404 protein-coding genes, 4 tRNA genes, 20 pseudogenes and 3 riboswitches (2 of these 431 only partly in view) are annotated in these 455,832 nt (G+C 70.2%); of the genes and pseudogenes, 248 read left to right on the top strand and 180 right to left on the bottom strand.

Features of this window, described 5'->3' with window-relative positions; all coding sequences use genetic code 11:
- A protein-coding gene (locus tag RKD20_RS15385; protein ID WP_424878218.1) for a flippase-like domain-containing protein crosses the window boundary here: on the bottom strand, window positions 1-2,229 show its 5' portion. Its footprint begins 453 nt before the window's first position; the window shows 2,229 of its 2,682 coding nt (coding positions 1-2,229); its start codon is at window positions 2,227-2,229; its stop codon lies off the left edge, out of view.
- A gap of 186 nt (window positions 2,230-2,415) precedes the next feature.
- Here RKD20_RS15385 and RKD20_RS15380 point away from each other — a divergent pair, with 186 nt between their 5' ends.
- From RKD20_RS15380 to nudC, 5 genes and pseudogenes are all read left to right on the top strand, one after another.
- Window positions 2,416-2,802, top strand: coding sequence for an MGMT family protein (locus RKD20_RS15380; RefSeq protein ID WP_037901367.1), 387 nt, complete (start codon window positions 2,416-2,418; stop codon window positions 2,800-2,802).
- 266 nt (window positions 2,803-3,068) lie between these two features.
- A complete protein-coding gene (locus RKD20_RS15375) occupies window positions 3,069-6,563 on the top strand; it encodes a UvrD-helicase domain-containing protein (protein WP_424878217.1) in 3,495 nt (1,164 codons plus the stop codon).
- A 110-nt stretch (window positions 6,564-6,673) separates the two neighbouring features.
- Window positions 6,674-10,213, top strand: a complete 3,540-nt coding sequence (locus RKD20_RS15370; RefSeq protein WP_424878216.1) for a UvrD-helicase domain-containing protein — start codon at window positions 6,674-6,676, stop codon at window positions 10,211-10,213.
- 10 nt (window positions 10,214-10,223) lie between these two features.
- A complete protein-coding gene (locus RKD20_RS15365; protein WP_424878215.1) occupies window positions 10,224-11,636 on the top strand; it encodes a dipeptidase in 1,413 nt (470 codons plus the stop codon).
- Window positions 11,637-11,787: 151 nt separating this feature from the next.
- Window positions 11,788-12,733 (top strand): annotated as a pseudogene (gene nudC / locus RKD20_RS15360) (NAD(+) diphosphatase).
- A 60-nt stretch (window positions 12,734-12,793) separates the two neighbouring features.
- On the opposite strand, the gene RKD20_RS15355 reads toward nudC, so the two are convergent.
- Window positions 12,794-13,036 carry a mycoredoxin gene (locus RKD20_RS15355; RefSeq protein WP_031048065.1) on the bottom strand — a complete coding sequence of 81 codons (243 nt, stop codon included), beginning with the start codon at window positions 13,034-13,036 and terminating at the stop codon, window positions 12,794-12,796.
- Window positions 13,037-13,218: 182 nt separating this feature from the next.
- Between RKD20_RS15355 and RKD20_RS15350 the strand changes: the two genes are divergently transcribed.
- The 5 genes from RKD20_RS15350 (at window position 13,219) to RKD20_RS15330 (ending at window position 17,072) form a co-directional block, all read left to right on the top strand.
- A complete protein-coding gene (locus tag RKD20_RS15350; RefSeq protein WP_424878214.1) occupies window positions 13,219-15,414 on the top strand; it encodes an ATP-dependent DNA helicase UvrD2 in 2,196 nt (731 codons plus the stop codon).
- Window positions 15,415-15,583: 169 nt separating this feature from the next.
- Entirely contained in the window at window positions 15,584-15,907 is a 324-nt protein-coding gene (locus RKD20_RS15345; RefSeq protein WP_020119790.1) for a hypothetical protein, read from the top strand.
- 174 nt (window positions 15,908-16,081) lie between these two features.
- Window positions 16,082-16,450, top strand: coding sequence for a WhiB family transcriptional regulator (locus tag RKD20_RS15340; RefSeq protein WP_020119791.1), 369 nt, complete (start codon window positions 16,082-16,084; stop codon window positions 16,448-16,450).
- Complete coding sequence (locus tag RKD20_RS15335) at window positions 16,447-16,770, top strand: hypothetical protein (protein WP_020119792.1); 324 nt, start codon at window positions 16,447-16,449, stop codon at window positions 16,768-16,770. Before RKD20_RS15340 ends, RKD20_RS15335 begins: the two co-directional genes overlap by 4 nt.
- A gap of 104 nt (window positions 16,771-16,874) precedes the next feature.
- The gene (locus RKD20_RS15330) at window positions 16,875-17,072 is read left to right on the top strand and encodes a hypothetical protein (protein WP_424878213.1); all 198 of its coding nucleotides are present in this window, start codon (window positions 16,875-16,877) and stop codon (window positions 17,070-17,072) included.
- Window positions 17,073-17,083: 11 nt separating this feature from the next.
- On the opposite strand, the gene RKD20_RS15325 is transcribed toward RKD20_RS15330, so the two are convergent.
- Window positions 17,084-18,454: an ABC1 kinase family protein gene (locus RKD20_RS15325; RefSeq protein ID WP_424878212.1), complete on the bottom strand. Its 1,371-nt coding sequence runs from the start codon at window positions 18,452-18,454 to the stop codon at window positions 17,084-17,086.
- On the bottom strand, window positions 18,447-19,664 hold the full coding sequence (locus tag RKD20_RS15320; protein WP_424883225.1) for a TOMM precursor leader peptide-binding protein: 1,218 nt from the start codon (window positions 19,662-19,664) through the stop codon (window positions 18,447-18,449). Before RKD20_RS15320 ends, RKD20_RS15325 begins: the two co-directional genes overlap by 8 nt.
- A gap of 262 nt (window positions 19,665-19,926) precedes the next feature.
- On the opposite strand from RKD20_RS15320, the gene RKD20_RS15315 reads away from it, so the two are divergent.
- The 4 genes from RKD20_RS15315 (at window position 19,927) to RKD20_RS15300 (ending at window position 23,661) form a co-directional block, all read left to right on the top strand.
- Window positions 19,927-20,523 carry a M48 family metallopeptidase gene (locus RKD20_RS15315; RefSeq protein ID WP_424878211.1) on the top strand — a complete coding sequence of 199 codons (597 nt, stop codon included), beginning with the start codon at window positions 19,927-19,929 and terminating at the stop codon, window positions 20,521-20,523.
- Between the two features lie 115 nt (window positions 20,524-20,638).
- Window positions 20,639-22,222 (top strand): TerD family protein, encoded by a 1,584-nt coding sequence (locus RKD20_RS15310; RefSeq protein WP_424878210.1) that lies wholly within the window; start codon window positions 20,639-20,641, stop codon window positions 22,220-22,222.
- Between the two features lie 4 nt (window positions 22,223-22,226).
- Window positions 22,227-22,904: an AIM24 family protein gene (locus tag RKD20_RS15305; RefSeq protein WP_020119799.1), complete on the top strand. Its 678-nt coding sequence runs from the start codon at window positions 22,227-22,229 to the stop codon at window positions 22,902-22,904.
- 19 nt (window positions 22,905-22,923) lie between these two features.
- Window positions 22,924-23,661, top strand: a complete 738-nt coding sequence (locus RKD20_RS15300; RefSeq protein ID WP_020119800.1) for an AIM24 family protein — start codon at window positions 22,924-22,926, stop codon at window positions 23,659-23,661.
- Between the two features lie 49 nt (window positions 23,662-23,710).
- On the opposite strand, the gene RKD20_RS15295 is transcribed toward RKD20_RS15300, so the two are convergent.
- Window positions 23,711-24,232 carry an NUDIX hydrolase gene (locus RKD20_RS15295; RefSeq protein ID WP_424878209.1) on the bottom strand — a complete coding sequence of 174 codons (522 nt, stop codon included), beginning with the start codon at window positions 24,230-24,232 and terminating at the stop codon, window positions 23,711-23,713.
- Window positions 24,229-25,653 (bottom strand): zinc-dependent metalloprotease, encoded by a 1,425-nt coding sequence (locus tag RKD20_RS15290; RefSeq protein WP_424878208.1) that lies wholly within the window; start codon window positions 25,651-25,653, stop codon window positions 24,229-24,231. Before RKD20_RS15290 ends, RKD20_RS15295 begins: the two co-directional genes overlap by 4 nt.
- A 192-nt stretch (window positions 25,654-25,845) precedes the next feature.
- On the opposite strand from RKD20_RS15290, the gene RKD20_RS15285 reads away from it, so the two are divergent.
- From RKD20_RS15285 to RKD20_RS15270, 4 genes are all read left to right on the top strand, one after another.
- Entirely contained in the window at window positions 25,846-26,961 is a 1,116-nt protein-coding gene (locus RKD20_RS15285) for an SDR family oxidoreductase (protein WP_020119803.1), read from the top strand.
- Between the two features lie 200 nt (window positions 26,962-27,161).
- Window positions 27,162-27,623, top strand: coding sequence for a molybdenum cofactor biosynthesis protein MoaE (locus RKD20_RS15280; protein ID WP_424878207.1), 462 nt, complete (start codon window positions 27,162-27,164; stop codon window positions 27,621-27,623).
- Between the two features lie 123 nt (window positions 27,624-27,746).
- Window positions 27,747-27,911 (top strand): hypothetical protein, encoded by a 165-nt coding sequence (locus RKD20_RS15275; RefSeq protein ID WP_020119805.1) that lies wholly within the window; start codon window positions 27,747-27,749, stop codon window positions 27,909-27,911.
- Window positions 27,912-27,972: 61 nt separating this feature from the next.
- Window positions 27,973-29,070, top strand: coding sequence for a YlbL family protein (locus tag RKD20_RS15270; protein WP_424878206.1), 1,098 nt, complete (start codon window positions 27,973-27,975; stop codon window positions 29,068-29,070).
- Between the two features lie 61 nt (window positions 29,071-29,131).
- On the opposite strand, the gene RKD20_RS15265 is transcribed toward RKD20_RS15270, so the two are convergent.
- Window positions 29,132-29,674: a PPA1309 family protein gene (locus RKD20_RS15265; protein ID WP_424878205.1), complete on the bottom strand. Its 543-nt coding sequence runs from the start codon at window positions 29,672-29,674 to the stop codon at window positions 29,132-29,134.
- A 164-nt stretch (window positions 29,675-29,838) separates the two neighbouring features.
- Between RKD20_RS15265 and RKD20_RS15260 the strand changes: the two genes are divergently transcribed.
- The 4 genes from RKD20_RS15260 to RKD20_RS15245 all read left to right on the top strand — a co-directional run bounded on the left by RKD20_RS15260 (window position 29,839) and on the right by RKD20_RS15245 (window position 35,093).
- Window positions 29,839-32,799 (top strand): UPF0182 family protein, encoded by a 2,961-nt coding sequence (locus RKD20_RS15260; protein WP_424883224.1) that lies wholly within the window; start codon window positions 29,839-29,841, stop codon window positions 32,797-32,799.
- A 54-nt stretch (window positions 32,800-32,853) separates the two neighbouring features.
- A tRNA-Met gene (locus RKD20_RS15255) sits at window positions 32,854-32,927 on the top strand.
- Between the two features lie 206 nt (window positions 32,928-33,133).
- Complete coding sequence (locus tag RKD20_RS15250) at window positions 33,134-34,942, top strand: tetratricopeptide repeat protein (RefSeq protein ID WP_424878204.1); 1,809 nt, start codon at window positions 33,134-33,136, stop codon at window positions 34,940-34,942.
- Window positions 34,943-35,019: 77 nt separating this feature from the next.
- A tRNA-Met gene (locus RKD20_RS15245) sits at window positions 35,020-35,093 on the top strand.
- A gap of 169 nt (window positions 35,094-35,262) precedes the next feature.
- Here RKD20_RS15245 and RKD20_RS15240 read toward each other — a convergent pair.
- From RKD20_RS15240 to hisN, 3 genes are all read right to left on the bottom strand, one after another.
- Window positions 35,263-35,679 carry a Fur family transcriptional regulator gene (locus tag RKD20_RS15240; RefSeq protein ID WP_007384586.1) on the bottom strand — a complete coding sequence of 139 codons (417 nt, stop codon included), beginning with the start codon at window positions 35,677-35,679 and terminating at the stop codon, window positions 35,263-35,265.
- Between the two features lie 75 nt (window positions 35,680-35,754).
- The gene (locus RKD20_RS15235; protein ID WP_424878203.1) at window positions 35,755-36,165 is read right to left on the bottom strand and encodes a cyclic nucleotide-binding/CBS domain-containing protein; all 411 of its coding nucleotides are present in this window, start codon (window positions 36,163-36,165) and stop codon (window positions 35,755-35,757) included.
- A gap of 151 nt (window positions 36,166-36,316) precedes the next feature.
- Entirely contained in the window at window positions 36,317-37,117 is an 801-nt protein-coding gene (gene hisN, locus RKD20_RS15230; protein ID WP_424878202.1) for a histidinol-phosphatase, read from the bottom strand.
- A gap of 207 nt (window positions 37,118-37,324) precedes the next feature.
- Between hisN and RKD20_RS15225 the strand changes: the two genes are divergently transcribed.
- A complete protein-coding gene (locus RKD20_RS15225; RefSeq protein ID WP_424878201.1) occupies window positions 37,325-37,933 on the top strand; it encodes a TetR/AcrR family transcriptional regulator in 609 nt (202 codons plus the stop codon).
- A 61-nt stretch (window positions 37,934-37,994) separates the two neighbouring features.
- On the opposite strand, the gene RKD20_RS15220 is transcribed toward RKD20_RS15225, so the two are convergent.
- The 4 genes from RKD20_RS15220 to RKD20_RS15205 form a co-directional block, all read right to left on the bottom strand.
- Window positions 37,995-38,318 carry a DMT family transporter gene (locus RKD20_RS15220; protein ID WP_424878200.1) on the bottom strand — a complete coding sequence of 108 codons (324 nt, stop codon included), beginning with the start codon at window positions 38,316-38,318 and terminating at the stop codon, window positions 37,995-37,997.
- An 88-nt stretch (window positions 38,319-38,406) separates the two neighbouring features.
- The gene (rsgA, locus tag RKD20_RS15215) at window positions 38,407-39,417 is read right to left on the bottom strand and encodes a ribosome small subunit-dependent GTPase A (RefSeq protein ID WP_424878199.1); all 1,011 of its coding nucleotides are present in this window, start codon (window positions 39,415-39,417) and stop codon (window positions 38,407-38,409) included.
- A 12-nt stretch (window positions 39,418-39,429) separates the two neighbouring features.
- On the bottom strand, window positions 39,430-40,755 hold the full coding sequence (gene aroA / locus RKD20_RS15210; protein ID WP_402270548.1) for a 3-phosphoshikimate 1-carboxyvinyltransferase: 1,326 nt from the start codon (window positions 40,753-40,755) through the stop codon (window positions 39,430-39,432).
- 85 nt (window positions 40,756-40,840) lie between these two features.
- Window positions 40,841-41,563 (bottom strand): M50 family metallopeptidase, encoded by a 723-nt coding sequence (locus RKD20_RS15205; RefSeq protein ID WP_424878198.1) that lies wholly within the window; start codon window positions 41,561-41,563, stop codon window positions 40,841-40,843.
- 50 nt (window positions 41,564-41,613) lie between these two features.
- Between RKD20_RS15205 and RKD20_RS15200 the strand changes: the two genes are divergently transcribed.
- From RKD20_RS15200 to RKD20_RS15155, 10 genes and pseudogenes are all read left to right on the top strand, one after another.
- Window positions 41,614-42,429, top strand: coding sequence for an SOS response-associated peptidase (locus RKD20_RS15200; protein ID WP_424878197.1), 816 nt, complete (start codon window positions 41,614-41,616; stop codon window positions 42,427-42,429).
- 56 nt (window positions 42,430-42,485) lie between these two features.
- Window positions 42,486-43,115: an alpha/beta family hydrolase gene (locus RKD20_RS15195; protein ID WP_424878196.1), complete on the top strand. Its 630-nt coding sequence runs from the start codon at window positions 42,486-42,488 to the stop codon at window positions 43,113-43,115.
- Window positions 43,116-43,371: 256 nt separating this feature from the next.
- Entirely contained in the window at window positions 43,372-44,055 is a 684-nt protein-coding gene (sigR, locus tag RKD20_RS15190) for an RNA polymerase sigma factor SigR (protein WP_007384596.1), read from the top strand.
- The gene (gene rsrA, locus RKD20_RS15185; protein WP_007384597.1) at window positions 44,052-44,363 is read left to right on the top strand and encodes a mycothiol system anti-sigma-R factor; all 312 of its coding nucleotides are present in this window, start codon (window positions 44,052-44,054) and stop codon (window positions 44,361-44,363) included. Before sigR ends, rsrA begins: the two co-directional genes overlap by 4 nt.
- A gap of 131 nt (window positions 44,364-44,494) precedes the next feature.
- Window positions 44,495-45,811 carry an HD-GYP domain-containing protein gene (locus RKD20_RS15180; protein ID WP_424878195.1) on the top strand — a complete coding sequence of 439 codons (1,317 nt, stop codon included), beginning with the start codon at window positions 44,495-44,497 and terminating at the stop codon, window positions 45,809-45,811.
- Between the two features lie 5 nt (window positions 45,812-45,816).
- The gene (locus RKD20_RS15175; RefSeq protein WP_424883223.1) at window positions 45,817-47,073 is read left to right on the top strand and encodes an HD-GYP domain-containing protein; all 1,257 of its coding nucleotides are present in this window, start codon (window positions 45,817-45,819) and stop codon (window positions 47,071-47,073) included.
- Window positions 47,074-47,177: 104 nt separating this feature from the next.
- Window positions 47,178-48,158, top strand: coding sequence for a tetratricopeptide repeat protein (locus RKD20_RS15170; protein ID WP_020119821.1), 981 nt, complete (start codon window positions 47,178-47,180; stop codon window positions 48,156-48,158).
- Window positions 48,159-48,217: 59 nt separating this feature from the next.
- A complete protein-coding gene (gene def / locus RKD20_RS15165) occupies window positions 48,218-48,868 on the top strand; it encodes a peptide deformylase (protein WP_359425460.1) in 651 nt (216 codons plus the stop codon).
- Between the two features lie 280 nt (window positions 48,869-49,148).
- Window positions 49,149-50,234, top strand: coding sequence for an epi-isozizaene synthase (gene cyc1 / locus RKD20_RS15160; RefSeq protein WP_424883222.1), 1,086 nt, complete (start codon window positions 49,149-49,151; stop codon window positions 50,232-50,234).
- A pseudogene (locus tag RKD20_RS15155) lies at window positions 50,231-51,603 on the top strand (cytochrome P450). The gene cyc1 and the pseudogene RKD20_RS15155 overlap by 4 nt, the downstream one beginning before the upstream one ends.
- A gap of 4 nt (window positions 51,604-51,607) precedes the next feature.
- Here RKD20_RS15155 and RKD20_RS15150 read toward each other — a convergent pair.
- A complete protein-coding gene (locus RKD20_RS15150) occupies window positions 51,608-52,573 on the bottom strand; it encodes a GlxA family transcriptional regulator (RefSeq protein WP_424878194.1) in 966 nt (321 codons plus the stop codon).
- A 125-nt stretch (window positions 52,574-52,698) separates the two neighbouring features.
- Here RKD20_RS15150 and RKD20_RS15145 point away from each other — a divergent pair, with 125 nt between their 5' ends.
- Window positions 52,699-52,836, top strand: coding sequence for a hypothetical protein (locus tag RKD20_RS15145; RefSeq protein WP_424878193.1), 138 nt, complete (start codon window positions 52,699-52,701; stop codon window positions 52,834-52,836).
- Between the two features lie 195 nt (window positions 52,837-53,031).
- On the opposite strand, the gene RKD20_RS15140 is transcribed toward RKD20_RS15145, so the two are convergent.
- The 9 genes and pseudogenes from RKD20_RS15140 to RKD20_RS15100 all read right to left on the bottom strand — a co-directional run bounded on the left by RKD20_RS15140 (window position 53,032) and on the right by RKD20_RS15100 (window position 61,539).
- Window positions 53,032-53,532 (bottom strand): hypothetical protein, encoded by a 501-nt coding sequence (locus RKD20_RS15140; RefSeq protein ID WP_424878192.1) that lies wholly within the window; start codon window positions 53,530-53,532, stop codon window positions 53,032-53,034.
- 89 nt (window positions 53,533-53,621) lie between these two features.
- Window positions 53,622-54,629, bottom strand: coding sequence for a ribonucleotide-diphosphate reductase subunit beta (locus tag RKD20_RS15135; RefSeq protein ID WP_424878191.1), 1,008 nt, complete (start codon window positions 54,627-54,629; stop codon window positions 53,622-53,624).
- 56 nt (window positions 54,630-54,685) lie between these two features.
- The gene (locus tag RKD20_RS15130; protein WP_424878190.1) at window positions 54,686-57,076 is read right to left on the bottom strand and encodes a ribonucleoside-diphosphate reductase subunit alpha; all 2,391 of its coding nucleotides are present in this window, start codon (window positions 57,074-57,076) and stop codon (window positions 54,686-54,688) included.
- 126 nt (window positions 57,077-57,202) lie between these two features.
- Window positions 57,203-57,331: riboswitch (cobalamin riboswitch) on the bottom strand.
- Between the two features lie 52 nt (window positions 57,332-57,383).
- Entirely contained in the window at window positions 57,384-57,881 is a 498-nt protein-coding gene (locus tag RKD20_RS15125; RefSeq protein ID WP_424878189.1) for a GNAT family N-acetyltransferase, read from the bottom strand.
- A gap of 73 nt (window positions 57,882-57,954) precedes the next feature.
- Entirely contained in the window at window positions 57,955-59,565 is a 1,611-nt protein-coding gene (gene mctP / locus RKD20_RS15120) for a monocarboxylate uptake permease MctP (protein ID WP_424878188.1), read from the bottom strand.
- Window positions 59,562-59,813 (bottom strand): DUF3311 domain-containing protein, encoded by a 252-nt coding sequence (locus tag RKD20_RS15115; RefSeq protein ID WP_424878187.1) that lies wholly within the window; start codon window positions 59,811-59,813, stop codon window positions 59,562-59,564. The genes mctP and RKD20_RS15115 overlap by 4 nt, the downstream gene beginning before the upstream one ends.
- 136 nt (window positions 59,814-59,949) lie before the next feature.
- Window positions 59,950-60,148: pseudogene (locus tag RKD20_RS15110) on the bottom strand (YbdD/YjiX family protein).
- Between the two features lie 181 nt (window positions 60,149-60,329).
- Window positions 60,330-60,700, bottom strand: a pseudogene (locus tag RKD20_RS15105) (carbon starvation CstA family protein); the annotation flags it as partial.
- A 74-nt stretch (window positions 60,701-60,774) separates the two neighbouring features.
- Window positions 60,775-61,539, bottom strand: coding sequence for a GntR family transcriptional regulator (locus RKD20_RS15100; protein WP_031038935.1), 765 nt, complete (start codon window positions 61,537-61,539; stop codon window positions 60,775-60,777).
- A 306-nt stretch (window positions 61,540-61,845) separates the two neighbouring features.
- On the opposite strand from RKD20_RS15100, the gene RKD20_RS15095 reads away from it, so the two are divergent.
- The 4 genes from RKD20_RS15095 (at window position 61,846) to RKD20_RS15080 (ending at window position 66,590) form a co-directional block, all read left to right on the top strand.
- Window positions 61,846-63,129 (top strand): extracellular solute-binding protein, encoded by a 1,284-nt coding sequence (locus RKD20_RS15095; RefSeq protein ID WP_424878186.1) that lies wholly within the window; start codon window positions 61,846-61,848, stop codon window positions 63,127-63,129.
- A 149-nt stretch (window positions 63,130-63,278) separates the two neighbouring features.
- A complete protein-coding gene (locus RKD20_RS15090; RefSeq protein ID WP_424878185.1) occupies window positions 63,279-64,259 on the top strand; it encodes a carbohydrate ABC transporter permease in 981 nt (326 codons plus the stop codon).
- The gene (locus RKD20_RS15085) at window positions 64,256-65,098 is read left to right on the top strand and encodes a carbohydrate ABC transporter permease (protein ID WP_424878184.1); all 843 of its coding nucleotides are present in this window, start codon (window positions 64,256-64,258) and stop codon (window positions 65,096-65,098) included. Before RKD20_RS15090 ends, RKD20_RS15085 begins: the two co-directional genes overlap by 4 nt.
- 7 nt (window positions 65,099-65,105) lie before the next feature.
- Entirely contained in the window at window positions 65,106-66,590 is a 1,485-nt protein-coding gene (locus RKD20_RS15080; RefSeq protein WP_424878183.1) for a glycoside hydrolase family 3 protein, read from the top strand.
- A gap of 90 nt (window positions 66,591-66,680) precedes the next feature.
- Here the strand turns inward: RKD20_RS15080 and nagB are convergent, their stop codons facing one another.
- A complete protein-coding gene (gene nagB / locus RKD20_RS15075) occupies window positions 66,681-67,466 on the bottom strand; it encodes a glucosamine-6-phosphate deaminase (protein WP_020119839.1) in 786 nt (261 codons plus the stop codon).
- Window positions 67,467-67,735: 269 nt separating this feature from the next.
- The gene (locus RKD20_RS15070) at window positions 67,736-68,488 is read right to left on the bottom strand and encodes an SDR family oxidoreductase (protein ID WP_424878182.1); all 753 of its coding nucleotides are present in this window, start codon (window positions 68,486-68,488) and stop codon (window positions 67,736-67,738) included.
- 93 nt (window positions 68,489-68,581) lie between these two features.
- On the opposite strand from RKD20_RS15070, the gene RKD20_RS15065 reads away from it, so the two are divergent.
- Both RKD20_RS15065 and RKD20_RS15060 read left to right on the top strand, forming a co-directional pair.
- Window positions 68,582-69,223 carry a TetR/AcrR family transcriptional regulator gene (locus RKD20_RS15065; protein ID WP_424878181.1) on the top strand — a complete coding sequence of 214 codons (642 nt, stop codon included), beginning with the start codon at window positions 68,582-68,584 and terminating at the stop codon, window positions 69,221-69,223.
- A gap of 387 nt (window positions 69,224-69,610) precedes the next feature.
- Window positions 69,611-71,077: a sensor histidine kinase gene (locus RKD20_RS15060; protein ID WP_424883221.1), complete on the top strand. Its 1,467-nt coding sequence runs from the start codon at window positions 69,611-69,613 to the stop codon at window positions 71,075-71,077.
- Between the two features lie 227 nt (window positions 71,078-71,304).
- Here RKD20_RS15060 and RKD20_RS15055 read toward each other — a convergent pair whose 3' ends face one another.
- Entirely contained in the window at window positions 71,305-71,562 is a 258-nt protein-coding gene (locus RKD20_RS15055) for a WhiB family transcriptional regulator (RefSeq protein WP_006142322.1), read from the bottom strand.
- A gap of 321 nt (window positions 71,563-71,883) precedes the next feature.
- Window positions 71,884-72,852, bottom strand: coding sequence for a diacylglycerol/lipid kinase family protein (locus RKD20_RS15050; protein WP_424878180.1), 969 nt, complete (start codon window positions 72,850-72,852; stop codon window positions 71,884-71,886).
- Window positions 72,853-73,022: 170 nt separating this feature from the next.
- Here RKD20_RS15050 and RKD20_RS15045 point away from each other — a divergent pair, with 170 nt between their 5' ends.
- Window positions 73,023-73,472 carry a hypothetical protein gene (locus tag RKD20_RS15045; protein WP_424878179.1) on the top strand — a complete coding sequence of 150 codons (450 nt, stop codon included), beginning with the start codon at window positions 73,023-73,025 and terminating at the stop codon, window positions 73,470-73,472.
- A gap of 332 nt (window positions 73,473-73,804) precedes the next feature.
- Here RKD20_RS15045 and RKD20_RS15040 read toward each other — a convergent pair whose 3' ends face one another.
- The 3 genes from RKD20_RS15040 to RKD20_RS15030 form a co-directional block, all read right to left on the bottom strand.
- Window positions 73,805-74,950: an RNA polymerase sigma factor SigF gene (locus RKD20_RS15040; RefSeq protein ID WP_424878178.1), complete on the bottom strand. Its 1,146-nt coding sequence runs from the start codon at window positions 74,948-74,950 to the stop codon at window positions 73,805-73,807.
- Between the two features lie 17 nt (window positions 74,951-74,967).
- Window positions 74,968-75,381, bottom strand: a complete 414-nt coding sequence (locus RKD20_RS15035; protein ID WP_004925829.1) for an anti-sigma regulatory factor — start codon at window positions 75,379-75,381, stop codon at window positions 74,968-74,970.
- Between the two features lie 260 nt (window positions 75,382-75,641).
- On the bottom strand, window positions 75,642-75,902 hold the full coding sequence (locus tag RKD20_RS15030) for a UBP-type zinc finger domain-containing protein (RefSeq protein WP_037712043.1): 261 nt from the start codon (window positions 75,900-75,902) through the stop codon (window positions 75,642-75,644).
- Window positions 75,903-75,988: 86 nt separating this feature from the next.
- Between RKD20_RS15030 and RKD20_RS15025 the strand changes: the two genes are divergently transcribed.
- Window positions 75,989-77,587, top strand: a complete 1,599-nt coding sequence (locus RKD20_RS15025) for a Na+/H+ antiporter (protein ID WP_424878177.1) — start codon at window positions 75,989-75,991, stop codon at window positions 77,585-77,587.
- Window positions 77,588-77,630: 43 nt separating this feature from the next.
- On the opposite strand, the gene RKD20_RS15020 is transcribed toward RKD20_RS15025, so the two are convergent.
- Window positions 77,631-78,524 (bottom strand): 1-aminocyclopropane-1-carboxylate deaminase/D-cysteine desulfhydrase, encoded by an 894-nt coding sequence (locus RKD20_RS15020; protein ID WP_424878176.1) that lies wholly within the window; start codon window positions 78,522-78,524, stop codon window positions 77,631-77,633.
- Between the two features lie 22 nt (window positions 78,525-78,546).
- A complete protein-coding gene (locus RKD20_RS15015; RefSeq protein WP_424878175.1) occupies window positions 78,547-79,137 on the bottom strand; it encodes an N-acetylmuramoyl-L-alanine amidase in 591 nt (196 codons plus the stop codon).
- Between the two features lie 313 nt (window positions 79,138-79,450).
- Here RKD20_RS15015 and RKD20_RS15010 point away from each other — a divergent pair, with 313 nt between their 5' ends.
- From RKD20_RS15010 to RKD20_RS15000, 3 genes are all read left to right on the top strand, one after another.
- Complete coding sequence (locus RKD20_RS15010) at window positions 79,451-80,857, top strand: family 2B encapsulin nanocompartment shell protein (protein ID WP_424878174.1); 1,407 nt, start codon at window positions 79,451-79,453, stop codon at window positions 80,855-80,857.
- Window positions 80,858-81,405: 548 nt separating this feature from the next.
- A complete protein-coding gene (locus RKD20_RS15005; protein ID WP_424883220.1) occupies window positions 81,406-82,488 on the top strand; it encodes a family 2 encapsulin nanocompartment cargo protein polyprenyl transferase in 1,083 nt (360 codons plus the stop codon).
- Window positions 82,489-82,653: 165 nt separating this feature from the next.
- On the top strand, window positions 82,654-83,277 hold the full coding sequence (locus tag RKD20_RS15000; RefSeq protein WP_424878173.1) for a GNAT family N-acetyltransferase: 624 nt from the start codon (window positions 82,654-82,656) through the stop codon (window positions 83,275-83,277).
- A 64-nt stretch (window positions 83,278-83,341) separates the two neighbouring features.
- Here RKD20_RS15000 and RKD20_RS14995 read toward each other — a convergent pair.
- Window positions 83,342-83,691, bottom strand: a pseudogene (locus tag RKD20_RS14995) (TetR/AcrR family transcriptional regulator); the annotation flags it as partial.
- A 39-nt stretch (window positions 83,692-83,730) separates the two neighbouring features.
- Between RKD20_RS14995 and RKD20_RS14990 the strand changes: the two are divergent.
- From RKD20_RS14990 to RKD20_RS14975, 4 genes and pseudogenes are all read left to right on the top strand, one after another.
- A complete protein-coding gene (locus RKD20_RS14990; RefSeq protein ID WP_424878172.1) occupies window positions 83,731-83,928 on the top strand; it encodes a hypothetical protein in 198 nt (65 codons plus the stop codon).
- Between the two features lie 72 nt (window positions 83,929-84,000).
- Window positions 84,001-84,414 (top strand): YciI family protein, encoded by a 414-nt coding sequence (locus tag RKD20_RS14985; RefSeq protein WP_424878171.1) that lies wholly within the window; start codon window positions 84,001-84,003, stop codon window positions 84,412-84,414.
- Between the two features lie 5 nt (window positions 84,415-84,419).
- Window positions 84,420-85,625 carry an RNA polymerase sigma factor gene (locus tag RKD20_RS14980; protein WP_424878170.1) on the top strand — a complete coding sequence of 402 codons (1,206 nt, stop codon included), beginning with the start codon at window positions 84,420-84,422 and terminating at the stop codon, window positions 85,623-85,625.
- A gap of 9 nt (window positions 85,626-85,634) precedes the next feature.
- Window positions 85,635-85,959, top strand: a pseudogene (locus RKD20_RS14975) (DUF952 domain-containing protein).
- Between the two features lie 228 nt (window positions 85,960-86,187).
- On the opposite strand, the gene RKD20_RS14970 reads toward RKD20_RS14975, so the two are convergent.
- Genes RKD20_RS14970 through RKD20_RS14960 form a run of 3 tightly spaced genes read right to left on the bottom strand, consistent with a single transcriptional unit; the run spans window position 86,188 to window position 87,772 of the window.
- On the bottom strand, window positions 86,188-86,934 hold the full coding sequence (locus RKD20_RS14970; RefSeq protein ID WP_424878169.1) for a VOC family protein: 747 nt from the start codon (window positions 86,932-86,934) through the stop codon (window positions 86,188-86,190).
- Between the two features lie 19 nt (window positions 86,935-86,953).
- Window positions 86,954-87,367 (bottom strand): VOC family protein, encoded by a 414-nt coding sequence (locus tag RKD20_RS14965; RefSeq protein WP_007384639.1) that lies wholly within the window; start codon window positions 87,365-87,367, stop codon window positions 86,954-86,956.
- Window positions 87,368-87,376: 9 nt separating this feature from the next.
- On the bottom strand, window positions 87,377-87,772 hold the full coding sequence (locus tag RKD20_RS14960) for a helix-turn-helix transcriptional regulator (protein WP_020123529.1): 396 nt from the start codon (window positions 87,770-87,772) through the stop codon (window positions 87,377-87,379).
- Between the two features lie 103 nt (window positions 87,773-87,875).
- On the opposite strand from RKD20_RS14960, the gene RKD20_RS14955 reads away from it, so the two are divergent.
- From RKD20_RS14955 to RKD20_RS14935, 5 genes are all read left to right on the top strand, one after another.
- Window positions 87,876-89,030: an anion permease gene (locus RKD20_RS14955; protein WP_424878168.1), complete on the top strand. Its 1,155-nt coding sequence runs from the start codon at window positions 87,876-87,878 to the stop codon at window positions 89,028-89,030.
- 20 nt (window positions 89,031-89,050) lie between these two features.
- Window positions 89,051-89,287 carry a hypothetical protein gene (locus RKD20_RS14950; RefSeq protein ID WP_424878167.1) on the top strand — a complete coding sequence of 79 codons (237 nt, stop codon included), beginning with the start codon at window positions 89,051-89,053 and terminating at the stop codon, window positions 89,285-89,287.
- Window positions 89,288-89,312: 25 nt separating this feature from the next.
- Window positions 89,313-90,185, top strand: a complete 873-nt coding sequence (gene ppk2 / locus RKD20_RS14945; protein ID WP_424878166.1) for a polyphosphate kinase 2 — start codon at window positions 89,313-89,315, stop codon at window positions 90,183-90,185.
- Between the two features lie 142 nt (window positions 90,186-90,327).
- Window positions 90,328-92,100, top strand: coding sequence for an aminotransferase class I/II-fold pyridoxal phosphate-dependent enzyme (locus RKD20_RS14940; protein WP_424878165.1), 1,773 nt, complete (start codon window positions 90,328-90,330; stop codon window positions 92,098-92,100).
- Window positions 92,097-92,900 carry a phosphatidate cytidylyltransferase gene (locus tag RKD20_RS14935; RefSeq protein WP_424878164.1) on the top strand — a complete coding sequence of 268 codons (804 nt, stop codon included), beginning with the start codon at window positions 92,097-92,099 and terminating at the stop codon, window positions 92,898-92,900. The genes RKD20_RS14940 and RKD20_RS14935 overlap by 4 nt, the downstream gene beginning before the upstream one ends.
- A gap of 75 nt (window positions 92,901-92,975) precedes the next feature.
- Here RKD20_RS14935 and sodN read toward each other — a convergent pair whose 3' ends face one another.
- Window positions 92,976-93,371, bottom strand: a complete 396-nt coding sequence (gene sodN, locus RKD20_RS14930) for a superoxide dismutase, Ni (RefSeq protein ID WP_020123534.1) — start codon at window positions 93,369-93,371, stop codon at window positions 92,976-92,978.
- Window positions 93,372-93,516: 145 nt separating this feature from the next.
- Between sodN and sodX the strand changes: the two genes are divergently transcribed.
- Window positions 93,517-93,954, top strand: coding sequence for a nickel-type superoxide dismutase maturation protease (gene sodX, locus RKD20_RS14925; protein WP_424883219.1), 438 nt, complete (start codon window positions 93,517-93,519; stop codon window positions 93,952-93,954).
- Here the strand turns inward: sodX and RKD20_RS14920 are convergent.
- Window positions 93,858-94,487 carry a CGNR zinc finger domain-containing protein gene (locus RKD20_RS14920; RefSeq protein WP_424878163.1) on the bottom strand — a complete coding sequence of 210 codons (630 nt, stop codon included), beginning with the start codon at window positions 94,485-94,487 and terminating at the stop codon, window positions 93,858-93,860. The genes sodX and RKD20_RS14920 overlap by 97 nt on opposite strands.
- A gap of 99 nt (window positions 94,488-94,586) precedes the next feature.
- On the opposite strand from RKD20_RS14920, the gene RKD20_RS14915 reads away from it, so the two are divergent.
- Entirely contained in the window at window positions 94,587-95,345 is a 759-nt protein-coding gene (locus tag RKD20_RS14915) for a class I SAM-dependent methyltransferase (protein WP_424878162.1), read from the top strand.
- Between the two features lie 58 nt (window positions 95,346-95,403).
- On the opposite strand, the gene RKD20_RS14910 is transcribed toward RKD20_RS14915, so the two are convergent.
- Genes RKD20_RS14910 through RKD20_RS14900 form a run of 3 tightly spaced genes read right to left on the bottom strand, consistent with a single transcriptional unit; the run spans window position 95,404 to window position 98,098 of the window.
- Window positions 95,404-96,165, bottom strand: coding sequence for an amino acid ABC transporter ATP-binding protein (locus RKD20_RS14910; RefSeq protein WP_424878161.1), 762 nt, complete (start codon window positions 96,163-96,165; stop codon window positions 95,404-95,406).
- A gap of 1 nt (window position 96,166) precedes the next feature.
- Window positions 96,167-97,105, bottom strand: coding sequence for an amino acid ABC transporter permease (locus tag RKD20_RS14905; RefSeq protein ID WP_424878160.1), 939 nt, complete (start codon window positions 97,103-97,105; stop codon window positions 96,167-96,169).
- A 30-nt stretch (window positions 97,106-97,135) separates the two neighbouring features.
- Window positions 97,136-98,098: an ABC transporter substrate-binding protein gene (locus RKD20_RS14900; RefSeq protein ID WP_424878159.1), complete on the bottom strand. Its 963-nt coding sequence runs from the start codon at window positions 98,096-98,098 to the stop codon at window positions 97,136-97,138.
- 643 nt (window positions 98,099-98,741) lie between these two features.
- Here RKD20_RS14900 and RKD20_RS14895 point away from each other — a divergent pair.
- From RKD20_RS14895 to RKD20_RS14880, 4 genes are all read left to right on the top strand, one after another.
- Window positions 98,742-99,965, top strand: a complete 1,224-nt coding sequence (locus RKD20_RS14895; protein WP_424878158.1) for an NAD(P)-dependent malic enzyme — start codon at window positions 98,742-98,744, stop codon at window positions 99,963-99,965.
- A 749-nt stretch (window positions 99,966-100,714) separates the two neighbouring features.
- Window positions 100,715-101,680 (top strand): zinc-binding dehydrogenase, encoded by a 966-nt coding sequence (locus tag RKD20_RS14890; RefSeq protein ID WP_020123541.1) that lies wholly within the window; start codon window positions 100,715-100,717, stop codon window positions 101,678-101,680.
- Window positions 101,681-101,796: 116 nt separating this feature from the next.
- Window positions 101,797-102,006: a helix-turn-helix domain-containing protein gene (locus RKD20_RS14885; protein WP_007384656.1), complete on the top strand. Its 210-nt coding sequence runs from the start codon at window positions 101,797-101,799 to the stop codon at window positions 102,004-102,006.
- Window positions 102,006-102,569, top strand: coding sequence for a Clp protease N-terminal domain-containing protein (locus tag RKD20_RS14880; RefSeq protein ID WP_424878157.1), 564 nt, complete (start codon window positions 102,006-102,008; stop codon window positions 102,567-102,569). The genes RKD20_RS14885 and RKD20_RS14880 overlap by 1 nt, the downstream gene beginning before the upstream one ends.
- An 86-nt stretch (window positions 102,570-102,655) precedes the next feature.
- Here RKD20_RS14880 and RKD20_RS14875 read toward each other — a convergent pair whose 3' ends face one another.
- Window positions 102,656-103,738 (bottom strand): helix-turn-helix transcriptional regulator, encoded by a 1,083-nt coding sequence (locus RKD20_RS14875; protein ID WP_424878156.1) that lies wholly within the window; start codon window positions 103,736-103,738, stop codon window positions 102,656-102,658.
- Between the two features lies 1 nt (window position 103,739).
- A complete protein-coding gene (locus RKD20_RS14870) occupies window positions 103,740-104,780 on the bottom strand; it encodes a DUF4097 family beta strand repeat-containing protein (RefSeq protein WP_424878155.1) in 1,041 nt (346 codons plus the stop codon).
- Window positions 104,781-104,926: 146 nt separating this feature from the next.
- Between RKD20_RS14870 and RKD20_RS14865 the strand changes: the two genes are divergently transcribed.
- Window positions 104,927-105,763, top strand: coding sequence for a hypothetical protein (locus RKD20_RS14865; protein ID WP_424878154.1), 837 nt, complete (start codon window positions 104,927-104,929; stop codon window positions 105,761-105,763).
- A gap of 73 nt (window positions 105,764-105,836) precedes the next feature.
- On the opposite strand, the gene RKD20_RS14860 is transcribed toward RKD20_RS14865, so the two are convergent.
- From RKD20_RS14860 to RKD20_RS14840, 5 genes are all read right to left on the bottom strand, one after another.
- Entirely contained in the window at window positions 105,837-106,016 is a 180-nt protein-coding gene (locus tag RKD20_RS14860; RefSeq protein ID WP_319295185.1) for a DUF6104 family protein, read from the bottom strand.
- 87 nt (window positions 106,017-106,103) lie between these two features.
- Window positions 106,104-109,904, bottom strand: a complete 3,801-nt coding sequence (locus RKD20_RS14855) for a multifunctional oxoglutarate decarboxylase/oxoglutarate dehydrogenase thiamine pyrophosphate-binding subunit/dihydrolipoyllysine-residue succinyltransferase subunit (RefSeq protein WP_424878153.1) — start codon at window positions 109,902-109,904, stop codon at window positions 106,104-106,106.
- A gap of 294 nt (window positions 109,905-110,198) precedes the next feature.
- Entirely contained in the window at window positions 110,199-111,308 is a 1,110-nt protein-coding gene (locus RKD20_RS14850) for a HAMP domain-containing sensor histidine kinase (RefSeq protein ID WP_424878152.1), read from the bottom strand.
- A complete protein-coding gene (locus RKD20_RS14845) occupies window positions 111,305-112,042 on the bottom strand; it encodes a response regulator transcription factor (protein WP_007384663.1) in 738 nt (245 codons plus the stop codon). Before RKD20_RS14845 ends, RKD20_RS14850 begins: the two co-directional genes overlap by 4 nt.
- Before the next feature lie 123 nt (window positions 112,043-112,165).
- On the bottom strand, window positions 112,166-112,846 hold the full coding sequence (locus RKD20_RS14840) for a spermidine synthase (protein WP_424878151.1): 681 nt from the start codon (window positions 112,844-112,846) through the stop codon (window positions 112,166-112,168).
- A 139-nt stretch (window positions 112,847-112,985) separates the two neighbouring features.
- On the opposite strand from RKD20_RS14840, the gene RKD20_RS14835 reads away from it, so the two are divergent.
- Entirely contained in the window at window positions 112,986-113,810 is an 825-nt protein-coding gene (locus tag RKD20_RS14835) for a rhomboid-like protein (protein ID WP_424878150.1), read from the top strand.
- A 33-nt stretch (window positions 113,811-113,843) separates the two neighbouring features.
- Here RKD20_RS14835 and RKD20_RS14830 read toward each other — a convergent pair whose 3' ends face one another.
- Together RKD20_RS14830 and RKD20_RS14825 are read right to left on the bottom strand one after the other, a co-directional pair.
- Window positions 113,844-114,644, bottom strand: coding sequence for a GNAT family N-acetyltransferase (locus RKD20_RS14830; RefSeq protein WP_424878149.1), 801 nt, complete (start codon window positions 114,642-114,644; stop codon window positions 113,844-113,846).
- Window positions 114,645-114,931: 287 nt separating this feature from the next.
- Entirely contained in the window at window positions 114,932-115,591 is a 660-nt protein-coding gene (locus tag RKD20_RS14825) for a GNAT family N-acetyltransferase (RefSeq protein WP_424878148.1), read from the bottom strand.
- A gap of 190 nt (window positions 115,592-115,781) precedes the next feature.
- Here RKD20_RS14825 and lon point away from each other — a divergent pair, with 190 nt between their 5' ends.
- Window positions 115,782-118,196 (top strand): endopeptidase La, encoded by a 2,415-nt coding sequence (gene lon / locus RKD20_RS14820; protein WP_424878147.1) that lies wholly within the window; start codon window positions 115,782-115,784, stop codon window positions 118,194-118,196.
- 102 nt (window positions 118,197-118,298) lie between these two features.
- Here lon and RKD20_RS14815 read toward each other — a convergent pair whose 3' ends face one another.
- On the bottom strand, window positions 118,299-119,168 hold the full coding sequence (locus RKD20_RS14815) for a lysozyme (protein ID WP_424878146.1): 870 nt from the start codon (window positions 119,166-119,168) through the stop codon (window positions 118,299-118,301).
- A gap of 232 nt (window positions 119,169-119,400) precedes the next feature.
- Between RKD20_RS14815 and RKD20_RS14810 the strand changes: the two genes are divergently transcribed.
- Window positions 119,401-119,895 (top strand): MarR family winged helix-turn-helix transcriptional regulator, encoded by a 495-nt coding sequence (locus RKD20_RS14810; RefSeq protein WP_359425367.1) that lies wholly within the window; start codon window positions 119,401-119,403, stop codon window positions 119,893-119,895.
- 724 nt (window positions 119,896-120,619) lie between these two features.
- Here RKD20_RS14810 and RKD20_RS14805 read toward each other — a convergent pair.
- On the bottom strand, window positions 120,620-121,408 hold the full coding sequence (locus tag RKD20_RS14805) for a protein phosphatase 2C domain-containing protein (protein WP_424878145.1): 789 nt from the start codon (window positions 121,406-121,408) through the stop codon (window positions 120,620-120,622).
- A 372-nt stretch (window positions 121,409-121,780) separates the two neighbouring features.
- Here RKD20_RS14805 and RKD20_RS14800 point away from each other — a divergent pair, with 372 nt between their 5' ends.
- From RKD20_RS14800 to RKD20_RS14780, 5 genes are read left to right on the top strand one after another with little or no spacing between them, the layout of a single operon-like run.
- Window positions 121,781-124,474, top strand: a complete 2,694-nt coding sequence (locus RKD20_RS14800; protein WP_424878144.1) for a nitrate- and nitrite sensing domain-containing protein — start codon at window positions 121,781-121,783, stop codon at window positions 124,472-124,474.
- Window positions 124,471-124,977: a roadblock/LC7 domain-containing protein gene (locus RKD20_RS14795; protein WP_424878143.1), complete on the top strand. Its 507-nt coding sequence runs from the start codon at window positions 124,471-124,473 to the stop codon at window positions 124,975-124,977. The genes RKD20_RS14800 and RKD20_RS14795 overlap by 4 nt, the downstream gene beginning before the upstream one ends.
- Window positions 124,974-125,387 (top strand): DUF742 domain-containing protein, encoded by a 414-nt coding sequence (locus RKD20_RS14790; RefSeq protein ID WP_424878142.1) that lies wholly within the window; start codon window positions 124,974-124,976, stop codon window positions 125,385-125,387. The genes RKD20_RS14795 and RKD20_RS14790 overlap by 4 nt, the downstream gene beginning before the upstream one ends.
- On the top strand, window positions 125,368-125,994 hold the full coding sequence (locus RKD20_RS14785) for a GTP-binding protein (RefSeq protein ID WP_424878141.1): 627 nt from the start codon (window positions 125,368-125,370) through the stop codon (window positions 125,992-125,994). The genes RKD20_RS14790 and RKD20_RS14785 overlap by 20 nt, the downstream gene beginning before the upstream one ends.
- Before the next feature lie 25 nt (window positions 125,995-126,019).
- Entirely contained in the window at window positions 126,020-127,273 is a 1,254-nt protein-coding gene (locus RKD20_RS14780) for a styrene monooxygenase/indole monooxygenase family protein (RefSeq protein WP_424878140.1), read from the top strand.
- On the opposite strand, the gene RKD20_RS14775 is transcribed toward RKD20_RS14780, so the two are convergent.
- The 4 genes from RKD20_RS14775 to RKD20_RS14760 form a co-directional block, all read right to left on the bottom strand.
- Window positions 127,222-128,316, bottom strand: coding sequence for an NlpC/P60 family protein (locus RKD20_RS14775; RefSeq protein WP_424878139.1), 1,095 nt, complete (start codon window positions 128,314-128,316; stop codon window positions 127,222-127,224). The two genes, RKD20_RS14780 and RKD20_RS14775, sit on opposite strands and share 52 nt — an antisense overlap.
- Before the next feature lie 103 nt (window positions 128,317-128,419).
- Complete coding sequence (locus RKD20_RS14770) at window positions 128,420-128,704, bottom strand: hypothetical protein (RefSeq protein WP_424878138.1); 285 nt, start codon at window positions 128,702-128,704, stop codon at window positions 128,420-128,422.
- A 10-nt stretch (window positions 128,705-128,714) separates the two neighbouring features.
- Window positions 128,715-129,362, bottom strand: coding sequence for a TetR/AcrR family transcriptional regulator (locus RKD20_RS14765; protein WP_424878137.1), 648 nt, complete (start codon window positions 129,360-129,362; stop codon window positions 128,715-128,717).
- Window positions 129,363-129,418: 56 nt separating this feature from the next.
- Window positions 129,419-130,357, bottom strand: a complete 939-nt coding sequence (locus RKD20_RS14760; RefSeq protein WP_424878136.1) for an AurF N-oxygenase family protein — start codon at window positions 130,355-130,357, stop codon at window positions 129,419-129,421.
- Between the two features lie 90 nt (window positions 130,358-130,447).
- On the opposite strand from RKD20_RS14760, the gene RKD20_RS14755 reads away from it, so the two are divergent.
- A complete protein-coding gene (locus RKD20_RS14755; RefSeq protein WP_424878135.1) occupies window positions 130,448-131,560 on the top strand; it encodes a ferritin-like domain-containing protein in 1,113 nt (370 codons plus the stop codon).
- A 42-nt stretch (window positions 131,561-131,602) separates the two neighbouring features.
- Entirely contained in the window at window positions 131,603-132,025 is a 423-nt protein-coding gene (locus RKD20_RS14750; RefSeq protein WP_424878134.1) for a hypothetical protein, read from the top strand.
- 4 nt (window positions 132,026-132,029) lie between these two features.
- On the opposite strand, the gene RKD20_RS14745 is transcribed toward RKD20_RS14750, so the two are convergent.
- The 7 genes and pseudogenes from RKD20_RS14745 to RKD20_RS14715 all read right to left on the bottom strand — a co-directional run bounded on the left by RKD20_RS14745 (window position 132,030) and on the right by RKD20_RS14715 (window position 138,749).
- On the bottom strand, window positions 132,030-132,539 hold the full coding sequence (locus tag RKD20_RS14745; protein WP_424878133.1) for a DUF3291 domain-containing protein: 510 nt from the start codon (window positions 132,537-132,539) through the stop codon (window positions 132,030-132,032).
- 45 nt (window positions 132,540-132,584) lie between these two features.
- Window positions 132,585-134,048: a peptidoglycan D,D-transpeptidase FtsI family protein gene (locus RKD20_RS14740; protein WP_424883218.1), complete on the bottom strand. Its 1,464-nt coding sequence runs from the start codon at window positions 134,046-134,048 to the stop codon at window positions 132,585-132,587.
- A gap of 17 nt (window positions 134,049-134,065) precedes the next feature.
- A pseudogene (locus RKD20_RS14735) lies at window positions 134,066-135,428 on the bottom strand (FtsW/RodA/SpoVE family cell cycle protein).
- Between the two features lie 52 nt (window positions 135,429-135,480).
- On the bottom strand, window positions 135,481-136,053 hold the full coding sequence (locus RKD20_RS14730) for an SH3 domain-containing protein (protein WP_424878132.1): 573 nt from the start codon (window positions 136,051-136,053) through the stop codon (window positions 135,481-135,483).
- Between the two features lie 96 nt (window positions 136,054-136,149).
- A complete protein-coding gene (locus tag RKD20_RS14725; RefSeq protein WP_424878131.1) occupies window positions 136,150-137,385 on the bottom strand; it encodes an ATP-binding protein in 1,236 nt (411 codons plus the stop codon).
- Entirely contained in the window at window positions 137,382-138,149 is a 768-nt protein-coding gene (locus tag RKD20_RS14720) for a hypothetical protein (RefSeq protein ID WP_424878130.1), read from the bottom strand. Before RKD20_RS14720 ends, RKD20_RS14725 begins: the two co-directional genes overlap by 4 nt.
- A gap of 93 nt (window positions 138,150-138,242) precedes the next feature.
- Complete coding sequence (locus RKD20_RS14715; RefSeq protein ID WP_424883217.1) at window positions 138,243-138,749, bottom strand: protein-tyrosine phosphatase family protein; 507 nt, start codon at window positions 138,747-138,749, stop codon at window positions 138,243-138,245.
- A 120-nt stretch (window positions 138,750-138,869) separates the two neighbouring features.
- On the opposite strand from RKD20_RS14715, the gene RKD20_RS14710 reads away from it, so the two are divergent.
- Window positions 138,870-139,673, top strand: coding sequence for a nuclease-related domain-containing protein (locus RKD20_RS14710; protein WP_424878129.1), 804 nt, complete (start codon window positions 138,870-138,872; stop codon window positions 139,671-139,673).
- Between the two features lie 307 nt (window positions 139,674-139,980).
- Here RKD20_RS14710 and ligD read toward each other — a convergent pair whose 3' ends face one another.
- Window positions 139,981-140,862 carry a non-homologous end-joining DNA ligase gene (gene ligD, locus RKD20_RS14705; RefSeq protein WP_424878128.1) on the bottom strand — a complete coding sequence of 294 codons (882 nt, stop codon included), beginning with the start codon at window positions 140,860-140,862 and terminating at the stop codon, window positions 139,981-139,983.
- A 71-nt stretch (window positions 140,863-140,933) separates the two neighbouring features.
- Between ligD and RKD20_RS14700 the strand changes: the two genes are divergently transcribed.
- Window positions 140,934-141,956, top strand: coding sequence for a Ku protein (locus RKD20_RS14700; RefSeq protein ID WP_424878127.1), 1,023 nt, complete (start codon window positions 140,934-140,936; stop codon window positions 141,954-141,956).
- 57 nt (window positions 141,957-142,013) lie between these two features.
- Here RKD20_RS14700 and RKD20_RS14695 read toward each other — a convergent pair whose 3' ends face one another.
- The 4 genes from RKD20_RS14695 to RKD20_RS14680 all read right to left on the bottom strand — a co-directional run bounded on the left by RKD20_RS14695 (window position 142,014) and on the right by RKD20_RS14680 (window position 147,788).
- Window positions 142,014-142,514, bottom strand: coding sequence for a peptidylprolyl isomerase (locus tag RKD20_RS14695; protein WP_424878126.1), 501 nt, complete (start codon window positions 142,512-142,514; stop codon window positions 142,014-142,016).
- Between the two features lie 558 nt (window positions 142,515-143,072).
- Complete coding sequence (locus RKD20_RS14690; protein WP_424878125.1) at window positions 143,073-144,161, bottom strand: acyltransferase family protein; 1,089 nt, start codon at window positions 144,159-144,161, stop codon at window positions 143,073-143,075.
- A gap of 243 nt (window positions 144,162-144,404) precedes the next feature.
- Window positions 144,405-145,070 carry a hypothetical protein gene (locus tag RKD20_RS14685; RefSeq protein WP_424878124.1) on the bottom strand — a complete coding sequence of 222 codons (666 nt, stop codon included), beginning with the start codon at window positions 145,068-145,070 and terminating at the stop codon, window positions 144,405-144,407.
- A 1,824-nt stretch (window positions 145,071-146,894) separates the two neighbouring features.
- On the bottom strand, window positions 146,895-147,788 hold the full coding sequence (locus RKD20_RS14680) for a hypothetical protein (protein ID WP_424878123.1): 894 nt from the start codon (window positions 147,786-147,788) through the stop codon (window positions 146,895-146,897).
- Window positions 147,789-148,350: 562 nt separating this feature from the next.
- Here RKD20_RS14680 and RKD20_RS14675 point away from each other — a divergent pair.
- Together RKD20_RS14675 and RKD20_RS14670 are read left to right on the top strand one after the other, a co-directional pair.
- Window positions 148,351-149,586, top strand: coding sequence for a helix-turn-helix domain-containing protein (locus RKD20_RS14675; RefSeq protein WP_424878122.1), 1,236 nt, complete (start codon window positions 148,351-148,353; stop codon window positions 149,584-149,586).
- Entirely contained in the window at window positions 149,568-150,146 is a 579-nt protein-coding gene (locus RKD20_RS14670; protein WP_424878121.1) for a flavoprotein, read from the top strand. Before RKD20_RS14675 ends, RKD20_RS14670 begins: the two co-directional genes overlap by 19 nt.
- Window positions 150,147-150,362: 216 nt before the next feature.
- Here the strand turns inward: RKD20_RS14670 and RKD20_RS14665 are convergent, their stop codons facing one another.
- Complete coding sequence (locus RKD20_RS14665; RefSeq protein ID WP_424878120.1) at window positions 150,363-150,758, bottom strand: GntR family transcriptional regulator; 396 nt, start codon at window positions 150,756-150,758, stop codon at window positions 150,363-150,365.
- 169 nt (window positions 150,759-150,927) lie between these two features.
- On the opposite strand from RKD20_RS14665, the gene RKD20_RS14660 reads away from it, so the two are divergent.
- The 15 genes from RKD20_RS14660 (at window position 150,928) to RKD20_RS14590 (ending at window position 163,354) form a co-directional block, all read left to right on the top strand.
- Window positions 150,928-151,215, top strand: a complete 288-nt coding sequence (locus RKD20_RS14660; RefSeq protein ID WP_424878119.1) for a hypothetical protein — start codon at window positions 150,928-150,930, stop codon at window positions 151,213-151,215.
- Window positions 151,212-151,658 carry a Pycsar system effector family protein gene (locus RKD20_RS14655; protein WP_424878118.1) on the top strand — a complete coding sequence of 149 codons (447 nt, stop codon included), beginning with the start codon at window positions 151,212-151,214 and terminating at the stop codon, window positions 151,656-151,658. Before RKD20_RS14660 ends, RKD20_RS14655 begins: the two co-directional genes overlap by 4 nt.
- Window positions 151,659-151,714: 56 nt before the next feature.
- On the top strand, window positions 151,715-152,647 hold the full coding sequence (locus tag RKD20_RS14650; protein ID WP_424883216.1) for a DUF2637 domain-containing protein: 933 nt from the start codon (window positions 151,715-151,717) through the stop codon (window positions 152,645-152,647).
- A complete protein-coding gene (locus RKD20_RS14645; RefSeq protein ID WP_424878117.1) occupies window positions 152,644-153,294 on the top strand; it encodes a GGDEF domain-containing protein in 651 nt (216 codons plus the stop codon). Before RKD20_RS14650 ends, RKD20_RS14645 begins: the two co-directional genes overlap by 4 nt.
- On the top strand, window positions 153,294-153,677 hold the full coding sequence (locus RKD20_RS14640; RefSeq protein ID WP_424878116.1) for an RRQRL motif-containing zinc-binding protein: 384 nt from the start codon (window positions 153,294-153,296) through the stop codon (window positions 153,675-153,677). Before RKD20_RS14645 ends, RKD20_RS14640 begins: the two co-directional genes overlap by 1 nt.
- Window positions 153,678-153,756: 79 nt before the next feature.
- Window positions 153,757-156,000 (top strand): FtsK/SpoIIIE domain-containing protein, encoded by a 2,244-nt coding sequence (locus RKD20_RS14635; protein ID WP_424878115.1) that lies wholly within the window; start codon window positions 153,757-153,759, stop codon window positions 155,998-156,000.
- Between the two features lie 139 nt (window positions 156,001-156,139).
- Window positions 156,140-156,391, top strand: coding sequence for a hypothetical protein (locus tag RKD20_RS14630; RefSeq protein ID WP_354733233.1), 252 nt, complete (start codon window positions 156,140-156,142; stop codon window positions 156,389-156,391).
- 25 nt (window positions 156,392-156,416) lie between these two features.
- A complete protein-coding gene (locus tag RKD20_RS14625) occupies window positions 156,417-156,605 on the top strand; it encodes a hypothetical protein (RefSeq protein ID WP_424878114.1) in 189 nt (62 codons plus the stop codon).
- Between the two features lie 11 nt (window positions 156,606-156,616).
- Window positions 156,617-157,225 carry a hypothetical protein gene (locus tag RKD20_RS14620; protein WP_424878113.1) on the top strand — a complete coding sequence of 203 codons (609 nt, stop codon included), beginning with the start codon at window positions 156,617-156,619 and terminating at the stop codon, window positions 157,223-157,225.
- A gap of 3 nt (window positions 157,226-157,228) precedes the next feature.
- Window positions 157,229-157,696, top strand: coding sequence for a hypothetical protein (locus tag RKD20_RS14615; protein WP_424878112.1), 468 nt, complete (start codon window positions 157,229-157,231; stop codon window positions 157,694-157,696).
- A 90-nt stretch (window positions 157,697-157,786) separates the two neighbouring features.
- Complete coding sequence (locus RKD20_RS14610) at window positions 157,787-158,686, top strand: bifunctional DNA primase/polymerase (protein ID WP_424878111.1); 900 nt, start codon at window positions 157,787-157,789, stop codon at window positions 158,684-158,686.
- Window positions 158,683-159,840 (top strand): AAA family ATPase, encoded by a 1,158-nt coding sequence (locus tag RKD20_RS14605; protein WP_424878110.1) that lies wholly within the window; start codon window positions 158,683-158,685, stop codon window positions 159,838-159,840. Before RKD20_RS14610 ends, RKD20_RS14605 begins: the two co-directional genes overlap by 4 nt.
- A complete protein-coding gene (locus RKD20_RS14600; protein WP_120050969.1) occupies window positions 159,837-160,031 on the top strand; it encodes a helix-turn-helix transcriptional regulator in 195 nt (64 codons plus the stop codon). Before RKD20_RS14605 ends, RKD20_RS14600 begins: the two co-directional genes overlap by 4 nt.
- Window positions 160,028-161,491: a tyrosine-type recombinase/integrase gene (locus tag RKD20_RS14595; protein WP_424878109.1), complete on the top strand. Its 1,464-nt coding sequence runs from the start codon at window positions 160,028-160,030 to the stop codon at window positions 161,489-161,491. Before RKD20_RS14600 ends, RKD20_RS14595 begins: the two co-directional genes overlap by 4 nt.
- Window positions 161,492-161,713: 222 nt before the next feature.
- The gene (locus tag RKD20_RS14590) at window positions 161,714-163,354 is read left to right on the top strand and encodes a hypothetical protein (RefSeq protein WP_424878108.1); all 1,641 of its coding nucleotides are present in this window, start codon (window positions 161,714-161,716) and stop codon (window positions 163,352-163,354) included.
- Between the two features lie 571 nt (window positions 163,355-163,925).
- On the opposite strand, the gene RKD20_RS14585 is transcribed toward RKD20_RS14590, so the two are convergent.
- The 4 genes and pseudogenes from RKD20_RS14585 to RKD20_RS14570 all read right to left on the bottom strand — a co-directional run.
- Window positions 163,926-164,006, bottom strand: a tRNA-Arg gene (locus tag RKD20_RS14585).
- An 840-nt stretch (window positions 164,007-164,846) separates the two neighbouring features.
- Complete coding sequence (locus RKD20_RS14580) at window positions 164,847-165,074, bottom strand: hypothetical protein (RefSeq protein WP_424878107.1); 228 nt, start codon at window positions 165,072-165,074, stop codon at window positions 164,847-164,849.
- A gap of 529 nt (window positions 165,075-165,603) precedes the next feature.
- A complete protein-coding gene (locus RKD20_RS14575; protein WP_424878106.1) occupies window positions 165,604-165,987 on the bottom strand; it encodes a hypothetical protein in 384 nt (127 codons plus the stop codon).
- Window positions 165,988-166,266: 279 nt separating this feature from the next.
- Window positions 166,267-166,476 (bottom strand): annotated as a pseudogene (locus RKD20_RS14570) (DNA-directed RNA polymerase subunit alpha C-terminal domain-containing protein); the annotation flags it as partial.
- A gap of 33 nt (window positions 166,477-166,509) precedes the next feature.
- Here RKD20_RS14570 and RKD20_RS14565 point away from each other — a divergent pair.
- Both RKD20_RS14565 and RKD20_RS14560 read left to right on the top strand, forming a co-directional pair.
- Window positions 166,510-166,803: pseudogene (locus RKD20_RS14565) on the top strand (transposase); the annotation flags it as partial.
- A gap of 313 nt (window positions 166,804-167,116) precedes the next feature.
- A complete protein-coding gene (locus RKD20_RS14560; protein ID WP_424878105.1) occupies window positions 167,117-167,593 on the top strand; it encodes an ATP-binding protein in 477 nt (158 codons plus the stop codon).
- 184 nt (window positions 167,594-167,777) lie between these two features.
- Here RKD20_RS14560 and RKD20_RS14555 read toward each other — a convergent pair whose 3' ends face one another.
- On the bottom strand, window positions 167,778-168,152 hold the full coding sequence (locus RKD20_RS14555) for a thermonuclease family protein (protein ID WP_424878104.1): 375 nt from the start codon (window positions 168,150-168,152) through the stop codon (window positions 167,778-167,780).
- Between the two features lie 28 nt (window positions 168,153-168,180).
- Between RKD20_RS14555 and RKD20_RS14550 the strand changes: the two genes are divergently transcribed.
- The gene (locus tag RKD20_RS14550) at window positions 168,181-168,474 is read left to right on the top strand and encodes a SpoIIE family protein phosphatase (RefSeq protein WP_424878103.1); all 294 of its coding nucleotides are present in this window, start codon (window positions 168,181-168,183) and stop codon (window positions 168,472-168,474) included.
- Here RKD20_RS14550 and RKD20_RS14545 read toward each other — a convergent pair.
- From RKD20_RS14545 to RKD20_RS14525, 5 genes are all read right to left on the bottom strand, one after another.
- Window positions 168,453-168,830, bottom strand: coding sequence for a PRC-barrel domain-containing protein (locus RKD20_RS14545; protein WP_424878102.1), 378 nt, complete (start codon window positions 168,828-168,830; stop codon window positions 168,453-168,455). The genes RKD20_RS14550 and RKD20_RS14545 overlap by 22 nt on opposite strands.
- On the bottom strand, window positions 168,817-169,245 hold the full coding sequence (locus tag RKD20_RS14540) for a hypothetical protein (protein ID WP_424878101.1): 429 nt from the start codon (window positions 169,243-169,245) through the stop codon (window positions 168,817-168,819). Before RKD20_RS14540 ends, RKD20_RS14545 begins: the two co-directional genes overlap by 14 nt.
- A complete protein-coding gene (locus RKD20_RS14535; protein ID WP_424878100.1) occupies window positions 169,245-170,474 on the bottom strand; it encodes an NRAMP family divalent metal transporter in 1,230 nt (409 codons plus the stop codon). Before RKD20_RS14535 ends, RKD20_RS14540 begins: the two co-directional genes overlap by 1 nt.
- The gene (locus RKD20_RS14530; protein WP_424878099.1) at window positions 170,471-170,929 is read right to left on the bottom strand and encodes a hypothetical protein; all 459 of its coding nucleotides are present in this window, start codon (window positions 170,927-170,929) and stop codon (window positions 170,471-170,473) included. The genes RKD20_RS14535 and RKD20_RS14530 overlap by 4 nt, the downstream gene beginning before the upstream one ends.
- Window positions 170,930-172,380: 1,451 nt before the next feature.
- Window positions 172,381-173,046: a GAF and ANTAR domain-containing protein gene (locus RKD20_RS14525; RefSeq protein WP_424883215.1), complete on the bottom strand. Its 666-nt coding sequence runs from the start codon at window positions 173,044-173,046 to the stop codon at window positions 172,381-172,383.
- 103 nt (window positions 173,047-173,149) lie between these two features.
- On the opposite strand from RKD20_RS14525, the gene RKD20_RS14520 reads away from it, so the two are divergent.
- Entirely contained in the window at window positions 173,150-173,284 is a 135-nt protein-coding gene (locus RKD20_RS14520; protein WP_424878098.1) for a hypothetical protein, read from the top strand.
- A 589-nt stretch (window positions 173,285-173,873) separates the two neighbouring features.
- Window positions 173,874-174,077, top strand: a complete 204-nt coding sequence (locus tag RKD20_RS14515; protein ID WP_069768673.1) for a cold-shock protein — start codon at window positions 173,874-173,876, stop codon at window positions 174,075-174,077.
- Window positions 174,078-174,811: 734 nt separating this feature from the next.
- Here the strand turns inward: RKD20_RS14515 and RKD20_RS14510 are convergent.
- Window positions 174,812-175,375 carry a hemerythrin domain-containing protein gene (locus tag RKD20_RS14510; protein WP_424878097.1) on the bottom strand — a complete coding sequence of 188 codons (564 nt, stop codon included), beginning with the start codon at window positions 175,373-175,375 and terminating at the stop codon, window positions 174,812-174,814.
- A 464-nt stretch (window positions 175,376-175,839) separates the two neighbouring features.
- On the opposite strand from RKD20_RS14510, the gene RKD20_RS14505 reads away from it, so the two are divergent.
- Window positions 175,840-176,196, top strand: a complete 357-nt coding sequence (locus RKD20_RS14505) for a hypothetical protein (RefSeq protein WP_424878096.1) — start codon at window positions 175,840-175,842, stop codon at window positions 176,194-176,196.
- Between the two features lie 151 nt (window positions 176,197-176,347).
- Here the strand turns inward: RKD20_RS14505 and RKD20_RS14500 are convergent, their stop codons facing one another.
- Window positions 176,348-176,851 carry a response regulator gene (locus tag RKD20_RS14500; protein ID WP_424878095.1) on the bottom strand — a complete coding sequence of 168 codons (504 nt, stop codon included), beginning with the start codon at window positions 176,849-176,851 and terminating at the stop codon, window positions 176,348-176,350.
- Window positions 176,848-176,973: pseudogene (locus RKD20_RS14495) on the bottom strand (ATP-binding protein); the annotation flags it as partial. The pseudogene RKD20_RS14495 and the gene RKD20_RS14500, both read right to left, overlap by 4 nt.
- On the opposite strand from RKD20_RS14495, the pseudogene RKD20_RS14490 reads away from it, so the two are divergent.
- From RKD20_RS14490 to RKD20_RS14470, 5 genes and pseudogenes are all read left to right on the top strand, one after another.
- A pseudogene (locus RKD20_RS14490) lies at window positions 176,970-177,248 on the top strand (DUF6766 family protein); the annotation flags it as partial. The pseudogenes RKD20_RS14495 and RKD20_RS14490 sit on opposite strands and share 4 nt — an antisense overlap.
- A 44-nt stretch (window positions 177,249-177,292) precedes the next feature.
- The gene (locus RKD20_RS14485) at window positions 177,293-177,619 is read left to right on the top strand and encodes an SDR family NAD(P)-dependent oxidoreductase (protein WP_424878094.1); all 327 of its coding nucleotides are present in this window, start codon (window positions 177,293-177,295) and stop codon (window positions 177,617-177,619) included.
- Window positions 177,620-177,830: 211 nt separating this feature from the next.
- Entirely contained in the window at window positions 177,831-178,025 is a 195-nt protein-coding gene (locus tag RKD20_RS14480; RefSeq protein WP_424878093.1) for a DUF2795 domain-containing protein, read from the top strand.
- A 197-nt stretch (window positions 178,026-178,222) separates the two neighbouring features.
- Window positions 178,223-180,712, top strand: a complete 2,490-nt coding sequence (locus RKD20_RS14475) for a molybdopterin oxidoreductase family protein (protein WP_424878092.1) — start codon at window positions 178,223-178,225, stop codon at window positions 180,710-180,712.
- Window positions 180,709-181,200, top strand: coding sequence for a hypothetical protein (locus tag RKD20_RS14470; protein WP_424878091.1), 492 nt, complete (start codon window positions 180,709-180,711; stop codon window positions 181,198-181,200). Before RKD20_RS14475 ends, RKD20_RS14470 begins: the two co-directional genes overlap by 4 nt.
- Here RKD20_RS14470 and RKD20_RS14465 read toward each other — a convergent pair.
- The 14 genes from RKD20_RS14465 to RKD20_RS14400 all read right to left on the bottom strand — a co-directional run bounded on the left by RKD20_RS14465 (window position 181,197) and on the right by RKD20_RS14400 (window position 195,438).
- Window positions 181,197-181,592: a PP2C family protein-serine/threonine phosphatase gene (locus RKD20_RS14465; RefSeq protein WP_424883214.1), complete on the bottom strand. Its 396-nt coding sequence runs from the start codon at window positions 181,590-181,592 to the stop codon at window positions 181,197-181,199. The two genes, RKD20_RS14470 and RKD20_RS14465, sit on opposite strands and share 4 nt — an antisense overlap.
- 238 nt (window positions 181,593-181,830) lie before the next feature.
- Entirely contained in the window at window positions 181,831-182,727 is an 897-nt protein-coding gene (locus RKD20_RS14460) for a glycosyltransferase family 2 protein (protein ID WP_424878090.1), read from the bottom strand.
- Window positions 182,724-183,590, bottom strand: coding sequence for a glycosyltransferase family 2 protein (locus tag RKD20_RS14455; protein WP_424878089.1), 867 nt, complete (start codon window positions 183,588-183,590; stop codon window positions 182,724-182,726). The genes RKD20_RS14460 and RKD20_RS14455 overlap by 4 nt, the downstream gene beginning before the upstream one ends.
- Window positions 183,587-184,546: a glycosyltransferase family 9 protein gene (locus tag RKD20_RS14450; RefSeq protein WP_424878088.1), complete on the bottom strand. Its 960-nt coding sequence runs from the start codon at window positions 184,544-184,546 to the stop codon at window positions 183,587-183,589. The genes RKD20_RS14455 and RKD20_RS14450 overlap by 4 nt, the downstream gene beginning before the upstream one ends.
- The gene (gene rfaE2, locus RKD20_RS14445; protein WP_424883213.1) at window positions 184,543-185,964 is read right to left on the bottom strand and encodes a D-glycero-beta-D-manno-heptose 1-phosphate adenylyltransferase; all 1,422 of its coding nucleotides are present in this window, start codon (window positions 185,962-185,964) and stop codon (window positions 184,543-184,545) included. The genes RKD20_RS14450 and rfaE2 overlap by 4 nt, the downstream gene beginning before the upstream one ends.
- Before the next feature lie 2 nt (window positions 185,965-185,966).
- The gene (locus tag RKD20_RS14440) at window positions 185,967-186,554 is read right to left on the bottom strand and encodes a D-sedoheptulose-7-phosphate isomerase (RefSeq protein WP_424878087.1); all 588 of its coding nucleotides are present in this window, start codon (window positions 186,552-186,554) and stop codon (window positions 185,967-185,969) included.
- Entirely contained in the window at window positions 186,554-187,768 is a 1,215-nt protein-coding gene (locus RKD20_RS14435; RefSeq protein WP_424878086.1) for a glycosyltransferase, read from the bottom strand. Before RKD20_RS14435 ends, RKD20_RS14440 begins: the two co-directional genes overlap by 1 nt.
- Window positions 187,765-188,721: a glycosyltransferase gene (locus tag RKD20_RS14430; protein WP_424878085.1), complete on the bottom strand. Its 957-nt coding sequence runs from the start codon at window positions 188,719-188,721 to the stop codon at window positions 187,765-187,767. Before RKD20_RS14430 ends, RKD20_RS14435 begins: the two co-directional genes overlap by 4 nt.
- The gene (locus tag RKD20_RS14425) at window positions 188,718-189,707 is read right to left on the bottom strand and encodes a glycosyltransferase family 9 protein (RefSeq protein ID WP_424878084.1); all 990 of its coding nucleotides are present in this window, start codon (window positions 189,705-189,707) and stop codon (window positions 188,718-188,720) included. Before RKD20_RS14425 ends, RKD20_RS14430 begins: the two co-directional genes overlap by 4 nt.
- Entirely contained in the window at window positions 189,704-190,297 is a 594-nt protein-coding gene (locus RKD20_RS14420; RefSeq protein WP_424878083.1) for a D-glycero-alpha-D-manno-heptose-1,7-bisphosphate 7-phosphatase, read from the bottom strand. Before RKD20_RS14420 ends, RKD20_RS14425 begins: the two co-directional genes overlap by 4 nt.
- A complete protein-coding gene (locus RKD20_RS14415; protein WP_424878082.1) occupies window positions 190,294-191,298 on the bottom strand; it encodes a glycosyltransferase family 2 protein in 1,005 nt (334 codons plus the stop codon). The genes RKD20_RS14420 and RKD20_RS14415 overlap by 4 nt, the downstream gene beginning before the upstream one ends.
- A 3-nt stretch (window positions 191,299-191,301) precedes the next feature.
- Window positions 191,302-192,936, bottom strand: coding sequence for a carbamoyltransferase family protein (locus RKD20_RS14410; RefSeq protein ID WP_424878081.1), 1,635 nt, complete (start codon window positions 192,934-192,936; stop codon window positions 191,302-191,304).
- 239 nt (window positions 192,937-193,175) lie between these two features.
- Window positions 193,176-194,138 (bottom strand): NAD-dependent epimerase/dehydratase family protein, encoded by a 963-nt coding sequence (locus RKD20_RS14405; RefSeq protein WP_424878080.1) that lies wholly within the window; start codon window positions 194,136-194,138, stop codon window positions 193,176-193,178.
- An 829-nt stretch (window positions 194,139-194,967) separates the two neighbouring features.
- Window positions 194,968-195,438 carry a hypothetical protein gene (locus RKD20_RS14400; protein WP_424878079.1) on the bottom strand — a complete coding sequence of 157 codons (471 nt, stop codon included), beginning with the start codon at window positions 195,436-195,438 and terminating at the stop codon, window positions 194,968-194,970.
- A gap of 240 nt (window positions 195,439-195,678) precedes the next feature.
- Here RKD20_RS14400 and RKD20_RS14395 point away from each other — a divergent pair.
- Window positions 195,679-196,754: pseudogene (locus RKD20_RS14395) on the top strand (DNA topoisomerase IB).
- Window positions 196,755-197,063: 309 nt separating this feature from the next.
- Here the strand turns inward: RKD20_RS14395 and RKD20_RS14390 are convergent.
- Together RKD20_RS14390 and RKD20_RS14385 are read right to left on the bottom strand one after the other, a co-directional pair.
- A complete protein-coding gene (locus RKD20_RS14390; RefSeq protein WP_424878078.1) occupies window positions 197,064-197,234 on the bottom strand; it encodes a hypothetical protein in 171 nt (56 codons plus the stop codon).
- Between the two features lie 1,355 nt (window positions 197,235-198,589).
- The gene (locus RKD20_RS14385; protein WP_424878077.1) at window positions 198,590-199,990 is read right to left on the bottom strand and encodes a hypothetical protein; all 1,401 of its coding nucleotides are present in this window, start codon (window positions 199,988-199,990) and stop codon (window positions 198,590-198,592) included.
- 259 nt (window positions 199,991-200,249) lie between these two features.
- On the opposite strand from RKD20_RS14385, the gene RKD20_RS14380 reads away from it, so the two are divergent.
- From RKD20_RS14380 to RKD20_RS14370, 3 genes are all read left to right on the top strand, one after another.
- Entirely contained in the window at window positions 200,250-201,632 is a 1,383-nt protein-coding gene (locus RKD20_RS14380) for a tyrosine-type recombinase/integrase (RefSeq protein WP_424878076.1), read from the top strand.
- 132 nt (window positions 201,633-201,764) lie between these two features.
- Entirely contained in the window at window positions 201,765-201,923 is a 159-nt protein-coding gene (locus tag RKD20_RS14375) for a hypothetical protein (RefSeq protein WP_424878075.1), read from the top strand.
- Window positions 201,924-202,402: 479 nt separating this feature from the next.
- Window positions 202,403-202,873, top strand: coding sequence for an ATP-binding protein (locus RKD20_RS14370; RefSeq protein WP_424883212.1), 471 nt, complete (start codon window positions 202,403-202,405; stop codon window positions 202,871-202,873).
- A 92-nt stretch (window positions 202,874-202,965) separates the two neighbouring features.
- Here the strand turns inward: RKD20_RS14370 and RKD20_RS14365 are convergent, their stop codons facing one another.
- Window positions 202,966-203,724 carry a DUF2382 domain-containing protein gene (locus RKD20_RS14365; RefSeq protein ID WP_424878074.1) on the bottom strand — a complete coding sequence of 253 codons (759 nt, stop codon included), beginning with the start codon at window positions 203,722-203,724 and terminating at the stop codon, window positions 202,966-202,968.
- Between the two features lie 122 nt (window positions 203,725-203,846).
- Between RKD20_RS14365 and RKD20_RS14360 the strand changes: the two genes are divergently transcribed.
- From RKD20_RS14360 to RKD20_RS14330, 7 genes and pseudogenes are all read left to right on the top strand, one after another.
- The gene (locus tag RKD20_RS14360) at window positions 203,847-204,908 is read left to right on the top strand and encodes a YihY/virulence factor BrkB family protein (protein WP_424878073.1); all 1,062 of its coding nucleotides are present in this window, start codon (window positions 203,847-203,849) and stop codon (window positions 204,906-204,908) included.
- Window positions 204,909-205,021: 113 nt separating this feature from the next.
- Window positions 205,022-205,561, top strand: a complete 540-nt coding sequence (locus RKD20_RS14355; protein ID WP_424878072.1) for a phosphatase PAP2 family protein — start codon at window positions 205,022-205,024, stop codon at window positions 205,559-205,561.
- Window positions 205,562-205,731: 170 nt separating this feature from the next.
- The gene (locus RKD20_RS14350; protein ID WP_424878071.1) at window positions 205,732-206,151 is read left to right on the top strand and encodes a phage holin family protein; all 420 of its coding nucleotides are present in this window, start codon (window positions 205,732-205,734) and stop codon (window positions 206,149-206,151) included.
- Window positions 206,148-206,618: a DUF3618 domain-containing protein gene (locus RKD20_RS14345; protein WP_424878070.1), complete on the top strand. Its 471-nt coding sequence runs from the start codon at window positions 206,148-206,150 to the stop codon at window positions 206,616-206,618. The genes RKD20_RS14350 and RKD20_RS14345 overlap by 4 nt, the downstream gene beginning before the upstream one ends.
- Window positions 206,615-206,881, top strand: coding sequence for a DUF4235 domain-containing protein (locus tag RKD20_RS14340; protein ID WP_424878069.1), 267 nt, complete (start codon window positions 206,615-206,617; stop codon window positions 206,879-206,881). The genes RKD20_RS14345 and RKD20_RS14340 overlap by 4 nt, the downstream gene beginning before the upstream one ends.
- Window positions 206,882-207,507: 626 nt before the next feature.
- On the top strand, window positions 207,508-207,861 hold the full coding sequence (locus RKD20_RS14335) for an ANTAR domain-containing protein (protein WP_424878068.1): 354 nt from the start codon (window positions 207,508-207,510) through the stop codon (window positions 207,859-207,861).
- Between the two features lie 597 nt (window positions 207,862-208,458).
- A pseudogene (locus tag RKD20_RS14330) lies at window positions 208,459-209,495 on the top strand (LacI family DNA-binding transcriptional regulator).
- Between the two features lie 72 nt (window positions 209,496-209,567).
- Here the strand turns inward: RKD20_RS14330 and RKD20_RS14325 are convergent.
- From RKD20_RS14325 to RKD20_RS14310, 4 genes are all read right to left on the bottom strand, one after another.
- Window positions 209,568-210,107 carry a hypothetical protein gene (locus tag RKD20_RS14325; RefSeq protein ID WP_424878067.1) on the bottom strand — a complete coding sequence of 180 codons (540 nt, stop codon included), beginning with the start codon at window positions 210,105-210,107 and terminating at the stop codon, window positions 209,568-209,570.
- Window positions 210,108-210,385: 278 nt separating this feature from the next.
- A complete protein-coding gene (locus RKD20_RS14320) occupies window positions 210,386-210,799 on the bottom strand; it encodes a hypothetical protein (protein WP_424878066.1) in 414 nt (137 codons plus the stop codon).
- 412 nt (window positions 210,800-211,211) lie between these two features.
- Entirely contained in the window at window positions 211,212-211,760 is a 549-nt protein-coding gene (locus RKD20_RS14315; RefSeq protein WP_424878065.1) for a GIY-YIG nuclease family protein, read from the bottom strand.
- A gap of 118 nt (window positions 211,761-211,878) precedes the next feature.
- The gene (locus RKD20_RS14310; protein ID WP_424878064.1) at window positions 211,879-212,475 is read right to left on the bottom strand and encodes a DUF4352 domain-containing protein; all 597 of its coding nucleotides are present in this window, start codon (window positions 212,473-212,475) and stop codon (window positions 211,879-211,881) included.
- A 197-nt stretch (window positions 212,476-212,672) separates the two neighbouring features.
- On the opposite strand from RKD20_RS14310, the gene RKD20_RS14305 reads away from it, so the two are divergent.
- On the top strand, window positions 212,673-213,419 hold the full coding sequence (locus RKD20_RS14305) for a TIGR02391 family protein (protein WP_424878063.1): 747 nt from the start codon (window positions 212,673-212,675) through the stop codon (window positions 213,417-213,419).
- 95 nt (window positions 213,420-213,514) lie between these two features.
- Here the strand turns inward: RKD20_RS14305 and RKD20_RS14300 are convergent, their stop codons facing one another.
- From RKD20_RS14300 to RKD20_RS14270, 7 genes are all read right to left on the bottom strand, one after another.
- Window positions 213,515-214,636, bottom strand: coding sequence for a DUF4037 domain-containing protein (locus tag RKD20_RS14300; protein ID WP_424878062.1), 1,122 nt, complete (start codon window positions 214,634-214,636; stop codon window positions 213,515-213,517).
- Window positions 214,637-214,999: 363 nt separating this feature from the next.
- Window positions 215,000-215,203, bottom strand: a complete 204-nt coding sequence (locus tag RKD20_RS14295; RefSeq protein WP_319213826.1) for a cold-shock protein — start codon at window positions 215,201-215,203, stop codon at window positions 215,000-215,002.
- Between the two features lie 1,149 nt (window positions 215,204-216,352).
- Window positions 216,353-217,666: a diaminopimelate decarboxylase gene (locus tag RKD20_RS14290; protein ID WP_424878061.1), complete on the bottom strand. Its 1,314-nt coding sequence runs from the start codon at window positions 217,664-217,666 to the stop codon at window positions 216,353-216,355.
- The gene (locus RKD20_RS14285) at window positions 217,663-218,424 is read right to left on the bottom strand and encodes a gamma-glutamyl-gamma-aminobutyrate hydrolase family protein (protein ID WP_424878060.1); all 762 of its coding nucleotides are present in this window, start codon (window positions 218,422-218,424) and stop codon (window positions 217,663-217,665) included. The genes RKD20_RS14290 and RKD20_RS14285 overlap by 4 nt, the downstream gene beginning before the upstream one ends.
- A gap of 41 nt (window positions 218,425-218,465) precedes the next feature.
- A complete protein-coding gene (locus tag RKD20_RS14280; RefSeq protein ID WP_424878059.1) occupies window positions 218,466-219,242 on the bottom strand; it encodes an amino acid ABC transporter ATP-binding protein in 777 nt (258 codons plus the stop codon).
- A complete protein-coding gene (locus RKD20_RS14275) occupies window positions 219,239-220,222 on the bottom strand; it encodes an amino acid ABC transporter permease (RefSeq protein WP_424878058.1) in 984 nt (327 codons plus the stop codon). Before RKD20_RS14275 ends, RKD20_RS14280 begins: the two co-directional genes overlap by 4 nt.
- The gene (locus RKD20_RS14270) at window positions 220,219-221,136 is read right to left on the bottom strand and encodes an ABC transporter substrate-binding protein (RefSeq protein WP_424878057.1); all 918 of its coding nucleotides are present in this window, start codon (window positions 221,134-221,136) and stop codon (window positions 220,219-220,221) included. Before RKD20_RS14270 ends, RKD20_RS14275 begins: the two co-directional genes overlap by 4 nt.
- Before the next feature lie 102 nt (window positions 221,137-221,238).
- Between RKD20_RS14270 and RKD20_RS14265 the strand changes: the two genes are divergently transcribed.
- The 5 genes from RKD20_RS14265 to RKD20_RS14245 all read left to right on the top strand — a co-directional run bounded on the left by RKD20_RS14265 (window position 221,239) and on the right by RKD20_RS14245 (window position 226,666).
- A complete protein-coding gene (locus RKD20_RS14265; protein ID WP_424878056.1) occupies window positions 221,239-222,828 on the top strand; it encodes a PucR family transcriptional regulator in 1,590 nt (529 codons plus the stop codon).
- Between the two features lie 600 nt (window positions 222,829-223,428).
- Window positions 223,429-223,617 carry a hypothetical protein gene (locus RKD20_RS14260; RefSeq protein ID WP_424878055.1) on the top strand — a complete coding sequence of 63 codons (189 nt, stop codon included), beginning with the start codon at window positions 223,429-223,431 and terminating at the stop codon, window positions 223,615-223,617.
- Window positions 223,618-223,693: 76 nt separating this feature from the next.
- Window positions 223,694-225,130, top strand: coding sequence for an N-6 DNA methylase (locus RKD20_RS14255; RefSeq protein WP_424878054.1), 1,437 nt, complete (start codon window positions 223,694-223,696; stop codon window positions 225,128-225,130).
- Window positions 225,124-226,440, top strand: a complete 1,317-nt coding sequence (locus RKD20_RS14250) for a hypothetical protein (protein WP_424878053.1) — start codon at window positions 225,124-225,126, stop codon at window positions 226,438-226,440. The genes RKD20_RS14255 and RKD20_RS14250 overlap by 7 nt, the downstream gene beginning before the upstream one ends.
- Before the next feature lie 94 nt (window positions 226,441-226,534).
- Window positions 226,535-226,666, top strand: a complete 132-nt coding sequence (locus RKD20_RS14245) for a hypothetical protein (protein WP_424878052.1) — start codon at window positions 226,535-226,537, stop codon at window positions 226,664-226,666.
- A gap of 378 nt (window positions 226,667-227,044) precedes the next feature.
- Here RKD20_RS14245 and RKD20_RS14240 read toward each other — a convergent pair whose 3' ends face one another.
- Both RKD20_RS14240 and RKD20_RS14235 read right to left on the bottom strand, forming a co-directional pair.
- Entirely contained in the window at window positions 227,045-228,466 is a 1,422-nt protein-coding gene (locus RKD20_RS14240; protein WP_424878051.1) for an ATP-binding protein, read from the bottom strand.
- A gap of 867 nt (window positions 228,467-229,333) precedes the next feature.
- A tRNA-Arg gene (locus RKD20_RS14235) sits at window positions 229,334-229,405 on the bottom strand.
- A gap of 96 nt (window positions 229,406-229,501) precedes the next feature.
- On the opposite strand from RKD20_RS14235, the gene RKD20_RS14230 reads away from it, so the two are divergent.
- The 26 genes from RKD20_RS14230 (at window position 229,502) to RKD20_RS14105 (ending at window position 257,562) form a co-directional block, all read left to right on the top strand.
- Complete coding sequence (locus RKD20_RS14230; RefSeq protein ID WP_424883211.1) at window positions 229,502-230,044, top strand: response regulator; 543 nt, start codon at window positions 229,502-229,504, stop codon at window positions 230,042-230,044.
- A 285-nt stretch (window positions 230,045-230,329) separates the two neighbouring features.
- Entirely contained in the window at window positions 230,330-231,532 is a 1,203-nt protein-coding gene (nrtL, locus tag RKD20_RS14225) for an ArgS-related anticodon-binding protein NrtL (RefSeq protein WP_424878050.1), read from the top strand.
- Window positions 231,533-231,548: 16 nt separating this feature from the next.
- Complete coding sequence (lysA, locus tag RKD20_RS14220; RefSeq protein WP_424878049.1) at window positions 231,549-232,940, top strand: diaminopimelate decarboxylase; 1,392 nt, start codon at window positions 231,549-231,551, stop codon at window positions 232,938-232,940.
- Window positions 232,941-233,122: 182 nt separating this feature from the next.
- Window positions 233,123-234,415, top strand: a complete 1,293-nt coding sequence (locus RKD20_RS14215; RefSeq protein ID WP_359432179.1) for a homoserine dehydrogenase — start codon at window positions 233,123-233,125, stop codon at window positions 234,413-234,415.
- Window positions 234,416-234,421: 6 nt separating this feature from the next.
- On the top strand, window positions 234,422-235,480 hold the full coding sequence (thrC, locus tag RKD20_RS14210; RefSeq protein WP_424878048.1) for a threonine synthase: 1,059 nt from the start codon (window positions 234,422-234,424) through the stop codon (window positions 235,478-235,480).
- A gap of 231 nt (window positions 235,481-235,711) precedes the next feature.
- Window positions 235,712-236,641, top strand: a complete 930-nt coding sequence (thrB, locus tag RKD20_RS14205) for a homoserine kinase (protein ID WP_391175794.1) — start codon at window positions 235,712-235,714, stop codon at window positions 236,639-236,641.
- A gap of 409 nt (window positions 236,642-237,050) precedes the next feature.
- Window positions 237,051-239,087, top strand: coding sequence for a transcription termination factor Rho (rho, locus tag RKD20_RS14200; RefSeq protein WP_424878047.1), 2,037 nt, complete (start codon window positions 237,051-237,053; stop codon window positions 239,085-239,087).
- 132 nt (window positions 239,088-239,219) lie between these two features.
- The gene (locus tag RKD20_RS14195; RefSeq protein WP_424883210.1) at window positions 239,220-241,010 is read left to right on the top strand and encodes a trypsin-like serine protease; all 1,791 of its coding nucleotides are present in this window, start codon (window positions 239,220-239,222) and stop codon (window positions 241,008-241,010) included.
- 207 nt (window positions 241,011-241,217) lie between these two features.
- Window positions 241,218-242,324, top strand: a complete 1,107-nt coding sequence (locus RKD20_RS14190) for an LCP family protein (protein WP_424878046.1) — start codon at window positions 241,218-241,220, stop codon at window positions 242,322-242,324.
- Between the two features lie 152 nt (window positions 242,325-242,476).
- On the top strand, window positions 242,477-242,695 hold the full coding sequence (gene rpmE / locus RKD20_RS14185) for a 50S ribosomal protein L31 (RefSeq protein ID WP_020122779.1): 219 nt from the start codon (window positions 242,477-242,479) through the stop codon (window positions 242,693-242,695).
- A 103-nt stretch (window positions 242,696-242,798) separates the two neighbouring features.
- Window positions 242,799-243,875 (top strand): peptide chain release factor 1, encoded by a 1,077-nt coding sequence (prfA, locus tag RKD20_RS14180; protein WP_020122778.1) that lies wholly within the window; start codon window positions 242,799-242,801, stop codon window positions 243,873-243,875.
- A 64-nt stretch (window positions 243,876-243,939) separates the two neighbouring features.
- Window positions 243,940-244,785 carry a peptide chain release factor N(5)-glutamine methyltransferase gene (prmC, locus tag RKD20_RS14175; protein ID WP_424878045.1) on the top strand — a complete coding sequence of 282 codons (846 nt, stop codon included), beginning with the start codon at window positions 243,940-243,942 and terminating at the stop codon, window positions 244,783-244,785.
- Between the two features lie 52 nt (window positions 244,786-244,837).
- Window positions 244,838-245,485 (top strand): L-threonylcarbamoyladenylate synthase, encoded by a 648-nt coding sequence (locus RKD20_RS14170; RefSeq protein WP_031040664.1) that lies wholly within the window; start codon window positions 244,838-244,840, stop codon window positions 245,483-245,485.
- The gene (locus RKD20_RS14165) at window positions 245,482-246,153 is read left to right on the top strand and encodes a protein-tyrosine-phosphatase (protein WP_424878044.1); all 672 of its coding nucleotides are present in this window, start codon (window positions 245,482-245,484) and stop codon (window positions 246,151-246,153) included. Before RKD20_RS14170 ends, RKD20_RS14165 begins: the two co-directional genes overlap by 4 nt.
- Before the next feature lie 69 nt (window positions 246,154-246,222).
- Entirely contained in the window at window positions 246,223-247,464 is a 1,242-nt protein-coding gene (gene glyA / locus RKD20_RS14160) for a serine hydroxymethyltransferase (protein WP_424878043.1), read from the top strand.
- A gap of 129 nt (window positions 247,465-247,593) precedes the next feature.
- Window positions 247,594-248,901, top strand: a complete 1,308-nt coding sequence (locus tag RKD20_RS14155; RefSeq protein ID WP_020122774.1) for an MraY family glycosyltransferase — start codon at window positions 247,594-247,596, stop codon at window positions 248,899-248,901.
- A gap of 308 nt (window positions 248,902-249,209) precedes the next feature.
- Window positions 249,210-249,623: a hypothetical protein gene (locus RKD20_RS14150; RefSeq protein ID WP_424878042.1), complete on the top strand. Its 414-nt coding sequence runs from the start codon at window positions 249,210-249,212 to the stop codon at window positions 249,621-249,623.
- Between the two features lie 225 nt (window positions 249,624-249,848).
- Entirely contained in the window at window positions 249,849-250,670 is an 822-nt protein-coding gene (atpB, locus tag RKD20_RS14145) for a F0F1 ATP synthase subunit A (RefSeq protein ID WP_424878041.1), read from the top strand.
- A 75-nt stretch (window positions 250,671-250,745) separates the two neighbouring features.
- Window positions 250,746-250,976, top strand: a complete 231-nt coding sequence (atpE, locus tag RKD20_RS14140) for an ATP synthase F0 subunit C (protein WP_009321656.1) — start codon at window positions 250,746-250,748, stop codon at window positions 250,974-250,976.
- Between the two features lie 41 nt (window positions 250,977-251,017).
- Window positions 251,018-251,563, top strand: coding sequence for a F0F1 ATP synthase subunit B (locus RKD20_RS14135; protein ID WP_424878040.1), 546 nt, complete (start codon window positions 251,018-251,020; stop codon window positions 251,561-251,563).
- A complete protein-coding gene (locus tag RKD20_RS14130; protein ID WP_424878039.1) occupies window positions 251,560-252,375 on the top strand; it encodes a F0F1 ATP synthase subunit delta in 816 nt (271 codons plus the stop codon). Before RKD20_RS14135 ends, RKD20_RS14130 begins: the two co-directional genes overlap by 4 nt.
- Before the next feature lie 125 nt (window positions 252,376-252,500).
- Window positions 252,501-254,090 (top strand): F0F1 ATP synthase subunit alpha, encoded by a 1,590-nt coding sequence (atpA, locus tag RKD20_RS14125; RefSeq protein WP_020122769.1) that lies wholly within the window; start codon window positions 252,501-252,503, stop codon window positions 254,088-254,090.
- Between the two features lie 21 nt (window positions 254,091-254,111).
- Window positions 254,112-255,029, top strand: coding sequence for a F0F1 ATP synthase subunit gamma (locus RKD20_RS14120; RefSeq protein ID WP_007384725.1), 918 nt, complete (start codon window positions 254,112-254,114; stop codon window positions 255,027-255,029).
- Complete coding sequence (gene atpD / locus RKD20_RS14115; RefSeq protein WP_020122768.1) at window positions 255,029-256,465, top strand: F0F1 ATP synthase subunit beta; 1,437 nt, start codon at window positions 255,029-255,031, stop codon at window positions 256,463-256,465. The genes RKD20_RS14120 and atpD overlap by 1 nt, the downstream gene beginning before the upstream one ends.
- Before the next feature lie 133 nt (window positions 256,466-256,598).
- Window positions 256,599-256,973, top strand: a complete 375-nt coding sequence (locus RKD20_RS14110; RefSeq protein WP_007384727.1) for a F0F1 ATP synthase subunit epsilon — start codon at window positions 256,599-256,601, stop codon at window positions 256,971-256,973.
- A gap of 142 nt (window positions 256,974-257,115) precedes the next feature.
- A complete protein-coding gene (locus RKD20_RS14105) occupies window positions 257,116-257,562 on the top strand; it encodes a DUF2550 domain-containing protein (RefSeq protein WP_020122767.1) in 447 nt (148 codons plus the stop codon).
- Window positions 257,563-257,868: 306 nt separating this feature from the next.
- Here the strand turns inward: RKD20_RS14105 and RKD20_RS14100 are convergent, their stop codons facing one another.
- The 3 genes from RKD20_RS14100 to RKD20_RS14090 form a co-directional block, all read right to left on the bottom strand.
- Window positions 257,869-259,695 carry a glycosyl hydrolase family 18 protein gene (locus RKD20_RS14100; RefSeq protein ID WP_424878038.1) on the bottom strand — a complete coding sequence of 609 codons (1,827 nt, stop codon included), beginning with the start codon at window positions 259,693-259,695 and terminating at the stop codon, window positions 257,869-257,871.
- Window positions 259,696-259,812: 117 nt separating this feature from the next.
- Complete coding sequence (locus RKD20_RS14095; protein ID WP_424878037.1) at window positions 259,813-260,454, bottom strand: response regulator; 642 nt, start codon at window positions 260,452-260,454, stop codon at window positions 259,813-259,815.
- Entirely contained in the window at window positions 260,451-261,614 is a 1,164-nt protein-coding gene (locus tag RKD20_RS14090) for a sensor histidine kinase (protein ID WP_424878036.1), read from the bottom strand. The genes RKD20_RS14095 and RKD20_RS14090 overlap by 4 nt, the downstream gene beginning before the upstream one ends.
- 150 nt (window positions 261,615-261,764) lie before the next feature.
- Here RKD20_RS14090 and RKD20_RS14085 point away from each other — a divergent pair, with 150 nt between their 5' ends.
- A complete protein-coding gene (locus tag RKD20_RS14085) occupies window positions 261,765-262,295 on the top strand; it encodes a hypothetical protein (protein WP_424878035.1) in 531 nt (176 codons plus the stop codon).
- Between the two features lie 57 nt (window positions 262,296-262,352).
- Here RKD20_RS14085 and RKD20_RS14080 read toward each other — a convergent pair whose 3' ends face one another.
- From RKD20_RS14080 to RKD20_RS14070, 3 genes are read right to left on the bottom strand one after another with little or no spacing between them, the layout of a single operon-like run.
- Window positions 262,353-262,925, bottom strand: coding sequence for a cob(I)yrinic acid a,c-diamide adenosyltransferase (locus tag RKD20_RS14080; RefSeq protein WP_424878034.1), 573 nt, complete (start codon window positions 262,923-262,925; stop codon window positions 262,353-262,355).
- A 13-nt stretch (window positions 262,926-262,938) separates the two neighbouring features.
- Window positions 262,939-263,688 carry an ABC transporter permease gene (locus RKD20_RS14075; protein ID WP_424878033.1) on the bottom strand — a complete coding sequence of 250 codons (750 nt, stop codon included), beginning with the start codon at window positions 263,686-263,688 and terminating at the stop codon, window positions 262,939-262,941.
- Between the two features lie 8 nt (window positions 263,689-263,696).
- The gene (locus RKD20_RS14070) at window positions 263,697-264,479 is read right to left on the bottom strand and encodes an ABC transporter ATP-binding protein (protein WP_424878032.1); all 783 of its coding nucleotides are present in this window, start codon (window positions 264,477-264,479) and stop codon (window positions 263,697-263,699) included.
- Window positions 264,480-264,558: 79 nt separating this feature from the next.
- On the opposite strand from RKD20_RS14070, the gene RKD20_RS14065 reads away from it, so the two are divergent.
- The 4 genes from RKD20_RS14065 to RKD20_RS14050 all read left to right on the top strand — a co-directional run bounded on the left by RKD20_RS14065 (window position 264,559) and on the right by RKD20_RS14050 (window position 269,432).
- Window positions 264,559-265,200 carry a TetR/AcrR family transcriptional regulator gene (locus tag RKD20_RS14065; protein WP_424878031.1) on the top strand — a complete coding sequence of 214 codons (642 nt, stop codon included), beginning with the start codon at window positions 264,559-264,561 and terminating at the stop codon, window positions 265,198-265,200.
- A gap of 137 nt (window positions 265,201-265,337) precedes the next feature.
- Window positions 265,338-266,186 carry a 3-hydroxyacyl-CoA dehydrogenase family protein gene (locus RKD20_RS14060; protein WP_424878030.1) on the top strand — a complete coding sequence of 283 codons (849 nt, stop codon included), beginning with the start codon at window positions 265,338-265,340 and terminating at the stop codon, window positions 266,184-266,186.
- 169 nt (window positions 266,187-266,355) lie between these two features.
- Entirely contained in the window at window positions 266,356-266,679 is a 324-nt protein-coding gene (locus tag RKD20_RS14055; protein ID WP_007384738.1) for an STAS domain-containing protein, read from the top strand.
- A gap of 230 nt (window positions 266,680-266,909) precedes the next feature.
- The gene (locus RKD20_RS14050; RefSeq protein ID WP_424878029.1) at window positions 266,910-269,432 is read left to right on the top strand and encodes an ATP-binding protein; all 2,523 of its coding nucleotides are present in this window, start codon (window positions 266,910-266,912) and stop codon (window positions 269,430-269,432) included.
- A gap of 75 nt (window positions 269,433-269,507) precedes the next feature.
- Here the strand turns inward: RKD20_RS14050 and nucS are convergent, their stop codons facing one another.
- Window positions 269,508-270,179, bottom strand: coding sequence for an endonuclease NucS (nucS, locus tag RKD20_RS14045; protein WP_424878028.1), 672 nt, complete (start codon window positions 270,177-270,179; stop codon window positions 269,508-269,510).
- A 255-nt stretch (window positions 270,180-270,434) separates the two neighbouring features.
- Between nucS and RKD20_RS14040 the strand changes: the two genes are divergently transcribed.
- Window positions 270,435-270,827 carry an SCO5389 family protein gene (locus RKD20_RS14040; protein WP_326664248.1) on the top strand — a complete coding sequence of 131 codons (393 nt, stop codon included), beginning with the start codon at window positions 270,435-270,437 and terminating at the stop codon, window positions 270,825-270,827.
- An 86-nt stretch (window positions 270,828-270,913) separates the two neighbouring features.
- Here RKD20_RS14040 and RKD20_RS14035 read toward each other — a convergent pair whose 3' ends face one another.
- On the bottom strand, window positions 270,914-271,942 hold the full coding sequence (locus tag RKD20_RS14035) for an LLM class flavin-dependent oxidoreductase (RefSeq protein ID WP_424878027.1): 1,029 nt from the start codon (window positions 271,940-271,942) through the stop codon (window positions 270,914-270,916).
- A gap of 223 nt (window positions 271,943-272,165) precedes the next feature.
- Between RKD20_RS14035 and RKD20_RS14030 the strand changes: the two genes are divergently transcribed.
- Window positions 272,166-272,507, top strand: a complete 342-nt coding sequence (locus RKD20_RS14030; protein WP_020122755.1) for a hypothetical protein — start codon at window positions 272,166-272,168, stop codon at window positions 272,505-272,507.
- A 35-nt stretch (window positions 272,508-272,542) separates the two neighbouring features.
- Here RKD20_RS14030 and RKD20_RS14025 read toward each other — a convergent pair whose 3' ends face one another.
- The 7 genes from RKD20_RS14025 to mce form a co-directional block, all read right to left on the bottom strand.
- Window positions 272,543-273,421, bottom strand: coding sequence for an ABC transporter permease subunit (locus RKD20_RS14025; protein ID WP_424878026.1), 879 nt, complete (start codon window positions 273,419-273,421; stop codon window positions 272,543-272,545).
- Window positions 273,418-274,665 carry an ATP-binding cassette domain-containing protein gene (locus RKD20_RS14020; RefSeq protein ID WP_424878025.1) on the bottom strand — a complete coding sequence of 416 codons (1,248 nt, stop codon included), beginning with the start codon at window positions 274,663-274,665 and terminating at the stop codon, window positions 273,418-273,420. The genes RKD20_RS14025 and RKD20_RS14020 overlap by 4 nt, the downstream gene beginning before the upstream one ends.
- A gap of 112 nt (window positions 274,666-274,777) precedes the next feature.
- Window positions 274,778-275,548 (bottom strand): ABC transporter permease, encoded by a 771-nt coding sequence (locus RKD20_RS14015; protein WP_028808509.1) that lies wholly within the window; start codon window positions 275,546-275,548, stop codon window positions 274,778-274,780.
- A 2-nt stretch (window positions 275,549-275,550) separates the two neighbouring features.
- Complete coding sequence (locus tag RKD20_RS14010) at window positions 275,551-276,513, bottom strand: ABC transporter ATP-binding protein (protein ID WP_424878024.1); 963 nt, start codon at window positions 276,511-276,513, stop codon at window positions 275,551-275,553.
- 222 nt (window positions 276,514-276,735) lie between these two features.
- Entirely contained in the window at window positions 276,736-277,671 is a 936-nt protein-coding gene (locus tag RKD20_RS14005; RefSeq protein ID WP_391175865.1) for a cellulose-binding protein, read from the bottom strand.
- A 183-nt stretch (window positions 277,672-277,854) separates the two neighbouring features.
- A complete protein-coding gene (gene scy, locus RKD20_RS14000; RefSeq protein WP_424878023.1) occupies window positions 277,855-281,733 on the bottom strand; it encodes a polarized growth protein Scy in 3,879 nt (1,292 codons plus the stop codon).
- A 209-nt stretch (window positions 281,734-281,942) separates the two neighbouring features.
- Window positions 281,943-282,383, bottom strand: coding sequence for a methylmalonyl-CoA epimerase (gene mce / locus RKD20_RS13995; protein ID WP_007384751.1), 441 nt, complete (start codon window positions 282,381-282,383; stop codon window positions 281,943-281,945).
- A 148-nt stretch (window positions 282,384-282,531) separates the two neighbouring features.
- Here mce and RKD20_RS13990 point away from each other — a divergent pair, with 148 nt between their 5' ends.
- Both RKD20_RS13990 and meaB read left to right on the top strand, forming a co-directional pair.
- Window positions 282,532-283,734 (top strand): acetyl-CoA C-acetyltransferase, encoded by a 1,203-nt coding sequence (locus RKD20_RS13990; RefSeq protein ID WP_424878022.1) that lies wholly within the window; start codon window positions 282,532-282,534, stop codon window positions 283,732-283,734.
- 46 nt (window positions 283,735-283,780) lie between these two features.
- A complete protein-coding gene (gene meaB / locus RKD20_RS13985; protein ID WP_020122746.1) occupies window positions 283,781-284,737 on the top strand; it encodes a methylmalonyl Co-A mutase-associated GTPase MeaB in 957 nt (318 codons plus the stop codon).
- Window positions 284,738-284,785: 48 nt separating this feature from the next.
- Here meaB and RKD20_RS13980 read toward each other — a convergent pair whose 3' ends face one another.
- A complete protein-coding gene (locus tag RKD20_RS13980; RefSeq protein ID WP_424878021.1) occupies window positions 284,786-285,337 on the bottom strand; it encodes a PepSY domain-containing protein in 552 nt (183 codons plus the stop codon).
- 135 nt (window positions 285,338-285,472) lie between these two features.
- On the opposite strand from RKD20_RS13980, the gene RKD20_RS13975 reads away from it, so the two are divergent.
- Window positions 285,473-286,135, top strand: coding sequence for a response regulator transcription factor (locus RKD20_RS13975; RefSeq protein ID WP_424878020.1), 663 nt, complete (start codon window positions 285,473-285,475; stop codon window positions 286,133-286,135).
- Window positions 286,132-287,520: a sensor histidine kinase gene (locus RKD20_RS13970; RefSeq protein WP_424878019.1), complete on the top strand. Its 1,389-nt coding sequence runs from the start codon at window positions 286,132-286,134 to the stop codon at window positions 287,518-287,520. The genes RKD20_RS13975 and RKD20_RS13970 overlap by 4 nt, the downstream gene beginning before the upstream one ends.
- A gap of 13 nt (window positions 287,521-287,533) precedes the next feature.
- On the opposite strand, the gene RKD20_RS13965 is transcribed toward RKD20_RS13970, so the two are convergent.
- The 4 genes from RKD20_RS13965 to RKD20_RS13950 all read right to left on the bottom strand — a co-directional run bounded on the left by RKD20_RS13965 (window position 287,534) and on the right by RKD20_RS13950 (window position 290,181).
- A complete protein-coding gene (locus RKD20_RS13965) occupies window positions 287,534-288,010 on the bottom strand; it encodes a MarR family winged helix-turn-helix transcriptional regulator (RefSeq protein ID WP_020122742.1) in 477 nt (158 codons plus the stop codon).
- Window positions 288,011-288,102: 92 nt separating this feature from the next.
- Window positions 288,103-288,900 (bottom strand): AIM24 family protein, encoded by a 798-nt coding sequence (locus tag RKD20_RS13960; RefSeq protein WP_424878018.1) that lies wholly within the window; start codon window positions 288,898-288,900, stop codon window positions 288,103-288,105.
- Window positions 288,897-289,547: an AIM24 family protein gene (locus RKD20_RS13955; protein ID WP_020122740.1), complete on the bottom strand. Its 651-nt coding sequence runs from the start codon at window positions 289,545-289,547 to the stop codon at window positions 288,897-288,899. The genes RKD20_RS13960 and RKD20_RS13955 overlap by 4 nt, the downstream gene beginning before the upstream one ends.
- Window position 289,548: 1 nt before the next feature.
- A complete protein-coding gene (locus tag RKD20_RS13950; RefSeq protein WP_031051516.1) occupies window positions 289,549-290,181 on the bottom strand; it encodes an AIM24 family protein in 633 nt (210 codons plus the stop codon).
- Window positions 290,182-290,820: 639 nt separating this feature from the next.
- Here RKD20_RS13950 and RKD20_RS13945 point away from each other — a divergent pair.
- The 8 genes from RKD20_RS13945 to RKD20_RS13910 all read left to right on the top strand — a co-directional run bounded on the left by RKD20_RS13945 (window position 290,821) and on the right by RKD20_RS13910 (window position 296,840).
- Window positions 290,821-291,171 carry a DUF3817 domain-containing protein gene (locus RKD20_RS13945; protein ID WP_424878017.1) on the top strand — a complete coding sequence of 117 codons (351 nt, stop codon included), beginning with the start codon at window positions 290,821-290,823 and terminating at the stop codon, window positions 291,169-291,171.
- Window positions 291,168-291,461 (top strand): MTH1187 family thiamine-binding protein, encoded by a 294-nt coding sequence (locus tag RKD20_RS13940; protein WP_007384762.1) that lies wholly within the window; start codon window positions 291,168-291,170, stop codon window positions 291,459-291,461. The genes RKD20_RS13945 and RKD20_RS13940 overlap by 4 nt, the downstream gene beginning before the upstream one ends.
- 145 nt (window positions 291,462-291,606) lie before the next feature.
- On the top strand, window positions 291,607-292,359 hold the full coding sequence (locus RKD20_RS13935) for a hypothetical protein (protein WP_424878016.1): 753 nt from the start codon (window positions 291,607-291,609) through the stop codon (window positions 292,357-292,359).
- Complete coding sequence (locus RKD20_RS13930) at window positions 292,356-293,036, top strand: DUF4166 domain-containing protein (RefSeq protein ID WP_424878015.1); 681 nt, start codon at window positions 292,356-292,358, stop codon at window positions 293,034-293,036. The genes RKD20_RS13935 and RKD20_RS13930 overlap by 4 nt, the downstream gene beginning before the upstream one ends.
- A complete protein-coding gene (locus RKD20_RS13925; RefSeq protein WP_424878014.1) occupies window positions 293,033-293,683 on the top strand; it encodes a TetR/AcrR family transcriptional regulator in 651 nt (216 codons plus the stop codon). Before RKD20_RS13930 ends, RKD20_RS13925 begins: the two co-directional genes overlap by 4 nt.
- Window positions 293,684-294,172: 489 nt before the next feature.
- The gene (locus RKD20_RS13920) at window positions 294,173-294,682 is read left to right on the top strand and encodes a MarR family winged helix-turn-helix transcriptional regulator (RefSeq protein ID WP_424878013.1); all 510 of its coding nucleotides are present in this window, start codon (window positions 294,173-294,175) and stop codon (window positions 294,680-294,682) included.
- Window positions 294,683-294,725: 43 nt separating this feature from the next.
- Complete coding sequence (locus RKD20_RS13915; protein ID WP_424878012.1) at window positions 294,726-295,064, top strand: DUF3817 domain-containing protein; 339 nt, start codon at window positions 294,726-294,728, stop codon at window positions 295,062-295,064.
- A 75-nt stretch (window positions 295,065-295,139) separates the two neighbouring features.
- A complete protein-coding gene (locus RKD20_RS13910; RefSeq protein ID WP_424878011.1) occupies window positions 295,140-296,840 on the top strand; it encodes an acyl-CoA mutase large subunit family protein in 1,701 nt (566 codons plus the stop codon).
- A gap of 276 nt (window positions 296,841-297,116) precedes the next feature.
- On the opposite strand, the gene RKD20_RS13905 is transcribed toward RKD20_RS13910, so the two are convergent.
- A complete protein-coding gene (locus tag RKD20_RS13905; protein WP_424878010.1) occupies window positions 297,117-297,755 on the bottom strand; it encodes a TetR/AcrR family transcriptional regulator in 639 nt (212 codons plus the stop codon).
- A gap of 232 nt (window positions 297,756-297,987) precedes the next feature.
- Between RKD20_RS13905 and RKD20_RS13900 the strand changes: the two genes are divergently transcribed.
- From RKD20_RS13900 to RKD20_RS13880, 5 genes and pseudogenes are all read left to right on the top strand, one after another.
- The gene (locus RKD20_RS13900; RefSeq protein ID WP_424878009.1) at window positions 297,988-298,965 is read left to right on the top strand and encodes a tetratricopeptide repeat protein; all 978 of its coding nucleotides are present in this window, start codon (window positions 297,988-297,990) and stop codon (window positions 298,963-298,965) included.
- A 662-nt stretch (window positions 298,966-299,627) separates the two neighbouring features.
- On the top strand, window positions 299,628-300,281 hold the full coding sequence (locus RKD20_RS13895; RefSeq protein ID WP_424878008.1) for a DUF6230 family protein: 654 nt from the start codon (window positions 299,628-299,630) through the stop codon (window positions 300,279-300,281).
- A gap of 135 nt (window positions 300,282-300,416) precedes the next feature.
- Window positions 300,417-300,980: a DUF6114 domain-containing protein gene (locus RKD20_RS13890; protein WP_424878007.1), complete on the top strand. Its 564-nt coding sequence runs from the start codon at window positions 300,417-300,419 to the stop codon at window positions 300,978-300,980.
- Complete coding sequence (locus RKD20_RS13885) at window positions 300,970-302,301, top strand: hypothetical protein (protein ID WP_424878006.1); 1,332 nt, start codon at window positions 300,970-300,972, stop codon at window positions 302,299-302,301. The genes RKD20_RS13890 and RKD20_RS13885 overlap by 11 nt, the downstream gene beginning before the upstream one ends.
- Before the next feature lie 298 nt (window positions 302,302-302,599).
- Window positions 302,600-302,919 (top strand): annotated as a pseudogene (locus RKD20_RS13880) (hypothetical protein).
- Window positions 302,920-302,983: 64 nt separating this feature from the next.
- Here the strand turns inward: RKD20_RS13880 and pyk are convergent.
- From pyk to pta, 3 genes are all read right to left on the bottom strand, one after another.
- Window positions 302,984-304,411 (bottom strand): pyruvate kinase, encoded by a 1,428-nt coding sequence (gene pyk / locus RKD20_RS13875; protein WP_424878005.1) that lies wholly within the window; start codon window positions 304,409-304,411, stop codon window positions 302,984-302,986.
- Window positions 304,412-304,484: 73 nt separating this feature from the next.
- A complete protein-coding gene (locus tag RKD20_RS13870; protein WP_424878004.1) occupies window positions 304,485-305,711 on the bottom strand; it encodes an acetate kinase in 1,227 nt (408 codons plus the stop codon).
- Window positions 305,708-307,807 carry a phosphate acetyltransferase gene (gene pta / locus RKD20_RS13865; RefSeq protein WP_424878003.1) on the bottom strand — a complete coding sequence of 700 codons (2,100 nt, stop codon included), beginning with the start codon at window positions 307,805-307,807 and terminating at the stop codon, window positions 305,708-305,710. The genes RKD20_RS13870 and pta overlap by 4 nt, the downstream gene beginning before the upstream one ends.
- Window positions 307,808-308,002: 195 nt before the next feature.
- Here pta and RKD20_RS13860 point away from each other — a divergent pair, with 195 nt between their 5' ends.
- Complete coding sequence (locus tag RKD20_RS13860; RefSeq protein WP_351994437.1) at window positions 308,003-309,028, top strand: ATP-dependent 6-phosphofructokinase; 1,026 nt, start codon at window positions 308,003-308,005, stop codon at window positions 309,026-309,028.
- A gap of 31 nt (window positions 309,029-309,059) precedes the next feature.
- Here RKD20_RS13860 and RKD20_RS13855 read toward each other — a convergent pair whose 3' ends face one another.
- Window positions 309,060-309,764 carry a helix-turn-helix domain-containing protein gene (locus RKD20_RS13855; RefSeq protein ID WP_424878002.1) on the bottom strand — a complete coding sequence of 235 codons (705 nt, stop codon included), beginning with the start codon at window positions 309,762-309,764 and terminating at the stop codon, window positions 309,060-309,062.
- A gap of 178 nt (window positions 309,765-309,942) precedes the next feature.
- On the opposite strand from RKD20_RS13855, the gene RKD20_RS13850 reads away from it, so the two are divergent.
- Window positions 309,943-310,401, top strand: a complete 459-nt coding sequence (locus RKD20_RS13850) for a PPOX class F420-dependent oxidoreductase (protein WP_424878001.1) — start codon at window positions 309,943-309,945, stop codon at window positions 310,399-310,401.
- A gap of 617 nt (window positions 310,402-311,018) precedes the next feature.
- Here RKD20_RS13850 and RKD20_RS13845 read toward each other — a convergent pair.
- The 5 genes and pseudogenes from RKD20_RS13845 to RKD20_RS13825 form a co-directional block, all read right to left on the bottom strand.
- Window positions 311,019-311,857: pseudogene (locus RKD20_RS13845) on the bottom strand (carbohydrate ABC transporter permease).
- Between the two features lie 2 nt (window positions 311,858-311,859).
- Complete coding sequence (locus RKD20_RS13840) at window positions 311,860-312,720, bottom strand: carbohydrate ABC transporter permease (RefSeq protein ID WP_424878000.1); 861 nt, start codon at window positions 312,718-312,720, stop codon at window positions 311,860-311,862.
- A complete protein-coding gene (locus RKD20_RS13835) occupies window positions 312,717-314,078 on the bottom strand; it encodes an extracellular solute-binding protein (protein WP_424877999.1) in 1,362 nt (453 codons plus the stop codon). Before RKD20_RS13835 ends, RKD20_RS13840 begins: the two co-directional genes overlap by 4 nt.
- Before the next feature lie 115 nt (window positions 314,079-314,193).
- A complete protein-coding gene (locus RKD20_RS13830; RefSeq protein WP_391175954.1) occupies window positions 314,194-314,883 on the bottom strand; it encodes a response regulator in 690 nt (229 codons plus the stop codon).
- The gene (locus tag RKD20_RS13825) at window positions 314,880-316,880 is read right to left on the bottom strand and encodes an ATP-binding protein (RefSeq protein ID WP_424877998.1); all 2,001 of its coding nucleotides are present in this window, start codon (window positions 316,878-316,880) and stop codon (window positions 314,880-314,882) included. Before RKD20_RS13825 ends, RKD20_RS13830 begins: the two co-directional genes overlap by 4 nt.
- A gap of 150 nt (window positions 316,881-317,030) precedes the next feature.
- Between RKD20_RS13825 and RKD20_RS13820 the strand changes: the two genes are divergently transcribed.
- Window positions 317,031-318,407 (top strand): cation:dicarboxylate symporter family transporter, encoded by a 1,377-nt coding sequence (locus tag RKD20_RS13820; protein ID WP_424877997.1) that lies wholly within the window; start codon window positions 317,031-317,033, stop codon window positions 318,405-318,407.
- 135 nt (window positions 318,408-318,542) lie between these two features.
- Here the strand turns inward: RKD20_RS13820 and RKD20_RS13815 are convergent, their stop codons facing one another.
- The gene (locus RKD20_RS13815; protein ID WP_402270893.1) at window positions 318,543-319,151 is read right to left on the bottom strand and encodes a TetR/AcrR family transcriptional regulator; all 609 of its coding nucleotides are present in this window, start codon (window positions 319,149-319,151) and stop codon (window positions 318,543-318,545) included.
- 119 nt (window positions 319,152-319,270) lie between these two features.
- On the opposite strand from RKD20_RS13815, the gene RKD20_RS13810 reads away from it, so the two are divergent.
- Window positions 319,271-320,941, top strand: a complete 1,671-nt coding sequence (locus RKD20_RS13810) for an MFS transporter (protein WP_424877996.1) — start codon at window positions 319,271-319,273, stop codon at window positions 320,939-320,941.
- Window positions 320,942-321,017: 76 nt separating this feature from the next.
- Window positions 321,018-321,815: a DUF2127 domain-containing protein gene (locus tag RKD20_RS13805; protein WP_424877995.1), complete on the top strand. Its 798-nt coding sequence runs from the start codon at window positions 321,018-321,020 to the stop codon at window positions 321,813-321,815.
- 180 nt (window positions 321,816-321,995) lie between these two features.
- Here the strand turns inward: RKD20_RS13805 and RKD20_RS13800 are convergent.
- A pseudogene (locus RKD20_RS13800) lies at window positions 321,996-322,199 on the bottom strand (MarR family transcriptional regulator); the annotation flags it as partial.
- A gap of 287 nt (window positions 322,200-322,486) precedes the next feature.
- On the opposite strand from RKD20_RS13800, the gene RKD20_RS13795 reads away from it, so the two are divergent.
- From RKD20_RS13795 to RKD20_RS13785, 3 genes are all read left to right on the top strand, one after another.
- Entirely contained in the window at window positions 322,487-322,915 is a 429-nt protein-coding gene (locus RKD20_RS13795) for a MerR family transcriptional regulator (RefSeq protein ID WP_028808503.1), read from the top strand.
- Window positions 322,912-323,244, top strand: coding sequence for a thioredoxin family protein (locus RKD20_RS13790; RefSeq protein WP_310591944.1), 333 nt, complete (start codon window positions 322,912-322,914; stop codon window positions 323,242-323,244). Before RKD20_RS13795 ends, RKD20_RS13790 begins: the two co-directional genes overlap by 4 nt.
- Before the next feature lie 167 nt (window positions 323,245-323,411).
- Window positions 323,412-325,628, top strand: coding sequence for a HelD family protein (locus RKD20_RS13785; RefSeq protein ID WP_424877994.1), 2,217 nt, complete (start codon window positions 323,412-323,414; stop codon window positions 325,626-325,628).
- Window positions 325,629-325,710: 82 nt separating this feature from the next.
- Here the strand turns inward: RKD20_RS13785 and glgB are convergent, their stop codons facing one another.
- The 5 genes from glgB to RKD20_RS13760 form a co-directional block, all read right to left on the bottom strand.
- Window positions 325,711-328,428, bottom strand: a complete 2,718-nt coding sequence (gene glgB, locus RKD20_RS13780; RefSeq protein ID WP_424877993.1) for a 1,4-alpha-glucan branching enzyme — start codon at window positions 328,426-328,428, stop codon at window positions 325,711-325,713.
- A gap of 33 nt (window positions 328,429-328,461) precedes the next feature.
- Window positions 328,462-329,850 (bottom strand): maltokinase N-terminal cap-like domain-containing protein, encoded by a 1,389-nt coding sequence (locus tag RKD20_RS13775; protein ID WP_424877992.1) that lies wholly within the window; start codon window positions 329,848-329,850, stop codon window positions 328,462-328,464.
- 96 nt (window positions 329,851-329,946) lie between these two features.
- Entirely contained in the window at window positions 329,947-331,647 is a 1,701-nt protein-coding gene (gene treS, locus RKD20_RS13770; protein ID WP_424877991.1) for a maltose alpha-D-glucosyltransferase, read from the bottom strand.
- Window positions 331,644-333,734 carry an alpha-1,4-glucan--maltose-1-phosphate maltosyltransferase gene (locus RKD20_RS13765; protein ID WP_424877990.1) on the bottom strand — a complete coding sequence of 697 codons (2,091 nt, stop codon included), beginning with the start codon at window positions 333,732-333,734 and terminating at the stop codon, window positions 331,644-331,646. The genes treS and RKD20_RS13765 overlap by 4 nt, the downstream gene beginning before the upstream one ends.
- Window positions 333,735-333,951: 217 nt before the next feature.
- Window positions 333,952-335,154, bottom strand: coding sequence for a S8 family peptidase (locus RKD20_RS13760; RefSeq protein WP_424877989.1), 1,203 nt, complete (start codon window positions 335,152-335,154; stop codon window positions 333,952-333,954).
- A gap of 339 nt (window positions 335,155-335,493) precedes the next feature.
- On the opposite strand from RKD20_RS13760, the gene RKD20_RS13755 reads away from it, so the two are divergent.
- Window positions 335,494-338,112, top strand: a complete 2,619-nt coding sequence (locus tag RKD20_RS13755; protein WP_424877988.1) for a glycosyltransferase family 1 protein — start codon at window positions 335,494-335,496, stop codon at window positions 338,110-338,112.
- A 30-nt stretch (window positions 338,113-338,142) separates the two neighbouring features.
- Here RKD20_RS13755 and RKD20_RS13750 read toward each other — a convergent pair whose 3' ends face one another.
- The 7 genes from RKD20_RS13750 to RKD20_RS13720 form a co-directional block, all read right to left on the bottom strand.
- Window positions 338,143-338,652: a DUF1990 domain-containing protein gene (locus RKD20_RS13750; RefSeq protein ID WP_020124568.1), complete on the bottom strand. Its 510-nt coding sequence runs from the start codon at window positions 338,650-338,652 to the stop codon at window positions 338,143-338,145.
- A 71-nt stretch (window positions 338,653-338,723) separates the two neighbouring features.
- Entirely contained in the window at window positions 338,724-340,391 is a 1,668-nt protein-coding gene (locus RKD20_RS13745) for a M4 family metallopeptidase (RefSeq protein ID WP_424877987.1), read from the bottom strand.
- A gap of 284 nt (window positions 340,392-340,675) precedes the next feature.
- On the bottom strand, window positions 340,676-342,721 hold the full coding sequence (locus RKD20_RS13740) for a M4 family metallopeptidase (RefSeq protein WP_424877986.1): 2,046 nt from the start codon (window positions 342,719-342,721) through the stop codon (window positions 340,676-340,678).
- 254 nt (window positions 342,722-342,975) lie between these two features.
- Complete coding sequence (locus tag RKD20_RS13735; RefSeq protein ID WP_424877985.1) at window positions 342,976-344,730, bottom strand: ABC transporter ATP-binding protein; 1,755 nt, start codon at window positions 344,728-344,730, stop codon at window positions 342,976-342,978.
- A complete protein-coding gene (locus RKD20_RS13730; protein WP_424877984.1) occupies window positions 344,727-346,445 on the bottom strand; it encodes an ABC transporter transmembrane domain-containing protein in 1,719 nt (572 codons plus the stop codon). The genes RKD20_RS13735 and RKD20_RS13730 overlap by 4 nt, the downstream gene beginning before the upstream one ends.
- Before the next feature lie 28 nt (window positions 346,446-346,473).
- Window positions 346,474-348,336, bottom strand: a complete 1,863-nt coding sequence (locus RKD20_RS13725; protein ID WP_424877983.1) for an ABC transporter ATP-binding protein — start codon at window positions 348,334-348,336, stop codon at window positions 346,474-346,476.
- Window positions 348,333-350,129 carry an ABC transporter ATP-binding protein gene (locus RKD20_RS13720; RefSeq protein WP_424877982.1) on the bottom strand — a complete coding sequence of 599 codons (1,797 nt, stop codon included), beginning with the start codon at window positions 350,127-350,129 and terminating at the stop codon, window positions 348,333-348,335. Before RKD20_RS13720 ends, RKD20_RS13725 begins: the two co-directional genes overlap by 4 nt.
- 205 nt (window positions 350,130-350,334) lie before the next feature.
- Here RKD20_RS13720 and RKD20_RS13715 point away from each other — a divergent pair, with 205 nt between their 5' ends.
- The 4 genes from RKD20_RS13715 to RKD20_RS13700 are packed head-to-tail and all read left to right on the top strand — an operon-like array spanning window position 350,335 to window position 353,869.
- Complete coding sequence (locus tag RKD20_RS13715; protein WP_424877981.1) at window positions 350,335-351,240, top strand: ABC transporter ATP-binding protein; 906 nt, start codon at window positions 350,335-350,337, stop codon at window positions 351,238-351,240.
- On the top strand, window positions 351,237-351,971 hold the full coding sequence (locus tag RKD20_RS13710; protein ID WP_424877980.1) for an ABC transporter permease: 735 nt from the start codon (window positions 351,237-351,239) through the stop codon (window positions 351,969-351,971). Before RKD20_RS13715 ends, RKD20_RS13710 begins: the two co-directional genes overlap by 4 nt.
- A gap of 25 nt (window positions 351,972-351,996) precedes the next feature.
- Window positions 351,997-353,241 (top strand): sensor histidine kinase, encoded by a 1,245-nt coding sequence (locus tag RKD20_RS13705; protein WP_424877979.1) that lies wholly within the window; start codon window positions 351,997-351,999, stop codon window positions 353,239-353,241.
- On the top strand, window positions 353,231-353,869 hold the full coding sequence (locus RKD20_RS13700) for a response regulator (RefSeq protein WP_424877978.1): 639 nt from the start codon (window positions 353,231-353,233) through the stop codon (window positions 353,867-353,869). The genes RKD20_RS13705 and RKD20_RS13700 overlap by 11 nt, the downstream gene beginning before the upstream one ends.
- Here RKD20_RS13700 and RKD20_RS13695 read toward each other — a convergent pair.
- Both RKD20_RS13695 and glgX read right to left on the bottom strand, forming a co-directional pair.
- Window positions 353,866-355,278 (bottom strand): sulfatase family protein, encoded by a 1,413-nt coding sequence (locus RKD20_RS13695; protein WP_424877977.1) that lies wholly within the window; start codon window positions 355,276-355,278, stop codon window positions 353,866-353,868. The two genes, RKD20_RS13700 and RKD20_RS13695, sit on opposite strands and share 4 nt — an antisense overlap.
- 70 nt (window positions 355,279-355,348) lie before the next feature.
- Complete coding sequence (gene glgX, locus RKD20_RS13690) at window positions 355,349-357,595, bottom strand: glycogen debranching protein GlgX (protein ID WP_424877976.1); 2,247 nt, start codon at window positions 357,593-357,595, stop codon at window positions 355,349-355,351.
- Window positions 357,596-357,837: 242 nt separating this feature from the next.
- Between glgX and RKD20_RS13685 the strand changes: the two genes are divergently transcribed.
- From RKD20_RS13685 to RKD20_RS13660, 6 genes are all read left to right on the top strand, one after another.
- Window positions 357,838-359,070 (top strand): Ig-like domain-containing protein, encoded by a 1,233-nt coding sequence (locus RKD20_RS13685; RefSeq protein ID WP_424877975.1) that lies wholly within the window; start codon window positions 357,838-357,840, stop codon window positions 359,068-359,070.
- A 162-nt stretch (window positions 359,071-359,232) separates the two neighbouring features.
- Window positions 359,233-360,477 (top strand): L,D-transpeptidase, encoded by a 1,245-nt coding sequence (locus RKD20_RS13680; RefSeq protein ID WP_424877974.1) that lies wholly within the window; start codon window positions 359,233-359,235, stop codon window positions 360,475-360,477.
- Window positions 360,478-360,909: 432 nt separating this feature from the next.
- Complete coding sequence (locus RKD20_RS13675) at window positions 360,910-361,677, top strand: enoyl-CoA hydratase/isomerase family protein (RefSeq protein ID WP_424877973.1); 768 nt, start codon at window positions 360,910-360,912, stop codon at window positions 361,675-361,677.
- Between the two features lie 157 nt (window positions 361,678-361,834).
- Complete coding sequence (locus RKD20_RS13670) at window positions 361,835-362,443, top strand: ATP-binding protein (RefSeq protein ID WP_424877972.1); 609 nt, start codon at window positions 361,835-361,837, stop codon at window positions 362,441-362,443.
- 42 nt (window positions 362,444-362,485) lie between these two features.
- Window positions 362,486-363,223, top strand: coding sequence for a polysaccharide deacetylase family protein (locus tag RKD20_RS13665; RefSeq protein WP_424877971.1), 738 nt, complete (start codon window positions 362,486-362,488; stop codon window positions 363,221-363,223).
- Entirely contained in the window at window positions 363,223-364,431 is a 1,209-nt protein-coding gene (locus RKD20_RS13660; RefSeq protein ID WP_424877970.1) for a hypothetical protein, read from the top strand. The genes RKD20_RS13665 and RKD20_RS13660 overlap by 1 nt, the downstream gene beginning before the upstream one ends.
- Here the strand turns inward: RKD20_RS13660 and RKD20_RS13655 are convergent.
- On the bottom strand, window positions 364,402-365,082 hold the full coding sequence (locus RKD20_RS13655; protein ID WP_424877969.1) for an N-acetyltransferase family protein: 681 nt from the start codon (window positions 365,080-365,082) through the stop codon (window positions 364,402-364,404). The two genes, RKD20_RS13660 and RKD20_RS13655, sit on opposite strands and share 30 nt — an antisense overlap.
- Window positions 365,083-365,254: 172 nt before the next feature.
- Between RKD20_RS13655 and RKD20_RS13650 the strand changes: the two genes are divergently transcribed.
- Window positions 365,255-365,473 (top strand): EF-hand domain-containing protein, encoded by a 219-nt coding sequence (locus RKD20_RS13650; RefSeq protein ID WP_356102901.1) that lies wholly within the window; start codon window positions 365,255-365,257, stop codon window positions 365,471-365,473.
- A gap of 42 nt (window positions 365,474-365,515) precedes the next feature.
- Here the strand turns inward: RKD20_RS13650 and RKD20_RS13645 are convergent, their stop codons facing one another.
- The gene (locus tag RKD20_RS13645; protein WP_424877968.1) at window positions 365,516-366,310 is read right to left on the bottom strand and encodes an ABC transporter ATP-binding protein; all 795 of its coding nucleotides are present in this window, start codon (window positions 366,308-366,310) and stop codon (window positions 365,516-365,518) included.
- Complete coding sequence (locus RKD20_RS13640; protein ID WP_424883209.1) at window positions 366,307-367,932, bottom strand: 2-isopropylmalate synthase; 1,626 nt, start codon at window positions 367,930-367,932, stop codon at window positions 366,307-366,309. The genes RKD20_RS13645 and RKD20_RS13640 overlap by 4 nt, the downstream gene beginning before the upstream one ends.
- A gap of 246 nt (window positions 367,933-368,178) precedes the next feature.
- On the opposite strand from RKD20_RS13640, the pseudogene RKD20_RS13635 reads away from it, so the two are divergent.
- A pseudogene (locus RKD20_RS13635) lies at window positions 368,179-368,857 on the top strand (FadR/GntR family transcriptional regulator).
- Between the two features lie 10 nt (window positions 368,858-368,867).
- On the opposite strand, the gene RKD20_RS13630 reads toward RKD20_RS13635, so the two are convergent.
- Entirely contained in the window at window positions 368,868-369,410 is a 543-nt protein-coding gene (locus tag RKD20_RS13630; protein WP_424877967.1) for an MOSC domain-containing protein, read from the bottom strand.
- A 27-nt stretch (window positions 369,411-369,437) separates the two neighbouring features.
- Window positions 369,438-369,995, bottom strand: coding sequence for a glycoside hydrolase family 25 protein (locus RKD20_RS13625; protein ID WP_424877966.1), 558 nt, complete (start codon window positions 369,993-369,995; stop codon window positions 369,438-369,440).
- Window positions 369,996-370,318: 323 nt separating this feature from the next.
- Between RKD20_RS13625 and RKD20_RS13620 the strand changes: the two genes are divergently transcribed.
- From RKD20_RS13620 to RKD20_RS13610, 3 genes are all read left to right on the top strand, one after another.
- Window positions 370,319-370,666, top strand: a complete 348-nt coding sequence (locus RKD20_RS13620) for a hypothetical protein (protein WP_424877965.1) — start codon at window positions 370,319-370,321, stop codon at window positions 370,664-370,666.
- A 232-nt stretch (window positions 370,667-370,898) separates the two neighbouring features.
- On the top strand, window positions 370,899-371,039 hold the full coding sequence (locus tag RKD20_RS13615; protein WP_424877964.1) for a hypothetical protein: 141 nt from the start codon (window positions 370,899-370,901) through the stop codon (window positions 371,037-371,039).
- 117 nt (window positions 371,040-371,156) lie between these two features.
- Window positions 371,157-371,282 carry a hypothetical protein gene (locus tag RKD20_RS13610; RefSeq protein WP_424877963.1) on the top strand — a complete coding sequence of 42 codons (126 nt, stop codon included), beginning with the start codon at window positions 371,157-371,159 and terminating at the stop codon, window positions 371,280-371,282.
- Here RKD20_RS13610 and RKD20_RS13605 read toward each other — a convergent pair.
- From RKD20_RS13605 to gcvT, 4 genes are all read right to left on the bottom strand, one after another.
- Window positions 371,269-372,636 carry an L-serine ammonia-lyase gene (locus RKD20_RS13605; RefSeq protein ID WP_424877962.1) on the bottom strand — a complete coding sequence of 456 codons (1,368 nt, stop codon included), beginning with the start codon at window positions 372,634-372,636 and terminating at the stop codon, window positions 371,269-371,271. The genes RKD20_RS13610 and RKD20_RS13605 overlap by 14 nt on opposite strands.
- A 56-nt stretch (window positions 372,637-372,692) precedes the next feature.
- Complete coding sequence (gene glyA / locus RKD20_RS13600) at window positions 372,693-373,958, bottom strand: serine hydroxymethyltransferase (RefSeq protein WP_424877961.1); 1,266 nt, start codon at window positions 373,956-373,958, stop codon at window positions 372,693-372,695.
- Window positions 373,959-373,972: 14 nt separating this feature from the next.
- Window positions 373,973-374,350 (bottom strand): glycine cleavage system protein GcvH, encoded by a 378-nt coding sequence (gcvH, locus tag RKD20_RS13595; RefSeq protein ID WP_007384830.1) that lies wholly within the window; start codon window positions 374,348-374,350, stop codon window positions 373,973-373,975.
- A gap of 98 nt (window positions 374,351-374,448) precedes the next feature.
- The gene (gcvT, locus tag RKD20_RS13590; protein WP_424877960.1) at window positions 374,449-375,567 is read right to left on the bottom strand and encodes a glycine cleavage system aminomethyltransferase GcvT; all 1,119 of its coding nucleotides are present in this window, start codon (window positions 375,565-375,567) and stop codon (window positions 374,449-374,451) included.
- A 51-nt stretch (window positions 375,568-375,618) separates the two neighbouring features.
- Window positions 375,619-375,721, bottom strand: a riboswitch (glycine riboswitch).
- Window positions 375,722-375,818: riboswitch (glycine riboswitch) on the bottom strand.
- A gap of 182 nt (window positions 375,819-376,000) precedes the next feature.
- Between gcvT and RKD20_RS13585 the strand changes: the two genes are divergently transcribed.
- The 10 genes from RKD20_RS13585 to RKD20_RS13540 all read left to right on the top strand — a co-directional run bounded on the left by RKD20_RS13585 (window position 376,001) and on the right by RKD20_RS13540 (window position 387,316).
- Window positions 376,001-376,669, top strand: a complete 669-nt coding sequence (locus RKD20_RS13585; protein ID WP_424877959.1) for an AAA family ATPase — start codon at window positions 376,001-376,003, stop codon at window positions 376,667-376,669.
- A 67-nt stretch (window positions 376,670-376,736) separates the two neighbouring features.
- A complete protein-coding gene (locus tag RKD20_RS13580; RefSeq protein WP_424877958.1) occupies window positions 376,737-377,531 on the top strand; it encodes an enhanced serine sensitivity protein SseB in 795 nt (264 codons plus the stop codon).
- 154 nt (window positions 377,532-377,685) lie between these two features.
- Entirely contained in the window at window positions 377,686-378,486 is an 801-nt protein-coding gene (locus RKD20_RS13575) for an enhanced serine sensitivity protein SseB C-terminal domain-containing protein (protein WP_424877957.1), read from the top strand.
- Window positions 378,487-378,821: 335 nt separating this feature from the next.
- Window positions 378,822-379,820, top strand: a complete 999-nt coding sequence (locus RKD20_RS13570; RefSeq protein WP_424877956.1) for an ABC transporter permease — start codon at window positions 378,822-378,824, stop codon at window positions 379,818-379,820.
- A gap of 60 nt (window positions 379,821-379,880) precedes the next feature.
- A complete protein-coding gene (locus RKD20_RS13565; protein ID WP_424877955.1) occupies window positions 379,881-381,629 on the top strand; it encodes an ABC transporter substrate-binding protein in 1,749 nt (582 codons plus the stop codon).
- 69 nt (window positions 381,630-381,698) lie between these two features.
- On the top strand, window positions 381,699-382,706 hold the full coding sequence (locus tag RKD20_RS13560; protein WP_424877954.1) for an ABC transporter permease: 1,008 nt from the start codon (window positions 381,699-381,701) through the stop codon (window positions 382,704-382,706).
- Entirely contained in the window at window positions 382,703-383,794 is a 1,092-nt protein-coding gene (locus RKD20_RS13555) for an ABC transporter ATP-binding protein (RefSeq protein ID WP_424877953.1), read from the top strand. The genes RKD20_RS13560 and RKD20_RS13555 overlap by 4 nt, the downstream gene beginning before the upstream one ends.
- Entirely contained in the window at window positions 383,791-385,146 is a 1,356-nt protein-coding gene (locus tag RKD20_RS13550; protein ID WP_424877952.1) for an ABC transporter ATP-binding protein, read from the top strand. The genes RKD20_RS13555 and RKD20_RS13550 overlap by 4 nt, the downstream gene beginning before the upstream one ends.
- Window positions 385,147-385,244: 98 nt before the next feature.
- Window positions 385,245-386,636: a M1 family metallopeptidase gene (locus tag RKD20_RS13545; protein WP_424877951.1), complete on the top strand. Its 1,392-nt coding sequence runs from the start codon at window positions 385,245-385,247 to the stop codon at window positions 386,634-386,636.
- A 23-nt stretch (window positions 386,637-386,659) separates the two neighbouring features.
- On the top strand, window positions 386,660-387,316 hold the full coding sequence (locus RKD20_RS13540) for a trimeric intracellular cation channel family protein (RefSeq protein ID WP_424877950.1): 657 nt from the start codon (window positions 386,660-386,662) through the stop codon (window positions 387,314-387,316).
- Here RKD20_RS13540 and RKD20_RS13535 read toward each other — a convergent pair.
- On the bottom strand, window positions 387,225-388,445 hold the full coding sequence (locus RKD20_RS13535; protein WP_424877949.1) for an alpha/beta hydrolase: 1,221 nt from the start codon (window positions 388,443-388,445) through the stop codon (window positions 387,225-387,227). The two genes, RKD20_RS13540 and RKD20_RS13535, sit on opposite strands and share 92 nt — an antisense overlap.
- Before the next feature lie 146 nt (window positions 388,446-388,591).
- Between RKD20_RS13535 and RKD20_RS13530 the strand changes: the two genes are divergently transcribed.
- The 3 genes from RKD20_RS13530 (at window position 388,592) to RKD20_RS13520 (ending at window position 391,027) form a co-directional block, all read left to right on the top strand.
- A complete protein-coding gene (locus RKD20_RS13530; RefSeq protein WP_424877948.1) occupies window positions 388,592-389,446 on the top strand; it encodes a thioesterase family protein in 855 nt (284 codons plus the stop codon).
- Between the two features lie 72 nt (window positions 389,447-389,518).
- Entirely contained in the window at window positions 389,519-390,523 is a 1,005-nt protein-coding gene (locus RKD20_RS13525) for a helix-turn-helix transcriptional regulator (protein ID WP_424877947.1), read from the top strand.
- A gap of 114 nt (window positions 390,524-390,637) precedes the next feature.
- Window positions 390,638-391,027, top strand: a complete 390-nt coding sequence (locus tag RKD20_RS13520) for a hypothetical protein (protein WP_424877946.1) — start codon at window positions 390,638-390,640, stop codon at window positions 391,025-391,027.
- Window positions 391,028-391,098: 71 nt separating this feature from the next.
- Here the strand turns inward: RKD20_RS13520 and RKD20_RS13515 are convergent, their stop codons facing one another.
- On the bottom strand, window positions 391,099-391,725 hold the full coding sequence (locus RKD20_RS13515; protein WP_424877945.1) for a TetR family transcriptional regulator: 627 nt from the start codon (window positions 391,723-391,725) through the stop codon (window positions 391,099-391,101).
- Between the two features lie 132 nt (window positions 391,726-391,857).
- Here RKD20_RS13515 and RKD20_RS13510 point away from each other — a divergent pair, with 132 nt between their 5' ends.
- From RKD20_RS13510 to RKD20_RS13500, 3 genes are all read left to right on the top strand, one after another.
- Window positions 391,858-392,022: a hypothetical protein gene (locus RKD20_RS13510; protein WP_007384847.1), complete on the top strand. Its 165-nt coding sequence runs from the start codon at window positions 391,858-391,860 to the stop codon at window positions 392,020-392,022.
- A gap of 35 nt (window positions 392,023-392,057) precedes the next feature.
- On the top strand, window positions 392,058-392,324 hold the full coding sequence (locus RKD20_RS13505) for a DUF4190 domain-containing protein (protein ID WP_424877944.1): 267 nt from the start codon (window positions 392,058-392,060) through the stop codon (window positions 392,322-392,324).
- Between the two features lie 66 nt (window positions 392,325-392,390).
- Window positions 392,391-393,560: a cysteine desulfurase family protein gene (locus tag RKD20_RS13500; RefSeq protein ID WP_424877943.1), complete on the top strand. Its 1,170-nt coding sequence runs from the start codon at window positions 392,391-392,393 to the stop codon at window positions 393,558-393,560.
- 82 nt (window positions 393,561-393,642) lie between these two features.
- Here the strand turns inward: RKD20_RS13500 and RKD20_RS13495 are convergent, their stop codons facing one another.
- Window positions 393,643-395,166: a multicopper oxidase family protein gene (locus RKD20_RS13495; protein ID WP_424877942.1), complete on the bottom strand. Its 1,524-nt coding sequence runs from the start codon at window positions 395,164-395,166 to the stop codon at window positions 393,643-393,645.
- Window positions 395,167-395,366: 200 nt separating this feature from the next.
- Window positions 395,367-396,032 carry an N-acetylmuramoyl-L-alanine amidase gene (locus RKD20_RS13490; protein WP_424877941.1) on the bottom strand — a complete coding sequence of 222 codons (666 nt, stop codon included), beginning with the start codon at window positions 396,030-396,032 and terminating at the stop codon, window positions 395,367-395,369.
- A 60-nt stretch (window positions 396,033-396,092) separates the two neighbouring features.
- On the opposite strand from RKD20_RS13490, the gene mnmA reads away from it, so the two are divergent.
- Entirely contained in the window at window positions 396,093-397,217 is a 1,125-nt protein-coding gene (gene mnmA, locus RKD20_RS13485; RefSeq protein WP_424877940.1) for a tRNA 2-thiouridine(34) synthase MnmA, read from the top strand.
- 94 nt (window positions 397,218-397,311) lie between these two features.
- On the opposite strand, the gene RKD20_RS13480 is transcribed toward mnmA, so the two are convergent.
- A complete protein-coding gene (locus tag RKD20_RS13480; protein WP_424877939.1) occupies window positions 397,312-398,094 on the bottom strand; it encodes an alpha/beta fold hydrolase in 783 nt (260 codons plus the stop codon).
- Between the two features lie 37 nt (window positions 398,095-398,131).
- A complete protein-coding gene (locus tag RKD20_RS13475) occupies window positions 398,132-398,455 on the bottom strand; it encodes a DUF427 domain-containing protein (RefSeq protein WP_359424976.1) in 324 nt (107 codons plus the stop codon).
- A 50-nt stretch (window positions 398,456-398,505) separates the two neighbouring features.
- Between RKD20_RS13475 and RKD20_RS13470 the strand changes: the two genes are divergently transcribed.
- The 9 genes and pseudogenes from RKD20_RS13470 to gatB all read left to right on the top strand — a co-directional run bounded on the left by RKD20_RS13470 (window position 398,506) and on the right by gatB (window position 409,304).
- Window positions 398,506-399,045, top strand: coding sequence for a TIGR00730 family Rossman fold protein (locus RKD20_RS13470; RefSeq protein WP_424877938.1), 540 nt, complete (start codon window positions 398,506-398,508; stop codon window positions 399,043-399,045).
- 23 nt (window positions 399,046-399,068) lie between these two features.
- Window positions 399,069-399,758, top strand: a complete 690-nt coding sequence (locus tag RKD20_RS13465) for an SDR family oxidoreductase (protein WP_424877937.1) — start codon at window positions 399,069-399,071, stop codon at window positions 399,756-399,758.
- Between the two features lie 107 nt (window positions 399,759-399,865).
- Window positions 399,866-400,867: a methionine synthase gene (locus RKD20_RS13460; protein ID WP_424877936.1), complete on the top strand. Its 1,002-nt coding sequence runs from the start codon at window positions 399,866-399,868 to the stop codon at window positions 400,865-400,867.
- Window positions 400,868-400,882: 15 nt separating this feature from the next.
- Window positions 400,883-403,076: pseudogene (gene ligA, locus RKD20_RS13455) on the top strand (NAD-dependent DNA ligase LigA).
- A gap of 272 nt (window positions 403,077-403,348) precedes the next feature.
- Window positions 403,349-405,598: a putative bifunctional diguanylate cyclase/phosphodiesterase gene (locus RKD20_RS13450; RefSeq protein WP_424877935.1), complete on the top strand. Its 2,250-nt coding sequence runs from the start codon at window positions 403,349-403,351 to the stop codon at window positions 405,596-405,598.
- A gap of 135 nt (window positions 405,599-405,733) precedes the next feature.
- On the top strand, window positions 405,734-406,030 hold the full coding sequence (gene gatC / locus RKD20_RS13445) for an Asp-tRNA(Asn)/Glu-tRNA(Gln) amidotransferase subunit GatC (RefSeq protein WP_007384860.1): 297 nt from the start codon (window positions 405,734-405,736) through the stop codon (window positions 406,028-406,030).
- Between the two features lie 5 nt (window positions 406,031-406,035).
- Window positions 406,036-407,538, top strand: a complete 1,503-nt coding sequence (gatA, locus tag RKD20_RS13440) for an Asp-tRNA(Asn)/Glu-tRNA(Gln) amidotransferase subunit GatA (RefSeq protein ID WP_424877934.1) — start codon at window positions 406,036-406,038, stop codon at window positions 407,536-407,538.
- Window positions 407,535-407,774 carry a hypothetical protein gene (locus tag RKD20_RS13435; protein WP_424877933.1) on the top strand — a complete coding sequence of 80 codons (240 nt, stop codon included), beginning with the start codon at window positions 407,535-407,537 and terminating at the stop codon, window positions 407,772-407,774. Before gatA ends, RKD20_RS13435 begins: the two co-directional genes overlap by 4 nt.
- Window positions 407,775-407,789: 15 nt before the next feature.
- Window positions 407,790-409,304, top strand: coding sequence for an Asp-tRNA(Asn)/Glu-tRNA(Gln) amidotransferase subunit GatB (gene gatB / locus RKD20_RS13430; RefSeq protein WP_424877932.1), 1,515 nt, complete (start codon window positions 407,790-407,792; stop codon window positions 409,302-409,304).
- A gap of 51 nt (window positions 409,305-409,355) precedes the next feature.
- Here the strand turns inward: gatB and RKD20_RS13425 are convergent, their stop codons facing one another.
- Window positions 409,356-410,171 (bottom strand): SAM-dependent methyltransferase, encoded by an 816-nt coding sequence (locus tag RKD20_RS13425; protein WP_424877931.1) that lies wholly within the window; start codon window positions 410,169-410,171, stop codon window positions 409,356-409,358.
- 140 nt (window positions 410,172-410,311) lie between these two features.
- On the opposite strand from RKD20_RS13425, the gene RKD20_RS13420 reads away from it, so the two are divergent.
- The 7 genes from RKD20_RS13420 (at window position 410,312) to RKD20_RS13390 (ending at window position 418,108) form a co-directional block, all read left to right on the top strand.
- Window positions 410,312-410,617: a hypothetical protein gene (locus tag RKD20_RS13420; RefSeq protein WP_424877930.1), complete on the top strand. Its 306-nt coding sequence runs from the start codon at window positions 410,312-410,314 to the stop codon at window positions 410,615-410,617.
- Between the two features lie 205 nt (window positions 410,618-410,822).
- Window positions 410,823-413,051 (top strand): MMPL family transporter, encoded by a 2,229-nt coding sequence (locus tag RKD20_RS13415; protein ID WP_424877929.1) that lies wholly within the window; start codon window positions 410,823-410,825, stop codon window positions 413,049-413,051.
- Entirely contained in the window at window positions 413,029-413,604 is a 576-nt protein-coding gene (locus tag RKD20_RS13410) for a GNAT family N-acetyltransferase (protein WP_424877928.1), read from the top strand. The genes RKD20_RS13415 and RKD20_RS13410 overlap by 23 nt, the downstream gene beginning before the upstream one ends.
- 35 nt (window positions 413,605-413,639) lie before the next feature.
- Window positions 413,640-414,233 carry a hypothetical protein gene (locus RKD20_RS13405; RefSeq protein WP_424877927.1) on the top strand — a complete coding sequence of 198 codons (594 nt, stop codon included), beginning with the start codon at window positions 413,640-413,642 and terminating at the stop codon, window positions 414,231-414,233.
- A 196-nt stretch (window positions 414,234-414,429) separates the two neighbouring features.
- Window positions 414,430-414,618, top strand: coding sequence for a hypothetical protein (locus RKD20_RS13400; protein WP_020121062.1), 189 nt, complete (start codon window positions 414,430-414,432; stop codon window positions 414,616-414,618).
- Window positions 414,619-414,758: 140 nt separating this feature from the next.
- Window positions 414,759-417,848, top strand: coding sequence for a helix-turn-helix transcriptional regulator (locus RKD20_RS13395; protein ID WP_424877926.1), 3,090 nt, complete (start codon window positions 414,759-414,761; stop codon window positions 417,846-417,848).
- Window positions 417,849-417,883: 35 nt separating this feature from the next.
- On the top strand, window positions 417,884-418,108 hold the full coding sequence (locus RKD20_RS13390) for a DUF6191 domain-containing protein (protein WP_424877925.1): 225 nt from the start codon (window positions 417,884-417,886) through the stop codon (window positions 418,106-418,108).
- On the opposite strand, the gene RKD20_RS13385 is transcribed toward RKD20_RS13390, so the two are convergent.
- Complete coding sequence (locus RKD20_RS13385; RefSeq protein WP_424877924.1) at window positions 418,101-419,282, bottom strand: PQQ-dependent sugar dehydrogenase; 1,182 nt, start codon at window positions 419,280-419,282, stop codon at window positions 418,101-418,103. The genes RKD20_RS13390 and RKD20_RS13385 overlap by 8 nt on opposite strands.
- Before the next feature lie 505 nt (window positions 419,283-419,787).
- Window positions 419,788-420,786 carry an aldo/keto reductase gene (locus RKD20_RS13380; RefSeq protein WP_424877923.1) on the bottom strand — a complete coding sequence of 333 codons (999 nt, stop codon included), beginning with the start codon at window positions 420,784-420,786 and terminating at the stop codon, window positions 419,788-419,790.
- Window positions 420,787-420,860: 74 nt separating this feature from the next.
- Between RKD20_RS13380 and RKD20_RS13375 the strand changes: the two genes are divergently transcribed.
- From RKD20_RS13375 to serA, 6 genes are all read left to right on the top strand, one after another.
- Window positions 420,861-421,823, top strand: coding sequence for a 2-hydroxyacid dehydrogenase (locus tag RKD20_RS13375; RefSeq protein WP_424877922.1), 963 nt, complete (start codon window positions 420,861-420,863; stop codon window positions 421,821-421,823).
- A 440-nt stretch (window positions 421,824-422,263) separates the two neighbouring features.
- Complete coding sequence (locus tag RKD20_RS13370) at window positions 422,264-425,260, top strand: putative bifunctional diguanylate cyclase/phosphodiesterase (protein ID WP_424877921.1); 2,997 nt, start codon at window positions 422,264-422,266, stop codon at window positions 425,258-425,260.
- A gap of 207 nt (window positions 425,261-425,467) precedes the next feature.
- The gene (locus RKD20_RS13365; RefSeq protein ID WP_424877920.1) at window positions 425,468-427,327 is read left to right on the top strand and encodes an acetolactate synthase large subunit; all 1,860 of its coding nucleotides are present in this window, start codon (window positions 425,468-425,470) and stop codon (window positions 427,325-427,327) included.
- A gap of 21 nt (window positions 427,328-427,348) precedes the next feature.
- Window positions 427,349-427,876, top strand: coding sequence for an acetolactate synthase small subunit (gene ilvN / locus RKD20_RS13360; protein WP_351989570.1), 528 nt, complete (start codon window positions 427,349-427,351; stop codon window positions 427,874-427,876).
- Between the two features lie 111 nt (window positions 427,877-427,987).
- Complete coding sequence (gene ilvC, locus RKD20_RS13355; protein ID WP_329267666.1) at window positions 427,988-428,986, top strand: ketol-acid reductoisomerase; 999 nt, start codon at window positions 427,988-427,990, stop codon at window positions 428,984-428,986.
- A gap of 234 nt (window positions 428,987-429,220) precedes the next feature.
- Complete coding sequence (gene serA, locus RKD20_RS13350; protein WP_424877919.1) at window positions 429,221-430,810, top strand: phosphoglycerate dehydrogenase; 1,590 nt, start codon at window positions 429,221-429,223, stop codon at window positions 430,808-430,810.
- A gap of 65 nt (window positions 430,811-430,875) precedes the next feature.
- Here the strand turns inward: serA and RKD20_RS13345 are convergent, their stop codons facing one another.
- Window positions 430,876-432,402, bottom strand: a complete 1,527-nt coding sequence (locus RKD20_RS13345; protein ID WP_424877918.1) for an MFS transporter — start codon at window positions 432,400-432,402, stop codon at window positions 430,876-430,878.
- A gap of 76 nt (window positions 432,403-432,478) precedes the next feature.
- Here RKD20_RS13345 and RKD20_RS13340 point away from each other — a divergent pair, with 76 nt between their 5' ends.
- Complete coding sequence (locus tag RKD20_RS13340; protein WP_424877917.1) at window positions 432,479-433,051, top strand: TetR/AcrR family transcriptional regulator; 573 nt, start codon at window positions 432,479-432,481, stop codon at window positions 433,049-433,051.
- Window positions 433,052-433,184: 133 nt separating this feature from the next.
- On the opposite strand, the gene RKD20_RS13335 is transcribed toward RKD20_RS13340, so the two are convergent.
- Window positions 433,185-434,663, bottom strand: a complete 1,479-nt coding sequence (locus RKD20_RS13335; protein ID WP_424877916.1) for a PucR family transcriptional regulator — start codon at window positions 434,661-434,663, stop codon at window positions 433,185-433,187.
- Window positions 434,664-434,790: 127 nt separating this feature from the next.
- On the opposite strand from RKD20_RS13335, the gene RKD20_RS13330 reads away from it, so the two are divergent.
- The 3 genes from RKD20_RS13330 to RKD20_RS13320 all read left to right on the top strand — a co-directional run bounded on the left by RKD20_RS13330 (window position 434,791) and on the right by RKD20_RS13320 (window position 437,822).
- Window positions 434,791-435,717 carry a proline dehydrogenase family protein gene (locus tag RKD20_RS13330; protein WP_424877915.1) on the top strand — a complete coding sequence of 309 codons (927 nt, stop codon included), beginning with the start codon at window positions 434,791-434,793 and terminating at the stop codon, window positions 435,715-435,717.
- Window positions 435,718-435,756: 39 nt separating this feature from the next.
- Complete coding sequence (gene pruA / locus RKD20_RS13325) at window positions 435,757-437,388, top strand: L-glutamate gamma-semialdehyde dehydrogenase (RefSeq protein WP_424877914.1); 1,632 nt, start codon at window positions 435,757-435,759, stop codon at window positions 437,386-437,388.
- Window positions 437,389-437,690: 302 nt separating this feature from the next.
- On the top strand, window positions 437,691-437,822 hold the full coding sequence (locus RKD20_RS13320) for a hypothetical protein (protein ID WP_020121043.1): 132 nt from the start codon (window positions 437,691-437,693) through the stop codon (window positions 437,820-437,822).
- Window positions 437,823-437,874: 52 nt separating this feature from the next.
- Here RKD20_RS13320 and RKD20_RS13315 read toward each other — a convergent pair whose 3' ends face one another.
- Window positions 437,875-439,440: a purple acid phosphatase family protein gene (locus RKD20_RS13315; protein WP_424877913.1), complete on the bottom strand. Its 1,566-nt coding sequence runs from the start codon at window positions 439,438-439,440 to the stop codon at window positions 437,875-437,877.
- Window positions 439,441-439,582: 142 nt separating this feature from the next.
- Between RKD20_RS13315 and RKD20_RS13310 the strand changes: the two genes are divergently transcribed.
- The 13 genes and pseudogenes from RKD20_RS13310 to RKD20_RS13250 form a co-directional block, all read left to right on the top strand.
- The gene (locus RKD20_RS13310) at window positions 439,583-440,659 is read left to right on the top strand and encodes a 3-isopropylmalate dehydrogenase (RefSeq protein ID WP_424877912.1); all 1,077 of its coding nucleotides are present in this window, start codon (window positions 439,583-439,585) and stop codon (window positions 440,657-440,659) included.
- Window positions 440,660-440,914: 255 nt separating this feature from the next.
- A complete protein-coding gene (locus tag RKD20_RS13305; RefSeq protein WP_424877911.1) occupies window positions 440,915-442,003 on the top strand; it encodes a branched-chain amino acid aminotransferase in 1,089 nt (362 codons plus the stop codon).
- 152 nt (window positions 442,004-442,155) lie between these two features.
- Window positions 442,156-442,878, top strand: a complete 723-nt coding sequence (gene ureA, locus RKD20_RS13300; RefSeq protein WP_424877910.1) for an urease subunit gamma — start codon at window positions 442,156-442,158, stop codon at window positions 442,876-442,878.
- Window positions 442,875-444,587, top strand: a complete 1,713-nt coding sequence (locus RKD20_RS13295; RefSeq protein ID WP_424877909.1) for an urease subunit alpha — start codon at window positions 442,875-442,877, stop codon at window positions 444,585-444,587. The genes ureA and RKD20_RS13295 overlap by 4 nt, the downstream gene beginning before the upstream one ends.
- Before the next feature lie 17 nt (window positions 444,588-444,604).
- On the top strand, window positions 444,605-445,630 hold the full coding sequence (locus RKD20_RS13290; RefSeq protein ID WP_424877908.1) for an agmatine deiminase family protein: 1,026 nt from the start codon (window positions 444,605-444,607) through the stop codon (window positions 445,628-445,630).
- Window positions 445,631-445,639: 9 nt separating this feature from the next.
- Complete coding sequence (locus RKD20_RS13285) at window positions 445,640-446,032, top strand: hypothetical protein (protein ID WP_424877907.1); 393 nt, start codon at window positions 445,640-445,642, stop codon at window positions 446,030-446,032.
- A complete protein-coding gene (locus tag RKD20_RS13280; RefSeq protein WP_424877906.1) occupies window positions 446,029-446,631 on the top strand; it encodes a TetR/AcrR family transcriptional regulator in 603 nt (200 codons plus the stop codon). The genes RKD20_RS13285 and RKD20_RS13280 overlap by 4 nt, the downstream gene beginning before the upstream one ends.
- 123 nt (window positions 446,632-446,754) lie before the next feature.
- Complete coding sequence (locus RKD20_RS13275; protein ID WP_424877905.1) at window positions 446,755-448,830, top strand: hypothetical protein; 2,076 nt, start codon at window positions 446,755-446,757, stop codon at window positions 448,828-448,830.
- Window positions 448,831-448,855: 25 nt separating this feature from the next.
- Window positions 448,856-450,067 (top strand): TolB family protein, encoded by a 1,212-nt coding sequence (locus RKD20_RS13270; RefSeq protein WP_424877904.1) that lies wholly within the window; start codon window positions 448,856-448,858, stop codon window positions 450,065-450,067.
- A gap of 310 nt (window positions 450,068-450,377) precedes the next feature.
- Window positions 450,378-451,982, top strand: a complete 1,605-nt coding sequence (cimA, locus tag RKD20_RS13265; protein ID WP_424877903.1) for a citramalate synthase — start codon at window positions 450,378-450,380, stop codon at window positions 451,980-451,982.
- Between the two features lie 238 nt (window positions 451,983-452,220).
- Window positions 452,221-452,724, top strand: a pseudogene (locus tag RKD20_RS13260) (RNA-guided endonuclease InsQ/TnpB family protein); the annotation flags it as partial.
- A gap of 37 nt (window positions 452,725-452,761) precedes the next feature.
- Window positions 452,762-452,887 (top strand): annotated as a pseudogene (locus tag RKD20_RS13255) (ATP-binding protein); the annotation flags it as partial.
- A 116-nt stretch (window positions 452,888-453,003) separates the two neighbouring features.
- On the top strand, window positions 453,004-455,832 hold the 5' portion of the coding sequence (locus RKD20_RS13250) for a glycoside hydrolase family 3 protein (RefSeq protein WP_424877902.1). Its footprint extends 183 nt past the window's final position; the window shows 2,829 of its 3,012 coding nt (coding positions 1-2,829); it begins with the start codon at window positions 453,004-453,006; its stop codon lies off the right edge, out of view.

Genomic DNA, 455,832 nt, shown 5'->3' with positions numbered 1-455,832 from the left:
CACCGCCACCGTCAGCAGACCCGCGATGACGGTTCGCGAAGGCGACAGCGACGGCGTCTTCTCGGTACCGGTCAGGTAACCGAAGGACAGCAGCATCAGGATGTGGCAGCCGAGCCCGAACAACTGCGAGGCGCCGACACTCGCCACCGCGAGCCCCGGGCGCACCCCCTGGCGTTGCAGGAAGCGCGTGTTGAGCGCCACACCGCCGACCGCGGCCGGTGCGACGATCTTCACGAACGAACCGGCGACCTGGGCCGCCACCGTCCGCAGGAACCCCACCCGCTCGGGCACGAAGCCCAGCAGTGCCATGGCCGCGGCGAAGTAACTGCACGCAGAGAACAGCACGGCGGCGGCGACCCAGCCCCACTCGGCGTTCTCGATGAGCGGCCCCAACTCGATGTGGGTGAGCTGCGTCAGCAGGAAGTACGCGCCGATGGCACCCGCGATGAAGCTGATCAGCGTGCGCGGCTTCACCCGCTCCAGGCGAGCCGGTTCGACCGGCGCCTGCGGCCTGATCAGCAGCACCTGATGGCGGATCTGCGTCAGCAGGTCCTCTTCGCGTGACTCCTCGATGGCCTCGTCGATGGCCCGCTTCTCCGCCCGGGCCTCCGCCTTCACGGCCTTCTTGTCCGGCTTTTCGAGTACGGGCCTGGCGTCCTCCGGCGTCTCCTCCAGACGGGCCTGCTTGGCTTGTTGGGACGCCTCCAGGACGGCCTCGCGCTCGCGCTGGGCCCGCTCCCGGGCCAGTCGGCGCAGCGTGGAGCGCGTGGAGCGCGTCAGCGCGATCGGCTGGAGCATCGGCAGACAGTCGGCCACGGTGTCGGGGCCGAGGATGCTGACCGCCGAGGCCACCGCGCGTTCCGCGCCCGCCAGCAGCCCCAGGGTCGTCACCAGCTGGGCGACGTCCATGCGCAGCAGCAGGGTGCTGGCCGCGATCTCACCGCCGCGCAGATCGGTGAGGATCACCGCGCCGGAACGATCCACCAAGATCGCGTCACCCGCGAGCCTGCGGTGAGCGATGCGCCGCGACTGCAGCGCCTGCACCTGACGCCAGGTGTTGCGCAGCAGTTCGTCGGTGATCTCGTCCTCGGCGAGCGATTCGAGCGTGCGCCCGCCGGTGTGCTCGTAGACGAGCATCACGGCGTCGGGGCCGAGTTCGGAGGTGGCGATCAGCTTCGGCGCGTTGGCACCGGCCGCGATCGCCGCGTAGGCGAGCAGCGCCTCCTGCTCCAGCGCCTGTCTGAGCGACTGGAGGCTGCTGCGGGTGGCGAAGCCGCGCAGGGTGAGGTTGCGCCACACGCGGTAGAAGAAGCCCTGCGCCTGCTGCTCCCGGTCGACCACCGTCACGTCCAGCGGCGGGCCGTCCTCCAGGGTGACGAAGTAGCGCCGGCCGCGGTCGCCGTTCTCCGCGGTCTCCGAGGCCTCCTCGCGGGCCGCGCTGACCGGGTGGAAGCCGACGGTCCGCAGGCCCGCGATCAGCGTCCGCCCGGTGGGCCGGACATTGGGCGAGCCGACCGCGTACAGCGTCCCGTAGGCGACCGTCCAGCCGATCAGCACCGTCAGGATGATCGAGAACGGTGTGGTGTAGCCGGTGACGAGCATCGAGAACGCGTCGAGCATCAGCACGATCCACAGCACCGCCCGCCAGCGCGGCCTGCGGGACATGCCGACGGCCGTCATATAGGCGATGACGGGCGCCAGATAGCCGTGCACGGGGTCGGTGAGGGCGTGGACGTCGCCGGGGGAGGGCTGGGTGAGCGCTTCCTGGATCGAGCCGGGGGCACCCTTGGCGACCCACAGGTCGGTGGCGAGGGTCACACCGTGGGCGAGGACCGCGGCGAGCACACCGTCGGCGATCCGCAGTCCGTCGCGCTTGATCAGGCGTTCGATCGCGAACGCGACCGGGACCAGGAGGATCGCGATGCTGGAGGCGAGACCGGCGATCTTGATGAGCAGGTCGGGCGCCTGCCCGGTGCCTTTGTTGATGTCCTGTTCGAGTCCCGAGGTGGTGCCGTGCGCGAACGCGGCGATCGCGAGCAGCACCACGACGGCCAGCACGCCGACCAGCAGCCGCATCAGATCGGAGGGCCGGTGCACGCGCGCGGGGAGCAGTGGCTCGTCGCTCTCCACCTCGTCGACGTGCACTTCTTCGGCGTCGGCGGTGTCGGGGCGCGACGAAGCGTCAGAGGTGCTCTCGGCGTCCTCCGGGTGCACACCCTGTGGCTTCATCGTCTCTTCTTGATCTCGTATCACCAGTCACCGCCCGCACGATGGTGGCATGCCCCACCGACACAGCGGGGTGTCAGGGTGCACATGCGGGGGCGCACAGTCTGCCGGAAGCGCTGTCCCCGGGCGAGGGATACGCACGGTCGCGAGCCCGTCACATTGTCGGTGGGGTGGTGCAGGATGGGGCGGATGAGCGAGCAGAGCCTTCCTCAGGACGCCCACCCGGAGTACGCGGACGCGCTGCCGGACTACGCCGAGCGGGTCCTCGACGTGGCCGAACGCATTCCGCCCGGGCGCGTCATGACGTACGGCGACGTCGCCGAGTGGCTGGAGGAGGGCGGCCCCCGCCAGGTCGGCCGGGTCATGGCCCTGTACGGCGGATCCGTTCCCTGGTGGCGGGTCGTCCGCGCGGACGGCGTCCTGCTCCCGGGGCACGAACTGCGAGCGCTCGACCGGTACCGCGCCGAGGGCACGCCCCTGAAGGAGGCGAGCAGGGCCGCCGAGGGCCATCTGCCGCGTCTCGACATGAGACGGGCGCGCTGGGACGGCGGCGGCCGTGCGGAGGGTCACACCTGACAGCTTCCGCCATCCGAGGGGCCCGGGACCACACAGAGGCTCGTACGGGGGAAACAGGGCACGTCTGTGGCATGCCGTACGTTCGTGGGGTGAGGGACGTACGGGTCGCGTGGGCCGCATGGGGCGCGTGGGAAGAAGCGGAAGCCCTGCTTCCGCACTCGGCGTCGGCGTAGCGTCGGCTGCGCGCGTCCCCCTCATCCCCCGTCCACCGCCCTCCACGCGCGGCGGGCCGCCCAACAGCACACCCACCAGGACCGGCGAACCACGTGAGCTCCTCTTCCTCCACCAGGCGTCTGTCGCACTCCCAGGTGCGCCAGGGGAACCGTGGCGCTTACCGACTGGTACGTACCCCACCGGCCCGCGTGGATCCCCCTCGTCTGGACGCCGCACAGCGCGCCGTGGTTGAGCACGGAAGCGGCCCTTTGCTCGTTCTCGCAGGTCCCGGCACCGGAAAGACCACCACGCTCGTCGAGTCGGTGGCTTCACGAATCGCCCGTGGAGGGGACCCCGCGCGTGTGCTCGTGCTGACGTTCAGCCGCAAGGCGGCCGTCGAACTGCGCGACCGCATGGCCCTGCGCATAGGAGCGGCGCGCGCCCCGCAGGCGACGACCTTCCACTCGTTCTGCTACGCCCTGGTCCGCGCCCACCAGGACAGCGACCTGTTCGTGGAGCCGCTGCGGCTGCTGTCGGGACCCGAGCAGGACGTGACCGTACGTGAACTGCTCGCCGGCCAGCCCGACCTGGAGCGGCTCGGCCTCGCGCACGTGCGCTGGCCCGACGACCTGCGCGCCTGCCTGACCACCCGCGGCTTCGCCGACGAGGTCCGCGCGGTCCTCGCCCGCAGCCGCGAACTGGGCCTCGGCCCCGGCGCCCTGGACGCCTTCGCCCGGCGTACCGGCCGCCCCGACTGGCGGGCCGCGGCCGCCTTCCTCGCCGATTATCTCGACGTCCTCGACCTCCAGGGCGTCCTCGACTACGCCGAACTCGTGCACCGCGCGGTGCTCCTCGCCCGCCGCCCCGAGGTCGCCGAGCGACTCGCCGCCCAGTACGACGCCGTGTTCGTCGACGAGTACCAGGACACCGACCCTGCCCAGGTACGGCTGCTGCACGCCCTGGCCGGGGGCGGCCGCACCCTCGTCGCCTTCGGCGACCCCGACCAGTCGATCTACGCGTTCCGCGGCGCGGACGTCAACGGCATCCTCGACTTCCCGTACACCTTCCCGCGCGCGGACGGCCGGACTGCTCCCGTCGAGGTCCTGCGCACCTCCCGCCGCTCCGGCGCCGGCCTGCTGGCCGCGACCCGCCTGGTGACCCAGCGCATGCCCCTGACCCGGCTGCCGGCGGAGAAGGTCCGCGCCCACCGCGAGCTCGCCGCGGTCCGCGAGGGCGGTCGCGTCGAGGTCTTCACCTACCCGACCCCGGGCACAGAGCTGGACAACATCGCGGACATCCTGCGCAGGGCACACCTGGAGGACGGCGTGCCCTGGGGCGAGATGGCCGTCCTGGTCCGCGCGGGCTCGCGCACGATCCCGACGGTGCGCCGCGCGCTCACCGCGGCCGGCGTCCCTCTGGACATCGACGGCGACGACCTGCCGCTGCGGCACGAACCGGCGGTGGCACCGCTGCTGACGGCCCTCAGGGCGGTGGCTACGGCGGAGGCCGCGGGGAGTGCCGGACGGTCTGAAGACGTACGGCCCGAAGAGGACGCTGCTCCTGAGGAACGGCCGTCGGACGAGGAAGCCGCTTCTGGGCCGCGGCCGTCGGCCGGGGAAGCCTCCGCGGAACCGTCGCCGGTCGAGGAAGCCGCGTCCGCCGAACCGTCGCCGGACGACGAGACCGCTCCCGAGGAGTCGCCCTCGGATTCCGGGGCGCCGCCGACGGAGGCCAGCTGGCTCGACACCGAGACCGCCCTCACCCTCCTCGCCTCCCCCCTCGCCGGTATGGACGCCGCCGACCTGCGCCGCCTCGGCCGTGCCCTGCGGGACGAGGAGCGGGCCGCGGGCAACGCCCTGCCGCCACCCTCCGACGTACTGCTCGCGCGGGCCCTCGCCGAGCCCGAACGTCTGGCCGTTCACGACCCCGCGTACGCGCGCGGAGCCCAGCGGCTCGGCGCGCTGCTCGGCAAGGCGCGTGAGCGGCTCGCGAACGGCGGCAGCGCCGAGGAGGCGCTGTGGGACCTGTGGGAGGGCACGCCCTGGCCCGGGCGCCTGGAGCGGGCCGCCCGGCGCGGCGGCGCCGCGGGGCGCAACGCGGACCGGGACCTCGACGCCGTGTGCGCACTGTTCGCGACCGCCGCGCGCGCGGAGGAGCGCACCGGGGGACGGGGCGCCCTGAACTTCCTGGAGGAGATCGACGCCGAGGACATCGCCGCCGACACCCTCACCCGGCGAGCCGTACGCCCTGACGCCGTCCGCCTGATGACCGCGCACCGCTCCAAGGGCCTGGAGTGGCGGCTGGTGGTCGTCGCGGGCGTCCAGGAGGGCCTGTGGCCGGATCTGCGCCGCCGCGGCTCCCTCCTGGAGGCCGACCGCATCGGCCGTGACGGACTCGCCGAACCGCTCACCCCGGGCGCCCTGCTCGCCGAGGAGCGCCGCCTGTTCTACGTGGCCGCCACACGCGCGCGTGAGCGACTCGTCGTCACGGCGGTGAAGGCACCGGCCGACGACGGCGACCAGCCCTCCCGCTTCCTGACCGAACTCGGCGTCGAACCCAAGGACGTGACCGGACGCCCCCGCCGTCCGCTGTCCGTCGCCGCCCTGGTCGCCGAACTCCGCGCCACCACCGTCGACCCGCGCGTCTCCGACACCCTGAGGGAGGCCGCCACCCGCCGGCTGGCCCGGCTCGCCGCCCTCGCCGACGAGGACGGCCGCCCGCTGGTCCCCTCGGCCCACCCCTACCGCTGGTGGGGCATGTTCGAGCCTACCGAGTCCAAGGTGCCGCTGCGCGACCGCGACCAGCCCGTCGTGCTCTCCGGCAGCGCCCTCGACCAGCTCGCCAACACCTGCGCCCTGCAGTGGTTCCTGGGCCGCGAGGTGAAGGCCGACGCGCCCGCGACGGTCGCCCAGGGCTTCGGCAACGTCGTGCACGTCCTCGCCGACGAGGTCGCCTCCGGGCACACCCCCGCCGACCTCGCCGTCCTCATGGAGCGCCTCGACTCCGTGTGGAACGCGCTCGCCTTCGACGCGCCCTGGAAGTCGGCGCAGGAGAAGGAGCACGCGCGCGTGGCGCTCGAACGCTTCCTTAAGTGGCACGTCATGGACCGCACGGGCCGCACACCGGTGGCCAGCGAGCACGACTTCGACGTCACCCTTGAAGCGGGCGAGGTCGAGGTGCGCATCCGCGGCCAGATGGACCGCGTCGAGGCCGACGCCGAGGGGCGCGCGTACGTCGTCGACTTCAAGACCGGCAAGCAGCCCGTGAGTTCCGCCGAAGTCGAACACCACCCCCAGCTCGCCGTCTACCAGCTCGCCGTCCGCGAGGGCGCCGTCGACGAGGCCTTCGACGGCGTGCGGCCCGAGCCGGGCGGCGCCGAACTCGTCCAACTGCGCCAGGGCGCCCCCAAGCGGGACGGCGGCGAGACCCTGCCCAAGGTCCAGGCACAGGAACCGCTGGAGGGGGAGTGGGTCGGTGACCTGCTCGCCACAGCGGCCGGCAAGGTCCTCGACGAACGGTTCACGCCGAACGCCGGCCAGCACTGCACCCACTGCGCGTTCCGGGCCTCGTGCAGTGTCCGGCCGGAGGGACGGCACGTCGTGGAGTGAGGTGAGCATGCCGGTGTGATCAGTCGCACCAAACGTGCTGACCTGCGCATCCTCCGGCCCGCAGGGCGATTCGTCCTCCGCTGTCAGTGCGCGCCGCTAGCCTCTGCGACATGGCCGCCCGTATCACCGATCCCGATCAGCTCAAGGAGCTCCTCGGCATCCCGTTCACCCCGGAGCAGACGGCCTGCATCACCGCGCCGCCCGCCCCGCAGGTGATCGTGGCCGGTGCCGGCTCGGGCAAGACGACGGTGATGGCGGCCCGCGTGGTCTGGCTGGTCGGCACCGGCCAGGTCGCGCCCGAACAGGTCCTCGGCCTCACCTTCACCAACAAGGCCGCCGGCGAACTCGCCGAGCGTGTCCGCAAAGCACTCGTCAAGGCGGGCGTCACCGACCCCGACGTGATCGACCCGGACAACCCGCCGGGCGAACCCGTGATCTCCACGTACCACGCCTTCGCGGGCCGCCTGCTGACCGACCACGGCCTGCGCATCGGCCTGGAACCGACCTCCAGGCTGCTCGCCGACGCCACCCGCTACCAGCTCGCCGCGCGCGTGCTGCGCGAGGCTCCCGGCCCCTACCCCTCCCTGACCCGCTCCTTCGCCGACCTGGTCAGCGATCTGCTCACCCTCGACGCCGAACTCGCCGAGCACCTGGTCCGTCCCGAGCAGGTGCGGGCCCACGACGCCGAGCTGCTGCTGACCCTTCAGGGCGCCAAGCTCACCAACGACGCCCTGCGCAAGGTCCCCGAGACGGCCGCCGCCCGCCGTGAACTCGCCGAACTGGTCGTCCGCTACCGCGCCGCCAAACGCGAACGCGACCTGTTGGACTTCGGCGACCAGATCGCCCTGTCCGCCCGCCTGGCGGGGATCCCTGAGGTGGGCCGCATCCTGCGCGACGAGTTCAGGGTGGTGCTGCTCGACGAGTACCAGGACACCTCGGTCGCCCAGCGCGTCCTGCTCGCGGGCCTGTTCGGCGAGGGCACCGGCCACCCGGTCACCGCCGTCGGCGACCCCTGCCAGGCCATCTACGGCTGGCGCGGAGCCTCCGTCGCCAACCTCGACGACTTCCCCCAGCACTTCGCCCACCCCGACGGCCGCCCCGCCACCCGCCAGTCGCTCAGCGAGAACCGCCGCAGCGGCGGCCGCCTCCTCGACCTCGCCAACGGCCTCGCCGAACCCCTGCGCGCCATGCACGCGGGCGTGGAAGCCCTCCGCCCGGCCCCCGGCGCCGAGCGCGACGGCGTGGTCCGCTGCGCCCTCCTGACCACCCACGCCGAGGAGATCGACTGGCTCGCGGACTCCATCGCCCATCTCGTACGGACCGGGAAGGCGCCCGGTGAGATCGCCGTCCTGTGCCGCACGGCGACCGACTTCGCCGAGATCCAGAGCGCCCTCGTCGAGCGGGACGTCCCGGTGGAAGTCGTGGGCCTCTCGGGCCTGCTGCACCTGCCCGAGGTCGCCGACCTGGTCGCCGTCTGCGAGGTCCTCCAGGACCCCGGCGCCAACGCCGCCCTGGTCCGCCTGCTGACCGGCCCGCGCTGGCGCATCGGCCCCCGCGACCTCGCCCTCCTCGGCAGGCGCGCCCGGCATCTGGTGTCCCACGCGCGCGTGGACGGCGACGACGACCCGGACCGCCGGCTCGCCGAGGCCGTCGAGGGGGTCGACCCCGCCGAGGTGATATCGCTCGCCGACGCCCTGGAGACCTTCCTGGAGACACCCCTCTACAGCGGCGACGAGGACGACGACGGGCTGCCCTTCTCGCCGGACGCGCGCGTGCGGTTCGCGCGCCTGGCCGCCGAACTGCGCGACCTGCGCCGCTCGCTCGCGGACCCCTTGATGGACGTCCTGCACCGCGTCCTGGCCGTCACCGGCCTGGAGGTCGAACTGTCGGCGTCCCCGCACGCGTTGGCCGCCCGCCGCCGCGAGACCCTGTCCAACTTCCTCGACATCGCCGCCTCGTTCGCGGCCGGGGACAACGAGGCGAGCCTCCTGGCCTTCCTCGGTTTCCTGCGCACCGCCGCCCAGTACGAGAAGGGCCTCGACAACGCCCTGCCCGGCGGCGAGAACACCGTCAAGGTGCTCACCGCGCACAAGTCCAAGGGCCTGGAGTGGGACGTCGTCGCCGTCCCCGGCCTGGTGACAGGGACGTTCCCGAGCACCCAGGGACGCGAGAAGTGGACCGCACAGGGCAAGGTGCTGCCGCACGCGCTGCGCGGCGACACCGACACCCTCCCGGACATCACCTCCTGGGACGCACGGGGCATGAAGGCCTTCCACGAGGCCATGAAGGACCACCAGCACACCGAGGAACTCCGCCTCGGCTACGTCACCTTCACCCGGCCCCGCTCCCTCCTGCTCGGCTCCGGCCACTGGTGGGGGCCCACCCAGAAGAAGCCCCGAGGACCGTCCGACTTCCTGAAGGCCCTGCACGACCACTGCGCGGCCGGCCACGGTGAGATCGAGGCCTGGGCCGACGAGCCCGCCGAGGACGAGGAGAACCCCGCGCTGCACAGCCGGACCGAGGACCAGGTCTGGCCCCTCCCCCTGGACGACAGCGCCCTCGCCCGACGCCGGGCGGCCGCCCGGACGGTCCTGGACCACCTGGAGGACCTCGCCGCCCACACGGACACCCACCCCGCGGCCGTACACGACCCGGACACCCACGACGACCCGGACTGGCCCCCGCCGCCCGACGACGAGCCGCCGTACGGCGAAGAGCCCCCGTACGCCGAAGAGCCGCCCTTCGAGGACGAGATCGTCGGGGCGGACGCCTCCGAGGACGAGGACTGGGACACCTTCACGACGGACCGCCCGGCCGTCCCGCACCAGGCCACCGCCCCGGAGCCCCCCACCACTCGGGCACGCCCCCACCCCGCGGATCGGGAAACCCTCACCCCCGAGGAAGCCCGCGCCATCGCCTCCTGGGACCGCGACCTCGACGCCCTCACCGGCGAACTCCTGCGCGCGCGGGAGGCCGTCACCGACGTACCCCTGCCCGCGTCGCTGACCGCGTCCCAGGTGCTCCGTCTGGCCGCCGACCCCGACGGGCTCGCGCAGGAGCTCGCGCGCCCCATGCCGCGCCCTCCGCAACCCGCCGCACGTCAGGGCACCCGGTTCCACGCCTGGGTCGAGGCCCGCTTCGAAGCCCTGACCCTGCCGATGCTGGAACCGGAGGACCTGCCCGGCAGCGACGCCGAGATCGCCGACGAACGCGACCTGGAAGCCCTCAAGGACGCCTTCGAGCGCACCGAGTACGCCCACCGCACCCCCTACCGCCTGGAGACACCCTTCCAGCTGGCCATCGCGGGCCGCGTGGTCCGGGGCCGCATCGACGCCGTGTACCGGCAGAGCGACGGGGACACCACGACGTACGAGATCGTCGACTGGAAGACCGGCCGCACCCGCACGGCCGACCCCCTCCAGCTCGCCGTGTACCGGCTGGCTTGGGCCGAGCGGCAGGGCGTCCCTGTGGAATCCGTCACGGCGACGTTCCTGTACGTCCGGACCGGAGACGTCGTACGCCCCAGGAACCTGCCGGACCGGGCCGCCCTGGAGCGGCTTCTCACCCAGCAACCGGGAGAGCGGTCGAACGGTCCCGTGACGGCGAACTGTGAGGAACCGCCCACCGAGGATGTCGGTGCGGGCCGATAGGCTCATGACCATGAGCCACCCCGTTGACAGTGTCGTCAGCGCTGTCCGTACGTACATCGAGCAGCACCGCGCCGCCTTCCTCGACGACCTCGCCGAATGGCTGCGCATCCCGTCGGTCTCGGCCCAGCCCGACCACGGACCCGATGTACGCCGCAGCGCCGACTGGCTCGCCGCCAAGCTCAGGGAGACCGGCTTCCCCACGGCCGAGGTCTGGGAGACCCCGGGCGCGCCCGCCGTCTTCGCCGAGTGGCCCGCCGACGACCCCGCGGCGCCCACGGTCCTCGTCTACGGCCACCACGACGTACAGCCCGCCGCCCGCGAGGACGGCTGGGACAGCGACCCCTTCGAGCCGGTCGTCCGCGACAACCGCCTCTACGCGCGCGGGGCGGCCGACGACAAGGGCCAGGTCTTCTTCCACACCCTCGGCGTCCGCGCCCACCTCGCCACCACCGGCCGCTCCGCCCCGGCGGTGAACCTGAAGCTGCTCGTCGAGGGGGAGGAGGAGTCCGGCTCCCCGCACTTCCGCGCCCTCGTGGAGGAGTACGCGCACCGGCTCGCCGCCGACACCGTGATCGTGTCCGACACCGGCATGTGGGCCGAGGACACCCCCACCGTGTGCACCGGCATGCGCGGCCTCGCCGAGTGCGAGATCCGGCTCCACGGTCCCGACCAGGACATCCACTCCGGCTCCTTCGGCGGTGCCGTCCCCAATCCGGCCACGGCCGCCGCCCGCCTGGTCGCCGCCCTGCACGACGAACACGCGCGCGTGGCGGTACCCGGCTTCTACGACGGCATCGTCGAACTGACCGACCGCGAACGCGAACTCTTCGCCGAGCTGCCCTTCGACGAGGAGCAGTGGCTGCGCACCGCCAAGTCGCACGCCACCCACGGAGAGAGCGGCCACACCACCCTGGAGCGCGTCTGGGCCCGCCCCACCGCCGAGGTCAACGGCATCGGCGGCGGCTACCAGGGCCCCGGCAGCAAGACGATCGTCCCGTCCTCCGCCATGGTCAAGCTCTCCTTCCGGCTGGTCGCGGGCCAGGACCCCGGCCACATCGAGAAGGCCGTCCGAGCCTGGGCAGCCGAGCAAGTACCCGCAGGGATCCGTCAGGAGATCACCTTCGCCGCCGCCACGCGCCCGTGCCTGACCCCGCTGGACCACCCGGCCCTGCAGTCCGTCGTACGGGCCATGGGCCGGGCCTTCGGCAAGCCGGTCCGCTTCACCCGCGAAGGCGGCTCGGGTCCCGCCGCGGACCTCCAGGAAGTCCTCGGCGCACCCGTGCTGTTCCTCGGCATCTCCGTCCCCTCCGACGGCTGGCACGCGCCGAACGAGAAGGTCGAGCTCGACCTGCTGCTCAAGGGCGTCGAGACCGCCGCGTACCTGTGGGGTGATCTCGCCGAGCACTGGAGTCATGCGCCCTGACCGTCCCGCGCCGCCCGGACCGGCAGCGTGCGGGGCACACTGAAAGGGCCGCGCACCGCGAAGCCCCGCCGGACCCGGTCGTCCCACGCCGTACGTCCCGCCGAACCGCCCGCCGAAACAATCCGCTGCACCGGGGGAGTTGGAAGCACCCGTGACCACCTGGACCGACCACACCGCTGACCGTCCCGTCTCGCTCACCGCACCCAGCGGCATCGACCGCGCCGCGCACCACCGGCTCGACGAGGCCTGGCTCGCGGCGGCGTGGAGCCACCCCACGACCCGCTGCTTCGTGGTCTCCGGCGGTCAGGTCCTCATCGACGAGACACCCGACGGCCGTACCGAACTCGTCATGACCCCGTCCTTCGAGGCCCCGCTCACCGAGGCGCACCGCTACTTCCTCGGCATCGACGAGGACGGCGTCCGCTACTTCGCCCTCCAGAAGGACTCCCTGCCGGGCCGCATCGACCAGTCCGCGCGTCCCGCCGGCCTGCGCGAGGCGGGCCTGCTGCTGTCCGCGCGCGAGGCGGGCCTGATGGTGCACGCGGTCGGGCTGGAGAACTGGCAGCGCACCCACCGCTTCTGCTCCCGCTGCGGCGAGCGCACCGTCATCGCGGCGGCCGGCCACATCCGCCGCTGCCCCGCCTGCGGCGCCGAGCACTACCCGCGCACCGGACCCGGCCGTGATCATGGCCGTCACCGACGACGAGGACCGCATCCTGCTCGGCCGCCAGGTGCACTGGCCGGAGGGCCGGTTCTCGACGCTGGCCGGGTTCGTCGAGCCCGGCGAGTCCATCGAGCAGTCGGTGCGGCGCGAGGTCTTCGAGGAGGCCGGCATCACCGTCGGGCCGGTCGAGTACGTCGCCAGCCAGCCCTGGCCGTTCCCCTCCAGCCTCATGCTCGGTTTCATGGCCCGCGCCACCTCAACCGACATCAACGTCGACGGCGACGAGATCCACGAAGCCCGCTGGTTCTCCCGCGACGAACTCCAGGCCGCCTTCGAGTCCGGCGAGGTCCTGCCGCCGTACGGCATCTCGATCGCGGCCCGTCTGATCGAACTCTGGTACGGAAAGCCGTTGCCGACGAGGAGCTTCGTCTGACATCACGCACAAAAGGCGGTTCCTGAGCTGCCTCAGGAACCGCCTCCATGACCGGGGTGCTTACGCGCCGACCTTCTGCTTCACCTGCGCCAGCGACGGGTTCGTGAGCGTCGAACCGTCGGCGAACAGCACGGTGGGAACCGTCTGGTTCCCACCGTTCGCCTTCTCCACGAACGCAGCGGACTCCGGGTCCTGCTCGATGTTGATCTCGGTGTACGCGATGCCCTCGCGCTCCAGCTGCTTCTTCAGCCGCTGGCAGTAACCGCACCATGTGGTGCTGTACATCGTCACAGTGCCCTGCATGTCTCGCGCGCTCCTTCGGTGGCTCGGGGAAGAGGTCGTCCGAAGAGGGAACGTATGCGACCGGAGTGCCATTCCCGACCCGGGGTCCCGGTCAGGTGACGCCTGCCGCATTAGTACGACTGCGGCTACCTGCCTGTGGACAACCGGCTCACCAGTCTCCGCCGACCTGGCAGCATGGCCGTGTGACAGCAGCAACGCACTCCACGCTCTTCCCGCGCACACCGGACTCGGCCGACGCGGTGCTCGAAGGGCTCGACCCCGAGCAGCGCGAGGTGGCCACCGCCCTGCACGGGCCGGTGTGCGTGCTGGCGGGCGCCGGCACCGGCAAGACCCGGGCGATCACCCACCGCATCGCCTACGGGGTGCGTGCCGGGATCCTCCAGCCCTCCAGCGTGCTCGCCGTCACCTTCACCAACCGCGCCGCCGGCGAGATGCGCGGACGGCTGCGCCAGCTCGGCGCCTCGGGCGTCCAGGCGCGTACGTTCCACTCGGCGGCCCTGCGTCAGCTCCAGTACTTCTGGCCGAAAGCCGTCGGCGGATCCATGCCCCGGCTCGTCGACCGCAAGATCCAGCTCGTCGCCGACGCGGCCGCCGCCTGCCGCATCCGCCTCGACCGGGGCGAGCTGAGGGACGTCACCGGCGAGATCGAGTGGTCCAAGGTCACCCAGACCGTGCCCTCCGAATACGCCCTCGCAGCCGCGAAGGCCGGCCGTGAGACCCCGCGCGCCTCGGCCGAGATCGCCCAGCTCTACTCCGCCTACGAGGACCTCAAGCGCGACCGCGCCGTCATCGACTTCGAGGACGTCCTGCTGTTGACCGTCGCCATCCTCCAGGACCGGCACGACATCGCCGAACAGGTCCGTTCCCAGTACCAGCACTTCGTCGTCGACGAGTACCAGGACGTCAGCCCCCTGCAGCAGCGCCTGCTGGAGCTGTGGCTCGGGCGGCGCGACAACCTGTGCGTCGTGGGCGACGCCAGCCAGACGATCTACTCCTTCACCGGCGCAACTCCCGACCACCTGCTCGACTTCCGCACCCGCCACCCCGGCGCCACCGTCGTCAAGCTGGTCCGCGACTACCGCTCCACCCCCCAGGTCGTCCATCTCGCCAACGGGCTGCTCGCCCAGGCCCGCGGCCGCGCCGCCGACCACCGGCTGGAACTGATCTCCCAGCGCCGGCCCGGCCCCGAGCCCGTCTACACCGAGTACACCGACGAGCCCGCCGAGGCCGAGGGTGCCGCCCGCCGCATCCGGGAGCTCATGGACGCGGGCGTCCGGGCCAGCGAGATCGCCATCCTGTTCCGCACCAACTCCCAGTCCGAGACCTACGAGCAGGCTCTCGCCGACGCCGGAGTGCCCTACCAACTGCGCGGCGCCGAGCGGTTCTTCGACCGGCCCGAGGTGCGCAGGGCCATCGTCAACCTCCGGGGCGCGGCCCGCTTCGGCGGCAACGACTCACGGCTGGACGACGCCGTCACCCTGCCCTCCCAGGTGCGTGCCGTGCTGTCGGGCGAGGGCTGGACCAGCGAGCCCCCGGCCGGCTCCGGGGCCGTCAGGGAGCGCTGGGAGTCGCTGGCCGCCCTGGTGAACCTCGCACAGGACTTCGCCGCCGCGCGGTCCGACGCCACCTTGAACGACCTCGTGGCCGAACTCGACGAGCGGGCCGGTGCCCAGCACGCCCCGACCGTCGAAGGCGTCACGCTCGCCTCCCTGCACTCGGCCAAGGGCCTGGAGTGGGACGCCGTGTTCCTGGTCGGTGTCGCCGAGGGCATGATGCCGATCACCTACGCGAGGACCGACGAGCAGATCGAGGAGGAGCGACGGCTCCTCTATGTCGGCGTCACCCGCGCCCGCGAGCGCCTCCATGTCTCCTGGTCGCTCTCCCGCTCGCCCGGCGGCCGCCCCAACCGCCGCCCCAGCCGCTTCCTCGACGGGCTGCGACCCGGCTCCAGCGCCCCCACGGGCCGAACCGCCGGCGGCCGTTCCGGAGGGGTCGAGCGCGGCTTCACCAGTCCCGTCGGCGCCGCGCCGAGACGCACCCAGCGCATCCCGGCGCGCTGCCGGGTGTGCGGGCGCACGCTCACCGACGCGGGGGAGCTGAAGCTGATGCGTTGCGAGGACTGCCCCTCCGACATGGACGAGGGGCTCTATGAGCGGTTGCGCGACTGGCGTGCCGTACAGGCGCAGCGCAGCGGTCAGCCGGCCTTCTGCGTCTTCACGGACAAGACGCTGATGGCGATCGCCGAGGCCGTGCCCGACGACGAGCACGAGCTGGCGCGGATCCCGGGCGTCGGCCTGCGCAAGCTCAATCGCTACGGAGCCGATGTGCTGACCATCTGCGCAGGCCAGGACGTTACGGAAGAAGAGGACGAGGACTGATTCCAACTCGTCGGAAAAATAGTTTGCGCATGCCCCAGCAATCCCCATAGGTTCTTAGCCACGGGGACGGAGGCCTTCTCGGAGGCCCCGATTCCGTGTTCTACTTGCATATCCGTCGGACAGCGGCTCGCGCCGCCGTCCCCAGAGACGCCGAGAGGAGGCGATTGAAGTGATCAGCATCAACAGCAGCAAGGCCATCAGCACCGCCAAAATGACCGATCCCTCGGTCGTCTCCACGTGCCTGCTCGGCGTTTCGAACCTGGGCACCGGTCTGTCCGGCATTCCTGCCGTCCGTCCGGCGTCCTCCATGTCTCTCGCGGTCCTTCCCGTCCGTGAGCGCAATGAGCGACCGACCAAGGCACTGGAAGCAGTAGTGGCACAGGCGCACGCCTATGCCTTTGCGGCGGCCGGTGCCGGATTCCGGAAGCAGACGACGCAGCACCACCAGATGTGGGCCTTCCGTGGGCCAGAACCCTGGAGTGATCCAGCCTGATCTCGATCAGGCCGGCGCCTTCAGGGCCGCGGAACCCCATCCGGGATCCGCGGCCCTTCTGTTTTCCCCGAACGGGGAGAGCGGAGCGAAGGGGTCTCGGGACAAGAAAAGAACCCGGTACCAAGCGACTACCGGTCCCACAGGGCCGGACCGAACAGACGAGGAAGACGAACCGTGCAACTCGAAGCGCACGCCCCGTCAGTACCGCCTTCCGAAACGATCCCCCCGCCCGGCCTCACGGAGGACTCCACCTTGATCCCGCTCACCGCGCTCACCGCGCTCGACGACGCCATCGAGAACCTCGGCGTACCCGTCCCCTGCCGTTCCTACGACCCGGAGGTCTTCTTCGCCGAGTCGCCGGCCGACGTCGAGTACGCCAAGTCCCTCTGCCGCACCTGCCCGCTGATGGAGGCCTGCCTCGCCGGCGCCAAGGAGCGGCGTGAGCCCTGGGGCGTCTGGGGTGGAGAGCTGTTCGTCCAGGGTGTCGTCGTCGCCCGGAAGCGGCCGCGTGGCCGCCCGCGCAAGAACCCGGTCACGGCATGAACATCGCAGGAACGATCGACCGCCCCCTCACGAACGACCCCACGAAGCAGGCCCCGATGAAGCCGTCCACCAGCGAGCCCGCCGGCTCCGCGATCCCAGACTTCACCACCACCGACGCGAACGACTCGCGTCAGAACAGGACCCGAGAGATGCAACTCATCCCAGAAGCCCTGGCTCGCGCGCATATGCGCGACCGGCTGCAGGAGGCCGAGCAGGAACGCCAGGCGAACCACGTGGCGACCGCCCGCCGGATGCAGCGCCGGGCCGAGCGCGCCTCCCTGCGTGCTCGCCGCGCGCTCGCCATGGCCGTCATGCAGTAACGCGAACCCGGTAGTTCCCCGCGGGGGCCGAACCGTCCGAACGGACCGGCCCCCGCGGTGCGTTGCGCGCGCCGAACCGTCGGATCCGGCGTTATCGTCGGCGGGTGACGAGTCTTCCCGGTGACGACGGCGACGCCGAGGCGGAGCCCCTCGTGTGCGCCCGCTGCGGCACGCGGGCCGAGGGCCCACAGCCCACCTGGGCCTGCTCCCTGGAGAACGGCGTCCGCCAGTACTTCTGCGACACCTGTTCCCGGGAGAACCTCAGGTCCATCGAGGGACGGCTCGACTCGGCCTGGTGGTAGGCCGACCCGCCTCAGGCCTCCGCGGCCGTCTCCTGCTCGTCCTCGTCCACCTCCGGCACGAACCCCGGCAGCCACTCCTCCAGTTCCTCGCGCAGTCGCACCGTCGCACCCAGTTGGCACAGGACGCCGATGGTGCTGAGGGTGACCCGGTGTATCAGGAGGTAGGCCGGGGGCAGGTTGAGCTGTTTGCCCAGTTGGTGGGCGGGGGAGCGGGGATCGGCGATCCGGCCGGCCTGGCTGCGCATCCAGCCCCGGCTGAAGGTGAACTCGTCGACCTCGGCCGGTTCGATGATCGGCAGGAGGTAGTCGAGGACGGCGTCCGGGTCCAGCTCTATGGACTCCTTGACGAAGCCCTCCGCGCAGAGCAGTTCGTAGACGGCCTCCGCCTCACCGTCCAGCGTCATGCGCAGACAGGTGCCGATGGTTTCCGGCAGACCGCCCGGGAGCCGGTCGACCGTGCCGAAGTCCAGGACGCCCAGGCGCCAGCCCTCCTCGCCGTCAGGACCGCCGGGCAGGAGCCGGAAGTTGCCCGGGTGCGGGTCGGCGTGCAGCAGGCCGGTGCGCGCGGGGCCGGAGAAGAGGAACCGGGCCAGGAGCTGCCCGGCGCGGTCGCGCTGCTCCTGAGTGCCCTCCGAGATCACCTCCGACAGGGGGACGCCCTCGATCCACTCCGTGATCAGGACCTGCTCGCTCTGGTGGACCACGGCCGGCACCACGACGTCCGGATCGTCCGCGAACTCCTCGGCATGGGCCTGCTGGGCCTGCGCCTCCAGACCGTAGTCGAGCTCCTCCGAGACCCGGTCGCGCAACTCGGCGATCAGCGGCTTGATGTCGATGCCGGGCACCAGGGGACCCAACAGACGGGCGAAGCGGCCCAGTTGGGTCAGGTCGGACAGCAGGGCCTCGCCGGCCCCCGGATACTGGACCTTGACCGCCACCTCGCGCCCGTCGTGCCACACGGCCCGGTGCACCTGGCCGATCGACGCCGCCGCGGAGGGCTTGTCGTCGAACTCGGCGAACAGCTCCTGCCAGTCCTCGCCCAGCCGCTCCTCGAGCACCGTGTGCACGGTGCGGGTGGGCATCGGAGGCGCGGCCTCCTGGAGCTTCGTCAGGGCCGCGCGGTAGGGGCCCGCCACCTCCTCGGGGAGCGCCGACTCGAAAACGGACAGGGCCTGGCCGAATTTCATGGCCCCGCCCTTGAGCTCCCCGAGCACCTTGAACAACTGGTCCGCGGTGCGCTGTTGCAGCTCGCGGCCGACGATCTCCGCGGACTCGCCCACGATCCGCTTGCCGAGTCCCCAGGTGGCCCGCCCGGCGAAGCCGAGCGGGAGCGCGGCGAGTTTGGCGGTCCGGGTGACCGCCTTCCGGGGAAGATCAGACATGCGCCCTCCAGGTCCCAGCAGGCCGTGGCGCGGTTGCCTTGCGGCACAACTCCTCCGACGACCGTTGCTCTGCCATTGTCTCGTGCGCAGCCTCCTCCTTGGAGGTGTGTTCTCCCTTACCTTTCTCCGCGGCCCCGCACGGGCATGCGGGATGCGGCCAGACCGGCCGCGCATTCCAGGTCATACCGGGCAGTGAGACCTCCCAGCGGGCGCCCGCGCTCGACGGGACCCGGCCGTCCAGGAAGGCGAGCGCGTGCGCGGCGGCGAGGCCGGCGACCGTCGTGGCCAGCGCCAGGTCACAGGGGCGCACAGGAAGCCGTCTGCCGCCCGAACGCCACTGGGCCACCAACCGGGGCCAGGCCTGGTCGCGGTCGGTCCGCGTCTCGTGCAGACAGCCCGCGCAGCCCGTCTCGCCCGGCAGGACAAGGGGGCCGACCACTCCCGTCGCCTCGACCACACCGGCGTACAGATGAGGTGTGCCGGAGCGGACGAGGGGTTCGCCGGCGGCAGGGGCGGGCGCGTGGACGTCGACGTCGTCCCGCGGGGCGAGGACGACCAGGGAGAACCCGGGGTCGTCCGCCGTCACGGAGGCCCGGGAGCCATGGCGCTGCGGGCGTCCCGGAGCCGCCGCGGTCACCGCCCTTCGTGCGGCGGCGCCCCTCTGGTCGCCGACCGAGGCGGCGGGAAGCCCGCCCGGGGCGACGTCCCCCGGCTCGACCCGGCCGCCGTCCCGCACGTCGACCTCTCCGACGCCGGCACCCGAGAGCAGTGCGGCCAGCGCCACGCCCACCCGACCCGCCCCCCTGACCTGCACCCGCAGCGAGCGGCGGGCGGCCAGGAGTCTCATCGCGTCACCCGGCTCCGACGTGGTCAGCGAGAGGGACGCCAGATCGGGCGCCAGCCGGTCCAGGACCTCCTTCTTCTCCCGCAGCGCGTCCGCGGCCGGCCCACCGCCCCTCGCGTCATCGACGAGCCCGGCCCGCGCCAGCCGTGCCACCAGCGTGTCGACATGGCCGTCGGGCAGATCCATACGGCGTCCCTCTTCCCGCAGCAGCGCGAGACCGCGCGTGCCGTTGAGCAAGTCGAGGAAGCTGCCCGTGGCCGTGTCGATCGGGCCCAGTGTGAGCGCGTGCGCCGGGGCCATCCCGAACTGCACGGTGTTGAGGTCGCGCCAGCCGCGCCGGAGCGCGGGTTTCATCTGCGGAACCATTTCCGGTGCGAGCGGAACCACTGCTTGCATGACAGGCCCCCGTAGCCCTCGTAGAACATCCCCGTCGGCCGCCGGATCCCGCCGCGACGGTCGGTCGCGGCTGTGGCGGCGATGCCAGCATGCCCGGCCCCGGGAGGCATGTGCCGAAAGTTGTCCACAGGTGAGGGCCATTCGTCGTACAAATCGGACCCATGGCGGGCGATCGGAACCGAACCGTCCCGGAGTCGGGACTTCCCCCGTGTGCAGCGGGTAACGTCAGGGCGTGCCCGCCGACCCACTGCACAGCGCCGGAACGCCACAGCGCAGCACGACGAGCCAGCCGACGAGCGGCTCGGGGGCGAGCGCGATCGAGGTGCGCAGGAGCAGCCGTCGACGTCGGACGGTTTCCGCGTACCGCGAGGGCGATCGCACCGTCGTGCTCATCCCTGCCCGGATGTCCGAGGCAGAGGAGCAGCGCTGGGTCAGTGTCATGCTCGACAAGCTGGCCGCCCAGGAGAGCAAGCGGGTCCTCGGCGACACCGAACTCTCCGAGCGCGCGCAGCGGCTGTCGGCCCAGTACTTCGACGGCCGGGCGCGGCCCGCCTCGGTCCGCTGGGTCACCAACCAGAACACCCGCTGGGGTTCGTGCACCCCGTCGGAGGGCAGCATCCGGCTCTCGCACCGGCTCCAGGGCATGCCGGAGTACGTCGTCGACTACGTCCTGCTCCATGAGCTCGCGCATCTGCTCGTGCCCGGGCACGGACCCCGTTTCTGGCGGTTGCTGGAGTCCTATCCGCGCACCGAGCGGGCCAAGGGCTATCTCGAAGGTGTGGTCGCCGCGGACCGATTGCCGCACCTCCCGACCGTCCGCGGAGAGTGACCGATGACCCGAACGGGTTTTTGTACCGGATCTGTACCGACCTGATCCGGTGTCCGAGTTTGCCGTTAGCCTGTCGCGACGCACTCGCATTCGGGATGGGGGACGGTCGTTACGCATGGCCAGGGAATTCCAACGCGGCCACAAGGCCAAGATCAGTGACCTGACCGCGGGCACGGACCTGTACGTAGGAGTACAGATCTCCGGCCCCGGACTGACCTTCGACATCAGCTGCTTCGGCCTCGACGCCGACGAACGGCTCTCGGACGACCGGTACTTCATCTTCTTCAACCAGCCGAAGTCCCCTGAGGACTCCATCCAGCTCCTGGGCGCGCAGTCGGGCGACACGGAGTCGTTCCGGGTCACGCTCGATCAGATTCCGTCGCAGATCCAGAAGCTGTCGTTCACGGCGACGATCGACGGCGGCGGCCAGATGTCGCAGATCGCCCCCGGCTATCTCCGTATCGTCGCCGGTGGCGAGGAAGTGGCCCGGTACTCGTTCGACGGCAGCGAGTTCTCCACCGAGCGCGCCGTGATGCTGGGCGACCTGTATCTGAAGGACGTCTGGCGGTTCGCCGCGGTCGGCCAGGGGTTCGACGGCGGTCTGGACGCCCTGCTGAAGAACTTCGGCGGCGAGGTCGCCGAGGAGGAGCCCGAGGCCGCGCCCCAGCAGCCGGTCATCCCGGCACAGTCCCAGGCGCCGGCCTTCGCCCCGCCCGCGCAGCCGGCACCGGCTCCTTCGTTCGGCGCGCCGCCGGCCCCCGCGCCCGCCCCGTCCGTCCACACCGCTCCGACCGTCGGGACCACCCCGACCGCGCCCGCCGCGCCGACGGGTCCGCAGACGTTCACTCCTCCGGGTCAGACGTTCACTCCGCCCGGCGCACCTCCGGCGGGTCAGTACGCGCCACCCGGTGCACCCGCGGGTCAGTTTGCACCCCCGGGCGCTGTCGCCGGCCAGTTCGCGCCCCCCGGTGCTCCCGGAGCCTTCCCCGGGCAGGCGCAGCCCTTCGGCGGCGGCACCCAGCTCGCCCCCGTGCCGGCCGAGGCCAACGTCCGGGTCGTCCTGACGAAGTACGCGGAAGCCCCCGTCGGTGACCGCTGGACCGAGCAGAACACGAACCTGGTGCGGGCCACCCTCACCAAGGACGCCCCCATCCTCGCCAAGCAGGGCAGCATGGTCGCCTACCAGGGCGACATCGACTTCGCCCACAAGGGCTCGGGTCTGCTCGGCAAGCTCACCGGGGCGCTCACCGGGCAGGGCATGTCCCTGATGCGCTGCACCGGCAACGGCGAGGTGTTCCTCGCCGACGAGGCCAGCCGGGTCTTCGTCATCCGCCTCCAGGGCGAGCAGATCTACACCAGCGCCCAGGGCGTGCTCGCCTTCGACGAGTCCCTGGACACCGAGGTCCGCCGCATCGAGGGCGCGGGACTGCCCGGCGGAGGCTTCTTCAGCATGCTCTTCTCCGGCACGGGCGCGGTCGTCGTCAAGACACGCGGCGTGCCCGTCGTCCTGCCCGTCGGCGCGGCCACCTATGTCGACGGCAACGCCGTCATCGCCTGGTCCGCCGGTGCGCAGGCGGTCACCACGACCTCGCTCAGGCTGCGCCGCTCCGGGTACGCCCGGCAGACCACCGAGGCCGTGAACCTCCAGTTCCGCGGCGCCCCCGGCAACTTCGTCGTCGTACAGCCCTTCGAGGTATGAGGCCATGGACTCCCAGACTCTGAGTGCGCACCGTGCCGCCGCGACCGGCGTCCGCATGAGTGTGCACAGCTCCAAGACGCTCAAGGTCACCATGGTCACCGGGCAGGACCTGATCGCCAAGGCCGGCTCGATGATCGCCTACGACGGCTATGTGCAGTTCGACGGGGCGCCCGCGAGCCTGCGCCGCTCGGCGGAGGAGATGGTCTCCGGTGAGGGCGGCAAGCTGATGCTGGCCCGCGGCGACGGCGACCTCTACCTGGCCGACTACGGCGGCGACATCCTCGTCCTGCACCTGGGCGGCGAGGCGCTGTCCGTGAACGGCGCCACCCTGCTGGCCTGCGACGCCTCGCTGGACCTGGCCATCGAACCGGTCAAGGGACTCGCGAAGCTGTCCGGCTCCGGCCTGACCAATCTCGTCGTCAAGGGCACCGGCTGGGTCGCCCTGGTCAGCCGGGGCATTCCGATGGCCCTGGACTGCGCCGAACGGGAGACGTACGTCGACCCGGACGCGCTCGTCGCCTGGACCACCGGTCTGGAGATGAAGGCCCGCCGCACCATCAAGGCGAGCGCCCTCATCGGCCGCGGCAGCGGCGAGGCCTTCCAGATCGGCTTCAAGGGGCAGGGCTTCGTCGTCGTCCAGCCGAGCGAGGACACCGGCGACCGATTCAAGATCCGGGGCTGAGGGGAGCACCAGGCACATCATGCACAGCACACTCTTCGCACACGTCCCGGTCGAGTCGACCGGGCGCTACACCCTGCAGAACCCGCAGCTCCTGAAGACCGACGTCACCCAGGGCAGCAGCCCCGTCCTCGCCCGACAGGGCGCCATGGTGGCCTTCGAGGGGCAGGTCGAGTTCGACAGCCAGTACCGCAACCGCAGCTGGCGCAACGTCGAGCGGATGACCGGCGAGCGCCTCGAACTCATGCGCTGCAAGGGCAACGGCATCGTCTACCTGGCCAACCTCGCCCAGCACCTGCACATCATGGAGGTCGGCCGCGGCATCACGGTCGACAGTTCCTACGTCCTGGCCTTCGACGGCTCCCTCGGCGTCGGCATCGTCGCCGTGGACAGCGCCGTCGAGGTGGCCGCCGCGGGTGCCTACAACCTGGAGCTGTCCGGCGCCGGCCAGGTCGTCCTGATGACCTCCGGCGAGCCGCTGGTGCTGGAGGTGGCACCGGACAAGAACGTCTGCGTCGACTCCGACGCCGTCATCGCCTGGTCCACGTCCCTGCGCACCCAGCTCCAGGCGCCCACCTCCACCTCCGGAGTGTGGCGCCGCAGGGGGACCACCGGCGAGGGCTGGGAGATGCACTTCGGCGGCACGGGCCATGTCCTGGTCCAGCCCAGTGAGCTGCTGCCGCCGCAGGGCCTGCGCAACGGCGGGATGCTCGGCCAGTTCGGCATGCGCGGCAACTCCCTCGGGGGCAGCAACAGCTAGCCATGCGTAAGGGGCGCCCGCCATTGCCGGGCGCCCCTTACCTATGCGCTCACAGCCTCGCGCGGGTCGCTTCCAGCAGGCGTACGACCGAGTCGTCCGCCACCTCCGCCACCTCGTCGTAGGCGAACCACCGTACGTCGAGGGACTCGTCGCTGATCGTCTCCACGGCGCCGGACGGGGCGAGCGCCGCGTACTGGACGTCGAAGTGGCAGTGGCACGGCGGCGGGATCGGATGCCGGTCCAGGCGCACCGGGCCGCCCGGCAGCAGCGTCAGGCCCGGGATGCCGGACTCCTCCGTCGCCTCGCGCAGGGCCGCCGCCTCCAGGGAGGTGTCGGCCGGCTCGCAGTGGCCGCCCATCTGGAGCCACATCCGCAACTTCTTGTGGAGGGTGAGCAGGACCTGCCCGCGTGACGGGTCGACCACCAGGGCGCTCGCCGTGATGTGCCCCGCGTGACAGGCCTTCCACACGCCGCCCGGGTGGGCCGCGAGATGGTCCAGGTAGGTCCCGCGCAGCTCCTCCTGGTCCTCGTACCGTTTGAGTACGAGGACCGCGTCGTCATGGAGGCTCACTCGGTGTCGTCGTCCTTCTTCAGGTTCGGCTTCTCGTCGGAGCCGCTGTCCGCCTGGCCGAGCATCTTCTCCAGCTCGGAGAAGTCCAGCTGCTCGCGGTGCACGAAGCCGTCCGGGTCGTCCAGGTCGGACGCGGTCGGCAGCATGTCCGGGTGGGCCCACAGGCCGTCGCGGCCGTCGACACCGCGCGCGTCGGTGAGCGAGGCCCACAGACGGGAGGCGTCCCGCAGCCGGCGCGGGCGCAGCTGCAGGCCGATCAGCGTGGCGAAGGTCTGCTCGGCGGGGCCGCCCGAGGCGCGCCGGCGGCGCAGGGTCTCGCGCAGCGCGTCCGCGGATGACAGACGCGGCTTCGCGGCCGCATGGACCACCGCGTCCACCCAGCCCTCCACGAGCGCCAGAGCCGTCTCCAGACGGGCCAGGGCCGCCTTCTGCTCCGGGGTGTCCTCCGGCTGGAACATGCCCTGCTGGAGGGCGTCCTGCAGCTGCTCGGGGTTCTGCGGGTCGAACTGGCCGACCACGTCCTCCAGCTTGGCGGTGTCGACCTTGATCCCGCGCGCGTACCCGTCGACCGCGCCGTACAGGTGCGAGCGCAGCCACGGCACGTGCGCGAAGAGGCGCTGGTGAGCGGCCTCGCGCAGGGCGAGATACAGCCGCACCTCGTCCTTGGGCACACCCAGGTCCTTGCCGAAGGCCTCGATGTTCGCCGGCAGCAGCGCGGCCTTGCCCACCGGACCCAGCGGCAGGCCGATGTCGGTGGACCCGACGACCTCGCCCGCGAGCACGCCGACGGCCTGCCCGATCTGGGTGCCGAACATGGCGCCGCCCATCGAGCGCATCATGCCGATCAGCGGGCCCGCCATGGCCTGCATCTCCTCAGGCAGGACGTCACCCATGGCGGTGCCGACCCGCTCGGCGACCGGGTCGACGAGCTCCTTCCACGCGGGCAGGGTCGCCTCGACCCACTCCGCGCGGGACCACGCCACGGCGGAGCCCGCACCGGACGGCAGCGAGGTCGCGTCGTCGAGCCACAGGTCCGCCAGGCGCACGGCCTCCTCGACCGCGGTGCGCTCGGCGGGGCCGACGCTCGCGTCCTTGGTGCCGTCCGAGGTGCCCTGGGAGACCGTCTGGCGGGCGATCTGCTTGGCCATGTCCCAGTTCACCGGGCCGCCCTCGTACGAGAGCATCTGGCCCAGCTGCTGGAAGGCGGCGCCCAGGTCGGTGGGGTTCAACGAACCGAACATGGCTGCGAGCGGATTGTCCGCACCGGGGCCGCCAAAGCCTCCGGCTCCGGGCAGACCGCCGAAACCGAACGGGTTGGCCGGTCCCTGACCACCACCGCTCTCCTGGTCCTTCTTCTTGCCCTCGTCGCCGTCGTCCGGCTCCTCCGGCGGAAGGCCGAATCCGAATGGGGTGTCACTCACGGGATTCCTCGGCTGGTAAGGCCACCGGTTGCCTCCGGCGGCGCGGCTGCCCGATAACACCCCCCAGCGTAGACACCGACGGCCGTTAGGGCCTCGGTGCTCCGCCGACTCTCCGCCTGCGGCAGGATGGATGCCACCTGGTACGTACGCGTCACTCGCGTTCCTACTACAGACAACCGCTGGAGACGCCCGGTGAGTTCCCCTGATCCGCAGGTTCGCGCAGCGCGAAACCAGTCAACCAATCCCGCCACGCGCGGGCCAGTCGTCGCGGTCACCGGCGCCGCGTCCGGCATCGGAGCGCTGCTCACCGAGCGGCTGGCCGCGTCGGAGGAGATCAAGCAGGTCATCGCGCTCGACGAGCGGCGCGGTGAGTGCGCCGCGGCGCAGTGGCACATCCTGGACGTACGGGATCCGGCCATCGCGGAGAAGCTGCGCGGGGCCGATGTCGTGGTCCATCTGGCGCTCGACCTCGATCTGGAGACCGACCCCGCGGCACGTACGGCGTACAACGTGCGCGGGACGCAGACCGTGCTGACCGCCGCGGCGGCCGCGGGCGTGCACCGGGTCGTGCTGTGCACCTCGGCGATGGTCTACGGGGCGCTCCCGGACAACGAGCTGCCCCTCTCGGAGGACGCCGAGCTGCGGGCCACCGCGGAGGCGACCGGGGTCGGCGACCTGCTGGAGATCGAGCGGCTGGCCCGGCGGGCTCCTCGGGCGCATCCGGGGCTGAACGTCACCGTGGTGCGGCCCGCGGTGCTGGTGGGCGGGGGCACGGACACCGCTCTGACCCGGTACTTCGAGTCGCCGCGGCTGCTGGTCGTGGCCGGGTCCCGGCCCGCCTGGCAGTTCTGCCACGTCGAGGACCTGTGCAGCGCTCTGGAGCATGCCGTCCTGGAGAAGGTCGACGGGGAGCTCGCCGTCGGGTGCGACGGATGGCTGGAGCAGGAGGAGATCGAGGAGCTCAGCGGGATCCGCCGGATGGAGCTGCCGTCGGCGGTCGCGTTGGGGGCGGCGGCCCGGCTGCACCGGATCGGTCTGACGCCGTCTCCCGCGGGGGACCTGGCGTACACGATGTACCCCTGGGTGGTGAGCGGCAGCCGGCTGCATGACGCCGGGTGGCGGCCGCGGTGGTCCAACGAGGAGGTGCTCGCGGTGCTGCTGGAGGAGGTCGCGGGGCGGCACACGGTCGCCGGGCGGCGGCTGGGCAGGAAGGATGCGACGGCGGCGGGGGCTGCTGGAGCGACGGTCGCTCTGCTGGGCGCGGCCGCGGTCGTACGGCGGGCTCGGAAGGCTCGGCGGCGGATCTGAGCGCTTCGTGGGGTGCCGCTCGAGACAGTAGGGCGGCTGCGGGGCAGTCGTGGCTGGTCGCGCCCACACGGCGGAGCCGCACATCGACACAGCCCCGCGCCCCTGGGTGGGCGCACTGTAGGAGTCTCCAATCGTGCACACGCGTGTGCCTGGTGAAAGTTCCATTCCGGGTCGGTCGAGGCGTGCGGCACGATGGACGCATGGCACCTACCTTGGACCACCCCGGTGAGCAGGCCGCACAGGACCCGATCAAGCTGATCGCCGTCCGGGACACCCCCCTCTCGCTCGACGAGGTCTTCCGGGCCGTGGGGGACGACGCCGCCGGCGGGACCGCCCTGTTCGTCGGGACCGTCAGGAACCACGACGGGGGCGCCGACGTCGACAAGCTCGGGTACTCGTGCCACCCCAGTGCCGAGGCCGAGATGCGGCGGGTCGCGGAAAGGGTCGTGGCCGAGTTCCCCGTGCGGGCGCTCGCTGCCGCGCACCGGGTGGGGGACCTCGGAGTGGGGGATCTCGCCGTGGTCGTCGCCGTGTCGTGTCCGCATCGGGGCGAGGCCTTCGAGGCCTGCCGGAAGCTGATCGACGATCTCAAGCACGAGGTGCCGATCTGGAAGCACCAGACCTTTTCTGACGGTACGGAGGAATGGGTCGGCGCCTGCTGAACCCTTCCTTCACCTCTCCGGTTGCGTAACCGCACCCCTGCCGTGAGCGTTGTCAGTGCAGATGATTAATCTGCTGATCAGTCAGTTTTCTGCGGTGGCTCAGTGTGGGGTCGGGAGGTCGGCATGGGGGCGCTCGTCTGGTTGTTGATTCCGTTGTTGGCCGCGGTCGTCGCCGGGCTGTGGGGCAGTTGGGCCAACCGGACCCAGAAGGCCCGCAGCGACGGCCCCGAGCTCGACGGGTACGCCCGTTTCCGCGCCGCGATGGAGAAGTCGCACTCGGGCACCTGACGTCCTCGTCATGGCGGCGCCCTGACGAGGGTCCGACAGGAGCGTCCCGTACTGTCGTGCCATGCCACGCCGCACCGCGACGATGCTCGCCTCCACCCTGATGCTGATCGCGCTCCTCTGCGCGGGAGTCTTCATCAAAGTGCCCTACGCCGAGATGTCACCGGGCCCCACGGTGAACACCCTCGGCGACCACGGCGGCGAGCCGGTGCTGCAGATCTCCGGGCGCAAGACGTACCCGACGAGCGGTCACCTGAACATGACCACCGTCCGGGTCACCAGCGCCGACTACAAGATGAACCTCGTCGAGGCCGTCTACGGCTGGCTCGCGCACGACAACAAGGTCGTACCGCACGACACCCTCTACCCGGACGGCAAGACCGAGGAGCAGTCGACCCAGGAGAACGCCGAGGAGTTCAGCCAGTCCCAGGAGAGCGCCAAGGTCGCCGCCCTGAAGGAACTGGACGTCCCGGTGCGGTCCTGGGTGATCGTCTCGACCGTCGTCAAGGACTCCCCGGCCGAGGGCAGGCTGCACGCGGGGGATGTCATCAAGGCCGTCGACGGTACGGCCGTGAAGGCGCCGGGCGATGTCGCGAAGCTGGTGACGAAGCACAAGCCGGGTGAGGACGTCGTCTTCACCGTGGTGCCCGCGAAGGAACAGGCCGCCGCCGAGAAGGCGAACCGGCCGGCGACGAAGACCGAGAAGGTCACGATCACGACCAGGGCGTCCGACGACGAGGGTGAGAAGCGCGCCATCGTCGGGATCGCCGCCGGGACCGACCACACCTTCCCGTTCACCGTCGACATCAAGCTCGCCGACGTCGGCGGCCCGAGCGCCGGTCTGATGTTCGCGCTCGGCATCTACGACAAGCTCACCCCGGGCAGCCTGACCGGCGGCAAGTTCGTCGCCGGGACCGGCACGATCGACGACAACGGCAAGGTCGGCCCGATCGGCGGCATCGAGATGAAGACGGTCGGCGCGCGCGACAAGGGCGCCCAGTACTTCCTGACGCCCGCCGACAACTGCGCGGCCGCCGCCAAGGACACTCCGGGCGGGCTCACCCTGGTCAAGGTGAAGACCATCGACGACGCCCTCGGCGCGCTCAAGGACATCCGCGAGGGCCGCACCTCCGACCTGCCGAAGTGCACGGCCAAGAGCTGACCGGCACGCGCGCGTACGACGACGGGGGCGCCCCTCGCACCGAGAGCGCCCCCGTCGTCGTTCAGTCCGCGAAGGTCGCCGACAGGGCCTCCGCCAGGCCGGGCACCAGGTCGCGGCCCGTGAGGACCTCCGTCGGGGAGTCCTTCTCGCGCAGCCGCAGGGCCGAGTCGCGGGTGCCGTCGCGCAGGACCGCGACCGTCATGCGGACCTCCTGACGGTCCGGGTGCTCGGCGACCCACTTCGCCAGCTTGCCCTCGCTCAGCCCCTGCGGGACGGACGCCTCGGCGGACGGCGGCAGCATCAGGCGCTCCACGGTGAGCGCGCAGCCGACGACAGCGTCGGGCCAGGCGATGGTGCCGAGGAACTCGTCGAGCGGCTTGCCCTTGGGGATCTCCTCCTGCTCGATGGGGGTGAAGCCCGAGGGTGCCTGCGCGTCCTTCAGACCGAGCTGGCTCGCGAGAGCGGGTTCCTGGGCGCGCAGCCGGGCGGTGTCTACGAGGGCGAAGAGGCGGGCGGGCCGGTCCCAGCCGAGGCCGGAGGCGTACTCGTCGATCTCGAGTACGGCCCGGGTGAGCGGGCTCGCCGCCATGGGGGTGTTGGACATAGTCACAATCCTGCCTCGTTCGTCACCTGAATCGGGAACCGAGTAAACGGTGAGTAAGTTGCATAGGTGTGGGCCCGCGATCACGGGGGGCCACCCAGGGCCCGCGAACACGAGGGCCTGACGGATCGACAGCGAACTTCGAGGTGCGCACCTTGGCTTTCCAGATGCCGGACCGCGGCGGAGGCCCGACAGGGCCGCGGATGAGAGTGGGCCGCCCGTCCCGGCGTGCCAGGACCCTGCTCATGACGCTGGGCGTCCTTGCCGTCCTCGGCATGGCGTTCACCATGTTCGCGGGCTTCTGGACGGACTGGCTCTGGTACCGCTCGGTGAACTACTCGTCCGTGTTCACCACCACCCTGTGGACCAAGATCGGGCTGTTCTTCGTCTTCGGCCTGCTGATGGCCCTCGCGGTCGGCTTCAACATCTGGCTGGCCCACCGGCTGCGCCCGCCGCTGAGCGCCATGTCGATGGAGCAGCAGAACCTCGACCGCTACCGGATGGGCATCGCGCCGTACAAGAAGTGGCTGCTGCTCGGGATCGTCTCCCTGGTGGGCCTGATCGCCGGTGCCTCCGCCTCCAGCCAGTGGCGGACCTGGCTGATGTGGGTCAACGGCGTCTCCTTCGGCCAGAAGGACCCGCAGTTCCACCTCGACATCTCCTTCTACACCTTCGACCTGCCCTGGTACCGGTTCCTGCTCGGCTTCGGCTTCGCCGCCGCGATCCTCTCGGTGATCGCCGCCGCGCTGACGCACTACCTCTACGGCGGTCTGCGCATCACCTCTCCCGGCGCGCGGGCCACGGCCGCCGCGACCGGGCACCTGTCGGTGCTGCTCGGCGTCTTCGTCGCGCTGAAGGCGGTCGCGTACTGGCTCGACCGGTACGGCCTCGCGGTCAAGTCCAGCGACTTCAAGGCGACCGACAGCTGGACGGGCCTCAGGTACGTCGACGCGAACGCCTATCTGCCGGCCAAGACGATCCTGTTCTGCATCGCGGTGATCTGCGCGCTGCTGTTCTTCGCCACCCTGTGGCGGCGCACCTGGCAGCTGCCCGTGATCGGCTTCGGCCTGATGGTGCTCTCGGCGATCCTGATCGGCGGGCTCTACCCCGCGATCGTCCAGAAGTTCCAGGTCCAGCCGAACGAGCAGGCCAAGGAAGCGCCGTACGTCGAGAAGAACCTCAAGGCGACGCGTGAGGCGTACGACATCGACGACGCCTCGGTGAACGAATACGACGGCAAGTCCACCACGACGGACAAGACCAAGCTGCGCGACGACGTCGACGCCACGGCCAGCATCCGGGTCGTGGACCCCAACGTCGTCTCGCCGACCTTCCAGCAGCTCCAGCAGATGCGGAACTACTACGCGTTCCCGACCAACCTGGATGTCGACCGGTACAGCAAGGACGGCAAGAACGCCGGGGATCAGGACACGGTCATCGGGCTGCGCGAGCTGAACCTCGCCGGCATCCCGAAGAACAACTGGATCAACGACCACTTCCGCTACACCCACGGTTACGGCGTGGTCGCCGCGAAGGGCACCGAGGCCGACGCCGAGGGCCGCCCGGTCTTCACCGAGTCCAACCTGCCCTCCCAGGGGGACCTCGGGACGTACCAGCAGCGCGTCTACTACGGCGAGAAGACCACCGAGTACTCGATCGTCGGCGGTCCCCAGAAGGAGATCGACTACTCCGACGACTCCGGCGAGAAGACCTACAGCTACAAGGCCAAGAGCGGGGTCAACCTCTCCAACCCGGTCAACCGGGCCGCGTACGCGGTGGCGTTCAGCGAGCCGCAGATCCTCTACTCCGGGGCGATCGGCGAGGGCTCGCGGATCCTGTACAACCGCACGCCCAAGCAGCGCGTCGAGGCGGTCGCCCCCTGGCTGACCATCGACGGCGACGCCTATCCGGCGGTGGTGAACGGCAAGATCCAGTGGATCGTCGACGCGTACACGACGACGAACGGCTACCCGTACTCCTCGCGCACGACCCTCGGCGACACCACGGCCGACTCGCTGACCGCGACGAACAACCAGCGCGCGGTCGTCGCCCAGCAGAACCAGGTCAACTACATCCGCAACTCGGTGAAGGCGACCGTCGACGCGTACACCGGCGAGGTCAAGCTCTACCAGTGGGACACCAAGGACCCGGTCCTCAAGACCTGGATGAAGGCGTTCCCGGGCACGGTGGAGTCGAGGAAGGACATCTCCACCGACCTGATGGCCCATCTGCGGTACCCGCAGGACCTGTTCAAGGTCCAGCGTGAGCTGCTGGCCCGCTACCACGTCGAGGACGCGGACACCTTCCTCAGCGGCAGCGAGGTGTGGCAGGTGCCGGACGACCCGACCAACAAGTCGGGCGACGCCGTGCCGCCGTACTACCTGAGCATGAAGATGCCCGACCAGAAGGCGCAGGCGTTCTCGCTCACGACGACGTTCACGCCCAACGGCCGGGACAACCTCAGTGCGTTCATGTCGGTCGACGCCGAGGCGGGCACCAGCGACTACGGCAAGATCAGAATCCTGAAACTGCCGACCAACACCACGGTCAACGGGCCCAAACAGGTGCAGAGCCAGTTCAACTCCGAACAGGACATCGCCGAGACCATCAGCCTCCTCAACAGAGGCGACTCCAATGTGGAGTACGGCAATCTCCTGACGGTGCCGCTCGACGGAGGACTGCTTTATGTGGAGCCGGTCTACGTACGCGGTGGTGGACTCAAGTACCCGCTGCTGCGGAAGGTGTTGGTGACCTACGGGGGCAACACCGCCTTCGAGGACACCCTCGACGAAGCCCTGAACAAGGTGTTCGGAGCGGACGGTTCGACCACGCAGCCACCGGACGGCGGCGGTGACACCACCAAGCCGCCGCCGACCTCCACCAACCCGACGGTCCAACAGGCGCTGGACGACGCCCAGAAGGCCTTCGACGCCGGCCAGGAAGCCCTGAAGAAGGGCGACTGGGAGGCGTACGGCCGGGCTCAGGAGGATCTGAAGGCCGCGCTCAAGCGGGCCGAGGACGCGCAGGCCACGGCGGACAAGGGCAGCGGCAGCAGCGCGAAGCCCAGCGTCAGCCCGAGCCCCAGGAGCAGTCCCAGCGGTAGTCCGAGCAGCAGTCCCAGCGGCTGATCGGCCGCTGGTCAAAGGCCCACCCCGCGCCGTGGTACGGTTGCAACACAACGGCGCGGGGTGGAGCAGCTCGGTAGCTCGCTGGGCTCATAACCCAGAGGTCGCAGGTTCAAATCCTGTCCCCGCTACTGCAATCGAAGGCCCGGATCCTGAAAAGGATCCGGGCCTTCGTGATGTGCGAACGCATGTGCCGAGAAACCGACGGCCCTGCCGCCGGGGGTAGTTGGCGGGAACTGTGTTTCACTTGTCGTTCTGTGGGCATGTCGACAAAACGCTGAAGTGACCTCACTGGCTGCGGTATACCAGGTGTACCCAGGTTGCAGGTGGTGCGACGATGGACGTTATGGGGGACAAGGCAACTCTGTTCGAGACAGGGCGTTTTGTGCAACCTTCCGGGCGGGACGGGGCCGGGGAGGCGGCTGACGACGCCGCCGAGGAGGTCCGGCAGCGCCTGGCCGCCGAAGCCGGTGACGTCGAGGCGATGAGCGTCCTCGGCGCCCTCCTGCTGCGCCGCGGCGACCTCGACGGAGCCGAGCCCCATCTGCGTGCCGCCACCGCCGCCGGCGACCGGGCCGCCGCCAACAACCTCGGCGTGCTGCTGCACCAGCGCGGATACGCCGACGACGCCGCCGGCTGGTGGCGGATCGCCGCCGTCGCCGGGTCCGCCGCGGCCGCGCACGCGCTGGGGCGCCACCATCGTGAGCGGGGCGACGAGCCCGCCGCCGAGTACTGGCTGCGCCAGTCTGCCGAGCAGGGGCACGCCCTGGGCGCCTACGCGCTCGCCGACCTGCTGGAGCACCGCCAGGACGCGGGCGCCGAGCAGTGGATGAGGATCGCCGCCGAGCGGGGGCACCGCGAGGCCGCCTACCGACTGGCCCGCGCGCTCGACCGCCGGCTGGTCCCTGAGGGGGACGTCGGGGACGACCACGGGGCCGGGGCCGAGGCCGAGCTGTGGTATCGGCAGGCCGCCGCGCGCGGACACCGGCGCGCGGCGCTGCATCTCGGGGCGATCCTGGAGCGGCGCGGCGCGCTCAAGGAGGCCGGGCGCTGGTACCTGACGTCCGCCAAGGACGGCGAGGCGCGGGCCGCCTGCGCGCTCGGGTTCCTGCTGCGGGACGCGGGTGACACCGAGAGCGCCGCCGTGTGGTGGCTGCGCGCCGCCCAGGACGGCGACGGCAACGCGGCCAACGCGCTGGGCGCCCTGCACGCCGAGCGCGGCGAGCCGCAGACCGCCGAGCGGTGGTACCGCGCGGCGATGGACGCGGGCGACGACAACGGCGCGTACAACCTCGGACTGCTCTGCGCCGAGCAGGGGCGGACCGCGCAGGCCGAGCAGTGGTACCGGCGGGCCGCGTACGCGGGACACCGCGAGGCGGCCAACGCGCTCGCCATCCTGCTGCTGCAGGGCGGGGACACGTCCGGGGCCGAGCCCTGGTTCTCCAAGGCCGCGGAGGCCGGGAGCGTGGACGCCGCGTTCAACCTCGGCATCCTGTTCGCCGGACGCGGCGAGGAGGCCGTCGCCCTGCGGTGGTACGAGCGGGCCGCCGCCGCCGGGCACACCGAGGCCGCGCTCCAGGTGGGCATCGCCCGGCTGCGGGAGGGGGACGAGGCCGGCGCCGAGCGGCACCTGCGGTGTGCCGCGGGAGGGGGCAGCGCGGAGGCCGCGTACCGGCTGGCGACCGTGCTGGACGCCCGGCGGCCGCCGGCGCCCGAGCACTCGCTCGGGGAGCCGGTGCACGAGGAGAAGAGCGAGTGCGAGGAGTGGTACGAGCGGGCGGCCTCCCAGGGGCACCGCCGCGCGCAGGTGCGGGTGGGCATGCTCGCCGCCGCCCGGGGTGACGTCGTGGAGGCGGCCCGGTGGTACCGGGAGGCCGCGGAGGCGGGATCCCGAAACGGGGCGTTCAACCTGGGGCTGCTGCTCGCCCGGGAGGGGAGCGAGCCGGAGGCCGCCGTGTGGTGGGCCCGCGCTGCCGACGCGGGGCACGGACGGGCGGCGTTGCGGTTGGCCCTGGTCTACGCGCGTCGGGGAGAACTGGCCGAGGGGCAGCGCTGGGCCGACCGGGCGGTGGCCCTCGGACCTGCGGAGGTCTCCGAGCGGGCGGCTCGACTGCGGGACGCGTTGCGCGAGGAGCTGTCGGCGTAGTGGGCGCTGTTCGGGGCCGCCCTCGAACAAGCGATTTGCCTCTGGCCTTCCCCTTCACGTAACGTTGCATTCAACGGCGCGGGGTGGAGCAGCTCGGTAGCTCGCTGGGCTCATAACCCAGAGGTCGCAGGTTCAAATCCTGTCCCCGCTACTGAAGGCCGAAGGCCGGAATCCGAAAGGGTTCCGGCCTTCGGTGTTTTCTGGGGCGATGGCCCACCGCCTCCTCGTCGGATTCAGGAGGTCCATGGACCGTGCGAATGGCTGTGGGCAGCACGAAGCCCCGGCGTCCGCGAAGGATGCCGGGGCTTCGGTGAAGGCTGTTACGCCGCCGCGCAGTTCGGGCACACGCCCCGGTACGTCACCTCGACGCCCGAGACGGTGAAGCCGAAGCGCTCCGAGTCGGGGAGCTCCGTCAGCGGGTCGCCCGTGGGGTGCACGTCCCGGATGGCGCCGCACTGGGCGCAGACCAGGTGGTGGTGCGGCCGGTGGGCGTTCGGGTCGTACCTCTTGGCGCGCTTGTCGGTGGCGACTTCGAGCACCTCGCCGAGGGAGACCAGCTCGCCCAGCGTGTTGTAGACGGTCGCCCGGGAGATCTCGGGCAGCTTGGCCACGGCGCGTGCGTGGACCTCGTCGGCCGTCAGGTGGACGTGTTCGCCGTCGAGGACCTCGGCCACGACGCGCCGCTGCGCGGTCATCCGCCAGCCGCGGCCGCGCAGTCGTTCCAGAAGGTCGCTCATGCGCACCAGCCTAACAGCTGGAGACCAGAATCCGAATGGGTGTGAGTTTGGAGGGCTACTCGAATTGGATTGATTCTAATGCGGTGAACCGGTGGCGGCCGGCACGCGCTGCGGCGCCGGTGCCCAGCAGCGGATGACGTCGCGGACCGAGACGATGCCCGTGGGCTCACCGTGGTCCAGCACGATGAGATGCCGGAAGCCGCCGTGGGTCATCGCCTGCGCGGCCTCCTCCAGGGTCCAGGTCGGGGTGGCGAAGACGACGTCGGTGGTGGTGTGGGCGTGGACGCACTCCGTGTCCGGGTTCTGGCCCAGTCCTACGGAGTTCAGGATGTCGCGCTCGGTCAGAATGCCGGTGCCGGTGCCGTCGGGATCGAGGACCACGGCCGCGCCCACCCGACGGGCGGACATCAGGGCGGCGGCCTGGCGGAGCGTGTGGGCGGGGCCGATGGTGAGGACCACCGTGCTCATGGCGTCGCGGACGAGCATGGGTTCGCAGTCACCTCCTGGGGAACCAATGAGTTCGTTCATTGGTTCACAAGTTCACAAACGAGGGTCCCCCCAGGGTCGCAGGTAAAGCGAGGGTCAACAAGGGGGCGCGCACAGCCGATTGAGGGCGTGCGCGCTCATCCGTGAACCCCTAGTAGCGCTCGTTGAGATAGCCCAGGAACTCGTCGTGGAGCAGGCCGTTGGAGGCGGCGGCGTTGCCGCTGTGCGGGCCCGGGCGGCCGTCGAGCCCGGTGAAGGTGCCACCGGCCTCCGTGACGACGATCGCGTTCGCGGCCATGTCCCAGAGGGAGAGCTCCGGTTCCGCGCAGAGGTCGATCGAGCCCTCGGCGACCATCATGTACGGCCAGAAGTCGCCGTACGCGCGCGTGCGCCACACCTCGCGGGTCAGGTCCAGGAAGCCGCCCAGGCGGCCCTGGTCCTCCCAGCCGGTGAGGGAGGAGTAGGCGAAGGAGGCGTCCGAGAGCTTGCCGACCTGGGAGACGTGGAGGCGGGACGCGGAGGTGAGGCTGCGGCCGCTGAAGGCGCCGTGGTCCTTCGCGGCCCACCAGCGGCGGCCGAGGGCGGGGGCGGAGACCACGCCGACAACGGGCTGGTAGCCGCCCTCCGCCGCCTCCATCAGGGAGATCAGGGTGGCCCAGACGGGAACCCCCCGGACGTAGTTCTTGGTGCCGTCGATGGGGTCGATGACCCAGCGTCGCGGGCCGGTGCCCTCGACGCCGTACTCCTCGCCGAGGATGGCGTCGCGGGGGCGGGCGCGCTTGAGGTGGTTGCGGATGAGTTCCTCCGCCGCCTTGTCCGCCTCGCTGACGGGGGTCATGTCCGGCTTTGTCTCGACCTTGAGGTCCAGTGCCTTGAAGCGGTCCATGGTGGTCGCGTCGGCCGCGTCCGCGAGGACGTGGGCGAGGCGGAGGTCGTCGAGGTAGTCCGGCATGCTGCGAACGGTATCTGCCGCTGTCGGTACGGGGCCAGCGGGGCGGGGGTGGGGACCGTGGGGTGGGTCCGTGGGGTGGGGCCGGTCTTCGCCGGCCCGCCTCGGGCGGGCGCCGCCGCGCGCGCCTCTTCGTGCCCGCGTGACCCCTTGACAGTGCATCCCCGCGCGTCAAATCTGGGCGCAGGGCTGCTTGCTCCCTGGGAGGCGATGATGCCTGCTGCGCGGGAATCGCTGCTGGATGCCGCTTATGCGGCGTTGGCGCGTCGGCCGTGGTCCGCTGTGCGGATGGTGGATGTCGCGGTGACGGCCGGAGTGTCCCGGCAGACGCTGTACAACGAGTTCGGGAGCAAGGAAGGGCTGGCCCGCGCGCTGGTGAGACGGGAGGCCGACGGGTATCTCGTCGGCGTCGACCGGGCGCTCACCTCGCACGGCGACGCCCGGGAGCGGCTGACCGCGACCGCCGAGTGGACCACCGCCTCCGCCCGGGAGAACGCGCTGGTCCGGGCCATGCTCACCGGCTGCTGGGGCGAGCGGCTGCCCTCGCCGACGCTCTCTGCGGTGCCGTCCTCCTCGGCCGTGCCGGCACAGCGCCGGGCCGACGGAGCGCTGCCGTCACCGGGCGACTTCGTGGCACTGGTGCGCGACCGGGCCGTCTCCGTCCTCGCCGGACCCGGCGTCCACAAGACGGACGTCCCCGACCTCGCCCGCTCCTGCGAACTCGCCGTCCGGCTCGCCCTGTCCTGCGTGGCGGCCCCACCGGGTGAGGGCGGGGTCGCGGACCTGGTGCGGGGCGCGCTGCACCGGCAGCCGGTGTGACCGGTGGTTTCCGTGTGGCCGGTGGTTCCGGCGTGACCGGTGACTCCGGTCTGCCCGGTGCCTAGTGCTGCGAGCCCGAGAGCTGGAGCCCGATCACCCCGATGATCACCAGGCTGATCGAGACGATCTTCAGCGTCGACACCAGGTCGTCGAGGAAGATCATCCCGTAGATCGCGGTGCCCGTCGCGCCGATGCCGGTCCACACCGCGTACGCGGGGCCGACGTCCAGCTTCTTCAGGGACAGGGTCAGCAGGCCGAAGCTGCCGAGGGCGAAGATGCAGAAGGCCACGGTCGGCCCCAGCCGGGTGAAACCGTGGGAGAGCTTCAGGCACACGGCGAAACCGGTCTCCAGCAACCCGGCCACCACCACCAGCAGCCACGCCATGTGCTGTCCTCCCGTATGTCCGGCCGCATGCCCGGCTCGGTGCGAGTATGCACTTACCGAACTCGCGTACAGCCAAACAACGCGGAGGTCAGTCGCCCTCCGTCCGCTCCCGCGTCGACAGCAGCCGTCGCAGGGAGTACAGCCGGGCCGGGTCCGCGTGGCCCTCGGCCACCCACGCGTCCAGCGCGCAGTCCGGCTCGTCGTGGCTGCACGCGCGCGGACAGCCCTCGGTCCCCGGTTCCAGGTCGGGGAACGCGTGGATCACCCGGGACGGATCCACGTGGTGCAGCCCGAACGACCGCAGGCCCGGGGTGTCGATCACCCAGCCGTCGTCGCCCGCCAGAGGCAGCGCCAGCGCCGACGTGGTGGTGTGCCGACCGCGGCCCGTCACCGCGTTGACATGGCCGGTCAGGCGCCTGCGGTCCTCCGGGACCAGCGCGTTGACCAGGGTCGTCTTGCCGACGCCGGAGTGCCCGACGAACGCCGTGATCTTGCCGTCGAGCTGCTCGCGCACCCGGTCCACCGCGGCGCCGCTCTCCAGCTCCTCGCGCCTGGTGACGACGTAGGGGATGTCCAGGTCGCCGTAGAGCTCCAGGAGTTTGTCCGGCGGGGCCAGGTCCGACTTGGTCATGACCAGGAGCGGGGTGAGCCCGCCGTCGAAGGCCGCCACCAGGCAGCGGTCGATGAGGCGGGGGCGGGGTTCCGGGTCGGCGAGGGCCGTGACGATGGCGAGCTGGTCGGCGTTGGCGACGACCACCCGCTCGTAGGGATCGTCGTCGTCGGCCGTGCGGCGCAGGACCGACGTGCGCTCCTCGATGCGGACGATCCGCGCGAGGGTGTCCTTCTGGCCGGACAGGTCGCCGACGAGGGCCACCCGGTCGCCGACGATCGCCGCCTTGCGGCCCAGTTCGCGGGCCTTCATCGCCATGACGATCCGGTCCTCGACCAGGACGGTCAGCCGGCCCCGGTCGACGGTGAGGACCATGCCCCAGGACGCGTCCTCGTGCTTGGGCCGGATATGGGTACGAGGCCGGTTGCCCTTGCGGTTGGGGCGGCTGCGGATGTCGTCCTCGTCGGTGTGCTTGCCGTAGCGGCGCATGGCGTGTGTCCCCTACGCCTTTTCGCTCCCGAGCATCCCGCTCCACATGTCCGGGAAGTCCGGCAGCGTCTTGGCCGTCGTGGCGACGTTCTCGATCTGTACGCCCTCGACCGCGAGGCCGATGATCGCGCCGGCCGTGGCCATGCGGTGGTCCTCGTAGGTGTGGAAGATCCCGCCGTGCAGCCGGCGCGGGCGGATGTGCAGGCCGTCGGCCGTCTCGGTGACGTCACCGCCGAGTTCGTTGATCTCCTTGGTGAGCGCGGCCAGCCGGTCCGTCTCGTGCAGGCGCAGATGGGACACCCCGCGCAGGGTGGAGGGGGAGTCCGCGAGGGCCGCCACGGCCGCGATGCCGGGGGTCAGCTCGCCGACCTCGCCGAGGTCGGCGTCGATGCCGTGGATCGCACCCGAACCGGTGAACACCAGGCCGTACTCGGTGAGTTCGCAGGAACCGCCCATCTCGGTGAAGATCTCGCGCAGCCGGTCACCGGGTTGGGTGGTGCGGGCCGGCCAGTCCGGGATCACGACCTTGCCGCCGGTCACGAGGGCGGCCGCCAGGAACGGCTGGGCGTTGGACAGGTCGGGCTCGACGGTGAGGTCCCGGCCCAGCAGGGCGCCCGGCGTGACCCGCCAGACGTTCGGCTCGCCGCCCGACTCCGGGGTGTCCACCTGAGCGCCCACCGCGCGCAGCATGTCCACGGTCATCCGGATGTGCGGCATCGAGGGCAGCGCCGAGCCCACGTGCCGGACCTCGACACCCTGGTTGAAGCGCGGGCCGGACAGCAGGAGCGCCGAGACGAACTGGGACGACGAGGACGCGTCGATCTCGACCGGTCCACCGTCCAGGGCGCCGCCGCCGTGCACGGTGAGCGGCAGCGCGCCGCGGCCGTCGTCGTCGATCCGCGCTCCGAGGGCGCGCAGGGCGTCGATCACACCGGTCAGGGGGCGCTCGTACGACCTCGGGTCGCCGTCGAAGCGGATCGGGCCGTCCGCCAGCGCGGCGACGGGCGGGAGGAAGCGCATGACGGTGCCCGCGTTGCCGACGTCCACCGTGGCGGGGCCACGGAGGCCGGCCGGCAGGACCCGCCAGGTCTCACCGGTGCCGTCGGGGCCCACTCCCTCTTCGATGCCCACGCCCATCTCGCGAAGGGCCGCCGCCATGAGGAGGGTGTCGCGGGAGCGGAGGGGGCGGCGCAGCCAGCCCGGCTCGCTGGCGAGGGCGGCCAGGACGAGAGCCCGGTTCGTGACCGACTTCGACCCCGGTACGTGGACCGTCGCGTCGACGGCTGCGCTCGCGTGGGGGGCGGGCCAGAGGGCGGTGTCTGAGGGGTTCGAAGCCATGGGGCCACTTTAGTAGGGGGTCGTGTTTCCGGTGCGGCGCCGTCTGGCCGGCCGCACCCCTGTGACGGGCGTCCTCGGGGCCGCGTCACACCTGCAGCAACCACCTGCCGCCGCCTATCAGTGAGCACACGCTCACCGCGTGGAACAGGAACAGCCACAGTCCCGCGGGCACGTGCGTCAGGCGGGACAACTGGTCCGCGTCCGAGTCACCCGCCCCGCCCCGCGCTCTCTTCGCCTGTAGCTCGAAAGCGGGACGCACTCCGCCCAGCAGCAGGAACCACACCACCGCGTACGCGAACGCCGCCTGCACCTGGGGCCCGGCGAGCCAGGACACCACCACGAACGTGCCGCCGGTGACCAGCACCGTCAGCGCCCCGTACGCGTTGCGGATCATCACCAGCATCGCCACCAGCAGGGCCGTCGCCGCCCACAGCAGCAGGGTGATGCGGCCGACGGCGAGCAGGGCGGCCCCGCCGAGACCGAGCAGCGGGGGAGCGGTGTAGCCGGCGGCGGCGGTGAGGATCATGCCGATGCCGTGCGGCTTGCCCCGGCTGACGGTGAGGCCGCTGGTGTCGGAGTGCAGCCGTATGCCGGTGAGCTGACGTCCGGTCAGCAGGGCGACCAGACCGTGGCCGCCCTCGTGGGCGATGGTGATGGCGTTGCGCGAGAGCCGCCACAGCGTATGGGGGACCACTATGGCGAGCGCCGCCGCCATGGTGCCCAGCACCACCCACAGGTCGGGGTCGGGTTGCAGTCCGATGAGCCGGTCCCAGAGGTCGGGCAGCGCGGTCGATGCGGTGCTGTCCATGTTTCCCGGTGGCTCCCTCTCGTCGTACGGAGTCTGGCAGTGTGGCACGTATGTGCGGACGGTATGCAGCCAGTCGTGGGCCCGAGGATCTCGCAGGAATCTTTGAGATCGAGAAGTGGGAACCCGAGGAGACCCTGGAGCCCGACTACAACGTGGCCCCGACCAAGGAGGTCTATGCAGTCCTTGACCGTCCTCTCAAGGACGCCGAGGACCCGCGGCCGGTTCGGCAGCTGCGGAAGCTGAAGTGGGGCCTGGTCCCGAGCTGGTCGAAGACGCCCGAGGGCGCGGCCCGGATGATCAACGCGCGCGCGGAGACCGTGCACGAGAAGCCGTCGTACAAGAGGGCCTTCGCGACCCGCCGCTGCGTCATCCCGGCCGACGGCTACTACGAGTGGGTCACCGGGACCGGCGAGCGGGAGCTGGAGGTCGAGGGGAAGAAGAAGCGGCCGCGCAAGCAGCCGTACTTCGTGCTGCCCGCCGACGGTTCGGTGTTCGCGATGGCCGGCCTGTACGAGTTCTGGCGGGACAAGACCCTGCCCGACGACCATCCGCTGGCCTGGTGGGCGACCTGCTCCGTGATCACCACGGAGGCGGAGACCGGCCCGCTGGCCGTGTCCCCGGCCGACGGCCCGCGCTCCCTCGCCGACATCCACCCACGGATGCCGCTGATGCTGACCCCGGACCGCTGGGACACCTGGCTCGACCCGTCCCGCACGGACGTGGAGGACCTGCGGTCGCTGCTCGCGCCGCCGCCCGAGGGGCTGATGCGGGCCTATCCGGTGAGCACGGCCGTCAGCAATGTGCGCAACAACGGGCCGGAGCTGCTGAAGGAGCTGGAGGGGCCCGAGGAGGGCACGCTCTTCTAGCGCGGAAGGAGGGCACGTCCGGTGCTGAAGAGGCCACGCTCTTCTAGCCTTCTGGTGTGAAGACCGAGATCATCAGCACCGAGGCCGGGGACGCCCGCATCACCTGGCATCCGGCGAGGAAGGCACGGCTCGTGCTGGCCGTAAGCCATGGCGCCGGCGGTGGCATCGAGGCGCGGGACCTCCAGGCGCTCGCCCGGGTGCTCCCCGGCCACGGGGTGAGCGTGGCGCTGGTCGAACAGCCGTGGCGGGTGGCCGGCAAGAAGCTCGCGCCCGCGCCGAAGACGCTGGACGTGGGATGGCGGGGCGTCTGGCCCGCTCTCGCGCGGCCCGGCCTGCCGGTGATCTCCGGCGGCCGCAGTGCCGGGGCCCGGGTCGCCTGCCGTACGGCCGTGGAGCTGGGCGCCGCCGCGGTGCTCGCCCTGAGCTTCCCGCTGCACCCGCCGGGCAAGCCGGAGAAGTCGCGCGCCGACGAGCTGCTCGGAACCGGGGTGCCCACCCTGGTCGTACAGGGCGGCAACGACCCGTTCGGAAAGCCCGGCGAATTCCCGGACGGATCGTTCGAGCTGGTCGAGGTGCCCTACGGCGACCATGGCTTCGCGGTGCCGAAGCGGGCGGAGATCACCCAGGACGAGGCCGTGACGGTCATCACGGAGGCGGTCTTGAAGTGGGTCGGGTCACTGGGGTAAAAGCCCGGGAATGCTGAGCCGTGAACCTCTGTTGAGACGGTCAGAAGCGCTGAGGAACAGCGCAGACCGTCGTAGGAGAGGAAACCGCCGCATGGGTTCGACCTTCTGCCCGAGCCGCAGCAGCCGCGCTGACCTGGACTGGACGGTGCTGCATGCGGCCAAGACCACCCCTATTCGAGGGGCGGCCGGGACGGGTAGTCGTCTATCCTCCAATTCCGGTGGCACCGGTTTCGTTGCTGCCCGGAATCTTGAGGAGGTGGGTCCGGTCACTGGGATCGACGCAGGGACCGACAACGGCCAGGCGGAGCAGCCCGAGGGCCAGGGCGCGAGCACGGAGTCGACTGCGGAGCGCACCGCGCGCTTCGAGCGGGACGCGCTCGAATTCCTCGACCAGATGTACTCGGCCGCTCTGCGCATGACGCGCAACCCGGCCGACGCCGAGGACCTGGTGCAGGAGACGTACGCCAAGGCGTACGCGTCCTTCCACCAGTTCCGTGAGGGGACCAACCTCAAGGCATGGCTGTACCGGATCCTCACCAACACGTTCATCAACTCGTACCGCAAGAAGCAGCGCGAACCCCAGCGCTCCGCGGCCGAGGAGATCGAGGACTGGCAGCTCGCGCGTGCCGAGTCGCACATGTCGACCGGTCTGCGCTCCGCCGAGTCGCAGGCGCTCGACCACCTGCCCGACTCGGACGTGAAGGAAGCGCTGCAGGCGATCCCCGAGGAATTCCGCATCGCCGTCTACCTCGCTGACGTAGAGGGCTTTGCGTACAAGGAGATCGCGGACATCATGGGGACACCCATCGGTACGGTGATGTCCCGCCTGCACCGCGGTCGCCGTCAACTGCGCGGCATGTTGGAGGACTACGCGCGTGAGCGCGGGCTCGTGCCGGCCGGTGCCGGGGAGTCGAACGAAGCGAAAGGCTCGGGCTCATGAGCTGCGGAGAGCCGCACGAGACGGACTGCAGTGAGGTACTCGATCATCTCTACGAGTTCCTCGACAGCGAGATGCCGGACGTCGATCGCGCCAAGTTCAAGCAGCACTTCAGCGAGTGCTCGCCGTGTCTGGAGAAGTACGGCCTCGAAGAGGCCGTGAAGAAGCTGGTCAAGCGGTGCTGCGGCCATGACGACGTGCCCAGCGACCTGCGCTCGAAGGTCCTGGGGCGGCTCGATCTCATCCGCTCGGGACAGACCGTGCCCGAGCACGACGTGACGGCCTCGCCGGTGACTCCGCAGGAATCCTGAGTATCCGCAGGAGTCCTGAGCAGCGATCGCCGTTCACTCGAACGTGCTAATCGGCAGGTGACTACCCCGCGCCGCCTCCCCCCACCGTCCTACGCTCCTCGCAACTGTGCGAACTGGGCTGGAGGGGCGACATGGAGGCGGTACCGGCCCGCGCGCGTGCGTACGTCACCTGCGTCGTCGTAGCCGCACTCCTCTGTCTGCTGCCGCTGTCGGCCGTCCGCACACCCTGGTGGGCACTCGCCCTGCTCGCCGCGCTGTCCGCCGGATGCGAGCAGGCCGCCGCCCGGTGGCGGTTCGCCGGCACCTTCTATCCCGTCCTGCTCGCCGGCGCCTTTCTGCTGCCGCCCCCGGCCGCCGCCCTCGTGGCGCTGCCGGGGGCGCTGCTGTCCCCGGTCGAGCGGCGCCCGCGCGGCCTGCGCCGGCTCTGGCGGGCCGCACAGCTCGCGGTGAGCGTGTGGGCGGCCGCACGGGTGCACGGGGCGATGGGCGGCCGGGCCGCGGTCGAATCCTCCGACTTCCCGTACGCGCTGGCCCCGGCCGGGGTCGCGGTGCTCGTCTTCTGCCTGGTGCTGAGCCTGCTGGACGGAGGAATCCTGGCCCTCGCCGAGAGGGTTCCGGTACGGCGGGCCTGGCGCGGGCTGTTTCTCCGCTCCCTCGCTCCCGTCGCCGTGCACGGGTTGGCCGGACTCATGATGGCCGTGCTGTGGCGCAGTCCCTACGGTCCCGTCGCCGCGTTGCTCGTGCTGCTGCCGATGGGGGTGTCGGGGTGGGTGTTCGCGCAGTACCACCGGGAGCGGGCCGCCCACCAGGCCACCATCCGGGCGCTGGTGCAGGCCGTCGACATCAAGGACGAGTACACGCGCGGCCACAGCGAGCGCGTCGGACAGGCGTCCATGATGATCGCGCGGGAGCTCGGCATGGACGACGCCCGGATCGAGGTGCTGCGGTTCGCGGGGATCCTGCACGACGTGGGGAAGCTCGGGGTGCCGACCCGGCTGCTCAGGAAGGACGGACCGCTGACCCCCGAGGAGCGCCGGGTCATCGAGCTGCATCCCGAGTACGGGCACGAGATGGTCCGGGGCATCTCCTTCCTCGGGGAGGCCAGGGCCGCCGTACTGCACCACCACGAGAGGCTGGACGGGAGCGGGTACCCGTACGGACTGATGGGTGGTCAGATCCCGGAGCCGGCACGGGTGGTGGCCGTGGCCGACGCCTTCGACGCCATGACGTCCACCCGCTCCTACCGGCGGGCCCGGCCCGTCGGCGCCGCGCTGGAGGAGCTGGAGCGATGCGCGGGCAGCCAGTTCGACCCGCGGATGGTGACGGCCCTCGTCCGCGCCCTGTCCCGGCACGGCTGGCACCCCGCGGTCACCGCCGACGAGGGCGACGAGCTCGGAGTGCCGCGTCCCCGCCCGACGACGGCAGGGTGGTCGGGGGTGCGCCGGTGAGCGCCCTGAGCGCGCCGAGGCCCCGCCGCCGGTACCCGCTCTTCGCCCTCGTCCACACCTCCGCCGTCCTGCTGGCCCTCGGCTCCCTCGCCCCCGTCCTGTGGACCGGTCTCGAGGAGCGCGGCACCGCCCTCGCCTTCGGCGTGCTGATCACCGTCGGTGAACTCAACCGGCGCAGCGGCCCCCAGGTCAGGGAGGCCGCCCCGCTCGGTGCCGCCGGGGCGCTGTCGTACGCCCTGCTCGGCGAGAACGCCGGCGCCCCCACGCATCACGGCGCCGCCCAGGTCGTCACCGTCGTCCTCGCCGCCGCCCTCGTCGGCAGCGTGCCGCACATCGGACGCGGCCAGGGCCCCACCGCCGACCAGCTCGCCCGCCGCGTCCTGACCGTCGGGTTCGCCGCCGTGTGCTTCCAACCCCTCTACAACCAGGGCACGTTCACCCAGTGGGACGGACCGGCCTACGCCCTGCTCCTGCTCGCCCTGCTCTCGCTGACCGCGCTGTGCGACGCCGTGCTCGCGGCCGCCCTCGCGCACTCCCGCACCCGCTGGCCCTTCGGCCCGCTGCTCCGGGACGAGCTGCGGGCCCTGCCCGGCATCGGGTCCGCCGTCGTCGCCACCGGGGCCGTGATGGCGCTCGCGGTGGCCGTCGCGGGACTGTGGGCGCTGCCCGTCTTGTCGGTGCCGCTGCTGCTCACCCAGCTCTCCGTCCGCCGGTACGCCGCCGTCCGCTCCACCTACCGGCAGACCATCGCCTCCCTTGCCCGCGCCACCGAGATCGCCGGGTACACGCCCGCCGGGCACGCCCGTAGGGTCGCCGCGCTGAGCCGGGAGGTCGGGCGCGACCTGGGGATGTCCCGGCCCGAGCTCACCGTCCTGGAGTACGCCGCCCTCATGCACGACATCGGCCAGCTGAGCCTCGTCGACCCGGTCCCCGCCGGAGCGACCGCCGTCCTGCCCCTCGCCGAACAGCGCCGCATCGCGCTGCTCGGCGGGGCCGTCGTACGGCAGACGGGCGTGGACGCGGCCGTCGCCGTGGTCGTGGAGCGGCAGGCCGACCCCTGCCGGGAGCAGCCGCTCGCCGCGCGGATCGTACGGGCCGTCAACGCCTACGAGGAGAAGGCGCGGGACACCGGGCCGGGCGGGCCACTGACCGCGCTCGAGGAGCTGCGCCTGGGCACCGCGGGGGACTACGCTCCGGAGGTCGTGGAGGCGCTGGCCCGGGTACTGTCGAGAGACTGTCTGACCTCGCCCGTGACGGGGTAACCCATGGGTAATGAGCGCCCTTCCGAGCACACGTGGTTGGATGCGAGAGAGAGGGTGTCCGGGGGCACAGCCAGCCCACTCGACGGAACCGGCAGGCGGGAATCGTGAGGATCTTCGGCAAGGGACGGCACCGGCCCTCCGCCTCCTGGCGGCAGGCCACGGACCGCGCGTTCACGCTGATCGGCGACGGTCGGTACGAGGACGCGGGCGCGCTGCTGACACGTGCCGCGGACCTGGAGCCGTGGCTGTCCGAGTCCTGGTTCAACCTCGCCCTCCTGCACAAGTTCCGGCACGACTGGGAGCAGGCGCGGGCCGCGGGGCTGCGTGCCGTGGCGCTGCTCGACCGGGAGACCGGGGCGCCCGACTGGTGGAACGTCGGCATCGCGGCGACCGCGCTCCAGGACTGGCCGCTGGCCCGGCGGGCCTGGCAGGCGTACGGACTGCGGGTGCCGGGCGGTGCCACGGCCTCCGGTGAACCGCTGGGGATGGACCTGGGCAGTGCCGCCGTACGGCTGTCCCCGGAGGGGGAGGCCGAGGTGGTCTGGGGGCGGCGGCTGGACCCCGCCCGCATCGAGGTGCTGTCCATCCCGCTGCCGTCCTCGGGGCGGCGCTGGGGCGAGGTCGTGCTGCACGACGGCGTCCCGCACGGCGAGCGGACCACCGCGTCCGGCCACGCCTATCCGGTGTTCGACGAGATCGAGCTGTGGGCGCCTTCGCCGGTGCCGACCTGGGTGGTGCTGCTGGAGGCGGCCACCGAGGCGGACCGGGACGCGCTGGAGCAGCTCGCGGCGGACGCCGGGTTCGCGGCGGAGGACTGGTCGTCGTCGGTGCGGCTGCTGTGTCGGATGTGCTCGGAGTCCCGGATGCCGTCCGACGAAGGTGACGGGGAGCATCTGGACCCCCACGACCACAGTGAGCCGGGGCATCCCGGGCCGCTGGGACATCGGACGGACGGGCAGTTGTGGGTACCGGAGCGGGAGTGCGGGGTGGCTGCGCCGGCTTCGCTGGTTCGGGGGTTGCTGGACGGGTGGGTCGCGGACAGCCCGGATTCCCGGGACTGGCGGGACCTGGAAGAGGTCTGCTGAGACATCGCCGTACGCTGTAGCACTGAGTCCCAGGTTTTCCAGGAAGGCATCCGTAGGTCATGGCCCAGCAGGACACCGATCAGCAGCACGCGGGCGTGCTCCCCGTCGACGACGAGGGGTTCGTCATCGACACCGAGGACGCCGAGGAGCGGGAGAACGCCTGGCGTGAGCGCGGCACCTCGCGGCCCATCACCGTCGTCGGGAACCCCGTGCTGCACAAGGAGTGCAAGGACGTCACCGAGTTCGGTGAGGAGCTCGACCAGCTGGTCGCGGACATGTTCGCCAGCCAGCGCACCGCCGAGGGCGTCGGCCTCGCCGCCAACCAGATCGGCGTCGACCTGAAGGTCTTCGTGTACGACTGCCAGGACGACGAGGGCCGACGGCACGTGGGTGTCCTCTGCAACCCGAAGCTCGTGGACCTGCCCGCGGACCAGCGCCGGCTCGACGACAGCAACGAGGGCTGCCTGTCGGTGCCGACCGCGTACGCACCGCTCGCCCGCCCCGACTACGCCGAGGTCACCGGGCAGGACGAGAAGGGCAACCCGGTCAAGGTCCGTGGCACCGGTTACTTCGCCCGGTGTCTGCAGCACGAGACCGACCACCTGTACGGCTACCTCTACATCGACCGGCTCTCCAAGCGCGAACGCAAGGACGCGCTGCGGCAGATGGCCGAGAACGAGCCCCGCTACCCCGTGGTCGCCAACGACTGACGTCCCACCGCTCCCGCACGCACGGCGCCTGTTCAGGAATCACTCCCCGAACAGGCGCCGTTCGCGTGTGCGTCGCACGTTCGATCGGATCTGCTCACTTAGTGATCCGGTTTGCGTCACACATGGGGAGATTCTCGACACCGTGGGGTAGTGAATGAAGCAAATCCGTTCCCAGAATGGTCAGTTGTGGTGCTGAATGGGAAGTGCGGGGATACGCAACGGCGCACGCCCGGTTCAGCGCAGGGGCGTGCGCCAACTGGCGGCTGGAAGGGGTTTGTTCGTGCCTGCTTTCCCACACAGCACCACATCGACGCCGACGGCGATCGCGGTTCCACCGTCGCTCTCTCTCCCGGTGATCGAGGCAGCGTTTCCCAGGCAACTGCACCCGTATTGGCCCAGGCTCCAGGAGAAGACACGCACCTGGCTTCTGGAAAAACGGCTCATGCCGGCGGACAAGGTGGCCGAATATGCCGACGGACTGTGCTACACGGACCTCATGGCGGGGTACTACCTCGGCGCCCCCGACGAGGTCCTCCAGGCGATAGCGGACTACAGCGCGTGGTTCTTCGTCTGGGACGACCGGCACGACCGTGACATCGTCCACCGCCGTCCGGGCGCGTGGCGGCGGCTGAGGTTCGGGTTGCACGCGGCGCTCGACTCCCCACGGGATCACCTGCACCACGGGGATCCGCTGGTCGCCGCCTTCGCCGACTGCATGGTGCGGTTGTACTCGTTCCTGCCGCAGAGCTGGAACACCCGGTTCGCCGGCCACTTCCACGCGGTGATCGAGGCCTACGACCGGGAATTCCGTAATCGCACCAAGGGAATCATTCCCATGGTCGAGGAATACCTGGCCCTGCGCCGCCTCACCTTCGCGCACCGGATCTGGACGGATCTGCTGGAGCCGAGTGCGGGACGCGAACTCCCGGAGGGGGTGAGGAACAACCCGGCGTTCCGGCGGGCGGCCCTGCTGAGTCAGGAATTCGCCGCCTGGTACAACGATCTCTGCTCGCTCCCCAAGGAAATCGCGGGAGACGAGGTCCACAATCTCGGAATCAGTCTCATCAAGCACGACGGGCTGACCCTCGAAGAGGCGATCCGGGAAATGCGGCGGCTGATCGAGAAATGCGTGGACGCATTCCTCGTGGCCGAGGCCGACGCCCTCCTTTTTGCCGACAGCCTCGACGACGGCACCGTGCGGGGAAAGGAACTGAGCACCGCCGTCCGGGCCTGCGTCCGCAATATGCGCAACTGGTTCAGCGCCGTCTACTGGTTCCACCACGAGTCCGGCCGTTACATGGTCGACAGCTGGGACGACCGGTCCACGCCCCCGTACGTCAACAACGAAGCGGCAGGTGAGAAATGACCGTCGAATCCGTGAAAACCGAAGCCACGGTGGCTCCCGAGTCGGGTGAGCCGCCGCTCGCGGGCGGAGGCGCGTCCCCGTCCTCGGGCACGGCCTGCGTCTGGCCCGTGATCCGCTGAGCTTCCTGTCCGGGCTACGGAGGCACGGCGAGGTCGTCCGCCTCCGGCTCGGCCCCAAGACGGTGTACGCGCCCACCACCCCGCAACTGACCGGAGCGGTGGCCCTGAACCCCGACTTCATCATCGCCGGGCCGCTGTGGGAGTCCCTGGAGGGGCTGGTCGGCAAGGAGGGCGTGGCCACCGCCAACGGCCCCCAGCACCGGCGCCAACGGCGCATCATCCAGCCCGCGTTCCGGCTCGACGCGATACCGGCGTACGGGCCGATCATGGAGGAGGAGGCCCAGGCGCTGGCCGAGCGCTGGCAGCCCGGCGAGACGGTCGACGCCACCCTGGAGTCCTTCCGGGTCGCCGTGCGCATCGCGGCCCGCTGTCTGCTGCGCGGCGACTACATGGACGAGCGCGCCGAACGGCTGTGCGTCGCGCTCACGACCGTCTTCCGCGGGATGTACCGGCGGATGGTGATACCCGCGGGCCCGCTGTACAGGCTGCCGCTGCCGGCCAACCTTGCATTCAACCGCGCGTTGGCCGATCTGCATCGGGTGGTCGACGAGATCGTCGCCGAACGCCGGGCATCCGGTCAAAAGCCGGACGATTTGCTGACGGCATTGCTGGCCGCGAAGGACGCGAATGGCGACCCCATCGGGGAACAGGAGATCCACGACCAGGTCGTCGCGATACTCACCCCCGGCGGCGAAACCGTCGCGTCCACGATCATGTGGCTGCTTCAGGTGCTCGCCGAACACCCCGAACACGCGGACAAGGTGTGCGCGGAAGTCGAATCGGTCACCGGTGGCCGTCCTGTGGCATTCGAGGACGTACGGTCACTCAGGTACACGAACTATGTAGTGGTCGAGACCATGCGTTTGTGGCCCGCGGTATGGATATTGACGCGGCGGGCGGTACGGGACACCGAACTCGGTGGCTATCGCATTCCGGCCGGAGCCGACATCGTCTACAGCCCGTACGCGATCCAGCGCGATGCGAAGTCCTTCGACGACAGCGCGGTGTTCGACCCCCTGCGCTGGAGTCCCGAGCGGGCCGAATCGGTTCCGAAACACGCCATGAGCCCGTTCAGCACCGGCAACCGGAAGTGCCCGAGCGACCACTTCTCGATGGCCCAGCTGACGCTGCTCACGGCGGCGCTGGCCCGGAAGTACCGCTTCGAACAGGTGGAGGGCTCGGACGACACCCCCCGTCCGGGCATCACCCTGCGGCCGAACCGGCTCCTGGTGCGGCCCGTGCCCCGGTGACGGGTCAGGCGGCCGCCTCCGGCCCCTGGAAGGTGCGCCGGTAGGCGTTCGGAGTGGTGCCCACCGCGCGCAGGAACTGGTGACGCAGCGCGGCCGCGGTGCCGAACCCGGCACGGCCCGCGATCGCGTCCACCGTCTCGTCCGTCGCCTCCAGCAGCCGCTGGGCCAGCAGCACACGCTGGCGCAGGATCCAGCGGTAGGGAGTCGTACCCGTCTCCTGCTGGAAGCGGCGGGCGAAGGTGCGCGGTGACATGTGCGCCCGCTCGGCGAGCTGCTCGACGGTGACGTCCTCGTCGAGGTGCTGCTCCATCCACACGAGCACCTCGCCGACGGTGTCGCACTTCGACCGGGGCAGCGGCCGCTCGATGTACTGGGCCTGTCCGCCGTCCCGGTGCGGCGGTACGACCATCCGCCGGGCGATCTTGTTGGCGACCTCGGGGCCCTGCTCCTTGCGCACGATGTGCAGACAGGCGTCGATACCGGCGGCGGTGCCCGCGGACGTGATCACCGGGTCCTCGTCGACGTACAGGACGTCCGGCTCGACCGTCAGCCGCGGATACGCGAGTGCCAGTTCCTCCGCGTGGTGCCAGTGCACGGTGCAGCGCCGGCCGTCGAGCAGTCCGGCCGCGGCGAGCACGAAGACACCGGAGCACACGCTGAGCACCCGGGCCCCGCGGTCGACCGCGTCGCGCAGGGCTTCCAGCAACTCGGGCGGGAAGTCCCGCGTCTCGTAGCCGGCGCAGGCCGGCACGGCGATCAGGTCGGCCGTCTCCAGCCGCTCCAGGCCGTGCTCGACGTGCAGGGCGAAGCCGGACCGCGAGGTCAGCCGGGGGCCCTCGGCCGAGGCGACCGCGAAGTCGTACACGGGCAGTCCGTCATCGCTGCGGTCGGTCCCGAAGACCTCGCAGACGACTCCGAGCTCGAAGGGGTTCACGCCGTCCAGGACGACGGCGGCCACGTTCTTCAGCATGCTGCCAGTGTGCCTCAGGGCTGGCAGTAAATCGAGGGTGTGCGGCAGTCCTGCCACTGTTTGTCAGGAGTCAACGGCGCGAGAGTAGTGACATGACTTCAGCACAGACAGAAGGACTGATCGCCATGCTGACTGTTTTCGCCATCTTCGTCCTCCTCATCCTCCCGTCGGTGATCGGGATCGTGCACGACAAGCGCGTCGACCGTCAGATCAGGAAGGCGCGCGAGTACCGGACCGCTCATGGGGTCGCTCGAACGGTCTGATCTCTCCTGGATCTAGCCGGCAGCCCTAGCCCTGCTCACGGCCACCGGAGCCCATGCCGAGGGCGAGGGTGAGGGTGAGGGTGAGGGTGACATCAGGGTCACCAAGACACCGCCACGGCGGCGGGCAGCCGGCGCTGGTGCTTCCCCGGCACCACGACGACCTCGCTGAAGGTCTCGGCCGGGGACGCGGTCGCCTCAGGTGACCACCACGGTGACCCGCCACTCCTGAATGCCCTTGCAGGAGACCTGGCCGGTCTCGGTGGCGCACAGCGGACGCTGTGAACTCAGCCGCACCTGTCCCGCCGAGACCGCCTTGTACGCGGAACTCGCGTCACCGGGCAGCAGGACGATCCCACTGTTGGTGGGCTCCAGTCCGCCGCCCTCGGCGGTGACCGGCTTCCAGGGGCGGCTCTTCGTCCCGTCCAGCGAGATACGGAGCGTGTCGCCCACCGCGAGGCAGACCGTGCTGCCGCTGTCTTCCGCGTCCAGCTGCGAGGCGGACGTGCAGCCCGGCGACGGCGACGCGGACGGGGACGACGAGGGCGGGGATGACGACGAGGGCGGGGGCGACGACGAGGGCGGCGGCGACACGGTGTCGCCACCGCCCCCTTCGCTTCCGGCCTCGGCCCCGCACCCCGCGAGCAGCAGGGTCAGTGCCGCGAGGGCGAGGGCGGTGCGGTGGGTCGTAGGGCGCATGGGGGTGGCCTCCTCGTCGATGAGACGTTCCGCACGCGTACCCGGATCCACCGACTTTTGACAGAGGCCCGTCAGAAGGTGGAGCTGGGTCAGAAGTCCTCGTCCAGGTCGACCGTGCCCTCCACCGCCACCTGGTACGCGGACGGACGCCGCTCGAAGAAGTTGGTCAGCTCCTGGACGCCCTGCAGCTCCATGAAGGAGAACGGGTTCTCCGAGCCGTACACCGGCGCGAAGCCGAGGCGCGTCAGGCGCTGGTCGGCGACACACTCCAGGTACTGGCGCATCGACTCGGTGTTCATGCCGGGCAGCCCGTCGCCGCACAGGTCGCGCGCGAACTGGAGCTCCGCCTCCACCGCCTCCGCCAGCATGTCGGTGACCTGATGCTGGAGCGCGTCGTCGAAGAGCTCCGGCTCCTCCTTGCGGACGGTGTCGACCACGTCGAAGGCGAAGGACATGTGCATGGTCTCGTCGCGGAACACCCAGTTGGTGCCGGTGGCGAGGCCGTGCAGCAGGCCCCGGCTGCGGAACCAGTAGACGTACGCGAACGCACCGTAGAAGAACAGGCCCTCGATGCACGCGGCGAAGCAGATCAGGTTGAGCAGGAAACGGCGGCGGTCGGCCTGCGACTCCAGGCGGTCCAGCTTCTCGACCTCGTTGATCCACCGGAAGCAGAACTCGGCCTTCTCGCGGATGGAGGGGATGTTCTCGACGGCGTCGAAGGCCGCCGCCCGGTCCTGCGGATCGGGAAGGTAGGTGTCCAGGAGCGTCAGATAGAACTGGACGTGCACGGCCTCCTCGAAGAGCTGCCTGCTCAGGTACAGGCGGGCCTCGGGGGAGTTGATGTGCTTGTAGAGGGTCAGCACCAGGTTGTTCGCCACGATCGAGTCGCCTGTGGCGAAGAACGCGACCAGCCGGCCGATCAGGTGCTGCTCGGCGGGGCTGAGCTTCGCGAGGTCGGTGACGTCCGAGTGGAGGTCGACCTCCTCGACGGTCCAGGTGTTCTTGATGGCGTCCCGGTAGCGCTCGTAGAAGTCCGGGTAGCGCATCGGGCGGAGGGTCAGCTCGAAGCCCGGGTCTAGAAGGTTCTTGGCAGCCATGTCAGTCGGCGCGAAGCGCTGTCCTTCAGGGGCGGTGGTCGGGCGACGGGTGGGCATTACTGGCAGGCCTCGCAGGACTCGGGGTTTTCCAGGGAGCAGGCGACGGCGTCTTCCGGGGCCGTCGGCTGGACGGGAACCGTCGCCTGAGCCGCGCGGGCGATACGGGTCGCCGGGCGCGAGCGCAGGTAGTACGTCGTCTTCAGCCCGGACTTCCAGGCGTACGCGTACATCGAGGAGAGCTTGCCGATCGTCGGCGTCTCCAGGAAGAGGTTCAGGGACTGGGACTGGTCGAGGAACGGGGTCCGCGCCGCCGCCATGTCGATCAGACCGCGCTGCGGGATCTCCCACGCCGTGCGGTACAACGCCCGTACGTCCTCCGGGATCCACGCGAAGCCCTGCACCGAGCCGTTCGCGTCCCGCAGCGCCTCACGGGTGCGGGCGTCCCAGACGCCGAGCTTCTTCAACTCGGCCACCAGGTAAGAGTTGACCTGGAGGAACTCGCCGGACAGCGTCTCGCGCTTGAAGAGGTTGGAGACCTGCGGCTCGATGCACTCGTACACGCCGGCGATCGAGGCGATGGTGGCGGTGGGCGCGATGGCGAGCAGGAGGCTGTTGCGCAGACCCGTGCCGGCCATGCGCTCGCGCAGGGCCGCCCAGCGCTCGGGCCAGGCGAGGTCGGTGGCGTAGTGGTCCGGGTGCAGCACACCCTGTGCCGTACGCGTCTTCTCCCAGGCCGGCAGCGGACCGCTGCGCTCGGCGAGGTCGGCGGAGGCCTCGTAGGCGGCGAGCATGATGCGCTCGGCGATCCGCGTGGACAGCGCCTTGGCCTCGGGGGAGTCGAAGGGCAGGCGCAGCTTGAAGAAGACGTCCTGGAGGCCCATCGCGCCGAGGCCGACGGGACGCCACTTGGCGTTGGACCGCCCGGCCTGCTCGGTCGGGTAGAAGTTGATGTCGACGACCCGGTCGAGGAAGGTGACGGCGGTGCGGACGGTGGCGTCCAGCCGCTCCCAGTCGATGTCGCCGCTCGTCGTGTCGACGAACGCGCCGAGGTTCACGGACCCCAGGTTGCAGACCGCCGTCTCCCCGTCGTCCGTGACCTCCAGGATCTCCGTGCAGAGGTTGGAGGAGTGCACGGTGTGGCCGGGCAGCGCCGTCTGGTTGGCCGTGCGGTTGGCGGCGTCCTTGAAGGTCATCCAGCCGTTGCCGGTCTGCGCGAGGGTGCGCATCATGCGCCCGTAGAGGTCACGGGCCGGGATGGTCCTGCGCGCGAGACCCGCCGCCTCGGCCTTGCGGTAGGCCGCGTCGAACTCCTCGCCCCACAGGTCGACCAGCTCGGGCACGTCGGCGGGCGAGAAGAGGGACCACTCGGCGTCCGCGTTCACCCGGCGCATGAACTCGTCCGGGATCCAGTGCGCGAGGTTCAGGTTGTGCGTACGGCGGGCGTCCTCACCGGTGTTGTCCCTGAGCTCCAGGAACTCCTCGATGTCCGAGTGCCAGGTCTCCAGATAGACCGCGGCCGCGCCCTTGCGCCGGCCACCCTGGTTCACGGCGGCGACCGAGGCGTCGAGGGTCTTCAGGAACGGGACGATGCCGTTGGAGTGCCCGTTGGTGCCGCGGATCAGCGAACCGCGGCTGCGGATACGGGAGTACGAGATGCCGATGCCGCCGGCATGCTTCGAGAGGTTGGCGACCTGGTGGTAGCGGTCGTAGATGGAGTCGAGCTCGTCCTTCGGGGAGTCGAGGAGGTAGCAGGACGACATCTGGGGGTGCCGGGTGCCGGAGTTGAAGAGGGTGGGGGAGGAGGGGAGGTAGTCGAGGCGGCTCATGAGCCGGTAGAGCGCGGCGACTTCGTCCAGGGCGTGGACGCCCGTTTTTGAATTGACCACAGTGTCCTCGGCGAGGCCGGACGCCACCCGGAGCATGAAGTGCTGGGGCGTCTCGATGACCTTGCGGGTGATCGGGTGGCGCAGGAGGTAGCGGCTGTACAGGGTGCGCAGCCCGAAGTAGCCGAAGCGGTCGTCGGCCTCGGTGTCGACCAGTGCGTCGAGCCGCTCGGCGTGGACCCGCACGAACTCGGCGGTCCGGTCGGCGATGAGGCCCTCGCGGTGGCCGACGGCGACCGACCCGGTGAACGAGGTGACGCCCTGTGAGGCGGCCTCGGCGGCGATGGAGACGGTCAGCAGCCGGGCGGCCAGCCTGCTGTAGGCGGGGTCCTCGGAGATGAGGCCGGCCGCCGCCTCGGTGGCCAGCTCGCGCAACTCCGCGATCCTCTCGGCGGAGGCCCCCCGCGCGGACCGGCCGCGCAGCGCGGCGGCGGCGACCCGCCCGGGGTCGGCGTCGGGGAGGTCGGCGGTCAGCGCGGTCAGGGTCCGCAGCAACGCGGTTCCGGGACCGTCCTCGTCCACCGGGGTGGTCGCTGAAGCCGGGTCGGCTGGCGCGATGGTCACGTGGGGCTCTCCCTCGCTGGGCACGGAGGCCTTGCGGAGGGCAGGGGGCAGCACACGAGCGCGCACGGCGTCGCGTCCACCGGCCCATTCCACGAGGCCCGGACGTCATGACACCCGGGCCGGTATGGCACGGGCACGCTGTCGACAGGTCCTCGGACTGACTCTCATGTGCGCTTATGCACGCATGAGTACACCGTTGCGGGACAGTTCCGGATTCGCACCGGATTCCCCTGCGGCGACAGCGAGCATGAGCATACATCTTGTGCCGGGTGGGAGAAGCAGGCCCATATGTTGTGTCGCGGCGACTTCAGAGCGTCAACTTGTACGTGAGAAGCGTGAAGTCGTCGCCGGGTATCGGCTTCCAGTCGCGCTCGGGGACGCGGACGAATCCGAGGCGTTCGTAGATGCGGTGGGCGCTGTGCATCGTGGGCTGGGTGCACAGGACGACGCCTGTGGCCGTGGCGGTCGCGCGGTCGACACAGGCCTGGACGAGGGCTTGTCCCACGCCTCTGCCGCGGGCCGCGTGAGCCACCGCGAGCATGCGGATCTCCGCCTCTCCGGGGCGGGCGAGGTCGGCCAGGGGGCCGCCGGAGGGGACGAAGGTGACTCCGCCGAGGATGTCGTCGTTCTCCGTGGCCACCAGGACGTCAGCGGCGGACGCCCTCTTGGCCACGTCCTTGAGTTCTTCGAAATACCAGTCGCTGTCACCGAACAGGAGAAGCCCGTCCTGGAGGTAGGCCTGGGCGGTGATCTCGCCGAGGCGTTCGTGGTCGGCGGGCACCGCGGGGCGAATCAGGAAGTCCATGCGGGTGAGTGTGCACGACGGGTACGACAACGGGCCGCCGGACGAGAACTCCGACGGCCCGTGCACACCGTGACTAGTGGGTCGTACTCGCGGTGGCCGGCGGGAGTTCCACTTCGACCCCCGGGTCGCCCGCGTCCGCCGTGTAGTCCTCCGGGCTGGTCTCGTCCACGCCGTCGGGGGCCTTCAGCGCCTTCAGTACGAAGGTCAGGACCACCGTGACGACGACGTTGAGCACGAACGCCGTCAGGCCGATGTAGCCGATCTCGCCGATGCCCGGGATCTCCTTCGCCGAGCCACCGAAGTGCTTCTGGGTCGGAGAGGCGACTCCGTACGCGGCGGCCGTGCCGTAGATCATGCCGACCGCCCAGCCTGCGAGCAGGGCCCAGCGGTGGAACCAGCGGGTGAACAGGCCGCCGACCAGGGCCGGGAAGGTCTGCAGGATCCAGATGCCGCCCAGGAGCTGGAAGTTGATGGCCACCGTCTTGTCCATGGTGAGGACGAAGACCAGGGCACCGACCTTCACCAGGAGCGAGACCAGCTTGGAGACCTTGGTCTCCTGCGCCGGCGTCGCGTCCGGCTTGATGAAGTCCTTGTAGATGTTGCGGGTGAAGAGGTTCGCGGCCGCGATCGACATGATGGCCGCAGGGACCAGCGCGCCGATGCCGATCGCCGCGAAGGCCACGCCCGCGAACCAGTCGGGGAACATGTCCTCGAAGAGCTGCGGGATCGCCAACTGAGGGTTGGTGACCTTGACCCCGGCCGCGATCGCCATGAAGCCGAGCAGCGCGAGCAGGCCCAGCATCAGGGAGTACAGCGGCAGGATCGTGGTGTTGCGGCGGATCACCTCACGGCTGCGCGAGGAGAGCGTCGCGGTGATCGAGTGCGGGTACATGAAGAGGGCGAGCGCGGAGCCCAACGCCAGCGTGGCGTAGGTCCATTGGCCCGCCTCCAGCGGAACCAGTCCGCCCGCCTTGGCCGCCGTGTACTTCTCGCTCGCCGCGCCGAAGACATCGTCGAAGCCGCCCAGCTTGATCGGGATGTAGATGATCGCCACCGCGATGACGATGTAGATCAGCGTGTCCTTCACGAACGCGATCAGCGCGGGGGCGCGCAGGCCCGAGGAGTAGGTGTAGGCCGCGAGGACACCGAACGCGATCAGCAGCGGCAGGTCCTTGACGAACCAGTTGGTGTTCTCGCCGCCGCCGACACCCATGACGTCGAGAACCGCCTGGATACCGACCAGTTGGAGCGCGATGTACGGCATGGTCGCGAGGATGCCGGTGACCGCCACCGCCAGCGACAGGCCCTTGGAGCCGAAGCGGCCGCGCACGAAGTCCGAGGTCGTCACGTACCCGTGCTTGTGGGAGACCGACCACAGGCGGGGCAGGAACGTGAAGATGAGCGGGTAGACCAGGATGGTGTACGGCACCGCGAAGAAGCCGGCCGCGCCCGCCGCGTAGATCGCCGCGGGCACCGCGACGAAGGTGTACGCCGTGTAGAGGTCGCCGCCCAGCAGGAACCAGGTGACCCAGGTGCCGAACGACCGGCCCCCCAGGCCCCATTCGTCGAGGCTGTGCTCGTTCTCGGCCTTGCGCCAGCGGGCGGCCAGGAAGCCCAGGACCGTGACGGCCAGGAAGAAGAGGATGAAGACGGTGAGAGCCACGCCGTTGACGCCGTCGTTCACTTGGTACCTCCCCGACGGGCGCGCTGGTCACGCTGCCAGAGCTGGTAGGCGGTCATCGTCAGCGCGGTGGAGATCAGCACCCACAGCATCTGGTACCAGTAGAAGAACGGGATGCCGATGAACGTGGGGTCGGCCTTGGCGTACGAGCCGACCCACAGCATCGCCACGAACGGGGCGAGCAGGCAGAGGGCGATGACCACCCGCATCGGTGTCACCGCCGGTGGTCTCACTTCAGGTGTGTCCGACATTCCGCGGCTCCGTCCCCTCGCTGATCACCTGTAACGCGCAGGCAATGTAGGTCACGGTGTCAGGTGAGCGGAAGACCTCGTCCGCATATCGGTATGTCGATTCTGTGAAGCACCGGCATCAGTACCGGCAGCAGCATCAGCAGCAGCGGAATCCCTGGCGGGGATCTCCTTCCTGACGGTCCGTCCTCATGCGCTCGAACGCCTTCCGCGTCGGCACCGGCGCCCGCGGGTGGTCCTTGCGCACATGGGCGACACAGCGGTCGTACGCTGACTCGTCGGTCAGTTCCCGGACGTACCAAGCGCACGGCCCTGAACGCCCGTCGCAGCGACCTCATCGCGCGCCTCCTCCTTCTCCGCGCGGGTCGGGACCAGCCCGGCCGTGGCCAGGATCCTCGACTCGACGTACGGCGCCTCGCTGAGCGTGGACAGTGCGGGACGGTGGACGTGCCGGACGCAGACCCGCAGGGCGTCGGCGATCACCACCACGATCAGCGGCGCGAGGACGGCCGTTGAGGAGGCGATGATCCAGACCGTGCCGGGAAGACAGCCCATCTGCGCGGCCAGTACCGGGCCGACGAGTGGACCGGCGCCCGCGATCGCGGCGAAGTGGTGGCCGAGCAGGGCGCGGCGGTCGGTGGGGTGGAAGTCGAAGCCGTTGTCGAGGCGTTCGGCCGGGGTGGCCCTGGTCGCGTCGACCTTCAGGACCTTGTACGCGATGAACTTCGCGTAGCAGCGGTGGCCGATCGCGTACGACCCGAGGGCGGCCGCGACCATCCAGGCGGCGGAGACGTCCTCGCCCCGGGCGAGCGCGAGCACGGACCAGCCGGCGGCGCCGACCAGGGCGACGAGGGTCCGGATGGGATGGTTCGGACGTTCGCGGTACGCACGGGGCGGTCCTCCCGTCCAGACGGAGCCGGGAGGACCGTAGAGCAGGAAGCGTGGTTGCGCTACAGGGCGTGCATCAGTCGACCGGCCTCTTCAGGCGGGCCACGAACTTGTACCGGTCGCCCCGGTAGACCGACCGCACCCACTCCACCGGCTCGCCCTTCTTGTCGAAGGAGTGGCGGGACAGCATCAGCATCGGCAGGCCCACGTCGGTGCCGAGCAGGCCGGCCTCGCGCGGGGTGGCCAGGGAGGTCTCGATGGTCTCCTCGGCCTCGGCGAGGTGGACGTCGTAGACCTCGGCCAACGCCGTGTACAGGGACGTGTACTTGACGAGGGACCTGCGCAGGGCCGGGAAGCGCTTGGCGGAGAGGTGGGTCGTCTCGATGGCCATCGGCTCGGCGTTCGCCATGCGCAGGCGCTCGATGCGCAGCACCCGGCCGCCGGCGGTGATGTCGAGGAGCTCGGCGAGCCGGTCGTCGGCGGTGATGTAGCCGATGTCGAGCAGCTGCGAGGTGGGTTCGAGGCCCTGGGCGCGCATGTCCTCCGTGTAGGAGGTGAGTTGCAGCGCCTGCGAGACCTTCGGCTTGGCGACGAAGGTGCCCTTGCCCTGGATGCGCTCCAGACGCCCCTCGACCACCAGTTCCTGGAGGGCCTGGCGCACGGTGGTGCGGGAGGTGTCGAACTCGGCGGCGAGCGTGCGCTCGGGCGGTACCGGCGTGCCGGGCGACTGGGTCTCCGTCATGTCGAGCAGGTGCTTCTTCAGGCGGTAGTACTTGGGCACGCGCGCGGTACGGACGCCTGCCCCGCCCTCGGTCTCCGCACTGCTGACGTCGCTGCTCATGGTCTGCCTTCCCGGCTCCGGATGCGGGTCACATCGTGATCCCTTCTGTATACCGTCGCCGCCTCTTTTGGTCTAGTCCACAGGGGGAAGTGGTCTAGCGGACGACAGTACTCCGCCGCCACTGTTTTCGCTGGCTTCTTTACTAATGGTTCCTGCATATGTAGGTCGCATAACGGCTGGTCAGGGCCGTTTCGAGCACTCTTGACAGGCTTCATGGTCTGGTCCAAGCTCCCCCTACTGGTCTACACCATTGGTCCAGGTCCCGGCCTGTGGGCGGGAGGTGTGGGCATCCCTGAGGAGGGTGGCGTGAAGCGCAAGCTGATAGCCGCGATCGGTATCGCGGGCATGGTGGTCACCGTCGCGGCGTGTGGGGGCAGCGACAGCGGAAGTTCGGACAACAGCGGCACGGACGCCAAGGAGCTGACCGTCTGGCTCACCGTCGACGCCCAGAACAACTGGCCGCAGCTGGTGAAGGCCGCGGACGCGGCGGTCCAGAAGAAGCACCCCGGCATCAAGATCAACCACGAGTACTACGGCTGGCCCGACAAGAACACCAAGCTCGACGCGGTCCTCGCCACCGACAAGGCCCCCGACGTGGTCGAGATGGGCAACACCGAGATGCTGGGCTACATGGTCAAGGGGGCCTTCGCGCCCCTGGACACCTCGAAGTTCACCAACTCGTCCGCCTGGCTCGACGGACTCAAGGCCTCGGTGACCTACGACGGCAAGACCTACGGCGTCCCGTACTACGCCGGCGGCCGCGTCGGCAACTGGCGCAAGGACGTCTTCGCCTCGGTCGGCGTCAAGTCCACCCCGAAGACCTACGCGGAGCTCACCGCCGCCCTGGACAAGGTCCAGAAGAAGGAGGGCGACAAGTTCTCCGCCTGGTACCAGCCCACCCGTGACTGGTACGCGGCCATGTCCTTCGTCTACGACGCCGGCGGCTCCATCGCCAAGGAGGACGGCGGCCAGTGGAAGGGCAACCTCTCCTCGCCGGAGTCCGTCAAGGGCCTCACCGAGTTCAAGAACGTCGTCGACAGGTACATGCACGGCGACAAGACCAAGGACGAGTCCGACCGCTACATCGTCTACGGCCAGGGCAAGTCCGGCATGATCTTCGGCGCGGCCTGGGAGGGTGCGACCTCCGCCGACCCGAAGAACGACAAGACCGGCAAGCTCAAGGACAACCTCGAGAACTTCGTGATGCCGGGTCCGTCCGGCAAGAACCTGCCCGTGTTCCTGGGCGGTTCGGACCTCGCGGTCCCGGTGAAGTCGAAGGCGCAGGCCGTCGCCGCCGAGTGGATCAACGCCTTCACCGGTCCCTCCGGTCAGAAGGGCCTGATGGCCAAGGGCAACCTGCCCAACAACAAGACCGACCTCGCCACCCTGAAGAACGACCCGGCGACCGCGGTCCCGGCCACCGCGGCCGAGGCCAACTGGTTCGTCCCCATGGCGCCCGGCTGGGGTCAGGTCGAGAAGGCGCAGGTCCTGCAGAACATGCTGCAGAGCATCGGCACCGGCAAGAAGTCGGTCGAGGACGCCGCCAAGGAGGCGGACGCCGCGATCGACAAGGTCATCAACAACAAGTGACCTGAGGCAGGGCCCCGTTGAGTACGGCGGGGCCCTGCCTCCCGTACGGCCGTGCGGGCTTCGTTCCCGTACGCCGTGCGGGCTTCGCCTTCGTACGACCCATGCGACGTCGGTTTCGTACGACCAGAGGGACCGCTGAGGAGCACGCGATGAGTGCCGCAGACACCACCACCCCCACCGAGGTGCCGCCGCTGATGTCGGTACCACCGCCGTCCGCACCGCCGACGCCCCGCAGAAGGCGGGGGTCCGGCGCCACCCCGTGGCTGCTGCTCGCGCCCTGCCTGCTCATCCTCGGCCTGGTCATGGGCTATCCACTGGTCCGCCTGGTCACCCTGTCCTTCCAGAAGTTCGGGCAGTCCCAGCTGTGGGGCTTCCTGCCTGCCCAGTGGATCGGCTTCGACAACTTCACCGCCGTCCTCGGTGACGGCGAGTTCTGGGCGGTCGTCGTCCGGACGATCGTCTTCGCGGCCGGCTGCGTCATCTTCACGATGGTCGCCGGCATGCTGATCGCGCTCCTGCTCCAACGGGTCTCCGGCTGGGTGAAGACCCTCGTCAACATCGCGCTGGTGGCCAGCTGGGGCATGCCCATCATCGTCGCCACCACGGTCTTCAAGTGGCTGTTCGACGCGGACTACGGCATCCTCAACGCGCTGCTCAGCAAGCTGCCCGGCGTCGAGATGATCGGCCACAACTGGTTCGCCAGCGGGCCCCAGGGCCTGGCCGTGATCATGCTGCTCGTGGTCTGGGGCGCGGTGCCCTTCGTCGTCATCACCCTCAGCGCCGGACTCACCCAGGTCCCCGCCGAGTTGGAGGAGGCGGCCCGCCTGGACGGCGCGGGCGCCTGGGGCGTCTTCCGGCACGTCACCCTGCCGATCCTCAAGCCGATCATCGTGATGCTCACGACCCTCTCGGTCATCTGGGACATGGGCGTCTTCCCCCAGGTGTTCGTCATGCGGGGCGGCCACCCGGAGCCGGAGTTCCAGATCCTGCCGACGTATTCGTACGACCGCGCGTTCGTGGTCAACGACTACGGGCAGGGCTCGGCGATCGCCCTCATCACCGTGCTTCTGCTGCTGGGAGTGGTCGCCGTGTACATGCGCCAGATGCTGAAGATCGGAGAGGTCGAATGAGCACGCTCGCTCCCGCGGGGCGCCGGAGGTCGAAGGCCGGCTGGAACCTCCTCGGTCTCCTCGTCTTCGCCACCGCCGGATTCCCCGTCTACTGGATGCTGAACACGGCGTTCAAGCCGGCGAAGGACGCCATCGACCCGGACCCGAGCCTGCTGCCGACGGGACTGACGCTGGGCAACTTCAGCCGCGCGCTGGACATCGCCGACTTCTGGGGCCCGGTCGGCCGCAGCCTGATCGTCTCCCTCTCGGTCGTGGCGATCGGCATCGTGGTCGGCACCCTGGCCGCCCTCGCCATCTCCCGCTTCGCCTTCCGCGGCCGCAAGGTCGTGATCGTGGGCATCCTCGCGGTCCAGATGGTCCCCCTGATCGCGATGATCATCCCGGTCTTCCTGCTGCTGAACGACCTCGACCAGTACGACAAGCTGTCGGGTCTGATCATCACCTACCTGACCTTCATCCTCCCCTTCACGGTGTGGACGCTGCGCGGCTTCATCGTCAACATCCCGAAGGAGCTGGAGGAGGCGGCGATGGTCGACGGCTGCTCGCCCACGGGCGCCTTCCTGCGGGTGGTCTTCCCGCTGCTGGCTCCCGGCATGGTCGCCACCTCGGTCTACGCCTTCGTCCAGGCCTGGAACGAGTACCTCTACGCCCTCATGCTGCTCAGCCAGAAGAACCAGACCGCGACCGTCTGGCTCGGCAACTTCACCACCAAACACGGCACCGAATACGCCCCGATGATGGCCGGTTCCACCATGATGGCCGTGCCGATCGTGGTCCTCTTCCTCCTCGTCCAGCGCAAGATGGCCGCGGGTCTCACCGCGGGCGCCGTGAAGGGATAACGCCCCGATGACGACATTCGCCAGCGGCACCGACACCCTCACACGGGACGCCCTCACCGTCCTCCAGCCCGGCTTCACCGGCACCACCGCCCCCGACTGGCTGCTGCGCCGCCTCGGCGAGGGCCTCGCCTCGGTCGGCCTGTTCGGCCGCAACATCACCTCCCCGGAACAACTGGCCGCCCTGACCGCCCAGTTGCGCGCCGAACGCGACGACGTCCTGGTCGCCATCGACGAGGAGGGCGGTGACGTGACCCGCCTGGAGGTGGGCACCGGCTCGTCCTTCCCCGGCAACCACGCCCTCGGCGCGGTGGACGACGTGGAACTGACGCACGCGGTGGCCGCGGAACTCGGCCGCCGTCTCGCGGCCTGCGGGGTCAACCTCAACTGGGCCCCGTCGGCCGACGTGAACTCCAACCCGTCCAACCCGGTGATCGGCGTCCGCTCCTTCGGCGCCGCCTCCGAACTGGCCGCCCGGCACACGGCGGCCTACGTCACCGGCCTGCAGTCGGCGGGCGTCGCCGCCTGCACCAAGCACTTCCCGGGCCACGGCGACACCGCGATCGACTCCCACCACGCCCTGCCGCGCATCGACGTGGACGAGTCGGTCCTCCTGGAGCGGGAACTGCGGCCCTTCCGTGCGGCCATCGCCGCCGGCACCCGCGCGGTGATGACCGCCCACATCCTGGTCCCCGCCCTGGACCCGGACCTCCCGGCCACCCTGTCCCACAAGGTGCTGACCGACCTCCTGCGCCGCGAACTCGGCTACACCGGCCTCATCGTCACCGACGGCATGGAGATGCAGGCCATCTCCGGCACCTACGGCATCGAACGCGGCAGCGTCCTGGCCGTCGCCGCCGGCGCCGACGCGATCTGCGTGGGCGGCGGCCTGGCCGACGACGAGACGGTACGGCGCCTGCGCGACGCCCTGGTCTCGGCGGTCCGCTCGGGCGACCTCCCCGAGGAACGGCTCGCGGAAGCGGCGGAACGCGTCCGCACGCTGGCCCACTGGACGGCCGCCGGCGCAGCCGACACGCAGCTGCCGGCCGACGAGGAGGTGGGACTGCGCGCGGCCCGAAGGGCGTTGCACATCACCGGCGCCGACGGCTTCACCCCCCTCACCACGGCTCCCTACGTCGCCGCCTTCACCCCGGTCGCCAACGTGGCCGTCGGCGACGAGACGCCCTGGGGCGTCGCCGCCGAACTCGCCCGCCTGCTCCCCGGCACGGAGACGGGCAGCTTCACCGGCGAGGACGCGGGCCTGGCCACCCTGGCCGCGGCCGGCCCCCGCCGGATCGTGGCCGTGGTCCGCGACGAACACCGCCACCCCTGGATGGGGGCGGCCCTCGACACCGTCCTCCGCACCCGCCCCGACACGATCGTGATCGAAATGGGCCTCCCTCAGGCCCCCGCCCGAGGAGCCCTGCACATCGCGACCCACGGCGCGGCAAGGGTGTGCGGCAGGGCGGCAGCGGAGGTCATCGCGGGGGAGTAGGTCCTTAAGGACAGGACAGGACAGGACAGGTGCCGGTTCCCTTCGAGGGGACCGGCACCTGTCTTCGAACCCGGCAGACGGGTCCCCGCCCTAAATCCCCTGCCAGTCAGGCTTGTTCACAAACGTGTGCCGGAAGTAGTCCGCCAGCTTCAACTTCGAGGCGGCCCCCTCATCCACGACCACCGTCGCATGCGGATGCAGCTGAAGCGCCGACGCGGGACACACCGCGGCGACCGGCCCTTCCACCGTCGCCGCCACCGCGTCCGCCTTCCCCTCACCCGTCGCGAGCAGCACCAGATGCCGGGCCTCGAGAATCGTTCCGATCCCCTGAGTGATCACATGGTGCGGCACCTGCGAGATGTCCCCCTCGAAGAACCGCGCGTTGTCCACCCGCGTCTGCTCGGTCAGCGTCTTGATCCGGGTCCGCGAGGCCAGCGACGAACACGGCTCGTTGAACCCGATGTGCCCGTCCGTCCCGATCCCGAGCAGCTGCAGATCCACGCCCCCGGCAGCGGCCAGCGCCGAGTCGTACGCCTGACACGCACCGATGATGTCCTGAGCCGTCCCGTCCGGCCCCATGAAGGAGGCCATCGGTATCCCCAGCGGCTCCAGCACCTCGCGCCGCAGCACCGAACGGTAGGACTCCGGATGCTCGGCCGGCAGCCCCACGTACTCGTCGAGCTGGGCTATCCGCGCCCGCGAGGCGTCCACGGCACCGGACCGCACCTTCGCCGCCAGGGCCTCGTAGATCGGCAGCGGGGTGGAGCCGGTGGCCACGCCGAGGAGGGCGTCGGGCTTGCGCCGGAGCAGCTGGGCCATGGCCTCGGCGATGAGCTCGCCACCCGCCTTGGCGTCCGGAACGATGACAACTTCCACGCTGGGCCTGCCGATCTGAGGGAAGGGTCTGATCTGTAGCAACGGTCTGAACAGAGAGGGCTCGACCGGACCCCGGTACGGCCCATGTGGTTTAGACCAATCTAACAGAATCGGGTCCTGCGGCCCAGGTCCCCGAGGCCGTCAGGACGCCTCCTCAAGGACTGCCACCTCACCATCATCCGCGGTCGGGACCCGGACGCACCGCCCGCCCCGGCGAAGGTGATGGAGACGGAGACGGAGACTGAGACGCACGAGCCCCGCCGGGAGGCTCACGGCATCGACCCCCCTGTGGCATCCACCCAGCTCCCGGTCACCCATCGCCCCTCGTCCGAGGCGAGGAACGCCACCACGTCCGCGACCTCGGCCGGGGTCCCCACCCGCCCCAGCGCCGAGTAGGCCTCCGCCTGCGCCCAGCCGTCCTCGCTGCCGTGCAGGAACGCGGCGGTGTTGTCGGTGTCGACCAGGCCGGGTGCCACCGAGTTCACCCTGATGCCCCGGGCGCCCAGGATCTTGGACAGATCCCTGGAGAACACGTCCAGCGCGCCCTTCGTCATGGCGTAGGCCATGTTGTGGGGCATGGCGGCGGTGCGGGCGAGTCCCGAGGAGATGTTGATGACGCGACCGCCGTCCCGCAGGCGTATCGACCCCTGCTTGACCAGGAAGAACGGCGCTTTCACATTGACCGTGAAGAGCCGGTCGTACTCACTCTCGTCGATCTCCTCGATCGGGCGCGAGGAGCCGATTCCCGCGTTGTTCACCAGGATGTCCAGCCCGTCCGCGTGGCGGTCGAACTCTTCCCAGAGAGCGTCGACGGCTCCGGGGGTCCCCAGCTCCGCCCCGATCGTGAAGGCGGAGCCGCCGGCCGCCTCGATCGCGGCGACCGTCTCCTTCGCCGCCGCCGCACTCCTGCCGTAGTGCACCGCCACCCGTGCGCCGTCCCGTCCGAGGCGCTCGGCGATGCCCCGCCCGATGCCCCTGCTTGCCCCCGTCACCAGAGCCGTCCTGCCCGTGAGCACGCCCATGCCGTCGCCCCTTATTTCTCTAGCGGTCGATACAGAAAAAACCGTACAGGGTCTCCACGGCCTTTCTCTAGTACCCGCTATACAATTCACTCCATGGTGGGCAGCGAGGAGACGAAAACGCAGGTAGAGCCTGGGGTCAGGAGAGCGAAGCCCCGCGGACGCCCGCGGTCCTTCGATCGCGAGACCGCCCTGGAGAAGGCGATCCTGGCCTTCTGGCAGCACGGATACGAGGCCACGTCCGTCTCCGACCTCACCCGCCTCATGGACATCGGGGCCCCCAGCCTCTACGCGGCCTTCGGCGACAAGCGCTCGCTGTTCGAGGAGGTCGTCAGGGAGTACGGGGTCCGGTACGGCTCCTTCGGTGACCGCGCGCTCGCCGAGGAGTCCACCGCCCGGGCCGCCGTGGAGCGGATGCTGCGGGAGGCCGCCGTCGCGTACACGGCCCCCGGCCATCCGCACGGCTGCCTCGTCATCCACGCCGCCACCAACTGCTCCACCCCGGAGGTCGAGGAGTCGCTGCGCGGGCGTCGCAACGCCAACATCGCCGCCTTCGAAAGCCGTATCAGGGCGGACATCGCGGCGGGGGAGCTGCCGGCCGGGACCGACGCCGCCGCGCTGGCCCGGTGCGTCGGGGCGGTGATCCAGGGCATGTCCCAACAGGCGCGCGACGGCGCGAGCCGACAGGACCTGGAGGCCGTCGCGGAAATTGCCCTGGCCATCTGGCCCCGCACATGAACCCACACGCGTTAGGCTGCGTGGAGGTTGTAGGGCGTCCGACTAGGTGAACTCCCGAGAGGGAAAGCTCCAACAACAAACAGGCTCCACCGCATGGACACACCTAGTGGTCTAGTCCACAATTGAACGCGTGACCTCCGTCTTCCCCGCACAGGAAGGCGGACCGAGGAACCGGAGCTCTCTGCCCTGACTGCCCCGGATCCTCATCTCGGCCGACCGGGACCGCACACCCCACGGCCGATATTGCTCCGGGCTGCGGTGCCGGGAAGGTTGAGGGTCCTTCCCAGGCGCCGCGGCCCGCGGGTGTTCCCGGGCCCGGAACCCGTCGGCGCACGGCGTTTTTAGGTCACTCACATACCCCCAGGTACGCTCGCACCCGTGCCCTCCATGAACGAACTGGTCCGCCAGCACACCGCCCTCGACGACTCCGACCTCGAGTGGCTGCATCTGCTGGTCTCGGAGTGGCAGTTGCTCTCCGACCTCTCCTTCGCCGACCTCGTCCTGTGGGTCCCCACCCGCGACGGCACCCGCTATGTCTCCGTCGCCCAGATGCGGCCCAACACCGGCCCCACCTCCTACCAGGACGACATGGTTGGTCACCTCGTCCCCCGCGGCCGCCGTCCGCTGCTGGACGCGGCGATCGACGAGGGCCGGATCGTGCGCGAGGGCGACCCGGAGTGGCGCGAGGAGGTCCCGGTCCGCGTCGAGTCGATCCCGGTACGACGGGAGGGGCGCGTCCTCGGCGTCATCGCGCGCAACACCAACCTGCTGACCGTCCGCACCCCGAGCCGGCTCGAACTGACCTATCTGCAGAGCGCGTCCGACCTGGCGCAGATGATCGCGGCCGGCTCCTTCCCGTTCCCCAACCAGCAGATGGACATGGACGCGGCCCCGCGCGTCGGCGACGGCCTGATCCGCCTCGACGCGGACGGCATCGTCCAGTACGCCTCCCCGAACGCGCTGTCCGCCTACCACCGCATGGGCCTCGCCTCCGACCTCGTCGGCCAGCCGCTGGGCCAGACCACCGCCGAACTCGCCCCCACCCGGGGCCCGGTGGACGAGGCGCTCGCCAAGGTGGCCAGCGGCTGGGCACCCCGTGAGTTCGAGATCGAGGCGCGGGACGGGGTCATCCAGTTCCGGGCGATCCCGCTCAAGCCCAAGGGCACGCGCATCGGTTCGCTGGTCCTGCTACGGGACGTGACCGAACTGCGCCGCCGCGAGCGCGAGTTGATCACCAAGGACGCGACCATCCGGGAGATCCACCACCGGGTGAAGAACAACCTCCAGACGGTGGCGGCCCTGCTCCGCCTCCAGGCCCGGCGCATCGAGTCCGACCGCGGCCGGGAGGCCCTCGAAGAGGCGGTACGGCGGGTCGGCTCGATCGCGATCGTGCACGAGACGCTGTCTCAGAACCTGGACGAGCGTGTGGAGTTCGACGAGATCGCCGACCGGGTGCTCGCCATGGTCGCCGAGATCTCCCCGGGCAAGGTCACCGGCCGGCGCAGCGGACGCTTCGGCATCCTGGACGCCGAGGTCGCCACCCCGCTGTCCATGGTCCTCACGGAGATCCTCCAGAACGCCCTGGAGCACGGCTTCCGCGAGGGCGAGACCGGCACGGTCGAGGTTTCGGCCGTCCGCGGCGGCACCACCAAGGAGGCCCGTCTCCTCGTCACCGTCCAGGACGACGGCGTCGGTCTGCCCGAGGGCTTCGACCCGCACACCGGGGGCAACCTGGGCCTGCAGATCGTACGGACGCTGGTGGAAGGCGAGTTGGGCGGTTCGTTCGACATGGTCCCGGCGCCGGAGGGCGGCACCCGGGTGATCCTGGACGTACCGGTGCAGGCGCACAAGTAGGTCCGCGCACGGGCGGGGCGCGGACTGGGACACAGGTCGCGACATGGGTCGGGGGCACAGGTCGGGGCACAGCAAAAAGCCCCGGACCGTTCAGGGGTCCGGGGCTCAAATGCTCGTTGCCAGCTTTGTGCTGCGCATCGGGGGTACTGCGCGCTGCGGCTCGGGGCGGGAGAAGCGTACGCGGTGTACGCGCCGCCAAGCTCAGGCTGTTTTGCGGGGTGGGTATGTCAGGCAGAAGCCTGACGGGCCCGGTTGCGGGCGGCACGGCGCTTCATGGCGCGACGCTCGTCCTCGCTGAGACCACCCCAGACGCCGGAGTCCTGACCGGACTCGAGCGCCCACTGCAGACACTGATCCATAACGGGGCAGCGACGGCAGACGGCCTTGGCTTCCTCGATCTGCAGCAGCGCAGGACCGGTGTTGCCGATGGGGAAGAAGAGCTCGGGGTCTTCCTCGCGGCAAACGGCGTTGTGACGCCAGTCCATGGCTGCTACCTCTCCTTGGTATTACGTGCAAGTTGCTTGTGAATGTGAACGCTTTCACGAATCCCTCAACAAGTGAAGGGCCGATCGCCGAGTCTTCCCCGGCGTGGTCCTGTGGATTGAAGAGGGGTTCCGGTGGCCTGTGGACGCTGGTGTTGCGGGCTGTCCCGGCCGCCACGTAGAGACTCGCAAACCTCAGCGGCGGATACAACCCCTTCCGGAAAGTTTTTTTTGATTCCTCGGTGTCGACTAGGTCACAGCCGTACTTCCATGGGGTGGACCCTGGCCTAAACGTTCGAGTGAAAGGACTTTAGCCCCTTCTGCTCACACAATCACACGCAGTGCACGGCGTACGCCTGTGAACGTCACGCTCGTACGCAGCCCGAGGTGGTCGCCGTCCATCTGGAGGGGCAGGGGCACCTTCGAATGCAAGGTGAAGCGGTCCAGGTCGTGCAGGGACACGGCGTGCTTGCCATGGGGGCCGCGTTCGGGGGACGAAGTGAGCAACTGGGTGCCATATCGGGCCATCGCGGGCGTCGTCATACGGCTGAGGCCGAGTACGTCGAGCCCTTTATCGAACGAGGCCTTAGGCGACGCGTACATCGGGTGATTGCCCAGGAAGGTCCACGGAGAGGTGTTCGAGACTATGGAAAGGACCAGATCGGTCACCGGCTCCGCATCCGGACGCTCGACGGTGATCGTCCCGTGCCGGCGGTGCGCCTCGCCGAAGAACTGGCGCAATGCCTGGCGGACGTAGAGAGCGTGTGTGGATTTCCTGCCGCGTTCCCGCTGCTGCTCGACCCGGCCGACCACACCGGCGTCGAATCCGAGCCCCGCGTTGAAGGTGAACCAGCGTCCCGGCACCGCCTCGTCCTCGGTGCCGGGTGTGCCGGAGGCCAGCCCCAGGCCGACCGTGCGCTCGCTGCCCTCGCGCAGCGCGTCCAGGAGCGCGCCGGTCGCCTCGACGGCGTCGTTGGGCAGACCGAGGGCGCGGGCGAAGACGTTGGTGGATCCGCCGGGAACCACGGCGAGACCGGGCAGGTGCTCGGGGGCGGGGCCGGCGTGCAGGAGGCCGTTGACGACCTCGTTGACCGTGCCGTCGCCGCCCAGGGCCACGACCAGGTCGATGTCCTTGCTCTCCGCCGCCTGCCGGCCCAGGTCGCGTGCGTGGCCGCGGTACTCGGTGGTGACCGCTTCCAGTTTCATCTCGCTCGCGAGCGCGTGGATCAGGACATCGCGCGTACGTGCGCTTGTGGTGGTTGCCGCCGGATTGACCACGAGAAGTGCACGCATGGGTTGCAGCGTACCTACTGGGTGGTACCGGGCACAGTTCGAGGTAGGGATCACGTAAGACTTCGGTACGTGAACCTTGCCACGGGGGCGTGGGGCAACCCGCGCGCGGCGGTGTGCGTTGCCCGCGCCTCACCCGCGGGCGCTTCGGGGGCGAGGGCTACCCTTCAGGGGTGAGCAGTGAGCAGACCCCCGTTGCCCCCGAGACCGCCGGTCCGCGCCCGCGGCGCCTGACGTACGCCGCCGCCCTGGCCGCCCTGGAAGGGCTCGCGCTCGTCGTGGGAGGCGTCTGGATGCTCGTGGAGGGCCTGGCCGGAGACCCGGACGACCGTCAGTCGGCCGTCACCGGGGGTGTCACGCTCATAGTCCTCGCGCTGCTGCCGCTGCTCGCCGCACGTGGGCTGCTCGGCCGGCGCAGCTGGAGCCGGGGGCCGGCGGTCATCACCCAGATCATGGCCCTGCCCGTCGCCTACAACCTCCTCCAGGCCGACAGCGTGGCGATCCCGGCGGGCATCGCCCTCGCGGTCGTCGCGGTGGCCGCGCTGATCCTCCTGATCAACCCGGCGACGACCCAGGCACTCGGAATCCGGGGGCCGGGACGGGCGCAGGACGGCGAGCAGTAGCCGTGGAGCGGGGCGGTCGGTGGCCGGAGCCCGCTGGGCGGGCCCGTACGACCTGAGCGCCTGGCGCCGAGCGCGGTTTCGGTGAACCAGCGTGGTCGCTGATCCCGAGTGCGGCCGGTAGTGGCGCAGCCGCGCGGGGCGGGTGGTGGCCGCAGGGCCGTCAAGCCGTGGGGCCTGGAAATCCGGTGGGCCCCGGTGGCTCGCGACCCGCGGCGCGGTCGACGATCGCCGGCCTGGTCCGCGGAACGAGGCCGGCTACCGACGGTGAGCTTGTCCGCCTGCGCGGTCGCGCACCGGTGCCGGGCGCCGACCGTTTCTACCGGGCCGGAGGGCTACTCCTCCACCAGCAGCTTCTCCCGGAGCTGGGCCAGGGTGCGGGCCAGCAGGCGGGAGACGTGCATCTGGGAGATGCCGACCTCCTGCGCGATCTGCGACTGGGTCATGTTGCCGAAGAAGCGGAGGAGAAGGATTCGCTTCTCGCGCGGGGGGAGGTCCTCGAGCAGCGGCTTGAGCGACTCCCGGTACTCCACGCCCTCCAGCGCCTCGTCCTCCGCGCCGAGGGTGTCCGCCACCGCCGGGGACTCGTCGTCCGTGTCGGGGACGTCCAGGGACAGCGTGGAGTACGCGTTGGCGGACTCCAGGCCCTCCAGGACCTCCTCCTCCGAGATGGCCAGCTTCTCGGCCAGCTCGTGGACCGTGGGGGAGCGGCCGTGCTGCTGGGAGAGCTCCGCCGTGGCCGTCGTCAGGGACAGGCGCAGTTCCTGAAGGCGCCGGGGCACCCGGACCGCCCAGCCCTTGTCACGGAAGTGGCGCTTGATCTCGCCGACGACCGTGGGAGTCGCGTAGGTCGAGAACTCCACCCCGCGGTCGGGGTCGAAGCGGTCGACCGACTTGATCAGGCCGATGGTGGCGACCTGGGTCAGGTCGTCCAGCGGCTCGCCGCGGTTGCGGAAGCGGCGGGCGAGGTGCTCGACGAGCGGCAGGTGCATCCGGACCAGCCGGTTGCGCAGCTCCGCGTACTCGGGGCTGCCGTCCTTCAGGGCGCGCAGCTCGATGAACAGGGCGCGTGCCCCGCTGCGGTCCTGTGGTTCGTGCCGTGGGACCGGCGTGTTGTTCGCGCCCGCCGCGCCGTCCTCTGCGTTTCGCTCGTGCTCGCTCATCGTCCCGCCCGTCGCCCTTCCACGAGCCCTCGCCTCCGTCGGCACCGGGAGGACCCCGGCCCGCCCTGCCGGAGGCGCACCCTGCACGGCACTTTTCCGCTCACGCTGCCCGTCGTCCAGCAAGCCGGTCGCCGTCGTGTCGACGACGTCTTCCTCCGGATGCGGCCGGGCCTGCTCGGGGATGCCGTCGATGCCGTCCGCCATGTGGCGGGAACCGCCGGGGCCGTCGTCCCCCAGACCGTCGGCGCCGCTAGGGCAGGGAGGACGGTGTCCGCCCTCGGCCGGCAGCTCCCGTGTGCCGCGCTCTTCGTCCCGCACCGGCCCGTCCCCGTTCCTCACGCCGGCCCGGGTCCCGCGCCGCGCTGTTTGTAGAGGCTGATCGAAACGGTCTTGTCCTCGTCCACGGCCGAGGAGACCTTGCCCGCGAGGGCCGAGAGGACGGTCCAGGCGAAGGTGTCCCGTGACGGTGCGTGACCGTCCGTGGTGGGGGCCGAGACGGTGACCTCCAGCGAGTCGTCGACGAGGCGGAAGACACAGCTGAGCACCGAGCCGGGCACGGCCTGCTGGAGCAGGATCGCGCAGGCCTCGTCCACCGCGATGCGCAGGTCCTCGATCTCGTCGAGGGTGAAGTCCAAACGGGCCGCGAGGCCGGCCGTGGCCGTCCGCAGCACCGACAGGTAGGCACCCGCGGCCGGCAGCCGGACTTCCACGAAGTCCTGGGTCGCGGGCTCGCCTGCGATCTGGGACACCCTCACCTCCAAGGTGGTACAAGCTTTACGGGGGCCGAGGGTCGCCCCCCGGAGTAACGCGACGTGTGGTTCAGCGGTGACGCTACCGCGCTCTCGACTTTCCTGTCCCCGGGACCCCAACCCCTTGCCGTCACTCACAGTAAAACTGTGGACACGCTCCGTGTCTAGGGGTCTGCGGCTCCAATTGGGAAGAACGCGCGCCGGGTTGACGTACCCAGACGTCAGACGGTCGAACCGTCCTGGAACCCGGGGGTCCAGCGTCACACAAGGACATGGTCCACGAAGCACCAACGCCAGTTCTCGCCCGGTTCATGGGTCCGCATGATCGGATGGTCGGAGTCCTTGTGGTGCTTCGTCGCATGTTGTCCCGGTGAGGAGTCGCAGCAGCCGACGTGACCACAGGACAGGCACAGGCGCAGCTGTACGGGGTGGGTACCGTCCCTCAGACACTCCGGGCACGTCTCGCTGAGCGGCTCGGGCTCCGGGTGCGGCAGCGCGTCGGCGTGCGTGCACTGTTTCATGATTGCCAGGTTACGACGGCCGCGCGGGCGGCCGCGCGGAAAAAGAGGGCGGGGCGCACGACGATGAGCGAGGGCGGGCGAGGGCCATGGACGTGATGCCACTGCTGTTGCTGGTGGCGGGGAGCGCGGCGGTCGCCGCGGCCGCCCGGCGCACCCCTGTTCCGGCGCCGCTGCTGCTGGTCGCGGTCGGCCTGCTGGTCTCGTACGTTCCCGGCGTCCCCGACTACACGCTCGACCCGGACGTGGTCCTGCCCATCATCCTGCCGCCGCTGCTGCACTCCGCGGCCACCGACAGCTCCTATCTCGACCTCAGGGCGCAGTTGCGGCCCGTGGCGCTGCTGTCGGTGGGATACGTGCTCTTCGCGACCCTCGTGGTCGGCTGGGCGGCGTACCGGATCGTGCCGGGCCTCTCGTTGACCGGCGCGCTCGTGCTGGGCGCGGTGGTGGCGCCGCCGGACGCGGTCGCGGCGACGGCGGTGGCACGCCGCGTGGGGCTGCCCTCCCGGATCACGACCATCCTCCAGGGCGAGTCCCTGGTCAACGACGCGACCGCGATCACCGCCTACCGGGTCGCGCTCGCGGCCGCGGTCGGCGAGGGCGCCACCTGGGCGGGCGGCATCGGCGAGTTCCTGCTCGCGGCGGTCGGCGGGGTCGCGGTCGGCCTGGTGCTCATGGTGCCGATCCACTGGCTGCGCACCCACCTCAAGGAGCCGCTGCTCCAGAACACGCTCTCCCTGCTGATCCCGTTCGTCGCCTACGCGGCGGCCGAGCAGTTCCACGCCTCCGGGGTGCTCGCGGTGGTCGTGGTGGCCCTGTTCCTCGGACACCGCGCGTGGGAGGTCGACTTCGCGACCCGCCTCCAGGAGGACGCCGTCTGGAAGATGGTCGCCTTCGTCCTGGAGTCGTCGGTGTTCGCCCTTATCGGGCTGCAACTGCCCGTCGTGCTGAAGGGCCTCGGGGAGTACGAGGGCGGCAGCGCCGCCTGGTACGCGATCGCGGTCTTCCTCGTGGTCGTCGTGTCGAGGTTCGTGTGGGTCTATCCGGCGACCTTCCTGCCGCGCATGCTGTCCGCGCGGATCCGCGAGCGTGAGGACAACCCCACCTGGAAGGGGCCCTTCGTCATCGCCTGGGCCGGGATGCGGGGCGTGGTCTCGCTGGCGATCGCCTTCTCGATCCCGGAGCACCTGCACAACGGCGAGCCCTTCCCGGGCCGCAACCTGATCCTCTTCCTGACCTTCACGACGGTCATCGGCACCCTCGTCGTCCAGGGCGTCACCCTGCCGCCGCTGATCCGGCTGCTGAAGCTCCCCGGCCGCGACCAGCAGGCCGAGACCCTCGCCGAGGCCAACGCCCAGGCGCAGGCCTCGCGAGCCGCCGAACAGCGCCTGGACGAACTCCTCGCCGACGAGCGCAACGCCCTCCCGCCGCCCCTCGCGGACCGCCTGCGCACGGTCCTGGACCGCCGCCGCAACGCCGTGTGGGAACGCCTCGGAGCGGTGAACCCGGTGACCGGCGAAACCGTCGACGACACGTACCGGCGGCTGTCCGGGGAGATGATCGGCGCCGAGCGCGCGGTGTTCGTGAAGCTGCGGGACCTGCGGTACATCGACGACGAGATGCTGCGCACCCTGCTGCGCAGGCTGGACCTGGAGGAGGCGGCGGCCTATCGGGAGGCGGCCGAGTGAGGCCGGAGCCGGGGTGAGGGCGTCCGGGGGAGGGCGGGCCGGCTCAGAGGAAGGGGCGGCCCGTGACGACCGCCGCGACGGTCGTCCCGCGCGCGAAAGCGTCCTCCTCGGCGAGGGCGACAAGTCCGTACAGCAACTTGGCGACATAAAGACGTTCCACGGGCAGGCCGTGGCGGTGCTCGAAGTCCTCGGCGAAGGCGTTCAGTTCGGGCGTCGTGCGCGCGTAGCCGCCGAAGTGGAAGCGGTCGTCGAGCGTCCAGTCACCGCAGCGGGCACCGAAGGCGCGGCGTTGCAGGGACTCTATGTCGGCGCTCAGGAAGCCGCCCTTGAGGACTGGAACGCCCAGGCAGCGCATGCCCGGGGCCAGTCCGGCCGCGAGGCCCGCCAGGGTGCCTCCGGTGCCGCAGGCGATCGCGACCACGTCGGCCTGCCCGGACAGCTCCTCGCCGAGTGCGCGGCATCCTCGTACAGCGGGTGAGTTGCTGCCGCCCTCCGGGACGACGTGCGCGTCCTCGGCCTGGGCCGCGCGCAGCACGCGTGTGAGGGTGGCCGGTTCGGTCTTGCGGCGGTATGTGGGCCGGTCGACGAAGTGCAGGCGCATGCCGTCGGCCGCGCACCGGGCGAGGGAGGGGTTCAGGGGGCGGTCGGCGAGTTCCTCACCGCGGACCACACCGACCGTGGGCAGGCCGAGGAGCCGTCCGGCGGCCGCTGTGGCGCGAAGGTGGTTGGAGTACGCGCCGCCGAAGGTGACGACCGTACGGCCGGCGGCCGCGGTGAGGTTCGGCGCGAGTTTGCGCCACTTGTTGCCGATGAGCTCGGGGTGGATCAGGTCGTCGCGCTTGAGGAGAAGGCGCAGGCCGTGCCGGGCGAAGCGGGGGTCCGACAGCTCCTGCAGGGGCGAGGGGAGGCGGGGGCGCAGGGTGTCGAGGCCGGTCACGCCCCCATTGTGACCTGAGCGGTCAGTTCAGGCGCTCCCGGATCCGGCCCTGCAGCCAGGCCATCGTGAAGCCTCGCGGATCCACCTTGCCCGGCTGCCACTCCAGATGGCCGATGACCGACCGTTGCGTCCAGCCGTGGTAGCGGCACACCGCCGCGGAGACCCGTTCGATCGCCGTCAGCTGGGCGGCCGGCCAGGGGTCGTCGCCGTCGCCGAGGTTCTCGCACTCGAAGCCGTAGAAATGGCGGTTGCCGTCGGTGTTGGCCTCGTTGTCGGCAGGAAGCGCCTTCTCCGCGATCACCGCGCGCAGGACGTCGTCGTCGCCGAGACCGGCGTGGTTGGCGCGGCCGTAGCCGACGAGATGGACGGTGCCGTCCTTGGTGATGACGCCGTGGCACAGGGGGCCCGGCAGGTCGGTGTAGCCCTTGCGGCACAGCTCGACCGTCGCCGCGCTGCCCCTGGTCACCGTGTGGTGGATCATCACGCCGTGCACCGGTCCCCAGGCGCCGACGTGGTTGCGGTTGTGGTGCTCCCAGTCGCCGACCTCGACGACGGTGGCGCCCTCCGCCCGCAGGACGGCCAGGAATCTGCCTGCGGACATGGGTGAGGCCATGGCTCCCTCCTTCGTGCTGCGTGCCGGCCGCCGAACGCGGTCGGCCCCTACAGGTGCTTGTACCGAAAGAGGCGGACTCCGACTCCTGGTTCGCACAGCGTGCGAGCTGATTCGGACAGTCAAATTCCGTTCATGACAGTGGAATTGACTGGGCGTCAGTGGATAGGAAGCGCGCATATGCCCAGCCGCGCAATGATCCATTCCCCCTCTTTCGTGTAATAGCACCGGCACATTCCGTGAGGGAGGCTTGCTCTTGCACATCGGTGCCCGGGCGTAGAGCGCGTCCGGGCATGTACCGGGAGGGCAATTCCTTATGTCGGTAGGCGAAGAGGTCCGCACCGAGCAGGACCGGCCGCAGCAGAGCCTCGGCACAGCGGCCGCGCGGAACCTGGCCACCACCACCAAGTCCGCACCCCAGATGCAGGAGATCAGCTCCCGCTGGCTGCTGCGCATGCTGCCCTGGGTGAACGTCCAGGGCGGTACGTACCGGGTGAACCGCCGCCTGAGCTACGCCGTGGGCGACGGCCGGGTGACCTTCGTGAAGACCGGGGACCGGGTCGAGGTGATCCCCGCAGAGCTGCGCGAGCTGCCGGCGCTCAGGTCGTACGAGGAGGACGACGTGCTCTCCGAGCTCGCCCAGCGCTGCCAGCAGCGGGAGTTCACCCAGGGTTCGGTGATCGCCTCGTTCGGGGCACAGGCCGACGAGGTGTACCTGCTGGCGCATGGCAGGGTGGAGAAGGTCGGGACCGGCCCCTACGGCGACGACGCGGTCCTCGGGGTCCTCGCGGACGGCGCCTACTTCGGCGACCAGGCGCTCCTCGACCCGGACGCCATCTGGGAGTACACGGCCCGCGCGGCCACCGCCTGCACGGTCCTCGTGCTGCCCCGCCAAGAGGTCGACCAGGTGGCGGAGCGTGCCGAAGCCCTGCGCGAGCACCTCCGGGAGCAGCGCGCGATCCCCTCGCAGCGCACCAACAAGTACGGCGAGAAGGAGATCGACCTCGCGGCGGGCCACGACGGCGAACCCGACATCCCGCACACCTTCGTCGACTACGACGCCCGGCCCCGCGAGTACGAACTGAGCATCGCCCAGACCGTTCTGCGCATCCACACCCGGGTCGCCGACCTTTACAACCAGCCGATGAACCAGACGGAACAGCAGATCCGGCTGACCGTCGAGGCACTCAAGGAGCGCCAGGAGCACGAGCTCGTCAACAACCGTGAGTTCGGGCTGCTGAACAACTGCGAGTACGACCAGCGGCTCCAGCCGCACGACGGTGTGCCCAGCCCCGACGACCTCGACGAGCTGCTCAGCCGCCGCCGGGGCACCAAGCTGCTGCTGGCCCATCCGCGCGCGATCTCCGCGATCGGCCGTGAGCTCAACAAGCGCGGACTGGTCCCCGAGACCATCGACGTGGGCGGCAACCGCATCCCCACCTGGCGCGGGGTGCCGATCTATCCTTGCAACAAGATCCCGGTCACTCCGGAGCGGACCACCTCGATCATCGCCATGCGTACCGGTGAGGCAGACCAGGGCGTCATCGGCCTCCAGCAGGCCGGTATCCCGGACGAGATCGAGCCGAGCCTGTCGGTACGGTTCATGGGCATCAACGAACAGTCGATCATCAAGTACCTGGTGACGGCCTACTACTCGGCGGCCGTGCTGGTGCCGGACGCGCTCGGAGTCCTGGAGAACGTCGAGATCGGTCGCTGGAGGTGACGTCCCCGCGCCGGGGGGCCGTGTTCCCGGCCACCGGGGCGGGTGGGCCCCGGTCGCACAGCGGGGCGGGGGGACCTCTGTCGAACACCGGAGTGGGGGCACTCCGGCCGGCCTCCGGAGGGGACACACCCCGGAGGAGCGCGCCCGCCCCCGGCGCAAGCGCCACCGGCCGCGGACTGACCGAGGGGGGTTCCATGGCCGAGTTCACGACGGGCACGCAGGCACTGGTGACAGCAAGGACGGAGGCGCGGGCGCCGGCCACCGGGGGGATGGAGGCGCCGGGCGCCGAGCGTCCCGGGGTCGGGCCGCCGGCGGGGGAGAGGGGCCGACTCGACGGGGCCGGGGCGAGCCCGCTTCACGGGACCGATGCGCGGTCCGGGACACGGCCGCTCCACGGAGCCGACACGGGGTGCGAGGCGCTGCCGCTCCGTGAGACCGACGCGCAGCCCGAGGCACAGCTGCTCCACGGAGCCGACCCGCCATCCGAGGCCCTGCCTTTCCAAGGGTCCGACCCGCCCTCCGAGGCACACCCGCTCCACGTGCCCGACGTGTCGCCCGCAGCGCCTCCACGGCACGGCCCCGACGCCCGGCAGGAGACGCACGCCGTCGATGGTCACGAGGCCGCGGTGATCCTGGAGCGGGTACGGGCGTCGGTCGATCCCGAGCTGCGGGCCGCGCTGGAGTCGCTGCCAGGTTCCCTGCGCAGGGTCGCGCTCTACCACTTCGGCTGGGAACACGCCGACGGCACCCAGGCGGCGGGCAACGCGGGCAAGGCGATTCGGCCCGCGCTCGTCCTCACCGCGGCCGCCGCTCTCGGCGGGGAGCGGGCGCGGGCGGCGGCCGTCCGAGCGGCCGTGGCCGTGGAGCTGGTCCACAACTTCACGCTGCTGCACGACGACGTGATGGACCGCGACACCACCCGGAGGCACCGCCCCACCGCATGGACCGTGTTCGGCGACGCCGACGCGATCCTCGCCGGGGACGCCCTCCAGGCGCTGGCACTCCGGCTGCTGGCCGAGGACCCGCACCCCGCCGCGGCACCGGCGGCGGCCCGGCTCGCGGCCTGTGTCGTCGAGCTGTGCGAGGGCCAGCACGAGGACACCGCCATGCAGGCGCTCGGCCCCGGTGAGGTCACCCTCGACCAGGTGCTCGTGATGGCGGAGGCCAAGACGGGCGCGCTGCTCGGGTGTGCCTGTGCGCTCGGCGCGCTGTACGCGGGCGCGTCCACCGAGGACGTCGGGGCGCTGGATGCGTTCGGCCGGGAGGCGGGCCTTGCCTTCCAGCTCATCGACGACGTGATCGGCATATGGGGCGACCCGAGCCACACCGGCAAACCGGCCGGCGCGGACCTCGCCGCCCGCAAGAAGTCCCTCCCGGTGGTCGCCGCGCTCACCTCCGGCACGGCGGCGGCCGCGGAACTGGCCGAGCTGTACGCGGCGCCGTACGCCGAGGAGGACCTGGCGCGTACGGCCCTCGCCGTCGAGGAGGCCGGCGGTCGCGACTGGGCGCAGGCGCAGGCGGCCGACCGGATGGCCCGGGCGATGGGACAGCTGTCCCGTGCGGTGCCCGATCCGGAGGCGGCGGGCGGCCTGCTCTCGCTCGCGGAGTTCGTGACGCGGCGCAGCGCCTGAGGACCCCGGAGCGCCCGGCACCGCGCGGTCCTGACCCGCGCGGCCGCCGCGTGTTCCGGCTGACGGGTCCCGCACATCCCCACGGTGTGCGGGGCCCGCTTCCGCATGCTCTCCGGATATTCTCAACACCTTTGTGGCCGACGGTGGTTGAGTTAGGGGCGGGGCATGGGCGTGGCGATACGGACGGCCGGGGGAAGCGATCGCGAACTGGTGACGCGGCTGCTGGACGCGGCCTTCCAGGACGATCCGGTCAGTGGGTGGATCTTTCCCGGGGAGGAGTACCGCCGTACGACGCATCCCCGGTTGATGGCCGCGTTCGTGGACATCGTGCTGGCCGAGGGGCGGGTGGACGTCACGGAGGAGGGGACCGCCTGCGCGTTGTGGCTGCCGGTGCCGGCGGACGGGGGCGACGAGCACGACGGCGAGGACGAGCACGACGGCGAGGACGAGTTCGCGGCCCTGCGCGAGGCTCTCGATCCGGGCAATGAGCGCATCGAGCTGATCGGACGGCTCACGGCCGAGGTGCATCCGTCCGGGCGGGCCTACGAGTACCTGTGGATGATCGGCGTGGACCCCGGGCACCAGGGGGAGGGACTCGGGACCGCGCTCATCGGGTCGGTTCTGGAGCGGTGCGACCGGGACGGGGTGCCGGCGTATCTGGAGGCGAGCAGTGCGCGGAGCCGGGGGCTGTACGAGCGGCTCGGGTTCGAGCTGGTGGAGCGGCCGCTCGAACTGCCCGACGGGCCCCTGATGTGGCCGATGTGGCGCGAGCCGCGCGCCTCGCGATAGGCGGGGAGCAGCACTGAGCGGGGGCGTCGCCCAGCTCGCAGCGCCGCGCCCCCGACCAGGCCACCGGGACGACCTTCTCCACGATCCGTTCCACCAGGCCCTGCGGGACCTTCACCTCCGGCAGGACTCCCTCCAGCGCCCCGGGCAGCGTCGGTGTTCCAGCAGCAGCCCCGGCATCGCCGGATAGAGCACCGTGACCGTCTCGTCGCCACCCGGCAGGCCCGGCTCGCGGTGGAACCGGATGCCCTCGTTCAGGCCCGCCCGGACCGACCTGGTGCAGGAGGCGCGGAGTTCGGGGTGGCGGGTGGCCTCCAGGCGCATTTCCAGAAGGGCCGGATAGCCCGTGCGGTCATGGGTCGCGCGGTCCATCAGGTCGTGCATGAACGCCGCGATAGGCGACCGGTCCTTCGGCCGGGTGAAGCGCCCGCGGCCCCTTCGTCCTACCCTGAGGACATGGACAGCGACGAACACGTCTGTCCCGTCTGCGGACAGCCGGTCGAGACAGTCGTACGGCGTCACAAGACGCTGGGTGTGTGGGTCCCCGTATGGACGGGCGGCCCGTGCCACAACCCGGAGTGCGAGGCGTACGCCGGTCAGGATGCCCGGTCCGGCGAGGACCACGGCGGCGCTCCCGCCGCAAAAAGTTCCTGAACGTATGTCGAGAATCCGTCCCCGGCTCCGACGTCCCCGGTGAGAGTCAACCGAAGCCGAAGGAGCGGAATCATGAAGTACCTGGTCATGGTGCAGGGGACACAGGCCGACTACGACGCCATGCGTGGCAAGGGCTCCGAGCACTCCCCGGCCTGGAGCGAGCAGGAGATCCAGACGATGTACGCCTTCATGAGCGCCGTCAACGACGACCTGTCCGAGACCGGCGAGATGCTCGACGGCCAGGGCCTGGCCGAGCCCGACAGGATCCGGCACGTCAGCCGGGGCGCGGACGGCAAGGCCGTGATCACCGACGGGCCGTACAGCGAGACCAAGGAACTCCTCTGCGGCTACTGGGTGCTGGAGTGCGAGAGCCTGGAGCGCGTCACGGAGATCGCCGAGCGCATCGCCCAGTGCCCCCAGCCCGCCGGCGCCCCCGAGTACCCCGTGGTGATCCGGCCCATCCTGGACGGCGCCGGGGACATCTGAGGACCGTGCGACCGACGAACCCGACCGAGGACCTGCTGCGCCTGCACGCGCCGCAGGTCCTCGGCGCGCTGGTCAGGCGGTACGGCCGTTTCGACGCCGCCGAGGACGCCGTACAGGAGGCACTGCTCGCCGCGGCCGGGCAGTGGCCGTCGGCGGGGGTGCCGGACAATCCGCGCGGGTGGCTCATCAAGGTGGCCTCGCGGCGGCTGACCGACATGCTGCGCGCGGAGGAGGCACGGCGGGCGCGGGAGGAGCGGGTGGCGGCGCTGAGCGCGCGCGACACGGCGGTCGCCGACCGGGCCCCGCGCGAGGACGACACCCTGTCCCTGCTGTTCCTGTGCTGCCATCCGCAGCTCACCCCGTCCGCGCAGATCGCGCTCACCCTGCGCGCGGTCGGCGGTCTGACCACGGCGGAGATCGCCCGGGCGTATCTGGTCCCCGAGGCGACCATGGCGCAGCGCGTCAGCCGGGCCAAGCAGAAGGTGCGGGGCGTCGGCTTCGGGCAGCCCGACAACTGGGAGGAACGGCTGCCCGCCGTCCTGCACACCCTCTACCTGATCTTCAACGAGGGCCACACGGCGACCTCCGGACCGGCCCTCCAGCGGCGCGACCTCGCCGGCGAGGCGATCCGTCTGACCCGCGCCGTCCACCGCCTGCTCCCCGACGACTGCGAGATCGCGGGCCTGCTCGCCCTGATGCTGCTCACGGACGCCCGCCGCGACGCCCGCACCGGCCCGGACGGCGACCTGGTCCCCCTCGACGAGCAGGACCGCGCCCGCTGGGACAAGGCGGCGATCGAGGAGGGCGTCGCGCTGGTGACCCGGGCGCTGGCCCGCCGCCACGCCGGGCCCTATCAGATCCGCGCGGCCATCGCCGCCGTGCACGACGAGGCGCCCTCGCCGGAGGCGACCGACTGGCGGGAGATCCTCGGGCTCTACGACGTTCTCGTACGGCTCGTGCCGGGGCCCGTGGAGCGGCTGAACCGGGCGGTCGCGGTCGCGATGGTGCACGGGCCGCGGGCCGGGCTCGCGGAACTGGACTCGCTCACCGGCGAGTTGGGGCACCGCCTGGACGCCGTACGCGGGCATCTGCTGGAGCGGGCCGGTGCGTACGAGGAGGCGCGGGCCGCGTACGAGTCGGCGGCCGGGAAGACCCTCAGCCTGCCCGAGCAGCGATATCTGCAGGGGCGGGCGGCCCGGCTGAGGCCTTAACGTGTCGGCATGTCCACAGCGAACCTCATCGTGCACCTGACCGAACGCTCCCTGTGGGAGGAGGCCCGCTCCCGGGGCACGTACGAGATCTCGACGCGCGGCCGGACCCTCCTGGAGGAGGGGTTCATCCACTGTTCGACGCGCGAGCAGCTGCCCGGCACGGCCGCGCGCTTCTTCGCCGGGGGTGCCGGACCTGGTGGTCCTCGTCATCGACCCCGCCCGGCTCGACGTACCGCTGAAGTACGAGGCCCCCGCGCCCGGCGCCGAGGAGTTCCCGCACGTCTACGGGCCGATCCCGGTGGACGCGGTCGTCGACGTGGAGCCGTGGGGGTGAGTGGTCGCCGTCGGGCATGGGCGTGGGCCGTGGCGGTCTGGGTGGCTCTCGTGGTCGTCGCGGGCGGGCTCACGCTCTGGCTTCAGGACTCGGCCGAGCCGCCGGGGCCGTACAGCTGGGAGGAGAACACTCCGACGCCCGTGGTTCCGGATGAGTGGCCTTCCACATGCCCCACGCCCACCCCCGCCTCCGACCCCGATGCGGGTCCGACACTCCTCGCCTGCGCGTTCATCTCCTCGGGTTAGGCAGCCCGCCCGTCTCAGGGTCCCGCCCCGTCAGGCAGTACAGGCCGCCCGCCGGGTCCCTCATCACCGTCCATCTCCTGCCCTCGGCGACGAACTCGGCGCCCAGGCGCTCGTGTTCGGCCCGGGTCGCCTCGATGTCCGCGCAGGCGAGATCCAGATGGGCGGCGGCCGGGCGCTCCTCGTCCAGGCGCTGGAGAAGGATGCGGACCGGGAGGCCGGCCGGCGGCTTGAGGACATGGAATTCGGGCAGTGCGCCGGGCAGCGACTCCCACTCGGGCAACAGGGCGGCCCAGAAAGCGACTTCGGCCTCGTGGAGGGAGGGCGGGAGGTCCAGGCAGACCTGGTCGAGACGGCTGCCGCGGACCACCGGCGGGCGCGTCGACTGCCCGCGCCAGGGATCGGCGCAGAACAACTGGCCGGCGGGGGAGCGGAGCACCACCAGCGTGCCCTGATCGGCGACCACGTGCGCGCCGAGCGCCTGCGCCGCCTTCGCGAACTTCCGTACGTCGTCCACGCAGAAGTCGAGATGGGCACCGCCCGGTCCGGAGGCGACGGCCTGGGCCTTGACGCAGGCGTCGGCGCCACCGGACGGCATGAGCGTCACGAACTCCCGCCGCTCACCCCGGGGTTCGGACAACCGCGTGCCGGTGGCGCCGGCCCAGAAGTCGCAGGCCTGCGCGAAGCGGGCCACGGGCCGGTCAACGAAGGCGTACGTCCAGCGGGTAGTCATGCGGTGATCGTAGGCGCCCCTACTTCGGCACCTCCATGAACCGCAGCATGTTCCCCGCCGGATCCCGGAACGCACAGTCCCGCACCCCGTACGGCATGTCCGTGGGCTCCTGGATGACGTCGGCCCCCGACTCCCGGACCCGGGCGAACAGCGCGTCACAGTCGGTGGTGGTGAAGTTGACCCCGCGCAGCAAGCCCTTGGCCAGCAGCCGTGCCATCGCCTCCTTGTCCGCGGGGGACGCGTCCGGGTCCGCGGCGGGCGGCTCCAGCACGATGTCCACGTCCGGCTGGAGCGGCGAGCCGACCGTCACCCAGCGCATGCCCTCGTACCCGACGTCGCCCCGCACCTCCATGCCCAGGACGTCCCGGTAGAACGCGATCGCCTTGTCGTGGTCGTCCACGGCGATGAAGCAGTTCTTGAGTTTGATGTCCATGGCTTCACGTTAGGCCCGTCGGGGCCTGGTGTGCCTGCGGACCACGCACGGCGGGATCCCGGCGATCTCCTCGTGGGTGCGCGCGCGGTAGGCGCTCGGCGTCTCACCCACCAGTTCGGTGAAGCGCGAGCTGAAGGAGCCGAGGGAGGTGCATCCCACGGCCATGCAGACCTCGGTGACGGACAGGTCGCCCCGCCGCAGCAGCGCCTTCGCGCGCTCGATGCGCCGGGTCATGAGATAGCCGTACGGCGTCTCCCCGAACTCCGCGCGGAAACTGCGCTGGAAATGGCCCGGGGACATCAGCGCGGTGCGGGCGAGCGCGGGCACGTCGAGCGGCTCGGTGTACTCGCGGTCCATGCGATCACGCGCCTGCCGCAGCCGCACCAGGTCCTCGACGCTCACCATCACGCCAGCATCGCACGATGGTCACCAGCTGGGCGCAGGGACCTGGAACGGGCTTTGCCTCGCGTTCGTCCGCCGTATGGAAGCGCTTGTTCCCATGAGAGGCATGGACCACATCACGTTCCTCGTGGCGGTCGTCATCGTCACGGCTCTGGCCTTCGACTTCACCAACGGATTCCACGACACCGCGAACGCGATGGCCACGTCCATCGCGACCGGCGCACTGAAACCCCGGACCGCGGTCCTGATCAGCGGCGTGCTGAACGTCGTCGGCGCCTTCCTGTCCACCGAGGTCGCCAAGACGATCTCCGGAGGCATCGTGGACGACACCCTGGTCTCGCCCGGGATGATCTTCGCGGGGCTGGTCGGAGCGATTCTGTGGAACCTGCTGACCTGGCTGGTCGGCCTGCCGTCGAGCTCGTCGCACGCCCTGTTCGGCGGACTGATCGGCGCCGTGTGGGTCGGCGCCGGCTCCCACGGCGTGCACGCCGACAAGGTGGTCGAGAAGATCCTGATCCCCGCGGTGGCCTCGCCGGTCGTGGCGGGCGTGGCGGCACTGATCGCCACCTACCTCGCCTACAAGCTCACCGCCCGCGCTCGCAAGGACTCGGTGACCAAGGGCTTCCGGCTCGGCCAGATCGCCTCCGCCTCCCTCGTCTCGCTCGCGCACGGCACCAACGACGCCCAGAAGACCATGGGCGTCATCACGCTGACCCTGATCTCGGCCGGCGCGCTCGACCACGACGCCGGTCCGCCGGTCTGGGTCATCGCCTCCGCGGGGCTCGCGATCGGCCTCGGCACCTACATCGGCGGCTGGCGGATCATCCGCACGATGGGCAAGGGCCTCACCGAGATCCAGTCCCCGCAGGGCTTCGCCGCCGAGACCGCGTCCACCACGGTCATCCTGACCTCCGCCCACCTCGGTTTCGCCCTGTCGACCACCCAGGTCGCCTCGGGCAGCATCCTCGGCGCGGGCCTCGGCCGGAAGCTGGCGGAGGTCCGCTGGGGCATCGCCGGGCGCATGGTCGCGGCCTGGCTGATCACCCTGCCGGCGGCCGCGCTGGTCGGCGGCATCTCCGCGAGTGCCGTCAAGCACGGCGGCAACTTCGGCACGGTCGTCGTCGCGCTGGTCGGCGCCGCCGTCGCCGCGGGCATCGTGCTGCTCTCCCGCCGCAACCCGGTGAGCGCGCACAACGTCAACGACCACCACGAGGTCCCCGTCCGCACCTCGGCGCCGACCAGCGTCGGCACGGCCGCCTGAGCCTCTTAGGAGTTCCTGTCATGAGCATCGACTGGACCGCACTCGGCCAGGTCACCGCGGTGAGCGTCGGCGTCACCATCGCCGTGGTCGTGGTCTTCGCCCTCGGGGTACTCGGCCTCGCCCGCTTCGAGGGGGCGCGGGAGGGTGGCGGTGGTGGAACGTCCACGCTCGGCATCACCCAGGCCGGCCTGTGCTTCCTCGCCTGCGCGGCGGTGGTGGCGTACGGCATCTATCTGATCGTGCCGCAGTTCCACTGATCCACCGAGAGGAGAGGGGAGCAGGGTGACCCCGCTGCTGACCGACCTGAAGGTCGACTACACCGACCCCGACGACCCCGTGCTGATCCGCCCGGACGGCAGCCCGATCGACACCTGGCGGGAGAACTACCCCTACGCGCACCGCATGGAGCGCAAGGAGTACGACTGGCACAAGCGGCTCCAGCAGATCGAACTGCTGAAGCTGCAGAGCTGGATCAAGGAGACCGGGCGCCGGCTCGTCATCGTCTTCGAGGGGCGGGACGCGGCCGGCAAGGGCGGCACCATCAAGCGCTTCACGGAGCACCTGAACCCCCGGGGCGCACGCGTGGTCGCGCTGGAGAAGCCGAACGAGCGCGAACGCGGACAGTGGTACTTCCAGCGGTACGTCGAACATCTGCCGACCGCGGGCGAGATCGTGCTGTTCGACCGGTCCTGGTACAACCGGGCCGGTGTGGAGCGGGTCATGGGCTTCTGCGAGGACGACGAGTACCGGCGCTTCATGCGGCAGGCCCCGCTGTTCGAGCGGATGCTCGTGGACGACGGCGTGGACCTGCTGAAGTTCTGGTTCTCGGTCTCCCAGGGCGAGCAGCGCACCCGCTTCACCATCCGGCAGATCGACCCCGTACGGCAGTGGAAGCTCAGCCCCATGGACCTCGCCTCGCTGGACCGCTGGGACGACTACACCGCCGCGAAGGTCGCCATGTTCCGTGAGACGGACACCCAGTTCGCGCCCTGGACGGTGGTCAAGAGCAACGACAAGAAGCGGGCCCGCGTCGAGGCCATGCGCAGTGTGCTGGCCCGCTTCGACTACACCGACAAGGACGACGAGGTCGTCGGCACGCCCGATCCGCGGATCGTGGGCGCGGCGGCGGGACTGCTGGAGGCGGGCGAGGCCTGAGGGTCCGCGCGGCCCTGCTGCCGGAGCACACGGGGAGCGACCGCGCCTGAGTACCCGTACTCAGGCCGGGGGCGCTGCCCGGCTCTGGCACGCGCGACGCGGCTTCTCGATGATGCGATCCACCGCGTCGAAAGAGGAGCCCATGGTTCGTGACCTGCAGCTGCGCTCGGCCACTCCGGAGGATCTCGACTGGATCCACGAACTGCGCCACCGGGTGTACGCACAGGAGTTGGGCCAGCACCCGCCGGATCCGGCGGGGCGGCTGCGCGACGGTCTCGACGGTGACAACGTCTACCTCGTCGCGGCGCGCGGCACGACCCGCATCGGCTTCGTCAGCCTGACCCCGCCCTGGCTGGGGCGGTTCGGACTGGACAAGTACCTGACCCGCGACGAACTGCCCGCGCTGGGCGGCCACGACGTGTTCGAGGTGCGCATCCTCACCGTGGAGCCGCGCTGGCGCGGCACCTCGGCGGCACCCCTGCTGATGTACGCGGCGCTGCGCTGGATCGCCTCCCGCGGCGGGCGCCGGGTGGTGGCGATGGGACGTACCGAGGTGCTCGACCTGTACCGGGCCGTCGGCCTGCGCCCGGTCGGCCGTACCGTCCGCGGCGGCGCGGTGACGTTCGAGGTGCTGACCGGTGAGGTGCCCGAGCTGACGAGGCGGGCGAGGGAGCGGTACGGCAGCGCGCTGGAGCGGTTGCGGTCCGTGGTGGACTGGCGGCTGGACATGCCGTTCGCGCCCCGGCCGGACGGCTGCGAGCACGGCGGTGCCTCGTTCACCGCCGTCGGCACGGACTTCCGCACCCTGCACCGGCGGCACGACATCGTCATGGCCGATGTGCTAGACGCCTGGTTCCCGCCGGCCCCCGGAGCCCGGGCGGCCCTCGCGGAGGACCCGGCCTGGACCGCCCGTACCTCGCCGCCGTCCGGCGCGGAGGGCCTGTCGGCGGAGATCGCCGCTCTCAGGCAGCTGCCCGCGCAGACGCTGGCGGTGGGCGCCGGTTCGTCCGACCTGATCTTCCGGGCGTTCGGCCGCCGGCTGACCCCGCGGAGCCGGATGCTGCTGACCGACCCGTGCTACGGCGAGTACGCCCATGTCACGGAGCGGGTGATCGGATGCCGGGTGGACCGGTTCCCGCTGCGCCGCGAGGACGGCTGGCGGATCGACCCGGACCGGCTGGCCGCCGCCGTCGACTCCGGCCGCTACGACCTCGTGGTGGTGGTCAACCCGAACAACCCGACGGGGCGGCACGCGCCGGCGTCCGGGTTGCGCGCGCTCATCGAGGCCGCGCCGGTCCGTACGCACTGGTGGATCGACGAGGCGTACCTGGGCTATGTGGGCCTGGAGGAGTCACTGGCCGGCCTCGCCGCGACGGACCCGCGGGTGACCGTCTGCACCTCGCTGTCGAAGATGTACGCGCTGTCCGGACTGCGGGCCGCGTACGCGGTGGCCGAACCCGCGACCGCGGCGGAACTGCGCCGGTGGACCCCGCCCTGGCCGGTGAGTCTCCCGGCCCAGCTGGCCGCCGTGGCGGCGCTGCGCGACCCGGAGTACTACCGCGACCGCTGGCTCGCCACCCACACCCTGCGCCGCCATCTGGCCGCGGACCTCGCCGCGGCGGCGCCGGAGGTGACGGTCGAGGAGTCCGTGGCGAACTTCCTCGCGATCACCCTGCCGCCGGGCGGACCGAGCGCCGCGCGGCTGGTGACCGAGTGCCGCCGCCACGGGGTGTACCTGCGCGACCTGTCGCCGCTGTCGCCGCAGTACGAGGGGCGCACGGTGCGCATCGCGGTCCGGGACACCGCCGAGAACGCCCGCATCGTGGCGGCCTGCCGGGCCGCCCTGGACGTGCTGCGGCCGATGCCCGTCGCGCTTGTGGCGCAGGCCACGGGGGCCGCGGGAACCGCCCGATGACCACCGTGGCCTCCATGGCGCCCTGCCTCGGCGGGGCGCTGGCCCTGGGCGGTGTCGCGGTGGCCGCCTCCGGGCGCCGCGAGCTGATGGTCCGGTGGTGCGCCTGGGCGGTCGGGGTACCGCTGGTCACCGCGGCCTTCTGGTGGGGCGAGCCGGGCACCGCCGCCGTCGCGTTGGTGGTCGGGGTGATCGCGGTGCTGGAGTTCGGCGGGCTGATGCTGCTGGGCCGGGTGGACCGTGCGGTGCTGGCCGCGGCGGTGGCGGGGGTGGTGCTGACCGTCTGGCTGGCGCCCGGAGAGGTGCTGCGGGCGCTGGCGGTCGGAGCGCTGGCGGTGGCCGCGGTGCCGTTGCTGGGCGGCGACGCCGACCAGGGGCTGCGCCGGCTCGGCGCCGGGCTGCTCGGGCTGGCCTGGCTGAGCACGCTGGCCGCGCTGGTGCCGCTCGGGGCGACCGGGCTGGCCCTGTTCGTGGCGGTCTCGGTCGCCGACATCACGGCGTACTTCGCCGGGCGCCGGCTGGGCGGGCCGCGGTTGTCGCCGCTGTCCCCGGCCAAGCGGTGGAGCGGGACCCTGGCGGGGGCCGCGGCCGGGCTCGGTGTGCTCGCCGTACTGTCCGCGCTGAGCTGGCCGACGGCCCTCGCGGTGGCGGTCGGCGGCCCCGCCGGAGACCTGCTGGAATCCATGATCAAGAGAGGGGTGCGGGTCAAGGACGCCGGCCACTGGCTGCCGGGCTCCGGCGGCCTGCTGGACCGGATCGACTCCCTGCTCGTGGCGCTGGCGGTGCTGCTCGTGCTGAGCTGACGTGCCGTAACCCGGCACGAAGAAGGGGCTCGCCGGTATCGAGCCGGCCGAGCCCCTTTCCGTACGCTCGTCGACCTAGGCCTTCTTGGTCTCCCAGAAGATCTTGTCGATCTGGGCGATGTAGTCCAGAGCCTTCTGACCGGTGGCCGGGTCGGTCGACGCCTTGGCGGCCGAGAGGGCCTTGAGGGCGTCGTTGACCAGCTGGTGCAGCTCCGGGTACTTCTCGAAGTGCGGGGGCTTGAAGTAGTCGCTCCAGAGCACGGAAACGTGGTGCTTCGCGAGCTCGGCGCGCTGCTCCTTGATGACCGTGGCACGCGCCTGGAAGTGCGGGTCGTCGTTGGCGGCCATCTTCTCCTGCACGGCCTTCACCGACTCCGCCTCGATGCGGGCCTGGGCCGGGTCGTACACACCGCAGGGCAGGTCGCAGTGTGCGCTGACCTTGACCTTGGGGGCAAACAGGCGGGAAAGCATGGAGCATTCCTTCCTCGTGATCGTCTTCTCAGGTGCGACATTACTCCCTGGGAGAGGCGAAAAGGCGGGTGCCCCCATGGGCTTAGGACAAAAGTCCGGGGTCAGACTGAGACTGGTGGATGAACGTACCGGGGAGGTGCCGGGGATGCCGGAGCTGTCGCAGGAGACCGAGCGGGGGAGGTCGCTGCTGCCCTTCGTGGGGGTGGCCGAGGTGACCGGGCCGTCGATGGTGCCCACGCTCCGGCACGGGGACCAACTGGTCGTGCACTGGGGGGCCAGGGTCGTCCCCGGCGACATCGTGGTCCTGCGGCATCCCTTCCAGCAGGACCTGCTCGTCGTCAAGCGGGCCGTGGAGCGGCGCGAGGGCGGCTGGTGGGTGCTCGGGGACAACGCGTTCGCGGGCGGCGACAGCACGGACTACGGCGTCGTACCGGAGGAGCTCGTGCTGGGCAGGGCCCGGCTCAGGTACCGGCCGTTCGGGCCCGCTCAGCGCTCGCCGCTGGCCGCCGTGCGCTGGGCGCTGGGCGCGGTACGGCCTGTCTTGCCGGACCGGTCGGCCTCCAGGCGTTTGCGGGCGCGGTAGGCGGCCACGTTGGCGCGGGTGGCGCAGCGGTCGGAGCAGTAGCGCCGGGAGCGGTTGGTCGAGGTGTCGAGGTAGGCGTTGCGGCAGGGCGCGGCCTCGCACAGGCCGAGCCGGTCCACGCCGTACTCGGTGAGGTGGAAGGCCAGGCCCATCGCCGCGATCGCCGCGTACCCGGCGGTGGCGTTGGACGGGTGGTCCGCCAGGTGCATGTGCCACAGCGGGCGGCCGTCGTCGTCGCGGAAGTCGTGCCCGGAGATCTGCGGGCTCACCGGGAACTCCAGCAGGAGCGAGTTCAGCAGGTCCACCGCGAGCGTCTCGTCGCCGTCGTCCGCCGCCTCGAAGACCGACCGCAGCCGGGCCCGGACCGAACGGAACCGGGTGACGTCGGCGTCGGTGGCGCGGCGGGCGCCCGTGCCGTTGCCGCCGAACAGGTCGCGGACGGCCTCCACCGAGTTCAGGGTGTCCTTGCCGCGGGCCGGGTCCTCGCTGTTGACCAGACGTACGGCGTAGTCCGAGTAATAGGCCAGTTCCACTTGTAGTCCTTACGGAGGCGTTCTATCGTCGCGGTGCGGTCGGGTAACAGCTGATCGTGCTTCCAGGGTATTACGACAGCGAGTGGACAGGGGGCTCCCATGACGACTGGTGTCGGAACCGACTGGCAGGCCTGGCAGGAGAGCTGGGACCGGCAGCAGGAGTGGTACATGCCGGACCGCGAGGAGCGGTTCCGGGTCATGCTGGACATGGTCGAGGCCCTCGTCGGGCCCCGGCCGCGCGTGCTCGACCTCGCGTGCGGCACAGGGAGTATCACGGCCAGGCTGCTCGCCCGGTTCCCCGAGGCCACCAGCACCGGGGTGGACCTCGACCCGGCGCTTCTCGCCATCGCCGAGGGCACCTTCGCGGACGACGAGCGGGTCACCCTCGTCACGGCCGACCTCAAGGACCCGGACTGGCCGACCAGGCTGCCGTACGACTCCTACGACGCCGTCCTGACCGCCACGGCCCTGCACTGGCTGCACAGCGAACCCCTCGCGGCCCTCTACGGCCAGGTCGCGGAACTCGTCCGCGACGGCGGTGTCTTCATGAACGCGGACCACATGATCGACGAGGCCACGCCCCGGATCAACGCGGCCGAACGCGCGCAGCGCCACGCGCAGATGGATCAGGCCAAGCGGGACGGCGCCCTCGACTGGGCCGCATGGTGGCAGGTCGCCGCCGAGGACCCCGTCCTCGCCGGACCGACGGCGCGCCGCTTCGAGATCTACGGCGAGCACGCCGACGGCGACATGCCGTCCGCCGTGTGGCACGCACGCGTGCTGCGCGAGAAGGGCTTCGGGGAGGCCCGGCCGGTGTGGTGCTCGCCCTCGGACACGCTGCTGCTCGCGCTCAAGTAGGCGCCCATGCGAAAGGGGCGGTACGGGAATCCCGTACCGCCCCTTCGGCGTCGTACCGCTAGAGGACCTTCGACAGGAACGCCTGGGTGCGCTCGTGCTGAGGGTTCGTCAGGACCTCGCGGGGGTCGCCGGACTCGACGACCACGCCGCCGTCCATGAAGACCAGGCTGTCGCCGACCTCGCGGGCGAAGCCCATCTCGTGGGTGACGACGATCATCGTCATGCCGGACTCGGCGAGGTCGCGCATGACGTCGAGGACGTCACCGACCAGCTCCGGGTCGAGGGCCGAGGTCGGCTCGTCGAAGAGCATCAGCTTCGGGTCCATCGCCAGCGCCCGGGCGATCGCCACCCGCTGCTGCTGGCCGCCGGAGAGCTGGGCGGGGTAGCTGCCCGCCTTGTCGGCCAGGCCGACCTTCTCCAGCAGCTCCCGCGCGCGCTCCCGGGCCTGGGCCCGGCTCGTGCCCTTGACCTGGACCGGCGCCTCCATGACGTTCTCGGCGGCCGTCATGTGCGGGAACAGGTTGAACCGCTGGAACACCATGCCGATGTCCCGGCGCTGGCGCGCGACCTCGCTGTCCTTGAGCTCGTACAGCTTGTCCGCCTTCTGGCGGTAGCCGACCAGCTCGCCGTCGACGTAGAGCCGGCCGGCGTTGATCTTCTCCAGGTGGTTGATGCACCGCAGGAAGGTCGACTTGCCGGAGCCCGAGGGGCCGATGAGGCAGAAGACCTCGCCGGTCTTCACCTCCAGTTCGATACCCTTGAGGACCTCCACCAGGCCGAAGGACTTGTGGACGCCCTCGGCCTTCACCATGGCGGTCATGTCACACGCCCCTTTCGCGGCTGAAGGCCATCAGGTTGACCTTGATCTTCTGCCACGGCGTCGCCGGCAGACTCCGCGACGAACCGCGGGCGAAACGACGCTCCAGGTAGTACTGGAAGACGCTGAACACGCTGGTCATGACCAGGTACCAGATGGACGCCACGAACAGCATCTCCATCACGGCGTACGAGGTCGAACCGATCGTCGAGGTGGCGCGCAGCAGTTCGTTGTACGTCACCGCGTACACCAGCGACGAGGTCTTCAGCATGTTGATGAACTCGTTGCCGGTCGGCGGCACGATCACGCGCATCGCCTGCGGGATCACGATCCGGCGCAGCGTCTTGCCGTGGCTCATGCCGAGCGCGTGCGCGGCCTCCGTCTGGCCCTCGTCGACGGCCATCAGACCGGCGCGGCAGATCTCCGCCATGTACGCGGCCTCGTTGAGGCCGAGGCCCAGCAGGGCGCACATGAACGGGGTCATCACGTCCGTCATCTCGTCCTTGTAGATCGGACCGAGATTCAGCATCGGGAAGATCAGCGCCAGGTTGAACCAGAGGAGGAGCTGGACGTAGACCGGGGTTCCGCGGAAGAACCAGATGTAGGCCCACGCCACCCAGCTCGTCACCGGGTTCTTGGAGAGCCGCATCACGGCCAGCAGGACGCCGAGGACCACGCCCACGATCATCGCGAGAACGCTGATCAGCAGGGTGCGGCCGGCACCCGCGAGAACCGTGGAGTCGAACAGCTTGTCGCCGACCGCGCTCCACTGGATCTTCTCGGCGGTGGCGAACGCGTTGACCAGCAGGGCCACCAGCGCCAGCACGATGACCGCGCTGACGTAGCGGCCGTAGTGGCGGACCGGGATGGCCTTGATGGTCTCCGGCGCGTGGGAGGCCTGCGGTGGCGTGTCCGCAGGCTCCTTGTCGATCTTGTCAGTCACCGTGACTGCCCTTCAGTGGTACGGGGTCCGTCACTTGCCGCCGTTGACCGTGGACTTGTCGACGGCGCCGGTCTGGGCGCCCCACTTGTCCAGGACCTTCTTGTACGTGCCGTCCTGGATGATGGCGTTCACGGCCGCCTCCAGGGCGCTCGTGAGCTCCTTGTTGTCCTTGTTCACGGCGATGCCGAAGGGACCGGCGTCGACCTGCTCGCCGACGACCTCGAAGGCGTTGCCGCCATCGGCCTTGCGGGCGATGTCGACGGCGACCGGGTAGTCGTTGACGCCCGCGACGGCGCCGCCCGACTTCACGCGGGTCTGGGCCTCGGTGTCGTTGTCGAACGCCTCGATGTCGAGCTTCTTCTTGCCGGCCGTCGTGCACGCCTTGGACTGCTTCTGCAGGGCCTGCTCGTAGGTCGTGCCGTGCTGCACGGCGACCTTCTGGCCGCAGAGGTCCTCGATCGAGCCGATCTTCTTCGGGTTGCCCTTCTGGACGTAGATGGCGGTGCCGGCCGTGAAGTAGTCGACGAAGTCGACACCCGGGCCCAGCTTCTTGCCCTTGTCGTCCAGACCCTCCTGGCGCGCCTTGGTGTCCGTGATGGAGGAGATGGCGACGTCGTAGCGCCCGGAGTTCAGGGAGCTGATCAGGCCGTCGAAGGAGCCCGAGGTGAACTGGAACTCCACACCCAGCTGCTTGCCCAGGGCGGCCGCGATGTCGGGGTCGACACCGACGATCTTGCCGCCCTCCTGGTACTCCATGGGGGCGTACTCGGCGTTGGTGCCGACCTTGATGACACCCGCCTTCTGGATCTTCGCGGGCAGCTTGTCGAACAGCGGGGCCTTGCTGGACGACGCCGACTCATTGGTGCTGCTGCCGCCGCTGTCCGTCTGGTCACCGCAACCGGTGAGAATCAGGGCGCCTGCGACCGCGATCGCACCTACCGCGGCTGTCCTGGTGCGCGCGACGGTTGTACGACGGGTGGAGCTTGCGGTCATGGTGGGTTCCTCCGGCGGATGGGTGGAGTTGCCGATGGGCGGGGCGGCTGCCGATCGGTCGGCAGCGCTGCCTTCATTCCTCAGGTCGACGAGAGCACACGCCTTCGAGTGTCGCGACCTCGTGTGATGACGGCATCTTGCCATTCGGACTGGACCATTCTGGGGGCCGGTCATGTCAAAATCGGATAACGGGTGACTCCCGAACCGCACCATGTCTGTACATCACGACCGGACCATCTGCGGGAATCTGGCATTCCGGCCGGAGGATCTTCGGCGCGAATCGCGCCGCGGGTGGCCGGGAAGGGGCGGGCCGCGGTCGGTTGAGCGGCTGTCCGGTGATCGTCAAGGCCGGCCGAGGGTTTGTCCGGATGGCCCTCCATGATTCATGTCACCGGCCTCCGATGATCGATGATCGATTTACGTTCCGGCATGTGACCTTGGACGTATTGGACTCGTCCTCGACGCCGGTCGTCCGGTAAGAAGGTTCTTTACACCCCTCATCCGGGGCTCAGGGCGCGTGTGCGGCGCGCCCGTCGCGTACCGGCCCGTACGCATCAGTGACCAGGGCCGTACGCGGTGCCCGCCCACTTCTCAACCAGGAGTGGCCACCCTCAAACCATGAAGACCTAAGGGGTAAGACAAAGTGGCAGCGGAGATCGTCAATCCTCGCAGCGACAGCGATACGGGACAGGACGGAGGGGCGGAGCCCCTCGATTCCTTCGACCCCGCGTTCGCGCTGCACCGCGGCGGCAAGATGGCTGTGCAGGCCACCGTGCCGGTCCGTGACAAGGACGACCTGTCCCTCGCGTACACGCCCGGCGTGGCGAAGGTGTGCAGCGCCATCGCCGAGCAGCCGGACCTCGTGCACGACTACACGTGGAAGTCGTCGGTCGTCGCCGTCGTGACGGACGGTACGGCCGTGCTGGGGCTCGGTGACATCGGGCCCGAGGCCTCCCTCCCGGTGATGGAGGGCAAGGCGATCCTGTTCAAGCAGTTCGGCGGAGTGGACGCGGTTCCGCTCGCGCTGGCCTGCACCGACGTCGACGAGATTATCGAGACCGTGGTCCGGCTCGCACCGTCCTTCGGCGGCGTGAACCTCGAGGACATCTCGGCTCCCCGGTGCTTCGAGATCGAGCGGCGGCTCCAGGAGCGGCTCGACATTCCGGTGTTCCACGACGACCAGCACGGGACCGCGGTCGTGACGCTGGCCGCGCTGCGGAACGCCGCGCGGCTGAGCGGGCGCTCGATCGGAGACCTGCGTGCCGTCATCTCGGGTGCGGGTGCCGCGGGTGTGGCCATCGCCAAGATGCTGGTCGAGGCGGGCATCGGGGATGTTCTGGTGGCCGACCGCAAGGGTGTCGTGTCGAGTGACCGGGACGACCTCACGCCTGTGAAGCGGGAGGTGGCCGGGTTCACCAACAAGGCGGGCCTGTCCGGGTCGCTGGAGGACGCGCTCGCGGGTGCGGACGTCTTCATCGGTGTGTCCGGCGGTACGGTCGCGGAGGCCGCGGTCGCCTCCATGGCGAAGGGGGCCTTCGTGTTCGCGATGGCCAACCCGGACCCCGAGGTGCACCCCGATGTCGCGCACAAGTACGCGGCCGTGGTGGCCACCGGGCGGTCCGACTTCCCGAACCAGATCAACAACGTGCTGGCGTTTCCGGGGATCTTCGCGGGGGCGCTGCAGGTGCGTGCCTCGCGGATCACGGAGGGCATGAAGATCGCGGCGGCCGAGGCGTTGGCGGCGGTGGTCGGTGACGATCTCGCGGCCGACTACGTCATTCCGTCCCCGTTCGACGAGCGGGTGGCTCCTGCGGTCACGGCGGCGGTTGCTGCGGCGGCTCGGGCGGAGGGTGTTGCTCGTCGCTGAGCCGTGGTGCTCGTGATTGGCGTGAGGGTCCCGTCCGGGTGGGTTTCCGGGCGGGGCCGTTTTTTTGCCTCTGGGTGGGGCTGATTGGGTGGCGGGTTGGGTGCGGGTGCGGGTGCGGGTGCGGGTTCGGTGGGGGCGGGCGTTTTGCGCCCACGCGGCGGAGCCGCATATGGACACAGTCCCGCGCCCCTGGATGCCTGCGGCGGCCTGCCCGGCCCCGGTGGGGGCTTGTGTAGCGCGCGGTTCGGTGGGTGGGTCGGGGCCGGGGTGGGGGTATCCGTCCTCGGTCCGGCGGCTCGGTCCCTTTGAGTAGTGCCCGGCGACGGACGCCGGCCGCTGCGGGCGGACACCCCCCACCCCGTCCCCTTGCCGCCGTACGCGGCTACCGGCCCGTCGTGGCGCGCGGTCGCGGCGGAGGAGGTGGCGAACGCCCCGTCGTGGCGCGTGAGGTGGCGAACGGTCCGTCCTGGCCGGGGGCGACTGCACCCACCCAGGGGCGCGGGGAACTGCGCGACCAGCCCCCACGCACCCGCACCCGCCCCACAACAGGACCCGGCACCCCCATAGGCGCCCCGCCCAAGCCCAGCGCAGCTGCCCGCGGGGAGCTGCGCGACCAGCCACAACGCACCCGCACCCGCCCGACCGGCTCACCCGGCACCCCCATAGGCGCCCCGCCCAAACCGCAAGAGGGCATGTGTCACAACGCGCCCCGGTTCCCCCGCACCGTCGGCGGACCTATCGTCAAGGTCATGTTCGCTGTCTACGCCGCCCGAATCGACCGCGACAACCCCCTCTCGGGACTGGAGTCGGGGGAGCGCCCGGCCCCCGAAGCCCGTCCGGGTTGGAGCGTCGTCGATGTCAGGGCCGCTTCCCTGAATCACCATGACCTCTGGTCCCTGCGCGGCGTAGGCCTCGCAGAGGACAAGCTTCCGATGATCCTCGGCTGTGACGCCGCCGGTGTCGACGAGGACGGCAACGAGGTCGTCCTGCACTCCGTCATCGGGCAGAGCGGGCACGGGGTCGGTCCCAAGGAGCCGCGCTCCATCCTCACCGAGCGCTACCAGGGGACGTTCGCCGAGCAGGTGGCCGTGCCCACCTGGAACGTGCTGCCCAAGCCGAAGGAGCTGTCCTTCGCGGAGGCCGCCTGTCTGCCCACGGCCTGGCTGACCGCGTACCGGATGCTGTTCACGAACGCCGGCGTCCGACCCGGTGACTCCGTGCTGGTGCAGGGGGCGGGCGGCGGTGTCGCCACGGCCGCGATCGTGCTCGGGAAGGCCGCGGGGCTGCGGGTCTTCGCCACGAGCCGGGACGAGGCCAAGCGGAAGCGCGCGCTGGAGCTCGGGGCCGTGGAGGCGCTGGAGTCGGGCGCGCGGCTGCCGCAGCGGGTGGACGCCGTCATCGAGACGGTGGGTGCGGCCACGTGGTCGCACTCCGTGAAGTCGCTCAAGCCCGGCGGCACGCTGGTCATCTCCGGTGCCACGAGCGGTGACCGCCCCTCGCACGCCGAACTGACCCGGATCTTCTTCCTGGAGCTCAAGGTCGTGGGCTCGACCATGGGCACCAAGGACGAGCTGGAGGACCTGCTCGCGTTCTGCGCGGCCACGGGTGTGCGGCCCGTCATCGACGAGGTGCTGCCCATGGACCGTGCCCGCGAGGGCTTCGAACGGGTCGCGTCCGGTGAGCAGTTCGGGAAGGTCGTGCTCACGAACGGCTGATATCCCGCCCTCTTCGCTTTCCTTCTTCTTGTCGGCGGCCGGTCCGGGTGCGGATCGGCCGCCGACGTTTGTCAATGTTGGTTGACAGGCGGGTCATGTCAACGTAAGTTGACATCATGACCGAAGCAACGGATCTCGCCGAGCGTGCCGGTGATCGCGATCCCCGGGTCGGCCTACGTGCCGTCGCCGCGCTGCGCAGGCTGCTGGAGCAGCTGGAGTCGGTGCAGGTGCGCAGTGCGCGCAATCAGGGCTGGTCGTGGCAGGAGATCGCCGCGGAACTCGGAGTGAGCAGGCAGGCCGTGCACAAGAAGTACGGGAGGCATTGATGTTCGAGCGGTTCACGAAGGACGCCCGGGCCGTGGTCGTGGGCGCGGTCGAACACGCCGAGGGGGTGGGCGCGGATGCCGTGGACGCCGGGCACCTGTTGCTCGCCCTGTTGGACCGGGAGGCCGGTCGGGCCTCCTTCGCGCTGGCCGCCCTCGGGCCGACCGGGAGCGCGGACGCCGTGCGGGAGGCGCTCGGTGAGGCGCGGCGGCGAGCCGGGCTGTCCCAGGCGGACGCCGAGGCGCTGGCCGGGCTCGGTATCGACGTCTCGGAGATCGTCGCGCGGGTGGAGGAGGTGCACGGGGTCGGAGCGATGTCCGGCGCCCGGAAGAGCGGGCCGGGGTGGTCCGGGCGGCGTTCCTTCGGGCGGGATGCCAAGGAGATCCTGGAGAAGGCACTGCGTATCGCCGTGGCCCGGCGGGACCGCCATATCGGCGACGAGCACATCCTGCTGGCCCTGACCGTCAGGCCGGGGGTGCCCGGGGAGGTTCTCGCCGATCACGGGGTGACCTATGAGTCGGTCGTGCGCGTCCTCTACGGCGAGGGAGAGGCGAAGGCGGGCTGAGGGGGCTACGGGGGTGGATGGCGAGCGCTCCGGTGGTACGGCAGCTGTGTGGGGGGAAGCCGTCGTACCACCGGAGGCCGGGCGGTTCACGCCTTCGGTGCTCGCAGCAGTGCTCCTATGCGGGCCGCCGCCGTCGACAGATGGCGGCGGGCGTCGTGGAACTGGTCGGCCGTGATGCCGTGGTCGCGGGCCGCGTCACGGATGTCGTCCCGGAAGCGGTCGAGCAGACGGTCCAGGTCGCGGGCCGGGTCGCCGGTGGGGTCCTCGTGGGCCCAGGAGGGCTCGTACTCGGCGGGGAAGTCCTCCGGGGTGTGGGAGTACTGGGGGCCGGGCGGGGTTCCGTCCGCCTTCTCGGACCTCGCGCCACTCCGGCCGAAGCCGAAGTCCTTCCCGAACTCCTTGCCGTAGTCCTTCCCGAACTCGCCGAACTCCTTGGCCAGTTCGGTCAGTCCCTCGCGCACCCCGGTCGGCCAGTCGCCGCGCGCGAAGTGGTCCTGGACCTGCTCCTGCACCCGCCGGGCGATCCGCTGCACCTCCTCCTGCGCCTGCTCCCGCGCCCGGTCCTGGGCCTCCTTGGCCTGACGGCGGGCCCGCTGGGCCTCTTCGCGGGCGCGGCGGCTCTCGTCCTTGGCGCGCCGGGCCTGCTCCTTCCACTCCTGCTTGACGCGGCGCATCTCCTCCTTGGCGGCACGCCACGACTCCTTGTCGGCGTACTCCGTGAAGTCCCCGAAAGGGCCCTCGGATTCGGTGCCGGCGCCCTTGGTGGCGCCGCCGGATCCCCGGCGGGCCTCGGTGGCGGCCGCCCGCATCTCGCGCCGCAGATCGCCCGCGGCGCCCCGCACATCGGCCCGGATCTCGGCGGCGAGCTCGGCGACCGACTCGCGGATCTCCAGCTCCAGGTCGGCCAGTTCACCGCCGCGGTCGGCCAGTTCGGCGCGGCCCGCGTCCGTGATGGCGTACACCTTGCGGCCGCCCTCGGTGGTGTGGGTGACCAGGCCCTCCGCCTCCAGCTTCGCGAGCCGGGGGTAGACGGTGCCCGCCGAGGGGGCGTACAGGCCCTGGAAACGCTCCTCCAGGAGGCGGATCACCTCGTAGCCGTGACGCGGGGCCTCGTCCAGCAGCTTCAGCAGGTAGAGACGGAGACGGCCGTGGGCGAAGACGGGGGGCATGTCAGAGCACCTTCTTGTCGGTCGTGCCGTCGGCCGGGCCGCGGGTCGGGTCGTTCGCGCGGGCGTCCGTGGGGTCGTCCGCCGCCGGGGCGGGGGCCTCGTCGGCCCGGCCGGAGAGGGAATTGTCCCCCGAGGTGTCGTGCCCGCCGTCCACCGGGTCGGTGGTGTCGGCCGGCCCCGCGCCCGTGTCGGCGTCTTTCACGAAGGGATCGGTCTCCCATGACTCCTCCTCGTCCTCGCGGGGTGGGCGGCCCAGCAGGGCGATGGAGCCGGAGACGGTGGTCGCGCGGAGCTTGCCGGTGCCCGCGCCGAGGCGGCCCGTGACCTTGTGGGCGCCCCACTGGCCGCGCACGCGCAGGCCCTCGAAGGCGTTGGAGATCGTGCCGCTCGCGGTGTTGGCCTCCACCTCCGCATCGGCGGGCTGGGGGAGCCGGATGGCGATCTCACCCGAGACGCTGGTCAGCCGGACGTCGGTGGGGCCCTCGGGGTCGAGGTCGACGATCATCGAGCCGCTGACCGAGTCGGCCCGCACGGAGGGACCGGAGCCCTCCACGACCGTGAGATCCCCGGAGACGGAGTTGAAGCGCAGGTCGCCGGTGACCGCCTGGGCCTCCAGGTTCCCGGAGACGGTGTCGGCGCGGACCGGGCCGGAGAGGCCGACGAGGGTCGTGTCGCCGTTGACCCCCTTCACCACGGACGGGCCGCGCACCCCCGACACGACGGCGGCGGCGCTGACCACACCCACCTCGACGCGGGTGTCGGCCGGCACGGCCAGCGAGACGACCGCGCTGCGCCGCCAGCCCTTGCGGTCGAGCCACTTGAGGAAGCCCTTCCAGGGCAGGTCTTCGTAGGCCACCGTGAGGGTCCCGCCCTCCTGGGTGACGACCAGGGGCGGTCCCTCGATCTCGGACACCTCCAGACGCGCGGAACCTTCGTCCGTGCCCACCACGTTCACCGTTCCGTTGACGATGCGTACGTGGAGTTCGCGTACGGGCTCGTCGAAGGTGAGCTTGCTGGGCTCCGTGACGGACCACTCGGACATGGTGCAGACCTCCCCGTAGCAACGCGCCATATCGCGTCTCCTGGAATTCACGATATATCGTGGACGTCGAAAGTCAAGGCACCCGTTCTGGGGAGGCAGGGGTTCTAAATATGACCAATCTCCGCGAATCGCCCTAGCGTGTGAGCATGTCGACGGAAGCCACCTCCCGTACCGGTCCCGCCCCCGGCGCCCTGCTGCTCTGCCGGGCCGAGCCGGATTCCGTCGCCGCCGTCGCCCCGCTGCTGCGCGAGCGGATGCTGCTCACGCGTGCGGGGGAGGGGTGGAGCGTTCTCGTGCCGGAAGGCGGGCCGTGGCTGCACGGTGAGGAGCCGGTCGACCGTGTCATGACCGGCTGGGCCACCGCCCTGGCCGTCGGGGCTCCCTGGCCCGTCCTCGCCCTGTGGTGGGACGCGGACCGCGGCGGCTACACCCTCGCGTCCGGCTTCCGCCGCCCCGTCGGCTACATCTGGCTCACCAACGGCACCCCGGCCGGCGAGGACGAGGCCATGCGCACCTTCGCGGCCCGTCTGGCGCTCGATCCGGTCCTGGACGTCCAGTCCCTCGACCACCTCACGAAACCGGACCCCGCCTCCGACGCCCGCACCCGCCTGCGCGGCCTGCTCGCGGTCCTCACGCGCGTGGGTCTGGACCTCCCCGCCGGCCTCGCCCCCGGCGAACCGACCGACCGCCTCCGCGAGGTGGCCCGGGCCCGGCCCGGCACCCGCCCCGTCGAGTGGGAGGGCCGGCAGGACACGGTCCGCGGCGAACTCGAGGCGACCGTGGGCCGCCGCCTCACGCCCTGGCTCCCCTGGTCCGGCGACCCGAGGGCCCGCACCCTCGCCCTGGCCCAGATGGCGGCAGGCCTCCCGCTGGCCGCCTGGGGCCTACGGCACCGCAGCGGCGGCTGGCTCACGGCGGGGGCGCTGCTGCTGGCACACGGCACGCTCGGGCTGTCGTACGACCTGACGCACCCCCGCGACTGACTCGCACAGCCGATCGTCGACACGAAAGAAGCGGGGCACCTCAGGGGCGCCCCGCGGCCGGAAAGCCGTCCGGCTATTCGTCGTCCTCGTCGTCCAGCCGGGCGAGCCACGTGGCCAGCCGCTCCACCGGCACCTCGAAGTCGGGATTGAGGTCCACGAACGTCCGCAGCTGCTCGGCGAGCCACCCGAAGGTGACTTCCTCCTCGCCGCGTCGCTTCTCCAATTCCTCGATGCCACGGTCCGTGAAGTACATGCCGTCAAGGATAAGTGCGCCGAAACGACCGGGCCGCACCCCCCGGGAGAGGGATGCGGCCCGGTCACGTACTGCCCGCGAGACGGATTACGCCTCGAACACCTCACGCACCAGCTGCTCCTGCTCCGCCTGGTGCCGCTTGGCGGAACCGACGGCCGGGGAGGAGCTGTGCGGGCGGGAGATCCGCCGCAGTCGCTCACCGTGCGGGATGTCCGCGCCGACCGCCAGGTCCAGGTGGTCGATCAGGTTGAGGGCGATGAAGGGCCACGCGCCCTGGTTCGCCGGCTCCTCCTGGGCCCACAGGTACTTCTCGGCGTTCGGGTACTTGGCGATCTCCGCCTGGAGCTCGGCACCCGGGAGCGGGTACAGGCGCTCGATGCGGATGATCGCCGTGTCCGTGATGCCGCGCTTCTGACGCTCGGCCTCGAGGTCGTAGTACAGCTTGCCCGCCACGAAGACGACCTTGCGCACCGCGGCGGCGTCCACGGACGTGTCGCCGATGACCGGGCGGAACTGACCCGACGTGAACTCCTCCGTCTTCGACGCGGCGGCCTTCAGGCGCAGCATCGACTTCGGCGTGAAGACCACCAGCGGCTTGTGGTGCGGGTTGTGCACCTGCCACCGCAGGAGGTGGAAGTAGTTCGACGGCAGGGTCGGCATCGCGACCGTCATGTTGTTCTGGGCGCAGAGCTGGAGGAAGCGCTCCACGCGCGCGGACGAGTGGTCCGGGCCCTGGCCCTCGTAGCCGTGGGGGAGGAGCAGCGTCACACCGCTCGTCTGGCCCCACTTCTGCTCGGCCGCCGAGATGTACTCGTCGACGATCGTCTGCGCGCCGTTGACGAAGTCGCCGAACTGCGCCTCCCACAGCACGAGCGCGTCGGGGCGGGCCAGCGAGTAGCCGTACTCGAAGCCCATGACCGCGTACTCGGACAGCAGGGAGTTGTAGACGTTGTAGCGGGCCTGGTCCTCGTTGAGGTACTGGAGCGGGGTGTGCTCCTCGCCCGTCTCGCGGTCGATGAGGACCGCGTGCCGCTGGCCGAAGGTGCCGCGCTGGGAGTCCTGGCCGGACAGGCGGACCGGGGTGCCCTCCAGGAGCAGGGAGCCGACGGCCAGCGTCTCGCCCATGCCCCAGTCGATCGTGCCGTCCTCGACCATCGACGCCCGGCGCTGCAGCTGCGGCAGCAGACGCGGGTGGACGTGGAAGGTGTCGGGGATGTTGACCTGGGACTCGGCGATCCGCTTGACGACCTCCGAGGAGATCGCGGTGTTCACGGCGACCGGGAACTCGGCCTGCGGGTCGGAGACGGGACCGGCGGCCGGCTGGGCCGTCACGGCCTCGCGGACCTCGGTGAAGACCTTCTCCAGCTGGCCCTGGTAGTCCTGCAGCGCCTGCTCGGCCTCTTCCAGGGTGATGTCGCCGCGACCGATGAGGGACTCGGTGTACAGCTTGCGCACCGAGCGCTTCTTGTCGATCAGGTCGTACATCAGCGGCTGGGTGAAGGCCGGGTTGTCCGACTCGTTGTGACCGCGGCGGCGGTAGCAGATGAGGTCGATCACCACGTCCTTGTTGAACGCCTGGCGGAACTCGAAGGCCAGACGGGCCACACGGACCACGGCCTCCGGGTCGTCGCCGTTCACGTGGAAGATCGGGGCCTCGATCATCCTCGCCACGTCCGTCGCGTACATCGACGAGCGGGAGGACTCCGGGGCGGCCGTGAAGCCGACCTGGTTGTTGATGACGATGTGGACCGTGCCGCCGGTGCGGTAGCCCCGCAGCTGCGACATGTTCAGGGTCTCGGCCACCACGCCCTGGCCCGCGAAGGCCGCGTCACCGTGCAGGGCGACCGGCAGGACCGTGAAGTCCGTGCCGCCCTTGTTGATGATGTCCTGCTTGGCGCGGACGATGCCCTCGATGACCGGGTCGACCGTCTCCAGGTGGGAGGGGTTCGCGGCCAGCGAGACCTTGATCTGCTCGCCGTCCAGACCGGTGAAGGTGCCCTCGGCGCCCAGGTGGTACTTCACGTCGCCGGAGCCGTGCATCGACTTCGGGTCGAGGTTGCCCTCGAACTCGCGGAAGATCTGCGCGTACGACTTGCCGACGATGTTCGCCAGGACGTTCAGGCGGCCGCGGTGGGCCATGCCGATGACGACCTCGTCCAGGCGGGACTCGGCGGCCGAGTCGAGGACCGCGTCGAGCAGCGGGATGACGGACTCGCCGCCCTCCAGGGAGAAGCGCTTCTGGCCGACGTACTTCGTCTGCAGGAAGGTCTCGAAGGCCTCGGCGGCGTTCAGCCGGCGCAGGATGCGCAGCTGCTCCTCGCGCTCCGGCTTGGTGTGCGAGCGCTCGATGCGGTCCTGGATCCACCTGCGCTGCTTCGGGTCCTGGATGTGCATGAACTCGACGCCTGTGGTGCGGCAGTACGAGTCGCGCAGCACGCCGAGGATGTCGCGCAGCTTCATCAGGGACTTGCCGGCGAAGCCGCCGACCGCGAACTCCCGCTCCAGGTCCCACAGGGTGAGGCCGTGCTCGGTGATGTCCAGGTCGGGGTGCTTGCGCTGGCGGTACTCCAGCGGGTCGGTGTCGGCCATGACGTGGCCGCGGACCCGGTAGGAGTGGATCAGCTCGAAGACGCGGGCGGCCTTGGTGACGTCGTCGTCGTGCGAGGCGTCGATGTCCTTGAGCCAGCGGACCGGCTCGTAGGGGATGCGCAGCGCCTCGAAGATCTCGTCGTAGAAGCCGTTCTCGCCGAGGAGGTAGTTCGCGACGACGCGCAGGAACTCGCCGGAGGCGGCGCCCTGGATGACCCGGTGGTCGTAGGTCGACGTGAGCGTCATGACCTTCGAGATACCGAGCTTGTTCAGGGTGTCCTGGGAGGTGCCCTGGAACTCCGCCGGGTAGTCCATCGAGCCGACGCCCATGATGACCGACTGCCCGGGCATGAGGCGGGGCACGGAGTGGACCGTACCGAGGCCACCGGGGTTCGTCAGGGAGACGGTGACGCCCGAGAAGTCGTCCATCGTCAGCTTGCCGTCACGGGCGCGGCGGACGATGTCCTCGTAGGCCTGCCAGAACTCGAAGAAGTTCAGCGTCTCGGCCTTCTTGATGCCCGCGACGACCAGCTGGCGGTCGCCGTTGGGCTTCACCAGGTCGATGGCGAGGCCGAAGTTCACGTGCGCGGGCTTGACGAGGGTGGGCTTCCCGTCCTTCTCCGCGTAGTGCCAGTTCATCGACGGCATGGCCTTGATGGCCTGCACCATCGCGTACCCGATCAGGTGCGTGAAGGAGATCTTCCCGCCCCGGGCGCGCTTGAGGTGGTTGTTGATGACGATGCGGTTGTCGAAGAGCAGCTTCACCGGGACCGCGCGCACGGACGTGGCCGTGGGCAGCTCCAGGGAGGCGTTCATGTTCTTCGCGACCGCGGCGGCGGGACCGCGCAGGGTCACCAGCTCGGGACCGTCCGCGGAGGCACTCTCGGCGGCCGGCTTCGCGGCGGGCTTCGCAGCGGCGGGCTTGGCGGCCGGAGCGGCCTGAGCCGGAGCGGCGGCCGGTGCGGCCTTGGCCGGAGCCGGAGCCGCGGCGGCGGGCTTGGCGGCCGGAGCAGCGGCCGGGGCCGGCGCCGGAACCTGCGCCGGGGCGGCGGACGCGGCGGTGGTGGTCTCCGCGGCCCCCGCGGCCGCGGTACCCGCCGCAGCCGGAGCGGCAGCCCCCGACTTGTAGTCGGCGAAGAAGTCCCACCAGGCGCGGTCTACCGAATTCGGGTCCTGGAGGTACTGCTGATAGATCTCGTCGACGAGCCACTCGTTCGGCCCGAACGCGGCAGCGGGGTTCTTGCCCGCTTGGTCTGCGTCGGTCGAGATGCTCGAGTTACTGGGGGACTGTGGCGACACGGCGGCAACCGCCCTCTTCCGCTTCTCACAAGGTGATGGACAGCGGGAATAAAGGCTACGCCCCCAAGACCGGGAAGGTCAGGCCGGGCCGGTCCATCGTCGTGTAAGTCACATCAAAGAGCGAGTTTCGGGGGCGGAAATGGCGGGAAACAAGCGTGGTTCTGGTACGTGCATCCGCCTCAGGGAAGCGCCGAGCGGGGCCCTGCGCGACTGCGGCGCGGCCCTCTGCCTGATCACACGTGTCCGTCAGCGCCGAACACAGATGGATCTTGTGGCTCCGCTTCGAACTTTACGTCAACTTGGCAGAGAGGGAAGTCCCGGAAGGGTGACAAGGATCCTGCAGCCCCGCTCGGATTCGGCCACTCCGATCCGGCCGCCGTGCAGATCCACCGCCCAGCGGGCGATCGCGAGCCCGAGCCCGGTGCCGCCGTCGCTGCCCGGACCGTGCGGCCGCATGACCTGACCGCGGTTGAACCGCTCGAAGACGCGGTGCCACTCCTTGCGCGGAATACCGGGACCCTCGTCGAGGACCTCCAGCTCGAGCGACTCGGGCAGCGGCCCGCGCCGCGCCTTGACCGTCACCCGTCCATGCGCGGGGCTGTGCTTGACCGCGTTGTCGATCAGGTTGGCCACGACCTGGTGGATGCGCTCCGGGTCGGCGTGCGCGGTGAGCTCCGGAGGGGACACGTCGAGGTGCAGATGGACGTCGTTTCGCGTGTGACTGCCGGACCCGGACGCGATGCCCGCGCGTGCCGTGGCGACCATGTTGGCCTCCTTCAGCACGCCCGACAGGTACGGCCACACCTCGAACCGTCGCTTCTTCAGCGGTACGACGCCGTTGTCGAGGCGGGACAGGTCCAGCAGGGTCTCCACCAGCCGGCCGAGCCGCTCGGTCTGCTTCAGGGCCGTGCGCATGGTCTCGGGGTCGGCCTGGGTGACGCCGTCGACGATGTTCTCCAGCACCGCACGCAGGCCCGCGATGGGCGTGCGCAGCTCGTGGGAGACATTTGCCACAAGTTCCTTGCGCTGGCGTTCCTGGGCCTCCAGGTCGTCCGCCATGCGGTTGATCGTCTGGGCCAGGTCGCCCAGCTCGTCCCGGCGGTTCTCGCGGACCCGGCGGGTGTAGTCGCCGTGTGAGATGGACCGGGCGACCGCGTTCATGTCGTCAAGGGGCGCGGTGAGCGAATGCGCCACGAACTGCGTAATGAGCAGTGTGGCGATCATCGAGAAGACCGTGATGAAGCGCAGCTCGGTCGCCGTGCGCATCGCGATCATCATCAGCCCGGTGGTGATGAGGACCGCGATGACGACCAGGGCGCCCAGCTTGGTCTTGATCGAGAACGGGCTCACTCCGCCGCCCCAGGGCTCCCTGGGGCTTCTCCGGCCGGCCGGACCCTCGCTCATGGCGTCGGCGTCTCCAGGGCGTAGCCGACGCCGTGCACCGTGCGGATCCGCTCGGCGCCGATCTTCCGGCGCAGTGCCTTGATGTGGCTGTCGACGGTGCGGGTGCCGGACGCGTCCGCCCAGTCCCACACCTCGGCCAGCAGCTGCTCACGGGAGAGCACCGCGCGCGGGGTGTTCGCCAGGCACACCAGGAGGTCGAACTCGGTGGGTGTCAGGTGCACGTCCTCCGAGCGCACCCGCACCCGGCGCTGGGCGTGGTCGATCTCCAGCTCGCCGAGCCGCAGAATGCCGCTTCTGGGCGTGGCGGCGGCCAGCGCGGCCCGCTCGACGCGCCGCAGCAGCACGTGCACGCGCGCGGCCAGCTCCCGCATCGAGAACGGCTTGGTCATGTAGTCGTCGGCGCCGACGCCGAGCCCGACCAGCATGTCGGTCTCGTCGTCACGGGCCGTCAGCATGAGCACCGGCACCGGACGGGCGGCCTGCACACGGCGGCAGACCTCCAGACCGTCGAAGCCGGGCAGCATGATGTCGAGGATCAGCAGGTCCGGCTGCCAGGCCTCGGCCGTGTCCACCGCCGACGGACCGTCGACCGCCGTTTGCACGAGGAATCCCTCGGCGCGCAGGCGGGTCGCGATGGCGTCGACGATCGTCGGATCGTCCTCGACGACCAGAACCCGGCGCTGAGCGCCCTGGGTAGCCGTCGAACCGTTGTGGGAGGTGTGTGTCTGCTCCATCGCCCGCCCCTGGGGAGTGCTTTCCGGAACCATGTGGGGTGATTCCTTGTCTGCGCATGACTGCGATTGACGCTTGAATGATCGGCGTAGGGAAGCAGAGTACGGGGAGTCATCACCCCTTTGCTATCCAGGTCGGACAGCGAGATGGACGACGTCCGGTACGCCCCGGGCAACGGGGATCTCCTCGGTACGTACCTGATGGAACCCGGCATTTGCTAGGGATTGCTCAAATTCCGCAGAGGGTTTCGCCGACCACACGGCCAGTACGCCGCCCGGCTTCAACGCCCTTGCGCAGCTTGTGAGTCCGGTACGCGCGTAGAGCCCGTGGTTGCCGTCCGTGACCGTCCAGTCGGGCCCGTTGTCGATGTCGAGGCACAGCGCGTCAAAAGTGGCGCATGTCTCATTGACGAATCCGACTAGATCCGTTTCCACAATGTTCGTCCGGGGATCGGCGAGCGCCCGCTCCGAGAGGACCGAGAGCGGGCCCGTGCCGCGGTGCCAGTCGATGATCGCCGGTTCCCGCTCGACGACCGTGATCCGGCCCCACCGTGGGTTCGCGGCCGCGTGTGCGAGCGAGAAGCCGACGCCGAGGCCGCCGATGAGGACGTGCGGATCAGGCCGCTCGTCGAGCGCGGCGAGCGCGGCGTCGACGAGCATCCGCTCCGAACGTCCGTCCGAGGTGTCCATCAGGAAGCAGCCGTTGGCGATGATCTGGAGCAACTCGCCGTGGCGCCGCAGGACGACCTCTCCGTACGGGCCCTCGCGACGGTCCAGGACTTCGGGAATGTCGTACGAGGTGGGCATCGGCCCATCCTGTCAGGCCAGGGCCCCCGGCCGGGGTTCCTTGAGAAGTCCCTGTGAATCGGGGCCGGGGTGGCGCAGGTCACAGACAGCGGGCGGGTGGGACGCGAAGGGTGGGGTGGGACGGAAGGAGCAGCTCACCTTGGAACGGACCGTGCCGCCCCCGGCTGCCTCCGACGCGCCCGCCCCGGAAGCACCTGTCTCGGACGCGTGCTTTCCGGATGTGGCCGGACTGCTCGACGGGATGCCCCGGCAGCGGGAACGGGGCGAGGCGGACGCCGCCGGGACACCGGTGACCCGCACGGCAACGGCTGCTCCGGACACCCGAGTTCACCTCCCCCGGCTCCTGCGACTGCTCCCCACCCCCACCGGGACACCGTTCACCTTCGTCTACGGCGCCGTCCTGGCCGTCGTCTCCCTGGTCGCCGCGCAGTTGGACCCCGCCGTGGTGCACACCCTGCACCAGGCCTCCAGCACCGATGTCGCGCACCTCGTGCGCACGCCCGTACTGGTGCTGGTGGCCAGCGCGTTGTGGATCGCGGGCGGCGTCCTCTCGCCGTACGCCCTCGCCCTGCTGTTCGTCCTCACCGCACTGGAGCGCCGGATCGGTGGTGTGCGCACGGCCGGTGTCTTCCTGTTCGGGCACATCGGGGCGACCCTCGCGACGGAGGTCCCCGTGGGCCTCGCGGTCGTGGCCGGGCTGCTGCCCGCCAGTTCGCTGCACCGCCTCGACTACGGCGTCAGCTTCGGCGTGGCCGCGAGCCTCGGCGCGCTGGCGGGGCTGCTCGGGCCGTGGCTGCGCCGGCCGTTGCTCGGCCTCTTCGGCTTGGTGCTGGTGTCCGACCTGATCGCGTTCACCGACCCGCTGACCGACTGGGGCCATCCGATCGCCCTGGCGATCGGAGTCGCGACCTGGCCGCTGGTGCGGCGCCGGTACCGGGACCGGCAACCAGTCGCCGCCGGTTAGGCCCGACACCGCCGCCGTCCCGGTGGTCCCGTGTCAGCCGGCCGGAGGTGTCCAGACGTACGGCGTGGTCGTGGTCACCGCGTGCAGGCCGAGCCGGCGCAGGATGGGCGCGCTGTCGTCCGACGCGTCCACGTGCAGCCAGGTGACCCCGCGGGAGACGGCGAGAGCGGCGCGTACGGCGACCAGGGCACGGTAGATGCCCCTGCCCCGCCAGTCGGCCAGGGTGGAACCGCCCCACAGGCTCGCGAACTCCGTGCCCGGGCGGAACACCAGCCAGGCGGCGCACACCACTTCGCCGTCCGCCTCGGCGACGTACACCGCGGTGTCGTCCGGCGCGGTGGCGACCCGGCCGATCAGCTCCTCGGCGAGCCAGCCCCAGTCCTGGCCCCACACCGCCGACTCCATCGCGGCGATCCGCCGCATGTCGGCGTCCGCCGTGACCCGGCGCACGGTGACGCCGTCCGGCGGCACGGGCTCTCCTACGGCCATCTCGGCGGCCCTGCCGACCAGTACCGTCTCCCGCTCCTCGGGCACGAAACCGGCCGCGGTCAGTCGGTCGGTGAGGTCGGCCGGGGTGTCGTGGGAGCGGGTCTTCCACTCGACGGCCTCGCCGCGCGCCGCGAAGAAGTCCCGTTGCCGCGCGATGAGTGCGTCGAGCGCGTCACCCGCCACGCCGAGGTCACGCGGCCCGCTCACGAACCCGCGGAACTGGCCGACGATCCGCAGCAGGGGTCCGTCCTGCTCGTACGTCACCCCCGTGGGCGGGGCCGGGGGAGCGCCCCGCATCTGGTCGTCGTAGGCGGAGAGGAGGTGCTGTATGTGGGTGGTGGTCATGGTCGTTCGTTCCCCCGGTCGTCTAGGTCGTCTAGGTCGTCTAGGTCGTTCTGGTCGTCACCAGGCACGCGCGCGTGGAGGTGCTGGTCGTGTCTGTCCCGGGGGCCGGCGGCGAGGCCGGCTCGCGGTCACCAGGTTTCAGGCCGCCGGGAAGAGAGGGGACCGGCTGGGCGTTGTCCGCCGTGCGGCCGGCGGGAACCACCGGAGGTATCGGCGTGATCACCGGCGCAGCATGACGGAGGCCGTCCGCGGCCGCCTCGGGGTTTTCCGCGGACGGTGACGGACGGTCACCCAGCGTCCGGCCCCATGAACTTCGCACTGGTGAGCGGAGCCTTTACATGCCAGCCCACAGACTCGTACAGCGCCCGTCCCGCCGGGGTTCCGACGAGGACGCCGGTGTCCGCCCCCGCGGCGGCCGCCGCGGCCTGCAGCGTGCGCATGACGACGCTGCCCAGGCCCAGGCGCCGGTGGGCGGGCGCGGTCTCGATCTGGTCGAAGACGGCGGTCGCGCCGGTCGGGGCGGTCTGGCCGCGAGCCGCGAGGGAGCCGTCGGGCGCGGCGACGAGCACGCGCGTGACCCCGCCTGCGGACCAGACGCGCTTCCGGTAGCCCTCGGGGAGCTGCGTACGTCCGCCCTCCGCTCCGGCCAGCGGGACCGTCATCAGATACCCCGGCTCGGGATCCACCCACCAGCCCTCGCCGAGCCGGCCTCCCACCACCGCCGGGTCCTGGAACACCTTGAGCCATACCCCGGCGCCCGTCACCCCGCCCGCGACCCTGCGCACGAGCTCCTCGTCCACGTCGTCGCCCAGCGCCTCGAGGACATGCCGCGAGACCTGTGCGAGCTGCCCCACGTCGACGGTGAACCCCCACGGCTCACGCTCCGGCGGGGCGGCCCCGCGGGACACCGCCCAACCCGTCACCCACGCCTGTACGACTCCGTCCATGACAACCCCCCGCGGTGCGTCTGTAATGACCGCTGACCCCATGTGCCTATTACGCGATGACGGTAGACCCGGAACCGCCGATTCCGGCAGTCGTGATCGCCGTCAGCGAACAGGCAAGCGGGTGGGGAACATTCGACGGCGCATGTGCATTGAGTCGGCATAGCTCAACTTGAATGCCGAAGGGGAGATCATGGCTTCGACGTCCACACCGCTCACTCTGCCTGTGCTGCCGCTCGACGACGAGGTCGTGCTGCCCGGAATGGTGGTCCCGCTGGACCTGAACGACGCCGACGTCCGCGCCGCGGTGGAGGCCGCCCAGGCCGCCGCCCGCTCGGAACCCGGAAAGCCGAAGGTCCTCCTGGTCCCACGCATCGACGGCACCTACGCGAGCACCGGTGTGCTCGGCACCGTCGAGCAGGTCGGCCGACTGGCCGACGGCGACCCTGGCGCGCTCATCCGCGGCCGGAGCAGGGTCAAGATCGGTGCGGGGACCACCGGCCCGGGCGCCGCCCTGTGGGTCGAGGGGACGACGGTCGACCAGACCGTCCCCGACCCGCTGCCCGGCCACGCGACCGAACTCGTCAAGGAGTACAAGGCACTCGCCACCGCCTGGCTGCGCAAGCGCGGCGCCTGGCAGGTCGTGGACCGCGTGCAGGCCATCGACGACGTGTCGGCCCTCGCCGACAACTCCGGTTACTCGCCCTTCCTGACCACCGAGCAGAAGGTCGAACTGCTGGAGACGGCCGACCCGATCGCCCGCCTCAAGCTCGCCACCCAGCAGCTCCGCGACCACCTCGCCGAGCAGGACGTCGCCGAGACCATCGCGAAGGACGTCCAGGAGGGCGTCGACAAGCAGCAGCGCGAGTTCCTGCTCCGCCGCCAGCTGGAAGCCGTACGCAAGGAACTGCGCGAGCTCAACGGCGAGCAGGAGGGCGAGGAGTCCGACGACTACCGCGCCCGCGTGGAGGCCGCCGACCTGCCCGAGAAGGTGCGGGAAGCCGCCCTCAAGGAGGTCGACAAGCTGGAGCGGTCCTCCGACCAGTCCCCGGAGGGCTCCTGGATCCGCACCTGGCTGGACACCGTCCTCGAACTGCCGTGGAACGAACGGACCGAGGACGCGTACGACATCCAGGGCGCCAAGGCGATCCTCGACGCCGAGCACGCGGGCCTGGAGGACGTGAAGGAGCGGATCACCGAGTACCTGGCGGTGCGCAAGCGCCGCAACGACCGGGGCCTCGGGGTCGTCGGCGGCCGCCGCGGCGGTGCCGTCCTCGCCCTCGTCGGCCCGCCCGGTGTCGGCAAGACCTCGCTGGGCGAGTCCGTCGCGCACGCCATGGGCCGCAAGTTCGTCCGTGTCGCCCTCGGCGGTGTGCGGGACGAGGCGGAGATCCGCGGTCACCGGCGGACGTACGTCGGCGCGCTGCCCGGCCGGATCGTGCGGGCCGTCAAGGAGGCGGGGTCGATGAACCCGGTCGTCCTGCTCGACGAGATCGACAAGGTGGGCTCCGACTTCCGCGGCGACCCCGCGGCCGCCCTCCTGGAGGTCCTGGACCCGGCGCAGAACCACACCTTCCGCGACCACTACCTGGAGGTCGAACTCGACCTGTCCGACGTGGTGTTCCTCGCGACGGCGAACGTCCTGGAGGCCATCCCGGAGGCCCTGCTCGACCGTATGGAGCTGGTCCGCCTCGACGGCTACACCGAGGACGAGAAGATCGTCATCGCCCGTGACCACCTGCTCCCGCGCCAGCTGGAGCGGGCGGGGCTCGCGAAGGACGAGGTCGTCATCGACGAGAGCGCGCTGCGCAAGCTCGCCGGCGAGTACACACGCGAGGCGGGCGTCCGCACCCTGGAACGGTCCGTCGCGAGGCTGCTGCGCAAGGTGGCGGCCCAGCACGAACTCGGCGAGCGCGATCTGCCGTTCACGGTCACGGACGAGGAACTGCGCGGTCTGATCGGCCGGCCGCACCACGTGCCCGAGTCGGCGCAGGACCCCGCGGAGCGCCGTACGGCGGTCCCCGGTGTCGCCACCGGGCTCGCGGTCACCGGAGCGGGCGGGGACGTGCTGTTCGTCGAGGCGTCGCTGGCCGACCCGGAGACGGGTGCGGCGGGTCTGACGCTGACCGGCCAGCTGGGTGACGTGATGAAGGAGAGCGCGCAGATCGCGCTCAGCTTCCTCCGCTCGCACGGCGCGGAGCTCGAACTGCCGGTCGGCGACCTGAAGGACCGGGGCGTGCACATCCACTTCCCGGCGGGCGCGGTCCCGAAGGACGGCCCGAGCGCGGGCGTCACCATGACGACGGCGCTGGCGTCGCTGCTCTCCGGCCGCCTGGTCCGCACGGACGTGGCGATGACGGGCGAGGTCTCGCTGACCGGCCGGGTGCTCCCGATCGGCGGCGTGAAGCAGAAGCTGCTCGCCGCGCACCGCGCCGGGGTGAGCACCGTCATCATCCCGAAGCGCAACGAGGCCGACCTGGACGACGTCCCGGCGGAGGTGCTGGACAAGCTCGACGTCCACGCCGTCACCGACGTCCGTCAGGTCCTGGAGCTGGCGCTGTCCCCGGCCGTCAGCGGGGCGACGCCGGAGGTTCCGGTGGCGGCGTGACGCCGTAGTCCGTCAGCGGGCTGCGTTCGCGGGCACCGGATGAGGTGAAGGCCCGGGTTCTTCGTGAGGGAGGCCCGGGCCTTCGCCGTACGCCGGGGCGGGTCAGCCGTTGGCGAGCGCCTGCACCCGGTCGAGGGCCCCGTCGAAGCGGTCGTGGTCGCCGACGGTCGGGCCGGAGGAGGTGTACTGCCACATGGTGTACCCGCTCCAGCCGGCCGGGAGGGTGCCGGCCGTCGAGGCGTAGCGGGCGATCCACAGCGGGTTGGCGGAGGCGAAGCCGCCGTAGTCGCCGGTGCACTGGGTCCACCAGCTGGTGGCGGTGTAGATGACCGCGTTGCGGCCGGTGCGGGCCTTGTACTGGTTCAGGAAGTCGCGGATCCAGCTGACCATCGCGCTCTGCGTCTTGTCGAAGCAGGCGTCGCCGTACGGGTTCCACTCGATGTCGAGCACCCCGGGCAGTGTCCTGCCGTCCTTGGACCAGGCGCCGCCGTGGTCGACGAAGTAGTCGGCCTGCGTGGCGCCGCTCGTGGTGTCCGGGGTGGCGAAGTGGTAGGCCCCGCGGATCATGCCGACGTCATAGGAGCCGGAGTACTGCTGGGAGAAGTAGGGATTCGTGTAGTACGTCCCCTCGCTCGCCTTGCTGTACGCCCACCGGACGCCGCTGTTCCACAGGGTCGGCCAGGCGACGTTGCCCTGATAGCTGGCGACGTCGACGCCTTCCGCCCGGGTGGCGCGGGTGGCGGTGGGCAGACCGTCCTGGCCGTCATGCGCTACGACGCCCATTCCCATGTGGGCGGAGCCGCGGGCCGGGGTGGCGGTGGAGGTGGCGGTGGAGGTGGCGCCGGTCTCGGGGGCTTCCGCGGCCGAGGCGGGGGTGGTGGGGGACGTGGGGAGCAGCGAGAGCGCGGTGAGGAGGAGTCCGACGAGGAAGAGGCGGCGGGGACGTATGGGTCCTTGTTTGTGTACGGGCATCGAGTGCCTCCGATGGCTCGGTGGGGTGGGGGACGAGGAACGGGCCGGGGCCGGTCGGACTGACGTGAGCATGCCAGCCACCGCTCGGTGAAGGACTGCGTACGGCGACGACGGGGTGGAGAGGGACCGGAGGCTGCCATTGGTCCAGCCCTGCGAAATACTTACGGAGCTGCGGTGGTGTCGCAATTTGGCGGAAACCTTCACGACCGGGAAATTCAAGGCAGGGGCTGACGTGCACGAAGACGGAAACGGCGGCGGTGGCCGGGGCGGGGCCGACGTGGCGCCGAGCGGTGTGAACCAGCCCGGATTCCTGGCGCTGGAGCGCGAGTTGACCGTCCTGCTGCGCCGCGCCCGGGCCAACCAGGGGGAGATGGCCCGGGAGGTCCACCCCGACCTGGAGTCGGCGGCTTACGGACTGCTCGTCCGTCTGGATGAATGCGGCCGCCAGCGCGCCACCGAACTGGCCGCCTACATCGGCGTCGGCAAGGCCACGATGTCCCGGCAGCTGCGTGCCCTGGAGGACCTGGGCCTGGTCGCCCGCGAACCCGACCCGGCGGACGGCCGTGCCTGGCTGGTGGACCTCACGGAGGAGGGCCGCTCCCGGGTACAGAGGGTCCGCGACGCACGCCGGGCCCGGTACGCGGGCCGACTGGCGCACTGGGACCCGGACGAGGTCACCGAACTGGCACGGCTGTTGCACCAGCTGAACAGGGGCATGGAGAAGTAAGCCGCCCCGAGCACCGCGGGGTCCGGCGTACCGCCGGGCGAGGTGGGGCACCTCCCTTGTACCGGCGCCGGTGCGCTGCCGTCGAACGGGTCGAGCAGACGTTTGCTTCGGCCGGGTGGGTGGTGGGGTGGTGCTGGGGTGGGGCGGCCGGGTGTGCCGGGTGGGTGCTGCTCCGGGCGTGGGCCCGGCATGACCGTGGCGGGTCGGTGTCGTCGAGTTGGCCGAGCGGGTGTGTGCTTCGGTCGGCTGCCCGTTCGGGCCGTGTCGGGTCGGTGTTCCCGAGCGCGCCGGGTGACAGTCCGCCCCGGACGGCGCCCGCCGTGCCAGTGACCACTCCGCTCGGTGTCAGCCGGTGCGCCCGGCCGGCCGGGCGTCGGTCGTGGTGGGCCGGGGGGAATCGTTGAGTGCACCGGGTGTGCGTCCGCTCCGACCGAGCTCCCCGTCGCGCCGATGCCCCGGCGACGCCGTCGACCACATCGCGCGGTACTCCGCTGCGGCGGCCGTATCCCTCGGCTGTTCATGGCTCGGGCGAACCGGTCGCCGGTGGCCCGCGAGCCGTCGTGCCGGCGGGCGCGGTCAGGGCGACCCCGTCGACCCCACCGCACGGCCGTCCGCTCCGGCGGCCCTTCCCGACTCCGGTCGCCCCAGCCACGGCTCGGTTCCCAGGCCGTCGCGCGCACCAGGCACGGTCAAAGCTTCCGCACCTCGCCCCCGTCGCCGGCCCTCACAGCTCCGCGTACACCACCGTCGCGTCGTCGTGGGCCTTGCTGCGGCCCAGATGGGTCCGGGTCTCCGTGTCCGCCCGCTCCAGCTCCCGGACCCGGTCCACCAACGCCTGCGCCCCCTCCTCGCGCACGAAGGTGAAGCAGTCCCGCCAGCCGCCCTCGTGGAACTTCTCCACCCATCGGGCCGCCCCGTCCGTCAGGGCCAGCAGCCCGCGGACCGACGACCGCGGCAGCACGCCCGTCACCGCGCGCCCCGCCACCGACGGATCCGCCGCCGCCGTGAAGAAGCCGCCCTCCTTGTTGCGGAGGTGGGCGTCGATCAGCGCGTCCGTGGCCAGGGAGGCGCGGGGCAGTCGGGAGAGGCGGTCGTCCAGGACGGCCGAGACCGCGCCGTCGGACGCCTCCACCAGGAGGGCCGAGTCCGACAGGACCAGGTACTCGACCCACTCCGGGGACCACCGCGCCAGCACCACCGTCGCCTGCGGTGTACGCGGGTGAGAAAGGTCACAACCTTCACCATGTGTCTCCGCTGTGCGCGCGATCGCCCGGGACAGCACCTCGACCGGCGGAACATCCCTGAGCGAAACGGCCAGTTCGGTCAGCGCACCGCCGAGGCGGGCCGTGAACCAGGGGACGGAATGCAGACAGCCCGTCGCACCGGTCGGCGGAGTGACCCCGTCGAGGACGACCAGTACGCCGCCCCGTCCGGAAGCGGGGAGCGCGACACTCGCGAAGTCCTCGTTGGGTCGCTGTACATAGCCGGGTTCCGAGACAAGTTCCGTACGCATTCGGCCAGTCTGCACGAGCCCTTCACAAGCTTCGCCAAAGGATGGCAACGATCGCGGAATTGACGTAGTCGCGCAGGTCAGACGCCAGGTTTGGGAGGGAATGGCTGACTCCGGGCGCGCGTGGTGGCGAATACTGCCATCGGTCTTCGCCGACGTCCAACCGGCCTGCCGTACAAGGCCCGTGCGGGTGCCGCAGGAACTTGCCCGCCAACTCCCCTCCGGGGTTCACTCCTTCGGGTGGCGGCTCAGGCGATGCGCGCCCGCCGCCCACCGGCGCTGGGAGGGTCGGGAACCGTACCCCGGTGTGTACACCAGTTGACGGAACGTCACCCCGGGCCCATGGGTATCACGAGTTCAGGAATGCGAGCAGCGGTGCAGAAGACGCGGCCTCGTCGCACAGGCAAGCAGACGGCCTCCGGAACGGGCGCGGAGCGCACACCCGCCACACCCGGCGACCCCGGGACTCCTGTCGGCAAGGGCCGCCCCACCCACGTCCGCACCCGGCTGATTCTCGCCGTCGCCGTCGTGGCCGCCGCGATCGCCGGGGCCGGCGCCCCCTCCCTCGTCACCGCCTCGGGCGAACTCCACGACTCCCAGGACCTGGTGACGCTCGCCGAGCAGACCCAGGACGCCCTCGACCTCGCCCACGCGCTCGCCGACGAACGCGACGAGGTCACCTCCTACATCGCGGCCGGACGGCCCAGGTCGAAGGCTCCCGGCGAGCAGTCGAGCGCCCGCGTCGACCGCCAGGCCGAGGAACTGCGCGCCGACAGCGACCTGTCCGCCACCCTGCGCGGCGACCTCGACGACATCGCCGCCGTACGGCGCTCCGCGCTCACCGGCAAGACCACCGCGCTGGAGACGCACAACGCCTACTCCGCCGCCATCACCGAGCTGCACAACCTCGCCGAGGAACTGGCCGAGCGGATGCCGGCCCGCGCGGGCTCCGGTGCCTACTCCCTCGCCGAGCTGGACTCCGCCGTACAGCAGGCCGCCGCCACCCGCGGACTGCTGCTCGCGGCGCTCAGCGTGCCGACGACGACCCGCAGCGTCTACGACCCGATCACCGGCCTGACGAACACCGAGAAGGTCTCCTCGAAGGCCGACGCCGCTCAGCGCGACGCGCTCAGCGCCGCCGCCCAGCAGGCCCGGCTGCGCTCCGACGCGGCCCTCGCCGACTTCCGGGACTCCGCGCCCGCCGACGCCAAGGCGCGCTACGACTCCACGGTCACCGGCCCCGAGGTCAACTCCGCCGACAAGTACCTCGCCGCCCTCACCGACCAGCCCACCCTCACCGGCGGCGAACTGGGCACCGGTACCGGCAAGCTCGACGCTGCCCTCTCCGCCCGCGTCGACCTCATGCGCGGCGCCGAGTCCGCGCTCTTCGACCGCCGGGTCAAGGCGCTGGAACAGCTCCGGGACGACGACGTCACCGCGCTGGAGCTGCGGGTCGCGATCCTCGGCGCCCTGATGCTGCTGGCCGTCGGCATCGCCACCGCCATGGCCCGCACCCTCACCCGGCCCCTCTCCGTGCTGCGCCGGGGTTCCGCCCGGCTGGCCGGGGCCGAGGACCCCGCCACCGAGGAAGCGGTCTCCTTCACCGGCCGCAACGACGAGTTCGCCCAGGTCGTCCGCTCCGTCAACGCCCTGCACGCGCACGCCGTCACGCTCGCCGAGCGGATCACCACCCTGGAGTCCGACCGCAAGCACCTGGTCGGCCAGCGGCAGAAGATGGCCGACGCCCGCGAGCAGCTCAAGAGCGAACTCGCGGACTCCGCAGCCCAGCTGACGCGGCTGCGCACCACCATCGGCGCCACCTTCGTCAACCTGGCGCTGCGCACCCTCGGCCTCGTCGAGCGGCAACTCGCCGTCATCGAGGGCCTGGAGGAACGCGAGCAGGACCCGGAGCGCCTCGCGACCCTGTTCAAGCTCGACCACTTCGCCACGGTCATGCGCCGCCACAGCGAGAATCTCCTCGTGCTGGCCGGCACCGAACACGTGCAGCAGAGCGCGAACCCGGTCCCGCTGGTCGACGTCGTGCGGGCCGCGGTCAGCGAGATCGAGCGCTACGAGCGCGTCCGTATCGCCGCCCTGCCGCCGCACGCCCACGTGGTCGGCTTCGCCGCGGACGACCTCTCGCACCTGCTGGCCGAACTGATGGAGAACGCCACCGCGTTCTGCCCGCCCGACCTGCCCGTCGAGGTCTCCGGCTGGCTCCTGGAGAGCGGCGAGGTCATGCTCTCGGTCCAGGACGAGGGCATCGGCATGACCGCCGAGCGGATGACCACCCTCAACTCCCGCCTCGCCGAGTTCGATCCCGAGGCCGCCTACGAGTCGTACGACGAGGGCGACGAGGGTCTGGGCCTCGGCCTGTACGTCGTCGCCCGCCTCGCCCACCGGCACGGCGTCCGGGTGCAGCTGCGCGAGCAGAAGCAGGGGGGAGTGGCCGCCGTGGTGGTCCTCCCCAGGCCGCTGCTCACCGCCGCGCCCACCTCCGCCGTACCGGCCACCGGCACCGGCCCGGTCACCGGCGCGACCCACTCCTTCTCCCTCCCCGGCGCGGCCGCCGAGGTCAACTCCAACGTCCTGAGCGCCCGTTCGCAGGGCGACGACCCCCTGGTGGCCCTGGCCGAGAACGCCGTACGCCACGCGGAGGCGGAGTCCCCCGCCGAGACGACGATGGAACTCCTGGCCCCGATCCCGGCAGAGGAGGAGCCGGACCCCGTACCGGACGAGCCGTCGGCACCCGAACCCGCGGCCGCCGGCGAAGCCGAGGCCGAACACACCCGCGCCGACGAGGAGCCCCTCACCGACAAGGGACTCCCCAAGCGCACACCCAAGATCACCGCGCCGACCGCCCCGGCCCCACGCCGGCGCAACGCGTCCGTGGACGCCGACGCACTCCGCCGCAGGCTCGGCGGCTTCCACCGGGGGGCGGAGGCCGGCCACCGCGACGTGGCGGCGGAGATCAGGGAACAGACCGGCGAGACCAAGCTGCCTACCGCAGAACACCGCACCGCATCCGAAGAAGCCACGGGGGGCACAGCCGAGGAGGCAAGCAGTTGACCGCGCCCAGTACCTTCGGACTGAGTCGTGAAGCCCGCAATCTCCACTTCCTGCTGACCAACCTCGTCGAGGAGGTCCCCGGCGTCCAGTCCGTCGCCGTCGTCTCCTCCGACGGCCTGCTCCTGCTCTCCTCCGACGCCGGGCGGAACGCGGAGGCCCGCGAGGCCCGCGACGGCAAACCCTCCGGCCCGAGGGGCTCCTCCGCCGACCTCGCGACCATCGTCTCCGGCATCGGCAGCCTCACCCTCGGCGCCGCGAAGCTCATGGACTTCGGCACGACGAAGCACACCATGATCGCGATGGAGGAGGGCAGCCTGTTCGTGATGTCGATCAGCGACGGTTCGCTGCTCGGTGTGCACGGCTCCGCGGACTGCGACATGAGCGTCGTCGCGTACCACATGGCACTGTTCGTGGGCCGCGCCGGACACGTCCTGACCCCCGAACTCCGCAGCGAGCTGCGCCAGTCGCTGGAGAACGACGACGTGACAGGGAGCGCCCGATGACGAGCAGGTCCGAGCTCCCGGTCCGCGGCGGCGACCGCAAGGCCGCCCGGGTACGACCGTACTCGCTCACCGGCGGCCGGACCCGCTTCGGCCACGTCCTCCTCGTGGAGACCTTCGTGGCAAGCACCGCGGCACTCGAAGCCCCGGAGGAGCGCAAGGAGTTGACCAACGGCTCGCTGAGGTCGGTCATGCCGGAACTGCGGGCCATCGTCGAACTGTGCCGCCGGATGCGCACGGTGGCCGAGATCGCCGCGCTGCTGAAGATGCCGCTCGGCGTGGTCCGGGTGCTCCTCAGCGACCTCGCGGACCAGGGAAAGATCCGTGTGTACGGCACCGGGACCGGTCACGGTACGGGCCGTCCCGACCGCGCTCTGCTGGAAAGGGTGCTGAGTGGACTCCGTCGCCTTTAGAGACCTCGCCTTCGAGGACACCGACGACAACCTGAAGTCCTGGCAGACGGACCGCACGCGGGCCCCCATCGCCACGAAGATAGTCGTGGCCGGCGGCTTCGGCGTCGGCAAGACCACCCTCGTCGGTACCGTCTCGGAGATCGAGCCCCTCCAGACGGAGGCGCTGATGACCGAGGCCAGCGAGCAGGTCGACGACCTCTCCGGCACCCCGGAGAAGGTCACCACCACCGTGGCCATGGACTACGGCCGCATCACGCTCGACGACGACCTGGTTCTGTACCTCTTCGGCACGCCGGGCCAGGAGCGGTTCTGGTTCATGTGGGACGACCTGGTGCGGGGCGCGATCGGCGCCGTCGTGCTGGCCGACACCCGCCGCCTCAAGGACTCCTTTCCCGCCCTCGACTACTTCGAGAGCTGCGGACTGCCGTACGTCGTCGCGGTCAACCACTTCGACGGCAGCGAGCTGTTCGAGCCGGAGGACGTGCGGGAGGCGCTCAGCGTCCCCCGGCGCATACCTGTCATGATCATGGACGCGCGGCGGAAGATCTCGGTCATCGAGACCCTGCTGTCCCTCGTCGGCCACGCGCTGGACGAGACCCCCGAGTAGTCCACCTTTAGGAGCCAGCACCCGCATGCGGAAGATACTCGTCGTCGGAGCCGGCCAGTCCGGCCTCCAGCTCGCCCTCGGCCTCCAGTCGCACGGGTACGAGGTCACCCTGATGTCCAACCGGACGGCGGACGAGATCCGCTCCGGCCGGGTCATGTCGACGCAGTGCATGTTCCACACGGCACTCCAGCACGAGCGCGATCTCCAGCTGAACTTCTGGGAGTCCCAGGCCCCGAAGATCGAAGGACTCGGCGTCTCGGTGGCGGCCCCCGGCTCGTTCGACCCCGGGCCCTCGCAGCGCGCGATCGACTGGCTGGGCAAGCTCGACGGGTACGCGCAGTCGGTCGACCAGCGCGTGAAGATGGCCGGCTGGATGGAGACGTTCGCGCAGCGCGGCGGCCAGCTCGTCATCCACGGCGCGGCGGTCGGCGACCTCGACTACTTCTCCCGCACGTACGACCTCGTCCTGGTCTCGGCGGGCAAGGGCGAGCTGGTGTCGATGTTCGCCCGCGACCCGGAGCGCTCCCCCTACAGCGAGCCGCAGCGCGCCCTCGCCGTCTCCTACGTCCACGGCCTGGGCCCGCGCCCCGAGCACCCGGACACCGAGGCCGTCCGCTGCAACCTCGTCCCCGGGGTCGGCGAACTGTTCGTCATGCCGACGCTCACCACCTCCGGGCGCGCCGACATCCTCTTCTGGGAGGGCATACCCGGCGGCCCGCTCGACGTCTTCAACGGCGTGAAGGACCCGGCGCAGCACCTCTCCCTGACCCTGGAACTCATGGAGAGGTTCCTGCCCTGGGAGTACGCGCGCGCCACGAACGTCGAACTCACGGACGCCGGCGGCACGCTGTCCGGCCGCTACGCGCCCACCGTGCGCAACCCGATAGGCCGCCTGCCCGGCGGGGGACTGGTCCTGGGCGTGGCCGACGTCGTCGTCGCCAACGACCCGATCACCGGGCAGGGCTCCAACTCCGCGTCCAAGTGCGCGGCCTCCTATCTCGCCTCCATCCTCGACCAGGGCGAGAAGGAGTTCGACGAGGAGTGGATGCGGGCCACGTTCGAGCGGTACTGGGCCACCGCCCAGCACGTCACCAAGTGGACGAACGCGATGCTCGCCCCGCCGCCGGAGCACATCCTGAACCTGATCGGGGCGGCCGGGCAGTTGCAGCCGGTGGCGGACCGGTTCGCCAACGGCTTCGACGACCCGGCCGACTTCGAGAACTTCTTCTACGACCCGGAGAAGGCGGGCGCGTACGTGGCCTCGGTGGCCGGGGCCTGATCGTCGCCGTCCGGACGTACGGCTCCGAGGAGCGGGTGGGACGCGATCGGGGACACCTTGACCTTCTCGCCCGTTCTCGGGGCCTCGATGACCTCGCCGTTCCCGACGTACATCGCCACGTGGGTGGCCTCCGGGAAGTAGATCACCAGGTCGCCCGGGCGCAGGTCCGTCAGCGGGACCTTCGGCAGCCGGGCCCACTGCTCCTGGCTGGTCCTCGGGATCGGGGTGCCGGCCCGGGTCCAGGCCTGGGACGTCAGACCTGAGCAGTCGTACGTCCTCGGGCCCTCCGCGCCCCACTCGTACGGCTTCCCCAGCTGCCGTCGGGCGTACCGCAGGGCCGCCTCGCCCTCCTTCGACGGCGTGCGCTCGCCCTCGCCCAGGGCGCCGGACGTCGTCAGCTCCCGCTGCGCCTTCTCGACGCCCTTCTTCTCGAACTCGGCCAGCCCGGTGAGCTGTTCGGCGGTGAGGGAGGCGAGGAGTTCCTCCACGCCGGCGAGCTTCCGTCGTACGGCGTCCCGGTCCTTCTTCTGCCGGGCGGCGAGCGTGAGCCGGTCGTCGAGCGCCTTGCGCGCCTTGCGGGCCAGTTCGTCGGCGCGGTGCTCGGTGCCGGTCAGGCGGCCCACGGTCTTGGCCCGTCCCTGCGCCAACCGGCCGATCACATGGCCCTGTTCGAGAGCGTGCTGGGGGTCGCGGGCGAGCAGGAGGCGGACGTACGGCGAGATGTCGGTGCTGCTCTGGTACTGCTGGCGGGCCAGCCGCCCCGCGGCACCCCGGCTGTCGTGCAGCGAGAGCCGGGCCTTGGAGAGGGCGGCGTCCAGGCGGCTCACCTCGGCGCGCTTCTCCTTCAGCTTCTCCGCGGTGGCGTTGTAGGTCTCGGTGGCCTGCTCGGCCTGCCGGTACAGCCGCTGAAGGTCCGTCAGCAGATCGGCGACGGACCGCTCTCGCGGCTCCGGCTCGGGTGCGGCAGCCGCGGGCAGCGGTGCGAGGACGGCTCCGGCCGCCACCGCCGCCGTACACACCAGACGCAGAAGCCTTCCTGACACGTCATCACCTCCGGTGCGGAGCAGCCCCTCTGTTCCGCACGGTGAGCATCAGGCGGCGCCGGACTCTTCGCGCGCCGAGCGTGGGCGGTTCGGAGCAACCTCGTCACCCGTCGGTGTCAGCCCGCTTGTCGGGCTTGGACCACGGCCACTTCAGCCGGTCGCTCGCCCTGCCCTCGGGGTCGTACGTGTACTTCCACCCCTTCTGGATCCCCAGCTTGGTGCGACCCCTGGGCTCCCGGCGGTAGACCAGCACGGTGGCCGGGCCGCCCGCGGTGTCGGGGACGGGGATGCGGTACGTCTTCGGCGGATGCCCGGTCGGTCCCAGCAGCACGGGCAGCACCCGGCCGTCCATGGGACCGCCCTCGAAGGGGGTGTCTTCGCTCTTCACGGCACCAGTGTCAGCCATCCGCCGCGAGGGCCGTGACCAGCGCGGCGGTCTGCGGATCGCGGTTCGCGGTCACGGAGAGGACGGCGACGAACTGCTCGACCAGCCAGTCGCGCAGCTCCTCGACCGGGGGCTGCTTGCTCTCGTCGAGCCAGATCAGTGAGGCCGCCTCGACCGCGGTGATCCACATCCGTACGGTCATGCGCAGCCGCAGGCCGGGCTCGGTGACCCCGAGGTGGCGGAGGATGTGCTCGGCGGCGGCCCGGCGTACACCGTCGACGATGGCGGTGGTCCGGGACGTCTCGACGACACTGCCGCCCTGGAGCAGGGCGCTGAAGCCGGCGTCGTGCTCGTCGACGAAGGCGAGGTAGCGGTCGAGGGCACGGGAGAGGCGGCTCAGGAGGGGGCCGTCCCGGGGCTCGTCGAAGCACTGCTCCAGTTCGTCGGCGGCGGAGCGGAGCGCGGCCTCGTACAGCTGCTGCTTGCCGCCGGGGAAGTACCGGTAGACGAGGGGACGGGAGACTCCGGCCGCTTCCGCCACGTCGTCGAGGGACACGTCCTCGGGGGCGCGGTGCGCGAAGAGGCCGAGGGCGGCTTCGAGAAGCTGACTGCGTCGCTCCTCGACGCCGAGTCTGCGGTAGGCGGGCGCGGATGGGGTCATGCCTCGAAGGGTAGTCGGCCGTCCGCGGGTACGTCGTGGCTGGTCGCAGCCGACGATCAAGCCAGCAGCCCCGAGGACTTCCACAGCCTCCGCCCGACACCCCGAAGCACGCCGATGTCGTCCAGGAAGTCGGTCAACCGCTTTGCGCCGGTCTGCATGACCTCCCTCCGGTGCCCACTGGCCTGCACCTGCGCGAGAGCGGCCCGCTGGTCCAGGCCCACGTTCGTGTACACCTCCGGGTTCACGAACGCCACGGAGAAGACCCGCGCGAACTCCCCGGACGTGACCCGCGTGAACTCCTGAGACCACCGCGGAGCGGAGACCATCTGCCGCCGCAGCTCCTCGCGGGCGTAGCGGACATGCCGTGCCTCCTCCACCACATGGATCCGCGTCACCCCCCGGATCAGCGGCTGCACCCGCTCGTCCGGGAAGGTCAGCCGCTGCATCCAGTCGAGTATCTCCTCGCCGAGCAGCGTCGCCGTGAAGGACCCCGGGGTCGTGGAGATCGTCTTGAACAGCCGCCCGAGCCGCTGGTGGGCCCGGCTCACCGGATACCAGGGCGTGTCACCCCGGGTGATCAGCCGCGCGAACATCTTCGAGTGCCGGCACTCGTCCTCGATCTCGGTGAGCGCGTACCGCACATGCGCGCTCGTGGCCGCCTTGTCGTAGATGTGACGGCACAGCAGCTGCATGAGGATGATCTCGAACCAGATCCCCAGCGAGGCCAGCGCCGCGGCCTCGTGCCGGGAGAGCAGGATCCGCTGCTCCTCGCTCATCCGCCGCCACATCGGGGTGTCGTACAGCGAGACCAGTTCCGGCGGCCAGAACCACAGGCCCTCCTCGAACGGCGCGTCCCAGTCCAGTTCCTCGTCCGGATCGAAGGAGTGCTTCGCGGAGGAGTCGAGCAGCCGCTCGGCGACCTGCTCCCGGTCCTTGAGCAGGCCGAGGGCGTCACGCAGCCCTTCGAGCGCGTCGACATCTGTCAGACTCGTCATGGCTCTTATGAGACTGCTTGTCAGCAAGGCCGTCAATCCCTTGCGCATGACTTGTTGACCCGGCGTCTACAAAGGGGCAGCCTGCGGGACATGCCGACTTTCGACCTGTACACCACGGATCCCGGCGACCCTCACTGGCAGGTACCGGCGACGGGTCAGGCCCGTTTCGCCTGGGAGTACGACGACGGCCGCGACCGCCTGCTCGCCCTGTACCAGAAGGGCAAGGACAAGCAGTGGGACGGGCAGAAGCGCATCGACTGGGACCTCGAAGTCGATCCCCACGACCCCCTCGGCACCCCCGACGAGTCCATCTCCGTCTACGGCACCAAGTACTGGGCGAAGTTCACCGACAAGGACAAGGGCGAACTCCGCAAGCACCTCGCCTCCTGGCAGTTCAGTCAGTTCCTGCACGGCGAGCAGGGCGCGATGGTGTGCGCCGCGCGGATCGTCGAGTCCGTGCCCGACCTCGACGCCAAGTTCTACTCGGCGACCCAGGTGATGGACGAGGCCCGGCACGCGGAGATCTACGGCCGCTTCCTCCACGAGAAGATCGGGATGCTGTACCCGATCAACGACAACCTCCGGTCCCTGCTGGGCGACACGCTCAGCGACTCGCGCTGGGACATGCCCTACCTCGGCATGCAGGTCCTCATCGAAGGCCTCGCGCTGGCCGCCTTCGGCATGATCCGCGACACCACCGACAAGCCCCTCCCGAAGCAGATCCTCGCCTACGTCATGCAGGACGAGGCCCGCCATGTGGCCTTCGGGCGCATGGCCCTGCGGGACTACTACAAGCAGCTCTCCGACGCCGAACTGCGCGAACGCGAGGAGTTCGTCATCGAGGGCTGCTACCTGATGCGTGACCGCCTGCGCGGAGTCGAGGTCCTGGAGAACTTCGGCATCCCGAAGACGGAGGCCGAGGAGTACGCCGAGCGGTCCGAGTTCCTCGCCCTCTTCCGCCAGTTGCTCTTCTCCCGGATCGTCCCCTGCGTCAAGGACATCGGCCTGTGGGGCAAACGCCTCCAGCAGGCCTACGTCGACATGGGCGTCTTCGAGATGGGCAACTCCAACCTCGACCTCCTCATGGCCCAGGACGAGGAGATCGCCGAGAAACTGGACGCGGAACGGTTCGCGGCGGAGGAGCGGGAGCGGGTGGCGGAGGTGCGGGGGGCCATCGAGGCGGGGGGCTCGGGCCCCCACTAGTGTTCTGACGTGCCCACGCCTCCACCGCCCCAGAGTCCCTACGTGCCCCAGAACCCTCACGGGCAGCCGCAGTCGCCGTTCGCGAGCTACAGCCCGGGCGGTGACCAGGCCAAGGGCACGCTTACGGTGACGGGATTCCATGGCGTCTTCAAGGACCCCGACTGGACCCGGAAGGACATGATGAAAGGCGCCCAGGACGGGAACTCCGAAGTGGTCGTAGCTTCGAAGGACTTCCACCCGGACCGCTCCGGCGGGATCACGATCACCTGCGAGGTGGCCACTCAGCGGGAGCGCGGCGTGAAGGTGACGGTGCCCATCTGCGGTTGGGTGGATGACAACACGGGCGGATCGGTGGCCGAGGTGATGGTCGCCACCCTGGACCAGGACCCTTCGGACGTGGACCTGGACAAGCTGGCGGCGACCACCCTCCGGATCCGCTCGGAGATGCGCAAGCCGATCGGCTGACGGCCTAGGCCGGGCAGCCCAGATCGTCCGGGATCTCCAGGGCCGTGGCCGGCTCCGCGCCCTGCGCGGGGAACAGCGTCCGCAAGGTGAACGCGTACGGCGTCGGGCCGTTCGTGCGCAGGTGCAGCAGGCGGGACTCCGCCTCGGCGACGGTGGGGCGGTGGCCGGCCGGAACCCACCACAGGGCCACCATCGCCTCCTGGACCCGCTCGAAGAACTCCCTTCGGCGGGCGAGCATCTCGCGGTGCCGACCCTGGTACATGTACGCCGTGAGGGCGTCGGCGTCCCGCCACACCGACATGTTGATGATCAGCCACTCGTCGCCGAAGACGGCGATGTCCGTCGCGTCGCCGGAGTCGTCCTCCAGCCGCCAGACGAAACCGTCGGCGGCGTCCGCGTCGGCGTTCACGGGATCGAGGTTGTCGACGAAGTCCTTCAACTGCGCCGAGTCCAGCGGGGCCTTGAGACGGCCGATGTTCACCTGGGCTAGTTGGTACGCGGCTGCTTCACTCATGGACCGAACGGTAGGTCGGTCGGTCGGCGGGTCTCAACCCCTGTCTCACTCCTTGGAGTTGAGCACCGCCTCCATCACCGCCCGGGCGATCGGCGCCGCCACCCCGCCCCCGGTAATGTCCCCCCGGACCGCCGACGCGTCCTCCACCACCACGGCCACCGCGACCTTCGGCTGCACGTCCCGTTCGGCCTGCGCCCACGCCACGAACCAGGCGTACGGCATCCCGGCGTTGCCGATGCCGTGCTGGGCGGTGCCGGTCTTGCCGCCGACGATCGCACCCGGGATGGCCGCGTTGGTGCCGGTGCCCTCGGTCACCACCTGGGTCATGAGCCCCTTCAGCACGGCGGCCGTCTCCGGGGCCATCGCCTGCCGCACCGGACGCGGGCCCGCCGTGTCCACGATGCTGCCGCCGGCCGTGGTGGTCCGCTCCACCAGATAGGGCGTGCGGATCTGCCCGCCGTCGGCGACGGCCGCCGAGACCATCGCCATCTGGAGCGGGGTCGCGCGGGTGTTGTACTGGCCGATCGACGACAGGGCCAGCTGCGCCCGGTCGACGGTCGGGTCGAAGGTGCTGGGGGCCACCGAGAAGGGGACCCGCAGCGCCTGGCCGTTGAAGCCGAAGGCGCGCGCGGTGGCCGTCATGTCCCGCACCCCCACGTCCACCCCGAGCTTCGCGAACACCGTGTTGCACGACCACCGGAAGGCCTCCCGCAGGGACAGGTCCTCGCAGCCGTCGGACTCGTTGCTGAGCGAGGTGGTGGTGCCGGGCAGGGTGTACGGCGCCGGCGAGTCGGTCGGCGCGTCCACGTCCCTGATCACCCCCGCGTCCAGCGCGGCCGCCGCGGTGACCACCTTGAACGTCGAACCCGGCGGATAGGTCTGCCGTACCGCCCGGTTGAGCATCGGCTTGTCCGGGTTGGCGTTGAGCCACGTCCAGGAGCGGCCCACCCCGGGGCTGTTGCCCGACAGCACCCCCGGGTCGTACGACGGCGAGGACACCAGCGCGAGGATGCGTCCCGTCGCCGGGTCCAGGGCCGCCACCGCGCCCTTGCGCCCGGCGAGCCCGCGGAAGGCCGCCCGCTGCGCGGCCCCGTCGAGCGTCGTGACGACATTCCCGCCCGGGTTGCGTCTCCTCGTGAAGTCGTTCCACAGCGGGAACGGCGTCAGCATCGGGTCCGAGCCGGACAGGACCGGGTCCTCGGTGTGCTCCAGGAGGGTCGTGCCGTACTCCTGCGAGGCGAAGCCGGTGACCGGCGCGTACAACGGGCCGTCCCGGTACGTCCGTTCGTAGCGCAGCTGCTCCCCGGTGTCCCGGGACCCGGTGACCGGCCGCCCGTCGACCAGGATGTCACCACGCTCGCGGCCGTAACGGGCGATGTTCTCGCGGCGGTTGGCCGGGTTCGTGTCATGGGCGCGGGCCTGGAAGACCTGGACGCGGATGGCGTTGACGAGGAGCGCCACGAGCAGCAGGGCGCAGAAGCAGGCGGCGTGCCGGATGTAGCGGGTCATGCCGGGGCCTCCGGTCGTCACGGGGTCTCCTTGTCGTCGTACTGGCCGTGGGCCGAGTCGCTCACCCTGATCAGCAGGGCGACGATCGCCCAGTTGGTGACGACCGACGAGCCGCCCTGCGCGAGGAACGGCATCGCCATGCCGGTGAGCGGGATCAGTCCGCCGACCCCGCCCGCGATCACGAACACCTGGAGCGCGACGATCGAGGCGAGGCCGGTCGCCAGGAGCCGTCCGAAGGGGTCGCGCAGGGCGAGGCCCGGCCCGGTAACCGCGCTCCACGAGCAGGGCGTACAGCAGGAAGATCGCGGACAGGCCGGCCAGGCCCAGTTCCTCGCCGGCCGTCGCCAGGATGAAGTCGGACTTCGCGGCGAAGCCGATCAGGACGGAGTGGCCGAGCCCGAGCCCGGTGCCGAGGACTCCGCCGGCCGCGAAGGCGAACAGGGACTGCGCGAGCTGGTTCGGACCCTGGCCCGCCTCGATCGACGCGAACGGATGCAGCCAGTCCTCCACCCTGCTGTGCACATGCGGTTCCAGCCAGCCCACGGCGAAGGCGCCGACGGCGGCCAGCAGCAGGCCCAACGCGATCCAGCCGGTGAGCCCGGTGGCGACGTACAGCAGGACGACGAACAGCCCGAAGAACAGCAGCGAGGTGCCGAGGTCCCGCTCCAGGACCAGGACCCCGACGCTGATCAGCCAGATGGCGAGGAGGGGGCCCAGCACCCGGCCGGTGGGTAGCTGAAGTCCCCAGAACCGCCGCCCGGAGGACGCCAGCGCGTTCCGGTTGGTCGCGAGATACGCGGCGAAGAACACCGCGAGCAGCACCTTCGCGAACTCGCCCGGCTGGATGGAGAACCCGGCGATCCTGATCCAGATCCGGGCCCCGTTCACGGCGGGGAACAGGATCGGGAGGATCAGCAGGCCGAGCGCGGCGGCGACACAGACGTAGGCGTAGCGCTGGAGCACGCGGTGGTCGCGCAGCATCAGGACGACCGCGATGAACAGGGCCACCCCGACCGTGGACCACACGAGCTGGGTGGGGGCCGCGCGGTCGCCGGGTGTCTCCAGGTCGAGCCGGTAGATCAGCACCAGGCCCAGGCCGTTGAGCAGCACGCCGATGGGCAGCAGCAGCGGATCGGCGTACGGCGCCCTCAGTCGCACCGCCAGATGGGCGAGGAGCGCGAGCACGCCGAGCCCGGCGCCGTAACCGGCGGCGCCGGGCGGGACGGTGCCGTGTCTGGCGAGGCCGACCGCGCAGTAGCCGTACACCGACAGCAGGACGGCGAGGACGATGAGGGCCAGTTCGATGCCACGGCGGTGGGGCAGGCGTACCGCGCGAGCGGAGGTGTCCGCGGGAGCCACGGTGGTTCCGGCCTTGGTCATGTCCGGAACTTACCCAAATAGGGAGTGATGTCTGCCTAGATTGACCGGGGTGTCAGCACCAGCGTGGCGCCGACCCGATGGTCCTGATGTACCGGGCCGATCCCCAGGCCCAGGTGCCGTCCGTGAGGAGGTACCACTGGCGGTTGCCCTGGACGCTCTGGCCGTTGGTCCGGCAGAAGATGGAGACGACCTCACCCCGTTCGGCCCACCGGATGATCTGGCCGCCCCGGTTCGGCGCACTGCGCAGCGCCAGCGAACTGGCCGTCACCACACCTCGGGACAGGCGCGTGTTCTGGTTCGGATTCTGGCTCTGGCTCTGGCCCTGGCCCTGGTTCTGGCCCTGGTTCTGGCTCTGGTTCTGGCTCTGGTTCTGGCTCTGGCTCTGGTTCTGGCTCTGGCTCTGGCTCTGGTTCTGGCCCTGGTTCTGGCCCTGGCCCTGGTTCTGGTTCTGGCCCTGGCTCTGGTTCGGGTTCTGATTCTGGGTCTGGTTCTGGTTCTGGTGGTTCCCCGAGGCGCTTTGGGAGTCGTTGCCCCAGTCGTCGTCGGCGACGGCGGGCGTGGCGAGGGCGGTGACGGCGAGGGCGCAGGCGGCGACGGCTATGGGGAGACGGGAGCGCAGGGACATGGGGGGACCTCCGTGAGGGGGAGCGAACCTGACTGTTCGCCACGTTAGGAGGCGTGCACACGGGTCGCCTTTTCAGATGGGCCATAGGAGAAGCACCTACCGCAACGTCAGAGTCGCGACCGCCCCGCCGTCCTCCGCGTTGGAGAAGGAAAGCCGCGCCCCCAGCACCTCCGCCTGCCCCACGGCGATGGTCAGCCCCAGCCCGTGTCCCCGGGCCCCGCCCTCCGTACGGAACCGCTGCGGCCCGTGCGAGACGAGGTACTCCGGAAACCCGTCCCCGTGGTCCCGAACGGTCACCACCGCCCCGTCGACCGTCACCGACACCGGCCCCCGGCCGTGCCGGTGCGCGTTGGCCACCAGATTGCCCAGCACCCGCTCCAGCCGCCGCCGGTCCGTCTCCACGGCCAGATCCCGTACGACGACGACCTCGGTGTCGGTCCCGGACGCCCGCACCACCCGCTCGGCCACCGCGGCCAGGCGTTCGGTGTCCAGCTCCACCGTCTCCCGGCCCGTGTCCAGCCGGGAGATCTCCAGCAGGTCCTCCGTCAGCGTCCGCAGCGCGGCCACCCGGTCCCGCACCAGTTCGGTCGGCCGTCCCGGCGGCAACAACTCGGCCGCCGCGTGCAGCCCCGTCAACGGCGTCCGCAACTCGTGCGCCACATCCGCGGTGAACCGCTGCTCGCTCAGCAGCTTCCCCTGCAGCGACCCCGCCATGGTGTCCAGCGCGGCGGCCACCGCGGCCACCTCGTCCTGCGGCCGCGTCGCATCCTTCGTACGGGGATCGTCGACCCGTGCGTCGAGGTCGCCCGCGCTGATCCGCCGGGCCACCCGGGCGGTCGTGTGCAGCCTTGTCGTCACCCGGGTGACCGCGAACGCCCCCACCAGCAGGGTCGCCGTGATCGCCAGCGCCGAGGACCACAGGATCGCCCGGTCAAGGCCCGCGATCGTCCGCGCGCCCTGCGAGTAGTCGACCTCCACGGCCAGCGCCCGGCTCCCGTCCACCGGTCCCGCCGCCCACATGGTGGGGCGGCCGCGGTGCTCGCCGACCATCGTGCCGCGGTGCCCGGCCACCGCCAGGGCCCGCAGTGACGCCGGCAGGTCCGGCGGATCCACGCCCGCGTCCCACTCCAGCATCTCCCCGGCCTCGTACGCCTCGGTCGCGTCCCGCAGCCGGCTCAGCGCCAGGTCACGGGCCTCGCCGACGGTCTGGTTCGTCACCGAGACATGCACGAGGACACCGAGCAGCGCGGCCAGCGCGCAGCACATCACGGCGATGAACACGGCGGCCTTCACGGCGAGCGTGCCGGACCAGCGGGGCAGCGCGAGTCTCATCGCGCGCTCGCGGACGGGCTGGACGGGGTCGAGGGGCTCGACGGGCTGGACGGGCTGGGCGCCGGGCCCGGCGCGTCCCCTAGGGCACGGCTGCCGGTGCGCAGCATCTCGTCGTGCGTGAGGAGCATCGACTTCTGCTGCGGGTCCCAGGTCCACTGGAGCCGGTACTCGTATCCGGCCACCTCGGACGGCGAACGGATGATCACAGACCGCCCGGCCAGCTCGACCCCGCTGACCGCGTCCTCCCAGTGCATGACCCGCACGAGCCGGTGCTTCTGCACGGTGTAGACGCGTACCGCGGTGACATGGCCGGGCAGCTGCCGGAAACCCAGGGTCAGGTCCTCGTGCCCGTCACCGGTCAGGTCGCGGTAGTACGGCCGCAGGACCGGGCACCTCTCGCCGGCCGCCCCGGACTTCCCGCAGTCGGCCATCCGGCGGGCCGTCTCGACGTACCCCCCTTTGGCGTAGGTGCCGGGATCCTCCTTGATCTCGGCGCGCACGAGGGCGACCGGATCCACCGCGCGGATGTCGTCACCGGGCACGGAGACACCCGCCACGACCTCCGAGTCCACCTCGCCGATCTCGAAGGCCGGACTGGAGGCGGGCGTCAGCCGCGGCCACAGCCGGTCGGGGCTGATCGCGGTCGGCGTCGAGCCCGCGCCCACCAGGCCGCCCGCGTCGCCACAGCCCGCCGCCGCCGAGAGCAGCAAGGCGACGGCGACTACGGCGCGGGCCGTACGCGGGGCGCGGCGGGCGGGTGGCACTGTGCTCCTGGGGTCGGGGCCGTTCGGGGTGTCGGCCCCGTACACATTATTCGTACGGAAGTCCTTTTTGCCGTCCGGTGGGTCCGGGCGGTGCTACTCGGTCAGCTCCTCCAGCAGCCGGGCCGTGGACAGGCCGGCCCGCAGGTACTCGACGAACAGCTCGTTGTGCAGCGCCCACGGCGAGCGCCGGCCCCGGATCAGCCGGATCGCCGCGTCGGCCGTGTACCCCCTGCGGACCAGGGCGTGCGCGACGACCAGGCCCGAGCGGTTGTAGCCGTGGTAGCAGCGGACGAGGACCTTGCGGCCCTCGTCCAGTGCGTCGCTCGCGGCCTGTGACAGGCGCATCACGCCCGCGAGCTGCGTCCCGTCCAGCGGGCCGTCCGGAATCGGCCACACATGGTGCTCGACGCCGGGATCGGGACCGTGGCCCGGCAGCCTGAGCAGCGTCTGCACGACCTCGAACTCGTCCCGTACGACGGCGAACTCCCGTTGCCCGGAAAGGCCCCGGAACTCGTGTCCGCCCATCCACAGCCCGGGCACGATCTCGTCCCACGCCCGGTCCGGAGCCGGTACCTCGGGTTGCTTCCTGCGGGTCCGCAACAGCGCCTCCCCAAGCCCCTGCGCCAAGCCCTGCAACTCCTTGCAACTCACCCCAAAGGTATCCGGCTTCTTGCCTGCGCAGCACCCCGCCTGTTCCCATGGACCATGGGGTGATGGTGCATGAGCGGACTGCGCGTGGTGCCGACCTGGCGCCAAGGTCAGGAGCGGCTGTACGTCTGCCTCTCGGACGGCAGGAACATCGCCTGGTACGACCGTGAGGCGGCTCGGGTCAATCTGCTGAGCGAGGACCGCAGAGAGGACGTGCTCGATGTCCTCGGGCCCTTCCTGACCGGCCGGGTGGCCGTGGGCCCACCTCCGGTGCCGACGCCCGCCGAACTGGCCCGGCTCTCCCTCCACCCGGACGACGACCTCGCGCCCAACCGGCCCGGCGAGGCCCTCCAGGTCGCCCTGGACCGGGACCCCGGACCCGCGCACCGGATCCGCCGCGATCCGCGTCGGCGCGCGCTGGAGGCCGAGCAGATCGTGGGCGAGGCGCTGGACCGCCTCGACGGCGCGGGCTGGCACACCCTGCACTCCGTCCCGCTCCCCGGCGGCGACCGGGTCCACCATCTGGCGATCGGACCCGCCGGACTGTTCGCCGTGCACACGCTGTACGCCCGCAAGCAGCGGGTCACGATCGCCGACCCGATGGTCGCCCTCGGCCGCCGCGACCCCCAGCCGCTGCTGCGCCGCGTCCGCGCCGACGCCGACCGCGCCTCCTACGCCCTGACGGCCGAGGTCCACCCGGTCCTCGCCCTCGTCGGCCCCTCCGGCATCTCCGTCACCCTCCCGCCCCGCGAGGTCCGCGTCCTCAGCGACACGGAACTGCAAGGCCTCACCCGCCTCGGCGGCGTCCTCAAACCGGCGGACGTGGAGGCCCTGCACGCGATGGCGAGGGACCGGCACACGTGGGGAAAGGTCTGAACACCGTCCACCACGGCTCACTCGGGGGCGCGAGGGCGGCAGGTCCTGAATACCGTCCGGAGCGCCCCACCAGGGGCGCGGGGCTGTATCGATGTGCGGCTCCGCCGCGCGGGCGCGACAAGCCCCCACCGGCCCGCAGCCGCCCGACAACCTGAACACCCTCCACCCCGGCTCACCCGGGGGCGCGGGTGGGAAAGGTCCTGAACACCGTCCGCCGCAGCCCGCACAGGGGCGCGGGGAACTGCGCGACAAGCCCCCACCGAGCCGCAGCCGACCGACAACCTGACCCGGCACCCCCATCGCGTCCTCACGGCAACGGTGACGCCCGTTCCGCATCCAGCAACGGGGCCAGCAGATCACCGTGGTCCTGCAGCCGAGGCCCCATGTCCCCGGCCTCGAAGGCCAGCCGACCGGGAACAGTGCACTCCTCGACCTCCGTCCAGGTCACCGGCGCCGACACCAGGGGACGGGCCCGGGCCCGCAGCGTGTACGGCGTAGCCGTCGTCTTGCGGGCGGCGTTCTGACTCCAGTCCACGAACACCTTCCCGGGGCGCAGACTGCGCGTCATCCGGTGCAGTGCCAGCCGCGGCATCGCCCGCTCCGCCTCCACGGCGAGCTGCTTGGCGTACTCCGACACCTGGTCGGACGACGCCCCCCGCACCGCCGCCAGCAGATGCAGTCCCTTCGAGCCGGCGGTCTTCGGGTACGCCTCGATCCCGTCCGCGGCCAGCCGCTCCCTGAGCCACAGGGCGACCTCGCAGCACTCGACGATCGTCGCGGGGGCGCCCGGGTCGAGGTCGAGGACGAGCCGGTCGGCCTCCTCGGGGGCGTCGACCAGCCACTGGTGGGTGTGGAACTCGGTCACCAGGTTGGCGGCCCACATCAGGCTCGCCAGGTCCTGGACCAGGACCATCCGGGCCGGGCCCTCCGAGCGGGGGACCTCGGCCCTGGTGACCCAGTCGGGCGTACCCGGGGGGACGTTCTTGGTGAAGAAGACCTGGCCGTCGGGGCCGTCCGGGTAGCGCAGGAAGGAGACGGCACGGTCCCGCAGATGGGGGAGGAGGGCATCGGCGGCGGTTGCGTAGTAGTGCAGCACCTCGCCCTTGGTGAAGCCGGTGGCCGGATACAGCACCTTCTCCAGATTGCTGAGCGCCAGCCGTCGCCCCTCCACCTCTGTGATCGGCGTCATACGATGAGAATCTCACGCATATCTGGCAAGACGGCATAAAACGGTGCAATACCGCAGAAAGGGTTCCGCTGGTGAGATCCATATGGAACGGCGCCATCTCGTTCGGCCTGGTCAGCATTCCGATCAAGCTGGTGAACGCCACCGAGAGCCACTCGATCTCCTTCCGTCAGATCCACACCGAGGACGGTGGCCGCATCCGCTACCGCAAGGTCTGCGAACTGGAGGACCGCGAAGTCACCCAGTCGGAGATCGGCAAGGGCTACGAGGACGCGGACGGCACGATCATCCCGATCACCGACGAGGACCTGTCCCATCTGCCGCTCCCGACGGCGAGGACGATCGAGATCGTGGCCTTCGTGCCGGGCGACCGGATCGACCCGCTCCAGATGGACGCCGCGTACTACCTCCAGGCGGGCGGCGCCCCCGCCGCCAAGCCGTACACCCTGCTCAGGGAGGCGCTGAAGCGCAGCAACAAGGTGGCCATCGCCAAGTACGCGCTGCGCGGCCGTGAACGCCTCGGCATGCTCCGCGTGGTCGAGGACGCCATCGCCCTGCACGGGCTGCTGTGGCCGGACGAGGTCCGCGCGCCCGAGGGACTCGCCCCCGACACCAAGGTCACCGTCAGCGACAAGGAACTCGACCTCGCCGACGCCCTCATGGACACCCTCGGCGAGATCGACCTCGACGAACTCCACGACGAGTACCGCGAGGCCCTGGAGGAGGTCGTCGCCGCGAAGGCCGCCGGCGAGGCCCCGCCGGAGGCCCCCGAACCGGCCCGCAGCGGCAAGGTCCTCGACCTCATGGCGGCGCTGGAGAAGAGCGTGCGGGAGGCGAAGGAGTCGCGGGGCGAGGAGCCCGGGGAGGTCAGGCGGCTGCCGCAGCGCAAGTCGGCACGGGCGGCGCCGAAGCAGACGGGCGGCAAGAAGTCCACGGCGGCCACGAAGAAGACCGCGGCCGCCAAGAAGACGGCGAAGTCGTCACAGTCGTCACAACAGTCGTCACAGGGGACGAAGAAGACCGCGGCGGCCAAGAAGGCCACGACCACGAAGAAGACGGCGGCCAAGAAGACCACCGCCCGCAAACGGACCGCGTGACCTGCGCACTGCCGAGGGCACCGCGCAGGTCGCTCGGTCTTCCGGTTTACGGCGAGGTCAGTCGACGACCTTCGCGGACTCGATGATCACTGGCTGCGTCGGCACGTCACCGTGACCGCGGCTGCTGCCGGTCCGCACGCCCTTGATCTGGTCGACGACGTCCTGGCCCTCGGCGACCCTGCCGAACACGGTGTAACCCCAGCCGTTCGGGGTCTTCGCCGTGAAGTTGAGGAACTCGTTGTCCGAGACGTTGACGAAGAACTGCGCGGTCGCCGAGTGCGGGTCGCTGGTGCGCGCCATCGCCACGGTGTACGCGGTGTTCTTCAGACCGTTGTCGGCCTCGTTCGGGACCGGCGCGAGCGTGGGCTTCTGCACCATGTCCGCGGTGAAGCCACCGCCCTGGACCATGAAGCCGTCGATCACCCGGTGGAAGATCGTGCCGTCGTAGTGCCCGTTGCCGACGTACTTCAGGAAGTTCTCGACGGTCTTGGGCGCCTCGGCGTCGGCGAGCTCGAGGACGATACGGCCGAAATTAGTGGTCAGCTCGACCCTGGACATGGGAATCGTCCCTTTCTGGTGGGGCATGACCGAAGCATCTTGTCACACGGCTGTGCGGGTACCGGGGGCGTTCCCCGTCTCCCGGCCCCGCCGGCCGTCACGGCGCGGGCGAGGACAGGGGGGCGTCGCCCGTGGAGATCCCGGAGGTGACGGGCCCCGGTGTGGGCACGACCGACGGTCCGGAGGGGGCGGCCGACGGCGACACCGGGCCGGTGCCGGTAGGCGGGGGACTGCCCGCCGGGGCCAGCGGCACCGAGGAGCGGCCCGCGACGGCCCCGAGCCCCCGCCCCGGCGAAGCCCACCACCGCACCGAGCCCGGTCCCGTCGGTCGCCGAGCGGTCGTCGAAGTAGGCCGGGGGGAGACGCGCCGCCTGGGGGCGCACGAATGGCCGTTCCCCTGTGGGGCGTGCCGTTGGCCGGCCTGGGGAGCCGACTTCCTTGGCGGGCCGGGGGCGGTCGCTCCCCGCGGGCACCGCGAGGCCGTCGAAGTAACGCGGCCGGATGCGCCCCGCACGGGACGGCGTCCGAGCCACCGTCCCGTCGTACGGCCAACTTCCCTCAGGCACGCACCGGTTGGACCCTCTCCCGGTGGGCCGCCTCCCGCCGGAAGGCCCACCGCATCTCCGGTTCCACCACACACCGCAGGGCGCGCCGGACCGGTGGGGTGCACAGGGCGGTCACGACGCCGGCGGCGAGGAGGGCGACCGCGCCCACGCCGAGCGGTCCGTGGACCCAGGCGGGCCCGTACCAGCCCCAGAACCGGGCGCCCTGGACGAGGAAGCCATGCAGGAGGTAGCCGTAGAGCGTGCCCGCGCCCAGCACGGTGAACCAGGTGCGCCGCCCGGGGACGAGCGCGAGGAAACACCCGACCAGGACGAGCGAGCATCCGAAGGCGACCAGTGTCATCACCGGCCCCGACCAGGCGGGCGCGCCCAACTCCTGGGCGCTGTCCCGGTGGTAGAGCCACGCCGCGCTCATCCGCGGCACCACCCAGTAGGCCGCCACGAGCGCGACGGCGAACACCGGCCCGGCGACCAGCCGTACCGCCCGCAGACGGACCAGCCGGAAGTGCTCGGGCCTGAGCGACAGACCCAGCACGAAGTAGGGCAGGAACTGGAGGACCCGCTGCAGGTCGAGGTCGTCACCGATCGAGGGCGTGACCGTCGCGAGCATCGCCACGACGAGGGCGACCGGCACCGGATGACGTACCCGCTTCCACAACGGGGTGCTCAGCCGCCACACGAACAACGCCACCAGGAACCACGTCAGGTACAGCGGGTCCAGCAGACTCACCGGCCGGTCCGGCACCTGGTCCGTCCACCGCGTGAAGAAGGTGTACGCCGTCTCGAACACGACATACGGCACGACGAGCCCGGTCACCAGCCGCCGCAACCGCCCCGGACTCGCGTCGAAGTTCCGCGAGAAGTAGCCGGAGACGACGATGAACGCCGGCATGTGAAAGGCGTACACGACCAGGTACAGCGCGGACACCGCCCGGCTCCCGTCCCGCAACGGCTCCCACGCATGCCCCACGGCGACCAGCACGATCGCCAGGTACTTGGCGTTGTCGAAGAAGGCGTCGCGCCCCGGGGGAGGCTGCGCTGCGGGTCTCTCCCGAGGGGCCACGGTGACAAGTCGCTCGTGCATCCCGGGCGCCTCACCACTCCACAGTCGCCCCAAACTCCGTACATGTGTGCTGGCTGTACTCCAGCTACCTCAGCTCGCGGGGTGAGGGTGCCGGCGAGGGCCAGGGCGATAGCGCGGGCGGCGGCGAGCCGCGCGTAGGTGTTCCCCGCACCGCAGGTGCGCGAGGACGAGCATGGCCTGACGGCCGGCCAGGCAGCCGTCGCCCCCACCGGGTCCCGATCTCTCGCCGCCGGGCTCGCTGCCTCAGCTCATCGGATAGCCGATCTCCGCCATGTCCTCTGCGAGACCCGCCAGAGCGATTTCTGAGTTCAACGCGCTGACCACCTCTTCGGTCAGAGGACGCGAGGAGAAGACGTGACGCACGGCCTCCAGGTCGACGGGGACTTCGTAGTAGTCCTCGGCCCACCGCTGGAACGCCTCCGGTGAGCGATCGATGAGAAGTTGGAAGAGGTACCCGGCGCCGTCCGGATCGTCCGTAGCCCGGTCAGGGAAGTCGATCGTCCCCGTCTTCCAGGCGCCGTCTCCCGTCTCTCGCCATATGCACGCAGTGACGACAGGCATTCCGTCCTCATCCGAGAACGCGGGCTCCTCGACGCACGGCCGGAAGACATCCGGTACTTCGTCGAGCACTCCGGGCCACGGCCCGTCCTCTGCAAAGGGGCTCATGGGCGATTCGTGATCGAATCCACGGATGTAGGTACCGGCGGCCGAGAAGACGATGGAGTACTCGTCACCCGCTCCGTTACGCATCGAGGCCATCGATTCCTTCTCGGACCAGTGGTCGTTGAAGGAGTGGTACCGGTAGGCCCACTCAGGGCTCAGGACTGCCTCCACAGCGGCCATGGAACGGCAATGCTCACGGAGGACGGCTATCTCGGGCAACTGCCGAGCAACGTCTTGAACGGTCACCCACTCATCCAAGCGCACGCCTCTGACACCGCAGGTTCGTGCCCGGCAAGCGGCTGCATGACCAGACCGACCGCCGCGAGCGTGACTCACCCGCGGCGATGCCCCAACATCCCGTCCCCGCCTCGTCCACAGACGCCGACATACGGCCGCTCCAGGCTGCATCCGCCCGCACAAACGCGAAGACCCCGACCTCAGCGTTTCCGCTGGTGACGGGGTCTTCGGGCACCCAATTCAAGGTGCCCCCGGCAGGATTCGAACCTGCGCACACGGCTCCGGAGTGATTGCGCCGATAGTGTGAGAAGTGCTGTCTGACCTGCGCGGGAGTTGATCGAGGGTGCCGACGCGGCCAGCACTGTGTCGGAGGTGTGTCGCGCGGACTGTGGGACCGTCGGTGAAGCACCCCGATCTCGTGCCAGATGGTGGCAGCACGTGCGGTGCCGGACGCCGGCGGAGGGTTGGTACACCCACCGTCGTGGCTGACTGCTGTCGGGGGCTGAGGCGACAAACGGGGCTCAGGCGCGCGTGGCTCGCTGTACCCCCACCGGCATCAGCCACGCTATCGGGTCATGGGGCAAGTAGCGCTGGCCGGGCCGTGGACGGATTGATCGCTGACCTGGGCGAACAGTCGGGGTGTGACCTTGTCTGCCTTGACTGCTCTCAACATCGTTAGCCGCCGTTACCGGCATGAGCTGGCACGGTTGTGGTGCACTGCACTAGAGGCCAGGGGCTTCAAGGCTGTACTCTGTACTTGATCCGCGGGGCGCAAGCTCACCGGAGGGGTTGGCTCGGAGGCCTCCGATTCAACCCAGCTTCGCTCGGCGCTGGCAGTGATTAGGTGGCGCGACTACGTTGGTCGAGCCCCGAAGTTTACTTCGGTTGCGGTCCACTAGTACCACTGCTTACGAGCCGGGCTAAGTAAGAGCGCTCGACAATTTCAAATCTTATGTGAATGCCTCATCATAAAATTATGGTGAGGCATTTTTATATGCACCACCACGACTCAAGGCCAGACCCTTCTGCTCTTATTCTTGCCGCTTCCCTGACCGGGTCTGACATATCCATCAGGATAGATGTTGCAGTATGAGCCGCTTCCAGGAAGTTTCCAGACTTCATGGGTGGTAGTGATCCGCTCGTCCCCATTTCTTCGTGTTACATCCCAATGGTACCCCTTAGGTATCTCCACGCTGTTTACACGTAGCGCATCTCCTCCATGCATCGCTTTAGCCTTTGCCCACTCTCGGCGGCACCGATCAAGACGTGTTGAGCCTCCTCCGAAAAGAGAGCGGAAATCACGTAGCTGTGCTTCGTCCTCTAGGTGTTCCCACTCTTGCTCCGCGTCAAAAATGTGTAGGGGAAGCATGCGGGGATCGTGTACATCGGTTGCGCAATGGCTTGCTTTCAATTGTCCGAGTTCGTCAACGAATCTCGCACATTCAGCAGGCGATCGAAAAATTCGGAAATGAGCCTTGTACCGAACAAACCCCTCTAGGCTGATCAGCTGTTTTTTTCTCACGGGGACGCTGCTTGGGTCACGTCTGATGAAACATCCAATATTGGACATTGCGAGTACAGGGATGCGGTGAATCTGGGTATAGAGATCTCTGGCGTGCTCGATTCTAACTAGATTAAACGGCCTTCCGGAGTTGGGGCCACCCGCCACTTTTACCAACTCTGTGCGGCGGACGATAAATTCAGCGCCCTCAGTCTTGCATTTGGCCTCCATGATTTTTCGAATCTGGATCTGGTCTTGACTCTCGCGGCCTGTCGGTGGGGAAAAGAAGTAAACGGAAACCTGCTCGCCGACTTGGGGCTGCGCTGGTCCGCTCACAGTTCCCCCTGTCGTCTGAGGCCGAGTCGGAGTGCAGCCTCTCCGCCGCCGTACGCACGTAGCACAGCCGAAGGCGGCAGGCTGATCGTCTTAAGCTCGTCCTCCGTCATACTTCCAACGCAGCGCAAGATGAATTCTCGAAGTTGAGCAACCCCCCCGGGCGTAGTGCTACGGCTTAGGGTGCGTTGCTGCATCAGATCGTCTGGCACCGGGAGCGATTTATCGCGGAACCATTCCGCTAGAAGCTTCACAACATGATTGTTGAGATACTCATTCCATAGGCTCCTTGTGCGAAGCGGTAGGTTGTTTGTGGCTAGCCCCCTGGTGACCCAATTTTCGATTTGCTCGCTTTCTTGTTCATCGAGAAGAATCTTCTCGGCCAGTGATTCTTGGAAGTTGCGCCGCCATCGGTCCATTTCGTCACTAGAAATGGTCGGAATTTGAGGAAATGGATTATCTGTGCTGGGGGCAGTCGGGTGGATGGCGATCGCCTGTTTGCCGTCCCAGTGGTAATTGTTGCCTGAGCGGTAATCCATTACGGCGCGCCACAAGTCTGGGCGGATTCGTCCTCGACTTGCAATGGGGGTTTTCTTGTTATCGGTGAGTGATGTGTCAATGAGCCTGACTTTCGGCGGAATGGTGGAGCTGTCGAGAGCGAGCAGGTCTGGGTACGCCTTGACAAACGCGGCGATGTCACGTACGCCGTAATCGCTTTCTCTGAAAGCGCGGTTGGTGATGTCCAGAAGGCGATTTTTAAGGACGGCGGTGGTCATCTCCGTCCAGTTCGGTCGACCGCTTCTTCTGGCAGATTCGAAGGCTTGAGTGATTAGGTCTCTTCCGCTGTTCCTCACGTCTGTCGGATCCTCGATAGTGGGCTGCGCATCGGTCATGTGCAGGATTATCGCTCATGTACACACAAAAATCAGCTGCTCATGATGAGCGGCACGGATGCCGGCCGGGCTGGAGCGGGGCGGAGACAGGAGCGCAGGCCCGGCCGGGGGGCCGGTCCTGCGCGCTGGGAGCGGAGCGAACCGCCTTGATGAATGAGAAAAAGTTCTGCCGCGCCGTCTGCCAGGCAGTTCACCCCTACGAAACTCGGGCCAGAGTAGAACGGAAGTCGCCTCCGGCTCCCGCGCACCCAGTCAGAGGTCGGCTTCGCCCACTGGCTGTAACACCCGCGGGTGTTACAGCCGTCTGTGCCGGACAGTCCGGACAGTTGCGCTCTGAGCTGTCCGGACTGTTTGTGCAGGTGGCAGCCCTAACCGGACAGCCGGACAGCCCGGACACCTCGTGGCGCCCGCCCCCGCCCCGGACCCGGACAGTCTGTCCGGGTTCTCTGCTGTTCCGTGCCACACACTGACCGCGGCGGTAAGGGCCGACATCACCCACCCGTTCCCCGCCACGTCGGTACCGTGAGAGATGCCCCTACTCGGCAGCGGGAGGCAACACCCCATGCGTGGTCTCGGAGATCACCTCAGCATCGGCGAACGAATCGCGTTCTACCGGAAGCGCCGCGGACACACGCAAGAGGTGTTGGCCGGCCTGGTTGGTCGCAGCACTGATTGGCTTGCGAAGATCGAGACGGGCCGTCGGAAACCGCCGCGGATCGACATGCTCGCGGAGCTATCGCGCATCCTGCGTGTGCCCCTTGGGGACCTGCTCGGTCAGACCGTGCTCGTGGAGGACGAGAAGCAGCAGGACGACGTTCCCGCAGTACGTGATGCCCTCATGAGCCCGCGTCGGCTCTCGCGCTTGCTCTTCGGCCCGGAAGCCGAGGTGCAACTTCCGACACCCGCCCCTGTGGCCGTACGCGTGGAGCACGCGTGGAACGACTACCAGGGCGGACGACTCGGCAGCGTCATCGCCGCTCTTCCCGCGCTGCTTCAAACGGCCCAGGAGTTGGAAGAGCGAGCGACACGCCGCGGCGATGACCGTAGCGACTGCTGGGCGGTGTCCGCCCGTACGCATCACCTCGCTGCCACGACACTCGCGAAGATCGGCGAGGCGGATATCTCATGGCTTGCTGCCGAGCGCGCGATGCGAGCCGCTGACGAGTCGGACGACCCGCTCGTGTTGGCGTCCGCCGCGCGGTCCGGCACGCATGCTCTGCTCGCCAACGGACGCTATGACGACGCCCTCGAACTGGGCAACACCGCAGCCGCGTGGCTGTCGGCTCAGGTGACCGAGCACGACCCGGCCGCGCTCAGCCTGTTGGGAATGATCCACCTGCGCGCCGCCGTCGCGGCGGCACGCCATCAGGACCGGCCCACCGCAACGGCCCTGTTGGACCGAGCCGCGGAGCTCGCGGATGACCTCGGATCGGATGAGAACTACTGGCAGACCGGTTTCGGGCCGACGAACGTACTACTCCATCGCCTGTCCGTTGAGCTTGACCTCGAAAACGTCTCGTACGTTGTTGAGCACGGCCGGATCAACGTCGACCACATGCCGCAGGAACGCAGCGTCTCGCACCGCATCGACTTCGCACGTGCGCTGTCGCTTGCTGGACAGGGCGATGAGGCCTTTACCGAGCTGCGCACGGCTGAGCGCACGTCGCCGCAGCTCGTACGCAACAATCCGAGGGTGCGCGAGACGCTGCGGGACCTCGTCAAGCAGTCTCCTGTGACCGGCGGATCGCGTTCGTCCGACGTGTTCGTGATGGCGCAACGGTGCAGGGCGGTGCAGTGAATTCAGGCAAGCGCGGGGTGCTCGGAGTCGTCGGATCAGCAGCCGGGGGCGTCGAAGCGCTACGCACTGGTCTCGTTGAGCCCGCGATGGATCGCGGATGGCGGGTGGCTGTCACGCTCACGCCGACCGCGGGGCAGTGGTTGCGGATGAGCGGCGAGGCTGAGCGACTGGAGAAGCTGACCGGCCTACCCGTACGCGACGAATCGCGTCTCCCTGGTGAGTCTCGACCGCATCCGCCTGTTGACTGCTACGTGGTCGCTCCCGCGTCGGCCAACATGGTTGCCAAGCTCGCGATCGGCCTGATGGACAACCAGGCCTTGACTCAGGTTGGCGAGGCTATCGGCACCCTTGGACTGCCGGTGGTCGTCTTCCCCCGGGTGAACGCGGCGCACGCTCGCCACCCGGCGTGGCAGTCCCACATCGAGACCCTGCGGGCCGGGGGAGTGCACGTCGTCTACGGTCCGGACGTGTGGCCGCTGTACGAGCCGAGGGAAGCGCCGGCGGGGCGTGAACTCCCGTGGGCGGCAGTGTTGGACGCCGTGGATGAGGCAACCCGGTGACGAGTCGTCAACCCTCCTGACCTGCAAGGGAAGAGGACCCGGACAGTCTGTCCGGGTCCTCGTCTGTCTCCGGCCGCATGCTCATTGGCATGGCAGGGATCACTGAGCGAAGCAGCGAGTTGGGAGGCCTGACCCCCGCCGAACTCGCTGTGATCGAAGCGAGTTTGAGCGAGGCGCGCGTCAAGGTCGAACGACTGCTGAGGCGGGCGGACGAACTCACGGCGAGGGCGGAGGCTCGCTGCCCACGATCTGTTCAAGACGGTCTAGCCGCTCGCCGAACAGACGGAGAGCGTCATGGATCGAGCTGAGCTCCGCGGCCAGCGCGGTGAACGCGGGGCTACTGCCCGGCTCGGTGCCCAGTGGCACCGAAGGGTCACGAACGAACGTCCCGCGGCCCTGCTGGGTGAGAATCAACCCCTCGTCACGAAGCTGGCCGAACGCGCTCTGCACAGTCATGAGCTGCACGCCAAGTTCCTTGGCGAGCTGGCGAGCCGCAGGGAGCCGGTCACCCGGGTCGTACTCGCGGCTCGGGCCCGTGATCTTCTCGCGGAAGTTCGCAGCGATCTCCTTGGCCGTGGGCGTCTGCTTGGGCGCTTCTGGGCTCTGCTCCATGGGTTCGAGAGTAACCGGACCTAGGTCAATCTCTGCTCCTTCACTGAACCCTCTTGACAGTCAGATTGACCTAGGTCAATCTGAATTTACGTCCGAGTGCTGCGGGACTCCCCAGCAAGGTCGCCCGCCGCCGGGCTTCTCCCTGTCCCATCAACGCTGGAGAACGTCTATGCGCACGTACATCGGCCACCAACAGGCCGTATCTGCTGAGGACTTCGCGGAACTGGCTCTTGGTACCCCGGTTGAGCTGTGGCTCGGGGTCGAGGGCGAGAGCGACGAGGAGCGCGCCGCCCGTCTGGACGCGGCGCGCGACATCCTCGCCGACGACCCCGACCTTCCCGACGACCTGATCCGCATCGCCGCCCAGATCATCGAGGACAACCCGGACCTGTTCGACGTCACCCCGCTGGCCCGTCCCGCCCGCCGCCGCTCGGTACGCAAGGGGGTGGCGGCATGAGTGCCACGAACCACCTGCTCGCCGCCGCGCACGCGGAGGTGAAGGCGGAGATCGTGCGGACGGACACCAAGACGGGGCTGCTGCTCGCGTTCGTCGGTGCGGTGCTGGCCGGAGCCTGGACGGTCGCCAATGGGATGCCGTTGCCCCTTTCTTCGTATCTGGTGGGCGGTGGCGGCTTGGTCCTGCTGATCGCGGCTGCTGGACTGCTGCTCCGGTCGGTGCGCCCGAACCTGGGAGGCAGGCACGGTTTCCCGCTGTGGGCGACCCTCACCGCCGAAGAGATCGCGGCCAGCCTGTCGGCGGACCTCAGCGCGGACATCGCGGGCCTGTCCCGCATCGCTGTCGCCAAGTTCACCGGTCTGCGCCGTGCAGTCGACCTGACCTGCGCGGGCGGTGCCCTGCTCATCCTCGCGGCCCTGATCGCGGCGGGGGGTGCGCTGTGAGCACCGAGACCTTTCCCGCCGAGCGGCCGGCGGTTCCGCCGCTGACGAAGCCGGAAATGGGGCTTGCCGGAGTCGGCGCGCTTGCCGCGGCCGGGGTCGGTGCCCTGGGGCTGGTCGCCTCGTTCGACGCGGTGTCGGTCGCCGCGGCCCGCTGGGGCTTCGGTGAGCCGTGGATGCTGCCGGTCGGTATCGACGTGGCTATCCCGGTGTTCACCGTGGCCAACCTGCTGCTGATCCGGATGGACATGGCGCTCGCGTGGGTGCGGTTCGTGCCCTGGGCGCTGACGCTGATCACGTGCGGGCTGAACGTCGCAGCCGGGCACACGCTGTGGGCGAAGGTGGCTCACGGCACGATGCCGCTGCTGTGGGTGGTGTTCTCCGAGATCGGCGCGCACATCTACGCCGTACGGATCGGCGCGGCCACCGGCCGGCGGATGGAGAAGGTGCGGTTCTCCCGCTGGATGCTCGCCCCGCTGTCGACGTTCGCACTGTGGCGGCGCATGACGCTGTGGGAGATCACCTCCTACTCGGAGGCGCTGAAGCGAGAGCGAGAGCGGCAGTTGGCCCGCGCCCGGCTGCGGGAGAACCACGGCCGACGCTGGCGGTCGAAGACCCCGCGCCCGGAACGCGTGCTTCTGAAGCTTGGCGAGCTGGCCCCGGCGAGCGAGGACGTCCCGTCCGTGGCGCAGCAGGTTGTGGCGCCGGAGCCGGAGGGACCCAAGGCGCCGCGCAGGGGCCCGGCGAGTCCCAGGGGCAAGACCAAGACCAAGGCGTCGCGGACTCCGGCGGAACTGCTCGCCGAAGCGCGGGAAGCCACGGCTGAGTGGGCCGATGACGCGATCAACGCGGAAGCCGTCCGGACCACGCTGCACTGTTCGGCAGCCAACTCCCGTGTGCTGCGTGACCTGTTGCTGAACGAGCGGGCCGAGGGACGTCGTCTGCACTCCGTCGACGCTGACAGCGACGGTTCCGAGGGGGCGGCGGCATGAACACCTTCGTCACCGTGCTCGCCGCGGCGGCCCCCGTTGCCTCCGGCTGGACGGCCCACGTGCTGTGGCTGCGGCGCCGCCTGAACGTCGCCCGCCGCGACCCGCTCACCGGGCTGCGAACTCGCGAGGCGTTCACCCGCCGCGCTATGGCCCTGCTGCGGGACCCGCGGGCCATCGTCGTCCTCGCCGACGTCGACCGCTTCAAGCAGATCAACGACACCTTCGGACACGCCGCCGGAGACGCGCTACTGAAGGCGACTGCGGACCGGCTCTCCCACCACGTCGGACGCTCCGGAGTGGCCGGACGCCTCGGAGGCGATGAGTTCGCCGCTGTCCTCATCGACGACCACGGCACCGCCGCGGACATGCTCGCCGTGCTGCACGGCGTGCTCGCCCGCCCAGTCGACGGCCAGGACCCAGCCGTACACACGACCGTCTCGCTCGGCTGGACGCGCGCTGCCGACTTCCCCGGCGACGACCTGTCCGGTCTGCTGCGGCGGGCCGATGAGGCGATGTACGCGGCCAAGCAGGCACATGCCGGTAGCCACCGGGCGGGGCTGGGGCGGCTGTTCGCCACCGTCGCCGGGCGACGTGCCGGTCGCACCGGGGCCCGCACCGACGCACCGATTGTGGGGGTGGCTGCCTGATGGCCGGCTACGGCAAGTGCTTCGACCCCTCCGGCACCCGGTTCGGCGTCCCCACGTACCCATGGAAGTTCGCCCCCGACGGCTACGCCACCCGCCGTCAGCTGCGTGCGCGCGGCTTACGGCCCGGCGGTCAGCCGGTCGCCGCGCAGGTGATGCGCCGGCACCGCGGGCGCAAGGCAGGGGTGCAGGTCGCCTACCTCTACCGCATCGACCTGGCCAAGCCGGTACGGCCGATGACCTCCCGTAGGTGCGGGGCGCTCGCCCTGGCAATGCTCGCCCGCCGTACCTGCCCCCAGTGCCACGTGATCTACGACTACTGCCTCCCGACCTCGCTCGGGATGTGCATCGTCTGCGCCTACCCCGAGGAACAGCGCGTCGCCTGAACACCGGTACGGGGCCCGGTCTCAACCGACCAAAGCAGCGGCCGGGCCCCGTCCTCCCTCCCGAGAGAAGGAAGTCTCAGTGAAACACCCCGACGACGACAACGAACTCTTCAACCGGCTCGAAGCCGATATGGCGGCCGACTCAGACACCCCCGCGCGGGGGCACGTGGTCGACCTCGACAAGGCGCGGACCGCGCGGGGCGAGTCGCCCGACCCGGCTCCCGACCGGTCGGCCAACTCCGAGCGACCCCAGTCGTCCGACTCGGAGCCGACCGAGTCGGGCAACGGTCGGCCGACTCCGGTCGACAGCTCCGTCCCGACCGTGTCGGGTCCGGGTCTGGTCGACCGCATCAAGAACTCCAAGCGGCTGGACGTCTTCCCGGCGTGGATGAAGTCCCGCGCGGAGTTCACGGAAGCGCTCGGCTGGCTGGCCGGGCACGTGGGCCACACCGCCGCGTATCACGCGGTGCGGGTGCCGTTCGTCTACGTGCCCAAGCTGGTGTGGCGTTCGCCCCGCGGCGCGATCAACATCCTGGGCAAGATCGGCCGGTGGGCCGTGGACGGCGAGGGCGAGGCTCTGCGCCAGTACACGGCGACGAACGAGCAGGTAGACGAGTATCTGAAGCTCTCCCGGCAGCGAGACCGGCGGGTCCGGCTGCGGGCCATTCTCACGATTCTCGGCGCCGTGTTCGCCCTTGGACTGGGCCTGTTCCTGGTGTTCGGCGCCCAGTCGCTGTCGCAGGTCATCGCCGTCACCGTGGTCGTGCTGGGGTGCGGGCTGGCCGGGGCGCCGGCGGATGCGCCGCTGGCCACGCGCGCGGTCATCAAGACCGAGGTGCAGAAGCTGACCAGCGACATCGTGGTCAAGGCCATGGCGTCCATCGGCATCGGCCAGATTGCGTCCGCGGTCGCCAAGGGCCAGGACGGCATCCGGTTCGTCGCCCCGATCACCCGCGAGGGTCCGGGCTGGCGCGCGGACATCGACCTGCCCTTGGGCGTGACGGTCGCCGACGTCGCCGACCGGCGTGCCCGACTCGCCTCCGGCCTGCGCCGCCCGCTCGGGTGCGTGTGGCCGGACGCCGACCCCAACGAGCACGAGGGACGGCTCATCCTGTGGGTGGGCGACCGGGACCTGTCCAAGACCGGCATCGTCAAGTGGCAGCTGGCCAACGCCCGTCGGCACGACATCTTCAAGCGCAACCCGTTCGGCATCGACCCGCGCGGACGCGCTCAGTCGGTGCCGATGATCCAGCACAACATCCTGATCGGCTCGCTGCCCGGCCAGGGCAAGACCGCCTCGGTGCGCGTGCTGGCCTGCGGCGCCGCACTGGACCCGTCGGTGGAACTGTGGCTGCACGAGAACAAGGGCACCGGTGACCTGGACTCCCTTGAATGCGTCAGCCACCGGTTCGTCTCCGGCATCGACGACGACTCGATCAAGTACGCGGCCGACTCGCTGAAGCTGCTGCGCGAGGAAGTCATGCGCCGCGCCAAGGCCATCAAGATGCTGCCGCGGGACCTGTGCCCGGACAAGCGCATCACCCGGCAGATCGCCGACAAGCGCTCGCTGAAGCTGTGGCCGCTGGTCGGGGTCTTCGACGAGTGCCAGAACCTGTTCGCCCACCCCAAGTACGGCAAACAGGCAGGTGACGACGCTGAGTTCATCATCAAGCTCGGGCGTGCGCTGGGGGTGATCCTGGTGCTGGCCACCCAGCGCCCGGACAAGGACTCGCTCCCGACCGGGATCAGCGGCAACGTGTCCATCCGCTTCGCCCTCAAGGTCGCGGGCCAGGTCGAGAACGACATGATCCTGGGCACGTCCGCGTACAAGAACGGCGTGCGCGCCACGTCGTTCCGCCCGGAGATCGATGCAGGTAACGGCTACCTCGCCGGGGCCACCGCGCTGCCGGTTGTGGTGCGTACCGCCTACCTGGACGACAACGCCACCCACGCCATCGCCCAGCGCGCCCACGCGCTGCGCAAGGCCGAAGGCACGCTGTCCGGGCACGCCCTCGGGGAGGAAGCCGAGAGCACGAGCGGCCCGTCCTACGACCTGCTCGCCGACGTCGCCGCGGTCGTCCCGCCGACCGAGGAGCGGGTGTGGAACGAGCGCATCGCCGCCCGGCTGGCGGAGCTGCGCCCGGAGGTCTACGGCGGCTGGAAGGGCGAGAACGTCACCAGCGCGCTCAAGCCGCACGGCATCACCACCCGCGGTGTGGCCGGGATGACCGACGACGGCGAGCGCACCACGCGGCGCGGCATCGTCCGAGACGACCTCACCAAGGCGATTGCGGAGCGTGACGAAAGTCGGGGTGCCGCCTAGCCCGGGTGACTGCTACCGGTAGCGGGGTGACCTGCTACCGGTAGCACCCCCGCTAGCACCCCAAACCGCACCCCACCAGTGATCTAGCAAATAGCACCCCACCTGCACAAACCTCGAAAACCGGCCCGGAGGGACCCTCGTGACCCCCATAGCCCTTGCTATCGCCTGCCTGATGCTCGTCACGTTCTGTTACGCCAGCGTGTGTGCGGGCAGCCCGTTTGGCACCTGCCGCAAATGCCACGGCTTCGGCTTCGCCACGACCACCGACCGCAAGGGACGCCCCAAGCGCGGCAAGCAGTGCCGCCGCTGCAAGGGCCGCGGCAAGCGCGTCCGCGCCGGCCGTTGGCTTTACAACCGGGCCTCCCGCATCTACCGCGACGGCACCCGCTGACCCCCTCGGAAGGAGACCCGCCGGCATGGCCGTGACCGTCTCGCTCCTGCTCGTCTTCGGCACCCTGCTCGTCATCCTGCTGCGCTCCAAGGCGCTGGGCTTCGGCTCCGCGTTCGTGGCCGCGATGTTCGGCTTCTACCTCGCCACCAGCGGCGCCGCCGACACCGTCAACGCCCTCATGCGCGCCCTCGTGGCCGCGCTCCCCAACCTGTGAGGAGCCAGACCATGAACGAACCCATCGTCGCCCGGCACTGGCTCGCCATCGCCGCGCCCAAGGCCGCACCCGCCATCGCCACCACGACCGTGCTCGCGCTCGCCCGAATCTGGAACGCCAACGGCGCCGAACACTCCGTCGGCAACGCCGCGTTGATGACGACGCTGTCCCTCGCAGCCGCGGCGGCCGGCGTGTGCGCGAGCATCGGCCGCGCCGGAGACCCTGTCATCGCCGGGACCGCGTTCGCCGCTTCCGGCGGACTCGCCCTCGCCGGAGTCGCCGGATACGCCGACGGGCTCTCCCTGCCCCTGCTGCTGTGGGCGCTCACCACCGCCGTTGCCTACGGCCTCGCCGCGCGCTACTGGCGCACCGACCGCCGCGAGCGCATCGCTCACGAACGGCACACCAGCGGGCGCCGCGAGGAACACGCCCACGTCGAGCGCGTCGAGGCGCTGCGCGCCGGAGCCCAGATCGAGGTCGCCCGTACGGGCGCCGCCTACGCCGAACAACTCGCCCAGGCGCTCATCACCCGTGCCGCCCTGCCCGGCTTCGACTTCACCGCCGTAGAGGCTGCCGGGCTGCCCGAACTCCCCGCCGCCAGCACCAGCAAGGAGCACTGAGCCATGTTCGAGATCCGAGTGATCTGCGACCCTGCCGACACCGACCGCGTGACCACCGCGCTCAGCGGCGCGTTCGCGACCGGCAGCGCACGCGACTACCCCACCCGCGACGGCAAGCGGCGACGCCTGTACGTCAGCGCCGATCACCGCCCCGAGCCCAAGCCGTGGCCCACGCCGGAGGAGGCATACGCGCTCGCCCCGAGCATCATCAGCGAGATCGGATGGACGGCCCGCACCGCGGCCGACATACCTCACCACGACGGGCCGCACCGCGAGTACTGGCTCCGCAAGGCCGCCCTGTTGGACCGCATCGCGCTCAGCAAGGAAACAGCAGACACCGCCACCAGCGATGCGTCCGACCTCGCCGCCCGAGCCGCACAGCGCTTGATGGACGTGGACGACACGGCCGTCATTTGCGACCCGCGCCACTACGCCCGGCAGCAGTACGCCGCTTGGGCCAAGAACCAGTAGCAATGCCGCGGCGGCGGGACTCCCCAGCAAGGTCGCCCGCCGCCGCGGTTCTCCCTGCCCATCCGTAGACAGAACAGGAGAACCCCCAGCATGCCGCACCCGGACGACTCTGCCCAGCTCACCGCCGCGCGTGACGCAGCGGCGCGTGACTGGCGCGTCTTCCCGCTGATCCCCGGCGACAAGCGCCCGGCCGTCTCCGACTGGGAGACCCGCGCCACCACCGACCCGGACCGCATCACCCGCGCATGGTCCACCGCCGCCTACAACATCGGGATCGCCACCGGTCCCTCCGGCCTGGTCGTCATCGACCTCGACAAGCCCAAGCACCCCGGCGACACCCCGCCGGCCACGTGGGCCGAGCACGGCGTCACCGACGGCGCCGACGTGCTCGCCGTGCTATGCGAACGCCACGGCCAGCCCTTCCCCTCCGACACCTACACCGTGCGCACGTGGAGCGGCGGCACCCACCTGTACTTCACCGCCCCTGAGGGCGAGCCCCTGCGCAACACCGCCGGAGACAGCGCCCGCGGACTGGGCTGGAAGGTCGACACCCGCGCGTGGGGCGGACTCGTGGTCGCCGCGGGCAGCACCTTCGCGGGACAGCCGTACGAGATCACCCGCGACGCCCCCGTGGCACCCCTGCCGGACTGGCTCGCCGAACTCCTGCGCCCGGCCCCGCTGCCCCCGCAGACCCCCATCACGGTCGCCCTCGCCGGGCGAGGACGGCGTACCGCCTTCCTCCGCTCCGCGATCAACGGCGAAATCGTGCGGGTCACCAACTCCGGCCCGCACGAACACAACAACAGCCTCTACGTCGCAGCGGTCGCCCTCGGACAGCTCGCCGCCGGGGGCGAGCTGAGCGAAGCCGACGTCACCGGCTGGCTCCTCACGGCCGCGCTCCAAGTCGGCCAGGGCGAACGCGAGGCACGACGCACCATCGCCTCCGGCCTGCGCGCCGGAGCACGACGCCCCCGGACGGTCGCGGCATGAGCGCCAACCCCATCCCGCCCCTGCACCTGTACTCCGTGCCCAGCGATCCCGAACCCGCGCCCACGGCGCTGCCCAAGCGGGAGCGCCCACGAACCGCATGGACAGCCGATCAGCTCATGGCCGCGCACTTCCCCGAGCCGAAATGGGCCGTGCCCGGCATCCTCGCAGAAGGCGTCAGCGTGCTCGCCGGACCGCCCAAGGTCGGCAAGTCCTGGCTCTCCCTCGGACTGGGCCTGTCGGTCGCCGCCGGAGGAACCGCCTTCGACTCCGTGCCCGTCCAGGGCGGACCGGTGCTCTACCTCGCCCTGGAAGACACCCCGCGCCGCCTCCAGACCCGCATGGGCAAGCTCCTCGGAGGACAACCCGCACCCGCCGGTCTGACCCTGGTCACCGAGTGCCCGTCCTTCCCCCAGGGCGGCACCGAGGCCATCGCCCAGTGGCTGGAGCGCAACCCGGACGCGCGCATGGTCGTCATCGACGTCTTCGCCAAGATGCGCGGCCCCGCCCCGGCCGGCATATCGGCATACGACGCGGACTACGTCGCCGTCGGCTACGCCAAGCGACTCGCCGACCACTACGGCGTGGCCGTCGTCCTCGTCCACCACGTCCGCAAGGCAGGCTCCGACGACTTCCTCACCGAGGTCTCCGGCACCAACGGCATCGCCGGAGCCGCGGACGCCACGCTCGTACTGAAGCGGGCCCGCGGGCAGGCGGACGGCATCCTGCACGTCACCGGCCGCGACGTCGACGAAGCCGAATACGCCCTGAGCTTCCAACCCGCCTCCGGAGCCTGGCACTTGCTCGACGGACCGGTCACGGACCACACCGTCAGCGACACCCGCGCCACGATCCTGCGCTACGTCCGCGCCCACCCTGGCGCCAAGCCCAAGGACATGGCCAGCGAGCTGCCGCAGGTCGACCTCGACACGATCCGCCGCACCTGCAACCGCATGGCCGACGCCGGACAGCTCACCAAGGACCCCGGCGGCCGGTACTACCCGGACACCGACACCCGGACACAGACCTCCCCGGAGCTGTCCGCACTGTCCGGCTGTCCGGTTAACCCATCTGACCAGCACGAATACCCCGGACAGTCGGAATTGGAGCTGTCCGGCCTGTCCGGTGCGGATGAAGCTGAAGGGATGGCGGAATGAGCGCCCGTACGCGGGACGAAAAGATGACCGTCAAAGAGGTCATCACTGACCTGAAGGTCGCCCCATCGACCTTCTACCGGTGGCGCCAACTCGGCAAAGCGCCCCGCTCGATCAAGCTCCCCAACGGCGACGTGCGCATCAGGCGGTCGGAGTACGAGCGCTGGCTCGCGGAGCGGGAGGACGCTGCGTGAGCACCGAGAACAACACCCCGGCCGGGCGCCCTCGCGGGTCCGCCCGGCCGGGCTACTCCTTCGACGTCAAGCTGTGGAAGGTCTCCAAGACCGGCCGTAAGTCGCGCCCGTGGCGCCTCCGGTGGGTGGTCGCAGGCAAGGTGCACGGCGACACCTTCACCACGTCCGCTCTCGCGGAAAGCCGACGGTCCGAGCTGTGGCAGGCCATGAATCGGCGTGGCGAAGCGTTCGAGATCGAATCCGGATTGCCCGAGTCCGAGGTACGCGCGGCGACCGAAGCCACCGAAGCGGCGGACACAGAACCGCCGTTGCGGTGGTTCGAGTTCTGCCGGATGTACATGGCCGGGCGATGGCGCACGTCTGCTGCCAAGACGCGTGAAGGCACGGCCGACGGTCTCGCCGCGGTGGCCCTCGCCATGGTCAAGCGCGGGGACGACGCTCCCGACGACGAGACTCTTCGGCTGGCTTTCCGGTGGGGGCTCGTGCCGGCGAACGCGGGGGAGGACCCGCCGGCTGAACTTCAGGCGGCGTACGAGTGGGTCACGACGACTGACCGGCCGTTGCTCGACCTCGCCGATGCCCAGGTATTCGAGGATGTGCTGTACCGCATCAGCTACAAGCTGGATGGCACCCCGGCGGCGGGTGAAACGTACAAGCGGCGCCGCCGCGCCCTGAACACTGCCCTCGAACACGCTGTGGCCGTGGGGGAGCTCCCAGAGAACCCGCTTCAGCGGACCCGCCGGAAGCACACTGGTTCCAACAACGTGGTAGACCCGCGCGTCCTGGTGAACGCCGTACAGGCCCGGCAACTGCTCAGCGCCGTCTCCTACGTCGGGTCGTGGGATCGCTGCCGAGGGCGACGCCTAGTCGCCTTCTACGCGGTCCTGTACTACGCGGGGCTTCGGCCCGCCGAGGCGGTCGGGCTGCGGCTGTCGGACTGCTACCTGCCGGAGAAGGGATGGGGCACGCTGACGCTGCGGGAGACACGCCCCGTCGCCGGCAAGCAATGGACTGATTCCGGCGAGCGCCACGACCGCCGGGGCCTGAAAGCGCGTGAGACATCCACCGACCGACCGGTCCCCATCCCGCCGGTCCTGATCGCCATCCTCCAAGCGCACCTGAAGGAGTTCGGGACCGCCAAGGAAGGGCGCGTGTTCGGCAACGAGCGCGGGGGAGTGGTCGGCTCCTCCACCTACTGGCGCGTTTGGGAAGAAGCGCGGGAGTACGCCCTCCCACCGGAGCGCATTGCTTCGCCGCTGGCCGGACGCCCGTACGACCTACGGCACGCGTGTATTACGCGTTGGCTGAACGCGGGAGTTCCCATTGCTGAGGTAGCGCGTCGGGTTGGTAATTCGCCAGAGGTGATTCACCGCCGTTACCACGGTTGTATTGACGGTCATGAGGAAGCTGCGAACGCCAAAATTGCGAAGGCGCTCGAAGATGACGGAGACTCGATTTAGACACTGCGCCCTGATCGCAGCAGCTATGGCGATCGCTTTATTGATCGTCTCTAAAGCCACAGCGGTCAGCTTCATCGTTCGTTGGTTGTGGCGCTAACCATGATCGTTCATGAGGGTCCGCCAGCTTACTGACGGACCCTTTGCGTGAGCCTTAGCGGGGAACTTCGGCCACGCGGTCACCCTATAGGCCAATAGGTTGAAAGTCGGAGGCAAATGGGTTAAATGATCACGGACTTCGCTCGTGACGGGGTAATCGTACCGAGTGAAGCAACCGATATCACGGAGTTCCAAATGGATAAGTCGATTACCGCGTTGGATCAGGCTGGTGTAGTGCTCCTGGCCAACATGCAAAAATGGCGCCTACGAGCCATCGAACGAGTCGAGCTATCAAGCGCCCTCTGGTCGGAGCGGCACCGGGAAATCCATGTGAGGTCTCTCCGAGATATTGTGAGGGAACAGGCGGAGCAGACAAGAGAACTGCGCACCGAGCTGTCCAATCTCGGAGTATTTCAGCGAAGAAATATTGACCTTCTGTTGCCTATCGCGGAGCTGCCCAAGGTTCCACTCCTGGACCTCGTAATCACTGTTGCAGGAAAGCGTGTCTATCGAGTATCTAAAGATGAGAGCGCCAGGGTCGCGGCCAAGTATGTAATCTCTCTTGCCGAGAAGGCGGATCTGGTAACCGATAGAGAGCCGCGACTCCTGGTAGACTTTCTGACCTTTCTGTTCTATCATCCGTCTGCTCCTTATGAGGAAGTACGCAGGAGATACGATCAGTTCTTGCATTTGGCGGATCGAAGGTACTTGCTGGCCGAGACGAAGAAATTCAATATCGACGCCAGTAGGTTCTTTGCTGCCTGGGAGCGAGAGTCTGATTTGATCAGTGGTGTAGCTAGTCACTATGTCATCTCGGACTATGCAAGCGGGGCGGAGAACCCGATTATTGCAATCCCGTACTTCCTTCAAGAACTTAACCAGCGGAGAATGGATAAGATCCTTCATAAAATGCCCGTATTGGAATCACCTCTGAATGGCGATGACGTTACCGGGCTCCTTCGGTATGTCAGAGAAATCGTAGTTAGGGCGCACAATAATGGCGAGCCTAGTTTTCAGGCTCGCAAGTTCCTTACGACATATTTTGCCTATGGCTACCGGTGGATGCCTTTCGTCAGATGTAAGGTTCCGAGTGACAGGCCCTTTATCATCGAGGTGCAAGATAAGCGAGCGATCTACTTCGAGCCTGAAAGGAGGCTGAATCGGACGGCTTCCCTGCGGAACAAGAATGGCAAAACGGTCTGGCAAATGGTTTCCTTTGCGGATGCGGAAACGAATCACGTCAGCATCCGAGTTTCTGATCCCGGCGTCCGCCTGGAATCATCGGGCCAAGATGGACCCCGGGTGTTGGATGAGAAAAATGAAAGGCTCGAAGAGGAAGTTGACGAAGAGGAAAGCACCTTCGAATTGTATCTTCGTCAAAGTTCAGCGAAGGTGCGACCTGAGCGCATCTATATCGCATGTCGTCTACGTCTCTCGCGACTAACGTCCTCTTTCTTGTATCTCGCCATGACTGTAACGGCAGTAGGAATCGCTCTCTTGATTTGGCGTGGCGTACTCGATAATCACTTCCTCCCCAAAAAAGGAGGTCCAAAGAAAGTTTACATCCACGGGATTACTGCAAAAGATGCGGCCGTTATCCTCATTCCGGTGGCTTTCGTGGCGTCATTCCTTCTTGTCAAGGAGTCTTCGACGCTAGTATTTCGAATCCGAAGACTTCGCCAGTCCATCCTTGTAGCTGAACTGTTCATCCTCTTGGCGACGGCTTTCTCCTTGTATTTCTGGCGTCTGATCTGGGCGTCGCCATAACGGAGGACTGCCAGGCATGTAAAAGGTTGGCATTGCCTATGCTTGCTGTCCGAAGAGGTCGAGGCCGGCCGGTGTATTTGGAGCTTCCTCGTAAGGAAGCGCTAGTACGAGGCAGACGCCATGGGCCGCGTTGCGAGTGCGAGCACGGCCTGCTTGGCGGCGAGAAGTGACCAGACCGAGGGCGGCACGGCCCGGTGAGACTCAGCTCGCGTTTGCCTGACCGCAGGGTGGGAGGCGGCGGGGAGAGAGAGCCCCTTTCAGGCGTTCGGTGGGGTCCAGCGTCGACGGCCGCGTTCATTGGACCGAGGAGATTTGCTACCTGCCAGCTGTGCGCGGCGAGGAGGATGCCCAGCTTGAGCAGTGGACACGAAGTCGGCGGCCGTAATCGTGGCGACTGCTCCAGGTGGGGCTGCCCTACGCCACGACTGGGGACTCAGGGTGTGTCGGGGGTGTGTCGTGAACAGCGAGAGATAACGAGAAAGAGCGGGAGTCAGTGAGACTGACTCCCGCTCTCTCAAGTCGGCATCCGCACTGGTCAGAGCATGATTCTTGCTGGCTGACTGGCGAGTGCCCCCGGCAGGATTCGAACCTGCGCACACGGCTCCGGAGGCCGTCGGCTTCCTGCGTGTTTTCCCAGGTCAGCGGCTTGCCTGACGCTCCCTCAGGCCCGCCGTCCCGCGCATGTCCCGCGGAATGGAAATGCCCTATTTGCTCGTCTTGCCTCGACCATTCCCTGCGGCGGTCGATCCATGCACCATGACGTAGATCACGACTTCCTCGGGCAAGCGTAGGAGGTATAGGGTGCCGCCTTCAATCGAACGGGGAGGGGTTCGGGGGCGCGTGGATGAGTGAAGTGCGCCGGGGGCGAACCTGGCTCCCCGCGGGCGACAGCGCGGCGCCTTGGGCGACGTGAGTGGCGGGCGTGTACCTGCGTGGAGGTTCCGGTTTCTGGCACGGGCGGTGAGAGGCCCGTTGCCGGTGCTGCGCTGGAGTGCTGGCACCGCGGGCCCTGCTCCATGCAACGAGCTGGGCTGGCTGGAGGGCAGGGCTGGGCCGGGCCGGGCTCCGATGGTGAACCTGCGAGCGGAACGCCGTGAGGGTGTGCCGGCGGCTGCCGGAGCGGGCGAAGGTCGGCTCGGGCAGCCGGCGCGTACCAAGACCAAGGCGGCGCCGCTCTTCCTGGCCCGGATGTGCTCGGCGTAGGGGCTGCGACGCTCTGGATCAAAGCCCTGCGTGTGCGGACCAGTGGTGAGTCGGCTGGGTCCCGGATCGGATGCGCGGGGCCCGGCTGTACCTGGTCGTGAATGCAGACGGCTGTCGTGTGAAGTTGTGGGCTTGGTTTTGGATGCGGCCTTCCGACGTGCGGGCAGGTGGTGGCGGTGGACTATCCATGGTGCGTGGGATCGCCGGTTTGGCCAACCGGCGATCCCGGGCTATATTGCGCCGCCGGAAGCGGAGAACGTGAACCAGGAAGATCTCCCCAACTCCTGGTTCAGAACGGGCGCCGTTTGCGAATGGGCAGGATGCTGAGGGCCATGACGGTGCCGTCGTCGCGGAACGAGATCGGACCGTTCCATTTCTGCCCGGCTTCGCGGGTGCTGTGCCATGCGGAGCGGAGTTCGTAGGCTGCTTGCCGGTACTCTTCCAGGCGGCCTTCCCTGATCAGTTCGTACGGTCTCGAATCCATGCCGAAGAACGCCTCGATGCGTATGTTCTCCATGCGGAATACGTGGTCCGTGCCGACGAATTTCGTGCCGCCGATCTCGATGTCCGCGTCCTGGTAGCTGGATGTGGCGGCGAAGGCGGAGGGGGAGGAGCGCTTCGCCGGAGGATTGCAGGGCGTTGACCACGACTCCGCCCTGACCCATGAGTTCGGTGGACAGCATCAGGCACGGCGTTGTGTTCCACGGGCCGATTTGCATGACTTCGGTCAGTTCGGAGCCTTTGGCCAGTTGCTGGAGAGTGGTGCTGCGGGTCCGGCCGATCCGCTTGTTCGGCTTTTGGTGGTTTCCCCGGCAGGCCGTGAACGTGACTTTCGACGGCTCTCCGGGTTTCCATGCCGCGATGAGGTAGTCGGGGCGGGGCCGTGATCCTTTGCCGCGCTGAGAGCCGCCGAGGGCCCAGCCGGCTCGCAGTACGGTGCTCGTGTCGACGACCGAGACGATATGGTCCGGGTAGCGCTGCTGTACGACGTGTTCTGCCGCGGCGAGTCCAAAGCCGACGGCCAGCTCCCGGGCTTGCATGGACTTTTACCAGCGCTCGGAAGAGCGGCCCTTCTCCGTCAGGTCCATGGAGCCGGCGCGATTGCCGTGCAGCGCCTCGCAGTACTTCAGGCTCAACCAGTGTTCCGCGAGTCCGCGTCCCATTCCCTGGCTGGGCAGCACGAAGCCGCGCGCGATGGCGTGCAGCACCTGCCACGGCGTGAGCTCGATCGAGCGTTCGCACTCAGCCCGCGCGACGGGGTGCAGTTCGGGTTTGCGGCGTACTGCTTCCTGGCCCTTTGCCCGGCGTTGCTTGTCGATGGCCGCGGCCGCGGAATCAACATGAGCTCCGAGTTCTGCCGTCGACCGGACGTGAATGGTCGTCCTCTGGTGGCTGAGTCCGTTCAGGATCTGACGCGCGGTTCTTGCCATGTATCCCCCCACGGTGTCCGCGTGCTCTGGCCGGCCGGGAACGGTAGTTCGGAGCATTGGGGCGCGTACAAGTGCGCATGGTGAGCCATGGTGCACAACCGGCTACACCCGCACCGACGGTGAACAGGAGCCACGGACGCCGTGCAGACCGTCCGACAATCCGCACTCGTCAACTGGACGCTGCCCGAGTGCCCTCTTACCGGGGGATGTTCGAGTGGATGTGCAGGGCAGTCATGGTTCCGCCGATCAGAAGGAGGCGGGCATGGACTCGAACGAGTATTACGACGGTGCCGCACCGGACCCCGAACAGGTGGCGGACCGATCCCCGTGCTGCCGTATGTCGACCGCGGCCGTGGGGTCGAATCCGGGCGGGCTGTCCCCGAGGCCCAGACCCGGTCCGGCCAGCTTCGCCTTGACCTCGTCGATGGACTTCGCACCGAAGTTGCGGATGTCCATCAGGTCCGCCTCGGAACGTGCCAGAAGCTCACCCGCGAGATCCGCAAGGCCGTCGGGCAAGCCGAGTTGCCCGCGTGCTGGCTGCTGGCCGAATGGCCCGCCGCCGAGCCGGAGCAGGTGCAGTTCTGGCTCTCCAACCTGCCCGCCGACACCCCACTCACCACGCTGGTGCGGCTGGCCAAGCTCCGCTGGCGCATGGAGCACGGCTTCCGCGAGAGGAAGCAGGCCCTGGGCCTGGCCCACTTCGAGGGCCGCACCTGGAACGGCTGGCACCACCACGTCCCCCTCGTCTCCGCCGCCCACGCCTTCTGCACGCTCCAGCGACTGGCCCGGACCCCAAAAGAGACGGCGCCGGCCTGAGCCTCTACCAGATCGTCCGCGAGATGCAGTTACTCCGCGTGGTCTGGACCGGCGTCTGCCCCACCTGTCACCGCGACATACCCACGGCGATACCAACCTGACCAAGCACTACTAGGGGTAGGTCACTGCTCAGTAGGGGGCTTGACCGGCAAGATCATCTGATGTCGCCAACGCCGCTCCTCGACGCGTTCGGCCTGAAGGAGACGGGCACACGGCTTGACTTCTTCGTGTCGCCGACGCGTGAGGACTGTGGTCATGTTTCGGGGGTAGGGGGTCGGGGTAATCCCGGCGCTTCGGCAGTGAGGCGGACTGTATGGACCTGGCTGGGTATGGCGAGGACCAACAGCCGCTCGTGGAACGTTCGATGTCGGTCTCTGCCGCGTTCGAGGGCAGCGAGGAGATCGCCGCAGCCCGTGACATGGCCCGGGACTTTCTGGAGTCGGTGCAGGCTGTGCATGGGCTGCCGGTGTCGAAACGGGCGATGGGCATGGTCCAGCTGGTGGTCAGCGAACTGGTGACCAACGCCCGCAAATACGCTCCCGGTCCGTGCCTGCTGACGCTGGAGATTCAGCAGGGGACCGTCGAGGTGACCGTGTGGGACAGCAGCACGGCGTTGCCGGCAATCCTGACGCCTGACTCGGCCCGGGTCGGTCAGCACGGGCTGGAGATCGTGATGGCGGTGTGCCGGAGCTTCGAGGTGCACCGTGAGCCGGTCGGCAAGCGCATCAAGGGGGCTGTCGTCCTGGCCGACGACCCGGGCGGTGACGCGGCTGGCCGCCAGATCATGTGAGCGGAGGGCACGGCCGGCGCCCGGGTAAATCGCAAGTTCTACAGTCGGAGCGTAGTTGTGCGACGACTGCAGCGAGTCCCGGTTCAGTGGCGAGATCAAGCGGGAGCACGTCGCCGGCTTGATCTCGTCGCTGCAGCATCGCACCGGGTGCGAGGAGGAGCTCGGCGACAGGATCCACCTGGTTTCAGTTGAGGGTGGCCAGCCTCTCTCGATGGAACCGGCCGGCGTAGATCGCGGCGAGGTAGTCCTCCGGTTTGTGCGTATCGGGATCTTGCCGGACGAAGGAGTCCTGCGGGACGGTCGGCTCCGGTGTGGCGGGAGGCGCCGGAGTCTTTGTCTCAGTGCCGCAGGCGGACCACAGTCCTGCTCCAGTGTTCTTGGCGTCGCTGCCGGCTTGGGAGATCGTCGGCCAGTGCTTGTCGTTGGGCTGGTAAAGAACGGCCTTGGCGTGCCCGGTGCTCACCAAGGAGTGGTTCACGAACTCGTTGTGGTCGTTCCAGATGTAGGGCAGGTCGCGGTCGTACGGGTCTTTGAGGTCCTTATCGCGTTCGACGCGCACGCTCGAGCCCACGGGCAGTATTTCCGCAATGCGGGCGGTCGCTTCGACCCGGGGCTGCCCCGACCCGGCGCCAGCGAACTGTTGCCCGCCCGCGCCGCGCTCCTTGCTTTACACCGACGGCCTTGTCGAACGCCGCGGCGAATCCCTTGACCATGGCCTCACCCGGCTCCGCCAGCACGGCGCAGCCCTCGCCCGTGAACCGCTCGGCGTCTTCTGCGACGAACTCCTGTCCGGCCTCGCGCGGGACAACAGTGTCGACGTCGCTCTCCTCGCGCTGCGCGTTCCGCAAAGACCGGCACGTCACCGGTTCCAGTCGGCATGAGCCCGCACCAGGGGCACCAGCTCATCAATGGTTCTGCTCAGACGGACCGATCCGCGCTCGCCGATGACGGCCGGCGGCTGGTGGACGGCGACGCAGTCCCAAGGAGCCCACCGGGCACGGCGGATGGCTCGGCGGGCCAGCCACGCCAGTGGCCAGGGCCCCTCGACGGGCCGGTGGTCGTAGGCCAGCAGGCGACCGCGCCGGCGCACGGCCACGACCAGGCCGTCGACCCGCAGACGCGTACCCGGCGTGCTGCCGGGACCGGTCTCTTCGACCAGGCGTACGTCGCTGACGTGGCCGACCTCCCTGCCTGAGGGGTCGGTGACGCGGGCGCCGATGAGGTCAGCCAGCCGCATGACCGGCTCCGGGCAGCCGTCCGATGACGTTGTCGCGTGTCCAGTCCTCCAGAGCGTGGACTGCGACGCCGTCCGTCGGCGGGGCGACGGTGACGACCGCCCCGACGCCGGTGACACATTCGAAGCCGAGACGCGCGGGCCCCTCCTGCCTGCGGACCTTGAGCCGGCGCTGGACGGCGGTGAGCCACCGGGCGGGCTTGCCGCCCAGCCGCGGGGCGAGGGCCGCCGGGCCGACGAGCACAGCCGTCACATAGGGGCGGCCGTGCCCGTCATTGGCGAGCTCCAGGTCGTCGACCTTGCAGACCGGTCGGCCGTCCTGGTCCACGACCTGCCGGTCGAGCAGGTGGAAGTGGGCGCTGTAGGCGCGGCCGACGCGCCGCTCGTCCCCCTGCTTCGCATCGTCCTGGCGCGTCATCACAGACCTGCTTTCGTGGCGATCATCAAAGGGATGGCGGCGCCCGCGGCGACCAGCACGACGACCAGATAGACACCGCCCATGACGTTGGCGAACCGGCCGTTGACCGACTCGCCCATGTACTCCGGGTCGTTGGCCACCACGAGGATGGGCAGATACGTCAGCGGCAGGGCGACGGCGGCGAACACCAGCGAGTACTCGGTCACCTTGATCGGGTCCACGCCGGTGAGAATCAGCATCATCCCGGCGACCAGAGACACGATCACCACGGCATGGAACCGTGACGCGGTACGCGGAGCGGCCGTCTTCCCCCACGTCCAGCCGAAGTACTGAGCGACCGTGTAGCCCGAGGACAGGGCCGTCTCCAGGGCGGCGCCGAACGTCGCGGCGAACACGCCTAGCAGGACCAGCCCGAGGCCGATCTTCCCCAGCGAGTACGCCACCGGCAGTACCACCTGCGACAGGTGCTCGACCGCGACACCGGCGGGGTGCAGCAGCAGCGCCGCGGCGGCCATGATGGACAGCGCCAGCAGCCCGCCCAGCGGAAAGCCGACGAACACGTTCATCCGCGCGGTGACCAGGTCCTTGCGGCTCCAGCGCTCCTCGATGCCTCCGGAGGAGAAGAAGAACACCTCGTAGGGGGTCATCGCACTGGCGAAGAGGGCGATGCCGTAATAGAAGTACGTGGGCAGCCCCTCACCTCCGGGGGCGTCGGGGTGGGTGATCCGGTGCAGGACGCTTCCCCAGGACGGGTCGAGCCGGAACACGGCGACCACGAAGACGATCAGCGCCAGACCGGCGAAGCCGAACACCCGCTCCATTGTCTCGAACCGGGTACGCCAAATGACCAACCACACCACCAGCCCTACGGCCGGCACCCACAGCAGATAGGCGGCGGAGCTGATCAGCTCGATCGCCAGGGCCACGCCGGCCAGCTCCGCCGCCAGCGTCAGCACGGTCACCAGCAGGGAACCCACCAGATTGGCCAGCGCCACCCGGGGACCGAGGCGCTCCCGCACGAGGTCGAAGGTGGGACGGCCGGCCACCGCCGCCACCCGCCCGGCCATCTCCGCGTACACGCAGATGCCGACCACTCCCAGGGCCAGCACCCAGACCAGGGAGAACCCGAAGCGGGCACCGACCAGCGAGGAGGCCACCAGGTCCCCGATGTCGACGAAGCCGCCGATGGCGGTGAGGATGCCGAGCGTCACGGCGAAGAAGCGCTTCACGAGGACAGCTCCCTCTCCAGCCGGTCCAGCCGCTCGGCCACACCGGGCAGAGCCCTGGCCTCCTCGGGCAGATCCCGTACCTGGCCCCGGCGGGCCGCGATCCGAAGATCGGCCAGCGCGTCGGCCGCCTCGTCCAGGACCTTGCCCAGCCGCTCCCTGACGGCGTCAGCCTTCTCGCTGGGCGGCTGTCGCGACTCGAACGTGTCCTGGCAGGCCAGAAGGTCGGACTCCGCTTCGCCCAGCAGCGTGGAGATGTAGGGGCCGGTGACATTGCCCCGGCCGGCGGCGTGCACGCCGATCAGGGCCGTGTTCACGGCGGACGCGGCAGCCTCGGCCGTGTTGGCGGCCTTGCTCAGATAGTCCTCATCCGTACGCGACGATCCCGCGCACCCAGCCATCAACGTGACCGCGATCAGAGCGCCCACGCCACAGGCCGTGACCCGGCGGCGGATCATCGGCCCCTCGTCACGAAGTAGACGCCAACGGCCAGCAGCACGACCAGCTGGGCCCACGCGGCCAGAAGAACCAGCCCTTGATCCATGCGCCACATCCCTTCACCGTGCGAGGGATCAGACAGACATGTCACCTGTGGAGGGCCTCACCGACGATCACCCTGGTTCCGACTCCCTGGGCAACCAGTCGCGCCGGCCCCTCCCGTGACTTCCTGTCGCATTCCTCAGTAACGCCTGCCCCCGAAAAGGAGAATCTCCGACACCATGGGGACGGTTTTACCCCTTCCTTGAGTATGGTCTGCGGATCGCGAGCAGATCACTGTGTTGCTACTTGTCCATAGGTTGTGGATCGCGCGGGGAACCTGAGCAACGGCGACAGCGGTGGGTTCGGGTCGATGTCGAGACAAGGGGCGCACCTAGGAGCGCGGGTCAGGAAGACCGATTCGGGAGGTCCTCCTGTACGGCGACGGCTTCGGTGGCGCTCGTACCGCGCGAGCAGGTGGTCGTGGTGGAAACCGGCGACGGCGCCTGTCCAGTTCCTCCAAACCGAGGGCCCAGGCGGTGTCAGATCGTCCGAGCCCCCGCGATGTACGGCTAGGCGGGAGGCTTCCGTACGGCCTGACGCCCGGTACCTGCACGGCATCCCCCAGCACCGCGCCGAGACCCTGGGCCATTCCGTCTTCGCCCCTGCTGGCAGTCGCTCGCACCGCCGGACGGGATGGGCGGCGCGGACGAAGCCACCGATCGGGGCGCGCTCGCCGGTGTTGCTGGTTAAGGTCAGCGGTCAGTCCATGATCCGGCCGGGACAGCTTGGGCCGGTCATGGCAGCTGCTGTGCCCGGCACGCAAGGGACGTGGCACAGCCGTTCTGGTGACAGCGCTGGTGTTGTGGTTCGGGGGCAGGCGCACGCTGGCGTGATCTGCTTCCCCGCAGCGCGGGGTACGACGGCGACTCTGCCGCTGACGCCCGGCGAGCGGTTGCGTGCACCACAACGGCGGACGGTGGTGGCGGTGGCGGGCGAGTGGATCGGCGCTTCGATGCGTCGAGGCCGACTTCAGCAGGGTGGCGTGTACTGATGGCAGCCCGCAGCTACTGCCATGACGCGGGAGTGCGTTTTTGTGTATCCGGACCGTTGACCTCCGCAGTCAAGCGATGCTGCACATGACGGTTATCCGGGCCCCATTCTGCTGGCGGAAGCCGTGCTCAGCCCGCTGAAGCAGTCGCAGCGGATCGGCACTGCCGGTGTGATATTTGCGGCGCCCGGTGCGCTGTCACCGGTGGGCCGTGACTACGGCCGCGCAACGCCCGCATCCCCCCGTCGTGCGGGCCGTTGCCCCGGGGCGGGCAGGCGTTCCCCCGTCGCCTGCCCGCCCGTACGCCCAACTCCCGTGAGGGCCCGGGCACCTCGCGATGCCCTGGTGGCAGCGCGACAAGGCAAACGGGAAGACGGGTGATCACGCCGGGTCAGTGTGTTCGGCCCGGACCCGCTGGGCAACGTCGCGCAGCTTGATGTTGTGGTGCTGGGAGATGCGGCGCAGCACGTTGAAGGCGTCGTCTTCGCTCAGCCGGTGGCGTTCCATGAGGATGCCCATGGCCTCACCGATGGCGTGCCGGGTCTCCATTGCGTGCCCGAGCTGGTCGATGGTGCGGGCGTCGGCCAGAGCGACGGCGGCGTGTGAGGCCAGCAGCCAGCCGGCGGTCGCTATGTCCTCGCCGAAGGCGCCGGGGCGGCGTGCGTACAGATTCAGCGCCCCGAAGTCTGCGTCGTCGGTGTAGAGCAGCACGCCGGTCATGCTGCCCATGCCCAGCGTGCGAGCCGCCGCGGCGAAACGCTGCCAGGCCGGCTGCGGCTGGGTCATGTCCGCGATCCGGTATATGCGCTCACCGTCCTTGCGGCGGGCGAGGTCGAAGCAGGGACCTTCGCCCAGCTCGCCCTGGAGGCGGTCGGACTCCTCGACCATGTCCCCGCAGGCGGCCAGGGTCACGGCCCGGCCCTTGCGCACCGTCAGGATCCCGGCCGCATCACAGCCGTCGACCAGCTTCACCGCCGACGCCGCGATCGCATCCAGCGTCGCCTGGACCGAGTCCTGGGCCAGCAGATCCCGCGCGAGCAGAGCCATCTGCTCGGCGTACTCCCGCCACTCCACCGCCACCACCCGCCTCGATCATTGGTTCGGCCACAGTACCCGCCCGCATCGCCACAGCCCGCGTTCTCGCGTCACGGTGATCGGCGCTGCTCACCGCGCTGTCTGCCGCCGCGTCTGGGATGCCACCGGCGCGGCGGTGGACAAGCGGGCGGTGGCGGCGGCCATGCTGGCCGACGACGGGGTCGGGGACGTGGCCGGCCGCGCGGTGTGACCAGGACGGTGACACGGCCGTTTGACGCTTGCGTGACCATACGGTCCTCTCCGCGTTGGCCTGGGGCTACGCGTGCACCCGTCGTCTGAGGATCCTGTGTGCTTCCGGCTGCTATGGCCGGGACCCCGTCGAACGCCTGCCGAAGCCGCCGAGCCCCGCGGGGGTCGGCGGACAGCCGGGCGTACCAGCTGCACAGCGGCGGCTGCCGGCGCTTCGAACGCGCTCCAACTGGGGAATGAGCGAACAGGTCCGGCCCTGCCAGTGCGTAAGGGATGGGGACTGTCGGCGAGCGTCATTGATGACGATGTCGTCGGAGGCCGAGCCTGTGGCCCGAGGTCCATCGATGCGGGAATGAGGGTGTGGCCGATTCCGGGTGGACAGCGACAGGCGGAACCTGGCTCTGGCGCGTTTTCGCTAGCGGCTGTCGGCAGGTCGATATAGCGTTGGATCAGCAGTCGTGGTTCCGAAGTTCCGTTCGCCCGTGATCGCCATCACGGGCGTTCTTGCTGTTCAGCACCTCTCCGCGACCAGGGCGATCACCTCCCGGGCATGCAGGTCGCGTGCACGGTTTCCCTCGAAGGAGACAGTCATGGCCAAGGGCACAGTCAAGTGGTTCAACAGCGAGAAGGGCTTCGGCTTCATTGAGCAGGAGGGCGGCGGCCCCGACGTCTTCGCCCACTACTCCAACATCGCCAGCCAGGGTTTCCGCGAGCTGCAGGAGGGCCAGAAGGTCGAATTCGACGTGACTCAGGGCCAGAAGGGCCCGCAGGCGGAGAACATCCGCCCGGCCTGATCGCGCCCAATCCTGATGATGCCCGGCGTCCCGACCGCGGAACGCCGGGCATTCCTCAAGGTTCGCCCACAGGCTGTGGATGCCGCGCGGGATGCATGCAAGTAAGGGTGGTCTGCCCCGTCGAGCGGGCGTTGGGCGCTTGCGGCCTGCCGTCCGAAGCGAAGGAGTAGCGGTCGGGCCTAACAGCAACGACCCATCAAGGTTTCACCCGCGCTCAGCTGGCGGCATTGCAGCAAACCGGCGCCGACACAGGCCGCTCTGGTTGTCCTGGCACTGGTACACCGTCGTCCTGGACGCCCTGGAACGCCCCCACGCCACGGCCAGCGGCGCGCTCAGCTGACCCACCCCATCGATTACTCCTCCGGCGTCTGAGAGTGCCCCTTCACGACTGCCTCGACTTCTGCCGCCAGCTTCCTCCGCCGTGTGCCTGCGGCGGTCAGCTCTGGCGGTGGGCTGTCGGTGGTGTGAAGGTCCCCGGTTTCGCCAACCGCGGGTTTCGTGTTGTATGCCGTGCGGTGAGGGTGACTCCTCCGTTGGTCCTTCCGGGAGTCGATCGCCCGCCAACACGATCTGCGTCCGTCTTGGGCGACATCAGGGCTGCCGCCCCCACCAGTAGCCACATCGCAGATGGGGGCGCTCGTGAGGCCAACGAATGTCTGCCGGCGAGTCGCGATTCGCTCCGGCGAAGGGCTCCAGTGTGAACCGGAGCCCCTTCCATGCCCCGGTGTCTGCTGTCAGTCTTCTCGGCCGCGGCCGGTGAGCATGTCGCGTACGCGGTCGACCATGCCCGCACCCGGCGCGAGGAGCTTGTTGGCCGGCGGTGTGTCGGGGGCTGAGGGGTGGGGGCGGGTCGGGGCGGTTTTCTTGGCCGAGCGGACCTTTTCGCCCAGCTCCTCAAGGGCTTCGGGGGAGCATGCGTCGGCAAGAAGGGGGAACAGGCGTCCTTCTTCGTCGGCTACGTGCGTGGTCACCGAGGCTTTCAGCTGCGTCACGAGCGAGTCGAACCGGCCGTCGCCGGGCTCACAGCTTTCCAGTTCCTTGAGCATGCGCTCCACTTCACTGTGGTCGGTGATCTCCTTGTCGGCAAGGTCGTCGCCGCCGTCGACGTAGCGGCGCACCGCGGGGTAAAGGTATTCCTCTTCGGCGACCGAGTGGCGGATCAGCTCCATCGTGAGCTGGTCGGCGAGGCGGTGTCGGTTCTGATCGTCTGCGGGCAGCGCTTCGATCTGTGCGAAGAGCTCGTCGACTTCGCGGTGGTCGGTGGTCAGTTCACTGATGACGTTGCCGCCGTGTCCCATGGTTACTTTGTTCCTTTTCTCCGATTTTTCGGTGCTCTGTCAGACTGTGGCATGCGGAGCGCCTGCGCCCGTTCTAGTAGCCAGTGGGAGGTGGCGTATGCACCGCGGACTCTGTTCTGCTCGCGGAGCGAGATGAGGACAGTCGGGGTATGGCGGCCCACACGGCGCAGGTGGAGGCCCTGGCCGGCAAGCGGATATGGGGGGCGAGTCGCCATGGCCTGAGTACGAGCGCTCCGGTGATGGCGCTATCGAGTAGTGCAGGTTCACCGAAACGCCTGTCTGCCGCCTTCGTAGCGGACGATTTCGACGACGGGGGATCTAGTCAGGAAGCCCGGGCCGATGCGGACATGCTGGGGCGCGATACGGCCTGATTCCTGAGGTTGTCTACTACCTGCCGCATAGCGGAATGTGTACAGGGAAGCTACACCTTGGATTCCCTCTCAAAGGAAGGATGGGAGCCTGCGATGCTGTCACATTCGCTCGAGCAGGGTGTGCTCGTCATCACCGTGCACGACGACCCTGGCATCGGCGGGCGGGCCGCTCTCCTTGCGGAGATCAGCAGCCTTGTACACGCCCACAAACCGACACCCGTTGTCCTGGTTCTTGACGAGCCTGCCTCATCCGGTGCAGCGGTGAGCGCCGTCCTGCGCGCCCACCGGATGTGCAGCGTCCTCGGCGTGTTCATGTCCGTGGCCACCCACAGCTTCCCTGCACGGCGCCTGCTTGAGGTGAACGCCGATACAACCGGCATCCGCCTGGTCATCCATGCCGGCGCTGAGACGGCCGTCAGCACCGCCACCGCTTTCGCCGCAGTTGCATGATGCTGCTCGCGTAGTCGGCAGATTCGTCCTCTGCCTCCGCCTCTGCCTGTGCCGCTGAAGGCTGGCCTTCTTCCTGCGCCGGTTGGGGCTGGTCGCGCTGGCGGGCGCACCGGGGATCAGTGTGAGCCGGGTAAGGAGTTACGGACTCTCCCTACTGACCCCTCCGCACCCCCGCTCGCCGGCCGGTCCGGGGGGGGGGGGGGAGCCGGATCTCGCCGCTGGGGGTGGTGACGCGTTTGGCGGCCAAGTCGATGGTGAAGGCCGCGGTGGTGATTAGGGGCTGTTCGTCGGCGGGGGTGGCGCGGCGTAGGGCGGCGCGGATGCGGGCCAGGAGTTCGCCCATGCCGAAGGGTTTGGTGACGTAGTCGTCGGCGCCGGCGTCCAGGGAGTTGATCTTGGCGGTCTCGTCGTGGCGGGCGGACAGCACGATGATCGGGGCGGTGGACCAGCCGCGCAGGCTTTCCACGATGTTGATGCCGTCGAGGTCGGGCAGGCCGAGGTCGATGACGGCCAGGTCCGGTGCGGTGGTGGCGGCGGCCTGGAGGGCGGTGGGGGCGGCCGGTGCCGGGCTGGTCTGGTAGCCGCGGGCGCCCAGGGCGATGGTCAGGGCGCGTAGCAGGTGTGGGTCGTCGTCGACGATGAGGATGCGGGTCATGGTGCCACCGGAAGGGTGAGGGTCATGGTCAGGCCGCCGCCGGGAGTGTCGGTGGGGGTGAGGGTGCCGTTCATGGCTTCGGTGAAGCCGCGGGCGATGGCCAGGCCCAGGCCGAGCCCTGACCATGGGCGCGGTTTTCCTTGCGTCATGGCTGGTGCAGTCGGCCACCGGCGTTTCCGCGTACAACGAGCGGCAGCTGCGTCAGCTCCAGGCGCCGATCGGCTGGCCGCAGTACCTGGGCTCGGCCGACTTGTGGAACCGCACCTTGCAGAACTGGCAGTCCGAGCTGCTGGCGGTCGCCTCGATGGCCATTCTCTCGGTCTATCTGCGTCAGCGTGGCTCTCCGGAGTCCAAGCCGGTCGGCGCGGCTCACTCCGCCACAGGCGTCGAGGGCTGACCGACTTCCGGCATGGCTGGTCGGTCCCTGCCGCTGGGGGCGGCTTGCCGGGGGACATCCTTTCCACCGCGGCCAATCGCACATGGACCGAGGCCGGCCCCTACTCGGCGAGCAAAACAGGACTGCGTGCCCTCACCCACACGCTGTTCCAGGAAGCTCAGCGCGACTGCCTGGGCATCGGAGTGACCGGCATCATCGCAGGCGGCATGGAGACGCCTTTCATCATGGAACGCTTCCCCGACGCCGACACTTCCAAGCTTCAAAGCCCGGACGTGGTCGCCGACGCAGTCCTGTGCGCACTGTCCGTCGAGTCCGGCAGCGCGGTGCCGGAGATGGTGGTCATCCCCCGCAATGAGCCTTCCTGGCCGTGACTGGCGTCCCTCCTGCAACGAACCTGTGACTGCCCGCCGTTATCGCGCTGTCCAAGGAACTGCATCGGATGGGTGAGGTTCTGTACTCACCGGTGCGGCATTCCCGTCTCGCGATCCTCGCTCTTGTTGAATCCACCGGCAGGCGAGGACCCAAGGCGGCACGCGGCGGGCGATCCCGTCTTCAATACGGCTCAGCAATGGAGAGGTAACCATGGCAGACATCAGCCCGATTGACATGCAAAAAGCTCTCAAAGGTGCCAACTATCCGGCCAGCCGCGACGAGCTCGTGGCGCTGGCCAAGCAAAACGGTGCGGACAACGATCTCATCGAGAAGCTGTCCAATTCTGGAGCAGAGCAGTTTGATGGCCCCAACGACGTTCAGAAAGCCGTGTTCGACGAAGAGTAGCCGTGCGCGAAGCAGCCAGCGCCGCTGTCCTCTTGCCGCGCCGTTCAGCTGCGCGGGGCGGACCGTGGGCGATCAGGCATACCCCTTTCCGTGCACCGACTGCGTGAAGAGGAAGCACCGGCGTTACGGGCGCGCGATGCCGGGTACCGATAATGCGGTCGGCGCGGCGGTGCCGGCTGTGAATGAGGACGTGGGGCATGGACGCTTCGGTGGACCGCATCGCGCAGCCGTGGGGCGGTCGTACTCCGTATGGGCGGCACCAGGTGTGGCCCACGCGGGTGGACACTCGTCTCGAGGAGGGCGTCGCGCCGGGTGACGTGCAGCGATGGGTGCAGGCCGCGTCGATTCTGCACTCCGATGGCGACGCGATGGACATCGCGGTCGTGGACGGTCGGATGGTCGGCGTCCGGGGACGCGCGCAGGACCGGGTGAACCACGGCCGCCTCGGGCCGAAGGACCTGTTCGGCTGGCAGGCCAACGCCTCTCCCGACCGGCTGACCCGGCCGCTCGTCCGTGTGGAAGGCCGTCTGGTCGAGACCGACTGGGCGACCGCCATGGACCGGATCGTGTCCCGCTCCCGGACCCTTCTGCAGGAGAAGGGCCCCGGTTCGATCGGCTTCTACACCACCGGGCAGCTGTTCCTGGAGGAGTACTACACGCTGGCGGTGCTGGCCCGCGCCGGTATCGGCACGAGTCACCTGGACGGCAACACCAGGCTCTGCACCTCCACGGCCGCCGAGGCGCTCAAGGAGTCCTTCGGCTGCGACGGTCAGCCCGGAAGCTACGACGACGTCGATCACGCGGACGTCATCGCGTTGTACGGGCACAACCTGGCCGAGACGCAGCCGGTGCAGTGGATGCGCATCCTGGACCGGCTCGACGGCGCCGATCCGCCCCGCTTGGTCTGCGTGGACCCTCGGCCGACGCGGGTGGCGCGCCGGGCGACCGCGCACCTCGCCCCGCGCGGCGGCACCAACGTGGCGCTGCTCAACGCGCTGCTGCACGAGATCATCCGCACCGGCCGGGTCGATCACGCGTACGTCGAAGCGCACAGCGTCGGCTTCGAGGAGCTGGAAGCCCGGGTCAAGGAGTGCACCCCCGAGTGGGCGGCCGGCATCTGCGACGTCCCGGCCGCGCGCATCGGTGAGGCGGCGGAGATCATCGGCTCGGCCGACCGGCTGCTGTCAACGGTCCTGCAGGGCGTCTACCAGTCCCACCAGGCCACCGCGGCCGCCGTGCAGATCAACAATATCCACCTGATCCGCGGCATGCTCGGCCGGCCGGGAGCGGGCGTGCTGCAGATGAACGGTCAGCCCACCGCTCAGAACACCCGGGAGTGCGGTGCCAACGGTGACCTGCCGGGCTTCAGGAACTGGGAGAACGATGAGCACGTGGCGGACCTGGCGAAGGTCTGGAACGTCGAACCGAAGCAGATTCCGCACTACGCGCCGCCTACGCACGCGATGCAGATGTTCCGTTACGCCGAACAGGGCTCGATCCGCATGCTGTGGATCAGCGGCACCAACCCCGCCGTCTCCCTGCCCGAGCTTTCCCGCATCCGCTCGATCCTGTCCCAGGAGGGGTTGTTCGTCATCGTGCAGGACCTGTTCCTGACCGAGACGGCCCAGTTGGCCGACGTGGTGCTGCCCGCCGCGACCTGGGGTGAGAAGACGGGGACGTTCACGAACGCCGACCGCACCGTGCACCTGTCCGACAAGGCCGTCGACCCGCCGGGCGAGGCGAAGCCGGACCTGGACATCTTCCTCGACTACGCCAGGCTCATGGACTTCCGCGACAAGGACGGCGGTCCGCTGATCCACTGGCACGACCCGGAGTCGGCGTTCGAGGCGTGGAAACGGTGCAGCGCCGGCCGGCCGTGCGACTACACCGGCCTCACCTACGACAAACTGCGCGGCCCGAGCGGTATCCAGTGGCCGTGCAACGAGGACGCACCCGACGGCACGGAACGTCTCTACACCGACGGCATCAGCTGGGCGCACCCCGACCAGTGCGAGACGTACGGCAAGGACCTCGTCACCGGTGCGTCGGACAGTGTGGTGGAGTACCGCTCCCTGAATCCGGACGGCAAGGCGATGATCAAGGCCGCCGCCTATGTGCCGCCCCATGAGGAGCCGAGTGCTGAGTATCCGTTCCAGCTCACCACCGGTCGGACGATCTATCACTTCCACACCCGGACCAAGACCGGGCGTGCCCCGCAGTTGAACGCTGCCGCGCCCGACGTATGGGTGGAGGTTTCCGTCGCCGACGCGGACGAGCGGGATCTGAACGAGGGCGATCTGGTGGAGGTGTCCACGCCCCGCGGCGCGCTGCGGGGACGGGTCCGAGTCACCGACATCCGGCCGGGACTGCTGTTCGTGCCGTTCCACTACGGCTACTGGGACACCCCGGCCGGTCACGGCCCGGACGAGAAGACACCGGGGCGCGCCGCCAATGAGACGACCGTCACCGACTGGGATCCGGTCTCCAAGCAGCCGTTGTTCAAGACCGCCGCGGCGGCTCTCACCCTCGTGGAACGCGGTGACGGCCAGGCTGCCTCCGCGCCGACCACCACCGCGTCCGCGCCGTCACGGAGCGGCGGCGTTCCCGCGACGGCGGGAGGCCCTTCGGCGAGCGTGGCGCAGTCGGACGGCGCCACATGGCACGGGCGTGAGGAGAAAAGCCAGTGAACGGCATCACCCTGACCCTGCGCGTGCTGCACCGCAGCGAGAAACATCTCGCCAGGGACCTGGTCACGGTGGCGGAACGTCATCGCATCGAGCACGAGATCCACCACGTCGCCACCGACCTGGCCGTCTGGTCCCGTGAACACGTCCAGCGACTGGCCGACACCGGTCAGCACTACGGGGTGAAGCTCGGTGAGCCGCCCGATTCGTCCGACTCGGGCGTCCTGGCGACACTCAGGGAGAAGGCGGCGGAGGCCATGGGCCACCGGCCGGAGCCCGGTCTGCTCCTGCTGCGCGACCTGCGGGAGCTGCATCTGGGAGCGACCGAGAACTCGCTGTACTGGGAGATGCTCGCCCAGGCGGCCCAGGCCAGCAAAGACGAGCGGCTCCTGGCGCTCGCCTCGTCCTGTCACCCGCAGACCCTGCGGCAGATGCGCTGGTCCAACACCATGATCAAGAACATCTCCCCGCAGATCCTGACCAGCCTCTAGCCGGCAACCGGCGGCAGACGCAGGGCCAGGAGCGCGACGTCGTCACTGCTCTCCTGGCCAAGTCCGGACAGTAATTCGTCACACAGGACGTCCAGGGGTTCGCGGGCGAGTGCGGCGGCGTGCTGGCGCAGCCGGGTCAGGCCGTGGTCGAGGGATTCGCCGCGGCGTTCGATCAGGCCGTCGGTGTAGAGAAGGAGTGTGCCGCGGGCCGGCAGTGGTTCGGCGGCGTGAGGGCGGGGGAGGCCGGGGTCGACGCCGAGGAGGGGACCGTGACCGTCTTGTAGATACCGCGTGTCGCCTTCGTAGGTGATCAGCAAGGGAGGCGGGTGGCCGGCGTTGGCGTACTCCAGCGTCCAGGGGCCCGCTTCCGGCCCGGTCAGCAGCGCGTAGATGCAGCTGGCGGTGGCCCCGCCGTAGAGGCTGAGGTAGGCGCGACCAGGATGCCAACGCGGCGGCCAACGAGTCCCTGCAGCGGGAGCCGGAGCACCAGAGCCGCCGCCCGCGCACGGAACGGGGCCGGGGCCCGAAGGGCGAACGCCCGGGGAATACGGACTGACCAGCTGTCCACGGACGGGGCGGGGACACCGAGCGCGGCCCCGCCCCGTTCCGTGCGCCCTTCTCCCGCGGGCCTCAGCCCACGTACCGGCGGGCGGCCGAACGCTGCTGCGCCTCTTCCAGGACCCGCATCCGCGCCTCGACCTCCGGCGGTAGCACCCGGCGCTCGCGCAGCACCCACGGCCACGCGGCCGCGGCCTTTGCGAAGGCCCGCAGGGACACGGTGTCGCGGGGGACCGTGCGGGCCAGGTGCAGGGTGCGGCGCAGTGCGGGTCCGGCCGGGCGGCGCAGCCAGGTGAACCAGAGGGTGTTGCGGATGCCGTGTGCCCGGCGCAGCGTCGCGTCCCGTGCCCTGGAAGGCTGGTGGTGGATCGTGAGGTGGTCCGCGTAGGTGAGCCACCAGCCGTCCGCCGCCAGGTCGACGGCGAGCAGTTCCTCTTCGCCGCCCAGCCACAGCCGGGGGTGGAAGCCGCCCGCGGTGCGGAAGGCGTCGGTGCGCAGGACGGTCGCGGCGGCCAGGAAGGAGCCCAGCGCGGGGCCGGGCAGCCAATCGGGCCCGGGCACGGGTGAGTTGCGCAGTTCTTCGGTGATGGGGTCTTCGGCGCCTCCCGGTTCGACCAGGATGCGGGCCGTGACGGTGGCGAGTGCCGGGTACCGGTCGAGGAGATCGGCGGCGCCGGACAGCGAGCCGGGCGCCCACCAGGAGTCGTCGTCGCAGAACGCCACGTAGGGCGTGCGGACCTCGCGGACGGCGAGGTTGCGGCCGACGGCGCCGAGGTTGCGGCCGGGGCACAGCAGCTGTACCTGCGGGTGGAGTCGGGAGACCGCGTCGGCGGTGCCGTCTGTGCAGGCGTTGTCGACGACGATCACCTGCGGCTGTTCGGGGAGTTCGGTCAGGTGGTCGAGGGTGCGCAGGAGTTCGGGACGGCGGTTGTGGGTGATCACGACGACGGTGGTGCGGAGGTCGGTCACGGCTGTGCTCCGTCCAGCATGCGGGCGGCCCGTTCCAGGTAGACCGGCAGGGGGCGGCGGGCGCGCAGGGCGGCCGGCAGGCGCGTGAGGGTCTGGCGCATGGCCTGCCGGGCGGTGGGGTCGCGACGGGCGTCGGTGGCCAGGTGGCGGGTGCGGGCGAGGGCGTGGGGCAGGGGGCGGCGCAGCCAGGCGGTGAGGAGTTCGTTGCGGAGCTGGACGGCCGGGCGGTCGCCTCGGGGCGCCGGGTCCGGGTGGTGGTGGGCGATGACGTCGGGGCAGTGGGTGACGCCCCAGCCGCGGGCGGCGAGGTCGTAGGCGAGGAGGGTCTCCTCGCCGCCGAAGAACAGCAGGGGGTGGAAGCCGCCGGCGTCGAGGTACGCGTCACGGCGGACGACGGAGGCGCAGGCGAGGAAGCCGAGGACCTGGGTGCCGGGCAGATCCCGGGCCGTGCCGAGGGGGGAGGTGGCGAGGACGTCGTTGAGGGGGTCGGGTTCCTCGGCGGGGCCGACCAGAGTGGCGGCGGAGATCAGGCCGAGGCGTGGATGGGCGTCCATCAGCTTGGCCGCGTGTTCGAGGGCGCCGGGTGCCCACCAGGAGTCGTCGTCGCTGAACGCCACGTACGGGGTACGGAGGGCGCGTACGCCGTGAGTGCGGGCGAGCGCCCCCCGGTTGGACGGCAGGGACAGCAGGCGGACGTTGGGGAAGTCGCGGGCGAGCCGGGCGCGGGTGTCGTCGGTGGAGGCGTTGTCGACGACGAGGATTTCCGGCTGCTCGGGCAGGCCGAGGAGCCGGTCCAGGGTGCGGGCCAGGCTCGCCGACCGGTTGCGGGTGGCGATGACGATGCCTACGGGCGCTTGGTTCATGGCGTGCCGGGGAGTTCGTCGAGCTGGTCGAGGGCGTGCAGTACGTCGTCGGCGGCGATGCGCAGGAGTGCCGGGTCGGTGCGGCGGCCGTGCGGGTCGCCCTCCGCGCCGGGGTGCCACAGCACGCGGTGCCGGGGGTCGGCCGGCGGGCCCCAGCGGCTCGGCGCGACCGGACCGAACAGGGTGACTGTGGGGGTGGCGTGGGCTACGGCGAGGTGGGCGATGCCGGTGTCGCCGCTGAGGACCGCGCGGGCGCCCGCGACCAGCGCGGAGAGCCGCTCGAAGGGCAGGCCGCCGCCGAAGGTGTCGGTGTCGGGCAGCCGCGCCTGCTTGGCGAGGCGGGCCACGAGGTCGTCCTCGCCCGCTCCTCCGGTGACCACGACCCGGTGGCCGCGTTCGCGCAGGGCGGTGGCGACGGAGGCGTAGCGGTCGACGGGCCAGCAGCGGGAAGGGGCACCGGCGCCCGGGTGCAGGACGACGGCCCCTGGCGCGGGGGAGGCGCCCTGGGGGCAGGGCAGCCGTAGGTCGGCCGGGTCGGCCGGGACGCCGTAGAACTCCAGGAAACGGCACCAGCGGTCCCGCTCGTGTTCCTCCGCCCACCAGCGCGGGCCGTCGATCTCCGGGGTGTCCGGGTGGGCGAAGGCGAACAGTCGGCGCGGGTGCAGCGTCTGGAGCAGGCGGTGGCTGGGCGGGCCGTTGCCGTGCAGGTCGACGGCGATGTCGGGTGGCGGGCCGGCCCAGTCGAGGGTGCGTGGTACGGCCCGGCCGGGGGCTGAGGCGGGCAGCAGCCGGTCGACGGCTCCCGTCGCCGCCGCCACCGGCTCGAATTCGGCGGGGGCGGCCAGCACCAGTTCGTGGCCGGGGAAGGCCCGTCGCAGAGCGCGCAGGGCCGGGACCCCGGCCAGGAGGTCGCCGAGGCCGAGAGCGCGCAGGACGAGCAGGCGGGGGCGCGTCACCGGGCACCCTCCGCCGCCCGGCCCAGAAGCGTGGTCGAGGACCGCCCGGCGAGGTACGGCAGCAGCACGGCCTGCCCGCCCCACTCCTGCAGAAGCGCCGCCTCGGGCAGGTCGGCGCCGGTGTAGTCGCCGCCCTTCACCCAGACGTCGGGCCGCAGCTCGGCGAGCAGCTGTTCCGGGGTGTCCTCGTCGAACACGGCCACCGCGTCGACGCAGGCGAGGGCGCGCAGCACCCGGATCCGGTCGGCGAGCGGGTTCACCGGTCGGCCCGCTCCCTTGCGGCGCCGCACCGACGCGTCGGAGTTGAGGCACACGACGAGGCAGTCACCGATCCGCCGGGCGGCCTGCAGCAGGCCGACGTGTCCGGCGTGCAGCAGGTCGAAGCAGCCGCCGGCGGCGACGACGGTACCGCCGGCGGCTCGCGCCCGGGCGATCACGGTGTGCGGGTCCGGCGCCGCGTCGGTGTCCGTGCTCTCCTCGCCGGACGGCAGGGCGTCCGCCTCGGGGGAGGTCCCGTCGGCCAGGGCGCCCGCGCCGCCCGCGGCGACGAACTCGGTCGCGGCGGCGACGGCGCCTTCCACCGCCTCGCCGACGAGCGTCCCGTCGGCCAGCAGTCCGGCCGCCGTGGCGGCGAACCGGTCGCCGGCACCGCAGGTGTCTCCGTGGTGGACGGCGGGCGCCGGGACGAGGAGGGGGTGGTCGCCGTAGGACAGCAGGGCGCCGCGCGCGCCCATGGTCACCGCGACGGAGGTGGCCCGCCAGTGTCGTACGAGCGTGGCCGCCTCGCGGGCGGCGACGCGCAGGTCACTGCCGCCCGGCGCCCCGGTGGCGTCCTGGTCCTCGGCGGTCGCCGCCAACGCGTGCGCCTCCGACCGGGCCGGAGTCACCAGCCGTGTCCCCGGCACGGGCGGTCCGCCACGCGGGTGCGGGTCCCAGACCACCGGCGGGCGTTCGGCCAGTACGTCGCGCAGGGCGTCGGCCGCGCCCCGGCCGTAGTCGGAGACCAGGACGGCCGGGGCCTCGCGGACCGCCTCGCGGGCCTCGTCGGTGGCCTCGCGGACGCGGCCGTCACCGCGGTCGAGGCGCACGACCGGGCGGCCCTGCGCCAGGACCCGGGTCTTCTCCGGCAGTGCCCCGGTCAGCGGCAGGCCGATCACCTTCACCCGGCCGTCGAGCATCCTTCGCAGTTCCTCGCTCGCCGCGTCGTCGCCCACGCCGGTGACCAGGGTGACGTCCCGGCCGTCGCGGGCGGCGAGGCAGGCCGCGAGGGCGGCGCCGCCGGGCCGCGTCCGCCGCGTGCGCTCCGCGACGACCGGTACGGGCGCGTCGGGGGCGAGCCGGTCGGCGCTGCCGGTCAGGTCGCGGTCGAGCAGGGCGTCGCCGACCACCACGAGCGGGGCCTTGCCGGAGCCGGGCATGGTCACCTCCCGCTCCTCTCCACGGCCGCGTCGAACGCCTCGCACACCATGTGCACGGCCACCAGGTGGAGTTCCTGGACTGTCGCGGTGGAGGAGCCCGGCACGCACAGCGCCTCGTCGCTGCCGGCCAACAGGGGGTTGGGGGCCGGGCCGGTCAGTGCCCACACGGTCAGGCCCGCCGCGCGGCCGGCGTCGGCGGCCGACAGCAGATTGGCGCTGGCGCCGGAGGTGGACAGCAGCATCAGGATGTCGCCGGGGCGGCCGTGGGCGTGGACCTGGCGGGCGAACACCTCGTCCACGCCGTAGTCGTTGGCGATGGCGGTGGTGGAGGAGGTGTCGGCGTGCAGGGCGAGCGCGGAGAACGGCGGGCGGTCGTCGCGGTAGCGGCCGACGAGTTCGGCGGTCAGATGCTGGGCCTGGGCGGCGCTGCCGCCGTTGCCGGCGGCGAGCAGCCGTCCTCCGCCGCTGAGGACGGCTGCCAGCCGCTCGCCCCACCGCTCCGTCAGATGGGCCCGTTCACGGAACCGGATCAGGGCGTCGAGCAGTTCGTCGCAGTGCGCGGTGACGGACGATTCGGCGTGGGTGCTCATCAGGCGACCTCCGTACGCAGTTCACGGCCCCGGGCGGTCTGCCGGTAGACCTGTTCCACTCCGTCCGCGACGCGCCGCCAGGTGTAGCGCGCCAGCACATGCTCGCGGCCTGCCGCGCCGAAGCGGTCACGGCTGCGCGCGTGTCCGAGCAGGTCGCGTACGGCGTCGGCGATCGCCGGGGCGTCGCCCGGCACGAGCCGTCCGGTGCGGCCGTCGGCGACGGTGTCCCGGTGGCCGCCGACTGCGGTGGCGACGACGGGTGTCCCGCAGGCCATGGCCTCCAGCGGGACGATACCGAAGGGCTCGTACACGGGAGTGCACAGGACCAGGTCCGCGTCGGCCATGAGGCCCGGCATCCGGCGCGGGTCGACGGCACCGAGCAGGCGCACCCGGTCGGCGACGCCCTGCTCCTCGGCCACTTTCAGCAGCCGTTGGGGCTCGGGTTCGGTGGCCAGCCGGTCCGAGGGCGGGCCTCCGGCGATGAGGAGTTCGGTGTCCGGGATCCGGGTGAGGGCGCGGATCGCCTGGTCGTACCCCTTGCGGGGGACCAGCCGGCCGCAGGTGAGCAGCCGGTTCCGTTGTTCACGCGCGGGCGCGTCGGCGGTGTCGGCCCCGGGGTGGAAGAGGTCGGCGTCCACGCCGCACGGAACCACGGACACCCGGCCGGGGGACACCCCCATCGCGGCGAGCTCCTGAACCTCGTCGGAGCAGGTGGCCAGGATCCGCTCGCAGGTGCGGGCGATCTGGCGTTCGGTGCCGATGCGTTCGACAGGACTGGTGTCCTCCCGCCCCTGGTGGCGTCGCTTGACGGTGCCCAGGGCGTGGAACGTCTGGATGACCGGGATGCCGTGCGGGTGGGCGGCGATCTGGGAGGCCATGCCGGACATCCAGAAGTGGGCGTGCACCACGTCGGGCCGCTCCCGGCGCCAGGCCCGGGACAGGTGGACGGCGAAGGCGGGCATGTGCTCGAACAGGGCGTCCTTGGGAATCACCTCGGGCGGTCCGGCCGGCACGTGCTCGACGACGGCGCCGCCGGGCAGCGGGACCCGGTCGGGCAGGTCGGTCGCGTCGCGCCGGGTGTAGACGGTGACGTCGTGGCCGCGACGCGCCAACTCCTCCGAGAGGCGGGCGACGTACACGTTCTGGCCGCCGGCGTCGACACCGCCGAGCGCGGCGAGCGGGCTCGCGTGTTCGGACACCATGGCGATCCTCATCGGGTCACCTCCTTCAGCAGCCGCTCCCAGTCGTCCAGGAAGCGGGACAGTCCGTAGCGGGCGAGCGCCGCCGCGCGTGCCTGCTCGCCGGCCGTGCGTGCGTGCAGCGGGTCGGCGACGAAGTCGCGGACGGCATCGGTCAGTACGTCGATGCGGTTGGAGACCACTCCGGCGCCCGGGGGGACCGCCTCGGTGACCTCGGTGGTGGCGAGGGCGACCACGGGCATGCCGAGGTGCATGGCCTCCAGCAGGGACAGGCCAAGAGAGGTCCAGCGGACCGGATGGAGGTAGAGGCGGCGCCTGGCCATCGCCAAGTGCAGCTCGCCTTGGACGAGTTCATGTGAACGGCAGCGCTCGGGCGGGAGACCGAGGTGGCCGGCGAGGCCGTCGGTCTTCATGCCGAAGACGTCCAGCGGGGCGGCCTCGGCGAACGTGGGCAGCAGATCGGTGCCGGTCGTACGACCGCGTCGGATCGGCTCGTTGACGGCGACGGCCGCGTGCGGGATCTCCCCGGTCCACAGGGGACCGGGGTCGATGATGCCGTGTTCGATGACGGTGGTCTCGCTGCTCCCCGCGTCCCACATCAGGCGGTTGAAGTGGGTGACGTGGACCAGCGGCACGCCGGGCAGGTCAGCGGCCGGGTGTGGGGTGTCCGGTACTCCGGGGGAGCCGTGCGGGGCGTTGTGCTCCAGGTACACCATGGGCGGGCGGCGGCCGAGCCACCGCTCCACGAGAGCGTATTCGTGCGGGCGTTGCAGGATCGCCACGTCGATGCCCGCGTCACGCAGCCGCTCCGGCGGCAGTTCGATCACGTTGTCCGGCCAGTCGAAGGTGCGGGCGCGGCCGAGGCCGTCGGGTCCGCGGTCCGGGGTGACGGGGACGACGTAGGTGTGCGGGCCCTGCACGAAGGCCGTGGTCCACGACCCGTGCACGTGCCAGATCAGGATCCTCATTCCGCGACCATCACCTTCTCGACGGCGGCCACCACGTCCTGCCCGGTCACCGACTCCAGGCACGGATGGCCGGGCACCGGGCACTGCCGGGCGCGGCTGTCCGCGCAGGGCGCGTCCTGGTCGCCGAGCAGCAGGTAAGGGACGCCATAGGGGCGCCAGCGTTCGGCCGGGACGACCGGGGCGAACAGGGAGACGACGGGGGTGCCGACTGCGACGGCGAGGTGGGCGGGCCCGGTGTTGCCGGTGACGACGGCCCGTGCCCCGGCGAGCACGCCGGCCAGTTCCTCGGCGTCCGTGTGGCCGCCGAGGTCAAGACCGTGCTCACCGGCGACGTACGCGGTCAGCTCGCGCTCCCCCGGGCCGCCGGTCACCACCACCCGCTGTCCGGCCGCCGTCAGTTCCCGCACCGCCTCGGCGCACCGCTCCCGGCTCCAGGCCCGGGCGGGGACGCTGGCCCCGGGGTGCAGGACGACGTAGGGCTCGGGGCCGGTCAGCCGAATGGTGTGGGGCGGGGGCAGCACCCGCAGCCGGCCGTCGTCGACGCGGGGGAAGCCCGCGGCCTCGGCGAGGTCGAGCGCCGCCTCCGCCTCATGGGCGTGCGGGGCGCGCTGGTGGCGCACGTCGAGCAGTGAACCGGGGTAGTCCACGCTGTCGGCGGCGATGTGGCCGACACCGGCCAGGCGCAGCAACAGGGCGGCGGGCAGGGGGGACTGGTGGAAGGAGGTCAGGATCAGGGCCGCGTCGGCGTCGATCGTGTCGACGAGCAACTCGACCTCTCCGCGGCCGACGGGCGGGGGCGTGAAGCCCACCCAGGGGGCGTCCCAGACGAGGATGTCGTCGACGCCCGGCAACATACGGGCGGCGGGGGCGCCGAGCCGACCGCACAAAACGGTGACGTGGTCGGCCCGAGCGGCGACAGCACGGATCGCGGGCCCGGCGAGCAGTACGTCGCCGAAGCTGTCCAGGCGGGCGACAAGGGCTTTCATCGGACGCTCCCGGTGGTGCCGTGAGCGGCTTCGACGGGTCGCTCCCCGGTGCGGACGCGGCCGAGCGGCAGCCGTCCGGACAGCACCGCGCGTACGGCGGTCGACAGATCCCGTGCCACGTGTTCAGCAGCCGCGATCTCCTCCGGCCGGGTCTGCGGGGTGGGTACGAGGACGCCGAGGGCGCCGGCCCGGCGTGCGGCCTCGACGTCGGCGCCGATGTCACCGATCACGGCGATACGCTCCGGCGGGGTGCGCAGCCGGTCGGCGGCCAGAAGGATCATGCCGGGCCGGGGCTTGCGGCAGTGGCAGCCGTCCTCGGGGCCATGGGGGCAGACGGCCCACACGTCGAAGGGGCCGAGCAGCTCGTCGATCCGCTCGTTGACACGGCGGACGTCGGCGGTGGACAGCAGCCCGCGTGCGATGCCGGACTGGTTGGTGACCACGCCGGTGCCGATGCCGCGGGCGCGCAGCAGGCCGAGCGCCTCGCGGGCTCCGTCGACCGGACGAACCTGGTCGGGGTGGCCGTTGTAGGGGACGTCGTGGACGAGGGTGCCGTCGCGGTCGAACAGGATGAGGTCGATCCCTTTCACGGTGCCACCTCCAGCCAGGGGGCGGCGTGGCGGTGGCGCCACAGGCCGCTGAGCCAATGCCAGGTGGCGGCGGGCGGGATGAGCACGCTGGTGGCCAACATGGTGTTCACCTCGTACCGGGTGCGCGGGCCTGGCGCGATGCGCGCCCAGGCGAACTCGCCGGTACCGGCTGCCCAGCCGAGGGCGGCCACCGCGGCGGCCCGGCGGTGCCCGGTCAGGGCGAGCGCGCAGGAGGCCAGGCCGGCCGCGGTGATCGCGAGATGGTTGCGCAGCCGGCCGCGCGGCGCCATGGCCCGGTGCCACCAGTCGGGCCCGTGCAGGCGCCGCATCAGGGCGTCGTCGGCGTTGCCCCGCTGGGCGCGCAGCGACACCCAGCGGTCGGCCGACCGCACCGGATGCCGGGTGGTGCGCCGCCCCTGCCCGATGCGCCATCCGGCGTCCAGCACCCGCAGGGCGAGGTCGGCGTCCTCGCGAAACGCCCGCCGGAACCGCTCGTCGAAGCCGCCGACCTCCTTCAGCGCGTCGGCGCGAAAGGCCATGTCGGCGGTGATCCAGCGCGCCTGCGCCAGCCCGGCGGTGCCGCGCTCCCAGTCGGTGGGCCGGCGTTCCCCCGGCAGCGGTACGGCGATGACGCCCTGCACGCCACCGGTCTCGGGGCCGGCCTCCGCCAGGTCCTGGGAGAGCTGGTCGCACCAGTGCGGGCCGACCTGCACGTCGTCGTCGAGGAAGGCGACCCAGGGCGCGGTGACCGCGCGCGCCCCGCTGTTGCGGGCGGCGGCGGGCCCGCGCCCTCCGCTGTGGATCACCAGGGTGCGTTCACGCAGCTCGCCGAGGACGCTCAGCGGGTGCTCCAGCGCCGCGGAGTCCGGCTCGGACCCGGGCCGGTCGTCGACGAGGACGAGCTGCTCCGGCTTCGGACCGGACGCGGCGGCCAGCGCGGCGAGACAGTCGGCGAGCGTGTCGCGCACCAGCGTGGGGATGACGACGGCGTACGCGGTCATACGTCAGGCCCTCCCGAACATCACGCCCCGGCGCACCGCGAAAGGACCGATCGCGAGCAGGTCCACGGGAGCGGAGCCGAAGCACTCCAGCGCGTCGCGCGGATCGTCGACCATGGGCCGCCCGGCGGTGTTGAGGCTGGTGTTGACCACCACGGGCACCCCGGTGCGCTGCTCGAACGCGGTCAGCATGCGCGCCACGAGCGGCTCCTGGCGGGCGTCGACGGTCTGGATACGGGCGGTACCGTCGACGTGCACGACGGCCGGAACACGGTCGCGCCACTCGCGTGCGACATCGTGCACGAACAGCATGTACGGGCTGGGCAGCGGTCCGCCGGAGAACAGCTCGTGGGCGCGTTCGGCGAGCACCATGGGCGCGACCGGCCGGAACTCCTCGCGGCCCTTGACCCGGTTCAGCCGCTCCAGGTTCTCCGCGCGGCCGGGGTGGGCCATCAGCGATCGGTGGCCGAGGGCGCGCGGCCCGTACTCGCTCCGTCCCTGGAACCAGGCGACGACGCCGTCCCGGGCGAGCTCCTCGGCGACGGCCTCGGCGATGTCGGCGGGCTCCTCGTAGGGGACGCCGGCCTCCTGGAGCCAGGCGCGGATCTCCTGGTCGCTCCAGCCGCGGCCGAGGTCGGCGCCGGACATGGGCTGCGGGTTCTCCGCCAGGTGCAGGGCACCGCCGAGCGCGGTCCCGGCGTCACCGGCGGCGGGCTGGACCCACACGTTCCGGTACGGCCCACGGGCGGCGATCTTGGAGTTGGCGACGCAGTTGAGGGCGACGCCGCCGGCCAGGGCGAGGCTTTCGCCGCCGGCCTCGCGGTGCAGCCAGTGCACGAGTTCGAGCAGGACCTCTTCGAGGACGGCCTGGGTGCTGGCGGCCAGGTCGGCATGGTCCTGGGCCCACGGCTCGTTCTTGCCGCGGGGAGGGGCGAGGGCGGCCCAGTCGACGCCGTGGGCGCGAAAACCGCCGTCGCCGGTGGCGTGCACGTACTGCCGCAGCTGGGGAAGGAAGCGGGGCTTGCCGTAGGAGGCGAGCGCCATCACCTTGTACTCGTCGCTGCTGCGCAGGAAGCCCAGGTGCTGGGTCAGGTCCTCGTAGACCAGGCCGAGCGAGTGGGGCAACGGCTGCGTGAAGAGCGTGTCCAGCTTGCCGTCGTCGTAGCGGCCGGCCAGGTGGGAGGCGCTCTCACCGCGGCCGTCCAGGACGAGAACGGCGCTGTCGGGGTGCGGGGCGGCGCGTCCGGCGGAGGCGGCGTGCGCGACGTGGTGCGGGACGAAGACGACGCGCTCGGGGTCCAGGCCGGGAAGTGCCTCGGCGAGGAACTCGGGGGCGCGGCGGGCGTAGTCCTGGCGCAGCGGGTCCCAGGGGTCGTCCAGGCCCATGCCGGCGGCGGGCCGGGCGAGCTTGGGGTCGTAGGAGTAGGTGACCGCGTCCAGCTCCTCGGGCCGGATGCCGGCGTGCTCCAGGCACCAGCGGGCGGACAGCTCGGGCAGCTCCCAGGCGGAGAACGGCAGGGGCCGTTTGCCGTGCTTGCGGCGGCTGAAACGCTCCTCCTCGGCCGCCGCGACCGTGCGGCCGTCGATGACCAGGGCGGCGGCGGGATCGTGGAACAGGGCGTTGATTCCAAGAATGCGCATGAGTGCTCCGTCCCGGGCGGCGTACGACGTCACTCTGGTCTCAGCGAGTGCCGCGCCGCAGTTGTCTCAAACATGTGGAGACAGCTCATGCGGTGGCATGGCCGTCGCATCACATGAGTGCTCACCTGTCACGCAGCGTGTCGCGGCCTCAAGGCTGCGTTCAAGCATCAAGCGCTACCGGGCGGTGTGCGGAGTCGGTGTGATGGCTGCTGTGACCGTCATGCAGCTCAGGCACGCCTTCAGGCGGCCACGGTCCGCGAGAACCAGCCGATCGTCCGCTTCAGGCCCTCGGTCCAGTCCACGCGGGGCTGCCATCCGAGCCGTTCCTGAGCCAGCCGTGTGTCGGGGCGGCGTCGGCCGGGGTCGTCTACCGGGCGTTCGACGAACCGGATGCGGGAGGAGGAGCCGGTGACCTCGACGATGCGGCGGGCGAGGTCGAGCATGGTGATCTCCTCGCCGCCGCCGATGTTGACCGGCCCGGGTTCACCGGAGGCCGCCAGGGCCAGGACGCCGCCCACGGTGTCGTCGACGTAGCACAGCGAGCGGGTCTGGCTGCCGTCACCGGCGACGGTCAGCGGCATGCCGTCAAGGGCCTGCGAGATGAACGCGGGGACGGCTCGGCCGTCACCGATGCGCATGCGAGGGCCGTAGGTGTTGAAGATGCGGACGATGGCGGTGTCGGTGCCGTTCACCTGCCGGTGGGCGGTGACCAGGGCCTCGGCGAAGCGCTTGGACTCGTCGTAGACGCTGCGCGGGCCTGTCGGGTTGACGTTGCCCCAGTACGTTTCCCGCTGCGGGTGCTCCAGCGGGTCGCCGTACACCTCGGATGTGGAGGCGAGGACGAAGCGAGCGCCGTCGGCATGGGCCCGCTCCAGCGCGTGGCGGGTGCCCGTGCTGCCGACTTCCAGCGTCTCCAGCGGCAGTCGCAGATAGTCGGCGGGCGAGGCCGGGCACGCGAAGTGCAGCACCAGGTCGAAGCGGCCGGGCAGTTCCTGCCAGGCCGCGGGGTCGGTGGCGTCTCCGCGTACGAAGCGGAAGCCGTCCCGCTGCTGGAGTCCGGCCACGTTGCTCCGGGAGCCGGTGGCCAGGTTGTCGAGGCACACGACGTCAGACCCGGTGTCGAGCAGCCGACCGCACAGATGGGATCCCACGAATCCGGCGCCGCCGGTCACCAAGGCCCGGCGCCAGGTCTGTCCGCTCATGGGACTCTCCTCGCTCTTCGGTTCACTTGCGTGTTCGCTTGAGTAACCCAACCCGACGGTTGCATGCGTGGAGCCACGGGTGCCCCTCGCCGCCGTTCGGGCACCCGCCTGAAGTCCGACGGGGACGAACGAACGAGGAGGAAACGCGCAACTGCCATTCCTGGGATCGCTCTCCGGCCGGCCCGGTCCCTGGGCCACCGTCTACTTCGACCCCGGCGAGAACAACGAGTCGTGTGCCAAGCGGCGCGAGCTGTCCGTACGGGACGCCTGCCGGACGCTGGAGGAGCAGCAGGGGGCCTGACGCGGAGACCACGGGAGCGCTACACGACGTCCTGATCGAGCATGAGCCTTGCCGAGGACCTGGCGCCGGATGGTCTTCGCCACCGATGGCGAAGTGGTGCTCAGTCATTGATGGAGCGAGGCAGCAACCCGGTCAGTCCACGCAAGGACGATGAGATGAAGCACGGGGGAGGGCCTCCTGCGGTCCGGCCCGGCCGCGCACCGGAGGAGGGAAACGTCCCCGAGCCGCCTGCGGGCGACGACATATGCGCGGATCCGAGTGGACCCCTGCCCCTGCCCGGCGAGGCGCGTGACCGGGCCCGGGCGGCGACGGAAGCGGACTCCCTACGACGAGAGTTGGCGTGCTACCTGGACCGCGGCCTTCCCGCCCGGCCGGCGGACGGTACTGGACGTCCTGACGGCGTACCACATGCCCGACCCCGTGCTGGAGGCGGCGCGGAGCCTGCCGGACAGTGGCTCCTACCTGAACCTGATCCAGATCGTCGACGCGCTCGGCACCGGGCAGCGGACAGGTTTGAGATGCCGGGTGTCACGCCCCGAGTTTCGCCACCATGGTGTTCAAAGTGGCGGCGAGGGCGTCGAGTTCCCCTTCCGAATGGGAATCCGGCGTCGCCTGGCGGGTGAGTTCCTCCCCGGAGGTGACCTCGAGGGCGCCGGCGTAGCGGTCGGACCCGAGGTCGTCGGCGGGCACCACCTGGGCCCGGCCCTCCAGAACGACGAGGGTGGGCCCGTCGTCACGCGCTTCGAGCAACTCCCGCACATGCCGCCGCGTGACCGGCCCGGGCCCTTCGCCACCCTGTGCGGTCTTCTCGACTCCGGCAAGAGAATCGCCTTGTGCCGTTCCGCCCTGTGACGGGTAGCCCTCCGCAGCACTCACCGTGCCCGGCAGGACCCGCTCCCGTGCCTGGCTCTCCCCACCGGAATGAGCCCCCGGCTCCTCGTCGCTGCGCGCCCGGGCGTGCCTGTCCGGCTCTTCCGCGGAAGGCGTCTGCTCGTTCATCGGTGCATCTCCCACATTCGTCCGAAGGCAGTGACTGCGTCACCCCGCTGATCCGCTCCACGAGTACCCGGACCACACGGCCCCACCCGTCGTCGGGTTTCGGGGGCCCGGCTTCCCTCGGAATCCGGGATACGGGGTTGGGAGAAAGGAGGAGCACGCGCCGACTGAGCACTGGACGGCAGGCCGTGCACCGGATGAGTCGGGACTTCCCTCGCGGCAGCAGTGACCAAGGAGGTTGGAGTGCGTCTTCACTACAGCCGTCCCACTGACCCCGGGTACCGCCGGCTGCGCCAGGGCCGCGGTTTCCGTTACCTCGACGCCCGGGGCGAGCCGCTGCGCGATCCCGACGAGCTGGCCCGGATCCGGGAGCTGGTCATACCGCCGGCCTGGCGGGACGTGTGGATCTGCACCCGGCGCAACGAGCATCTGCAGGCCGTCGGTACCGACGACGCCGGACGCCGCCCGTACCTGTACCACCCGCAGTTCCGTGCCGAGCGGGAGCAGGCCAAGCACGAGCACGTGCTGATGTCGCCGAGGCCCTGCCCGCGGTACGGGAGGCCGTCGAGGAGCATCTGCACGACCGCGGGCTGACCCGGCAGAGGATCCTCGCCACCGCCGTGCGCCTGCTCGACCTCGGCTTCTTCCGCATCGGCAGCGACCGCTACACCGAACTGAACAACAGCTACGGCCTCACCACGCTGCTGCGCGAACACTCCCGCTGCCAGGCCGGAGCGATCCTGTTCGCCTACACCGGCAAGCACGGCAAGGAGATCATCCAGACCATCGCGGACCCCGCCGCCTGCCGCAGCCTCACCGCGCTGCTGCGGCGCCGGGGCGGCGGTGAACGGCTGCTGGCCTACTGGGAGCGGCGCGCCTGGCACGACGTCAGCGGTCATGATGTCAACGCGTACCTCAAGGAACTGACCGGTCTCGACATCACCGCCAAGGACTTCCGAACCTGGCACGCCACGGTCCTGGCCGCCGTGGCACTGGCCGTCTCCCAACCCGTCGCCCGCAGCGAGACCGCCCGCCGCCGCGCCATCGTCCGGGCGGTGAGCGAGGTGTCCGGCTATCTCGGCAACACACCGGCGGTCTGCCGGGCTTCCTACATCAACCCTCGAGTGATCGAGTTGTACGAGGAGGGCGTGACGGTCGCAGCCGCGCTGCCTCATCTCGGCGACGAGGGCGCGTACGGCATCCCCGCGACCCAGGGACCCGCCGAACGGGCTGTGCTACGCATGCTCCGGAACGGACACGCACAGACCGACAACGAGCCGCCCTCACCGATCAGCGGTCTGGGGGCGGCCTCGGCCTGATCATCAGCGAGTGCGGCACGCCTTGACACCACAGTGGATCGCGGGGACAGAGGTCTGTCTCTCGGTGGCCCATCGGTCCACTGGTCATCGGGCTCAGCTCCCGCTCACTCCCCGCCCTCGGGCAGGTAGTAGGTCTGCCTCAAGAAGGCGGCCATGTCCGCGAGTGCTTGCACGTAGCCGGCCTCGTAGCGCAAAGCGGTGTCAGTATGTCGGCTTTCCGCCGTCGCCCACCGGTCCAGGAGCAGGGCGATATGCGGGTTGTTGCGATACAGCGCGCCGTCTTGCCGTTGAGTGCAGCTCGAGCGCGCTTCAGGTGTTTCCGACGCGGAGCCCTTCGCGGGCCGCGGCTGCCCGCCCCTCCCGCAGGGAGCCGCGGGCACCCCTGCCCTTGTAATGTTCCGGGTTCTGGTGGGCCGCCAGTTCCACCGTGAAGCCCGCAGCCTCGTAGGCGGCGATGACGCGTTCAATGGCTGCGGGCATCTCAGCGGTGGCCGGTTGATCGGGGCGAAGAGGTCTACGTCGTCGCTGACTCGGTTGACGATCTGGTGTGCTTGGACGGCGTGTCCGCCGTGGCGACGGGCTGCTCACATCCCCGCCGAGTGCTGGCCCGGGAAAATGAAACGGCCTGTTTCTCCGTGCGCTTTGATGCTGTCCGCGTCGGCAAATACGCAGGTCACCGCAGACGCCTTTGCGTGAGTGCTCCGCCTAGCGGCTCTCCGTCCCGCGTATGTCCCGCGCGAAGTGATTTCGCGGGATCGGACATATGGGATTTCGTCTGCCTGGTGCCGTAAAGCCGCAGGTCAAAGCCCTGCCCGACCGAGTGGTCATGACCAGGTGAGCCGTGTGCGTTTTGGCATGCACAAGAAAGGCCCTGACCGGCGTTTCCGCTGGTCAGGGCCTAAATTTCCGGTGCCCCCGGCAGGATTCGAACCTGCGCACACGGCTCCGGAGGCCGTCGGCTTCCCACGTGTTTTCTCAGGTCAGCGGCTTACTTGACGCTCCGTCAGGCCCGCCGTCCCGCGTATGTCCCGCGAGAATGAAAAAGCCTATTTTGCTTGCCTTGTCCGTATCGTTCCCCGCAGTGGTCGATCCATGCGCCATGACGTAGATCACGACTTCCTCGGGCAAGCGTAGGGGTATATGGTGCGCCCCTCAATCGAACAAGGAGGCTGTCCGGAGCGTGCGGGCAGGCCAAGAGAGCGGGTTGTGCGCCTGGCTCGGTGGGGGTGCTCCCGCGTGGTGCCGGGGTGAACGGTGGCCGACGGGCGCGTCCCGCCGCTTCGCATCCGCATGACCTTGGCGCGTGTGTGTCCCTGCTGACTCTCCAGCCTCCGGCGGGCTGAGGGAGACCCGCCCTGACTTGGTGCCGGAGTGGGCACCGAGCCGCAGGTCCGTGTTGGCCGGAGGGTGTGATCTCACGAACCGCGACGGCGAACGTGCGAGTCGGATGCCGGCGGCTTTGCCAGCAGTCGCAGACCGGTAAGCGAAGGCCAGCCGTTGCGCACGAAGGCCAAGACGGCGCCGATCTCCCTTCGCCCGGCAGCGCTCGGCGTCGGCGCGACGCTCTTGCGTAATGCCCTGGGAAGACCGACTGCGGTGGGTCGACCGCGTCCTGGAGGTGCTGCTCGGGCTGCCTGGTCGTGAATACAGGCGGCCGGTCGTGTGAAGTTGTGAGGCTGGGATCAGGGATGCGGCCTTTCGACGTGCGGGCAGGTGGTGGCGGTGGACTGTCAATGATCCGGAGGATCGCCGGTTTGGCCAACCGGCGATCCCGCGCTATGTTGCGCTGCCGTAGCGGTGAGCGCAGGAGAACCAAGATCTCCTGAGTTGTTGGTTCAGAGCGGGCGCCGTTTGCGGATGGGCAGGATGCTCAGGGCCATGATGGTGCCGTCTTCCTGGAACGAGATCGGGTCGTTCCATTTCCCGGCTTCATGGGAGTCGCGCCGTTTGGAGCGGAGTTCGTAGGCCGCTTGCCGGTACTCCTCCACGCGGCCGGCTTTGATCAGTTCGTACAGTCCTGAGTCCATTCCGGAGAATGCCTCGATGCGTGCGGTTCCCATGCGGAAGACGTTGTCCGTGCCGACGAATTTCGTGTCGCCGACCACGATGTCCGCGTCGTCGACGCTCGATGTCGCGGCGAAGGCGGGCACGTCGTAGTGCTCTCGCCCTTGGCGGGCGGTGAGATACCCGGCCGTGTATTTCCGTCCGCCCGAGAAAGCGGTCAGGCCGGCTGCTGCGGTACGGGCCAGGAGCTGGCCGAACCAGGCGAGATCGTCCTCGCCCACCTGGAAGCCGTCGACCGTCCGCGCCCGTCGACCGTCGCGGGCCGGTACGCGAATGGCGTTGGGGTAGGGGATTCCGGGCTTGTCCCTGATCTCCTCGTCGGCGTCATTCAGGGCGCCGGGTATTCGGAGGGGGAGCAGAGCCTCGCCTGGGGATTGCAGCACATTGACCACGACCCCGCCCTGGCCCATGAGTTCGGTGGACAGCATCAGACAGGGCGTCGTGTTCCAGGGGCCGATCTGCATGCCCTCGGTCAGTTCTGCTCCCTTGACCAGTTGCTGGATCGTGGTGCTGCGGGTTCGGCCGGTGCGCTTGCTGGGCTTCTGGTGGTTTCCGCGGCAGGCCACGAAGGTGACTTTCGACGGCTCGCCGGGTTTCCATGCCTCGATGATGTAGTCGGGCCGGGGCCGTGAGCCCTTGTTCCGTTGGGAGACGCTCAGGGGCCAGCCGGCTCGCAGCACCGTGTTCGTATCGACGACCGAGAGGATGTGGTCGGGGTAGCGCTGCTGCACGATGTGCTCCGCCACGGCGAGCCCGAAGCCGACGGCCAGTTCCCGGGCCTGCATGCCCTTGTACCAGCTCTCGGAAGAGCGGCCCTTGTCGGTGAGATCCATGGAACCGGCGCGGTTGCCGTCGAGTGCCTCGCAGAACTTCAGGCTGAGCCAGTGTTCTGCCAGCCCGCGTCCCATGCCCTGGCCGGCCAGGACGTAGCCGCGCGCTACGGCGTGCAGGACCTGCCACGGCGTCAGGTTGATGTACCGCCCGTGCTCGGCCAGCGCGACCGGCCGTAGGTCGGTCTTCCTGCGTGCTGCTTCCTGGCCCTTTTCCCGGCGCTTCTTGTCGATGGCCGCCGCCGCGGAGTCCACGTGCGCGGCCAGTTCTGTCGTCGAGTGGACGTGAACGCTCGTCGAGCGGCTGAGTGCGTTCAGGATCTGTCGCGCGGTTCTCGCCATGCATCCCCCACGGTCCGCGTGCTCTGGCTGGCCGGGAACGGTAATTCGAGACATTGGGGCGCGTGCAAGTGCGCATGGCGCACCAAGGACTACAACTGGCCAGACGGGGACCGGGTATGACCAGTGGCGACAGGAGTCAAGCCGAACATCCGACAAGCCACGCTCGTCAACAGGGCGCCGCACGAGTGCCCTCTTACAGGGGGATGTTGGAGTGGATGTGCCGGGCAGCCATGCTCCCGCCGATCAGAAGGAGGCGGGTATGGACCTGAACGAGCACCACGGCGCCGCACCGGAGGCCGAGCAGCCTGCGGACCGGTTCCCGGCGCAGCCGCATGGTGATGGACGGTCGGACGGCGGCAGCGCGGTCGCGGGCTTGGCGGGAGAGTTCGGCGCGGAGCTGGTGCGGGCCATCCGCGTGGGCCTGGCCGAGGTGAGCCGTTCCGCCCACGGGTCGCGGGGGTCGTCGCAGCTGAGCTGGTACGCCTTCGCTACCGAGTACGCGCGGGCCCACTGGCCGGGCAGGGCGGCGAAGACCCGGGACGAGGTCAGTGACGCGCTGACTGCCGTCACGGTGGCGATGCTGTGGGATCTTCCGGGGCGGCCGGGCGGGCAGCTGCTGCGCCGCGCCCTGCGGCACTGGGCGTTCGTCGTGCCCGGCCCGGGGCGGGGGGAGATGCCTGTGGAGGACCGGCTGGTGCTGCAGTGGGTGGCGAAGGCGTCCCGTCCCCTGGTGGATCTGCATGATCCGGTCCTGGCGCGTGATGTGCTGGAGTCGCTGCGCCGCAAGCTGGACGGCGGTGAGGCGGCGGTGGAGACGATGCGCCGCAAGCGCAAGGTGATGGTGCACGCCCTCCACTACGCCGTCGAGCGGGGCGAGTTGGGCAGCCACCCGCTGAACAAGGTGCGCTGGCGGGTGCCCAAGCCGGCGGTCACGGTTGACCCGCGGGTGGTGGCCAACCCGAACCAGGCCCGGGACCTGCTGGACGCCGTCTCCTACGTGGGCGGCTACGAGCGGGCCCGCGGCCGTCGGCTGGTCGGGTTCTTCGCCGGCATGTATTACGCGGGCCTGCGTCCCGAGGAGGCGGTCGCGGTCGCGCTGCCGGACTGCCGCCTGCCCGTCACCGGTTGGGGCCGGGTGATCCTGCACCGCACCCGGCCGCAGGCGGGCAAGCGGTGGACCGACAGCGGTGAGAACCACGACGAGCGCGGGCTGAAGAACCGCCCGCCGGGAGAGACACGGGTGGTGCCGCTCCCACCGCATCTGGTGGCCCTGTGGAGAGAGCATGTCACCACGTTCGGCACGGCCGACGACGGCCGGCTGTTCTTCACCGAGCAGGGCCGGGTCATCAGCTACACCACCTACCACCGGGTGTGGCACGAGAGCCGCGCTCTCGCCCTGCCGCCCGCGCTCACCGGCACCCCGCTCGCGAAGCGGCCCTATGACCTGCGGCACTCGGCGCTGTCCACGTGGCTGTGCGCGGGAGCGGACCCGGCGGAGGTCGCCGAGCGGGCGGGCAACAGCGTCGGGGTCCTGCTGAGCCGGTACGCGAGGTGCCTGTACGACCGGCAGTCCATCAACAACCAGCGCATCGAGGGGCTTTTGAGCTCCTACGATCAGCCGCCGGAAGCCGAAGCGGCATGAGGAGTTCGGCATCTGGTTGTGGGAATTGGAACAGGTGATCTCGGCGGTGGGGAGGCTGAGGGCTTAGTGGTGGACGTTGAGAAGGTGAGCCGGAAGCGGTTGCAGGAATTGGTCGCCGACGAGGAAATCTTGTTGGCTCATCGTGCGCTGTGGTCGGCTTTGTGGGACGGCGAGGCGTGGGTGGCGGACTGGCTGCGGGCGGAGATCGAGGACCTGGACCTCCCGGGCCGGCGGGTGCGAGTGCGCGAGCCGGGTAGGTCCGGACACGCCGGGGCGGGTCGCGGTGAGTGAGCTGACGGCCTCGCTGCTGGGTCGGCTGGTCGGTGATCTAACGAGCGGGCCGTTGTTCTTCGACGGCCGGGAGCGGGTCACGTGTAGGCGGGCCTTCTCGATGGCGCGCAGCCGTGCGGGACCAACCTGCACGCGTTCCGGTCTGGTGGATTGAGCGCCCGATCCCTTCAAACAGGTGCCCAGCCAGGGGCGTAGTGCCACTGGCTGGGCGAGATGAACGGAAGCTTCTGCCACGTTGCCTCGGGAGAGCCGGGCATCTCGGCGCCGTCCGCCTTGAGCGGCACCGCTTCGGCAATCAGGCGGGGTGCGTGCGAGCTACGACTTCATGGCGGACGTCCTTGCCACCGTGGGCTGACACTCCGTTCCCAGACGCATCTCACTCATGCCTGCGGGCCAGAACACGTGATCTCTCTGGTGCTTTTCGGTTTTGGGGGTAGACGCCTGGCGTAACGGTCATGGCTCAGAAGCGGGCGGATCGCATGGATGGGGCTGTCCAAAACGATGATCAGCTGCTGGGCGAGCTGGTCAGGGCGTCGGCGGCGTATGAGGGCAGTCCCGGGGACATCGCCCAGGCGCGGGAGGCGGCCCGCGCCTTCCTGGTGCGCTTGCAGTCGGTTCACGGTCTTCCGGTGTCCGAGCGTGCGATGGACGTGGTCCAGCTGGTGGTCAGCGAGCTGCTGACGAACGCCTGCAAGTATGCGCCCGGTCCGTGCCTGCTCGATCTTGAGCTGGTGGGGGGCCGGGTCGAGGTGAGGGTCTGGGACAGCGAGCCGGTGTTGCCGGTGGCCAGGGCCGCTGATCCGGGCCGGATCGGTCAGCACGGTCTGGAGATAGTGATGGCCGTGTGCCAGAGCTTTGAGGTGCACCGGGAGCCGGTCGGCAAGCGGATGACGGCCGCGGTGATGCTCGCGGACGACCCGGGTGGGGATCCCGCCGGACACCAGCCCTGAGACGGGCAGCGCTGGACGGTGAAAACGATCGTGATCTCCGGATGGGGTGTGACGGAGTTGGAAGGGGACTTCCTGCGGCGCGGGACGGCCGTTTACCGCTGCCGCTTGTCGTCCTTGTCGGGCTGGTCGGCTTCGATCTTCTCCTTGCGGACCTGGCCGGTGATGGTCTCCTCCTCGGTGCGTTCGTCGGTGGTGAGGCGGACCCGCTCGACCGGCTCGGTCGTGGTCTCCACGACGGGGCGTTCGGCGTGCAGGGTCACTTCGTGCTCGGCTTCGCTGATGTCCGGGCCGGCTGTGGCGTCGTCGCGGTTGGCTTCGGTGACCGGTTCGCGTTCGATGCGGGCTTCCTCGTGGCGTACGGGGACGGTCTGCTGGACCTCTTCGGTGACGACGTACTTGCGCAGGCGGGCCCGGCCAACCTCCTGGCGCTCGGTGCCGACGTGCATCTGCTCCTCGGAGCGGGTCATGGCGTCATCCGTGGTCCTGGTCTCGCCGCCGGTGCCGGGCGGGTTGGCCTGTTGCCAGGCGGCGTCCCAGTCGATGCCGTAGTGCTGGTACAGGCGGTGTTCTTCCTCCTCGGACAGGTGTCCGCCGGCGTCGACATCGACGTTGGGGGCGTCCTTGACCTTCTCCTTGGGGAACGGGACTTCCAGGTGGTCTTCGACAAGGCTGGCGTCGGAGATCGGTACGAATGACTCGCTGGTGCCGAACAGGCCGGTCTTGACGCTGACCCATTCCGGCTGCCTGGTGACGTCATCGAGGAACACGTGCTTGGCGTCGCCGATCTTGTTTCCGTCGGTGTCGAAGACGGGGTGGTCCAGTACGGTCGGGATCTGCTCTCGGGTGATCATCGTGATCCCCCTTTCTGCTGGCCTACCTGACCGAATAGCCATAAAGAGCCACGAAACACACGAAGAGTGGCATTTTGTCGTGAAGCTGGCATGGGATGCGCTCGCCCGGATACCCGAATGGCATGGCACGGACACTGAAACGGCATGGAAGGCACGGCGGGCACACCGCGGCCGGCCAGGAGGTCGAGGCCGGGCGGGGGACGGGTGCCGGACCGGATGAGCAGGTGGAGCAGCAGACGCCGGACACTCCGACGGACCTGCCCAAACGCTCCTGGGGAGCGGTACTGAAAGGCACCCTGAAGGAGTTCAAGAAAGACGAGCTGGCCGACCGGGCCGCGGCGCTGACCTACTACGGGATCCTGGCGCTGTTCCCGGCGCTGCTGGCACTTGTCTCGCTGCTCGGCATCGTCGGCCGGTCGGCGACACAGCAGGTGCTGGACAACATCCAAAAGCTCGCTCCGGGCGCGGCGCGCGATGTCCTCAGTAACGCGGTAAAGCAGATGCAGGGCAACGGCGGGCTCGGCTCGATCATGGCGATCGTCGGTCTGGCGCTCGCGGTGTGGTCGGCCTCCGGCTACGTCGCCGCTTTCATCCGGAGCGCGAACGCCGTCTACGACGTCCCTGAGGGCCGTCCGGTGTGGAAGGTGATGCCGGTCCGGCTTGCGGTGACCGTGGTGCTGCTGATCATGGCGGTGATCAGCGCGCTGATCGTCGTGTTCACCGGCGGCCTGGCCCGTCAGGTCGGCACCGCTCTGGGTATCGGGGACACGTTCTTGACGGTGTGGTCGATCGCCAAGTGGCCGGTGCTCGTCATCCTGGTCACGACCATGATCGCGATCCTGTACTGGGCGACACCGAACGCGAAGGTCCGCGGCTTCCGCTGGATCACACCGGGCAGCTTCCTGGCCCTGGTGATCTGGATGATCGCCTCCGCCGGGTTCGCGCTGTACGTGGCGAACTTCGCCTCGTACAACAAGACCTACGGCGCCCTCGCCGGCGTAGTCATTTTCCTGGTGTGGCTGTGGATCACGAATCTGGCGATCCTGCTCGGCCTGGAGTTCGACGCCGAGATGAACCGCCAGCGCGCCGTCGCGGGCGGCCATCCAGCCGGGGAGGAGCCGTACGTCCAGCCGCGCGACACCCGCAAGTGGGACGAGGAGGACCGCCGCCGCCTTGAGCCCTGAGTGGTGGAGATCATCGACGCGGGCCCATTCCCGGGCCTTGGGCAAAGGCGTCGAGTCGATCACGGGATCGGTGTGGGACAGCCCGGGACGGGAAGTCGCTGGTCATGAGAGTGATGGCAGATCTGCGTGCCGGGGATCGTCGGCTGGCCAGGTGGGCGATCGCGTGGGGGCCGCCCTGGGTGCGGAGGGTCGCGCCCGCGGTGGAGGAGGCGGCCGAGCACACCAAACTGTGGTGGGCAGCTGCCGGAGTGATGGCCGCCGCCGGCGGGTGGCGTGGCCGCACGGCCGCTGCGGCTGGGGTGACAGCCATGGCGACGGCCGAGGTGCTGTCCAACGCGGTCGCCAAGCAGCTGTACGAGCGGCGCCGCCCGCCACAGGAGTGGGTGCCGGCGGAAGATCTTCAGGATCGCCCGGACAGCTCCTCCTTTCCCTCCGGGCACACGGCTGCCGCGTTCGCTTTCGCCGGAGCCGTCACGCCGGTGTGGCCGGCCGCCGGTGCCGCTTGTGCGGTGTCGGCGGTGACCGTGGCCGCGGAACGGGTGCACAGCGGTGCGCACTACCCCTCCGACGTGGCCGCCGGCGGCGCCCTCGGGCTGGCGGCGGCAGCCCTGGTACGGGCCGCACCGCGGCTGCTGTGGCGACGCGTGCTCTGACGAGCGGTGATACGTCGCTGCCGGGGTACTCGGACACGCGATCAGACGGTGGAAGGAGATCTCCGATTGGTCGCCACCCACGGGCAGCCCATGACCCCTGGCGAGCACGAACGAACGCCGAACGTCACAGGGCATGGCCGGAAACGCCGACGAAGGACAGGTGAGCACCCATGACAGCAGAAGGCTCCCCCCGCACCGGCGAGGGGGCACAGGAACCGGTCGGCGACCTGGTCCAGCGTGCCTCGCAGCAGCTGTCGCAACTGGTCCGCGATGAAATGCGCCTGGCGCAGGCGGAGATGACCCAGAAGGGCAAGCGGTTCGGCAAGGGCGGCGGCCTGTTCGGCGGCGCCGGCCTGGTGGGCGTCCTCACCCTGCAGGCACTGGTGGCCACCGGGATCGCCGCGCTCTCGCTCGTGATGGATGTGTGGGTGGCGGCGCTGATCGTCACCGCCGTCCTGGCCGCCATCACCGCGCTGATGGCGGCTCTGGGCAAGCAGCAGATCAGCAAGGCATCCCCGCCGACGCCCGAGCAGACCATGGACAGCGTCAAGACCGATGTAGCCGAGATCAAGGAGAAGGCACAGCGATGACCCAGGACAAGCCGCACACGGGCGACGAGGCAGCACCCTCCCCGGAGGAACTGCGCGAGCAGGTCGAGGCGACCCGCGAGGAGCTCGGCGAGACCGTCGAGGCGCTCGCGGCCAAGACCGACGTGAAGACCCGCGCCCACGAAAAGACGACGGCCGTCAAGCAGCAGGTCGCCGAGAAAACCACACAGGTCAGGACCCAGCTGCGGGACAAGGCAACGCACGCCGCCCACGTGGTGCAGGACAAGACCCCGGAGCCGGTGCGCGCCAAGGCCGCCGCAGCCACCGAGCAGGTCCGCGACAAGGCAGCTCATCCCGGGCAACTCGCCCGGGAGAAAGCTCCGGAGCCGGTACGCGAGAAGGCCGGCCAGGGCATGCAGGCGGCACGCGCCAACCGCACCCCGCTGCTCGCCGCGGCCGGGGCACTCATCGTGTTGCTGCTCATCCGCCGCTCCAGGAGGCACCGATGAAAGCGGCCAAGATCGCCTACAAGCCGGTCGGCATGGCCATGGGCGCCATCAGCGGCGTGCTGGCCGGTGCGGTGTTCAAGCAGGTCTGGAAGAAGCTCGGACACGACGAGGACGCCCCCGACGCCACCGACGAGCACCGCACCTGGCGCGAGATCCTGTCGGCAGCCGTCCTGCAGGGCGCGATCTTCGCCGGCGTCAAAGCCGCCGTCGACCGCGGCGGCGCCACCGCCACCCGCCAGCTGACCGGCACCTGGCCCGGCTGACCACTTCCGTCAACGTCCCCCGAAACCCAAGCCTGTGCGGACGTCGACGGGCGGTCGGCTTTCCGGAAGGAAGGGCACACCGTGACCGCACACCCCTCTCTCGCCTTCACTGCGGCAGCGTCACCGCCTTCACCCTGTTGGCACGCTGGTGGGCGACTCCCCGCAAGCGGTGCCGCCACCGCATCCGCTCGCTCTTCCTGCCGTGCCATCGCCCCGCCCGTAACCAGTCGAAGCGTGCCGCGAGGCAGGGTCGCATGCCGGAACGGCAGCCCCAGACACTGGATCCCAGCGCCCCGTGGGTGGTACTCGAAGCGGAACAGATCCTGAGTCGGCAACGGAACCGGCTCGAGTCCCTCTACGTTCACCACCCCGATGGCACCGAACCCCACAGCCGCTAGACCATCGTGGGCCAACGACCTGCGGACTCTCCGTTCGGTACTCGCTCCCTGTGGTTTGCACGGTCGCCCGCGGAACGCCCCGGAGTGAGCTGCTGTCGGCGCCACCAGTGAGGTGAGGGGTGAGGTGGCGCGTGCTCGTGAGCATGTGCGACTGGACGTTGTCGCGGTTGAGGAGCCGTTCACCGCCGGTCCTGGATGACGCATCGCGGCCTGGGCAGGCGTAGGGACATGACTTCTGCTGATCGGCCCCCGGAGACCGGATCCCTTCCAGTGGGTCACTCCTCCGAGGCAGGTGCCGCGGAGGAGTTGGTGGCCCTGAGGGAGGAGAACCGTCAACTCAAAGAGGGCATGCCAGCCCGCGCCCGCATCGACCAGGCCATGGGCGTGCTGGTCGCCTTGCGAGGCGTCACTCCCGACGAGGCGTGGGACCTGCTGCGTGCGGTCTCGATGAACACCAACACGAAACTCCGGACGGTTGCCGAAGCCCTCGTCGACTGGCCCGCCGACGGGGAACTGCCCGACCGCGTACGCGAGGCCCTTGATGCTGCTCTCGCCCGACACCACCAGCACGCGTCACCGTAGCTGCGACCCTGCGAGAACATCTTGAAGGCAGCGTAAGGCTGCAGTCCCCGGCTGTTGCGACGGACCGCAGGCCGGGCCACTTCGACCGTGCCCCGCAGGCACGTTCTCGGTTCTCCCAACCCCGGCAGTACAGGACGGCCTTGTCTACGGCAGAGCCGCCGCACACGGTCATGCCGCGTCGGCGTTCCGCCGACTGGACTCGCTGCCACTGTGCTCCGACTGGGGGCCGGTGTGCGGGACGAGGGACAGGTGGCGCCCTCGGTGGGCATGACGCGCGGGTTGCGCAGGCTGCTTGAGCAGCCACTCCTCATAGCGTCCCAGCGCCAGCATCACGCACATCAACCCCGGGGGCAGCAGAAAGGCGGCGAAGACCACGACAACTCCTCTTGAAGACGAGCTCCTTCCCCCCGGGTAGCCCGGACCGGGCGACGCAGAGACCCAAGCCGTGAAGGAGATGTGACCATCGCGTGCGGGCGGTGTGCCACACGGCCGGCCAGCCGTGTCTCCTGTGATGGCAGGGTGAGAGCGCTCTCTATTGGGCGCTCTCACCCCTATTCACGGGGAACTAGGTTGTTCCCGTCCCGAAAGAAGCGTTCCTTGTCCGACCAGATTTCCGCGTCCCGCCCCACCCTGGGAGCCGTCGCCGAACGGGCCGGCGTCTCCCGAGTCGTCAACGGGGGCAGCGGGGTGCGCGAGGCCCTGGTGGAGAAGGTCCGATGCGCCGTCGATGAGCTGGGGTACGTACCGAACCAGGCGGCCCCCGCACCCTCGTCACCCGGCGCACCGGAGCGGTCGCGTGCATCGTCGCGGAGCCGGAGACCAAGGTCTTCGCCAACCCGTTCTTCGCCGAACAGCTGCTCGGCATCAGCCGTCAGCTGACCGGCCACGACTTCCAACTGGTGCTGCTGCTGGTGGAGGGCACGGCCGACTACGACCGCGTAGGCCGCTACCTTGCCGGCGGTCACGTGGACGGCGCCCTGTTGTTCTCCCTGCACGCCGAGGACCCGCTGCCCCCATCACCCGCCGGATCGGGATTCTCCCCGTCTTCGGCGGCCGTCCTGGTTGGCGGGGGGCGGAGGGGAGGACCGCAGCCTCCTGTACGTCGACTCCGACAACCGCGGCGGCGCCCGCGAGGCCGTGCGCCACCTGCTCTCGCTGGGACGCTCGCGCATCGCGATGATCACCGGGCCGCTCGACCAGACCGCGTCCTTGGACCGCCTCGACGGCTACCAGGACCTCCTGATGGAAGCCGACCCGCAACTCGTCGTCGAGGGCGCCTTCACCGAGGCGGGCGCCGCACGCGCCATGGCACAGCTGTTGGAGCAGGCTTCCGAGCCGGACGCCGTCTTCGTCGCCTCCGACCTGATGGCCAGCGGCGCACTGCGCGTCCTGTGGGAGCGCGGGCACCGGGTGCCCGAGGACGTCGCAGTCGTCGGCTTCGACGACGTGGCCTCGGTCGCCGAGCAGACCGACCCACCGCTGACGACGGTCCGTCAGGAGATCGAGGAGATGGGCCGGCTGATAGTACGGCTGCTGGTACGCGACCTTGACCGACGGGCGAAGGTGGACAGCGCCGGCCGTCCGCTGTCGTCCGTGGTCCCCCGACCCGGCTGACCCGACGGGCCACCGACTGACCCCACCAACGGTGAGGACGGCCCACCGCGGGACAGGGACGCGCGGAGCCTTCAATACATGGGCGGGCGGGGTCATGCTCCACACCAGAAGCAGACCTCGGCTCCCGGGTGCCCGTGCTTCTGCGTGCCGCAGCGGTGACAAGTGGGACGAGGGGGTCGCCCTGTGGGCGCATACGGCCCGGGCCGGCCATCCGGAGTCTGCCACTGCTGCCACTCGCGAGCCCAATGCGCCTGACGCTCGGCGCTTCCTGCCGCCAGGTCCGTGCCATAGGTACCGACCCGGTTGCGGGCCTGTTCCGCGAGGTCGTGCTCCCATCGCTGCCGGCGGGCGCGTTCAGCTTCCTGAGCGCGCCGTTCATCACGGATCCGGCGCGCGGTGTACAGGCATCCGGCATCGGCCGCGCCGAAGAGAATGAAGCCGGCCAGGTACGAGGCATCGGCGGTCAGCGCCAGACCCAGGTGCAGCAGCGCAAGGGCCGTAAAGCCCATGACCCAATACCAGATGGACGACCCGTCGCTTTCATCGGCCAGGCCCGCCCCGACCGGGTCGGAGCGCCAATGCGGCGACACCCAGGTTCCGTCGGCGCGGTGGTATCCGCGAACGTGCGCCATCGCACCCCCCCCCGGCGCGCTGGCCCACTTAAGACGCAGCCAAGGGCCCATCATGCACCAAGAGGCCGCCGCTCGTATGGCGCTGCGCCTCACCCTGACGCCGGAACGGAACCCCTGATCGGGCCGAATCCCTCACCGCCTCCCAGGACGCCCATGAGAACGCAACGCCCTGACGGTGAGGCGTTCCGCGTTCAGGTTGCAGTTGGCTACTGGCCGATAGGGCCCCACACGGACTGACGCTCAACCATCCACCGCCGCTGGGCATGTAGCGCCGACGGTCAGACCGGCCGAGCGGCGGGAGCCTCAATCTCCCTGTTCAACTGGACGGCCACATCCGCGATCACGGTGGCGTCCCGGAAGGAGGCTTCCGCGAAGTGTTCCCGCGACATTCGCTGGAAGAAGCTGCCCATGAAGCGCAGTGCCTCGTCCTCGGCGCCCTTCCGGGCAAAACCGTTCGGCATCGGGTCCGTGACGTGCGCGTCCAGGAGCCCGTGCTGCCACAAGTTCATCTCCGCGATGTGCTCTTTGAGTCGCCGCCAGACGTTCTCCGAGGCGCCGACCTTCACCCGGGGGTATCGTCCACCGACTTCCAGGACGTAGAGCCGGTGGCCGCGCGGCTCAGCCCCTAGCCGGTCAAGGCGGAGGTCGGGGCTCACTCGCCGCCGACATGCGCTGCAGGAGAACAGGGCCATGGTCACAATTGTGGGGGATGCGCCCCTGCCGTCTCCTGCCATTTCCGGCGTCGGATCCGACGCCGCAAGACGTCCAGTGCGCTGGCGGAGATTACGGGGGTGTTCTCCGGACCGGGCTGACCGCGTTCGGGGCGCCGGCCGGTCGCTGCCGAGGTTGCGGTGCATCCCTCGCTGCGGTGTCTGCGGGTCGGCCGGTGTCGTGGCGGGCGCAGCGGGTCAGCCGCAGGCAGCGAGCGCTCGGCGGCGTCGATCCGTACCCCGGGATCCCGCACAGGCGGGCCGTTGCCGACCAGGCATGTTGATCAAGGTGATGCGCCTTGAGTGTCAGAGGGTTACCCGACCCTCTGGCCGGGGTGCTCCGGGGCAAGCGTGCCGGCGATGAGCTTCAGACCGCTCAAATGGACTACGCCGGCTACTTGTCCGGACGCGGGCCGGCACTGGCGTAGTAGAAGGCCCGTGCCTGCTTGACGCGGTCCCGGGAGGCACCATGCTCCGCTCCCTCTACGTTCAGCGGCGGGTGCAGTTGGGAGATCAGTTTCTTCTCCAGCGGGACCGGGTCGGGGTGCTCGGTCCAGGTGAGGGTGAGGTGGTGGTGCATCCAGTGGGTGAGGCGCTGCTCGTCCTCGGGGATCAGGAGGACGCGGTCGGTCCAGGTGGTGCGGTAGCCCTCGGTGGGCATGAGGAGTCCGGCCAGGGTCCGGCGCAGGGTGGACCGTCCGGAGTCCCTCAGGTGGTACGAAACGACGCGGGACCGCAGCCGGCTGGCCTTGCCCAGGTAGACCAATCGCCGTCCGGGATCGCCCGAGTTGACCGGTCCGGGGAAGGAGGTCAGGACCTCGGGCGGCGCCCACCAGGCGTACACCCCTGCGGTCCCGGGCAGGGTGGCGGCCACGCGGCCGAGAGGGTGGGGCTCGGAGAGCAGTTTGGCTTTGGCCCGCTGCACTGTCGCGTCGTCGAGCATGGACGCACCCTAAGCGCGACGAGCGGAGCTGTCATCGCCTGCGGGCCACCACGCTGAAGCTTGATCAGACAGGCGGCTCGGGGCCCGACGTGGGCCGTTTCGCTGAGGGTGCGCGTTCCTACTCTGGGGGCAGAGTCCATTGGCCCGTATTGCCTGAGAAGCCACTGCTCATTGTGAACTGCGCTTTGGTGATAGTGGAGTTGAGTGGAACCTCGAAGGTGATGAACCCCAATGCGGTGTCACCCGGCGCGAGAGCGACGCTGCCGGGGAAACCGGGCCCCGCTGCGGTGTCCTCGTAGGTGGCCTCGAACTGCTGGCCCTGGGTGTCTATGACTTTGGCCCCGTTGCTGGGGGAGTCGGAGTAGGCCGCGGCGCCTGTGTTCTTCAGCCGGAACTGGACGGCGACGAACCTCTTGCCGGTGTCCGGTGTGGAGTAGTCGTTCTCCGGGCGGGCCGGATCGACGACCTTTACCACCGTGACAGCCAGAGCCTCACCGTTTTCCAGACCGGTGAGGTTCAGGGTGTCTCCAACGGCTGCAGGGGCTGCGCGGGTGGGCGGCGGTGTACTGGGCGCCTCGGAGGAGGGCGTCGGTTGGGCCGACGCGCTCGTTGTGGGAGAGCTGCTCGCCGGTGTGGTCGTCACTGTGTCGTCACTGGAACAGCCCACGGCTGTCGCGATGAGCCCGGCGAGGATGAACGTAAGGGTGCGCCGCATGGCACCTCCCCGGAGCTGCACTGCCCGGCAGGACACCCTCATGATCCTGCCACCGGACGACTTCCGCACCTGGACAGGGACGGGCGGGCTGCCCGTATCGGGCTATCGGCTTGCTGCCCCGACCGCCGCTCTGCCCCGACCGGTTCCTGCGGGAACCATCCCACGGAGTGTCAGTGGTCCGCCGTAGCGTGGCCTTCATGAACATGAGGTACATCCCGCCGGTTCCGGCGGAACAGATCCGGCAGCTGCCCACCCGAGACGTCGCTCTGTTCCTGCTGCAGCACCTCGCAACGAGCAACAGCCGGCAGCTCCAGTTCATCGGGATGATCAGCTCTGCTCGCCAGGCGTTCCAGACGGAGCCCGACGAGGAAGCCCTGCTGGACGGGTTGGCCGATGCATGGACCTGGCTGGAATCACGGGCGCTGCTGTCGCGTGATCCCACCCAGTCCGACGCCTTCCGCAGGGTCTCCCGCGAGGGCATGGAACTGGCGAAGGACCCGGCAGGCATATCCCGGTTCGAGGCCCGAGAGCGCCTCTCCGGTCCGCTGCACCCAGTCCTCGAAGGAACCGTGCGCACCAACTTCAACCTGGGCGACTACGAGACGGCGAGTTTCGCCGCGATGAAGGCGGTCGAGGTCGCTGTCCGGGACGCCTCCGGCCTGGACGATTCCCTGGTCGGCGTGAAGCTCATGCGCGCCGCGTTCCAGCCGCACCAGAACGGCAAGGCAGGCGGCCCGCTCTCCGATGCCGGAGCCGAAGGCGGCGAGCAGGAGGCCGCCTCCGCCTTGTTCGCCGGAGCCATGGGCGCCTACAAGAATCCCTCGAGCCACCGCACCGTCAACTTCGACGACCCGCTCGAGGCGGCAGAAATCATCCAGTTCGCCGACCTGTTGCTGCGCCAGGTCGAACGAGCCAAGCGCCGTCAGGCGACGCCTGCGCCGTAGAACGAGTCCAGCGTCCGCCGGTGTCGGCGTACGGTATTGCTCTCCAGCCGTGTACAGATGAACGTCCCCAACGCAGGCCGCTTCGCGCTCTTCCCCTATTTCCTGGAGGCGGAGTTCGCAGGGGGAGAGCTGACCGTTGCGCGGGTGGCGGCGCGTGTCAGTTCCGGACGGCTGAGGACGTCGGTGCTGTCGATGAACTGGTCGGCGGTTCCGATCGTCGGCAGGGCGCGGATGGCGGGGTCGGTGATGCGGGTGGTCAGGGCCCCGGCGAAGCGTTCGGCGTGCAGGACCTGAAACGGTCTGTCGTGGTAGGGCCGTGTGGCGGGGTCGACAGGTTCGCAGAGGCCGAGTTGGTTGTGTGCGGCCGCGACGGTCTCGTAGGCGCGGGCGAGGTGATGTTCGCGGGTGTGCCAGTCGGTGGCGGCGAGGGCCGCGGTGAGGACCGGGGTGAGGGTGGGTGCCTGGGGGGTACGGGCGAAGGCGCTGCCGGTCCATTTGCTGTAGGGCGGGTAGCGGCGGTCCATGAGCAGACAGAGCCGCATCAGATCGCGGACCAGACGGGCGGCGACGACGGCGGAGCCGAGTTCGTCGCCGACTTCGCCGCAGCGCCCGACGAAGGCTTCTTCCTGGGAGATGCGTTGCCACTGGCAGGCGAGCAGGTAGAGCCAGAGATCGTGGGGGTACCAGGCGAGGGCGGTTCGGGCCGGTAGGAGGTGGCCGAGTCCGTCGTGGAAGACGGCACCGGCAGTGACCTCGGCGAGGCGCTGGGTGGGGGTGGCCAGCCAGTCCGTCAAGGTGATGTCCTTGCACGGGTCGAAGCCCAGTTGCGTGGTGAACCAGGTGCTCAGGTCGGTGACTTCGACCCGGTGATGCACCGGCCCGTCGGTCGTCCGCATGACCCCGATGCCCGCTTCGCCGGTGGCAGCGAAGTGCGTCGGGTAGCCGCCGAAGGTCTTCGGTAGGCGTTCGGAAAGCAGTGCCGTGATCCTCGCTCCATGACGGGTGACGTCCTGCGGGTGCAGGAAGACCTGCAGGCGGGGCCCCCACTCGTGGTCGGCGGAGCGGGCGGTGTCGAATCCAAGGACTTCCGAGCCGCTGCCCAGACGGGCGGCGCAGTGCGTCATCTGGGGGACGGCCTCGTTCAACAGGGGCCGTACGGCTTCGAGGTAGAAACGACGCGAGAGTTCCAGTCCGGGGATGCAAGACGGCGTGGTCATCTGAGGAGGGTGCCGGATCGGCGGGTGACCGGTCGAAGGCTTTCCACTCCCGGCAGAGCACGGTCGACTATGCGTACGGCGGCCCCGATCCGCCAACGGCAACTACCCGCCGCCCGGCATCAGAAGCCGACCGCATTCATCCGTACGCGCCTGGGGACGTCGTGGCGTACGCGGACAGCCGGGGACTGCGATCGTGACTGCCGTCCTCGACGCGGCGCGCCGTCATCGCAGCCTTAGCGGGTCTGAGCTGCGCCCGTGACGGACCAGGCTCGGGCTACGGAGCCGACCTGCTGCCGCGATACGGCAGCTGGCAGGGCCAGGCGTCCCGAAGCCGGGATGCCTGGCCCTGCCGCAGTGGTCTGATCAGACGGGGCGGATGTTCTCCGCCTGGGGGCCCTTCTGGCCCTGGGTGACGTCGAACTCGACCGTCTGGCCTTCCTGCAGCTCGCGGAAGCCCTGGGCGGCGATGTTGGAGTAGTGGGCGAACACGTCAGGACCGCCGCCCTCCTGCTCGATGAAACCGAACCCCTTCTCGCTGTTGAACCACTTCACAGTGCCCTTGGCCATGACTGTCTCCTTCGAGGGAAACCGGGCCCGCACCTTGCGTGCCCGGGAGGTGATCGCCCTGGTCCGGAGAGGCGCTGAAAACGCAAGAACGCCCGTGATGGCGATCACGGGCGAACGGGACTTCGGAACCACGACTGCTAGATCACGACGCTACACCCGCAGGGTGGCAGCCGCTAGGATCCGCTGTCCTGCTGGCTGGCATTGCTGAGCCGAGTCGCCATCAACTGGACCGACAGCGAGCTGCAGTTGGCCCGTCTTGCCCGTCCCTGGCGCCGAAGCAGCTGTGGGTTACGCGGTCTGCCTTCGGAACGCCTCTCTTCGGTCAACGTGCCTACCTCGATGGCACGTCAGTCAGCCATAGCCCGGCGAGCCGGAGCGGTCGTTCCGCCGAGGCGAACGATTGTGTCCTGTGAAGTGCTGGCCAAGTGTTGAGGTCAAGGAGCAACGACCCGCCAGACCGTGTGTCCTTTTGTGTGCTGTCAGTCACATCAGTGCAGGTCAAACGCGATGTTCAAGGAAGATGCACGCCTTGATGCCCACGGCGAGGTGCGGTCAATATTCGTTGGTGGGCGAGGCCATCCAGCGCCCGGTCGTGGGTCGTTGACCTGCGGAAACCTGTCGGTGGAAGGGGTTATCCACGGCATGTGGATAGGTGTGCGTCTCGAAAAGAGCAACGGTCAAAAGACCGTGTGCGTTTTGACGTGAACGCAAAAACTCCCGACCTGTATTTCTGCAGGTCAGGAGTCTTTTCCGGAGTGCCCCCGGCAGGATTCGAACCTGCGCACACGGCTCCGGAGCCTGTTCCTGGAAGTCTTCGCAGATCAGAGGTCTATTTGACGGTCTGTCAGGCTTGTCGTCCCGTGCATGTCCCGCGAAAATTAAATGCCATGTTTGGCCGTATTGTTTTAATTGCTGCCTGGTGCTCGTCAGCCACGTCAGTTGCGGAGGGTTACGACTTCCTCGGGTAAGCGTAGGGGGTATGTGGTGCCCCCTTCCAGATGCAGACGAGGAGTGCGCCGGGTGCGTCAGCGAGCCTTCCCGGATGGGTGCCCCCCTCTTTTTCTTGATGACTGTCGCACCGTCCCGTGAGATGCCGGGGCGGCGGAGAGCGCGTCCGTGGTGCCGGCCCTTTTGTCGTTCCGGGCGGTGTCAGTGGCCAGATCGTGAGAGGACGTCGTCGATGGTCTCAGCCTTCCGGAGGGGCCTGAAGTGGACGTGGCCGTCGGGATCGACGCGCACTCCGTGGACGGCAGGGTCGGGCAGGCTGTTGTAGTGGAAGGGGGTGGAGGAGTAGTACGCGCCGGTGTCCAGGAGGGAGACGATGTCGCCTGGGGTGAGCAGGGGCAGCGGGCGGGCCTCGGCGAGCAGGTCGCCGGCGAAGCAGCAGGGGCCCGCGATGTCCTGAGGCACGGGTTCGCCTTGCTTGAGCGTCCCGTCGGGTCCGTGGGCGCTGAGGCGCAGGGGCCAGGCAGCCGGCATGAACACGGTCCGGGTGGCGACCTGGGCACCGGCGTGGGTGATCGCGATCGGGCGTCCGCCGGAAGTCTTGGTGTATTCCACGCAGGCGGCGGTGAAGCCGTTCTTGGCCAGCAAGGACCGTCCGAACTCGGTGACGATCTCGTATTCGCCGGCGAACAGAGCCGGGGCATGAGCCTGGAGAGTGGCGACGTAGTCGTCGAAGCCGGGGGTCGTCTCGTCGTCGGCGAAGTTGACCGGGAGTCCGCCACCGATGTCGATGCCGGTCACCTGACGTCGGCCGCAGGCGGCGTTGACCTCGTCGGCGAAGGCCACGGCCTTCGCGATGCCCTGGGCGATCAGTTCGAGCGGGCAGCCCTGCGATCCGACGTGCGCATGTACCCATGTCAGCCATGGACGGTCACGGTAGGCGGCAAGGAGCCGTTGCCGGCTTCCGTCGTCCTCCAGCGCGATGCCGAACTTCGAGGTCGCGGTGGCTGTGCTCATCTCCGCGATTCCGCCGCCACCGACCTGGGGATTGAGGCGGACGCCGATCCGGGAGGCGGGGGCGGACGCGGAGGCACCTGCCGTGAGGATCTCGTCGATGCGGGCGAGTTCCTGGAAGTTGTCCGCGTTGACGGCGACGCCCAGTTCAAGGGCCTGGCGAAGGTCGGAGCGGGTCTTCGCCGGGGAGTCGAAGACGATCTGTTCCGGCGCGAACCCGGCGGCCAGCGCCTGCGCGAGCTCTCCCGGACTGGCCACCTCGCAGCCCATACCGAGGCTGCGCAACTCCGCCAGCACCGGCACCAGGCAGTTCGCCTTCGCCGCGAAAGTATGCAGGGCGTTCACTGAATCCGGGAATGCCTTGTGCAACGCCGCGACACTCGCCGCGACCCCGTCGAGGTCGACGAAAGCGGCCAGTACGGCGCTGTCGGGTTCGACGAGCCGTTCCCGCACGGCCGCACGCAGGATGTGTTCGCGTCGCTCGCCCGCAGAGGAGTTCGTCATGCGGAAACGGCCCCTTCCTGGTCGCGATCAGCCGCGTACTGGGCACAGGACATGACGAAATCCTCGAAGAGTCGGCGGTGGGCCGGCCGGCCGGTCAGCTCCTCCGGGTGGTACTGAACGCCGATGATCCACCGGTCGGGGGCGGTCGACTCGACGGCTTCCACGACACCGTCCTCGGCCCTGCCGACCACCCTCAGGGCCGGTGCGGGCCTGGCGATGGCTTGATGGTGCAGGCTGTTGACCCGAAGCAGCCGTGCCCCGGACAGTCCGGCGAGGCGGGAGCCCTCTTCGAGCCGAAGCTCATGCGCTTCCGACTCCAGCGGAAGGCCCGGTAGGTGGGACACGTCGCCCGGCTCCAGGCGCTGGACCAGACTGCCGCCCAGGGCGACGTTGAGGATCTGGCAACCACGGCAGACGCCGAGGACGGGCATTCCCAGGTGAACTGCGCGGTCAATGGCGGCGATTTCCAGCGCGTCGAGGTCCTTATCGATGACCGTCTCGGGCAGTGGGGCCTCGCCGTAGTGGCGGGGGTGGGGGTCGGGCGCACCGATTCCGCCGGGCAGCAGCAGGCCGTCGACGCGTTCCATCACGTACCGCACGGCGGCGGTGTCGATTCCGGGCACGATGACCACGGGTATGGCACCCGAAGCCGTCAGTACCCGTACGTAGTTCTCCGCCAGTCTCAGGACGGATGGGCTACCGGGCAGGTCCCTCCCGGCCGTTACCGCGATCAGGGGCCGGTGGACGTTGTCAGACACGGAGTTGTTGCCTCTCATAAGGGCGCAGGGGCGGGATCGACCTACAGGACGCTGTCGAGGAATGCCCTCGTGCGCTCGTGCTGCGGATCGTCGATGACACGGGACGGTGCGCCGGACTCGACGACGATGCCGTCGTCCATGAAGACGACCTGGTCCGCCACTTCGCGGGCGAAGCCGATCTCATGGGTGACGACGATCATCGTCATTCCGCTTCTCGCGAGGTCGCGCATCACGCTCAGCACGTCACCGACGAGTTCGGGGTCCAGCGCGGAGGTCGGCTCGTCGAAGAGCATCAGCTTCGGTTCCATGGCGAGCGCGCGTGCGATGGCGACCCTCTGCTGCTGGCCTCCTGACAGACGGGCCGGATAGGCGCCGGCGTGGTCGGTGAGTCCGACCCGCCGCAGCAGTTCCATGCCGCGCGAGCGGGCGTCCGCGCGGCTGTGGCGGGCCACTCCGATCGGGGCCTCGGTGATGTTCTCCAGGGCCGTGAGGTGGGGGAACAGGTTGAACCTCTGGAACACCATGCCGATGCCGCGGCGCTGAGTCGCGATCTGCCTCGGCTTCATCTCCCTGGCACGCCCCTTGCGGGAGGCGTGTTCCTCGTAGCCCATCAGCTCGCCGTCGACATAGATACGGCCGCCGTCGACCTTCTCCAGGTGGTTGATGCAGCGCAGGAAGGTCGACTTGCCCGAGCCCGACGGTCCGAGCAGGCACATCACCTCCCCGCGCCGGACTTCGAGGTCGATGCCCTTGAGTACGTCTTGGACACCGAAGTGTTTGCGTACGCCCCTGGCCTCGACCAACGGGTTCGGGGTCATGAGTCCGTCTCCGTCCTGGTGTTCATGGGATTGGTGCGCGCGACCTGCGCGACGCGGGTCCGGATCCGGTCGGCCGACTTTCGGGCCTGCTGCCACGGCGTCGCGGGTAGGCCGTGGCCCGCGCCGCGGCCGTAACGGCGTTCGAGGTAGTACTGCGGTACGGACAGCACCGAGGTGAGGACCAGGTACCAGGCGCTCGCGACGATCAGCAGCTCGACCTGGCTGAGGTTCTGCGCGGAGATCCAGCTCGCGCGCGTGTAAAGCTCCGGCACCGCGATCAGCTGGAGGAGGGCGGTGTTCTTGAGCATCGAGATCGTCTCGTTGCCCATCGGCGGGATGATCACCCGCATCGCCTGGGGCACGATGATGCGCCGCAGGGTGTACGCGGGTGACATGCCCAGCGAGTGAGCCGCTTCGACCTGGCCGTGGTCGACGGAGAGCAGACCCGCGCGGACGATCTCGGAGGCGTAGGCGGCTTCGTTCATCCCGAGCGCCAGCAGGCCGGCGACGAACGGGGTCACGATCGTGTTGGTGTTCGCCGAGAAGAAGTGGACCGAGGTGAACGGGATACCGAGGCCGATCTTCTCGTACAGCAGGCCGAGGTAGCCCCAGAAGACGATCTGGACGAGCAGCGGGGTGCCCCTGAAGAACCATGTGTACGCCCAGGGCATCACTCGCAGCACCGGATTCGCGGAGAGCCGCATCACGGCGAGCGCGACGGCGAGGGCTGTCGCCAGCAGCATCGAGCAGGCGGTGAGGCCCACCGTGAGCAGGACGCCTTGGAGGATCCGCCCGTCGAAGAGGAAGTCGGCGATGGTGGCGTGGTCGATGTTCTGGTTGCTCCACAGGGAGAGCACCCACCCCGCGCACAGGACGACCAGTGCGGCTGCGGCGATCCAGCGCCCTGGATGGCTCCGGGGCGCGGCAACCACGTCGTGTGTCCCGGTGGTGGACTTCACCGTCATGTCCGTGGCGGTCATCCGGCGTTGATCTTCGCCGAGGTGACGCCGTACGACGACAGACCGTACTTCGTCAGGAGCTTGCCGTACGTGCCGTCCTTGATGACCGAGGTCAGCGCCGCCTGGAGGGCCAGGACGAGGTCGTGGTCCTTGCGGAGAACTCCGATGCCGGTGAAGACCGGCGCGTAGCCGGTGGGGTGCGCGGCGTCGTGGACGACCTCGAACTGTTTGCCGTTGCCGGCCGTCCGGGCGGTGTACTCGGCGACCGCCGCGTCGAGGACGTCGGCGGTGCCCTTGCCGGCGCGGACAGCGACCAGGGAGTCGCCCTCGGTGGGCAGCTCGACCACGGTGATCGGCTTCTTGCCGGCGGTCTTGCAGCTCGGGGCCTGCGCCCTCATGAGGTCGGCCTGTGTGGTGGCCTTGGCGACCGTGACGGACTTGCCGCACAGGTCCAGCACGCTGCGGATCTTCTCGGGGTTGCCCTTCTTCACGATGATGTCCATGCCGGCGTGGAAGTAGTCGACGAAGTACAGGCTCTTCTGCCGTGCCGGGGTGTCGTTCATCCCGTACATGATGATCTGGTGCTTGCCGGACTGGAGCGACGGGATGATGCTGTCGAACGCCTGGTTGGTGAAGGTGAAGGGGACGCCGAGCTTGGCTCCGAGCGCCTGACCCAGGTCGTAGTCGAATCCGGTGAAATTCTGCTGGGAGTCGAGCATTTCCATCGGCGCGTAGACGCCGCTGGCCACGTTGATCCCGCTCTTGAAGCGCGCGGGCAGCATCTTCGCGACCGCTGCGTCGGCGGCGACCGCCGCGGTGGCCGCCTTGCCTTCGCTCGTCGCGGAGGTGTCGGGCGCGCCACCACCGCTACAGGCGGTGAGGAGCATTGCCGTGGTCGTCGCAGCGACAGCAGCGACGAGACGAATTCTGGCCATCTGCGTCTCCATTCGGTCGGACGAGCAGTCCGTGCAGGTGTTGCACCGATTGTTCGTCCGGCCACACCGCAGGTCCCGAGCCGATTGGACTAGGATCCGGCCATGCCGTTGTCGGATTGGCCAAGCAGCAAGACCGTCACCGTCAGCCACCTCACCGAGACCATCGGAGCGCCGATCCTCAAAGCGCTGACCACGCCGCGCGCGCTGGACCATCCGGTGCGGGGTACCGTCCTCCACGACCCCGCCGACCCGCTGCCCTCCGGGCATGACCAGGTACTGCTGATGCCGGGGCTTCTTGCCGACCAGCCCGCGGCAGCCGAACTCGTACGGGAAGCGGCCCGCCTCGGATACAGCGCCATGGTGGTCAAGCTCAGGGGGACATACGGCACCGACCTGGTCGCCGAGGCGGAACGCAGCGGCCTCATCCTGCTGGCGGCGGCCGACGAGGTCTCCTGGCGCCACCTCGACGCGTTGCTGCTCTCCGTTCTGGGCTCGCAAGGTGTCGGCGGCGGGCCGGCGGCAGACACCGGAGACGGCCTTTTCGCTCTGGCCAACGCCGTCAGCGCCGTCATCGGCGGGTCCGTCGCGATCGAGGACCTGGACCGACGTGTGATGGCCTATTCGTCGTCCCCCGATCAGCGCATCGACTCCCTCCGCCGTGACGGAATCCTCAGCCGCCGGGTCCCGGAGATCGACCACAACCTCGAGCGCTATCGCATCCTGCTCGGCTCCGAAGGCGTGGTGCGCTTCCCCGAGGCGCTCGGTGCCCTGCCACGAGCAGCCGTCACCATCAGGGCCGGCACCCAGCCTCTCGGCACGATCTGGGCGATCGAAAGCCCCGACGGCATCGGCGCCGACGGAGAACGAGCCCTGATCGACTGCGCACGACTGGCCGCACTGCACATTCTCCGCAACCGCAACGCGAGCGAACTCGAACTCCAGAGGCGCGAGAGCGCGCTACTGGGCGCGTTGGAGGGCCAGTGGCCCTCCCATGAGACCAGCTTCCGTCTGTCCATCCCGCCAGGAGCCGAACTCGGCCTTCTCGGATTTGCGGCCTCCGCCGACGCGACGGGTCTCCTCGCCCTGACCGCCCACCTGGGCCACGCCCTGACCCGCTACGTCGTGCCCGTCCGCCCCGACGCGAGCATCGCCACGACATCCCGCGCCATCTACGTCCTGCTACCCGGCGGCGGCTCCGCGGCCGCGACCCGCCTCGCCAAAGGCGCGCTCACCTCGATCCGCAGCTCCTTCGGCGACTTCGTACGCGCGGCCATCGCCCCTACCGACACGGATCCGGCAAGCCTGCCCGCGATGCGCCGCGAGACAGACGACATCCTCCGGGTGACCACCGCGCACCCGGACGCACCGTCCGTCGCCGACATCGATGACGTACGTGCACGGCTCCTGCTGGCCCGCGTCGGCGACGAACTCGGCCACGAACCACGCCTGAGACATCCCGGCGTCGCCGCGATGGCCGCTCATGACACCGAGAACGGGACGGACTTCGTCGCCTCGGTCCTCGCCTGGCTGGAAGCCGTGGGCAACGTCGCCGAGGCCGCGGAACGTCTGGGCGTGCACACAAACACCCTCCGCTACCGCCTGCGCCGTAGCGCCGAACTCTTCGGTATGCCCCTGGAACAGCCCGACGACCGACTCGCGGTGTGGCTCCAACTGCGCCTTCTCCAGCGCTGAGCCGACCATCACCCCATGACGCGCGGCGCGCTGGGCGGACGTCGAAAGCCCCGAACGACAGCGCGTGATCGGTCCAAGAACATTTGGGCTGGTGCCCGCGGCAGGATCGCAAGCTGGGACACCCTCCGACCGGTCGACCGGGCCAGGCATCGTGCAGTTCGAGGGCGGAGCGCTCGCCGGAACCTCGGTGCACATGCGGGAACTCCGAGTCCGTGACCGCCTCCTAGCGGCCTTCCCGCATATGCCGTCCCCACTTCGTGTCGTTCTGTGCAGGTTGCTGGTGCTCAGCGGCAAGGTTTCCCGCTCAGCTCAGGCCGTAGCGGTGCAGGGGTGCGGGGTGAAGGCCGATCGAGGCGGGGGCGCGGGCGCGAGGGGCGCGTGATTTGGCGTGTGCGGAAATTTCGCCTGTGTCCGTCGAAATCAGTTGGTGGTGGAAGTGAATTATTCGCATCCTGGTAGTAGCACGCAGATACCGAACGGACTGCTGCGCTCGAACCAAACCGACTGCTGGATGAGCTAGGATGGCGTGGAGATGGTGGGCAGACAGTGCGCCCGTCTGTTTTGTGTCTGTTACGGATGTACGGGTCAAAGGGAGGGCGGATGAACGAGCGGGTGGTCATGAGGGCGGTGCTCGCCATAGCGATGGGGGTGATCTGCGCGTTGCTGGCCGCCTTCTGGCGGTTGGCGCGTACGAGCAGCGTGGATCAGGCGGTGATGACTGGTGGGACTGTGTTCGTCGGCGCGGTCATGGTGGCCTTCATGGTGCTGACCTATCTGCGGTCCGACTGAAAGCCACCAGGCATGATGGGCGGACCGGGGTCGGCCGCCCACGGATGGAACAGAACGAGGACTGCGGGAGTCGAGGATGGAGAGAGCACCGAAGGGTTCGTCACTGGCGCGCGCGCTGGACGCCATGCGCGGGGCACTGGCGCCCCAGGACGCCCTCCAACTCCTCATGATGCTGGTCCCGCTGCGCCACAAGGCCGATGCCGAACGGGTCGACGAGAAGGGCGACCACACAGGTGCCCTGCCTGCCTGGGATGCCCTCCTGGCCCGGGACCTCTGGAACCGGTCGGGGCATGAGGTCATGTCGGAGGCCCTGCGCGGCCTGGAGGCGTGGGGGTCCCGACACTTCCGGCTGCCGGACCTGCCACCGGCTCTCGTGGACGTCCGCGGACCTCAGTTGGCTCCCCTGATCGAGTGCGTGGCTGCGGCACCGGATCCGGCAGCACTTTTCGAAGAGTGCATGGAACAGGCGCAGACCACGGCGAAGGGCGGCGACTACTACACACCATTGGACATTGCCCGCCTTCTGACCGCTCTGATGGAGCCGCAGGCGGGCGAGGCCGTCTACGATCCCGTCTGCGGCTCCGGCGGCTTCTTGCTGCGGGCCCGCGAGTTCGTCGAAGCGCATGGCGGAGCGGCCGGCGAGCCTGCCCTGTACGGACAGGACGCCAGCCGGACCGCGCTGCAGACCGCCGCAATGAACTTCACCGTGCATGGCGTTGAAGGGGTTTACCTGCAAGGCCCTTCGTCCACCTTGACCGATGACCGGTTCCCAGACCTGATGTTTGACGTGGTGGTCGCCAACCCGCCTTTCAACCAGTTTGGTTGGGACGAAGGCGGCCACGGGCGTTACAACCGTCCTTGGCGCTACGGGATTCCTCCGGCGGGAAACGCCAACTTCGCCTGGGTGCAGCACGTGGTGAGCAAGATGATGCCTTCGGGACGAGGGCGCGGTGTGCTCCTGCTGCCGACAGGGGCCGCCGCCACCTCTAAGCCGGCGGAACGCCAGATCCGCGCCCGACTGGTCGAGGACGATGTGCTGAGCTGCGTGATCGAGCTGCCTGCCGGACTGCTTCCCCACGTTCGCAACCCCGTGAGCCTGTGGCTCTTCACCAGGAGCAAGAAACCTCGCCAGGGCTGGGGCCACGAGGACCGTTCGGGCCGGATCCTGCTGATCGACGCGCGTGACACCGCGGCCAAGGTCGGGCGGGGCCGTCGCGCCCTTCCGGACGGGGCGAGGAGCCGCATCATCAGTACCTTCGCCGCCTGGCGCGGCGCACCGGGCCAAGCCCTGTACGAGGACGTGCCAGGCTGGTGCAGATCGCTCTCCACGCAGGAGATCGCAGCACACGATCACGATGTACTGCCCTCCCACCATGTGGGACTGCCTGCCGCCGAGTCCGCGCACGGCGACGGGGAGGAGCTGGTGGCCGACCTGACCCACGAGCTCTACTCACTCTTCGAGACGTCCCGCCACCTCGAGGCTGAGCTCCGTGACCTGCTGGGGCGGTGGTGATGCCGGACCGTCTGGAGGAGCGGTTGAGCCGTCTCCCCGAAGGCTGGGAAGTGGTGCCCCTGGGCGGGCTGCCAACGGCGCGTCTGATCGGTTATGGCATCACCCGTCCCGGGGAACACGCCGACAGTGGCGTGGGGATGGTCCGTGCTGCGGACGTTCAGGACGGACGACTGCACAACGACAAGCCGAAACGGATCAGCCGAGAGGTGCACGAAGCTGGCCTGCGCAGTCAACTGGAAGTCGGCGATGTCGTCGTGGTTCTGGTGGGCCGGGTCGGCGAGGCGGCGGTCGTCACCGAGGAGTTCCATCACTGGAACGCGTCCCGCACCGTCGGGATCATCCGCCCCGCAGAGCCCGGCGATGCCGCCTGGCTGAGGCTGTGGCTCGGGTCGCCGGACGTACGCGAGTGGTGTGAGCGGCGCACCACCGGTTCCACGCTTCAACGAACACTGAGCCTTGCGGCGCTGCGTGACCTGCCCGTACCGATTCCACCCGCAGCGCCGAGGGCCGCCTTCTTGCGAGCGATGTGCCTCCTGGAAGCGAAGACAGCGACTAATGTGCGCATCGCTGAGTGCGCCACAGAGCTGAGCGACGCGCAATTCATGGTCGAGAACCGCAACAGCGAGATCTGGCCCGGACAGCCCTTCGGGACCCTGGCCGAGCTCGCTGCGGCAGATGCGCCTCGCCCCCCTGCGGACGAGGACGGGATGCCGGAGGGGGGCGGAATCCCCTTTGTGGCGCCTGGGGACATCCTGCAGAGCGACATGCCTCACCTGTACCGGACGGAGCGAAGACTCCCCTTCGGCCAGGCGGGCAGCGCGTGTGACCCGGGTTCCCTTCTGGTCGCATCAAGGGAGGACGGCGTGCGGGCCGTGATGAATCGAGTGCCCGTCGCCGTCGGCCGTGGAGTTCTGGTGCTGAGGCCGGAGTCGGTGACTGACGGCTACTGGCTGCTGCATGAGATCCGTTCACGCGGCACTGAACTGGTGGCCGCCGCACAGGGATCCGCCGGGCGGGAACTCAGCCGGCGCGCATTCGGAGCGACCCTGGTTCGATGGCCCCCGCAGGACGTGCGTGAGCGATTCGCCCGGCTCGCCGACCGCCTCCACGCCCGGGCGCACACCGCACACGGGGAGAACGAGACACTCCGTGTCCTGCGAGGCCAGGCTCTTGACGGTTTCCTGGCCGGTTCTTTCGGCGGGATGGCCGCAATGCGAAACCCATCGGACTCCGCCAGGTGTTTCGCGGCGTGCCGTAGCTCCGGACAGAACCCCACCTGTCAACTACCGAGTGCCGGTGTCGCCCATTAGAGCGATCGATGCTCTGGTGGCCCGCCGGGCTTCTGCCCACGCAAGCGGAATGCCCCCATCCGCACACGCTTCTTCGTGCTGCCCGGGATGTCCTGTGTTGCGCTTCCACGACGAGCACCACCCGCTTACCCGGCCGCTCCCGCTGCACCACGCGAAGCTGGCCCAAGAGTACTTCCTGCCGCTCGCCCCGGCCCCGGCTCCGGCGGTCGAGCCGCACTCCGAGTAGCCGCCCGCGACTCGGTACTGGCCGCTCCGCAGCTCGCCCGGGCCGTGGAGCGGCACCCGGTCGTCTCCGGGCGCCTGCGAAAGGCCCGAGTTCCGGTGTCATTCGCCTTGGTAGAGGCGCTGCAGGTCGATGAGCTGGATGTCGTGGTCGCGAGCTGCGCCTTGTCGCAGGCCGTCGGTGAGACCTGCGCCGCTGAAGCGCATGAGGCGTGCCTGATCGGCCGTCGGGCTGCCTCGAAACGGCCGTACCAGTCATGTCGGTGGGAGGCATCGGGGCACTGTGGGATGGTGCCCACGAGCGCGGGATTACCACCCTGACCCCTGTCAGGACTGGCTGCCGCGGTGTCTCTGACCCTGCCTTGGGCGGCTTGGCCGCGGGTCACGTCCAGGCGGCGAGGAGGTCTTCGGGGGTGAGACTGGGGATGCCTGGGGCAGTGCAGCCATTGCGGGTGACGGCGAGGAGAGGGGTGGTGTCGTCGGCGCCGGGAAGTTGAGAGCGGTGGGTGATGAGGCGGGCGAGGTCCCGGGGGTCGAAGGGTTTGTTCTCGAGCCATTTGATGGATCCGATGAGGGTGATCTTTTTGGCGATGGGGGAGCGGTCGGCGGCGATGATGTCGATCTCGGGGTCGTTGGTGCGGGTCCAGTAGCCGCCGATGGCGTTGCTGTCCGCGGGGAGCCGGTCGTCGGCGAGACGCCAAAGGGCTTCGCGGATGACCGGCTCGATGGCGCGTCCGCGCCATGCCGTCCAGCTGGTGCGGATGGAGTCCAGGACGCGGTCGCCGCGGCCTCGTTCGACGGCGGGGATGCCGGGGCCGATGAAGGAGAGCCAGAAGCGCAGGTAGGGGTCGTCGATGCGGTAGCGGGTCTCGCGGCTGGGGCGGGTGGACAGGGGGAGTTCGGCGGCGACCATGCGGCGTGTGGTGAGCAGTTCCAGGGAGCGGGTTACGGAGCCGGGGTTGAGGCCGCCGGCTGCCCGGCCGATCAGCGTGAAGGTGCGCTCGCCGTGGCCGATGGCGCCCAGTACGGTGCGGGCTTGAGCCTCGGTGGGGAACTCGGCGGCCAGGGTGCGCTCGCCACTGACGAGCAGGGCCGAGGTCGGTCGGCGCAGAGCTGATGCGAGGTATTCCCACAGGTCCGCACCGTGAGGCCACTCGTCGAGGATGAGCGGGAGTCCGCCGGAGACGAGGTAGGCGTCGAAGGCATCGGCTGCGGGCAGGCTGAGCATCGCGGCGACGTCGGCGGGGCTGAGCGGGGGGACGACCATGTCGGTGCCGCGCTGGTAGAAGGGCCGTCCGTAGGTGTTGAGTTTCTCCATCATGGCGATGTCGGAACCCACCAGGATCAGGAGCACGGGCAGCTTGGACAGGGTCCGGTCGAAGACCTTCTGCAGGGCGCCCTCGAAGCTGGGGTCCTCGCGTACGAGGTAGGGCATCTCGTCCAGGACGACCACGCTGGGTCTGTCCATAGGGAGCGCTCCGGCGAGCAGGCTTAGGGCCGCGTCCCAGGTCTGCGGTGCCGTGAAGTCGGCGAAGCGGGCCGCATCAGGAAGGGTGGAGGCCGCCACCTCGGCGGCGAAGCCCGCCAGATCCTCCTCCTTCGAGCCGCCGACAGCGGTGAAGAAGACGTGGGGCAGCCCGGCGCGCTCCAGGAACTCCTCCACCAGCCGGGACTTGCCCACACGTCGGCGCCCCCGCAGCAGCACGGCCCGGCCGGGCCGTCCGCTGCGTCCGCCGGTCCGCACGGGGGCAAGTAGATCGTCCAGAAGGCCGAGTTCGGCCCGGCGGCCGATGAATCCGTTCACGGCGACCGACCTCCGTCATGACGGGCAGGAAACTTTCATCGATGATACTTTCATAGATGCACCTATCGCAAACGCCGCAGCCGACAGTGGCTGTCTGTCCGAGTCGGCCCTGGCGGCTGCAGGGTGCAACGGCATAGCCCCGGGCCGGCCCGCCGTGGTCGCGGCGGCCGCCCACCAACTGCGCTTCCACGATGAGTGCCACCCGCTCGCCCAACCCCTCCCACTGCACCTCGCGAAGCTGGCCGGGAGTGCTTCCTGCCTCTTGCCGTGGCCCCGACCTCGGCTCCGGTGGCCGGGCAGGGCTCTGAATAGTCGTCTGCGACGTGGTGTTGGCAGCTTCCGGTTTGTTCGAGCTGTGGAGCGTCACCCGGTCGTCTCCAGCATGAGGCGGAAGAGCCCCTGATCATCAAGGGCTTTTCCGCTGGTGTCGAAGAGCGTGGCGCTCCACGGGATCTGAAGCCCCGTGAGCTACTTGGTTCCAGGGTTCTGCACTCTGTCGGAACGCCTGCCGTGTTGTCCTCCGGGCCAGTTGAACGGGCTCGGAACAGAGCTGACCCCCCGGTCGAGGAAAGTGGGACGGACCGCTAAGAGGTGTGCTTTGTTCACTTCTCTGGCCACAAACATGCAGCTCACAAGGGGGGCGTGGCTCCAGGAACCCCGATTCCGGCGCCTCCGTCCCGCGCATGTCCCGCAGGGAGCGATGTCACGGGATCGGACAATTGGGATTTCGGCCGACCGGTGCGTCAAAATCCCAGGTCGGAGTACGTGGGCCGACGAGTGCACATGGCCTTGTTGACCGTTGCTGTTTTGGCATGCACAAGAAAGGCCCTGACCGGCGTTTCCGCTGGTCAGGGCCTAAATTTCCGGTGCCCCCGGCAGGATTCGAACCTGCGCACACGGCTCCGGAGGCCGTTGCTCTATCCCCTGAGCTACGGGGGCGTGTCGGTCGGAGTTGGTGGCTCGCGGCGACGGGTAGAACACTACCAGCTCCCTCGGGGTGATCCGGAACGGGTTTCGTGGTCGCGCCTCGGCGGCCTGGGTCCCCCGCACGGGGTGGAAGTGGGGAAAACCCGGACGCGGTGGCCGGTCCGCACCTACTCTCGAGTTGTGCCAGGCGCGTCGGGCCGGGTGCTTGTTGTGGACGACAACAAGGTCATCCGGCAGCTGATCAGGGTCAATCTCGAGCTGGAGGGCCTCGAGGTCGTGACCGCGGCCGATGGTGTCGAGTGTCTGGATGTCGTTCATCAGGTGCGTCCCGATGTCGTGACCCTCGATGTGGTCATGCCCCGGCTGGACGGACTGCGGACCGCCGCACAGCTGCGTTCCGACCCCCGGACCGCTCACCTTCCCCTCGCCATCGTCAGCGCCTGTACGCAGCACGAGGTCGACAGCGGTCTCGACGTCGGCGTCGACGCCTTCCTCGCCAAGCCCTTCGAGCCCGCCGAACTCGTGCGACTCGTACGGCAGTTGATGGACCAGAGCCGGGAGCGACGGCGGCCGGACGAGGGGGACACTCCTCTGGTCGGCGGTGTACTCGGGGGCGGAGAGGCCGAGCGGGCCGGTCGCGCCGGCGGCTGAACCTCACGAGACGCGGCGGCCTCGCAGTGACATCCAGGTCCTCACGACCCGCGCCCGCGCCCCACGGCCACGACCCGCGCCCGCGCCCCACGGCCACGACCCGCGCCCGCGCCCCACGGCCACGACCCGCGCCCGCGCCCCACGGCCACGACCCACGGCCACGGCCCGCATCCTGCAGCCCAGCCCAGCCCAGCCCAGCCCAGTACTGCCCCGCCCCGTCCCACATCCCGGACCCCGCCCAAACCCGCTCGCCCTCCCACCCCCCTCCTCCCCTACGCTTGTCCCGTGACCCCCGTCGAGCTCTCCCGTACCGTGCTGCGCGCGGTGCGTCGTGCTGTCGACGAGGGGGAGCTGGACGTGGCCGTCCCGGGGCGGACCGACGTCACGCCCCCCGGTCCCGGTGGGTGTGGTGACTACGCCACCAACGTCGCCCTCCAGCTGGCCCGGCCCGCCGGGCAGCCCCCGTTGCGGGTCGCCGAGATTCTCCGGCAGCGGCTCGCGCAGAGCGACGGCATCGGTGACGTCGTCGTCACCGGGCCCGGGTTCCTCAACATCAGCCTGCGGGGGAGCGGCGACGCCCTCGTGCGGGAGATCCTGCGACTCGGACAGCGGTACGGCCATGCCGACCGGCCCACCGGGCAGCTCGTGCAGCTGCACGCACCCCACGAGGTCCGCGCCGTCGTCGTGATGGACGCTGTCGCCCGTATCCTCCGCTCGCAGGGCGCCCTCGTCCGCAGCAGTTGCGTCGCTCGCCCGGAGCCGGCCTGGACGGACGTCCTCGGCGTCGAGGTCGATGCGTACGGCACCCCCGAGGCGCCCGCGTCCGCACCCACCCCCGCCCCCCTCGACGTCAACGTACGACCCGTGCCGGCCGGCCTCGACCCCACCCCCCTCGGCCGGGACGCGGCCCGCTGGGCGCTTCTTCACCCCGCCCCTCACGACCGGCCCCGCATCACCGCCGACCACCTGGTCCAGCGGGAGAGCAACCCTCTCTTCCGGGTCCGTTACGCCCACGCCCGCACCCGGGCTCTCACCCGCAACGCCGCCGACCTGGGCTTCCACGCCGAGCCCGGGGACGTGGACGTGCACCCACGGGGGGACACAGAGGCAGCCGTACAGGGGACCGACGTACGGCAGGCCGACGTACAGGAAACCGCCGTAACGGAAACGGCCGTACCGGAAGCCGCCGTACCGGAAACCGCCGTCCAGGGCACCGTCGTACACGACACGACCGCCCTCCGGAACCTCCTCGCCGATCACCCCCGTGTCCTCCAGGCCGCCGCCGCGCACCACGCCCCCGATCGCCTGGCCCGGCATCTCGTCACCGTCGCCGATGCCGTTCTCCCCTTTCTCGCAGTCGTCCTTCCGCGTGGTGCGGAGAAACCCTCGGCCGCCCACCGTGCCCGGCTCGCGCTCGCCGAAGCCGCCGGGGCGGTGCTGGCCGGTGGCCTGTCCCTGCTCGGCATCGACGCACCCGAACACCTCTAGAGAGCCAGTCAAGAAGATGAGCCGTTCCGCACATCCCGCCGGGCCCCGGCACGCCGACGTCCTTCCCGAGGGTCACTACTCCGGGCCGCCCGCCGACCTCAACGTCCTTGACCCCAAGGTGTGGGCCCAGACGGTCGGCCGTGACGAGAACGGGGTCGTCACCGTCGGCGGCATCGACGTCAAGACCCTCGCCGAGGAGCACGCCACCCCCGCCTACGTCGTCGACGAGGCCGACTTCCGGGCCCGGGCGCGGGCCTGGCGCGATGCCTTCGGGGCCGATGCCGACGTCTTCTACGCCGGCAAGGCGTTCCTGTCGCGAGCAGTCGTGCGCTGGCTGCACGAGGAAGGGCTCAACCTGGACGTGTGCTCCGGGGGTGAGCTCGCCACCGCCCTGTCCGCGGGCATGCCCGCCGACCGCATCGCCTTCCACGGCAACAACAAGTCGGCGGCAGAGATCACCCGGGCCGTCGAGAGCGGGGTGGGGCGTATCGTCCTCGACTCGTTCCAGGAGATCGTCCGGGTCGCGCACATCGCGCAGAGCCTGGGGAAGCGGCAGAGGGTCCAGATCCGGATCACCGTCGGCGTCGAGGCGCACACCCACGAGTTCATCGCCACCGCCCACGAGGACCAGAAGTTCGGGATCCCGCTGGCCGGCGGACAGGCCGCCGAGGCCGTGCGGCGGGCGCTGAAGCTCGACGGACTCGAACTCATCGGCATCCACTCCCACATCGGCTCGCAGATCTTCGACATGTCCGGCTTCGAGGTCGCGGCACATCGCGTGGTCGGGCTGCTCAAGGACGTCCGTGACGAGCACGGTGTCGAGCTTCCCGAGATCGACCTCGGGGGCGGCCTCGGCATCGCCTACACCAGCGACGACGACCCCCGCGAGCCGCACGAGATCGCCAAGGCGCTCACCGAGATCGTGACCAGGGAGTGCGAGGCGGCCAGGCTGCGGACCCCGAGGATCTCCGTCGAGCCGGGGCGCGCCATCGTCGGTCCGACCGCCTTCACGCTCTACGAGGTCGGCACCATCAAGCCCCTCGACGGGCTGCGCACCTACGTCTCCGTCGACGGCGGGATGTCGGACAACATCCGCACCGCGCTCTACGACGCCGAGTACACCGTCGCCCTCGTGTCCAGGACCAGTGACGCCGAACCCATGCTCGCCCGGGTCGTCGGCAAGCACTGCGAGAGCGGGGACATCGTGGTCAAGGACGCCTTCCTGCCGGCCGACCTGGCACCCGGTGACCTCATCGCCGTACCGGCGACGGGCGCCTACTGCCGTTCCATGGCGAGCAACTACAACCACGTGCTGCGCCCGCCGGTCGTCGCCGTCCATGACGGTGAGTCCCGGGTCATCGTCCGCCGGGAGACGGAGGAGGACCTTCTGCGGCTCGACGTCGGCTGAACCACCGCCCGGACCACCGCCGGACCCCCGCAGACCAGGAACGAGACCAGGAAAGGAAGATCTACGGTCTGCCACCCCCGGACAAATGAAATAGATGTCTCATAATCCGGACGAGGGGCAGAAACTCCCGTCCGGTGAGTGAGACTGGACCCACCGTAGACGGTATGAGGAAACGAGGTCGGATGATGCGTACGCGTCCGCTGAAGGTGGCGCTGCTGGGCTGTGGAGTGGTCGGCTCAGAGGTGGCGCGCATCATGACGACGCACGCCGACGACCTCGCCGCCCGCATCGGCGCCCCCGTGGAGCTCGCCGGGGTCGCGGTACGGCGTCCCTCCAAGGTTCGTGAGGGCATCCCGCAGGAACTCGTCACCACCGACGCCACCGCCCTCGTCAAACGCGGGGACATCGACGTGGTCGTGGAGGTCATCGGGGGGATCGAGCCCGCCCGTTCCCTCATCACCACCGCCTTCGAGCACGGCGCCTCCGTCGTCTCCGCCAACAAGGCGCTCCTCGCCCAGGACGGCGCCGCCCTGCACGCGGTGGCCGGACAGCACGGCAAGGACCTCTACTACGAGGCCGCCGTCGCCGGTGCCATCCCGCTGATCCGCCCGCTGCGCGAGTCCCTCGCCGGCGACAAGGTCAACCGGGTGCTCGGGATCGTCAACGGCACCACCAACTTCATCCTCGACAAGATGGACTCCACGGGCGCCGGTTATCAGGAGGCCCTCGACGAGGCCACCGCCCTCGGATACGCGGAGGCCGACCCGACCGCCGACGTCGAGGGGTTCGACGCCGCCGCCAAGGCCGCCATCCTCGCCGGGATCGCCTTCCACACGCGCGTGCGTCTCGACGACGTCTACCGCGAGGGCATGACCGAGGTCACCGCCGCCGACTTCGCCTCCGCGAAGAACATGGGCTGCACCATCAAGCTGCTCGCCATCTGCGAGCGGGCCGAGGACGGCAGGTCCGTCACCGCCCGCGTGCACCCCGCGATGATCCCGCTCACGCATCCCCTCGCGTCCGTCCGCGGCGCCTACAACGCCGTGTTCGTCGAGTCCGACGCCTCCGGCCAGCTGATGTTCTACGGCCCGGGCGCGGGCGGTGCCCCCACCGCCTCCGCCGTCCTCGGTGACCTCGTCGCCGTCTGCCGCAACCGGCTCAGCGGCACGACCGGGCCCGGTGAGTCCGCGTACGCGGCCCTCACCGTCTCGGGCATGGGCGAGGTCGTCACGCGCTACCACATCAGCCTGGACGTGGCCGACAAACCGGGTGTTCTCGCCCAGGTTGCCACCGTGTTCGCCGAGCACGGGGTGTCCATCGATACCGTTCGGCAGCAGGGGAAGGACGGCGAGGCGTCTCTCGTCGTCGTCACGCACCGCGCGTCGGACGCCGCCCTGGGCGGGACCGTCGAGGCGTTGCGCAAGCTCGACACCGTGCGGGGTGTCGCCAGCATCATGCGGGTTGAAGGAGAGTAACCAGCAATGACCCACCAGTGGCGCGGAATCATCGAGGAGTACCGGGACCGGCTGCCCGTCTCCGACACCACGCCGGTCGTGTCGCTCCGTGAGGGCGGCACGCCCCTCGTGCCCGCGCAGGTGCTCTCCGAGCGCACCGGGTGCGAGGTCCACCTCAAGGTGGAGGGCGCCAATCCCACCGGGTCCTTCAAGGACCGCGGTATGACCATGGCCATCACGCGTGCCAAGGAGGAGGGCGCGAAGGCGGTCATCTGCGCCTCCACCGGCAACACGTCGGCGAGCGCTGCCGCCTACGCCGTACGCGCGGGCATGGTCTGTGCCGTGCTGGTGCCGCGGGGCAAGATCGCGCTCGGCAAGATGGGCCAGGCCCTCGTGCACGGTGCGAAGATCCTCCAGGTCGACGGAAACTTCGACGACTGCCTCACCCTGGCCCGCTCGCTGAGCGACAACTACCCGGTGGCGCTGGTCAATTCGGTCAACCCGGTCCGTATCGAGGGCCAGAAGACCGCCGCCTTCGAGATCGTCGACATGCTCGGCGACGCGCCCGACATCCACGTCCTGCCGGTCGGCAACGCCGGCAACATCACGGCGTACTGGAAGGGCTACAAGGAGTACGCCACCGACGGAGTGGCCGCCAAGACGCCCCGGATGTGGGGCTTCCAGGCCTCCGGCAGTGCCCCGATCGTGCGCGGCGAGGTCGTCAAGGACCCGTCGACCATCGCCACCGCCATCCGTATCGGCAACCCCGCCTCCTGGCAGTACGCGCTCGCGGCGAAGGAGGAGTCCGGCGGGTTCATCGACGAGGTGACGGACCGTGAGATCCTGCGCGCCTACCGGCTGTTGGCCGCTCAGGAGGGTGTCTTCGTGGAGCCCGCCTCCGCCGCCTCCGTGGCCGGTCTGCTGAAGGCCGCCGAGCAGGGCAAGGTCGACCCGGGCCAGCGGATCGTGTGCACGGTCACCGGCAACGGCCTCAAGGACCCCGACTGGGCCGTCGCGGGCGCTCCGCAGCCCGTCACCGTCCCGGTCGACGCGGCGACGGCGGCCGAGCGCCTCGGGCTCGCCTGAGACAGGGAATCCCCTGAGAGGGGTGCACAGGGGGCTTACGACACGCATCGTGCGCCTCCTGTGCGCCCTATGTCGCCACAGAACCTTCCTTCGATAGGCTGTACCGAACCCGCCCGCTGCATATGCCCTCGCGTACAGCGGGGTGCCACGTCGTCTCCGCGGCCAGCAGGGTCTTCGTACGTCATCGAATGTCATTCGACAATCACGCAGCTCAAGGAGAGTCATCGAGAGATGGCCGGTCCCGCTTTCCGCGCCGCCGCCGTCCGGGTGCGCGTCCCCGCCACCAGCGCCAACCTCGGCCCGGGCTTCGACGCCCTGGGCCTGTCGTTGGGGCTCTACGACGACGTCGTCGTCCGGGTGGCCGACTCAGGGCTGCACATCGACATCGCGGGAGAGGGCAGCGAGACGCTCCCGCGGGACGAGAACCACCTCCTCGTACGCTCCCTGCGCACCGCCTTCGACCTGCTGGGCGGCCAGCCGCGCGGCCTGGAGATCGTCTGCGCCAACCGCATCCCGCACGGCCGGGGCCTCGGCTCCTCCTCGGCCGCCATCTGCGCCGGAATCGTCGCCGCGCGCGCCGTGACCATAGGCGGCGAGGCCCGGCTCGACGACACCGCGCTCCTGGAGCTCGCCACCGAGATCGAGGGCCACCCCGACAACGTGGCCCCGTGTCTGCTCGGCGGCTTCACCATCGCCTGGATGGAGGCCGGTGCCGCCCGGGCGATCAGGCTGGAGCCCGACGATTCCATCGTTCCGGTGGTTTTCGTGCCCGGAAAGCCCGTCCTGACCGAGACCGCGCGCGGACTGCTCCCGCGCACCGTGCCGCACGTCGACGCCGCCGCCAACGCGGGCCGTGCCGCGCTGCTCGTCGAGGCCCTCACCAGGCGCCCCGAGCTGCTGCTGCCGGCCACCGAGGACCGTCTCCACCAGGAGTACCGCGCTCCCGCCATGCCGGAGAGCGCCGCACTCGTGGAGCGGCTGCGGGCCGACGGAGTCCCGGCAGTCATCTCGGGGGCGGGGCCCACCGTGCTCGCGCTCGTCGACGCGGCCAGCGCCGACAAGGTGGCCCATCTGGCGGGCGAGGGCTGGGCCGCCAACCGGCTGGACCTCGACGCCCAGGGGGCCTGTGTGCTCCCGCTCGCGGCAGCCAGTGACATCTGAGATCCGGCGTGTGCCGGATTTCGAGAGGGGGAATGTTTGTTGGATCCGGTAGTGTTAATCTCAAGTCTGCACCCGACCCCACCATGGCGAGGTGCTTCACGTCCCCGTCCGGGACAGACATTCTTCCGGGAGCCTCCCAAGCCGCACTGCGTTCCGTACGACGTACAAGGGCAGTACCTCGTACGCGGGCACTGAGCGACTTGCCGGGCACGCTCCGGAACCGGTGCGACCAAGCCAACGTGACACGGACACTCAGTGCCACGGCTATCGGAAGCGCCGTCACCACATTCCTCCGCCGCTTAGGCGGACCACCGCCCCGGCTCGGTCCACAAGGATGGGACCGACGTCGGACAGCACAAACGGTCGCCGAGCCAGACAGGCCGACGTCCGCTCCAGGGAAGGACCCTTCGTGAGCGACACCACCGATCTGATGGGCGCACGTGTCGAGGAGACCGCTGCCGCGCCCTCCACGGACGCCTCCGCGCCTGCCGCCGGTGCCGGCTCCCGGCGGCGCCGCGGTACCGGCCTCGACGGCATGGTGCTGGCCGAGCTGCAGCAGGTCGCATCCGGCCTCGGCATCAAGGGCACCGCGCGTATGCGCAAGAGCCAGCTGATCGAGGTCATCAAGGAAGCGCAGGCCGGGGGAGGTGCCGCGGCTCCCAAGGCTGCATCCTCGCCCGCCGGTGACGCCGCCGAGACCAAGCCGAAGCGCCGCGCCACCTCCAAGGCCCGTACGGGCGACGCCGCCGAGAAGAAGGCGGAGGCGAAGGCCGAGGCCCCCGCCGAGAAGGCCGTGGCCCAGCAGCAGATCGAGATCCCCGGCCAGCCGGCCGCCGAGCGCGCGGGGGACGACGCTCCCGCCGAGCGCCGTCGCCGCCGTGCCACCGCCGAGGCCGGCGCCCCCTCGGGCAGCCCCGAGACCGTCGTGGCCGAGGCGAAGAGCGAGCCCAAGGCCGAGACTCCCGCGCAGCAGCCGCAGGGCGACGCCGGTGACGGCGACGGCCGTGGCCGCCGCGACCGCGGCCGTGACCGCGGCCGCGACCGCGGTGAGCGTGGCGACCGCGGGGACCGCGGGGAGCGTCGCAAGAGCGACGACCAGCAGGGCCAGGGCGGTCAGCGCCAGCAGCAGAACCAGCAGCAGGGCGGCGGCCGTCAGGACCGCCAGGACCGTCAGCGCGACAACGGCCCCCAGGACGACGACGACTTCGAGGGCGGTCGCCGCGGCCGGCGCGGTCGCTACCGGGACCGCCGCGGCCGTCGTGGCCGTGACGAGATGAGCGGCCCCGAGCCGCAGATCAACGACGACGACGTCCTGATCCCGGTCGCCGGCATCCTGGACATCCTCGACAACTACGCCTTCATCCGTACGTCGGGTTACCTGCCGGGCCCCAACGACGTGTACGTCTCCCTCGCCCAGGTCCGCAAGAACGGCCTGCGCAAGGGCGACCACATCACCGGCGCGGTCCGTCAGCCCAAGGAAGGCGAGCGGCGCGAGAAGTTCAACGCGCTGGTGCGTCTGGACTCCGTCAACGGCATGGCGCCCGAACACGGCCGCGGCCGCCCGGAGTTCAACAAGCTGACGCCGCTGTACCCGCAGGACCGCCTCCGTCTGGAGACCGACCCCGGCGTCCTGACCACCCGCATCATCGACCTCGTCGCGCCGATCGGTAAGGGCCAGCGCGGTCTGATCGTGGCCCCGCCGAAGACCGGCAAGACCATGATCATGCAGGCGATCGCCAACGCGATCACGCACAACAACCCCGAGTGCCACCTGATGGTCGTCCTGGTCGACGAGCGTCCGGAAGAGGTCACCGACATGCAGCGGTCGGTGAAGGGCGAGGTCATCTCCTCGACCTTCGACCGCCCGGCCGAGGACCACACCACGGTCGCCGAGCTCGCCATCGAGCGTGCCAAGCGTCTGGTGGAGCTGGGCCACGACGTGGTCGTGCTGCTCGACTCGATCACGCGTCTGGGCCGTGCGTACAACCTCGCCGCGCCCGCCTCCGGCCGCATCCTGTCCGGTGGTGTCGACTCGACCGCCCTGTACCCGCCGAAGCGCTTCTTCGGTGCGGCCCGCAACATCGAGGACGGCGGCTCGCTGACCATCCTCGCCACCGCCCTGGTGGACACCGGGTCCCGCATGGACGAGGTCATCTTCGAGGAGTTCAAGGGCACCGGCAACGCCGAGCTCAAGCTCGACCGGAAGCTCGCCGACAAGCGGATCTTCCCGGCGGTGGACGTGGACGCGTCCGGTACCCGTAAGGAAGAGATCCTGCTCGCTCCCGACGAGCTCGGGATCGTCTGGAAGCTGCGCCGGGTGCTGCACGCCCTCGACCAGCAGCAGGCGGTCGAGCTGCTTCTCGACAAGATGAAGCAGACGAAGTCGAACGCCGAGTTCCTGATGCAGATCCAGAAGACGACGCCGACGCCGGGCAACGGCGACTGACGTCAAGCGTTCGGAAAGAGGACCGCCCCCGACCACGGGGGGCGGTCCTCTTTGGTTTAGGATCACGCTCTTCGGTCGATTTTTCGATCTCTGAACTTCTGATCCCTTGGGGGGACTTGCATGGGTATACCCATGTCCGGAGGCGCCGGCCGGCACAGACGGCGTGCGTGGATCGCTCTGCCCGTCGCCGTGGCCGCCGCGCTGCTGGCCACGTCGGCGAACGCCGCCACCGTCGTGCCCGAGCCGCAGGCACCGGCCCCGGCCGCCGCGTCCACGCCGTCGCAGGCCGAGCTGGAGCACCGGATCGCCGGTGCCGTCGCGGCGGAGGACACCTCCCGCACGATGACCCGGTCGCCGATGAGCGGGGGCAAGGTCGACTCCACCGTCTCGCCGATGATCATCGGCGGTACGACGACGACCATCACCTCGGCCCCGTGGATGGCCCAGCTCTGGTACACCGACGACCAGGGCACCACGGACACCAGCGACGACACCGGGTTCTTCTGCGGCGGCGCGGTCGTCGCGCCGACGAAGATCCTCACCGCCGCGCACTGCGTCAAGGGCGCGAACTGGGCCAAGGGCGGCGCCGTGGTGACCGGTGCCACGCAGCTGCCCTCCGAGGACGGCGACCTGCACGGCGGCACCGCCACGGCCGTACTGCGGCAGTGGTACCACCCGTCGTACAACGCGGACACCATCGACAACGACATCGCGGTCCTGACCCTGGCGGCCCCCGTCAAGGCGACCCCGATCCGCATGACGACGGCCACCGACACCGCCTCGTACGACCCCGCCACCACCGGTGCCAAGACCGCCAAGGTCTACGGCTGGGGCCGCACCAGCTCCACCAGCGACGACATCTCCGAGACGCTGAAGACGGCCACGCTGCCCATCAAGTCGGACACGACCTGTGCCGCGGCCTACGGCTCCTGGTTCATCAAGGGGCACATGACCTGCGCGGGCCCGCCCGCCAGCGGCAGCGACTCCGGTACGACCGCCATCTGCAGCGGTGACTCCGGCGGCCCCCTCGTCGTGAACGGGCGGATCGTCGGTGTCGTCTCCTGGAACGTGACCGACTGTGTCGCCAAGGGCGCCTACAGCGTCTTCACCAAGGTCAGCAAGTACGTCGGTGCCGCCTACCCGCGCGTCGACGACACCAACCTGAGCTTCGACCACAAGGCCGACCTGTGGGTGCGCAAGTCCTCCACCAAGGTCGGCTACGAGCAGGACTCCAAGGGCACCACCTTCGCCGCCCGGCAGTCCTGGGGCGACTGGAACGGTGTGAACCTGGTCCGGCAGACCGACCTCAACCGGGACGGCTTCCAGGACCTCCTGTACCGCGTCTCCAGCACCGGTGACGTCTACTGGCTGCGGTACCTGCCCGCCACCGGCGCCTGGGCCGACCCGAAGAAGGTCTTCACCGACTGGCGGACCCGCACCCGGATCGTCACCCCCGGCGACGTGACCGGCGACTACAAGCCCGACCTGCTCTCCGTGGACTCCGCGGGCGTCCTGTGGATCTACCCGGGCAAGGGCGACGGCAGCTTCGCGGCCCGGGTCAGGGTCGGCGGCGGCTGGAGCCAGTACAACCAGCTGCTCGGCCACGGCGACTTCACCGGCGACGGCAAGGCGGACGTGCTCGCCCGCAACAAGAGCACCGGCGACCTCTACCTGTACAAGGGCACGGGCACATCCGGCACGGGCGTCTTCGCGGCCCGGGTCAAGGTGCGCACGAACTGGAGCGGCTACAACGCCTTCGACGCCGTCGGTGACATCACCGGCGACGGCAGGGCCGACCTGCTGGCCCGCACCCCCGGCGGCACGCTCTACCTGTACAAGGGCACCGGCAAGGCGACCAGCGAGATCTTTGCCACAAGGACCACTGCGGGGACCGGTTTCCAGCAGTACGACATTTTTGGCTGAAACCGCTGGTGAGCAAGGCTCGCCCTGAGGTTTTCATAACGCCCTGTGACCACTGCTGCACGTGGTGGTCACAGGGCGTTGTGCAACCCTTTCTCGAGTTTCCCCGTCTGACCAGGCGGAGCGAACATGGTGCGGTACGGGTCTTTTTCTGACCACGTCTGACCCTGAAAGCAGGGGGTAACCGACCGGACGAGATTCGAGGAGCACATGTCAGCCGAGAGCAAGCCGAATCCCCGAATACCCGGGGGCAAGGGAAGCCGCCGCAAACCCCGCAGCAGAGGCCGCAAGGGCCTGCTGGTCATGGCGTGGGTCGCCGCGGGGATCGTCGTGGTGGGCGGCACCGGGGCCGGCTACGTGTACTTCAAGCTCAACGGCAACATCAAGAGCGTCGACATCGACCAGGTCCTCGGCAGCTCCCGGCCCACCAAGGTCGACAACGGCTCCGAGAACATCCTCGTCCTCGGCTCGGACACCCGCTCCGGCTCCAACAAGAAGCTCGGCGGCGGCACCGACGACGGCAGCGCCCGCTCCGACACCGCGATGATCATCCACGTGTACAAGGGCCACAAGAAGGCCACCGTGGTCTCCATCCCGCGCGACACCCTGATCGACCGCCCGCAGTGCACCGACACCGACGGCAAGGAGCACGACGCCGCCTCGGACGTCATGTTCAACTCCGCTTACACGACCGGCGGCGCGGCCTGCGCGGTGAAGACCGTCGAGTCCATGACCGACATCCGCATGGACCACTACCTGGAGGTCGACTTCAGCGGCTTCGAGAAGCTGGTCGACGAGCTCGGCGGGGTCACGGTCACCACGACCAAGGCCATCAAGGACACCGACAGCCACCTGGACCTCAAGGCCGGCACGCACGAGCTCACCGGCGCCCAGGCCCTCGGTCTCGTCCGCACCCGGCACGGCGTGGGCGACGGCAGCGACCTCGGCCGTATCCAGCTCCAGCAGGCCTTCATCAAGGCACTGGTCAAGCAGGTCAAGAGCGTCGGCGTGCTGAGCAGCCCGAAGAAGCTGTACGACCTCGCCGACACCGCCACCAAGGCCGTCACCACCGACTCCCACCTCGGCTCGGTCAACTCCCTGGTCTCCTTCGCGGGCGGCCTCCAGCACATCAGCCCGTCGAACATGACCATGGTCACGATGCCGGTCCGCTACGACCCGGCGAACCCCAACCGCGTGATCGTGCAGGAAGCCAAGGCCAAGCAGATCTGGACGGCCCTGGAGCACGACCGGGCGATCCCGAAGTCGGCCACCGAAGGCACCGCGACGGGCCAGGCCAAGGGCGTCGTCACCTCGTAGCGGACCGCCTGCCCGGGGGGCTGGGAATAGAACGCGGCGACACCTCGTTTTGGGGGATGCGGCCAGTGCTGGCAGACTGGTACGTCGGTCCCGGTTCACGCCCCCGCAATCCGCGGCGGCGACCCGGCACCCTCCCGAAACTAGGAGACACCTTGAAGCGCGACATCCACCCCGAGTACGTCGAGACGCAGGTCAGCTGCACCTGTGGCGCGTCGTTCACCACCCGTAGCACGATCTCCAGCGGCACCGTCCGTGCCGAGGTCTGCTCCGAGTGCCACCCGTTCTACACGGGCAAGCAGAAGATCCTCGACACCGGTGGCCGCGTGGCCCGCTTCGAGGCCCGCTTCGGCAAGGCTGCTGCCAAGAAGTAGCGAGCCACCAGCGCCGGTCCACGCCGCACTCCTCGGAGTGCGCCGGGACCGGCGTTTTTGGTCGCCCGCCGTCCCTCTTTCTTACGCAGTTCAGGAGCCCAAGATGTTCGAGGCCGTCGAGGAACTCGTCGGTGAGCACGCCGACCTGGAGAAGAAGCTCGCCGACCCGTCGGTCCACTCCGACCAGGCCAACGCGCGCAAGCTGAACAAGCGCTACGCCGAGCTCACCCCGATCGTCGCCACGTACCGCTCCTGGAAGCAGACCGGCGACGACATCGAGACCGCGCGCGAACTCGGTGCCGACGACCCGGAGTTCGCCGCCGAGGTCAAGGAGCTGGAGAAGGCCCGCGACGAGCTGACGGAGAAGCTGCGGCTGCTCCTCGTCCCGCGGGACCCCAGCGACGACAAGGACGTCATCCTGGAGATCAAGGCCGGTGCCGGCGGTGACGAGTCGGCGCTGTTCGCGGGCGACCTGCTGCGCATGTATCTCCGGTACGCCGAGCGCGTCGGCTGGAAGACCGAGATCATCGACGCCACCGAGTCCGAACTGGGCGGCTACAAGGACGTCCAGGTCGCCGTGAAGACCAAGGGCGGAAACGGCGCCACCGAACCCGGGCAGGGCGTGTGGGCCCGGATGAAGTACGAGGGCGGCGTGCACCGGGTGCAGCGCGTCCCGGCGACCGAGTCCCAGGGCCGTATCCACACCTCCGCGGCCGGTGTGCTGGTCACGCCCGAGGCCGAGGAGGTCGACGTCGAGATCAACCCCAACGACCTCCGCATCGACGTCTACCGCTCCTCCGGGCCAGGTGGGCAGTCCGTCAACACCACCGACTCCGCCGTGCGCATCACGCACATTCCCACCGGAGTCGTCGCCTCCTGTCAGAACGAGAAGAGCCAGCTGCAGAACAAGGAGCAGGCCTTGCGTATCCTGCGCTCCAGGCTGCTCGCGGCGGCGCAGGAGGAGGCGGAGCGCAATGCCGCCGACGCCCGGCGCAGCCAGGTCCGCACCGTCGACCGCTCCGAGAAGATCCGCACGTACAACTTCCCGGAGAACCGCATCTCGGACCACCGCGTCGGCTTCAAGTCGTACAACCTGGACCAGGTCCTGGACGGCGACCTCGACGCGGTGATCCAGGCATGCGTCGACGCGGACTCGGCAGCGAAGCTGGCGGCCGCGTAAAGGCCGCCGAAGAGGGCCCGAAAGAGGCACGTACGCACGACCGAGTACGACACGGAGGACTTGCGTGAACCTGCTGCTCGCAGAGGTGGCCCAGGCCACCCAGCGGCTGGCCGACGCCGGCGTGCCCTCGCCGCGCAACGACGCGGAGGAGCTCGCCGCGTTCGTGCACGGCGTGAAGCGGGGCGAGCTGCACTCCGTGAAGGACGCGGACTTCGACGCCCGCTACTGGGAGACCATCGCGCGCCGGGAACAGCGCGAACCGCTCCAGCACATCACCGGCCTCGCCTACTTCCGGTACCTCGAACTCCAGGTGGGCCCCGGGGTGTTCGTGCCGCGCCCCGAGACCGAGTCGGTGGTCGGGTGGGCCATAGACGCCGTCCGCGCGATGGACGTCGTCGAGCCGTGCATCGTCGACCTGTGCACCGGCTCCGGCGCCATCGCGCTCGCCCTCGCCCAGGAGGTCCCGCGCTCCCGCGTGCACGCCGTGGAGCTGTCCGAGGAAGCGCTGCGGTGGACCCGTAAGAACGTCGAGGGGTCGCGGGTCGACCTGCGCCAGGGCAACGCCCTGGACGCCTTCCACGACCTCGACGGCCATGTCGACCTGGTCATCTCCAATCCGCCGTACATCCCGCTCACCGAATGGGAGTACGTCGCTCCCGAGGCACGGGACTACGACCCCGAACTCGCCCTGTTCTCCGGCGAGGACGGCCTCGACCTCATCCGCGGTCTGGAACGGACCGCACACCGGCTCCTGCGCCCCGGAGGTGTCGTCGTCATCGAGCACGCCGACACCCAGGGCGGCCAGGTGCCGTGGATCTTCACCGAGGAACGGGGCTGGGCCGACGCGGCCGACCACCCCGACCTCAACAGGCGCCCCAGGTTCGCGACGGCCCGCAGGGCGATGCCGTGAGCCGCACTCCCAAGACTCCAGAGCAGTACGTGTACGAGGAGGCCCGCTAGATATGGCACGGCGATACGACACCAACGACGCGACCGACCGCACGACCGGTCTGCGCGAAGCCGCGTCCGCCGTCCGCCGTGGCGAGCTCGTGGTCCTCCCGACCGACACGGTGTACGGCATCGGCGCCGACGCGTTCTCCTCGGAGGCCGTCCATGACCTCCTGGAGGCCAAGGGCCGGGGCCGCAACATGCCCACCCCCGTGCTGATCGGCTCCCCGAACACCCTCCACGGTCTCGTCACCGACTTCTCCGAGCTGGCCTGGGAGCTCGTCGACGCCTTCTGGCCGGGCGCGCTCACCCTCGTCGCCAAGCACCAGCCGTCCCTCCAGTGGGACCTGGGCGACACCAGGGGCACGGTGGCCGTGCGGATGCCGCTCCACCCCGTCGCCATCGAGCTGCTGACCGAGGTCGGACCCATGGCGGTCTCCTCCGCCAACCTGACCGGTCACCCCTCGCCGGAGACCTGCGACGCCGCGCAGGAGATGCTGGGCGACTCGGTCTCCGTCTACCTCGACGGCGGCCCGACCCCCGGCAACGTCCCCTCCTCGATCGTCGACGTCACCCGCGAGGTGCCCCTGCTGCTGCGCGCGGGCGCGATCTCCGCGGAAGAGCTCAGGAAGGTCGTACCCGACCTCGAGGTGGCGAATTGACGGCCCCTGACGCGGGGCGTGGCATATGGGACGGGGAAGAGACGCGGACCTTCACAGGGCTCCCGCGTGACAGCTTCCGCATCCTCCACGTCAGCACCGGCAACGTGTGCCGCTCGCCGATCACCGAGCGGCTGACCCGGCATGCCCTGGCGGACCGGCTCGGCGACCCCCTGTGGGGCGGCCTGGTCGTGGAGAGCGCCGGGACCTGGGGCCACGAGGGCGCGCCCATGGAGGCCAACGCGGAGACCGTCCTTGCCGAGTTCGGCGCGGACCCCTCCGGCTTCACCGGACGCGAGCTGCTGGACGAACACGTGATCATGGCGGACCTGGTCCTGACCGCCACCCGCGACCACCGCCAGCAGGTGATCTCCATGGGGCACTCGGCGGGTCTGCGCACCTTCACCCTGAAGGAGTTCACCCGGCTGGTGAAGGCGATAGACCCGGCGACCCTGCCGCCCCTGGAGGAGGGCCTGGTGAGCCGCGCCCGCGCCCTGGTCCGCGCGGCGGCCGCTCTACGCGGGTGGCTCCTGGCCCCCACCGCCGAGGCCGACGAGGTCTTCGACCCTTACGGAGCACCGCTGCCCTTCTTCCGCTCGATCGGGGACGAGATAAACGAGGCGATCGATCCGGTCGTCACCGCGCTCACGGGCGTACCCGCAAGGACGTAAGGACCGGGCACCCCATCGGCCCCGGGCCTACATTGGACGTACGTCACCGTCGACGCCCCGGAGTCCACCATGTCGGTCACCCACGCGCCCCAGACCGCCGACGTCCTCGCGCGGCAGGACCCCGAGCTGGCCGAGATCCTGCTCGGGGAGCTCGACCGGCAGTCGTCGACGCTCCAGCTCATCGCCGCCGAGAACTTCTGCTCGCCGGCCGTCCTGGCCGCGCTCGGCTCGTCGCTGGCCAACAAGTACGCCGAGGGCTATCCGGGCGCCCGTCACCACGGCGGCTGCGAGCTGGTCGACGTCGCCGAGCGGCTCGCCGTGGAGCGGGCGAAGTCCCTGTTCGGCGCCGAACACGCCAACGTGCAGTCCCACTCCGGCTCTTCGGCGGTCCTCGCCGCCTACGCCGCGCTGCTGCGCCCCGGCGACACCGTCCTCGCCCTCGGCCTGCCCTACGGCGGCCACCTCACCCACGGCTCGCCCGCCAACTTCTCCGGCCGCTGGTTCGACTTCGTCCCCTACGGCGTCGACGCCGAGACCGGGATCATCGACCACGACCAGGTGCGCACCCTCGCCCGCGCCCACCGGCCCAAGGCGATCGTGTGCGGTTCCATCGCCTACCCCCGGCACATCGACTACGCCTTCTTCCGCGAGGTCGCCGACGAGGTGGGCGCGTATCTCATCGCCGACGCCGCCCACCCCATCGGGCTCGTCGCCGGGGGAGCGGCGCCCAGTCCGGTGCCGTACGCCGATGTCGTCTGCGCCACCACCCACAAGGTGCTGCGCGGCCCCCGCGGCGGAATGATCCTGTGCGGGAGCGAGCTGGCCGAGCGGGTCGACCGGGCCGTCTTCCCGTTCACGCAGGGCGGCGCGCAGATGCACACCATCGCCGCGAAGGCGGTCGCGTTCGGCGAGGCGGCGACACCGGCGTTCGCCGCGTACGCCCATCAGGTGGTCGCCAACGCGCGGGTCCTCGCGGCCGCACTGGCCGACGAGGGACTCGTGGTCACCACCGGAGGGACCGACACCCATCTCGTGACGGCCGATCCGGCGCTGCTCGGCGTCGACGGACGCACGGCACGGGGACGGCTCGCGGCCGCGGGGATGGTGCTCGACTGCTGTGCGCTGCCTCACGCCGACCTGCGCGGACTGCGCCTGGGAACGGCCGCCGTCACCACCCAGGGCATGGCCGAAAAGGAGATGGCGGGGATCGCCGCCCTGCTCGCGGGGGTGGTGCGCGGTGAGGTGGAGAGCGCCAGGGCACGTGAAGAAGTGCGGGATCTGGTCGGCGGATTTCCGCCCTATCCGGCCTGAGCGGGGGTATCCGGACCTGCGGGCACAGCCGCACGTGCAACCATCGGCTCTACCCGGAAGTCCCCAACCATATGCATCCGTCGCTAGGGTGTGGGGCTGAGATGGCCAGCGAGACCTGTGGGGAAGCCTGTGCGTGAATACCTGCTGACGCTCTGCATCACGGCCGCGGTGACGTATCTGCTGACAGGGCCGGTACGGAAGTTCGCGATCGTGGCCGGAGCGATGCCGGAGATCCGGGCCCGTGACGTGCACCGGGAACCGACTCCGCGGCTCGGCGGTATCGCCATGTTCTTCGGACTGTGCGCGGGTCTGCTGGTCGCCGACCACCTGACCAACCTCAGCGCGGTCTTCGAGAAGTCGAACGAACCGCGCGCGCTGCTCTCCGGGGCCGCCCTGATCTGGCTGATCGGCGTCCTGGACGACAAGTTCGAGATCGACGCCCTGATCAAGCTGGGTGGCCAGATGATCGCCGCGGGCGTGATGGTGATGCAGGGTCTGACGATCCTGTGGCTGCCCATCCCCAGCGTCGGCTCGGTCGCGCTGACCCAGTGGCAGGGCACCCTGCTGACGGTCGCGCTCGTCGTCATCACCATCAACGCGGTGAACTTCGTCGACGGTCTCGACGGCCTCGCCTCCGGCATGGTCTGCATCGCCGCCGGCGCGTTCTTCCTGTACGCCTACCGCATCTGGTACTCGTACGGCATCGAGGCGGCCGCTCCGGCCACGCTGTTCGCGGCGATCCTGATGGGCATGTGCATCGGCTTCCTGCCGCACAACATGCATCCGGCGCGGATCTTCATGGGCGACTCGGGATCGATGCTCATCGGCCTGGTGCTGGCCGCGGGCGCGATCTCCATCACCGGGCAGATCGACCCGGACGCGCTGAAGCTGTTCGCCGGGTCCGAGAAGGCGGCCGTGCACCAGACGGTTCCCGTCTACATCCCGCTGCTGCTGCCGCTGACCATCATCGCGGTGCCGGCCGCCGACCTGATCTCGGCCATCGTGCGCCGCACCTGGCGGGGCCAGTCGCCGTTCGCCGCCGACCGCGGGCATCTGCACCACCGGCTGCTGGAGATCGGGCACTCGCACAGCCGGGCCGTGTGGATCATGTACTTCTGGTCGGCGCTGATCGCGTTCGGCTCGCTCGCCTACTCGGTGAACTCCGCGTCCATGTGGATCGTGCTCGGCGTCGTGTTCCTCAGCGCGATCGGTCTCGTGCTGCTCCTGCTGCCGCGCTTCACCCCGCGCGTGCCGATGTGGGCCCAGCACGTGGTGCCGCCGCGTTACCGCCGCCGTCGGCGGGCGGCGGTCGCGGAGGCCATGGAGGTGGAACAGCGCACCCCGGTCGCGGTGGGAGTGGCGGGTGTCAACGGGGCGACCGCGCTGAGCGCCCGTTCGCACGTGCCGGAGAGGCGCAAGGCCGAGACCTCGCGCTGACGCCCAAGGTAAGAATCTGACTAAAGCATTGCCAACGCGTGGGAGTTCGACGGGGCGACAAATCGCCCCTATACCAGACAACTCCCCCGCGTTTCCGCGCAGACGCGCAGCGTCACTCTCATGTGTGACAGTGGGCACACGTTCTAGGTAAAGACCGCATCAAATAGTTTGTGATACGGTTCACGAGAACCCAGGGCAGAGCCAAAGGACCGTAGTGCGACGGTCCCTTGGCGTGAGGGTCACCCTCAGCCCGGGACTACGCTCGTCCATGACGACACACCCCCCCTTTTGAAAGCGGAGTTGCCGCCATGCCGTCCAACGACGTCCGGATCCTGGCTCAGGCCGCCGTGCCCACGGTCGCCGTCGGCGCGATCGCCGCCGTGGTCAGCGGTGTGGTCGTCGGTGGCAAGGGGGCGATCGGGTCAGCTGTCGCGACGGTGATCGTGATTCTCTTCATGGGTCTCGGTCTCTACATCCTGCAGCGCACTGCCAAATCGCTTCCGCATCTGTTCCAGGCGATGGGCCTGATGCTGTACGCGACGCAGATCCTGCTGCTTTTCGTCTTCATGGCCGCGTTCAAGAACACCACGCTCTTCCATCCCAAGGCCTTCGCGTTCACGCTGGTCGCCGGCACCCTCGCGTGGATCGCCGCGCAGACCCGTGCGCACATGAAGTCCAAGATCCTCTACGTCGAGCCCGATAAATCGGAGCACTCGTCGTGAGGGGTAGGGCCGGGATAAAGAGGTCTGAGATCTCCTGCTATCGTCCGGTGCCAACTGCGGCATCGCGGGCGCGGGCATCTGAGCTGACGCCTGCTCAATCGCGAGGCGAGATGCCCAACAGTCGCCCCCACATCCGTAACACCAGTCCCGTGCCGAACCGCGACTGTATGCCGCGCCGACACAACGAGGTTGCCGTACCCATGCGTCACGCTGAAGGAGCCCGCGGTGAGTGCTGACCCGACGCAGGTGCTCGCCTTCGAGACGGATTGCCACATCTTTGACGGCTGTGGCTTCCCCTCTCCCGGCCTGCACTCGTTCCTGTTCGAGCCCATCCTGGGCGACGGGGACAGCAACGTGTACTTCAACAAGACGATGCTCTTGGCGCTCCTCGGGTCGATCATCATCGTCGGGTTCTTCTGGGCCGCCTTCCGCAAGCCGCAGGTGGTTCCCGGCAAGCTCCAGATGGTGGCCGAGGCGGGCTACGACTTCATCCGCCGTGGAGTCGTCTACGAGACCATCGGCAAGAAGGAGGGCGAGAAGTACGTACCGCTCGTCGTCTCGCTCTTCTTCTTCGTCTGGATGATGAACCTCTGGTCCGTCGTTCCGATCGCCCAGTTCCCGGTCACGTCGATCATCTCGTACCCGCTGGTACTGGCCCTGATCGTCTACGTCCTGTGGGTGTCGCTGACCTTCAAGCGGCACGGCTTCGTCGGCTTCTTCAAGAACGTGACGGGCTACGACAAGTCGCTCGGCCCGGTGCTTCCGCTGGCGATGCTGATCGAGTTCTTCTCGAACATCCTGATCCGCCCGTTCACCCACGCCGTGCGACTCTTCGCCAACATGTTCGCCGGTCACACGCTGCTGCTGCTCTTCACGATCGCCAGCTGGTACCTGCTGAACGGCATCGGCATCGCCTACGCGGGTGTCTCGTTCATCATGACCGTGGTGATGACCGCCTTCGAGCTGTTCATCCAGGCCCTGCAGGCGTACGTGTTCGTCCTGCTGACCTGCACCTACATCCAGGGCGCCCTGGCCGAGCACCACTGAGCCACCCGCACCCGACCTCCACGAATCGTCCGGTGGCCAACCCCCACCGGTCCGTAAAGAAAAGGAAGAACTGGCATGTCCCAGACCCTTGCTGCTGTCGAAGGCTCCCTCGGCTCCATCGGTTACGGCCTCGCCGCGATCGGCCCCGGCGTCGGCGTCGGCATCATCTTCGGTAACGGCACCCAGGCCCTGGCCCGTCAGCCCGAGGCGGCCGGCCTGATCCGCGCCAACCAGATCCTCGGCTTCGCGTTCTGTGAGGCGCTGGCCCTGATCGGTCTGGTCATGCCGTTCGTCTACGGCTACTGATCGCTGATCGACGACCAGCCGACTAGACGAAAGGCATACACATGAGCCAGATGCTCACGATCGCGGCCGAGGAGATGGAAAATCCCCTCATCCCGCCGATCCCCGAGCTCGTCATCGGCCTGATCGCCTTCGTCATCGTCTTCGGCTTCCTCGCCAAGAAGCTCCTCCCGAACATCAACAAGGTTCTGGAAGAGCGCCGCGAGGCCATCGAGGGCGGTATCGAGAAGGCCGAGGCCGCGCAGACCGAGGCCCAGAGCGTCCTTGAGCAGTACAAGGCACAGCTCGCCGAGGCCCGCCACGAGGCCGCGCGCCTGCGCCAGGAGGCGCAGGAGCAGGGCGCCACGCTCATCGCCGAGATGCGCGCGGAAGGCCAGCGGCAGCGCGAGGAGATCGTCGCCGCCGGTCACGCGCAGATCGAGGCCGACCGCAAGGCCGCCGCGTCCGCGCTGCGCCAGGACGTCGGCAAGCTCGCCACCGAGCTGGCCGGCAAGCTCGTCGGCGAGTCCCTCGAGGACCACGCCCGGCAGTCCCGCGTGATCGACCGCTTCCTTGAGGACCTTGAGGAGAAGGCCGAGGCCGCGCGATGAACGGAGCGAGCCGCGAGGCCCTGGCAGCCGCACGCGAGCGTCTCGACGCGCTGACGGACAACACGTCCGTGGACGCCGGCTCGCTCGCCGACGAGCTGGCCGCCGTCACCGCGCTGCTCGACCGCGAGGTGTCGCTGCGTCGGGTCCTGACCGACCCGGCGCAGCCCGGCGAGGCCAAGGCGGAACTGGCCCGGCGCCTGATCGGCACGCAGGTCGGCGGCCCCGCCACCGACCTGGTGTCCGGCATGGTGCGCTCCCGCTGGTCGCGCTCGCGTGACCTGGTGGACGCGCTGGAGGAACTGGCGAACATCGCCGACCTGACCGCCGCGCAGCGGCGGGGCACGCTCGACAACGTCGAGGACGAGCTGTTCCGGTTCGGCCGGATCGTCGCCTCGAACACCGAGCTGCGCGCCGCGCTGACCGACCGCGCCGCAACGGCCCAGGCCAAGCGTGAGCTGCTCGCCAGCCTGCTCGGTGGCCGCGCCGATGCGACGACCGAGCGTTTGGTGACGCGCCTTGTGGCCGCGCCCCGGGGACGTAGCCTGGAGGCGGGCCTTGAGTCCCTGTCCAAGCTCGCCGCCGAGCGCCGGGACCGCATGGTGGCCGTCGTCACCTCGGCGGTTCCGCTGAGCGACCAGCAGAAGCAGCGTCTGGGCGGTGCCCTGGCGAAGCTCTACGGCCGCCCGATGCACCTCAACCTCGACGTGGACCCCGAGGTCCTCGGCGGGATCCGGGTGCAGGTCGGCGACGAGGTCATCAACGGCTCCGTCGCGGACCGCATCGAGGACGCCGGCCGCCGCCTGGCGGGCTAGCAGCAACTTCATAGCAGTACGTACTTACGACGGCCCTGGTTGGGCCGTACATGAAGAATCCTGGGGGTCGCCCCCAGACCCCCAAAGTGAAACTTCGGGCCCAACAAGGAGAGCAGGGAACCCAGATGGCGGAGCTCACGATCCGGCCGGAGGAGATCCGGGACGCGCTGGAGAACTTCGTCCAGTCGTACAAGCCGGACGCGGCCTCGCGCGAGGAGGTCGGTACGGTCACCCTTGCCGGCGACGGCATCGCGAAGGTCGAGGGTCTGCCCTCGGCCATGGCCAACGAACTGCTGAAGTTCGAGGACGGCACCCTCGGCCTCGCGCTCAACCTGGAAGAGCGCGAGATCGGTTGCGTCGTCCTCGGTGAGTTCAGCGGCATCGAGGAGGGTCAGCCGGTCACCCGTACCGGCGAGGTCCTCTCCGTGGCCGTCGGCGAGGGCTACCTCGGCCGCGTCGTCGACCCGCTCGGTGCCCCGATCGACGGCCTCGGCGAGATCGAGACCAGCGGTCGTCGCGCGCTTGAGCTGCAGGCTCCGGGCGTCATGGCCCGTAAGTCGGTGCACGAGCCGATGGAGACCGGCTACAAGGCCGTCGACGCGATGACCCCGATCGGCCGTGGCCAGCGTCAGCTGATCATCGGTGACCGTCAGACCGGCAAGACCGCCCTGGCCGTCGACACGATCATCAACCAGCGTGACAACTGGCGCTCCGGCGACCCGAAGAAGCAGGTCCGCTGCGTCTACGTCGCCATCGGCCAGAAGGGCTCGACCATCGCCTCCGTGCGTGGCGCCCTCGAAGAGGCCGGCGCGCTGGAGTACACGACCATCGTCGCCGCCCCGGCGTCCGACCCGGCCGGCTTCAAGTACCTGGCGCCGTACACCGGTTCGGCCATCGGCCAGCAGTGGATGTACGAGGGCAAGCACGTCCTCATCATCTTCGACGACCTCTCGAAGCAGGCCGACGCCTACCGCGCCGTGTCCCTGCTGCTGCGCCGCCCGCCGGGGCGCGAGGCCTACCCGGGTGACGTCTTCTACCTGCACTCCCGTCTGCTGGAGCGCTGCGCCAAGCTCTCCGACGAGATGGGCGCGGGCTCGATGACCGGTCTGCCGATCGTCGAGACCAAGGCCAACGACGTCTCGGCGTTCATCCCGACCAACGTCATCTCCATCACCGACGGCCAGTGCTTCCTGGAGTCGGACCTGTTCAACGCCGGTCAGCGCCCCGCGCTGAACGTCGGTATCTCCGTCTCCCGAGTCGGTGGTTCCGCGCAGCACAAGGCGATGAAGCAGGTCTCGGGTCGTCTCCGCGTGGACCTCGCCCAGTTCCGTGAGCTGGAGGCGTTCGCCGCCTTCGGTTCCGACCTGGACGCCGCGTCGAAGGCGCAGCTGGAGCGCGGCCAGCGCATGGTCGAGCTGCTGAAGCAGGCCCAGTACCAGCCGATGGCGACCGAGGACCAGGTCGTCTCCGTCTGGGCCGGCACCACCGGCAAGATGGACGACGTCCCGGTCAACGACATCCGCCGCTTCGAGAAGGAGCTCCTGGAGTACCTGCACCGCAAGGAGCAGGGCCTCATGACCTCCATCAAGGAGGGCGGCAAGATGTCGGACGACACCCTCACCGCTGTTGCCGACGCGATCGCCGACTTCAAGAAGCAGTTCGAGACCTCGGACGGCAAGCTTCTCGGCGAGGACGCCCCGGCCGCGGCCAAGTGACGTAAGGAAGGGACCTGACTCATGGGAGCCCAGCTCCGGGTCTACAAGCGTCGCATCCGATCCGTCACCGCGACCAAGAAGATCACCAAGGCGATGGAGATGATCGCCGCCTCGCGCGTCATCAAGGCGCAGCGCAAGGTGGCGGCCTCGGCGCCCTACGCGACCGAGCTCACCCGCGCGGTCACGGCGGTCGGTACCGGCTCGAACACCAGGCACCCGCTGACCACGAAGGCCGAGACGGTCACGCGGTCCGCGGTGCTGCTCCTGACGAGCGACCGCGGTCTCGCCGGCGCCTTCAACTCCAACGCCATCAAGCAGGCGGAGCGGCTCACCGAGCGGCTGGAGCGCGAGGGCCAGGAGGTCGACATCTACATCGTCGGCCGCCGCGGTGTCGCGCACTTCAACTTCCGTGAGCGCAAGATCGCGGAGTCGTGGAGCGGTTTCACCGACGAGCCCACGTACGCGGACGCCAAGAAGGTCGCGGCTCCGCTGATCGAGGCCATCGAGAAGGACACGGCCGAGGGCGGCGTGGACGAACTCCACATCGTCTTCACCGAGTTCGTCTCGATGATGACGCAGACGGCGCTCGACGACCGTCTGCTGCCGCTCAGCCTCGAAGAGGTGGCGCAGGAGGCCAAGCCGCAGGGCGAGATCCTCCCGCTCTACGACTTCGAGCCCTCGGCGGAGGACGTCCTCGACGCCCTGCTGCCGCGCTACGTGGAGAGCCGTATCTACAACGCGCTGCTCCAGTCGGCCGCCTCCAAGCACGCCGCCACGCGGCGCGCGATGAAGTCGGCCACCGACAACGCGGGAGAGCTCATCACCACGCTCTCCCGACTTGCCAACGCGGCCCGCCAGGCCGAAATCACCCAGGAAATCAGCGAGATCGTCGGTGGCTCCGCAGCCCTCGCCGACGCGTCCGCGGGGAGTGACAGGTAATGACGACGACAGTTGAGACGGCCGCTGCCACGGGCCGCGTCGCCCGGGTCATCGGCCCGGTCGTCGACGTGGAGTTCCCCGTCGACGCGATGCCGGAGATCTACAACGCTCTGCACGTCGAGGTGGCCGACCCGGCCCAGGACGGCGCGAAGAAGACGCTGACCCTGGAGGTCGCCCAGCACCTGGGTGACGGCCTGGTCCGCACCATCTCGATGCAGCCCACCGACGGTCTGGTCCGCCAGGCCACCGTCACCGACACCGGCACGGGCATCACCGTCCCGGTCGGCGACTTCACCAAGGGCAAGGTGTTCAACACCCTCGGTGAGGTGCTGAACGTCGACGAGACGTACGAGGGCGAGCGCTGGTCCATCCACCGCAAGGCCCCGAACTTCGACGAGCTCGAGTCGAAGACCGAGATGTTCGAGACCGGCGTCAAGGTCATCGACCTTCTCACCCCGTACGTCAAGGGTGGAAAGATCGGTCTGTTCGGTGGTGCCGGCGTCGGCAAGACGGTGCTCATCCAGGAGATGATCTACCGCGTCGCCAACAACCACGACGGTGTCTCCGTGTTCGCCGGTGTCGGTGAGCGCACCCGTGAGGGCAACGACCTCATCGAGGAGATGTCCGACTCGGGCGTCATCGACAAGACCGCGCTGGTCTTCGGCCAGATGGACGAGCCCCCGGGCACCCGTCTGCGCGTGGCCCTCGCCGGTCTGACCATGGCGGAGTACTTCCGCGATGTGCAGAAGCAGGACGTGCTGTTCTTCATCGACAACATCTTCCGCTTCACCCAGGCCGGTTCCGAGGTGTCGACCCTGCTCGGCCGTATGCCCTCCGCGGTGGGTTACCAGCCGAACCTGGCCGACGAGATGGGTCTCCTCCAGGAGCGCATCACCTCGACCCGTGGTCACTCGATCACCTCGATGCAGGCGATCTACGTCCCCGCGGACGACCTGACCGACCCGGCCCCGGCCACCACCTTCGCCCACCTCGACGCGACGACGGTGCTCTCCCGTCCGATCTCCGAGAAGGGCATCTACCCGGCCGTGGACCCGCTGGACTCCACGTCCCGGATCCTGGACCCGCGCTACATCACGGCGGACCACTACAACACCGCCATGCGTGTCAAGGGGATCCTCCAGAAGTACAAGGACCTCCAGGACATCATCGCGATCCTCGGCATCGACGAGCTCAGCGAGGAGGACAAGCTGGTCGTCCAGCGTGCCCGCCGCGTCGAGCGCTTCCTGTCCCAGAACACCCACGTCGCCAAGCAGTTCACCGGCGTGGACGGCTCGGACGTGCCGCTGGACGAGTCGATCACCGCGTTCAACGCGATCTGCGACGGTGAGTTCGACCACTTCCCGGAGCAGGCGTTCTTCATGTGCGGTGGCCTGGAGGACCTCAAGGCCAACGCCAAGGAGCTCGGCGTCTCCTGAACCCACTGAGTTCCATGTGAACCCTGTGATTCACGCTTGAGGGGGCGGGGTACGTCCCGCCCCCTCTTTCACGCCCACTAGACTTGTAACCAACACCCGGCCGAACCGCCGGGTGGTGACCCGAGGAGCCACCTTGGCTGCTGAGCTGCACGTCGCGCTGGTCGCGGCCGACCGAGAGGTCTGGTCCGGCGAGGCCACCCTGGTCGTCGCGCGCACCACGTCCGGCGACATCGGCGTCATGCCCGGTCACCAGCCGCTGCTCGGTGTGCTGGAGTCGGGCCCGGTGACCATCCGTACGAGCGATGGCGGGACGGTCGTCGCCGCGGTGCACGGCGGTTTCATCTCGTTCGCCGACAACAAGCTGTCGCTGCTGGCCGAGATCGCCGAGCTGTCGGACGAGATCGACGTCCAGCGCGCGGAGCGGGAGCTGGAGCGCGCGAAGGCGGAGGGCGACGCCGCCGCCGAGCGTCGCGCGGACGTACGACTGCGCGCGGCGACTGCGCGCTGAACCAGCGCGGAGCCGTATGACGTCACTCAGCCGCGGCCGGCACCGGAGCGATCCGGAGCCGGTCGCGGCTGAGGCAGATCTGGATGTTTTTTCCGTTCCGTTACCTATTGAAGGTACCTAGGAGACGAGGAGGTCGGTGTCGATGGTCCTCGCTCTGACTGTGTGCGGAATCGTCGTGGCCCTGGTGGTGCTGGGGCTGTTCGTCTTCGGTCTGCGGCGCAGACTCATCCAGCGCTCCGGCGGCACCTTCGACTGTTCCCTGCGCTGGGACGTCCCGGAGAAGACCGACCCCAGCGGCAAGGGCTGGAGCTACGGCGTCGCCCGCTACAACGGCGACCGCGTCGAGTGGTATCGCGTCTTCTCGTACGCCTATCGACCGCGCCGCGTCCTGGAGCGGGCCGCGATCGAGGTCGCGGGCCGTCGTCTTCCCGACGGGGAGGAGGAGATGGCCCTGCTCTCCGACGCCGTGATCCTGACCTGTCTGCACCGGGGCACGCGTCTCGAACTCGCGATGAGCGAGGACGCGCTGACCGGGTTCCTGGCGTGGCTGGAGGCAGCTCCCCCCGGTCAGCGTGTCAACGTGGCCTGAGCCGAAGGTCACGGTGACGCCGGCGGGCCAGACGGTCAGAAGTGCCGCGATCGTCGTCCCGGTGAACATCCCCACGTAGGCCGTCCCGGGCCTGGCCGACGGGCTGCCGGCGTTTCGCCTGCTGCTGGATCTGCGTGTCATTCGTCCCCCCGAATGAGTCATTCCGCTTACGGTCGAGATATCGATTGTTCCCGGTCGTCAGCTGTCTTTCGGCCGCTGATGGTCCCTCGACGAGGGCCGAACGGCCCTGGGGGGAGTACGCCGAAGGCGCGCGGCACCCGCCGCGCGCCCCCAGTGGATCGTGGGTCAGCTCAGTCCGCTGTTGATGGCGCTCACCAGCTCACCGCCCGCGGTGTCGCCGCTGAACTCCCAGAAGAACGCGCCGCCCAGGCCCTGGTTCTTGGCCCAGGTCATCTTCCCGGCGATCGTCGCGGGGGTGTCGTAGGACCACCAGTTGTTGCCGCAGTAGGCGTAGGCCGTGCCCGCGATGGTGCCGGTGGCCGGGCAGGACGTCTTGAGGACCTTGTAGTCCTCGATGCCCTGCTCGTAGGTGCCGGGCGCCGGTCCGGTGGCCGTGCCGCCGGGTGCCGCCTGGGTGACGCCGGTCCAGCCGCGGCCGTAGAAGCCGATGCCGATGAGCAGCTTGCTCGCGGCCACGCCCTTCGATTTGAACTTGGCGATCGCGTCGGCGGTGGTGAACCCGGCCTGCGGGATGCCGTTGTAGGTGGTGAGCGGGGAGTGCGGGGCGGTCGGGCCGTCCGCGTCGAACGCGCCGAAGAAGTCGTACGTCATCACGTTGTACCAGTCGACGTACTGCGCGGCGCCCGCGTAGTCGGCGGCGTCGATCTTGCCGCCGGAGGTGCCGTCGGCCGTGGTGGCCGCGGTGACCAGGTTGCCGGTGCCGAACTTGGCGCGCAGGGCCTGCATCAGGTTCTTGTAGGCCGCCGCCCCGCTGGTGTCGCAGGACAGCCCGCAGGCGTTCGGGTACTCCCAGTCGATGTCGATGCCGTCGAAGACGTCGGCCCAGCGCGGGTCCTCGACCAGGTTGTAGCAGGACTGCGCGAACGCGGCCGGGTTGGCCGCGGCCTGGGCGAAGCCACCGGACCAGGTCCAGCCGCCGAAGGACCACAGGACCTTGATGTTCGGGTACTTGGCCTTCAGCTGGCGCAACTGGTTGAAGTTGCCGCGCAGCGGCTGGTCCCAGGTGTCGGCGACGCCGCTGACCGACTGGTCGGCGGTGAAGGCCTTGTCGTAGTCGGCGTAGGAGTCGCCGATGGCGCACTGGCCGTTGGTGACGTTGCCGAAGGCGTAGTTGATATGTGTGATCTTGGCGGCCGAGCCCGACGTCACCAGGTTCTTGACGTTGTAGTTGCGGCCGTAGATGCCCCACTCGGTGAAGTAGCCGAGCTTGACCTTGTCACCGGTGGTGGGCGGCGGGTCGGTGGTGCCGCCGGTGGTGTGCACCGCGACCGCCCCGCTGGCCGGACCCGTCTGGTCGGCGGTGTCGCGGGCCTGCACGGTGTAGGAGTAGTCGGTGCCGGCGGTCAGGCCGGTGTCCGTGTACGACGTCGTCGTCACGGTCGCCACCTTGGCACCGTCGCGCAGCACGTCGTAGTTCTTGACGCCCTTGTCGTCGGTGGCGGCGCTCCAGGCCAGCTTCACCGAGGTGTTGGTGATGCCGGAGGCGGTGGGCGTGCCGGGGGCGGACGGGGCCGCGTCACCCGGGGTGGACCCGCCGTCACAACTGCCGCCGTTCAGCTTGCAGTTGGCGGGGGAGCCGCTGCCGGCGCCGTTGAAGCCGAAGGAGACGGAGGCGCCGGGGGCGAGGGTGCCGTTCCAGGACTTGTTCTTGGCGGTCCAGTGGGTGCCGGCGGAGGTGACGTCGGCGTCCCAGGCGGAGGTGACGGACGTGCCGGAGGGGAAGTCCCACTCGACGGTCCAGGAACTGAGGCTGGTGGTACCGGTGTTCTTCACCGTCCACTTGCCTTCGAAGCCGGTGCCCCAGTCCTGGGTCTTGGTGTAGGTGGCGGTGGCGGTGCTCGCGGCCTGGGCTGGGCTCGCGAGGCCGACCAGGCCGGCGAAGGGGAGCAACAGCGTCGCGAACCCTGCCGCGGCTCTGTGTCTGAAGCGCATCGTGCGCCTCCTAGGGGAGTTGGGGGCGTGACTGAGCCTTCACACCCACGGTGCCGCGAGAATAGAAAGGTCTGGACCACAGGTCAATAGGTCTGGACCACTCTGGGCAAGTCGCAGCTAGACGCCCAACTCCTGTGCCAGTACGGCCGCTTGCACCCGGCTGCGCAGCTCCAGCTTCCCCAGCAGACGGCTGACGTGCGTCTTCGCCGTGGCCTCGGCCATGTCCAGGCGCTCGGCGATGTCGGCGTTGGACAGGCCCTCCCCGAGGCAGGAGAGCACCTCGCGTTCCCGGCGGGTGAGGGTGCCGAGGACGGCCGGATCGAGGCTCGTCCCGCGGACAGGCCTGGCGGCGAACTCGGCGATCAGACGCCGGGTGACGGCCGGGGCGACGATTCCCTCGCCCCGCGCCACCGTGCGCACGGCCGTGATGAGGTCCTTCGCCTCCGTGTTCTTCAGCAGGAAACCGGAGGCACCGGCCCGCAGGGCCCCGAACACGTACTCGTCGAGATCGAAGGTGGTCAGCACGAGGACGTCCGCGAGCCCTTCCGCCACGACCTGCCGGGTCGCCGACACCCCGTCCAGCCGTGGCATCTGGACGTCCATCAGCACCAGATCCGGTCTCAGCTCCCGGGCCAGCGCCACCGCCTGTACACCGTCCGCCGCCTCGCCGACCACATCGATGCCGGGAGCGCTGCGCAGGATGAGGACGAGCCCGGCGCGGACGGCGGACTGGTCCTCGGCGACGAGGACACGGATCATTCGGGGACTCCTTCATCCAGGGGCAGGGTGGCGCGTACGGTCCAGTGCGCCCCGTCGGGACCGGCGTCGAACGCGCCGCCGAGCAGCGCGGCCCGCTCCCGCATCCCGACCAGACCGGCTCCCGAACCGGGAGCGCGCGGTCCGTCCCGGTCGCCGTACGGGCTGCTCACCTCGACCGTCAGATCGCCGTCCCGCTCGGCGAGGGACACCGTGACCCGGCCCGGACAGGCGTGCTTGAGGGCGTTGGTCAGCGACTCCTGGACGATGCGGTAGGCGGCGAGTTCGACCGGAGCGGGCACGGAGGTGTGGTGGCAGGCGTCCAGGGTGACGTCCAGGCCGTTGGCGCGGGCTCCGTCGACGAGGGCGGTGAGGCCGTCGAGGGTGGGGACGGCGGAGGGTTCGTGGTCGCCGTCGCGCAGGATGCCGATCAGCCGGCGCATCTCGGCGAGCCCGTCGACGCTGTTCTCCCGGATCACCGCAAGGGCCTCGCGGGAGGTCTCGGGATCGTCGATGGACAGCGCGGCCGTGGAGTGGATGGCGATCGCCGACAGGTGGTTGGCCACCATGTCGTGCAACTCCCGTGCCATTCGGGCACGTTCGGCGGTGACGGCCTGGGCGCGGTCCATCTCGGCGAGCAGCGCGGTCTGTTCGGCGCGCAGCCGGGCGGCCTCGGCGGCGTCCCGGTGGTTGCGCACGATCCACCCGGTGGCGGCGGGCCCGTACGCCACGACCCCGACGACCACGCCGATCAGCAGCGCCTCCGGCACCCGCCACACCGCGAACGGCACCAGCGTCCCGGCCACGGTCAGCAGCCCGGTGATCCACTGGATGCGGCGGGCCGAGGCGAGCGGGCCGTACAGCACGGCCGCGTAGACGACGTCGGTGAACATCAGGATCGTGGCGAGGTTGCCCTGGGTCACGACGTCGGCGCAGATCGCGGCGGTGCCGGTGAGCAGGGCCGCGCGAGGGGCCGTGCGGCGCAGCAGTTCGCACCCGGCCAGCACGGTGAGCGGCAGGAGGACCGGCCAGGGTCCGTCGAAGAGCGTGATGGGGTCGCTGGACGGCCGGGTGCCCAGGCCGATGCCCACCAGCAGCAGCCCGCCGAGCAGCCCGCCGGCCGCGATGTACACGTCGAAGCGGTGCGGGCGGGGGAGGACCATGGCCCCATCCAACACGCTCGCCGGGCACGGCGCCTGATGCCCGGGAACGGTCCTGGACTGCATCTTTCGATGTACGGCGGTCTCGTCACCGCCGACGACGAAAGGGGCCGCGCACGTCGGCAGCCTGGGAGGGAGACGAAGGGAGCCCTCGTGATCGTCGGACTGATCGTCGCCTGTGAGGTGGCCTTCTGGGTGCTGCTGGCAGCCGGACTTACCTTCCGCTACGGGCTGCGCATGCCGCGGGTCGGACTGGCCCTGCTGCTGTGCGAGCCGCTGCTGGAGCTCGTGCTGTTCACGGTCACCGCGATCGACCTCAGGAACGGTGCCGAGCCCGACTGGAAGCACGGTCTGGCAGCCGTCTACATCGGTTTCACCGTGGGCCTCGGGCACTCGACGATCAAGTGGGCGGACGCCCGGGTCGCCCACCGGTTCGCGGGTGGCCCGCCGCCGGTGAAGCCGCCGAGGTACGGCACGGCCCGCGCCGTCCACGAGTGGAAGGTCGCGGGCCGCTGGATCCTCGCCGCGGTGGTCGCCGTGGTGCTGCTCCAGGCCGCGGTCTGGTACGTCGGCGACGGCCGGACCGACTCGCTGCGCGCCTGGCAGCAGCGCATGCTCTGGCTGATCGGCATCAACCTGGTCATCGCCGGCAGCTACACGCTGTTCCCGAAGCGCGAGCGCTGACGCTGCCCGCCCGGCACCCGGAGCACGTCCCCACATCCGGCCGGGAAGGCGTATTCGCTAGCGTTCGCCGCCGGGCACCCACAGGACGTCCCCGACATCCTTGTTGGCCGTCCGCGCCAGGATGAAGAGCAGGTCCGACAGCCGGTTCAGATAGGTCGCGGTGAGCGGGTTCATGTGCTCACCGTGGACCTCCAGGGCCGCCCAGGTCGAGCGCTCGGCCCGGCGTACGACCGTGCAGGCCTGGTGGAGCAGGGCCGCGCCCGGGGTGCCGCCCGGGAGGATGAAGGAGCGGAGCTTCTCCAGCCGCTCGTTGAAGCGGTCGCAGTCCGCCTCCAGCTTGTCGACGTAGAACTGCTCGACGCGCAGGGGCGGGAACTCGGGGTTCTCGACCACGGGCGTGGACAGGTCGGCTCCGACGTCGAACAGGTCGTTCTGCACCCGGGTGAGGACCTTGACGACCTCCTCGTCGAGCCCGCCCAGCGCGATCGCGCTGCCGATCACCGCGTTCGCCTCGTTGGCGTCCGCGTACGCGGAGATCCGCAGATCGGTCTTGGCGACCCGGCTCATGTCGCCGAGGGCGGTGGTGCCCTGGTCGCCGGTCCTGGTGTAGATGCGCGTCAGATTGACCATGAGGCCAGGGTAATTACGCCCCGGACGTCCGGAAGACCCGTGTGCCCACTGTCACGGCCACCACCGTCAGGGCGACGGCGACCAGGACGCCGTACAGCATGTGATCCGTCGTGTACGAGCCGACGTAGGCGTCCCGCATCGCGTCCACCAGATAGCGGAACGGCATGAAGTGCGACAGGACATCCAGCCAGGCCGGGCCCAGGGTCATCGGGAGCATCAGGCCGGACAGCAGCATCGACGGCATCGACACCGCGTTGACCAGCGGGCCGAACTCCTGGGGCGTACGGACCTTCATCGCCAGCGCGTACGACAGCGAGGCCAGCGAGACGGTCAGCAGGGCGACGAACGCGAAGCCGATCAGGATCCCGGCCAGCGGTGCCCGCAGCCCCATCGCGACCGCGACGAGCACCAGCAGCACCGCCTGGAAGACGAACACCGTCGCCTCCCGCAGCACCCTGCCAAGCAGCAGGGCGAGCCGGCTGACGGGCGTGACCCGCATCCGCTCCGTCACCCCCTGCCCCTTCTCCAGGATGATCATGAAGCCGGCGAACAGCGCCCCGAACAGCCCCAGTTGGAGCAGCAGCCCCGGCACCAGGACCTGCCAGGAACTGCCGCGCCCACCCAGCGGGAGACCGGTGAGCAGCGGACCGAAGAAGACCAGGTACAGCAAGGGCATCAGGACGCCGAACAGCAGCGCGAAGCGGGAGCGCAGGGACTGGCGCAGATAGCGGCCGTAGATGATCGCGGTGTCGTGCAGAAGCATGGCTTTCCTTATACGGCTACGGGGGCGGCGTCGGCCGGGAGGGGACCCCGGCCGGTGATCGCGAGGAACGTGTCCTGGAGCGAGGCGTCGATCGAGCCGCCGTACTCCAGTTTCAGGGCGCTCGGTGTGCCCTCGGCCACGACCACGCCCTGGTCGACGATCACGAGGCGGTCGGCGAGGGCGTCGGCCTCGTCGAGGTAGTGAGTGGTCAGGAAGACGGTCGTGCCGTGCGCGTCGCGCAGCCCGCGGACCAGGTCCCACAGGTCGGCGCGGCTCGCGGGGTCCAGCCCGGTCGTCGGCTCGTCGAGGAACAGCACCTTCGGGCGGTGTGTGAGCGCCATCGCGATGTCGAGGCGGCGGCGCTGGCCACCGGAGAGGGTGCCGCACCTGCGGTCGAGCAGGTCGGTGAGATCCAGGTCGGCGGCCAACTCGGCCGCACGCGCTACCGCTTGAGCTTTCGGCAGGCGGTACAGGCGGCCCTGGGTGACCAGTTCCTCCCGTACGGAGATCTGCGGGTCCACCCCGCCGGACTGGGCCACGTACCCGCACACCCGGCGCACCCCGGCGGCGTCGGTCGCGAGGTCGTGGCCGGCCACGGTGGCCGCGCCGCCGGTGGGTTCGAGCAAGGTCATGAGCATCCGGAGCGTGGTGGTCTTCCCGGCTCCGTTCGGGCCGAGGAAGCCGAGGATCTCGCCCTCGCGGACGGTCAGATCGATGCCGCGCACGGCTTCCACGGGACCACGCCGGGTCTGGAAGGTACGGGCGAGCGAGGCCGTACTGATGATGGGCATGGGCCAAGAAAAACAGAGTCTCTTAAACTTTGCAATGGCTCCAAAATTTCAGACGGCCCACGAAGCTAGCATTCGACCCATGGCAGAGGGGCTCAGGGAGCGGAAGAAGCGCGAGACCAGGCAGCGGATCTCGGACATCGCCACGGGGCTGTTCCTGGAGCACGGCTTCGTCACGGTGACGATCGCCGAGGTGGCGGACGCCGCCGACGTGTCCGTGAACACCGTCTACAACTACTTCCCGACCAAGGAGGACCTCTTCCTCGACCGCAGCAAGGGCGTCGTCGACCGCCTCTCGCGCTGGGTGCGCGGGCGGGACGTGGGCGAGTCGGCGGCGGCGGCCGTACTGAGGGAGCTGCGCGACGAGGTCGAGGCGGTCTCGCCCCGGGTCGGCCTGATGCCGGGCTATGACCGTTTCATGCGGGTCATCCACGACGCACCCCCGCTCCGCTCCCGGCTGTGGAGCATCCAGCAGGAGGTCCAGGAGAACCTGGAGACGACCCTCCGGGAGGAGACCGGCGCGGAGCCCGGCGATCCGCTGCCCGCCCTGATCGCAGGTCAGATCAACTGGATCCACCAGACGGTCATGGGCAGCATCGGGCGCGAGATGGTCGCGGGGCGCGAACCGGACGAAGTATCACGAGAGACACTCGCGCTTCTCGACGACATGGAGGAGTTGTTGAGCGATAAGGTGCTCAACTACGCCGTACGAGACCACTCGTGACAGCTACCGGTGTGATGTCCGTCAGATGAGACGTGACGCGCATTACTAACCGGTCACACAGCCCTTCACGAGCGCTAGTGTCCGCCGCAGAGGCAACGTAAACAGGGCGTAAGGCGTTTCAAAGGGGAGTCGCGACAGTGGCACGGAAGCTTGCCGTCATCGGCGCCGGCCTGATGGGTTCCGGCATCGCTCAGGTATCCGCACAGGCGGGCTGGGACGTGGTCCTGCGGGACGTCACCGACGAGGCGCTGAAGCGCGGTACCGACGGTATCAAGGCTTCGTACGACAAGTTCGTGAGCAAGGGCAAGCTGGAGGCGCACGACGCCGACGCGGCCCTCGCCCGGATCACCGCGACCACCGACCTGGACGCGGCCGCCGACGCCGACATCGTCGTCGAGGCCGTGTTCGAGAAGCTCGAAGTCAAGCACGAGATCTTCCGCACGCTGGACAGGATCGTGCGCCCGGACGCCGTACTGGCCTCCAACACCTCCGCGATCCCGATCACCAAGATCGCGGCGGCCACCGAGCGCCCGGAACGGGTCGTCGGGGTGCACTTCTTCTCGCCGGTGCCGATGATGCAGCTCGTCGAACTGGTCCGCGGCTACAAGACGAGCGACGAAACCCTCGCCACCGCGCGGGAGTTCGCCGAGTCCGTCGGCAAGACCTGCATCGTCGTCAACCGGGACGTGGCGGGGTTCGTGACCACCCGTCTCATCTCCGCCCTCGTCGTCGAGGCGACCAAGCTCTACGAGTCGGGCGTCGCGACCGCCGAGGACATCGACCTCGCCTGCAAGCTGGGCTTCGGCCACGCCATGGGACCGCTCGCCACGGCGGACCTGACCGGCGTCGACATCCTGCTGCACGCCACCAGCAACATCTACACCGAGTCCCAGGACGAGAAGTTCGCCCCGCCGGAGCTGATGCGCCGGATGGTGGACGCCGGTGACATCGGACGCAAGAGCGGGCAGGGCTTCTACAAGCACTGACGGCTTTTCCGTCCCCGTAACCGCACAAGCCCCTCTGGTTTCACCCTGAGGGGTGAATTCGGTATCGGTTCGCTTACAGACGGCAACCTCCGACCGCCCTGCGCAGTCAGAGGTGTCATCACTGGACATCAGATTCGTGGAGTACTACAGGCACTCTCGGGGAGCGCATATGTACATCAGGGGCGACCACGCCGAGCTGGTCGTCGGGGGCCGCCTCGACGTCCGCAGCGCGGCGGACGCCCGTACGGTCCTGCACTCGGCCGTCGACGACGGAGTCGGCGACCTGGTGCTCGACCTGTCCGAGCTGGATTCCTGGGACGCCACCGGTCTCGGGGTGATCATGGGGGCCCACCGCAGGGCCGGCCGCTGCGGCCGCCGGCTGGTGCTGCGCGACGTACCGGCGCAGATGCAACGCCTCCTGGTCGCCACCCGGCTGCACCGGATCCTGGCGATCGAGGGCGGCATCGGCGTGGAGTCGCTGCCCCGCGTCTGACCCGCTCCGACGTGGCGAAACGCAGGCCCCGCGCAATCCTCACGAGACTGTGACGTCTCGGACGGCGCGGTACCCCGGGCTGTCGTAGATACTGTGCGAAGGTTTAGGGTTCGGTCGCCCGCTGTCTGCATCCCTTCCAGCGGGCCCGGACCAGAAGCGACAGCGCGGTGTGCTGCAGGCCGGGAGGGGCCACTGTCGGCACACGAGACGCTTTTGGGGGGCTTGAACCTATGGACCCGAACAGCCGGGGACCTGAGGAGTACGGCCATGACGACGACGGCGGCTCGCCGCGTCAGCGGCCTCCCAGGGACTCCCTCACATCCGAATTCGGCCAGCACACGCCCGCGCTCGCCCGCACCGTGCAGCTCGTCGCGGGTGACTTCCTGCTCACCGTCAACCCCGTCGACGGCAGCGAGATAGAGGCCTGCCCGCCCGGCGAGCGACCCGCCCGCCCCGCGAAGTTCGGTACCGCCGAGCGCGCCGAGGTGGACCGTGCGGCCCGCCCGCCCGTCCCACCCGGACCGACCCGCACCGCCCTGCCGCTCCTGGCCCGCCAGGACGAGCGCGAGCGACTTGTACGGTTGCTCGCCCGCGGCCGCTCGGTACGCCTGACCGGCCCCGCCGGCTCCGGCCGCACCAGCCTCCTCGACCTGGTCGCCGAGGACTGTTCGGACCTCGCCCCCGACGGCGTGGTCCGCCTCACCGGCTTCCACCGCACGGCGACCGAGCTGCTGTACGACCTCTTCTACGCCGTCTTCGACGCGCCCCTGCACCGCCCCGACCGGGACGAGCTGCTCTCCTGCGTGCGGGAGATCGGCGCGGTCGTCGTCCTCGACGACATCGAGTTCGGCGGCGCGGCCCTCGACGAACTGCTCGACGCCACCCCCGAGTGCGCCTTCGTGATCGGCGCGACGCCCGACGTGCCCGCGCCCTCGGCCGACTCCGCCGTCGAGGAGGTCTTCCTCAGCGGCCTGGAGCGCGCCGACGGAGTGGAGCTCCTGGAGCGTTCCGTCGGCCGGGTGCTGACGGAGGAGGAGTCGAACTGGGCGGGCGACCTCTGGTTCGAGTCCGAGGGCCTGCCCCTGCGCTTCGTCCAGGCCGGCGCCCTGCTCAGGCAGCGCGACCGGCTGCGGGCCGGGACCAGTGCCGTCGACGAGTTCGGCGTCTTCGCGGACGCGGCCCCCGTCGACGCGCTGTTCGCCCCCGACGAGGGCGAGGAGATTCCCCTGCCCGCGCTCGGCGAGGCCGCCGCCCCCGCTCCGCTGCTCGCCTCCCGGCTGAGCGAGTCCGCACGCGCCACCCTGCGGTTCGCGGTCGCGCTCGGCGGCGAGGTGCCCCACCAGGCCCACCTGCCCGCGCTGATCGGCGACACCCACGCGGACGCCGCCCTCGGAGAGCTCGCGGACTGCGGCCTGGTCTCCCCGGTCGGCTCCCGCTACCGGCTCGCCGCCGGTGTCCTCGCCCAGCTGGAGGCCGCCGGATACGGCGACGACATCGAGAACCGCGCACTCACCGCCGCCCAGCACTACGGCTGGTGGGCCGGACACCCCTCGGTCACCCCCGAGCGGGTGTGCGCGGAGGCCGACGCCCTGCTGGCCGCCCTCGCCGTCCTGGTCCCGGTCACCATCGCGCCCGACGAGGGCGAGGAGGCCGTGACCGTGCAGCTGGCCCGCACGGCGGCGCCCGCGTTCGCCGCCGGCGGCCACTGGGGCGCCTGGGAGCGTTGCCTGCGGGCCGGTTCCGAGGCCGCCCGGCTGGCCGGTGAGGTCTCCGAACAGGCCTACTTCCACCACGAGCTCGGCATCCTCGCGCTCTGCGGCGGACAGCTCGACCGGGCCCGCGCCGAACTGGAGGCCTCCGTCGGCCTGCGCGGCGCCCTCGCCGACAAGCGCGGCACCGTCGCGGGCCGCCGCGCCCTCGCCCTCGTCTCCGACCGGGACGGCAGCGCGGCCGGCCTGGCCGGCCTCGGCGCGACGGCGGGCGAGGAGCTGCCCGACGCCCGGTACGACGAGTCCGCCTCACCGCCCGGGGGAGTCCCCGCGGCCTTCCCGCCGCTCCAGCCGCCGGCCGACTCGCAGACGGTCGTCGTCCACCGCTCGCCCTCCACGTCCGCGCCCTCGCGCAAGGCCCGGGGCGGACTCAAGGGCCTCGCCAAGCGCAACCTCGTCGCGGCCGGCGCGGGCGCGCTGCTGGTCGCGGTGCTCGGCACGGTCGTGACCCTGGGCGCCACCTCCGACAACGACCCGAACGCCCCGTCCGACCAGGTCGGCGTCAACCCGTCGGCCAGCGTCGGCATCGACGACGGCAACCTCGGCGCGGACGTCCCGAAGAGCGACGACGGCAAGGGCGACACTGGCACGGCGACATCCCGTCCGACCGACCCGGGGCCCGACGGTACGTACGGGACCTCGGACGATCCGACGCCCACGGGTGGGGCGGAGCCGTCGGACGATCCGAGCGGGACGAAGGGGACGGGCAGCACGCCGAGTTCGCCGAGGCCGTCGACGTCGAGGCCTTCGAGCCCGTCGAGCCCTTCGGCATCGCCTTCCGGCAAGCCGTCGGGCAGTCCGTCCGGCTCGGCATCACCGTCCGGCTCGCCGTCGGGGTCGGCGACGTCCACCCCGACCGGCACGCCCCCGAGCAACTCCACCTCGGCCAGCGGCCCCGCCTCCAGCGCCCCGGTGGAGACCAGCAGCTCGGCCAGTGCACCGGAGAGCAGCACCGTGAGCTCGCCGAGTGGAGCGGTCATCTGAACAACGCGCGACAACAAGAGGGCCGGTCCGCCCATCGGACCCGGCCCTCTTGTTGACGTAGAAGAAGACGCGCTGTCAGAACAGCCGCAGCTTGTCGTCCTCGATGCCCCGCAGCGCGTCGTAGTCCATGACGTGGCAGCCGATACCGCGGTCGGTCGCGAGGACACGGGCCTGCGGCTTGATCTCCTGCGCGGCGAAGATGCCGCGGACCGGAGCGAGATGGGGGTCGCGGTTCAACAGGTCGAGGTAGCGGGTGAGTTGCTCGACGCCGTCGATCTCACCGCGCCGCTTGATCTCCACCGCGACGGTCTGCCCCTCGGCGTCCCGGCACAGGATGTCGACCGGGCCGATGGCCGTCATGTACTCGCGGCGGATCAGGGTGTAGCCGTCGCCGAGGGTGTCGATGCGGTCGGCGAGCAGTTCCTGAAGGTGTGCTTCCACGCCGTCCTTGATCAGGCCGGGATCCACACCGAGTTCGTGCGAGGAGTCGTGCAGGACCTCCTCCATCGTGATGATGAGCTTCTCGCCCGCCTTGTTGATGACGGTCCAGACGCCTTCCTCGTCGCCGGTCCCCTCCTTCAACGTGCAGGGCGGCGACATCCAGTTCAGGGGCTTGTAGGCCCGGTCGTCGGCGTGGATGGAGACGCTGCCGTCGGCCTTCACCAGGATCAGACGGGGGGCCGAGGGCAGGTGGGCGGTGAGCCGGCCCGCGTAGTCGACGGAACACCGGGCAATGACGAGACGCATGGTCGGCAACGCTACTCGACGGGCGCATGTCCACGCGATTCGGCCCGTAAGGCTGTGGAGAAAGCCTGTTCACTTGTGGCCGATTGTGGGCCTGTTGGGAGCGCCCTTTGTTCGCATTCTCCTGGTGCCGTCACCGTCCGTTGCCTACCGTAGTGAACGGGAGGTCGCGAGGCGTGCACTGAGCGTGTCCGGCAGCGCGGACTCCCTCATCTGTCCGGCAACCCCTGAGGAATCAGGGGTGCGAGAGGAGAACCCATGTCGCTCGACGTCTCACCGGCCCTACTCGAGAAGGCCGAGCGAGGCGAGGTCGACGAAGCGGAATTCGTCGACTGCGTCCGGACCTCCCTGCCCTACGCATGGGAGATGGTCAGCTCCCTGGTGGCCCAGCTGAAGGTCGACGGCGGCAACTTCGCCGACAACCAGACGCCCCCGCCGGACGAGCAGGCACGCGGTCAGCTGCTGCGTGCGCTTGCGAGTGACGCGATACGCGGCGCGCTGCAGCGGCACTTCGGTGTGCGGCTGGCCTTCCAGAACTGCCACCGGGTGGCGGTGTTCCCGTTGGACTCCTCCGTCGACGAGACGCTGGTCCGCTTCACCTCGGTGCGCAGTCAGCTGCTGAACCAGTCTCCGGAGTTCCGGGACTGCTGACGCGGCGCCGCTCGCTTGCCGCTCCGTACGCGGGAGGTGCATCAGTACCGGGGCGGCAAGCTCCCGCCGGACAGGGTTGTTCCGTTTCAGGTCAGATGCGGCAGTACTTCCGCACCCAGCCGCCGTACGTTCTCCTCGGTGGCCGCCAGATCTCCCGAGCCCTCGACGAGCAGGGCGAAACGGGAGACACCCGTCCGTTCGCTGGTCGCCGCGAGGCGGTCGGCGGCGAGCCGCGGGGTGCCCACCGGGTGCAGTCCGCAGAGCAGTTCGGTGTAGGCCACCGGATCGCGCATCTGCCGGGCGCGGCCGTCGACCGTGACATGGGCGCCGAGTCCCTGCCTGAGCCAGCCCGGCATCGCCTTCACCAGGGCCTCCACCGCGTCCGTGCGCCGGTCCGCGAGCTGGCAGACACCGGCCGAGACATGAGGCGCGTCCAGCACCTTCTCGGGCGCGTGTCCGGCGGCGCGCGCCTGCCTGCGCCACAGGGCGACCATCTCCGCCTTCTCCTCGTCCCCGACATGCATCCCGAGCAGCATCGGCAGACCGCGCTCGGCGGCCAGCCGAACGCTCGCCGGGGAGGTGCAGGCGACGACGACCTCGGGACCGTCGACTTCCGCGAGCGCCTCCGACGGCCGCGGGACGACCGGCACCTCGCGGAAGCGGAAGCGCTCGCCGGCCGCCCCGACGGACGGCTGGCGCAGCCAGCGCACCAGCAGATCGAGTGATTCCGGGAAGCCCTTCTCGTACGCCTCGAGACCCGAGCCGAACACCTCCAGGTCGACCCACGGACCGCCGCGCCCGACGCCCAGCGAGAAGCGCCCGCCGCTCGTCATGTGCAGCAGCGCGGCCTGCTCCCCGAGGGCCACGGGGTGCACCGTGGGCAGCACGCTCACGGCGGTGCCGACGCGGATACGGCGGGTGCGGCCCAGCAGCAGCGCCGCCAGGGTGATCGCCGACGGACAGGTGCCGTACGGCACGAAGTGGTGTTCTGCCAGCCAGACCGCGTCGAGCCCGGCCTCCTCCGCGACCTCGGCCGAGCGGACCGCGCGGTGCAGCGCCTCCCCCTGGCCCTGCCCCGGGAACTGGGCCGCCAACACGAAACTTCCAACGTGCATGTGCTTTTCCTGCTTCCTTGGCTCCGACACGGAGCTCCCCCACACGGCATAACCGCCTGACACGTGCCGAGGACACGGCCTGGTGGAGAGATTTGCCGATTGTCTGCAGAATGGGTCGCCCCGGAGGGGGACTTGTGGGGGTTGGTGCCCTACGCGTACCCCGCCGCGTGCCGCGTAGGCTGGACGCGGTCCCTGCTTCCTGTATAGCCCCGTGAGGTGCCCTGTGTCCCCGCGTCGCAACCGACCCAAGGGTTCCGGTTCGTCGGACTCCGCCGGCCGGAGTGCCGAGGACGACCGGTCCGGCCGCTACGGCGGCTTCCAGTCGGCCACACACTGGCAGGGCGAGGACTGGAACGTCCGGCATGTGGCGGGGGCGAGCGCGCAGGGCAAGACGTACCGCTGCCCGGGCTGCGACCAGATGATCCCGGACGGCGTCCCGCACGTGGTGGCCTGGCCGGACCACTCGGGGGTCGACGAGCGCAGACACTGGCACAAGGCGTGCTGGAACGCGCGGGACCGCCGCACCACGCGGGTGCAGCGGTCCCGTAACGCGCCGAGGTTCTGAGCCTTCGAAGGGGGCTCCGGAGGCTCCGGGGGCTTCTACACGTCCCGCTTCTCCAGCAGCGCGTAGGCGCCGGCGAACGCGACGGCCGTCACGCCCAGGATGATCCACAGCGGGTCCCAGCCCGAAGGGCCGCTCTCGGTGAGGGAATTGGAGTAGAACACGCTGAGCTGGTTCGGGATGGAGTACTCGAACAGCGCCTGGCGCAGGCCCTCCAGGGACTGCGAGAACATGAACAGCGCGATGACCAGCGGGGCCAGCACGACACCGATCATGACGGTGATCGCGCCCGCCGAGTGCCGGATGATCGAGCCGACGACCAGCGAGAGCAGACCGAGCAGCGCGATGTAGAGCGAGATGCCGACGGTGCCCTTCAGCCACTCCTGACCGGTCGGGTTGCGGGCGCCGTCCAGCAAGGCCACGTCCGCGAGGGCGACCACGAGGACCGAGACGAGGGTGGTCACGAAGGCCACGGTGAAGAACACCACCGCCTTCGCCGCGAGGACCCGGCCGCGGGAGGGGCAGGCGACCATCGTCGTACGGATCATTCCGGTGCCGTACTCCGAGGCCGTGGTCAGCACGCCGAGCGTGATGACGCACATGCTGCCGAGCAGCAGACCGAAGAAGCCGAACGACAGCGGGTTCTCGTCCCGCAGGCTCTCCTGCGAGGCGTTGGCCGCCACCAGCGCGGCGGCCCCCAGCCCGATGCCGATCATGAGCAGCACGAACACGCCCAGCGTCCAGATCGTCGAGCGCACCGACCGGATCTTCGTCCACTCCGAGGCGAGGGCGTGCCCGAGATGGGTGCGCACCACGGGGATCGGCGAGGTGTAACCGGCGTACGACGGCCCACCCGCCGACTGCCAGTTCGGTACGGCGGCCTGGGCCTGCGGCATCGAAGGCTGCGGGGTGCTCATCGGGCGTCCTCGGGCTCGGTCGGGGTGGCGGGGGCGGATGTCTGCGGGGCGGGCGCGGAGGCCGGGGGCTGCGCCGCGGGGGCCTGCGCCGGCGGCTGGGGAAGGCCCTGCGGAGCCGCCGGGCCCGCCTGGGTGTACGGGTGGGGCGCGCCGGCACCGGGGGCGCCGTACGGACCCGCCTGCGCCGGGTCCTGCGGGCCTGCGAACGGCTGCCCGCCCGGCTGGGGCGGCGGCGGGGCGTACCAGCCCGGCTGGCCCTGGCCCGGAACCGGCATGGGCGGCTGCGCGCCGGGCGGGAGGGGCTGCATGAGCCCCGCCTTCTGGTCGATGGTCGAGCGGTAGTCCACCGCGCCCTGCGTCATCCGCATGTACGCCTCCTCCAGGGAGGCCTGGTGCGGCGACAGCTCCCACAGGCGTACGTCCGTGTCGTGCGCGATGTCGCTGATGCGGGGCAGCGGCAGCCCGGTCACGCGCAGCGCGCCGTCCTGCTCCGGCAGGACGTGCCCGCCCGCCTCGGTGATCGCGGCCGACAGCTTCTCGCGCAGCTGGGGCTCGGTGTCGGGCGTCCGCACGCGCGCGAAGCCCGCGGAGTTCGCGGCGATGAAGTCCTGGATGCTCATGTCGGCGAGCAGCTGCCCGCGCCCGATGACGATGAGATGGTCCGCGGTCAGCGCCATCTCGCTCATCAGGTGGGAGGAGACGAAGACCGTACGGCCCTCCGCCGCCAGCGCCTTCATCAGGTTGCGCACCCACAGGATGCCCTCGGGGTCGAGCCCGTTGACCGGCTCGTCGAAGAGCAGCACCTGGGGGTCGCCGAGCAGCGCGGCCGCGATGCCGAGCCGCTGCCCCATGCCGAGCGAGAAGCCCTTGGAACGCTTCCTGGCCACGTCCTGGAGGCCGACCACGCCCAGCACCTCGTCCACCCGGCGGGCCGGGATCCCGGACAGCTGGGCCAGGCACAGCAGGTGGTTACGGGCCGCCCGCCCGCCGTGCACGGCCTTGGCGTCGATCAGCGCACCGACCTGCCGGGCCGCGTTGGGCAGCCTGCGATACGGGTAGCCGCCGATCGTCACCTGCCCCGACGTGGGGTTGTCCAGGCCGAGGATCATCCGCATGGTCGTCGACTTGCCCGAGCCGTTGGGGCCCAGGAAGCCGGTGACGGTGCCGGGACGCACCTGGAAGGAAAGGTTGTACACAGCGGTCTTGTCGCCGTAGCGCTTGGTCAGGCCGACTGCCTCGATCATGCTCCGCACCCATCGCAAGGTTCAGGACAGCGGGGCGCACGCCCCCCGTAAGGGTTAGGAGCTTATCGGGGCGCTGACGGTTCCGCTCAAATGAAAGCAAAGGCCTTTCGCGTCACGCGTCCCTCTTCTTCAACAGGACATAGGCGCCGATCAGCGCCACCGCCACCCACAGCGCCATGATCCCGAGCCCGCCCCAGGGGCCGTAGGGAGTGTCGTCGTCGATCGGGGTGACCACCTGCATGATCCTGCTGCCGGCCTGGTCGGGCAGGAACCGGCCGATCTTCTTCGTCGCCGAGACGTTGCCCAGGATGTTGGAGATCAGGAAGAAGAACGGCATCAGGATGCCCAGCGACAGCATCGGCGAGCGCAGCATCGCGGCGACGCCCATCGAGAACATCGCGATGAGGGTCATGTAGAGGCCGCCGCCGATGACCGCGCGCAGCACCCCGGTGTCACCGATCTCCGCCCTGTGCGAGCCGAGCATCGCCTGCCCGAGGAAGAAGGTGACGAAGCTGGTGACGAGACCGACGGCCAGCGAGAGCCCGGTGGCGACGGCGATCTTGCTCGCCAGGAAGGTGCCGCGCTGCGGCACGGCGGCCAGCGAGGTGCGGATCATGCCGGTGCTGTACTCGTTCGAGACGACGAGCACCCCGAACACGATCATCGCGAGCTGCCCGAGGCTCATCCCGGCGAAGCTGATGAACGTCGGGTCGAAGGAGAGCTTGTCCTGCCGGCTCATGTTGTCGAACTCGTTCTTCGACAGGGCCGAGATCAGGATGCCGAGCCCGATGGTGACGACCACGGCGAGGGAGAGCGTCCACACCGTGGAGGCCACCGACCGGATCTTGGTCCACTCGGAGCGGATGACCTGGGTCGCCGCCATGGTCACTTCCCCTTCCAGTCGTTGCCCCACGGCTGCTGCCGCGGTGCCTCGACGGGTGTGTCGCTGTGGGCGTGGTACTCGACCGACTCGGCGGTCAGCTGCATGAACGCCTCCTCCAGGGAGGCCTGTTGGGGGCTCAGCTCGTGCAGCACGAGCTGGTGCTGGGCGGCCAGCTCGCCGATGTACTCGGACTTGCTGCCGTCCACCTCCAGCGAGCCGTTGCCGGTCTCCACGACGGTGACCCCGGCCGCGTGCAGCACGTCCAGCAGCCGCTCGCGCTGCGGAGTGCGGATCCGGACGTAGGACCGCGAGTTCTGCGCGATGAAGTCGGCCATGGAGGTGTCGGCGAGCAGCCGCCCCTGGCCGATGACGACGAGGTGGTCGGCGGTCAGCGCCATCTCGCTCATGAGATGCGAGGAGACGAAGACCGTACGGCCCTGCGCGGCAAGGGACTTCATCAGGTTGCGGATCCAGTGGATGCCCTCGGGGTCGAGCCCGTTGACCGGCTCGTCGAACATCAGGATCCGCGGATCGCCGAGCAACGCGCCCGCGATGCCGAGCCGCTGGCCCATACCGAGGGAGAACCCCTTGGCCTTCTTCCTCGCTACGGCGGTGAGACCGACCGTGTCGAGGACCTCGTGCACCCGCTTCGTCGGGATGCCGTTGCTCTGCGCGAGGCACAGCAGGTGGTTGAAGGCGCTGCGCCCGCCGTGCATGGCCTTGGCGTCCAGCAGGGCGCCGATGTACGTCAGCGGGTCCTTGAGCTGGTCGTAGTGCTTGCCGTCGATACGGACGTCCCCGGCGGTGGGACGATCCAGGCCGAGCATCATGCGCATGGTGGTCGACTTACCGGCCCCGTTGGGACCCAGGAAGCCCGTGACGATGCCCGGTCTGACGGTGAAGGTCAGGTTGTTGACCGCCACCTTCTCGCCGTACCGCTTCGTCAGGCCCGCCAGCTCGATCATGCGGACCACGCTAGGGGGCGGGTTCGGCAGATGCCAATCGTGCGGGCAAACGGAGACCGACGAGAAGGGCACAAATGCGCCACCCGGGGGGAGAGCCGAAAGCAGTAGGGGTCAAGATCACGTCACCCGGGCGGGGCCCCGGTGCGCCAGTGCCTCCGGACACGGCAAAGGCCCGCACCTGTCGGGGGTGAAGGTGCGGGCCCTTGGTGCCGTCAGGCGGTGTTACCGGGACTGCTGGGCCGGAACCCCACGGGAGATCGGCTCGTCGTCGGCCGGGGTGCCGGCGGCGGCCACCGCGGCGCCCGTGAGCGTGGCGAGCATCTCGCGGACGTTCGTCAGCTGGGCGTTGATCGAGTCGCGACGGTTCGTCAGAGCCGCGAGCTCACGCTCGGATTCCGAACGGATGCGGTCGGCCTTGGCGTTGGCGTCGGCCACGATGTCCTCGGCCTGGCGCTGCGCGGTCTCCACCGTCTGGCGGGCGCGGCGCTCGGCGTCGGTGCGCAGCTTCTCGGCCTCCAGGCGCAGCTGCTCCGCGCGGTGCTCGATCTCCGCGAGACGCTTCTCCGCCTTCTGCTGACGCGAGGCCAGGTCGCGCTCGGACTGCTCCCGGCGCTTGGCGAGGTTCGTCTCGAAGTCGGCGGCGGCCTGCGCGGCCTTGGCGCGGGTCTCCTCGAAGAGGGCGTCCGCCTCCTCACGCTTCTGCTGCGCGTCCTTCTGCGCCTCCTGACGGAGCTGAGAGGAGTCGCTCTTGGCCTTCTCGACGATCCGGACGCCCTCGTCCTCGGCCTTGGACTTGCGCTCCGCAGCGAACGATTCTGCGTCGTTGCGGACCTGCTGGGCCGCCGACTCGGCGAGTTCGCGGTGCTGCTCGGCCGCGCGACGGGCCTCCTCGCGCAGGTCCTTGGCCTCCTCCTCGGCGAGGCGGAGGATCTTCTCGACACGCGCGCCGAGGCCGGCGTACGACGGCTCGGCGTCGCTTACCTGAGCCTGGGCGTTCTGCGTCTCGAGGTGGAGCTCCTCGATGCGCTTTTCCAGGGCGGTGATGCGGGAGAGAGCGCTGTCACGGTCGGAGACGAGCTTGGAGATCCGTTCGTCCACCTGAGCGCGGTCGTACCCACGCCGCACAAGCTCGAAGCCGTAGGGGGAAGTGTCGCTCATGGGGTTCCTGTCAAATGAGACCGGTGAGGTGATAGGGGGAATCCTAGGGGCCGAAGCGGTGTGTCATCGAGCGGATACGTGTTTGATCTGGAGAATGACACCCCTTTTGAGTGGCTAACCCTCGGACGGCTTGCCAAAAACTTGGTCAAAGGCCCCAGACGGCACCGGATTCCGACCAGTCGGTCAGCTGTCCGACGGCTTACCTGAACGAGGGGCGCCGACCGTGGCGCCCGCCTTGACGCCGCCGTCCTTGCCCGCCGATGGGGCCTCGAAGGACTCCAACGCCTCCAGGACGTCCTGGACACGGGAGATCTCGGTGTTGATGTCCTCGCGGCGGCGGACGAGGACCTCCAGCTCGCGCTTGCCCTCCTCGACCGTGCGCTTCGCCTCGCGGATCGCCTCGGCCTTGAGCTCCTCGGCCTCCCGGACCAGCGTGGCCTTCTTCTGCTCGGCCTCCTTGAGGAGCCCCTCGGCCTTCTTGACCGCGGCGATGCGCACCTTGCCGGCCTCCGAATTGGCCTCCGAGACCAGCTCCTTGGCCTTCGCCTGCGCCTTCCCGAGCTGCTCCTCCGCGGCCTTGATGAGCGCGTCGCAGCGGTCGCCGGTCGACTTCATGGTCTCCGCGGCCTCACGGCGGGCCCGCTCGTGCAGCGCCTCGATCTCGCCCGTGATCCGGTCGCGCAGCTCCTCCGCACGCTCCCTTATGGCGGTGGCGTCCCGGCGCGCGCCGACGAGCAGCTCGTCCGCGTCCGTACGGGCCTTCTCCACACGCGTGTTGCCCTCGACCGTCGCCTCGGACACCAGCCGGTCGGCCTCATGGCGGGCCGCGCCCACCATGGTGTCCGCCTGCGCCTCCGCGTCCGCGGTGGTCTTGAGCGCCTGCTGCTGCGCCTCGGTGAGAAGCTTGTCCGCCTCCGCGGCGGTCTCCGTGATGAGCGTGTCGACCTGCTCGGCCGCCTCGGAACGCCGCTTGTTGGCGTCCTTGCGGGCCTCGTCGAGGGTGCGGTCCGCCTCCGCGCGCGCGGAGTTGACCAGTTCCTCGGCCGCGGCCGCCGCGTCCGCCCTGACCCGCTCGGCCTCGCTGCGGATCCGCTCCGCGTGCTGCTGCGCCTGCCCCACCGTCTGGGCGGCCTCGGCCCGCAACCTCTCGGCGTCCCCGCTGGCCTCCCCGATCAACTGCTCGGCCTGGGCGGCCGATTCGGCCCGCACGCGCTCCGCCTCGGCGACCGTCTCCGTCCGCAGCCGGTCGGTGTCGGTGATGGTCTCCGCGGTGAGCCGCTCGGCCTCGCTGCGCGCCTCGGTGATGAGGGCGTCGGCCTGCCGCGCCGCGTCCGAGCGGATGCGGTTGGCGTCCTCGCGGGCGTCCGCCCGGGTACGGGAGGCGTCCTGGTCGGCCTGGGCGATGGCGTCCGAGGCCTCGGTGCGGGCCCGCTGGGCGAGCTCGGACGCCTCCGAACGCAGCCGCTCCGCCTCCGCGATCGCGTCCGAGACGGTGCGCTCGGCAAGGGACTTGGCGGCGTCCGTCTCCTCGGCGGCCTCGCGCCGGATCCGGGCCGCGTCCTCGCTGGCCCGCTCCCGCTCGGAGTAGGCGTCCGAACGGACCCGGTCGGCCTCCTCCTGGGCCTCGCGCCGGGTGCGCTCCGCCACGTGCTCGGCGGCGCTGCGCAGCCCGGTGATCTCCTCCTGCGCCTGCTCGTGCAGACCGGCGACCGAGTCCCGCACCTGCTGGGCGTGCTGCTCGGCGGCCGACACCATCTCGGTGGCCCGCCGGTCCGCCTCCTCGACCAGCCGTACGGCCTCGGCCTGCGCCTCCTCGACCCGGTTACGGGCCGAGGCCAGCAGCTCCTCGCTCTGCTCGCGGGCCCGCTCACGCTCCTGGTCGGCCTCCTGGCGGGCCGAGCCGAGGTACTCCTCGGCCTCGCGGCGGCGCCGGTTGGCCTCCTCCTGTGCGGCGGCCAGCGTCTCGGTCGCCTCCGCGGCGATCCGCTCGGCGGCGGTCTGCGCCTCCGCCCGGACCCGGTCCGCGGTGTCCTGGGCCTCGGTCTTGAGACGCTCCGCCTCGGCGGCGGCCTCGGAACGCAGCCGTACGGCGACGGCCTCGCCCTCGGCGCGGGAGGCGGACGCGTCGGACGCGGCCTCGGTGCGCAGCCGGTCGGCCTCGGCCTCGGCCTGCTGCTGGAGGGTGCGGATCCGCTCGGCGGCCTCGCCGCGCAGCCGGTCGGTCTCCTCGGAGGCCTCGCGGCGGATCCGCGCGGCCTCCTCGCGGGCCTCGGTCAGGGCCTGCTCGGCGGTGGCGAGACGCTCCTCGGCCTCGGTGCGCAGCCGGGTCAGTTCCTCGGCGGCCTCGGCACGGCGTGCCTCTATGGCCCGCTCGGTCTCCTCGCGCAGCTCGTCCGCGGCCCGCTCGGCGGCGGCTGCGATCTCCTCGGACAGTGCGACGGCCTCGGCGCGCTGCCGCTCGGCCTCGTTGCGGGTGCGCTCCAGGGTGTCCTCGGCCTGCCGGCGCAGCGTGGTGGCGCGCTCGATGGCCTCGGTGCGGACCTTCTCGCTGTCCGTGGTGGCGGTCTGGCGCAGCTCGTCGGCGTCCGCCTTCGCCTTGGAGAGCAGCTCCTCGGCGGTCTTGGCCGCCTCCTCGATCTGCTGGACGGCCTCCTTGCGGGCCTCCGCGCGGATCTTCTCGCCCTCGGCGACCGCGTCGGAGCGCAGCTGCTCGGCCTCGCCGCGCAGCCGGCGGGCCTCCTCCTGCAGCTCGACCGTCTTGGCGCGGTACTCCTTGGTGTCGTCCTTCGCCGTGCCCTTGAGCTGCTCGGCGATGTCGTGCGCCTCGGCGCGCAGCCGGTCCGCCTCGGTCTCCGCCTCACGGCGGATCCGCTCGGCCTCCTCGGCGGCGGCTTTGGTGGTCCGCTGCGCGTCCTCCTGCGCCTTGTTGAGGACGTCCTCGGCGGTCTTGGCCGCCTTGGACAGCTGGGTCGCGCTCTCCTCGGCGGTGAGCGTGCGGGCCTTCTCGGCGGCCTCGGTGACGATCTTCTCGGCCTCGGCGCGGGCGTCCGCGACGATCTGCTCGGCGGCCTCCTTGGTCGCCTCGGCCTCCTGGCTGGCCTCGGTGACCAGCCGGGCGACCTGCTCCTTGGCCGTACGCGTGCGCTGTTCGTTGGCCGACTCCGCGCTCGTGAGCGCCTTCTCGGCGGCCGACTTCGCCTCGCTGAGCACCTTCTCGGCCTCGGCCTGCGCCTTGCGCAGCGCCTCCTCGGCCTCCGCCATCCGCTGTTCGGCGGCCCGGCTCAGCTCGGTGGCCTGGCGGCGGGCGCTGTCCGACTCGGTCGCGGTGGACGTGCGCAGCTGCTCGGCGTGGTCGGTGGCCTCCTGGGCCTGCGTGGAGGCGGTCTCCAGGAGCCGCTCCGCGTCCGCGCGGGCGCGGCGCAGCAGCTGCTCGGCCTCCGCGCGGGCCGCCTCGGCCTCGCTCTGCAGACGCTGGCGAGCCTCGCTGGTGACCCGCTCGGCCTCGGCACGGGCGGCCGCCATGGCCTGCTCGGCCTCGGCGCGGGACTCCTCCAGGAGCCGTCGGGCCTGCGACTCGCTGCGGGCGCGCAGCTGCTCGGCCCACGCCACGTTCTCGTTGACGTGCGACTCGACGGTCTGCCGGCGCTCGGCCAGCTCCTGGTCGAGCTGCTGGCGACGGGTGACGGCCTCCTGGTGCAGCTCCGCCTGCAGACGCGCGGCCTGCTCGGCGTGCTCCTGGAGGATGCGCTGGGTCTGGGCGCGGACCTGGCTCAGCTCGCGCTCGGCGTCCTGGCGCAACTGGTCGGCCTGGATCTGCGCGTTCCGCAGCAACTGCTCGGCCTGGTAGCCGATGTCACCGCCGCCGAATTCGGGCCGGGACATGAGGGTGCGCCGCGCCTCGTGCAACTTGGCGCGCAGCACCTCGACCTGGTAGCCGAGGTCGTCGGCGTGCTGGATCGCCTTTTCCCGCTCGGTCTTCAGCCGCTCCATCTCGGCCTCGAACCGAGAGAGGTGGTCGACGTCAGCCGCCGGCTCTCGCTCCTGGCGTTCGTAGCCCCGCACTGCGCGGTCCCATCCGTCCCCTGGTCGCAAGTCTCTCCAAACGAGCCCCGTCCATCCGCCGAACGGGGCCCCCGGGGAATGGTGTCAGATCAACGACGGAGCATGGGCTGCTGCCCGTCGCTCGTCCCCCGAAACCCGGACCCCGGAAAGCGGCCACCCCCCTTCCGGGAGCGACCGCCCCCAACCCTACCGGCCCATATGTACGAGGGTCAGTGCTCAGGTGACTCAACAGGCGCCGAAGTGACCAGTTCTGTCAGTACGCCGTGACAATCCTTCGGGTGCAGGAAGGTGATCCGTGACCCCATGGAGCCGCGTCGCGGCTCCTCGTACAGGACGCGTACGCCCTTGTCCTTGATGTCCGCGGCGTCCTGGTCGACGTCCGCCGTACCGAAAGCGATGTGGTGGACACCCTCGCCGTTCTTGTCCAGCCACTTGGCGACGGTCGAGTCGGGGCGGGTCGGCTCCAGAAGCTGCAGGTAGGAGGCGCCGCCGTCGGAGGTCTCGTTGATCTTGAGCATGGCCTCGCGCACGCCCTGCTCCTCGTTGACCTCGGAGTGGAACACCTCGAAGCCGTACGTGGCCCGGTAGAACTCGACGGTCTTGTCGAGGTCGAAACAGGCGATCCCGATGTGGTCGATTCGCGTCAGCATGTAGTCAGTGCAGCGCTCGCGAAACGGTTACGCAACGTGCGCGCGATCACACCGACGGGGCGATGACGGCACGGAGTGCCACTCAGTACCTTTGAAGTAAACCCTCGTTCACTCCTCGGCAGTGCAGCCGGTAAGGGGATCGCAGCTCATGTCTGGATCGAACAGCACGACCTCGGTGATCGTCGCGGGCGCCCGAACGCCCATGGGGCGGTTGCTGGGCTCGCTGAAGTCCTTCTCCGGAGCCGACCTCGGCGGCTTCGCGATCAAGGCCGCCCTCGACCGTGCGGGAATCGGTGGCGACCAGGTGCAGTACGTCATCATGGGCCAGGTGCTCCAGGCCGGAGCGGGCCAGATCCCGGCCCGCCAGGCCGCCGTCAAGGCCGGCATCCCGATGAGCGTCCCGGCGCTGACCATCAACAAGGTGTGTCTGTCGGGCCTCGACGCGATCGCGCTGGCCGACCAGCTGATCCGCGCCGGCGAGTTCGACGTGATCGTCGCGGGCGGCCAGGAGTCCATGACCAACGCCCCCCACCTGCTCCCGAAGTCCCGCGAGGGCTTCAAGTACGGGGCGATCGAGATGCTCGACGCCATGGCGTACGACGGTCTGACCGACGCCTTCGAGAACATCGCCATGGGCGAGTCCACGGAGAAGCACAACACCCGCCTCGGCATCCGGCGCCCCGAGCAGGACGAGTTCTCCGCCCTGTCCCACCAGCGGGCCGCCGCCGCGCAGAAGAACGGCGTCTTCGAAGCCGAGATCACCCCCGTGGAGGTCCCGCAGCGCAAGGGCGAGCCGGTCGTCTTCAGCAAGGACGAGGGCATCCGCGGCGACACCACCGCGGAGTCCCTGGGCAAGCTGCGCCCCGCGTTCGCCAAGGACGGCACCATCACCGCAGGCTCCGCCTCGCAGATCTCGGACGGTGCGGCGGCCGTGGTCGTGATGAGCAAGACCAAGGCGCAGGAGCTCGGCCTGGAGTGGATCGCCGAGATCGGCGCCCACGGCAATGTGGCGGGCCCGGACAACTCCCTGCAGTCCCAGCCGTCCAACGCGATCCTGCACGCCCTCAAGAAGGAGGGCCTGGAGGTCTCCGACCTCGACCTGATCGAGATCAACGAGGCCTTCGCCGCGGTCGCCGTCCAGTCGATGAAGGACCTCGGCGTGTCCACCGAAAAGGTGAACGTGAACGGCGGCGCCATCGCCCTCGGCCACCCCATCGGCATGTCGGGCGCCCGGCTCGTCCTGCACCTCGCCCTGGAGCTCAGGCGGCGCGGCGGCGGGGTCGGCGCGGCGGCCCTGTGCGGCGGCGGCGGTCAGGGTGACGCGCTCGTCGTGCGGGTACCCAAGGCCTGAGTTCTCCTTCGTAGGACTGTAGGACCTCGCTGTGAACGGAGCTGTGATGCAGGACGTCTCCACCCTGGTGGCCCAGGCCAGGGAGGGCCGGCCGCGGGCCGTGGCCCGGCTGATCTCCCTCGTGGAGGGGGCGTCCCCGCAGCTCAGGGAGGTCATGGAAGCGCTCGCCCCGCTCACGGGCAACGCGTATGTGGTGGGCCTGACGGGCTCGCCCGGGGTGGGCAAGTCGACGTCCACCTCGGCCCTGGTGACCGCCTACCGCAAGCAGGGCAGGCGGGTCGGCGTCCTGGCCGTCGACCCGTCCTCGCCGTTCTCCGGCGGCGCCCTGCTCGGCGACCGGGTCCGCATGTCGGAGCACGCCTCCGACCCCGGCGTCTACATCCGCTCCATGGCGACCCGCGGCCACCTCGGCGGCCTCGCCTGGGCCGCCCCGCAGGCCATCCGGGTCCTGGACGCGGCCGGCTGCGACGTGGTCCTGGTCGAGACGGTCGGCGTCGGCCAGTCCGAGGTGGAGATCGCCTCCCAGGCGGACACCTCCGTGGTGCTGCTCGCGCCGGGCATGGGCGACGGCATCCAGGCCGCCAAGGCCGGAATCCTGGAGATCGGCGACGTGTACGTCGTCAACAAGGCCGACCGCGACGGCGCCGACGCGACCGCCCGCGAGCTCAACCACATGCTGGGCCTCGGCGAGTCCCGCGCCCCGGGCGAGTGGCGCCCGCCGATCGTCAAGACGGTCGCCGCCCGCGCTGAGGGCGTCGACGAGGTCGTGGAAGCCCTGGAGAAGCACCGCGCCTGGATGGAGGAGCGCGGCGTCCTCACCGAGCGCCGCCGCGCCCGCGCCGCCCACGAGGTCGAGACGATCGCCGTCACCGCCCTGCGCGAACGCATCGACGACCTGCACGGCGACCGGCGCCTGGACGCCCTCGCGGAGAAGATCGTCGCCGGCGAGCTGGACCCCTACCGGGCGGCCGACGAACTGGTCGAGGGTCTGACCCGGGGCTGAGCCCCTCGGGACGGCACAGGGTGCCGCGTCCGCCGCGCAGCGGCCGACTCAGGCGTCGTCGTCGCGGTCCTGCGTGACCTTGCCCGAGTCGGGGGCGACCTTCCACTCGCCCTGCCTGCCGTCCTTCACGGTGTCCGCGCTCCAGGCCACGGTGCCGTTGTCGTCGTCGAGGCCGACCTCCGTCACCGTGCCCTTCGCGGCGGCGGCCAGTGCGGCCTCGCGGGCGTCGGTGTGCGCGCCCTTCACCGCGGCGAGCTCGGCGCGGTCGTCGGCGTCGTGGTCGTCCTCGGTGTCGCGCTGGGTGCCGAGGACCTTGCCGGTGTCCGGGGCGATCCGCACCTCGTACCCGGAGCCGTCGCCCTTGACGACGGTCACCTCCCACACGTCGGCGCCGTCGTCGTCCAGGTCGGCGGAGAGGGCCTTGCCCGGGGTGTGCTTCAGGGCGGCCGCGATCGCCTCGGCCGCGGTGACCTGGGCGCTGGTGTTCGCCTGGCGCCGCGTCGCCGTCGCCTCGTCGTCCCCCGCCGCGAAGGCCGCGACGGTGCCGCCGGTGACCAGCGCGGCGGCGGTGAGGGTGGCGATGACGATGTTGCGCTTCATGAGGATTCCTCCAGAGCAGGTCTGTTTCGTTCTGCCTCGTCGGCGTTCGACGACGACCAAGCTGCCGGAGGCGAGCTGAAGCGGCCCTGAAGCCTCCTGAAGGCGCCTTCAGGTTCGCTTTGCGAGGCTGTGCACATGCGCCTGCTGATCGTCGAGGACGAGAAACGACTTGCCCTGTCCCTCGCCAAGGGCCTCACCGCCGAGGGCTACGCCGTCGACGCCGTCCACGAAGGCAGGGAGGGACTGCACCGGGCCACCGAGGGGTCGTACGACCTGGTGATCCTCGACATCATGCTGCCCGGCCTCAACGGCTACCGGGTCTGCGCCGCTCTGCGCGCCGCCGGCCACGAGGTGCCGATCCTGATGCTCACCGCCAAGGACGGCGAGTACGACGAGGCCGAGGGCCTGGACACCGGCGCCGACGACTACCTGACCAAGCCCTTCTCCTACGTCGTCCTCGTGGCCCGGATCAAGGCCCTGCTGCGGCGGCGCGGGACCGGGGCCTCCCCGGTGCTGGAGACCGGGGCGCTGCGGATCGACACCGCCGCCCGCCGGGTCTTCCTCGACGGCACCGAAGTCACCCTCACCGCCAAGGAGTTCTCGGTCCTGGAACAGCTCGCGCTGCGGGCCGGCGAGGTGGTGTCCAAGGCGCAGATCCTGGAGCACGTCTGGGACTTCGCGTACGACGGCGATCCCAACATCGTCGAGGTGTACGTCAGCACCCTGCGCCGGAAGCTGGACGCGGGCCTCATCCGGACCGTCCGCGGCGCCGGGTACCGACTGGAGACCGGCGGATGAGGCGGCTGTTCGGCTCGGTCCGGGCGCGGGCCACGCTGGCCGCGACCGCGGTGGTGGCCGTGGCCCTGGTCGCCGCGGGCGCCGTCGTCCTGCTGTCGCTGCGCAGCAACCTCGCGGGCCAGGCGGACACGGCCGCCGACGGCGCCGCCCGCAACGTGGCGTCGCAGATCGCGCAGGGCGTGCCGTACCGGGAGCTGGATCTGGACGGGGACCACCCGGCCCAGGTGGTCGACCGGGACGGGCGGGTGCTCGCGGCGAGCGAGGACCTGGAGGCGATCAGCGGTACCGGCGTGCGCGGGGTCACGCCCGTGGCCCGCCCCGACGCGCGGCCGGACGGTGACGGGGACGACGCCGAGGCGGGCGAGGTCGGCGAGGTCACCTGGCACGGCCAGGGCCGGGCCACCGTGGACGGGGAGAGCATCGCGTACCGGTTCGCCCAGGTCGAGGTCACGGACCGCGGCGACAGGACGGTCCTGGTGTACGCCGGGGCCTCGCTCGAGGCCCAGCGGGACGCCGTGCACACCGCCGCCACCGTCATGCTCGTCGGCCTGCCCGTGCTGCTCGCGGTGGTCGCCCGGGTGACCTGGACGGTGACGCGCCGGGCGCTGCGCCCGGTCGAGGCCATCCGCGGCGAGATGGCGGCGATCACCGCCTCCGAGGACCTCGCCCGCCGCGTCCCGGTGCCGGACACCCATGACGAGGTGGCCCGCCTCGCCCGCACCACCAACGAGACCCTGGCCGCCCTGGAGACCTCCGTCGAGCGCCAGCGCCGGTTCGTCGCCGACGCCTCGCACGAATTGCGCAGCCCGATCGCCTCACTGCGAACCCAGCTCGAAGTGGCCGCCGCGCACCCCGAGTTGCTGGACCTGGACGGAGCGGTCGAGGACACGGTACGGCTCCAGCACCTGGCCGCGGACCTGCTGTTGCTGGCCCGCCTGGACGCGGGGGAGCGGGTCGCGGACACGGGGGTCGAACTGGCGGCGCTGGTACGGGAGCGGGCCGCCGGGCGGCCAGGGGTGACCGTGCGGGCGGAGGCCGTGGAGGTGACGGGGTCCCGGGGGCAGTTGGAGCGGGTGCTCGACAACCTGCTGGACAACGCACGGCGGCACGCGAGGTCGGCGGTAGTGGTGACGGTACGACGGGACGGGGACCGCCGCGCGGTGGTCGAGGTCGCCGACGACGGGGACGGGGTGCCGGCCGGGGACCGGGAGCGCATCTTCGAGCGGTTCGTCCGGCTGGACGAGGCACGGGCCCGGGACGACGGGGGCGCCGGACTCGGTCTCGCCATCGCCCGGGACGTCGCCGCCCGGCACGGCGGCACGCTCACGGTCCGGGACACGCCGGCAGGCGGAGCCCTGTTCGAACTCCGCCTGCCGATCGCCTAGCCGTGTCCCGGTGTCAGGGACGTCCCCGGTGCCCCCGCAGGTGCTCCGCGATGGGCTTCAGGGCCTTGTCCAGCTCCCTCAGGGACTCGGGCGGCACGAGGTCGATGAAGTGCCTCCGCACAGACGCCACATGATGCGGCGCGACCTTCTTCATCGTCTCCATGCCGTGCTCGGTCAGGACCGCGTACAGGCCGCGGCGGTCGGACTCGCAGTTCTCGCGCCGGACCAGGTCCGCGTTCTCCATGCGGGTGATCTGGTGCGAGAGCCGGCTCTTGGACTGGAGGGTGGCGGACGCGAGGTCGCTCATCCGCATCCGTACGCCCTCCGACTCGGAGAGATTGACCAGGATCTCGTAGTCGTTCATCGTCAGTCCGAACGGCTGAAGGTCCCGCTCGAGCTGATACGTCAACAGCCTGTTGACCTCCAGGTGGGTGCGCCAGGCGCACTGCTCCGCATCGGTCAGCCAGCGCGTGGCCGTCTCGGTCTCCATAAATGCAGTCTACCTAAAAGGTTGAAAGGCGAACTAATGAGGGTCATGTGACGGCGTGCACACGTTCGACGTCACACTCCGCAGACTACCGCTCACAGCCCGAAGCGACGCTGGAGGTCCCCCAGCTGTCCGGGAAGGCGCGGTGCGCCCGGCTGCTGCGGCTGGCCTGCGGGTCCCCCGTAACCGCCGGGTACTCCGGGCTCGGACGGAACCACCCCGGTGGCCTGCTCGGCCATCAGGACCTCCGTCGACTGGAGCAGTACGGTGCCGGCCCCCACGAACTCGAACTGGTGCTCTTCCCCGGAGGCCCCGCCGAGGCCCGTCATCGCACGTAGACCGCCCATCAGACCGGCCATGTAGCCGTGGTCGTAGTGATGGCACGGCGAGGGGCAGTCCGCCCAGCCCACAAGCGCTTGCGGGTCCACCCGGATCGGGGGCTCCATGAACACCACGGGACCGTTCGAGGCGGCCACGAACTTTCCGGTTCCGATGAGGGTCAGGAAGCCGGGCACGATCGACTGCTTCAGCGCGAGACTTGGCTGAAAAGCGAGCAAGTTGCCGGAGCGAATGGTCAGGTTGCCGTCTTCGAGGTCGTACGAGTTCACGTCGAAGGCCCGGTCGGCGAGGAGCATCTTGCCCGAGCCCTGTGCCACGACCCAGTCGCTCGCGTGCAGAGGCGAATGGAACGACGTGCGGACGAGACCGTCCAGGCGGCCGTGTCCGATGCCGTTGAAATCCATCTGCCCGTAGTAGGCGATCATCTTCCCCTTCTGCAGGAACCACTGGCTCCCCTTGAGCTCCACGCAGAAGGTGTAGTTGTTGACGTTGTCGTCGGACGGCAGCGTCATCGGGTCGTACACGGTCGGGCCCGCGCCCGGGTAGTGGCTCACAGCTTCTCCTCGGACGCCTGCACGTACACCACGCCGTTCCCGCTGAGCTCCAGCTGGAAGGCCTCGCCGGAGCCGCGGCCCACCATGTCGCGCCAGCCGAGCGCCGTCGACAGCTTGTTGCGGACGTCGCCGTGGTGGGCGACGTAGGCCTGCGGGTCGACGTGAACCGGGCGCTGCGGGGTGATGGGGACCTCGAAGACCCCGCCGTGGGCCATCACGGCCACCGAGCCGTGGCCCTTCAGCGTGGTCGTGAACAGGCCCTGGCCGCTGATCTGGCCGCGCACCATGCCCATGACGCCACCCTGGGAGCCCATGAACATGGTGCCCTGCTGGAGGGTGCCCTCGAAGGCGAGCAGGCGGTCCGCCTCGACGAACAGGGTGTCGCCGGAGAGGTTGACGACCGTGACGTGGTGGCCGCCGTGTCCGAAGAGCACGGTGCCGCTGCCCTCGACGGTCATCAGGGGCGTGTCCTCGTTGGCCACGCGCCGGCCGATCATCGACATGACGCCGCCCTGGCCGCCCTGGATGTTGGGCGTGAAGGACACCTCGCCCTTGTACGCCAGCATCGCGCCGCGCTGGCTGAACAGGCGCTGGCCCGGCAGGACGGTCGCCTCGACCATCTTGGAGTTGATCTCGCGGAAGGGCATGTCACACATCTCCCGCGATCGTGTTCCGCTCGCTGGGCTGGACGTACACCAGGCCGTCCCCCTCGAAGCGGATCTGGAAGGCCTCGCCGCCGCCCTCGCCCATGAATGTGCGGAATGTCACACCGGACTGGAAGGACTGGCTGAGGTTGCCCTGGTGGGCGATGTAGGCGCCGGGGTCGACTGTCAGCGGGTACTGGCGGCTGACCCGCAGGACGACCGCCGGGCCGTCCGACATGATGGCCGCCTGGCCGTGTCCCTCGACGGTCGTCGTGAACAGCCCGTTGCCCTGGGAGGCGCCGCGCAGGCCGGTGAAGGACGTGCCCGTCCTCAGGCCGGCGTCGGTCGCGAGCAGGTTGCTCGACTCCACGTACAGCTTGTCCCCCTGGAGACTGACGAGGTTTATCTCCGAGGCCCGGTCCGCGAACCAGCACGTCCCGTGCCCCGACACCTCCATCACGGTCATCTGCTCGCCGGTGATGCGCCGGGTGACCATGCCTCGGATCCCCTCACCACCGCCGCTCATCTTCTTGAACGCCATCTGCCCGTCGTACGCGACCATCGAGCCGTTCTTCGCCTTCACGGCGTCCCCGGTCATGTCGACGGCCAGCACCTTGCTGCCTTGGAGTCGAAACATCGCCACGGAGTGAAGGTAGCTGGCTGGAAGCGGTTGCGGACAGATGTGGGGGGGGTGGAGGTCGGGTTGTGGGGTGGGTGCGGGTGCGGTGGGGGCGGGCGTTTTGCGCCCACGCGGCGGAGCCGCATATGGACACAGTCCCGCGCCCCTGGATGCCTGCGGCGGCCTGTGCGGCCTCGGTGGGGGCTTGTGTAGCGCGTGCGGTGTGGTTTTTGGTCGGGGCCGGGGCGGGGGGTATCCGTCCTCGGTCCGGCGGCTCGGTCCCTTGGGCAGGGCTCTGTAACGGACGCCGGCCGCTGCGGGCGGACACCCCCCACCCCGTCCCCTTCGCGCCGTACGCGGCTAACGGCCCGTCGTGGCGCGCGGTCGCGGCGGAGGAAGGTGTCGAACGGTCCGTCGTGGCGCGTGAGGTGGCGAACGTTCCATCCTGGCCGGGGCGACCGCACCCACCCAGGGGCGCGGGGAACTGCGCGACCAGCCACAACGCACCCGCACCCGCCCGACCGGCTCACCCGGCAGCTTCATAGGCCCCTGACCCCCCGGACTGGACCGTGGAACCGTTTGTCACAATGGACGCACGCTTGTGCGTTCGTTCACAAACCGCCAGACCGACGACGTACCTCCCACCGAAGGTGACCCGTGGACCTCAAGACAGCCTCCGCCATCCGCCGCCTCCGCCTTGTCTCCGCGCCCGAGGCGGTCTCGTTCCTGCTTCTGCTCGTCTGCTCGGTGCTGAAGCGGACCACGGACTTCAACGCCGTGCCGGTGATGGGCATGGTCCACGGCGTCCTGTTCATCCTGTACGTGATCTTCTGGCTGGACGCCTGGTTCCGGGTCAAGTGGTCCGCGAGGACGGGGATCTGGTTCTTCGTGCTCTCCGTGCTGCCCACCGGCGGCTTCTTCGCCGAGCGCAGGCTCAAGCGCGAGGCCGAGGACGCCGTCATCGCCTCCCGCGCCCGCAAGGCCCAGGAAGGGATCGTGAACGCATGATCGTCGCCTTCTCCGTGACCCCGCTCGGGGTCGGCGAGGACGTGGGGGAGTACGTCGCCGACGCGGTGCGGATCGTCCGTGAGTCGGGGCTGCCGAACCGCACCGACGCCATGTTCACCTCGATCGAGGGGGACTGGGACGAGGTCATGGACGTCGTGAAGCGTGCCGTGGCCGCCGTGGAGGCACGGGCGCCGCGAGTGTCGCTGGTGCTCAAGGCGGACATCCGGCCCGGCGTCACGGACGGTCTGACCTCCAAGGTGGAGACGGTGGAGCGGCACCTCGCCGACTGACCCGACCGCGACACAGGCGAACCCCGGCCCGCGCGGGCCGGGGTTTTCTCGCCCATCCTGATTGAGCGATCGCTCAAAAACGTGTACCTTCCTGTCCAGTGAGTTTGAGCAGTCGCTCAAACAGGCAGCTCACCTGGGGGAACCAATGGGGCTCTACATAGAGGCACGCATCCGTGCCGATCTCGACGACCTCTGGACCCGGACACAGGAACCGTCCCAGCACCAGCGCTGGGACCTCCGCTTCACCCGGATCACCTACCTCCCGCGCGTGGAGGGCGAGCCGCAGCGCTTCCGCTACGCCACGCGCGTACTGCCCGGTCTCACCGTCGCGGGCACGGGTGTCTCCGCAGGGGAGCGCGAACGCCCCGACGGCACCCGCACCTCCGCCCTGCGCTTCTCTTCCCCGCACCCGCTCTCGCTCCTGGCGGAGGGCAGCGGCTACTGGCGTTACGTCCCCGACGGTGACGGCGTCACCTTCCTCACCGGCTACGACTACCGCCCTCGCTGGGGCCGCGTCGGCGCCGTGGCCGACCGCCTGCTCTTCCGCCCCCTCATCGGCTGGGCGACGGCCTGGTCCTTCGACCGGCTGCGGCTGTGGCTGGAGCGGGGGATCACCCCGGAGCGGGCCCTGTGGAACTGGCTGGCCGAACTCCTGGTCCGCGCCCTCGTCGTGCTCGTCGCCGGTACCGGCCTCGCCCTGGAGCGTTTCCTGGACTTCTTCGGCCCACTGGCGGCGTCCATGGCCTACGTCTCGCCGTTGCTCCTCGCCCTCGCCATCTCCCTGGCTCTGTTCAAGTCCCCCCTGCCCGGCACCCCGGCCGCCCGCCGCTGTCTGCGCCGGCCCCCCACGCGCGTGCGTGCGCCGCGTGTCCTTCGCACCCTGGAGACCCCGCGATGACCTCGATGTTCCGTACGGTGATGGGCGCCGACTTCGACCGCCTCCACCCGCAGCTCCAGCGCCGCTTCTCGGTCGGCCTGACGACCGGCGAGGCCTGCACCGGCCGGGGCGTCATGGACCGCATCTGGCACGGCGGGGCGTTCGTGAAGCCCTTCCTGGCCCTCGGGACGACCCGCAACATCCTGGTGCCGAGACCGGGGCGGAACGTGCCGTTCGTGATCGAGAACGTCCCCTACGCGGACACCTACGGCCGTGAGACGGTGACCTTCGTGCGCACCTTCCACCTGCCCGGCCGCCCCCGCCGCTTCGACGCCCAGATGGTGCTGAGCCCCAAGGGTGACCGCATCCTCGACTACCTCGGCACCCACCAGCACCTGGCCAGCGAGCTGCACTTCCGCGCCGAGCCCGACGGCTCGCTGCTGATCCGCTCCGGTGAGCACCGGTTCCGGGAGGGCGCGGTGGACGTCCGGGTGCCCGAGCTGATCGGCGCGACGGCGGAGGTGAGGGAGTCCTACGACGAGAGGGCGGGCCGTTTCCGCATCAGTGTCCGGGTCGTCAACCGGTACTTCGGCCCGCTCTTCGGCTACGAGGGCGGCTTCGAGGCGACGTACAGCGACATCGCGGCCTGCGGAGTCCGCCCCGGTCTCCGTCCCCTCCGCGAGGAAGCGCGCGCGTGAGCCCCGAGTCCGCGAAGTCCCTGGAGACCAAGACCAAACTCCTGGAGGGCGCGCTGCGCACCCTCACCGAACAGGGCATCGCCAAGACCTCCGCCCGTACGGTCGCGGCGGCTGCCGGGGTCAACCAGGCGCTGGTCTTCTACCACTTCGGCTCCGTCGACGAACTCCTCGCCGCGGCCTGCCGCTACGGCGCGGAGCGCGCGGTGGCCCGTTACCGGGAACGGCTGGCCGCCGTGACCTCGCTGTCCGAACTCCTCGCGGTGGGACGGAAGGTCCACGAGGAGGAGCGGGCCGGAGGACATGTGGCCCTCCTCGGCCAGCTGCTGGCCGGCGCCCAGACCCACGCCACCCTCGGCCCCGCCACCGCGGCGGGCCTGGAACTGTGGATCGCCGAGATCGAGCAGGTCCTCACCAGAGTCCTCGCGGCCACGCCCTTCGGAGAGTTCGCCGACCCCGCGGGCCTGGCCCGTGCGGTGGCCGCGTCCTTCGTGGGCATCGAGCTGTACGAAGGGGTCGACGCGTCCGGTGCCACCGCGGCCCTGGACGCCCTGGAGCAACTCGGCGTGCTCGTCGCCGCGCTGGAGGACCTGGGCCCGGTCGCCCAGCGCGCGGTACGCCACCACCTCCGCAGGACGGGCCGCCGGTAGCTGCGCTGGGCCTGGGCGGGGTGCCTATGGGGGTGCCGGGCCCTGTTGTGGGGCGAGTGCGGGCCGGTGGGGGCTGGTCGCGCAGTTCCCCGCGCCCCTGGGTGGGTGCAGTCACCGGCGCCACGACGGGCCGTTGGCCGCGTAAGGCGGCAAGGGGACGGGGTGGGGGGTGTCCGCCCGCAGCGGCCGGCGTCCGTCACCGAGCCCTGCCCAAGGGACCGAGCCGCCGGACCGAGGACGGATACCCCCCACCCCGGTCCCGACCCACCCACCGAACGGAACGCGCTACACCCGCCCCCACTGAGGCCGCAGCTGCGCCGCAGGCATCCAGGGGCGCGGGGAACTGCGCAAAACGCCCGCCCCCACCGAACCCGCACCCGAACCCCAACCCCACTCCGCCCAACCCCACTCCGCCCAACCGCCGGAGGCAACCGTCTGAAAGGCGAGACACTGCTGACCACCATGTGACCGGCCGGTAAGGTCGGTGCCGTGCCGAAGCCGCTCAGTCTTCCCTTCGACCCCATCGCCCGCGCCGACGAACTCTGGAAGCAGCGCTGGGGAAACGTGCCGTCCATGGCGGCGATCACCTCGATCATGCGCGCGCACCAGATCCTGCTCGGTGAGGTGGACGCGGTGGTCAAGCCGTACGGGCTGACGTTCGCGCGGTACGAGGCGCTGGTGCTGCTGAACTTCTCCAAGGCCGGCGAGCTGACGATGTCGAAGATCGGCGAGCGGCTCATGGTGCACCCCACGTCGGTCACCAACACCGTGGACCGCCTGGTCAGGTCGGGCCTGGTCGACAAGCGACCCAACCCCAACGACGGCCGCGGCACCCTCGCCTCCATCACCGACAAGGGCCGCGAGGTCGTCGAGGCCGCCACGCGGGACCTCATGGCGATGGACTTCGGCCTCGGTGTGTACGACGCCGAGGAGTGCGCGGAGATCTTCGCGATGCTGCGCCCGCTGAGGATCGCCGCGCACGACTTCGACGAGGACTGACCCGCGGGAAGATCGCCCGGAACGCGTGGTTACGCTCGTAGGCATGAAAAAGAGCGTGCTGACCCGCTACCGCGTCCTGGCCTACGTCACCGGTGTGCTGCTGGTCCTGCTGTGCCTGAGCATGATCGCCAAGTACGGCCTCGACATCGACGGCGCCGCGGACGTCACGCGCGTCGTCGCCATCGCGCACGGCTGGCTGTACGTGGTCTACCTGGTCTTCGCCTTCGATCTGGGTTCCAAGGCGAGGTGGCCCATCCTCAAGCAGATCTGGGTACTGCTCGCCGGAACGATTCCGACGGCCGCATTCTTCGTGGAGCGGAAGATCAGCCGCGAGCTGGAGGGCAAGTTCACCGAAGGGGCTCCCGCCCCCGTCAAGGCCTGACCCCCACCGCCGTACGGCACGCGTACGGCGGTCGCCTGTCGACGTTTACTAGGACGTCCTAGTAACTTCGAGGGTATGGACGCTGACGCCATCGAAGAGGGCCGCCGACGCTGGCAGGCCCGGTACGACGCCTCGCGCAGGCGTGCGGGCGACTTCACCACACTCTCGGGTGATCCCGCGGAGCCGGTGTACGGGCCGCGGCCGGGGGACGTCTACGAGGGCTTCGAGCGGATCGGGTGGCCGGGGGAGTACCCCTTCACGCGCGGGCTGTATCCGACCGGCTACCGGGGGCGGACCTGGACCATCCGGCAGTTCGCCGGGTTCGGGAACGCCGAGCAGACCAACGAGCGGTACAAGAAGATCCTCGCCAACGGGGGCGGCGGCCTGTCGGTCGCCTTCGACATGCCGACCCTGATGGGGCGGGACTCCGACGATCCCCGCTCGCTCGGCGAGGTCGGGCACTGCGGGGTCGCCATCGACTCGGCGGCCGACATGGAGGTCCTGTTCCGGGACATCCCGCTGGGCGACGTGACGACCTCCATGACGATCAGCGGGCCCGCCGTCCCCGTCTTCTGCATGTACCTGGTCGCGGCCGAGCGGCAGGGCGTGGACCCGTCCGTCCTCAACGGCACGCTCCAGACGGACATCTTCAAGGAGTACATCGCGCAGAAGGAGTGGCTCTTCCAGCCCGAGCCGCACCTGCGCCTGATCGGCGACCTGATGGAGTACTGCGCGGCCGGCATCCCCGCCTACAAACCGCTGTCCGTCTCCGGGTACCACATCCGCGAGGCCGGTTCGACGGCCGCGCAGGAGCTGGCGTACACCCTCGCGGACGGGTTCGGGTACGTCGAGCTGGGGCTCAGCCGCGGCCTGGACGTCGACGTGTTCGCGCCCGGACTCTCCTTCTTCTTCGACGCGCACGTCGACTTCTTCGAGGAGATCGCCAAGTTCCGGGCGGCGCGCAGGATCTGGGCGCGGTGGATGCGGGACGTGTACGGGGCACGGTCCGAGAAGGCGCAGTGGCTGCGGTTCCACACCCAGACCGCGGGGGTCTCGCTGACCGCGCAGCAGCCGTACAACAACGTCGTCCGTACGGCGGTGGAGGCGCTGGCCGCGGTGCTCGGCGGGACCAACTCCCTGCACACCAACGCCCTGGACGAGACCCTCGCACTGCCGAGCGAGCAGGCCGCGGAGATCGCGCTCAGGACTCAGCAGGTGCTGATGGAGGAGACCGGGGTCGCCAACGTGGCCGATCCGCTGGGGGGTTCGTGGTTCGTGGAGCAGCTGACGGACCGGATCGAGGCGGACGCGGAGAAGATCTTCGAGCAGATCAGGGAGCGGGGGCTCAGGGCCCATCCGGACGGGCGGCACCCGATCGGCCCGATCACGTCCGGGATCCTGCGTGGGATCGAGGACGGCTGGTTCACCGGGGAGATCGCGGAAGCGGCCTTCCGGTACCAACAGGCCCTGGAGAAGGGCGAGAAGAGGGTCGTGGGGGTGAACGTCCACCACGGATCGGTCACCGGGGACCTGGAGATCCTGCGGGTGAGCCACGAGGTGGAGCGGGAGCAGGTGCGGGCCCTGGGCGGCCGTAAGGCGCAGCGGGACGAAGGGGTAGTGCGAACTGCCTTGGAGGCCATGCTCGTTGCCGCCCGCGACGGGTCCAACATGATCGGGCCGATGCTGGACGCGGTGCGGGCGGAGGCGACGCTCGGGGAGGTCTGCGGGGTGCTGCGGGACGAGTGGGGGGTGTACACGGAACCGCCAGGGTTCTAGGAGCCGGGCCCGGCTTCCGGGTGGGTTCCCCCGGCAAGGTAACGATGTGATCAATTAGTGTCGTATTTGTCTTCCCTTGTCGTCTGTTGAGGTCTTCGTGGGAATTATTTGACCTTCCCGTGAAGATCACTCCATGAGAGCGTCGTGGGGTAAGCGGTGGCGCCGGCTCATGGGGGGCGAGTGCCGGCGCATGCCGCACGGGGGGAAGTCGCTGCGGCGACAACCACGTCGTCTGTCATGCGCTTTCCTCATTACGTTTTGACTACTACGTTTCGGCTACACGGACCCGTCCGCGTCCGCGGCTCCTCGAAGTCCCAGCAGCAGCACGCGCGTCAGGCTGCGCACCCATGCCGCGTCGGCCGGCTCCGAGCTCACCAGGCAGCGGTGCACCACCGAGCCCGCGACGATGTCGAAGATGAGGTCCACCGTGCGGGCGGACTCCAACGGGTCCGTCTCCGGCGGGAGTTCGCCGCGGGACTGGGCGCGGCAGCGCCCCTCCAGCACCAGCCGCTTCTGCCGTTCGACGATCGACTCCCGGATGCGCCCGCGCAGCGCGTCGTCCCGCGTCGACTCCGAGATCACGGCCATGAGACCGCTCTGCGCCTCCGGCCGCATCAAGATCGCCGCGAACTGCAGGACCACGCCCTCGATGTCGTCGGCCAGGGTCCCGCTGTCGGGGAGTTCCAGTTCGTCGAAGAGTTCGGCCACCGCGTCCACGACGAGTTCGTTCTTGCCGGCCCAGCGGCGGTACAGGGTGGTTTTAGCGACCCCCGCACGGGTAGCCACATCTCCCAGCGTGAGCTTCGACCAGCCCAGCTCCACCAGCGCCGCCCTGGTCGCCGCGAGGATCGCCGTGTCCGCCGCGGCACTGCGCGGGCGTCCTGCGGCGCGGGGGGCGGGGGTGCGGCTCTGCATTCTCCGACCATAACGGGCGGTTCTCGAGACCCAGTGAGGGAGATCACCGGGGTGGGGTACCGGGCAGGCACTGAGTGCCATTACGCTACGACTCGTAGCGAAAGCTCGCGACGGACGTACGCGGGCGACGGTGCGCACGGCGCGGGGTGGGGACCCGGCGTCAGGACCGCGCCGCACGACCGGCTTTCACAGCGCTTTTCACAGACGCGCGCGCACGGGGGAGGATAGACGCATGCAGCCACGGAACATGTCCATGAGCGGAGTCGTCGACCTCGCCGCGGTGAAAGCGGCCCAGGAGGCCAAGGCGAAGGCGGAGCAGGCGCGCGCCGAAGCGGCCAGGCAGGGCGGCGGCCCGGGCGCCGTCTCCCCGGCCGATCTCGTCATCGACGTCGACGAGGCGGGGTTCGAGCGCGATGTCCTGCAGCGGTCCACCGAGGTCCCGGTCGTCATCGACTTCTGGGCCGAGTGGTGCGAGCCCTGCAAGCAGCTGAGCCCGGTGCTGGAGCAGCTCGTCCTCGAGTACAACGGACGCCTGCTCCTCGCCAAGATCGACGTCGACGCCAACCAGATGCTGATGCAGCAGTTCGGGGTGCAGGGCATCCCGGCCGTGTTCGCCGTCGTCGCCGGGCAGGCCCTGCCGCTCTTCCAGGGCGCGGCCGGCAAGGAGCAGATCCAGCAGACCCTGGACCAGCTGGTGCAGGTCGCCGAGGAGCGCTTCGGCCTGACCGGTCTCACGGTCGACCCGGACGCCGAGCGGGGCGCCGCCCCGCAGCCCGCGGCCGTACCGGCGGGGCCGTACGACGCACTCCTCGAAGCCGCCGTACGCGCCCTGGACGCAGGGGACTTCGGCGGGGCCGTCCAGGCGTACAAGAACGTACTGAGTGACGACCCCGGCAACAGCGAGGCCAAACTGGGGCTCGCCCAGGCCGAGTTGCTCCAGCGGGTGCAGAGCCTCGACCCGCAGCGGACGCGCAAGGAGGCGGCCGAGAAGCCCGGGGACGCGCAGGCGCAGATCGCAGCAGCCGACCTGGATCTGGTCGGCGGTCATGTCGAGGACGCGTTCGGACGGCTCATCGACACCGTGCGGCGCACGGCGGGCGACGAGCGGGACACCGTACGGATTCGGCTACTTGAGCTCTTCGAGGTGGTCGGTGCCGACGATCCGCGGGTGGCGGCGGCCCGCAGGGCGCTGTCCCGCGCCCTGTTCTGAGCGGGGAGTCGGAGCGGGGCGCGAGTCCGGTTCTGACCAGTCGCTAAACACTCCGGCATGTGTTGCCGGAGTGAAAGATTCGCCGTCAGGGGGTCACTGCGGCCGCGCTTTGCCAAAACTTGGTAAACGCGGCCGCTGTTACTTCCAGTAAGTCAGCGGCGTTGATCTGTCGGATTCTGTCCATCCATAAACTGCTTTGTCCTCCCCCTGTTTGCCACCCAGCGTCGCCGACCGAGACCAGCGGGTCGTTGTTCGGTTATCCGCCCGTTACTACCGAGTAACGAAGCCCCTTGTGCGGGCGGCGAGAATGCACCACGATCGGCGACGCTCGGTCCTTTCCCGTACCCCGACAGCCGGTCGGGCCGCGGGATTCCTAGGGTCCCCACCGAGCAGAGCAGGCGGCAGGTGCGCAGGCTCTTGGACAGGGGGGTCTTCGCCCAACGGCGGAGCCTGTCCAGCAAGGTTGTGCGTGATGCGTGTCAGGCGCGACCAAGTGGTTGTCGCTCGGGGGTGATCGCCGGTGATCGGTGCGCGGTTCGCGCCTCCGAGGACGGGCGCTCTCCTTCCCGAGGACGTAGCACTTCTCCCATCCCTGCCCGGCTGAGCCGTCCTTTCGAGAGGGCAGTCAGGGCCAGGAGATGTACGTCCGAGAAGGAGGAAATATGGAGTCCCAGGTGCGTGGCGGGACAAGATGGAAGCGGTTCGCTGTGGTCATGGTGCCCAGCGTTGCCGCCACGGCTGTGATAGGTGTCGCCCTCGCGCAGGGCGCACTTGCCGCGTCGTTCAGTGTGTCGGGGCAGGAGTTCAAGGTTCGGGCCGGCCAGCTCGTCGGCTACGACATGAACCAGTACGGCGCCATTGACTCGGGCAAGGGTCTTGACGGCAAGGACCAGGCGCACCCGGTGTCGGTGTCGGCGTTCGACCACGCCACGATCACCAACATGTGCCAGTCCGTGGTCACCCCGGTTCCGTTCCTGAACAAGTCGGTCACCCTGAAGCTGACCGCGGGTGACAAGGGCACGGCGGTCGAGGCCGACAAGATCTACATCGATGTCGCCAACCTCGACGCAAAAGATGCCGTGTTCTCGAGCATCAACATCGGTGTCCCCGCCGGGACCACCAAGGGGAACACCCCGAAGCCCAAGACCGCGGACGGGGAGCAGTCCAACCCGTTCGGGTTCGCCCAGCAGGCCGACAAGGCCGTGCTGACCGATGTGAAGCAGACGGCGTGGGCCACCACGGCCGGCACCTTCAAGCTCTCCGACCTCCACATGGGTCTGAGCTGGGGCAGCGGCGACGGGATCGAGTGCTACTAGGCGCTCAGTGACGGGCGGGGGAGCCGTTACGGTCCCCCGCCTGCCATCTCCCGCCCGTCGCCTTCACATCCCCCCAACTTCATCATCGCGATACACCCTCATCAAGAGCAACGCCGCACCAGGGAGCTGTTTTCCATGAGCGCCGAGAGTCCTGCCGCGCCCGGCCAGTTCGACCGCCGGAGGCAGCAGTTCCGCGCGTGGCGGGGCACCCGCCCGTTCTGGGCGGGGCTGTTCGTCATGATCAGCGGACTTCCGATCATGTACTTCCCGTATGCGCACCTCAAGCTCGGTGGCCTGACCATCGCCATGGCCACCACGGCGGGCGCGGGATCCTTGATCATCGGCGTACTGCTCGTCGTCCTGGGCATCACCCTCTGGTTCCAGAAGCACGTACGCACCTTCGCGGGTGTCGCGGCGATCATGCTCGGGCTGGTGTCCCTCCCCGTCTCCAACTTCGGCGGCTTCATCGTCGGCTTCCTCTTCGCGCTGCTCGGCGGGGCGATGGCCGTGGCGTGGGCGCCGGGCGTACCGCCCGCGGAGGAGCCGGCCCAGCAGGACACGACCGGTGAGGGCGGCGCGCCCGAGGCCACGGACTACGACACCACGCTCCTGCGGCCGGTGAACCCGGTGGGCGAGCCGAACGATCTGTCAGGAACGAGCCCGGTCAACGGGGCGAACGGGAGGCACAGTGCCGGCTGACGAGGCGACCCACGGGGCTGACGTTGAGGCGTCCCGTGCGAGATCCGGGCCCCGCCACGCGGCACCCAAGAAGCCGCTGATCACCAGGTTCCACATGCCGGCCGGCAAGGCGATAGCCATGGCGGCGATGCCGACGGCCGTTCTCATGGGCATCGGGTTCACGCCGACGCTCGCGCTGGCCGATGACGCGCCGACCGCGAAGAGCCTGACGGCGGACGAGTACAAGGACTGCGTCGCGGCCCTGAGCGACAGTGCCTCCCCGTCCGCCTCGGCAAGTGCGTCCCCGTCCACCGACGACACCACGGCGACGCCGTCCCCGTCGGCGACCTCCGGCTCGGGGTCCGGCTCAGGCTCGGGCTCGAACGGTTCCTCCTCGTCGGATTCGGGTTCCGGCGACAAGGCCACGCCCACGCCGTCCCCCTCCGCCTCGGCGAGCAAGGAGGAGAGCAGTTCCTCCTCCGGCTCCGGCGGCTCGGCCACCGCCACGCCGTCCCCGTCCGCCTCCGCGAGCGACGACGGCAATCTCCTCACGGACATCGGCGACGCGATCACCGGGATCTTCACGGGCGGCTCCGGCTCCGGCGGTTCCTCCAGCGCCACCCCGACGCCGACTCCCTCGGCCTCGGCGTCCAAGAGCGCGGGCGACACCGCGGGTGACACCGTCGACAAGACGACCGAGAAGGTCACCGACACGGTGAAGGACACCGTGAAGGACACGACCGACAAGGCGTCCAAGGCGACCGAGGACACCACCAAGGCTGTCCAGGACGCCACCAAGGCGGCCGAGGAGGCGGCGGCGGACGCCACGGCCTCCCCGAGCCCCTCGGCGAGCTCCAGCACCGACCCGGGGGACTGCCCGGCCGCCACAGACGAGGTGGGCGACACCGAGCCCGGTATCACGGTGGCGGACAACTCCTGGACCCTCAAGGCCAGTTCGCTGCTCCTCAAGGGCGCCGACTACCAGGGTGTCGTCAAGGTCAGGACCGCGAGCGGCAAGACCAAGAGGGTCCTGAAGTACGTCATATCCGGCGGCACCGAGATCGGTGACCTCCACCAGACCGTCACCGACCGCGGCACGACGTATCACGTGCAGGCGGGCAAGGGCATGAAGCCGTCCACGATCACCGGCGGCAAGACGGTCATGTACACCGAGAGCATCTCCGGCAACCTGCTGGGGCTGATCCCGCTCACGTTCACCCCGGACAGCCCTCCGCCGCTGAACATCCCGGTGATCTACTTCACCAATGTGACGGTCCAGCAGGCCGCCCAGTACGGCGGGACGCTGACGGTGCCCGGCATGCGCCAGTACAGCGAGGGCTGACCAGGCCCCTCACGAACCCTTCCGGGAGCCGCAGAGCGACTGTGCCCCGCCGGGCCCGACCCGGCGGGGCACAGTCGCGATCAGTCGCCCCTCCGGAAAACCCCATCACGGAATCCACCCGGGTCGGCGGCCTGGTCTGGTCCCGTCGTTCATCTCGTCCGAGTCGAGACGGAGCACGGCACGGTCGAGTCGACCGACGCGCACCCGTACTGGATCCAGGACCGGGACTGGACCGAGACCCGGGACCTGCGTCCGGGCGACGAGCTGCGGGCCCCGGACGGCGGACGACGCGCTGAGGATGCTGCTGTCAGGGGAACCGCGCCTACCCCGGGCGGTTCAAGGCTTCAACCCCTCTCACCGGCAGCTCTGCCTCGCCAGCGAGGCGCTGGCCGTGGACGGGACCACGACCCGCGTCACCTGAGCGAACGGCACCGGCTCACGGCGGAGGACGCCGAGTACACCTGGATGCTGGACCCGGAGGGCGACAGCTTCGTCGTCAGCGGCACACCGAGCCGGCGCGAGGCCGCGTACGCGCTGATGGGCGACCGGCAGGCCCTGTACGACGCCTCCCTGCCCTGGCCGCCGGACTTCCCCGCGGAATCCGGCGCGGTCGGCTGAGGCCCTGACACACACCGAGGGCGCCCCCCGTCACGGGGGGCGCCCTCGGCCTCGTACAGGGTGCTTACTGCGCCGCGCCGCCGATGTGGTGGACGCGGAGCATGTTGGTCGTGCCCGCGACGCCGGGGGGCGAGCCGGCGGTGATGATGACGATCTCGCCCGGGTTGAAGCGGTTGATCTTGGCGATCTCCTGGTCGACCATGTCGACCATCTCGTCCGTGGTGTTCACGAACGGCACCACGTGCGACTCCACGCCCCAGCTGAGCGCCAGCTGGTTGCGGGTGTCCTCGTCGGTGGTGAAGGCGATGATCGGCTGCTGCGCGCGGTAGCGCGACAGGCGCCGGGCGGTGTCGCCGGACTGGGTGAAGGCCACCAGGCCCCGGCCACCGAGGAAGTCGGCGATCTCGCAGGCCGCGCGGGCCACCGAACCGCCCTGCGTGCGGGGCTTCTTGCCGGGGACCAGCGGCTGGAGGCCCTTCGACATCAGCTCCTGCTCGGCCGCGACGACGATCTTCGACATCGTCTTGACGGTCTCGATCGGGTACGCGCCCACGCTCGACTCCGCCGACAGCATGACCGCGTCCGCGCCGTCCAGGATCGCGTTGGCCACGTCGGAGGCCTCGGCGCGGGTCGGGCGGGAGTTGGTGATCATCGACTCCATCATCTGGGTCGCCACGATCACCGGCTTGGCGTTGCGGCGGCACAGCTCGATCAGGCGCTTCTGCACCATGGGGACCTTCTCGAGCGGGTACTCGACGGCCAGGTCGCCACGGGCCACCATGACGGCGTCGAACGCCATCACGACGCTCTCCATGTTGTCCACCGCCTGCGGCTTCTCCACCTTGGCGATGACGGGGACCCGGCGGCCCTCCTCGTCCATCACACGGTGGACGTCGTCGACGTCCTTGGCGTCCCGGACGAAGGACAGCGCGACCATGTCGCAGCCCATGCGCAGCGCGAAGCGGAGGTCCTCGATGTCCTTCTCGCTCAGCGCCGGGACGTTCACCGCCGCGCCGGGCAGGTTGATGCCCTTGTGGTCGGAGACGACACCGCCCTCGATGACGATCGTCTTGACCCGCGGGCCCTCGACGTCCAGGACCTTCAGCTCGACGTTGCCGTCGTTGATGAGGATCTGGTCGCCCCGGGAGACGTCACCGGGCAGGCCCTTGTAGGTCGTCCCGCAGATGGTCTTGTCACCGGGGACGTCCTCGGCGGTGATGACGAACTCGTCACCGCGCTCCAGCTCGACCGGACCCTCCGCGAAGGTCTCCAGCCGGATCTTCGGGCCCTGGAGGTCGGCGAGGACGCCGATGGCCCGGCCGGTCTCCTTGGCGGCGGCACGGACGCGGTCGTACCGCCCCTGGTGCTCGGCGTGCGAGCCGTGGCTGAAGTTGAAACGGGCCACGTTCATGCCGGCTTCGATCAGCGAGACCAGCATCTCGTGGGAGTCGACCGCGGGGCCGAGAGTACAGACGATTTTCGAACGGCGCATGGGGCGATCCTATCGGTTTGTTTCGCTGCGGAATATTCCGCCTGGTGGAAGATACAAATGGGCGGGGTCGCGCTCAGTTGCGGTTACTGCTCAGTTGCTTTTCTTCTTCGACCAGCGCGTAGGTCTGTGTCGCGATTTCCAATTCCTCGTCCGTCGGCACCACGGCCACCGCCACCCGGGCGTCCGCCGGCGAGATCAGTCGCGGCTCGTCGCTCCGTACGGCGTTCAGCGCGTCGTCCACCGCCAGGCCAAGGGACTCCAGGCCCGCGACGGCGGCCTCGCGCACCGGTGCCGCGTTCTCCCCGACGCCGGCCGTGAACGCGATCGCGTCCACGCGGCCGAGCACCGCGTAATAGGCGCCGATGTACTTCTTCAACCGGTGAATGTAGATGTCGAATGCGAGCTTCGCCTGTTCGTCGCCCTCGTCGACCCGGCGGCGGATCTCCCGCATGTCGTTGTCCCCGCACAACCCGATCAACCCGCTCTTCTTGTTGAGAAGAGTGTCGATCTCGTCCGTGGACATTTTGCCAACACGCATCAAATGGAAGATGACGGCGGGGTCCATGTCCCCGGAGCGCGTACCCATCACAAGCCCTTCCAACGGCGTCAGCCCCATGGAGGTGTCCACGCATCGGCCGCCCCGCACGGCGGACGCGGACGCGCCGTTGCCGAGGTGCAGCACGATCACGTTCACCTCTTCCGGCGCCTTCCCCAGCAGCTTCGCCGTCGCCCGGGACACGTACGCGTGCGAGGTGCCGTGGAAGCCGTACCGCCGGATGCGGTGCGCGTCAGCGGTCTCCACGTCGATCGCGTAGCGCGCCGCGGACTCCGGCATCGTGGTGTGGAACGCGGTGTCGAAGACGGCGACCTGGGGCAGGTCCGGTCGCAGCGCCCGCGCGGTGCGGATGCCGGTGAGGTTGGCCGGGTTGTGCAGCGGGGCGACCGGGATCAGCCGCTCGATCTCCGCGAGCACGGCCTCGTCGATCACCGTCGGCTCGGTGAAGGTCTTGCCGCCGTGCACCACGCGGTGGCCTATCGCGGCCAGCTCGGGGGAGTCCAGGCCGAGCCCGTCCTTCGCCAGTTCCTCCGCCACGGCCTTCAGCGCCGCGTCGTGGTCGGCGATCGGGCCGGTCCACTCGCGGGACCCGCCGCCCTGGGGCGTGTGCCGGAGACGGGAGCCCTCCTCGCCGATGCGCTCGACGATCCCCATCGCCGGCCGGCTGCTGTCCCGCATGTCGAGCAACTGGTACTTCACCGACGAGGAACCGGAGTTGAGGACGAGGACGCGGGTGGCACTCACTGGGCGGGAGCCTTCTCTGTCGGAGCGGTCGGGATCTGGGCCTGGATCGCCGTGATGGCGACCGTGTTGACGATGTCCGAGACGAGAGCGCCCCGGGACAGGTCGTTGACGGGCTTGCGCAGACCCTGCAGCACCGGGCCGACGGCGATCGCCCCGGCCGAACGCTGCACGGCCTTGTAGGTGTTGTTGCCCGTGTTGAGGTCGGGGAAGATCAACACGCTGGCCTGGCCCGCGACTTCGGAACCCGGCAGCTTGGTCTCCGCGACGGTCGGCTCGACCGCCGCGTCGTACTGGATCGGCCCCTCGATCTTGAGGTCGGGCCGCCGCTGCCGTACCAGCTCGGTGGCCTCCCGCACCTTGTCGACGTCGGCGCCCGAGCCCGACGTACCGGTGGAGTACGACAGCATCGCGATCCGCGGCTCCACACCGAACTGCTCGGCCGTCGCCGCCGACTGGATGGCGATGTCGGCGAGCTGCACGGCGTCCGGGTCGGGGTTCACGGCGCAGTCGCCGTACACCAGCACCTTGTCGGCGAGGCACATGAAGAAGACCGACGAGACGATGTCGGCGTCCGGCTTCGTCTTGATGATCTCGAAGGCCGGCCGGATCGTCGCCGCCGTGGAGTGCACCGACCCGGACACCATGCCGTCGGCGAGGCCCTCCTGGACCATCAGCGTGCCGAAGTAGTTCACGTCGGAGACCACGTCGTAGGCCAGCTCGACCGTGACGCCCCGGTGCGCCCGCAGGGCCGCGTACTTCTCGGCGAAGGCATCGCGCAGTTCGGAGGTCGCCGGGTCGATCAGCCGGCAGTCGCCGAGGTCGATGCCGAGGTCGGCGGCCTTCTTGCGGATCTGGTCGACCGGGCCGAGCAGCGTCAGGTCGCAGACACCCCGGCGCAGCAGGACCTCGGCCGCGTGCAGCACGCGCGGCTCGGTGCCCTCGGGGAGCACGACCCTGCGCTTGTCGGAACGGGCCGTCTCCAGGAGCTTGTGCTCGAACATCATCGGTGTGAGGCGGTCGCTGCTCGGCGCGGAGACCCGGTGGGCGAGCTCGGCGGTGTCGGCGTACCGCTCGAAGAGACCGAGCGCGGTCTCCGCCTTGCGCGGGGTGGCCGCGTTCAGCTTCCCCTCCAGCGCGAAGAGTTCGGCGGCGGTGGGGAAGCTGTTGCCCGCGACCGAGAGCACCGGGGTGCCGGGGGCGAGACGCGCGGCGAGGGTGAGGACCTCGTCGCTCGGCACCTCGTCCAGGGTGAGCAGCACACCGGCTATCGGCGGGGTCCCGGCGCTGTGCGCGGCGAGCGCGCCGACGACCAGGTCCGCGCGGTCGCCCGGGGTGACCACCAGGCAGCCCGGGGTCAGGGCGTTCAGGAAGTTCGGCAGCATCGCGCCGCCGAACACGAAGTCCAGCGCGTCCCGGGCGAGCCCGGAGTCGTCGCCGAGGATCACCCTGGCTCCCAGGGCCTGCCCGATCTGCGCGACGGTGGGCGCGGCGAGGGCCGGATCGTCCGGCACGACGTAACAGGGCACCGGCATCCGGCCGGACAACCGCTCGGCGATCTCGTCGCGGTCCTCCCGGGCCACCCGGTTGGTGACCATGGCGAGGACGTCGCAGCCCAGGCTGTCGTAGGCCCGGTAGGCGTTGCGGGTCTCGGCGAGCACCGACTCGGCGGGCTGCGTACGGCCGCCCACGACCGGGATCACGGAGGCGCCGAACTCGTTGGCGAGGCGGGCGTTGAGCGCGAGCTCGTCCGGGAGCTGGGTGTCGGCGAAGTCGGTGCCGAGGACCAGGACGACGTCGAAGTCGCGGGCCACCAGGTGGAAGCGGTCGACGAGGGTGGAGACCAGCTCGTCGGTGCCGCGCTCGGCCTGCAGCGCGGAGGCCTCGTGGTAGTCGAGGCCGTAGACGGTGGCCGGGTCCTGGGAGAGCCGGTAGCGGGCGCGCAGCAGCTCGAAGAGCCGGTCGGGACTGTGGTGCACCAGCGGCCGGAACACCCCCACCCGGTCGACCTGGCGGGTCAGCAGCTCCATGACCCCCAGCTCGACGACCTGGCGGCCGTCGCCGCGGTCGATCCCGGTCACGTACACGCTGCGGGTCACGCGTGATCTCCCTCTCTCGCACTCTCTCGCACGGGTCATGAAAATCGCCCACCGAGGTGAGCGGAAACCCTCTTGACAGTACCCCGGTCGATCGATAGGGCGCCCGCCAGCACGGGATGCGACGGTGCTCCGCGGGGACGTGAAAGAATCGGGACAGGCTCACCGGTATCAACAGCGAGCAGGAGACACAGCACGATGCGCATCGGAGTTCTCACCGCAGGCGGAGACTGCCCCGGCCTGAACGCAGTGATCCGGTCGGTCGTGCACCGCGCGGTCGACCATTACGGCGACGAGGTCATCGGCTTCGAGGACGGCTACTCCGGCCTCCTGGACGGCCGCTACCGCGCTCTCGACCTGGACAGCGTCAGCGGCATCCTGGCCCGCGGCGGCACCATCCTCGGCTCCTCCCGACTGGAGCGCGACCGGCTGCGCGAGGCGTGCGAGAGCGCCTCCGACATGATCCACCAGTTCGGCATCGACGCGCTGATCCCGATCGGCGGCGAGGGCACGCTGACCGCCGCCCGCATGCTGTTCGACGCCGGTCTCCCGGTCGTCGGCGTCCCGAAGACGATCGACAACGACATCTCCTCCACCGACCGCACCTTCGGCTTCGACACCGCCGTCGGTGTCGCCACCGAGGCGATGGACCGCCTCAAGACCACCGCCGAGTCCCACCAGCGCGTGATGGTCGTCGAGGTCATGGGCCGGCACGCGGGCTGGATCGCCCTGGAGTCCGGCATGGCCGCCGGCGCCCACGGCATCTGCCTGCCCGAGCGCCCCTTCGACCCGGCCGACCTGGTCAAGATGGTCGAGGAGCGCTTCGCCCGCGGCAAGAAGTTCGCCGTGGTCTGCGTCGCCGAGGGCGCGCACCCCGCCGAGGGCAGCATGGACTACGGCACGGGCGAGATCGACAAGTTCGGCCACGAGCGCTTCCAGGGCATCGGCACGGCCCTGGCGTACGAACTGGAGCGCCGCCTCGGCAAGGAGGCCAAGCCGGTCATCCTCGGCCATGTCCAGCGCGGCGGCGTCCCCACCGCGTACGACCGGGTCCTCGCCACCCGCTTCGGCTGGTACGCGGTGGAGGCCGCGCACCGGGGCGAGTTCGGCAGGATGACCGCGCTCAAGGGCACCGACATCGTGATGGTGCCGCTCGCGGAGGCGGTCACCGAGCTGAAGACGGTCCCGAAGGACCGGATGGACGAGGCGGAGTCGGTCTTCTAGCCCCGTCCAGACCCCGTCGGCGGTTCCGGTTCTACGGCCGGCTCTCGACCGCGTCCCAGAACCGCTCCACGATGTCGTCCAGGAACTCCTGGCCGGCCTCGCCGGAGCGTTCGCCGCCCCCGCCCCAGCTCAGGGTGGACACCATCTGCCCCTGGTACTGCCGGTGCAGATCCATCAGGGTCTCCTCCACCAGGCGCCGGTCCAGGGGCACGATCTTCGCCACCTGACGGACGTAGGCCTGCCAGCGGGTGCTGACCGCTCCGCGCAGGCATTCGGCGAGCCGCTTCTCGCGTCCCGTGACGGCGACGAAGTCCGGCAGGGTCAGCTCCAGCAGATCGGCGAGGGCGGCGGACTGGCGGTCGGTGCCGCGCCACTCGTCGCGCTCCTCCATGCCGAGGTAGACGAGCAGTTCCAGGCCCACCGCACGGGCCACGGCCTCGGGGGCGATGCCGCGCGCCACCCGGTGTTCGCGCAGGGTGCGGGGGCGGCCGATGAGTTCACCGGGGGAGCACCACAACACGCCCGACAGAGCGGTGAGTTCCGGACTGGTGGGGCAGACGATCCCGCGCTCCCAGGCGAGCACGAGATCCGGGGTGACGTAGGGGAGCCCGTACGAGACGCGCAGCCCGTAGGCCACGTGCTCGGGACCCATGCCGAGAGCGACACGGAGTCTGCGGGCGGTGAGGTTGTCGAAGGGCGGTCCGGGCTGGTTCGGCAGGGCGGGGGGTCGGCGCACGGCCCACAAGCTAGGGGCGCCGGAGTGCGGTGACTACGGTCTGTTCGGCCAGGATCACGGATTGTAGGAACCTACGGTTTCGGCCGTGGGTTCGGGCTGGCCGAAGATCGTCTGTCGGGGGCGCGGGGGTGGTGACGAGGATGGCGCCGGGTGCCCGGGCGGGTGGCCGGAAAGAGGTGTGATCTTCGTGTACGAAGTGAATGGCAAGGTAGAGGGGCATATTCGCGAGCGGCTGCTGGCGCCGAACTTCTGGCACCTCGCGACGGTCGGTCCGGACGGCGCGCCGCAGGTCTCGCCCATGTGGGCGGACCTCGAAGGTGAGTTCGTCATGGTCAACACGGCGATCGGACGTGTGAAGGAGGAAAACCTGCGGCGCAATCCGAACGTTTCCCTCTCCCACCACGACCCCGAGAACCCCTACGACCGCGTCGAGATCCGGGGCCGGGTGGTGCGGTTCGTGGAGGGCGCCGAGGCGGAGCGCTCCATGGACCGGCTCACCCGGAAGTACATCGGCGAGGAGCGGTACCCGTGGCTGCTCGCGGGGGAGCGCCGGGTGATGCTCCTGATCGAGCCGGTGCGGGTGCGCAGGGTGGTGGGCGTGGAACCGTTCCGTCCCGGGGTGCTGCGGGAGGAGTGAGGGCGCGCGGCCGTGCGGCTCGGCGGCCGGGTCGCACCCTGTGAATCCCGTCGGCTCCCGGTAGTCAGCCTCCGCGTCCTGGGCAGGTGCTCTGGCCGGCGTCGTGGATTGTGCCCGTCTTCGGGTCCGGGTCTGCCTGAGCAGGGGTGTGCGGGTCCGCGCGGCCTGTGCCGGGTTTCGGGGGGTTGGCGGCCGGTCGGGCGGGCTCGGCGGCCGGGTCGGTGGATTCTCCCGGCTCCCGGTAGTCAGCCTCCGCGTCCTGGGCAGGTGCTCCGGTCGACGTCGTGGAATGTGCCCGTCTTCGGGGCCGGGTCCGCCCGAGCGGGGTTGTGGAGGCCCGCGCGGCCCGTGCCGGCTCTGGGGACTGGCCGCCGGTCAGGCGGCTCGGTGACCGGGTCGCGCCCCCCGTGAACCCCGTCGGCAACTGGCAGTCGGCCCCCGCTCCCTGGGCCCGTGCCCCGGCCGGCGTCGTGGAATGTGCCCGTCTTCAGGGCCGGGTCCGTGCCGGGCTCCGGGGTGGCGTAGCTCAGGGTGGGGTGTTGAGCTGGGGCGCCCGGCCGGGTCGGGGGTCTAGAGCAGGGTGCTTCGAGCCGGGGCGTGAGGCCGTGGTCGCCGGGTCACCCCTTGACCGCGCCGCCCAGTGCGAACCCGCCTCCCAACCGTCGCGCGACCAGTACGTACAGCAGGATCACCGGGGTCGAGTAGACGATCGAGAACGCGGCGAGCTGGCCGTAGGCCACCATTCCGCGGTTGCCGAAGAACTCGTTGATGCTGACGGACGCCGGCATCTGGTCCGGGGTGAGCAGCAGCATGAACGGGACGAAGAAGTTGCCCCACATCATGACGAAGGAGAAGACGGTCACGACCGCGACTCCCGGGCCCATGAGCGGCAGCACGATCCGGAGCAGGGACTGGAGGGAACCCGCGCCGTCCGTCCAGGCCGCCTCCTCCAGTTCCTTCGGCACGCCGTCCATGAAGTTCTTCATCAGCCAGATGGCGAACGGCAGTTGGGAGGCGGCGAAGAACAGGATCGTGCCCTGGAGGGTGTCGATCAGGTCGACCTGCACGAACAGCGCGTACACCGGGACCATGATCGCCGTGATGGGCAGACTGGTCGCGAAGAGGATCGACAGCAGGAACGGCCGGTTGAGGCGGGAGCGGAAGCGGGACAGGGGATAGGCCGGGCCGCGCAGACCACCGTCAGCAAGGTCGCCCCACCGCACAGGATCAGGCTGTTGAGCAACGGCGTGAAGGTGATCTCCGAGGTCAGGATCGCGTCGAAGTTCCCGAGCGTCACACCGTCGGGGATCTTCACCCGCAGGTCGGCATGCGGGTCCAGCGCCGACAGGACCACCCAGGCGAGCGGCAGCACAAACGCGGCGGCGACCACCAACAGCCCCGCGTCGGCTGCCAGTCGGCGGTTGCGGCGGCGGTCGGCGAGAGGTGTCACGGCCACCCTCACACCTCCGTCCGCAGCAGTCGCATGTAGACCACGGAGAAGACGGACCCCACCAGGAGCAGCAGCAGGGCCACCGCGGTGCCGTAGCCGATCATGCTGTTCTGGAAGGCCTGTTCGTACATGAACAGGGGCAGGGTCTGGCTCTTGTCGCCCGGACCGCCCCTGGTCATCACCCAGATCAGCCCGAACACCGACAGCGTCTGGAGGGTGTTCAGCATCAGGTTCGTACCGATGGAACGCCGGATCATGGGCAGGGTGATGTGCCACATCCGGCGCCAGCCACCCGCGCCGTCGACCTCGGCGGCCTCCGTGATCTCCTTCGGGATCTCGTTCAGCGCCGCCGAGTAGACCAGCATCGAGAAGGCCGTACCCCGCCACACGTTCGCGAAGGACACCGCCAGGATCGGCAGCGTGAACAGCCAGTTCTGGGACGGGAGATGGAGCAGGTCGAGCAGGGCGTTCAGGGTGCCCTCCTTGCGGAAGAAGGCGTAGAGGAGAAAGCCCGCGACCACCTCGGGGAGGACCCACGCGGTGATGACGATGCCGCCCGTGAGCGTGCGCACGGGCTTCGAGGCGCGCTGCATCAGCGAAGCGAGCGCCAGCCCCAGCGTGTTCTGCCCGAGCAGCGAGGACACGACCGTGAACACCAGCGTCAGCCATACCGCGTTGAGGAACTCCTCGTCGCGGAAGGCCGTACGGAAGTTCTCGAAGCCGACGAACGACGACTCGGCCTGGCCGGTCAACTGCAGGTCGGTGAAGGCGATCCAGGCGCAGTAGGCGATCGGCCCGGCCAGGAAGAGGAGCAGCAGGACGAGCGCGGGGGTGACGGGGAGGGCACGGGTGAGGGAGCGCGGGTTCACTTTTCGATCACTTGGTTGTCCGTGGCCTCCTTGAGCGAGTCGTCGTACTTCTTGGCCGCGTCCTCGGCGGAGGCGTCCCCGGTCGTCACGCCCTCCATCGCCTCCTGGATCGCGGTGGAGACCCTCGGATACGCCGGGTACGCGGGCCGGTAGTGGGTGCTCGCGACCAGGTCGGTGAAGAACTTGATGCCGGGCTGCGCCTTGGCGTACGCCGGGTCCGCGGCCACGTCCTCGCGTACGGAGATACCGGAGTTGGCGACGTACCACTTCTGCGCGTTGGCCTTGGTCTGCATGGTCTTCACGAACTCGAAGGCCAGATCTGGGTTGCCCGCCTTGGCCGGGACCGACCAGGTCCAGCCGCCGGACATGCTCACCTTGCCGGGGGCCTGCCCGTGCTGGGTCGGCATGTACGCGAGCCCCAACTCGCGGGACCACTCGGGCCATTCGTGACTGCTGCCGGGCAGCCAGTCCTGCGGGAGCCAGGAGCCGTCCAGGTCGATGCCGAGCTTGCCCTTGGGGAGCAGGTCGCCGCGGACGATGGTCTGGATGTTGGGGTCGAGCGCGGTGGAGACGTCCGGGCCGAGCTTCTCCCGGTAGACCGTCTCGACGAAGGAGAGGGCGTCCTTGAAGCCCTTGCTGCCGGTGATCCACTTCTTGGCGGAGTCGTCGTACAGCCGGTCCTCGGTCCCGTAGAGCAGCATCTCGAAGCCCTGCATGGTGGCGGCCTCGCCCGCGGGTTTGCCGGTGTAGACGTTGAGGGGCGTGACGTCCGGGACCCTGCGCTTGATGGTGCGGGCCGCGTCGAGGACCTCGTCCCAGGTCTTCGGCTGCCAGTCCGTGGGCAGCCCGGCCTTGGCGAAGATCCCCTTGTCGAACCAGAGCCCGCGGGTGTCCGTCCCGTCCGGGACGCCGTACGTCTTCCCGTCCTCGGCCTTGGCGGCGGCCTTCGCGGTGTCGATGAACCGGTTCCAGTCCGGCCACTTGGCGAGATAGGCGTCGAGCGGCTTCAAGTACCCGCTGGTGATGTCGGAGTTGATGAGGAAGGTGTCCTCGTAGACCAGGTCGGGCGCGGTCTTCGCGGAGCGGAGCATCTGCTGGAGCTTGGTGTAGTACTCCGAGTCCGGGGCCTTGATCGGGACGAGCTCGACCTTCTTGCCCGGGTTCGCCTTCTCGAACTGCTTCTTGATGTCCGCGAGATAGTCGTCCATCACGTGGATCGAGTTGTCCGTGGACTGCTTGAACGAGATCCTCACGGTGTCCGGATCACTGCCGGAACCGCCGCCGCAGGCGGTGAGGGCGGATGCGGCGAGGGCGGTGGCGAGAAAGGCGGTCCTAGCGGCGGTGGGGCGCACGGGCATGACCTCCTGCGGGCTCACGTCGTTGTGGCGCGGGGTGGTTGCCCGGTGACGGTAGGAGGAGTGGTCTAGTCAGGTCAATGAGCGTGCACGGCTTGGCCGTTGCGGGCCCTTGGACCTACTGCTGCCCCTTGACCCACCGGTACTGCAACTCCGGCCTGCCCACCGTCCCGTACTGCGGACTGCGGGCCGCCCGGCCCGCGTCGACCAGATGCTCCAGGTAGCGGCGGGCCGTGATCCGGGAGATGCCGACCACCTCGGCCAGACCGGTCGCCGTGAGCCCCTCGGCGCAGTCCCGCAGGGCCACCGTCACCCGCTCCAGCGTCGGCGAGCTGAGCCCTTTGGGGAGGGCGGCCGGGCCCGGCGCGCGGAGCGTGGCCAGCGCGCGATCCACCTCGTCCTGACCGCTCGCCTCACCGGCCGAGGCGTGGAACTCCGCGTACCGGATCAGCCGGTCGCGCAGGGTGGCGAAGGTGAACGGCTTCAGTACGTACTGCACGACCCCCAGCGAGACGCCTTCCCGTACGACCGTCAGGTCCCGGGCCGACGTCACCGCTATCACGTCCGCCTGATGCCCGGCCGCGCGCAGTGAACGGGCCAGCTGGAGGCCGTGCCCGTCCGGCAGATGCAGATCGAGCAGGAGCAGGTCGACGGCCGTACGGTCCAGCAGACGCCGGGCCTCGGCACCGGTGTGGGCCTTGCCGACGGCCGTGAAGCCGGGGACCCGGTTGACGTACAGGACATGCGCGTCGGCGGCGACCGGATCGTCCTCGACGACCAGCACACGGATGGGCTGCGGGGTGGTCATACATCGCCTCCGGGGACCTTGGCACCGTCGGGGACCGGGGGCCCGAGGGAGGTCGGGGGGCCGTCCGGGGGCGTGGCGTTCTTGGGGGTCGTGGAGTCTTTCCGGTTCTGGGGGAGGCTTGGGACGGTGGTGCCCTCGGTGGCCGCGGAGCTGCCCGGGCCGGCGGGGCCTTCCGGGGCGGTGGCGTTTGCCATGGTCGTCGAGACTGCCGGGGGGCTCGCAGCGCCTTCCGGGACCGGGGCGCTTTCGGTGGCCGTGGGGCCTCCCGCGCCCCCGGGGCCGCCTGGGCCCCCGGAACCCGTGATGCCTTCGGAGCCCTCGGGCTGGCTTCCGTGAGGCAGCCGCACCTCCGGGCCCCCGGCGGGGACCTGTGCCTCCTGGTCCCCGAGGGGCAGTCGTACCTCGAACTCGGCGCCGCCGCCCTCCGCCTCCGCCACGGTCAGGGTTCCCTTGCAGCGGTTGACCGTCTGGCGTACGAGTGCGAGGCCCAGCCCGCGTCCGCCCGGTCCCGCCGGCTTCGTCGAGAAGCCGCGCTGGAAGACCGCCTCGGCGTGGGCCGGGTCGACGCCCGCGCCGGTGTCGGCGACCCGCAGGACCAGCCCGCGGCCGGCCGTGTCCGCTGTGCCCGCTGCGTAAGCCGTCACCGTCACCCGCGCCCGCACGCTGCCCTGCGCCGCGTCCACCGCGTTGTCGATGAGGTTGCCGAGGATCGTGACCAGGTCCCGGGCGGGAAGGCTCTCCGGCAGCAACCCGTCGTCCAGCCGGCTGTCCTCCGACACGACCAGCTCCACACCCCGCTCGTTCGCCTGTGCGGTCTTGCCAAGGAGCAGGGCGGCCAGCACCGGCTCGCCGACCGCCGCCACGACCTGGTCGGTCAGCGCCTGCGCCAGCTCCAGTTCGGCGGTCGCGAAGTCCACCGCCTGTTCCGCGCGGCCCAGCTCGATCAGGGAGACGACCGTGTGCAGCCGGTTCGCCGCCTCGTGGGCCTGGGAGCGCAGCGCCTGGGTGAAGCCCCGCTCGGAGTCCAACTCGCCCATCAGGGACTGGAGTTCGGTCACATCGCGAAGGGTGGCCACGGTGCCGCGCTGCTCTCCGCCGGAGACCGGGGAGGTGTTGACGACCAGGACCCGCGTGGACGTCAGATGGACCTCGTCCACCCGTGGCTCGGAGGAGAGCAGCGCACCCGTCAGCGGTGCCGGCAGCCCTAGGTCCGCCACCGACCGCCCGATCACCTGGTCCTGCGAGGACACCCCCAGCAACTCCCGTCCGCCGTCGTTGATCAGCGCGACACGGTACTGCCCGTCCAGCATCAGCAGCCCCTCGCGTACCGCGTGCAGGGCGGCCTGGTGGTAGTCGTGCATCCTGCTGAGCTCGGCCGCGTTCATGCCGTGGGTGTGGCGGCGCAGGCGGGCGTTGACGACGTAGGTGCCGATGGCGCCGAGCGCGAGAGCGCCGCCCGCGACCGCGAGCAGGGCGGTGAGCTGGCCCTGCACCCGCTCGCTGATCTTCGCGACCTGGATGCCGGCGCTGACCAGGCCGATGACCTTCCCGTCGTCGTCCTTGACCGGGGTGACGGCCCGCACCGAGGCGCCCAGCGTGCCGGTGTAGGTCTCCGTGAAGGTATCGCCCTTGAGGGCCCGCTCGGTGTTGCCGAGGAAGTGCCTGCCGATCTGGTCCGGGTCGGGGTGGGTCCAGCGGATGCCCTGCGGACTCATGATCGTGACGAAGTCGACCCCGGTGTCGGCCATCACCCTGAGCGCGTACGGCTGAAGTTCGACCGTCGGCTTCGGCGTACCGATCGCCTCCCGCACGGACGGCGAGTCCGCGACCGCCCGCGCCACGGCCCGGGCCTGACTGCGCGCCGCGTCCTCGGCCTGGCCCCGGTCACTGACGTACGTGAACAGCGCGTACCCCGCCACGACCACGGCGATCAGCACCGCCTGCATGGCGAAGAGCTGGGCCGCGAGGCTCCGGGGTCTCGGTACGGGGATGCGCATGGTGTCAGTCTGCCTCCCTGGCTGATTGTGAACTAAATGAACGGAAGGGTGACCGCCCTCACAGGGCGGGAGATAGTCACGGCATTCCTTCAAAAGCCCGGACGTGAGCCGCACGCCGGTCATCCGACGAAGACGTCAAGGAGGGCAGCCGTGGCCGCCAGCACCCCCGATACGGCACCCGCAGTCAAAAAGGACCGCACTCACTACCTGTACATCGCGGTGATCGTCGCGGTTGCCCTGGGTATCACCGTCGGCCTGGTCGCACCCGACTTCGCGGTCGAGCTGAAGCCGATCGGCACCGGGTTCGTGAACCTGATCAAGATGATGATCTCGCCGATCATCTTCTGCACGATCGTCCTCGGTATCGGATCGGTACGGAAGGCCGCCAAGGTCGGCGCCGTCGGCGGTATCGCGCTGCTCTACTTCACGATCATGTCGCTGGTCGCGCTGGGCATCGGCCTGGTTGTCGGCAACATCCTGGACCCGGGCACCGGCCTCGCCGTGACCGACGCGGTCAAGGACGTCGGCCATGCGCAGGTCGACGCGGAGGCCAAGGACACCACCACGTTCCTGCTCGGCATCATCCCGACCACGTTCGTCTCCGCCTTCACCGAGGGCGAGGTCCTCCAGACCCTGCTGATCGCCCTGCTCACCGGGTTCGCGCTGCAGGCCATGGGTCCGGCCGGAGCACCGGTCCTGCGCGGTGTCGAGCACATCCAGCGGCTCGTCTTCCGCATCCTCGCCATGGTGATGTGGGCCGCCCCGGTCGGTGCCTTCGGCGCGATGGCCGCCGTCGTCGGTTCCGCGGGCGTGGACGCGCTCAAGGACCTCGCGCTGCTGATGGTCGGCTTCTACATCACCTGCTTCCTGTTCGTCATCATCGTGCTCGGCACCCTGTTGCGGATCATCGCGGGCCTGAACATCCTCACGCTCTTCAAGTACCTGGGCCGTGAGTTCCTGCTGATCCTGTCGACCTCGTCCTCCGAGTCCGCGCTGCCGAGGCTGATCGCGAAGATGGAGCACCTGGGCGTCAGCAAGCCGGTCGTCGGCATCACGGTCCCGACCGGCTACTCCTTCAACCTCGACGGCACCATGATCTACATGACCATGGCCTCGCTGTTCATCGCCGACGCCATGGGCACGCCGATGTCGATCGGTGAGCAGATCCCGCTGCTGCTCTTCCTGTTCGTCGCCTCGAAGGGCGCCGCCGGTGTCACCGGCGCCGGTCTCGCGACCCTGGCCGGCGGTCTCCAGTCGCACAAGCCCGCCCTGGTGGACGGCATCGGCCTGATCGTCGGCATCGACCGCTTCATGAGCGAGGCGCGCGCCCTGACCAACTTCGCGGGCAACGCCGTCGCCACCGTCCTGATCGGCACCTGGACCAAGGAGATCGACCGCGAGCGCGTCGACCAGGTGCTCGCCGGTCACCTGCCCTTCGATGAGAAGACCCTCCTCGACCACGACGACGAGACGCCGGCGGCGGACATCCCGGAGCAGGGCGGCGAGAAGGAGCTGGCCAAGGCCTGAGCGGCCGGACGCCGATGGCCGTACGGCCACACAGAGCCGAGCCGGGCCCGGCCTGAACCCGGGCCCGGCTCCCGCCCCGGGCGGCCGAGTACTCCCCCCGTGGCTCGGCCGCCCGGGCCCATTTTCCCGAACGGTTCAGTCGCTCAGTTTCGCCACCAGCGCGGTGGCCAGAGAGGCGGGTACGCCCGCCGCGGTCAGAACGGTGACCGCGGTGGAGCGGCCCGCCTCCTCCGCGTCCAGCAGCCCGTCGTTCACCGCCTCCATCACCGCGAACATCATCTGCTCGTGGACGTACGCCAGAGCGGGCGCGGGCAGCGGTGAGACGAAGACGCCCTCGTCCAGACCGCGCTGGAGCAGTTCGGTGCAGGCGTCCCGCACGGGGGCGAGCCGTTCGCGGATGCCCTGCACCGTGACGCTGCGCTGGGCGAGCGCGACCAGGATGCGATAGCGGTCGGCGACCTTCCAGACCGCGAGCACGGAGCCCGCGACGGCCTGCGCCAGGTCCTCGCTCCCCGCGCGTCCCGCCGCGTGCGCGGCCGCCACCGCCTCCACGGCGCCGTCGACGAGCGTGCCGATCAGCGCCTCACGGCTCGGGAAGTGGCCGTACACGGTCCGCCGTACGACACCGGCGGCGCGCGCGATCTGGTCCATGGACGCGTCGGGGTCGCGCAGCAGTTCGGCGAGTGCGATGTCGAGGATGCGGCGTCGGTTGGCGTCGGCGCGACTGGAGTGGCCCGTGGTCATGGCCGCCATTGTGCCCCTCCCGGCCTGGCTTGCACAGCGTTGTGCAACAGGCGTACATTGCACGGCGTTGAGCAAATGCACATCACTGTGCAATATCGCTGAGGAAGGCCACCCCTGCCATGCGACTCGTCATGACCGAACCGGTCGAGAAGATGGAGCGTCCCTACGCCCGCCGCTGGTGGGCACTCCTCGTCCTCTGCCTCAGCCTGCTGATCATCGTGATGGCGAACACCGCCCTCACGGTCGCGGCCCCCGACATGACCGAGGACCTCGGCCTGTCCAGCGCCGACCTGCAGTGGGTCATCGACGGCTACACCGTTCCGTACGCCGCCCTGATGCTGCTGTTCGGTGCGATCGGCGACAAGTACAGCCGCCGCGGCGCGCTCCTGCTGGGCCTCGGGGTCTTCGGTGGCGGCTCGGTCCTCGGCTTCTTCGCCGACAGTGCCACGACCGTCATCGCGGCCCGCGCGGTGATGGGCACCGGCGCCGCGATGATCATGCCGGCCACGCTGTCCCTGCTCGCCGCGACCTTCCCGCGCGGTGAGCGCGCCAAGGCGATCACCGTGTGGACCGCCACCTCGGGTGTGGCGATCGCCGCCGGGCCGCTCGTCGCGGGCGCGCTCCTGGAGCACCACGCCTGGACGTCGACGTTCCTGATCAACGTCCCGATCGCGGCCGTGGCGCTGGGCGCGGCCCTCGTCCTCGTCCCGCCGTCCAAGGCCGCGAAGCACGGCCGTATCGACTACGTCGGCGGTCTGCTGTCGGTCGTGTGGATCGGCGCGCTGGTCTACATGATCATCGAAGGCCCGCACTTCGGCTGGCACGCCAAGGCGATCGCCGCCGCGGTGGTCGCGGGCTCCGGCCTCGCGCTCTTCGTCGCCTGGGAGCTGCGCCACCCGCGCCCCGTCGTCGACGTCCGCCGCTTCACCGACCGCGGCTTCGCGGGCGCCAACCTCGCCGTCGCCCTGTTCTTCCTGGCCGTCTTCGGCGCCTTCTACTACCTCACCCAGCACCTCCAGTTCGTCCTCGGCTACAGCGCCCTGGAGACCGGCCTGCGCATGCTGCCGCTGGCCGGCGCGGTCTTCGCCGGCTCCGCCCTGACCGGGTTCCTCACCCCGCGGGTCGGCATGAAGTGGACGGTCACCGCGGGCATGGTCGGCGGCACGGCGGCCCTCGCCCTGCTCACCCGGATCGACGCGAGTGCGTCGTACGGCGATTTCGTCGCGCCCCTGATGGTGCTGGGCCTGGCGATCGGCCTCGCCCTCTCGCCCGCCACGGACGCGATCATGGGAGCCTTCCCCGAGTCCGAGCTGGGCGTCGGCGGCGCGGTGAACGACACCTCGATCGAACTCGGCGGCTCGCTCGGCATCGCGATCCTCGGCTCGCTGCTGGCCACCTCCTACTCGGGCCACCTCTCCGACGCCACCGCCGGCAGCAGGCTCCCGGCCTCGGCGCTGGAGACCGCGCAGGACTCCGTGGGTGCCGGATACACGGTCGCGCAGGGCCTCGGCGCGAAGGCCCAGCAGGTCGCGGCGCAAGCCGCGGACGCCACCGACCCCCAGCAGGCCGCCCAGCTGAAGGCGCAGGCCGGACAGCTCGCCTCCGGTGCCCGGCAGATGGCGGACGCGGTCGGCTCGTCCTTCTCCGACGCGGTGGCGCACACCAGCCTGGTCGGAGCGATCGTGCTGGGCGTCGGCACGGTACTGGTCGCGGTGCTGCTGCCCGGCCGCAAGTCCGCCGAGCCCGCTGCCGAGGCCGAGGAGGCGAAGGAGCTGGTCGGCACCCGCTGACTCACCGAACTCTTACCCGGCCCCACTAGCGTGCCGTCCCCGGACGGCACGCTTTGTCATCGGAGGCACACGGGGGATGAAGATCGACTGGGACCGGCGGACCTGCGCGCGTCGCGGCCATGTGACGTACGCGCCGGACGAGCCCCGCCTCAGGGACCGGCTGTACGCCGAGACCGCCCTGGGCGGGGCGTGGCGCTGCCTGCGCTGCGGCGACTTCGCCCTCGGTGAGCCGCACGGCTCGGGACCCGCGGACCACGCGCCCCTCGTGCCGCGCGGCAAGGTGCTCAGGGACCTGTTCATCCTTCGCTTCCTCGCGATCGAGCGGGCGGTACGCGGGGTGTTCATCGTGCTGGCCGCGGTGGCGGTGTGGAAGTTCAGCAACAGCCAGGACGCGGTGCGCCGGCTCTTCGACGAGTATCTGGACGTCTTCCGGCCGGTGTTCCGGCACTTCCACTACGACCTCGACCACTCGCCGATCGTCGACACCGTCCAGAAGACCTTCGGGTACAAGCACAACACCCTTGTCCTGGTGGCCGTGCTGCTGCTGGCGTACGCCCTGATCGAACTCGTCGAGGCGGTCGGCCTCTGGTACGCCAAGCGCTGGGCGGAGTACCTGACGGTGGTCGCGACCGCCGCGTTCCTCCCGCTGGAGATCTACGAACTCACCGAGCGCATCAGCTGGTTGAAGATCGCCACGTTGTTCCTCAACATCCTCGCCGTCCTCTACATCCTCCTGGCCAAGCGCCTGTTCGGCCTGCGCGGCGGCCACCGGGCCTTCGAGGAGGAACGGCAGAGCGCGTCGCTGCTGGAGGTCGAGGAGGCCGGCGGGCTGCGTGAGGTCAGCGCATTCGGTCAGGGGTCTCGACAGCCGTGAGTCGTTCCGGGCGCTGAGGCCCGCGCTCTGAGCCAGAAGGGCCCGGAACCGGGCTTCCGGCGTTGGCCTCGGGCTCTGCCGACCGCTCGGCGTCGGGTCAGGGCCGTGTCGGCTCTCGGTCTGCGCCTCCGCGCGGCCGCCGTCCGCCAGGACCTCGCCGGCGCCCACGAACACACGCCAGGCCCACGGATCGGTGATCTCCCGCAGCAGGGTCAGCGCCTCACGCAGCTGCTTCATACGACGGCTGCCGAGATGCTCCTCCCACTCCTTCTCCACCTCGGCGACCACCCCGTCGGCGACCTCCTTCGCCGCCCACGCCTTCGCCGCGCCCCGCACCAGCCGGGCCCGCTTGTCGGTCGGGTCCGGGACGCGGGTGACATAGCCACGGCTTCCCGGTGACGGGGGAGCGGGCGGGGGCGCTCGGGTCGGGCATCCACCGAGTGCCTCGCACCACTCCGCCGTGAAGAGGGAAATTCGGGGTTCGGCCGAGGAAGCGGACTCCGCCCGGTGCTTTTCCTCGCCGTAAGGGCGACGAGGAATGCGGGGCCCTATAGGGCCGCAGGGCCGCTCTCCGCCTGCGCGGGGTGCGGCAGGCCGACGACGACGTCGAACGGGCGCGAGCCCAACGCGCTCTTGCCTTGACGTCGACGTCAAGGACTACGTTCAGGGGCATGCGAATCGGCGAGCTGGCCGCACGGGCCGGAACCACGACGCGGACGCTGCGCTACTACGAGGCGCGGGGGCTGCTGCCCGCGCGGCGCGGGCACAACGGATACCGGACCTACGACGAGGACGACCTGAAGCTGCTCCGGCAGATCCGGACGCTCCAGGATTTCGGGTTCGACCTGGAGGAGACGCGGCCGTTCGTGGAGTGTCTGCGGGCCGGCCATCCCGAGGGCGACTCGTGTCCTGCCTCGCTCGCGGTCTACCGGCGCAAGCTCGGTGAACTGGACGCGCTGATCGGTGAGTTGCAGGCCGTGCGCGCCCAGGTCGGGCAGCAGCTGGAGCGGGCCGAGCGGGCGCGTGCCGAGCTGGCCGCCGACGCGGAGGTTCCGGGCGGTCCGGAGCCGGTGTGCGAACTGGGAGGAGACCACAGGTGATCAGAGCAGCCGGCGTGGCCGAGGTGACGGACGCGGACTTCGATACGGAGGTGCTCGGCGCACCGCTGCCGGTGCTGGTGGAGTTCACCGCCGACTGGTGTCCGCCGTGCCGGCAGATGGGGCCGGTGCTCACGGCTCTCGCCGCGGAGGAGGGGGAGCGGCTCAAGGTCGTCCAGCTGGACGTCGACACCAATCCGCTGACCACGAACGCCTACAAGGTGCTGTCGATGCCCACCTTCATGGTGTTCCGGGACGGGGAGCCCGTGCGGTCGATGGTGGGGGCGAGGCCCAAGCGGCGGCTGCTGGAGGAGCTGACCGACGTCCTGTGAGCCCGCGCAATACACAGAAATCCCCCGAGCGATTGCGCTCGGGGGATTTCTTTGCGTATATTCAATGATTCGCGACTTCAAAATTATCGGGTCGCAAAGAAGTTCAGTGAGCACAGTATATCCGGGCGGGAGTGGAATTGTCAAACACCGGTTTTCCGGACGATGAATTGCGGCAGGAACAGGAATTCATCGACGGCCTGTACGCACATGTGGACGCCCTGCGCGGCGACACCGAGGCGTCCGTCACGGACGCGCTCGGCCAGGGCAACACCCCGATGCAGGCCCGGCTGGAGCGGGACATCCTGGTCGCCGAGCGCTCGGGGCTGCTGGCCGCGCTGAACGCGGTCGACGGTTCCCTCTGCTTCGGCCGGATCGACTTCACCTCGGGCACCACTCATCACATCGGCCGGATCGGACTGCGCCGCGAGGACGCCGACCGCACGCCGATCCTCATCGACTGGCGGGCCGACGTCGCCCGCCCCTTCTACCTGGCCACGGGGCACACTCCGATGGGCCTGCGCCGCCGCCGGCACATCGGCACCGAGGGCCGCCGGGTGACCGACCTGCACGACGAGATCCTCGACCTGGGCGACCAGGAACGGACCGGCCACGAGGACCCGACAGGCGACGCCGTCCTGCTCGCCGCGCTCAACACCGCGCGCACCGGACGCATGAGCGACATCGTGCAGACCATCCAGGCCGAGCAGGACGAGATCATCCGCGCCCCGCACCGCGGAGTGCTGGTGGTGGAGGGCGGCCCTGGCACCGGCAAGACGGCCGTCGCCCTGCACCGGGCCGCGTATCTCCTCTACGAACACCGGGAGTTGCTGGCCAAGCGGGCCGTGCTGATCGTCGGCCCCAACCCGGCCTTCCTCGGCTACATCGGCGAGGTGCTGCCCTCGCTGGGCGAGACCGGTGTGCTCCTCGCGACGGTCGGGGAGCTCTTCCCCGGGGTGAAGGCGACGGCGACCGACAGCCGTGCCGCGGCCGCGGTGAAGGGGCGCGCCGCCATGGCGGACGTCCTCGCCGACGTCGTACGCGACTGGCAGGCGCTGCCCGACCCGGTGATCGCGATCGAGCACGACCGCGAGATCCTCATGCTCGACGACGGCCTGGTCAAGGTCGCCCGCGAGAAGACCCGCGCCGCCCGGCTGCCGCACAACGTCGCCCGTGAGCACTTCGAGGGCCACATCCTCAACACGCTCACCGACATGGTCGCCGAACGTATCGGCACGGACCCCTTCGACGGGACGAATCTGCTGGACCCGAGCGACATCACGCAGATCCGCGACGAACTCGCCGAGAACCCCGAGGTCTGGGCCGCCATCGACCAGCTGTGGCCACGTCTGACCCCGCAGCGACTGGTCGCGGACTTCCTCGCCGATCCGGTCGGCCACCTCCCCGACGAGGACGCGGCCGCCATCCGCCGCCCGGTGACCCGGGGGTGGACGGTGGCGGACGTACCCCTGCTCGACGAGGCGGCCGAACTCCTCGGTGTGGACGAGCGGGTGGCGCGGGCCAGGGCCGAGCGCGAGCGCGAGAACCAGGTCGCGTACGCGCAGGGGGTGCTCGACGTGTCGTACGCCTCGCGCACCTACGAGTTCGACGACAAGGACGAGGAGGACTCCGAGGTCCTCTCCGCGCACGACATCATCGACGCCGAGCGGTTCGCCGAGCGGCAGGAGGAGGACGACCACCGCAGCGCCGCCGAGCGCGCGGCGGCCGACCGCACCTGGGCGTTCGGGCACATCATCGTCGACGAGGCGCAGGAACTGTCGCCGATGGCCTGGCGGTTGCTCATGCGGCGCAGCCCGACCCGCTCGATGACCCTGGTCGGCGACCCGGCGCAGACCGCGGAGGCGGCGGGCGTGGGTTCGTGGCAGAAGATCCTTCAGCCGTACGTCCAGGACCGCTGGGAGCACGCGCGGCTGGGCGTCAACTACCGCACCCCGGCCGAGATCATGGAGCTCGCGGCGGCCGTGGTGCGCGCCTCGGACCCCGGCTTCGAGCCGCCGAGCTCGGTGCGGTCGACAGGGGTACGGCCATGGGTGCGGGCCACCGACGACCTGCCCGGCGCGGTCGCGGAGGCGGTGAAGGAACTGACCCCCGCAGAGGGCCGGCTCGCGGTCATCGCCCCCCGCCATCTGCACCGCAGGCTCGCGGCCCGCCTCGACGGGGTGACGGCGGGTGCGGAACCGGACCTGACGCACACCGTCGTACTCCTCGACCCCCGGCAGTCGAAGGGGCTCGAATTCGACTCCGTGCTCGTGGTCGAGCCGGGGCTCTACGGCACGAGCGACCTGTATGTGGCGCTGACCCGGGCGACCCAGCGGCTGGGCGTGCTGCACACGGGCCGGCTGCCGAAGGCGCTGGTCACCACCTGAGTGTCATGGGTCACCCAGGTCCCTGCGAGGACGCCCCGGGGTCCCGGAGCGGACCCCCGCGGGTCCGCTCCGGTGTTCCGGTTCAGGCCGGGCGCAGCCACACCGTGGCCAGGGGCGGCAGCGTCACCTGGAGACTGGCCGGGCGGCCGTGCCAGCTCTGCGGGTCCGGCTTCACGATCTCCGGGTTGGTCACGTCGCTGCCGCCGTACCCTGAGGCGTCCGTGTTCAGGGACTCCACCCAGGCCGGGACGTCGTCCGGGGCGCCCAGGCGGTAGCCGGGGCGAACCACCGGGGCGAGGTTGGACACCGCCAGCAGGGGGATGCCTTCCGCGTCGTACCTCAGGAAGGCGAAGACGTTGTCCTCCGACGCGTCGCCCACGATCCACTGGAAGCCCGAGGGGTCCGTGTCGTGCTGCCACAGGGCCGGGGTGTGGCGGTACACGACGTTCAGGTCGCGGACCAGGTCGCGGACGCCCCGGTGGTCCGCCTCGGCGCCGTACGCCGGGTCGAGCAGCCACCAGTCGGGGCCGTGGGCCTCCGACCACTCGGCGCCCTGGGCGAACTCCTGGCCCATGAAAAGGAGTTGCTTGCCCGGGTGGGCCCACATGAAGGCCAGGTAGGCGCGGAGATTGGCGCGTTGCTGCCACCAGTCGCCCGGCATCTTCGAGACCAGTGAGCCTTTGCCGTGCACCACCTCGTCGTGGGAGATCGGCAGGACGTAGTTCTCGCTGTACGCGTACACCATCGAGAACGTCATCTCGTGGTGGTGGTACTTGCGGTGCACCGGCTCGTGGGCCATGTAGTCCAGTGAGTCGTGCATCCAGCCCATGTTCCACTTCAGGCCGAAGCCGAGGCCGCCGAAGCCGCCCGGGCCCATGTGGTGTGTCGCGCGCGTCACACCGTCCCAGGCCGTGGACTCCTCCGCGATCGTCACCACGCCCGGCACCCGCCGGTACACCGTCGCGTTCATCTCCTGGAGGAAGTCCACCGCGTCCAGGTTCTCCCGGCCGCCGTGCACGTTGGGGATCCACTGGCCCGGCTCGCGCGAGTAGTCGAGGTAGAGCATCGAGGCGACCGCGTCGACCCGCAGGCCGTCGATGTGGAACTCCTCGCACCAGTACACGGCGTTGGCCACCAGGAAGTTGCGCACCTCCCGGCGTCCGTAGTCGAACTCCAGCGTGCCCCAGTCGGGGTGGGCCGCGCGGAGCGGATCCTCGTGCTCGTACAGGGTGCGGCCGTCGAACTCGGCGAGCGCCCAGTCGTCGCGCGGGAAGTGGGCCGGCACCCAGTCCATCAGGACGCCGATCCCGGCCTGGTGGAGCGCGTCGACGAGGTACTTGAAGTCGTCGGGGGTGCCCAGCCGGGCCGTGGGCGCGTAGAAGCCGGTGACCTGGTAACCCCAGGAGCCGCCGAAGGGGTGCTCGGCGACCGGCATCAGCTCGACGTGGGTGAAGCCCAGGTCCTTCACGTAGGCGGGCAGTTGCTCGGCGAGCTGACGGTACGTCAGACCCGGTCGCCAGGAAGGGAGATGGATCTCGTAGACCGAGAAGGGGGCCTCGTGGGCGGGGGCGCCGGCCGCCCGGTTCGCCAGCCACTCCTGGTCCTGCCACTCGTGGTGCGAGGCGTGGATGATCGAGGAGGTGTTGGGCGGGACCTCGGTGCGGCGGGCCAGCGGGTCCGCGCGCAGGGTCTTGGAGCCGTCGGGGCGGGTGATCTCGAACTTGTACAGCTCGCCCTCCCCGACACCGGGCACGAACAGCTCCCAGACGCCGGTGGAGCCGAGCGAGCGCATCGCGAACGCCGAGGGGTCCCAGAAGTTGAAGGTGCCTGCCACCCGCACACCGCGCGCGTTCGGAGCCCACACCGTGAAGCGGGTCCCCGACACACCCTGGTGGGTCATGGGCTGCGCGCCCAGCGCCGTCCACAGCTGCTCGTGCCGGCCCTCGCCGATCAGATGCAGGTCGAGGTCGCCGAGCGCGGGCAGGAAGGCGTACGCGTCCTCGGTGTCCTGGACCGTCCCCTCGTACGCGACGAGCAGGCGGTAGGTGGGGATCTCCCGCAGCGGGAGCAGGCCGGAGAAGAAGCCGTCGCCGTCGTCCTGCAGTTCGGCCCGCACGTCCCCGGCGACGACCGTGACGCCCAGGGCGTACGGACGGAACACCCGGAAGGCCACCCCGCCGGGCACCGGGTGGGCTCCCAGCACGCCGTGCGGATTGTGGTGGGTGCCGGCGCGCAGCCGGTCCCGGTCGGCGGCGTCCATGGCGGGGGAGACGGGTGCCTCCGGCGGCGGGGCGGGGGCGGGGGCCGCCGGAGGCACCGCGGGGTTCACACCGCTCGGCTTCGGCGCCGCGGTCTTCTTGGTGGTCACCTTCTTGGCGGCGCCCTTCTTCGCCGCGGCCTTCTTCGCGGCGGCCTTCTTCACGACAGGTTTGTCGACGGCCGCCTCCCTGACCAATGCCTTCTTGGCCACGGCCTTCTCGGCACCCACCTTCTCAGCGCCGGCCTTCTTGGCCACGGCCTTTCCGGCGCCGCCCCTCTTGGCGACGGCTTTCACGGCACCGGTCGCTTCGGCGCCGACCTTCTCGGCACCGGCTTTCACGGCACGCGCCGTTTCCGCCGCCGCGCCGACAGCCGTCTTGGCGGCGGCCGCCTTCTTCGCGGGTGCCTTCTTCGCGGGCGCCTTCTTGGCCACCGGCTCCGCCTTCTGCGCCGACGCCTTCTTGGTCACTGCCTTCTCCGCGGCCTTCTTCTTCGCAGTCTTCTTCGGGTCCGAACCGCTGGGGGTGGGGCGGGGGGTCACTGGCGGAGCCTCCTTGGCGAAGGTCAGGTCGGGTCAGATCAGGTCGGACGACGCGTACCGCGCGACCGCGGCCATCGGCACCTGCAGCCAGTCCGGGCGGTGCCGGGCCTCGTAGACGACCTCGTAGATCGCCTTGTCGGTCTCGTACGCACGCAGCAGCACCGGATCGGTCCGCGGGTCCACGCCGCTGACCTCGGCGTATCCGGAACAGTACGCGGCCCGGCACGCCTCGGCCCAGCCCGGTACCGGCAGGTCGGTCGAGTGTGCCGCGTAGTCGAAGGAGCGCAGCATCCCGGCGACGTCCCGGGCCGTGGGCTGCGGCAGCCGGCGTTCGGAGAGCGGCTTGGACGGCTCGCCCTCGAAGTCGATCAGCGACCAGTGCCCGGCGGCCGAGCGCAGACACTGGCCGAGGTGGAGGTCGCCGTGGATGCGCTGCGCGGTCCAGGTGCGGCCCTCGGAGGCGAGATCGCCCAGCGCGGTGAAGGCGGAGCGCAGGCCCGGCGCGTGCGGCCGCAGCGCGGGGACCGCCTGCACGGCCGCCTCCAGCCGCTCGATCATGCCGTCGACCAGCAACTGGAGCTGCTGGTGGCCCAGTGTCACGGTCGGCAGCGTCCGGGCGAGCGCGGTGTGCACCTCGGCGGTGGCCCGCCCGAGCGCGTGCGCCTCGGCGCTGAAGTCCTCGCCCTTGGCGAGCTCCCGCAGGGCCAGCTCCCAGCCGTCCGAAGCACCCTGCACGAAGGGCTGGAGCACTCCGAGGGTGTACGGCTCTCCCGCCAGCTCCGCCCGCAGCCACCCCGTCGGCGCGGGCACCCGGGGGCAGCTCTCGCGGGCCAGCGCCAGCGGCAGCTCCAGGTCGGGGTTGACGCCGGGCACGATCCGGCGCAGGAGTTTCAGGATGAACGTATCTCCGTAGACGATCGACGAGTTGGACTGCTCGGCGGTCATCACCCGGGCCACCAGACCCTCCCGGATCTCCTGGTCAGGGTCCCGTTCGAAACGCAGCCCGCCGATCCGGCTCCCGGAGCGGATCGCCTCCAGGAGCAGTTCGGCGGGCAGCGGGTCGTGGAGGGCGTCGTACGCGGTACGCCCGGCGAGCGGGCCCTCCTCGACATGGCCGATCAGCGCGGGCGCCAGCCGGGGCGGCAGCGCCTCGCGCACTCCTATGAGGAGCTGGTAGCAGTCCCCGGGGTGCGGCGGGGCGCCCACGGTGAGTGGCTGGTGGGCGCGGACCAGCAGGTGGTACAGACCGAGCTTGGCGGTGGGCGGCAGCAGCTCGGTGGCCTCCACCAGCGAGAACCCGGTGACCGGGCGCCCCTTGCCAGCGAACCAGCGCTGCCGCGGCAGCCACTCGCGCAGGAGTGGGTCCAGTGAGGCGAGGAGGCCTGGACTTGTCGTGGCGGTACGGGTGACGGCTTCCGACATGGCGTGGCGTCCTTTCCCCGGGCTGGCTGGTCGGGGTGTTACTGATGCGTGCCCCGGGCGGGGCGGTGGAAACCGCCCCGCCCGGGTCCTCGTCGGTTATGCGGCGTCCTTGCGGAGCCGGAACCAGTAGAACCCGTGCCCGGCGAGCGTCAGCAAGTACGGCAGATCGCCGATGGCCGGGAACCGCACCCCACCGAACAGCTCGACCGGGTGCCGTCCGTTGAAGGCGCTCAGATCGAGTTCCGTCGGCTGCGCGAACCTGGAGAAGTTGTGCACGCACAGGACCAGGTCGTCCTCGTACTCCCGCAGGAACGCGATCACCGCCGGGTTCGACGACGGGAGCTCGGTGTACGAGCCGAGGCCGAAGGCGGCGTTCTGCTTGCGGATCTCGATCATCCGGCGCGTCCAGTGCAGCAACGAGGAGGGCGACGCCATCGACGCCTCGACGTTGGTGACCTGGTAGCCGTGGACCGGGTCCATGATGGTCGGCAGATAGAGCCGCCCGGGGTCACAGGAGGAAAAGCCTGCGTTACGGTCCGGTGTCCACTGCATCGGGGTGCGGACGGCGTCCCGGTCGCCGAGCCAGATGTTGTCGCCCATGCCGATCTCGTCGCCGTAGTAGAGGATCGGCGAGCCGGGGAGCGACAGGAGCAGCGCGGTGAAGAGCTCGATCTGGTTGCGGTCGTTGTCGAGGAGCGGGGCGAGCCGGCGGCGGATGCCGATGTTGGCGCGCATCCGTGGGTCCTTGGCGTACTCGGCCCACATGTAGTCGCGTTCCTCGTCGGTCACCATTTCGAGGGTCAGCTCGTCGTGGTTGCGCAGGAAGATGCCCCACTGGCAGCCGGCGGGGATCGCGGGCGTCTTGGCGAGGATTTCCGAGACCGGGTAGCGGGACTCGCGGCGGACCGCCATGAAGATGCGCGGCATGACCGGGAAGTGGAAGGCCATGTGGCACTCGTCGCCGCCGGCCTGGTAGTCGCCGAAGTAGTCGACGACGTCCTCGGGCCACTGGTTCGCCTCCGCCAGCAGGACCGTGTCCGGGTAGGACGCGTCGATCTCCTTGCGGACCCGCTTGAGGAACTCGTGGGTTGCCGGAAGGTTTTCGCAGTTGGTGGCCTCCTGCTGGTACAGGTACGGCACGGCGTCGAGGCGGAAGCCGTCGATGCCCAGGTCCAGCCAGAACCGCAGCGCGGAGATGATCTCCTCCTGGACCGCCGGGTTCTCGTAGTTGAGGTCCGGCTGGTGGGAGAAGAAGCGGTGCCAGTAGTACTGCTTGCGGACCGGGTCGAAGGTCCAGTTGGAGGCCTCGGTGTCGACGAAGATGATCCGCGCGTCCTGGTACTGCTTGTCGTCGTCCGCCCACACGTAGTAGTCGCCGTAGGGGCCGTCGGGGTCCTTGCGGGACTCCTGGAACCACGGGTGCTGGTCGCTGGTGTGGTTCATGACGAAGTCGATGATCACGCGCATGCCGCGGTGGTGGGCGGCGTCGACGAACTCCACGAAGTCGGCGAGGTCACCGAACTCCGGGAGGACGGCGGTGTAGTCCGAGACGTCGTAACCGCCGTCTCGCAGAGGTGACTTGAAGAAGGGCGGCAGCCACAGGCAGTCCACGCCCAGCCACTGGAGGTAGTCCAGCTTGGCGGTCAGGCCCTTGAGGTCGCCGACGCCGTCGCCGTTGCTGTCCTGGAAGGAGCGGACGAGGACCTCGTAGAACACCGCCCGCTTGAACCAGTCCGGGTCACGGTCCTTGGCCGGGGTGTCCTCGAAGGTGTCGTGGACGGGCTCGTTGACGATCATATTGTGGGTGACCCTCCGATCTGCGGGGTGGACGGTCGCAGGACGGTGAGGATGTGCGCGGGGCGCGTGCCCGGTTCGAGACGCACGTAGTTCGTCCTGCCCCAGTGATAGGTCTCACCGGTGAGCTCGTCGCGCACCGGCACCGACTCGTGCCAATCCAGGCCGAGTTGCGGCATGTCCAACGAGACCGTGGCCTCCTGGGTGTGGTGCGGGTCGAGGTTCACGACCACCAGAACCGTGTTCGAGCCGCGCCGCTTCGAGTACGCGATCACCTCGTCCTTGTCCGCGTGGTGGAAGTGGAGGTCGCGCAACTGCCGTAGGGCCGGATTGTCCCGCCTGACGGTGTTGAGCTGGGTGATCAGGGGGGCGAGGGAGTCGGGAGCGTCCCAGTCGCGGGTCTTGAGCTGGTACTTCTCCGAGTTCATGTACTCCTCGCTGCCCTCGCGCAGCGCGGTGTTCTCGGCCAGTTCGTAGCCGGAGTAGATGCCCCAGGTCGGCGAGAGGGTCGCGGCCAGGACCGCGCGCAGCGCGAACGCGGGACGGCCGCCGTGCTGCAGGAAGGCGTGCAGGATGTCGGGGGTGTTCGCGAAGAAGTTCGGCCGCATGTAGGAGGCCGCCTCACCGGACAGCTCCGTCAGGTACTCGGTGAGCTCCTGCTTGGTGGTGCGCCAGGTGAAGTACGTGTAGGACTGCTGGAAGCCGATCTGGGCCAGGGTGTGCATCATCGCCGGCCGCGTGAACGCCTCCGCCAGGAAGATCACATCCGGGTCGGTGGCGTTGATGTCGGCGATCACCCGCTCCCAGAACACCACCGGCTTGGTGTGCGGATTGTCCACCCGGAAGATCCGCACCCCGTGGTCCATCCAGTGCCGCAGCACCCGGGTGGTCTCCGCGATCAGCCCGTCCATGTCGGCGTCGAAGGCGATCGGGTAGATGTCCTGGTACTTCTTCGGCGGGTTCTCCGCATAGGCGATGGTGCCGTCCGGACGGTGGTGGAACCACTCCGGATGCTTCTGCACCCAGGGGTGGTCCGGCGAGCACTGCAGGGCGAAGTCCAGAGCGACCTCCAGACCGTGCCGTGCGGCTTCCCGGACGAACCAGTCGAAGTCCTCGATCGTGCCCAGGTCCGGGTGGACCGCGTCGTGCCCGCCCTCCGGCGAGCCGATCGCCCAGGGCACGCCCACATCGTCCGGCCCGGCCGACAGGGTGTTGTTGCGGCCCTTGCGGAAGGTCGTGCCGATCGGATGGATCGGCGGCAGGTAGAGCACGTCGAAGCCCATCGCGGCGATCGCCGGCAGCCGGCGGGCAGCCGTACGGAACGTCCCGTGCGGCTGCTCCGGGGTGCCCTCCGAGCGCGGGAAGAACTCGTACCACGACCCGAACAACGCCCGCTCCCGCTCCACCAGCAGCGGCAACGACTCCGACGCCGTGATCAACTCCCGCAGCGGATACCGCGCCAGCACGGCGTCCACCTCCGGCGTCAGCGCGGCGGCGAGGCGGGCGGCGGCCGGCCGGGTCTCGTCGCGGAGGGCGCGGACGGCCGCGAGGATCACGCCGTTGCGCCCGTCGTCGGGGACTCCGGCCGCGGCCCGCTCGTAGAGCCGGGCGCCCTCCTCCAGGACCAGTTCGGTGTCCATGCCGGCCGGGATCTTGATCTGGGCGTGGTGCCGCCAGGTGGTGATGGGGTCGCCCCAGGCCTCGACGGCGAAGGTCCACAGGCCGGGCGTGCCCGCGGAGACGGTGGCGCCCCAGCGATCGGTGCCCGGGGCCAGTTCTCGCATGGGTGTCCAGGGTCCGGCGCGGCCTTCCGGATCCTTCAGTACGACATTGGCGGCGACCGCGTCATGACCCTCACGGAACACGGTGGCCGAGATCTCGAACGTCTCACCGGTGACCGCCTTGGCGGGCCGGCGTCCGCGCTGGACGGCGGGGCGGACGTCGAGGACGGGTATGCGCCCGACGGCCGTAGCCGGTCCCGCCTGCGTGGAGGGTCGCTCCTGGGGCGGTGGTCCGGGGTCGACAGCGCGCTGGGTGGATGCGTCGGTGCTGGATGTCAGGGGTGCTGACGGTTGGTGCGTGGCGGGCATGACCGCTCCTGTCCGCGTCAACTTCGGGTGGGCGGATGGATGTGGGGAGGGGGGTCCTGCGGGGCGTACCGGTGAACTTACCTGAGCCGTGTACCGGAGGAGCCTTCCCACCCTTTCCGGGTGGGCAATCCGGCACTTTGCTAACTACTCACGCGTATGTCTTTGCACAAAACCGGCCCCGTTCCGGCCGAACGGGACCGCTTTGCGGACACTTCCCCTAGGAACCGGGCACCTGGAGGAGTCTGTCCGGTGAACCGGCTCCCCGACCGGACACCTTCCCGGTCGCCGCCGATTTCACCAGCGCTTTGCCGACCTGCGCCGGAGTGGCCCTCGGGTGGTCGGCCAGGTACAGCGCGGCCGCGCCCGCCGCGTGCGGGGACGCCATCGACGTGCCCGAGGAGGTCGCCCTGGCGGTGTCACCGGTGATGCCCGCCGAGGTGATCGAGACTCCTGGTGCGAAGAGGTCGAGGGACGGGCCGTAGTTGGAGAAGCCCGCCCGCCGGTCCTTCGGGTCGGTCGCGCCGACCGTGATCGCCTGGGACACGTCGGCGGGCGAGTAGAGCCCGGCCGACAGGCCGTCGTTGCCCGCGGCGACCGTGTAGGTCACTCCGGACGCGATCGAGGCGCGTACGGCGGCGTCCAGCTGGGCGCTGTGATAACCGCCCAGGCTGAGGTTGGCGACCGCCGGTTTCCGAGCGTGCCTCGTGACCCAGTCGATACCGGCGATGACCTGGGCGATCGTGCCCGATCCGGTGTTGTCGAGGACGCGTACGGCGACCACCTCGGCCTTTTTGGCGACGCCGTACCCGGTGCCGGCGACGGTGGCCGCCACATGGGTGCCGTGGCCGTTGCCGTCGCCCGCCGAGCCGTCGCCCCCGACGAAGTCCCAGCCGTAGGACGCCCGGCCCCCGAAGTCCTTGTGGGAGATCCGGATGCCGGTGTCGATCACGTACACCGTCGTCCCGGCGCCCGCGGACCGCGGCCAGGTGTAGGACCTGTCCAGCGACGGCTTCGGCTGGTCGACGCGGTCGAGGCCCCAGGACGGCGGATTCTTCTGGGTGCCCTCCAGGGTCACCCGGGTGTCCTGGACGACCGAGGTCACCCGTGGGTCCGCCGCGAGTCTCCGGGCCTGTCTCTCGTCGGCCCGGACCGCGTAGCCGTTGAGGACCGTGTCGTAGGTATGGCTGATTCTCGCCCCGTACTTCCCGGCGAGGCCCTTTCCGGTCGCCGAGGGTGCCTTCGTTCCCCCCTTGAGTGTCACCAGGTAACTCCCGCTGACGGAACCGGGCTCTCCGGCGCCGAGTATCCGCCCTTCCGGTGCGGCGTGCGCGGGCAGGGTGATGGCCGAAAGTGCGGCGGCACAGCTCGCCGCGGTCAGGCCCCCCACCCAGCGCAGACGCCGCTCTCGCGTCCGTGCCATGACTTGAGTTCCCCTCCTCAGCTCGGCGTACGCGGCCGCGGTCCGCCGGATCACCCGGCGGCGGCCGGTACGCCATGGGGAAGCCTCTCGTGCGGTGTGAAGTACCACAAGGACGCCTGTGGGGGTGTAATCGGCCATATCGGCTATCAGGTGACGTGGTGAGGTTGCGGTGGTTGCGGTGATTTCCGGACTGTTCGATGCGGAACGGCTTGGGGATGACACGGCCTTCTGCCGTGAACTGCGCCGTGGTGACGAGACCCTCCGCACGGATACGGTCGAGGCTGAAGACGGGACGCACACCGTCGTGTGTCCCACTCCGCTCGCGCGCCGAGGTGGAATGTGAAGGCGATCCGTCGATTCACCGTCCGACCCCTACTCCCCGATGCCCTGCGGCCCCTGAGCGATCTGGCGCGCAATCTGCGCTGGTCCTGGCACGCGGAGACCCGTGATCTCTTCCAGTCCGTCGACCCGGAGCACTGGGCCGCGTCGGGCGATGATCCCGTACGGCTGCTCGGCAGCGTGCGCCCCGCCCGGCTCGCCGAACTCGCCGAGGACCGCCACTTCCTGCGCCGGCTCACCGCGGTCGCCGACGATCTCCACGACTACGTCACCGGAGAGCGCTGGTACCAGGCCCATCCCGGTGAACTCCCGGCCGCCGTCGCCTACTTCTCACCCGAGTTCGGCGTCACCGCCGCCCTGCCGCAGTACTCCGGCGGACTGGGAATCCTGGCCGGCGACCATCTGAAGGCGGCCAGTGACCTGGGCGTACCGCTGATCGGCGTGGGCCTGCTGTACCGCCACGGCTACTTCCGCCAGTCCCTGTCCCGGGACGGCTGGCAGCAGGAGCACTATCCGGTCCTGGACCCCAACGAGCTGCCCGTGGCGCTGCTGAGGGAGGCCGACGGCACCCCGGCACAGGTGTCGCTGGCCCTCCCCGGCGGCAAGCGGCTGCACGCCCGGATCTGGCTCGCCCAGGTCGGCCGGGTGCCCCTGCTGATGCTGGACTCCGACGTCGAGGAGAACGACCTCGGCGAACGCGGGGTGACCGACCGGCTCTACGGTGGCGGCAGCGAACACCGGCTGCTCCAGGAGATGCTCCTCGGCATAGGGGGTGTCCGCGCCGTACGCACGTACTGCCGGCTGACCGGCCACGCCGACCCCGAGGTCTTCCACACCAACGAGGGGCACGCCGGGTTCCTCGGCCTGGAGCGGATCGCCGAGCTCTGCGACCAGGGACTCGACTTCGACGCGGGCCTGGAGGCGGTCCGCGCGGGGACGGTGTTCACCACGCACACCCCCGTCCCGGCCGGCATCGACCGCTTCGACCGGGAACTGGTCGCCCGGCACTTCGGCCCCGACGCCGAACTCCCGCGCATGGACGTGGGCCGCATCCTCGCCCTCGGCATGGAGACCTACCCCGGCGGCGAACCCAACCTCTTCAACATGGCCGTGATGGGCCTGCGGCTGGCCCAACGCGCCAACGGCGTCTCCCTGTTGCACGGGCAGGTCAGCCGGGAGATGTTCTCCGGACTCTGGCCGGGATTCGACCCGGAGGAGGTACCGATCACCTCCGTGACCAACGGGGTGCACGCCCCGACCTGGGTCGCGCCCGAGGTGTTCCGGCTCGGCGCCCGGCAGATCGGCGCCCAGCGCACCGAGGACGCGCTGACCGTCGGCGGCTCGGACCGCTGGGACGCCGTGGGGGACATCCCCGACCAGGACATCTGGGAACTGCGCCGTTCGCTGCGGGAGCAGCTGGTGATGGAGGTGCGCGAGCGGCTGCGCGCGTCCTGGCGTCAACGCGGCGCCGGGACAGCGGAGTTGGGCTGGATCGACGGCGTCCTCGACCCCGACGTGCTGACGATCGGATTCGCGCGCCGCGTCCCGTCGTACAAGCGGCTCACCCTCATGCTGCGGGACCGCGACCGTCTGATGGACCTGCTGCTGCACCCCGAGCGCCCGATCCAGATCGTGGTGGCGGGCAAGGCGCACCCGGCGGACGACGGCGGGAAGCGGCTGGTCCAGGAGCTGGTGCGGTTCGCCGACGACCCGCGGGTCCGCCACCGGATCGTCTTCCTGCCCGACTACGGCATGGCGATGGCGCAGAAGCTCTACCCGGGCTGCGACATCTGGCTCAACAACCCGCTGCGGCCGCTGGAGGCGTGCGGGACGAGCGGGATGAAGGCGGCTCTGAACGGCTGCCTGAACCTCTCCGTCCTCGACGGCTGGTGGGACGAGTGGTTCCAGCCCGACTTCGGCTGGGCGATCCCGACCGCCGACGGGGCGGGGACCGATCCCGACCGGCGCGACGACATAGAGGCCGACGCCCTCTACGAACTGCTCGAACAGCGGGTGACCCCCCGCTTCTACGAGCGCGGCCAGGGCGGCCTGCCCGACCGCTGGATCGAGATGGTCCGCCAGACGCTCACCCTGCTGGGCCCGAAGGTCCTGGCGGGCCGCATGGTCCGCGAGTACGTCGAGCGCCTCTACGCCCCCGCGGCCCACGCCCACCGCACGATGGCCCCGGACGCGGCGCGCGAACTGGCGGAGTGGAAGGCCAGGGTGCGGGAGCAGTGGCACGGTGTGACCGTCGACCACGTGGAGACCACGGCCGCGACGACCACGGCCGAACTCGGCACCACGCTCGGACTCCGGGTCCGCGTCGGCCTCGGCGCCCTCGGCCCGGACGACGTGGAGGTCCAGGCGGTCTCCGGCCGGGTGGACGAGGAGGACCGCATCGCGGACGCGGCGACGGTCCCGCTGAAGCCGGTGGGCGGCCCGGACCCGGAGGGCCGGTGGGTGTACGAAGGCCCGCTGTCCCTGGACCGGACGGGCCCCTTCGGCTACACGGTTCGCATCCTGCCCGCGCATCGGCTGCTGGCGTCGGGCGCGGAGCTGGGTGTGGTGGCGGTGCCTTCGGAGGACGTGGTGGAGGGGGCGGGAGTGCTGATGCGGTGAGCGGAGGGGACGCGGGCCGGGCCGCCGCGCTCAGCCCGCGTCCTCGCCGCCGCACAGCCTGCGCAGTACGGCCCCGCACCGCCGGGCGTAGGCGTGCTGGAGTCCGCGGGTCGCCGGGCCGCCCGCCCTGGAGTACCACTTCGCGCCCCTGCTGAAGGCCGACACCGTCAGCCACACCGTGCCGTCGCCCGTGCGGTCGACGACGAAGGACTCCTCGCCGCATTCGGGGTGGCCGGTCAGGGTGCCGTAGGCCCAGCCCGCGCGGCGGTGTTCCTCGACCGTCCAGACGACCCGGCAGGGGGCCTTGATGACGCCGGCCAGGGTGACCGTGACGTCCACGTCGGGGGCCGCGCGGTCCGCGGTGGCGTCTATGCCGACGCCGAGGGCGCGGTGCATCTCCCAGGTCAGGACCGCCTCGGAGGCCTTCCGGAAGACGTCGTGGCCCTCGCCTATGCGCGTGCGGACATGCAGGGGGTGGAAGCCGGGCGGGCAGAAACCGCTCCGCCGGGTCGCGCCGACGTCGTCGTACGTGAAGGACATGGGACCCAAGAGTAGGGCGGTACCCGGAAATACCTTCGTTCCGGGTACCGCCCGTGGAGCCTCTCCGGGTACTAGCTCACGTTGACCGCGGACCAGGCCGCAGCCACCGCCTTGTACTCGGCGCTGGTGGAGCCGTACAGGGCGGACGCCGCCGAGAGCGTGCCGGTGCGCGCCGACTTGTAGTTGGTCGTCGACGTGAAGTACGTCGTCAGCGCCTTGTACCAGATCTGCAGCGCCTTGTCCCGGCCGATGCCGGTGACCGTGGAACCGTTGGACGTCGGCGAGTTGTAGCTCACGCCGTTGATCGTCTTCGCGCCGCTGCCCTCCGAGAGGAGGTAGAAGAAGTGGTTGGCGACACCGGACGAGTAGTGGACGTCCAGGTTGCCGACCGAGGAGGACCAGGAGTCCGCCGAGCCGCCGTCCTTGCTGGGCTTGTCCATGTAGCGCAGCGGGGTGCCGTCGCCGTTGATGTTGATCTTCTCGCCGATGAGGTAGTCACCCTTGTCGGACGAGTTGTTGGCGAAGAACTCCACGCCGGTGCCGAAGATGTCCGAGGTGGCCTCGTTCAGGCCGCCGGACTCGCCGGAGTAGTTCAGGCCCGCCGTGTTCGAGGTGACGCCGTGGCTCATCTCGTGGCCGGCCACGTCCAGCGAGGTCAGCGGGTCGACGTTGCCCTCGCCGTCGCCGTACGTCATGCAGAAGCAGCTGTCGTCCCAGAACGCGTTCACGTACTGGTTGCCGTAGTGCACCCGGGAGTAGGCCGCGACGCCGTTGTTCTTGATGCCGCTGCGGCCGAAGGTGGACTTGTAGAAGTCCCAGGTCTCCGCCGCGCCGTAGGCGGCGTCGACGGCCGCCGTCTGGTCGGTGGCGGAGCTGGAGGCCGTGCCGGTGCCCCACGTGTTGTCGGCGTCCGTGAACAGCGTGCCCGCCGACGAGCTGGTGCCGTGGGACTTGTTGTACGTCTTGTGGCTGCCGCGCGTGCCGTCGGTCAGCTGGTACGTCGAGCCCGAGAGGGTGGTCCCCAGGCTGACCGTGCCCGAGTACAGGCTCTTGCCGGTGCCGGTGGCGTTCTCGATGCCCTGGTACTCGTAGAGCTTCTTGCCGGTGGCGGCGTCGGTGATGACGTGCAGCTGGTTCGGGGTGCCGTCGTCCTGGAAGCCGCCGACGATCGTCTCGTAGGCGAGGACGGGGGTGCCCGAGCCGGCCCAGATCACCTTGCGCGCGCCGTCGGCGGCGGTCTTGTCCGAGCCCGCGGCCTTGGCGGCGGTCAGCGCCTGGGCCTCGGCCTTGGCGACGGTGAGCTTGGGGGTCAGCGAGGCGACCTTGATGGTCTTGTTCGTCGCCTTGGAGACGCCCTCGGTCGCACCGGACTTCGACTCGTGGACGACCAGGTCGCCGCCGAGGACGGGCAGGCCGTCGTAGGTGCGCTCGTAGCGGGTGTGGACCGTGCCGTCGGCGTCTCTCACGACGTCCTTGACGACCAGCTTCTCCTTGGCGCCGAGGCCTATCTCCCGGGCCGTGGTCCCGGCGTCGGCCTGCTGCTCCTTGATGAGGGAGGTGCGCGCGGCCCCGGACAGCTGGGCCGGGGCGCCCGCGAGGGTGGCCTTGCCGGTGCCTTCGGCCGGGGTCACGGCGGCGGCACTTCCGGTGGTCAGACCGGTGGTGAGCAGGGCCCCGGCCGCGACGGCGGTGGCGATGGCCAGGGTGGTGCGCTTGTGACGCGCGTAGAGGGGGGTCACACAAGCTCCTTCGTGGGGGAGCCCGGACGGCGTGGGGTTGCCTTCCGGGGTGGTTGTGAAGTTGTGCGGCGGTTGTGAGGAAGCGTGGCATCAAGGCGCGTACATGTCATGACCCCCAAGTGATGTTGGCTGAAAGTCGACGGCTGGATGAACATTGCAGGCATGTAAAGCGAGTTGACCTGGGTAAAGCCCCAACAAGCCGTCGGTCATGGAGAGGCAAAAAGAGGGCGCCGCCCCGGGGATTCGAACCACCGGGACGGCGCCCTGACTTGGTGGGCGCGGGCCTACGGGAAGGTCAGCTTCCAGCCGTTGATGTAGCCGGTGTCCTGGGCCGCGTTGTCCTGGACCCGCAACTGCCAGGTCCCGTTGGCGACCTCGGAGGACGCGTTCACCGTGTACGTGGTGTTGAGGTTGTCCGTGCTGCCACCCGTGCCGTACGCCTTCAGCGTGTACGCCGTGCCGTCGGGAGCGATCAACTGCACCCGCAGGTCACCTATGTAGGTGTGCACGATGTCGACCGAGACCGCGAGGTTCGAGGGCGCGTTGCCCGTACGCCCCGAGACGGTGATAGGCGAATTGACCGCCGCCCCGTTGTCCGGAATCGATACGTCGGTGGTGGACTCGAACGAGGTGCCGCCACCGCCGCCGCCCGGACGCGAGCCGACCGCCACGCCCGCCCAGGCGTTCGCCACGGCCGTGTACTCGGCGCTCGTCGTGCCGTACAGCTCACCGGCCGCCGCGAGGGTGCCGGTGCGGGCCGCCGCGTAGTTCGTCGTCGACGTGAACTTCGTGGTCAGCGCGCGGAACCAGATCTTCTCCGCCTTGTCCCGGCCGATGCCGGTGACCGGAAGGCCGTCCGAGGTCGGGGAGTTGTAGGTGACACCGTTGATGGTCTTGGTGCCACTGCCCTCCGACAGGAGGTAGAAGAAGTGGTTCGCGGGCCCGGACGAGTAGTGGACGTCCACCGACCCGATCCCCGAGTACCAACTGTCCTTGGACGCGCCGTCCTTGCTCGGCTTGTCCATGTAACGCAGCGGAGTGCCGTCACCGTTGATGTTGATCTTCTCGCCGATGAGGTAGTCACCGACGTCGGAGGAGTTGTTGGCGTAGAACTCCACGGCCGTGCCGAAGATGTCGGAGGTCGCCTCGTTCAGACCGCCGGACTCGCCCGAGTAGTTGAGCCCCGCGGTGTTCGACGTGACGCCGTGGGTCATCTCGTGACCGGCCACGTCGATCGCCGTCAACGGGTGGGTGTTGCCCGACCCGTCGCCGTACGTCATGCAGAAGCAGCTGTCGTCCCAGAACGCGTTGACGTAGTTGTTGCCGTAGTGGACCCGGGAGTACGCCCCTACCCCGTCACCGCGGATACCCGAACGCCCCTGCACGTTCTTGTAGTAGTCCCAGGTGAGCGCGGCACCGTAGTGCGCGTCGGCGCCGGCCGTCTCCGCGTTGGAGGCGCTGCCGTTGCCCCAGACGTCGTCGGGCCCCGAGAAGAGGGTGCCGGTGCCGGAGGTGCCGTGGTTGAGGTTGTACGTCTTGTGGTTGCCGCGCGCCGCGTCGGTCAGGTTGTACGTCGACCCGGACTGCGTGGTGCCGAGGGTGACCGTGCCGCTGTACATGGTGTTGCCGGTGCCGGTCTCGATGCCCTGGTACTCGTAGAGCTTCGCGCCGGTCGCCGCGTCCGTGACGACGTGCAGCTCGTTCGGCGTGCCGTCCTCCTGGAGGCCGCCGACGACCGTCTCGTACGCCAGGGTCGGGGTGCCGTTGCCGGCCCAGATCACCTTGCGCGGGGCGCGGTTGGTGGTGGCCTTGTCTGCGCCGGCCGCCTGCGCGGCCTTCAGCGCCTGCGCCGACGCCTTGGCCGCCGTGACCTTCGGCGTCACCGAGGCGACCTTGAGGGTCTTGTTCGTCGCCTTCACGACGCCCTCGGTCGCGCCCGACTTCGTGGTCTCCACGACGAGGTCGCCGCCGAGGACGGGCAGGCCGTCGTAGGTGCGCTCGTAGCGGGTGTGCAGCGTGCCGTCGCCGTCCTTGACGACGTCACGGACGACCAGCTTCTCCTTGGCGCCGAGGCCGAGGTCCTTGGCGGTGTCCGCCTTGGTCGCGTTCGCCTCGCGGATCAGCGCGGCGCGCTGGGCGGGGGTGAGCTTGAGGGACTCGGCGCCCGGGAGCACTTTGCCCGCGGCCGACGGTGCCTTCTGAGGGGCCGCGGTGGCGGCGCCCGACTGGACGGCCGCGGCGATCAGGGCCGAGACACCGACGAGGGCCACGGCGGCGGCCTTGCGGTGATGGGCGTGGGGGGCGCGTCTGTGGGAGGAACTGTCTCTCAACACTGACTCCTTCTGCGCGGCCGCGGATCGCGCGGCCAGGGGAGACCGGACGGTGGGTCGACCGTCCGGGCGGTACGCGGAACGAGGTGCAGGCGGCCGCGGATCAGAACACAGCGAGAGATCTGTGAGGTTGCTGTGAAGCGGCCGTGGGAAGAGTGGCACCGGAAAGCCCGTACTGTCAGGAGCGCGTCAGAAACTTGGCCGGAAACAGTCCGTTGTCCGGTAGTTCATGTTCGATATACGGTCCCGTCGGGTCAGTTCCCGCCCGGCCCCCCGTGCCACGACCCCCACAGCGCCGCGTACGCCCCGTCCGCCGCCACCAGCTCCTCGTGCGTGCCGAGTTCGGTCAGCAGGCCGTCCTCCATCACCGCCACCCGGTCGGCGTCGTGCGCGGTGTGCAGCCGGTGCGCGATGGCGATGACCGTGCGCCCTTCGAGTACGGCGCCCAGGGCGCGCTCGGTGTGCCGCGCGGTCGTGGGATCGAGGAGCGCGGTCGCCTCGTCCAGGATCAGGGTGTGCGGGTCCGCCAACACCACCCGGGCCAGGGCGAGTTGCTGAGCCTGTGAGCCGTCGGTACGGCAACCGTCCTCGCCGAGTGCGGTGTCGAGCCCCTCGGGCAGCTCCCGCACCCACCCGTCGGCTCCCACGGCGGCCAGGGCGGCCCACAACTCCTCGTCCCCGGCGCCGGGTTCGGCGATGAGGAGGTTGTCGCGGACCGTGCCCAGGAAGACGTGGTGCTCCTGGGTGACCAGGACGACCTGGCGGCGCAGCTGCTCGGGATCCAGGCCGACGACCGGGGCCCCGCCCACGGTCACCGACCCGGAGGTCGGCGCGTCGACGCCCGCGAGCAGCCTGCTCAGGGTGGTCTTCCCGGCACCGGACGGGCCGACCACCGCGAGCCGTTCGCCGGGGCGCACGGTCAGGTCGACGCCGTGCAGGACCTCGATGCCGCGGCCGTAGGAGTAGCGGACGTCGATGACGTCGATGCGGTCGCCGTCGGGGGTGGGGGAGTCCCCGGAATCGGTTCGCGGAGCCTCGGCGAGGCCTTCCACCCGGGCGAACGAGGCTCCACTCGACTGGAGTTGCTCGACCCGTACGAGGATCTGGTCGAGCGGATTGACCAGTTGCTGGAGATACAGGGCGGCCGCCACCACGGAACCCAGGCTCATCACGCCCCGCGCGTGCAGCATCCCGCCGACCAGGAGCACGCCGGCCACGGGCAGGATGTAGGCCACCTCCACCACGGGGAAGAACACGCTGCGCAGGTACAGGGTGTAGAGGCGGGTGCGGCGAGCCGTGTCGAGGGCCTCCCGGCTCGCCCGGACGCGCCGCTCCTGGAGCCGCAGCGCCTCGACCGTGCGTGCGCCGGACGCGGTGGCCGCCAGGATCTCGGCGACGTCGGAGGTGGCCTCGCCCTCGGCCAGATAGCCGTCCCTCGCCCGGCGCAGATACCAGCGCAGGACGAACCAGATGGGCAACAGCCCGAGCACGCCGACCGCGCCGAGCAGCGGGTCCAGGACGAACACCGCGACGAGCAGGAACAGGAACTGCACGGAGTTGATGAGCAGTTCGGGACCCGCGTCGCGGAGCGTGGTGCCGACGGTGGCGACATCGGCGGTACCGCGGGCGGTGAGGTCACCGGTGCCCGCGCGTTCCACGACGGAGGCGGGCAGGGCGAGCGTGCGCTCCACGAACTCCTCGCGGACGCGCGCCAGGGTGCGTTCACCGAAGCGGTGGCCGACGTAGCGGGCCCAGCGGGCGAGGGCGAGCTGTGCGCTCGCGCACCCGACGAGGACGAGGGAGAGCCGGTCCACCGCGGACACGCCCGCACCGGCGCGCACCTCGTCGATGATCCGGCCGAGCAGCCACGGGCCGGCGAGGCCGGTGAGGGAGGCGGCCGCGTTCAGGGCGAGTACGGCGGCGAAGGCGCGGGCGTCCTTGCGGATCAGCCGGACGGACGCCCTCCGTACGGTGGCCGGGTCGGCGACCGGGAGGTGGCCCCTGCTCACTTCGCGACCTCCACGTCTCGGGCGACCAGTGCGCGGTATCCCGGTTCCCCGGTGAGGAGTTGCTGGTGGGTGCCGGTCGCCGCGAGTTTGCCGTCGACCAGGTAGAGGACTGTGTCGGCGTGGTCCAGCACGAGGGGGGAGGTGGTGGTGACGGCTGTGGTGCGGCCTTCCCTGGCCTCGCGCAGGCGCCTGGCCACGAGGGCTTCCGTGTGGGCGTCCAGGGCGGAGGTGGGTTCCACGGCCAGGAGGACCTCCGGGTCGGCGAGGAGGGCTCTCACCAGGCGGATGCGCTGGCGTTGGCCGCCGGAGAGGTTGCGGGCCTGGGCGTCGATGGAGGAGTCGAGGCCGTCGGGGAGACCTTGGACGATGTCGTCCGCCACGGCTGCGTGTATCGCGGCTGCGGCTGCGTGGGGGCTGGGCGCGCCGTTCCCCGCGCCCTTTCGGGGCGCGATCACCTCGCGTAGGTGTCCCGCGAACAGGTCGGCCTCGTGGTCCGCCATCAGGATGTGCTCTCTGATCTGGGGCAACCGGATCTCGTCCAGGGGGACTCCGGCCCAGGTCGCCCGGGACGGGGTGTAGCGGGCCAGGCGGTCCAGGACGGTCGCCGTGTCTGCCGGGTGCGCTGAGGCCAGGGCTGTCATACGTCCCGGCAGGATGCTGACGCCCGACTCGGGATCATGCAGTACCGAGGGCTCCGCGGGAGCGTCCCGCGTGCCCCGGTCCTCCATCGGCTCCAGCCGCAGGAACCGCACCACCCGCCTCGCCGCCACCACCCCCCGGCTCAGTTGGTAGCCGCACTCCACCCAGAACGCCACCGGCCCCACCAGGACCGCGACATAGCCGTACACCGCCACCAACTCGCCCACGGTGATGTCCCCTTCGGCGGCCAGGCGGGCCGCGAGCCAGGTGACGACGGCGAGGAACAGGGTGGGCAGGCCGACGCCGAGGGCCTGGACCCAGCTGGTGACCGCGCCCACCCGGTAGCCCTGGGCCCGCAGGCGTTGGCTGTCGCGGTGGAAGGCGTCGGCGACCAGGTTCTTGCCGCCGAGGCCGTTGAGGACGCGCAGGCCGCCCGCGAGGTCGGCGATACGGGCGGTGAGGACGCCCTGGCGGTTGCGGTACTCCGTCTCGGTGCCCTGGAGGCGGGACAGGAAGGGGCCCACGAGGACGACGATCGCCGGGATGCCGAGGAGGACGACGGCAGCGAGGACCGGGGACACCGACACCAGCAGGGCGGCGACCGTCAGATAGGCGACGCACGCGCCCACGCCCGGGCCGACGACGGTCAGGGCGCCGGCGATCGTCTGCACGTCGCCCACGCCGATCGTGACGACCTCCCCGGCCCCGGTCCGGCGCGAGAGCGCGGCGCCGAGACGGACCGCCTGCCCGACGACCACCTTGACCGTGCGGAAGTTGGCGTCCATCCGCACCCGGGTCATCGTGCGATGCCGCATGATGCTCAGCCAGGCGTTGAACGAACCGACCGCGAACAGCGCGAAGCTCCAGCCGGCCAGCGCCGCCCAGTCGCCCGGCTCAAGACCTTCGTCGATCGCCTTGGCCATCAGATAGGGCGTCGCCGCCAGCAGCACCATCCAGGAACTGCCCAGCAGCGCCCCGGCCACGGACCGCCCCGGCTGACAGCGCACCAGCCACCACAGATACCGCCAGCCGCCCCGGACATCGGGCGTGCCCGGGTCCTCGTACGCGTCGATCACACATCCCCCTGGTCGTACATGCGGCGGCTCACGCCAGACTGTCCCGCCACGCCCGGTGCAGATCCGCGAACCGGCCCGTGCCCGCGACGAGCGCCGCAGGTGTGCCGTCCTCGACGATTCTGCCGTGCTCCATGACCAGGACCCGGTCGGCGATCTCCACGGTCGACAGCCGGTGCGCGATCACCACGGCGGTACGGCCCTTCAGGACCGTCGCCATCGCGCGCTGCACGGCCCGCTCGCCCGGGACGTCGAGCGAGCTGGTCGCCTCGTCCAGGATCAGCACCGCCGGATCGGCGAGCAACGCCCGCGCGAACGCCACGAGCTGGCGCTGCCCCGCCGAGATACGGCCGCCCCGCTTGCGTACGTCCGTGTCGTACCCGTCGGGCAGCGCGCTGATGAAGTCGTGCGCCCCGATCGCCTTCGCGGCCTGCTCGATCTCCTCGCGGCCGGCGTCCGGGCGGCCGATCGCGATGTTCTCGGCGACCGTGCCGGAGAACAGGAACGCCTCCTGCGTGACCATGACGACCCCGCGCCGCAGTTCGGGCATCGCGAGCTCGCGCAGGTCGACGCCGTCGAGCAGGATCCGCCCGCGCGAGGGGTCGTAGAAGCGGGCCAGCAGCTTCGCCAGGGTCGACTTCCCGGCGCCGGTCGAGCCGACCACCGCGACCGTCTGCCCGGCGGGCAGGGTGAGGTCGAAACGGGGGAGCACCTCGCCGCCGGTGCGGTAGCCGAACGAGACACCCTCGAAGACGACCTCACGGCCGGGACGGTCCGAGGACTCGAGTGCCGGGAGCTGCCTGGGCGCCGACGGCTCGGGCACCGTCGGGGTCTGGGCGAGCAGACCCGCGATCTTCTCCAGGGAGGCCGCCGCCGACTGGTAGGAGTTCAGGAACATCCCGAGCCGGTCGATCGGGTCGTACAGCCGCCGCAGATACAGCACCGCCGCCGCCAGTACACCCAGCTCCAGGGAGTCCTGCGCCACCCGGTAGGCGCCCCACAGCACGATCCCCGCGACGGCCACGTTGGCGACCAGCCGGGACCCGACGACATAGCGGGCCATTTCGAGGAGCGCGTCGCCGTTGACCCGTTCGTGCCGCTTGTTCAGCACGGCGAAGTCGGCGTCGTTGGCGGCCTCGCGGCGGAACGCGCGCACCGGCCGGATGCCGTTCATCGTCTCCACGAACTTCACGATCACGGCGGCGATCGCGGTCGACCGCTTCTGGTAGACCCGGCCCGCGCGCTGCCGGTAGACCCGCACGAGCAGGTACAGCGGCACGAAGGACGCCACCGCGACCGCGCCGAGGCCGAGGTCCAGCCAGAGCAGCAGGGCGGAGATGTAGAGGAAGGACAGGATGACGGTGACGAGTTCCTGCAGACCCTCGCTGAGCAGCTCGCGCAGCGACTCCACGTCCGTCGTCGAACGGGAGATCAGCCGGCCCGAGGTGTAACGCTCGTGGAAGTCGATGCTCAGCGCCTGGGCGTGCCGGAAGATCCGGCCGCGCAGGTCGAGCAGCACGTCCTGGTTGACGCGCGCGGAGGCCAGGATGAACGCGTACTGGAGCCCGCCGGAGGCCAGCGCGCACAGCAGATAGCCGGCGCCGACCGCGATCAGCGGGCCGTTGTCGTGGTCCCGGAACGCGGGCACCGCGCGGTCGATGGCGTACGCCACCAGCAGCGGACCCGCCTGCACGGCCGCCTGCTGGAGCAGCAGCAGAAGGGTCGTCACCGTGACCCGCGCCTTCATGGGCGCGAGCAGTGAGCGCAGCAGGAGGGCGGTGGCGCCCGGGGGAGCGGGCAGGCGGTCGTGGTCGAAGGCGTCGTCGGTGTCCTTCGGCCCGGGCGGGCCGGGCTCCTGGTCCGCGGTGGGCGCGGACGTCGTGGGGGCCGTCATCGGGTGTCCTCCCCTTCTCCGGAATCCCCGGACCCGGACATCAGATGGGCGTACTCGGCGTTGGTGCGCAGGAGTTCGTGATGGGTGCCCACGGCGGTGATGCGGCCGTCCGACAGCAGGGCGACCCGGTCGGCGAGCTGCACGGTGGAGGGGCGGTGGGCGACGATGAGCGCGGTGGTGTCCGCCAGTACCTCCCGCAGGGCCGCCTCCACCGCGGCCTCCGTGTGGACGTCCAGGGCGGACAGCGGGTCGTCCAGGACGAGGAACCTCGGTCTGCCCACGACGGCTCGGGCGAGGGCCAGGCGCTGGCGCTGGCCGCCGGAGAGGCTGAGGCCCTGTTCGCCGACCTGGGTCCCGGTGCCGTGGGGGAGGGCGTGCACGAAGTCGGCCTGGGCCACGGACAGGGCGCGGTCCAGTTCCCGTTCGTCGGCGCCCATCAGGACGTTCTCGCCGACACTGGCGGAGAAGAGGGTGGGGTCCTCGAAGGCCATGGCGACCTTTGCGCGCAGCTCTTCCCTGGACATGGCGGTGATGTCCTCGCCGTCCAGGGTGATGCGGCCCGAGGTGATCTCGTGGAGACGGGGGACGAGCGCGGTGAGGGTGGTCTTGCCGCTGCCGGTGGCGCCCACGAGGGCCATGGACTCGCCCGGGCGGATGTGGAGGTCGATCAGGTCGAGGACGGGCGGGGAGTCCTCGGGGGCGTCGGGGTAGCGGAACCGGACGCTGTGGAACTGGAGGCCGTCCGCGGGCCGGTGGGGGACGGTCGCGCCGGTCCCCGCACCCCTCGTGTGGGTCTCCTGTTCCGGTACTTCGTCCATCGCCTCGAAATAGCGCTCCGTCGCCGTCGCCGCCTCCTGGCTCATCGCCAGCAGGAAGCCGATCGAGTCCACCGGCCACCTCAGTGCCAGCGCGGTGGAGAGAAACGCCACCAACGTCCCTGCCGACAACTCGCCGTCCGCCACCTGCACACAGCCCAGCACCAGCGCCGCTCCGATCGCCACCTCCGGCAGCGTCACGATGACGCCCCAGATCGTGGCCAGGAGGCGGGCCTTGTGCAGTTCCGTGCCGCGCAGGGTGCCCGAGAGTTCCCGGAAGGCCCGCGCCTGCGACCGGTGCCGCCCGAACCCCTTGATGATGCGGATGCCGAGCACGCTCTCCTCGACGACCGTCGTGAGGTCGCCGACCTGGTCCTGGGCGAGGCGGGCCACACCGGCGTACCGCTTCTCGAAGATCACACAGGTGACGACGACGGGGATCGCGGGGCCGAGGATCACCAGGCCGAGCGCCCAGTCCTGGAGCAGCATGATGATCACGCCGACGAGGATCGTCACGCTGTTGACCAGCAGGAAGGTCAGCGGGAAGGCGAGGAACATGCGCAGCAGCATGAGGTCCGTGGTGGCCCGGGACAGCAGCTGGCCGGACGCCCAGCGGTCGTGGAAGGCCACCGGGAGCCGCTGCAGGTGCCGGTACAGGCCCGCCCGCATCTCCGCCTCGACATGGGAGAGCGGCCGCGCGACCAGCCACCGCCGAAGCCCGAACAGCAGCGCCTCCGCGAACCCGAGCAGCAGCAGGTACAGCGACCCGAGCCATACGCCCGCCGTGTCCCCGTCGGCGACCGGTCCGTCCACCATCCACTTCAGGACGAGCGGGATCACCAGCCCCGCACAGGAGGCGAGGACCGCCACGAACGCGGCCGTGAACAGCCGCGCGCGGGCCGGCCGGACGTACGGCCACAGGCGCAGCAGGGTCTTCACGGCCGATCGGTTCTTGGTGGTTGCACGTGTCGTGGACATCAGCTGCGAGCCTACGGATCGGCACTGACAACGCCCACCGAGTTTTGGCCGTACCCGGATCGGCCGCTGGACCTACGACCTGCATGTTCGAGGGGCCGTACAGGAGGAGCCGAGGGGTCGTACCACCGCATCCACCGATCGGCTGATGCCGGGTCGAGCGTGACGGGCGATGTGGCGGCGGGGCCCGGACCGGGACGCTGATGCCATGTCCGTCATCGAAGTCAGCGAACTGCGCAAGTCCTACGGCGGCCGACCCGTCGTCGACGGTGTCTCCTTCGCCGTCGAGGAGGGCGAGATCTTCGGAATCCTCGGCCCCAACGGCGCCGGCAAGACCACCACCGTCGAGTGCGTCGAGGGGCTGCGGGTCCCGGACGCGGGCCGGGTCCGGGTCACCGGCCTCGATCCCGTCGCCGACCACGCGCACGTGGCCCGGGTCCTCGGCGCCCAGCTCCAGGAGAGCGAACTCCAGGCCAAGCTCACCGTCCGCGAGGCGCTGGAGCTCTACTCGACGTTCTACGAGCAACCCCTCGACTGGCGGCCGCTCGCCGAGCGCCTCGGGCTCACCCAGAAGCTCACCACCCGGTTCGGCAAGCTCTCGGGCGGCCAGAAACAGCGCCTGTTCATCGCGCTCGCCCTCGTCGGCAACCCCCGGGTCGTCGTCCTGGACGAGCTCACCACCGGCCTCGATCCGCGCGCCCGCCGCGACACCTGGGAGCTCATCGAGGACGTCCGCGCGGGCGGCGTCACCGTCCTGCTCGTCACCCACTTCATGGAGGAGGCGCAGCGGCTCTGCGACCGGATCGCCGTCATCGACAAGGGCCGCATCGCCGCCCTGGACACCCCGGCCGGGCTCATCCAGCGTTCGGCGGGCGCCACCGTCATCAGCTTCACGCCGTCCGCCCCGCTCGACGCGCACGAGCTGAACCAGCTGCCCGCCCTCGCCTCGATCGAGGACCGGGAAGGCCGCCTCACCCTGTCCGGCACCGACGAGACCGTGAACGCCGTGATCACCCTGCTGGCCCGCCGGCACGTCACCGCCCACCAGCTCCGCGTCGTCGACGCCACCCTCGACGACGCGTTCCTCGACCTGACCCAGGAGGCCTCGGCATGAACACCGCCGTACTGCGGACCGAGCTCCGCCTCTTCCGCCGCGAACCCGGCGCCCTGTTCTGGATCCTGCTGTTCCCGACCCTGCTCCTGGTGATCCTCGGCTCGATCCCGTCCTTCCGGAACCACGACGCCGACCTCGGCGGCCTGCGGACCATCGACGTCTACGTCCCCGTGGCCGTGCTGCTCGGCATGATCGTCAGCGGCCTCCAGTCCATGCCGCAGACTCTCACCGGCTACCGCGAACGCGGCATCCTGCGCCGCATGTCCACCACCCCGGTCCGCCCCACCGCCCTGCTCACCGCGCAGATGACCGTCTACGGCGGCGCCGCCCTGGCGTCCGCGCTGCTCGCCCTCCTCGTCGGCCGGTTCGCCTTCGCCGTACGACTGCCCGAACAGCCCCTCGGCTACCTGCTGGCGCTGGTCCTGGCCGTGCTCGCCGCCCTCGCGCTCGGCGCGGTGGTCTGCGCGCTGTCCCGGACCACGAAGATCGCCGGTGCCATCGGGTCCGCCGTGTTCTTCCCGGCGATGTTCTGCGCGGGGGTGTGGGCGCCGGTGCAGACCATGCCGGACGTCCTCGCCCGGATCGTCGGGTACACGCCGTTCGGCGCGGCCGCCGAGGCCCTCAACCGGGCCGCGTCCGGCGACTGGCCGGGCTGGACCCACCTGGGCGTACTCGTCGCCTGGACGGTGCTGCTCACGGCCGCGGCGTCGCGCTGGTTCCGGTGGGAGTAGGCGGTACACCGTGCAGACTGGGGAGATGACCGCGGCGGACTCGCAGATCGACCGGCGCCTGGAACAGCTGCACGTCTGGGGGCCGTTCGCGCTGCTCGGCGTCGGCGCCGTCCTCGCGGTCGCCTCCGCGGACCTGATGGACGGCCCCGCCGAGTGGTACACCGCCGGGGCCCTGGTCGGCGCCGCGCTCGTGCTCCAGGTGTGGTGGCACGGCACCCGGCACCACCGCGCCCACCGCGGCCGCAGCCCCTCCCGGGCCGGGACGGCGTACTACGCGATCCGCTGGGCGATCGCCTTCGTCCTCACCTGGATCAACCCGTTCTTCGCGTTCTACGCCGCCGCCGGCTACATGGACGCCGACGAGCTGATCCCGGGCAGGTGGCGTCGCCTCGGACTGTTCGCGACCGTGGTCATCGTGGCGGGCGCGCAGGTCGGCGGGCTGCCGGTGCGGACCACGGGCCAGTGGCTCGGTTTCGCCGGGCTCATGGTCGTCAACTACGCCCTCCAGGCGTTCGTCGCCCACATCACCGAGCAGGAGGAGCAGCGCTCCCGGGACCGCGCCTCGACCATCGAGGCCCTCCAGCAGGCGCTCGACGAGAACGCCGCCCTGCACGCCCAACTCCTCGTCCAGGCAAGGGAAGCGGGCGTCGCCGACGAGCGCCGGCGGCTCGCCGCCGAGATCCACGACACCCTCGCCCAGGGCCTGACCGGGATCATCGCCCAGCTCCAGGTCGTCGTGAACACACCCGACGAGAACCAGGCCCGCGAGCACGTCCACCGGGCCATGGACCTGGCCCGTCACAGCCTGGGCGAGGCGCGCCGCTCGGTGCACAACCTGGCCCCGGTCGCCCTGGACGACGCCGGACTTCCCGAAGCCCTGAAGCAGACGGTCACCGACTGGGGCGAACGCACCGGCGTGCGCGCCGAGTTCACGGTCACCGGCATCGCCGAGCAGCTCCACGACGAGATCGCGGCCACCCTCCTGCGCATCGCCCAGGAAGCCCTCTCCAACGCCTCCCGGCACGCCCGGGCGTGCCGCCTCGGCGTCACTCTGACCTTCCTGGACGAGGAGGTCATCCTCGACATCCGCGACGACGGCGTCGGCTTCGACCCGCTCGCCCTGCCGCCCCGCACCCGCGCCGGCGGCTTCGGGCTCGACGGCATGCGGGCCCGCGCCGAACGCATCGCGGGCTCCCTGACCGTCGAGTCCGAACCGGGCCACGGCACCGCGCTGTCGGCTCGCGTACCGTTGGTCCGCCATGACCAGTGACATCTCGGTGCTGATCGTCGACGACCATCCCGTCGTACGGGACGGTCTGCGCGGCATGTTCGCGTCCGCGCCCGGATTCGCCGTCCTCGGCGAGGCGTCCAACGGCGTCGAGGCGGTCGAGCGGGCCGCGGCGCTCGACCCCGACGTGATCCTGATGGACCTGCGGATGCCGGGCGGGGGCGGGGTGGACGCCATCCGGGAGCTGACCCGCGCCCGGGCCCGGGCGAAGGTCCTCGTCCTGACCACGTACGACACCGACTCCGACACGCTTCCCGCCATCGAGGCGGGAGCCACCGGCTACCTCCTCAAGGACGCCCCGCGCGACGAGCTGTTCACCGCCGTGCGGGCCGCGGCGGAGGGCCGTACCGTCCTCTCCCCGGCCGTCGCCTCCCGCCTGGTCTCCGCGGTCCGCACTCCCGGGGCTCCCGGCAACGAGACCCTCTCCGCCCGCGAGCGCGAGGTGCTGGCCCTGGTCGCCAAGGGCACGTCCAACCGCGAGATCGCCCGCGAGCTGTTCATCAGCGAGGCGACCGTGAAGACCCATCTCACCCACCTGTACGCCAAGTTGGGCGCCAAGGACCGCGCGGCGGCGGTCGCGACGGCGTACGAGCGGGGGATCCTCGGCTAGCCGGGGTACGGCAGCAGTCCGGCGGCGGTCCGCTCCCAGGAGGCCTTCAGCTCGGCGAGCAGGTCCGGCTCGTCGGGCGCCAGGTCGGCCTGTTCGCGCAGGTCGGCGCCGAGGTCGTAGAGGTGGTCCTTGCCGGCCGCGTCCTGGTAGTACTTCCACTTCCCGCGCCGCAGGGCCCGGTTGGCCCGCACCCGCCAGAACAGGTCCCGCTCCGGCAGCCGTTCGCCCCGCAGCAGGTACCCGGCCAGGCTCGTGCCGTCCAGCGGGTAGGCCGGATCGGGTCGCGCACCGGCCACCTCCAGGAAGGTCGCCGTCCAGTCGGGGGAGAAGTTCGGCTCGTGGCTCACCTGGCCGCCGTCGATCCGGTGCCGCCAGCGCACGATCGTCGGGACGCGGATGCCGCCCTCCTGGAGCACGAACTTCTCGCCGCTGAGCGGCCACAGGTACGACCAGCGCTCGCCGCCGTTGTCGCTGGCGAAGTACACCAGCGTGTGCTCTTCCTGCCCGGAGCGGCGCAGGGCCGCGAGCACCTCGCCGACGGCCGCGTCCAGGCTCTGCACCATCTCCGTGTACTTGGCGACCGAACCGCCGTCGTAGTGGTTGAGCGCGCTGCTGACCTCGGCCTGCGACGTGGCGGCCCGGATCCGCGCGGCGATCTCCGCGCCGGTCTCCTCGTCGCCCTCCGCCAGCCACGGCCAGTGCGGGGTGGTGAAGTTGAGGTTGAGCAGCCACGGCCTGTCGTGGTCGCGGCTCACGTACTCCACGGCCCGCTCGGTGAGGACGGTCGTGTAGTAGCGCAGGTCCTGGTACTCGGCGTCGCCCTCGTAGAGGTCGTGGTCACCGAGCTGGCCGAGCTTGGAGAAGTACTCAAGGACGCCCCCGTGGTTGCCGAAGAACTCGTCCCAGCCGGACTTGGTGGGGCTGTGGTCGGGGAGCCAGCCGCAGTGCCACTTGCCGATGAGGGCGGTGGAGTAGCCGGCCTTCCCCAGCAGCGAGGCGAGGGTCGGGTGGTTCGGGTCGAGCCCCTGCGTCCGGTTGGCGACCGGTTCGGCGAGGCCGCCCTTCGTACGGCCCGGATACCGCCCGGTGTACAGGCTGAACCGTGTCGGCGAGCAGGTCGCGGACCCCGAGTACGCGTCGGTGAACCGCACGCCCTGCCGGGCCAGCCGGTCCAGGTTCGGCGTTTTGATGTGCGGGGCGCCGTACGAGGACAGGTCGGCCCAGCCGAGGTCGTCGCCGAGGATGACCAGGAGGTTGGGGCGTCTGCCGGAGGGGCCCTTGGCCCGGGCCCTGAAGGGACGTTCGGCGGGAGCTTGAGCGGCTTCGGCGGCGGTCGTCGTGGCGGCGACGGCGGTCACGGCACCGCCGCCGACGAGACCACCGAAGGCACGGCGGGAGATCTCGGGCATGTGAGCGAGTCTGGTCAGCCGGTCGGCGCCCTGGCCAGCGATCACCTGCGCTGTTCACGGGACTGCAATCTCACCCCGCCACCCGCAGCAGCAGCACCGCCCGCGCCGGCACCGTGATCGACGCCCCGGCCCGGTGCACCACCCCCGGCGCCTCGCTCTGTTCCTCCCTCGACGTGTCGACGACCACCTCGTACCGCTCGGCCCACGGCGGCCCCGGCAGCAGGAAGCTCGCCGGCCGGTCCCCGGCGTGCAGGACGGCGAGGAAGCTGTCGTCGACGATGGGCGCGCCGCGTTCGTCCCGGCCGGGGATGTCCCGCCCCGACAGATACATGCCGAGCGAGGCGGCCGGCGCGTACCAGTCCCGTTCCGTCATCTCCGTTCCCTGGGCCGTGAACCAGGCCAGGTCCCGCAGCCCGTCCGCCGAGTGCGCCCGCCCCGAGAAGAACGCCCGGCGCCTGAGTACCGGATGCCGGTGACGCAGGTCGATCAGGCGGGCGGTGAGGTCGAACAGGGCCTTCCAGCCGGGGTCCTCCAGCAGCCCCCAGTCCACCCAGCTGATCTCGTTGTCCTGGCAGTAGGCGTTGTTGTTGCCGCGCTGGGTGCGGCCCAGTTCGTCGCCCGCGACCAGCATCGGCACACCCGTCGACAGCAGCAGCGTGGTGAGCAGGTTCCGCAACTGCCGTCGCCTGAGGGCCCGTACGCGCTCGTCGTCCGTCTCCCCCTCCGTCCCGCAGTTCCACGCCCGGTTGTCGTCCGTGCCGTCCCGGTTGCCCTCGCCGTTCGCCTCGTTGTGCTTCCTCTCGTACGACACCAGGTCGCGCAGGGTGAAACCGTCGTGCGCGGTGATGAAGTTGACCGAGGCGTACGGGCGCCGCCCGCCCCACGCGTACAGGTCGCTGGAGCCGGAGAGGCGGTAGCCGAGGTCCCGCACGTCCGGCAGGGCGCCCCGCCAGAAGTCGCGCACGGCGTTGCGATAGCGGTCGTTCCACTCCGTCCACAGGGGCGGGAAGGCGCCCACCTGGTAGCCCCCGGAGCCCACGTCCCAGGGCTCGGCGATCAGCTTCACCCGCCTGAGCACCGGGTCCTGGGCGATGACCGCGAGAAACGGGGACAGCATGTCGACGTCGTGCATGGAACGGGCCAGCGCGGCGGCCAGGTCGAAGCGGAAGCCGTCCACGCCCATCTCCGTCACCCAGTAGCGCAGGGAGTCGGTGATCAGCCGCAGGACGTGCGGCTGGACCACGTGCAGGGTGTTGCCGCAGCCCGTGTAGTCCGCGTAGCGCCGGGCGTCCGACTGCAGCCTGTAGTACCCGCGGTTGTCGATGCCCTTGAGCGACAGCGTGGGGCCCAGCTCGCCCGCTTCCGCCGTGTGGTTGTAGACCACGTCGAGGATGACCTCGATCCCGGCGGCGTGCAGCGCGCGCACCATGCGCTTGAACTCGCCGACCTGCCGGCCCGTCGTACCGGAGGCGGCGTAGGCCGCGTGCGGCGCGAAGTAGCCGATGGAGTTGTAGCCCCAGTAGTTCTTCAGACCGCGCCGCAGCAGATGGTCCTCGTGCGCGAACTGGTGGACGGGGAGCAGCTCCACGGCCGTGACACCCAGCTTCACGAGGTGCTCGATCGCTGCGGGGTGCGCCAAACCCGCGTACGTCCCGCGCAGTTCCTCGGGGATGCCGGGGTGCAGCGCGGTGAACCCCCGCACATGGACCTCGTAGATCACCGAGTCCGCCCAGGGCGTCTTCGGCCTCCGGTCCTCCATCCATTCGTCGTCGGTGGCGTCATCGTGGACGACCACGCCCTTCGGGACGTACGGCGCCGAGTCGCGGTCGTCCCGTACGGTGTCCGCGACCTGCTGCTGGGGCCAGTCGCGGACATGGCCGTACACCTCGGGCGGCAGGCTGAAGTCGCCGTCGACCGCGCGGGCGTACGGGTCAAGGAGCAGCTTCGCCGGGTTCCAGCGGCCGCCGGTCCACGGGTCCCAGCGGCCGTGCACCCGGAAGCCGTAGCGCCGACCGGGCATGACGCCGGGTACGAAGCCGTGCCAGATCTCGTGCGTGAGTTCGGTGAGCCGGGCCCGGGTCTCCTTGCCGTCCGCGTCGAACAGACACAGCTCGACCGCCTCGGCACCGCCCGCCCACAGGGCGAAGTTGGTCCCCGCCACCCCGTCCGGGCCGACCCGGAACCGGGCGCCCAGGGGCGTCGGCGCACCGGGCCACACCGGCACGGCCGGTACCGCCCGCCGCTCGCCGTTCACCAGCGCGGCGGGGCGCTCCTCGGCGGCTTCCGTCACCGCCTCCTGCTCGGCTGCGCTGGACACCGTTCGGCCTCCCACGGCTCGTGGAGCGAGGTGGAAAAGAGCGCACGGCGTCCCGTCCGCGGCACCCTCTCACGTCGTTCTCCCCACTGTTCTGCCCACCGCTTGCCTCGCACTCACGTTTCACCGCGCTTGCTTGGGCGGGGCGCCCGGGAATCTGCCAGGTCAGCTCGCCGAGGAGGTGCACGCGCCGGCGGCCGGCGACCTCACGTTTCCCCTGGGTGGGCCCGGTCGTTGGGGTTGCCGTGACGCACGTACATGGGCGCGCTCGGCGCGTGGCGGCCGTTCTGGCCGCCGTAGTGACATGGGCAGGACTGCTGGCCGGAGCCGTCGGCTGTACCGCGGACGGAGGCGGCGGGATCGAGGGCGTCGGCGGGTTCGGGAAGCCTCCCGCGCCCGAGGACGTCATCCGGGTCGCCCCCGACGACGGCACCAAGGGCGTGCCGCCCGAGGAGAAACTCCGGGTCCGGGTGCCCGGCGGGCGCCTGGAGTCGGTCACCGTCGTCAAGTCCCAGGACGCGCAGGACTTCCCGGTGCCCGGGCACATCTCCGACGACGGCCTGCGCTGGGAACCCGACGAGGCACAGCTGGCGCTGGCCGCCGAGTACACGGTCGACGCGGTCGCGCTCGACGCCCACGGCCGCCGCTCGGCCCGGCACACCACCTTCACCACCTACGTCCCCGAGGAACGCTTCATCGGGTACGTCAGCCCCGAGAACCGCTCCACCGTCGGCACCGGAATGATCGTCTCCCTGGAGTTCAACCGGGAGATCGAGGACCGCGCCGCCGTCGAACGCGCCGTACACGTCACCGCGAAGCCGCCCGTAGAGATCCGTCCGCACTGGTTCGGCAAGGGCCGCCTCGACTTCCGCCCCGAGCAGTACTGGACGCCGGGCACCCGCGTGACCGTCGCCCTCCGGCTCCGCGACGTGGAAGGCGCGCCCGGCGTCTACGGCCTCCAGTACCGGACCTTCTCCTTCACCGTAGGCCGCAGCCAGGTCTCCCTCGTCGACGCGGCCGCGCACACGATGCAGGTCAGACGGGACGGCGCGCTGCTCGCCACCGTGCCGATCACCGCCGGCGCCCCGAAGACGACCACCTACAACGGCAAGATGGTCGTCACCGAGATGCTCGAAGTGACCCGGATGAACAGCCGCACGGTCGGCTTCGGCGGCGAGTACGACATCCCGGACGTCCCGCACGCCCTGCGGCTGACCGACTCCGGCACCTTCCTGCACGGCAACTACTGGTCGCCCACCGCCCCCGGCAGGGTCAATGTCAGCCACGGCTGTGTGGGCCTCAGGGACGTGAAGGGGGGCAGCTCGGACACGCCCGCCGGCTGGTTCTTCGACCGCAGCCTCGTCGGGGATGTCGTCGAGGTCGTCCACAGCAATGACAAAAAGGTCGCTCCCGACAATGGCCTCGGGGGATGGAATATGGGTTGGAAGGAGTGGAAGGCGGGCAGTGCGGTGAAGTAGCCCGACAGGGGGGCGGCTTGGCCCAACTCTCCGTTGAAGTTGGGACGGAATGGTGACCTTGGACTTACACGATGCTCAAAAGTCTGCGGTTAATATTCGCCAACGCGTGCGGATCACGTGCGGGGGAGTGGGCCTGACCAGGCCCTTCGAGGGGAGAAGGACTTGAACGTGCGACCGATATCGGGGGCGTCGGTTGACGCGCGGAGGCGCGGGGCCAGAGGACTTCTGGCGTTGATACTCGGAGCTCTGCTGCTGGCCGTCACCGCCTGCGGCGGGGGAAATTCCGGTTCCGGTTCCGGTGACGCCAAGGCGGAGAAGGGCGACTCGTCCGCCACCGAGACCAAGCAGTCCGAGGCGGTCGTCTCCATCAGCCCGAAGGACGGGGCGAAGTCCGTCGACACCAGCGGTGCCCTCAAGGTCGGCGCGACCAAGGGCAAGTTGACCGAGGTCCAGGTCAAGGACGCCAAGGGCACCGCGATATCCGGGAAGATAGCCGCGGACGGCGCCTCATGGACGCCGTCCACCCACCTCGCCTCCGGCACCAAGTACTCGGTGCACGCGGTCGCGAAGGACGCCGAGGGCCGTACGGCCGCCGAGGACTCCAGCTTCACCACCCTGACCCCGAAGAACACCTTCATCGGTACCTTCACGCCCGAGGACGGCTCGACGGTCGGCGTCGGAATGCCGTTCTCCATCCGCTTCACCCGGGGCATCACCAGCCCCGAGGACGTCGAGAAGGCCATCACGGTCAAGACCACGCCGGCCGTCGACGTCGAGAGCCACTGGTTCGGCAACGACCGCCTGGACTTCCGTCCCGAGCAGTACTGGAAGGAAGGCACCAAGGTCACCGTCGACCTCAACCTGAACGGGGTCGAGGGCCGCGACGGCGTCTACGGCAAGCAGAACAAGACCGTCTCCTTCACCGTCGGCCGCAACCAGGTCTCCGTCGTGGACGCCAAGAAGCACACGATGAAGATCACCCAGGACGGCAGGACCATCAAGACCCTCAAGGTCACCACCGGCAAGCCCGGTTACGACACCTGGAACGGCCAGATGGTCATCAGCGAGAAGCTCGCGGTGACCCGGATGAACGGCGAAACGGTCGGCTACGGCGGCGAGTACGACATCAAGGACGTCCCGCACGCCGCCCGCCTCACCGACTCCGGCACCTTCATCCACGGCAACTACTGGGGCGGCGACGCCTTCGGCAACTACAACGCCAGCCACGGCTGCGTGGGCCTGCGCGACGTCAAGGGCGGTTACGACGGCGGGGTACCGGCCGCCTGGTTCTTCAACCACTCGATGATCGGCGACGTGGTCGTGGTCAAGAACTCCGACGACGCGACGGTCGCCCCGGAGAACGGCCTCAACGGCTGGAACATGTCGTGGGAGAAGTGGAAGGCGTAGTACTTACGGCGACCAGCGGCCCCGGTGTCACGGGACACGACACCGGGGCCGCTGTCGTCGGTGGCGGTGCCGCGTCTGCCGAATACGAGTCACGGCACCCTCCCGCTCGCGGGCAACCCTCGGACCCTCGGCCGGGTGTGGATGAGCGCTCCCCGCCGCGTCCCGGTTGGCTCCTGCGTTGTGCCCGGCCAGGGGGCAGCCCTGGGCCCTCGGTTGGGTGTGGAGGGCCGTTCCCCGCCACGTCCCGTTAGCTCCCGTGCTGCGTCGGGTCGGGGGCAGCCCTCGGGCCCATGGTCCGGTGGGGGCGACCGTTCCCCGCCACGCGCGGTCAGCTCCCGTGCTGCGTCGGAGCCGGGGGCAGCCTTCGGGTCCCGGCCGGGTGTGAGCGACCGCACCCCGCCACGTCCGGTTAGCCCCCGTTAACCTGCTGGCATGACCGTGAATCTCGAAGTCGTCGAAGGTGTCGGCACCATCCGTCTCGACCGCCCGCCCATGAACGCGCTGGACGTGGCCACCCAGGACCGGCTCAAGGAGCTCGCCGAGGAGGCGAGCCGGCGCGAGGACGTGCGCGCCGTGATCGTGTACGGCGGGGAGAAGGTGTTCGCGGCCGGCGCGGACATCAAGGAGATGCAGGCCATGGACCACACCGCGATGGTCCTGCGCGCCCGCGCCCTCCAGGACTCGTTCACGGCCGTGGCCCGCATCCCCAAGCCGGTCGTCGCGGCCGTCACCGGATACGCCCTGGGCGGCGGCTGCGAGCTCGCGCTGTGCGCGGACTTCAGGATCGCCGCGGAGAACGCCAAGCTGGGGCAGCCCGAGATCCTGCTCGGTCTGATCCCCGGCGCGGGCGGCACCCAGCGCCTCGCCCGGCTGGTCGGCCCGTCCAAGGCGAAGGACCTGATCTTCACCGGCCGTATGGTCAAGGCCGACGAGGCGCTGACGCTCGGCCTCGTGGACCGGGTCGTACCCGCCGACGAGGTGTACGCCGCGGCGCACGCCTGGGCGGCGAAGCTCGCGCAGGGACCGGCGATCGCGCTGCGCGCCGCGAAGGAGTCGATCGACACGGGTCTGGAGACCGACATCGAGACGGGGCTCGCGGTGGAACGCAACTGGTTCGCGGGCCTGTTCGCCACGGAGGACCGCGAGCGGGGCATGAAGAGCTTCGTCGAGGAGGGCCCCGGCAAGGCGAAATTCCTCTGAAACGCTTGCAATTGACACGATGTCTGATCCGGGTCCCTCGATGGGGCGGATTATGGGAGCCTTAACGCACCCTTAAGTCTGCCTTGTCGAGGGAGTCCGTCGATTGCCTCCCAGTGAGCCTCCGCCGCAGGTCAGAAGGGCTGTCGAGGACACCGAAGTGCCTTTGGCATATGCCGATCGGCCCCTTCAGGGCGGCGCATTCCGGGGGGCGTATTCGTCAGGAACGGCCCCGGAGAACGCTGTGGGCGGCCATGATGGGGGCATGGCGGGGCTGGAGGGTTTCGAACAGCCGCGGGGAGACAACCGTCTGACGGCGGCACGCTGGTCTCCGGCGGTCGAGGACGAGCACGCACTGAAGGCGCTCGAACTGTTCGGAAACCCCACCGAGGCGGAGGTCCCGCTGCCGTCCCGCCCGGAGTCCGCGGCGACCGCGCGGCGCCTGACCCAGGTGATCGTTCTTCGGCACTGGGGGCTCACCCCGAAGATGACCGAGGACGCGGTCTTACTCGTGTCCGAACTCGTCGGCAACGCGGTGCGGCACACGGGGGCGCGCGTGTTCGGCCTGCGGATGCGGCGCCGGCGGGGGTGGATCCGGATAGAGGTCCGTGACCCCTCGCGCGGACTGCCCTGTCTGATGCCGGTGCAGGAGACGGATGTCAGCGGGCGGGGACTGTTCCTCGTGGACAAGCTGTCCGACCGCTGGGGCGTCGATCTGCTGCCGCGCGGCAAGACGACGTGGTTCGAGATGCGGGTGGTCGACAGGTAGCCGGTGGGTCGTTCAGCGGCATTCACCCACATAACGCCTTAAATGGGGCGGGTGACCGCTACCGAACGTCGAGCCGTGCTGCTCGCCACCGCCGGGCTGGCGTTGGCCGCCGGATGTGCGACGAGGAACGCCGTCGCCCCTCCCGTGCACGCCTCCAGCAGGGCTCCGGTCCCGCCCGCCCTGCCCGCCCAGCTCGCCCACGGCCCCCGCGACCGTCCCCGGGTCGCCCTCACCTTCCACGGCGGCGGCGACCCCGCCACCGCCCGCGCCCTGCTCACCGAGGCCGAGAAGCACGGGGCGCGCGTCACCGTGCTGGCCGTCGGGACCTGGCTCGACGCGCACCCCGACCTCGCCCGCCGGATCCGCGACGGCGGCCACGACCTCGGCAACCACACCCTCCGCCACCTCGACATCAACGCGATGTCCGAGGCCGAGGCCAGAGCGGAGATCGCCGGGTGCGCGGAGCGCCTGAAGCGGCTCACGGGGTCGGTGGGGTCCTGGTTCCGCCCCTCCCGTACGCCCACCGCCTCCCCCCTCGTGACGCGGCTGGCCCAGGAGGCCGGCTACCCCCACGTCCTCTCCTACGACGTCGACTCCCTCGACTTCACCTCGCCCGGCGCCGCCGCCGTCGCCCGCAAGGTCCTCGCCGAGATCCGCGAAGGATCCGTGGTGAGCCTGCACTTCGGGTACGACGACACGGTCGCCGCCCTCCCCGTCGTACTGGAAGAACTCGACCGGCGCGGCCTGGCCGCGGTGACCACCACGGAGTTGTTCAGCTGATGTCTCCCACCCCACTGCAGCGCACCCTCGTGAAGAGCACCCTGATCGCGGGCGCCGCGTTCGTCGCCCTCGCCGCCTGCGGCACCGGGGCCAAGGACGGGGCGGACCAGGCCCGTGGCACCAAGGCGGCCGTCCCGGCCCCGGCGAAGCCGGTGAAACCGGTGAAGGCACAGGTCCACGGGCTGCCCGGGATGCCACCCGTGCTGGACCCGCGGGACGTCTACGCCGCCGACCGCCCGAACAAGCTGTCACCGGTGGTCAAGGACTTCCCCTCGCGGGTCTACGTGCCCAACACCGAGTCCGACACCGTCTCCGTGATCGACCCGAAGACGTACGAGATCATCGACACGATCCGGGTCGGGCGGCAGCCCCAGCACGTCGTGCCCTCCTGGGACATGAAGACCCTCTGGGTCAACAACGACCGCGGGAACACCCTGACCCCGATCGACCCGAGCACCGGGAGGGCGGGCAAGTCCGTCGAGGTGCACGACCCGTACAACCTCTACTTCACGCCGAACGGCAGATACGCTGTCGTGATGGCCTCCCTCGACCGTGAACTCGTCTTCCGCGACCCGCACACCATGGAGCGGAGGAAGACCGTTCCGGTCGGCTGCTACGGCGTCAACCACGCCGACTTCTCCCTGGACGGGAGGTACTTCATCGTGTCCTGCGAGTTCAGCGGAGAGCTGCTGAAGGTCGACACCGAGAAGATGAAGGTGATCGGGCAGCAGAAGCTCCCCTTCGCCGGGGCCATGCCGCAGGACGTCAAGGTCTCGCCGGACGGGAAGCGGTTCTACGTCGCGGACATGATGGCCGACGGGATGTGGGTCCTGGACGGCGACACCTTCGGCAAGCCGACGCTGCTGCCCACCGGCAAGGGCGCGCACGGCCTCTACATCAGCCGCGACTCCCGCGAGATGTACGTCTCCAACCGCGGCGAAGGGACCGTCTCCGTCTTCGACTTCGCCGAGAACAGGCTCACCAAGAAGTGGCGCCTGCCCGGCGGCGGCAGCCCCGACATGGGCGGCGTGTCCGCCGACGGCAAGGTCCTGTGGCTGTCCGGCCGCTACAACGCCGAGGTCTACGCCATCGACACCCGCACCGGCGCCCAGCTCGCCCGCGTCAAGGTCGGCAGCGGACCGCACGGGCTCGCGGTGTACCCCCAGCCGGGGCGGTACTCACTCGGCCACACCGGCATCTTCCGCTGAGCCGTCGACGACCCGCGGGGCCGGGGCCAGCAGCACCGCTTCCGCGCCCACCGAACGGTATCCGGCCGCCTGGAACGCCCGCATGCTGCGGGCGTTCCCCGGCGAGACCTGGGCCCACAGCGGCTCCGCGACCAGATGCCGGGCCGCGGCCACCAGAGCCCGCCCCAGCCCCCGGTGCCGTACGTCCTCGTCCACCTCGACCGAGACCTCCAGGCGGCCGCCGACGCCCCGCCCCGTCACCAGCACCCCGCCCTCCGCGGTCCAGGCGCGAACGTCATCGCGCCGTCTGCGGGCGTACGCGATGCGGGGATGGTTCGCGTCCTCGATCTCCCGCAGCGCGAGCGGCGGTCCGCCCGGGAGCGGGTCGCCGACCAGCATCGCGTCGACGGTCTCCGACCTGCGCCCGGTCCGGTCCAGGAAGGCGGTCAGGAACCGCGGGTTCAGGGTCGCGGCCAACGGGTCGCAGTCCAGGCCGCGCAAGGTGGCGTGGACCCACTCGGGGTCCTCGTCGGTGAACACGACCGAGTGCGCCGTGAAGGACAGCACTCCCGCGTCCCGGTGACACGCCTGCGGTACGACCGTCGTGCCGCCGTCCGAGGGCGGGAACACCCCGCGGGCCGCCGCGTCGAGAATGTCCCGCAAGGTCTCCATCACACCGCTCCCCGAGTCCGCGCCCTTTGGAAGGCCCACCGTCGCAGACATGATCGAGCACGGCACGCCGTTTCCCCGGTGGGCGCCGCACCGGAGGCCGGGCCGGGCCGCTAATCTGACCTGCGGCAGCAAGCCAGCAGGACACGACAAAGGCAAGAAAAGGGGCGGACCGGTGGCGCACATCGACATCGAGGAAGCACGCAAGCAGTTCGAGCGGATCGATGCGGACGGTGACGGCACCATCACCGCCGCCGAGTTCAAGTCCGCCCTGGCCCAGGGCGGCGACTGGAACGTGACCGAGTCGGTCGCCGCGGCGATCATCAAGAGCCGCGACCTGAACGGCGACAAGCTCCTGTCGTTCGACGAGTTCTGGGCCTTCCTGAACAAGTAGGGCCGACGCGGAAGGGGGCGCCCTCGAAGGGCGCCCCCTTCGTCATGCCCGGCCCCGGCTCCGCAGCCTGACCGTCCAGCGGCCGTCGTGGCGCTCCAGAACCAGCGGCAGGTCGAAGCACTTGCCGACCTGGTCCCCGGTGAGCACCCGCGATGCCGGGCCCTGCGCGAGGACCCGGCCCTCGCGCAGCAGCATCGCGTGGGTGGTGCCGGGCGGGAGTTCCTCCAGATGGTGGGTGACCAGGACCGTCGCCAGCGTCGGATGCCCGCGGCGCAGGGTGTCCAGAGCTTCGATCAGCTGCTCGCGGCCCGGCAGGTCGAGCCCGGTCGCCGGTTCGTCGAGCAGCAGGAGCCGCGGCTGCGGCATCAGCGCGCGGGCGATGAGCGTACGGCCGCGCTGCCCGTGCGAGAGGGTCGGCCAGCGGGCGTCGGCGAGGTCGCCGAGGCCGAGGGTGCCGATGAGCCGGCCGGCCCTGTCCCGCTGTTCCTGCGTCGGCCGCCAACGGGGGAGCGGGGCCACGGAGTTGGTCAGCCCGGTCAGGACCACCTCCCGGACCCGCAGAGGTGCGGTGAGCGGATGACGTGGGTCGACATGACCGACCTGGGCACGCAGCTCCCGCAGATCGACCCGGCCGAGCCGGCGCCCCAGTACCTCGACCGTGCCGCGGGTGGGGTGCACCAGGGCGCCCAGCAGGCTGAGCAGCGTGGACTTGCCCGCGCCGTTGGCGCCCAGCAGCGCCCAGTGCTCGCCCGCCCGGACGGTCAGCGAGACCTCCTGGAGGATCGGTCTGCCGTCCCGGACGACGTGCACGTCCTCGGCGCGCAGGACCTCCCTCACCGCAGCGCCCGGTTCGTCGCGGACAGCACGGCCCGGACGGCGGCGGCCGGGCCCACACCGGCGCCCCAGGCCGTCGTACGGCCGTTGACGCGGCACTCGGCGTAGGCCGCCGTGCCGTCCTCGGTGAAGTCGACCACCTCGACGGCGTACCCGGCACCGGCGAGCGCGTCCACGAAGGCCGACAGCGCACTGCCGCCCGTGCCCTCGTGGTCGCCGACGCGGTCGTCGCACTCCAGGGTGCCGACGAAGCGGTGGACGCCGGGCGCCTCCTCGTACGCCGTCGCGTCGTGCAGCCGGACCTCGCCCTCCGTGAGATAGCGGGCCCGGAACAGCTCGTACAGCTCCTTCGGGCTCATCTCCCGGCCGCTCGTGTCGGTGGCGTCCTGGACGGCCCGGGAGAAGTCGGGGCGCATGCGAGGCGGCAGGTCGAGGCCGTGGCACGTGCGCAGCAGATACGCCGCCCCGCCCTTGCCCGACTGGGAGTTGACGCGGATGACCGCCTCGTAGGTGCGCCCGATGTCGGCCGGGTCGATCGGCAGGTACGGGACCTGCCAGGGCTCGTCCGGGTGGTCGTCCCGGTGGGCGAGCCCCTTGCTGATGGCGTCCTGGTGGGTGCCGGAGAAGGCGGTGTGGACCAGGTCGCCGGCGTACGGGTGGCGGGGGTGCACCGGCAGCCGGTTGCAGTGCTCGACGGTCGCCTTCACCGCGTCGATGTCGCCGAAGTCGACCATGGGGTCCACCCCCTGGGCGTACAGGTTCATCGCGAGGGTCACCAGGTCGACGTTGCCGGTGCGCTCGCCGTTGCCGAACAGACAGCCCTCCACCCGCTGGGCGCCGGCCAGCACGGCGAGTTCGGCGCAGGCGACGCCGGTGCCGCGGTCGTTGTGCGGGTGGACGGAGAGGATCACGCTGTCGCGGCGGGCCAGATGGCGGTGGACGTACTCGATCTGGTCGGCGTAGACGTTCGGGGTGGCGATCTCGACGGTGGCGGGCAGGTTGTGGGTGACGGGGCGGTCCGGGCTCGCGTCCCACAGTTCCGTCAGCCCGTCGCACAGCTCCAGGACGAAGTCCGGCTCGGTGAGGTTGAAGGTCTCGGGGGAGAACTGGAAGCGGACGGCGGTGCCGTGGAGCCGGTCGGCCCGCCGTGCCATGTGCGCGGCCGCCTCCCGCACCGTCCGCCACACCTGCTTACGGTCCCGGCCGAGGACCACGTCCCGCCACACCGGTGAGGTCGCGATGTACAGGTGGACGACGGCACGCGGCAGGCCCGCGATCGCCTCGAAGGTCCGGTCGATCAGGTCGGGGCGGGCCGGGGTGAAGACGACGGGAGTGACGTCGTCGGGGACGGCGCCGCCGGTCACCAGGTGCCGTACGAAGTCGAAGTCGGTGCGGCTCGCGGAGGGATAGCCGACCTCGATCTCCTTGAAGCCGGTGCGCACCAGCAGCTCGAAGAAGCGGCTCTTGCGGGCGGTGTCCATCGGCTCGGCGAGGGCCTGGTTGCCGTCGCGCAGGTCGACGGGGACCCAGAGGGGGGCGCGCTCGATGCGGGCGCAGGGCCAGGCGCGGTCGGTGACGGGGACGTGGACGCGGTCCTGGAAGGGGAGGTAGCGGTGGAACGGCATGGGGCTGGGGCGCTGGGGATTCCAGACGGAGGTCACGGGGTGTCCTTCGGCTCGGTCGCTCGACGGAGACCGGCAGCACGGCGCCCCGCGGCGGGGTGCCGGTCGCGTCAGGCCCCGCCGCGGCAGCCGAGAAGAAGGAGACCGCGGAAGATCACGGACGGTAGGCTAGCCACTCCTCAGGTCCTCAGACAAGTGAGAATTGACGGAGTCCCCGTTTTTCGCCCCGCACGAGTTGGTGAACCAGAGATGCCGCTAGGCCCCGTCCGTCCCAGCCCCCTGGTCGAACAGGCCGCCGAGCGGCTGCGCGCGCAGATCACCGCCGGGCACTGGCCAGTCGGGGCGAAACTGCCCGGCGAGACGACGCTGGCGAAGGAACTCGGCGTCGGCCGCTCCACGGTCCGCGAGGCGCTGCGGGCGCTGGCCGGGGCGGGGCTGGTGCGGCCGCGCCAGGGCGCGGGGGTCTTCGTCACCGCGACGGAGGCGGTGGCGGACTGGCCCACGCGGCTGCGCAGGGCCGCGGTCACGGACGTCTACGAGGTCCGCATGGCGGTGGAGGTCCACGCGGCCCGCCTCGCCGCGCGCCGCCGTACCCCCGAGGACGTGGCAGCCATGGAACGCGCGCTGGAGGGCCGGCGGGTCGCCTCCACGTCCTCCGACGCGGACTTCGTCGACGCGGACATCACCTTCCACGCGGCGGTGGTCGCGGCCGCGCACAACCCCGTACTCGCCGACCTGTTCGGGGAGTTCACCCCGGTCCTGCGCGAGGGCCTGGTCGAGTTGCTGGCCCTGACAGGCCTGCGCGACGACGACCCCAACACCGCGGACGAGGCCCACGCGGCACTGGTCCGCGCGGTGGCGGACGGGGACGCGGAGGGGGGCGGCGGAGATCCTGCGGGCGGAGCTGGAGGATCCGTTCGCGGGCTAGACGATGTCCGCTAGACGATGTCCAGCGGCTGGTGCGGCCCCTCGGGCAGCTCGACCCCCACGGCATCCCCGGCCCGCACCACGCCCCCTCTGACCACGACACTCATGATCCCGGACCGGAACGGCGCCCGGCCGTCCTCACTCCGGCCCACGACCTGCTTCATCAGCCCCTTCTGGAACCCGTCGATCTGCGCGCACGGATTCCGCAGCCCGGTCACCTCGACGACGGCCTCGCCGCCCAGGTGCAGCAGGGTCCCCGTCGGCAGCCCCAGCAGATCGACGCCACGCGTCGTCACGTTCTCCCCGAGCTCCCCGGCCGCCACCTCGAAGCCGGCCCGGTGCACCTCATCGAACAGTTCCTCGTGCATGAGGTGCACCTGCCGGAGGTTCGGCTGCGAGGGGTCCTTCCTCATCCGGAACCGGTGCTTGACCGTCGCCCCGCCGTGAACATCCCCTTCCACCCCGAACCCGGCGAGCAGGGTGATGCTCTCCCGGTTCGGCTTCGTGAAGGAGTACGTCCCGTTGCTGCTGACCGCAGTGATCTTCCCGCCCATGTGGCAAGCCTACGGGCGGGGTGCGGGTCAGGCGTCGGTCGCCCACTCGCGCAGGGCCGCCTTGCTCGCGAAGTCGGCGACGTTCTTGTCCACCGGGTCGTCGGTGTACTGGTGGAAACGCCACTTCGCCTTGATGCGGGGCTTGCCGGCGGTGACGTAGTCGGCGATCCAGAGCCCGTCGCCGGCGTACGAGGTGGTGTCGACGTTCAGCCAGTAGTGCCGGTTCGTGTAGAGGACGACCCGGTTGTTGGGGCGGAGCTGCCGCACCTTGCGGATGAAGGAGTCCTTCTCCGCGTTGCTCGCGTGGGTGCCGTCGCCGGTGGTCTCCCAGTCGACCGCGAGGATGTCGCCGCCCTTCTCGGGGGCGTGTTTGACGAAGTACTCGGCCTGCGCGGTGAGGTTGCCGGGCCACAGGAAGTGGTAGAAGCCGACGATCAGCCCGGCGTCGCGGGCGTGCTTGGTCTGCGCCGAGAGCTTCGGGTTGGTGTAGGAGCGGCCCTCCGTCGCCTTGATGAAGGCGAAGGAGAGCCCTTCGGTGCTGAAGGCGGAGGACTGGTAGGCGCTGACATCGATGCCGCGGAGCATGTGGGGGCTCCCTGAAGTGAGGTGGGGGAACGGGAGTTGATGATGCCCCACATGCCCGCCGGGAGAACCTCGCCCACAAGGAGCCCCGAACCCGGGCAGCACGTCCGCCTGCTCCGACCTCGACCTCCGTGGGAACGGCGGGCGGAATGCGGAGACACGCCGTACAGGTCTGTCATGCCCGAGGTGCAGGGGTTCTGTTGAGAGTTCATTGACTTAAGGGGGTGCTCAGGATTTGATCGCCCGGCGGTGAACGGCAGTGAAGGAACTGTGATCGCGGGAACCTGGCGGATGTTCCTTCCCTCGGCGAGAGGTGTGCACCAGCCATGCGGAGAGTCGGGTTCGTTCTCGTGCGCTCGGACTCCGAGGACTGGCAGGACACCGCGGCCTTCGCCGTCGCCTATCTCGCGGGCGCCCCGGTGGTCGCCGAATTCACCGAGACCGAGCAGTGCTTGCTTGGCTGTGGCGAGAACCTCGTGGGCTGCTCGTCATTGTTCACCGACGGCGCCTGGGTCTGGCGCGGTGACCTCAGGCATTACGTGGGACGCCATGGCGTGACGCTGCCACCGGAATTCGTCGAGCGGATGCGCGAGTTCGACGGGGAGCCGCCTGCCGGTGCCGTCGACGGGTCGGTGGCGCGTCTGGCCCTGCAGACGGCGTGGCAGGTCGCCTGAGGACGCATTGTCGCTGGTGAGGGTGGGGCCGACGAAGTGACGGGCTCAAGAACGGAACGCCGTTCCACCGGAACCGAGACCCTGCTGGACGTACTGCTGCGCTGGACAGGGATCCGGCGCCGCACCTCCGTGCAGGACATCGCCGACTTCGACGGTGGTCAGCCGCTGCGGGTCGTCGGATTCCCGCGGAGCCTCGCGCGACTGAGGCAGGGCTGTCTGCGGCCCGCCCTGAGTGAGCCTTCGCTCTGGAAAGAAGCGCTCCGGGCGGTACGAACGCGTCACGGTCTCGGGCACGTACGACCTCGCGGTGCCGAAGAAGGACGGCGAACTGGTACGGCACAAGCTCGGCGGCGGGGTGGGACCGACCGGATGAGCGACGGCTGGGTCCTGCCTGTACCTCCCCTCTCACGCTCGCCCAGAGCGGGCTGACTCCCTGAGGAAACCATCTGGCCGACCGAACGCGACCACCGCGGCCGACGGGATATTCAACGTGACCTTCCTGCCCACCGCCGACTACCCGGGCGCGATCGACGTGACGACGCCCCAGCAGTACGTGCGGACCACTGAGGCGCCCGTCCGCGTCACGGCGAGGGCCCGCCCCCTCAGCACTCGATGATGTTCACCGCGAGGCCGCCCCGGGCCGTCTCCTTGTACTTCACGCTCATGTCCGCCCCGGTGTCCTTCATCGTCTTGATGACCTTGTCCAGGGACACCATGTGCGAGCCGTCCCCGCGCAGCGCCATCTTCGCCGCCGTGACCGCCTTCACCGCGGCCATGCCGTTGCGCTCGATGCAGGGGATCTGGACCAGGCCGCCGACCGGGTCGCAGGTCAGGCCCAGGTTGTGCTCCATGCCGATCTCCGCGGCGTTCTCGACCTGTTCGGGGCTGCCGCCCAGCACCTCCGCCAGTGCGCCCGCCGCCATCGAGCAGGCCGAGCCGACCTCGCCCTGGCAGCCGACCTCGGCGCCGGAGATGGAGGCGTTCTCCTTGAAGAGCATGCCGATGGCGCCGGCCGCGAGGAGGAAGCGGACCACGCCGTCCTCGTCCGCGCCGGGAACGAAGTTCATGTAGTAGTGCAGGACCGCGGGGATGATGCCGGCCGCGCCGTTCGTCGGGGCCGTCACCACCCGGCCGCCGGCCGCGTTCTCCTCGTTGACCGCCATCGCGTACAGCGTGATCCACTCCATGGAGTGGGCCAACGCGTCGCCCTCCGCCCGCAGTTGACGTGCCGTCATGGCGGCGCGGCGGCGCACCCGCAGGCCGCCCGGCAGGATGCCCTCCTGGGACATGCCCCGGGACACACAGGACTGCATCACGCGCCAGATCTCCAGCAGCCCGGCCCGGATCTCGTCCTCGGTGCGCCAGGCGCGCTCGTTCTCCAGCATGAGGGAGGAGATCGACAGGCCGGTCTCCTTGGTCAGGCGCAGCAGCTCGTCACCCGTGCGGAAGGGGTACTTGAGCACCGTGTCGTCGAGCTTGATGCGGTCCTCGCCGACCGCGTCCTCGTCCACGACGAAGCCGCCGCCGACCGAGTAGTACGTCTTGGACAGCAGTTCCGCGCCCGAGGCGTCGTACGCCCACACCGTCATGCCGTTCGCGTGGTACGGCAGTGCCTTGCGGCGGTGCAGGACCAGGTCGTCGTCGAAGGAGAACGGGATCTCGCGTTCGCCGAGCAGCTTCAGCACGCCCGCGGCCTTGATCTCCGCCACCCGGTCGTCCGCGTTCGCCACGTCCACCGTGCGCGGGGACGCCCCCTCCAGGCCGAGCAGCACCGCCTTCGGGGTGCCGTGGCCGTGGCCGGTCGCGCCCAGGGAGCCGTAGAGCTCGCAGCGGACCGAGGCGACGGCCGGCAGCAGGTCCTCGTTGCGCAGACGGCGGGCGAACATGCGGGCCGCGCGCATCGGGCCGACCGTGTGGGAGCTCGACGGGCCGATGCCGATCGAGAACAGGTCGAAGACCGAGATGGCCACGGGAACTCCTTCACAAAAGGTGGGGGCACACGTCGTCGGGTGCCCCCACCGCGGAACTACTTGTTCAGACCGGCGTACAGCGGGTGCTTGTCGGCGAGGGCCTTGACCCGAGCCTTCAGGCCTTCCACGTCGTACGACGGCTTCAGTGCCGCAGCGATCACGTCCGCGACCTCGGCGAAGTCCTCGGCCGTGAAGCCGCGGGTGGCCAGGGCGGGCGTGCCGATCCGCAGGCCCGACGTCACCATCGGCGGGCGCGGGTCGTTCGGCACGGCGTTGCGGTTGACCGTGATGCCGACCTCGTGGAGACGGTCCTCGGCCTGCCTGCCGTCCAGCTCGGACTCGCGCAGGTCGACGAGGATGAGGTGCACGTCGGTGCCGCCGGAGAGCACGTTGACCCCGGCCTCCCGGGCGTCATCGGCCGTCAGACGCTCGGCGAGGATGCGCGCACCGTCCACCGTACGCCGCTGGCGCTCCTTGAACTCCTCGGAGGCGGCGACCTTGAAGGACACCGCCTTCGCCGCGATCACGTGCTCCAGGGGACCGCCCTGGAAGCCCGGGAACACGGAGGAGTTCAGCTTCTTCGCGAACTCCTGCTTGGCGAGGATGATCCCGCCGCGCGGTCCGCCCAGCGTCTTGTGGGTGGTGGAGGTGACCACGTCCGCGTGCTCGACGGGGTTCGGGTGCAGCCCCGCGGCCACCAGGCCGGCGAAGTGCGCCATGTCGACCCACAGGTACGCCTCGACCTCGTCGGCGATCCGGCGGAACTCCGCGAAGTCCAGCTGCCGCGGGTAGGCGGACCAGCCCGCGATGATCACCTTCGGGCGGTGCTCCTTGGCGAGCTTCTCCAGTTCGGGCATGTCGACCAGACCGGTCTCCGGGTCCACGTGGTACGCGACCACGTCGAACTGCTTGCCGGAGAAGTTCAGCCGCATCCCGTGGGTCAGGTGACCGCCGTGGGCGAGGTCGAGACCGAGGATGGTGTCGCCCGGCTGGGCCAGCGCGAACAGGGCGGCCTGGTTCGCGGAGGCACCGGAGTGGGGCTGCACGTTGGCGTACTCGGCGCCAAAGAGCTCCTTGACCCGGTCGATCGCGATCTGCTCGGCCACGTCGACGTGCTCGCAGCCGCCGTAGTAGCGGCGGCCCGGGTAGCCCTCGGCGTACTTGTTGGTGAGGACCGAGCCCTGGGCCTCCATGACCGCGAGCGGAGCGAAGTTCTCCGAGGCGATCATCTCGAGGGTGGACTGCTGACGGTCCAGCTCGGCGTCGACCGCGGCGGCGATCTCCGGGTCGAGCTCGTGCAGGGGCGTGTTCAGTGCGGACATCGGGTGCGGACTCCTCAGCCGGCGGAAAAGGCGGTGTACTCGTCGGCGGAGAGCAGGTCGGCCGGCTCCTCGGCGACGCGCACCTTGAACAGCCAGCCGCCCTCGAAGGGGGCGGAGTTCACCAGTGCGGGGTCGCTGACGACGTCCTCGTTGACCTCGGTGACCTCACCGGAGACGGGGGAGTACAGGTCGGAGACCGACTTGGTCGACTCCAGCTCGCCGCAGGTCTCGCCCGCGGTCACCGTGTCACCGACCTCCGGGAGCTGTACGAAGACGACATCGCCGAGCGCGTTGGCCGCGTGCTCCGTGATGCCGACCGTCGAGACGCCGTCCTCGGCGCCCGACAGCCACTCGTGCTCCTTGCTGTAGCGCAGCTGCTGGGGGTTGCTCATGGCCTGAATTCTCCTGTACGCGGGGGAGTGCTGGTGAAGGGGGGACTGCGGAGGGCGTGCGTGAGCAGCGACTCTGTGCCCAGCATCGCCTACGGCGACTACTTCTGGCGCTTGTAGAACGGCAGCGCCACGACCTCGTACGGCTCGTGGCTGCCCCGGATGTCCACACCGACACCGGTCGTGCCGGGCGTCGCGTGCGCGGCGTCGACGTACGCCATCGCGATCGGCTTGCCCAGCGTGGGGGAGGGGGCGCCGGAGGTGACCTCGCCGATCACCTCGCCGCCCGCGACGACCGCGTACCCGGCGCGCGGGACACGACGCCCCTCGGCGACCAGACCGACGAGGACGCGCGGCGGAGCGGCGGCGGCGCGCTCAGCAGCCTGCTGGAGTGCCTCCCGCCCGACGAAGTCCCCGTCCTTCTCGAACTTCACGACCCGCCCGAGCCCGGCGTCGAAGGGGGTCAGCTCGCGGGAGAGCTCGTGCCCGTAGAGCGGCATGCCCGCCTCAAGGCGCAGCGTGTCCCGGCAGGACAGCCCGCACGGGACCAGGCCGACGCCCTCGCCCGCCTTGGTCAGGGCCTGCCACAGCTCGACCGCGTGCTCCGGCTTCACGAACAGCTCGAAGCCGTCCTCGCCGGTGTACCCGGTGCGCGCGATCAGCGCCGGAACTCCGGCGACCGTGCCCGGCAGACCGGCGTAGTACTTCAGGCCGTCGAGGTCCGCGTCGGTCAACGACGCGAGGATCCCGGGGGACTCCGGCCCCTGTACGGCGATCAGGGCGTACGCGTCCCGGTCGTCGCGCACCTCGGCGTCGAAGCCGGCCGCGCGCTCGGTCAGCGCGTCGAGGACGACCTGGGCGTTGGAGGCGTTGGCGACCACCATGAACTCGGTCTCGCCCAGCCGGTAGACGATCAGGTCGTCCAGGATGCCGCCGTCGGCCTGGCAGATCATGGTGTAGCGGGCCCGGCCGACGCCGACGGAGGCGATGTTGCCGACGAGGGCGAAGTTCAGCAGCTGCGCGGCCTGCGGTCCGGTCACGGTGATCTCGCCCATGTGGGAGAGGTCGAAGAGCCCGGCTTTCGTGCGTACCGCGTTGTGTTCGTCGCGCTCGGAGCCGTACCGCAGGGGCATGTCCCAGCCGGCGAAGTCGGTCATCGTCGCACCGAGCGAGCGGTGCAGGGCGTCGAGTGCGGTGAGACGGGGTTCAGGACTGCTCATCGGACGGTCGTCTCCAAGGATCCCAGGACATGGGTGTGACGGGCGAGGTATTCCTCCCCATCTGTCATCGGAACCTGAGAGGTTCGCCATGAAGAACATGGCTTGCACCGTGGGTGGGGCCGCGTCGAGTGGGCGGCCCGCTTTTCAGATGTGCCTCGCCCGCGCGGTAACGGGGCCTGAGAGATTCAAGGGAGGGACTTGCTCCTTCGGCGCCCGGGTACACGTACCCGGGACTCTCCCGCGCGGATTCAAGCGGCCGGTATGCAGTTGGCGCGGACATCATTGCACGCCCCGGACGCCGACGGCAGGGCCGCACTGGCCCCTTCCTTTTGTAACTGCCTTGTGGCGGTACGCGTACAGAAACACGAGAGATCATCCATTACCTTCTCTTTACGCTCGGTGGGGAGGGGAACCCCGACCCCGGAGGAGGACGATGACGGTGAACAGGACCACGGCGTACGCGACGACCTCGGCCCTCGCGCTGCCCGAGCAGCCCGCGGTCCCGGCCGTCGAGGGCCGCGGCGCCCGCCCGGTCGTCCGTGACCTGCGCGACCGCGCCGGCCACAGCCCGCACGCCCTGCTCTTCGGCCCCGGAGACCTCGTCGTCATCACCGGCCTGCCGGGCAGCGGCAAGTCCACGCTGATGAAGCGCGCGGTCACGGGCATCCGGGTCGACTCCCAGGACACCCGCGACCGCTGGGACGCCCGGCTGTCCCGCTTACTGCCGTACGCCGTCTACCGCCCCCTGGTCCGGCTCGCGCACTACGCCGGACTGCGCCGCGCCCTGCGCTCCGGCGAGGGAGTCGTGGTGCACGACTGCGGGACGCAGGCCTGGGTGCGGGGCTGGCTGGCCCGCGAGGCCCGGCGCCGGGGCGGCACCCTGCATCTGCTGCTGCTCGACGTCACGGCGGACACCGCGCTGGAGGGCCAGCGCGAGCGCGGCCGGGGGGTCTCGCGGTACGCCTTCCTGCGGCACCGGGGGGCCGCCGCCCGGCTGATCCGCTCCGTGGAGGGCGGCGATCTGCCCCAGGGCTGCGGCTCGGCGGTGCTGATCGACCGGGACGCGGCGGACGTCCTGCGGCGGATCGGGTTCCCGGGCTGAGTCGCGAACCGCCCGCACCCGCTAGCCTTTCAGCCACATCAGTGGTTCACAGCAGGCGGTCAGACAGATGGACTTCCCAGCGGATCTTCCCGCGGACTTCCCGGCACACTCGGCACACACCCATCCGCACGGCGGCTGGCCCGGCAACGAGCTGGAGGAGGTGCTCTCGGCCTCCCTCGGCATGCCCTCGGCGGGCGGCCGGATCATCGAGGTGCTCGGGCGCAGCTTCGTCTGGATCCCCCTGCCGAACGGCGGCGGCCCGCACAGCGGCCCCCTCGACCTGCCCACCCTGGAGATCGGGGGCCAGGCGTTCGTCCCGGTCTTCAGCTCCGAGGAGCAGTTCCGCCAGGTCGTCGGCAGCCATCTGTCGTACACCATCGCCCCGGCGGTCGAGTTCGCCCGCGGCCTGCCCCCGCACGTGGGCATCGCGGTGAACCCGGACGGCGTGGTCGGCGTCCCGCTGCCGCCCGCCGCCGTCGCCGACCTGTGCCGGGTGGGCCGGACCCCGCTGGACGGGCCCAACACCGGCGGCCGGGTCAAGCTCTACGAGCCGGACTGGCAGGACGACCCGGTCGACTTCCTGGCGGCCGCGTCCGCCGAGTTCGCGGCCACGGGCGTGGTCCTGACGGCCCGCCGCTGCCTGGCCGCCATCGAGACCGCCGACCCGGTCATGTTCGTGGGCGTGGAACTCTCCCAGTGGGAGGGCGACCTGCGCACCCTGCCGATGGACGCCCTCGGCCGGGCCCTGGGCACAACTCCGGTGAAGTGGCCGGTCAACCTGGTCCTGCTGGACGTGGCGGACGACCCGGTGGGCCACTGGATGCGAGGACAGGTACGGCCCTTCTACACGCAGGGGACGTAATGCGGGACGCGGGGCTGTGTCGATGTGCGGCTCCGCCGCGTGGGCGCGAGCAACCCCCACGAACCGCAGCCGCGATCCGACACCAGGACCCGAGCTCCTGGGCGCTTAAGCTGTGTCCATATCCGGGGCAACGAACAGGGAAGGGGCGGTCCAGGTGAGCGCCAGCGGCACGGGCACCGCGACCGGCACGGTCGAGCACATGCTGCGCCAGGTGACCCCCGGGCGCTACGACGCCTACGAGGCGCTGCTGCGCGCTCTCGCGACCCCGAACAACGGCCAGATCTGGATGCTCCTGTGGCACGGCCAGTCCGGCTCCCCGGACGCCCAGTACGGAAACATGGAGGTCGAAGGCTACGGCTACGCCCCCTGTGTGACCTCGGCCCAGGAGCTGAGCGCCAGCGGCTGGAACCGCTCGTACGAAGTGGTCGACGGCCTCGACGTGGCCCGCACGCTCTATCCCGACCACTACGGCCTCTGGCTCAACCCGCACGCCCCCGGCGGCGGGGTCGGCATCCCCTGGCTCGATCTGCGCCGCATCGCGACCGGCCTGGAGCGCCAGCCCGCGGGACCGCTCAGGCTCGCCGAACCCGGCATCGAGATTCCCCAGTTCTACGCCCTGCTCGTGCAGAACGCGCACCGCACCCCGGCGGTCCGTTCGCTGCGCCGCGCCTGGGTGCAGCCGGCGCTCGGGGCTCCGTATCTCGCCATCGGCCTGGACGTGTACGACACCAGTCCCTCCGCCGTGGACTCGGTGCGCGCGATGATGCAGCAGTCCATCGGCGCCGTCCCGGACGGACTGCCGGTGTCGACCGTGGCGATGTCCGACGAGTACGACCCGGTGGCCCTGTGGATGCGCGCCGGTGCCCGTCCGTTCTACGACCGCGAGGCCCACGGATCACCCGCCCAGGCACCGGCGGCCGGGTACGGCTACCCGCCGGCCCGTGGTGGTTACTGAGAGCGATGGCAACCCGTTCGCCTCGTTTACGTAACGGCCACATTTCTTCGCGCGTAGATAGCGGCGGATCACCACGAACGTGTCTTATTGTGCCGTTTTGTCCCAACTGACATACGTCCGAGGGGCGTTACCCGTTGTTCGGATAACGGAATCCCTCGTACTGCATCACGGTTACGCATACTTTCGGCGTCAGGCCTGGCGGGTGATCACAGCGAAGCTGAAGACTCCCCAGTCAGACGCAGGATCAGTAGTCCCTGCGGGCTGAGCAAGTCGACAAAGCCGTAATCCACGGCAGGTGTAGGCCGGTCACCACCGGCGAGAGGGGTCGGGTCACTGTGACCGCACCGATCGAGACCACCGGGGCGCAGGCCGAGGCGCAGCCGGAGGCTGTCCTCGTCGGCGTCGACAAGGGGCAGATCGAGGGCCGTTCCCTGGGGCAGATCGCCTGGTCCCGGTTCAAGAAGGACAAGGTGGCGGTCGCCGGTGGCGTGATCGTCATCCTGCTGATCCTCCTCGCGTTGCTCTCGCGGCCCATCCAGGCCATGTTCGGGCTGGACCCGAACGCCCTGCACCAGGATCTGATCGACCCCAACACCTCGCTGCCCAAGGGCGACTTCGGCGGCATGAGCTGGTCGCACCCGCTCGGTGTGGAGCCGAAGTTCGGCCGCGACATCGCCACCCGCATCCTCGAGGGCTCCTGGGTCTCGCTGGTCGTCGCCTTCGGCGCCACCATCCTGTCCAACACCATCGGCGCCGTGCTCGGCGTGGTCGCCGGCTACTACGGCGGCCGGGTCGACACGATCATCAGCCGGCTCATGGACACCTTCCTGGCGTTCCCGCTCCTGCTGTTCGCCATCGCCATCTCGGCCACGCTGCAGGGCGGCGCCTTCGGCCTGGAGGGTCTGCCGCTGCACATCAGCGTGCTGATCTTCGTCATCGGCTTCTTCAACTGGCCCTACCTGGGCCGCATCGTGCGCGGCCAGACCCTGGCCCTGCGCGAGCGGGAGTTCGTCGACGCCTCGCGCGGGATGGGGGCCAAGGGGCCGTACATCCTCTTCCGGGAGCTGCTGCCGAACCTCGTCGGCCCGATCATCGTCTACTCGACGCTGCTCATTCCGACCAACATCCTCTTCGAGGCGTCGCTGAGCTTCCTCGGCGTCGGCATCCAGCCGCCCCAGGCCTCCTGGGGCGGCATGCTCAACCAGGCCGTCACCTACTACCAGGTCGACGCGCAGTTCCTGATCGTGCCTGGTCTGGCCATCTTCGTGACCGTCCTGGCGTTCAACCTGCTCGGCGACGGTCTCCGAGACGCTCTCGACCCGCGCAGCCGCTGACCCGCGACCCGCGGTGAGAGTCCACAAGATTTCCGACAATTGAAGGGGAAGCAGACCATCATGCGAAGGTCAGCGCTGGCCGCAGTGGCGGCCATCGGCAGTGCGAGCCTGTTGCTCTCGGCTTGCAGCAAGGCCGATGACAACGGTGGAGACGGGAACAAGTCGGCTGGGGCCAACGCAGCGACCAAGGGCGTCGTCAATGCCTCCACCCAGAAGGGTGGGACGGTCACGTACGAGTACTCCGACGTCCCGGACTCCTTCGATCCCGGCAACACGTACTACGCCTACATGTACAACCTCAGCCGGCTGTACGCCCGCCCGCTGATGACCTTCCAGCCCGGTCCGGGCGAGGAGGGCAACAAGCTGGTCCCGGACCTCGCCGAGAAGGCGGGCGAGCCGAGCGACGGCGGCAAGACCTGGACGTACAAGATCCGCTCCGGTCTGAAGTACCAGGACGGCACCGCGATCACCTCGAAGGACGTCAAGTACGCCGTCGAGCGCTCCAACTTCGCGCGTGACGTGCTCTCCCTCGGCCCGAACTACTTCCAGCAGTTCATGGAGGGCGGCAAGGCCTACAAGGGCCCCTACAAGGACAAGAGCCCCGAGGGCCTGAAGTCCATCGAGACGCCGGACGACACCACGATCGTCTTCAAGCTCAACCGTCCCTTCCAGGAGTTCGACTACCTGGTCGCGACGCCGCAGACGGCGCCGGTCCCGCAGGCCAAGGACACCGGCATCGACTACGTCAAGAGCATCGTGTCCTCGGGCTCGTACAAGTTCCAGAGCTACGACGAGGGCAAGCAGGCCGTCCTCGTCAAGAACGAGAACTGGGACCCGAAGACCGACCCGCTGCGCAAGCAGTACCCGGACAAGATCGTCGTCAAGCTGAAGGTCAACGCCGAGACGATCGACCAGGACGTCCAGGCCGGTGACGCGATCGACCTCGGTGGTACCGGTGTCCAGGCCGCGACCCAGGCGAAGGTCGTCAACGACGCCAAGCTGAAGGCCAACACGGACAACACCTACGGTGGCCGTCTGGTCTACATGGCGATCAACAACCAGGTCGCGCCGTTCGACAAGGTCGAGTGCCGCAAGGCCGTCGAGTACGCCGTCGACAAGGTCTCGGTGCAGACCGCCGAGGGCGGCCCGATCCGCGGTGACATCGCCACGACCGTCCTGCCCCCGGACATCACCGGCTACGCGAAGGCCGACGTCTACGCGACCACCGGCAACAAGGGTGACGTCGCCAAGGCCAAGGAGCAGCTGAAGGCCTGCGGCAAGACGTCGATCAGCACCAACATCTCGGCGCGCAGCGACCGCCCGCAGGAGATCGACGCGGCCACCGCGATCATCGCCTCGCTGAAGAAGGTCGGCATCAACGCCAGCCTGAAGCAGTACCCGTCGGGCAAGTACTTCACCGACTACGCGGGTGTGCCGACGTTCGACAAGAAGCAGAACATCGGCCTGCACATGATGCAGTGGGGTGCCGACTGGAACTCCGGTTACGGCTTCCTCCAGCAGATCCTGCACGGTGACGCGATCGGCGCGTCCGGCAACACCAACCTCTCGTATCTGAACGACAAGCAGATCAACGAGATGCTGGAGAAGGCCATCGCCACCGAGGACGACACCACCCGCAACGGCCTGTACGGGCAGATCGACAAGCGCGCCATGGACCTGGCCGCGCTCGTCCCGCTGACCTACTTCAAGGTCCTGCTGTACCGCCCGTCCGGCTACACCAACCTGGTGTCCACGTCGGCCTTCAGCGGTCAGTACGACTACCTCAACATCGGCACGACCAAGAAGTAGCCCCGGAAGGCAGGTGAAGGCATTGGTGCCCGTGGGCCTCACGGCCCGCGGGCACCAGCGCCGGTCCCCGTGATCTCGTACATCCTCCGTCGGACGTTCGCGGCAGTGATCCTGCTGCTGGTCGTCACCGCGGTCACCTTCGCGATCTTCTTCCTGCTGCCGCGGATGGCCGGTCAGACCGCCGACCAGCTCGCGCAGCAGTACATCGGAAAGAGTCCGACGAAGGCAGACATCGCCGCGGTCAAGCAGAACCTCGGTCTGGACGAGCCCCTGTATGCCCAGTACTGGCACTTCATCAAGGGGATCGTGGCCGGAGCCACCTACAACCTGGGGCCCACGACGGCGCACTGTGACGCGCCGTGCTTCGGCTACTCCTTCAAGACCCACGAGGCGGTCTGGCCGCAGCTGACCTCACGCATTCCGGTGACCTTCTCGCTGGCGGCCGGTGCCGCCGTGCTGTGGCTGGTCTCCGGTGTGGTGATCGGCGTGATCTCCGCGCTCAAGCCCCGCAGCTTCTTCGACCGCACCTTCATGGGCGTCGCGCTCGCCGGTGTCTCGCTGCCCATGTTCTTCACGGGCAGCCTGGCGATCCTGCTCTTCACCTATCAGTGGCCGATCTTTGGTCGCACCTACGTACCGTTCACCGAGAATCCGGCCCAGTGGGCCAACACCCTCTTCCCGGCCTGGTGCTCGCTCGCGCTGCTGTACTCCGCCATCTACGCGCGGCTGACCCGCTCGGGCATGCTGGAGACGATGAACGAGGACTTCATCCGCACCGCCCGAGCCAAGGGCCTTCGGGAGCGCAACGTGGTGACCCGGCACGGGCTGCGGGCCGCACTGACCCCGATCATCACCGTCTTCGGCATGGACCTCGGTCTGCTGCTCGGCGGTGCCGTGATCACCGAGACGGTGTTCTCGCTGCCCGGCATCGGCCAGTACGCGGTGCAGGGCATCACCGACAACGACCTGCCCCCGATCCTCGGCGTCACCCTGCTCGCCGCCCTCTTCGTCGTGATCGCAAATCTCCTGGTGGACCTCTTGTACGCCGCCGCCGACCCGCGGGTGAGGCTCTCGTGACCGAACTCTCCAAGACCGGTGCCGCCCTGGGCGAGCCGGCTCCGGGGAACGCCCCCGACGCCTTCCTCGCGGTCCGCGACCTCAAGGTGCACTTCCCGACCGACGACGGCCTGGTCAAGTCCGTCGACGGGCTCAGCTTCCAGGTGGAGAAGGGCAAGACCCTCTGCATCGTCGGCGAGTCGGGCTCCGGCAAGTCCGTCACCTCGCTGGCGATCATGGGCCTGCACCGGCTCGGCGCGCGCGGCAAGAACGTCCAGATGTCCGGCGAGATCTGGCTGGACGGCAAGGAGCTGGTCTCCGCCGACCCGGACGAGGTGCGGCGGCTGCGTGGCCGCGAGATGGCGATGATCTTCCAGGACCCGCTGTCCGCGATGCACCCGTACTACACGATAGGCAACCAGATCGTGGAGGCGTACCGGGTCCACCACGACGTCAGCAAGAAGGTCGCGCGCAAGCGGGCCGTCGAGATGCTCGACCGGGTCGGCATCCCCGAGCCGGACAAGCGCGTCGACGGCTACCCGCACGAGTTCTCCGGCGGTATGCGCCAGCGCGCGATGATCGCCATGGCGCTCGTCAACAACCCCGAACTGCTGATCGCGGACGAGCCGACGACCGCCCTGGACGTCACCGTCCAGGCGCAGATCCTCGACCTGATCCGGGACCTGCAGAAGGAGTTCGGCTCCGCGGTCGTCCTCATCACCCACGACCTGGGTGTGGTCGCCGAGATCGCCGACGACGTCCTGGTGATGTACGGCGGCCGGTGCGTGGAGCGCGGCAGTGTCGACGACGTCTTCGAGCGCCCGCAGCACCCGTACACCTGGGGTCTGCTGGGCTCGATGCCGCGCATCGACCGGGAGACCTCCGAGCGGCTCATCCCCGTCAAGGGCCAGCCGCCGAGCCTCATCAACGTCCCCTCGGGCTGCGCCTTCCACCCCCGCTGCCCGTACGCGGACATCCCCAAGGGCAATGTCACCCGTACCGTGCGCCCGGAGCTCCAGCAGGTCGGCGGCGGGCACTACTCCGCCTGCCACCTCTCGCCTGAGGACCGCACGCGGATCTGGACCGAAGAGATTGCGCCGAAGCTGTGAGTGAGACGAAGAAGACGGATGCGGGCGTGACGACCGCCCCCGACGAGCGCGAGATACTGCTCAAGGTCGAGGGCCTCCAGAAGCACTTCCCGATCCGCAAGGGCGTCCTCCAGCGCCAGGTCGGCGCGGTCAAGGCGGTCGACGGCATCGACTTCGAGGTGCGCAAGGGCGAGACCCTCGGCGTGGTCGGCGAGTCGGGCTGCGGCAAGTCGACCATGGGCCGGGTCATCACCCGCCTCCAGGAGCCGACCGGTGGCTCGATCCACTTCGAGGGCCAGGACATCACGCGGCTGAACGCGGCCGGGATGCGTCCGCTGCGGCGGGACATCCAGATGATCTTCCAGGACCCGTACGGCTCCCTGAACCCGCGCCACACCATCGGCGGCATCGTCTCGGCGCCGTTCCGGCTCCAGGGCGTGGAGCCCGAGGGCGGGGTGAAGCGGGAGGTCCAGCGCCTGCTGGAGCTGGTGGGCCTGAGCCCCGAGCACTACAACCGCTACCCGCACGAGTTCTCCGGCGGCCAGCGTCAGCGCATCGGCATCGCGCGGGCCCTGGCCCTGAAGCCGAAGCTGGTGGTGGCGGACGAGCCGGTCTCGGCCCTCGACGTGTCGATCCAGGCGCAGGTCGTGAACCTGATGGACGACCTCCAGGAGGAGCTCGGCCTCACGTACGTGATCATCGCGCACGACCTGTCCGTCGTACGGCACGTCTCGGACCGTATCGCGGTGATGTACCTCGGCAAGATCGTCGAACTCGCCGACCGCACCGCGCTGTACGAGGCGCCGATGCACCCGTACACCAAGGCCCTGATGTCGGCGGTCCCGGTGCCGGACCCCAAGCGCCGGGGCGCCAAGTCCGAGCGCATCCTGCTGCGCGGCGACGTCCCGTCCCCGATCTCCCCGCCCTCCGGCTGCCGTTTCCACACGCGGTGCTGGAAGGCGACGGAGATCTGCAGGACCACCGAGCCGCAGCTGGTCGAGCTGCGTCCCGGCCAGCGCGTGGCCTGCCACCACCCCGAGAACTTCGCGGACCAGGCCCCGCAGGACACCGTGCTCCTGTCGGCCGCCAAGGAGGCGGCCGCGCTGGTCGCCGAGGAGGTCCGCGCCGAGTCGGCAAAGACGTCGGCCGCGGTCGCGGCGGTGGCGGCGGGGTCCGCCGAGGAGACCGGCGCCGAAGCTGCCGGGAAGACGGCGGACACTGCGGAGCAGCCGGAGGCGGAGGTCGCGGCGGACGTCGAGGCCACGGCCGCGAAGACGGGCCCGGGCGCCAAGACCGCCCCCGCGGCACCGTTGAAGACCGGCGAGGCGAGCACCGAACCGGAAGCCGACCGTCAGGACCCAACTGACAAGTAACGCATGACGAGTTGGCAAAGTCATGCACATGCCCGAACGGGAGAGTGAAGAGTCGTCCGTGTCCGACTTATCGGTACACGCTCGAGAGGGACGACACCATGGCACTCTCCCGTTCGGCACGTTTAGGAGCCGTCGCGACCGCGGCGGCTTCCTTTTTTGTCATCGCGGCGGCCCCGGGCCCGAAACCCGGCGCCCCCGGCATCGGCGACGCCTACTTCCCGAACCTCGGCAACGGCGGCTTCGACGCACGGCACTACGCCCTCGACGTGGCGTACAACCCGGACACCGACCGTCTGGACGGCCGTACGACACTCATCGCCGGCGCCACCCAGAACCTCTCCTCCTTCGATCTGGATCTCCAGAGACTCGTGGTCACCGCAGTCGAAGTGAACGGCAGACGCGCCCAGTTCACCCGGGACGGCGACGAGATACGCATCACCCCGCGCCAATCCCTGCGCAAGGGCCAGGAGTTCACGGTCGCCGTCACCTACGGCGGGATCCCCGAACCCCTCAACGGCCCCATCGTCTTCGGCTCCGACTACGGCTGGATGAAGACCCCCGACGGCGTCTTCGTCGCCTGTGAACCCAACGCCGCCTCCACCTGGTTCCCGTCCAGCGACCACCCCGCGGACAAGGCCACCTACGACATCCGCGTCAGGACCCCGAAGGGCCTGACCGCGGTCTCCAACGGTCGGCTCGTGTCGACGTACGACAAGGGCGGCTCGACGTACACCCACTGGCGCGAGAAGAAGCCGATGGCGACCTACCTCGCGACCGCCACCATCGGGAAGTTCGACGTCCGCACCGGCAAGACCCCCGGCGGCATCCCCATCTACACGGCCATCGACCCGGTGCTGGCGAACAGCAACAGCGTCGACGTGTACGCCGTCACCGCCGAGGCCACCGACTACTGGTCGCAGGTCTTCGGGCCCTACCCCTTCGAGGAGACCGGCGCGATCGTCGACGACATGCCGCAGGCCGGGTTCTCGCTGGAGGTGCAGACCAAGCCGGCCTACTCGGCCGTGCGCAACGAGACGACGATCGTGCACGAGCTGGCCCACCAGTGGTTCGGGGACAGCGTCTCGGTCGCGCGCTGGAAGGACATCTGGCTCAACGAGGGCTTCGCGACCTACGCCCAGTGGCTGTGGGCCGAGCACAAGGGCACCCGCAGCGCCCATGACTCCTTCGTCGCCGCGTACGACGGCCGCCCCGCCGACAGCGCCTTCTGGCAGACCACCGTCGGCGACCCGCAGCGGGACACGATGTTCGCGTCCGCGGTCTACCAGCGCGGCGCGATGACGCTCCAGGCGCTGCGCGAACGGATCGGCGACAAGGCGTTCTTCGAGCTGCTGCCGGCCTGGACGAAGCTCCACCGCTACGGCAACGCGAACACGGCCGAATTCATCGGCCTCGCCGAGAAGATCAGCGGACAGCAGCTGGACGACCTGTTCCACACCTGGCTGTTCACGACGGGCAAGCCGGCCCGCTAGCAGCCGCTGCGCAAGAATGCGGTGTGCTCCAGCAACTGTTCACTCCCTCCGTCCAGCACACGCTCGACCTCGTCGGCATCTTCGTGTTCGCCATCTCCGGCGCGCTGCTGGCCGTCCGCAAGAACTTCGACGTCTTCGGCATCGCCGTCCTCGCCGAGGTCACCGCGCTGGGCGGAGGGCTGTTCCGGGACCTGATCATCGGCGCGGTACCGCCCGCCGCCTTCACGGATCTCGGCTACTTCATCACCCCGCTGCTCGCCGCCCTCCTGGTCTTCTTCCTGCACCCGCACGTGGAGCGCATCCAGGTCGGCGTGAACGTCTTCGACGCGGCCGGCCTCGGCCTGTTCTGCGTCGCCGGGACGACCAAGGCGTACGAGTACGGGCTCGGCCTCACCCAGTCGGCGACCCTCGGACTCGCCACCGCGGTCGGCGGGGGTGTGCTCAGGGACGTGCTCGCCAACGAGGTGCCCTCACTGCTGCGCTGGGACCGCGACCTCTACGCGGTCCCGGCGATCGTCGGCGCCACCATGGTCGTCCTGTGCATCCGCTACGACGTCCTCAGTCCGTTCACCAGCGGGCTCGCGGCCCTCACCGCCTTCGTACTGCGCCTGCTCGCGATGCGGTTCCACTGGCGAGCTCCGCGGGCCTGGAACCGCCGGTCGACCGTGCGTGAGGAGTAGCGCCCGCCCTCCCGTGCAGCAGCCCCATCTCCTCGGTCAGCCAGCGGAACGCCGGAACCACCTGCGGCTTCCACAGCGCCATGTTGTGGCCGCCCGCGCTCTTCGGGATGTAGACGACGTGCACGGTCGTCGGCGCCTTCGCGACCTGTTCGAGGCCCATGGCCGCCTCGTAGCCGTCGCCCGGCTGACCGGACTGGTAGAGCGCGATCGCGGGCGGGGTGCGGGCCTCGCGCAGCAGCAGGTACGGGTTGTTGGCGCGGCGCAGGGCGGGGGTCTCGGCGGCCAGCGAGTTGCGTTCGCCGATCGGGTCGTTGTAGCCGGACATGCTGACCGCGGCCCGGTAGCGGTCGGGGTGCGCGACGGCGAGCTTGGTCGCGCAGTGGCCGCCCGCCGAGTACCCGGCCGCGGCCCAGCCCGCCGGACCGGACTGGGCGCGGAAATTGTCCGTGACCATCTTGGGCACGTCGACGCTGAGCCAGGTGTCGGCGTCGACCGTGCCCGTGATGTTGGCGCACCCGGTGTCGACCCCGGCCAGCAGGTTCATGCGCGGGGCGACCAGGATGAACGGCGCCACCTTGCCGTCCCGCATCAGCGGCCGGAGCTGGTTGACCGCGTGCAGTGACCCGAACCAAGCCTTCGCCGAGCCCGGATAGCCCGACAGCAGCTCCACCACGGGGAACTTGTGGTGCCGGTAGGCGGGCTCGCCGTACTGCGGCGGCAGCCAGACGTAGACCTCGGCGTTCACACCCGAGACCCGGCCCTTGAGCTGGGTCACCCGCACGCCCTTCATGCCGGGGCCGGAGGCGTTGGTGAAGTGCTGCCTCACCTTGGGCAACCGTTTCAGCGAGATGCCGCCGGTGCCGTCGGCGCCCAGGTTCGCGGCCTGCTGGACGTGGTTGCCGGTGCCCAGCAGGTCGGCCCAGTTGTCGTAGAGGCTGTTCTGGTTGTTGACCAGCACGAAGACGAGAGCGACGGCCGTGCCCTGGGCGAACAGCACCATCAGTACGCGGGCGGCTGCGCGTGCGATCCGGGGCCCCCGCAGCCGCGACCACAGGGCCAGCGGCAGCACGACGGCGACGACGGACAGCACGATCAGCGTGTAGAGGAACGTGGTCCCGGTGAGGCTCATGTCCCTGTAGAGGGGGTTGCCGGGTGCGGGGTTTACGGACGAGTACGGACGCTTACCGAGAAATAGTGCGGGTCTCACCTGGGACGACCGGCCGGCCCCTGGGAGAAAAGCTACCGCTTAGTAGTTAGTTGTTGTACCGTTCAGGCATGCCAGAAGCAGCCTCCGCCACGCGCGCGACGATCGGCGACAGCGAGTTCGACAGGGACACCGCGGTCAACCGCCGCGCCCCCGGCGTCTACGACATCGACATCTCCGCGGGCTGGACGATCATCAGCGCCGTCAACGGTGGCTACCTCCTGGCCGTCCTGGGCCGTGCCCTCGCGGACGCCCTGCCGCACGCCGACCCGTTCACGATCTCCGCGCACTACCTGACCGCGTCCCAGCCCGGACCGGCGGTGGTCCGCACGGACGTCGTCCGCACCGGCCGCACCCTCTCCACCGGCCAGGCCTCGCTCTTCCAGTACGACGACGAGGGCAAGGAGGTCGAGCGCATCCGCGCCCTCGCCTCCTACGGCGACCTCGACTCCCTCCCCGACGACGTCCGTACGTCGGCGAAGCCGCCCGTGTTCCCGCCGATGGACCAGTGCTTCGGTCCCGAGGACGGGCCCGTCCCCGTCGAGGGCAGCTCCGCCATCACCGACCGGCTGATGCTCAAGCTGGACCCGTCGACCCTGGGCTGGGCCCTCGGCGCGCCCTCCGGCAAGGGCGAGATGCGGTCCTGGTTCGGGCTCGCCGACGGCCGGGACGCCGACCCCTTCTCGCTGCTGCTCGCGGTGGACGCGCTCCCGCCCACGGCCTTCGGGATCGGCCTCAAGGGCTGGGTGCCCACGGTCGAACTCACCGTCCACGTCCGCTGCCGCCCCGCCCCCGGCCCCCTGCGCGTCGCCATCACCACCCGCAACCTCGCCGGCGGCTTCCTGGAGGAGGACGCCGAGGTCTGGGACAGCGCGGACAGGTTGGTGGCGCAGTCGCGTCAACTCGCCAGGGTCAGGTTGTCCTGACCCACCCGGGGGCGCGGGGCTGCTTCGGCATGCGGCTCCGCCGCGGGGCGCGTCACGCGAGATCCTGTCCCTGTGAAGTCCGACCGTCTCCTGTCGATCCTGCTGCTTCTGCAGACCCGGGGCCGGGTGCCCGCGCACGAACTCGCCGCCAGGCTCGAGGTGTCCGTGCGGACCATCTACCGGGACGTGGAGGCCCTGTCCGCCTCCGGCGTGCCCGTGTACGCCGAGCGCGGGCGACACGGCGGCATCGAACTCCTCGCCGGATTCCGCACGGACGTCACCGGCCTGACCGCCGACGAGTCCCGCGCCCTGTTCATCCTGGCCGCCCAGGGCGCCCACGCGGCCCTCGGCCTGGACTCCGCCCTCGGCTCGGCGCTGCGCAAGGTGATGGCCGCACTGCCCGCCCCGCACCGCCCGGCGGCCGAGGCCACCTCCCGCCGCGTCCTGGTCGACGCCACCCGCTGGAAGGGCGGGCCCCAGCGGTCCGTGGACCTGGTGGCCCTCCAGGACGCCGTCTTCGCCGACCGCCGACTGCGGCTGCGCTACCGGCACAGCGGGGAGCGCGAGACACGGACGTACACCGTGGACCCGTACGGTCTCGTCGCCAAGGCGGGTGTCTGGTACCTCGTCGCCGACCGGCGGGGGCTCCCGCGGCTGTTCCGGGCCGACCGGGTGCACTCCGCGGCCGTGCTGGACGAACCCGTCAGACGTCGGCCCGGGGTCGAACTCGCCGAGGTCTGGGAGGTGTTGCGACGCCAGGTCGAGGAGCGCCCCGGCGGCATCGACGTCACCGTGCGGGTCCGCCGCGACCGACTCGACCTGTTCGTACGGCTGATGGCCCCGTATCTGACCGAACTCCCCGAGGACGACGGCGAGGACGCGTGGGTGACGGCCCGGCTCTCGCTCGGCGTGGTCGGCGAGGCCCGTCAACTCCTGCAGTTCTCCGACCGCGTGGAGGTCCTCTCGCCGCCCGAGGTACGCGAGGAGGTGGCCCGCGCGGCCGCTTCTGTCACGGACCTGTACCAGCGGGTGAGTGAGCGGTCCGTACAGAAGCCCAGCTCGCAGGAGCTGCTTTAGCCGCGCTTTGCCTCCCGCACAGGCGGGGGACAGGCCGGGCCCACCGAAGGCTCAGGGGCCGTTGCGACAGTTCCCGACCTCAGGACTTCCTCATCTTCCCCGGAGCTGTCTCTCATGAAGCGTGTGCGTCTCCTCCCCGCCGTGGCCCTGCTGGCGCTCTCGCCCCTCGCCCTGGTGGCCTGCGGCTCGGGCGACTCGTCGTCGACCTCGAACAGCGGCACCTCGGGCGGGCAGAACTGTCAGGCCCCCACCGGCGACGCGTCCGGCATGCCCAGCGGTGCCCCCTCGGGCGCCCCCACCGGAAACGCCACCGCCCGGCCGTCGGGCGCGCCCAGCGGAACCCCCTCCGGCATGCCGAGCGGCGGGCCCGGCGGCGGCCAGGGGGGTCAGAGCGGTCCCGGCGGCGGCATGGGCGGCTGCGGCGGTCCCGGCGGCGGCGCGGGCGGCGCGGCCCCGAGCGGCGCGCCCAGCGGTGCGCCGAGCGCGGCGGCGACGAAGAGCTGACATGGCGCAGGACGCCGTACGGCAGGGGCGGTACTCCCGGTGAGCGGGGGTGCCGCCCTCCTGTGTGGTGACTAATCCAGCCAGTGCCGGCGGCCGATGCTGATCAGTCTCATCTGACGCTCAGCCACCTGGCAGACGCGGTCCCGTTCCTCCGGGGTCGCCTCCAGGGCCTCCAGGAACAGGGAGGCCGTGATCAGCATCTGGTCGACGTAGAGGTTGGCCAGCATCAGCAGGTCGTCCTCGCTCCAGCCGCCGGACACCGGGTCCTTGGCCAGCTCGTCCTTCACCTCCTGCCCGAACCGGGCCAGTTGCTCCCGGATGGCCTCCCGGACCGGCTGGACTCCGCCATGTCGTTCGCGGGCGATAAACCGGACGTGGGCGGGGTACGCGTCCACATGGCCGGCGATCAACTCGATGGCGCGCTTGATGCGTTGGCCGTGGTCGTCGGCCGTGGACACCGTCGTCCGGATCATCGGGTGCAGGCTGCCCAACGCCTCCTCGACGAGGGCCGTACCGAGATCCGCGATGGAGCGGAAGTGCCGGTAGAAGGCGGTCGGCGCGACGCCGACGGCACGCGTGACCTCGCGCAGGCCCAGGCTGCTCAGGCTCTGCTCCTCCAGCAGCCCCAGGGCCGCGTCCAGGAGCGCCTGCCGGGTCTTCTGCTTCTGTGCCTGCCGGAGGCCGAGGGTGTGACTCATGTCATCCAGTTAACAACTGTTCTCTGTAATTGGAAAGCCGGACACGCGCTAGACTCTGGAGTCAGTGAACAAGTGTAACTACAACTGTTCACTCAAACGTAACGACCGCCGAATCGGAGGGGGATCCGTCCCATGCTGTTCCTCGTCGCCGCACTCATGCTCCTCGGCGTCGTCCTGGGCACCGTCGCCCACGCGCCGCTCACCTTCACCGCCGTCGCCGCCGTCGTGATCGCCGCCTGGCTGGGCATCTTCGCGCTCCGCGAGCGCCACGCCCGCCGCCGCACCTCGGCCCACTGACCCCCGCCCCGCCGTCCCCAGGAGCACTGATCACCATGCAGCTCACCGCGCAGGCCACCCACCAGGCCGGTGCCCGTGACGCCGACGGCATGGCCGTGGCGTCCTTCATCCTCGGCCTCGTCGGCCTTCTCGTCCTCAACGTCTTCCTCGGCCCGATCGCCATCGTCCTGGCCTCGGTGGCCCTGTGGCGCGGCACCGCCCGCCGCGGCCGTGCCTACCTGGGCCTCGGCCTCGGAGTGGCCGACCTGCTGGTCCTGGTGGCCCTCATGCAGCTGGACAACACGCCGTCCTGGAGCTTCTGAGCCCGTCGGCGGCGGCCGGTCCTGGCCTGAGGGTGCTCACCCGCGACCCGTAGAATCGGCGTCACCATGGCATACCTCGACCACGCCGCGACCACCCCGATGCTCCCCGAGGCGGTCGAGGCACTCACCGCGCACCTCGGCGCCACCGGCAACGCCTCTTCCCTCCACGCCTCCGGCCGCAGGGCCCGCCGCACGGTCGAGGAATCCCGCGAGACCCTCGCGGAGGCACTCGGCGCCCGGCCCAGCGAGATCGTCCTCACCTCCGGCGGCACGGAGGCCGACAACCTCGCCGTGAAGGGCCTGTACTGGTCCCGGCGCGACGCGGACCCCGCAAGGACGCGGGTCCTCGCCAGCCCCGTCGAGCACCACGCCGTCCTCGACGCCGTCCACTGGCTCGGCGAACACGAGGGCGCCACCGTCGAGTACCTCCCCGTCGACAAGCACGGCCGGGTCCACCCCGAGGCCCTGCGCGAGGCCATCGCCCGGAATCCCGACGACGTCGCCCTGGCCACGGTCATGTGGGCCAACAACGAGATCGGCACGGTCCTGCCGGTGCGCGAACTCGCCGAGGTCGCCGCCGGGTTCGGCGTCCCGCTGCACGCCGACGCGGTCCAGGCGTTCGGTCAGCTACCCGTCGACTTCGCCGCCTCCGGCCTCGCCGCGATGACGGTGTCGGGCCACAAGATCGGCGGCCCGTACGGCATCGGCGCGCTCGTGCTCGGCCGGGAGTGGACCCCCGTCCCCGTGCTGCACGGCGGCGGCCAGGAGCGCCACGTCCGCTCCGGCACCCTCGACGTCCCCGCCATCGCCTCCTTCGCGGTCGCCGGCCGCCTCGCCGCCGAACAGCGCGAGTGGTTCGAGGTCGAGATCGGCGCCCTGCGCGACTCCCTGGTCGAGGCGGTCCGTACGGCGGTCCCGGACGCGATCCTCGGCGGTGACCCGGCGCCAGGAGGGCGGCTCCCGGCCAACGCCCACTTCACCTTCCCCGGCTGCGAGGGCGACTCCCTGCTCCTGCTCCTGGACGCGCAGGGAATCGAGTGCTCAACCGGCTCCGCCTGCACCGCGGGCGTCGCCCAGCCCAGCCACGTCCTGCTGGCCACCGGCACCGACCCCGACCTGGCCCGCGGCACCCTGCGCTTCTCCCTCGGCCACACCTCCACCGAGGCGGACGTCGACGCGGTCGCGAAGGCCATCGGCCCGGCGGTGGAACGCGCCCGCGCGGCGGGGCTGATGTAAGGCCCCCGCGCGAGGCCGCCGCCGGCACTTCCACTGCCGGCGGCAGCCTGCTGATGTGGCCTGGTGGGACCGTCAGTTCCGGTCAGCTCTCCGTGACCATGAGGGAGGCCATCATTCCCTCGTCCTCGTGCTGCAGCAGATGGCAGTGGAGCATGTACATGTAGGTGTCGTCGGCGAAGTCCGTGAACTCCATGGCGATTTTGATCGTGCCGCCACCGACGACCTCGAACGTGTCGTACCAGCCGAGGTCGACCCCGGTCGGCTCCTCGCCGTTGATCGAGATCAACTGGTAGGGCACGTCGTGCAGATGGAACGAGTGCTCCAGCTGACTGGCGTTGGTGATCGTCCAGATCTCCTTCGCGCCCAGCGTGGTGCTGATCATCGTCATGCCCGACATGGTGAGCCCGGCCGTACCGTTGATCTTCATCGTCGCGCCCGTGTTGCTGAGCGTGATGGTGCGGGCCGTGAAGTCGGAGGTGTCGTACCGCTCGATGGTGTTGAGGGTGCTCGGCAGGTCGTCCGGGGTGTCGGTGCCGCCCGCCGTGACGGTGAGGAAGTCGTAGGTGCCGGAGCCGCCGCGGATCCAGCCGGTCGTGATGACCACCTGGAGCGTGACGTCCGCGGTGACGTCCATGACGAACTCGGCCCGTGCCCCCGCTACCAGCCGGATGGCGGTCACCTCGGCCGCCTCCGCCAGATAGCCCTGGTCGGTGGCGATCCGCGTCAGCGTGCCGCCGTCGCTGCGCTGGATGGTGATGATGTCGGAGGGCGAGGCGTTGAGCGCCCGGAAGCGGTTGCGGGTCTTGGTGGCGGCGAAGGCGAGAGTGGTGTCGTCGACGTTCTCGCCGTTCACCAGCACCGGGAAGCTGAGACCTGAGCCGAGATAGCCGCTCTGGTCGTACTTGATGTCACCGGCGCTGTCCACGGCCAGGCACTGGAAGATCAGCGGGATGTCGTCCACGCCGTAGTCGCCGGGCAGCGCGGCGGAGGTGTCGGAGTCGTCCTCGACGATGATCATCCCGGCCAGGCCGTGGGTGGCCTGCTTGGCCGTGGTGCCCAGGGCGTGCGGGTGGTACCAGAGCGTCTTGGCCTCGTCCAGGACCGTGAAGGTGGGAGACCAGGTCGTCCCGGCGGCGAAGGCGTTCTGCGGCCCGCCGTCCATCTTGGGCGGGACGTGGGCGCCGTGGAAGTGGACGGTGGTGTCCTCGGTGAGGCTGTTGGTGATGTCCAGCAGCACGGTGTCGCCCTTGGTCCACTTCAGTGTGGGGCCGAGGAACGACTGGTTGTAACCCGCGGTGCTGCTGGTGACGCCGCTGAGCACCTCGGCGGTCCCGGTCTGCGCCGCCAGGGTGAAGGTGGTGGTGCCGTCGGAAGTGGTGCCCTCCAGCAGTTCAGGGATGGTGAGGGTGCCGTCCGTCGCGGCGGCCGCCTTGCTGCGGGTGCCCTCGGTCAGCAGGGAGAACGCGGCGCCCGCCGCCCCCACCGCCCCGAGGCCCACCCCGGCCATCCCGCCCAGGAACTTCCGCCGGTGCAGACCCCTCTTGTGGCCTCTGCTCTCCTTGGAGTGCTCGGGCTTGGCCACCGGGCCGTCTGTGGTGTGTGTCATGGCCGGGGAGCCTCGACGTAAGGACTGTGTGAGGACTGGGGTGAAGCTAGGTGCGAGCCCGGGAGGCTGTGAGGGCGGGGCCCTGGTCAACTCCCTTGAAGAAAAGCCAAGTTGATGGTCCGCAGGTCATGATCGGGGTGCGGGACATGTCGGGCGCGCGGTCTCCGTCGAATGTTCATAACCAAGCGGAATGTTCGTAGCTAGGCGGTGGCGCTCGGCACCCTCCGCACCAGCCGCATGTAACGCTCCCAGTCCCAGTGTTCGCCCGGGTCGGTGTGGTCCGTCCCCGGCACCTCCGCATGGCCGATGATGTGCTCGCGGTCGACGGGGATGGCGTACCGCGCGCATATCCGGGCCGTGAGCCGCGCCGAGGCCGCGTACATCGCGTCCGTGAAGTCCTCGGGCCGGTCGACGAAGCCCTCGTGCTCGATGCCCACACTGCGTTCGTTGTAGGCGCGGTTGCCCGCGTGGTACGCCACGTCCAGCTCGCGGATCATCTGTGTGATGTGCCCGTCCCTGCGGACGACGTAGTGTGCGGCCGCCCCGTGGCCCGGGTCCTGGAACACCTTCACCGCACTGGCGAAACTGCCCTGGGTGACATGGACGATCACCATGTCTATGCCGTAGTCGTCGGGCCGGTCCGCGCGCCGCCAGTTCGCGTCGGAGGCCGCCACCCACTGCGCGCCGCCGAAGTCGACCGCGCCCTCGACCCGCGGCTTCTCCACTCCCGGCGCCCGCCACCACAGCCGCGCCAGCTCGTCGCGGGCCAGCACCGCCGTGCCCACGGCGGCCGCCGCCCCGCCGATGAGCAGGGCCCGCCGGCCGATGCGCCGGTCGGCGTCCCCGGAACCCTCTGTCGCCCCCATGTGGTCGTCAACGGATACCCGGCCGCCCCGGTTCCCGCGTCCCCGTACTCTTGAAGGGTTATGACTGACACCACGCAGCGCCCTCTTCGCGTTCTCGCCGCCATGTCCGGAGGAGTGGACTCCGCCGTCGCCGCCGCCCGTGCCGCCGAAGCCGGCCACGACGTGACCGGCGTCCACCTCGCGCTCTCCGCGAACCCTCAATCGTTCCGCACGGGCGCGCGTGGCTGTTGCACCATCGAGGACTCGCGCGACGCCCGCCGTGCCGCCGACGTCATCGGCATCCCGTTCTACGTCTGGGACCTCGCCGACCGCTTCCGCGAGGACGTCGTCGAGGACTTCGTCGCCGAGTACGAGGCCGGCCGCACCCCCAACCCCTGCCTGCGCTGCAACGAGAAGATCAAGTTCGCCGCGCTCCTCGACAAGGCGCTCGCGCTGGGCTTCGACGCGGTGTGCACGGGCCACTACGCGAAGGTCGTCACGCTGGCGGACGGCTCCCGCGAGCTGCACCGCGCCTCCGACATGGCGAAGGACCAGTCGTACGTCCTCGGCGTCCTGGACGAGAAGCAGCTGGCGCACGCCCTGTTCCCGCTCGGCGACACGGTCACCACCAAGGACGAGATCCGCGCCGAGGCCGAGTGCCGGGGCCTCGCGGTCGCCAGGAAGCCCGACTCGCACGACATCTGCTTCATCGCCGACGGCGACACCCAGGGCTTCCTCGCCTCACGTCTCGGCCGGGCGGAGGGCGACATCGTCGACGAGTCGGGCGCGAAGGTCGGCACCCACGAGGGCGCGTACGGCTTCACGATCGGCCAGCGCAAGGGGCTGCGCATCGGCACCCCGGCCGCCGACGGCAAGCCGCGCTATGTCCTCGACATCTCTCCGGTGAACAACACCGTGACGGTCGGCCCGGCCGCCGCGCTGGACGTGACCGCCCTCAGCGCGATCAAGCCCCGCTGGTGCGGTGCGGCCCCGGTCGGCCCCGGCACCTACACCGCCCAGCTCCGCGCCCACGGCGGCGAGACCGAGGTCACCGCGGAGCTGGTGGACGGCGCGTTGCAGGTGTCGTTCGCGGAGCCCGTCCGCGGGGTGGCCCCGGGCCAGGCGATCGTGCTGTACGACGACACGCGCGTGGTGGGCTCGGCAACGATCGCGTCCACGGTGCGGGTGGCGGCGGGCGTGGCCTGACCCGTCTTGCGACCATGCGCGCGCCTTCGCTGCGTGACGCCACCACGAGCGCGTACTGGGGACACGTAAGTCCCGCCACGCGCGTGCCCGATCGTCAGTCCGCGAAGAACTCCGTCAAAACCGGCGCCAGGGCGGTCGGGTCGACCATGTGGGTCTGGTCCTCCAGGACACGGTACGAGCCCTTCGGGGCCGCCTCCGCGACCGCCCTGGTGCCCTCACGCATCCACTCGGGGCTCGCGCCGCCCGCGACGGCCAGCACCGGGACCGTGATCGAGGCCAGCCGGTCCCGGGGGACCAGACCGCTGGCCATGACCGCGTTGTCGTAGGCGAGCGTCGGGGCGACCGCCTCCATGCCGGGCCACATGGGGGACTGGCGGGCGCCCTGGATCATCTCCTCGCCCATGCCGGTGAGCCGCAGGAACAGTTCCACCGCGTCCCCGCGCCGCCCCTCGGCGAGCGCCGCGTCGAGGCTTCGGGTGTACTCGGCGTTCGCCTCGGCGCCGCCGTCGAGGAAGTCCGCGAACGGTGTCTCGTACACGGCGACCCGCCGGACCGGCAGGCCGCTCGCCGCGGCCTCCAGGACCAGCGCACCGCCGGACGAGATGCCGCACAGGCTCGCCTCGCCGCCCGCCGTCTCGATGAGCGCGGCGAGGTCCTCGACCTCACGGGCCACCGCGTAGGGGGCCGTGTCGCCGCTCGCACCGCGGCCCCGGCGGTCGTACACGAGCACGTCGAACCGCTCGGCCAGAGGCACGGCCAGGGGCGCGACCGTACCGCCCGTGGACATCGCTCCGCTGACGAGGATGACCGCCGGGCCCTGCCCGGTGCGTTCGTACGCGATCGGAGTGCCGTCGCGCGAGAGGGTCTTCTTGTCCATGTCTGTGGAGACTGCCGTACGACGGCGAAGTCTTCGGTCAGGACACGTCGACCTCGTAGAAACAGAGGTGGTCCTTGATCTCGGCGACGGCGGGCTTCGGCTCGGGATAGGACCACACCAGGTCCGGCGCGTCCGGCAGCGACCAGTAGGACGCGGTGCCCTTGAACGGGCAGTAGGTGTGGGTGTCGGAAGGGGTCAGCAGGTCGAGTCGTACGTCCTCGGCGGGGAGGTAGTACCGCGGGGGACAGCCCGTCTCGCGCAGCACGAGGGCCCGTTCGCTCTCCGCCAGGACCTGGTCGCCGTGCGCCACGCGCACGTGCCGGTCGACTTGCTCGATGGTGATCGTGTGTCCTTCGGCCATACCGGAAGAGCACTCGCGGGCCCCTGGTTCTTCCCGCGTACGGTGACCTCATGCGAATCTGCGTCTTCCTCTCCGCCGCCGACCTCGACGACCGCTACACGCGCCCCGCGCGGGAGTTCGCGAAGCTGCTGGGCAAGGGCGGCCACACCCTGGTGTGGGGCGGCTCGGACGTGGGTCTGATGAAGGTCGTCGCGGACGGAGTGCAGGAGGCGGGCGGACGGCTCGTCGGGGTCTCCGTCCAGTTCCTGGCCGCCAAGGTGCGTCCGGGCGTCGACGAGATGGTGATCGCTGCCGATCTGGCCGAGCGCAAGAAGTTGCTCCTGGAGAAGGCCGACGCCGTGGTGATCATGGTGGGCGGTACCGGCACCCTCGACGAGGCGACCGAGATCCTGGAGCTGAAGAAGCACGGGCACACCGAGAAGCCGGTCGTGCTGCTGAACACGGCGGGCTTCTACGACGGGCTGAAGGAGCAGTTCCGGCGTATGGAGGACGAGGGCTTCCTGCCCCGTCCGCTCACCGACCTGGTGTTCTTCGCGGAGGAGCCGGTGGGGGCGCTGGCGTACCTGGAGGAGTCGCTCGGTACCCGCTGACGCCGTGATGCGAGCATGGCGGCATGGCGACACATGTGATCACCGGAGCGGGCTCCGGCATCGGCGCGGCGGTGGCCCGGCGGCTGCACGCGCGCGGGGACGAACTCGTGCTGCACGCGCGTGACGCGGGCCGCGCGAAGGAGCTGGCGGCCCAGTTCCCCGGGGCGCGGACCCTCGTCGGGGACCTGGCCGACCCCGACAAGCTGAGCTGGGCCTTCTCGCACCAGACGCTGCCGGACCAAGTGGACTCCCTGCTGCACATCGCCGGCGTGGTCGACCTCGGCCCGGTCGGCGACCTGACCCCGAAGGCCTGGCGCCACCAGCTGAACGTCAACCTGATCGCTCCGGCCGAGCTGACCCGCCACTTCCTGCCGCAACTGCGGGCGGCCCGGGGCCAGGTGGTGTTCGTGAACTCGGGCGCGGGCCTGAACGCGCACGCCGACTGGTCCGCGTACGCCGCCTCCAAGCACGGCCTCAAGGCCCTGGCGGACTCCCTGCGCCACGAGGAGCACGCGAACGGCGTCCGGGTCACCTCGGTCTACCCCGGCCGCACGGCGAGCCCCATGCAGGCCAAGGTCCATCAGCAGGAGGGCAAGGAGTACGACCCCTCGCGGTGGATCGATCCCGAGTCGGTCGCGACGGCGATCCTGACGGCGATCGACCTCCCGCGCGACGCGGAGATCAACGACCTGACGGTCAGGCCCGGCCACTGACGGCTGGGGCGGGGGAGATCCACGCGGGAACGGGGGCGAGATCCACGCGGGAACCGGGGGCGAGATCCACGCGAGAGCCACGCCGGTCACCTACGTAGGCTTCGTACGTGACCGCAGACTTCAGCTTCGCCCCCGCCACCGGCATCGGCTCCCTCCCCGGCGGCGACGCCCGAGAGGCCGCCAGGACCGCCACCGGCTCCTTCGAGGACTTCCCGTTCCTGCCCGAGCTGCCCGCCCGCGGGCCCGGCGCCGACATGATCGGCCGTACCGCAGGAATGCTCGTCGAGCTGTACGCGCGCGTGGAGCCCAGTGGATGGCGGATCGGGGACCGGCCGGGCCGGGACACCAAGCGGGCGCGGTCCTGGCTGGGGGAGGACCTCGACGCGCTGGAGGAGTTCACCCAGGGGTACGAGGGGCAGGTGAAGGTGCAGGCCGTCGGGCCCTGGACGCTCGCCGCCGCGCTGGAGCTGAGGAACGGTGAGGTCGCCCTCTCCGACCCCGGCGCCTGCCGGGACCTCGCCGCCTCGCTCGCGGAGGGGCTGCGGCTGCATCTGGAGGACGTCCGGAACCGGGTTCCCGGCGCGCGGATCGTGCTCCAGCTCGACGAGCCCTCCCTCATCGCCGTGCTGCGCGGGCATGTGAGGTCCGCCAGCGGCTACCGGACCCACCGGGCCGTGGACCGGCAGCTCGTCGAGGCCGGCCTGCGCGATGTCGTCGGGGTTCACGCGGACGGCCCCGTCGTGGTCCACTCGTGCGCACCGGACGTCCCCTTCGCCCTGCTGCGGAGGGCGGGTGCGGCGGCGGTCTCCTTCGACTTCTCGCTCCTCACCGAGCGTGACGACGACGCGATCGGCGAGGCGGTGGAAGGGGGCACGAGGCTCTTCGCCGGTGTCGTGCCGGGCACGGACACCGCATTGTCAGACCCTGCCGGTAGCGTCATGGGTGTCAGGACGCTGTGGCGCAGGCTGGGGCTGCATCCGGGACTTCTCGCGGAGGCGGTCACGGTCACCCCGTCGTGCGGACTCGCGGGGGCCTCCCCCGAGTACGCGCGCAAGGCTCTCGCCCACTGCGCCCAGGCGGCGAGATCCCTCGCGGACAACCCAGAGTAACGGGAGGACAACACGGTGGCCGGCGACAAGCAAGCGGAGACGACGGTGCCCTCGGAGGCACGGGAGAAGCACGCGCAGCTCGCTGAGCAGATCGAGGAGCACCGCTTCCGGTACTACGTGAACGACGCGCCGGTCATCAGCGACGCCGACTTCGACAAGCTTCTGCGCTCCCTCGAATCCCTTGAGGAGGAGTACCCCGAGCTGCGCACCCCCGACTCACCGACCCAGAAGGTCGCGGGGGCGTACGAGACCGAGTTCACCTCCGTCCAGCACCGCTCCCGCATGCTCTCCCTGGACAACGCCTTCAGCGACGAGGAGCTGGCGGCCTGGGCGGAGCGGGTGGCCAAGGACGTCGGCACCACCGACTACCACCTGCTGTGCGAGCTCAAGGTCGACGGCCTCGCCGTCAACCTCACCTACGAGCACGGCCGCCTCACCCGCCGCGGCCACCCGCGGCGACGGCCGCACCGGCGAGGACATCACGCCCAACGTCCGCACGATCGCCGAGATCCCGGACCGTCTCACCGGCGACAAGGTCCCCGACCTCGTGGAGATCCGCGGCGAGGTCTACTTCCCGATGGAGAAGTTCGAGGAGCTCAACGCCCGTCTGGTCGAGGCCGGCGACAAGCCCTTCGCCAACCCGCGCAACGCGGCGGCCGGTTCGCTGCGCCAGAAGGACCCGCGCGTCACCGCCACCCGTCCGCTCCACATGGTCGTGCACGGCATCGGCGTCCTGGAGGGCTTCGAGGGCATGACCCGCCTCTCCCAGGGCTACGACCTCCTCAAGTCCTGGGGCCTGCCCACCGCCAAGCACAACAAGGTGGTCGACGGCCTTGACGGCGTCCGGGAGTTCATCGCGTACTTCGGCGAGAACCGCCACTCCGTGGAGCACGAGATCGACGGGGCCGTCGTCAAGCTCGACGAGATCCCCCTCCAGGGCCGCCTCGGCTCCACCTCCCGCGCCCCGCGCTGGGCGATCGCGTACAAGTACGCGCCCGAGGAGGTCAACACCAAGCTCATCAACATCCGCGTGGGCGTGGGCCGTACGGGCCGGGTCACGCCGTACGCCCAGGTCGAGCCGGTGACGGTGGCCGGCTCCGAGGTCGAGTTCGCCACCCTGCACAACCAGGACGTCGTCAAGCTGAAGGGCGTCCTCATCGGCGACACCGTGGTGCTGCGCAAGGCCGGTGACGTCATCCCGGAGATCCTCGGCCCGGTCGTCGACCTGCGTGACGGCAGCGAGCGCGAGTTCGTGATGCCGAGCGAGTGCCCGGAGTGCGGTACGGCCCTGCGGCCCATGAAGGAGGGCGACGTCGACCTGCGCTGCCCCAACGCCCGCACCTGCCCCGCCCAGCTGCGCGAGCGCCTGTTCTATCTCGCGGGCCGCAAGTCGCTGGACATCGAGCACTTCGGATACGTGGCAGCCGCGGCCCTCACCAAGCCGCTGGAACCGAAGGACCCGCCGCTGACCGACGAGGGCGACCTCTTCGACCTCACCATCGAGCAGCTGCTGCCCATCAAGGCGTACGTCCTCGACCAGGACAGCGGTCTGCCCAAGCGGGACCCGAAGACCGGCGAGGAGAAGGTCGCCACGGTCTTCGCCAACCAGCAGGGCGAGCCCAAGAAGAACGCCCTCGCCATGCTGGAGAACATCGCCGCCGCCAAGGAGCGCCCGCTCGCCCGCGTCCTGACCGGCCTGTCCATCCGCCACGTGGGCCCGGTCGCCGCCGAGGCGCTGGCGCGCAACTTCCGCTCGATCGACCGCATCGAGCAGGCGAGCGAGGAGGAGCTGGCGAACACCGACGGTGTCGGCTCCATCATCGCGAAGTCCCTGAAGGAGTGGTTCGCGGAGGACTGGCACCAGGAGATCCTGCGCAAGTGGAAGGCCGCGGGCGTCCGCATGGAAGAGGAGGGCTCGGGGGAGGACGAGGGCCCGCGTCCCCTCGAAGGGCTCACCGTCGTCGTCACCGGCACCCTGGAGCGCTTCACCCGGGACGGGGCCAAAGAGGCGCTGCAGTCCAGGGGGGCGAAAGTGACCGGTTCGGTTTCGAAGAAGACGTCTTTCGTCGTCGTGGGTGACAATCCTGGGTCGAAATATGACAAGGCGATGCAACTCAAGGTGCCTGTTCTGAACGAGGACGGCTTCGACGTCCTGCTGGGCCAGGGCCCCGAAGCGGCCGCCGATGTGGCGCTTCCCACGGAGGAGTAGCGAGGAGCGGCGGTTGAAGGCCACCCGATCGGCGCATACCAGATGCATACGGGTGGCCGGGGCGCATTCGGGCAACCGTCGACGACCGCTGCCCGTGGAAGCCTTCTGCGGCCTACTGTTGAGATGTGCGCCTGCCGTGCCCAGCTGCGGTCGGGGCATCCCCCTGCTCCTCATGAGCCGGGGGAAGGGTTTTCCAACGCGGCGCCGTCGAGGGTTTTGTCGGGCGAACGAGCCGCGTGGCGTGGGCACCGCCGGCTGTGAGAGGGACGGGAATGGAACCGACCGAGAGCGCCGCCCCGGACTCACGGCTGCGCCGGCTCACCGGCGCCCTGCGGGCGAACCGGTGGGCCGGGCGGCCTTCGGAGCATCCGGGCGCGGAGGGTCGCGCCGCCGGACCGTACGCGGCCGGACAGTACAGCGCGGCCGGCGGCCCCGGCGCCGCACAGCTCACCGCCGAGCGCGCCCCCGGTGTGCCGGACCACGAGACCGAGCGGCACCTGTCCTGGCCCGCACTGCCCACGACGGTCGTCGCGGCGTCCGGATTCGTGCTGGGTGCGGGCTTCTACCGGGCCTTCACCGGCGGCCACGCGCTCTTCCCGTCCGGCACCGTCGGCTGGTCGCTGGCCGTGCTGACCGGTGTCATCGTCGGCCATCTGGTCGCCCTCGGCCGGGCCCGCTGGTGGGGCGGCACCGGCTCGGGCGCCGCCCTGACCCTCGCCGTCCTGCTGCTGTACGGCTGGGTGTCCGCCGGCATGGTCAGCCTCACCGTCGTACTGCTGGTCGGCATAGCCAGGCGCCATCGCTGGCGGCAGGGCATCCTGCACGGCGCGGTGGACATCCTCGGCATAGCCGCCGGTGCCCTGGTCATCGCCGCGTTCGGCCAGTCGCCGTCCGTCGAGACCCCCTGGAACCCCGACACCTGGACCTTCTACACCGGTCCCGAGGTGGTCCTGGTCGCCGTGGCCTATCTCGCGGTCACCCGGGCCCTGGGCTGGTATCTGCATTCCTCCGGCCACGCCGGTCTGCCCACCGTGGCCCGCACCGCCCTGGTCAGACAGGGCCTGGTCGCGGTCGCCCTGCTCGGCATCGCCCCGCTGGTCTGTGTGGTCGCCACCGCCAAGCCGGTGCTGCTCCCGCTGTTCTCGATCCCCCTCATCGCCCTCGACTCCACCCTGTGGATGGCCCGGGCCCGCGCCGAGGAGCAACTGCGTGACCCGCTGACCGGACTGCCCAACCGGCAGTGGCTCCTGGAGCGCATCTGGAGCGCCCTGGACGACGCCGAGCGCATCGATGCCCGGGCCGCCCTCATGCTCATCGACCTCGACCGTTTCCGCTCGGTCAACGACACCCTGGGCCACCTCGCCGGTGACCGGCTGCTCCTCCAGATCGCCGACCGGCTGCGGCTCGCGCTGCCGCGCGGGGCGGAGGCGGCGCGGCTCGGCGGCGACGAGTTCGCCGTCTTACTGCCGATAGCCGACTCCACGACGTCCGCGACCCGGGTCGCCCGCAACCTGGTCGCGGCCCTCAGCTCCCCGCTCGACCTCGACGGGCTCACCCTCGTCCTGGAGGCCAGTGCCGGGGTCGCCGTCTTCCCCGACCACGCCGTGGACGCCGAGGGGCTGCTGCGGCGGGCGGACGTGGCGATGTACCAGGCCAAGCGGGACCGTACGGGCGTAGAGGTCTACGAGTCCAAGCGGGACTCCAACACCCCCGACCGGCTCGGCCTCCTGGGCGATCTGCGCCGGGCCCTGGACGCGCACGAGGTGCAGCTGCACTACCAGCCCAAGGTGCGCTTCGACGGACAGGTCGCCGGCCTGGAGGCACTGGTGCGCTGGGTGCACCCGGAGCGCGGGAAGGTGCCGCCGGACGAGTTCATCGCGATCGCCGAGTCGTCCGGGCTGATGCCCCACCTCACCGAGTACGTCCTCGACACGGCCCTCGCCCAGGTCGCCGAGTGGCGGGCACAGGGGCTGTACGTCCCGGTGGCGGTCAACGTCTCCCCGCGTGATGTGCACACCCCGGGCTTCGCCGGCTCGGTGGCCGCGCGCCTCGCCCGGCACGGCGTCCCCGCGGGCGCCCTCCAGCTGGAGATCACCGAACACGTCCTCCTGGAGGACCCCTCCCGGGCCGCGGACACCCTCGCCGCTCTGACCGGGCACGGCGTGAAGATGTCCCTGGACGACTTCGGCACCGGCTACTCCTCCCTGGTCCACCTCCGCCGCCTCCCCGTCAGCGAACTGAAGATCGACCGCTCCTTCGTGGCCAAGCTGGTCGTCGACACCGAGGACGCGGAGATCGTCCGCTGCACGGTGGACCTGGCCCACTCCCTGGGCCTCCTGGTCGTAGCGGAAGGCGTGGAGGACGACGAGACCTGGGAGCGGCTGCGCGACATGGGCTGCGACGCCGTACAGGGCTGGCTGGTGGCGGCGGCGATGCCGCCGGAGGAGACCACGGCGTGGCTGCTGGCGCGAGGATCCCGGGGCTGGCAGCGACCGAGGGCGGCGCTTCCGGCGGCGGAGTGACCTGTCCAGGCATCCTTTGGTGCGGTATGGGGGCTGCCCGTTGCGGTCGGCCACGGGAAACCGTTTAACGGCCATCCGGCCGGGACCCATAGGATTGGCCCCAAACCACACACACTCACCCCAGAGGATCGCTGCATGCCTGGCATCACGCGCGAGGAGGTCGCCCACCTCGCCCGGCTGGCGCGTCTGGAGCTGAAGCCCGAAGAGCTCGAGCACTTCGCGGGACAGCTGGACGACATCATCGGCGCGGTCGCACGCGTCAGTGAGGTCGCCGACCAAGACGTACCGCCGACCTCGCACCCGCTCCCGCTGACGAACGTCATGCGGGCGGACGAGGTCCGTCCGTCGCTCACCCCCGAGCAGGCGCTCTCCGGCGCCCCGGCCCAGGAGCAGCAGCGTTTCAAGGTGCCGCAGATCCTGGGGGAGGACTAACCGCCATGACGGACAACGTCACCATCATCAAGCTCACCGCCGCCGAGACCGCCGCGAAGATCGCTTCCGGTGAGCTCACGGCCGTGCAGGTCACCGAGGCCCACCTGGCCCGGATCGAGGCCGTCGACGAGAAGGTGCACGCCTTCCTGCACGTCGACCGCGAGGGCGCGCTCGCGCAGGCCCGCGCCGTCGACGAGAAGCGGGAGCGGGGCGAGAAGCTCGGCCCGCTCGCTGGCGTCCCGCTCGCGCTGAAGGACATCTTCACCACCGAGGGCATCCCGACGACCGTCGGCTCGAAGATCCTCGAGGGCTGGATCCCGCCGTACGACGCGACCCTCACCAAGCGGCTGAAGGCCGCCGACGTGGTCATCCTCGGCAAGACCAACATGGACGAGTTCGCCATGGGGTCCTCCACCGAGAACAGCGCCTACGGCCCGACCGGCAACCCCTGGGACCTCACCCGGATCCCCGGCGGCTCCGGCGGCGGTTCCTCCGCCGCGCTGGCCGCGCACATGGCACCCCTGGCCATCGGCACCGACACCGGCGGCTCCATCCGCCAGCCGGCCGCCGTCACCGGCACGGTCGGCGTCAAGCCGACGTACGGGGCGGTCTCCCGCTACGGCATGGTGGCCTTCTCCAGCTCCCTCGACCAGGGCGGCCCCTGCGCCCGTACGGTCCTGGACGCGGCGCTGCTGCACGAGGTCATCGCCGGGCACGACCCGCTGGACTCCACGTCGATCGACGCGCCCGTCCCGCCGGTCGTCGAGGCCGCCCGCAACGGCAGCGTCGCCGGTCTGCGCGTCGGTGTCGTCAAGCAGTTCCGCGGCGAGGGCTACCAGGCCGGTGTCATCCAGCGCTTCGACGAGTCGGTCGCCCTCCTCAAGGAGCTGGGCGCCGAGATCGTCGAGCTGGACTGCCCGTCCTTCGACCTGGCGCTCTCCGCGTACTACCTGATCGCGCCCTCCGAGTGCTCCTCCAACCTCGCCCGCTTCGACGGCCTGCGCTACGGCCGGCGGATCGGCGACGACGGCACGCACTCCGCCGAGGAGGTCACCTCGCTGACCCGCGCCGAGGGCTTCGGCCCCGAGGTCAAGCGCCGGATCATGCTCGGCACGTACGCCCTGTCGAGCGGCTACTACGACGCCTACTACGGGTCCGCGCAGAAGGTCCGCACGCTCATCACGCGCGACTTCGAGAAGGCCTTCGAGCAGGTCGACGTGATCGTCTCCCCGACGACCCCGACCACCGCCTTCCCGATCGGCGAGCGCGCCGACGACCCGATGGCCATGTACCTGGCCGACCTGTGCACCATCCCGACCAACCTCGCGGGCAACGCGGCCATGTCGCTGCCGTGCGGCCTCGCCCCGGAGGACAACCTCCCGGTCGGTCTGCAGATCATCGCCCCGGCCCTGAAGGACGACCGGCTCTACAAGGTCGGCGCCGCCGTCGAGGCCGCCTTCGTGGAAAGGTGGGGGCACCCGCTCCTGGAGGAGGCACCGTCGCTGTGAGCAAGCTGACCAAGGCGAAGGACTTCAAGAAGTCCAAGTCCGGCACGTACCTGTCCATCGCCACCACGGCGTTCGGCGCCATCGGCGTCGCCAAGCGGCTCAAGAAGGCGCGCGCCGAGAGCGACACGCTGGTCCTGATCGACGCCACCGTGTCCGCCGTCGCCGTCGTCACCGGCCTCGCCATCCTGTACCGCGAGCTGAAGCGGCTGGGCGACGACGACGTCCTGCTGGGCTGAGAGGGAAGTTACACCGTGACCACCACGACCGACCTGGTGTCGTACGAGGACGCACTCGCGTCGTACGACCCCGTCATGGGCCTTGAGGTCCATGTCGAACTCGGCACCAAGACCAAGATGTTCTGCGGCTGTTCGACCGAGCTCGGTCAGGACGCCAACACGCAGACCTGCCCCACCTGCCTCGGCCTGCCCGGCGCGCTCCCGGTTGTCAACGCGATCGGCGTCGAGTCGGCCATCAAGATCGGTCTCGCGCTGAACTGCGAGATCGCCGAGTGGTGCCGCTTCGCCCGGAAGAACTACTTCTATCCGGACATGCCGAAGAACTTCCAGACCTCCCAGTACGACGAGCCGATCGCTTTCAACGGCTACCTCGACGTCCAGCTGGAGGACGGCGAGACCTTCCGTGTGGAGATCGAGCGCGCCCACATGGAGGAGGACACCGGCAAGTCGACCCACGTGGGCGGCGCGACGGGCCGTATCCACGGCGCCTCGCACTCGCTCCTGGACTACAACCGCGCCGGCATCCCGCTCATCGAGATCGTCACCAAGCCGATCGAGGGCGCGGGGGAGCGTGCTCCCGAGGTCGCGCGGGCGTACGTCCGTGAGCTGCGCGAGGTCATCAGGGCGCTCGGCGTCTCGGAAGCCCGCATGGAGATGGGGCAGATGCGCTGCGACGTGAACCTGTCGCTGCGCCCGCACGGCCGCGAGAAGTTCGGCACGCGTTCCGAGACGAAGAACGTCAACTCGCTCAGGTCCGTGGAGCGCGCGGCCCGCTTCGAGATCCAGCGGCACGCGGCCGTACTGAACTCCGGCGGGACGATCGTCCAGGAGACCCGGCACTTCCACGAGGACACGGGGTCCACGACCTCGGGCCGCGTGAAGGAGGAGGCCGAGGACTACCGGTACTTCCCCGAGCCGGACCTCGTTCCGGTGGCCCCCTCGCGCGAGTGGGTCGAGGAGATCCGGGCCGCTCTGCCCGAGCTGCCGCTGGTGCGCCGCAACCGGCTCGTCGCGGAGTGGGGCATCACGGCCCTGGACATGCAGGCGATCCTCAACGCCGGCGCCCTGGACCTGATCGTCGCCACGATCGACGCGGGTGCCGACGCGGCCTCCGCCCGCAAGTGGTGGATGGGCGAACTCGCCCGCAGCGCCAACGAGTCCGGCAAGGCGCTCGACGAGCTGGCCATCACCCCGGAGCAGGTCGCCCGGGTCACCGAACTGGTCTCCAAGGGTGACCTGAACGACAAGCTGGCCCGCCAGGTCATCGAAGGCGTCCTCGCGGGCGAAGGAACCCCGGACGAGGTCGTCGACAAGCGCGGCCTGAAGGTCGTGTCGGACGACTCGGCGCTGGGCACGGCCGTCGACGAGGCCATCGCCGGCAACCCGGGCATCGCCGACAAGATCCGCTCCGGCAAGGTCGCCGCGGCCGGCGCCCTGGTCGGCGCGGTCATGAAGGCGACCCGTGGTCAGGCCGACGCGGCCCGCGTCAAGGAACTGATCCTGGAGAAGCTGGGCGTCGGCGAAGGCTGAGCCGACGCGCGCGGTACGGCCCCGGAGGACATGTCCTCCGGGGCCGTACGGCTACTTACGGCGTGCTACGAGCCGTACGAATCCGAGCGTCCGGCCTTCGTCGGCGTGCATCAGATCCACCGAGTCGCGGGCCATGTCGGCCATCCACGCGTACGGGCTCTCCGCGGCGCAGACCTCGCTCCACAGCAGCCAGTCCTTCCAGCCGTCGGGCTGCCACTCGGCGGTCTCGACCTCGACGGCCCCGGTGCGCGTCCACTGGCGCCGCCACCAGTCGGCGGAGTGGAACGCCCAGAACCCGGGGTCCCAGAAGGGCTTGAGGTGCTCCGGGGGTTCGTCCCCCGTGAGTTCCTCCCGTACCGCGGGCATGACGATCCCGATCTTCCCGCCCGGCTTCAACAGCCGGGTCAGCGTGGGCAGATAGAGGTCGTTCGTGCCGAAGTACTGGTACGCGTCGATGCTCACGATCGCGTCGAAGCTCGCCTCGGCGAACGGCAGGTCGTGCGCCTCGGCGTGCACGGGCAGCACCCGGTCGGCGAAACCGGCCTCGGCGATGCGCTTCGCGTTCTCGTCGGGCTTGACCCACAGGTCGGCCGCGGTGACCTGGACGTCGTACTCCCTGGCCAGGAAGACCGAGGTCATCGCCCGGCCGCAGCCCAGGTCGAGCACCCGGGCGCAGGGGCGCAGGGTGTCCAGGCCCAGGGCGGGGGCGAGCCACTCCAGCAGCCACAGCGCGTTCGGGCCCATCTGGTTCTCGACGACCCAGCGGGCGTCGTAGCTGTTGCTGCGGGGGTAGCGGGCCTGGGTCAGCCGCCGGGTGAGGTCCTCATTCGAGGTCTGCGAGGTCCTCGGGGTGATGTCGTCTGGCATCGGTGAACGGGCTCCTTGAGTCCTGAGAGACGGAAAGGGATACGGCGGAGCTCGGTCGGACGCTCAAACAATGCACCTGCTTCGGTCGGGGGCCTGAAGAGGCCCGGCGGTCTCAGCGGAACACGCTACGCTCGCCCGCCATGAACGGTCCTGCGAATTCCGAGCCATCCGACATACAGGAGGAGTACGACGGCCAGCTGCTGGACGCCCGGCGGGCCCGCTGGACGGCCTCCGGCACCGGCGCCCTGCTGGCCCTCGCCGGTCTGGCCGCGGCCGCGCTCCGGGCGGCCGGCTCCGGCCCCGCGCTCGTGCCGACGGCCTACGCCTGCGGCGCCGCCGTGTGCGCGCTGGCGGCGGTCCTGGGCTCTCGGGGCCGCACCCGCAGAGCGCTGTGGCTGCTGATCATCGGTGTGATGGTGATGGCGTTGGGTGACCAGTTCGACTGAGGTTCGGCGGACGTGACAGAGTGACCGTTACTGTCCTGTGATCTGGCTCCCACTCCTGTGAATAAGCGCACGATCGCGGTAAACGATCACTTTTGCCTGCAAGAGTGGTCCACACATTGCTCATGCGTTCTTTGCGGGCCGTTCACCACATGAACGACTGTTCCCGGTCAAAGATCCACAATTCACCATCCCTGGGAGCACGTTCGTGGCAGCCCTCGCACGCTGGTGTGTCCGACGACGCCTGGTCGTCGTTCTCCTGTGGCTCCTCGCTCTCGGCGGAGTGAGCGCGGGCGCCGCCGTCGCCGGGTCCGCCTACTCGAACGACTACGAGGTCCCCGGCACCGAGTCGGGCCGTGCCACCCAGCTGCTCCAGGACGGCTTCCCGCGACTCGGCGGCGACAGCGACACCGTCGTCTGGCACGTCACCTCGGGCTCGGTCCGGGACGCCGACGTCGAGCAGACGATGACCGCGACCTTGGGCAAGATCGCGGACCTGCCCGGCGTGGCCGCGGTGGTCGGCCCGTACGACGACCCGGGCGCCGGCCGGGTCAGCGCCGACGGGCACACCGCGTACGCCACCGTCACCTTCGACGACTCCGCCGAGGACATCGACAAGTCCGAGGCGAAGGCCGTGGTGGACACCGCCAAGGACGCCGAGGCGGACGGGCTCCAGGTGGAGCTGGGCGGCAGCGCCGTCGCCCTCACCGAGTCCTCGGGCGGCCATGCCGCCGAGATCGTCGGCGTACTCGTCGCCGCCCTCGTGCTGTTCCTGGCCTTCGGCTCGCTCGCCGCCTCCCTGCTGCCCATCGCCACCGCGCTGGTGAGCGTCGGCACCGCGTACGCCGGGATCGTGCTGCTCGGGCACGCCATGACCGTCGCCGACTTCGCGCCCATGCTCGGCATGCTGATCGGGCTCGGCGTCGGCATCGACTACGCGCTCTTCATCGTCACCAGACACCGGCGCGGCCTGAAACGCGGGCTGAGTGTCGCCGAGTCCGTCGAGAACGCCGTCACCACCACCGGGCGCGCCGTCGTCTTCGCGGGTGCCACGGTTTGCATCGCCCTGCTGGGGATGCTGATCCTCCGGCTGAGCTTCCTCAACGGCGTCGCGATCGCCGCCTCCCTGACCGTCGTCCTCACCGTCGCCGCGTCGGTGACCCTGCTGCCCGCCCTGCTCTCCCTCATCGGCATGCGCGCCCTGAGCCGGCGCGAGCGGCGCCGGCTCACCGAGCACGGACCCCAGCCCGAACTGCCCACCGGGTTCGCCCACCGCTGGTCCGCGTTCGTCGAACGGCACCCCAAGCTGCTCGGCGCGATCGCCCTGCTGGTCATCACCGTCCTCGCCCTGCCCACCCTGGGCCTGCGCCTCGGCACCTCCGACCAGGGCAACGACCCGCGGTCCTCGACCACCCGCCAGGCCTACGACCTGCTCGCGGAGGGCTTCGGCCCCGGCGTCAACGGCCCGCTGACGCTGGTGACCCCGGTCGACGGCGCCGAGGACAAGCTCCTCCTCGACAACCTCGACGCCACCCTGCGCACCACCGAGGGCATCGCGTCCACCACCCCGGTCACCTACGACGCCGGCGGCGACCTCGCCTACTTCACGATCGTCCCCGAGTCCGCCCCGCAGTCCCAGCAGACCAGCGACCTCGTGCACCGGCTGCGCACCGAGGTGCTGCCGCGCGCCGAGACCGGGACCACGCTCGACATCCACGTCGGCGGGATGACCGCCTCCTACGACGACTTCGCGGACGTCATCGTCGGCAAACTGCCCCTGTTCGTCGGCGTCGTCATCGGCCTGGGCTGTCTGCTGCTCCTGCTCGCCTTCCGCTCCGTCGGCATCCCGCTGAAGGCCGCCGCGATGAACGTCGCCGCCGTAGCCGCCGCCTTCGGAGTGGTCGTGGCGATCTTCCAGTGGGGCTGGGGGAGCGAACTGCTGGGGCTGGGCCGCGCCGGGCCCATCGAACCCTTCCTGCCCGTGATCATGGTCTCGGTCCTCTTCGGGCTCTCCATGGACTACCAGGTGTTCCTGGTCAGCCGGATGTACGAGGAGTGGCTGGAGACCGGTGACAACCGGCGGGCCGTGCGTGTCGGCCTCGCCGAGACCAGCCGGGTGATCAACTCCGCGGCGGTCATCATGATCTCCGTCTTCCTCGCCTTCGTCCTCAGCGGTGACCGTGTGATCGCCATGTTCGGCATCGCGCTCGCCGCCGCCGTGGCCCTCGACGCCTTCGTCCTGCGCACCTTGCTGGTGCCCGCCCTCATGCACCTGCTCGGCGGCGCCAACTGGTGGCTGCCGGGCTGGTTGGACCGCCGGATGCCCCGCATCAGCATCGAACCGCCCGAGTGCCGTGCCGCGCATGAAAGGCTGGACGAGGTCGTGGAGGCGCTGGAGAGGGAGCGGGACGGGGATGTACGCGATATCGCTGGGTGACGACGGGGCGGAACTGCGGCCCCTTGAGCCGTGGCACGCGGAGGAGTTCCTGGCCAACCTGGAGCGGGGCCGCGAGTTCATCGGGCAGTTCATCCCCTTCGGCTCCCAGGCCGTCGACGTGGCCTCCGCGCGCGAGACGCTCCAGCGGTACGCCCGGATGCGCGCCGACGACACCGGCGGCTACCACGGCATCTGGCTGGACGGAAAGCTCGTCGGCGGAGTCCTGACCCTGAACCTCGACGCCGAGCAGGGCAACGGCGAGGTCGGCTGCTGGCTGGAGCCCGCCGCGACCGGCCGCGGACTGATCACCCGGGCCATGCGGATGCTGATCGACTGGCTGGTCGAGGAACGCGGAATCCACCGGATCGAATGGGTCGCCGCCTCCGGAAACACCGCCAGCATCAACGTCGCCCGGCGCCTGGGAATGACCCGCGACGGAGTCCGCCGTCAGGCGCACCCCTATCGTGGCGTACGGCACGACCTCGAGGTGTGGTCGATTCTCGCCCCCGAGTGGCGTGAGGCACGTGCGCGTGCAGCCCGGAACGATCATTAAGAACCCTCTCAGACAGGATCCGTACGGTGCCCGACATGGGAACGAAGACAGCTGACGAAACCGGCGCCGAGACGGGCGCCGAGGCCACGACCGACGAGCAGAAGGTGAGCGTCGCCAAGACCGACGAGGTGACGGAGGCCGAGGACACCACCGCGGACGAGAACGCCGCCGACGAGATCGCCGCCGACATAGACGACGAGGACGACCTGGCCGGGAACGCCCCGGAGGAGGGCCCCACCGGCGTGGGCCAGGGCGCGGGCGCCGTCGTCTCCGCCGCGCTCGGTCTGGTCTCGCTCACCGGCAGCTGGATCGGCACCGTGGCCGCCGCCCGCGAGACCCTCGTCGGCCAGCTGCAGACCTCGTCCACCGCGAGCGTCGCCAAGCAGGTCAAGGAGGTCTACGGCGACGCCTGGCAGACCACCGCGATGTGGGGCGGCCTCTTCGCGCTGCTCGCCCTGGTCGTCGGCGTCGGCGTGCTGGCCCGGCCCGCCTTCGGCGCCCCCGGCAAGCCGCAGGCCGTGTGGATCAAGTCCGTCGCCTGGGGCGGTGTCGCACTCGGGGTCGTCGGCCTGCTCCTGGCCGTACTCAAGTACACCGGCTTCCTGCTGGACCTGCCCTCCACGAGCTGAACAACCGCAGGTCACGAGGGGTCTTAGGGCATCCATAGGTACCTTATGGAGCTCCTGAGGCCCCTCCCTCGCGTCTAAGGCCCCCGGCGCCCCCGAAGATGCGGAACTCTCCCGATGTGGCGGACCCCCCTCGGAGACGAAGGTAGAGGCATCGCAGAAAGCGAAGCCCGAAACCGACTCCGCAGAGGACCACGCCATGTATGCCGAGTACGAACTCTCCCGGTACCGCTCCGCCGAACTCATCCGCCAGGCCGAGCACGAGCGGCTCGTCCGCGAGACCCTGCGCGGCCGCCGCGCCGCCCGTCGTGAAGCCGCCGAACGCAGTGCGGAGACCGATTCGCATACGGGCCGCCCCCGGCGGCACCGGTTCCTCCGCACGGCGTGAGCGCCGGGGGGAGGGAGGACGGCCGTACGGCTCTGCCCGTCCCCGCGGTCACCACCGCGGCCGTCCTCCCGGCAACCGGGGCCGGCCGGGAAACCGGGCCCGCCCCGAAAACAAGTGACGTGCCGTCGGACCCGCGTGCCATGCTCGGGCCTGTGGAGACCAGGTCCGTCAGTCCCGTGTTCGTCGGCCGCACCGAAGAGCTGAACAGCCTGAACGAAGCGCTCGCCCGCGCCGCCGCGGGGGGTACCTCCCAGGCTTTCGGCACTGGGGGAGAGCCGCAGGCGTTTCTCATCAGCGGCGAGGCCGGTGTCGGCAAGACCCGGCTTGTCGAGGAGTTCGCCACCGCCGCCTGCCGGCAGGGCGCGGTCGTCGCTCTCGGCGGCTGCGTGGAGATCGGCGCCGACGGACTGCCCTTCGCACCCTTCTCCACCGCCCTGCGCGCCCTGCGCCGCGCCCTGCCCGACGAACTGGCCGCCGCGGCCGCGGGCCAGGAGGAGGAACTGGCCAGGCTGCTGCCCGAGGTCGGCGAGGCGATCCCCGCCCGGGGCCCCGGCCGCCACGACGAGGAGAGCCTGGCCCGTCTCTTCGAACTCACCGCCCGCCTCCTGGAGCGCGTCGCCGCCGAGCGCACCGTCGTCGTCGCCCTGGAGGACCTGCACTGGGCCGACGCCTCCACCCGCCACCTCCTGGCCTACCTGTTCCGCACCCTGCGCACCGGCCGCCTGGTCGTCCTCGCCACCTACCGCGCCGACGACATCCACCGCCGCCACCCGCTGCGCCCCCTGCTCGCCGAACTCGACCGCCTGCGCACGGTCCGCCGCATCGAAGTCGGCCGCTTCAACCGGGACGAGGTGGGCCGCCAGATAGCCGGGATCCTCGCCGGCGAACCGAACCCCGCCCAGGTCGACGAGATCTTCGAACGCTCCGACGGCAACGCCTTCTTCGTCGAGGAACTCGCCGTCTGCGTCACCGAGGGCTGCGGCACCGGCCTCACCGACTCCCTGCGCGATCTGCTCCTGGTCCGCGTCGAGGGCCTGCCCGAACGTACCCAGCGGGTCGCCCGGGTTGTCGCCGAAGGGGGCTCCACCGTGGAGTACCGGCTGCTCGCCGCGGTCACCGGGCTCGCCGAGGACGATCTCATCGAGGCGCTGCGGGCCGCCGTGAACGCCAACATCCTCCTCCCGGCACCCGAAGGCGACGGCTACCGGTTCCGGCACTCCCTGGTCCGCGAGGCCGTCGCCGACGACCTGCTGCCCGGCGAACGCTCCCGCCTCAACCGCCGCTACGCCGAAGCCCTGGAGGCCGACCCCACGCTCGTCCCCGCCGACGAGCGGGTCATGCGCCTGGCCAGCTACTGGTACCACGCCCACGACGCCGCCAAGGCGCTGCCCGCCGTCCTGGACGCCTCCGTCGCCGCCCGTCGCCGGCATGCCTACTCCGAACAACTCCGGCTCCTGGAACGCGCGATGGAGCTGTGGGACACCGCCCCCGAGGACGTCCGGGCCGCCCTGCGCCCCGTCGACTACACCGAGGTCTACCCGCCCTGCGGCTGCGACCCGGCCACCACCCCGCTGCGCTACCTCGACCTGATGGCGGAGGCCGCCGTCGCCGGGCGGCTGGGCGGCGAACGCGAACGCGCCCTGAAGATCACCAAGCGGGCGCTGCACCTCCTGGAGGACGACGGGGACCCCCTGCGCGCGGCCTGGTTCTGGGTCCAGCGCTCCCATCTCGTCCAGGGACTGGCCCGCGGCGACGGCTGGGCCGAACTGGCCACCGCCGAGGACCTGGTCCGCGGGCTGCCGCCGTCGGAGGTGCACGCCGAGGTCCTGTCCACCGTCGCCAACTGGTCCCATGTGCACGTCCCCGGCCCGGAGGCATTCTCGGCCGCCGAACGCGCGGTGGACTACGCCCGCATGGTCGGCGCCCGCGAGATCGAGATGAACGCGCGCCTCACCCTCGCCGGCCTGGTGGTGGAGTCCGGCAGCGTCGAGACCGGCCTCGACGAGATGTTCGACGTCCTGCGCAGGACCCTCGACGACGGCATCCCCAGCGTCGCCAGCCGCGCCTACGTCAACCTGCCCTCCTCCCTCGAAAGCATCGGCCGCTCCCGGGAAGCCGTGGAGGTCCTCCAGGAAGGGCTGACCCACGCACGACGGCACGGCCTCTCCGACAAGGAGGCATGGATCTGGGGGAACCTCGCCGAGTCCCTCTACTCCCTGGGCCACTGGGACCGGGCCGCGGAAGCCGCCTCCCAGGCCGAGCGTGTCGGCCAGAGCGCCAAGCCCCGCGGCTTCCACGCCGTGAACCGGGCGGCGCTCTCGCTCGCCCGCGGCGAACTGACCGAAGCCGCACGTCAACTGGCCTCTGCACGCCGCTACTTCGGCTCCCACGACCAGGCCCCCCAGCATGAACTCCCCCTCGCCGACATCACCATCGGTGTCGCCGCCGGCGAAGGCCGTCTCCTGGACGCCCGCGCCGAACTCGAACGCGTGCTGGATTCCGGCTTCCCGCCCGGCACCCAGCGCTACGCCTGGCCCCTGCTGCTCACCGCCGCCGCCATGGAGGCCGACAGCCTCGGCCTGTCCGTCGCGGAACCGGGCCGCACGAAGATCCTCGACCGCATCAGGGAAGCCGCCAGGCCCCTCGCCACCAACGCGCCCGTCTGGCTCGCCCACGAACGCTGGCTGCGCGCCGAACTGCTGCGCGCCGAGGGCGCCGACACCCCGGACCACTGGTGCGAGGCCGTCACCGCCGTCGAGCCCCTGGAGCGCCCCTACGACCTCGCCCGCCTCCGCCACCGGCTCGCCCAGGCCCTCCTGTCCGCACCCGGCGGCGCCGAGCAGCCGGAACGCGACCGGGCCACCGAACTCCTGCGCCTTGCCCATGCCGCCGCCGAGCACCTCGGCGCCCGGCCCCTCGCCGACGCGGTCACGCTGCTCGCCCAGCGCGCCCGCCTCGCCCTGACCGCGGTCCCGGCGCTCGACCGGTCCGACCCGGTCCGCTCCCTCGGCCTCACCGGCCGCGAACGCGATGTCCTGCGCCTGGTCACCCTCGGCCGCACCAACCGCCAGATCGCCGAGGAACTCTTCATCTCCCCGAAGACGGCCAGCGTCCACGTGTCCAACATCCTCGCCAAGCTCGGCGTCTCCGGACGGGGCGAAGCGGCGGCGGTGGCGCACCGGCTGGGACTGTTTCCGGCGGCGGCTCTCCACGCGCCGATCACACAGTGAGGCGTACGGTGTAGGAGACCGGCAGGGGAGGCTGCATGTTCAACATGTTCGAAGAACTCTTCGCGCCCGGCCGCAAGCACACCCACGACGAGCAGAAGCGGCTGGAGCTGACCCGCGAGGACGTCGGCGACGGCGACCCCGGACGCGGACCGATAGATCTCACGTCCGGGAAGGTCGTCGTCCGCAGGCCCAAGCCGGACGAGGACGAGGACTCGAACGAAGACGTGGGCGAGGACTTGAACGAGCGTCCGGCTAGCTGACCTGTATCTCCAGGATCTTGTCGTCCCCCGCCTTCGGGCTGCCGCGGCCGTCGGTGTTGCTGGTGACGAGCCACAGCTTGTCCCCGCCGGCGGAGACCACCGTGCGCAGCCGGCCGTACTCACCCTTCAGGAACGACTGCGGGTCGGCCGAGGCCGCCGTGCCCTTCAACGGGATGCGCCACAGACGCCGGCCCTTCAGGCCGGCCATCCAGATGGACCCCTCGGCGTAGGCGACACCGCTGGGGGAGGCGTCGTCGGTGTGCCACTGCGCTGTCGGGTTGTGGAACTGCTTGTCGTCCGACTTGCCCTCGGCCGTGGGCCAGCCGTAGTTGTCGCCCGGCTTGATCGCGTTCAGCTGGTCCCAGGTGTCCTGGCCGAACTCCGAGGCGAACAGCCGCTGTTTGGAGTCCCAGGCGAGGCCCTGCACATTGCGGTGGCCGTACGAATACACGGGGGAATCGGGGAACGGGTTGCCCGGGGCCGGGTCGCCCTCCGGGGTCAGACGCAGGATCTTGCCGCCCAGGGACTTGCGGTCCTGGGCCAGACCGGTGTTGCCGCTCTCGCCGGTGCCCGCGTACAGCATGCCGTCCGGGCCGAACGCGATCCGGCCGCCGTTGTGGATGAAGCCCTTCGGGATGCCCTTGAAGACGGTGTCGGGGGCGCCCAGCTGCTCGCCGGACGACTTCTGCTCGTCGTACACCATCCTGACGACGCGGTTGTCCGAGTCGGAGGTGAAGTAGGCGTAGACCATGTGGTCCGAGGCGTAGTCCGGGGACAGGGCGATGCCGAGGAGGCCGCCCTCGCCGGCCGCGGAGACCCCGGAGACCCGGCCCAGTTCCGTCTTCTTGCCCGACTGTCCGTCGACCCGGGTGATCGTGCCCTCGTCCCGGGAAGAGACGAGCAGGTCCCCGTCCGGAAGGGGGGCCAGGCCCCAGGGGGTCTTGAGGCCCTCGGTGACCGTGCGCACCACTTTCACCGAGCCCTTCGCCGGCGGGGTCGCCTCCGCGGCCTGCTGGGTGGGGGAGGACCCCGAGCCCGTACCGCTCGCTGAGGCGCTGTTCGCGCCGTCCGGCAGGACGCCGCCCCCTCCTCCGCCGTCGGAGGAGCAGCCGGCCGTCAGCAGGAGCGTGGTCGCGGCCAGCACGGCCGTCACAGCTCGACGATGCACGATCATGGTCCCTTCGAAGCGGCGGGTTCTACCTGTCATACACCGCTCGCCCCTCCCAGGTTCCCGATCTCCCGGACCCGATGCGCGCACCGGTTCCCGCACTGGTTCCCGCAAGGCCTGTGACGTGGGGGTCGGCAGGTGCTGCGCGGGTCGTGGCGGGTGTGGGGTGGGCAGGACTGCCGGTCTCGTGGCCCGTGGGGTGGCGGCAGGTTCCCTGGGCTGTGGCCGGGGCGTCGTGGGTGGGTTCGCCGGTCCCGCGGCCCCTGCGCAGTCGGCAGGCTCACTGATCCGGCCCGAGCGCTGCGGGCAGGTCTGCTGGTCGGCGGCGGGTGTGCGGTGGGTGGGCCCGCTGGTTCCGCGTTCCATGCGTGGTCCCAGGTTTGCTGGTCTGCGGGCCGGGGCGCTGTGGCCGGGGCTGCCGGCCGACGACCGGTGTGCCGTGAGCGGGCCGCCCAACCCCACACCCCCAGCACAGCCGCCGACTCGCCGCCCCGGCGCAGTCAGCCGACCGCTAGTCCCACGACCCCTGTGCCCGCGGCAGTGTCGCCACCTCCGTGAGGTCCTGGGCCGTCAGCCGCAGGGCGGCCGCCGCCGCGTTCTCCGTCGCCCATCGCTCCTGCTTGGTGCCCGGCACCGGGACCACGTGGTCGCCCTGCGCGAGTACCCACGCCAGTGCCACCTGAGCCGGGGTGACGGACTCTCCGTGGCGGGCCGCGATGCGGCGCAGGCCGGAGACGATGGGCTGGTTCGCGGCCATCATCTCGGCGGTGAAGCGGGGGTGGCGGGCGCGGACGTCGTCCGGTTCGAAGCCCTCGCCCGGGGTCAGGGTGCCGGTCAGGAAGCCGTTGCCGAGGGGCATCGCCGCGAGGAAGCCGATCCCGCGCGCCGCGCACCACGGCACCAGAGTGTCCAGAGCCTCCGGCGACCACACCGACAGCTCCGCCTCCACCGCGCTCACCGGGAAGACCTGCTGGACCCGCCGCAACTGCCGGATCGTCGCGTCGTACAGCCGGTTTCCGGAGCGGCGACCACCCCGTGCCCCCATCGCGCACAGCCCCAACGACCGTACTTTTCCGGCTTGTACGAGCTCCGCCATCGCGCCCCAGGTCTCCTCGACCGGAACCTCGGGGTCCTCGCGGTGCAGCTGGTAGAGGTCGATCACGTCGGTCTGGAGCCGCCGCAGCGACGCGTCGCACGCTCTTCTCACATAGCCGGGGCGGCCGTTGGCCACGATGTGCTGCTCGCCCACCAGCAGGCCGACCTTGGTGGACACGAACGCGTCCCCGCGCCGTTCCTTCAACACCCGCCCCAGCAACAGCTCGTTGGTGAACGGGCCGTACATGTCGGCCGTGTCCAGCAGCGTCGAGCCCAGATCGAGCGCTCGGTGCACGGCCCTGACCGACTCGTCACCCCGCTGCCGCGACCCGCTGTAGGCCCAGCTCATCGGCATGCATCCGAGTCCGACGGCTCCCACCGCGAGCGCCGCCGCGCCGATCGTCCTGCGCTCCACCTGCTCGTGACCCTCCCTCTTCCGGCCCCCAACCTAACCTCTGGGCCCCGGGACGCCTGACATAGCCTCCTGGCATGACTGCTGACGTGTGGCTCCCCATCCCGCCGGACGAGATCACAGGGCTCCCCGAAGGGCCCCACTACCTCTTCTGGGACGGGGGTGACGACGGCGAACAGGACTTCCCGGGGGACCCCGCGAACTGCGCCGTCTACGTCGTGCCCTACATGAAGCGACAGTCGGTGAAGATCCGGCCGCTGCCGTACATGACCAACCTCCGGCTCGTGCAGACGCTCACGGCCGGGATCGACGACGTCCTGGCCCGGCTGTCCGACATCGTGCCGGGCGTGCCGCTGTGCAACGCGCGTGGTGTGCACGAGGCCAGCACCGCGGAGCTGGCTCTCACCCTGACCCTCGCCTCGCTGCGCGGCATCCCCGAGTTCGTCCGCGCCCAGCAACAGGAGTCCTGGCAGGGCGCGTTCCGGCCCGCGCTCGCCGACAAGAACGTCCTCATCGTCGGCTACGGCTCGATCGGCTCCGCCATCGAGGACCGGCTCGTGCCGTTCGAGGTCGCGCGGGTGGCGCGCGTCGCGCGCTCCGCGCGCACCACGGAGCGCGGCCCCGTGCATCCGCTCGCCGAACTGCCCGCCCTGCTGCCCGAGGCGGACGTCGTCATCCTGTCCACGCCCCTCGACGAGACCACGCGTCACCTGGTCGACGCCCAGTTCCTTGCCCGTATGAAGGACGGCGCGCTCCTCGTGAACGTCGCCCGCGGCGCCGTCGTCGACACCAAGGCGCTGCTCGCCGAGCTGGAGACCGGCCGCCTCACCGCCGCCCTGGACGTCACCGACCCCGAGCCGCTGCCCCCGGGACACCCCTTGTGGCAGGCGCCGGGCGTACTCGTCAGTCCCCATGTCGGAGGACCCACCTCCGCGTTCCTGCCGCGCGCCAAGCGCCTGTTGGTGGATCAGTTGAACCGTTATGTGAACCAGGAGCCCCTGCGCAACGTGATCCTTACGACGGGATCAGACGGCGCGTGACGCGTACGAAGCGCGCTGTCGGGCGCGGGCGCGCAACAGGCGTGTAATCCGTTTCCGGTACCCTCCGCAACCCTTCGGACGCGTTCCGTGCTCGCATCGCCGCTGGTCGTCACGGAGAGTAGAGGAACTATGTCCCTGAGTGACGAGACTGGTGTATCGTCCCGACAGGGGCTGCGCCGCGCATCGTTCGGCGCCGGGGATGGACATTGCAGACTGTGAGGGGGGCGACGGGCGATGCACGGCCTATGGACCAACGATCCGACGCGGCGGGGCCGCCGGCTCCGACCCTGGCACACAGCCGCGCGCGGACGCGGCCACCACGCCGGTCACGGCGGTCACCACAGTTCTCATCACCGCAGGCACAACAGCCGCAGGAGGCATGCGCACCCGGCGCACCCGGACCCCCGGGACCCCGGAGCGGCGCGGACCGGGAGGGCCCGGTGAGCTCGCCCCCGTCTCCCACGACCACTCTCGACGGAGCGCTGCGGGCCCGGCCCGCAAGGGGGGCGCTGCCCTCCCGGCCGCCGGCCGCCCGTGGCGGCTCGAGCCTGGTCCACCAACTCCTCCTCGCCCTGGTGTGCGCGGGGTACGCCATCGGTTCCGCGTTCGACTGGGGTTCGCCCGAAGTGGCCTTGATCATGGGCGACTTCGGGCTGAGCGCCGCGGCGGCCATCGCCGCCGTGTCGTGCTTCGTCTACGCCCGCAACCCCCGGGTCCGCTTTCGACCCGCCTGGCTGCTCTTCGGGCTCTCCTCGACGATGGCGTCGCTCGGCAACCTCATCTGGGGGTGGTACGAGGTCGTCCTGGGCCGGGACGTGCCCGATCCCAGCTACGCCGACCTGTTCTTCCTCTGCTTCGCGCCGCCCGCGATCGTGGGGCTGCTGGTACTCGCCAAGCGGCCGGTGACGAAGGCGGGCTGGGTCTGCCTCGGCCTGGACGCCTGGCTGATCGGCGGCTCGCTGCTCACGCTCTCGTGGAGCCTCGCCCTCGCCCAGGCGGCGAAGTCCGAGGGGCCGAGCGTCGCTCATACCGCGCTGTCCCTGGCGTACCCGCTGATGGACATCGCCCTCGTCAGCATGGTCCTCGCACTGCACTTCCGGCGCTCGGCGGTCAACCGCACCGCGGTGAACACCGCGATCGGCGCGCTCGCCCTGACCGTGATGTGCGACGCCCTGTTCACCTCGCCGCTGCTGCACAACAGCTACCGCTCCGGCCAGTTGCTGGACGCCGGCTGGTTCGCCGGCTCCCTGCTCCTCGCCTACGCCCCCTGGGCCGCACCCCGACGCCCGGAGGGCGAGCTGAAGCGACCCGCCGGGCACACGCGCGTGGTGCGCGAGCACCTGCCCATGCAGCGGTTCGGGATCCAGCACCACCCGTCCGCGCAGGGAGCGCAGGGCGGTGACCACGGCCGGTATCCGGCCACCCGGCCCATCACCGGGTCGCTGGCCGCCCTCACCCCGTATCTCGCCGCCGCCGTCTGCACGCTGGGGATCCTCTACAACGTCCTCAACGGCCGCAGCGTGGACCGAGTGGTGCTGCTCACCGGCGGCACCGTCGTGCTCGCCCTCGTGGTGCGCCAGGGCATCATGCTGCTCGACAACATCACCCTCACCCAGGAACTCGCGCAGAAGGAGAACCACTTCCGCTCCCTGGTGCAGGGCTCCAGCGACGTCATCATGATCGCCGCGCCCAACGGCATCCTCCGGTACGTCTCCCCGGCCGCGGCCGGAGTCTACGGACGCCCCGCCGAGGAACTCGTGGGCACGGAACTGGCCGGTCTCATCCACCCGGAGGACCTGGGGTGCGTGGTGCACGAGGTGCGCCGCTTCCTCGCCGCCAACCCGCTCGAAGAACCCACCACGCGTATCGAGTGCCGCTTCCGGTCCGGGGACGGCGGCTGGCTCAACGTCGAGTCCACCGTCAACCGCCACCACGGCGGTCTCATCTTCAACAGCCGGGACGTGACCGAAAGAGTGCGCCTCCAGGCGCAGCTCCAGCACAACGCCGAGCACGACCCGCTGACCGACCTGCCCAACCGGGCCCTGTTCACCCGGCGCGTCCAGCAGGCCCTGTCCGGCCGCCGTTCCTCCGACCGCGGCACCGCCGTCCTCTTCATCGACCTGGACGGCTTCAAGGCCGTCAACGACACGATCGGGCACCAGGCCGGGGACGAGCTGCTCGTCCAGGCCGCCCGCAGACTGCAGGACGCGGTCCGGTACGGGGACACCGCCGCCCGGCTCGGCGGGGACGAGTTCGCCGCGCTGATCGTCGGGGACGGCACCCGTGACCGCACCGTCCGCGAGGGCAACATCCTGGAGCTCGCCGACCGCCTCAGGGTCACGCTCTCGCAGCCGTACCTCATCGACGGCAACGATGTCCGGGTCGCCGCCTCCATCGGTGTCGCCTTCGCCGAGCCCGGCCTCGGAGCGGGCGAGATCCTGCGCAACGCGGACCTCGCGATGTACCGCGCCAAGGCGGGCGGCAAGGGCCGCGTCGAGCTGTACGCGCCCCAGATGCAGCAGGACGTCGTACGCAAGGCGGAGCTGGCCTCGCGTCTGCGTGCCGCGTTGCACGACGGCGAGTTCGCCCTGCTGCACCAGCCCGTCGTCTGCCTGGAGGACGGCCGGATCACGTCGGTATCCGCCCAGGCGCGCTGGCGCTCCTCCCAGGGAGTGCTGTTCACGCCCGCCGAGTTCCTGCGGGTGGCCGAGGACAGCGAGAAGACGCAGGAGCTGGGCCGCTGGATCCTGGAGGAGGCCGTGGAAAAGGCCGCCGAGCGGGCCGCGGCCGGGCTCACCGTGCCCGTGGCGGTCCGGATGAGCGCCCAGCGGCTGCTGGACCGCTCCCTGCCCCTGGGCTCGGTCGAGGCGCTGCTGACCCGGCACGGGCTGCCGTCCGGCTCCCTGGTCATCGAGCTCTCCGACGCCGACCCCCGGGTCTCGCTGGACGAGCTGGAGCGCCGGCTGACCGCGATCCGGCGCGTCGGCGTCCGGATCGCCCTGGACGGCTTCGGCAGTGGCTACGCGGCGATCACCGCGCTGCGCAAGCTCCCCGTGGACATGCTCAAGCTCGACCGCAGTCTGGTCGAGGGCGTCGTGGAGTCGGCCAGACTGCACAAGATCACCAGTGGGCTGCTCAGGATCGCCGGAGACCTCGGGCTGCAGTCCGTGGCCGACGGGGTGGACCTTCCCGAACAGGTCGTCGCCCTGCGCGCGATGGGCTGCACCCACGGGCAGGGCATGGCGTTCTCAGGACCGCTGGACGAGTACCGGCTGCGCAGGGCGCTGGCCTCGGGGCACTATCCGGTGCCGCACGGCCCCGCGGAGCCCGCGTTCGCCGGCGGCGGGGCGGGGGTGTACACCGGAAGCATGTCGGCCGTACTCGGTGGTGGGAAGACCCTCCGCTCACATAATGAGACTCCCGTCCCACCCACTTGACAGTGAGTGCGTGCCGGGGGGAGGGTCAGTCTCATGCGCACCCGAATTCTCGTACTTGGAAAGCGCGTCGGCTGACGCTGAGCCACAGACCGCTCAGCGATCCCCACCCGGCGCGCTCCCCTCGCTTGCCTTCTGGCACGAGGGGTTTTTTGTTGCCCAGCCTCCCCACCTCAGCTTCACACCCTCAGCATCGAGAAGAGAATGACGATGACCGAGCAGGCCACCGGGGCCCATCCGCAGCCGCGGCCCCGATCCGGAGGACAGCAGTCCGCCCCCGAGCACGTCACGGGCGCGCAGTCCCTCATCCGCTCTCTCGAGGAGGTCGGCGCCGAGACGGTATTCGGGATCCCCGGCGGTGCCATCCTTCCGGCGTACGACCCGCTGATGGACTCCACCCGGGTGCGCCACGTCCTGGTCCGTCATGAGCAGGGCGCGGGTCACGCGGCCACCGGTTACGCGCAGGCCACCGGCAAGGTCGGTGTCTGCATGGCGACTTCGGGCCCCGGTGCCACCAACCTGGTCACCCCGATCGCGGACGCCCACATGGACTCGGTGCCGCTCGTGGCGATCACCGGGCAGGTGGCCTCCAAGGCGATCGGCACGGACGCCTTCCAGGAGGCGGACATCGTCGGCATCACCATGCCGATCACCAAGCACAACTTCCTCGTCACCAAGGCCGAGGACATCCCGCGGGTCATCGCGCAGGCCTTCCACATCGCCTCCACCGGGCGCCCCGGGCCGGTCCTCGTCGACATCGCCAAGGACGCCCTCCAGGCCAAGACGACGTTCTCCTGGCCGCCGGTCATGGACCTGCCCGGCTACCGCCCGGTGACCAAGCCGCACGCCAAGCAGATCCGCGAGGGCGCCAAGCTGATCACCCAGGCCAAGCGGCCCGTCCTCTACGTCGGCGGCGGGGTCATCAAGGCCGGCGCCACCGCCGAGCTGAAGGTCCTCGCCGAACTCACCGGAGCCCCCGTCACCACCACCCTGATGGGGCTCGGCGCATTCCCCGACAGCCACCCGCTGCACGTGGGAATGCCGGGCATGCACGGTGCGGTCACCGCCGTCACCGCGCTGCAGAAGGCCGACCTGATCGTCGCCCTCGGTACCCGATTCGACGACCGCGTCACCGGCAAGCTGGACAGCTTCGCCCCGCACGCCAAGATCGTCCACGCCGACATCGACCCGGCCGAGATCGGAAAGAACCGCGCCGCGGACGTGCCGATCGTCGGGGACGCCCGCGAGGTCATCGCCGACCTGGTCCAGGCCGTCCAGAAGGAGCACAGCGAGGGCCAACAGGGCGAGGCCGCCAGGTCGAGGTATGCAGCCTGGTGGAAGGACCTGAACCGCTGGCGCGAGACCTACCCGCTCGGCTACGACCTGCCCGCCGACGGCTCGCTCTCCCCGCAGCAGGTCATCGAGCGGATCGGGCAGCTCGCCCCCGAGGGCACGATCTTCGCGGCGGGCGTCGGCCAGCACCAGATGTGGTCCGCCCACTTCATCCAGTACGAGAAGCCCGCCACCTGGCTGAACTCCGGCGGCGCCGGAACCATGGGCTACGCGGTCCCGGCCGCGATGGGCGCCAAGGCCGGCATGCCGGGCAACACCGTCTGGGCGATCGACGGCGACGGCTGCTTCCAGATGACCAACCAGGAACTGACCACCTGCGCCCTGAACAACATCCCGATCAAGGTCGCCATCATCAACAACGGCGCCCTCGGGATGGTCCGCCAGTGGCAGACCCTCTTCTACAACCAGCGCTACTCCAACACCGTGCTGCACAGCGGCCCCGAGGACATCAACCCGGACGCCAAGGGCACGCGCGTGCCGGACTTCGTGAAGCTGTCTGAGGCGATGGGCTGCGTGGGCCTGCGCTGCGAGCGCCCGGAGGACCTGGACAAGGTCATCGCGGAGGCGAACTCCATCAACGACCGCCCCGTCGTCGTGGACTTCATCGTCCACGAGGACGCGATGGTGTGGCCGATGGTCGCCGCCGGCACCTCCAACGACGAGATCATGGCCGCCCGGGACGTCCGCCCCGACTTCGGCGACAACGAAGACGACTGAGAGCCGTAAAGGAAGCAGATCATGTCCAAGCACACGCTCTCCGTCCTGGTGGAGAACACCCCGGGCATCCTGGCCCGGATCGCCGCCCTCTTCTCCCGCCGCGGCTTCAACATCGACTCGCTCGCGGTCGGTGTCACCGAGCACCCCGAGATCTCCCGGATCACCATCGTGGTCACGGTGGTCGAGGAACTGCCGCTGGAGCAGGTGACCAAGCAGCTCAACAAGCTCGTCAACGTGCTGAAGATCGTCGAGCTGGAAGCCGGTTCCGCCGTTCAGCGCGAACTCGTTCTGGTGAAGGTGCGCGCCGACAACGAGACGCGCTCCCAGATCGTCGAGATCGTCCAGCTGTTCCGCGCCAAGACCGTCGACGTCTCCCCGGAGGCCGTCACGATCGAGGCCACCGGCAGCAGCGACAAGCTGTCCGCGATGCTGAAGATGCTGGAGCCCTTCGGCATCAAGGAACTGGTCCAGTCCGGCACGATTGCGATCGGCCGCGGCTCCCGTTCGATCACGGACCGCTCGCTGCGCGCACTCGACCGCAGCGCGTAAGGCGGCATACGGGCGGCCCCGGCCGCCCGTATGCCGAGACCCCGAAACTTCATCCCAGTCCGCCGTCATACGGTGGGGCGCAACACCTGCACACCAAGGAGAGAACCCAAAGTGGCCGAGCTGTTCTACGACGCCGACGCCGACCTGTCCATCATCCAGGGCCGCAAGGTCGCGGTCATCGGTTACGGCAGCCAGGGCCACGCCCACGCGCTGTCGCTCCGTGACTCGGGTGTCGACGTGCGTGTCGGTCTGCACGAGGGCTCCAAGTCCAAGGCCAAGGCCGAGGAGCAGGGCCTGCGCGTGGTGACGCCGTCCGAGGCCGCCGCCGAGGCCGACGTCATCATGATCCTGGTGCCGGACCCGATCCAGGCCCAGGTCTACGAGGAGTCCATCAAGGACAACCTGAACGACGGCGACGCGCTGTTCTTCGGCCACGGCCTGAACATCCGCTTCGACTTCATCAAGCCCCCGGCGAACGTCGACGTCTGCATGGTCGCCCCCAAGGGCCCGGGCCACCTCGTGCGCCGGCAGTACGAGGAGGGCCGCGGCGTTCCGTGTATCGCGGCCGTCGAGCAGGACGCGTCGGGCAACGCCTTCGCGCTCGCGCTGTCGTACGCCAAGGGCATCGGCGGCACCCGCGCCGGCGTCATCAAGACGACCTTCACCGAGGAGACCGAGACCGACCTGTTCGGTGAGCAGGCCGTTCTCTGCGGTGGCACGGCCGCGCTGGTCAAGGCCGGTTTCGAGACGCTGACCGAGGCCGGCTACCAGCCGGAGATCGCGTACTTCGAGTGCCTGCACGAGCTGAAGCTCATCGTCGACCTCATGTACGAGGGCGGCCTGGAGAAGATGCGCTGGTCGATCTCCGAGACCGCCGAGTGGGGCGACTACGTCACCGGCCCGCGGATCATCACCGACGCCACCAAGGCCGAGATGAAGAAGATCCTCGCCGAGATCCAGGACGGCACCTTCGCCCGTGAGTGGATGGCCGAGTACCACGGCGGTCTGAAGAAGTACAACGAGTACAAGCAGCAGGACTCCGAGCACCTGCTGGAGACCACCGGCAAGCAGCTCCGCAAGCTGATGAGCTGGGTCGACGAGGAGGCGTAAGCCTCGTGTGACGGGCCGGAGCGGCTGCGCTCCGGCCCCGTTGTCCATCCCGTCGCATCACGGACGGGTGATCCTTCCGCAGAGGCGTAAGACGACCTCCGCCGCGCCACTACACTGGCGCACAACATACGCGTCAGGCCCACAGCGTCGTGCGTCTTCCACGCGGCCAGTACCCTCCACCGCCTGCGGCCGTCGGGACGGCCGTCCGCACGCAATGGACTTGTGAGGACTCACGTGAGCTCGAAACCCGTCGTACTCATCGCTGAAGAGCTGTCGCCCGCGACTGTGGACGCGCTTGGCCCCGACTTCGAGATCCGGCACTGCAACGGAGCGGACCGAGCCGAACTGCTCCCGGCCATCGCCGACGTCGACGCGATCCTGATCCGCTCCGCCACCAAGGTGGACGCCGAGGCCATCGCCGCCGCGCACAAGCTGAAGGTCGTCGCACGAGCCGGCGTCGGCCTGGACAACGTCGACGTCTCCGCCGCCACCAAGGCCGGCGTGATGGTCGTCAACGCCCCCACCTCGAACATCGTGACCGCCGCAGAGCTCGCCTGCGGTCTCCTGGTCGCCACCGCCCGCCACATCCCGCAGGCCAACGCCGCGCTGAAGAACGGCGAGTGGAAGCGCAGCAAGTACACGGGCGTGGAGCTCGCCGAGAAGACCCTCGGCGTCGTGGGTCTGGGCCGGATCGGCGCGCTGGTCGCCCAGCGCATGTCCGGGTTCGGCATGAAGGTCGTCGCCTACGACCCCTACATCCAGCCCGCCCGCGCCGCCCAGATGGGCGTCAAGGTGCTGTCGCTCGACGAGCTGCTCGAGGTCTCCGACTTCATCACCGTCCACCTCCCCAAGACCCCCGAGACCGTCGGCCTCATCGGCGACGAGGCGCTGCGCAAGGTCAAGCCGAGCGTGCGGATCGTCAACGCCGCGCGCGGCGGGATCGTCGACGAGGAGGCGCTGTACTCCGCCCTCAAGGAGGGCCGGGTCGCCGGTGCCGGTCTCGACGTGTACGCGAAGGAGCCCTGCACGGACTCCCCGCTGTTCGAGTTCGACCAGGTCGTCGCCACCCCGCACCTCGGCGCCTCCACCGACGAGGCCCAGGAGAAGGCCGGTATCGCCGTCGCCCGCTCGGTGCGCCTCGCGCTCGCCGGTGAGCTGGTGCCGGACGCGGTGAACGTCCAGGGCGGTGTCATCGCCGAGGACGTCAAGCCGGGCCTGCCGCTCGCCGAGCGCCTCGGCCGCATCTTCACCGCGCTCGCCGGCGAGGTCGCGGTCCGCCTCGACGTCGAGGTGTACGGCGAGATCACCCAGCACGACGTGAAGGTGCTGGAGCTCAGCGCCCTCAAGGGCGTCTTCGAGGATGTCGTCGCCGAGACCGTGTCGTACGTCAACGCCCCGCTGTTCGCGCAGGAGCGCGGTGTCGAGGTGCGGCTGACGACCAGCTCCGAGTCGGCCGACCACCGCAATGTCGTCACCGTGCGCGGCACGCTCGGCAGCGGCGAGGAGGTGTCGGTCTCCGGCACGCTGGCCGGGCCGAAGCACCTCCAGAAGATCGTCGCGGTCGGCGAGTACGACGTGGACCTCGCTCTCGCCGATCACATGGTCGTCCTCAAGTACGAGGACCGTCCCGGTGTCGTCGGCACGGTGGGCCGGGTCTTCGGCGAGGCCGGGATCAACATCGCCGGTATGCAGGTCTCGCGTGCGGTCGCCGGTGGCGAGGCGCTCGCGGTCCTGACCGTCGACGACACGGTTCCCGCCGGGGTGCTGACCGAGGTCGCCGAGGAGATCGGGGCGACGTCGGCCCGTGCGGTGAACCTGGTCTGACGTCTCACGGCTTCACGACATGAGGCTGGGCGGACCGAGCACTCTCGGTCCGCCCAGCCTCATGCTTATGCGAGTGACTTATCCGGTTCCGGCTGCTGCGTCTCCTTCCGCACCTCGACGCCTCGCAACGTCAGCGCCGCCAGGCCCGCGGCCAGTGCCAGCAGCACCGCCCCCGCGATCGCCGCGCCCTGCATGCCGCTGGTGAACGCCTCCCTGGCCGTCGTCGCCAGCCCCGGCACCCGGCCGGCCACCGCCAGCGCCCCACCCAGCGTCTCGCGGGCCGCGTCCGGCGCCGACGCCGGCATCTCGTGGCGGTAGACCGCGGTACCGATCGATCCGAGCACCGCCATGCCGAGGGCGCCGCCGAACTCGGTGCCCGTCTCCAGCAGGGAGGACGCCGAGCCCGCCCGCTCCAGCGGTACCGCCCCCAGGGCCAGGTCCGTCATCTGGGAGATGACCATGACGATCCCCGAGGCGAGCACGGCGCAGGCGGTCAGCACCAGCCACATGGAGTCCGTACCGGCGAAGGCGAGGAGGCCGAAGCCGCAGGCGGCGATGGCGAAACCGGCGGTCACCACGTGGGCGCGGTGCACGCCCTTCTGGACCAGTGAGGTCGTCACCGGGGCCACCATGCCGATCGGCACCGAGGGCAGCAGCGCCCACAGGGCGGCTTCCAGCGCGCTCTTGTCGAGCACCGACTGGAGGTACTGCGTGGTGAAGACGGCCGAGCCCATCATGCCGAACGCGGAGATCAGGTTCAGGACGACCGCGGGGGCGAAGCCGCGGCCTCGGAACAGGGCCGGGGAGATCATCGGGTTCGCGGCCGTGCGCTGGCGGCGGACGAAGAGGGCCGTGAAGAGCAGGCCGACGGTGATCGAGACGACGTAACGGACGTTCCAGCCCTCGGAGGGGATCTCCTTCAGGCCGTAGACGACGGGCAGTACCGCCGCCATCGACAGCGGGACGCTCGGCCAGTCGAAGCGGCCCGGGGCCGGGTCCTTCGACTCGGGCAGCAGGATCGGGCCGAGGACCAGCAGCAGCGCCATCGCGGGCAGGTTGATGAGGAAGACCGAGCCCCACCAGAAGTACTGGACCAGGACGCCGCTCATCACCGAGCCGAGCGCGATCCCGGCCGTCATCATGCCCGACCAGATGCCGATCGCCTTCGCGCGCTGGGCGGAGTCGGTGAACATCGTGCGGATCAGAGCCATCGTCGACGGCATCAGGGTCGCGCCGCCGAGGCCGAGCACCGCGCGGGCCGCGATCAGCATCTCGGCGCTGTGCGCGTACGCCGCCACGAGGGAGGCCGCGCTGAAGGCGACCGCGCCGATCAGCAGCAGCCTGCGGCGGCCGATGCGGTCGCCCAGGGAGCCCATCGTCATGAGCAGGCCGGCCAGGACGAAGGCGTAGATGTCGAAGATCCACAGTTGTTGGGTGCCGCTCGGTTCCAGGTCCGCGCTGATCGCCGGGATGGCGAAGTAGAGGACGGAGACGTCCATGGAGACCAGGAGCAGCGGAAGCATCAGGACGCCGAGTGCGGTCCATTCGCGGCGGCCGGCCAGGGAACCACCGGCAGGAGTCGGGTTCGTCATACCGGTGACTATACGAACGTCTTAAACGTTTGTCTATGACGCTTGTATAAATCGTTTGTCTAGATAGGCTGGGCGCATGGGACATCGCGAGGATCTGCTCGAAGGCGCCAAGCGCTGCCTGCTGGAGAAGGGGTTCCTGCGCACGACCGCGCGGGACATCGTCAAGGAGTCGGGGACGAACCTGGCATCCATCGGCTACCACTACGGGTCGAAGGACGCGCTGCTCGGGCAGGCGTACATCGCGCTGGTGGAGGACATGTCCTTCGAGGGGGGCGACGGATTCACCACTGCGCCCGGCTCGCTGGAGCGTTTCCGGGAGGTGTGGGCCAACATCGTCGACACCATGCGGGGGCCCGGCTCGATGTGGCGGCTCAGCCTGGAGATCATGGGCATGGGTGACCAACTGCCCGAGGTGCGCGACCAGTTGGCGCGTGCACAGCGCGAGGGCGGACGTGGCCTGGTCTCCATGCTCATGGGCGTGCCGGAGGAGGAGGTCACGGACGAGACCGCCGACACCCTCGGCCGGTTCTATCTGGCGCTGATGACCGGGCTCATCGGCCAGTGGGCCTTCGATCCCAGGAGCGCGCCCGACGCGGACACCCTCACCGAGGGCCTGCGCCAGGTCATCGAGGCCGCCACGCGCGCGTGACCCGCCCCTCCCGCATCTCCAGCACCCGGTCCGCGACATGCCGTACGACCGCACGGTCGTGGCGGATGAACAGGTACCCGGGGCCCAGTTCGTCCTGGAGGCCGGCGAGGAGATGGAGGCTGACGACCGCGACCTACAGCCGCGCCCCCTTCAGCGCCATGTGCAGCAACAACCGGTCCTCCCCGTCGTCCAGGTCCAGGCCCGTGAGCTGTTCGACGCGGGAGAGGCGGTAGTAGAGGGTCTGGCGGTGGATGCCCAGTTCCGCGGCGGTGCGGGCGGCCTGGCCCGCGCAGTCGAGGTAGGTCTCGGCGGTGCGGGCCAGTTCGCGGTGGGCGGGGGAGAGGAGGGGGCGTACGACAGGGTCGTGGGCCGTCTCCGGGGGGAGTGAGGTCAGCAGGCGGTACGGGCCGATGCGGGACCACTCCGCGACCGGGCCGAGCCGGGGTTCCGCGAGGGCGGCCCGGGCCGCGGCCGACGCCTCCTGCCAGGCGGGGGCCAGCTCGGCGAGGCCCACCCGCGCGGCGGCGACCCCGGCGGCGACGGCGACCGGGCCGGCCGCGCTGTCCCGCGCCGTGCCCGAGGACGGCGTACCGCGCACGGCGCCGGGGGTGAGGCGGACCGGTCCGGCGCTGCTGCCGCCGGCCGGTCGCTCGGCGTTGCTCCGTGAGCCGCCCGGTCCGCCGTCGCCGCTTCCGGCCGACCTGCCGTCGTCCGGTCCGCTGCCCTTGTTCTCGGCGGACGGCGGCCGGCCCGTGCTCGGCTCGCCGCCGCGCGTGCCGCCGCTCCCGGTCTCGCCGTAGACGCCCCCGCTCCTGTCCACACCCCGCGCCCGCTCCAGCAACCGGGCCGCCGCCGCGTTCGCCGGGGTCAGTGTGTCCGTCGCCCGCAGCCGCACCAGCACGGCAAGCGACTGGGCCGAGACGCCCCACGGCACCGTGCACGAGGCCGTCGCGTGCGGGACCGTACGGGCCGACGGGGCGTCCTCCGGGTCGGCGGACGGCCACGGGGCGACGCACACCACGGCGTACGGGCCGTCACCGCGGGACCCCAGTGCCGTGCGCAGGGCCGCCACCGCCATGTCGGCCTGCCAGCCGCGCTCGGCGGTCAGCACCGCCCGCAGCTCCCGGCTCAGGTCGGCCCCGTGCTGCGCCTCGTCCGCGAGCAGCGCGCCGATACGGGCCGTCACCCGCATGGCCGCCTCCAGCTGCCCGTCGGTCGGACCGGGGTCGGAGTCCAGGAGCCAGACGTAGCCGAGGACAACGCCCCGGTGGCGTACGGGAAGGCAGATCCGCCCCCGGTACACCCCCGCCTCCGGGGTCGGCGGAATCCGCACCGGGGCGGAAGCCCGAGTGATGCCGAAACCCTCGAACCAGGTCCGGACCGCGGCCGTGGAACGCCGGGTCAGGATCGAGCGGGTGCGCACGGGGTCCAGCGCCGACGGATCGAGGTCGCCCTCACTGTCGTACGCACCGAAGGCGATCAGCTCGAAGTCGCGGTTCTCCAGGGTCGCCGGTACGCCGAGGAGTTCCGAGATCTCGTCGACCAGCTCCTGGTAGTCACCTGCGCGGTGGAAGGCTGCGGCATCGGACGTCACCCGGGCATTCTCCCGCAATTCCGCGGCTCTTCATACATCTGTCTGAGATCTGCGGCACGGATGCGTGACAGCTGTCGATGGCCGACGATCGGAGGGATCCTTAGGTTTCACGGTGGTTCTATCTGCTGGTTTGTGGAGGTGCCCCGTGCTGGGTCCCGTGATTCTTGCCGCGTCGCGCAGCGACCGGATGCGACGCCTGATCTCGGCGGCCCCGGTCACCAAGCAGGTGGTCGACCGCTTCATCCCCGGCGAGACAGTCGACGAGATCGTCCCCATCGTCCGGGAGCTCACCTCGCGGGGCCTGGAGCTGACCATGGACGTGGTCGGCGAGGACATCACCACCCCCGAGCAGGCGGAGGCCGCCCGGGACGCCTACCTCGCGCTCGTCGACCGGCTCGGGACGCTCGAACTGGGTACCAGGGCCGAGATGTCCGTGAAGCTGTCGATGTTCGGCCAGGCGCTTCCCGGGGGACACGAGCTGGCCCTCGCGAACGTCCGGCCCGTCGTCGAGGCCGCCGCGGCCATCGGTACGACCGTCACGCTCGACGCCGAGGACCACACCACCCTCGACTCGATGTTCGCCATCCACGAGGAACTTCGGAAGGACTTCCCGCAGACCGGCTGTGTGATCCAGGCCTACCTCTTCCGCACCGAGGCCGACGCCCGCCGGCTCGCCGCCGCGGGCAGCCGGGTGCGGCTCGTGAAGGGCGCGTACAAGGAGCCCGCGGAAGTCGCCTACCAGCAGAAGCACGAGATCGACAAGGCGTACGTCCGGGCCCTGCGCATCCTCATGGAGGGCGAGGGATACCCGATGGTCGGCTCCCACGACCCGCGCCTGATCTCCATCGCCCAGGAACTCGCCCGGCAGGCGGGCCGCAAGCCCGACGAGTACGAGTTCCAGATGCTCTACGGCATCCGCGGCGACGAACACCTGCGCCTGGCCGCCGAGGGCCACCGCATGCGCGTCTACACCGCCTACGGCACCGACTGGTACGGCTACTTCATGCGGCGGCTCGCGGAGAAGCCGGCGAACCTGCGTTTCTTCGTCCGCAGCATGATCAGCAAGGGCTGAGCCCGAACACCCGCTCAAGTTCAAGGAGTTACGGATCTCATGGACGCTGTGACCCAGGTCCCCACCCCCGTCAACGAGCCGGTGCACGGCTATGCCCCCGGTTCGCCCGAGCGGGCCCGGCTGGAGGTGAAGCTCAAGGAGCTGGCCGAGAACCCGGTCGACCTGCCGATGACCATCGGCGGTGAGAAGCGCCTCGGCGGCGGCGAGCCCTTCCAGGTCGTGCAGCCGCACAACCACAAGGCCGTCCTCGGCACCTTCCGCAACGCCACCCAGCAGGACGCCCGCGACGCCATCGACGCGGCCCTCGCCGCCGCCCCCGCCTGGCGTGCGATGTCCTTCGACGACCGTGCCGCGATCATCCTGCGCGCCGCCGAACTGCTCGCCGGCCCGTGGCGCGAGACGCTGGCCGCCTCCACCATGCTCGGCCAGTCCAAGACCGCCCAGCAGGCCGAGATCGACACCCCCTGCGAGCTGGTCGACTTCTGGCGCTTCAACGTCAAGTACGCCCGTGACCTGCTCGCCGAGCAGCCCCCGGCCAACGCCCCGGGCGTCTGGAACCGCCTCGACCACCGGCCCCTCGAAGGCTTCGTCTACGCGATCACGCCGTTCAACTTCACGGCGATCGCGGGCAACCTGCCGACCGCGCCCGCGCTCATGGGCAACGTGGTCGTGTGGAAGCCGTCCCCGACGCAGACCCACGCCGCCGTGCTGCTGATGCAGCTCCTGGAGGAGGCGGGCTTGCCCAAGGGCGTCATTAACCTCGTCACCGGCGACGGCATCGAGGTCTCCAAGGTCGCCCTGGAGCACCGGGACCTCGCGGGCATCCACTTCACCGGGTCCACCAAGACCTTCCAGCACCTGTGGAAGACGGTCGGCGCCAACATCGAGAAGTACCGCACCTACCCGCGTCTGGTCGGCGAGACCGGCGGCAAGGACTTCGTGGTCGCTCACCCCTCGGCCGACCGCGCCATCCTCAAGACCGCCCTGACCCGCGGTGCCTTCGAGTACCAGGGCCAGAAGTGCTCGGCGACCTCCCGGGCCTACATCCCGGCGTCGATCTGGAACAGCGGTTTCCGCGAGGAGTTCGCCGCCGAGGTCGACGGCATCGCCATGGGTGACGTCACCGACCTGGCCAACTTCATCGGCGCGGTCATCGACGAGCGGGCCTTCGCCAAGAACAAGGCCGCCATCGACCGCGCGCAGTCCGACCCCACCTGCACGATCGTCGCGGGCGGTTCCTACGACGACTCGGTCGGCTGGTTCGTCCGCCCGACCGTCGTCGAGTGCACGGACCCGGAGAACGAGGTCTTCACGACCGAGTACTTCGGCCCCTTCCTCGCGGTGTACGTCTACGAGGACGACCGGTACGAGGAGATGCTGACCCAGATGGAGTCGGCGTCCGACTACGCCCTGACCGGCTCGGTCATCGCCCAGGACCGCGCGGCGGCCGCGTACACGATGGAGAAGCTGCGCTACGCGGCCGGCAACTTCTACATCAACGACAAGTCGACCGGTGCCGTCGTCGGCCAGCAGCCCTTCGGCGGCGGCCGCGCCTCCGGCACCAACGACAAGGCCGGCGCTCCGCAGAACCTCCAGCGCTGGACCCTGACCCGCGCCATCAAGGAGACGCTGGTCCCGCCGACCGACTACCCGTACCCGCACATGGGCTGACGCCCGTCGGACACCTTGAGGGGCCGGGCTGCTGCCCGGCCCCTTCTTCTTCGTCTTCGGTGAAACCGCAGGTCAGCGGGGTGTGATCCACTCCGCCGTCTCAGATAGTAGGAAGTCCGAGTAATTGTGGCGACAGACCGGCCCTCCTCCCTTAGCTTTGTAGGAGCCGAACGTCTCGCTCGATCAAGCGAATGGCGGTCGTGAGCCGGGCCCCGCGCAGGCAACCCCTGCGGTCCGTCGCTCCCCGCCCCTTCCGGCGTCTCGTTGTCCCCTTCCCGGAAATTCGAAGGAGTCGATTTCTCATGGCCGAGACGACCGCCCGCCGTCGAGTCCGTCACACCTCCCGTACGAGCGAGTCCGACCGCAAGAACGCCGCCGCAGCCCTGCAGCGCGCCCTCGACCGCCGTGACAACGGCGGCTCGACCGGTCACTGACCGGTCCCTCACAGTCGGGAGCCGCCCCCGTACGAGGTGTGGCGCGGGTCCGTCAGGCCCCGCGCCGCACCTCGAAACGGTCGATGCGCTCACCGCTCTGCGCGAGCGCCGACACCGTCAGCCGAGGCCTGGCCCCGCTCTCCGCCTCCACCGAGAGCAGCGAGAACCCGCGGTAGCGCACCCGTGACCACTCCACGGTCTCCTTGTCGGGCTGCTGCGACTTCGTCCACCGAAAGGTCTCGACGGACTCGTGGTCGTGCACGCGCCCCTCGTAGCTCTCCTTCACCCCCGCGGGGAAGCCGTACAGGTCACGGCCGCCCCCGCCGGCCGTGACGTACACGATCCCGTCCCGCGTCGGGTCGGTGGCCCCGCCGACCGGTACCGCCCGGCCGACCTCACCGCCGCGGATCGCGTCCGTGCGCTCGTACACGTGGTTGTGCCCGTTGATCACCAGGTCCACCCGGTGCTTCTCGAACAGCGGCAGCCACGCGGCGCGTACCCCGCCGTCGGAGGCGTGCGAGGACGTCGAGTACGCGCAGTGGTGGAAGAAGACGACGACGAAGTCGATCCCCTTGGCGGCCCGCAGCTCACCGAGCCGCTTCTCCAGCCACATCGTCTGCTTCCCGTCCGTGTGGCCGAAGTTGGCGGGGATCTCGTACGACACGTCGTTCGCGTCCAGGGCCACGACGCCGACGTTGCCGTAGGTGAAGGAGTACACGCCCGGGGTCGAACGCGGGTCGAAGCCGCTGTCCGGGAGGGACCAGCGGGCGAGCTGGCCGCCGTAGCCGTCGGGGGAGTACCAGGCCTCCATGTCGTGGTTGCCGGTGGTGACCATCCAGGGCACGCTCCGCGCGACCTCCTCGTTCTGCTTGAGGAAAAGGTCCCAGAAGCCCGGGTCGTAGCCGTCCGACTTCAGGCCCTGGCCGTTGCCGTCGGCGTAGCAGATGTCACCGGCGTGCAGGTGGAAGGCGGGCTTCTGGCGCAGCAGGAGGTTGTCGTTGGCGGCCGCGGCGGTGCCCACTCCCTGGTCGCCGAAGGCGGTGAAGACGAACTTCTCCGGGCTCGCCGGGGCCGTACGGAAGCCGGTGATGGTCGAGCGGTGCTTCGCGTCCGCCGGGTCGAAGCCGTCGTGGCCGACGCCGTAGTAGTACGTGGTGCCGGGGCGCAGCCCGTCCAGGGCCGCGTGCAGGTAGTACTGGTCGAGGGCGAGGCGTACGCCGGTCTGCCCCGGGGTGTGCAGGTCGCGCAGCTCGGCCTCGATCCTGCGGCTCAGGTCGTCGGGGCTCAGGCCGACGCGGACGTACGGCTTCCTGACCGCGAGCGGGACCTGCCACGAGATCCGCATCTGGGTCTTCGGGTCGGCGCCGAAGGCGAGATGGCGGCCGAAGGGGGAGAGGGCGGAGCCGTGCACCTTCGTCGTCGAGGGCGCGGGCGAGGGCGCGGAGCCGGCGGTGGACGTCCCTTCGGTGGAACAGCCCGTCAGCAGGCCGCCCGCCACCGCCCCCGCGGTCACCAGCGTGCGGCGCCGGGTCAGCTTCGTCCGCAGGTACTCGTGCTGCTCGGCCATGCTGAGGCGGCGCGCGAGCCGGGGCGGAATGCCGAAGTCAGGGAGGTCCATGGCTGTGAAGTTCCCAGGGGACTCCAACAACCGCCATACCTAGGGGTGAACGCCAGTCGAATGGCTGACGCCCGGAGCCACGCCGATGTCCGTATCGCGGACAGTCGGTGTCATCCCATGGGACGAGGAGTAGGGTTCCCGCATGTCTCGCAGCATCAATCTCGCAGTGATTCCCGGTGACGGCATCGGCCAGGAGGTCGTGGCCGAAGGTCTCAAGGTCCTCTCCGCCGTCCTTCCGCAGGATGTGAAGCTGGAGACCAAGGACTTCGACTTCGGCGCCCAGCGCTACCACGCCACCGGTGAGACCCTCACCGACGCCGACCTCGACGCGCTGAAGCAGCACGACGCGATCCTGCTGGGCGCCATCGGCGACCCGTCGGTCCCCTCCGGGGTACTGGAGCGCGGCTTCCTCCTCAAGCTCCGCTTCGCCTTCGACCACCATGTGAACCTGCGTCCGTCGAAGCTGCTCCCCGGTGTGGACACGCCCCTCAAGGGTGAGCCGGCCATCGACTTCGTGGTCGTCCGCGAGGGCACCGAGGGTCCGTACACCGGCAACGGCGGCACCATCCGCAAGGGCACCGAGCACGAGGTCGCCACCGAGGTCTCCGTGAACACGGCCTTCGGTGTCGAGCGTGTGGTCCGCGACGCCTTCGCCCGCGCCCAGGCCCGTCCGCGCAAGAAGCTCACGCTGGTCCACAAGAACAACGTGCTGACCTTCGCCGGACACCTGTGGACGAACATCTTCAACAAGGTGGCCGCGGAGTTCCCCGAGGTCACCACCGACTACATCCACGTGGACGCGGCCACCATCTACCTGGTCACCGACCCGGCCAGGTTCGACGTGATCGTCACCGACAACCTCTTCGGCGACATCATCACCGACCTCGCCGCGGCCGTCTCCGGCGGCATCGGCGTCGCCGCCTCCGGGAACATCAACCCGAGCGGCGAGTTCCCGTCCATGTTCGAGCCCGTCCACGGCTCGGCCCCGGACATCGCCGGCCAGGGCAAGGCCGATCCCACGGCCACGGTCCTGTCCGTCGCGCTGCTCCTGCGTCACCTCGGCTACGAGGCCGAGGCCGCCCGCATCGAAGAGGCGGTCTCCGCCGACCTCGCCGAGCGCCCCCATAGCCTTAAGGGCATGGGAGGTGCCCCCATCGGCAAGCCCGCCCGCAGCACCGCCGAGATCGGCGACGCGCTGGCCGTACGAGTAGCCGGCTGACCGGGCGGATCACTCGAAAAGCATTCGAAGCCGCCGGGTCACTCGCACCCGGCGGCTTTCGCATGTCCCCCGCCGGGTGTCACCATCATCCCCCGGGTCGCATTTCACGCCGTTTCTTCCCCGGCTCCCCGCTTGCGATAATCGAACGTGGAGCCGCGGAATGAGGGAATGCTCGGACGTCCTAGCACTGGTCACTGACAGTAAAAGGGCGTGAGCGCGGCCCGTCACTACACAACCGGTGAAGGACAACCACTCATGACGACGCCCACGATCGAGCTCAAGCCCTCCGCCAGCCCGCTCTCCGCCACCGAGCGCGAGGCGATCCTGGCCAACCCCGGGTTCGGCCGCCACTTCACCGACCACATGGTGACGATCAAGTGGACCGAGGGGCGCGGCTGGCACGACGCGCAGCTCGTCCCGTACGGCCCGATCTCCCTCGACCCCTCCACCCACGTCCTGCACTACGGGCAGGAGATCTTCGAGGGGCTCAAGGCGTACCGCCAGGCCGACGGCTCGGTCGCCGTGTTCCGGCCCGAGGCCAACGCGCGCCGCTTCCGCAACTCCGCCCGCCGGATGGCGATGGCCGAGCTGCCCGAGGAGTTGTTCATCGAGGCCCTCGACGCGCTGATCGGCCAGGACGCGGACTGGGTCCCGCCGCACGGTGGCGAGGAGTCGCTCTACCTGCGCCCGTTCATGTTCGCCACGGAGGCCGCGCTGGGCGTCCACCCGGCCAACGAGTACCTCTTCATGCTGATCGCCTCCCCGTCCGGCGCCTACTTCGCCGGGGGCGTCAAGCCGGTCACCATCTGGGTCTCCGAGGACTACGTCCGCGCGGTCCCCGGCGGCACCGGTGACGCCAAGACCGGCGGCAACTACGCGGCCTCCCTCCTCCCGCAGGCCGAGGCCGCCGCAAACGGCTGCGACCAGGTCGTCTACCTCGACGCGGTGACCCGTACCAAGGTCGAGGAGTCCGGTTCCATGAACATCGCCTTCGTCTACGGCGACCGGATCGTCACCCCGTCGCTCACGGGCTCGATCCTGGAGGGCATCACCCGCGACTCCCTCCTCCAGGTCGCCCGCGACCTCGGTTACACCGCCGAGGAGGGTGTGATCACCCTCGACCAGTGGCGCGCCGACGCGGCCTCCGGCGCCCTCACCGAGGTCTTCGCCTGCGGCACCGCGGCCGTCGTCACGCCGATCGGTCACGTCAAGACGAAGACGGACGCCTGGACCCACGGCGACGGCACGCCCGGCGAGGTCACCCTGAAGCTGCGCGAGGCCCTGCTCGGCCTCCAGCGCGGGGTCAGGGAGGACAAGCACGGCTGGATGCACAAGCTGGGCTGAGCTCCGCGAACGCGCCACGGGCCCGCTCGGACATGTTCCGGGCGGGCCCTTCTTTTGTTTGAGCGCTGCTCGATGTGATCCAGTCGACTGGCTCCGGCCTTTTGCTGGCTCGGCGCCCTCGTTTAGAGTGCTGCTCTAAAGAAGGGAACGACGTGCGGCTGACCCCCACCGAACGCGACCGGCTGCTGCTCTTCGGGGCCGCCGAGCTGGCCCGGGCACGCAGAGGGCGCGGACTGCGGCTGAACGTCCCGGAGGCGACCGCGCTCATCGCGGACACCGTGTGCGAGGCGGCCCGGGACGGGGTCCGGCTGGCCGAGGCCGTCGAGCGCGCCCGGTCGGTGCTCGGACCCGACGACGTCCTGCCCGGTGTCGCGGACGTCGTCACCGAGGTGCATGTCGAGGCGGTCTTCGAGGACGGTTCACGGCTCGCGGTCGTCAGCGACCCGATCGGCGGCGGGCTCGGCGAGCGGGCCCCCGGCGCGCTGCTGCCGGGCCCCGAACACGCCGAACCGGAGGCGGTCCTGCGGTTGACGGTCACCAACACCGCCACCGTGCCCGTCTCCGTCACCTCCCACTTCCACTTCTTCGAGGCCAACCCGCGCCTGCACTTCCCCCGGGCCGAGGCCTACGGCATGCGGCTCGCGATACCCGCCGGCTCGTCGGTGCGGTTCGGACCGGGGGAGTCGGGCGAGGTCGGCCTGGTGCCGATCGGTGGGGCCCGGGTGGCCGTCGGTTTCGCCGGTCTGGTCGACGGGCCGTTGGACGCGCCCGGTGCTCGTGAGGAGGCGTTGCGGCGGGCCGCGGCGTGCGGATATCTGGGCGCGGGGGAGCGGAGCGGCGTGCCGGAAGCGTCCGACGAGGGGGCCGTCCGATGAGCCGTCCCGGAGGCCACCCCGCCGGGGCCCGGCACCTCACCCCCCACGAGTACGCCGCCACCCACGGCCCCCGCGCCGGAGACCGCGTGCGCCTCGGTGACTCCGGGCTGGTGATCCGGGTCGAGGAGGACTCCCAGCGCTACGGCGACGAGTTCCTCGCGGGGTTCGGCAAGACCGCCCGTGACGGGCTGCACCTCAAGGCCGCCGCCGTCCGGGAGACCTGTGACGTCGTCGTCAGCAATGTCGTCGTGATCGATGCGGTGCAGGGCATCCGGAAGGTCTCGATCGGCATCCGCGAGGGGCGGATCTGCTCGATCGGGCGGGCCGGGAACCCCGACACCCTCGACGGCGTGGACGTCGTCGTCGGCACCGGTACCTCCATCGTGTCCGGCGAGGGGCTCATCGCCACCGCCGGGGCCGTCGACACCCACGTCCATCTGCTGTCCCCGCGGATCATGGAGGCCTCGCTGGCGTCCGGCGTGACCACGGTCATCGGGCAGGAGTTCGGGCCGGTGTGGGGCGTCGGGGTCAACTCGCCCTGGGCGCTCGGGCACGCCTTCGGCGCCTTCGACGCCTGGCCGGTCAACATCGGCTTCCTGGGCCGCGGTTCCTCGTCGGCGGAGGCTCCCCTGGTCGAGGCGCTGGCCGAAGGCGGGGCGAGCGGCTTCAAGGTGCACGAGGACATGGGCGCCCACACCCGCGCGCTGGACACCGCCCTGCGGGTCGCCGAGGAGCACGACGTCCAGGTCGCCCTGCACAGCGACGGACTGAACGAGTGCCTGTCCGTCGAGGACACCCTGAAGGTGCTGGAGGGCCGCACGATCCACGCCTTCCACATCGAGGGCTGCGGCGGCGGACACGTGCCGAACGTGCTGAAGATGGCCGGAGTGCCGAACGTCATCGGCTCCTCCACCAACCCCACCTTGCCCTTCGGCCGGGACGCCGTCGCCGAGCACTACGGCATGATCGTCTCCGTCCACGACCTCAAGACCGACCTGCCCGGCGACGCCGCCATGGCCCGCGACCGCATCCGCGCCGGGACGATGGGCGCCGAGGACGTGCTGCACGACCTGGGCGCGATCGGCATCACCTCGTCCGACGCGCAGGGCATGGGCCGGGCCGGCGAGACGGTCCGCCGTACCTTCGCGATGGCCGGGAAGATGAAGGCCGAGTTCGGTGCCCCGGACGGCGGCCACGACAACGAGCGCGTCCTGCGCTACATCGCCAAGCTGACCATCAACCCCGCCATCGCGCACGGACTTTCGCACGAGGTGGGCTCGATCGAGGTCGGGAAACTGGCCGACCTCGTGCTGTGGCGGCCGGAGTACTTCGGCGCCAAGCCGCAACTCGTCCTGAAGTCCGGGTTCCCGGCCTACGGCGTGGTCGGTGACCCGGGCGCGGCCACCGACACCTGCGAACCCCTCGTCCTGGGACCGCAGTTCGGGGCGCACGGCGCCACCCCCGCCGAGATCTCCGTCGCCTTCGTCGCCCGGGCCGCCCTCGACCAGGGCGACGACCGGCTGCCGACCCGCAGGAGACGGGTCGCCGTGCACGGCACCCGCGGCATCGGACCGGCCGACCTGCGCCGCAACTCCCGTACCGGAGCGGTGGACGTGGACCAGCGCACCGGCCTGGTGACGCTGGACGGAGAGCCGCTCACCTCCGCACCCGCCGACTCGGTCTCCCTCAACCGCCTGTACTTCCTCTAGGACTCCCAGGACCCCCGATGACCTATCGCATGCCCCCCGAGTGGGCCCCGCACGAACGCACCTGGATGGCCTGGCCCGGCCCCAACCCGACCTTCACCGACGACGGGGAACTGGCCGCGGCCCGGGTCGCCTGGGCGTCCGTGGCCCGCGCGGTGCGCCGCTTCGAGCCGGTGACGATGGTGCACGGGCCCGGCCACGCCGAGTCCGCGCGCGCACTGCTCGGCCCGGACGTCGAACTGGTGGAGCGCGAGCTCGACGACGCGTGGATGCGCGACATCGGCCCGACGTTCGTCAAGGACGGGGAAGGCCGACTGGCCGCCGTGGACTGGGTGTTCAACGGCTGGGGCGGCCAGGACTGGGCCCGCTGGGAACACGACGCGAAGATCGCCCGCCAGGTCGCCGACCTCGCCGGGGTGCCGGTGCTGAGCAGCCCGCTGGTCAACGAGGGCGGCGCGCTCCACGTCGACGGCGAGGGCACCGTCCTGCTCACCGACACCGTCCAGCTCGGCGCAGGCCGCAACCCCGGCTGGACCCGAGAGCAGGTCGAGGCGGAGATCCACGAAAGGCTCGGCACCACCCGGGCCGTCTGGCTCCCGCGCGGACTGACCGGCGACTACGGCACGTACGGCACCCAGGGCCATGTCGACATCGTCGCCGCCTTCGCCCGCCCGGGGGTGGTCGTGGCCCATGTCCAGCCGGACCCGGCGCACCCGGACCACGAGGTGACCAAGGAGGTCGTGGGCCTGCTGAAGTCCGCGACCGACGCCCGGGGCCGCCGCCTCGAGGTCGTCGAGGTGCCCGCACCGGCCGTCCTGGAGGCCGACGGGCACTGGGTCGACTACTCCTACATCAACCACTACCTCTGCAACGGCGGCGTCGTGCTCTGCGGCTTCGACGACCCGCGCGACGAGCTCGCCGCCGGCATCTTCCGGCGGCTGTTCCCGGGGCGCACGGTGACGCCGGTGGACGCCCGTACGATCTTTGCGGGCGGTGGCGGCATCCACTGCATCACCCAGCAGCAGCCGCGTGCGACGGTCGGGTAGAACAGACGGGTGAACGTGCTGACCTGTGCCGCCTGCGGAAACCGGCTGACCGAGTCGCCGCGACTCCTGCCCGAGCTGCCGCCGCGCCCGGAGTTCGACGGCCGCAAGGGCCCCGACGGCTCCCGACACGCTCCGCCGACCGTCCCGCGCGGCGCGTACGCGGTGGACCCTGAGCCCGCCGGGCCGCGCGGCACTTTGGTGACCCACCCCGAGGACACTCGCGCGTACCTGTCCGGCGACCCCGCCGTCAGCGAGTCCGGCTGCTGCGGTCCGCCCGGGCGCGAGGGCCCCAACGAGCTGTGCGCGGGGTGCGGCGCGTTGGTGGCGACCGTGTACGCCGACTGCTCCGGCGCATACGAGACGGACTTCCTTCCCGACGCCGTGCGCGTGACCGCCGTATGAGCACCCCTCGCCGCACCCCCGCCCCGCCGCGCGAGCGGATCCTCGCCGCGGCCATGGAGATGATCGCCGAACGGGGTCTGGAGAAGCTCACCATGGCCGCGCTCGGCCGCGAGGTCGGCATGAGCAGCGGTCATCTCCTCTACTACTTCCGCTCCAAGGACGAACTGCTGCTCCAGACCCTGGAGTGGAGCGAGGGGCGGCTCGGCGCCGAGCGCGCCCGGCTGCTCACCCGCCCGGCGACCGCCCGCGAAGGCCTCGACGCGTACGTCGACCTGTACGTCCCGGACGGGCACCGCGACCCGCACTGGACCCTCTGGCTGGAGGTCTGGAACCGCTCGCAGAACGCCGGCGCAGACGCGCGTGACCGGCAGGCCGCCATCGAGGGCGCCTGGCACCGCGATCTGGTCGCCCTGCTGGCGCGGGGGGTCTCGCGGGGGGAGTTCCGGGCCGTGGACCCGGACCGCTTCGCGACCCGGCTGCGGGCCCTGCTCGACGGGTTCTCCATCCACGTGGCGATCGGGCTGCGGGGGACGGACCGGGGGATGGTTCTCGGCCATGTGGGGGAGTTCCTCGACGACAGCCTCCTCGCGGACGCGTGACCTCCCGCCCGGGTTGTACGCAATAAGGCCGATTGACCCTGTGGTCGGTGGTGCGTTTGCCTCGATGGCAGCCCTCGGCGCGGGGCCGGGGGCAGTGCGTCAACGGGGATCACAGGGGGATACATGTCCAGAGCCGCCGCATGTCCGTCGAGCGGGGCCCTACGTGCCTCAAGAGCCCTGCTGGGAGCGGCAGTCGTCCTGGCCCTGGCCGCCACGACCGCCCAGGCCGCGAAGCCCGAAGCCCAGTCCCGCCCAGACGCGGCGCGTACCCAGCGGGTGAGCACCGCCGCCGACGGCAGCCAGGCCGACGGACCGTCTGACGACGCCGCGATCAGTGCCGACGGCCGCACCGTCGCGTTCGTGTCCGCCGCGGCGGGCTTCGGCTGCGCGGACTTCACCCCGTGCCTGCTGGTGAAGGACGTGACCGAGGGCGGGGTCACCAGGATCGACCTCGGCGACGGCTACACCTACGGCACACCGGTGCCGAGCGCCGACGGCAGCCGTATCGCCTTCTCCGCGGGCCCCCGCTTCCTGGCTCCCCACCTGTACGACCGCGCCACCGGCCGCGCGGAGAAGCTGTGGCCCCAGGACCCGCCCGGATCCAACGAGTTGGGCCGCGCGGAGTCGATCAGCCCGGACGGCACGCACGTCGCGTACACCCTCGGGAACCGCAACGGCGACGGGAGCGCCCGACTGCTGTACGTCCGCGACACGGCCACCGGCACCGACGCACTGATCTCGCCGGCCGAGGAGGGCCAGAAGAACGGGGCCTCGGTGAGCGGCGACGGCACGCGGGTCGCGTACGGTCTGCGTGTCGACAGCGAGCAGGATCCCGCCGACGTCTACGTCAGGGACCGGACGACGGGCGAGCGGACCCAGGTGGACACCGGGCTCGGAGCCGCCTACCTGGTCCGCATCACCGCGGACGGCCGCAGGGTCCTCCTCAGTGCCGAGAGCGGCCTGTACGTCCACGACCTGCGCACGGGCACGTCACGGCGGGTGGCCGACGGGAACCCCGGCCCGGTCACGGCGGACGGCCGCTACGCCGTCGTCTCCGGCGAGGACGGCACGCGCGTGCGCGACCTGCGCACCGGGGCGCGCGGTGCCGCTCTCCCGCGGGACGCGCAGGTGCTGGACAACGCGCTGACCGCCAAGGGCCGTGCGGTGGTGTTCAGTTCGCCCGCCTCCCACCTGGTGCCGGGCGACACCAACGCGGAGTACGACGTGTTCGTCTTCTCCGGCGAACTGCGCGGGAACCCGGCGCCGATGCCGTCCGTCACCGAGCGGATCGCCAGGCCCGCCGGCGCGTCCCACGACCCGGTGATGGGAGAGAACAAGGTGGTCTCCTTCACGTCGGAGGGCGATGTGTTCGTGAGCACCCCCGGCTGGTTCTCGAAGGTCAACTCGGACAACCAGAAACCCTCGTCCGAGGGCACGCCCTGCTACAGCGGCCGCATGGTCGGCTATGTGGCCCCCTTGGCCGACGGCGGCCCGGGCGTCCAAGTCCGCAACCGTGCTGTCGGCAAGCTCACCAGCCTGGGCTCCTACCAGGGCGTCCGTTTCACCTGGATGGGACAACCCGTGGTGAACCCCACCTGCCAGTGGCTCACCTATGCGGCGACCCTGCCCGCCACCGGCACGGACCCGGATCCGCAACCCCGTGTGTACCGCTTCAAGTTCAACGGCGGTGACACCGACGTCGTCAGCGCGCCCACCGGCGAGGCCGCGGGGCATCCGTCGATCGACTACTCCGGCCGGTACGTCGCCTTCGAGCAGGGCGGTGCCGTGTACGTCCGTGACCTGGACACCGGCGCCCTGGAGAAGGCCGCGACGCACGCGACGGCACCCTCTCTCGGCGCGGACGGCCGCAAGATCGCCTACCAGCAGGGCCGCACGTCCGCCGTCCGCGATCTCGACACCGGCACCACGACCCGGGTCGCAGGCACCGAGCCCTCGCTGTCGGGAGACGGCACCCGGGTGGCGTACACCTCGGGCCGGTCCGTATACGCGCTCGAACTCGCCACAGCAAAACGCCAGTTGGTCAGCGTCGACCGCTGGGGCGGCCGCAACGACCTGCCGGCCGGGCACCCCTCGGTCAACGCCGACGGCACGGTCGTCGCGTTCGAATCGGCGTCACCCGATCTGGTGGAGGGGGACACCAACGGGGTGCCGGACGTGTTCCTGCGGACAGTGCAATGACAACGACCGATCACGGGGGATCACCATGCACAGCACGAAACGTCTCGCGGCCGCGCTCCTGGCCGCCCTCGCCACCACGGCACTCACGGGCCCCGCGGTGAGCGCCGCGCCCAAGGTCCCGTACACCGAGCCGGTCAGCGTCACCCCGCAGGGGAAGGCGGGCAACGGCGGCACGCACACCGCGGTCATCAGCCGCAACGGCCGCCACCTCGCCCTGACTTCGGACGCCGAGGACCTGGACCCGAACGTCCGGCACGGCGGGATGTACCTGCGCGACCCGCACACCGGCAAGCTCCGCTTCGCGGGCTTCGGGGACCTGGTGGCGGTCCTGAACGACGGCCGCTACGTCTACGCCTACGGCCCGGAGTCCGCGGAGGTGTGGATCCACGACATCGCCACGGGCAAGCGGGTCGGGTTCGGCATCGAGGTCCCCGACGGCTTCACCGGGCAGCCCGCCGAGATCTCCGTCAGCCCCGACGGCCGCTACGCCGTCTACACCCTCCAGGACACCGCCGAGCACACCAGCGTGGTCTTCCTGCGCGACCGCATCAAGGGCACGACCGAGCGGATCAGCCACCCCAGGCCGACGTGGGAGCCGCGCAACGCCTTCCAGCCGACGGTCAGCGACGACGGGCGCCGGATCGTCTACCAGTACACCTACGCCAACGGCCCGCGCGGCGACGACTGGGGCGACGTCTGGATGTACGACCGCGGCACCGGCGAGCACACCCAGATCGACCGCTCCTACGACGGCTCGGGGACCGAGAGGGAGTCGCTGAACCCGTCCGTCAGCGGCGACGGCCGTACGGTCGTCTTCGAGTCCCGGGACACCCACCTGGTCCCCGGCGACACCGACGCGAGCTGGAACGTGTTCGTGCACACCCTTCGCACCGGCACCAACCAGCGCATCCACGGCACCCAGGGCGGACCCGGCGAGGTCTACACCCGGGGCGCGGCGATCAGCGCCGACAGCCGCTACCTCACCTTCACGTCGGAGGTGACCGAGCCCGGCAGCCGGTACGGCAAGGAGTACCCCGTCTACCTGCGGGACCTGAAGAAGGGCACCACCACCCTCGTCACCCCCGACACCACCGGCGGCACCGCGACCGCCGACGTCCTGCCGGGCCGGATCGCCGACGGCGCCCGCCGGATCCTGTTCCGGTCCTCCGACCCGACGCTGATCCCGGCGGGCGACACCAACGACGGCCCCGACGCGTTCGTACGACACCTCCGATGAGCAGCACAGTGCTCGCATCCTGAGACGGAGGGTGAGCACGGGGGCGGTCTGTGCCAGACTTCCTCCGTGCTCTCGTTCGCCATGATTATTGGCAGCAGGCGCGCCGGTCCGCAGTGACCGCCACGTACGACCAGGTACGGGCGGACACCGTCGTCCTCGACCCGCGCGCAGACCTCTCGCACCCGCGAGGGGTTTTTCGCATTTCTGGCCCACCCGCAGCCGGAGGCGAGAGCGCGAGGGACTATGTGGGGGCGGTGGAGCCGGTCATTCCGGTACGACCGAGATCCAAATCCTCAGGAGCCTTGACACCATGACCGCAACCAGCGAGCTCGACGATCAGTTCCACGTCTTCGACACCACCCTGCGCGACGGCGCCCAGCGGGAGGGCATCAACCTCACCGTGGCGGACAAGCTGGCCATCGCACGGCACCTGGACGACTTCGGCGTGGGCTTCATCGAGGGCGGCTGGCCCGGCGCCAACCCGCGGGACACCGAGTTCTTCGCCCGCGCCCGCCAGGAGATCGACTTCAAGCACGCCCAGCTCGTGGCCTTCGGCGCGACCCGCCGCGCGGGCGCCAAGGCGTCCGAGGACCCGCAGGTCAAGGCCCTCCTGGACTCCGGCGCCGACGTGATCACCCTGGTCGCCAAGTCGCACGACCGCCACGTCGAACTGGCGCTCAGGACGACCCTGGACGAGAACCTGGAGATGGTCCGCGACTCGGTGTCCTTCCTGGTGTCGCAGGGCCGCCGCGTCTTCGTCGACTGCGAACACTTCTTCGACGGCTACCGTGCCAACCCCGAGTACGCGAAGGCCGTCGTACGGGCCGCCTCCGAGGCGGGCGCCTCCGTCGTCATCCTCTGCGACACCAACGGCGGCATGCTCCCGGCCCAGGTCCAGGCGGTCGTCGCGACCGTCCTCGCGGACACCGGCGCCCGGCTCGGCATCCACGCCCAGGACGACACGGGCTGCGCGGTCGCCAACACCCTCGCCGCCGTGGACGCGGGCGCCACCCACGTGCAGTGCACGGCGAACGGCTACGGCGAGCGCGTCGGCAACGCCAACCTCTTCCCGGTGGTCGCGGCCCTGGAGCTCAAGTACGGCAAGAAGGTCCTCCCCGACGGCAAGCTGCGCGAGATGACCCGTATCTCCCACGCCATCGCCGAGGTCGTCAACCTCATCCCCTCCACCCACCAGCCCTACGTCGGCGTCTCCGCCTTCGCCCACAAGGCCGGCCTGCACGCCTCCGCCATCAAGGTCGACCCGGACCTCTACCAGCACATCGACCCCGAGCAGGTCGGCAACACCATGCGGATGCTGGTCTCCGACATGGCGGGCCGCGCCTCGATCGAGCTCAAGGGCAAGGAACTCGGCATCGACCTCGGCGGCGACCGCGAGCTGGTCGGCCGGGTCGTCGAGCGGGTCAAGGAGCGCGAGCTCAGGGGCTACACGTACGAGGCGGCCGACGCCTCCTTCGAACTCCTCCTGCGCGCCGAGGTCCAGGGCAGGCCCCTGAAGTACTTCGGGGTCGAGTCCTGGCGCGCGATCGTCGAGGACCGCCCCGACGGCAGCCACGCCAACGAGGCCACGGTCAAGCTCTTCGCCAAGGGCGAGCGCATCGTCGCCACGGCGGAGGGCAACGGCCCGGTCAACGCCCTCGACCGCGCCCTGCGCGTCGCCCTGGAGAAGATCTACCCCCAGCTCGCCAAGCTCGACCTCGTCGACTACAAGGTCCGCATCCTGGAGGGCGTCCACGGCACCCAGTCCACCACCCGCGTCCTGATCTCCACGTCGGACGGCACGGGCGAGTGGTCGACGGTGGGCGTCGCGGAGAACGTGATCGCGGCGTCCTGGCAGGCGCTGGAGGACGCGTACACCTACGGTCTGCTGCGCGCGGGTGTGGAGCCCGCGGAGTAGCCCGCAGCGGGAGTCCCCGGCGAGCTCCACTCGGACTCGCCGGGGCTACCGGACGCCATTCGCCGTGCTCCGGTCTTCAGGCCGGGGGTGAAGCGAATCTTGCGGCTGCGACGCGGAGCGTCGCGGTCTCGTTCCGGCGGAGCCGGACCCTGCTCGCGACGGTGACTGATCGTTCACACGTTCCCGGCGACGACGTGGGTTCGACGTGCCTAATGTGATCGTCATGCAGGTGTGGTAACGGACAGCCGCGCGGTCCTGGCTCGGTGAGGTCTCCGCGGTGGTGCTCCAGCAGTCCCTGAGGGACGCCGAGAGCGCGTACCGCAACTTCTTCGCCTCCCTCAAAGGCACCCGCAAGGGCCCGAAGATCAGCCCGCCCCGTTTCAAGTCCCGTAAGGACGCCCGGCAGTCGATCCGGTTCACTGCCAACGCCCGCTGGCACATCACCGCAAGTGGCCGTCTGAACCTGCCGTAGATCGGCGCGGTGAAGGTGACATGGTCCCGAACGCTGCCCGCCACTCCCACTTCCGTCACCGTGATCAAGGACGCGGCCGGCAGGTATTTCGCCTCGTTCGTCATCGACACCGACCCCGCCGCCGACGCGACACGGATGCCGCAGACCGACCGCATCATCGGCATCGATCTCGGCCTCACTCACTTCGCGGTCCTCTCCGACGGCACGAAGATCGACTCCCCGCGCTTTCTGCGCCGCGCGGAGAAGAAGCTGAAGAAGGCCCAGAAGGAGTAGCGGCCAGGGCGAGATCCGGACCCCGGACCCGGCACCGGAGTCCGAACACGGCCGCGGACTGCTGCTCGTGGCCGCGCTCGCCGACGACTGGGGTGTGCGGGAACGGGACCCGGGCAAGGTCGTGTGGTGCGACTTCGTGATCAGGTCACCGGAGGACTGACGACGGCGCCGGGGGCGGCATGGCCGGACGCGACGTCTTGACGGACGCGCGTGCTCTCAGTTCACTCACGCCGTGAGGTAAGTCCCGTGTGACCCCTGAGAGCCGAGGGAAGGTCCATGCGAAGAACCGCCCTGCTCGTCTCCGCCGCCCTGCTCACCTCCCTGCTGCCCCTGGCCGTCGCCCGCGCGGCCGACGATCCGCCCCCGGTCCCCGTGGACCGCTTCGAGGGCGAGGTTCCCTTCGCGAACCCGCCGGCAGGCGGCCTGTTCACCTGGGGCGGCGACACCGACGATCCGCCAACTCTCCGGCTCAGCCCCCGAGATGACGCCCCCGAGGGGAGCCAGGTCCTCTCCGGCACCTACGACATCAGCGGCTACGGCGGCTTCACGCACGACTTCGCCTTCGCCGAACCCGCCCCCGACTGGTCCGACCGCAAGGGCATCCGCTTCTGGTGGGAGGGACAGGACAACGGCAAGAAGGTCGCCTTCGAGCTCAAGGACGGCGGCGCGAACGGCGAGGCCTCCGAGCTGTGGACGACGTCCTTCACCGACGACTTCACCGGCTGGAAGCAGATCGAGATCCCCTTCACGGACTTCGCGTACCGGACCGACTACCAGCCCGTCGGCGGCATCGACCACGTCCTGGGCCTGACGCAGATGTGGGGGTACGCCGTCACCCTGCCCGTCGGCGCACCGGGCCGCTTCGCCATGGACGGCGTCGAGTTGTACGGCAGGGCCGACCAGTCGCTGCGCGCCTCGGTGCTCACCGACTCCGCCGTGTACCCGGTCGACGAGGGCGGCACGGCCACCGTGAAGGTCACCCTCGCCACCACCGGCTCCGCGCCGATCGACGAGCCCGTGACCGTCGCCTACGAGACCGCCGGCGGCTCCGCCTCCACCTCCGACTACACCCCGCTCAAGGGCGAGTTCACCTTCCCCGCGGGCACCGCCTCCGGCACCGCACGGACCCTCCGGGTGCACACCCTCAAGGACAAGGCGGCCTCCGAGACCGCCGAGACCATCCCCCTCAAGCTCACCGTCACCGGCGCCAAGGCTCCCGCCGAGACCCCGCAGGTCGTCATCGACGCGCACGGGCTGCCGTATCTGAACAGCAAGCTCCCCGTGAGGAAGCGGGTCGCGGACCTCCTGTCCCGGATGAGCCTCGCGGAGAAGACCGGTCAGATGACCCAGGCCGAGCGCGGAGCCGTCGGGACCGGCGCCGACATCGCCGCCGACGGCCTCGGCTCGTTGCTCTCCGGCGGCGGCTCCACCCCCATGCCCAACACCCCCGCGGCCTGGGCGAAGATGATCGACTCCTTCCAACTCCGGGCGCAGGCAACCCGGTTCCAGATCCCGCTCGTCTACGGCGTCGACGCCGTCCACGGCCACAACAACCTGGTCGGCGCCACGGTCATGCCGCACAACATCGGCATCGGAGCGACCCGCGATCCACGGCTCGCCCAGCGGACAGGGGCCGTGACCGCCGCCGAGGTCCGTGCCACCGGCATCCCCTGGGACTTCGCGCCCTGCCTCTGCGTCACCCGGGACGAACGCTGGGGCCGTTCCTACGAGTCCTTCGGCGAGGACCCGGCCCTCGTCGAGTCCATGGAGACGGTCATCCAGGGCCTCCAGGGCGCCCGCGACGGACGGGACCTGAAGGACGACGACAAGGTCCTCGCCACCGCCAAGCACTTCGTCGGCGACGGCGGCACCGCCTACGGCTCCTCCATCACCGGCACCTACACCATCGACCAGGGCGTCACCACGGTCACCCGAAAGCAGCTGGAGGCGATCCACCTCGCCCCCTACCGGACGGCCGTGGACCGGGGCGTCGGCACGGTCATGCCGTCGTACTCCTCGCTCGACATCGTCGGCGACGGCCAGGGCCCGGTGAAGATGCACGCCCGCGCCGACATGATCAACGGGGTCCTGAAGGACAAGCTCGGCTTCGACGGCTTCGTCATCAGCGACTGGAACGGCATCGACCAGATCCCCGGGGACTACGCCTCCGACGTCCGGACCTCGGTCAACGCCGGCGTCGACATGGTCATGGCCCCCTACGCCTACAAGGACTTCCACAGCGCGCTGGTCCAGGAGGTGCGGGCAGGGCGGGTCAGTGAGCGGCGGATCGACGACGCGGTGTCCCGCATCCTCACCCAGAAGTTCAGGCTGGGGCTCTTCGAGAAGCCGTACGCCGACACGAGCGGCGCCTCGAAGATCGGTTCCGCCGGTCACCGGGCGGTGGCCCGCGAGGCGGCCGCCGAGTCGCAGGTGCTGCTGAAGAACAGCGGCGGGCTGCTGCCGCTCAAGAAGTCGCAGAAGGTGTACGTCGCCGGGTCCGATGCGGACGACATCGGCAACCAGAGCGGCGGCTGGACCGTCACCTGGCAGGGCTCCTCCGGCGACATCACGCCCGGCACGACGATCCTGGAGACGATGCGCAAGAACTCCGCGCAGCTGACGTACTCCAAGGACGCCTCCGCCCCGACCGGCGGCTACGACGTAGGGGTGGTCGTCGTCGGCGAGACCCCTTACGCCGAAGGCGTCGGAGACGTCGGCAACGGCCACGACCTGGAGCTGTCGGCGGCCGACAAGGCCGCCGTCGACAAGGTGTGCGCGGCCATGAGGTGCGCGGTGCTGATCGTCTCCGGGCGGCCGCAGCTCATCGGCGACCGGCTCGGCGGCATCGACGCCCTGGTCGCCTCCTGGCTGCCGGGCACCGAGGGCGACGGCGTCGCGGACGTCCTCTACGGCAGGCGTGCCTTCACCGGCCGACTGCCCGTCACCTGGCCCAGGTCCGAGGCACAGCTGCCGATCAACGTGGGTGACCCGACGTACGACCCGCAGTTCCCGTACGGCTGGGGCCTGACCACCCGCACCAAGGTTCCGGAGGGCGGGGCGGCCACGCTCACGGCGCTCGGGACCGCGGCCGGTGCGGCCGAGCGG

Origin of the sequence: Streptomyces sp. SLBN-8D4 (genome assembly GCF_049739545.1) — a bacterium.
Taxonomy (GTDB): Bacteria; Actinomycetota; Actinomycetes; order Streptomycetales; family Streptomycetaceae; genus Streptomyces; species Streptomyces canus_C.
The sequence above is the reverse complement of the archived record's forward strand: the minus strand, read 5'-3'. Positions and strand labels throughout refer to the sequence as shown.

Coding starts and splice junctions, on each gene's coding strand:
- ilvN (WP_351989570.1), top strand. CDS start 427,349: ATGTCCAAGCACACGCTCTCCGTCCTGGTGGAGAACACCCCGGGCATC.
- RKD20_RS13450 (WP_424877935.1), top strand. CDS start 403,349: ATGGAACCGACCGAGAGCGCCGCCCCGGACTCACGGCTGCGCCGGCTC.
- RKD20_RS14015 (WP_028808509.1), bottom strand. CDS start 275,548: ATGGCGGCGACCCAGGTCATCCGCTCCGAGTGGACCAAGATCCGGTCG.
- RKD20_RS15265 (WP_424878205.1), bottom strand. CDS start 29,674: ATGTCCAACACCCCCATGGCGGCGAGCCCGCTCACCCGGGCCGTACTC.
- RKD20_RS15070 (WP_424878182.1), bottom strand. CDS start 68,488: ATGGGCGTGCTCACGGGCAGGACGGCTCTGGTGACGGGGGCAAGCAGG.
- RKD20_RS14435 (WP_424878086.1), bottom strand. CDS start 187,768: ATGAGGATCGCCATGGTGTCCGAACACGCGAGCCCGCTCGCCGCGCTC.
- RKD20_RS13625 (WP_424877966.1), bottom strand. CDS start 369,995: ATGCTCCGCGGCATCGATGTCAGCGCCTACCAGTCCTCCGCCTTCAGC.
- rsrA (WP_007384597.1), top strand. CDS start 44,052: ATGAGCTGCGGAGAGCCGCACGAGACGGACTGCAGTGAGGTACTCGAT.
- thrB (WP_391175794.1), top strand. CDS start 235,712: ATGGCCGGTCCCGCTTTCCGCGCCGCCGCCGTCCGGGTGCGCGTCCCC.
- RKD20_RS15115 (WP_424878187.1), bottom strand. CDS start 59,813: ATGTCGGACACACCTGAAGTGAGACCACCGGCGGTGACACCGATGCGG.
- RKD20_RS14590 (WP_424878108.1), top strand. CDS start 161,714: ATGATCACGGACTTCGCTCGTGACGGGGTAATCGTACCGAGTGAAGCA.
- sodX (WP_424883219.1), top strand. CDS start 93,517: ATGCCGGAGCTGTCGCAGGAGACCGAGCGGGGGAGGTCGCTGCTGCCC.
- RKD20_RS14645 (WP_424878117.1), top strand. CDS start 152,644: ATGAACACCTTCGTCACCGTGCTCGCCGCGGCGGCCCCCGTTGCCTCC.
- RKD20_RS14955 (WP_424878168.1), top strand. CDS start 87,876: ATGGACCACATCACGTTCCTCGTGGCGGTCGTCATCGTCACGGCTCTG.
- RKD20_RS15100 (WP_031038935.1), bottom strand. CDS start 61,539: ATGAGCAGCGACGTCAGCAGTGCGGAGACCGAGGGCGGGGCAGGCGTC.
- RKD20_RS14680 (WP_424878123.1), bottom strand. CDS start 147,788: ATGACCGATGCGCAGCCCACTATCGAGGATCCGACAGACGTGAGGAAC.
- glyA (WP_424877961.1), bottom strand. CDS start 373,958: ATGTCCGCACTGAACACGCCCCTGCACGAGCTCGACCCGGAGATCGCC.
- RKD20_RS14440 (WP_424878087.1), bottom strand. CDS start 186,554: ATGAGCACCCACGCCGAATCGTCCGTCACCGCGCACTGCGACGAACTG.
- RKD20_RS14065 (WP_424878031.1), top strand. CDS start 264,559: ATGGCAGAGGGGCTCAGGGAGCGGAAGAAGCGCGAGACCAGGCAGCGG.
- RKD20_RS14740 (WP_424883218.1), bottom strand. CDS start 134,048: ATGACCCGCTACATCCGGCACGCCGCCTGCTTCTGCGCCCTGCTGCTC.
- RKD20_RS14340 (WP_424878069.1), top strand. CDS start 206,615: ATGAAAGCGGCCAAGATCGCCTACAAGCCGGTCGGCATGGCCATGGGC.
- mce (WP_007384751.1), bottom strand. CDS start 282,383: ATGCTGACGCGAATCGACCACATCGGGATCGCCTGTTTCGACCTCGAC.
- RKD20_RS14725 (WP_424878131.1), bottom strand. CDS start 137,385: ATGAGACTCGCGCTGCCCCGCTGGTCCGGCACGCTCGCCGTGAAGGCC.
- RKD20_RS14090 (WP_424878036.1), bottom strand. CDS start 261,614: ATGGTCCTCCCCCGCCCGCACCGCTTCGACGTGTACATCGCGGCCGGC.
- RKD20_RS15085 (WP_424878184.1), top strand. CDS start 64,256: ATGAGCACGCTCGCTCCCGCGGGGCGCCGGAGGTCGAAGGCCGGCTGG.
- RKD20_RS15065 (WP_424878181.1), top strand. CDS start 68,582: ATGGTGGGCAGCGAGGAGACGAAAACGCAGGTAGAGCCTGGGGTCAGG.
- RKD20_RS14510 (WP_424878097.1), bottom strand. CDS start 175,375: ATGGGACACGGCGGCAACGTCATCAGTGAACTGACCACCGACCACCGC.
- RKD20_RS13975 (WP_424878020.1), top strand. CDS start 285,473: ATGCGCCTGCTGATCGTCGAGGACGAGAAACGACTTGCCCTGTCCCTC.
- pruA (WP_424877914.1), top strand. CDS start 435,757: ATGGACGCTGTGACCCAGGTCCCCACCCCCGTCAACGAGCCGGTGCAC.
- RKD20_RS14615 (WP_424878112.1), top strand. CDS start 157,229: ATGTTCGAGATCCGAGTGATCTGCGACCCTGCCGACACCGACCGCGTG.
- RKD20_RS14560 (WP_424878105.1), top strand. CDS start 167,117: ATGGACCTGGCTGGGTATGGCGAGGACCAACAGCCGCTCGTGGAACGT.
- RKD20_RS13990 (WP_424878022.1), top strand. CDS start 282,532: ATGTCTGGATCGAACAGCACGACCTCGGTGATCGTCGCGGGCGCCCGA.
- RKD20_RS15140 (WP_424878192.1), bottom strand. CDS start 53,532: ATGCGCCCTACGACCCACCGCACCGCCCTCGCCCTCGCGGCACTGACC.
- RKD20_RS14130 (WP_424878039.1), top strand. CDS start 251,560: ATGAACGGAGCGAGCCGCGAGGCCCTGGCAGCCGCACGCGAGCGTCTC.
- RKD20_RS13655 (WP_424877969.1), bottom strand. CDS start 365,082: ATGGAGACCTTGCGGGACATTCTCGACGCGGCGGCCCGCGGGGTGTTC.
- thrC (WP_424878048.1), top strand. CDS start 234,422: ATGACCCACCAGTGGCGCGGAATCATCGAGGAGTACCGGGACCGGCTG.
- RKD20_RS14500 (WP_424878095.1), bottom strand. CDS start 176,851: ATGACCCGCATCCTCATCGTCGACGACGACCCACACCTGCTACGCGCC.
- RKD20_RS14870 (WP_424878155.1), bottom strand. CDS start 104,780: ATGTCCGAGTGGTCCGTCACGGAGCCCAGCAAGCTCACCTTCGACGAG.
- sodN (WP_020123534.1), bottom strand. CDS start 93,371: ATGCTTTCCCGCCTGTTTGCCCCCAAGGTCAAGGTCAGCGCACACTGC.
- def (WP_359425460.1), top strand. CDS start 48,218: ATGGCCCAGCAGGACACCGATCAGCAGCACGCGGGCGTGCTCCCCGTC.
- atpE (WP_009321656.1), top strand. CDS start 250,746: ATGTCCCAGACCCTTGCTGCTGTCGAAGGCTCCCTCGGCTCCATCGGT.
- RKD20_RS13640 (WP_424883209.1), bottom strand. CDS start 367,932: ATGCCGTTCCACCGCTACCTCCCCTTCCAGGACCGCGTCCACGTCCCC.
- RKD20_RS14910 (WP_424878161.1), bottom strand. CDS start 96,165: ATGACCGCCATGGTGAAGGCCGAGGGCGTCCACAAGTCCTTCGGCCTG.
- RKD20_RS14120 (WP_007384725.1), top strand. CDS start 254,112: ATGGGAGCCCAGCTCCGGGTCTACAAGCGTCGCATCCGATCCGTCACC.
- RKD20_RS14935 (WP_424878164.1), top strand. CDS start 92,097: ATGACCACCGTGGCCTCCATGGCGCCCTGCCTCGGCGGGGCGCTGGCC.
- atpD (WP_020122768.1), top strand. CDS start 255,029: ATGACGACGACAGTTGAGACGGCCGCTGCCACGGGCCGCGTCGCCCGG.
- RKD20_RS13345 (WP_424877918.1), bottom strand. CDS start 432,402: ATGACGAACCCGACTCCTGCCGGTGGTTCCCTGGCCGGCCGCCGCGAA.
- RKD20_RS15270 (WP_424878206.1), top strand. CDS start 27,973: ATGCCACGCCGCACCGCGACGATGCTCGCCTCCACCCTGATGCTGATC.
- RKD20_RS13830 (WP_391175954.1), bottom strand. CDS start 314,883: ATGACCACCCCGCAGCCCATCCGTGTGCTGGTCGTCGAGGACGATCCG.
- rsgA (WP_424878199.1), bottom strand. CDS start 39,417: ATGCGCCGCTACGGCAAGCACACCGACGAGGACGACATCCGCAGCCGC.
- RKD20_RS15320 (WP_424883225.1), bottom strand. CDS start 19,664: ATGGTTCCGCAGATGAAACCCGCGCTCCGGCGCGGCTGGCGCGACCTC.
- RKD20_RS14745 (WP_424878133.1), bottom strand. CDS start 132,539: ATGAGTGAAGCAGCCGCGTACCAACTAGCCCAGGTGAACATCGGCCGT.
- RKD20_RS14425 (WP_424878084.1), bottom strand. CDS start 189,707: ATGAAAGCCCTTGTCGCCCGCCTGGACAGCTTCGGCGACGTACTGCTC.
- RKD20_RS14095 (WP_424878037.1), bottom strand. CDS start 260,454: ATGATCCGTGTCCTCGTCGCCGAGGACCAGTCCGCCGTCCGCGCCGGG.
- RKD20_RS14355 (WP_424878072.1), top strand. CDS start 205,022: ATGGCAGATCTGCGTGCCGGGGATCGTCGGCTGGCCAGGTGGGCGATC.
- RKD20_RS14380 (WP_424878076.1), top strand. CDS start 200,250: ATGGACCTGAACGAGCACCACGGCGCCGCACCGGAGGCCGAGCAGCCT.
- RKD20_RS13805 (WP_424877995.1), top strand. CDS start 321,018: ATGAAGATCGACTGGGACCGGCGGACCTGCGCGCGTCGCGGCCATGTG.
- RKD20_RS14875 (WP_424878156.1), bottom strand. CDS start 103,738: ATGCCCCCCGTCTTCGCCCACGGCCGTCTCCGTCTCTACCTGCTGAAG.
- RKD20_RS14625 (WP_424878114.1), top strand. CDS start 156,417: ATGGCCGTGACCGTCTCGCTCCTGCTCGTCTTCGGCACCCTGCTCGTC.
- RKD20_RS13720 (WP_424877982.1), bottom strand. CDS start 350,129: ATGTCCACGACACGTGCAACCACCAAGAACCGATCGGCCGTGAAGACC.
- RKD20_RS13905 (WP_424878010.1), bottom strand. CDS start 297,755: ATGCAGAGCCGCACCCCCGCCCCCCGCGCCGCAGGACGCCCGCGCAGT.
- RKD20_RS14845 (WP_007384663.1), bottom strand. CDS start 112,042: ATGGAGCAGACACACACCTCCCACAACGGTTCGACGGCTACCCAGGGC.
- RKD20_RS15225 (WP_424878201.1), top strand. CDS start 37,325: ATGATGCCTGCTGCGCGGGAATCGCTGCTGGATGCCGCTTATGCGGCG.
- RKD20_RS15030 (WP_037712043.1), bottom strand. CDS start 75,902: ATGAAACAGTGCACGCACGCCGACGCGCTGCCGCACCCGGAGCCCGAG.
- RKD20_RS14865 (WP_424878154.1), top strand. CDS start 104,927: ATGTCGACGGAAGCCACCTCCCGTACCGGTCCCGCCCCCGGCGCCCTG.
- RKD20_RS14815 (WP_424878146.1), bottom strand. CDS start 119,168: ATGCCCGTACACAAACAAGGACCCATACGTCCCCGCCGCCTCTTCCTC.
- RKD20_RS14105 (WP_020122767.1), top strand. CDS start 257,116: ATGGTCCTCGCTCTGACTGTGTGCGGAATCGTCGTGGCCCTGGTGGTG.
- RKD20_RS14055 (WP_007384738.1), top strand. CDS start 266,356: ATGTACATCAGGGGCGACCACGCCGAGCTGGTCGTCGGGGGCCGCCTC.
- RKD20_RS15380 (WP_037901367.1), top strand. CDS start 2,416: ATGAGCGAGCAGAGCCTTCCTCAGGACGCCCACCCGGAGTACGCGGAC.
- RKD20_RS13385 (WP_424877924.1), bottom strand. CDS start 419,282: ATGATCGTGCATCGTCGAGCTGTGACGGCCGTGCTGGCCGCGACCACG.
- RKD20_RS14475 (WP_424878092.1), top strand. CDS start 178,223: ATGGACGCTTCGGTGGACCGCATCGCGCAGCCGTGGGGCGGTCGTACT.
- RKD20_RS14765 (WP_424878137.1), bottom strand. CDS start 129,362: ATGACCCCATCCGCGCCCGCCTACCGCAGACTCGGCGTCGAGGAGCGA.
- RKD20_RS13765 (WP_424877990.1), bottom strand. CDS start 333,734: ATGCCCGCCACGCACCAACCGTCAGCACCCCTGACATCCAGCACCGAC.
- aroA (WP_402270548.1), bottom strand. CDS start 40,755: ATGGCTTCGAACCCCTCAGACACCGCCCTCTGGCCCGCCCCCCACGCG.
- RKD20_RS13965 (WP_020122742.1), bottom strand. CDS start 288,010: ATGGAGACCGAGACGGCCACGCGCTGGCTGACCGATGCGGAGCAGTGC.
- RKD20_RS14755 (WP_424878135.1), top strand. CDS start 130,448: ATGCCGACTTTCGACCTGTACACCACGGATCCCGGCGACCCTCACTGG.
- RKD20_RS14790 (WP_424878142.1), top strand. CDS start 124,974: ATGACGAGCAGGTCCGAGCTCCCGGTCCGCGGCGGCGACCGCAAGGCC.
- RKD20_RS13340 (WP_424877917.1), top strand. CDS start 432,479: ATGGGACATCGCGAGGATCTGCTCGAAGGCGCCAAGCGCTGCCTGCTG.
- RKD20_RS14675 (WP_424878122.1), top strand. CDS start 148,351: ATGCGTGGTCTCGGAGATCACCTCAGCATCGGCGAACGAATCGCGTTC.
- RKD20_RS15060 (WP_424883221.1), top strand. CDS start 69,611: ATGAACGAACTGGTCCGCCAGCACACCGCCCTCGACGACTCCGACCTC.
- RKD20_RS13910 (WP_424878011.1), top strand. CDS start 295,140: ATGGACGCTGACGCCATCGAAGAGGGCCGCCGACGCTGGCAGGCCCGG.
- RKD20_RS14365 (WP_424878074.1), bottom strand. CDS start 203,724: ATGATCACCCGAGAGCAGATCCCGACCGTACTGGACCACCCCGTCTTC.
- RKD20_RS14080 (WP_424878034.1), bottom strand. CDS start 262,925: ATGGTCAATCTGACGCGCATCTACACCAGGACCGGCGACCAGGGCACC.
- RKD20_RS15025 (WP_424878177.1), top strand. CDS start 75,989: ATGGACGTGATGCCACTGCTGTTGCTGGTGGCGGGGAGCGCGGCGGTC.
- RKD20_RS15300 (WP_020119800.1), top strand. CDS start 22,924: ATGCACAGCACACTCTTCGCACACGTCCCGGTCGAGTCGACCGGGCGC.
- RKD20_RS13480 (WP_424877939.1), bottom strand. CDS start 398,094: ATGGACAAGAAGACCCTCTCGCGCGACGGCACTCCGATCGCGTACGAA.
- RKD20_RS14665 (WP_424878120.1), bottom strand. CDS start 150,758: ATGGAGCAGAGCCCAGAAGCGCCCAAGCAGACGCCCACGGCCAAGGAG.
- gcvH (WP_007384830.1), bottom strand. CDS start 374,350: ATGAGCAACCCCCAGCAGCTGCGCTACAGCAAGGAGCACGAGTGGCTG.
- RKD20_RS14515 (WP_069768673.1), top strand. CDS start 173,874: ATGGCCAAGGGCACAGTCAAGTGGTTCAACAGCGAGAAGGGCTTCGGC.
- RKD20_RS13725 (WP_424877983.1), bottom strand. CDS start 348,336: ATGACGGCCCCCACGACGTCCGCGCCCACCGCGGACCAGGAGCCCGGC.
- RKD20_RS15205 (WP_424878198.1), bottom strand. CDS start 41,563: ATGGACAGCACCGCATCGACCGCGCTGCCCGACCTCTGGGACCGGCTC.
- RKD20_RS14135 (WP_424878040.1), top strand. CDS start 251,018: ATGAGCCAGATGCTCACGATCGCGGCCGAGGAGATGGAAAATCCCCTC.
- RKD20_RS13915 (WP_424878012.1), top strand. CDS start 294,726: ATGAAAAAGAGCGTGCTGACCCGCTACCGCGTCCTGGCCTACGTCACC.
- RKD20_RS13490 (WP_424877941.1), bottom strand. CDS start 396,032: ATGGGGGCGACAGAGGGTTCCGGGGACGCCGACCGGCGCATCGGCCGG.
- RKD20_RS14505 (WP_424878096.1), top strand. CDS start 175,840: ATGCTGTCACATTCGCTCGAGCAGGGTGTGCTCGTCATCACCGTGCAC.
- rfaE2 (WP_424883213.1), bottom strand. CDS start 185,964: ATGCCCGGCTCCGGCAAGGCCCCGCTCGTGGTGGTCGGCGACGCCCTG.
- RKD20_RS14990 (WP_424878172.1), top strand. CDS start 83,731: ATGGACAGCGACGAACACGTCTGTCCCGTCTGCGGACAGCCGGTCGAG.
- RKD20_RS13665 (WP_424877971.1), top strand. CDS start 362,486: ATGGGGCGGGTGACCGCTACCGAACGTCGAGCCGTGCTGCTCGCCACC.
- RKD20_RS15080 (WP_424878183.1), top strand. CDS start 65,106: ATGACGACATTCGCCAGCGGCACCGACACCCTCACACGGGACGCCCTC.
- RKD20_RS14215 (WP_359432179.1), top strand. CDS start 233,123: ATGATGCGTACGCGTCCGCTGAAGGTGGCGCTGCTGGGCTGTGGAGTG.
- RKD20_RS13775 (WP_424877992.1), bottom strand. CDS start 329,850: ATGTCGGAAGCCGTCACCCGTACCGCCACGACAAGTCCAGGCCTCCTC.
- RKD20_RS14580 (WP_424878107.1), bottom strand. CDS start 165,074: ATGGAGAACATACGCATCGAGGCGTTCTTCGGCATGGATTCGAGACCG.
- RKD20_RS13860 (WP_351994437.1), top strand. CDS start 308,003: ATGCGCATCGGAGTTCTCACCGCAGGCGGAGACTGCCCCGGCCTGAAC.
- RKD20_RS14195 (WP_424883210.1), top strand. CDS start 239,220: ATGTCCGGAGGCGCCGGCCGGCACAGACGGCGTGCGTGGATCGCTCTG.
- RKD20_RS13815 (WP_402270893.1), bottom strand. CDS start 319,151: ATGACCACGGGCCACTCCAGTCGCGCCGACGCCAACCGACGCCGCATC.
- RKD20_RS13425 (WP_424877931.1), bottom strand. CDS start 410,171: ATGCCAGACGACATCACCCCGAGGACCTCGCAGACCTCGAATGAGGAC.
- RKD20_RS15310 (WP_424878210.1), top strand. CDS start 20,639: ATGGCCAGGGAATTCCAACGCGGCCACAAGGCCAAGATCAGTGACCTG.
- RKD20_RS13535 (WP_424877949.1), bottom strand. CDS start 388,445: ATGAGCCTCACCGGGACCACGTTCCTCTACACGCTGATCGTGCTGTCC.
- RKD20_RS13310 (WP_424877912.1), top strand. CDS start 439,583: ATGTCTCGCAGCATCAATCTCGCAGTGATTCCCGGTGACGGCATCGGC.
- RKD20_RS14650 (WP_424883216.1), top strand. CDS start 151,715: ATGGGGCTTGCCGGAGTCGGCGCGCTTGCCGCGGCCGGGGTCGGTGCC.
- RKD20_RS14690 (WP_424878125.1), bottom strand. CDS start 144,161: ATGCACGAGCGACTTGTCACCGTGGCCCCTCGGGAGAGACCCGCAGCG.
- RKD20_RS13940 (WP_007384762.1), top strand. CDS start 291,168: ATGATCGTCGCCTTCTCCGTGACCCCGCTCGGGGTCGGCGAGGACGTG.
- RKD20_RS14915 (WP_424878162.1), top strand. CDS start 94,587: ATGACGACTGGTGTCGGAACCGACTGGCAGGCCTGGCAGGAGAGCTGG.
- RKD20_RS15145 (WP_424878193.1), top strand. CDS start 52,699: ATGCTGACTGTTTTCGCCATCTTCGTCCTCCTCATCCTCCCGTCGGTG.
- RKD20_RS14190 (WP_424878046.1), top strand. CDS start 241,218: ATGTCAGCCGAGAGCAAGCCGAATCCCCGAATACCCGGGGGCAAGGGA.
- RKD20_RS15135 (WP_424878191.1), bottom strand. CDS start 54,629: ATGGCTGCCAAGAACCTTCTAGACCCGGGCTTCGAGCTGACCCTCCGC.
- atpA (WP_020122769.1), top strand. CDS start 252,501: ATGGCGGAGCTCACGATCCGGCCGGAGGAGATCCGGGACGCGCTGGAG.
- RKD20_RS15200 (WP_424878197.1), top strand. CDS start 41,614: ATGTGCGGACGGTATGCAGCCAGTCGTGGGCCCGAGGATCTCGCAGGA.
- RKD20_RS13515 (WP_424877945.1), bottom strand. CDS start 391,725: ATGAGTCACACCCTCGGCCTCCGGCAGGCACAGAAGCAGAAGACCCGG.
- RKD20_RS14940 (WP_424878165.1), top strand. CDS start 90,328: ATGGTTCGTGACCTGCAGCTGCGCTCGGCCACTCCGGAGGATCTCGAC.
- RKD20_RS15370 (WP_424878216.1), top strand. CDS start 6,674: ATGGCCGCCCGTATCACCGATCCCGATCAGCTCAAGGAGCTCCTCGGC.
- RKD20_RS14385 (WP_424878077.1), bottom strand. CDS start 199,990: ATGGCGAGAACCGCGCGACAGATCCTGAACGCACTCAGCCGCTCGACG.
- RKD20_RS14075 (WP_424878033.1), bottom strand. CDS start 263,688: ATGCTTCTGCACGACACCGCGATCATCTACGGCCGCTATCTGCGCCAG.
- RKD20_RS13530 (WP_424877948.1), top strand. CDS start 388,592: ATGCCAGAAGCAGCCTCCGCCACGCGCGCGACGATCGGCGACAGCGAG.
- RKD20_RS14695 (WP_424878126.1), bottom strand. CDS start 142,514: ATGTCCAGGGTCGAGCTGACCACTAATTTCGGCCGTATCGTCCTCGAG.
- RKD20_RS13695 (WP_424877977.1), bottom strand. CDS start 355,278: ATGCCCGAGATCTCCCGCCGTGCCTTCGGTGGTCTCGTCGGCGGCGGT.
- RKD20_RS14965 (WP_007384639.1), bottom strand. CDS start 87,367: ATGGACATCAAACTCAAGAACTGCTTCATCGCCGTGGACGACCACGAC.
- RKD20_RS14605 (WP_424878110.1), top strand. CDS start 158,683: ATGAGCGCCAACCCCATCCCGCCCCTGCACCTGTACTCCGTGCCCAGC.
- RKD20_RS13280 (WP_424877906.1), top strand. CDS start 446,029: ATGAGCACCCCTCGCCGCACCCCCGCCCCGCCGCGCGAGCGGATCCTC.
- RKD20_RS14320 (WP_424878066.1), bottom strand. CDS start 210,799: ATGGCCCTGTTCTCCTGCAGCGCATGTCGGCGGCGAGTGAGCCCCGAC.
- RKD20_RS13295 (WP_424877909.1), top strand. CDS start 442,875: ATGAGCCGTCCCGGAGGCCACCCCGCCGGGGCCCGGCACCTCACCCCC.
- RKD20_RS13495 (WP_424877942.1), bottom strand. CDS start 395,166: ATGACACACACCACAGACGGCCCGGTGGCCAAGCCCGAGCACTCCAAG.
- RKD20_RS14970 (WP_424878169.1), bottom strand. CDS start 86,934: ATGACTACCCGCTGGACGTACGCCTTCGTTGACCGGCCCGTGGCCCGC.
- RKD20_RS13980 (WP_424878021.1), bottom strand. CDS start 285,337: ATGAAGCGCAACATCGTCATCGCCACCCTCACCGCCGCCGCGCTGGTC.
- RKD20_RS13375 (WP_424877922.1), top strand. CDS start 420,861: ATGACTGCTGACGTGTGGCTCCCCATCCCGCCGGACGAGATCACAGGG.
- RKD20_RS13270 (WP_424877904.1), top strand. CDS start 448,856: ATGCACAGCACGAAACGTCTCGCGGCCGCGCTCCTGGCCGCCCTCGCC.
- RKD20_RS14825 (WP_424878148.1), bottom strand. CDS start 115,591: ATGGACGGAGTCGTACAGGCGTGGGTGACGGGTTGGGCGGTGTCCCGC.
- RKD20_RS15015 (WP_424878175.1), bottom strand. CDS start 79,137: ATGGCCTCACCCATGTCCGCAGGCAGATTCCTGGCCGTCCTGCGGGCG.
- RKD20_RS14100 (WP_424878038.1), bottom strand. CDS start 259,695: ATGCGCTTCAGACACAGAGCCGCGGCAGGGTTCGCGACGCTGTTGCTC.
- RKD20_RS13810 (WP_424877996.1), top strand. CDS start 319,271: ATGCGACTCGTCATGACCGAACCGGTCGAGAAGATGGAGCGTCCCTAC.
- RKD20_RS13825 (WP_424877998.1), bottom strand. CDS start 316,880: ATGCGCATCCCCGTACCGAGACCCCGGAGCCTCGCGGCCCAGCTCTTC.
- RKD20_RS14035 (WP_424878027.1), bottom strand. CDS start 271,942: ATGCACGTTGGAAGTTTCGTGTTGGCGGCCCAGTTCCCGGGGCAGGGC.
- RKD20_RS14840 (WP_424878151.1), bottom strand. CDS start 112,846: ATGCCCACCTCGTACGACATTCCCGAAGTCCTGGACCGTCGCGAGGGC.
- RKD20_RS13320 (WP_020121043.1), top strand. CDS start 437,691: ATGGCCGAGACGACCGCCCGCCGTCGAGTCCGTCACACCTCCCGTACG.
- mnmA (WP_424877940.1), top strand. CDS start 396,093: ATGACTGACACCACGCAGCGCCCTCTTCGCGTTCTCGCCGCCATGTCC.
- nucS (WP_424878028.1), bottom strand. CDS start 270,179: ATGCGTCTCGTCATTGCCCGGTGTTCCGTCGACTACGCGGGCCGGCTC.
- RKD20_RS13950 (WP_031051516.1), bottom strand. CDS start 290,181: ATGTTTCGACTCCAAGGCAGCAAGGTGCTGGCCGTCGACATGACCGGG.
- RKD20_RS14890 (WP_020123541.1), top strand. CDS start 100,715: ATGTTCGCTGTCTACGCCGCCCGAATCGACCGCGACAACCCCCTCTCG.
- RKD20_RS13405 (WP_424877927.1), top strand. CDS start 413,640: ATGGGAACGAAGACAGCTGACGAAACCGGCGCCGAGACGGGCGCCGAG.
- RKD20_RS14530 (WP_424878099.1), bottom strand. CDS start 170,929: ATGATCCGCCGCCGGGTCACGGCCTGTGGCGTGGGCGCTCTGATCGCG.
- RKD20_RS13895 (WP_424878008.1), top strand. CDS start 299,628: ATGGAGTCCCAGGTGCGTGGCGGGACAAGATGGAAGCGGTTCGCTGTG.
- cimA (WP_424877903.1), top strand. CDS start 450,378: ATGACCGCAACCAGCGAGCTCGACGATCAGTTCCACGTCTTCGACACC.
- RKD20_RS14805 (WP_424878145.1), bottom strand. CDS start 121,408: ATGCGTACGGAACTTGTCTCGGAACCCGGCTATGTACAGCGACCCAAC.
- RKD20_RS15240 (WP_007384586.1), bottom strand. CDS start 35,679: ATGAGCGACCTTCTGGAACGACTGCGCGGCCGCGGCTGGCGGATGACC.
- RKD20_RS13565 (WP_424877955.1), top strand. CDS start 379,881: ATGCGAAGGTCAGCGCTGGCCGCAGTGGCGGCCATCGGCAGTGCGAGC.
- RKD20_RS15235 (WP_424878203.1), bottom strand. CDS start 36,165: ATGCTCGTCCGCGACGCCATGAGCACGGTGGTCCTCACCATCGGCCCC.
- gatA (WP_424877934.1), top strand. CDS start 406,036: ATGACGGACAACGTCACCATCATCAAGCTCACCGCCGCCGAGACCGCC.
- RKD20_RS14950 (WP_424878167.1), top strand. CDS start 89,051: ATGAGCATCGACTGGACCGCACTCGGCCAGGTCACCGCGGTGAGCGTC.
- RKD20_RS14405 (WP_424878080.1), bottom strand. CDS start 194,138: ATGAGCGGACAGACCTGGCGCCGGGCCTTGGTGACCGGCGGCGCCGGA.
- RKD20_RS14985 (WP_424878171.1), top strand. CDS start 84,001: ATGAAGTACCTGGTCATGGTGCAGGGGACACAGGCCGACTACGACGCC.
- RKD20_RS14325 (WP_424878067.1), bottom strand. CDS start 210,107: ATGGCGCACGTTCGCGGATACCACCGCGCCGACGGAACCTGGGTGTCG.
- RKD20_RS15090 (WP_424878185.1), top strand. CDS start 63,279: ATGAGTGCCGCAGACACCACCACCCCCACCGAGGTGCCGCCGCTGATG.
- RKD20_RS13475 (WP_359424976.1), bottom strand. CDS start 398,455: ATGGCCGAAGGACACACGATCACCATCGAGCAAGTCGACCGGCACGTG.
- RKD20_RS15305 (WP_020119799.1), top strand. CDS start 22,227: ATGGACTCCCAGACTCTGAGTGCGCACCGTGCCGCCGCGACCGGCGTC.
- RKD20_RS14620 (WP_424878113.1), top strand. CDS start 156,617: ATGAACGAACCCATCGTCGCCCGGCACTGGCTCGCCATCGCCGCGCCC.
- RKD20_RS13935 (WP_424878016.1), top strand. CDS start 291,607: ATGGGGCTCTACATAGAGGCACGCATCCGTGCCGATCTCGACGACCTC.
- RKD20_RS13675 (WP_424877973.1), top strand. CDS start 360,910: ATGACCGTGAATCTCGAAGTCGTCGAAGGTGTCGGCACCATCCGTCTC.
- RKD20_RS14900 (WP_424878159.1), bottom strand. CDS start 98,098: ATGACCGCAAGCTCCACCCGTCGTACAACCGTCGCGCGCACCAGGACA.
- RKD20_RS13315 (WP_424877913.1), bottom strand. CDS start 439,440: ATGGACCTCCCTGACTTCGGCATTCCGCCCCGGCTCGCGCGCCGCCTC.
- RKD20_RS13585 (WP_424877959.1), top strand. CDS start 376,001: ATGACGGTGAACAGGACCACGGCGTACGCGACGACCTCGGCCCTCGCG.
- RKD20_RS15250 (WP_424878204.1), top strand. CDS start 33,134: ATGGACGTTATGGGGGACAAGGCAACTCTGTTCGAGACAGGGCGTTTT.
- RKD20_RS13510 (WP_007384847.1), top strand. CDS start 391,858: ATGCTGTTCCTCGTCGCCGCACTCATGCTCCTCGGCGTCGTCCTGGGC.
- RKD20_RS13630 (WP_424877967.1), bottom strand. CDS start 369,410: ATGGGCGGGAAGATCACTGCGGTCAGCAGCAACGGGACGTACTCCTTC.
- RKD20_RS13505 (WP_424877944.1), top strand. CDS start 392,058: ATGCAGCTCACCGCGCAGGCCACCCACCAGGCCGGTGCCCGTGACGCC.
- RKD20_RS14050 (WP_424878029.1), top strand. CDS start 266,910: ATGGACCCGAACAGCCGGGGACCTGAGGAGTACGGCCATGACGACGAC.
- RKD20_RS14020 (WP_424878025.1), bottom strand. CDS start 274,665: ATGATCGAGGCAGTCGGCCTGACCAAGCGCTACGGCGACAAGACCGCT.
- RKD20_RS14830 (WP_424878149.1), bottom strand. CDS start 114,644: ATGACCACCACCCACATACAGCACCTCCTCTCCGCCTACGACGACCAG.
- RKD20_RS14655 (WP_424878118.1), top strand. CDS start 151,212: ATGAGTGCCACGAACCACCTGCTCGCCGCCGCGCACGCGGAGGTGAAG.
- RKD20_RS14850 (WP_424878152.1), bottom strand. CDS start 111,308: ATGAGCGAGGGTCCGGCCGGCCGGAGAAGCCCCAGGGAGCCCTGGGGC.
- RKD20_RS13395 (WP_424877926.1), top strand. CDS start 414,759: ATGCTCGGGCCTGTGGAGACCAGGTCCGTCAGTCCCGTGTTCGTCGGC.
- RKD20_RS13410 (WP_424877928.1), top strand. CDS start 413,029: ATGTACGCGATATCGCTGGGTGACGACGGGGCGGAACTGCGGCCCCTT.
- RKD20_RS15050 (WP_424878180.1), bottom strand. CDS start 72,852: ATGCGTGCACTTCTCGTGGTCAATCCGGCGGCAACCACCACAAGCGCA.
- RKD20_RS14575 (WP_424878106.1), bottom strand. CDS start 165,987: ATGGCAAGAACCGCGCGTCAGATCCTGAACGGACTCAGCCACCAGAGG.
- RKD20_RS15055 (WP_006142322.1), bottom strand. CDS start 71,562: ATGGACTGGCGTCACAACGCCGTTTGCCGCGAGGAAGACCCCGAGCTC.
- RKD20_RS14270 (WP_424878057.1), bottom strand. CDS start 221,136: ATGGCCAGAATTCGTCTCGTCGCTGCTGTCGCTGCGACGACCACGGCA.
- RKD20_RS13290 (WP_424877908.1), top strand. CDS start 444,605: ATGACCTATCGCATGCCCCCCGAGTGGGCCCCGCACGAACGCACCTGG.
- RKD20_RS15150 (WP_424878194.1), bottom strand. CDS start 52,573: ATGCTGAAGAACGTGGCCGCCGTCGTCCTGGACGGCGTGAACCCCTTC.
- RKD20_RS14370 (WP_424883212.1), top strand. CDS start 202,403: ATGGATGGGGCTGTCCAAAACGATGATCAGCTGCTGGGCGAGCTGGTC.
- RKD20_RS14415 (WP_424878082.1), bottom strand. CDS start 191,298: ATGACCGCGTACGCCGTCGTCATCCCCACGCTGGTGCGCGACACGCTC.
- RKD20_RS14335 (WP_424878068.1), top strand. CDS start 207,508: ATGACTTCTGCTGATCGGCCCCCGGAGACCGGATCCCTTCCAGTGGGT.
- RKD20_RS13710 (WP_424877980.1), top strand. CDS start 351,237: ATGAACACCGCCGTACTGCGGACCGAGCTCCGCCTCTTCCGCCGCGAA.
- RKD20_RS13795 (WP_028808503.1), top strand. CDS start 322,487: ATGCGAATCGGCGAGCTGGCCGCACGGGCCGGAACCACGACGCGGACG.
- RKD20_RS14730 (WP_424878132.1), bottom strand. CDS start 136,053: ATGTCCCTGCGCTCCCGTCTCCCCATAGCCGTCGCCGCCTGCGCCCTC.
- gcvT (WP_424877960.1), bottom strand. CDS start 375,567: ATGAGCAGTCCTGAACCCCGTCTCACCGCACTCGACGCCCTGCACCGC.
- RKD20_RS14170 (WP_031040664.1), top strand. CDS start 244,838: ATGGCACGGCGATACGACACCAACGACGCGACCGACCGCACGACCGGT.
- RKD20_RS14070 (WP_424878032.1), bottom strand. CDS start 264,479: ATGCCCATCATCAGTACGGCCTCGCTCGCCCGTACCTTCCAGACCCGG.
- RKD20_RS13400 (WP_020121062.1), top strand. CDS start 414,430: ATGTATGCCGAGTACGAACTCTCCCGGTACCGCTCCGCCGAACTCATC.
- RKD20_RS14660 (WP_424878119.1), top strand. CDS start 150,928: ATGCGCACGTACATCGGCCACCAACAGGCCGTATCTGCTGAGGACTTC.
- RKD20_RS15180 (WP_424878195.1), top strand. CDS start 44,495: ATGGAGGCGGTACCGGCCCGCGCGCGTGCGTACGTCACCTGCGTCGTC.
- RKD20_RS14150 (WP_424878042.1), top strand. CDS start 249,210: ATGCCGTCCAACGACGTCCGGATCCTGGCTCAGGCCGCCGTGCCCACG.
- RKD20_RS14885 (WP_007384656.1), top strand. CDS start 101,797: ATGACCGAAGCAACGGATCTCGCCGAGCGTGCCGGTGATCGCGATCCC.
- gatC (WP_007384860.1), top strand. CDS start 405,734: ATGCCTGGCATCACGCGCGAGGAGGTCGCCCACCTCGCCCGGCTGGCG.
- RKD20_RS14290 (WP_424878061.1), bottom strand. CDS start 217,666: ATGACGAACTCCTCTGCGGGCGAGCGACGCGAACACATCCTGCGTGCG.
- RKD20_RS15325 (WP_424878212.1), bottom strand. CDS start 18,454: ATGTCTGATCTTCCCCGGAAGGCGGTCACCCGGACCGCCAAACTCGCC.
- RKD20_RS13760 (WP_424877989.1), bottom strand. CDS start 335,154: ATGGCACGGACGCGAGAGCGGCGTCTGCGCTGGGTGGGGGGCCTGACC.
- meaB (WP_020122746.1), top strand. CDS start 283,781: ATGCAGGACGTCTCCACCCTGGTGGCCCAGGCCAGGGAGGGCCGGCCG.
- RKD20_RS14410 (WP_424878081.1), bottom strand. CDS start 192,936: ATGCGCATTCTTGGAATCAACGCCCTGTTCCACGATCCCGCCGCCGCC.
- RKD20_RS15365 (WP_424878215.1), top strand. CDS start 10,224: ATGAGCCACCCCGTTGACAGTGTCGTCAGCGCTGTCCGTACGTACATC.
- RKD20_RS13900 (WP_424878009.1), top strand. CDS start 297,988: ATGCAGCCACGGAACATGTCCATGAGCGGAGTCGTCGACCTCGCCGCG.
- glyA (WP_424878043.1), top strand. CDS start 246,223: ATGTCGGTCACCCACGCGCCCCAGACCGCCGACGTCCTCGCGCGGCAG.
- RKD20_RS14960 (WP_020123529.1), bottom strand. CDS start 87,772: ATGGTGAGCGTCGAGGACCTGGTGCGGCTGCGGCAGGCGCGTGATCGC.
- RKD20_RS14005 (WP_391175865.1), bottom strand. CDS start 277,671: ATGAGCGACACTTCCCCCTACGGCTTCGAGCTTGTGCGGCGTGGGTAC.
- RKD20_RS14430 (WP_424878085.1), bottom strand. CDS start 188,721: ATGAGGATCCTGATCTGGCACGTGCACGGGTCGTGGACCACGGCCTTC.
- prfA (WP_020122778.1), top strand. CDS start 242,799: ATGTTCGAGGCCGTCGAGGAACTCGTCGGTGAGCACGCCGACCTGGAG.
- RKD20_RS14040 (WP_326664248.1), top strand. CDS start 270,435: ATGTCGCTCGACGTCTCACCGGCCCTACTCGAGAAGGCCGAGCGAGGC.
- lon (WP_424878147.1), top strand. CDS start 115,782: ATGGCTTCGACGTCCACACCGCTCACTCTGCCTGTGCTGCCGCTCGAC.
- RKD20_RS14545 (WP_424878102.1), bottom strand. CDS start 168,830: ATGCGGCTGGCTGACCTCATCGGCGCCCGCGTCACCGACCCCTCAGGC.
- RKD20_RS15355 (WP_031048065.1), bottom strand. CDS start 13,036: ATGCAGGGCACTGTGACGATGTACAGCACCACATGGTGCGGTTACTGC.
- RKD20_RS14025 (WP_424878026.1), bottom strand. CDS start 273,421: ATGAGCACCCCGCAGCCTTCGATGCCGCAGGCCCAGGCCGCCGTACCG.
- RKD20_RS14710 (WP_424878129.1), top strand. CDS start 138,870: ATGAGCGGACTGCGCGTGGTGCCGACCTGGCGCCAAGGTCAGGAGCGG.
- RKD20_RS14610 (WP_424878111.1), top strand. CDS start 157,787: ATGCCGCACCCGGACGACTCTGCCCAGCTCACCGCCGCGCGTGACGCA.
- RKD20_RS13500 (WP_424877943.1), top strand. CDS start 392,391: ATGGCATACCTCGACCACGCCGCGACCACCCCGATGCTCCCCGAGGCG.
- RKD20_RS15335 (WP_020119792.1), top strand. CDS start 16,447: ATGAACATCGCAGGAACGATCGACCGCCCCCTCACGAACGACCCCACG.
- RKD20_RS14480 (WP_424878093.1), top strand. CDS start 177,831: ATGGCAGACATCAGCCCGATTGACATGCAAAAAGCTCTCAAAGGTGCC.
- RKD20_RS14455 (WP_424878089.1), bottom strand. CDS start 183,590: ATGAACCAAGCGCCCGTAGGCATCGTCATCGCCACCCGCAACCGGTCG.
- RKD20_RS14760 (WP_424878136.1), bottom strand. CDS start 130,357: ATGACGAGTCTGACAGATGTCGACGCGCTCGAAGGGCTGCGTGACGCC.
- RKD20_RS15010 (WP_424878174.1), top strand. CDS start 79,451: ATGTCGGTAGGCGAAGAGGTCCGCACCGAGCAGGACCGGCCGCAGCAG.
- RKD20_RS14600 (WP_120050969.1), top strand. CDS start 159,837: ATGAGCGCCCGTACGCGGGACGAAAAGATGACCGTCAAAGAGGTCATC.
- RKD20_RS13520 (WP_424877946.1), top strand. CDS start 390,638: ATGAAGCGTGTGCGTCTCCTCCCCGCCGTGGCCCTGCTGGCGCTCTCG.
- RKD20_RS14310 (WP_424878064.1), bottom strand. CDS start 212,475: ATGCGGCGCACCCTTACGTTCATCCTCGCCGGGCTCATCGCGACAGCC.
- RKD20_RS13930 (WP_424878015.1), top strand. CDS start 292,356: ATGACCTCGATGTTCCGTACGGTGATGGGCGCCGACTTCGACCGCCTC.
- RKD20_RS14640 (WP_424878116.1), top strand. CDS start 153,294: ATGGCCGGCTACGGCAAGTGCTTCGACCCCTCCGGCACCCGGTTCGGC.
- lysA (WP_424878049.1), top strand. CDS start 231,549: ATGAGCCGTTCCGCACATCCCGCCGGGCCCCGGCACGCCGACGTCCTT.
- RKD20_RS14295 (WP_319213826.1), bottom strand. CDS start 215,203: ATGGCCAAGGGCACTGTGAAGTGGTTCAACAGCGAGAAGGGGTTCGGT.
- RKD20_RS14880 (WP_424878157.1), top strand. CDS start 102,006: ATGTTCGAGCGGTTCACGAAGGACGCCCGGGCCGTGGTCGTGGGCGCG.
- RKD20_RS15275 (WP_020119805.1), top strand. CDS start 27,747: ATGGGGGCGCTCGTCTGGTTGTTGATTCCGTTGTTGGCCGCGGTCGTC.
- treS (WP_424877991.1), bottom strand. CDS start 331,647: ATGATCGTCAACGAGCCCGTCCACGACACCTTCGAGGACACCCCGGCC.
- RKD20_RS15000 (WP_424878173.1), top strand. CDS start 82,654: ATGGGCGTGGCGATACGGACGGCCGGGGGAAGCGATCGCGAACTGGTG.
- RKD20_RS13365 (WP_424877920.1), top strand. CDS start 425,468: ATGACCGAGCAGGCCACCGGGGCCCATCCGCAGCCGCGGCCCCGATCC.
- RKD20_RS13705 (WP_424877979.1), top strand. CDS start 351,997: ATGACCGCGGCGGACTCGCAGATCGACCGGCGCCTGGAACAGCTGCAC.
- RKD20_RS14860 (WP_319295185.1), bottom strand. CDS start 106,016: ATGTACTTCACGGACCGTGGCATCGAGGAATTGGAGAAGCGACGCGGC.
- RKD20_RS13700 (WP_424877978.1), top strand. CDS start 353,231: ATGACCAGTGACATCTCGGTGCTGATCGTCGACGACCATCCCGTCGTA.
- RKD20_RS13620 (WP_424877965.1), top strand. CDS start 370,319: ATGCGGAGAGTCGGGTTCGTTCTCGTGCGCTCGGACTCCGAGGACTGG.
- RKD20_RS14300 (WP_424878062.1), bottom strand. CDS start 214,636: ATGACCACGCCGTCTTGCATCCCCGGACTGGAACTCTCGCGTCGTTTC.
- RKD20_RS15260 (WP_424883224.1), top strand. CDS start 29,839: ATGCCGGACCGCGGCGGAGGCCCGACAGGGCCGCGGATGAGAGTGGGC.
- RKD20_RS13305 (WP_424877911.1), top strand. CDS start 440,915: ATGACGACGCCCACGATCGAGCTCAAGCCCTCCGCCAGCCCGCTCTCC.
- RKD20_RS14280 (WP_424878059.1), bottom strand. CDS start 219,242: ATGACCCCGAACCCGTTGGTCGAGGCCAGGGGCGTACGCAAACACTTC.
- RKD20_RS13835 (WP_424877999.1), bottom strand. CDS start 314,078: ATGCCCGTGCGCCCCACCGCCGCTAGGACCGCCTTTCTCGCCACCGCC.
- RKD20_RS14010 (WP_424878024.1), bottom strand. CDS start 276,513: ATGATCGAGCTGGCGGGCCTGACGAAGCGGTACGGCGAGAAGGTGGCG.
- RKD20_RS15220 (WP_424878200.1), bottom strand. CDS start 38,318: ATGGCGTGGCTGCTGGTGGTGGTGGCCGGGTTGCTGGAGACCGGTTTC.
- RKD20_RS14350 (WP_424878071.1), top strand. CDS start 205,732: ATGACAGCAGAAGGCTCCCCCCGCACCGGCGAGGGGGCACAGGAACCG.
- RKD20_RS13390 (WP_424877925.1), top strand. CDS start 417,884: ATGTTCAACATGTTCGAAGAACTCTTCGCGCCCGGCCGCAAGCACACC.
- RKD20_RS13970 (WP_424878019.1), top strand. CDS start 286,132: ATGAGGCGGCTGTTCGGCTCGGTCCGGGCGCGGGCCACGCTGGCCGCG.
- ligD (WP_424878128.1), bottom strand. CDS start 140,862: ATGACGCCGATCACAGAGGTGGAGGGGCGACGGCTGGCGCTCAGCAAT.
- RKD20_RS13580 (WP_424877958.1), top strand. CDS start 376,737: ATGGACTTCCCAGCGGATCTTCCCGCGGACTTCCCGGCACACTCGGCA.
- RKD20_RS14550 (WP_424878103.1), top strand. CDS start 168,181: ATGCGGGCGGTCGCTTCGACCCGGGGCTGCCCCGACCCGGCGCCAGCG.
- RKD20_RS13955 (WP_020122740.1), bottom strand. CDS start 289,547: ATGCCCTTCCGCGAGATCAACTCCAAGATGGTCGAGGCGACCGTCCTG.
- RKD20_RS13545 (WP_424877951.1), top strand. CDS start 385,245: ATGGCACTCTCCCGTTCGGCACGTTTAGGAGCCGTCGCGACCGCGGCG.
- RKD20_RS14400 (WP_424878079.1), bottom strand. CDS start 195,438: ATGAACGAGCAGACGCCTTCCGCGGAAGAGCCGGACAGGCACGCCCGG.
- RKD20_RS14390 (WP_424878078.1), bottom strand. CDS start 197,234: ATGCCCGCAGCCATTGAACGCGTCATCGCCGCCTACGAGGCTGCGGGC.
- RKD20_RS13660 (WP_424877970.1), top strand. CDS start 363,223: ATGTCTCCCACCCCACTGCAGCGCACCCTCGTGAAGAGCACCCTGATC.
- RKD20_RS14265 (WP_424878056.1), top strand. CDS start 221,239: ATGCCGTTGTCGGATTGGCCAAGCAGCAAGACCGTCACCGTCAGCCAC.
- RKD20_RS14780 (WP_424878140.1), top strand. CDS start 126,020: ATGCGGAAGATACTCGTCGTCGGAGCCGGCCAGTCCGGCCTCCAGCTC.
- RKD20_RS14275 (WP_424878058.1), bottom strand. CDS start 220,222: ATGACCGCCACGGACATGACGGTGAAGTCCACCACCGGGACACACGAC.
- RKD20_RS13750 (WP_020124568.1), bottom strand. CDS start 338,652: ATGTCCTTCACGTACGACGACGTCGGCGCGACCCGGCGGAGCGGTTTC.
- RKD20_RS14255 (WP_424878054.1), top strand. CDS start 223,694: ATGGAGAGAGCACCGAAGGGTTCGTCACTGGCGCGCGCGCTGGACGCC.
- hisN (WP_424878202.1), bottom strand. CDS start 37,117: ATGCCGGACTACCTCGACGACCTCCGCCTCGCCCACGTCCTCGCGGAC.
- RKD20_RS14315 (WP_424878065.1), bottom strand. CDS start 211,760: ATGCTCGACGACGCGACAGTGCAGCGGGCCAAAGCCAAACTGCTCTCC.
- RKD20_RS13470 (WP_424877938.1), top strand. CDS start 398,506: ATGCGAATCTGCGTCTTCCTCTCCGCCGCCGACCTCGACGACCGCTAC.
- RKD20_RS14305 (WP_424878063.1), top strand. CDS start 212,673: ATGAACATGAGGTACATCCCGCCGGTTCCGGCGGAACAGATCCGGCAG.
- RKD20_RS14360 (WP_424878073.1), top strand. CDS start 203,847: ATGGCACGGACACTGAAACGGCATGGAAGGCACGGCGGGCACACCGCG.
- pyk (WP_424878005.1), bottom strand. CDS start 304,411: ATGCGCCGTTCGAAAATCGTCTGTACTCTCGGCCCCGCGGTCGACTCC.
- RKD20_RS13465 (WP_424877937.1), top strand. CDS start 399,069: ATGGCGACACATGTGATCACCGGAGCGGGCTCCGGCATCGGCGCGGCG.
- RKD20_RS13715 (WP_424877981.1), top strand. CDS start 350,335: ATGTCCGTCATCGAAGTCAGCGAACTGCGCAAGTCCTACGGCGGCCGA.
- RKD20_RS14540 (WP_424878101.1), bottom strand. CDS start 169,245: ATGACGCGCCAGGACGATGCGAAGCAGGGGGACGAGCGGCGCGTCGGC.
- RKD20_RS14260 (WP_424878055.1), top strand. CDS start 223,429: ATGAACGAGCGGGTGGTCATGAGGGCGGTGCTCGCCATAGCGATGGGG.
- RKD20_RS14525 (WP_424883215.1), bottom strand. CDS start 173,046: ATGGCTCTGCTCGCGCGGGATCTGCTGGCCCAGGACTCGGTCCAGGCG.
- RKD20_RS14345 (WP_424878070.1), top strand. CDS start 206,148: ATGACCCAGGACAAGCCGCACACGGGCGACGAGGCAGCACCCTCCCCG.
- RKD20_RS15280 (WP_424878207.1), top strand. CDS start 27,162: ATGGCACCTACCTTGGACCACCCCGGTGAGCAGGCCGCACAGGACCCG.
- RKD20_RS15125 (WP_424878189.1), bottom strand. CDS start 57,881: ATGGACTTCCTGATTCGCCCCGCGGTGCCCGCCGACCACGAACGCCTC.
- RKD20_RS13890 (WP_424878007.1), top strand. CDS start 300,417: ATGAGCGCCGAGAGTCCTGCCGCGCCCGGCCAGTTCGACCGCCGGAGG.
- RKD20_RS13275 (WP_424877905.1), top strand. CDS start 446,755: ATGTCCAGAGCCGCCGCATGTCCGTCGAGCGGGGCCCTACGTGCCTCA.
- RKD20_RS13420 (WP_424877930.1), top strand. CDS start 410,312: ATGAACGGTCCTGCGAATTCCGAGCCATCCGACATACAGGAGGAGTAC.